Below are 461,373 nucleotides of genomic sequence, written 5' to 3'. Positions count from 1 at the left end.
CCAACTGTTTTTGTGGGCGACTACGAAGAGCGCTTCTTATCCGTTCCTGAAGAAGTTTTAGTCACTTCCATGAAGGAACATCAACGCTATTTTGATGTTCGTAATCAAAAAGGAATCTTGCTTCCTCACTTTATTTCTGTACGTAACGGGAATAATGTTAAGCTGGACAATGTCATTAAAGGAAATCAAAAAGTACTAACCGCTCGCTTGGAGGATGCGGACTTTTTCTACGAAGAGGACAAAAAGCTCTCTATTGATGCTTGTGTTGAAAAACTGAAAAACGTAACCTTCCATGAAAAAATCGGCAGCATCTATGAAAAAATGCAGCGGGTTGGCAAAATTAGTCAGCTGATTGGTAAGCAAGTAGGCTTAACAGAGGACGAATTAACTGATTTGCAGCGAGCTTCCGAGATTTATAAGTTTGACCTAGTCACTAACATGGTGGGTGAATTCCCTGAATTACAAGGGATCATGGGTGAGAAATATGCGTTGCTGCAAGGGGAAAAACCAGCAGTTGCTCAGGCTGTTCGAGAGCATTACCTGCCGATTTCAGCTGAAGGTGATTTGCCTGAATCGAGTATCGGAGCAGTTTTAGCAGTAGCTGACAAGCTGGACAGTATTTTAGCCTTCTTTGCGGTAGAAATGATTCCAAGTGGTTCAAACGACCCATATGCTTTGCGTCGTCAAACTTATGGAATTGTACGTATTATTGAAAACAAAGGCTGGAGTTTCCCATTCCGAAAAGTTCAGCAAGTAGTGGCTGAAGCAATTAATGCAGATGAAGCCAGCTTTGGCATTCATTTCAATCAAGATCAACAAGCATTAGTGGACTTCTTCAAAGGCCGTTTACGCCAACGTCTGCAGCTGCAAAATATCCGTCATGACTTGATTGATGCAGTATTGGCATCGAAGCAGGATGACTTAACCCAAATTTTTGAAACGGCTCGTATTTTTGGTCAACATGTTAAGGATGTTGATTTCAAGGAATCGATGGAAGCTTTAACTCGGGTAATCAACTTAGCTAAGAAAGTAAATACTGAAGCGGTTGGTCAAAAGGTTGATCCAAAACTCTTTGAAAATGAGAGTGAAAAAGAATTATTTGCTGCGGTAAAATCTGCTTGTGATCAGTTTGGCGATCAATCCATGGCAGATAATTATGAAATGCTAGCAAACCTGCGTCCGGTGATTGAGCGCTACTTTAACGAAACGATGGTTATGGCAGAAGACGAAAAAGTCCGCAATAACCGATTAACTCAATTAGCACAGATTGCTGATATGGCGGAAGCTCTAGCAAGTATCGATAAAATCATTACAAAATAAGCAGAAAGAAACCTTCAGACAAACGCGTCTGAAGGTTTTTTTGCATTATAAAATGAGTTTTAATAGCACTGGGATATACACAAGATACAATAGAACCGAATAGCCTAATGAAGAAGCAGCGTATTCCTGATCACCGCCGTAAGATCGAGCGAGGATCGGTACGGAGTTTTGTACCGGCATGGCTGATTGAATGATAAAGACAGACAGCATCAGCTCAGGGACATGAATCCATTGCCCCAATAACCAAACAATTAACGGGGACAGCAAATAACGGCCTACTAAAACGCCAAGAATGTCCTTATTCAGCTTAAGGTTTCGAATTCCTACATTGTACACGATGATTCCGATGACAAACATTGACAAGGGTGTAGTTAAATTACCTAAGTAAGCAAAAAAGGTCGCAGCTTCATTCGGCATAGGCAGGCTAAGCAGTACCCAGCCAACGCCCACTAAAAATCCTAACAGAGCAGGTGAGAATATTTTTTTTAGAACCTGCAACGGATGAAAATGAACCGTTGCTTGTTCAATTTGCGGATGGTCTTTGGCTATCAAATAGATCCCGATGGTCCAAAATAAGGTAGTATTCACAATGTAATAGAGCAGGACATAGGGCACTGATTTCTCACCAAAGATAGCTAAATTAATCGGTAAGCCAATAAAAATCGTATTGGAGCAAGTAAACATTGTGGCGAAGGCTCCTTGGCGACCTTCTGAAACCTTGAATAGTTTGACATATAGGTAGCTGAAGGCAAAGGTCAGCAGCATGGAAATAAGCGGAATAATCATTCCACTGAATAATTGCAAAAATTCTTCACGGGAAAAGTTCTTGGTAATATTCAAAAACATATTGCAGGGAAGGGCAATTTGCAGCACCAATTTGGAGAAAACATCCCCCACTTGGTTGGTAAACCACTGTTTATAGGTCAAAAAATAGCCGATAAACATTAAAGCAAAAATTAAAAATATATTGATATATGCAGATAGCATGAACAACACCTCGCTTCAACTATACCGAAAAACCCCTCTCCCAACAAGATGAATTGGAAGAGGAGTGAAAATTTTCTTAGTTTTTTTGATACAATAACAAACCCGTCAAATTTTCGATCTGCTCCTCAATGCTTAAACCAACTGTCGTGTCCTTAATCAGAATACGGGTCAGTTCATGATCAATTACTTTTTTCAAAGAGGTTTGATCAGATTGCTTCTCTAGCAGATTCTCAACCGAGGTAAAGGGTTCATGAGTAACCAATTGGAAGCCATAGGAATTGTTCAATAGCGAGTACCCAGCAATGCCAGTAGTCTTCTGATAAGCCTTAGAAAGACCGCCATCAATCACAAACAGCATTCCTTCACCTTTAATGGGTGATTCGCCGCCCTTCACCTTCACCGGTGTATGACCGTTGATGATACGAGAGGCGGGTGAATAAAGACCAAACTCTTCTAAAATCATTTCGCAGATTTCTTTTTTATCCCGGAAAGAGTAGTAGCTGTTTTTTACTTCCAAATGCGTCTTTTTATCATTGATGAAGTAGCGCTCAAAGGTTGTCATGGCACTCTTTCCAAATTGGGGTGAGATTTTACCAGTCCAGCAATACCAGATCCAATCAGCATGTGGATTATCTGTACTTTGATCATTGCAACCTAACCGGATTTGGTTTTCGAAAAACTCCAGCAGGCCTTTGCCTTCATAAAGATCCTTGCCAACTTTTAGGGGTAGGAAGTTCCCCTTTTCATCCAATGGAATACAACCATGGAACAGCAAGTGTTGATTGTAAACCAAGTACATGGAGCCTTTGTCCAGTAAGAAATTCATATGTTCTTGCATTTTGACCGACATTTGGAAAGAGGCCATCAGCATATCCACTACATAATATTCCTGCTGAGTAAGGGCATAAGGGTCCTTTTGCACTGTTTTGAAACAGCTGCCCTGCAAAGGGTAAGTATCTTTGCCCAGTTTGATTGTATTGGACTTGAAATTGATCTGATTAAACATTAAACGATCTTCCATCTCAAATTCGGGATGACGTTGAATCAGCTGTCCTTCCAGTTTAAATTGTAAAATAGATAAAGCTTGGTGAACCTTTTCCAGCGTATCTAAACTTTCGATGGAATAGTCTGCGCTGCAATTTTTTTCTTTGGGTGTGAAGACCGGATTTTTTTCATAGTGCTCTTCAGCGTACATAAACAAAGGACGCAGATTTAAGGCATAAGCCTGTTCAATTTCATAAAGATAATTGTAACGGGCAGCAATTCGCAGCAGGGTTATTAGGCAGGCGCGAGAGCCGCCGTAAGCACCCATCCATAAAATATCGTGGTTGCCCCACTGAACGTCGACGGAGGGCTGCTGGCATAAACGGTCCATAATCTTGTCGGCGGCCGGTCCACGGTCGTAAATATCGCCAACGACATGCAGATGGTCTAAGACTAAGCGCTGAATACTGTTGCATAAAGCTATAATGAAAGGTTCACCCTGATCCAGCTCCAAAAGATGAGACATGATTTGGTCAAAGTAATCAGCTTTATCCTGATAATTAGTGTCAGTATACATTAACTCTTCAATAATATAAGCATATTGTTTTGGCAAAGCCTTTCTTACCTTTGAACGAGTATATTTGGTTGAAGAATAGCTCAGCAATTCTAACAATTGGCGTATTTTTTTGCGATACCAGGAACAATCCTTATGATCGAAGAAGGTATTGCTTGCTAATGCTTCTCGTGGGTAAGCTACTAAAATAGTCAGTTTGTCTTTTTCATGGGAAGTCAAACGGTCCTGAAACAGGCCGCTGATTTTCTCCTTGATGTTACCAGCTCCGGTACGCAGAATATGGTTAAAGGCATCGTACTCACCGTGAATATCGCTGATATACAATTCGGTTCCTTTAGGCAAGTGCATGATTGCTTCCAGATTAATTAATTCAGTCAAGATTGCTTCCTTGGTAGTGAATTCTTTTTCCAGCATTTGGTAATATTTTTCACGGGTAGACAGCATAAAAACCTCCAATTAATTTGGCAAATGGCTATCCATGTGTTCAGCAATCAGGGTAGCTGCCTCTTCAATGGATTTGTTGGTTACATCAAGTGAGAATGCCCCTAAATCATCAAAGACACCTAAAGCATAATCAAGCTCGTCTTTGATTCGTTTAATGTCGGCATAACGAGAATTTTCCTGCAGACCTAATGAATGCAAACGGCTGGTACGGATTTTTTGTTGTGTTTCGGGTTCAATAATTAAGCCTACCAGTTTTTCCTTTGGAACATCCTTAATTTGTTCAGGTAAGGGAACCTCTGGGATTAAAGGTAGATTAGCCACTTTATAGCGGTTATTAGCCAAATACATACTTAACGGTGTTTTCGAAGTGCGAGAGATTCCCAGCAAAACGATATCGGCTTCCATAAAGCCTTTTGGATCTTTTCCGTCATCATATTTCACTGCAAATTCAATGGCTTCCACTCGGTTAAAATATTCTTGGTTCAGTTTGTGGACGGTACCTGCCTCTTGTAAAGGAGCAATACCGGTTTTTTGATGAATGATTTCCATAAAAGGACACATTAAATCCATATATTGTAAGCCAGTTCGATCGCAAAAATCAGCAACAATCTTCGTTAAATTGCTGCTAACCAAAGTTGTAACAACAATCGCCCCGTCCTTTAGAGCATCACTTAAAATTTCTTTCAGCTCTTCTTCGTCCTTCATGAACGGGAAACGATAAGAAGTATCAAACTCAACATCAGGAAATTGTGCAGTAACAGCATTCACCAATTTTAAAGAAGTTTCGCCAACGGCATCAGAGATCATATACAACGGTACACTTTTTTTCATTATTATTTTCTCCTATCGATTAGTTTCTGTTTGTTTCGCTTGCTGCATAATATAATTGAAGATGCGTGATTTTGTAATTTTTCCAATGATTTTTTTCGGATCGTCATCGCTGACCACCGGCAAAGAATCCACTTGGTAATCCAGCAAAACTGCGCCAGCTTCTAAGACGGTATATTCTTTTGTACAGGTCCGGATATGTGGTGCACGGGTCATAACCACCGCAACCGGTGTATTCTGCAGATTGCTGTTCAAGGCTGCCCGCAATAAATCTTTTCGCGACAATAGTCCAACGAGATGCTGTTCCTTATCTGTCACATAAATAGAACCGACATCATACATGAACATATTAGTAATTGCATCGTGGATTGAGGTGTCTTGCGGAGTCAGCAGTGGTGAGAGCATAATATCACCAACTTTCACTGAAAAGATCTTATCGAACAAGAATTGTTCGATGCCGACACCGGTATAGGTATACCCAACTTTGGGGCTGGCCTCCAGCATACCGGCCATAGTTAGAAAAGAAAGGTCTGTACGCAAAGTTGCGTGTGAGATACCTAGATTTTCAGCAATCTTTTCTCCGCTTAACGGCTGCTCTTTTTTTACTATTTCGATGATTTTCTCTTGCCGTTCTGATAGCTTCATAAGTTCCTCCTATAGTACAGTGATTCATTCGTACATCAAATATTATACACTTATTCGCTATATAAACAACATAAACAGATGAATAAACGCATATTTATTTTGTATCGATAAAACAAAATCTTTTACGAAAAAGGCGATAAGCGTTATACTATTTTTGGTTAAATAGCCTGTTGGTCAAGGGGTCAAGACGCTGCGTTCTCAGCGCGGAATCACGGGTTCAAATCCCGTACAGGTTATACAGTGCTGCGGCAGTCGTTTTTTATTAACGATTGCGGCAGCTTTTTTTGAAACAAAAACTAGTTGAGGTGTGCAGCTCACGAAAAAAGTCAATATTTTCCAAGCCGGCAGTGTATACTCTTTTGTATACTAGGTAAAAGACAGGAGGCCGGGCGATGGCACAAGCCAAAAAGGTGATTTGTTACGACAAGCAATTACAGCTGGAGGCGTATACTTTTACTGGCGTTTCGCAAAATTTCCCTAATCACTTTCATGACTATTATGTAATTGGTCTAATCGAAGCAGGGGATCGTCGTTTGGTGGTGAATCAACAGGAATATATGATTGGACCAGGCGATCTCTTGACCTTCAATCCTTACGATAGGCATAGCTGCGAAGAAATTTCTGCCGGATGCTTGACCTATCGCTGTTTTAACATTAAAAAGGGAAAGATGAGTCACATCATGCAGGAGATTGGAGCCGTGGAAGAATTGCCTCATTTTCTTCAGCCTGTTCAAAAGCAACCTAGCACGGTTGATGATTTTACCAGAGTACATCAACTGGTGATGGCTGAACAAGAGGAAGGTGAAAAGGAATTACTCTTTTATTTATTGATGGAGGAATTTCTGCAAAATTTTACTTCCATGGAACAAACCGAACCACTTTTTGCCAAGCAAGAGGTAGAGCGAGTGTGCGACTATTTAGAACAGCATTATGGTGAGAAAATTACTCTGGATCAATTAAGTGAAATTGCTCATCTGAATAAGCATTCTTTGGTTCGCAATTTTACTCGTTACAAGGGGATTACGCCTTATCGCTATTTAGAAACGTTGCGCATTGATAAAGCGAAGAAGCTGTTGGAGCAAGGAAAAAGCTTGTTAGAAGCGGCTCAGCAAACGGGTTTTTACGACCAAAGTCACTTTGCAAATTATTTTAATCGTTTAATTGGACTAACCCCGAGCCAGTACCAGTCTGTCTTTTTAAAAATGAAGGAAAAAGAGGATCTGTATGACGAATGAACGAAAATGTGTCATGGTAGTAGATGAGAAGATGCCTATCGGGATTATTGCGAACAGTACAGCAGTAATGGGCGTTACGATTGGCAAACTATTCCCAGAGGTGGTGGGTCGAAATGTCTATGATCAAACCGGTTACGAGCATCAAGGAGTGATTGAATTTCCGATTCCGATTTTAAAAGGTAATAAAGCGTTTCTGAGAGAATTGAAAGAGAAAATGCAAGACTCGAAGTTTGAACAGGTAACAGTGGTTGATTTCTTTGATGCTGCTCAGAGCTGTAAGACCTATGAGGAATATATTGAGAAGATGAAGAATATTCCTGAATCAGCGCTGCAGTATTTTGGTTTAACCTTTTTTGGTCCTAAAAAACAAGTGAATCAATTAACCGGCAGTTTGCCTTTACTGAGATAAGTTAGAAGCTTTGCTGATTCGTGATTATTCGAGTCGGCAAAGCTTTTTTTGCGACAAAAAAACCTAGCTGCAGTGAGCTAGGTTCAATGAATTATTTACGTTTTTGTTTACCAGAATTACGACCATTAGCAGATTTCTTCGGCTGATTGACCGCTTTAGGCTTAATCGGCTCAGCCTTTTTCATGGTTTGTGGTGTTACAACTTGCTTCGGTGGATTCTTCGCCAATTCTTCTTTAATTTTTGCCTTGATCTTTGGACGCATCAATACATTGGTGATGAAGGTTTGGATACAGCTAAAAATACCCCCGACTACCCAGTATAGTCCCACACCAGCTGGTGAACTGAAGGTCATGAAGACAATCATTAATGGTGAAGCAATCATCATGCTGCGCATCGTCTTTTTCTGTTCTTCAGGAACGCCAATCAAAGAAATGTAGCTTTGCAGCAAATAGGCAATCCCAACAACAACAACCAATACATAACTTGGTTTTGCTAAATCAATACCTAAAAACACAGAGCTCTGAATCCCGGTAGAAAAACGGGCAGTATAATACAAAGCTGAGAAAATAGGCATTTGGATCAGCAACGGTAGACAACCAATGCCGCCCATCATGCTAACATTGTTTTCTTTGTAGACAGCCTGCATTTCTCTTTGGGCCTGTGCTTGCTCTTCAGGTGTTGAAGCTTCTTTTAATTTTGCTTGAGCGGCGTCCACTTGAGGCTTAATCGATTGCATTTTTTCTGTTTGAATTAGTGATTTTTTCGATTGGTTGATTCCTAAAGGCATAATAATCAATCGCACGATAATGGTTAAAACAATGATTGCCAAGCCGTAAGACCAATTAAAGTTTTGAACCATCCACTCCAAAAAACTCTCTAAAGGAACAACTAGGAAACGATAAACAATACCTGATGTATCTGGTTTTCCGTCACTGCCCATACGAACACAGCCAGATAGAAATACCACAAGACTTAGGAGACCCGTTCCAAGAAGCCATTTTTTCATTTTATTCATTTAATTCTTCCTCTGCTAATAAAATTTCACACAGGGAATACTATACTAAAGATCGGACCCCTTTTCAATTGTATTTCAAAAAAAGCCGATGGATTCAACGTTTTCTTAATAGATTACAGAGAATTTATCCCGATCTTTAATGGAGGAGTCCTCATACTTTTCCATGTGGTCTACTCGAGCAAAGGAATGGGGCGGTTGCTTAATCTTTTCTAAGAAGGTATCCACTTGTTCACTTGAGCCGATAGCTTTGATCGTTACGCTGCCATTGTCTTCATTTTTTACAGTTCCGGAAATACCAATTTCCTGAGCCAGTAGTTGTGTAGTATAGCGAAAGCCGACACCTTGGACACGTCCAGTTACATTAATATGCATTTTCATGATCTGATTCCTCCTTTTTTACTATCATAACGAGTTTTGCTGGCTGAGACAAGAAATCGCGTGCTATAATGCCAAAGAGGTGACGCAAGTTGAAAGAAATTCAATCAAACAAAAATCCATTTATCAAAGAAATCAAAAAATTGCAGCAAAAAAAATATCGTCAGCAAACCAATTCCTATATTCTGGAAGGCTTTCACCTAGTGCAGGAAGCTTTTAATGCGGGGGCGGAAATTCAAGAGGTTTTTGTCAATCCGCGAGGGCAAAAGGAATGGGCCGATTGGCTGGCTGAACGTTTTCCTGAGTATTATTTAGTTAGCGATGAAATACTGAAAATGCTAGCGGATCAACCGACACCTCAGGGGATGGCAGCTGTTGTTTCCATGACTGAGGATACGATCGAACAGTTTACTGGGGCATGGCTGTTGTTGGATCAGGTACAAGACCCAGGGAATGTCGGAACAATGATTAGAACTGCAGATGCTGCCGGCTTTAGCGGAGTTGTCTTAGGTGAAGGCACGGTTGATTTATATAATCCCAAAACCTTGCGCAGCATGCAAGGCAGTCATTTTCATTTGGCAGTAGTTTCCAGAAAGCTGCCAGAACTGATTTCTGAGTTGCAATCGCAGAAATTCACCATCTTCGGAACCGCCTTAGACAAAAACGCCAAAAATTATCAGACAGTGGATGTACAGGTTGATTTTGCTTTAGTGATGGGCAATGAGGGGCAAGGAATGCGTCCGGATTTGTTAGCCATGACAGATGCTAATCTTTATATTCCTATCAAGGGTCAGGCAGAGTCTTTGAACGTTGCGGTGGCTGCGGGCATCTTAATGTTTAAGTTAATTAAGTGATTGTGAAGAAAAATTCAGGCTTATTAAGGTTCCTTTAAAGTTCGGTATAAGTAAAGTAACTCACCTTTTTTCTTATCTGAAAGCGTGTTATACTACTAAACAGATACGAAAGAAAAGGGGCTTTGCATCAGATGAATTGGCAAGATGATAAAGAGTATATGTCCTATGTTGAAGATCTGCTAGCTACCAAAGAAGTACAAAGATTGGCAAATTACACCCAACACATGAATTCAACACGCTTGGAGCACTCAATTAGTGTCTCTTATAATAGCTATAAATTAGCAAAACGTTTGAATGGCAACGCGAAGGCAACAGCTCGCGCGGGACTATTACACGATTTGTTTTATTACGATTGGCACACAACTAAGTTTGATGAAGGGTCTCACGCTTACATGCATCCACGTATTGCAGTAAAGAATGCAGAAAAGATTACTGAATTATCTGCACTAGAGCGTGACATTATTATCAAACATATGTGGGGTGCAACTATTACACCACCTAAATACAAAGAGGGCTACATTGTGACAATGGTCGACAAATATTGCGCGATCAAAGAAGCAGCAGCACCACTTACTGCACGTTTGAACAAAAGACGTGTGAAAAAAGAAGTTATCTAAGAGCCTAGCAACTAGGCTCTTTTTTTGTTGGTTCTGCTCTTCGCAGTATCCAAAAGAACGATAACTACATAAAAATAGTTTCTTACTTTTCAAGTGTAAAAGTTGACGGAGAGTAAAGCTTCCGGCTACAATAAAAGAGGTGAGTTATAAGTAAACGACACCTTATCCCCACAATAGATGTGAGCGAGGAAGATAAATTTGATTGGAAAAGACAATTTAGTAAAACAGTTTACGTTAGCTTTATTTGGTACCTTTATCGCGGCACTAGGTATTCGCTTGATTGTAGTCAGCGGATTAGGGGCAGATGCAATCAGCACTTTGGTGTTAGGACTCCTGCAGCATATCCCACTACGCTTTGGTACAATCAGCTTGCTATTTAACGCCATCGTGTTAGTCATCATCTTTTTCTATGATCGCAGCATGGTTGGTATTGGTAGCGTTATCAATGGTTTTGGAGTAGGCTTGTGTTTGAATTTAATAGATTCACTCGGTTTGCTGCACACAATCCCCGAAGTATTAAACTATCCCTCAGTGGTGGTAGGAACTGTCGTGTTTGGTGTGGGAACGGGGATTTATCTTTTGGCAAATGCAGGGTCAGCTGCTTATGAGAGCTTAATGATTGTTCTGCAGCGGATACTTAAGGTGTCAGTGAAAACCGCTAGGATCATTCTGGATGGCAGCTTCTTTCTAGCAGGTTTTCTGCTAGGCGGTACAATTGGTTTTGGGACAGTGATTGTTTTAGTTTTGATGGGACCATCGCTGGAGCTGACCTTGAATTATTTGCCTAAATGGCGAATTTTTCGTACGCGAAAAGTCAATTAAAAAGCTGGTGCAAAATTCTAATGAAAGAATTTTGCGCCAGCTTGTTTATTAGCCGCAGGATGGGGCAAGGTTTTTGATAGGAAAATATATCCGACAGCATTTAGAATCATCATGCCGATAAAGATAGCAAATGAACCGGCATTTAACAGCCCGATTTCTAAAATAGAATGGAAAAGCATCGCAGCTACATAAATCCCTCCAACAGTTGTTACGATCAAAAAGATACGTAAAGGATTCAGCGGCAGGCAAGCTTTGATCACTGCTAGACAGCTAATACCAATCAATAGATAATACATTAAAGTGGTTGTGTCCATGTGAGCCCAGTTGTTATTCCGAGCAAGTAATGAGACAACCAATACATTCACAACAACTAGTAAAGCATTGGGAACGGCCGCCCGTAATGCTGTTGGCAGGAATTTTCCTTTGATCCGTTCCTTGTTTCCTTCAAAGGATAAGAAGAAGGAAGGGTAGCCTTCAATTGCCAAGTCAATCAAGGTAATCTGAATTGGAATGAAGGGAAATGCAGTAGCTGTTAGCAAGCAAATGACTGACAATAAGAACGAATAAATTGTTTTGATAAAAAAGATGCCTGATACTTTGGTAACATTATTTACTACGCGACGACCTTCAAAGACAACTTCTGGCAATGAGGTAAAGTCAGAATCAAGTAAAACTAAGTTAGCAATTTGACGAGTGGCATCGTCGCCGTCCGCCATAGCAATACTGACATCTGCTTCACGAAGAGCCAAAATATCATTTACGCCATCACCAGTCATGGCAACTGTCCGACCCGCATTTTTCAACGATTGAACCAGCAATTTTTTCTGATGAGGTGCTACTCGACCAAAAACGGTATACTGCTGTGCAGCATCAATCACTTGTTGGTCAGTTTCACAGGTTGCTAAATCAATGTAACGTTCAAAGTTGGGCAGACCAGCCCGACGAGCAATGTTGGAAACGGTGATTGGATTATCCCCAGAGATTACCTTCAGTTCCACACCCTCGTTATACAAGTACGCCAACGTTTCTTCAGCATTCCGACGAATGACATCTTCAATTTCAATCACAGCTAAGGCTGTTAAGTTTTCTTTTTCTTCAGGTACCTTGCTGCCAGGTCCAACGGCCAGCAGCAACACGCGCAAGCCTTCTTCCTGAGCAAGAGCGACTTGGGCTGGTAAAGCCTCAGCAGCAATTAACTTTTCAGGAGCTCCAAGATAAACCACACCGAAGTCTTCTAAAGCCATTGCACCCCACTTACGATCGGAAGAGAAGGGCAAGACATCTAAACTAGCGTAACGGTCAGTCTCTGGGAAGTAATCCCGCAAAGCTTGCATGGTTACGTTGTTGTCGGTACTTTGTGCTAAGTAGCTGCCTAATAGCGACTGAACATCGATATCATTGGAAATTGGGTGAATATTTGTTACCCGCATGTTTCCTTCAGTGATTGTTCCGGTTTTGTCTAAACAAAGTGTATCGACATGAGCGAGCGTTTCAATTGAGTACATATCTTGAACTAAAATGCGTTTTTTCGCCAGCTTTGTTACACCCGTTGTTAAGGCGATGCTGATTAAAAGGACTAATCCCTTTGGCAGCATACCTAAAACAGCAGCTGCTGAAACGACTACAGATGTTTTGATACCGCTTGTGCGGAAAAAGAAAGCTTCCAGAAATAGTAAAATCCCAAACGGAATAATAATGAAACTGGTAAATTTAGACACCTTGCGTATTGCTCGAACCAATTCTGAGTTGAAGGGCTTGTGCACTTTCGCTTCGCTGGCTAGTTTCGTTGCGTAATTATCAGCACCAACGCGGACAACTTTTGCAACGACCTCTCCACTGGTTAAAAAGCTGCCAGATAGTAACTCATTGCCGGCCGTTTTGCTGATCAAATCAGATTCACCAGTTAGCATGGCTTCATTTACTTCAGCAAAGCCAGATAGAACATTCATATCAGCAGCGATTTGTTCGCCGGCATGCATAATCACAGTATCATCCATTACGAGCTCTGTAGGGTTGATCGCCTGCTCCTTGCCATCACGAAGGACCTTAACCTTTTGTTGGTTAACAATCGACAGCTTCTGCACCAAATTCCGAGCATGAATTTCTTGATAAATCCCGATACAAATATTGGTTAAAATAATGACTAAATAGAACATGTTGGTGTAGGCACCTACTAGAAACAGGCAGATACCAATAATCAAGTTTAAAAAGTTAAAAAGGGTGACGATATTATCGTAGAGGATCGCCTTAGTCGATTTTGTGGCGTTTTCCTCATAGTTGTTTTGCAGCCCCTGCGATTTACGCTGCTGTACTTCGTTTTCAGTTAGTCCCGTTTGCTTCACAACATTTCCCGCTTTCCGTAAAAATCTCATACAGCATTCAAGATAGCATAAAATAAAAAGGCAGATTGAGGAAATAAGGTGAAACAATCGTTTTTTATGAAAATTTTAAAGGACCAAATGTAAATGTATGGAAATTATTTCTTGCTCTTTCAGACTTAAAGGTTCTTTTAAAAAGAAAACGGATTTATGCCTAGTAAGTCAGGGACATATTTGCTACAATAAACGAGGTGTAATTATCGAAGAAGGAGTGTTTTTTAATGATCTCAGCAAGCGATTTACGTGCCGGTATGACCTTTGTTCAAGACGGCAAATTAATTAAAGTATTAGAAGCCAGCCATCATAAACCTGGTAAAGGAAATACTGTTATGCGCATGAAATTGCGCGATGTTCGTACAGGTGCTACGTATGATACTACATTGCGTCCCGATGAAAAGTTCGAAAAAGCAATGATGGAAACAAAACCAGTTCAGTATCTTTACAGTCAAGACGACATGGCAGTCTTTATGGATTTGGAAACTTACGAACAATACGAATTACCAGTTTCTTCAATTGAAGAGGAAATGAAATATTTGTTGGAAAACATGGAAGTGAAAATCCAATTCTTTGGTTCCGAAGTGATTGGTGTAACCTTGCCTACTTCAGTTATCCTGCGAGTGGTTGAAACCCAACCTTCAATCAAAGGAGCAACGGTTACCGGCTCTGGCAAACCAGCAACGATGGAAACTGGCTTAGTAGTCAACGTTCCTGACTTTGTTGAAGCAGGAGAATTATTAGAAATCAATACACAAGAAGGTACTTACGCAAAACGCGCAGGCAAATAATAAAAAAAGGGGGACTCGAATGCTGTGTGCAGTTGAGTCCTCCTTTTATAAGGTAAAAGGATCAGCCACCGGGATTGGATGGCTGATCCTTCATTTTAATGTGTATTAAATTGGGCAACCCAACGTTTGTAAGGCAAGACACTCCCTAAGAAGTAAGTCAGGATGCTTTGGATTGGAACCCAAATAATGGTTTTTATTAGGCGCGGCGCCCAAATGATCCAGCTGTTTAACGGAACATTGTACATAATCGCCAGCCATAGTGGGGTTAAAATTAGATTGATCACAATCGTGTTAACTACGACGGACTGGATAGAATTCTTCCAGGTAATCTCTTTTTTATAAAAGAAAAAGCCGTAGATGGCACCTGATACAAAGGCATTAATCGTAAAGCCGATGAAAAAAGGTGCTTTTGGCAGTAAAGCCATGCCGATAAAATCAGCAACAACCGATCCCACTCCTGTCCAGAGAGGACCAAAAAGCATTCCCATAATGATCTCTGGGACAAAGGTGAAGCTCACCTTCAAAAATTGTGTCTCAATACCTAATACGCGAGACAGTGTAACCATCAGGGCAATCAGTAATGCCATGGTGGTGATGCTTCTAGCATCCAGTTTTTTCTTCATTTCTAGCATCTCCTTTAAGAGCTGCTACATCTTCATGCAGCGAATGCGAAAATAAAACCGCAGACCGAAGTCTTTCGTCCAGCAGGCAACATCCCATCCTTCCGGCACTTAACGCTTTATTCTCTACTCTGATTATTATTCGGGGAAAACCCCGCTAAAGCGTATCATAAATACCTGCCAAGCGCAATCAAACCCGGTTTTCCTTTTTCAGAAAGACAAAAGAAAAACTTTCAATATGGTCTGTTTTCTTATAAAATAAGAGAAGTTATGATAAATAATTCACAAAGACCTGGATAGCCAGCTCTTTGACTATGCAAGTGTGAAAATTAATTCGACAAACGAAGGAGTAGACGCATGTATTCACCGACAGAAACAGCAGAGATTTGTGTAGCAAAAGGAGTAGAAAAAACCAGAAAATCATTGATCCCACAGCTCATTTTAGGTTTTATTGGCGGAGCAATGATTTCGTTAGGGTATTTAGGCTACATGAAGATAGTAGCAATCACCCCGGAGGAGCTGCTTTTTTTAGGAACGCTTCTAGGGGCTTCGGTTTTTCCTATTGGACTAGTAGTCATTTTGTTAGCGGGCGGCGAATTAGTAACTGGCAACATGGTGGCCGTTTCGATTGCATGGCTGAATAAACAAGTTAGCGGACGGGCAGTCATTAAGAATTGGGCGATTATTACTTTTGCTAACTTTTTAGGAGCAGTGTTTGTCGCCTATTTCTTTGGACATCTAGTAGGCTTAACCAGCAGTGGTGCCTATTTGCATGAAATTAAGGTGGTTGCCGAAGCTAAGTTAGCCGCAACACCATTGCAGGCTTTTGTATCAGGGATTGGCTGTAACTGGTTCGTTGGTTTAGGAGTCTGGCTAAGCTATGGCTGCAAGGATTCCGCCGGCAAAATTTTAGGAATTTGGTTCCCGATTATGGTTTTTGTCTTGTTGGGCTTTCAGCATAGTGTGGCGAACATGTTTGTTTTAACAGATGCAATGCTTGAAGGCTATGCAAGCTTGGGCGATTTTTTTGGCAATATTCTTCCAGTTTATCTCGGCAATATTGTCGGTGGTGTTGGTTTTGTATCGCTGCCGTATTTTATGAGCTATTTGAACGGGCATCATTAATCGATAACTGAGGGGCAAGGGATCTCTTGCTCCTTATTTCAATTTTAATATCTGCCAGCTTTGGCTTTTGCGGTTAAACGAAATATGCTACTCTAAGAAAAAAGAGGAGGGGAAATATGACCCGTTCAAATGAAATTGCCGCAGAATTACGAGGGAACGTTTTGTTCAAGTTGTTCCCCTACTTATATAGTAAAAACCTGTCAAAAATGGCGAATCGCTTTCTTTATTCGTCCATTGGCAGCCAAGTGAAAAGTCCCACGCTTCGCTATGAGGAGCGCTTTATTCCGCGAGCGGATGGCAGCCAGCTGCGTATCTGCATCTACCGATCTAAGCAAGTTTCCGAAAATATTCCGGGTATTGTTTGGCTGCATGGGGGTGGTTATTCCATGGGAATCCCAGAATTAGATGAACGAACCTATGAAGCTTTGATAGCTGCAAATCCTTGTGTTATTGTTGCACCAGATTATCGAAGAAGTGTAGATGCTCCGTATCCAGCTGCAATTGATGACTGCTATTTAGCTTTAAAATGGTTAAAGGAAAATGGCGAGAGTCTTGGCTGCCGTTTAGATCAGTTGATGGTAGGCGGCAACAGTGCAGGCGGTGGATTGACAGTTGCACTAACCATGCTGGCTCGCGACAAGCAGGAGGTAAGCATTGCTTATCAGATGCCGTTGTATCCCATGCTGGATGATCGTATGCAGACCGCTTCTGCTAAGGATAATCATGCGCCAGTCTGGAACAGTCGCGCCAACCGAATTGCTTGGGATTTATACTTAGGTAACCTGAAAAAATCCCCTGAAATTCCTAGTTATGCTGCACCTGCGCGAGCCAAGGACTACACAGGACTGCCACCAGCGGTTACCTATGTAGGGGATATCGAGCCTTTTTATGATGAAACGTTGCAGTATGTCAATCAGTTGAAGGCGGCCAGTATTCCAGTTGCTTTGAAGATTTTTTCAGGTGCTTATCATGGCTTTTCACAGGTGAAACCTGATACGGCGATCTCTGAAGAGGCCTTTGATTTCTTCATTGAGAATTATATTTATGCCTGCAAACATTATTTTGCCAAGCAGGTGAAGAGATGAACCAGAGGGAAGCGCAAAAGGAATGGGCGCGCTGGAAATACTATGTGATGGCGCGCTCGCAGGCGGAATATTTAAATTTACGGCAGCTTTTCTCAGGAAACCAATGGAATGAAGAGAAAGAAAAAGTCTTCCTCACCAGTCTGCAAAAAGTCCAGGAGTTTCCCACTAACCCGAAGGCGATGCGCAATGCCTATGAACATGTGTGGGGCTATTTTAAGAAGCAAGCTACCCCAGATGAACGAGTAGCTTTTTACCAGAAGCTGGTCGCAATCAATGAAACACAGGATGATGCATTGCCTTATTTAATCTATTTAAACGAAAAATATCCCAATCAATACCTTGCTGACTCTAAATTATTCAACTAAAGCAGATTGTTTTCTTCTTTCCTACAAACCTTCTATAATGAGAGCGACGGAGGGATAAATGTATGAAAACTAGAGCAATTGTGATAAATCAATACGGCGGGGCCGACCAATTAGTGGAGGAAACAGTGGAACTGCCAGAGTTAGAAGTAAATCAAGTAGTCGTGAAGGTTAAAGCCACTTCAGTGAATCCAATTGATTGGAAGCTGCGAGAAGGTTATTTAAGTCAAATGATGCCTTGGGATTTCCCGATTATTTTAGGTTGGGATGTTGCTGGAGAAATCGTGGAAGTCGGCGACCAAGTAACTAACTGGCAGGTCGGCGATCAAGTCTTCGCCCGACCAGAAACGACCCGTTTTGGAACCTATGCGGACTACACGATCGTTGACGATCATTTATTGGCTAAAAAACCTGAGAATATCTCCTTTGAAGCTGCAGCGGCAGTTCCTTTAGCAGGCTTGACTGCTTACCAAGCGTTATTCACTCATGGTCATTTAAAGGCTGGTGAAAAGGTCTTAATCCATGCTGGGGCTGGTGGAGTCGGCATGTTTGCTATTCAGTTGGCTAAAAATGCAGGAGCTGAGGTTATTACTACGGCTAGTGCGAAAAATCATGAATGGCTGAAGGAATTAGGTGCGGATCAGGTAATTGATTACCACACCACTGACTTTTCAGACGTGTTAACGGATATTGATTTAGTCTTTGATACAATGGGCGGTGAAATTCAAGCGAAGAGTTTTAAGGTTTTGAAACCAGAAAGCGGCCGTTTGATTTCCATTGTGGGCACGCCGGTTTTGGAATTAGCCAAAGAATACAATATCTTATTGGCCAAAAGCATTTGGTTAAATCCTGACGGCGGCCAATTACAGCAGCTGGCTGAATGGCTGCAATCTGGAGAAGTGAAAAGTGTCATGGGAGAAACCTTCCCATTAACAGCTGAAGGTGTAAAAGAAGCCCATCAATTAAGTGAAACACATCATGCACAAGGGAAAATTGTTCTGACAAATACTAGCAATGCCAATTAATTTGTATAATAAAAGTGGCTGTTGAGAAGATCATGTTAAAATGGTCTTCTTTTTTTATCGCTATTGACAGCTTCAGCTTTTGTTTGTATCGTTAAAATAAAATGTTGGAGGTTGTGCCATGAGTAAGATTACCGAAAGTATTGCCTTTTTGCAGCAGCAAAAATGGATTGACTTAACCCATACTGTTTCAGCTGAAATTCCTTATTTCCAAGCCTTTAAGCCACTAAGTGAAGAGACGTTATGTACGTTGGAAAATGATGGCTTTTACGCCAAAGAATACCATGTGGTCACACAATATGGGACGCATATTGACGCCCCGATTCACTTTGCAGCAGGCAAGGATCATTTAGAGCAATTGGATATGCAGGAATTTATTCTGCCGTTGGTTGTTTTGCACAAAGAAGCAGCCGTAGCAAAGAATCCAGATTATTGTCTAACAGTTGCTGATATCGAAGCGTTTGAGCAGGAGCATGGGGAGATTCCAGCAGGCAGCTTTGTAGCCTTTGCTAGTGGATGGTCAAAACGATGGAACGAGCATGCTTCTTATTACAATGTTGATGAGAACGGTCAAGCCCATACGCCGGGCTGGTCATTGGAAGCTTTGAAGTTTTTACACGAAGAGCGTAACGTAACGGCGATTGGACATGAAACATTGGATACCGATACTTCGATGGATTGCACCAAAAATGGTGGCTTGATCGGTGAATTCTATTGGTTATCGCAAAATAAATTCCAGGTGGAGGTCTTAACCAATTTAACTGATGTTCCGGCAATAGGTGGAGCGATTTTTCTAGGTGTTCCTAAAATTAAGGGAGCGCCTGGCTTCACAATTCGTGCCTTTGCAATTGTACCTGCGGAATAGGTGAAAGATGATTAAGGTACTGACGACTGATCATGAATTGAAGGAAGCTTTAGCAGTTGTATGGCAGGTATTTACTCAATTTGAGGCCCCAGAATATTCGATAGAAGGTGTTCAGGAGTTCAAAGAATACGTGGCTTTTGATGCAATGCAGCAGCGGATAAAAGCAAAAGAATTGAAATTGTGGGGCTATCACCAGGATGAGAAAATAGTGGGCGTCATTGGTGTGCGGCTGCCAGCTCATATTTCATTGTTATTTGTGGAATCGGCCTATCATCGACAAGGAATTGCCAGAAAGTTATCTCAGACGGCGCTTTCAACCATAGGCGAGCCAGCAGTTACTGTCAATTCCTCCCCCTATGCGCTTTCCGTATATCAGCGGTTAGGCTTTGAGGAAACTTCAGAAGAACAAGTAGTAAATGGGATTCGCTTTATTCCCATGAAATACAGCGTAAAAAAACAAGGCTTAGAATAAAAAGCCTTGTTTTTTTAGGAATTCTTTTGTTTGTGGACGGCGTGGTTCATAAAAGTGAGCCAACATTTTTCTTGACCAGTCAGCATCTGCTGAGTTAGATGACCGTTGCCCATAATAGTCTTGCATGAGGTGGTCGTAGGCTGAAATACGTTCCTCAGTCATCGGCTGATAACGATCAACGTGCTGAATATCCTGCAGCGGCAAACGCGGCTTCACTTCATTTTTTTCAGCCGGATAGCCTACTGACAGGCCAAACAATGGGAAAGTATATTCAGGCAGCTCAAGTAGCTCGGCCATTTTAAACAAATCGTTGCGAATCCCACCGATGTAGCAAATTCCTAAGCCTAGAGATTCAGCATAAACACTCAATGTTTGAGCAGCAATCGTTGTATCTACAACCGAAACGGTGAAGGCTTCCTCATTTTTTAAGGCTGCTAAAGAATGATCCTGCTGGGTTAAGATCTGAGCATGCTTATTTAAATCAGCTATAAAAACATAAAAGGCACCTGCATCCTTAACATAGCCAAAGCAGTTAGATAGGCCTTCAATGATTTCCAGTTTTTGCGGATCAGTTACTTCAATAATGGAATAAGACTGAATAAAATTGGAGCTGCTGCCGCTTTGAGCAGACAATACCAATTGCTTCTTAATTGCTGATGATAGTTTCTCTTTGGTGAACTTGCGAACCGATGTATGGTTCATTAATTGATCGAGTAAATCCATTGTAGGACCTCCATTCTTTTCTTCATGATAAAACAGCTGAATGAAAATGTAAAAGGCGAACATTCCTGTAAATTATATGAAAAAAGATTCACGATTCCCTCATCTCTTTCTAAAGATTGTGCTATAATGAGAAAAATCAATTTGGAGGGATTATTATGCGCGGCATCGTAACCGTTATTGGAAAAGACAAAGTAGGAATTATTGCAGGTGTCAGCCAAAAATTGGCTGAGCTTGAAGTGAATATTTTAGATGTGTCTCAAACGATCATGGATGACTATTTTACTATGATGATGTTGACTAATTTAACGAATGCCAACAAAGAATTTGATGATATTCGTGAAGAGCTTAATCAATTAGGCAAAGAGCTAGGGGTAAAAATCAGCGTGCAAAACCAAGAAATTTTCGACACCATGCACAAGTTATAGGAAATTTTTTAACCAAAACAGGAGGGCGACATGGAAACCAATCAAATACTAGAAACCATCCGAATGATTGAAGAAGAAAATCTAGACATTCGTACGATTACGATGGGTATTTCATTGTTGGATTGTATCGATAGCGACAGTGAAAAAGCCTGCGAAAAAATCTATCAAAAAATTACCACTAAAGCGAAAAATTTAGTACAGGTCGGTCAGGCAATTGAGTCTGAGTACGGGATTCCGATTATCAATAAACGAATTTCAGTTACACCAATCGCTATCATTGCAGCAGCTAGTGATGACACGGATTATGTGAAGTATGCGAAAACGTTAGACCGGGCAGCGAAGGAAGTCGGCGTTGATTTTATCGGCGGATTCTCAGCCTTAGTTGAAAAAGGCTATCAAAAAGGCGACAAAATTTTGATTGATTCCATTCCTCAAGCGCTGGCTGAAACAGACTTTGTCTGCTCATCCGTTAACATCGGTTCGACTAAAGCCGGAATCAACATGGATGCTGTCAGACACATGGGTGAAATCATTAAAGAAACCGCAGCCGCTTCTGAACTAGGCTGTGCCAAATTAGTCGTCTTTGCTAATGCGGTAGAAGACAATCCATTTATGGCAGGTGCTTTCCACGGTGTTGGAGAAGCAGACTGTGTAATTAACGTGGGTGTCAGTGGACCGGGTGTAGTAAAACGTGCATTGGAAAAAGTGAAGGGTGAACCCTTTGATGTGGTTGCTGAAGTAGTGAAACAAACGGCCTTTAAGATTACTCGTATGGGCCAATTAGTTGGTCGTGCGGCGTCAGAGCGCTTAGATGTTCCATTCGGAATTGTTGACTTATCCTTAGCACCAACACCAGCTGTAGGAGATTCTGTGGCGCACGTATTAGAAGAAATGGGCTTAGAAACGGTAGGAACTCATGGGACTACTGCTGCTTTGGCATTGTTAAATGATGCAGTGAAAAAAGGCGGCGTGATGGCCTGCAACCATGTTGGCGGACTATCCGGTGCGTTCATTCCGGTTTCTGAAGATGCCGGCATGATTGATGCGGTAAATAACGGCTCACTAAATATTGAAAAATTAGAAGCCATGACGGCTATTTGTTCCGTTGGTTTAGATATGATTGCTATTCCTGGCGATACACCAGCTGCCAGCATTTCTGCTATGATTGCGGATGAAGCAGCGATCGGTGTTATCAACCATAAAACAACTGCAGTTCGGATTATTCCAGCAGCCGGCAGTAAAATTGGTGACACGGTTGAATTTGGCGGCCTATTAGGTCGTGCACCAGTAATGAAAGTAAATCCAGCTGATTCGGCTGACTTCGTTGCTCGTGGTGGACGGATTCCAGCACCGATCCATTCTTTTAAAAATTAATTTTACGAAGAAGGCCCTCTGCGGCTTTCTTTTTTTGTTTTATTTGTAAGATGGAGAAAAATTGCTAATAAAAGCCCGCAAGTCCCTCCGCATAACTTAATTCACCGCCAAATATTAGCAAGTTGCGAATGCTTTGTACCTTTAAAACAACCAACTAATTTGAACGGTGACAAGCTTCAGCTTTTCTGAGAGAATAGAGGAGGAGGCGATAATGATGAAACGAACAATGGTTGTATTAATGGGAATAGTATTTTTCCTGACTGGCTGCAGTGCCAAGCCGGCTGAGTCAGAGGAGAATCCAACATTTGATAAATATATCCAGCAGGCAGAGAAGCTGGTAAAGGAAAAAGAGTATCCTGATGCAGTTAAGGAATATGATAAAGCGTTAGCAGTAGATACCAAGCAGGAGAAGCAGCCAGTGGAGGATGACAAGGCTGGTGTGAATTTACTGATCGCTGTTAATAAATTAATTGACGAAAAGGACTATCGCAAGGTAATTGAGCAATTAGGCTCTTCAGATTTGCGCAAAAGCAAAGATGTTATCGTGCATAAGCAGCTGGAAGAGGTCTATCAAGCTGCCCGCTCGAAGCAACGAGAGCAGTGGGGCAGTGAAGAAGAGTCAACCGAGGAATCTACAGCTGCCAAGCCCTCGACTAATCAAGCTGTCAGCAGCAGCCTTTGGAATGCTGAAAAAGGCAAAGCCTTGCAAGGCTTCATGGCACAATGGGGTTCTGCCATGGATCAGAAGTATGAGAATTATTCTGATGGCGTAGTCGGTGATTTTTATGGAATGAGTATTCCAAATGATGTTGTAGCCCATGCTGCAATCGGTGGAAAGAAAGCGAACCTAAACTTAAGCAAAGAGGTTACTAGTCAAAAGGGACGATATTTGGTAGCAATCTATTCTGATGCTGCTTATAGCGGCTATATGGATAAGCACCTCTATCTGTTTGTCATTGACAATGGGCAGCCTAAGGTCTATGTAACAATGCAAAACCAAGGGAACAGTGAAAATCTGCTGTACTTTGATGAAACAGAGAACCAGGATGTGAAAAATGGCTTTGCAGCGATTGTTGCCAATACCAAGGGTTATCAATCCGCAGGACAAGCTAAGAAGCAGCTGTCAACGAATGAAATCAATCAAACCTTTTTAGACTGGGCGATTCAGCGGGGAGAAATGGGCGGCATGGCGGTTTCTAGTCGGTACTTTACTCACGGAGCAGCTGGCAGGGGAGATTGGTATGCCCAGACACCGGATGGTGAGGTGCAAATGCAGGATAACGGGAATCCCGGTGCAGCAGCCTTTAAGATTCACATTATTGGCGGCTGTGTGTTCTATACTTCTTTAGATGGCACAATCGGGTTGGACCAAAAAGCTGAAGGAAGCAGTACTGCTGAGAACTATTATATTAATCTGGATCAAAGTCAGCCCGTTCATGTCTATTTGTTGGGTGATAACGGCAAAGTGTATGAGTATACTCACGTTCCGGTCGAAGAAAAAGCAATTGGCTTATTTGGCGAATTGGAAGATGACGGGACTAAAGGACAATACGGACCTACCAAAACCTTCGCTGTTTCTGAAGATGCTGATGCCCAGGCGAAATTAAAAGAATTGTTAAATTAAAAACGGCTTTCCACAATCAAAGTGGGAGCCGTTTTTTAGTAGATCTCAGTTTTGAAAACATTCAATAGCAGCTTGCTGATTGCGGCAGCACTCATACTTTCATAATCTCTTAACCAGCGAACAATTAAACCTACTGAGCCTTCGACAAAGTAAGACAAATAGAGCTCCTTTTCTACTGTTGAAGCCTCTGGAAAATACTGGGAAAAATGCTGAAAGGCTTCCGGCTTAATTCGCTCCAGCAAGGGCGATAAGAAATTACTTTGATGATTGCCCAGCACCAGAATACGTACCTCTGGCCGTTGCTGAATTTTTTGCAGCAAAGTGGTTAACCAATTTTCAATCGGCTGACTATTTAACTGAATATCCGCCAACAAATCCTCCGTGGTTTCTTCTTCAATCTTCTGCAGCAGATCAAAAGCATCCTTGTAATATTTATAAAAGGTTCCCCGATTAATATCGGCCAGCTGAGTAATTTCCTTTACAGTAATTTTTTCTAAATCTTTTTGAGTTAATAGTGTTAAAAAGGCTTCGCGAATGGAATTTTTCGTGTAAATGGTTCGACGATTATTAGCTATTCCTACCATCTTTTCTCCTGCTTTCTTTCAACATTTCAAGTAAAACTGTCGCTTTAATGACAGGCATTTCAGTTTTGTTTCTTGTTCTTTGGAATGTTGCCTAGTATACTAACAACAGACTAAAAAAGCAACAGCTGTTCAATTAATGGAGGTCATAAGGTGAATTATGTAGAAGTCCAGCATGTATCAAAACGTTATCAAATGGGAGAATCGGTCATCACAGCGAATGACGACCTATCCTTTAACATAGAAAAGGGAGAACTGGCAGTCATATTAGGTCCCAGTGGTGCCGGAAAATCAACTGTTCTGAATATTTTAGGTGGAATGGATGCACCAGATGAAGGAAAAATTTTAATCGACGGTACGGATATTGCTCAGTACAACGATAAACAATTGACCGCCTATCGTCGGGAAGACGTGGGTTTTGTTTTCCAGTTTTATAATTTGGTACCGAACTTAACAACGAAAGAAAATGTTGAATTGGCCACGGAGGTTTCACCGAAAGCGCTCGATCCAGAGGAAGTCTTAAAGCAGGTGGGATTGGATCATCGCCTAAACAACTTCCCCGCACAATTATCCGGCGGGGAACAGCAGCGGGTGTCGATCGCTCGAGCACTAGCCAAGAATCCGAAGCTGCTTTTGTGTGATGAGCCAACCGGGGCACTAGATTTTGAGACTGGAAAGCAGATTCTAAAGCTTTTGCAGAATGCCAGTCGAGTGCAAGGCAATACGGTCTTAATTATTACGCACAATTCAGCTTTGGCGCCGATGGCCGATCGGGTCATCCGGATTAATGACGCCAAGGTTCGTTCGGTTGAGGTGAACAAAAATCCTATTTCAATTGATGAGATTACGTGGTAGGTGCTGCCGATGAAAAATAAAACCTACTTAAAAGCCAGCCTGCGGGAAATTGCTTACTCCAAGGGCCGCTTTATCGCGATCATTTTAATTATTTTGCTGGGAACGATGCTGTTTGTGGGGATCAAGGCCGCGGGTCCCATTCTGAATTCTTCAGCCAGCCGCTATGTCGATAGTCACGACTTATCTGATTTGCAGGTAGTTTCCACCGGCGGATTAACCGAGGACGATTTAGCTGCAACTAAAAAAGTGAAAGATGCTAATGTAGAACCAGGGTACCAATTCTTTTATGCTGATCCAGATAAAAACGAAGTGGTTCAAGTCTTCTCCTACGATCCGCAGCAAAAGCAGAATCAATTAGTAGTAACCGAGGGCCGATTGCCCAAGACAGACAACGAAGTCATTCTAGATACTAAAGCTAAAGACAATGGCTATAAGATTGGTGACACGTATAAAATCAATGATGCGGATCAATTGAAGGAAGCCAGCTATAAAATTGTCGGCTTTGCGAACTCGCCAATCTTCATCAGCACAGGGGAGCGGGGACTTTCCAATGTTGGCAATGGTCAAGTTGATTATTTTGCATATATACCAAAAAAGCAGTTTAAATCAGAAGTATACGGTATTTTCTATCTCACCTTTGAGCAAACGAAGGATTTAGAAACCTATGGCAGCGACTACGAAGATAAGGTGAAAGAAAAGAGTGAACAGCTGGAGACACTGTTTGCTGATCGACCGCAAGAACGGCTGGCAGAAATCCGTTCCAACGCGCAGACTGAAATAGACCCAGAAAAAACCAAAGTAAGTGATGGATTAACGGAGCTGGACCAAGCTCAAGCACAGCTTGACCAGCAGCAGGCCTTTGCATCACAACTGCCAGCTGAACAACGGGCGCAATTATCAGCAGCTCAAACACAACTGACAGAAAACCGCCAGCAGTTGACGGAGGCTCAATCCAAAATTGAGGAACAGGAACAAACCTTGGCAGATATGAAGGAACCCAGCTACTCCTTCCACCAACGCTCAGATAATCCTGGCTTTCAGGAATATGGCGATCTGTCCGAACGAATTGCGGCGATTGCCAATGTTTTCCCCGTCTTCTTTTTCTTCATCGCGGCATTAATTACCTTCACCACCATGACCCGGATGGTCGAAGAAAACCGCCGGGAGATTGGCACTTTAAAAGCATTAGGCTACAGCAAGTTTGAAATATCAAAAAAGTATTTTATCTATGCATTATCTGCTGCGGCGATTGGGATTTTATTGGGAAGTGTTATTGGAACAGAGGCTTTACCACGAATTATTTTTGCTTTGTCCAGTGAACGATACAACTTCGATCAGGTCCATATTTACTATTTGCCTCGCCCGATTATTCAGGCGTCAATTGCTTTTGTGCTAGCCAGTCTGGGCTCAGCCTTACTAGTTTTAATGAAGGACTTGCGAGAAAAACCAGCGCAGCTGCTGCAGCCGAAAGCACCGAAACCAGGCAAGCGGATTTTCTTAGAGTATATCAAACCACTCTGGTCCCGACTGAGCTTCAATCAAAAGGTCAGCTATCGCAATCTGCTGCGCTATAAATCACGCATGGTCATGGCAATTATTGGTATTTCCGGTTGTGCCGGGTTGATGGTTGCTGGGGTAGGCTTGAAGGATTCATTAAGCTCAGTTACGGCTAAACAATTTGGCCCAATCATTGATTATCAAGGAATCGTTACGCTCTCCGATGATGCAGATAATCCAGCAGATCGGCAAACAGTTGAAACGGTATTTGATCAAGAAGGACAGGTAACTGCCTCTCTGCCAAGCTTCAATGAAGCAATTGAAATTCGACAAAGCGGACAAGGCACGCAGCAGCTAACCATGATGGTTCCTCAGAGCAGCAAGGATTTTGCTGACTATGTCCATTTGAAGGATAGGGAAGAGAAAACAGTCAGGTTGGATGATCATGGTGCGGCTATCACTGAGAAGCTGGCGGAGCTTTTTGATTTAAAAGAAGGAGACAGTCTGACTATCTATGACAGTGAACAGCAGCCGATCAAGCTGAAGATTAGCCACGTCGTAGAAAACTATCTTGGTAATTTCTTATATATGTCCAAGGATTACTATCAGACGATTACCGATGACAGTTATCAACCCAATGCTTTTTTCCTGCAAACAAAAAGCATGAGTGAGAAACAGGAAAACCAGCTGTCTGAGGAGTTATTGGCAAGTGAGAAAGTTGTAAATACCTCGTTTGTTTCGCAACAAATTCAGACGCAAGAAGATTCCATGGCGAATCTGGATGCCATTGTACTGATTTTCGTGGTGTTGTCTGGTTTGTTAGCCTTTGTTGTATTGTATAACCTAACCAATATCAATGTTTCAGAGCGGATTCGTGAACTGTCGACGATTAAGGTGCTGGGCTTCTTCGACAAAGAAGTAACTATGTATATCTTCCGAGAAAACGTCATTTTTACACTGCTGGGAATTGTGGTGGGCTATGGTGTTGGCATCGTGCTGACAGCCTTTATTCTGCGGCAGGCTTCCATGGAGAATGTCATTTTTCCTTTAGTGATTCACTGGACAGCCTATGTAATTTCTGGTGGATTAACGATTGTTTTCACGCTGATTGTCATGGCAGTTACGCATGTGAAGCTGAAGCATATCAACATGATTGACGCATTAAAATCGAATGAATAGTTTTTACCGCTGTCTTTTACAGGCAGCGGTTTTTTAGGTTACAAATCAGCTGTTAGGGCATTTTGTGTGGGGGATTTTTGTTCCCATGGTATCATATTCGTAGAAGTAGAAATGAGGAAATTTTTATGAGAATTGTGATTATAGGAGGGTCCTTTGCGGGGATTCAGGCCGCAATAACCAGCCGTGAATATTATCCCTTTGCCGACATTATTCTATTGGAAAAACAACCGGAGATAGGGTATATCCCTGGAAGCCTCTCTTTGCTGCTGCAAGATAAGATCGCTGACTTGAATCAGCTGCATTGGGTAACTCTTCAGAAATTAACCGTTGATTATCAAATAGATGTGCAGTGCAACCAAACCGTGGTCGGATTGACAGACGAAGGCAGATTGCAAGTAGCAGCAAATGAAATCGTTTCCTTTGATCGATTGATTATTGCCACCGGCTCGGGACAATTCTCTCGCTACGGTTCAACAGACGAAAGACCTGGCGCTAGAATTTTGCGCTTTAAAACAAAAGGCGAAGCGCAGCAGCTATTAAACCAGCTGCCGGAAGCTCAAAAAGTAGCAGTGATCGGGGCTGGGCAAGTTGGGTTAGAGATAGCAGAAGGATTACAGACTATAAACAAAGAAGTCCATCTATTTGAAAGCAATCCCCAATTGCTCTTTCGTTATTTAGATAGTGAGATGACCCAACCGCTAGTTGAGGCTGTGCAAGCTGCTGGAGTACAGCTTCATTTGAATGCTTATGTGGAAGACTTGTTGGAAAAAAACGAGCAGGTATTGCTGACAGCTGCTGGTGAACAGACTGCCTTCGATCTGGTGTTAGTAGCGACTAACACTCGTCCCGATAACAGTCTATGGGAAAAAGCGCTGATTTTGAACGATGATGGGACCATTCAGGTCGATAGCTGGATGCAGACGAGCCGGACCAATGTTTTTGCGGTGGGGGATGCCATTCAAGTGAGCTTCCAACCGACGGGTGAAGCGATGTATATTTCGTTAGTAAACAATGCGATTCGCACAGCCAAGCTGGCTGCAGCGAATTTGAATGGCCCGAAAAAAGCTGATCCAGGAACCTTGCGAACAATTGGCAATTATTTATTTGGTTATTATGTAGGGAGTACTGGTTTGACTGAAAGTGAAGGAATTTTTTATCCCGGTACCTTGGAGACTCAGACTTTAGAACTGCCGGTTCATCTGTTTACTACGGAGACACAGCGAATCAAAATGATTTTTGATCAAGAGACAAAGGAGCTGCTAGGTGCTCAGCTGTTAAGCAGAATGCCTGTATTGGAGGCCCTTAATCGGTTGGCAGCGGCCATTCGGCTAAAGGAGACAAAAGAACAGCTGCTGCAAAGCGAAGAATATTTTCATCCGGCTTTGAACACCCCACAAACGCTCTTTGCCAGAATTGAGGACCGCCATGAGGATTGAGCAGCTTCTAGACAAGAAGGAACAGCTGCAGTTGCTGATTTTACGCCAGTTAATTCTGCAGGGAGGGCAGTTTTCTGCAACCGAATTACGAAAAGAAGTGGGATTGTCACGGAATGCTTTTGAGCAATATGTCAGTGATTTGGAATATGTTTGCCAAATTTCTAAGATTCCTTTACGGCTCTTTTATGAGGGGACGGATTTAGTTCTCCATATTCCGCCAGAACATAATCTGAATGATATTGTGGAACTATTTGTAGCGGACAGCATCAACTATCAAATTTTGGATTTTTTACTGCGGCATAAAGAATTTACCATCGTTCAATTGGTGAATGAACTGATGATTAGCGAGTCCTCAGTTTTTCGTAAAATTAAAGAGTTAAATCGTTTATTGGCCGAGTTTGGTCTGCAAATAAAAAATGGTCAGTTCTTGGGAGAGGAAGCACAAATTCGCTATTTTTATAATCAGGTTTATTCTTTTTTACCCAAGCGAATGCCAGAATACATGCAAATTACACCAGAAAATCAAAACTTTATTCGCGCGCTGGAGCAGGTGCTGGAAACGCACTTTTCTTGGGAAGCAGCCTATAAAATTTGTCGATGGATGGGGATTACTCGTAAACGATTGACTGCTAAAAAAACAAAAACCAAGAAAACTCAAAAGCTGATGACCCCTTATTTAGAAAATGTGCTGTACCAAAAAATTGATCATGTCGTGACACTGTATTTTAGCCGAACCTCTTTGGAAGTCACCAAGAGTGAAAGTCTGATCTTTTATGAGTTCTTTGTTTCTAATTATATGCTGGATGAAGATGAAGCCTATCGGTTTGAATTATTTCGGAGTAAAAAGCTGCCGACTGCAGTAGTGGATGTTTATGTAAGAGAGACTTTGCTCTTGCATTATCGCCCGCGCCGACTGCCAATTGATATGGAAAAGAAGATTGGGTACCATTTAGCTCAGATACACAATGAAATCTATTTTTTTCAAGGGAAAATCGAGCACTACCAACGGGACCAAATGCTAAACAAAGAAAAGCATTTGTTAGGCTCGGCCTTGAGCCAGCTGTTAGATCAGCTGACAGACTTGGCGTTACAACAGCTGAACCAGACTTTCGATAGCGAAAACACCTTGCATTTGTACCTTGCACAAAATTATGCCAGTGTGCTGTCTATGATTGATTTCTATTTGCTGGACAATCTTCAAATTGGTCTTGATTTGACTGGTTCCTGGAAGGAGCCGCTGTACCAATTGCTAATCAGCGATTTGCGGCCGATTATTGGAATTCAAATTGAGGTGTATCAAGCCAACCGCAGCTACGATTTAATCCTCACAACGAAAACCCATCAGCTGGATTATTTGGAACAGCCGCTTGTTTATCGTCTCTCGGAGTTTGCTTCTGCTTATGATTTAAAGGAAATAAAAACCTGTATTTACCGTTTAAAAAAGACAAAAGTTTAAAAAAGACTGCTGGATCAAAATCCTTGATGCAGCAGCTATTTTTAAAGAAACTATCACAGAAAGTAAAAATTCGCTGGTTTTTGACAGTTTGTTTTTTTGAAAGCGTTGTATGATAAACACAGTTAAGGAAAACGTTTGCATCGAATAGAGAGGAGAAACATCATGACAGCAAAAACTTATATCATGGCAATAGACCAAGGAACAACCAGCTCACGGGCGGTAATTTACGACAAAAAGGGGCGCCAAATCGGCAGCTCGCAAAAAGAGTTTGCCCAGTATTTCCCAAACGACGGCTGGGTTGAGCACAATGCAAATGAAATTTGGAATTCTGTTCAATCGGTGATCGCCGGTGCCTTTATTGAATCAGGAATTAAGCCGGATCAAGTAGAGGGAATTGGGATTACTAATCAACGGGAAACCACCGTAATTTGGGAAAAAGACACCGGTCGTCCGATTTACAATGCGGTAGTTTGGCAATCCCGTCAGTCAGCACCTCTGGCCAACAAGCTGAAGGAAGAAGGGCACAGTGAATTTATTCATAAGAAAACGGGCTTAATCATTGATGCTTACTTCTCAGCCACTAAGATTCGCTGGATTTTAGATCATGTAGAAGGAGCGCAAGAACGGGCGGAAAAAGGTGAGCTGCTATTCGGAACCATTGACACTTGGTTAACCTGGAAGCTGACAGATGGCGGGGCCCACGTAACTGACTATTCGAATGCAAGCCGGACAATGCTGTTTAATATCAATGACCTGGACTGGGATCAAGAAATTTTGGACTTATTAACTATTCCTCGTTCGATGCTGCCAAAGGCTTGCTCTAATTCAGAAATCTATGGCCACACGCAAAGCTATCATTTCTTTGGAGCAGAGGTTCCTATCAGTGGTATGGCTGGTGACCAGCAGGCTGCCTTATTCGGACAAATGGCCTTTGAACCGGGAATGGTGAAGAATACCTATGGTACAGGTGCCTTTATTGTAATGAATACGGGAGAAGAACCTCAGCTGTCGAAAAACAACCTGTTGACAACGATTGGCTACGGCATTAATGACAAGGTCTACTATGCTTTGGAGGGAAGTATTTTTGTTGCCGGTTCATCTATTCAATGGCTGCGAGATGGCTTGAAGATGATGAAAAAAGCTAGTGATTCCGAGGATGCAGCGAAACGCTCGAAAAATAAAAATGAGGTCTATGTCGTGCCTGCTTTTGTTGGTTTGGGTGCTCCATACTGGGATCAAGAAGCTCGAGGTGCCATGTTTGGCTTAACGCGTGGGACCACTCGTGATGATTTAATTAAAGCAACGCTGCAATCAATTGCTTATCAAGTTCGCGACATTGTCGATACTATGCAAGAAGACACAGGAATCAAAATTCCAGTATTAAAGGTGGATGGCGGAGCAGCGAAGAACGAGTATCTGATGCAGTTCCAATCAGATATTTTGGATACGCCAATTCAACGGGCGAAAAACCTGGAAACAACTGCATTAGGCGCAGCTTTCTTAGCAGGCTTGGCAGTCGGCTATTGGAAGGATACCGATGAAATTCGTGAATTTTATGAAGCAGGAAAAATCTACGAAAGCAAAATGAAGGAAGAAGAACGAGAAAAATTATACAGCGGCTGGAAAAAAGCAGTAGCAGCAACACAGGCGTTCAAATAAGGAAGGAAGCGTTAGACGATGACATTTTCTATTCATACACGTAAAGAAACGATTCAAGCAATGCAGCAGGAAGAGCTGGACTTGCTGATTATCGGCGGAGGGATTACTGGTGCCGGAGTGGCTTTACAAGCTGCTGCCTCTGGAGTAAAAACGGGTTTAATCGAGATGCAGGATTTTGCAGAAGGAACCTCTTCACGCTCTACTAAGTTGGTTCATGGCGGCATCCGCTATTTGAAAAATTTCGATGTGGAGGTAGTTGCTGATACCGTTACTGAACGGGCGGTTATTCAAAGCATTGCCCCCCATATTCCAAAACCTGATCCGATGCTGCTGCCGATTTATAACGATGAAGGCCCAACAACGTATACGATGTTTTCAGTCAAAATAGCGATGGATCTTTATGACAAATTAGCCAACGTCACAGGCACCTCCTTTGAGAATTATGTAATTGATCCAGAGGAAGTTTTAAAAAGAGAACCCTACTTGAAAAAAGAAGGGCTCCAAGGAGCCGGTGTGTATCTGGACTTCCGTAATAATGATGCGCGTTTGGTGATTGAAAACATCAAACAAGCAGCGGATGACGGGGGCTACATGGTCAGCAAGATGAAAGCGGTTGGATTTTTATACGAAGATCAAAAAATTGTCGGCGTAAAAGCTCGCGATTTATTAACCGGCGAAACCATTGAAATTCGAGCAAAATTAGTTATCAATACCAGCGGTCCTTGGGTGGATAAGGTTCGCAATCTAAACTTTACCCGGGCAGTGGTTCCCAAAATGCGCCCGACAAAAGGTGTTCATTTAGTGGTGGATCGTAAGAAGCTGCCTGTTCCACAGCCAACTTATTTTGATACAGGCAAGCATGATGGACGGATGGTTTTTGCCATTCCAAGAGAAAACAAAACGTACTTTGGCACTACAGATACCGATTATAATGGCGACTTTGAAGATCCAAAGGTAACTCAAGAAGATGTTGATTATTTGCTGGATGTTATCAATCATCGCTATCCAGAAGCAAAGCTTACCTTGAATGACATCGAAGCCAGCTGGGCAGGTTTGCGCCCGCTGTTAATGGGCAATGCTGGTTCTGACTACAACGGCGGTGATAACGGATCGATTTCTGAAAAAAGCTTTGATGAAGTCATTGAGGTTGTGACACGCTATCGAGCGGAAGCGGCTTCTCGTGATGAAGTGGAGCATGTATTAAACCATTTGGAAAATAGTCGCAGTGAGAAAGAGCTGTCTCCTTCACAAGTATCTCGCGGAAGTTCGTTGGAGCGTGAGGAGGATGGACTTATTACCTTATCAGGTGGGAAAATCACTGATTATCGCAAGATGGCTGCTGGGGCGATGAAACTGATTCAACAGCTGCTGAAAGACGAATACAACCAAGAGATAGAAGTCATCGATTCAAAACATTATCCCGTTTCTGGCGGTCACTTTGATCCAGCTAAGGTGGATGAACACGTTGAAATGTTAACGAAGCAAGGGGTTTCTGCTGGTTTGCCAGAAGAGGAGGCTCGCTACATTGCTGATTTTTATGGAAGCAACGCGCAAGAAATCTTTAAGCGAGCACAAGAAGAACCCTTCCCAGGTTTGTCAGCTGCTGAGTCCGGCCGCTTACGCTATGCCTTGGAAGCAGAGTTGAGCTTGACGCCGGCGGATTATTTGATGCGCCGCACCAACCATATTCTTTTTGAACGAGATACATTGGATAACCTGAAGCAGCCAGTTGTTGACGCGATGGCGGAGTATCTAGCTTGGGATGAAGCTGAAAAACAAAGACAGCAGCATGAATTGGATGCCGTAATCGCTGAGTCGGATTTGTCAGAATTGAAAGCGGGGATGAACTAGATGACAGGAGATATGGCAGAAATTTTTGGTGAATTTATTGGAACGATGATTTTAATCGTTCTAGGCAGCGGTGTCTGTGCCGCAGTTAATTTGAATAAAAGCAAGGCACAGGGCTCCGGCTGGATTGTTATTGCATTTGGTTGGGCGATGGGGGTAGCGATGGCTGTTTACATTTCCGGCTTTATGGGACCTGCACACTTGAATCCGGCAGTTACTATAGCAATGGCGATGACCGGTAATCTAGAAGTAGGCTTGATTGTACCCTTTATTATCGCGCAAATGCTCGGAGCTATTGTAGGTGCAACGTTGATTTGGCTGGCGTACTTACCCCATTGGGCTGTTACAGAGGACAAAGATGCCATTTTAGGTACTTTTGCCACAGCTCCTGCAATTCGCAACTACCCAGCCAACTTAATGACTGAAATCTTAGGTACCTTTGTTCTGGTCTTAGGATTGTTAACCTTCACGCAAAACGAATTTGCAGGTGGTGTAAATGTCTTAGCTGTGGGTGGATTAATCTTAGCTATCGGACTTTCATTAGGTGGACCAACGGGATACGCGATTAATCCGGCCCGGGATTTAGGACCACGGATTGCCCATGCGATTTTACCGATTGCCAATAAAGGCGGCTCTGACTGGGCGTATTCTTGGGTACCAATTGTCGGACCAATGATTGGCAGCGTGATCGCTGTATTGGTTTATCAAGTAATGGTTTAAGTTAAAAAAAACCTTGAGAGGCTGACTGTTGTCAAACCTCTTAAGGTTTTTTTTCTAACCCTTTTGTCAGCCAGTGAGACTTAAAACGAAAGTCCTCCACCAGCTCGGCTTCCGACCACTGATTAGCCAGCATATCCGTGAGAGAATCAATGACCAGCTTCATGGAAAAATACATGAAACTAATACTTTCCTCGACAGAATCAACCTCAAAAGAATTCTTTTCCAAAATTTCCTGCCACAAAGCCAGCCCGTGGCTAGCCTCATTGCGATAAGAAAACAGGTAGCTGTTTTGCGTTAAAAGCACGATTTCCTGGTAACGAAAATCTTCTTCCTCCAGCTTCGCAGCCAATAGCAGAAACTCCTCAATGCCTCGGAAAAAATCTCCTTCGTGATGAGTGATATACTCAATGATTTCACCATGAATCTTTCCAGCGTAATAGTGAATCACATAATCATAGGCATCATTCAAATCCTCGAAATATTTATAGAAAATCCCGCGGGACATCTTCAAAGCAGCAACAATGTCACTTACTTTCACCTGACTAACCGGTTTTTCATAAAAGATGGTTAAGAGCAGCTCGCGAATCTGCTGTTGCCGCTCAAGTGGCAGGTTATTAAAGGTCGATTTAGGCAAAGCAATTCCTCCTGACTTAGTCTATTCAGCGACTGTATCATACCACGATTTTCCCCATTCGACTCTTACAATCGATTCCCTGGTTAAACAAATCCAGTAAAATCAATGATTGATCAAGCCCTCAGAATGCATACCCTTCCAAATTAGCGTTGCTGACGATAATGATCTTAGCAAGCCTGCTGGGAAAAAGTACCTGCATTCCAACCTAAAGCTGGGTGAGTTAACGTAGCCTTTCCTTGATATTATAGCACATGAGCAAATCAAGTGACATTATGTCACTTTGAGAGTAAGATAGCAAAAGTAAAGGAGAGGATGACACCTATGTATTTAGCATGGAAAGAGATTCGCTATTCAAAATTGCGTTATGGATTAATCATCGGCATCATGTTTTTGGTTGCTTATGTGGTCTTTATATTATCAGGGTTAGCCAATGGACTAGCTCAAGGAAACCGTCAAGCCATCGATGACTGGCAGGCCAAAACAGTAATCTTATCTGAAGACAGCAACAAGATCGCCAGTGCCTCTCAGTTGACTCGAAGCGACCTAGAACGGGTGGATGCTTCTGACAAAGCCGCAGTAGGAATTTTTTCTTCAGCAATGGAGCGCAGCAACAGCAATAATAAAACCAATGTTTCTATTTTTGGTGCAGACAGCGACAGCTTTATCGTACCGAAAATCAAGGACGGCCGTTCAGTAAAAGCCAAGGATGAAATTGTCATTTCCGAAAACTTGGAAAACGACGGCTTCAAACTGAATCAAACCGTCAAACTGGGAGCTGGCAAAGAATTCAAGATTGTCGGAGTTGTTCCGGCAACTACCTATATGATCGCACCAGTGGTTTATATGAATTTAGAAGGCTACACGAGCTTAAAATACGGTGCACAGCCTTTTGCCAGTGAGAATCAAAAGCCTATCAGTGCCATTGTCGTAAAGGATAAAACACCTAGTCAAGTTTCTATTACAACGGATGATGGTCAAAAAGAAATGCAAAAATTAACCAGCAACGAATTTGTCGAAAACCTGCCTGGTTACAAGCCTGAAAAATTAACCTTGGATGCGATGATTTACTTCTTATTTGTTGTCGTTGCAGCGATTATCGGTATTTTTATGTACGTAATGACCCTGCAAAAAACAGCCATTTTTGGTGTTATGAAGGCACAAGGGGTTTCAACTGGTTATTTGGTTCGTTCAATTTTAGCTCAATCCTTGATTGTTGGGATTGTCGGTGTAGCACTGGCAGTTCTGTTTAGTGAATTGACCAGCTTGGTATTACCTGATGCGATGCCGTTTGCTGTAGATTGGCTGGAATGGGGCATTTACAGTATTATCCTAGTGCTTGTGGCAATGGTCGGCGGCCTGTTCTCAATTCGTACCGTCACCAAGGTCGATCCTGTTACCGCGATTGGAGGAGAATAGCATGAACAACGAAATTTTAGTTATGAAGGATACCGTGAAGAAATTTGGACAAGGACATACTGAAGTTACCGCCTTAAAAGGTGTCAATTTCACGGTTCATGGGGGAGAATTTATCAGCGTGATTGGTCCTTCTGGTTCCGGGAAAAGTACCTTCCTGACAATCGCTGGCGGTCTGCAAACACCTACCAGCGGCACCATCGAGATTAATGGGCAGGACTTTACTCATATGGGAGAGAAGGAACGATCTCAAGCTCGTTTCAAGGAAATCGGCTTTATCCTGCAAAGCTCTAATTTAATTCCTTTTCTTAAGGTAAAGGAACAATTTGAATTAGTCGAACGGATTGAAAAGCAAAAGAATGCGGAGAAAATTGAGGATCTGTTGAAGTCATTGGATATTTGGGAGCTGCGGGAACAATTTCCTAAGGCTTTATCTGGCGGGGAACGTCAGCGGGTAGCAATTGCTCGGTCACTGTTTAATGAACCAAGCTTAATTCTAGCGGATGAACCAACAGCTAGCTTGGATTCGGATCATGCCTTTGATGTAGTTAAGCTTTTAGCCAAAGAAGCTCATAACCGAAATAAGGCGATTGTAATGGTAACCCACGATGAGCGAATGACAAAATGGAGCGATCAAATTTACCGCATGGAAGATGGCGTTCTAGTTGCTCAAAAATAAAACTTGCCAATTTTCCTATTTCTTGTGTATGATGACTAAGTCAGTAATTAGGAAGTAGGAAAATCATGGATATTTATTTAAAAAAAGCAGCACTGCATATTATTGACCGGGAAACCGGCAATCCGATTTATAGCCAGCAGGAGCTGGACTTAACCAAAGAATTCGTTCGCGAATACTTGATTAAAAAGATTCAAAAACTATCTTCAGCCCAAACCAAAACAGGTATTTTAGCTGAAGACTCCGAATTTGCTCAGCTTAGCCGCCAGGCTGAATACGACTTCTTGCCAGCCAGTGAGAAGATTGTAGAGCGCTGGTACAATGCTTATCAGGAGAGCGAAGAAGCACCCAGTGCCGATGTGTTTGTAGCATTGTATGAAGAAGATACTCAGCTGTACGTAGCCTTTTTAAAGATTAATTATCATCAAGGCTACACGCATATGGTGGATTCCAACGATGCTGGGATAAACAATGAATTAATCCTGCATCAGTCGATTCTTTCTGGAAAAACACAAAAAGCTGATGAAGGCTTGACTGTGAATCTAGACAATCTAAGCTTTGAATTGATCGAAAAAAAATATCCCTTCTCAGGAGAAAAACGACTGTATTTTTCAACGGAGGTCATCGAAAGTGAGCCAGCACCTTCTTTAGAAGAAAGTGTCAAGGTCATCAAAAAGGTTGCTGAACGGATTGGCTCCCAATTTGAAAATCCGAAGCACGATGTAGTTGCTGACGTGAAGGAAGCCGTTTATGAACTAGTGGAGGAACACGGACAAATCGATGCCAAAGAAGTTTCTCAACGAGTCTTCAAGGACAATATTTCGGCACAATTAGCCTTCCAAGAAGAAGTCGTAGAAAAAGGCTATGTTGATCAAGCCCCGTTGCCTCGCGAAGTTAGAGAAATTAGCGAAAAGAAATACGGCAAACAAAAACTAAAGCTTTCTAACGGAATCGAATTGATCGTACCTTTGGAAGTCTATCGTAACCCAGAGCTGATCGAATTCATCAATAATCCCGATGGCACCATCTCAGTAACGATAAAAAATGTTGACGAAGTCATTAACCGCTTATAGTGGTTGATGGCTTATTTTTAATGATAATATTTCTGTTTGCGTATCTTATTTATGAGACATAAAAAGCGACAATAGGAGGATATCATGAAAAAAATCTTTATTGGCAACTATAAAGGCGGCGTCGGCAAGACAACGAGTACCTTGTTTTTAGGGAAGTGCCTGAAGGATCTAGGCAAGAAGGTTTTACTGATGGACTTAGATCCCCAAAGTTCTCTCAGCGAGATTTGTATTAAGAAGGAGGACAAGGAGCGCTCGCTGGAATATCTTGAACCCAAGCAAACCCTGAACTATGTTTACGATCTTTCGATTGATAATGTGCGCAAGGGCTATAATTTAGACGTGCAATTTGACCTGGATTATTTGATTAGTCAATACGAAGAAGGGTTGGATTTTGTGGCATCGAGTTTGTATTATCGAGAAAATGTTGGCTTAGATGAACTAAATATGAGCATGGAAAAGGATATACGTTATTTCTCTATTTTAGCGAAGCTAATTCGCAATATTGAGGATAAACTGCCTGAATATGACTATTTGTTAATGGATTGTCCACCCAACAGCAGTGTCATTACTCAAAGTGCTTTTCTGATGTCTGATGCCTATCTGATTCCCACCATTGTCGATTCAATCAGTGCTAAGGGAATCATGCATTATACAGGAAATATTTCTAAAATCCATGCCAAATAATGTACTAATCATCAGGATGCGTATCTATTTAAGCATTATTTCGGAGAAAATCCTAAATTGATTGGCATATTCTATACACTTATTCGGGGGCAGGTTAGGTATGACGAAGTGATTGAAAAGTTAAGAAATGAATTGGGAAAACTAAATATTGATCAATGTATTTATGTATTTGAGAGTTTTACGAATAATTATGTAGCTGTTACTAGAGCAGTTGCAGAAAATAAATTGGGTAATTTACATGTATCGAAAAATACATACCCAAAAATCACAAAAGAGTTTCTAAAGAGGCTATCCGATTTGAATCTGTAAGAAAAATTATGTAAAATAAGTTTACAAGTATAAGGGGAGTGAAGGACGATGACTAAGACTAACCAAACTCTTTTTGAGGATTTCATGCAAGCTTTAGCTGATGCCAGTCGTACTGCTCCTGTCCGTCCAAAACTGAAGGAATTGGAGAATAAATTTGATTTAGAAGATATGGATCAAATTTTGACCCTGTTTTACAAGGTGAATAGAGCTAAATTGAAAAACGCGGATAAACCAGTCGCTCCTCATATTCCTAAAACGTCCAAAATGCTTTCTCGCCCAGCAGAGGTCAGTGAAAAACAGTACTCCGAAGAAGAAGTGCGAAAGATATTTAAGACAGAAAACAAAGAAGAAACGATTCGCAACTATACAAAAAGAGAATTGACCGATATGTATATTTCTCTGACAGGGACTAAACTACTAACTAGCAGTAATAAATCAAATATCTACAATAGTATCCAAGGACTCTTTGATGCGCAGCAACGTGGAGCAGCTATCTACCGAAACTATATAGAGAGACCTTGGGAAAAAGTAAAATAATCATTATGTGCCGATGACCGGTAAGTCATCGGCATCTTTTATACTAAATCAAAAACATATTGAACTGAATAGGAGGTACCATGCTATACTCTCAGTAAAAGGAGTGAAGCCCGATGTTCAAATCTAACCAAGCCTTTCTGGAAGACTTCATGCAAGCCTTAGCTGAAGCCAGTCGTACTGCTCCTGTTCGTCCAAAATTGAAGGAATTGGAGAATAAATTTGAGCTGGAAGACATGGATCAAATTTTAGCATTATTTTACAAAGTGAATAGAGCCAAATTGAAAAATGCGGATAAGCCGGCCACGCCTTTTGTCCATAAAACTACAAGCACTTCTAAAATGTTCAATAATCCTGGCGAAGTCAGTGGAAAGCTATACTCTGAAGAAGAAGTGAAAAAAATTTTTAAAACAGAAACCAAAGAAGAAACGATTCAAAACTATACAAAAAGAGAACTGACCGACATGTATATTTCTTTAACAGGGTCTAAACTATTAACCCGCAGTAATAAATCAGACGTTTACAATAGTATCCAGTCATATTTCGATGCAGGAAAGCGCGGAGAAGCCATGTACCGACACTTCTTTATGAATTCAAAAGAGAAAGTAAAATAGTTTTCATGTGCCGGCGACCTAAATATCGCCGGTATTTTTTACACCACAACAAAAAAAGATGCTAAGCCAATACTCAGCATCTTCTCAAAAATCATCTAAATTCACATTCTCCTGCAATGGCCAAAAGCTGATCGATATCGCCCTGGTTATTAAAAGCACCCAATGAAAAGCGAATAAACTGATCTGCACTAATACTCAAACAAACATTGTTGCTGCGGAAATAATCGAACATCTTCTGCAGCTGATCAGTTTTTAGCGACACGATGCCGCAATGAGCAGCTTCTTTTTCCGGTGTAACCACTTCAAAGCCTAGTTCGACTAATCCGGCACGCAGCTGATCATAAAGAACACGAATGTGCTGCCAAATCGTATCAGGTCCGATAGTCAAAATTTCCTGCAGTGCATCATGCAAAACATAAATTCCCAAATTGTCTAAAGAACTGTTCTCCATCTTACCGGCCTTCGTATCCTCTGAACAGCTTAAGGAATACTGCCCCTCGGCTTCTTCAATATGAATATAAGAATTAGCTGCCGTATAAACAGGCCAAATGTGTTTCAACAAATCTGGATGATAATACGTAAAGGCTGTACTGTTAATGCCGCAAAGTCCTTTATAAGAGGCTGCAGAAACAGCAGCAACATGCCATTTTTGAGCCAGAAAAGGCTGCAAGCCCAAACTCTGAATGGCATCAACGATCAAGAAAATCCCCCGTACATGACACCAGCGGCCCAGCTTCTCTAAATCGATCCGGTAACCAGTCGCTGATTGTACATGGCTGACCAAAATCATACGAGTTCGATCGTCAGCCGCAGCAGTCAGCTCTTCAATTAAGACCTGTCCATCTTCTCTAGCAGGAACTACTCGGGCTTCAACACCGCGGGTTCTGGCAGCATTCAAACAGGGCATCAAGACAGATGGGTGTTCCTGTCGGCTGGTAACGATGTTGTCGCCAGGCTGAAAATCGAAGCCCTGAAGAATGGCATTGATGCCTTCGTTCGTATTACGGGTAAAAGCGATTTGCTCTGGCCCCAAACCGCCGACTAGCTGATTTAACAATTCGCGAGTGGCATCCAGTGTTTTGAACAAAGTCGCTCGACCAGGGCCGCCACGTTCATTGTGGAGCGCACCATATTCCCAATCGTTGAAGTATTTCTCGGGGGCTTTTCTGGCGATGGTTGTGCCGCCGCAATCATAGGCATTATCTAAGTAAATACATTGCTGGGCAACGGGGAACTGCTGCCGATAGTTTTTTTGCCAATCCATTTTTTCACCTTATTCCTGTTGATTCTTCGCAAGCTGACACAAGTAATTGGCTACCGCAAGATCTTCAACGGCCATTCCCAGTGCTTCGAAAACAGTGATATCTTCCTTAGTTAATCTGCCAGGAACCGTTCCCTGCATTACTTGGCCGATGGTTCCTAAATAGTGCTCATTGGTAATCGCGCCATCATTAAGCGGGATAAGAAAATCACCAGCTTCATGTAGGACGGATTCCCCATTATCACCGAAAAAGCGGGCTTTCTGTACAATGTCCGTGGCTAATTCACGGGTGTCGGCAGTACAAGCACCTACCGCATTAATATGAACGCCAGGCTTCAGCCAAGCGGCTTCAATAATCGGTGTTTTGGCTGGAGTGATCGTACAAACAATATCAGCATCCTGCACTGCTTCTTGACTAGTAGGGCAGGCAGTAATGGCAATCTGCTGCTTCGTACTTTCCCTTTCAGCAAACCGCTGAGCCCGCTCAAAATCTTTATCCCAAATAGTAACCTCTGTTAACGTAAATTGAGTCAGTAAGGCCTGCAGATGAGATTCACCCTGTTCACCAGCACCCAATAAAGCCAATTTGCTAGAATCTGGATTCGCTAATACTGTGCTGGCAGCGGCACTGACTGCACCGGTGCGCAGCTTGGTTACAGAAGTTGCGTCCACGATGCCCTTTAACTGACCGTGTTCCTTTTCAAAAATTAAGATCTGTCCTTGATGGGAAGGATAGCCATCCTGACTGTTTTGTAAATAAACACTTAAAATTTTCGTTCCAAAATAACCGGAATTAGAATAGCCCGGCATTAAGCCTAAGATATTGTCGTTAGGCATTTTAATCGCGTTACGCAGGTATTGAACATCCTCACCAGTTTCTACATTTTTCAATGTTTCAGCCATTAAGTCAACACAGACCTGCATATCCAAATGTTCTTCCACAAAAGCTGCATCCAAAACTAGAAGTTCTTGTGACATGCTTTTCCTCTTTTCTTAAATCGATTCCGGCAAAATGCGTTTTAGGAAGCGACGTGTGCGTTCTTCTTTTGGATTCGAGAAGATTTCCTCTGGCGGTCCTTCCTCGACAATGACGCCTTCATCCATAAAAATCACCTTGTTGGCTACTTCAGAAGCAAAGGCCATCTCGTGAGTAACCACAATCATGGTGACGCCTTCGTCCGCAATCTTTTTCATGATCTTCAGGGTTTCGCCCACCAGCTCCGGATCAAGCGCAGAAGTCGGTTCGTCAAACATGATAATCTCAGGATTTAGCACAATCGACCGAGCAATACCTACACGTTGCTGTTGTCCGCCTGATAATTGGGAAGGGTAGGAGTCATATTTTTCAGCTAAGCCCACTTTGTCCAAGGCTTCTTTTGCCCGTTTTTCAGCTTCTGCTTTAGGCACCTTACGAGCGATAACCAGGCCTTCCATAACATTTTCCAGTGCAGTTTTATTGTTAAATAAATTATGATTTTGGAAAACAAACGCCGTTTTCTTACGAACAGTTAAAATTTCTTTTTTCGATGCATGCTTCAAATCCACTGTCTCTCCAGCAATAGTCAAGGTACCACTGTCCGCTTTATCCAAAAAATTGATGCAGCGCAGCAGGGTGGTTTTCCCTGAACCGCTGACACCAAGAATAACAATTACATCGCCAGTCTCTACCTTCAAGCTTACGCCCTTCAGCACTTCATGACGATCGAATTTCTTATAGACATCTTTAACCTCTATCATGCTTGGCTCCTTCTATAACGTCCCATACGTTCTTCAGCTAATTTTCCTAATTGGATACAAATCAGGCTGATGCCCCAATAGATCAAGGCCGCAGCCACATAAGCCTCCAGGTAGCAGTAGTAAATGCTCGCAATCTTTAGTCCAGCGTTCAACACATCCTGAACCCCAACTAAGATAACCAGGGCAGACAGCTTCACCAAGGAATTGATATTTCCGATCAAGGTCGGAACCAATACTAAAAAGGCTTGCGGCATAATAATACGGTAAAAGGTTTGGAACTTGCTTAAGCCCACCGTATAGCCGGCTTCATATTGGCCTTTGTCTACAGACATCAACGCCCCCCGAACAGACTCAGAAAGCAAGGCAATTGCTGCAATCGACAAAGCAAAAACTGCCACATAAATCTTATCCACTTCAGAAACGGTAATCTTCCAGCCCAATGACTGGGCAATAGCATTAAAATTACTATTAAACCACAGTCCAGCAATCAAAATAATCAAATTGACCGGGATAGCCTTAACAATGGCAATGACTACTGTGAAAAACTGATCCAGCACCCTCACATGAAAGATTCGAATCAAGGCGATCGGTGTACCAATCAGCAAACCGACAATCAAAGTAGTTGCCGCAATACCAAGACTAACCGGAATCTTCATAAAGCTGGCCTGCAAACATTCAAGAAAATAATTTAGTTGAAAGTTCATGCAACCACCTTCTTTCTTCTGCTGGATCTGTGATTAACCACAGCAAAAATACCTTCTAAAATTAGACTGATAGCGGCAAAAATAATTGCCACACCAATATAGCCTTCAATCGAATGCCGAGTAGTAGCTGCGATCATTCGCACTTTTCCCATCATGTCGGCCACACCGATCATATAAGCTAAAGCCGTATCCTGCAGCAGCATGACAAACAAAGTCTCCAGCCCAGGAATTGCGACCTTCAGTGCTTGAGGGAAAACGATTCGATAGAAGGTTTGCCAGCCGGTTAAGCCCACCGAATAGCCTGCTTCCGTCTGCCCAATCGGAACGGACAAGATGGACGCCCGGATCAACTCCGCCATATAACCAGCCTGATTCAGTCCAAAGGTAATAAATACAAAAAAGATCTTGTTTACACCGCTCAAATCCATGTTTAAGTAAGAGCGGAATAATAAGGGCATTCCATAATACACAATGAACATTTGAACCAGCGCCGGTGTTCCGCGGAAAAAGGAAATCATCAAATAGGCCAGCTGATTTAAAACGGGAATTCGTTTGATACGAATCACCGCAAGCAGCGTTCCCAGCAGCAAACCGATAATTGTCGCTATGACAACAATCTGGAAGGTTACTGGGAGTTTTTGCAGCACCTGCGGAAAGACGTGAACAAAGCGTTCCCAAGAAAAAAAGTTAGAACTCATAGTTTACATCCTTTTCCCTAAAGCTTCTTATTTTGTATAATCTTCACCCAAGTATTCAGTAGAGAGCTTGCCAGTTTTGCCTTCTTCATGCAATTCTTTCAACGCAGCACTGACATCTTTTTCTAATTGTTCATCGTCTTTGTTGTACAGGTAGTAGCAGCCAGAATCAGCTTTGTCGCCAAAGATGTTTGAGCCATATTGTTCTAACCCGTCAAATTGCTTCACCCATTGGTCTGCATCAATTTTTTCATTAATATAAGCATCGTAAACCCCGTTCGTCAGATTGCTGACGATTTGCTCGTTTTCTGAATCTTCATAAACAATTTCAACGGCTTTTTTAGGATTTTCCTTGTTGTAAGTCTCCAATAGGTTCGATACATTTCCACCAGTTTTTACTTGGACTTTTTTACCAGCTAAATCATCCAAGGTCTTAAAATTCTTGCCTTCTGCACCTAAGATCACATAGCCGCCAGTGGTTACACTAGGCGTTTCAGAGTAAAGATATTTTTTGGCACGGTCTTCATTCCAACCAAAGCCGTGTACACCCATATCATAGGTACCAGTATCCAGACCCACCAAGATGTTAGAGAATTCTGTTGGTTCATAGCTGAACTTATATTGTGGGAGTTTTTCATCGACCAACTTCAATACTTCATACTCGTAACCTGCCAGCTCTTCGTTTTCGTCTAAATAACAAAATGGATTGTAGGCATTCCCAATACCAATCTTGACTACTCGAACATCATCTGCTGAAGCCGCATCACTGTCACCAGTTGCCGAATCATCGTTATTGCCGCAAGCTGTCAGTACGATCCCAGATAACGTTAGTACACCAAGTACCGCCAACTTTTTCAAAAATTTATTCTTCCCCATAGATAAATACCCCTTTTCTCATTGTTTGTTCAAAAATTATTCATCTAATTTTAACTAAGTGTACATTCTTGAACAGGTGGTGTCAATCAGTCCTTTGAGTCTCTTTTTCAAAGAATTCGCTAAAAAAGTAACCCAATTTTACAAATTAGATTCCTATTATCGACCAAAAATACCTCGGAATATCAGATTTTTCTGGGATATCGCTAACTTGTGAATTGTCTCATCAAATCCTCATGACTGATTGCCTTTTGTCAGGCTTTTCGGTTATACTTTGGATGAAGATTTTCATTTAGTAAAAGGCAGGTGGGAAAGATGTTGCGTCAACGTTTTTGACTTTGAGTAGGTCATACGCTTAGAGGTTCTAAGTTAGTGAAGTCGATCGTCTTTCCTTCAAACTGTTTTTTTGTGTGCGCTTTTATGTGATTGGTGTCACAAAATTTAGGATATGAGGGAAAACATACGATAGGTGTATGTTTTTTTGTCGTGTCTGGATGTTTAAATGAAATCTTGTTGAAGTGACAAGGAGTAGACTTCCTAAAAATTATTTGGGAGAGTGTAAACATGCTAATTGCTTTGTCGTTTGTTATTATGATTGCTGCTATTTATGGACTTATTTATTTGAAAAAGAAAAAAGTTCCTTTTTCTAAACGGGTTGTTTTTGCGTTGGTATTAGGGATTGTTTTAGGGTTTGTGTTCAACCAGCTGTTCTCTTCAGCAGAGGGTGCAGTCTTTTCTGATTGGATTGGTATGTTCGGCAGTATCTATGTGAAGCTGTTGCAAATGATCGCAATGCCGCTGATTTTGGTCTGTGTCATCTTAGCCTTCACGAAAATCGAAATTAAAACCAACGTATTAAAAATTGGTGTTACGATTGTTGGCACATTAATTGTTACAGCCGGAATCGCGGGAATTGTCGGAATTGCGACAGGTTACTTTGCAAATATTGACGGAAGTACCTTCAACATCAGCCAATCGGCGTTAAGTGCTGCGAACGATATTGAAAAAAATTATGTAACTGGTGGGGAGCACACCTTGTCCTTGCCGCAAAAGATCGTAGCAATTTTCCCATCGAATCCGTTCTTTGATTTAACTGGCCAACGAGCAAGCGCAACCTTAGGCGTAGTCATTTTCGCCTTGTTCATTGGGGTCGCTTATCTGCGTATTAAGGATAAAAAACCAAAAGAAGCGGATTTGTTCCGCCGTGGAATGGACAGCATTTACGAAATTGTTATGTCAGTGGTTCGTTTGTTTCTATCCTTTGCACCGTATGCTGTTTTGACTATCATGACTACAACCGTTGTGAACAATGATTTATCAGCAGTTTGGAAGCTGGCGCAATTCTTTGTGGCCTGCTATGTGGCTATGCTGATTCAGTTCATCATTCAATTAGGAATTATGGCAGCCTGCGGTATGTCGCCAATTCGCTACTTGAAAAAAGCTTTGCCAGTTCTGTCTTTTGCCTTTATCACTTCATCAAGTGCGGGCTCCATGCCGATGAATTTGGAAATGCAAGAAGAGCTGGGGATTCCTAAAGGGATTTCAAGCTTAAGTGCTTCATTTGCGACTTCCATGGGAATGAACGGCTGTGCCGGTCTTTATCCTGGGATTATTATTGCAATCGTAGCGGTCACTCAAGGGATCAATCCTTTGTCGCCATCATTTCTATTTTACGCAGCCTTTGTGATTGCCATGACCTCATTTTGGATCGCGGGTACGGGCGGTGGTGGAACCGTGGCAACCATTATTTCACTATCTGCTTTAGGGCTTCCGGTTGGCTTGGCAGGCGTCTTTATTGCCATCGAACCATTAGTTGATATGGGACGTACCGCAGTGAATTTGAACGGCGGTGTTGTTGCCAGCATGGTTACCTGCAAGGTTAATGGCGTTGACTTGAAGCAAACGAAGGAAAACAAAGAAACAGTGTTAACAACGAAGTAAAAAAAGGAGGAAAAGAAGTATGGAACTACGAACAGAATTACCTGAAGTATTTGACGAATTCGGTGAAGCACGGCGGCAAGGATTTCTAACCGTTAAGAACTTGAAGGAACAGGGTCAAGCCGTTGTTGGTGTTTATTGTACCTTTATGCCCGAAGAGCTAGTCATGGCCAGCGGTGCCATTCAAATTAGTCTGTGTTCTACCTCAGACGAAACCATTCCAGATGCAGAGGAAGATTTGCCGCGAAATTTATGTCCTTTAATCAAGTCGAGCTATGGCTTCGGTAAGACCGATAAATGTCCATACTTCTATTTCTCTGATTTGGTGGTAGGTGAAACCACTTGCGATGGCAAAAAGAAAATGTATGAATACATGGAAGAATTCAAGGACACGTACTTGATGCATTTGCCTCATAACCGTGACAGCGAAGCCAGCAAAAAGCTCTGGTACAGCGAATTGGTAAATTTCAAAGAAAAATTGGAAGACTTCTTCGACGTAACGATTACAGAGGAACAAATTCAAGAAGCAATAAAAATGAAAAACCAGGAACGCCGTGCTAAACAAAACTTTTATCGCTTAGGACAGCTGAACCCGCCAGCTATCAGCGGTACCGAAATCTTCCAGGTGATGTACGGGTCACAATACAAATTTGATAAACAAGAAGTAATTCAAATGCTGGAAGAAACGACAGATAAAGTAAAAGAAGGCTACGAAGCCGGTAAAACATTGCCTAGAAAACCACGTATTCTCATCACGGGTTCTCCTATGGGCGGCGTGACCGAAAAAGTTATTAAGGCTATTGAAGACAACGGCGGAATCGTAGTCGCTTTCGAAAATTGTACGGTAAGTAAAGCGGTAGAACGACTGGTAGAGGAAGATACCGCAGACGTTTACCAAGCTTTAGTGGATAAATATATTAATATCGGCTGTGCCTGCATGTCCAACAACCAGCCAAGAAAAGACCTGTTAAGTCAAATGGTCGATGACTATCAAGTCGATGGAGTAATCGATATGGTGCTGCAAAACTGTATTCCATTCTCGGTTGAATCGCTGAAGATCAAACGATACCTGAATGAAGAAAAGGATACGCCGTACCTATATTTAGAAACCGACTATTCCACTTCCGATATTGAGCAGATCAATACGCGGGTAACGGCCTTTATCGAAATGTTAGAGGAAGAAAAAGCATGTTCTATATAGGCATGGATTCTGGCTCCACCACGACCAAAGGGGTTCTTTTCTCAGCGGATCAATTACTAGATAAATATCTGATCCCAACCGGCGGCAATCCCCGAGGGGCGATGGAAGAGATCCTGGCTCGTTTTACTGAAAAGTATCAGCTGACCGATGTGAACAGCAAGTTGATTACCACAGGTTATGGCCGTAAACTGATCGACAGCGATCTGGCCATTACCGAGATCAGCTGCCATGGAAAAGGGGCCGAGTATCTACAGCCAGGCATTAAGCAGGTTATCGATATCGGCGGACAAGATTGCAAAACCATTCAGCTAAACGGCAAGGGAACCGTGGTTGAGTTCAACATGAATGACCGCTGTGCAGCAGGAACAGGCCGTTTCGTTGAGGTGATGATGCGAACCTTAGGTGAAGATATCACTAAGCTAGATCAATTTGCTTCAAAAGGCGAACCAGTAACCATCAACAGCATGTGCACCGTTTTTGCAGAATCAGAGGTTATCGGTCTGATTTCCAAAGGTGAGAAAAGGGAAGACATTGCTTGCGGAGTTCTGCACTCGATCGCTAAACGTATCAGCAGTCAATATTCCAAGCTGCGGCCAAAACGTGGAGAGGAAGTTCTCTTCACCGGCGGACTTTCCCGCAGTACTCAATTTGCGGAAGTCTTGTCCACATATGTCCATGCGCCGGTTCATACCAATGAGCTGTCGCAATATGCCGGTGCTATCGGTGCTGCACAGATTGGACAAAGAAAATTATAGTCATTCATTTGAAAGGGAAGAGCTGTTCTGAAAAAGGATGGCTCTTTTTTTACTGCTTTTATTTATTATTTATATAGAAACAAAAATTTATTTGTTAAGCTGGAACACCCTACCTGCGAAGGGCGCCATCTTCGCAGGTAGTTGTGCTTATTCAATTTTCAAGGATCGTGACCGTCTAACCAGTGGTTAAACAAAGCAATAACCAGCCCCACGAAAATAGGGGCTAAAATGTATTGCATCAAGGATCGCAAACCATCACCCCCTTTCAGTGGAGGGCAGTGATCCGACTAATCTGGTCCGTACCTACGCTGGATCAAACTAGCTTCAAGAGGAAGAATCCGGTGAATGCTGTCGCTCTTCTTCCTTTTTCCTTCTTCGCAGCTTTCGCCGGAGCATTTCTTTGACTATGTCATACGGCTTGTTGGAAGGCTCATTTGTCAAATTAGGAATCTTTTGATCCGTTTCTTCTATAGTAAGTGCTTTGAAATTAGTTTCAGGTGCTTCGTTTAATTCATCTATAGAAACTTCCTCTTTAGCTGAGGAAGATAAGGAGACTTTCGGTACTTGCGGCAATTCACGCCAAGAGCTTTTGGCCTTTAGCTCTTCAAGGCTGGCAGTATCAACCTCTTCTGGTAAGGTCGCTTCTTCTGGGATATCTTCAATCGATGCTGGCTCACCGAACAATTCATCTCCCTCAAAAATTGGTCGTTCGATGGTTTCTACATACTTGGCCTTCACTACTTCTTGGAATAGGCCAACGCCATCTTTTTCAAATAGATTTAAGCTGCTTAACAAATTCAGTGATTCTTTGATTTCTTCCGGACTTTTTGTAGTATCCGGATTTTTAAAAGTAAAATTATGCGTTTTGCCTTCGCTGTTCAGGAAGGTGGATACTAGTTTGATCATTTACTTAACTCCTTTCGGTTTTTATTTGCGTAGGTGAGACAGACAGTAAGTATCATTTTCAGGTGGCTTCAGAGTCCGTATCGTTTTGGAAAATCTTAGCTACTGATTTTATAAGAGACTTGGTTTTTTCAATAAACTTGCGAACAGGATTCAGTTTTAAGCCCAGTATCCGTAATTCACTGGTTTCAAAATAATCCACGAAATACCAGAAAAACTGCTTCATGGTTTTCGTTGCTTTAGTATTCATAAATAAGTAACGAACTAAATCCTGCAATACCAGAGCGAACTCCTTCGCACCAAGCTGATAACGTACACGTAAAGCAAGCAATAGTTTGATGGTCATGGTGCCATTTTGGGTTTCCTGATAGTATTCCATGAGTCTTTGCTCGATGGTTTCGAGTTTAAGGTTAAATAGTTGTTGGTGGGTGAAGGGTTGCTCTGACATAATAAATTTCTCCTTTTTATTTGTAATAGTAGATAATTTGTAGATAAGCTGGATACCTAGGAAATCCAGCTAAATGCATTAAGTAAGAGAAGCACGGCACGTCTGCCGCAGCTTCTCAAAAATTCAATTACCGTGCAACAAGTTCTTCTTCAAAGATCGTTGTTTCAATCGTTTCGACATACTTCGCACTAACAACTGTTTCAAATAAACGAATCCCATCCTTCTGAAACAAATTCAATTGAGCCAGTTCTCCTAACAGTCCTTTGATCTGTGAGGGAGCCTTAGTAGTGTCTGGATTGCTCAAACTCCAGGTTTGTGATTTTCCTGCCCCATTTCTAAAAATGGAAACTAACTTAACAACTCGATTCATGCTTATTCAACCTCCTTCATAATTCTTGATTGGACAGTCATAATCACACTGTCTAGTGAACTGTCTTGCTGGGATAGCTCTGCCATAATTTCCCCTAATTTCACCACATCTTCTTCTGGTGGATTATCAATCACATTTGAAAAATTTACTTTCTTCTGTTTGTCTTCCCCTGCTTGTTCGATTTGTACCTGTAATTTTGTGCCTAACTTTTGAATCAATGTTCATTCCTCCGTTTTCTGTTTTTGGTTTATTTGGTGATGCTTGTTGTGTTTCCCGGCCGGTGATTAAACCATACTTGAATAACAAAAATTTGAAAACTGTACAAATAGGTACCTGACCCTACAAATACGACCATGAAAATTTCGAGAAATCTTGATTCAATAGGGTTTTGCTTGTTTCAGTCAAAGAAAAAGTGTCGTATTTATGGGGTCAAAGAAAAGTATTGTTTCCAAGGAAAATAGAGGGATGATTGTGAAAATAAGTGTCATTTAGGTTCGTATAAAAGGATTTTGTAATGTGAAATGACTAGAAAGGGCAGACAAAAAAAGTTGCCTTCGCTTCCCGAAAGGGGAATAAGATAACGAAGGCAACCTGTATAAAGCAATAAAATTAGTTGATCAGTTTAGTCAGTAAATCAGAAAAGGTCTCATAATTCCATTCTGCTGGATCGATTGAACGACCAAGCCGTAAGAATGTTTGCAGCGCATAGTCCCTTTCATAGGCTTCCTTCAAGGCGCCAACTGGAAGTGGAAATTTTTTTAGCAGCGCTCGTTGACTAAGGGAGCGCAGAAACGGAGTATCCGGCAGCTGCAGAACTGATAAAGGCGAAGCAGCAGACGACTGTAAGTAATCGCGTTGAAGCAATGAAAGAATAGACAACGCCTGCTCAGATCGGTTTCGAATTGTCCGAATGGTTAGCGTCGTTTGGATTGTTGAGCCATTCACTAGATGAATAAGCGTGAATAGGCCTTTTTCTTTCAGCTCCTTAATTTCCACCGGATTGATCCACGGACTATGCTGCGGCTGTCCCAATGGGAAAATGACCGAAGACAAACTAGCCATTGGACTGTTTCGTTTACTGAAACAGTCGAACCGTCTCAGGGTATGAGCGAGTGCAGAATAATCTAGAAAATTCATTTTTTTCGCATGTTTTTGTAAGGTGGTTCGGGTTTGGTTGGATTGATGATACTGCTTGTTTTGAAAGAAAAGAATACTTTCATTCCGATCGGGCATAGGAAATACCAAAGATGGTACGTGGTTTTCTGGAAAAGCGTCCAGTTTTACAGCTAAATCGTTTTCATTTAGCAGTTCAAATGTAGTTGTTAGTTTGTACATATGTTTGTCACCCCTGCATTTTTCATTTTTTGTGGGATGCCAGCGAAATGGGGAATAAATGAATCGATCATCGGTACTTTTTATCGCGCGTGAAAAGTACTCGTTCATAAACAATTGGCAATGAATAGGGCCCTATCACTACCTGCTACTGAGACGTGACGCAGTTTCATTCAGTTTCTTTCATTTGGCCATGGCATCTTCATACGATTGATTGTTAGAAGAGAAAGAGACGACTCTCTTCATAACATCTACGATTATAAACTAAAAACACTGCCAAAAGTTAAAAATACGTCGTGGGGGATGTAGATACAATAAACATTAATTTACTCCTTCATAGGGCATTTAATAAAATTTAATTTTATTAATGATTGTTCTTGTGTAATAATTATCTTTAGGGGAATTGGGATAAAAAACATTAAGGAAAAACAAGTTGATTAAATAAATACAGTTATTTTAAAAAAATAAAAAAATTCTTGGTATTAGAAATACTAAGAAGTTTTCAGAAGACTATTAATAGGTAGTTATGTTTTTTATTTATCAATGGCTAATTACTAGTCTAATTATAGAATACTCTGAAAAAATACGCAATATATTTTGAAAAAATAATTAAAGTGAATTTTTTCGGTCGTTTTTGTAATTATTGATAGACGTGTTTGCAAAAAAAACACGAAGAAATCGAGTGATCCTATTAGCCGTCAAAAAACCGTACTTTTTATAGAAGGGAAGTAACAAAATGCGCAGAGGAGAAAATATCTATCGGCGGAAAGACAAACGATGGGAAGGAAGGTATAAAAAAGGAAGAAAATCGAATGGCAAACTTTTGTACGGCTCTGTCTACGGAAAGACATTAACCCAGGTGCGGGAAAAGCTGTACCCGTTGAAGGTGAAATATCAGCTGATTCAAAACGTTCAGGGAGATGCTACTATCTCTCTTCGGGAGTGGGGCTATATCTGGCTGCATGATGTTCAACCAACCGTTAAACCGGCGACCTATGCCAACTACGAGCATAAACTGGTTCGCTATGTCTTATCTGCGATAGGCGAATATAGCTTGAATGAATTGGATGAAGCAGTGGGAGAAGAATTATTAGCCTCCTTGCTGCAGCGCAAGCTGAAGCCTTCCACCATTCAAGTAATCTTTCGGATTACGAATCAGTGTTTGGCCAATGCGCTACGGAAACAACGAATCAACGTAAATCCATTCCTATCTGTGAAGTTGCCCAAAGTGGAAAAAAGGAAAAATCAAGCCATCACTAGACAAGAACAAAAAAAGCTGGAGACGGCAGCTTTATCAGAAAAAAAGGACAGAGGTTTGCCAACCTTGTTGGCACTGCATGCCGGTCTTCGTATTGGCGAAACAGCGGCTTTGGCTTGGCAGGATATTGATTTTGACAACAACCTTATCCATGTACGATCCACCTTTCAACGAATTATAGGATTATATTCTGGAAAAAAGACAGGCTTGCTCTACTCGAGCTCTAAGACAGCTACTTCGACCCGTTCGATTCCTATGAGCAAGCTGTTGCGGCAGGTGTTGTTGGAACGAAAGAAGAAGGCAAAAGGAGAATTTATTCTCTCCAATAAGAGCGAACCGATCGAGCCGAGACTGATTACCTACCATTTCCATAAGCTACGTCGAAAAGCAGGACTGGCAACCATCCATTTCCATCAATTACGCCATACGTTTGCGACCCGTTGCTTGGAGAGCAAAGGCGACATTATGAGTGTGAGTGCTTTAATGGGGCACAGCTCTACCCAAATGACGTTAGATACCTATGCTGGCTCATTGATGGAGCAACAAATCCAAGTAGTCGTACAAATGGAACAGGCGATTAGTTAGGTTATTAAATTAAAACGTTTTTAAAAAAAGAATTTTTCTCTTCCGGAGGGAAACAGTTTGCCTAACTCAAGTAAGCGCTTTCTGAAGTGTGAAATCGCAAGATAACGCGATATTTTAATATAACATACGTTATTTAAATTGAAAACACTTGTTTAGTCTCCTTGTTATTTAATAAAAATTATTTACTGACCAGTACCCATACTTTTATACCGTCATGCTTCGTCAGAGGATGGTTTTTTTTGTTGCTGTAAAAGGGTTTCTGAGGGGGTTCTTAGTATTTCTAATACCAAGTAAAAAAAAGCAAAACGAGCGTAGTGCTTTTAAGAAAGTATAGAGGAATAAACAATATTTATCAAAGTATAGATGAATAGATAGAGAAATCGCATAGAGGAGGAAAGCCATATGTTCGGTTTAGGCAAGCAAAAGAAGAATGCTTATCAAGAATCAACGCAAGATGATTACTATTACGATGAATACGACAACGAAGGATATGAAGAAGATTACGGGTATGACTCGTATCAAGAGGAAGGCTATGAACGTCCTGTTGATAGCTCTAGTGGGTATGATCGCGGGGAGCATCGCTCCAGAAGACGGACAGCTGCACCTGTAGATGAACGATACGATGCCCGATATGAAGAAGATATGGAGTCCTTTCCAGCACAAAAAGCTGAAAAAGAATCTCGGAAAGAACCAGATACTCAGCTGCAACAGGAAGTGGAACGCTTGGAAGAAACTGTCGCTCAGTTAAAACATCAACTGGAAGTCAAACAAACGGAAATGACTGGGATGGCCACTACCCTGACCGAAAAGGAGCAAGAATTACACGAACAACAAGCGAAATCTGAACAACAATTAGAAGCTTTTCGTGAAGAAAAAGAAGACGAGCAGAATAATCTGCAAGCAGAAAAAGATTTTCAGATTCAAAAATTGACAGATCAAGTGGCCCAGTTGAACACGGAGCTGCAAGACGATCGAACCAATCAAACCGAGGCTTTGGTGCAAGCACAACGACAAATTGAGTCACTGAAACAAACACAAAAAGAAAACGAGGACATGAAGGCAGAACTGGCAACGATCCTGATTGAAACGAAAAAACAAGAACGGGCAATTTTGGAACGAGCAGAATACGAAGCCAAAGGGATTCGCAGCCAAGCTGAACAGGAAGCCCATCAGGTGATTCACGATGCGTCATTAGAGTTACGCGTAATGAAGCAAGAAATTAGAAATTACCGCAAGCGTCTGCGTTCGGTACAAGAAGAAACGACCCAATTTTTTGTACGTTTGTTAGCGACAAGCGACAACTTATTGGATGACGAATAGAAGAGGGGTGGTTTTTGGTGAAGCAAGCACAGAATCAACTCGCCTTATACCCCACTCCTGCGCCCATTATGCAAGAGGAGCTGCGTAAACAGTCGTTGTTAGAGGAAATTGAACGAGCGTGTGAGTATTTGTATGCACCGCATGGCACTTTGACGGAGGACCAGCGGAAAAAGATTTACCAGCATTTTGAACAATTATTTCGTTTGATGAACAGCAGTTATCATGTGGAGCTGTTAGTGCCAACTGGCTATTTCGATTGGACTAGCTTTTGGCAATCGCTTCATCAATTCTTTCCCCAATTTGCTTGGATAAAGGCACAAACAGAAGAGCCGAAATATGGCCGACAAGTCTATCGCTTTGATTTTATTCCATTGGCTTTTCGAGAAATCGGCTTTCCTTTCGGCATTCATCTAGAAGACAGTCTGACCCAACAATTCCCCTTATCTCCCGAAGAGGCCTTGGAACGGGCAGAACAGTTATTACTGGAATTAGCTGGACAACACTTGTCAGATGTATCGCCTAAAACAAAGGAAGCATCAGAAACGAGTGCAGTCGTTCCCATTAAGCAAGCAGAAGAACAGGCGAAGGATGTTGCGCGAGTTCAACAAGAAGAAGTAAAGAAGGAAAGTCAAAGTAAAGCCCGTTTGCGAGCTGTAAATCAAAAACTAGAAATGGTGATTGAAAAGCTGGAATTATCCATGCTTTACAGCGGGATTCAATATTTTGAACGAGAAAACAAAGAAGAGAACGATTGGGATAAACGGATCAAGATCAGTTTGCGAGAATATACGTATTTGCTTCAAAAGGCCAGGTTTTTGGAACAGATGTGGAACTTGAACGGTGAGCTGGTAAATAAATCTGAAAAGATGACGGTGACCGGTAATAAATTAGTTTACGAGCGGGATCAGGTGAAACAAATCAAAGCCAATCTTTCGACGAGAGACATTCACTTTGTTTTGTATGAATGCCAAGTAATTGAATCGCGGGCGAAAGTACATGCTCGTCCATGGTTCAGGAAGCCTTACGTAAAGCTAATGAAGATGGATTATGACAATTTATTGAGCAAAGCTGCTTACTTTGATCTTTTGCAAGGAGAAAGTGCGCTATTGGAACGAATGGTACGAGAACAACGAGATGCACCAGTCAAAGAAGCTCAGGAGGTTGGCTGAGGTCAAAGATTTTCGACTTTTTATCGCTGGTCTCTTCCAGCAAAAATGGGAATGGTCTTTATCTGTTGTTATTTACTTTTTTTCAGTTCGTTTCGTATGTACCACTGGATGTATCCAAAATATTCAGTCAGCGGCGAATCGATGAATCCAACATTTAAGGAGCAGGAGGTGGTTCAGATCATATCACATCGTAAACCCAAACGTTTCGATGTTGTGGTGCTGCATCCACCGGAGAATCCAGAGGGTCTTTATTTGAAACGAATCATTGGACTGCCAAATGAACGAATAACTTATCGGGATGGGCAATTATACGTGAATAAAAAACTTGTTTCAGATGAATTTGCCAAAGAAACGGAAGACTTTAACTGGAATGAGTTCTCCAGAGACAAGATTCCAGAAGGCTATTACTTTATTTTAGGCGACAATCGCACTATTTCCAAAGATAGCCGCCATTTTGGCTTGATTACCGAAGAACAAATTTTAGGCGTCGTCAAAGAAGGAGTACGAATTGAATGAAGACACTGCAGGAAAAAATTGAATGGTACACCTTCTGGTATTGGATTTATTGGCTCTTTTCGCTAGTCATTTTGCTGGGTGTGTTGGTACTAGGTATCTTTTTCTACTTTACAGATTTCCAAGATGTGGTGACGGTCAGCCAGCTTTTCCTTCTACTGTTATTGATGTTACTAGCTGTTTATTTGAGAATGACAGCACTACACTATCACTCAATTTTAATGAAGCTGAAGCAGGCAGCAACCCGACCAAGAAGACCAAGAGAACATCCACAACTACGACCGCAGGAAAGGCGGAAACAAGGTGAAGGGTAAAGTTTTGTTGGGGTGTTTCATCCTTGGACTCTGTCTAGTCACAAGCAATCAGATCCAAGTGAGACAAACGGTATCGGCTGAAACGCAGGAGTCCATTTCGGATCAATCAGAAATAGTGCCGAAGATTGAAAGCAGTTCGATAACTGTTAGTGAAGCACATGAAGAGTCAACTGGAGCTTATGAGACTGTTTCTTCTATAGAAGAAAGCAGTAGCGTGGTCAGAGAATCTACTGACTCACCGATGACAGCAAGGGAGATGACGAAAGGAACAGAAATCCAGACGACAAAATCCACTGTCTCCCCATCAAATATGCCAGAAACAGTTACTAAAGTTCAAACAACGTTACCAACCGTAAAAGTGGAGGAAAATTATCAGTTTTCAGTAGTGAAGAATCAAACGACTGAAGAATTTATCCACTCTATTGGAAAAGATGCACAAATCATTGCTTGGGATGAAGGGCTCTATGCTTCAGTGATGATTGCTCAGGCAATTTTAGAAACAGGTTCCGGCAACAGCCAATTAGCAAGACCGCCTCATCATAATTTGTTTGGGATCAAAGGGAGTTATCAAGGAAAAAACGTGTCATTTAATACCCAAGAAGATAAAGGAAACGGTCAGTTGTACACGATTCAATCGGTTTTTCGACAGTATCCCAGCTACAAAGAATCCTTAGAAGATTATGCAGCTTTACTGAAAAAAGGAATCTCAGGCAACGCTAGTTTCTACCAAGCAACTTGGAAAGAATACGTAGAAAATTACCAGGCAGCAACTAAAGAACTCACAGGAAAGTATGCGACCGATACTTCGTACGATAAAAAGTTGAATGCATTGATTGAAACCTATCAGTTAACTTCGTATGATGCAGAACCAAGTGTAGAAGAACTAAGTACACTGGTGGAAAGGCCTACCGAGAGTGCAGAACTACCTGCAACCCAAACCGAAAAAGAAAATGAACCAACTGAATCAAGTACAACGGAGGAACCAAAGATTTTGATAAGCGAAACTAAGCAATCAGTGGTATTCCTTCCACCAATTGCTCAACGACCAGCAAAAGAGGTGGCAGGCAATCGAACGGCACAATGAAAGAAGGGGAGACATGTCGAGACAACGAGGGTATCGAGAACGGGACTATGAGTATGAAGAACAATCACCTTACAGTGGTGAACGTCCCCCTTCTAATCGACGACCACCGCAAAGGATTGACTATGAAGAAGAGTATTCGGATCGTGAAAGATCTTATCCGAGACGATCAGAGGAACGTTATTATGGAGAATCGGATAGAAGAATAAATGGACAACGAGGAAATACTCGAGGTAGATATTCAGAAAACTATCCGTCCAATCGGTTGGCACCACGAAACTCGCGGCCAGTTTATGACACGTATGATCGTGAGCGGATGTCTCCACCTAGAGGGGCGAGACCACAACGGAAAATGACTCCTCCACAATCAGCGCAACCGTTGCAGGAGGCAAAGAAATCCACCAATCGCAAAATCTTCTTATTCGTGTACAACTTGTTTTTTTATACATTGACGATTGGGATTTTATTGAGCTCTTTGATGTTTGCCTTCAGTGAGAAGTCCGATGCCGCGATCTTTGGCTATCGTTTCTACCAAGTCTTGACCAATTCAATGGCTCCACAACCAGATTCGCCTTCACGGGGATTTTATGCGGGAGATATCGTATTAGTAAAGATGGCAGATGGCAGTCAAGTCAAAGAAGGCGACATAGTCACCTTCCAAGTGGGTGAAGGAGACCGTTACCTGACCCATAGGATGGTAGAGCGGTTAGACGAACTAAACGGAGAAAAGGGCGACTACATTGTCACCAAAGGAGATGCCAACAATAGTAAAGACCCACCGATTTCCGCGGATAGAATCTACGGAAAGGTATCCTTTGTCATTCCCAAAATGGGCAGTGTTCTGAACTTTGTTCAGGAAAATCTCTGGTTGTGTTTAGTGTGTGTGGTATCAACCTTCGGATTCTTTCTAGTTCTTAAAGCGTATTTTCTGCAGCCAGAACCAATGAGACGGCCGATGAAACAAACGAAATATCCAAGAGGGGTATAACTGCTTGTTCATACAAGTATTTATATAAAAAGTAAAAAAAGGATGTATAGGAGGAAAAAGGAATGAAGAAGAATAACAAAAAGAAAAAGCTGATGGCTGCCGCAGCAGCTTTAGCGTTAATCGCAGCCATCTCGGGGACATTTGCTTGGATCACTGCCCAGGATCAACGGATTAACCGGGCAGAATCCGCAGCAGTAAGTGACAACAGTGTAACGGTAAAAGAAACATGGGAACCAAAACCGTTAGTACCAGGAACCGAAGCAACCAAAGAGGTTGCGGTATCGAATACAGGTACTGCGAGTGTATTTGTTCGGGTGTCTTACGAAGAAGTATTGAAGCATTTGAATAAACTAGGTGCTGAAAAGCATGGGGCAACTACAGGGACTGGCGATAAAGCAGATCCTAAATATAAATATGTTGCGAATGATTCAGGATTAGGCAAACATATGCCAATCAACACTAATGGTGATCAAGCATACAAAGATGGTTTTGTTCAAGTACCTGCTGGCCAAATTACTGGTTTAACAACTCCTGATCATGACGATGTGAAATTATTGGTCAAAGGTGGAAAAACGATCGATGCAGTTACTGGTGCTGAGAAAATCAGTTATGAAGCGAAACTAATGCATGAATATTTCTCTCATCCGGATAATAGCGGATATGTTCCTGGAGATGGCACATACGATGCCAGCAAAAATAAATACCAATCGATGAAGTTCAATATCACGGTTACCACTGAAAACAGCAAATTGGATGCCAAAGACTGGAACTTTGCTTTGACTAATATAGAATACGGCTACTACGAAGATGGATATAAGAATTCAGTTGTTAACTGGGCGGCTTCTTCCCTTGCTGATGCAGATGGAACCAACGTAACAGGTCGTGCATTAATAGGAACAACTGGTGTTCGTTACAGTGTGGATTATGATTACACCCTTGCGGGACTAGGTTTGCCAGCTTCTCCTGGCTTGCCAGGAGTTACACCTGCAACAGTTGGAGATCAAGTCCCAACAGCAACTGGTAAAAAAGGTGTTCAAGCAGATACAAATGGTTTAGGTAAGAGTGAGATTCGGATCGGCTATAGTGCAGATGTAACAGATGTCGCTACTTTAGGCAATGACAAGTGGGTCTACAACAAAGACGATGGCTGGTTCTATTACACTGTTCCAGTAAAATCTGGCGAAACAACCAAGAACTTATTGGAAAAACTAGTCTTTGAAAGTACAATGGGCGCAGAATATACCAATGCTTCGTACGACTTAGTTGTAAAAATGGAAGCCGTTCAAGCTAATGCTGATGCGTTAATTGATTCAGCGGGCTGGCACTTGGGTGGCGGTTCAACACCAACAGGCGATACGTTGACAATTGTAACCAAACTTAAAGCAGGCATCTAAGCCATGCGCACGCCATGAAAAGAAGGGAGAAGTGACAGAGGTTGAGAAAGCTTATCGTGTTAGCAAGCAGCATCCTGTGTTTCTGTTTCTTCTTTTGCGGCATATCCACCGTGTACGCGGCAAAAGCACTTCCCCCTGGCATGGTGATCGGCGATTCGGATGGGATGTATGCCACCTCTGAGGGAGAATACTACATTGACTTAGTGGATATTCTCCCCGGAGATGTCTTTGAAAAAGAAATAACGATTCGCAGTTTGGATTTGGAAGAACCCTTTTCCTTAGGAATGTTGGCTGAAGAGATCGACTCTACTGGTTCAGTAGACTGGAAGAACCATATTACCATGACCTTGGTTCTAGATGGCAAAGAAATTTATCAGGGTTCATTGCTGGGGGATGACAGTAAAGACTGGAGTAAAACCCCTCTGGAATTGGGTGTTTGTACCTATGGGACAGATAAAGTCATGCATGCGACGTTTACCATCGATTCTAGTTTAACCAACGAGAATCTGATTGAAAAAAGTACGCTGAATTTTATTTGGAATTTTGTGGGTACCAAGGATCAATCACCTGCTCCTACACCACCAACCAAACCAACGAAGCCAACAGAGCCGACGGTACCAAGTACTCTCCCCAGCAGTTCAGGCAACCTACCAGCAACCGATCAAGGAGCACCGACCGCACGTAAGCTGTTGCCGCAAACGGGTGAAGAATTGGTCTATTTATTTCTGACCGGATTGTTGCTGATATTGATTGTCTTGTTCTTATGGAAAAAACGTCAAGAGGAGGAGCAGGAATGAATCAAAAGGAAAAGCGAAAACATTTGTTTCAGACCTTTGTCCACAGCAAAGGATTGTTCGCCTGCTTCTCTCTGGTGTTAAGCCTGTTATTAGTAGTAGGCAGTACCTATGCTTGGATTACTTCTGCCGATGAACGGGTGAATCGAACCGATGCCAATCAACGAAAGTTGTCGGCCGTGGTGGAGGAAGACTTTACGCAAGTCTTTCACTGGTCACCAGGGACATCAAAGAAGAAAGAAATACGCGTGACCAATAATGGCGAAGTACCAGCGATTGTTCGACTTTCCTTGCATGAGTTTTTTGTTAGTTTTGAAACGAATGTGGCAGATAATCATCGGGAAAATCCAGCTGTTGAAAAGGGAAATGGCAACTTAGTCGTTTATCCAGCTACCAGCGTTTTACCAAATAATACGATCAAGGTTAAGGAAACAACTACATGGAAAGTTAACAATTACTACAGTGTGTATGCCAATAAGTATTACAAAGTCAATCAAGCAATCTGTAATCCAGTGGATGATCATTCATTGGCTTATGTCTATAACGATACTGGTCGGACGATGCCGTTAAAAGCAATGGAGCTGAATTTCCAAACAACTAAGCTGTTTGACCAAGCTAAGAAACCGATTGCCGGAGATGCGGATTATTGGTATTACGAAAAGGGGTATTTCTACTATTCAGAGATTCTCCAGCCAAACGAAAGTACTGAGGACTTGTTGGAAAGCGTTACGCTGAATCCAGCTTATGCCAATCAATATAAAGGCGCTTTGTATAAGCTCGTTCCTTTGATGGATGCCCATGATATCACGAAAAGTCTAATCTCTGATTGGGGAATTACATCCACAGACTTTGCCTATGACATGTATCAAACTAAGCTGCACTAATCGAGGAGGGAAGAGATGAGAAATCGAAAGAAAAAGAGGCGACTCATTTATGTAGGATTCACATTAGCTCTTGTCCTTCTATTGATTGGTGGCAGCTATTTTGTTTACGCAGCAATGACTGCACAGGATCAAAAAGCCAATGATTTTCAAGTTGGGCAAGTAGAGACGAAGCTACTGGAAGATTTTACTGATATTACTGAAATAGAAACAGGTAAGGATGTTAAGAAAGAAGTACTGATTGAGAATACTGGGACGATCAAACAATTCATTCGCGTGATGGTCTTGCCAGAAGTTCGAGCACCGATTGCTGGTGATACCAACAAACAAGTATTACCGCTAGTAATTGGCAAAGATCTTCTTTTAGAGAACATGGCAATAACCGATTGGAAAGATGGCGGCGATGGTTATTACTACTATATCAAGGAAGCTGTGGAACCTAAAAAAACGACTAGCAAACTTTTCGAGTCCATCAAATTGTCGGATAGCTTAGCTAAACAATATGACAAAACTACTTTCTCTATTTATTTAAAGGTAGAGACAGTCAATTGTGCAGAATTTGCTTATCGGGATGCTTGGTGGCAAGGAAACATACCAACGGATCAGCCGTTAAAAGCAGTAGATGATGCATTGAGAACGAAAGTGGAAAACTCAATATAAGGGCATAGAAATCTATGTCCTTTCTAACTAAATCAGCACTCATGAGGTGAGTGTTTTATGACTAAAGCATTGATTTGATGAGTATTGTGGGGAGGGGTCACAACAGTGAACAAGAAGAGAACTGTGTATACATTGTTTGCCAATAAGAGAGTGAAAAAAGTTATTGGAACATTTTTGATTTTAGTAGTCATAGGTATTGGTTCAGTGTTCGGAATGAACAGTTTTAAAGAGAAAAAAGAAGAAGTATCTGCACATCCGACAAATACGATTAAACTGGATGAAGGTGGAGCAAATGAGTTTGAGTTGCCTTTCGATGCAAAAGAATTGAAAGAACAAGCCATAAAAGATTTGACTCCACCATTTAAGGAATACGTTCAGGGAGAAGCAGAAGTCCCAATTATGAATAAAAGTGTAATAACGGCTTATGGAAGTACACCTGCAATTAAAAATGGAAAGATACTACCCATTGGTTGCGATATTATCGACGTTGAAGAGACAAAAGGAGGTAATTATTTTGTTTTGTTTTCAATTAGCGGAAGCGATACGGGTGGCATCGCGCGAACAGCTGTTTATGATAAACGTGGAAATCAATTAGCTGTGGATAATGAAGGAACAAAGATTAATCTAAATCATAGAATACTTTCTAAATTATTCAATAAAGAAGGTAATGCTTTTCTAGTAAGTGCTGAGAATGGGGATTTCTTTAGATATACCGTCAATGAAGTTGGCGGTTCTGTGAACATAGAAAGAACGCTATTCGAAAAAAAAGATGTTGGTAATCCAGGAGCAGGAATAGGGGTGATTTCCATGGCAATAATTGATCAGTTTAGTGACTACTCTGATGATGCTCTAATTACAGGTCGTTCGACTTATACAGGTGGAATTTACAATAAAAGAATATCTGTAGGAACAGTCAATACTAGTGGATGGACAGGGGATAAATTCAATGCAAAATCAAGTCATCATTATACTTTACAAAGTCTATTAGTTGAGGAAAATCTGGGACTATTTGAGATATTTAATGGTGGTGTTATGGGAAGTCTAGGTGCAGGACTCTACAAAAGAAATAATTATACTTTTGGGAATATAAATTATGTAGTAACTGTAAATGGTAGCGAAAGCCCTCGATCATTACGTACTTTTCAAATATTCAGCAATGAAGATATAGGTGATACAGAAGTGAGTAGTAATGGTGGGGAAGTTTTTCCCATAGTAAAAAAAAGAGTATATCAGCACTTAGACATTGCAACTATTCGTAAAAATGTTCTAGCTAATAAAATGATAACATACTCAGTTGTTAAAAGTTTATGCAATGATGAGTTCGTGTATTTTTTTGCTGATGATGGAAAAAATTGTGAATTGATTCGGGTAAATTTAACAACCTTCCAAGATGAAGTTGTTAAAACCTATCCTGCGGGAACAATCATAAATTTCTATCCAGACGGACAAGGTGGATTTGCTTACTATGGCTCTACGCCGAAACTAAGTGGGGAGTTCTATTCTGAATACTATTCAAATAGGTTAAGTAGTAATTACTATTTTATTAGTGGAGCCATGACTGGTATTACGGGTTCTTCTGAAGACTTAAATGTCAGAAGTTTAAGAGCAATTGAAGTTGGTGGAGTAGTATCAGCAAGTTTTGCACTTGAAGGTGAAAATAACGAGATATTTATTGCGGGATATACAAAGGATTATGATAGTTTTCCCACTCATAAATATATGATTGATGAAAATATTGAACCAAGTTTTACTGCGGAATCTGGAGTGCCTTCTGCTGAAAGTGCACTTATCGGTACATTAAAAATTGAAGACGATTATGCTCCGATAATAAAACAAGAAAATTCAATTACTGTTGATCTTACAGACGGTCATATTTTAAATCCAACGGATGCAAATTATCTAGGATGGAGTACGTTGGACCGATGGTTAATTACTGGTAAAAAAAATGGAACTGTTTCTAATGGAACTGATCCTGATAGTACTGCAATCGAAGTTTATGACCATTTTGATAGTAATGATTCAGCAATTGCTGGAACAGCTGCAGGTCGGGCTGAATGGTTGCAAAAAAGAATTAATCGAAATCCTAAAAATTCTACTGCTGCTATCGAATGGGAGAAGTTGGGGTTTGATAAGACTACTACAGGTCCACAATTGGTTACTTATTTTGTCACGGATTCTCAAAGTCAACCTAGTGTTACTTCACGCTGGGTAAATAAAAAGGGTACTGAAACAATTGTTGACGAAGATGATAAGTATGCATTGGATGCGCAAAACTTCCATATACCATTAACGGGAATCGACTCAACAATTCCTGATGAAAACAAATTTAAAGAGTTGGCAAAAACAATGGCTTGGAGTTTAACTAAGCATGGAAGTACAGATGGAGATCAGGGCGGTGGGTTAGATGAAGACGGTTCTGATTCCAGCAAGCTTTCAACAAAGGTGACAGTGGATACTGTTCAGCTAAAAGCCTTAAGAGAAGCCACTGTAGCAAAACCTTATCCAGTAGATGTGGCCTACAAGCCAGAAAGCGGCATTGAAATCAAGAATCGTGTCTGGGTATTCGTCACTACGAAAAATACAGTGCCAAATAGTGAAACGAATCCAAAAGTAACGCCTATTGATACCAATGGTGTGGTTTATTATGCAGATGATTATTCTTTACCATATCGTTTAAGAGGTGAACACACTGCGGCTGATGTATTAAATCGAGGGAATGTCCGTGTGTATGACTATTATGACTCTACTCATGAAACAGATGCTGAATTGCCGGTATTGGCGGATAAGACGACTAATCCTGCAAAACTTCAAGTGGTCAATCTTAATGCAATCAAGACGGCTACTCAACCTAACTTAATTGATTCCAGTCCACCGGATGGACCAGCTATGATTCGTTACGAATGGGATGGACCAGTGGATGGTAATCATCAATCAGGAACGACAAAACCAACTCTTGGCGGGCTAGATGTTACCCTTACTGGTGATATTCTTCTACACGTACGTCAAGTTATTGTAGGAGATTCCAATCAGTTGGTCGTACCAGAAGAAGGCTATCTACGGATGGCAACCAACGATTACGATGGAGTGTCCGGAACAACGACAGAAAATGCTGATCAGTTACGACAGGTGAGGATTTCGTCAGGAAAGAATGCTGATAATCCAGCTTTTGAAACGATTGCTGTAAATGCAGAGCATATGGACGATCCGTTGGATGAATTGGAACTGAAGCTTATTATTCCTGAATATTATGAGTCGGTTGGAAATTATCTGACGTTGGGAAATGTGGATGCAAATGGCACAAGCCATTCAGGGAAAACAGAAGCAGATAGTAATAAGGCTTCGTTAATTTTCCAACGAGATGATCTTTATGATGACGAAGAATACTTCATCACTATTTATCTAAAACCAAAGTTGAATCAAGAAGGCCCACAACCTTATAGCTGGGATTACAAAAAGAACGATCTAGGAAAAATCAAAACCAAATAAACGAAAGAGGCGAGACAGAACATGGTCTATCTCTTATTACTAGTATTGGGTCTGATCGTGCTAGTTCAAAGCTATCTGCTGTTCTCGCTAATGCGAAGCCAACAGGATTTGCAGACACAGATTACCCGGTTGTTACGAAATAGGAAACAATCGGGCACTAACCGAAGAAAAACTCCAACAGAAAGAGGAAGGACACGATGAATCTTGGCTATGCACGCGGGTATCAACTGACCCAACAATTGGATATGCTGGAAGATTACCCAGTGGACGAACTCTTTTCTGATGGCGCTCAGGAGGTAGAAGCTTTACATTCACCAACAAGTGACTTTCAGGCTTTAATGAATTTTGCCCAACCTGGAGACCATTTGGTGATTGCTTCTTGGGAGGTTGTTTCTCGCGATTATCGTCAGTTGCTAGCTTGTCTGGATCAGTTGGAAACACAAGAATTAACCTTGGATGTATTGAACTTGCCTCAACTAACCATCGAAGAATGGCGCCAAGTTTTTCGCTGGTCATTGCGCAATGATCGCCTACTACATCCAGTACTGGTCAAAGCTGGCAAAGAAAGAGACCGTAGTAAAGATGCTTACTCTTTATTTAGCAAAGAACCGGAAGCTCGCAAACTCTATCGCGAAATGATCTGGCTATTGGTAGAGAAAAGCTCTGTTCGACAAGTGGCACAACAAAAGCGAGTGCCAATAGAGACAGCCTATCGTGTGCAACAAGAACTAAAACAAGTCCAACTAGCAATTATCTTAGTCATTTGTTTCCTACTGGCAATTTTTAGTATCAAGCTAGCCGAATCTTATTTTGATCAACTGTGGATTCAAGTGGCTATTTGTGTGGTTGTGACGTTAGTTATCCTGTGGAATGTATTGATCGATACGGAAGAAACCGAGACAAAGCCGCCTATAAAAGAGAAGAAAACATCAAAAATTTGAAGAGAAGGTGAATCCCCATGCAACACGTACTTATTTTAACGAAAAATTCCTTAGCAGAAGAACCGCTAGTCCAAAAATTACAGCGAATGAATTGTGAGATTCTTTGTTCGACAGATTTATTCAAACGTCTGAAAACAGGTACGGTTAGTCCTTTTCTTTCCTATTTTCAATGGATTATCTTAAGTGAAAGTCTTTGTAACTCAGAAGTAGAACAGATTCTGCAAATGTTGAAAAATCATCCACTATTAGTTCTACGAGTGGTGGAAAACATTCCTAATGAGGAAGAGCAAAGCTACTGGCAAGAACAAGGATTGGTAGACTGGGTTGCAAAAGAAACCAGTTATGAACTTCTACGAGAAAAAATGAACGAGCTTCAGCAACAAATGAAGCAAGATGTAGTAACAGGTAATCAAATTCTGACCTTCCCTACGACGCAAGGAGAAGATACCACCCCAAATAGTTTGAAACTGCTAATTAAGAGTTTGTCCAAAACAGAAAAACGGGTTTTTGAATGCTTGATCCAATCCTATTCCACTAGCGGAGTTCTATCTCGACAAGAACTGTGCGATTGTTTATGGCAAGATGGCAGTACGTCTTCGAATATGAGCCAGTTGTCTTGCTTGATAAACAAGTTGAAGCATAAATTTGAGACCCATGGCATCACTGGTGAAACCATCACGACACTATGGGGCAGAGGCTACAAGTTAAGCAGTGCATTTTATGAATACTGGTTGGAAGGTTCGCAACAATTAGAGGAATTGAAGTATTATTCTGCTATGAATTAATGAATTGAAGCACTCAATCGGTTAAGGTTGAGTGTTTTTCAATTTGAGAGAGAATTGCCAAAAATGACAGATATATAGTTATTGACGGGTTCATTTAGATAGTCAATTCTATCCTAAAAAGAAAGCAAAAATTAGGCTGCCGATCACCAGTAGAATATCGGTAATCAGCAGCCTAGGAAATGCTTTTCTGTTTCTGTCTCGTTAGTTTTTTAAGTCAGTTCCGAACTATAATTTCTGACCTAGCTCCTTTAATTAATCATCTCTACCCAATAGCTGATTAATTTCTTGGCTGAACAAGTCGGCTTTTCCACCAAAAACGGCTTGGATTCCGCCTTGTACTTCGAAAACAGCTGTCGCTCCCAGTTTCTTGAAAACAGGCTTCTGAACTTTTTCACCATTTTTAACAGCTACCCGCAAACGTGTAGCACAAGCGGTGACAGATTCAATGTTTTCGTCGCCACCTAGAGCTTCAATAATTTGCCAAGACTCTTCTTGTAGAGAAGTTGGGGCAGAGGAGTCATCTTCAACGGTTAGCTCGTTATCATCCTCCATACCAGGAATCGCTACCTTGAATTTCTTGATACAGAAGCTGAAAACAAAGTAATAAATGAAGGCCCAAGCAATACCGAAGGGGATAACTTTGATCCAGTTTGTTTTATCGTTGCCCTGCAGTACACCGAAAAGTAGAAAGTCAATCAAACCACCAGAGAAGGAGTTACCAATGCGGATATTTAAAATATCGGCAAAGAAGAAGGATAGTCCATCTAAGAATGCATGAATGACATAGAGCCATGGGGCAACAAACAGAAACATATACTCGATAGGTTCAGTAATCCCGGTTAAGAAGGAAGTCAAGGCACCACTAAAGTACAGTCCGCCACTTTTCTCACGGTTTTCTTTAGGAATTGCCCGGTACATAGCAAAGCAGGCTGCTGGTAACCCGAACATCATAGTAGCGAAACGTCCAGCAAAGAAACGAGTACCATAAGTGAATAGTCCAGTATGACTTGGATCAGCTAATTGAGCGAAGAAAATATTTTGAGCTCCAGAGACCGAAGCACCCGCAACCGTTTCCACGCCACCTAAGGATGTATACCAGAACAAGGGATAAATCGTGTGGTGCAATCCAACAGCGCCAGTCAATCGCAGCAGGAATCCATAGAAGAAGGTTCCGATGCTGCCCATTTCAGCGATTTGGTGTCCAGCGGCTACCAGTACATTTTGAATTGGCGGCCAGATCAAATAGAAGAAGCACCCAATAACGATTGCGGCAAAGGAAGATACGATTGGAATGAAGCGTGATCCGCCAAAGAACCCTAGAAATTGAGGCAGCTCGATTTTACGGTAACGATTGTGCAAGAAGGCTACGGTTCCACCAATTACAATCGATCCAACAACCCCTGTATCGATGCTGGCATCTTCTGCTGAGAATAATTGCAATAGCCCGCTAATCGTTGCGGTATAAACTAAAAATGCTACTCCGCCAGCTAAACCAGCTGTTCCTTTGTCACCCTTTGCTAAACCAACAGCAATACCGATAGCAAAAATCAGAGCCAAATTAGCAAATACAGCATTTCCGGCAAAGCTCATGATACTTAAGATAGTTTGCAGCCATCCTTGATTTAAAAAAGGATAGGCCGCTACAGCACTCTCATTGGTCAGTGCGCCACCTAGACCTAACAACAAACCAGCTGCCGGTAAAATAGCGATTGGCAGCATAAATGCGCGTCCTAACTGTGAAAATTTCTTAAACATTTGTTTTCCTCCTTGTCCTGTTGACTGCTTCGATCAATTTTCTTTGGTTAAAGCTTCAATAAAGCGAGCGGTAATTTCTTTGGGACGGGTGATTGCACCGCCTACCACAACACCTGCCACACCCAGATCTTTAATATTTCTTGCCTGCTCAGGTGTCCGAATCTGTCCTTCCGCAATGACCGTCATTCCATCAGCAACCATTGCTTCGATTAATTCAAAATTTGGTACTTCGCTGCCAGCACTTTCCTTTGTGTACCCGCATAAGGTGGTGCCAATAAAATCAATGCCTGCTTCAAAAGCATTTTTGGCTTCTTCGTAGGTGGAAATATCCGCCATAAATAATTGATTTGGATACTTAACTTTGATTTGCTGGATAAAGCTGTTAATGCTTTGACCATCGGGACGTTCTCGCAGGGTGCAGTCTAGCGCAATTACTTCTACATTTGTTTCAGCTAATTCATCTACTTCCTTCATTGTCGCAGTAATGAATACTTCGCTAGATGGATAATTTCGTTTGATGATTCCGATGACAGGTAAAGAAATTGTTTCTCTAATCTGACGAATGTCACGAACAGTATTCGCTCGGATGCCGACAGCTCCGGCTTGTGCTGCTGCAACAGCCATGAGAGGCATGATTCCTCCTTCTTCGGTGTATAGTGGTTCTCCAGGCAATGCTTGACAAGAAACGACTAAGCCATTCTTTATCAAGTCAAGAAATGTTGATTTTTCCACGCTCCAATTATCCTCCGTTTATATATTATTTTGGATTAATTCTCCAATCAGACTATAGCACGCGCTTTCAACTCTGTAAATAAGAAATGAAAAAAAATTTTTTTTGACGTATAATCGTTAAGTGAGAGAAGTAAAGAAGGTGAATCAGTGACAATTACGTATAAAATTCAGGAAAGCTATTCTAGCTTGACGAAATCAGAGAAAAAGGTAGCGGACTATATTTTGTCTAGTGGTGAAAAAATTGTTTACAGTACGATGAGTGATATCAAAGCAGCCACCAATGTTGGCGATGGGACCATTATTCGTTTCTGCCAAAAGCTGGATTTTTCTGGTTTTTCTGATTTAAAAATCGAGATTGCTAAAGAAGATTTCAGCAAGCAGCAAGAGGATTCTCAGACTGCCAATGTTTTCGATAAAACAGCTCAAAAGGTGAATGATTCGTTAAAAACTACCAATCATTTGCTGGATTCAGGGAAGCTGGATCAAGCGATTCAGGCGATTACTGAGGCGGAGCGCATCTATATGTTTGGTGTAGGTTCCAGTGGAAATACTGGAAAAGATTTAGAAGCAATGTTTTTAAGGGTCGGGGTACACTCTTGTACGGTTATTGATCCACATTTTCAGGCACAAATTGCTTCGTTGTTAACTGAAAAGGATCTGGTTATCGGGTTTTCTTTATCAGGAAAAACCAAGGATACGTACAATTCCTTGAAAATTGCTAAACAAAATCAAGCGAAGGTATTGGCGATTACCAACTATTTATCCTCACCCATTGCAGAGCTGGCAGATATTGTACTGCAGACAGCTGTTCAGGAATTTTTAGATGGTGCGTCTTTGGCTGGGAAGATCTCTCAGCTGTATCTTTGTGATTTATTGGTACAGGGCTATGAAGTGAAAAATAATATTGATTCTGTGGAGTTGCGGGCAAAGGTGCTGCGTTCCATTTTAGACAAGAGCATCGATTAGTTTAATTAGCATACAGAAAGCAGGGGGAGCATGGAAGGGATTCAACCATTTTTCAAAGTGGGCCATTGTACAGATACGGAAGCGATGACGGGGTGTACGGTGATTATAGCTGAGGATGGTGCGACCGGTGGTGTTTGTGTACGGGGCGGTTCGCCGAATACGCGCGACACAGATGCATTAAAATCGGAAAACAATCGTAAAGCAGTCCATGCCGTAACTTTATCTGGCGGCAGTGCCTTTGGATTGTCTGCCAGTGATGGTGTCGTGAACTACTTGGAGGAACATCAAATCGGTCGAGATGTCGGTCTGGGAGTAGTCCCAAATGTCAGTGGGGCCAGTTTGTTTGATTTAGGCATGGGTCGCCAGGATGTTCGCCCAGACAGCCGCTTTGGGTATCAAGCTTGTGAGGCTGCTTTCAAAAATGAGCCCTTTTCAGCTGGAAATGTTGGAGCTGGAACAGGGGCGAGTGTCGGCAATATGAACGGCCGTGAGAATGCTATGAAGGGCGGAATTGGCAGCTGTACGATCCAGCATAAAGAACTATTTGTTTCAGCGGTTGTGGCAGTCAATGCTGTCGGTGATATTTATGATGAACAGCAGCAAATTTTTCTGGCTGGAGCACGCGATGGACAAAAAATTGGTTGTTCGGAAGCCATTTTTTTGGAGCGGTATCAAGATATGCGGGATATGTATTCAGGGAATACAGTAATCGGTTGTGTGATGACCAATGCAACCTTGCCTAAAGCTAAGGTTAATAAATTAGCGGATATTAGCCACAACGGGATTGCCCGAGCTGTTCGTCCTGCTCATACAACCTTTGATGGGGATACAATGTTTGTGCTTTGTGCCAATCAAATTGAGGCAACCTTTGAAGCAGTGTCGATCTTGACCGTCGAGGCCGTTAGACAAGCAATTTTGGATGGGGTAAAGCAGGCTGAAACGTATGGTGACTACCTGTCCTGTAAAGAGTATTACGCAAAAAAAAGCTGATCCGATTTTCTCGGATCAGCTTTTTAAGCAGTGAGATTATTGAACGCGTGGTTCTGATTCCATTGCATTACGTGCTTTGTCTGTTTGACGAGAAGCAAATTTACCAGTTGATTCAGCTGCATTGCTTACTTTGTCTTGTACAGTTTCACTTTCGTCTTGGTATTCAGCACGAGTTTTAATGTCTACAACATTTACATTAACTTCAACCACGTCTAAGTGAGTCATTTTCTTCACTTCTTCAATGATTAAGCCTTTCATTTCGTCGTAAATTTTTTCAATATCTTTACCGTATTCTGCAACGATATCCATATCAACTGCGACTTGCTTTTTACCAACTTCAGTGTTGATTCCAGCAGTTACATCGTCGCTGTTTACTAATTTGTCTTTGATATTTGAGAAGAAGCCGCCATCAACAGTTAATAGACCGTCGATATTTTCTAAAGCGATTCCGATAATTTTTTGAATAACCTTATCTTCGTAAGTTAATTCTCCTCGTACATTTGTTGTACCTGCTGCTGCTTGTGTATTAGTCATTGTTGTTTTGTTTTCCATGGTAAATTCCCCCTATTTTTTTAAATAATTGTCTAGTATGCCGTTATCTTTTAGATATTTTCCGATAGCGACACCGATACCTGTGATAATGATTAATAAAATGGTTTTAAAGAAGCCCACTGTAAAAAACAGTACAGCCAGGATAAAACCGATCACCCCGAAAATAAGGGGCAACTTGTCTTTAGTGAAATACTCTTGCATCGTTTCCCCTCCTTATTCTACTCGCGGCTGATCTGATGATACTTTTTCACGTTGTTTTTGATCGTCTTCAAATCCGACATATTTAACATCAACGACTACTTTTTCTTTCGGGCCAAGCACACGCATCAGTTCATCTTGCATTTGTGCTGCCCAAAGATCCATTTTGCCGATCATTGATGAGGTACGTTTTAAGTTTCCTTTGACCCTAATTTTTATCTTATTATTCGTAGCTTTAACATTCACCTTAGGGGAGTTCATGAAGTCTCCTTGGTTGATGCTTGTACGAACATAGCCCTCAATAGCGCGTTTATCCAACGATAATTTTCCATGATTATCCTTTAGCGTAAATTTGCCAGTTGTTTTAGGGTAGAAGATAATGACCAAGATCGCCAAAATCATCAAGATCGCTAAAACAGCGCCAACCCAGAATAAATATTGTTGAGCGATGTAGTTTGTCAATGTGAAATACCTCGCTGGTCCCAATTGCATTGGAATATTCACAATGTGTGAATTAATAACAACAATTGATAGAAAAACAGATAGTAAGATTAGCGATATAATTATCAGCAAAGACTTTAGACCCTTGTTCATAACAACCCTCCTTAGCTTTCGTCAGATTAATTAATTTGTTTACATTACGATCATAAAATAAACCGTGAACAAAGTAAAATGATATGCTTTAGAATTTCTAAAAAACTATTGACTCCAGGCTCTTTTTGTGTATGAAAAAGAGATCAGGACGGCGTTTCCACCGTTTTGATCTCTTCAAAAAAATCTTTTTTTATAAGTTAATTGGTTCGCCGCCGGTTACACCGTAAATTTGAGCAGTTACATAGCTGGCGTCATTAGAAGCTAAGAAAACGTAAACTGGTGCAAGTTCAGCGGGCTGACCAGCACGCTCTAGTAATGAATCTTGACCGAATTCTGGCAGGGCATCTTTGGGCTGACCTTGGTCTAATTGCAGTGGAGTCCAGATTGGACCGGGCGCAACACCATTTACTCGAATACCTTTTTCAGCTAATTGTTGTGCTAAACCGACAGTAAAGTTGGCAATCGCTGCTTTTGTCGTCGCATAATCCAATAAATGTGGACTTGGATTAAAGGCTTGAACGGAAGTTGTTGTAATAATGGAGCTTCCAGCAGGCAAATGGGGTAGAGCTTCCTTCACTAAAGCAAACATTGAAATAATATTCACCAAATAGGTGTCCTTTACTTGTTCAATCGGTAATTCTTCAATGGAAGGCCATGAAATTTGTTGCGCAGAGTTCATCACCATCGTATCCAAGCCGCCTAATTCTTCGACGGCTCTTTTTACGATTTCTTTTGGTGCTGATTCATCTCGTAGATCATAAGCCAGTAATACTGCTTTACGACCAGCATCCTCAATATACTTAGCTACTTCTTTAGCGTCTTCATCTTCACCTGGCAGGTATTGGAAGGCTACATCTGCACCTTCCCGCGCATAAGCGATCGCTGCTGCTCGGCCAATCCCTGAGTCGGCACCTGTAATAAGAACACGACGATTTTCTAATTTGTGGTTGCCTTTATAGCTTTCTTCACCACAATCAGGTTTTTCACGCATGTATTCTTCTTGGGCAGGTGTCTCTTGGTCTTGTTTAGCGAAACCTTCTTGTCGATACATTTTTCTTGGATCTTTTAAAATAGGTTCTGTCATAAATAAACTCCTCCTTCAGGTAATTTCAGTCTATCGGGAAGAGGGGAAATAACACAATTATGTGCTTGTGCATTTTGTTGTAATAAAAAAAAGCACGAAGAGCAAGGCGCCCATTCGTGCAAATAAATTATTTTTCCCGCCATTTTTTATAACGGCGATATAAGCTTTCAGCTACTAGAAACAAGATGGAAATAGCAGCGGCGCCGTAGCCAAAGATTCCTAAATTAGAAATAAACGTTCCTCCGCTGGGAGATGTTTGCACCAGCAGTGAAGAACCAATTACTAATGCTGAAAGAATCAAACCAATAACTAACCGATTGACCATAGCTTCCGCTCGTTCCAGCAAAATATGTTGGTTCTTAAATTCCAAATTCAACTTGGCTTTACCTTTAGTGAAGGTTTCTAACACAGTAAGGGCATGACTTGGCAGCTTAGGAAGAGCCCTCATGGTGCCAAGATAGTCCAATCCCGTTTGACGTAATTCTTCCTTTAAGTCAAATTGTTCAAAGAAATATTTTTGGGCAAAGGGTGAAATCACTTCAAATAAGGAAAGCTCGGGATTCAGCTCCTCAATGACTCCCTCTAGTGTTCCAAAGGCTTTTATCAGCATTGTAATGGAGTCATCGATTTGCAGATTATTATTGTGACAGATGACTACTACCTGAGAGAAGACCTTTTGAATATCAATTTCTTTTACCGGCATATTTAAATAGCGCTTCAGAAAATCATCCAGCTCTTCGTTAAATTTCTGTTCTGAAAAGGGGCCAGTTTGCTTGCAGATGGCTAAGACGGCATTCGCAATTCGCTGCGTATCTTTACTGTAGATGGCAATGATCACATTGCTCATTTTCAACTGCATTTCCTTAGTAATTTCACCCATCATACCGAAATCGATGAAGTTTAAACGGAAGGGTCGCAACGGTTCCGTTGTAGAAAAATCAAAGTTGAAAGGGAAGGGGCCGATTTTTCCTTCGTAATGGCTATCCTTAGGCTTTTGATCCTTCTGATTTTCCTCTTCGGTTAAAAACTGTAGCAGCATGTTTCCTGTGTGTGGATCGGCATGGAAAAAGCCGTCCTCAAAAACCTGTTTCATAAAATGGTCAATCAACAATGAGCTGACTGTTTCTTTCAATTCTTGGTTGGTGATCTCTTCGTAGGCGATCTCATCTTCTGGAGAATTCACTAATTCTTTCAAATTATTCCCAGGCATGAATTCCATACATAAAACTTTTTTCGTTGAGTAGCTTTCGAACATTTTAGGGGAGCGAATTTCCTTCCAGCCGTTATTCAGCTGATAGAAACGCTCTGCATGCTCTAGCTCTTTGCGAAAATCTAATTCATTGGACAGCGATTCACGGATTTCCTTCAGAATACTTTTCAGGTCAACAACGTTACTTTCCGGAACCCAGCTAGCTAACGGCAAGGCTTTCTCAAATAATGAAAGATCAGTCTCAATCTCTTTATCGATGCCAGGGTGCTGCACTTTAACGACGACTTTTTCATCATTTTTCAATGTCGCATGATGGGCTTGGGCAATAGAGGCAGAAGCAAAAGGTATTTCCTCAAAGGAATTGAATAGCTCCTCGATAAGCAAACCCAATTCACTTTCAACCAGCTGTTTTACTTCTTTAAAATCATCGGTTTTTACATTATCCTGCAGCTTTCGCAGTTCTTTAGTGAAGTCAAGGGTAAAAATATCATTTCGTACAGACATCATTTGTCCAACCTTAATGAAGGTAGGGCCCAATTCTTCAAAGGCTTCCCGCACCTCTTCTGGGTGGGTTTGCTGAGTAATATTTTTGATTAGCTTGTATTTATTGGCGACTGAGATAATCCGTCTCAAGCGCGCGGTTCTTCCAGATCCGACCATTTGTTCACCCTCCTTTATGAGGTGTTTGGTTGATTAACTCTATCTTACAAGAAAATGCAAGAAGACACAAAGAAAGGTGGTGTTAGTAAAGTTGCTGCAAATTAATCGTAAAATATGGTACAATTTGTTTGAGGAGTTGAGTGTAATGTTAAATATTAAGCCTGTATCAGATTTACGAAATTATAATAAACTGCTTGAGGAGGTTACGAATGATCAACCGGTATTTTTAACAAAAAATGGTCGTGGAATGTATGCAATTATCAATATCGAAGAGTATGATCGTTTGAAAGCAAGCATAGAAATTGTTGAAAAATTAAAGCAAGCAGAAAAGAGTGGCGTGGTTGACCTTTCTGATGCTAGAAAGAAATTTGGACTATGAGCTATGCAGTTGTCCTGACAAACAATTTAATGTCAGACTTGGCTAAACTTAGTTTATATTTGGAAGATGAATTTTCTGAGAATAGCTCAAAAAAAGTGCTTAGCCAGCTTTTTGATACGTTTGATACAATCGGAACATTTCCAAAAATGGGAAAAGATGCTACAGCTTTACTGTTTACCTTTCAAGGATATATGTATTTACCCCTTGAGAAAAATATATTATTTTACTCGATTGATGAAAATTCAGAAACGGTAACACTTTTGAGATTGTTTTCAGTGAGCGAGGAATATATAGAGAAATTTGAAGGGTTTATTTATTAAAACAAAAAAAGTTGGTGAGAATTTGGTGCGCACCCCGTCAATAGGACAGTGAAATAGTATAAAATTTTTGTGGACTACTCATCAAAAATAGATGAGTAGTTTTTTTGAATATACCTTGGTGATTTATGCAGCTTTGTAGTAATTGTTGTGAAATTCCATCGGCGTCATTACTTGTAATTTTCGTTGGTAACGTCCAGTATTGTAGTACTTCATGTAGTCAGTAATCATTGTGACGAGTTCTTCGCGACTGGTAAACTTTCGTCCATAATAGTTTTCTCGCTTAAGCATTCCCCAGAAACCTTCCATAGGTCCATTATCAGTACATTTCCCTACACGAGACATACTCTGAATCATATCGGCTTTTACGATGCGGCGGAAGAAGTTCACATGGGTATATTGAAACCCTTGATCACTGTGGAAAATTGGATGAGCCTCTGGCTCCAATTCGACTGCTTGATCAAACGTATCAAAGACCAAGTCTAAATCATTGGTATCACTCAGTACATACGTGACAATGCGGTGATCGTAAAGATCTAGAATCGCACTCAAATAGAGTTTTTTGACTATTGGTCCAATAAAATACTTGAATTCTGAAACATCTGTCACCCATTTCTGATTCGGCGCCTCTGCATGAAACTGGCCACGCAAAACGTTCTTTGCTTTGTAGTACGGAGCATAAGCACACCTTGTAATGCAATTTGCTGGATGTTTTATCCTCGATTGGATTTGTTCATGACGACAGATGCGTAAGACTCGTTTATCGTTAACATTTATCTTATAGGCCCGCTTCAATTCATCTTTGATTCGACGATACCCCATATCTGGATGCTTTTCATGAATTGTTCGAATGTCTTTTGTGATTTGACGATTGATTTGTTCGCGTACACTCTCTGGATGTTTCAACCAGCGATAATAGGCAGAGCGTGTTATCCGCAAGAGTTCGCACAAGGGTTTTATCGGGTAGTCCATTTCTTCGTGCAAGAATTTGATTGCTTGGTAAGCAGCCACGTTTCGAAATTGCCCTAACGATTCCTCCTTTCCAATTCCCTCACTTTTTTTAACAGGTCATTTTCCATTCTCAATTGTCTAATCTCACTCTTCAATTTGGCTAGCTCAATTGCTTGTTCTTCTTCTGGTGTTCGGCCGACTTGTTTCGCTTTGCGTCGGCTTCGCCGATCTTGAAGCCCGTCATAGCCTCGCTGCTCATACTTCTTCACCCAGTTATAGACGTTCTGATAGGACACTCGATACTTGATTGCCATCGCTCCATAATCCTTATTATTGGCTAGACACTCTAATACAATCTTCAGACGTTCCTCTTGACTGGTTTCACGGGTTTGACTCATTCTACTTCCACCACTTTCTGATTTGAAGTCTTTATGAGTATTATAAACCTTGATCCAGTCCTGTAGTTGCCTCTTGCTTCTTAATCCATACTTTTTGGCGATATAAACTTGGCTGCCTCCACCAGTAAAGTAATCTTGAACGGCTGTCAGCTTCAAATCCTTCGAATAATTGTTATTCTTTCTTGAAGCAACCAAACCTGCGGCTCCTTCATTTTCATACAAATTACACCATCGTTGGATTGTTTCTGTGGAAACCTGTGCTTCCTTGGTGGCTCCCTTCAAACTGATCTCATGTCTAAGATAACTCTCGACAATCTTTAGACATTCTTCTGGACTCAGCTTCATCCTTCTTTTTCCCATAACAAATACCCCTATCTAGGATTTAATTATTTCCTTGTCCTAGATAGGGGTAGCATATCAATTTTTCCCAACTTTTTTATTTCGCTATCCGGGCAGGTAAACGTAAAAAAATTTGCATCGTAGATATGCTGCTTGAGGATCTAGAAAATGAAGATTAAATGAACGGCTGCTTTCAAACTATTGCTGCAAACCTTAAAAAAAGTCAGATGCAAGGAATAAGCTAAAAGTGGCAATTAAGTTGATTGTTACTGCTGATCCCAAAACACTAATCGGAATATACAAAAAACTGTGCTAGAAGGAAATGTGAGCGGATTTAAAGAACTATACATAGTGGGTATAAAGTACAGCATAAACTAATTCTGATGAGAGTGCTCTTTATGGATGGATTATGATACGATGTTAGAAGCTTTATCAGTAAAATAATATCTAGTTGACAGGAGACGAATTGAACATGAAGGCTTTATTTTTTAATGAATTTGGCAGTTCTGACGTTTTAGAATATGGAGAATTACCAGATCCAATAATTTGTGAAAATGAACTATTAGTAGAGATGAATTATATTGGGTTAAATTACGCAGACATTTATAGAAGAAAAGGTACCTATCATATCGAAGAACGCACTCCATATATCAATGGGTATGAAGGAGTTGGCACTGTTGTTGGTCTGGGATGCTCCGTCAGCAACTACAAACTTGGGGATAAGGTACTTTTTGTCGATGTTCCTTTTTCAAACGCAAATCTAGTAGCTGTTCCAGAAGAAAATGCCATAAGGGTTCCTGATGACATAAATACTAAGTTGGTAGCGAGCATTGGGCTGCAAGGCTTAACTGCAGATTTTTTGGCACACGATTTAGGTGATGGACAGCAGAACAGCAATGTTTTTGTACATGGAATAAGCGGTGGCGTAGGACAAATTTTGTCACAGATGTTAACTGCGGATGGTCTCAATGTTTATGGAATTACATCATCTCAGGAAAAACAGCGTTTAGCCTTGAATCAAGGAGCAAAAAAAGTTTTTTTAAGAAATTCAAATTGGGAGGAAGAGTACGTATCTTTCTTTGATACCGTCTATGATGGGGTGGGGATCACACTGCTAGATAGTATAAACCTACTTAAAAATAAAGGAAAAGTAGTTTTCTTTGGAATGGCTGGGGGCAATCCCCCTAGTATTGATTTTGTTAAACTGCTGTCTCAATCTAAAAGTATAGTAACTGGAGATTTGTGGGATTACCTGACTAGTTCTCAAGAGCGCATTAACAGAAGTAATCGACTTTTTGAGTATTTCAGAGAGGGGGAAATACATATTAGTGAGCCAACAATTTTCCCTTTGTCTAGGGGAAAAGAGGCACATAAATTTTTAGAATCAGGTAAAAGTGTTGGAAAGATTCTTTTACAGCCGTAAAGATGGTTTAGTTAATCCGGCTAGTTCTTACGATTATATACTTTGAATAGCCAATTATAAAAATTAGCAGGACAAAATCTGAGGGATTATTGTCCTGCTAATTTTCATTTCGTAGCAAATACTTGAATTGCCTGCATGATACAATAAGTGATCCCGGCCGCAATCACCGGTCCAGCGGCTACGCCCTTTAAGAAAACGACACCAACAATTGTTCCGAAAACTAGAGCAACAGTCACCTCAGGAGATGAAGCAATGAGACCCACACCTCGGGCTGAAAGGACTGCGACAAGAATTCCGCAAATGGTAGCCACCCAGCCTAAGGGTGATTTCAAGGTGTTCAATAAATCCTTTAATACAATGTCTCCCGTTGCAATCGGGACTAAGATAGTTGCTGAAATCAGGGTGACGCCCCAGTTAATGCCTTTTTGATTCAAGGTTGTTAGTATTTTGTCTGATTGCGGCAGTAATTTCAATGCCAACACTGCTAATGTGGCAATCAGTAAGCTTTGATTTTTTGCTAGAAAGGCCACTAATAGAATAATGCCAAGAAATAACCAGCTTTCCAAAGTTATCCACTCCTTATCTGAATCTACTATACAAGAAAAGCAGCAAAAGTGCGACCAGAATCCTGTATTTTTCAGAAAATACTAGTTAAGAATTAGTATCAATAATTAAGACTTATTCCTCCTCTTTTGAGCAAAAATGACGTAGTATTAGAGTGTACAGTTTGTACAAAAGAAATTTAGGAGGGATATACATGAAGGTTATCGTATTAGGATCTTCACACGGCGGCTATGAAGCGGTCGAAGAACTGTTGTTGACGCAGCCCGATGCGGAAATTCAGTGGTATGAAAAGGGCGACTTTATCTCATTTATGGGGTGAGGCACGCAAATGTATCTTGAAGGAGTCGTTAAAGATGTGAATTCAATTCGCTATGCGACTGCTGAAGAGATGGAACAACGCGGGGTCCGCGTTTTCACAAACACTGAAATTACAAAAGTAGAACCTGACAAACATCAAGTAGAAGTATTGAACCATGTCACAGGGGAAACACGGGCAGAAAGTTATGACAAATTGATTTTGAGTCCCGGAGCCAATCCGTTTATCTTGCCTGTGCCAGGCAAAGATTTAGGCAATATTAAAACAATGCGTGGTCGTCAAGACACAATTGATTTAAAAATGTTGTCTGTAGATCCAGATATTGAAAACGTTGTGGTTATCGGCGTTGGTTATATCGGAATTGAAGCAGCGGAATCATTTGCAGTATCTGGTAAAAAGGTTACTTTAGTGGATATTATTGACCGTCCATTAGGAGTCTACCTGGATAAACAATTTACCGATGTGCTGGAAACAGAAATGGTTGACCATGGTATCAAGTTGGCAATGGGAGAATCAGTTGTTGAATTTGTTGGCGATGACAACGGCAAAGTAACTAAAGTAGTGACCGATAAAGGGGAATATCCAGCTGACATGGTAGTAATGTCTGCAGGTGTTCGGCCTAATACTGCTTGGTTGAAGGATGCGGTTGAAATATTGCCAACCGGCATGATTAAGACAGACGAATACATGCGTACAAGTGAACCAGACGTATTTGCAGTTGGAGATGCAACGCTGATCCAATACAATCCTGGTAACACTACAGTCAATATTTCATTGGCAACGAACGCGCGCCGTCAAGGTCGTTATGCTGTTCGCAATTTAGAAGAAGCAAAATACCCGTTCCCTGGCGTTCAAGGATCTTCTGCTTTACGTGTTTTTGACTATAAATTTGCTTCAACTGGCTTAAATGACCAAATGGCCAGCAAGCTAGACATTAAAACGAAATCTGTTTTCTTGGATCAAGATACGTTAATGGATTTTGTTCCACAAAACTTAAAGACTCGCATGATATTCAAACTAGTATACAATCCAGAAAATCTGGAAATTCTAGGCGCCCAAATCATGTCGAAAGAAGATTTAACGGCGAACATCAATGCGATTTCCATTGCTATTCAAACGCACTTTACGGTGGAGCAGTTGGCGTATGCCGATTTCTTCTTCCAACCAGAGTTTGATACACCATGGAACTTGTTAGGAATGGCTGGTTTAAAAGCCTTGCAACAAGAAAACAAAGCATAAGAGGTTTACAGGCTGCACTGGATAGTGTAGCCTTTTTTATGAGGAGTGAAAAAGATGAAGATCGGATTACGAACGATAAAAACGGCAATTGCTGCACCGATTGCTTTGGTCATCGCAAACTTATTAGGACTAGAGAGTGCTACCGCGGCAGCGATTATTACTGTTCTAAGTGTCACTAACACGAAACGCTCGACGGCTAAAACCGCCTGGAATCGGGTTATTTCGCTGACTTTAGCTACAGCAATAGCGGCTTTATTTTTTTCACTATTTGGGTTTAATGCTTTTTCCTTTGGTTTGTATTTGCTCTTATTTATTCCTTTATCAGTCCGGCTAAAGGTAGCAGAAGGAATTTCGGTTAGTTCCGTCTTGATCACCCATTTTCTGGCCAGTGAAAGCTTGGCTCCCTCATTGATTTTAAATGAGTATTTACTGATGATCATCGGCGTTGGCTGCGCCTTAATTGCCAATATCTATATGCCCAATACGGAAAAGAAAATCAAAGAGGACCAACAGGTAGTAGAAGTAATGATGAAGAAGCTGCTGGCGAAAATGTCTGATTCTCTTAATCAAAATGCGGGTGAAGAAGTGTTGCTGCAAGAGTGTCTTTCACTGGCTGACTTTGTGAAGCAGGCGCAAAAGCGCGCCTTGAACTTTGAAGAAAATCGCTTATGGTCGCCTAACAGCTATTATTTTGAATATTTTGCCATGCGGCGTCTGCAGGTGAAGAATCTTTCAGATATGCTGCAGGTGCTTATTCATTTGAACGCAACAGAAAATGAAGCCCAAGAATTACGAGCTTTGTTCACTTTTACTTCGCAAACATTAGCCGAAGACAATGATGGCCAGGAAATTTTGAAAAAGATTGACGAGACGTATCAACGGTATCGAACCAAAGACCTACCAGAAAATCGGGAAGCCTTTGAGAATCGAGCGATGCTGTTCCATTTGTTTCAATTGTTCCAGGATTTTATTGCGATAAAGGCTGGTTTTTATCGTGAAATTCAAAGATAAGCGGGAGGTCCTAGGTAAAATCAGTCTTATGACCTAGGCAAGATTCTTGTGTTTCCTTTACTATAAAGGAGAAGGAAATAGGAGGAGTTCAAAATGAAAAAAATTGCAGTAGGGTTAATATTGGTTGGGCTAGCGGTCGTAAGTATGTCGAGTATGTTTTTCCATAATCGTCAAACGAATAAAACATATCATGCAGAAGAAGCGCTTCAGAGCATTATAATAGATGATAAAAATTCACCAGTAACTGTAGTAGGAACTAATGATAATAGAGCTACTATAGAATATAAAGAATCTAGAAACAACAATTATCGTCTGAAAGAACGTGATGGAGTATTAACGCTTGAACGTAAAGACAACTGGTTCTTTTTTACTTCTTGGTTCAGCTTTGGTAACGACCAAGGAGAAGTCGTTGTTGAAGTTCCGAAAGATCAGTTGGAAAACTTGGACCTAGAAACCAGCAACGCCAGCGTCTCGGTTAAAAACCTTTCAGTAAATTCTGCGGATATTGAAACGTCTAATAATGAAATTAAATTATCTAAGCTGAAGGTTAGTGATACGATTGATGCCGAAACCAGCAATGGTAAAATTACTTTGTCTGATTTGACCTTTAGTGATGGTGAGTTTATTACCAGCAACAGCAAGCTGGAGGCGGATCGTTTAGATGGAAAAAATATTATGCTGGAAACTAGTAACGGCAACCTTAAATTTGATAATGTAAAAGTTGGCAGCGAATTAACTGTTGACAGCAGCAATGCCAGCATACAAGGCTACATTATTGGCAAACAATCTGATTTTGAGATTAATTCTGATACCTCCAACGGACAAAATACTCCGGGAAATTCAGAAGGCTCTGGTGAAAAAGTATTGGATCTGAATACCTCTAATGGAGATATTACAGTTAAATTTAGTGAATAGATTGAAGAAAACGAGGCGTTGATGCGGCTCGTTTTTTTTTTTGCAGAATTTCAGATGGTGCTGAGCCGATTCTTTGTCATTCGTGAAACCGTATTCTATGATGGATAGAAGGAAGGTGACGAATTGATGGAGAAATTTGATAAACAATTTATTGCAGGAAAATGGCAAATTGGGAATGACAGTGAGCATGTGAACGAGGACAAGAACCCTTATTCACAGCAGACAATTGTGACACTTCAAGGTGCCAATACTGATGATGTTGATACAGCTTATCAAGCTGCCAAAAAGGCACAAAAGGAATGGATGAACAAGACGCCTCAGGAACGCAGCACAATTATTGAAAAAGCTGCTGATTTGATGGAGGAGCACCAAGACGAAATCATTGACTGGTTGATTAAGGAAGGTGGAGCAACTAAAATCAAAGCGGGGTTAGAGGCGAGTCTGGCTCAGGGAATCACTCGCGAAGCTGCGACATTTCCTATGCGATCAGAAGGCAAAATTTTGCCAACCAATAAACCAGGTGAGGAAAGCTTTGTGACACACCGTCCCTTGGGAGTAATTGGAATTATTAGTCCTTGGAATTTTCCATTCCATTTGACGATGCGTTCGCTGGCACCTGCTTTGGCAGCTGGAAATGGTGTAGTTATTAAGCCTGCCAGTGACAGCCCAGTGACTGGTGGCCTGCTGCCTGCGAAGTTCTTCGCGGATGCAGGAGTACCAGAAGGGTTAGTCAATGTAACAGTCGGCAGCGGCAGTGAAATTGGTGACTATTTTGTGGAGCATCCAATACCAAGCTTTATTTCTTTTACTGGTTCAACGGCAGTTGGTAAAAATATTGCTAGTCATGCCATGAGCGGCAAGAAAATTAAACAGGTCGCTTTAGAGCTGGGTGGAAATTCACCATTTATCGTTCTGGAGGATGCTGATTTGGAAGAAGCAGCTCAAGCATTAGTTGTAAGTAAATTCATGCATTCTGGTCAGATTTGTATGGCAGCCAATCGAGCGATTGTTGTCGCGTCTGTTTTCGATGAATTTGTTGAAAAAGTAGTCGCTCGTGTAAAAGCATTGGCTGTGGGCGATCCGGCTAAGGATGAAACAGTGGTAGGTCCGATTATTAATCAAAAACAAACGGATCAAATCCAAGAAATCGTGAAAAAAGCGAGAGAAGCAGGCGCTGAATTTTTAATTGAAGGCGGCGTGAAAGGCCAATTAGTCGAACCTTCAGTGCTAACCTCAGAAGATCCTGCACTCGAGATTTTTCATGAAGAAATTTTTGGTCCGGTATTACCAATTCTCAAAGTCAAAGATACTGAAGCAGCAATCACAGCTGCGAACGATACAGAGTATGGATTATCCAGCGCGTTGTTCACCAAGGATTTGAACAAAGGTCGTTTGTTAGCAAACCAAATCGAAGCAGGAATGTGCCACATTAATGGCTTAACTGTTGATGATCAGCCCAATGCACCTTTTGGCGGGGAGAAAAATTCCGGCATCGGCCGCTTTAACGGTGAGTGGGTACTGGAAGAGTTTACTCGGGTTCAATGGGTAACTACTCAGTCTGGTAAAGGACAGTATCCGTTTTAAGACATAAATAAGAGCTGTCAGCTGACAGCTCTTATTTTGTGGTGTAGACCTCTTTATGAAACCGCCAAATTTGATAGCTTTGCGTAACTGCCAGGTATAGGAATAACACCGATACCAGTAAAATTGTTTGTCTGCCTAGATAATCATAGCTAAACACGGAAACAACTACGCCAGCTAAAAAGGCCAATACGACCCATAAAAAGTGGAAAAACTGTTGTTTGGCTTTGTCATCCTTGGTTTTCAGATAGTCATAAAAATTTGTAGCGACACCCTTTAGGTTGCCTGTTGTAAACAAATTAGTGTAAGATAAGCCGTTAATTTTATCAAAGGCAATCCATTGAATCGCAGCAGTAAAGGCAATAATCACTGTGATTGCAGAAGGATGCGGCTCTAGCCACTGCAGACTGATCACGAAAAAGACCAAGGCTTCGAAATACAATAGGAACAATCGCCAAAAATGCAGTTCCTTTTCCCGGAAGTAATCAATTAAGTATTTAGCCAGTAAAATACCTAAAAAGAAAAACAGGGTAGAAAGCAGCTTCTTGCCGACTAAAGCCCATTGATGGTCAAAGGCCTGAATAATCGCTAAAATTAAATTTCCAGTCTGGGCCGAGGCAAAGGCTTCATAGCGGATGTAGGTATAGCTGTCCATCACGCCGCCGATAAATGTCAAAATTAAACCGACGGAGCGATGTTCATGAAAACTTGAATTCACAGGTGCTCATCTCTCTTCTGAAACTATGGTAGCACATTGCTTCAAAAAATGGGTGGAAAATTAATCGATCATGAAAAAAATAGCAAAATTAAACTTGAAATCAAGAAGACACAACGGAATTTTCATAACTTAGACTAAAAATCGCAGTGTATTAACAAGGCGAAGTTTGAGAATTTCCGAACCATAATTGGCTCAAAACTATTCGCTGGAAGTATTATCTGAAAAACGCTTTAAATATCAGCTGATGGAGGGGATAAAAGGGAAGAATTCCGAACAACCTCCTAGTTTTTTAGATAAATAAGCCTAGTAAAGCCAGCTATCTTTTTTTTGAAATTGTGTTAAAATGGGTATGCTTTTTACTCTCGAAATTGGAAGGAAAAGATTCTGATGTCTTTAAAAAATCGGGCAGACTGGCAAGAAGCCTTTCAAGCCGTCATGCCCCTTTGTTTCAGCTATATTCCCGTGGGTTTAGCCTGCGGCATGCTGCTGCAGCAAGTAGGGTTTAATCCTCTTTTGACAGCACTGCTGTCTTTGGTTGTATTCTCAGGTGGTGCACAGTTTTTGGTGGTATCTTTGTTAGCGGTTCACGCCTCGTTTACTTCCATCATATTGATGGTTTTGTTTTTGGAATTGCGTTACGCTTTGCTGGGCTCGAGCCTGTCTCACTTTTTTAAGCAGGAGCAGCGGGGATTTTTGGCCGTGTTTTCGCAATCAATGAATGATGAAAATTATGCGGTTAATTATTTAAAGTTTTCAACCGACAAAACTTGGAATCGTACGCGGGCGATTATGGTGAACTGGTTTTCTCAGGCTTCATGGGTAATCAGTACCGTACTCGGCAGTGTTTTCGGCTCATTGATTCATGTGGATACAGAGCTGGTGCATTTTGCTTTAACCTCGATGTTTATTTTTATGTTTATTATGCAGGTGAAAAATAAGCTGTTGTTAGTAACGGGGTTATTTTCCGGAGGATTGGCAGTCATTTTTATGCTGCTGCTGAAGAATACTTTTGGTTTGATTTTGGCAACGGTGGTTGCTTCACTGGTAGGCTTTTTGGTCGATAAAAAAATTCGCAGTTCGGCGACTGGTAAAGACAATGACGACTTTTTTACTGTAAAAGGCGAGGAGGCTCATCATGAGTAATTTTTATTTACTTTTGTTGATTTTAAGCTTATTTGTCGCTTCTTATATTCCCCGTGTAATCCCGATGCTTTATTTCTCACAGCGCAAAGTACCGGAATGGTTTAGTGAGTGGATGAAGTTTGTTCCGATATCGCTATTTGCTGCATTGGTATTTAAGGATGTTTTTATCAGCCATGCGCATTTTGAAATAGGGGGAAATATTCGGATTCTGGCAATGTTTTTAGTGGCAGGAGTTGCTTATAAAACCCGCTCCATGGCTTGGTCGGTAATCGCTGGTTTAGCAGCGGTATTTCTATTATCGTTAATGTAGGGCGCCGCTCAAGCAGCAGGCGTTTTTTTGTTGCAGCTGATAGCTCATCTATTATTTTCCTACTGAGAACGACGCAACCCGTGTAACGTGGTATGATGAGAAAAACGACTTAAATAAAGGACGACGACCAAATGAAACTGACGATTAAGGAAATTGCCAAGCTTTCAGGGGTTTCGGTGACCACCGTTTCCCAAATCATGAATAACAAGGGTGGACGGTTCAGCGAAAAAACCAGAAATAAGGTGCTGAAGGTCATTGAAGAAAATGATTATGCGCCGAATTATTTTGCTTCCAACATTATTCTAAAAAAGTCAAAGACCATTGGCGTAATTGCACCTTCTGGTTCTGAACAGTTTACCAGCGGTATCCTGCAGGTTTTGCGAGACAAGCTGCAGGAAAATGGGTACTATTTGATTATTTGCGAATCAGATCATCAGCAGGCAAGAGAAATGGATTTATTGAAGAAGCTGAATCAGTTAGGTGTTGAGGCAATCGTCTTTTTCACAGCGAATCAGTATTCACCAGAAGTCATTAAGCAGGGAAGATATTTAAAAACACCGATTTTATTTGTTGATCGGGGCTTGAACCAAGGCTACTATGGTTCAATTTTAGTAGAAGAAGAAATTGGTGCATGTAAAGCCGTTGAGTGGTTGATTCGTCGAGGAAACCAGAAGATTGCTATTTTGACTGAGGATGCTACGACCTATCATTTGAATGAACGATTTTTAGGCTATAAACGTGCGCTCAAGGAAGCTAACCTGCCTTTTTTAGTTGAGCTAGTCCAAAAGATTCCTTTGACAATCGAGGGTGGGTACCGTGGAACCACACAGCTGATTCACTCACAGCCAGATGTTTCCGCGATTTTCTGTGTTGATGATATGGTAGCTTTAGGTTGTTACCAAGCAATTTACGACATGAAAAAGCAATTGTATCGTGATATTGATATGGTGGGATTTGATGGCGGGGCGATGACTGAGCTGGTGCGACCCAAAATACGCTCAGTCAAACAACCCCTAGAGCAATTCGGAGCCATTCTTTCGGAAAAGATTAAGAAGGTTATTTTGTATCCGAATGAGCGGATTACGGATGTAATGCTGGATACAGTGTTTGAGGATTAGAGGAGGACAATAAGAAAACGAACAAGTTGCTCTCCAATTAACAGAGGCCAATTTGTTCGTTTTTTGATCGGCATTTATCCTTGATATTCAGCTAAAGGTCGGTAAGTTAAGACCTTCATTTTACGATAGAAGTCAGCGGGCAGCTTTTTCCAAGCCCGCATCAACTGCATAAAATAACTTTGATCTGCTCTAATTACGTATTCATTTAGTAATAGTCCGAAAGATTTACGATTGCTTTGTTTCAACATATTTTCATAAGCCTCTTTGGCATCTTCTTCATTATCAGCTACATATAAAGTTTGAACTTCGACATAGGCACCTTCAATACTTTGTGTTTCTTCGATAAAATAAATGGATCTTGTTTCTTCGCTCATTTAAATCATCCTCTCCATGTATATAGAATAACTGTTGTTCGTGAATTAACTGTGAACGATTTGGTCATTTTTTCTTGGGATTTACCTAGGATTTGGTAAATAAATGATAAAGTGGCTGCCTTGTCCTAGTTGAGAGGATACATTAATGCTGCCATGGTGCAAATGAATAATTTGTTTCACTAGCGTTAAGCCTAAGCCGTTGCCCTTTATTTTACGACTGGTATCTGCTTGATAAAATTTCTCAAAGATGTGCTGGCTCTCTTCAGGGCTCAAACCTAAACCTTCATCGCAAATCGCTATTTCCAACCCGCCTTCGACTTTTCTTAAAGTAACGGTTAATTTGCTTTCTGGCGGGCTGTACTTGATGGCATTGTCCAGCAGGTTTAACCATACATGATACAAAAATTCTTCATTGCCTTTATAGCAGGTTTCTTCAAGATCAATGTCTAGCTGAAGCTGCTGTATTTCCCATTTCGGCTGCAAGAATAAAATGACCTCTCGGATTTGTTCATCCAATTGAAAAGATTCTTTAGGAAATTGAATGCTTTGGCTTTCCAATTTGGTCAAATGCAAAACATTGTCTGTTAGCTGAGATAATTGCAGGGTGCCATCCAGCATACGCTCCAAATAAATTCTTCGTTGTTCCGGCTTCAGCTGTTCATTTTGCAGCAGCTGTACATATCCTCGGATAGTGGCCACCGGTGTTTTGAACTCATGAGAAACAGTTGAAACAAAGTCGTTGCGCAAAGTCTCGATGCTGCTTAATTCCTTTACCATCACATTAAAATCGTGGTAGAGCTGTTCCACATCCTCGACCTTTTGATCCTCGGTCAGCTGAACAGTCAGGTCGCCTTTGGCAACCTGAGTCATGGCTTGACGCAGACTGGCAATAGGATGAAGAATCCGTTTACTGACAATGGCAGATACGCCTAAACCAATCAGCAGACTCAACAGCGAGATGATTGCTAAAGGAAAGATGTGCTGCTCTTGTCGGGTACTTAAAATATCAAAGCGATTCAGCACAAACATGGATGTCACAAAGAAACCTAACAAAAGTACCATAATCAGGAAAATCATGCAGGTGAAATACACCCACAAGGAAGAATGCAGTTTTTTTAGCATCAATGAAGCACCGCCTTGTAGCCCAATCCTCGAATTGTTTCAATTGAGAAGTCAGGATTTTCCTGGAATTTTTGACGTAGTCGTTTAATGTGTACGTCGATGGTTCGTTCATCGCTGTCGGAATCCAAGCCCCAAATTTCATCCATCAGTTGTCGTCGGGTGAAAATTTTGTTGGGATAGGCTAGGAGCTTGTAGAGCAGCAAAAATTCTTTTTGCGGCAGTGTTTCGGCATTCTCTTGGATAATAACTTGATAGCTTGCTTGATCGAGAGTCGTTTGTCCAACGGTCAGCTGTTTATTGTGGACAATTTGAGCCCGCCTTAATAGAGCTTCTACCCGCAGGACCATCTCATTGAGATCAATAGGTTTCACCATATAATCATCGATTCCCATACCAAAACCTTTCTTTTTATCTTGAAAGGTATTTTTAGCAGTAATCATCAGGATTGGCAGCTGGAAGCCCGCCTCTCTTAGGTCTTGAGTTAGTTCATAGCCGTCCATGTCCGGCATCATAATATCGGTAATCATTAAATCAATGTGCTGCTTATCTAAGATATTCAGGGCCTCAACGCCGTTGGTTGCTAGAAATACGACAAAATCATTTTGCTCCAAAATCGATTGATAAAGAAACAATAAGTTTTCCTCGTCTTCCACAATCAGCAAGTGGTTCATTTGCCTTCGCCTCCTTTTTGCATAATAATAGTAGCTAAATGCTGTGAACTATGTGTGAAGTTTGTTCATCTTGAGTTAATAAAGCTCTGGTATCTTCACTTCAAATCAAAAAATAAAGGGATGAATTCATGTTAGAACTAAAAGATATAAAGAAATATTACCATGTTGGGGACACAACTACCAAGGCCCTTGATGGCGTAACCGTCGCTTTTCGCCGTCAGGAATTTGTCGCGATTTTAGGAGCTAGTGGTTCTGGGAAAACTACGCTGCTAAACGTAATCGGCGGTCTGGACAATTACGATACTGGTGATATGGTGATTAATGGAAAATCAACGAAAACCTTTAAGGAGTCCGATTGGGATGCTTATCGGAACAACTCCATCGGTTTTGTTTTTCAAAGCTATAATCTGATCAGCCATTTAGGTATTATTGATAACGTAGAGCTTGGTATGACCTTAAGTGGTGTGCCAAAAGAAGAAAAAACACAAAAGGCTGAGGATGCGTTGCGTCGTGTGGGTCTGGCTGATCATATGCATAAAAAGCCGAATCAGTTATCTGGTGGTCAAATGCAGCGGGTGGCGATTGCCCGGGCGTTGGCTAATGATCCAGACATTTTACTCTGTGATGAACCGACTGGGGCACTGGATACGGAGACCAGTGTGCAAATTATGAACCTGATTCAAGAGCTGTCTAAAGAAAAATTAGTGATTATGGTAACCCACAATCCAGCTTTAGCCGATGAATATGCTGATCGGATTATTCGTTTTTCTGATGGGAAGATTTTAAGTGATTCACATCCCCATCAAGAACGACCAAAACCAGATCAATTTAATTTGAAACGGACTAAAATGAAATTCATGACGGCGTTGAAGCTGTCCTTTAACAATCTGCGAACCAAAAAAGGGCGGACCTTCTTAACTGCTTTTGCTTCCAGTATCGGGATCATCAGCATAGGGATCGTGCTTTCACTTTCCAGCGGGTTTCAAACGCAAATTGATCAGACGCAATCGGAAACAATGGCCAAGTTCCCAATTACGATTTCTCAAGTAGCCGCAGATCGGAGTGGTCGGCAAGAAGATGCGTTAGGTACCGATGATGGGAACTTCCCTAAAACGGATACAGTAACGGCTAAAATCAGTGACCAGGATCGTTCGCAGCATACCAATAAAATTGACCAAGAGTATGTAGACTATATTGAAAATATCAACCCTGATTTGAGCAACAATATTGGATTTACTCGTTTAGTTGGAATGAACCTGCTAAGAGATGTGAACGGCAACGTGGAACCAGTGAAATTATCCAACGACGCTTCAGACAGTGCCAGCGCTGGAATGACCAATGCAATGGCGAATATGACGGGTGTCGGTGTTTCTTCTTTCCCTAAACAATTGAAAGAAGGCAGCGAAAGCTTTTTAGAAGAAAACTATGATCTGCTAAATGGCGCATATCCAAAAGACCCAACAGATGTAGTGTTAATTGTTGATGGCAACAATAATACCAATATCAATTCCTTAAAGAACCTTGGCTTTGACGTCAAGGATGGCGAGAAATTGAATTTCGACCAAATCGTAGGAACCACTTTTAAACTGGTTCACAACAACGACTATTATACTGAATTGCCAACTGGAAATTTTGTGCCAAACAGTGATTACAATGACATTTACAACAATGCCAACAATGAAGAAATGAAGGTTTCCGGTGTGCTGCGGGTGAAGAAGGATTCAACCATGAACCTGTTAGCCCCAGGAATTGCTTATAGTAATGAATTGACTCGAAAAATTGTTGACGAAAATAAAGACTCAGCGATCGTTGCAGCACAAAGAGACAGCAGTACCAATGTGATGACCAATGAACCTTTAGATGATAGTACGAAGGACAGCACGTTAGCTTACCTTGGCGGCGACAGCATCCCTTACAGTATTATGATTTATCCAAATAACTTCAAGGACAAAGAGGCGATTTTGGATTACTTGGATAAATACAATGAAGGAAAGTCTAAGGAAGATCGAATCATCTACCAAGATTTGGCTGGGACTATGACTGAATTGACCGGTGGTTTGATGGACGCTATTACCTATGTTCTGATTGCTTTTGCCGGAATTTCATTGGTAACTAGTATGATTATGATTGGGATTATTACCTATACCTCAGTCATTGAGCGGACGAAAGAGATTGGTGTTTTGAAGGCTTTAGGTGCGCGGAAAAAGGATATTACCCGAGTATTTGATGCGGAGACCTGTATTTTAGGTTTGGCTTCAGGAACATTGGGTGTTGTACTAGCCTGGTTAGCAACTTTCCCAATCAATATAGTGTTGTATAATATGACTGATTTGGAGAATGTGGCTCAGCTGAATCCTGTACATGGGCTTATCTTGATTATCGTTTCAACGGTATTAACCATGATTGGCGGACACATTCCAGCACGAATGGCTGCTAAAAAAGATGCAGCAATCGCTTTACGAGCAGAATAAAAAATTCAGTACCTTCTTATTAGAGGGTACTGATTTTTTGTTTCTAGCCATAAATAATGGTGCGGATAGTACTTTGGTCTAGCCCCTTCAACACTTGAATCAGCATTTCTCGAGCTGCATCGAAATCAGCAATACTGAACATCGTTTGGTGAGTATGAATATAGCGGCCGCAAACACCGATTACGCTGCTAGGAATTCCTTCATTGGCAGTGTGGGCAGCGCCAGCATCGGTTCCACCTTTCGAAACAAAGTATTGATAAGGAATATTGTGCGTTTCAGCAGTGTCCAATAAATATTCTCGCAAGCGAGGCAGTAAAATCATGCCTGGATCTTGAATCCTCAGCAGGGTCCCCTCGCCCAAGTGACCAAACGTTCCATTAGTAGTAGTTAAATCATCCGCTGCAGAGCAATCTACTGCAAAGAACAAGTCAGGTTTAAACTTAGTGACTGCGGGTTTAGCTCCTCGCAAGCCTACTTCTTCTTGCACATTTGCGCCAGCAATCAGTGTGTAATCCAAGGTTTCTTTTTGTAAAGCCTCTAGTGCTTCCAAGACAACAGTGCAGCCGTAGCGATTATCCCAAGCCTTACTGATAATATTTTTACCATTGGCTGTTTTGACGGTTTCCACCTGCGGCACAATCGTATCTCCAGGCAGAACGCCGTATTCTAAGGCTTCTTCCTTCGATTCAAAGCCAGCATCGAACAAAATGTCCTCAACTTTTACTTGGGCTTGACCACCAGTCCCGCGCAGCAAATGAGGAGGAACGGAGGATGAGATGCAGGGATAATTTCCTTTTTTTGTTTTCAAGGTAAAGCGTTGTGCTGAAACAACATAAGGATTCCAGCCGCCTAAGGGAACCACCTTGAATAAACCTCTGGAGGTAATTTCCGTCAGCATAAAACCAACTTCATCCATGTGAGCCGCTACCATCACTCGTGGTGCATCCTCGCCAGCATTCTTAAGACCAAAAATACCCCCTAGGCCGTCTTGTTGAATGTCATCTACTAAGGGAGTCATTTCCTTTTTCAAATAGGCCCGAACATCTTCTTCAAACCCGCTGGTTCCTTGTAATTCTGTCAACTCTTTAATACGGTTGAATGTAGTTTCCTTCATACATATGCTCCTTTATCTTCTATTATTAAATAGTATAATCCTTTTTGGATGATCTGTAAGGTCTGACTTCTATCTGAGCCGATTATTGGCAACAAAAAATAAAAACGGGTAGAGTAATTGTAAAATGAAGGACTCATTTTTTATTCATGGAAAGAAGGAAAAAGGTATGTATACTGACTTAAAAAACAAGGTAGCCGTAATTACCGGTGGATCAAAAGGAATTGGAACAGCAATCTCTAAACGTTTTGGTCAAGAACAAATGAACGTGGTAGTAAACTATCACTCGGACGAACAAGGAGCCAATGAAGCCGTAGAATTAATTGAACAAGCCGGTGGAAAGGGCATCGCTGTCCAAGCCGATGTCGGTACCGAAGAAGGCACTCAAAAGTTGATTGATGCAGCGGTCAAAGAGTTTGGTGATCTGGATATTTGGATCAATAATGCCGGGATGGAAAATCAACACGAAACCCATGAATTGCCATTAAAGGATTGGGAAAGAGTAATTGATGTGAATTTGACGGGTGTATTTTTAGGGACTAAAGCTGCCTTAAATTATTTCTTGGAGCAAGATAAAAAGGGCAACATTATCAATATGTCTTCAGTCCATGAGCAGATTCCTTGGCCAACATTTGCTCACTATGCAGCATCTAAGGGCGGAGTAAAACTATTCTCTGAAACGGTTGCGATGGAATATGCGGCCCGTAATATTCGGGTCAATAGTATTGGACCAGGTGCTATTAATACACCAATTAATGCGAAGAAATTTGCAGATCCAGAACAATTGGCGACAACTACCGGTATGGTACCGATGCAGCGTATTGGTGAGCCAAGTGAGGTAGCAGCGGCTGCTGCTTGGTTAGCTTCAGATGAATCGAGTTATGTGACAGGAATTACGTTGTTCGTTGATGGCGGTATGACGTTGTACCCATCTTTTCAAGGTGGAAAAGGATAGAATGGAGTGTTGATGGATGAATGTTTTAATTGCATTATTACCGGCAATTGGTTGGGGCGTCCAGCCGCTGATTCTAAAAAAAATCGGTGGCCGTCCGACCAATGAAATCTTAGGTACAGGTATTGGTACACTAATTGTTGGCTTAATTGTCTATTTTTTCTTTTCTAATCAAAGTGTTTCCTTGGGTACCTTTATGATCGCAATGGCTTCTGGTGCTTTTTGGGTAATCGGACAAACTGGCCAATATACTGCTTTTAATTTGCTAGGTGTTTCGCGAACGATGCCAATCTCGACAGGTTTGCAGCTGGTAGGGACCTCCTTAATCGGCGTTTTTGCCTTTGGAGAATGGGCTGGAACTACCTCTAAGATTATCGGTTTTGGATCAATTGTGCTATTGGTCATTGGTGCTGCATTGACCGCTATCACAGAAGGTTCAGATGATCAGGGCGGAACTAGTAAAGGGTTAATCATTTTAGCAAGTACCAGTGTGGGTTATTGGGTGTACAGTGCATTGCCTAAGCTGGTAGATGCGCCAGGAGATGCTATTTTCTTTCCTCAAATGTTGGGTGTATTTATTGCTGCATTAATTTATGTTATCCTTAAACAGCCAACTGCTTTCTCAAGCGATAAAAGCTGGAAAGCAGTCATCGTCGGGATTATTTTCAGCATTTCAGCCTTTGCCTATATTTTTTCGGCTCAAAGCAATGGCGTAGCAACTGCTTATGTAATCACACAGTTGAATGTAGTTATTTCGACGTTAGGTGGTATGTTTATTCTAAAAGAGAAAAAGACGCCCAAAGAGTTTCGCTTTACGTTAATTGGGTTAGCCCTAATTGTGATTGGGAGTGTTACAACGGCGTTTTTATAAAAAAAAGGAGGAGTTAAAGCATTGTATCTTACGATAAAAAATATTTTTCGTTTCGTATTGGTTATCGGTTGCGGGTGGGGACTTGCATTGCTGTTGGGGCTGTTTGAAGGTCGATTTGAACTAAATCAGTTGGTTTTTTATACGATTCAAAGTAATCTGCTGGTATTTTTTGCTTACTTGTATTTGCTTATTAAAAGTATTGCCAAAAGTCTTTCTCTAAAACAGGCGTGGTCGGCAGATTTTTCGCCGAATAGCATGGGAGCCTTGACACTAATTATTGTGATCACTGGCTTGATCTATAATTTTATCTTGGTGCCTACTATTTCTGACACTTCAGGCTATGCGGTAAATAGTTTCTCAGATATTCTAGTCCATACGTTTACCCCAATTATGGTATTTGTGGACTGGATTATCTTTGCGAATACAAGCAATATGAAAAAGATTAAGCCATGGACTTGGGCGATTTTACCGCTGCTTTATTGGGTATTTACTATTGTCCGCGCACAAATTGGCGGACCAATTGCGGGCTTTGGCAGCTACTATCCTTACTTTTTCATTGATGCTGACCAGCTAGGCTGGACCCGGGTAATCATTAATGTACTGGTTTTGCTACTGGCATTTGTTCTATTTGGCTATCTAATGAAGCTGATTGCCTGGATAACTAACCGGTTTAAGCCGTTTACTAAATAAAAAAAGTTTGTAACCATTGGTTGCAAGCTTTTTTGTTGTACGTTTTGAAAACCACTTGATTTATACATTGTTCTGATGTTTTTTAATCAATTTGATGAAAGATTGATCGAAAAAATCCATATCTTAAATTGAAAAAAGAACATAAGCTGGCTGCGGCTATATGCTTCATAGTTGCTGCAATTTACATATATACAAATCATTCAGGTATAAATATAGCTGGAGCGATAATAATTATTTTTGTAGGGTTTCGTTTGGTAAAGGGAAACTCTCACTAGTTTTTAACTAGTGGTGAGTCTGGTACTAAGTAATAGATCAATTGATAACAAACCGTTTGGAAGTTCAGCTGTGTTTCGGACAGACCAAAGATTTTTTCGACAATTTGATTTATTTTCTTCAAAGAGAGCTCCTTTTCAAAATAAGCTTCAAAAAAATCGCGTGTTACTTCTTCGCTGTAAGTAAACGTAAAGTCTTGAGAATTGTAAGAGATACCGCTCTCTTTTAGGATTTGCTTGTAGTTTTCCATTAGATTCGGCTTTGTATCTGTTTCTTCATAAGGTGAAAAGATATTATCAGTTTGTTGAACTAATCTAAAAATCAAGCACCAACGATGGCTTTGAGCAGTGAAGGCTAAAAGGTTTTCTTTGGTAAGCAACACAGGATTCATGGCGGTAAAGACCACATCAAAGGTTTCAGTAGCAGACTGGAAAAACCTTTCTTGATCTTGATGAACAAAAGCCGCATCAGAATCCTGCAGCTTCGTTTTCGCAATCCCCAGCATTTCATTAGAAATATCCACTAACGTATAGTGTTCAACAGTATCTTGAAACTCCGCTAAATAGCGTCCGCTTCCTCCAGCTAAATCAAGAAAAGAATGAGCAGGCAAAATCGCTTGTTGCAAGAGGAATTGCTTTAGTTTCTCAGCAATTGGAAACGGAGATTCCTGCTGAATTATTTCATATTCATCGGCAAATTCATCCCAAAATTGTTCAAGCTCATTTAAGTAATCATCGGTCATGAGACTTCCTTCTTTCTGTCGAATAGTATACCATTAGTGGTAATAGAGAAAAAGAAAAGGGGAATTGGATGAAAATCGAGCACGTAGCAATGTATGTCCATGATTTAGAAGGAATGCGAGAATTTTTTGAAACATATTTTGAAGCAAAAAGTAATGATCAGTATCATAATCCTAAAACGGGTCTCAAAACGTATTTCCTTAGCTTTGACGATGGTTCACGATTAGAATTAATGACCAGACCTGAGATTGAGGGGGCAGCGCCTGCTCTATACCAAGCAGGATTGATCCATTTAGCTTTTAGTGTTGGCAGCAAAGAAAAGGTTGATGAACTGACGAAACGTTTCTTAGCCGAGGGGTATCAAGTATTGTCTGGCCCGCGCACTACTGGGGATGGGTACTATGAATCGGCAATTGTAGCAATGGAAGGAATTCAGATTGAGATAACTGAATAAATAAAATGATTGAAGGCAGGCTGCGGCTTGTCTTTTTTCTTTATTTCCAGAGAAAATTGAATATAACTGCACAAACTACCTAGAAAGTTCTTTACTTGTTGAATAACATATGTAATAATTCGAATGAGATTGAGAATCATTATCAATTAAAGTTTTTGGAGGAATTCGTATGGAAAAGGCAAGCGTTGGGTATTTGTTTAAATTGGCTGGGAAATCCAGTATTTTGCTGCTGTTTTCTGCCATTTTTAGTATTATTTCGGGAATTATGGATTTTGTGCCGTTAGTGATGTTGTATCGTGTGCTGATGTTTCTGTTTGGGAATAATCCCAATATTGATTTGGCGATGCAATATGCCATATACGCAGGGATAGCTATTATTGTGAAGTTTGTAGCGCTGTTGATCAGTGGTTCATTGTCTCATATTGGGGCTTTTAATACGTTATATGAAATTCGTAAACGACTGAGTATTCATATTGCTACATTAAATTTAGGGTTTTTCACTAAAACAACTTCTGGAAAGCTGAAGAAAACCATCATTGAAGATACCGAACGGATTGAAACGATGTTGGCCCATCAGGTACCAGATTTGGCCAAGGCCTTAGTGGTTCCGATTTTGATGTTTGGTTATTTATGTACGCTGCATGTCGGGTTGGCCTTATGTCTGCTTATCCCAATTGTAATTGGAGCTGTTGTGTTGGCTGTTGGAATGCGTTCCAGCGGGAAATACATGAGCTGGTATCATAAGCTGATCGGTCAGTTGAATTCTTCTATTATGCAGTTTATCAATGGGATGAATGTCATGAAATCCTTTAATGTAACTGCGAAAGGCTTCAAACAGTATTCTGACACGGTGGAGGAATACCATGAAATGTGGACGGATTGTACCCGCGCACAAGCATGGCCCTATGGACTATTTATGGTTCTAATTGAATCTGGTTTATTGTTTAGCTTTCCAATAGGGGGCTGGTTGTATTTACAGGGCAGTGTTGATTTACCGACTTATTTATTTTTCTTGATCATGAGTATTGTTTTTCTTTCTTCCTTAAAAAGCTTAAGCGGATTTGCGGTGGCGATCAGTCAGATTTTGACTGGAACAGAAAAAATCAAGGATATTATGGATTTGCCGCAGCAGGGCTTTGGGTCTACTCATCAGGTACTGAATCAAGTGGAGGTTGCTTTTGAAAAGGTTCATTTTTCTTATGAGGAGGATGAAGTACTGCATGATGTTTCGTTAACGATCCCAGCCAATACGCTAACGGCCTTTGTAGGGGTATCTGGTTCAGGGAAATCAACAACAGCCCAATTGGTTCCGCGTTTTTGGGATATTCAAAAAGGTCAGATTCGTTTAAATGGTCAATCGATTGATACCTTCGACGAGTCGAGCTTAATGGAATCCATGAGCTTTGTTTTTCAGGATGCATTTATGCTGAGTGATACCATTCGCATGAATATTTTGGTTGGTAAAGATGAGGCAACGGAAGAAGAAGTTCAGGTGGCAGCCAAGGCGGCTCAAATTCATGAATTTATCATGAGTTTGCCAGATGGCTACGATACAGTAATGGGCGAAGCGGGCATAAAAATGTCTGGCGGGGAAAAACAACGGATTTGTATCGCTCGAGCTATCTTGAAGGATGCACCGCTGGTAATTTTCGATGAAGCGACCAGTTTTACCGATATTGAAAATGAACGGAAGATTCAGCTGGCATTAAATGAGCTGCTGCAAAATAAAACAACGATCATGATTGCTCATCGTCTGAATACCATTAAGCATGCCGATCAGATTTGTGTCTTTGACGAAGGAAGGATTATCGAGCGGGGAACGCATGAAGAGCTGCTGCATCGTAAAGGAAGCTACGCGAAGCTGTGGGCTATCTATGCAGAGGAGGGTCAAAATGATTAGTATCATTCGAAATGTGAAGGCTGTTACTGGAGATAATATTAAGCTGTTGTATAAACCGATTATGTTGTCGATTTTCGATGCCTTTTTGAATATGGTCTTTTATTCAGTCATGATTTTGGCAATTGTAAATTTGGTGTCTCAGCGATTTACTGAGACGTTTTTCTTCCAAGGTTTGGCAGTGTTGGCAATCGTTTTTGTTATTCGGGCAATTTTGGCACGGTATGTTTTTTACTCACTGCAGATGAACAGTTCGGCAATTGCTACTGACTTGCGTTTAAAATTGGCTGAACATGTTCGCGGATTGAACTCGGGATATTTCAATCAGAACAGTGTCGGACGGTTAACCAGCTACTTTTCTACCGATATTTCTGATTTTGAGCAGGTATTGTCCCACAATTTAACAGATTTTATTCGGGCAATGTTCAGTGTGGGTGTCTGCATGCTGGGTGCCTTAATCATTGATTTTCGCTTTGCTGGGGTGATGGTGGTAATGATTCTGGTTGCTTTACCTTTAATGATTAAAGGAGGGGCGGTTGGACATAAGATTGCACCTGAGCATCGGGAAAAAATGAACGATGTAATTTCTCGCGTGGTTGAATACATTAACGGAATTAAAACGTTCCGTTTGTACCAGCTGACAGGAACAAAATTCAAACGGTTGGACCATTCCTTTAATGAATTGAAAAAATCATCGATTCGAGTGGAATTATCCATGATGCCCTATGTCATGATTTTTTCGACTATTGTTTCTTTTATGATTCCGATTGCGCTGATTTGGGGAACGAATCTGCTGTTGCAGGGCAATACCTCACCAGAACAATACATTGCGGTATTGATGCTGAGTGTATCAACCTCTAGTCAATTGATGATAATTGGTATGCTGTATCCAGAATTAAAGTACATTGCTAAATCAGCGGATAATTTGCGGCAGATTTTTGAAACACAGCCGTTGCCCTATACGAAGGAAAGCTTTGAGGGGATGGATCACCAAATTGACTTTAAAGATGTCTCTTTTAGCTATGAAAATGATGTTCCAGTATTGAAGAATTTAACTTTTACAGTAGAGGATGGCAAGACGACTGCGTTAGTTGGACCTTCCGGCTCTGGTAAATCAACAGTGATCAGTTTAATTTCACGTTTCTGGGATGTCTCAACAGGAACCATCACAATTGGTGGTGAGAATGTCCGAGAAATTCGCCCCGATGCTTTAACAGAAGAGATTACCTGTGTACTGCAGGATGTTTACCTGTTCAATGATACGATTTTGAACAATATTCGGATTGCCAAACCAGGGGCCTCTATGGAGGAGGTAGTCAAGGCTAGTCGGTTGGCTAATTGTCATGAGTTTATTATGCAGCTGGAGAATGGCTATGATACGATGGTGGGTGAGGGCGGCTCAACCTTAAGCGGTGGAGAAAAACAACGGATATCAATCGCTCGTGCTTTATTGAAGGATGCCCCAGTTGTACTGCTGGATGAATCCACCTCCAGCTTGGATGCCGATAATGAAAAAGAAATTAATTTGGCTTTGGATCGGCTGATGGCTGAAAAAACCGTTGTGGTTATCGCTCATCGGTTGAACACAATTATTAACGCAGATCAAATCATCGTTCTATCAGAGGGCGAGATTTTGGAAAAAGGAACGCATCAGGAGCTTTGTCAAATGAAAGGCTGGTATGCTAAAATGATCCACGAGCAAAAGGTTGCTCGGACTTGGGTAGTTGGAGAGCCAATGGAATTAGAAGAAGCAAAATAAGCAGGAGGACTCTGGCTAAGGCTAGGGTCTTTTTGTAACTCTAAATTCTCGTAGAATTTGTAAATTCTCATAGATATTGATAAAATACAGATAGAATGAGAATTTGCCGTGGGGGAAAAACGATGAATATAAATAAACTTAACAAGATACTGACAGACATGGGGTTGTTTTTAGATTTTTCAGATATTCAGTTAGATATCCCTTTAGCCTTCAAAGCGAAGTACGAACTGTCAAAAGGCATGCTCATGGAACCACAGCTTTCATTTTTACTTATTAAGGAAAAACGATCAGGATCAATTGAGGCATTTATAAAACAAGCAGAAGTGATGGGAAAGATTGCAGAACTGCCCTATGTGCTAGTTTTTTCCAAAATTTCGAAGGAAACGAAAAAACTCTTATTAAAAGCTAGAATTCCCTTTATGGATTACATAGGAAATCTTTTTCTTCCGCAGCTGGGAGCTGTATTGACGACAGAATTACCAGTTTTTAAGGATCAAAAGTTATCGCCTAGTGAACAATCGGTGTTTATCTATTTACTACTTAAGGAGACCACTACAATTATTCCTGCTCAAATTTCGGAGAAGCTACATCTTTCAATAGCTACGGTATATCGAGTATTGAAAAGTTTTACTAACAGAGAATGGCTACGTTCAAAGCATGGTCTTTATCAATTCAATCAAGGATTGAAAGATATTTTTCAAGAATCTTTGGATTTGCTGAACAATCCGGTTAAAAAATGCGTATTTATAAATAGGAACTACTTTAATCAATTAATGGATAATCGGATGTTTAAGCAGGAGCTTAATTTGGCTGGACTAGCGGCCTTAAGTAAGCTATCTATGTTGGATGACTCACCCCCTGCTTTTGCTATTTCAAAGAGAACGTATCAACAAATAATGAAAGGAGACCCTAGCGGAAAACAATTTATTTTGGACAAGAAAGTAAAAAACGATATTGAACTGCAATTATGGGAGTACGCTCCGTTATCTATAGTTGATTCATTAGTAGATCCTATTTCTTTATTGCTGTCGTTAAAAGACAACGATGATCCAAGAGTTGAAATTGAACTAGAAAACTTGGAGTCTAAGATTATAAAAAAGCTGGAGGAAAAGGATGCCGATTAACGAAAGTCCAAAATTTTTAGCCGCGTTTAGTGGATTTGAAGATTACTATGTTCTTATTGGTGGAACAGCAACAGCTATCGTTTTAGCTGAATACAATATAAACAGCCGAACTACTCGTGATTACGACATTGTTATTATGGATGAGCAGAAAGATCAAACATTCTTTAAAGTAATAACAAACTTTTTAGAAGAGGGAGAGTATACTCCTGGTGTATCCGACAGAGAGGAAAGATTGTATCGGTTTACTAGTGTGAAGGAAGGGTATCCTAAAATGATTGAATTGTTCTGCATTAGACCTTGCTGGTTAGCTGGATACGGAAGGATAGCCCCAGTCCATTTTGAGGAAGATATGAGCCTCTCCGCTTTAGTATTAGACCCAGAATATTATGATTTACTGAAGAAAGGTCGAAGGATAAGAAAGGGGTATTCTGTGCTGAACAATGAGTACCTGATTGTTTTTAAGGCCAAAGCTTGGCTAGACTTAACCAAAAGACGACAGGAAGGTGCGGCTGTTGACAGTAAGAATATAAAAAAGCACTTAAATGATATTGCACGATTAACTGGTTCAATTAAGAGTAGGGAAAAGGTAGCTATATCTAGAACTATTCAACAGGATATGAATAGTTTTCTTGAATTCTTGGAAAGTGATCTTTCCATCATTCCTCAAAACGAGGATATCCTTTTGGATCGACAGGGAATTTTCGAGCTGCTTAATGCTATGTTAAAATAAATTCACAGAACATTATAATAGGAGGTTGCCAATGGAAATCAGAGAAGCGAATCAGTCAGAGCTGCGTCCATTTTTAGCAGAAATTTTTGCTGAACAATACCGTCAGTTCTTTTCACAAGAGATGAAAGAGGAAAAGGAAATAGCTCTGGGAGCTTGGCAGGAGGACCAGCTGCTTGGAGGAATTACTGCGAAGTATCAGTACCAAACCTTACATGTTTCTATGCTGGCGGTTGATAACAACTCTCGGCATTCCGGTGTGGGCAGTCAGCTGCTAAAGGCGATGGAGCAGAAAGCTTTTTCTTTAGGAATGAACACCATTACCTTAACTACTAAGGAATATCAGGCTGCTGATTTTTATTTGAAAAATGGTTACCAAAAATTTGCCCAGCTGGAAGATGTTCCGATGACTGGGATGACCAAATATTATTTTGTGAAAAGGAGAAAATAAATGGAACTAGTTGTAATGACAGAGGAGTTATCAGTTTTTCAGGTGTCTAATTTGAATCAGATTGATTTGAGTATTCGTCCTTTATTTATTGGGGCAACCGATGAAGAAAATTCGGTAGTAGCTCCCACGAAGATGGTACCTGAAGAGACAATTCAACGAGAAGATGATTGGCGGGGATTCAAAATTGAGGGCGTATTAGATTTCGCTTTGGTTGGGATTTTAGCTAAGATTACCGGTATTTTGGCTGAAGAAAAAATCAGTGTGTTTGCGTTGTCCACTTACAATACGGATTACGTGCTAATTAAGCGCAATGATTTTGATGCCGCTTTAAAGGTATTGGCAACAAACGGGTATAAAATAAAAACCAGCGAGGCATAAGGCCTCGTTGGTTTAGAAGTAATAATATTGAACAACTAAAAAAGTGATTAAGACTAAAATACTCGGTAAAAAGTTGGATACACGAATTTTAGTCAGCTTAATGATGTTTAAGCCGATCCCTAAAATCATCAATCCGCCGATGGCACTGATTTCATGCATCAAAATATCCAACAGCTCTTGGGGCAAATATTTAACAATAAAGCTGGCAAAAATAGTAATGGCTCCTTGGTATAAAACCACAGGGAAGGCTGAAAATAATACACCTACTCCTAACGAAGCCGTCAGCATAATCGACATAAATCCATCCATCACGGATTTTGTGAACAGGGTCTGATGATTTCCAGCGACACCGCTCTCAATTGCACCGATGATCCCCATTGAACCAATTAAGTAAATCAAGGTGGCTGTCACGAATCCTTCGGCGAAGTTACTGTTGCCGCGAGCAAATTTACGTTCCAAAAATAGTCCCAGACGAGTCATGCTGTCTTCAATTTTTAGAAATTCCCCAATCATGCCGCCAATACAAATACTGATAATAATTAAAATAAAGGAGCTTGCCTGAATGGCCATTTGTATAGCCAAGGCAATAACCCCCAAGCTAATCCCCTTAGTGACCGTATCCTTGGTCTGTTCAGTAATATTTTTCAAGACAATTCCCGAGAGACTGCCTCCAATAATTGCTAACCCGTTAACGATTGACCCCAGTAACAGCATTCTGTCACACCTTTCCAGCAATTCTAAATTTTCTATGATAGAAACATTAAAATCTCAGTTATTCAACATACTACCACGACTTGTCATATTTTAAAACAACTACATGAAAAAAGAGTGGAAGGACGCCACTCTTACACTTGTTGTTCACGTTTTGCCAAGGCTGGCATGACAAAGCCTAAGCCAATTAATACCACGATACCAACAATATTTAAAATTAATTCGTGCCAGAACAATGAGGAGCCATAGGCAGCATCCTGCGGCAGAATACCAAAAACGGTTGCTAAAATGGTAATGATCAAGCACCACCAGCCGACAAATATGGCTCTCCGGTCATTTTTAATAAATACGTAGTCTGACTGAAATTTATGGCTGTCCATTCGAATGCGGATAAAGGCATAGAAAATCCAGCAGGTTACACCTGGAGAGATAATGCCGTTCAGGTTCAATAACCAGTTAAAGATGTCATTCATTTCAGGCAGGAAAACCCCTAGCAGTAGAATGAAGGCACTCAAGCTGGTTGTTAAAATGTAGCCATTAATTGGCAAGCCTTCAGCATTCAGCTTAGTCAATTTTTTCGGTAAAAATTGCTTGCCGGTGTCTGAAATCAGCATTCGGGTCATAGCATCCAACAAAACTGCTAGCAGGGCACACATATAAATAATTTGTGTGACAGCAAAAACATACATTAAGGTGTTGCCTAAATGATAGAATTCCCCTAAGCGTTGAAAGGCATAATAGGAGCCATTCATTTTTAAATTGTTTGGCAAATGATGGGCATCAAAGAAGACACCTAAAGAAAACGATCCAAAGACGGTCAGGAAAATCGTCATAACCGTCAGCATTACCATCGCCCGTGGAAAATCTCGCGTAGGCTTCTTCATGCGAGTCACAAAGGGAGCGACCAGCTCAGCGCCGTTAATCGCATAAATCAACAGTCCAATTGTTGTCAGATAATGCAGATCGAATTTCGGCAGCAGCGTCCGCCAGGTCATGGGCTGCGTCTCTACATGACCATTGGGCATAAACAATGAAGTAAAGGTCATGAAGACAAACAGAATCGACAGGATAAACATCGCTCCGCCACCTAATGTGCTAAGGACCTCAAGTGACTTTTTAAAATGCCGTTGCAGGAAAATGAAGGCTAAGAAAATGACGAAGGTCAGTAGGGCAAACATGGAGTTGGACATAGTGTCCTCCATCGAATCATTGCCGTTGATCAGCCAGCCTAAGCCGACGACCACGGCATTAGCGGTATCCACAACATAGGGGATCGAAGCCGCCCAATAGGTCCAGGCAGTGAAATAGCCCAGACGGTCGCCGCTGGTTCCCCGTACCCAAGAGCTAAGTCCACCACCCTCATGATTGAAGACAGAGCCTAATTGCCCCACCATTAATGAATAAGGAATGACATATAAAAGCAGTAAAATGATCCAAGAGGTAATAACCCCCATTCCTTGATTGGCAAAATTATAAATAATATCATCAAAGCCAATAACTGTGACAAAGGACATCAAGGCCAATACCGGCCAGGAAATAAATTTTTTCTTTTCTTCCATCTAAGAAACCTCCTATATGATTAAATGCCAGAGTACATTTCACCACATGGGGGCTTATTTCGATAGTCTTTTGCCATCAAGGAAACTTCCTTTCATATTAAAATACGATTTATCTTGCCATAAAAGAATAGCACTCGTCAACCGATAGGAGAAAACTATTTACTCGTGGCCCATAGACAAGTATTCTCTAATTTGTTATCTTAAAAAAAAGATCAAGGGGTGATTAGAATGGGAGTAAAATTAAAAGATTTATTGTTGCTGCCTTCACTGCGGGAAGCAAAAGTGATTGCTGGGCATAACAGTTTAACCAGTACAGTGACTTCTTTATCTTTTTTAGAGGTTTCTGATATGGATTTTTTTGCGCAAGAAATTGCCTTTGAGAATGAATATTATGCAGGGGAGCTTGTGATTAGCTCATTTTTTAGCATTCGGAATGATGTAAAGAAACAGTGTGAGGCCGTTCGTTATCTTCACAGTATTGGAGAAATTGGTTTATTGCTCTATTATGTAGGGATTGTTCTTCCTGAACTATCACAGGAAGTTATTGAGGTTGCCGAAGAATTGGACTTTGTTATCATCCAAATGCCTAAAAACAATGTCTCTTTGCGTTACAACGAAGCAATTGTTGAAATAATGATGGAAATTCTACAGGAAAAATCACCGGACAATATCGTGAATGAGGTACTGGAAAAAGCCTCATTATTACCGGAGCATTTACGAAGTGTGGAAATGACGCTAAAAATATTATCAGATTTGTTGCGGGCTAATATTGTGTTGACCAATGCCGATGGAGAGGTGATTAACCAAATTAAATGGCCTAGAACGTCTACAATGGATGTTATCCACTTTATCCAGCAAAATCCGATTGAAGATGGCTTGCAGCTACAGAAGGATGAATATTCTTTCTATTATAAAGAGATCTATCATAAAGACAATGGCGTATTGAAGCTTCATATAATTCGCGAGCATACTTTATTAACGCAGGTAGAATGTGAGCAATCGGTAGAATTGGTTCGGGTTTCCTTAAACCTGTGGGGGAAAAAGCACGGAGAAGTTAGCGAATATGCGCTGGTGCAGGCGATTCTAAATGACGAAAGCGAGAAAATGTATCGCTTAGCCAAGAGCTTATCAGTAGATGTTAAGGCCATTGATATGATGTGGCTGCTGCAATTAAACAATCTTCAACAGGAGAAGGAAATCAAGGAGGAGCTGCTGGAGCATGTAGCGAAATATTATCGAACCTGTGTTGTTCAGGTGGTAGAAAATCGCCTAATCGTTCTATTAGGTAATTACCGCCATAACGATTCAGAGATTGAGTTTAGTAACGATTTTATGCGAATTACTCAGTACCAGCAGATGATTGATAGTATTGTTTTATGCCCAAGAATGCGCAATACCACAGATGTTCGGAATACTTATCAATTGATGAATGAGGTTTCGGATCAATTGCCATCAATCTACAAGGACCGTAAGAACTTCTCCATTAGTGAGATTCGCCAAGTCGCGTATGCCTTGAAGCTTGTGCAATCAGGTGAGTCTGAGGTGGAGGAATGCTTGTCGATTTTGGAACCGATTATTGACAACAAAGAGTACTTAACCACTCTTTGCTGCTACCTGTTGGATGCCAGCGCTGATTTCCAACGCTGCAGTGAGCTGCTGTTTATCCATAAAAACACGGTAAAGTATCGTATTAAAAAGATCAGCGAGCTGCTAGGCTATAATATTACTTATTTTTCTGAAAGCTATGAATGTTATTTAGCATGTATGATTTATTGTGTGATTAATGACTAAGAATGAGAGAACCAAACTGTCTGATAAGCATTTTGGTTCTCTTTTTTGTACACATTCATCAGTAGAAAGACTGTTTTTCGACCTGCATGACACCCAAAATCGGTTTAAAATGAGATTTTTTTCATTTTAAACAAAATAATGCCATAATTTTTTCATTATGCAAAAGACGTGTTGCGCTTTCATCTTATATAATCGTAAGAACATAAGGGGGGAATAGACATGAATGAAGATAAGAATAATCAATCATGGCAGAGTTTAGCATTTGTTTGGGCCGGTGCAATGATTTGTGTACCAAGCTTAATGATTGGTGGTACGTTGGTTTCAGGCATGTCATTATTACAAGCCTTACTAGTAGGGCTTGTAGGTTACGGTATTATTGTCATATTAATGATCTTGCAGGGAATGCAGGGAGCGGATTTACATAAGCCGACGGTCAGCATGGCTTCACAGGTATTCGGCAGGGTAGGTTCACAAAAGATTATTTCGATTATTTTGATGATTGCCTGCTTAGGTTGGTTTGGAATTCAGGCCAACGTTTGTGGTCAGGCCTTCACAACTTTTTTAGCAATTTATGGAATTCAATTACCAATACAGCTTTCTTCTTTAATTTGGGGTGTCATTATGCTGGTGTCAGCACTTTATGGAATTAAGTTCTTGAATATCCTGAATTATGTGGCGGTACCGGTTTTAGTTGTAACTTGTATTTATGGAGTAATCGTATCGATTAGCAATAGCTCAGTAAGTGAAGTTTTTAGCTACCAGGGAACTGGCGATGTATCGATGGCGTCAGGCTTAGCGATTACGATTGGCTCTTTTGCTTTAGGAGCAGTAATTGCTGGCGACTATTCACAATATTGTGCTTCACGAGGAGATGTTATTAAGGCAGCAATTTTAGGAATTTTACCTTCGGGTGTATTGATGATTGGTGTTGGAGCTATCCTAACATTGACTGCTGGTACTGCGGATATTGCTGAAGTATTTATGGGATTGGGATCACCAATTTTAGGGGTAATTGCTTTGATTCTTGCTACCTGGACCACCAATGCAGTAAATGCCTTTTCGGGTGGTTTGGCGATGATTAATGTATTCAATATTTCCAAGGAAAAAGAAAAAATGGCAGTTGCTGTGGCTGGTGGAATCGGAACCGTCTTGGCAGTTGTCGGGATTTTAAATTACTTTGTACCGATTATGTCAGTTTTGTCGGCAATGGTTCCTGCGGTGGCAGGTGTAATGATTGCTTCTTATTGGGTAGTCCAAAAGGGAAATCCAGGGAAATGGCATCCAGTAGCTGGAGTCAATTGGTTAGGGATTATCTCTTGGTTAATCGGTGCGGTGGTTGCTAGTACGCCGGTAATTTTTAGTTTCTTTCCAAGCTTGCCCCAATTACCGAATCAGCCGTTGATTGGAATTGTTTTATCGTTTATTTGCTATTTGATCGGCAATAAGGTTTTTGTGAAGCAGTCAACCAACATTCGTGAAGTGGAGGAATAGAAGTATGCGCTATTTAGATCAAGAAGCAATTGAAGACATCGCAGTCGGGGCAGCCTTTTTAGGGACCGGCGGCGGTGGAGATCCTTATATCGGAAAAATGATGGCCTTATCGGCGATTAAAGAATTTGGACCAGTCAAAATGGTCTCTCCAGAAGAGGTTGGTGACGAAGATTTCTTCTTACCATCTGCTATGATGGGGGCGCCCTCGGTTTTAATTGAGAAGTTTCCGAAGGGTGATGAATTTGTACGCGTTTTTGAAAAACTAGGCCACTATTTAGGGGTTGATACGGTTGCTGGTACTTTTCCAATGGAGGCTGGTGGTGTGAATTCGATGATTCCCATCGTAGTAGCCGCTTCCTTAAAAATTCCATTGGTGGATTGCGATGGGATGGGTCGAGCCTTTCCTGAATTACAAATGACGACCTTTAATCTAGGCGGCGTTTCAGCAGCTCCTATGGCAATTACTGACGAAAAGGGTAATATCGGTATCATGGAAACCATCAGCAACAAATGGACCGAACGCTTGGCACGAGTGCAAACGGTGGAAATGGGTGCTAGCACCTTGGTAAGTCTGTATCCATCTACCGGTCGTCAGTTAAAAGATCATGGCATCCACAATATTGTGACATTTTCTGAGAAAATTGGCCAAGTTATTCGCAGCAATGAAGCGGATGAGGCAACTAAGCTAGCAAACTTGTTGAAGCTGATTAATGGCACACAATTGTTTGAAGGAAAGATCATTGATGTGATTCGTCGGCTAGAGGGTGGATTCAATTTTGGTGAAGCGACGATCGAAGGCCTGAATCAAGATCTTGGTTCTGAAACAAAGATTTTCTTCCAAAATGAAAACTTGATTGCGGAAAAAGATGGCGTACCAATGGCGATGACACCGGATTTGATTTGTATGGTGGATTTAGAGACGCTCATGCCAGTGACCACAGAAGCCTTGAAATACGGGAAACGGGTGCGGGTAATCGCCTTGCCGTGTGATGAAAAATGGCGAACAGAAGTGGGGATTGCTACAGTTGGTCCGCGTTACTTCGGCTACGATTTGGATTATATTCCTTTAGAAGAAATGCTGGCACAAGGAGGAGAAGCGCATGTATAAGATTGGGATTGATGTCGGTGGAACGAATACCGATGCAGTAATTATTGATGAACAATTGGCGCTTGTGCATGGTGTCAAGGTGCCCACTAGCGAGGATATCCAAACAGGGATTGAACAAGCTTTGCATAAAGTAATGGCTGAATCGAAGATCGATCCAACAACGATTAGTCATGCGATGCTAGGAACCACCCAATGTACCAATGCTATCGTGGAACGCAAGAAATTATCCAAGGTTGGCGTTATTCGTTTGGGCTATCCAGCGACTGGTTCTGTCAAGCCTTACACGGCCTGGCCAGAAGACATGATTGCTACTTTAGGTGAAAATTACGAGCTGCTGCATGGCGGCTATGAGTACGATGGGCAAAACTTGAGCGAACTGGATGAAGCTGAGGTGAAGGCTGCTTTGCTTAAATGGCAGGGTAAGATTGAGTCCTTAGCAATAGTTGGTGTATTTTCTTCTTTGAAAAATGATCAAGAATTTCAGGTAGTAGAATGGTCTAAAGAGATTTTAGGGGAAGAAATTCCAGTTTCTTGTTCTGCTACTATTGGTTCAGTTGGATTAATTGAACGAGAGAATGCGACAATCCTAAATGCGGCTTTAGATAAGGTTATGAACATGACCAGCAATGGATTTGAACGTGCGCTGGAAAGCGAAAGCATCCGATCAGCAGAAGTTTATCTTTGTCAAAATGATGGAACATTGATGTCGATTGACTACGCGCGTCAATTCCCAATTTTAACGATTGCATGTGGTCCAACGAACAGTATTCGTGGGGCTTCCTACTTGGCACAGCTAAAAAATGCGATTGTGCTGGATGTTGGCGGCACAACCTCTGATTTAGGGGTATTAACTGACGGGTTCCCACGGGAGTCATCATTGGCTGTAGATGTTGGCGGAATTCGAACCAATTTCCGAATGCCTGATATCATTTCTATTGGACTTGGTGGAGGCAGTATCGTGCGAGAAGTGGATGGTAAGGTAACGGTGGGTCCGGATAGTGTCGGTTACAAAATTACCACCGAAGCCAAGGTGTTTGGTGGTGACCAAATTACTGCTACTGATATTGCTGTTCGTTTAGGGAAAGCCGAGGTGGGCGATGCAAACCTGGCAGCGGACATTCCATTAGAGTTTGCGGAAAGAGCTTACCAGACGATTAAGGAAATGACGGAAGAAGCCATCGACAAAATGAAAACCAGCTCGGGTGATGTGGAGTTGGTGCTAGTAGGTGGTGGTGCGATCATTATCCCTGAAAACTTAAAAGGTGTCGCAAAGGCGTATTACAACGAACATGGTGGTGTTGCCAATGCCATTGGCGCATCAATTGCTCAAATCAGCGGTCAGTATGAACAAATATACATTTATACTAAAATGCACCGCAAAGACAGTTTGGCAGATGCTCGAACAAAAGCAACACAGCAAGCCATATTAGCTGGCGCGATTGAGGAAACAATTGAACTGGTTGAAGTAGAAGAAACACCACTTGCTTATCATCCAGAAAATGCGACACGTTTAAGAGTCAAGGTTGTCGGAAAAATGGAATAATACATGAGAACGAATCAAAATGCTGCCAAGTGTTTTGATTCGTTTTTTTGTCAGTCTTAAAAAAGCTCTTGTTTACTAGAAGGCGTTTTTTCGTCAGAATATCAATTGAAAAGTGATTATTTTTGAAGAAAAATGAAAGAAAATTCGTGTTTTTTTCATTTCTTCTTTTTTTCCTGTTAGAATGAGAGAAGGGGGTGACGGTATGATCGAAACAGAGCGGTTAGCTTTAAGAGAATGGACAGCCGATAATCTTCCTGACTTAAAGCGCTTTTTGCAGGATTCAGAAGTGATGTGGGCCTATGAACATGCCTTTTCCAATGAGGAAGTATCTAATTGGCTGCAGTGGAATTTGGATTCTTATCAAGCAAATGGGTATGGACTTTGGGCGATGCTATGTAAATCAACCGGTGAAATTATTGGTGAATGCGGAATTACGCAACAGACGGTTGAAGGTACAGTTTATCCAGAAATTGGCTATCATTTAGTCAAGACTCACTGGCATCAAGGCTTTGCTGTTGAAGCTGCAAGAGCAGTGAAGGATTGGGGATTTAAAGAAAAGCAGTTTCCTGAGTTGGTTTCCACCATCAGAGATACCAATCTGGCCTCGATGAATGTGGCGATCCTCAATGGAATGATTGTTAAGAAACGATTTATTAAACAGTATCGAGGAATCGAGATGCCTCATTATTTGTTTGGCGTAAAAAAAGATGCCCGTTCTACTTTTTCCAGAGAAAAACTGGACGAGAAGAAGTAAAGGATTGGTAAGCAAAATTACGCAGGAAGCAGTTAGCAGAAAGGTATACGAGTCAAAAAACAAACTCAATTTTTAGAGAAAAATGAATACATTATTAATGAGACAGGAGGAATGGCGAATAAATGAAGAAAACCTTCAAGGAAGTGATAATGGCCATTGTGCCAATGACGGTGTTGATTATAATTCTGACCCTTATTTTTGCTCCACTAGAAGCAGAAGGAATGATTACCTTTCTGGTTGGTGCAGGAATAATGATGATCGGAATGACGTTGTTTTTGTTTGGGTCGGACTACTCCATGATGGAGGTAGGGGACCTTTTAGGAAAGTTTTTGATCAAAAAGCGGAGTTTTCCCTTATTGATAAGTTTAGCCTTTATTATTGGAATTGTGATTACGATTGCTGAGCCTTCTGTGCAGGTATTGGCTCAACAGGTTCGAGAAATTTCCGATGGGGCGATTCCCCGGACAATTTTGATTGGTGTAGTAAGTGTCGGGACGGGAATTTTTCTGGCCTTTGCAGTCATGCGGATGGTCTTCAAATTTTCGTACTTGAAAATGATGGCGATTGGCTATGCAGCTATTTTGATTACTTCATTTTTCACTGATCCGCAGTTTATGCCGATTGCCTTTGATGCCGGCGGAGTAACTACCGGACCGGTAACGGTACCCTTTATTTTATCCTTTGCTACCGGGTTAACCAGTATGGTTCGCCAAGGTAAACATGAAAATGACAGCTTTGGTATGGTGGGTGTGTCCTCACTAGGTCCAGTTTTAGCTGTGATGTTGTTGGGAGTGATCTTCCGATGAGTATTGATTTCGCAGATGTTTTAGACCGAGTGATTACCGGGATTGGTGGCGTTACTTGGGATGTCATTCTTTCAGTAGCCCCGATTGTCTTGATTTTTATTGTTTTGAATGCTACCAGCTTTAAGCTGCGGAAGCGGCGTTTTGCGACGATTATGAAAAGTTTTTTGATTACCACAGTGGGTCTGATTCTGTTTTTGCACGGTGTAAATATTGCCTACTTACCAATTGGACAACATTTAGGCGGCGCAATTGCAGCAATGGACAATAACTGGATTTTGATTCCTTTAGGTTTTGCGATGGGCTTTTTAGTTGGTTTTGCCGAGCCGGCCATTCACGTGATGGTGAAGCAGGTAGAGGAGCAAAGTGAAGGTCGAATTAATGGTAATGTGTTATTAGCCTCGATCTCAATCGGGATTGGTATAGCAGTGAGTTTGTCTATGTGGCGGCTGTTAGCTGGTTTTTCATTGTATTACTTTTTAATTCCAGGGTACCTGTTAGTCTTTATTTTAGGTCGGAAAGTCGATAAAATGTTTTTAGCGATGGCCTTTGATAATGGCGGTGTGGCGACTGGACCAATGTGTTCCACCTTTATATTAGCCATGTGTGTGGCAATTGCTTCACAAATCGAAGGTCGCGACCCGATGATTGACGGATTTGGTGTTGTGGCAATGATTGCCTTAACCCCTATTTTAACTACGTTAGTTTTAGGGTATATTTATAAGAAGAAGGATGACCTGGATCAAAAACGAAAACAAGCTTTACAGGATAGCGAGGGAGAAGAGAATGGGTAAATTAGTGGCATTGCACTTGAAGATGATTGTAACGATTGTTGACGGAGGAACAGGACAGGATGTCGTTGATTTCTCAAAAGACGCTGGAGCGGTAGGAGGAACTATCCTTCATGGCAGGGGATCCGGTGTACACGATGCCGGTAAATTTTTTGGCTTGGACATTCAACCGGAAAAGGACATTGTATTGACCTTAGTTCCTGCCGAAATGGAGCTGTCAGTCATGGAAATGATTGGTAAAGGCATTAAGATCGATAAGCCAGGTAACGGAGTCTGCTTCTCAATTGATATCGAAAAAGCCATGGGTATGACCTCTATTAAGAGCTTTGGTGAAACGAAGACGATGGATGAGTTAAATAGTTAAAGAAATAATACGAGCATCAGTAAAAGGCGGAAGAGCCGATTGCTGATGTTTTTTTGCATAGGAGTTCTTTTTCAGTTTATCTATATATATAATATGTATGTACGTTATAATGTACCTATGAAAAAGAGATGATCTAAATGGAAAAATCAAGCGTATCAAACATAATAGATAGGTATTGTTTCTGATTTTTTGATTTTATTCGTGCACAATCTTCGTAAGAGAAAAGCGAAGGGATGCTTCTGAGAATAGTGTCTGATCAAACTGTGCGAAGATTACCTTGCCAGATGAAGAAAGATGAGGGAGTCGCAAATGGAAAAAATGAAACGTATTGGGCAAAATAAGATTTTATTGGTATTACTTCTGTTAGTGATCGGAATTGCAGTTGGATGGTTGATGACCAAGAAGCAATCCGTTCTGAATTTGGGCATTCTTCTGTTATTTGTGGTGGCAAACAAGCAAATCGCCCGCAAAAAAAATTCGAAGTAAGTCATGAAGTTTTTTTGATCTTTTGAATCATTCAATCAAGTCAGTCTTGCCAGTGCTCTTTTATATGCGTAGGCCAGGCTTTTTTGTCTCGTGTCATTAAGACAGAATAGCAAAAAGGAAGGTGCGTAAACACCCTTCCAATGATTATTCAACACCTTTACTTTTCGTAAATCGCCACACATCGTGCCGTATATCCTGGAGCACCAGTCACATTCGGGAAGCTGCAGCAAATAATTACACCAGTTGCTGGAAGATTATCTAAGCTCCGCTAAATCAGAGTAGAAAACAGATTTTGAAGTTATTTTTTGCCAGAAATTGGACTGAGCATCGGGGTTACATGTTCAAGGTACCACGAAAGCGATATAATCAGAGAAATAAACGATGGATCCAGCAACTTTTTAGCTTTATCTATCAGAGCATCCAGCATTCATTTAATTTTTTATCGTTTCGGCAGGTTCTCAAAATAAACTCCTTCAAAAATTAGACGGGTCAATAACTCATAGTACCCCTCACAATTGGTTTCAATCGCAAACATTCTTTCGTTTTCACAATAGATAATCAAAGTAAGATTCATCCCGAATCTCACTTTAGTTATGTCCTCAAACAGAAAGGTCGTTTTTTTCAAAATACTTCTATAGCTGATCTCTCGATCACACACGGTGACTCGCCGTATGTGGTAATAAACAATCATATAAAAGATACCATTCAAAAGAATCAGAGCCCAAATGAGGGCCATTATAGAGGAAATTCCCTCCTGAATAAGCAAGCCCCAAAATAGAATGGAGCAGAAGAGAACAAAGATGAAGAGCAATAATTTTACAGATTTTGACTCTTGAACAATGAAATGACTGGATATTTTTTTAGCAGATCTTGCTTTTATTATCGATTTTTTCAGCTTCGTTTCCCGGTGATGCATCACTACTTTGATGATCTCAGGGAAACATATGAAAATAAAAAATAAGCAGACAAAAACAACCACGCCCATACAACTACTCCTTAATAATTTTGATAAAGAGTGACTTTCCATCCAATTGCTGCTGACTGTCTTTGAAGCAGTCTTTCTATGTAATAGTATACACAATAATGCAGAAGAATTCTTTTTGAGCTTTCGATCCGAAGGTTGGAAAATTTCTGGTGATTAATGATTGCTCTTGTACAATATAAGGCAGATGAAACGTTATTTTATCATAGCAGAACCTCTAAATAGGGTTGGATTTTTGACTCCAGATTAAACAGCCGAGCATAGTTTAGCAATTTAGGGATATCTTTCTGATCTGAGCACAGGTAGTGCTTTAAAGCAGCAAAAAATTGTTCCTTGTCTGCTGTGTATTTGGGTTTAAGTAAATCAAGCAAGGTTCGCTCAATCTCGTAAACATGAATGGTTGTTCCACCCGATCGCGAAACAGGACGGATGCCGACAGTCACATCTTTGCTGATAATTGGCTGAATCTCGGCATTTTTCGCCCGCAGCGAATTAAAGCCCACGGGAAAGGTCATGTGAAGCTGCTGAGGCTCTTGATCAAGATGATCCAGCAGGTGCAAAGCTGTTTCGTGAGAGAAAACGCCTTGCGGAAAGCGGTACTGAAGCAGAAAGTAACGATCAACGCACTCCGAATTCATCGCATAAATGCCTCGCTCAATTCGTGAGATCAGCTTCTGGTCCTCCAGCTGAGACAAAATTCTTCGGGACAAGCCATTTTCCGTCACCATTTTAGTCGTGACAAGCCCGTGTTCTTCTAGTATTCGTAAAATTTTTTTCTTTTGCGACATGAAAACTACCTTGCTAAAAAGAACGAAAATGCTAAGATGATATAACTGAGTTAGCATATTTGTTCCTTTAATTAAATGATTGGAGAGACGAAATCCCCTTAATCAGATTATACGTATTCTTAACAGAAAGCAACTAGTTATTGTCAATGAATTCTAAAAAAATCACAGAAAAAGCGTTGCTTTTAAGGTGATTATTTGATATTTTTCAAATATCCTGCCTTTAAAAAAATACACCTGCTATAAAATTTGTTTGAGAGACTAGAAATAATTGCTGAAAAACCCTTTAATCTCGCGGGTTTATAAAATAACGTTACTGGTAATTAAAAATACTGTTGACAATCTCGGTAAAGTGCTTTAGCCTAAAATCGTCGACAGCTCATAAAAATAAATTTGAAAAAAGGGGGAAAGACCTTTGCAAGAGAATACGTATACACTCACTTACCAAAAGCTATTTCAGCTTCAGCGTACTACGTTAGAAGACCGCATTAGCACATATTATGATCAGACCCGTAATGAAAAAAATACGATTAAGTACTTGGCAGCGCTTCAAATACGTGAAGAATTAAGTATTGAAGACTTCAGCTTTGTGTTGCGGGAATTGGTTCGCCATATCTTTCTTAAAACCAAAGCAACCCGTGCATTGCGCCGCTATTATTATTTATTCCAGCATTATTTTGGAACAAAAGAATGGAAGCTGCTAACCTCTCGGTTGTTTACGATTAAACATCTGATTGTTGAAAAAATAGCCCAATTAATGAACCTAGTGGAGCAGGTGCATTCGGAGACTTTTTCGGTACCTTGACTGCAGCATAACGAAACCAAAATGAAACCGTAAACAAATTGATATAGATACGCCAAAAAAGGAAGGAATGATACGAAATATGTTAAGTTTATCCGCAACATTTGAAAATAGTGCAGGCCGCCGCCACAGTTTTAACCTTAAGGAACCGAATCGCAATAAATCCGCCGAGGAAATTCGTGCCAGCTTAGAAAAATTAGTCAGCTTGAATCTTTTTGAAAAAGGCGAAGTTGGCCTATTCAAGAAATTAGTCAGTGCTAAATTTGTTGAAACCATCGAGACCCCAATCTTTGATCTACGTAAAGCGGGTATGTCTACACCCGAAATGGACACACAACCAGAAAACCTTCATGTTGGTAAAGTACAGGAAGTACGTCAATCCACATCGATTAGTGAAGTTCAGCCGGAGTCTGTCCAAATCCCTAAGGCACTGGCACCGGAAGTAACGTCCGCATCAATTCAACCTATTGCAGCGCCATCAGCATCGAATCAAAGTGGTCAGCTGTCAGCTGCACAAGGGGAATTGCAGCAACTCGAAATTATTATTCCAGAAGATGTAGATGTAAACAGTTTGACTGAGGAAGACTATATTGCCATGATTACTGCTCAATTACCAAAAGGGGCGACTTTAGAAAGTTATAGTGTGGAGGAGGTAGCGGTTGATACCGAAGAATCAGCTGAACACCTTGAGACTACCGCTGAAATGGCAGATACGGAATCAGTTAGAGCTGGGACCGCCAAAGAAACACCGAAGGAATTTGCCAAAGGGATATTGGAGGAACCCTTACCTAAGAAAGAATCGGGTTGGTTTCCTAAACGCAAAAAAGGGAGTAATCCCTTGGCTGGTTTTTCTGCAAACAAACGAAAGAACAAAAAGGCGATAAAGGACTTGAAGAGGAATAAAAAGAAATAGCTTACTGGTGCATTTATGAGTCTGAGGTAGCTGCCATAACGGTAAGGAAGGCCAGCAGTTTAAAATGAAAAGAGCTGGACAAAAAAGGCTCAAAGAAAGACGATCGCTTTCTTTGAGCAGAGGCTTACAGTTCGATGGATTCACCAACAGCTAAGACCTTGACCACGCCTGCTGGAAGAGCGTCAACTAGTTCTTGCGGATCTTGTTTAATCAAGGGAAAGGTATTGTAGTGAATCGGTACAACCTGCTTGGCCTTCAAACGTTTCGCAGCACTAGCCGCTTCATGAGGTCCCATGGTAAAGTTATCGCCAATTGGCAAAAAGGCAACGTCAATATCGAAGGCGTCACCGAAAAGGGCCATGTCGCCAAAGTTTGAAGTGTCACCAGCATGATAAATCGTTTTTCCTTCAGCTTGAAGAATGAAACCAGCTGGTTCACCGAGATAAATCATTTGTCCGTCTTTTTCATAGCCGGTACTGTGCTGCGCGTGGACCATTTTTATGCGGCCAAAGGGAAAGTCAAATTTGCCGCCGATATTCATGCCATGCGTTTTAGTCACGCCCTCGTTGCGGGCAAAAGCAGCCACTTCTACTATACCAATAACTGTCGCGTCATTGCGCTTAGCAATCGGTACCATATCACCAATATGGTCGTCGTGTCCATGAGTAATTAAAATCCAGTCTGCACTGACCTCATCAGCTTTTAAATCAGTGACTGGGTTGCCAGTGATAAAAGGATCAAATAGTAATTTTTGTCCATCCGCCATATCAACAGCTATGACAGAGTGTCCATGATACGTAAGTTTCATCGTGATTCCTCCTTTTGTTTATTATAGCGAAAAAAGCAATACTTGACTTGTAAGGCTTTTTATTTTCTAATAGAACGATTAGAATAAACTAAAAAGGGAGGAATTGTATGAACTTGGTAATTGAAGAACACTTGAAGGATTTAGGTGTTTCCTTGGCTTATACAGTAGTAGAATTTGAAAATGGTGCATACAGCGAGGTAATTTGGGACGAATTGTTAAAGCCATTAATCGCCAAGGTTGAAGAAAATGACTCGATTGAGATGATTAAGGACGAGGAACGGATGATTGCCACGAAAAAGGTTTATCGGGCATTGGGCAAAGACCCTGCGCGTTTTCGTCCTTCTTCAGATAGTCTGTGGCGTCGGGTAATTCAGAAAAAAGGGTTATACCAAATTAATAATTTAGTAGATGCAAACAACTATTTTTCATTGCTTTATAAATTACCTTTTGGGAGCTATGACTTAGCTAAAGTTGGGGAAACTATTACCTTATCAGTGGGAGAAACTGGAGAAAGCTATGCGGGAATTGGTAAAAAAGCAGTAAATATTGAGAATTTGCTGGTGCTAAAGGATGAAGAAGGTCCTTTTGGCAGTCCAACCTCTGACTCTACTCGTGGGATGATCGGAGAAGATACTACGCAAGCAGTGTTAATTGGTTATGTTTTTGGCGATATAGCCACAGCCGACATGCAGCAGGAAATTAAAGCAATTGTTGAGAAGTATTTGAAGGATTGCAGGGTAGTTCAGCAAGACGTGATTTAATAAATAGGCAGACAGGCGCTTTTGCAGGAAAAACGCCTGTCTGCTTTTTTAGTTCCAACCTTTGCAGACATCGACCCAGTTCGTTGTTTGAGCGCAGGTTTCCAATTGAGGAATCGTTAATTCAATTGCGCTTTGGGGACTGCCGCAAGCGGGAAAAACGGTCTCAAAACGCTGCAACGACTCATCCAAAAAGACCTCTACGCCTTCATTAATTGCAAAAGGGCAGACGCCGCCTACCGGATGGCCGATTTTTGCTTCTACCTCGTCAGGTTTTAGCATCAAGGCTCTTTCGTTAAAGGTTTGCTTGTACTTGGCATTATCCACCTTGGCGTTACCAGCTGCTACGATTAGCAAGATCCGATCGCTTTTTTTTAATTTGAAGGATAAGGTCTTTGCGATACGTTCCGGGGCACAATTTAGTGCTTTTGCTGCTAATTCGACGGTAGCACTGGATACGTCAAATTCAATAATTTGTTCAGCCATATTATAGGCTGAGAAATAAGCTTCGATTTTTTCAACTGCCATTCATGAACGCCTCCATTCCTTCAAATCATACCGAATTTTTACTAGTGGGTAAATGAATTTTTTGCTATAGTGATGAAAAGGAGCCGGATTATGAAGGAAGAAAAGAAAAAATTACTGGCAAAAGTTGCTTATTTATATTACCAGCAGGATTTGACCCAGGCGCAAATCGCCAAGGAATTGAATATCTATCGTACAACGGTTAGCCGAATGCTGGCCCAGGCTAAAGAACTAGGTATTGTTGAGATTACCATCAATCATTTTGATCCAGCACTTTTCTCGTTGGAGGATCAGCTAAAAAAGCGGTATCAGCTAGAGCACATCGAAATTGCACCAACCGATGCAACAATGAGTTTAGAAGAAAAGGAAGAAAGCTTAGCCAAAACGGCTGCCAGCTGGCTGCGTCGTCAATTGAAGGATGAATGTGTCATTGGTGTTTCTTGGGGTGAAAGTGTCGGCAATACGGTCAATCATTTAGAGGCTAAATCGGTAAATAATGCGACAATTGTGCCCATTGTTGGGGGACCGAGTCATATTAACTCCCGATATCATGTAAATACTCTGGTCTATGAGCTGGCTCGCAAGTTAAACGGGCACAGTGTCTTCGTGAATGCGACCGTTACTCAGGAAACAAAGCAGCTGGCTGAAGGAATTTTCCAATCGAAATACTTTCAGGAACTGCGAGAGTATTGGCAGCAATTAGATATGGCGATTGTTGGTGTAGGTGGGCCCTTGAGTTACAAGAAAAGTCAGTGGCGGGATCTATTAACGGAAGAAGATTATGAGGAGCTTCGTCTGCGGGAAGCCATTGGTGATTGCTGCTGCCGGTTTTATGACCGTTTTGGCAAATTGCTAAAAGGACAGCTGGATCAGCGAACGATTGGTTTGCCGCTAGAGGCATTGGCTGAAATTCCTCAGTCCGTCGGCATTGCTCGCGGTACAGCGAAAGCTCGTTCGATCGTCCCTTTGCTGGATAAGGGCTATCTAAACACTTTGATTACTGATCAGGAAACCGCGGAGGAAATTTTGCGAATAACTAAGGAAGGCATAAGTAGCTAATAAGTAGCTAATAAGTAGCTAATTAGAATGAAAATGCACATTCGTGCGATTTTTAAGTAGTTAACCAAGGGAATCCTTGTTAAATCAAGCTTCATAGACTTTTTCCTAAAAAGATACTGTTACTTTTTTCGGCAGGTGCTATGCTAGGTACGTAGAATAAATCATAAAGGGGCGTATCAGTAATGGAATTTATGTTAGATACAGCGAATATTGCTGACATTAAAAAGTATGTAGAAATTTTGCCAGTTGTTGGAGTGACTTCAAATCCCTCGATTGTAAAAAAAGAGGGCAAGGTAGCCTTTTTCGACCACATGAAGGAAATTCGCAGCATCATCGGTGAAAACCGTTCATTGCATGTACAAGTAGTTGCTAAAGACTACGAAGGCATGATCAAAGATGCCGAAACAATTTTGAACAAGATTGACCAAAAGGTTTTTATAAAAGTCCCTGTTAGCGAAGTCGGCTTAAAGGTGATTAAAGAGTTAAAACGTCGTGGAGCAAATGTTACTGCCACAGCGATCTATACCAAATTCCAGGCTTACTTAGCGATTGCGGCTGGTGCGGATTACATCGCACCATACTTCAACCGAATGGAAAACATGGGCATTGACCCTCGTGAAGCTATTTTTGAAATGGCACAGGAAATTGAACGAACCGACAGCGAGACCAAAATTGTTGCGGCTAGCTTCAAGAATGCCGGTCAGGTAAATGCAGCATTGGAAAGCGGCAGTCAAGCTGCTACCATGGGTGTAGACATTATTCAACAAGCTTTGGCAATGCCTTCAATTGGGCAGGCAGTAGATGATTTCACCGCTGACTGGGAGGCTGTTTACGGTGTTGACACAAATTTAGCTTCTATTTAATCCAACGATTTCATTAGCACTTCTCTTTTTAAAGGGAAGTGTTTTTATTGTTCAGATGATAACGATTATTAATTAATCATAATTATTGCATAGTCTGCTTCCTTAAGATATACTTAAAGAGTAAACAAAAAGAAACGAGGGATAAACAATGAAATATGGAAAAACAAAAGAAGTCTTGAACCAATTGGTAGCTGATTTAAGTCAAATGAGCACGGTGATTCACCAAACACACTGGTACATGCGCGGACCTGAATTTTTAACCTTGCACCCATTGATGGATGATTATATGGATGAAATCAACGATCAACTGGATGTGATTTCTGAACGCTTGATTACTTTAGATGGCTCACCTTATTCAACTTTACGTGAATGGGCAGACAATACTGGCATCAAGGATGAAGTTGGCAGCTGGGATCGTACGATTCCTGAACGCATGGAAGTTTTAGTGGCAGGTTATCGCTATTTAGCTGACCTTTACCAAAAAGGAATTGATGTGTCTGGTGAGGAAGGTGACGACAGCACACAAGATATCTTCATCGCTTTCAAAACGGACATCGAAAAGAAAATTTGGATGCTGCAAGCCAAATTAGGCAAAGCACCAGGTGTTGACGCATAATAATAGAAATAATGACTGCTTTTCCTTTAGGGGAGGAGCAGTTTTTTTTGTGGAGATTTATGATGGGAAATTTGCTGGAGAGCTAGCTTTTATCTAAATTCTTCATTTGATAAACAGGTTAAACTTAATTTAAATAAGAGGGGAGCCGACGAAAATAGGAAATTCTGTAGGTGCAAGTTTCCAAAAGGTATTGCTCCAGAGGGTATTGCTCCAGAAGTAGAGGAAATTGAACAAGGGAAGATGTTGACTTGGTTAGATACTTTGGAAGTTAGCACAAACGAACGCCTAACTAATTCCAGATTTAGAATTAGCTAGGCGTTATGTTTATGCTTAAGTGGTTTGGCTACTTTTTTATAGTTGTTCACAGAAACCTTGGTAACTCTTAGAAAACAAAGTGATAGGCTCTTCTACTTCTAACCGGCTAACTAAACGAGCGTATTTCGCAGCGCTTCTACTTCTTCACTCGATAATTTAGTGCTATCAGCGACTTGTTCTATCGAGAGGCCGATTTTTAGTAAATTCAATGCAATTTCAAGTTTTTCTGCTTTCTGAGCTTCTCTGACCGCTGTTGCTAACACAGCATCATTCACCATCTTTGCCTTGTTTATATCCATAATCATTTTTTGTTCCTCCTCGTCCAGTGAAGAGTAGTCGATTTTCTTCTGAGCTTCTTTTGTCTCAGCTAAAATATCTACTTCCGTTATCATTCATCCATTTGAGCGAAGAAACCTTGCCAGCCCCTGAAAACAAAGTGATAGGCTCTTCTACTTCTAACCGGCTAACTAAACGAGCGTATTTCGCAGCGCTTCTACTTCTTCACTCGCTAATTTAGTGCTATCAGCAACTTGTTCTATCGAGAGGCCGATTTTTAGTAAATTCAATGCAATTTCAAGTTTTTCTGTTTTCGCTTCTTCCTGGGCCTCTTCCCGTACTTTCCTGACAGCTGTTGCTAACACAGCATCATTCACCATCTTTGCCTTGTTTATATCCATAATCATTTTTTGTTCCTCCTCGTCCAGTGAATAGTAGTCAATTTTTTTCTGAGCTTCTTTCAAATAATTGGGGGCTTCATCAGGTACTTCACCAGTTTTGAAAAACTGATGCCAAAGATAGGCGGCACTCGTTAGATCAATGTTTTTATTCTTTAAGCTGAAGAAGCATAACATAATCAGTTCATCGCCTTGTCCTGCACACAATGGCTTGTGAGAAGCTGAATCCAGCAGGGCAAACTTGTGGATTGCAGCTTCGTCCTGCTCAAACAAGTGAAAATCAATGATATTTATTCCATAAGCCGGACGCAGAGAGGAAAAATTATTGCTCTTGATAAAGTCCTCAATCTCTTGGTTGCCTAATGAACTGCGAAAGGCTTCTAATAAGTAAAAGAGGGACCGTTCGATGAAATAATCGTGAGATTGGATTTGCATTTCGATGGTCACGTGACCACCAGCTTCTGTTTCCGCTAAAATGTCTACTTCCGTGCGCATCAATTCAGGGTTTTCGTCGAAGGCTTTCTTGTAGCTGTCAATATGATACGTTTCTCTGGGTTTTACAGTCTTGAACTCTTTTCCTAAAATATCGCGAATAAATGCTTTCAAAATGTGCGTCGAATCCTTGGAGCATAGGAGTTTTTTGAACAGTAAATCCATTGTGGGGAGTACTTTTGGTCTGTTTTTCATCTAAATCTCTATCCTTTCGGCGACAGAGATTTTTTCACCATTAGTATACCATGGCCGCCCATTCTCTATCAAAATTTGCTTCAACATAATATATGCAAAAAAGATTTATTTTTTTCGAGAATAGCAAACAAATTTGAGTAGATCGTAAAATGTGATACAGATCAATCAGCAGACTAAAAGGCTTATCCTTTCACCAAACCTGTCTTCTTCACTATAATAAGAACAGGAGGTGCTTATATGGACAACCAAGCACAATTTGAAATGAAGGTCAGCAATTTGGCCAATCGTTTTTTATACAATACAATTGATACACCCCAGCGTCTGCTGCCACTAGCAGAAAAAATTGCCAAGGATGGACAAAAGATTGCTCGTGAATACGACGAACAGGAGCGGATTCAGACGGTAGCAGAAGAATTACTGCTGGCGATGGATGGCTCTTTATATTTGGTGGATTTACTGGCGAATGCCATTTTGACGAAGGATTACAGTCATTTGGAGGAGGCAGAGCTGGTGGATCAGTTAGGCAAAATTGAAGGCCACTCGGATGAGCAAACTCGCTTGATCCAATTATTAAAGGAGTCGATTCAACACAATTTACAGCAAGGGGTTACCTTGGAAAAAATTTATTATGAAAACTATTTAGTAGAGTATGCCTCAAGTTTGATGGAAATCTATGTCATTCAGCACTTGAAGGATCAGGAAGACTTGTTAAATGAGCTGCAGCCGTTGATTAAGGAGAATCGATCCAGTGAAGTTCCTTATGGGGTTTTTCGCAGAATTACTGCTAATTTTAAAAAGGAATTGGCGCGCCAATATTATCAGTATGAAACAATGGTGAAACTAATGGAGACAAAATAGAAAAAAAGCAGTGAATTGGTTGAACCTGTATCGACCCGCAAAAGTTAGACTAAAAATCTAACATTTTGCGGGTCGATTTTTTATGCTTTGTTTTAATAGATGGTTTCCTTGGGGTCGGAATGGGCCAATACATATTCTTTAAAATTCGTTACCACCGGAGTCAAATAGGCTTCCTTATTGGTCACCAGATAGAAGTAACGCTCCCAGTTTAGATTCTTCAGGCGAATTTTCTTCAGAGGCAGCGAGTCTAAAATCCCCATATCAGGTACTACAGCCATGCCGAAGCCTTGACTAACCAAACCGGCAATCACCTGATCCACGGTTACTTCATAAACAATATTGTAGGTACAGTTGTTACGTTTAAAGGCACTGTCGATGATGCTGCGCAATCCGCTGTTTTTGCTGAAGCCGATTTGCGGGAAGGGTTGTGTCTGTTCTAAATAGACTTCATCAAATTGGGCTAAAGGATGATCTAAAGGTGTAATTACTACCAGCTCTTGATTCGCCACAGGGATAAATTCAATCAGCGGCTCATCCGGCAAATAGGAACAAATACCGATATCATACCTCATGCTTTTTACCCCTTCGATAATTTCTTTAGTGATGCCAGCGGAAGAATGAAAATCAAACTCGACTTCCTTTTCAGGATTCGCGTTGATAAAGCCGCTGGCAAAGCGGGGTGCATAGCGCGTTCCTAAAATAGGTAAAAAGGCGAAGCTTATATAGCCGCTGCCTTTACTGATTTTTGAGACAGTCTCAATGCCAGTATCTAACATATTTAAAGTCTTGCTGACGTAATCATGGAAAATTATACCAGGCTTCGTCAAAACGACATTGCGGCCTTTTTTTTCAAACAGGGGGACGCCTAATTCAGACTCCAACGAAGAAATAGCATTACTCAAACTAGGCTGTGTGACATTGAGCAATTTGCTGGAACGCGTATAATGCTGTTCCCGGGCCAGGACATCGAAATATTTGAGGTGTTGTAAATTCATGATATATACGCTCCCTGTGCACAGTTTTCTTCATTATAGCAAAACCTATTTCTTTTACCTATAGGTTTTGCTATAAAAATCAATTAGATATTTCAAGAAATCCAAGTTAGAATTAATTCGAAAAGTGATTGTGAAGTAAGGAACTTTAAACGGGAATAGAATACCCATGAAATTCCTCGGAATTGCAGATGTTTTCGCCATAAGTAACCGCTTTTTTGTAAAAAAGTCTAAACCATGAGTTTGTATTTACTTTCTCATGTGAAAAAAATAACTTTAAATAATTTTTAGGAGGAAATAGAAATGAGAAAAGTACCTTTAACAATTAGTTCATTTACATTAGGCACGGAGATTGATTTTGAAGAACGGGTGAAAGCAGCAAAGGCCGCTGGTTTTGACGGAATTGGTATTCGGGCTGAAACTTATATGCTAGCAGTAAAACAAGGCTACTCTGATGAAAGAATGCTAGAAATTCTTGAAGAGAATGACATGAAGGTTACGGAAGTTGAATACATTACTATGTGGACTGATCCAAATAAAACAGCAGAAGCGCCAAGTACTTTATTACAACAATTCAAAGAACAAACGATTTATCACATGGCTCGTTTGTTCGGCGTAGGCCACATTAACTGCGGTTTAATGGAAATGGACTCATTAGAAGTACAAATTCAAGCCTTCAAAGAATTGTGCGAACGCTCAAAGGAATTAGCAATCGGGTTAGAATTCATGCCTTACAGCGGTGTGCCTGATTTGAAGACTGCTTGGGAAATTGTTAAAGGTGCTGACTGCGACAATGCAATGCTGATCTTAGACACTTGGCACTGGGCGCGTGCTGAAATGACTGCCGAAGATTTGAAAGGTGTACCAGCTGAAAAAGTTGTTTCAATCCAAATCTGTGATGTTTTGGAACGTCCGTATCCAAAACCAATCTTACGTGAAGAATCCTTGCATGACCGTTTATGCCCAGGTACTGGCTGGGGCGATACAGTTGGTTTCTTGAAAGCCTTGAAAGAGCATGGAATTAACCCTCGTGTAGTTGGGACAGAAGTTATTTCAGATAACAACTTAGAGTTGGGTTACCAAAAAGCAGCCCAAATGAATTACGACACAAGTATCGATGTAATCAAGCAAGCTTGGCCTGAATTACTAGATTAATTTTACGAATTTTTAAAAAGGGATAAAATTACAAATCGAAATGTAGTATACTAGCTAATAAAAATGAATAGGGATGTGTATACATGTTAGAAGGAATTTCTGGAAAAACAAAGCTATACGGTTTAATTGGCAGCCCGGTTGGTCATTCTGGCTCACCAGCTATGTATAATTATGCTTTTGAACAATTAGATATGGACGCTGTTTACATGGCATTTGATGTTGAGGTTGACGGCGTTGAAAAAGCGATAGATGCAGTAAAAACATTCAGTATGCCTGGTGGAAACGTAACAATGCCATGTAAAGGTGAAGCAGCTAAATTCATGGATGAGCTTTCACCAGCTGCCCAAATGGTTGGAGCAATTAATACCTTTACAAATGTAGACGGCAAATTAACTGGTCACATTACTGATGGTATGGGTTTTGTTGATAACTTAATGGCTCACGATGTTGATCCAAAGGGTAAAAAGTTTGTTGTTCTTGGGACTGGCGGCGCAGCAACAGCTATTCAAGTCCAATTAGCAATTGAAGAAGCAGCATCGATTGCAATCTTCAACTTGAAGGATGCCTTCTTCGCAAATGGAGAGCGTACCGTTGAACGAGTGAAGAAGCACTATCCAGAATTAGATATCGCTATTTATGATTTAGCGGATGCAGATCTTTTGAAAGAAAAAGTTGCTGAAGCAGATATCTTAATTAATGGTACCGTAGTTGGTATGGGTGAAGGATCCACTCGTACACCAATCAGTGATACTGGTATTTTCCATGACAACTTGATTGTTGCCGATGCAATTTACAACCCGCCAAAAACTCAGCTGTTAAAGGATGCTGAAGAAAAAGGTTGTAAAACTGTTGGTGGAGCAGGTATGCTTCTGGCACAGGGCAAAGCGGCTTTCAAAATCTTTACCGGTAAAGATCTACCAGTAAGACCTAAATAAAAGAAGTACTTCTTCCTGCAGCTGATTTACAGTTGCAGGAAGAGTAAAAAAAATGTGGGATAACCAATCAAGGAGAGTAAAAATGAGAGCGAAAAAATATGTATTATCCTTAGTAACCGTATACTTGTGTTACTTTACACATGGTATGCAAGCACTTATTCTTAGTCAGAACATGCCTTATTTTTATGAAAAATGGGGATATACTGATGCAACAGCAGGAGCTGCTGCGGTTTCATTAGCAATTACTGCAACTGGTTTTGGTAAATTTATTTCAGTTTGGATCGGTGGAGAAATTTCTGATAAAATTGGTCGGAAAAAAATGGCCATCGGCGGAGCAATTCTTTACATCATCTGTTTTGCAGGATTATTGCTTAGTCCAAGTATGATGGTTGCATCTGTTTGTGCATTTATGGCGGGTGTCGCTACTTCTGGTTTCTGGGATGCTTCATTGTATCCTGCAGTGCAAGAAGCAGCACCTAAATATGCAGGCTCTGCATTAATTGGAATCAAGCTATTTGTATCATTAGGCGGAATCTTCTATCCATTGATGGTTGTTAACTTTACCGAAATGGGTTCTCCTCAAATGAACGTAATCATTCCGTTAGTACTATCTGTTGCCTGTCTAGTACTAGCCGTGCTTTCACCTTTTGTGTACGATGATTTGATGAAGGGGAGCGGGGATTCAAAAGATGGCAGCCATTCGGATGCGATCAAAAAAGAAATTGACGATGCGAAAGCAAAATTGCTGATAAAACCAAACACACTAGTAAACTTTATCACCATGTTCTACGCTTTCCTATGTATGTTTATCATGTATGGTGCGCAACAATATACAAAGGCGTTTGGATTAAGCAATGCGGGACTTTCTGAGATTCAAGCAGCAGGTTTAACTTCGATTTATACCTTTGGCGGAATTATCGCGGTTGTCTTTTGGGCAATCATGATGGGTAAGCTTCGTTGGAACCCATTAAAAGTATTGGTAATCGATTCTATCTTTACTGCTTTGGCTTTGGCAATTGTGTTGATCATTCGTCATCCAGCAGTCATTTACATCAGTATTGCAGCACTTGGATTCTTTGCTTCAGGTGGTGCACTGCAAACTGGTTTGGGTGTACGCCAAATGTTTTGTCCTGGACCTAAGGGAAGAAATACCGGGATTTACTATACATTCATGGGATTTGCAAGTACATTCCTACCGTTCATCGTTTCTGCAATGACTCGTTCAGTTGGAGAAACTCGGGCAGTATACTTGATGATGATTCTGCTTTTAGCAGCAGCAGTTATTGCAACTGTGATGATGTTCTACCTAGTGGGACAACACAAAAAAGTCTTTGGCTATGGCGCATTCGAACGTCTGCGTGATTAATAAATAATTTTTTTGGAGGAACAACTATTTTTTAATTGAAAATAGTTGCCTCCTTGTTTTGCTATATAAATGAATACAGGAAAAATGTATCTAGGACAGATACTAGGTTATTTTAGGGGGTCCCTATGGATATTATTATTGGAATATTGCTCATTTGTTCCTTCGCAGGAATGGTTACATATTGTATAAAGGGTCATAATTTGATGATCGGCTTTTTCATTATGGCAACAATTTGGACATTTCTGCCAATTATTGGCAATATGCTTTCACCAAATGCGGCTTTCGATGGATTAACCGTCAATGACATGCTGCGACAAGTTTATCAAACAGCTCCAGAAAAATATGGTGCTTCCGTAATGAACATTTTTTTGGGTGCTTTTTTTGGTCGAATTTTATTGGACACAGGAATAGCAGCTACGATTATTCGAAAGAGTGTGGAATTAGGTGGGGATAACCCAGCAATCATTTTAGCTATTGTGAATGTAATCAGCGGCTTTATCTTTACCTCTATGACTGGAGGGGGATCGGTTATCGCGATTGCAGTCATTGTATTGCCTATCTTGTTTTCGATTGGTATTCCGAAGGTTATTGCGTTCTTCTCTTTTACTGGTTCGGTAGCCGCAGGGATCTTTCTGAATCCAATTAATTTTGGTCAATATTCGGCGTTTTTCTTAAACTCCAATGGAGGAGCCGAGTACACCTATAATGACTATTTTCCATTTGGGATGCTAGCATTTGCTGTAATGATTGTCATTGTATCAGTCGCATCAATGTTCTACTTAAAAATGGAAAGCTTAACCTATTCATGGGCAGCAACTAAGAATGTTGAAGTAGTAGATGCACCAGGAATTTCTTTAATCACGCCTTTTTTACCAGTCGTTGGGGTCATTGTATTTAAACTGCCGGTCATTCTTTGCTTCATTATCGCAAGTATCTATGGTCTATGGGTATGTGGTGGACTAAAAGGAAGTTTTAGGGATATTTCTCGTACCATTTCTCGTATTTTTACGGAGGGTGTAAAAGACATGTCAGCCTTGATTGCTTTTTGGATTACATTGGCGATGTTTAATGATGCAGCTGTTTATGCGGCACCTTATTTTCAAACGATTATCGGGGGAATTATTCCTATTTCGCCGTTGGCTTTATGTATCATGTTTGGTATTCTAGCACCACTAACATGGTTTAAGGGTCCTCTTTCTTTAATCGGGTCAGGAGCTGCATTACTAGCAGTGGTTAGTCAAACAACCAATTATCCGACAACTTTCTTGTATCCATTGTTTGCTTCCGTATTAATTGGGATGGCACATTTTGATATTACAATTTCTTGGAATGCGTGGGGACTTGGATTTAATCGAATTAACAGTACAGATTATATGAAGGTGGCGCTGATACCGGGAACTTTAATCGCTTTGGTTTTGGAAATAGCCAACTTTTTCCTTAACAACCCTTTATAGACTAGAAGTAAGGAGAAAATCGACATGAAACGACGCGTTCGAATAGGTATAGATGTTGGTGGCACGCATACGAAAGCAGTAGCTATTGACAATGATACACAAGAAATTATTGGAAAATCCTCCGTGAAGACGACTCATGATAGTGAGAAGGGTGTGGCTGAAGGAGTAGTAAATTCCTTTTTAAAATGTTTGTCCGAATTTGACATAGCAGCTGAAGAAGTGGTTTTTGTTGCCCACAGTACAACCCAAGCAACCAATGCATTATTGGAAGGTGACGTAGCAAAAATTGGGATCATCAGCACTGCTCGCGGGAAGATGGAAGGCTGGCTGGCTAAACCTCAAACGAATCTAAAGGATATCGATTTAGGGACCGGCAGAAGTATTCATGTTCTCTCTCGTTTTATTTCTCATAAAGATTTTGATGAAGCAGCAATTTCTAAAAACATTGATGAATTGTTAGCAGAAGGAATTGATGTTTTAGTAGCTTCAGCAGCTTTTGGAGTAGATAATTTGAGCTTGGAAGAAAAAATTGCAGAGATTGGTAAGCGTAAAGGAGTCCAAGTAACGTTGGCCTCGGAAATGACCAAGCTGTATGGCTTGTCTCGTCGGACGCGTACTGCAACGATCAATGCATCGATTTTACCTAAGATGCTGGAAACAGCTAATTCAACTGAACAAAGTGTCCGTTCATCAGGTGTAGACGTTCCCTTAATGATTATGCGTGGTGACGGTGGACTGATGGATGTTGTTGAAATGAAAAAACGTCCAGTATTAACAATGCTTTCTGGTCCAGCGGCCAGCGTAATGGGTGCCTTGATGTATTTACGAACGTCAAACGGGATTTATTTCGAAGTTGGAGGAACCTCCACCAACTTGGGTGTAATTAAAAATGGTCGTCCGGTGATTGACTACTCAGAAATTTCAGGACATAAAACCTACGTAAACTCTTTAGATGTTCGCGTGCTGGGGGTAGCCGGAGGAAGTATGATTCGAGTAAGCAAAAGTGGTGTAAAAGATGTCGGTCCTCGAAGTGCCCACATTGCCGGTTTGGAATACTCAGTATATACTCCCGAAGATGAAATTGTTGATCCAAAGCTGGAGCTGTTTGCACCAAAACCAGGGGATCCAGAAGATTACGTAGCGATCCGTTTAGCAAGTGGAAAAGCAGTGACTATCACTAATTCCTGCGCAGCAAATGTTTTAGGCTATGTTACGGAAGAAGATTTTTCACATGGGTATGTCGAATCTGCGCGTAAAGCAATGCAGCCGTTGGCAGATTATTTAGGCCAAACTGTAGAAGAGGTCGCTCGCCAAATCTTAAGCAAAGCTGTTGAGAAGATCGAGCCGGTCATTCAATCCCTGGCCAAGAAATACCAGCTGGAGAAAAACCAAATGACGCTAGTAGGTGTTGGCGGCGGCGTGGCTTCATTGATCAAGTTTGCGGCAGAAAGAATGGATTTGGTTTATAAAATTCCTGAAAATGCTGAAGTAATTTCTTCTATTGGTGTAGCCCTGGCAGCTGTTCAGGATGTAGTGGAACGGATTGTTCCTAGTCCGACCAAATCAGATATTCAATCAATTAAACAAGAAGTTATCAATATGGCGATTGAAAGCGGCGCAACTGAAGATAGTGTGGAGGTTCATATCGAAATTGATCCACAAACCCAAAAAATCACAGCACGGGCTTCAGGATCTACCGCTGCTCAAGCGACGGAATTGCAAAGTGCAGCAACTGAGACCGAAGCAAGAGAAATTGCGGTACATGATCTACGGGTTCCAGACAATGAAGTTAAACTATTAGAAAAAACGGATCAATTCCATATTTTTGGTGCTTCTTCGGCTAAAACCGGCGAAGCCATTCGAGTAATCGATAAAAAGGGCTTCATTCGGGTACAGCGCCAGCATGCCAAAGTGGTCAAAACGACTATCCAAAGCTACCTGGAACAGGTAACGAAATTATGGGAAGATATGGCCAACTATCAAAGTGATTTGATTATTCGTCCCGATTTCTATTTCTGTGTGGGCCCCCGTTTACTCGATTTCTCCAGCACGGATTTTACCCAATTAACGATGCTGATTGATATCGAAATGAGCGAAATCGTTGGTACTGATGAAATTATCATTATTGCTGCCAACCGCTTCAAATAATGAACAGCCTTCTTCTTGAACGCTGTTTTAAGGAGAGAAGCTGTGAGTACAGAAGGATTTGTCAAACAGATTATTCAGCTTAGCCAGCAATCAGAGGAATTATTTGCTCACTATTTACTGGCTCAGGATAATCTTTATCGTAAAATTCCCGAAAATGAACAAGCTGCTTTGGTAGCAAAAGCAATCGCAAGCGGACAGGCTGCGGCTCGGCACTTACAGAGTCTGAGCCTGTCTGATTTTCTGGCTGAAGCGGGAATCAGTGTAACCTATGTTGAGGAAACCTCCAGTAAAACTAAGGTGGCTTATACTTTGGCAGAAATCTGTTTGCCAAACCGGATTACCTTGAACCGCACCTTGCTTGACTCTGGTCAGCAGCTAATTGATCAGCAAGAGGCGCTGCAATTCTTAGTAGAACGCGCGCCGATTGATGATGTTTTGATTGCTCACGAATTATATCATTATTTGGAAAATCGCGACCAGCTGTATACCACGGAAAAACATGTCCAGTACAAAATTGGTCCGTTTTCAAAAACAGTTAGAATACATTCCTTGAGTGAGATTGCAGCCACGGCATTTGCCAAAGAGGTCTTTGATTTAAGCTTTTCACCGCTTTTATTCAATCCAGTGCTGCTATACAAGTTTGATACAGCGTTCAGTGAATCCTTTAATGAGCAGCTGTTGAAACAAATAGAGTGATTCATCACTTGAAGCTATGGATTAATTAAAAAAAGCAATTAGTTTAATTGCTTAAAGTAACGTATAGTAGGTAATAGAGAATAACAACAAAAGGAGAAATCAAACAATGGAAAAAACTTGGTTAGATTTAGCTGGCGACGTAGTAATCATCACTGGTGCTTTAGGCGGAATGGGACGCAAAATCGCAAACGACTTTGCTGAACAAGGCGCTAAATTAGCTTTAGTGGATTTGAACGAAGAAGCAACACAAAGCTATGCGAAGGAATTAAACAGCACATATGGTGTAGAAGCAAAAGGCTATGCATGCAACTCAACAGTTGAGGAACAAGTGGATGCTTTAGCTAAAGCAGTTAAAGCTGACTTTGGCCGCATTGATGTATTGGTTCAAACGGCTGCCATCTTAACATTTAGTCCTTTAGAGGATCTAGCTTTAGACGAATGGAAACGGACAATTGATGTAAACTTAACAGGTTATTTCTTAGTGTCACAACGCGTTGGCCGTGTGATGATTGAACAACAATCAGGTCGCATGGTTCACATTTCAACCATTGCGTCACTTAGTCCAGAAACTTACTCAGGTGCTTACAGCCCAAGTAAAGCCGGCGTAAATATGCTGTCTAAAATGATTGCTGGTGAGTGGGGACAATATGGCGTACGCAGCAACTGTGTATTACCATGCTTCGTTAAAACACCACTATCAACTAAATTCTATGAAGATGAAGAAGTAGAAGAAGGACGCAGAAGAATGACTGCTAACCGTCGTATCGGTGAAGTACAAGACATCGCGAATGCTGTTCTTTACTTGGCAAGCAAACGTTCTGACTACACCAATGGTCATGAGCTGCGTGTTGAAGGCGGCTTTGGCAATATGATCGGCGACTTGGTTCCAAAACCAGGCGGACGTCGTCAATATGCAATTGATTCAAAGAAACCTAAAAACTAATTAAAATCAACCCAGCTAAAAGGAGCAATGTCTGCTCAGCTTAGCTGGTTTTTTTGTGTGAATAACTTTTGGTCCTTTATTCCAATTATTGGGTGGAGACCAACTTTAGATCCAAACATTTAATCATGGAATACTGCGAAAACAGCTCAGTATGAAAGTAACTGTGATTTAAAATGTCGCAGCCTCTTTAACTTAACAGGAATGACTGAAAATATGGAGACATAATCAGTTAATCCACATTAGCGTAGTCCTTTTTTACCAAATACTTACCCGTTTTTCAGGAGCTAAATACATCTCATCTTCTGCTGTGACATCAAAGGTTTGATAGAAATCCTCCATGTTTTTCACCTGAATATTTGCTCGCAGTTTATTTGGTGCATGAACATCAACAGCTAATAAAAGCTGAGAGTATTCAGGCCGCGCCTTCATACGCCAAATAGTAGCCCAGTTGATAAAGAAGGCTTCAAGATCTGTTTCTTCTTCTCGCTTGGCGGCTTCTAATGCACAGCTTAAACCACCCGCATCAGCAATATTCTCAGAAACTGTCAGCTTGCCATTCACTTTTCCACCAGCAATTTCTAAGCCATCAAATTCTGCAATCATTGCATCAGCTAAGGTTTGGAACTGCTGACGGTCTTCTTCAGTCCACCAGTTATTCAAATTGCCCAGCTCATCAAAGAGAGAACCGTTGTTGTCAAAGGCATGTGAAATTTCGTGAGCGATAACTGCTCCGATTCCGCCGTAATTAGCACTCTTTGACTGCTCCAAGCTGTAAAAAGGCGCCTGCAGAATGGCTGCTGGGAAGACAATGATATTGCGGAATGGATGATAGTACGCATTTACAGTATCCGCGCTCATTTCCCATTCGTCCCGATCAACTGGCTGGTTCCATTTGCTGAATTGATCTTCACGACTTAACCGACTAAAGGCCAGTGCATTTGTCAGCAAGGTTCCGCCTTTTTCTGCCGGCATTACTTTAAAGCGATGGTACAATTCTGGAATTTCGTCCGGGTAACCAACATGGATTCCCAGCGTACTTAACTTCAAAATAGCTTTTTCGCGGGTAGCCTCACCTAGCCAAGTATTATTTGCTAAGCGGTCTTTGTAGACTTGAATCATGGTTTCCACCATTTGTTTGACATCATTTTTGGCTTGTTCACCAAAATATTTCTTTCCGTAGTAGTCGCCTAAAACTTGGTCAAATCGACCTGAAGCTAAATAGAAGGCGGCTTTTTTCTGCGGTCTCGCTTCGGCTGTGCCTGATAAAGCACGACTGTAGATGCCGCCAATTTGGCGAGCATCTTCACTTAAATAGCCAGTTAAGGCATTCAGACTGAGAACCATCATCCAGCTTTTTACTAGAGAAAAATTATCTGGATTAAAGAAGCTGTCCAATTGCTCAAAGTAAAGAGGTTCGGTCACAATCACTTGTTCCGGAAGCTGACCAACTAAATTTTGCAGCAGCTGATCCAGCTTTAAGTAGCTGCTGTGGGCCACAAATTCTTCGACAGATTGAGGATTATACATTTTACTGTAATCGGCATTTTCTTCGGCACTTTTCACATGAGGAGCGATTAGGCGGTCAAAAGCTAACGCTTCATCCGTCATTCGTTCGGCTTCTTTCTTTTCATAGCCTGCTAAATCGAAAAGCTGCAAGGTCATATCTTTGAAAATAGCCAGCAGCTGTTCTGCTTGTGGATGATCCTCAGCATAATAGGTTTTGTCTGGTAGAATTAGACTAGTTGAACCAGCAAACAGTGCATTGGTTGTAGTATTCTTCATATCAGCATCAACATCTAAGCCAAAAGGCAACGGCAGTCCTGATAGGACCCAATCTTTTAACTGTTCATTTAAATCTGAAAAAGAAGTTAATTTTTCAATCCGTCCCAGAATTGGCAGCAAAGGTTGCATACCATCTGCATTTCGCTTTTCAAAGTCGCTAGTTAAGCGATAATAGGCGATATATTCCTTCATTAAGTCGTTCGGAATCGTATCAGGTTCCTCCACCAGCTGATTGGTATCGGCGATCAACAGATCGTCAATCTCATCTACCAAATCCTGAAAGCCCCCGGTTGCCGGTTTATCTGCTGGAATCTCAGCAGTTTTCAACCATTCACCATTAACGGCTTCATACAAATCTTGTTTTATCATCAATTTTTCCATTTAATACGTGCCCCTTTCCTTCCTTTCTATTATCATATAGACAAGAGAAATACTCAAAACAAATAAACTCAAGGAGCAAAAAAGATGACGTATCCTTTAAATACTTGGATTGAATTGCCAGAAGAGCGCTTCATAACCTACCGTACTTGGCGCACCCCCAGCGGTTTTTTATGCGGCACATATGCCAGCAGTGTTTTGCTGGCTTATTATCAAGATTATTTGGATGAAACCATTCTTCCGACCAGACTGCGAAAAAAGGGCTCAGCAGATAACCAAGCTCTAATTAAAGCAATGCAGCCAGTCTTGCAGCCGATTGATTTCCCCACGGTTCCAGTTCAAATCAGCTTCGGCTTGAATCGGTTTTTGAACCAGCAAAAAACGCACAAACGCACACGCTTCACTTCAACAGGTGCCTGGTATCGAGCAACAAAGCGAATTCTGGAAGGCAAGCCGGTAATGATTGGTGTTTTACGTTTGTTAGGCAGCACCTATGGAAACCACTGGGTAGTTGCTTATGGATTTTACGAAGACAGCCACGGCCAGCGCCTTTATAAGGTGCACGACAACTGGGGAAATTACAACAAAATAATCCCTGCGCGTTGGGCAAACGGCACAATCTCTTTTTCTTGAGAATAAAATCCACAAAAAAGAGTTAAAGTTGTGTTAAACTATTGGTAGAAAATGCTTGGAGGGACACCATGACAGAACAAAATAGCGAAAAGAAATTCAAGATCTTTAGTTTAAATGGCAATCAGCCGTTGGGCGAAAAGATTGCAGCTGTTTGTGGAACAACATTAGGTAAGTGTACAGTGAAACAATTTAGCGATGGAGAAATTGCCATCAACGTAGAGGAAACCGTACGAGGCTATGATATCTATTTGGTACAAGCCACTAATCAGCCGGTAAATGATTACTACATGGAATTGTTGATTATGATTGATGCGATGAAACGGGCCAGCGCCAAGACAGTCAATGTTGTATTACCTTATTATGGGTATGCAAGACAGGATCGGACAGCGAAGCCGCATGAACCAATTACAGCAAAATTGATTGCCAACCTTTTATCAGATGCAGGGGCAACCCGCGTACTGACATTAGATTTGCACACTGTTCAAGTCCAAGGATTTTTCGATATCCCAGTTGATAATTTATTTACCATGCCGCTTTTTGCTCACTATTATCGTGAGAAGAAGATGGTAGGGGATGACTATGTAGTCGTATCACCTAAGAACAGCGGTGTGCAGCGTGCCCGCAGCTTGTCGGAATATTTAGATACAACGATTGCGATTGTAGATGAAGCTGAAGAAGGCAGTCCAGAAAGCGGATATGTGATCGGCGATGTTGCTGGTAAAGTCTGTATTATGGTGGATGATATTTTGAATACGGGACAGGTTTTCAAAAAGGCAGCTGCTACCTTGAAAAAGGCAGGAGCTAAAGATGTTGTTGCCTGTGCATCTCATGGCTTGCTCTCAGTGCCAGCCAAGGAATGTTTAGATCAAACCGATATAAAAGAAATTTGCATCACTGATTCGGTCTTCACACCAGATGATCGTCATCCGAAGCAGTTGAAAATCATCAGCTGTGCTGATTTAATGGGTGAAGCCTTAAAACGCATTCACAACAACCAATCAGTCAGTCCATTGTTTACTGTTGAAAAAAAAGAGTTTGAATAGAAAGTTAAAAAGGTGCTCTAAAACTGATTTAATCAGTTTAGGGCACCTTTTTTTAGGTGAGTTATTCTTTGGTCAGGAGCTCATCAGTTTTAATCGCCAAAGAAAGCTGTTCGTATAAAGCAAAGTCGGACAATACTAGAGAATCATGACTTAGAAGCTCTTTTAGTTTGTGCAGCCGATAGCGAACAGAATTTTCGTGAATTTCTAAGGCATCCGCCATCATAGAAAGATTGCCTTCATAATGAACAAAGGCTCTGGCAGTTTCCAGCAGCTTTTGTTTTTTTGAAGGATCATTTTGTTTGATTTTATGCAGCAGCATCTGACTGTAACGGGAGAAGATATCGTCTTGATAATACGGAATTAGCAGCTGGTAAACACCCAATTCCTCATAACTGTTGACTCTATTTTGTGATTTTTCACCGAACTGGGCGCTTATCAAGGCTTCGGAGAACGCATTTTTCAATTCGGATGTTTGGCGATAATCCAAGCTTCTGCCTACCACGAAATCAGTCGCAGGTAAGCCGATTTGCTGGAAGAGATCAGCAATCGGCGGAAAGCTTTCCTCCTTGAGCGAGTGTTTTTTCATGCCTAAAAGTACAAAGAAGCCTTGCCGATAACCGATACCCCGGATGAAAAAGCTGCTGTGCTGATAATTGTTTATTAAGGATAGCCAATGAACAATGGGTAAATTCAAGCGATCAGGCAAAAGATAAAACAGAGCAAATTTTTTAAGCTGCTCCTGTTGAAACAATAGGGACTGAATCCTTGCTTCAGGAATCGCTTCACCAGCCAACAATTCCTCCACAAGCATTTCCAGAATCTTCTGTTGGCCATCAAAGGAAATGACCTGTTTCAGCTGAAATAAAATATCTTCGAAATGAGGAGTGGCTGACTGCTCATAAGTAAAAATCGGGAAATTAATTTCATTCGCATAGGCCAGGAGCTTAACAGGTAATTCTTGAAAGAAAATCTTTTTGACAATTAATCCGCTGACCCCATCCCGATAAAGCAGACGAATCGTATCCACCAGTAGATCGGGTTTATTTTTAGCAAAATACAAGCTCGTAATAACTAAGGTGTTTACATCAAATTTTCTTTTAGGGTGCAACCCCTCATCGTATTCATATTCTAAAATACCTACCGTAGTAATTTCGTTGTCCAGTCCGCTTTTGCCTGCTGCCAAGCTTAAAAAATGAAAGTAATCAAAGGCTAACACTTCGCGAATCGCAATACTCATGCCTTTCCTCCTCTGGGTATTTAATAATTATGCATTCCAATCAAAGTAATTATAGCATTGCAGCTGCTCTTTTTGTACGATTCACAAAAATTCGCAAACCAAATTGTATTATTTTCAAAAAAGTGAGCAGCATTAGCAGGTATAATAAGAATAACCAAAAAATGTAGGGATAAAGGTGAATGAATATTCACTGCTTGGAGGGGAAACAATGGAGAAAAGATGGTTAAGTAAATGGCCCATTTTGCTGCTGGGATTATTGATTGTTTTGACCGGTAGTATCAAAGGCTACGCGGAGGAGGATGATTCACTGCAAAGAGTGTTGGATCGGGGAACACTAATTGTTGGAACATCTGCGGATAATCCGCCAAAAGAGTTTATTCGCATGAACAATGGCAAGGAAGAAATCGTGGGTTTTGATATTGATGTCGCGAAGGAAATTGCGAAGGAATTAGGGGTTGAGCTGGAAATAACCAACATGAAGTTTGATGGTCTGATTCCTAGTATTCAAACCAATGAGTTTGATATGGCATTGGCTGGTTTCAATCCGACACCTGAAAGAAGAGAAATTGTTGGTTTTTCTAATCCTTATCATACTTTACCCTTTGTCATATTGACGACCAAGGATAAAGCCGAGGTCTTCACTTCTGTAGATTCCTTAACGGGCAAAGAAGTGGCTGCTCAAAAGGGTTCTACTCAGGAAACCATTCTCAACGACTATTTAGGAAATGCACAGCCTGTCGCGTTAGGCAAGCTGCCAGAGGTTATTGCGGAAATTAATGCTGGAACAGTGGATGCTGGTGTAGTCGGTTGGTTAACGGCCCAGAATTATTTAGACGTTTATCCCAACCTAACGATTGCGGATGTTGAGATTGAGGTTCCTGAAGAAAAGACAGCTCAGGTAATTGCTTTCCCTAAAGAAAGCACGGCATTAATTGAACGAGTGAACGAAATCATCGCTGATATGGAAGAAAAAGGAATGATGGAGGACCTCTTAGACAAAAATATTGAACTGGCGAAGGCTGGTGATAGTCAAGATAGCCAAAGTATGTTGAAGACGTATGGTCCGTTGTTCCTGAAAGGTGCCCTAACGACAATTGGTGTAGCTGTAGTTTGTGTGCTTTTCGGCACCTTGCTGGGAATTTTGATTGCTTTGTTGAGAATTTCTTCCAACAAGCTGTTGAAAGCACTAGCCACCTTTTATATCCAGGTGCTTCGGGGAACGCCAGCCTTGCTCCAAGTATTCATTTTCTATTTTGGCCTTTCCATGATTATTTCTATTCCCTCGGTTCATGTGTGGGGTGTGAATTTAGCCCGTTTAATTCCGGGATGTATTGCGCTGTCGATTAATTCCAGTGCTTATGTAGCTGAAATTATCCGCTCGGGGATTAACGCAGTCGATAAAGGACAAAGCGAAGCCGGTTATTCATTAGGATTAAACAAGCGGATAACCATGAGAGAAATTATTTTGCCTCAAGCCATTCGCAATATTCTGCCGGCGTTAGGCAACGAGTTCATTTCTATGATTAAAGAAACGTCCTTATTGTCAGTGATTGCGGTTTCTGAATTGATGTTTGTGGCGGATACAGTAAAGGCTGCGACCTATCGCACGATGGAATCGCTCTTTATTGCAGCGATTATCTATTTCTGCATGACCTGTGTGGTTTCATTGCTGGTGGCTCGTTTTGAGAAAAAGCTGGCTCGTTCATCTAAAAGCTAGGGGGAGAAAACATGTCTGAATTGATTCAAGTAAATGAGCTGCATAAAGCCTTTGGTGATAATCAGGTGCTGAACGGTATTACAACTAATGTAAAAAGAGGCGAGGTCGTAGTAGTTATTGGCCCGTCCGGTTCAGGGAAAAGTACATTTTTACGCTGCTTGAACCTGCTGGAAATGCCTACCAGCGGACAAATTATTTTTGAAGGGACCGATCTAACTGATCCCAAAACGGAAATTTTTCAGGTAAGAGAAAAAATGGGCATGGTTTTCCAATCCTTCAATCTCTTTCCTCACAAAACAGTCATGGAAAATCTGTGCCTGGCGCCTGTAAAATTGAATCGTAAGAGTGCTCAGCAGGCCAGAGAAAAGGCGGAAGCTTTACTGAAGCAGGTAGGACTTTCTGATAAAGCAGAGGCTTACCCAAGCTCCTTATCAGGTGGTCAGCAGCAGCGGATTGCGATTGCTCGAGCATTAGCCATGGAGCCGGATGTTATGTTGTTTGATGAACCAACCTCTGCTCTTGATCCTGAGATGGTAGGGGAAGTATTAACAGTGATGAAGGATTTAGCCCAAGAGGGAATGACCATGATTATTGTCACTCATGAGATGGGTTTTGCTAAAGAGGTAGGAGACCGGGTTCTATTTATGGACGAAGGAAAAATTGTTGAGGAAGCAGCACCCGTTGACTTGTTTGACCACCCACAGCATGCCCGGACCGTTGACTTTTTAAGTAAAGTATTGCACTAGAAGAATTAGGAGGAAACCAATTATGTATATTAAGCCTTTCGGTGTTGAACGTTGGCTTTCAAATTATGAATTCAATGTCGATTACAACTTAACCAGCACATCCATCATTCCATTTTCGCTGGATGAGCTGTTAGAAGTAACCGGTGAAAACCCAGAAGAAGTGAAAGAGGCGATTTTTTCTTTGCGCTTAAGCTATGGCGCAATTGAAGGAAATCCTGATTATTTAGCAGGCGTAGCCAGCCTATACGATTCACTTGGTCCAGACCAAGTTATTTCCACTCATGGAGGAGTGGGAGCATCTCACTTAACCATGATGACCTTGATTGAGCCCGGGGATCACGTTGTAGCGATCCTGCCAGCCTACCAGCAAATCTATTCTGTTCCCGAATCGATCGGAGCTAAGGTGGATTATTTGTTTATGGAGAAGGCTGATCGCTTTGTCATTGATTTAGACAAGCTGGATGCCTTAGTAACGCCAAAAACTAAAGCGATTTGTTTTAACAATCCCAACAATCCAACTGGACAAGTCGTCAGTGACGAAATCGTACGGGCTATGACAGAAATTGCGCGTAAAAACGATGCTTATCTAATTTGTGATGAAGCGTATCGCGGATTGGCTCACGAAGCTGGCTTTGGTTTATCAGTAGCTGACAGTTATGAAAAGGGAGTCAGTTTAGGAAGCATGTCAAAGGCGTTTGCCATGGCAGGTTTGCGTTTAGGCTGGATTGCGACACAGGATGAATGGCTGATTAAAGCAGTCGAAATACAGCGGGATTACACCATGATCAGCTGTGGCGGGATTGATGAATACATTGCCGGTTTGGCATTGAAAAATAAAGAGGTTGTTTGCGAAAGGAACTTAAGCATTGTTCGTCATCGAGTTGCCTTGTTTAATGACTGGGTAAAAAATGAACCGAAGCTTGATTGTATCCTGCCACAAGGAGGCACAGTTTGTCTCCCTTATTACCAAAGCAGCTTATCCTCTGAAGATTTTTGCCGTAAAGCGATCGAGACGGAGAGCGTGCTGCTGATGCCAGGCTCTGTTTTCGAATTGGAGAACTGTTTCCGCATGGGCTGTGCCCGCGAGCCAGAGGAGAAATTCCTAGCTGGACTAGAACGGGTTTCCAGCTTTTTGAAAAAGATTAATTAAGGAGAAAACCATGACACAAATACGAGTATTAAACCAAGCAATGGTAAAAGAAGTCTTGTCACTAAAAGAAACGATTCAAACCGTGGAAGAGGTTTATCGCGGAAAGGCTAGAGAAACAAGTACACTTTGGCCGATGATCTTTTATGAGTTTAAACCGGGAAAAGCGGATATGGATATCAAATCTGGTTATATGAAGGAATTAGGAATTTATGGACTAAAATTGGTTTCTTGGTATGGCAGTAATCCACAGCAGCAATTACCCGCATTGTTTGGAACGACACTGCTGTTTGATGATCAAACCGGCGCACCGTTGGGAATTGTGGATGCGGAATATATTACCGGTATGCGGACGGGTGCGGCAGCAGCTATTGGCAGCAAATATTTAGCTCGTCAAGATTCCGAAACCTTATTAATGGTAGGAACGGGTCATCAAGCGTTATTTCAGCTGTTGAGTCATTTACTCGTGATTCCTAATCTAAAGCAGCTGTTGATTTACGATCCTTTGGCAAAGGGAAATGCCGATTCCTTCGTGGCAGGCTGTAAGGAGCAGCTGCTCCATTTATTGGATCAACCGAAAATCAAAGAAGACCAAATCAAGCTGCGAGAGAAAATTGCACAGCTGCAGATTCATGCGGTAGAGGAAATAGCCAATGCTGTAGGAGCAGCTGATATTATCGTAACAGCAACCCCCTCTAAGCAGCCGATGATTCAAGCTGAGTGGGTGAAGCCGGGCACACACTTTAGCTGTGTTGGTGCCGATATGAGCGGCAAGCAGGAAATAGATGGCGCTATTTTCCAGCAAGCACGTCTCTTTGTGGATGATCGAAAGCAAGCGGTAGCCGTTGGAGAAACCGAGCAGCCGATTAAACAAGGATTAATTGATGAAACAGCGATTCAAGGAGAAATTGGTGAAGTTATTCTTGGATGGGTAGGTGGTCGTATCTCTGAAGCAGACATCACCATTTATGACACTACCGGAATTGCTCTACAGGATTTGGCAGTAACTAAACAGGTGCTTGATACAGCAGAGAAAAATGAAGTAGGTCAAGTAGTAGATCTATAGAGAGCAGCTCAGGGAAACCAATAGTCAGCATCGACGCTGATTCGTTGGTTTTCCTGAGTTTTTTAGCGGCCTGCCGATTCTTTCCTTGTCTAAAGCTGCTTGCCTATGCTAGAATAACCCTACTTTAACTATAGAAAGGTTCGTAGACTTGTGGAATCAATATATTTAGATCATGCAGCGACCAGTCCAATGCATCCTGAAGTCATTGCAGTGATGGCTGATGTTATGCAAAATTATTATGGCAATCCTTCGAGCATCCATCATCTGGGCCGCTCCGCTTCTTACAAATTAGAAGAAGCCCGAGAAGTGATCGCCAAAAGCCTAGATGTGAAGCCTCACGAGATTATCTTCAACAGTGGTGGAACTGAAGGGGATAATACCGCGATTTTAGAAACGGCATTTTCTCGTCAGACCCAGGGAAAGCATTTAATTACGACGCGGATCGAGCACCCTGCTGTTTTAAATACCATGCGTTATCTGGAAGATAAAGGCTTTGAGGTGACTTATTTAACAGTTGATCAAAAAGGCCGTATTTCACTGGATGAGCTGCAAGCTGCTCTGCGAACCGACACGATCTTAGTTTCTATTATGTACGGGAATAATGAAATCGGTAATCTGCTGCCGGTAAAAGAAATTGGAGAGCTGCTAAAAGAGCACCCCGCTTATTTTCATACAGATGCTGTTCAGGCTTATGGCAATCAAACGATTCGCCCCCATGAATGGGGCATTGATTTATTAAGCACCTCTGCTCATAAGGTCAACGGACCCCGAGGAGTAGGCTTCTTATACAAAAACGACGATATCCGCTTGCCCTCTTTATTGCATGGTGGTGAGCAGGAGGAGAAACGCCGGGCTGGAACAGAAAATCTGGCTGGCATTTGCGGCTTTGCCAAAGCAATCGAATTATTAACTTTAGAGGAACGAGACAACCGAGCACAAGCCTATCTCCAGTTTACTAAGACGATTTTACAGAGCCTAGATGAAGCGGGGATTGACTATGAGGTGAATGGCGAATTAGAGAACAAACTGCCCCATATTCTGAATTTACGATTTAACGGAATTGCCAGTGACTTACTGCTCATGAAATTGGATTTAAAAGGGATTGCTATCTCTACAGGTTCAGCATGTACTGCCGGCAACGTAGATCCTTCTCATGTGTTGGAAGAAATGTATGGAAAAAATGCGTCTGAGGTAAAAGAATCCGTACGGGTAAGCTTTGGCTACGGCAACACAGAGGCTGAGATACAGCGCTTCATCCAGGAACTGATTGCAGCAATTCAACAACTAAGAAAGTAGATTGAATTACGCGCCTGTTCCCTCTATAATAATAGGTAACGAAAAAAGAAGAGGTGAGCGCATGGCTTTTGCAAAAATAGCCACAGTAGAAGGTGCGAAAGTAAATTACAGCTTGGCACCAACTGCTAAAAAATACACATTACGAGACAATGGATTCACAGAAACAACTTCGGGCAATTTTCAATTAATTCGTCCGCTAGACGCAACTCCCCAAAGTAAAGAAGGCTTCAAATTAAAAATTACTGTCGCAAAGGATCTGCAACAGGTCAAAATGTCAATCACAACGGCTAATGGTCTAAAATCTGTGAATATTTTCAAAGATGACACCCATGTTCTATTACAGGAAAAGTTTTACTTTTTAATGGAGGGCATGATTGACCGAGGACTTTTTGTAAAAGTTAATAACTAATGAAGAAAACAATTTCCGTCTAAATTTTTGACGGAAATTGTTTTTATTTGTTCTTTAAAAGGTTCAATTGGAAAAGAATATGGTACACTAAAGACAGTTATCTTTAATTGAAAAGAAGGTGAAGCATTGAGGCGGAAAATACAGACAATGATGCATCACAAAATTATTTCTGAATTTCGACACCTAACAGGTCTAACCATCGCAGTAGATGATTGTGCCTACCTGGCAAGAAAGTTTCAGTCATTTGGAATAGAGGATTACATCATTGCCTATTATGAGGGGAACAGTTATTTTACTCGATACATACAGTACTACGTAGAGATGCTTCCTTGTTGGGAGTACAAAAAGGATTATTTAATACCATTGATTTTTCGTGAAATGCCGGATACCCATAAGATGTTTCAGGAGCCCTACCGCTGGGAAGCTTTTTTCAAGTTGTTGGATTGGTACCTAACCTACCAGCCTGAAAAAGTTCTGATCAACTGTCAAAACAAACAAGGCAAGAGACAAGTCGTGGATACTGCTTTTTTAGTTTTTCGTTTATGGGAAATTTGTGATGGGGCAGCCTTTCCGATTGGTAATTTAAATAACCTATCGGAATTCCAACATTGGGATCATATCTTCCATTTAATCGATACCGGAAAATCATTTCGCAGAACCAAAAATTTTAACCCTGAAAAAATTGAAGATTTAACCCAGCTTGAAGTAATTATTGGAATTATAAAAATGCGTTACCAAGCTATTTTGGAAAGACAAGGTTACCAGCTGAAATAGCTTGTGACCTTTTTTGCTTTTTTTAGCGTATACTAAATGTGAGGCGGAGAAAAAATGATTATTGAATTGGGACAAAAACGGGTACCAGCCATTGGTTTGGGGACTTGGCACATGGGTGATGAAATTGGAAAGCGCCAACAGGAAATCAAAGCACTGCGGTCAGGAATTGACGCTGGAGCACGAGTAATTGATACGGCAGAAATGTATGGTGATGGCCGATCCGAACGTTTAGTGGGGGAGGCAATTGCTCCATACGATCGGACCAGTTTGTATTTAATTTCTAAATTCTATCCTTGGCATGCTGATAAAGACAATCTACAGCATTCTTTGGAGCAAAGTCTTTCACGTTTAAAGACTGATTATTTGGATCTGTATTTGCTGCACTGGCCGGGCAATGTACCTTTGGAAGAAACAGTTACTGAATTGGAACGTTTGAAGAATGCCGGCTGGATTCGCCAATGGGGAGTATCCAACTTTGATACTAGTGATATGCGGGCTTTGTACAGTATTCCTAAAGGAAAAGGCTGTCTAACAAATCAAGTACTTTACAATTTAGCAAGTCGAGGAATAGAATATGATTTATTGCCTTGGATGAGAGAACACCAGTTACCATTGATTGCTTATTCACCGATTGCTCAAGGCGATACGCTGGGAGCACGTCTACAAGATAATCCAGTCCTGCAGGAAATTGCCGCGAATCATCAGGCGTCCATTTTTCAAATCTTACTGGCGTGGGTGATTCGGGATGGCAAAACACTGGCGATTCCTCAATCAGGGAAAGCACAGCACGTATTGGCTAATCTTCAAGCGCTAGACATTCGGTTAACTGCGTTGGACTATGAACGGTTAACCCGTGAATTTCCGAAGCCGGAAAAGAAACAACCATTAGACATATTGTAGGTGAGTGGAATGAAATTTTTTATCGGTGATACCCATTTTTTTCATGAGAATCTGTTAGGGGACAATGACTTCGCCCCTCGTTTATTTGATACGGTGGAAGAGATGAATCAACAGCTGGTTGCAAGCTGGAATGCTGTGGTAAAAGAAAAGGACACCGTTTATCACGTAGGAGATGTAGCGATGCATCCAAACTACGAAAAAGGCAATCAGGAAATTTTGGATCAGCTTTTACAGCTGAAGGGGAAGATTGTTTTTATTAAAGGTAATCATGATTCTCGGGCTTTTTTCAATTTTTTAGCTGCCAACGATCCCATGATGTTAGATGGGACACCTAAGTTTGCGTTTCATGATGTTGGAGCGATTGTAAAGTTTAATCACCATCAGTATTATTTGACCCATTATCCAATGCTTTTAGGCACCACCTTGAACATTCGCAATCTGCATGGGCACATTCATCATTATAGTATTCCAATTGCAGAAGACATTAACGTGGGTGTCGATGCACCGGAGCGGGATTTATTACCAGACAAGCTGCCTTTTGGTACACCACTTTCTGAGCATATGATCGATAATATCGCAGAAATCAAGGCTAGAGAAGTAGCTAAATTAACTTAAAAAAATTGGGCAGCCGAATCAGCTTGCCCAATTTTTTTACTTCAACTCTTGTTTAATTTCCTGATAAGCTTTTCTAGTTTTTGCGGGTGATTTATTCGTATAGTAGTAGTTTTTAGCTGCTGTCTGTATCAAAAGAATAGGATGGGAATGGTGGTCAATGAAAAGATTGGCCGCCTTTCCATCAAGTTTAAAACTCCCCATAGCATAGTGATCGGTCGCAAAGCCATTCGTTCTTAACCCCCGCTTAGGAAGCTCCTCAACCAAATCAACTTGCTGAATCTTAGTCAAGGGAATCGCGCGTTTACTCACAAAAGGTCCCTCCAGAGTAACATTCTTGTCATTGACCGTATAAGTAAAAGGATCAGGATGATTGTCCAATATATACAACGGAACCACAGAGATAAACAGGGCGATCAACAGGACTACACCACCAAGAGCCATCGTAATTTTTGCTCCCGTTTTCGCCAAATTAACTGAAAGATTCAAGCCGATCCGATCCGGAACCATAAACCGACTGTCTTCAGGATTATAATAGACAGCGTAACGCCAATAGTAGTCATCTCCTTGATAACGAAAATCACTGCTCTTATCCAGCAAAGCATCTTGTTTCCTTCTTAAAGTCAATAACCAAGCAACAGTAAAGATAACCAAAAACACTAACATGGCAAACTCGATTGCGGTCAAAAGAATAAACTGATTTTTCCAGCTATTCAAAGAAAGCAACGGAAAATAAATCAGTGGAGGAAAGAAAATTCCCATTCCGACCATTAAAAAGGACCAATAGTATTTAGTTAAGTTGTTGTATTGACGATTGATCTCTTGGTCGTTAGTTAAAGCCCTAACCGGCAAACGACTCACCAAATACCAGCCCCCTATCAGCGAAAATTCAATTAGAAGAACAGTTGCAATAAGCAGCAGGTTACCCATCGTCGCGTAAGCGAAATAAAACAAGAGCAAACTTAATCCTCCAGCCAGAACGAACCACATAACAGAAACCATTTTTTCATTCTTTTCTCGCACCAGCTTGGTATTAATTTGCACCGAGGCTATTGCCAGCTGCCAGTGATTCTCTTCAATAATACGACGCATTTTGCGAATGTAGCGAATCTGCAAATAGTAACCACAGCCAATAGAAAGCATCAGCAATAGAAAGAACAGCAGCATGAATAAGTAATCCTTCATTGGCAGTAATAGAATGGCTTCAATGACACTTAAAAAGAAAGCAATCTGAAACTGGCGTTTACGGTACTGTTTCGCTAACGTTACAACCTGTGGATCATCTAATTTGTCTACTGGCAAAGTATTCTCAATAATCACATGATTATGCGGCTTAGCAGCCAAAGATAAGGTAAGGGCCATAATAAAATTACAAAAAACTAGAATGCCCCACATGAATAGGTTCATTTTTCTCTTCCTTTCCGAAAGCTGGTTAGTATTTCATCAATTTTCTGTTTGATTTCGGTCTCACTGGAACCTGAAAGAGCCAGTTCAGCCAATAACAGAGTGAGGGCCGCTTCTTTTTCTTCTTTTTTATCGACGGGCATTGGCGCTACTAAAGTCCCCTTACGCCGATCGGTAATTAGATAGCCTTCTTCCTTTAGCTGCTGGTAGCCTTTGGAAACTGTCATGGCGTTCATCCCCAGCTCGTCAGCTATCTGTCGCACAGTCGGCAGCTGCTCGAGGGGCTTTAAGTCACCTTTGGCAATGCCGATAATGATTTGTTTGCGCAGCTGAAGGTAAATGGGCTCATCCGAATGCGCATCTATTTCTAAAATCATAGCACTCGCCTCCTTTGTATTATGTATATTAATACAACTAATACAAAAATGCAACTGCTCGTGAATTTGTTCAAAATGGGATAGTTTAACGAAAAATTAAAATTTTGACGTTTTTGCACCCTAAACGGTTTAATTTATCGTATAATACGTGTTACTGAAAAGTTGCGACCTTCAAATCGTAGAGTTTTCGGAATCTAGATTGAAATGATGGTGATACTGTGTCGAACAGCAACACAAGAGTCGTCGTGGGAATGAGCGGCGGCGTAGACTCGTCAGTTACAGCTCTTTTATTGAAAGAGCAGGGCTATGACGTTGTAGGAATTTTTATGAAGAATTGGGACGACACCGATGAGAATGGGGTGTGTACCGCAACCGAGGATTATAAGGATGTAGCGAAAGTTGCTGCCCAAATTGGAATCCCTTATTACTCAGTCAATTTTGAAAAGGAATATTGGGACCGTGTTTTTGAATATTTCTTAGCAGAATACCGGGCTGGTCGAACCCCTAATCCAGATGTGATGTGCAACAAGGAAATCAAATTCAAGGCTTTCTTGGATTATGCGATGGATCTTGGTGCAGAGTATGTAGCCACTGGTCATTATGCGCAAGTAAAAACTGACGAAAACGGCGTCGTGCATATGCTGCGTGGTATCGATAATAATAAGGATCAAACTTATTTCTTGAGTCAGCTTTCACAAGAACAATTGTCAAAGACCATGTTTCCACTAGGCGGCATGGAGAAGTCAGAAGTACGGGCAATTGCAGAACGTGCCAACTTGGCAACGGCGAAGAAGAAAGATTCTACCGGAGTTTGTTTCATTGGTGAAAAGAACTTCAAGCAATTTTTAAGCAATTATTTACCTGCCAAAAAAGGCAACATGGTTACTTTGGATGGGGAAATTAAAGGGCAACACGATGGGCTGATGTACTATACAATTGGTCAACGTCAGGGCCTAGGCATCGGTGGCGGTGGCAAAACACAAGAACCATGGTTTGTTATCGGGAAAGACTTAAGTACGAACACTTTGTATGTTGGCCAAGGATTCCATCACGAAGCCTTGTATGCAACCAGCTTGGATGCCAGTGAAATTCACTTTACCACTAATGAAGACAAGCCTAAGGAATTCCGCGCAACGGCTAAGTTCCGTTACCGACAAACAGATGTACCGGTCACGGTTTATTTGGAAGAGGGCAATCGTGCGAGAGTCGTTTTTGACGAACCTGTAAGGGCGATTACACCCGGACAAGCAGTCGTTTTCTATGACGGGATGGAATGCTTAGGCGGCGGTTTGATTGACCATGCATATAAAGAAACCAAAGTATTGCAATACGTATAAAAATTTCATTCTTTCATCGAAACGAAGCAGACAAACAGGAACTGCCAACTTTCAAAAGGATGTTTTGCCAGACGATCTTCAACGGATCGTCTGGCGATTTTTTTATCCTTTTACCTATAGCAAAAATTTATTGTTCATGGTTTCTCAATGTGATAAGTTTAGATGAGGAATAAATGAAAATATGCTATAATTAACATTAGAATAGGAGTGGTAAAAATGGCAGAATTTGATTTGTTTGTGGTTGCTGTGTGTGGGATATGTGCTGTGATTACGGAGTACAGTGGATTGCTGTTTTATCGCGAACGGGAATTTGCTTATCTGATGCTGGGATTGTGCAGCGGACTGGTATCCTATACCATTTATTCGTATCATTTTGCAGGAAATAAAGCCTTGGTTTATACATATCTCTATATCGCTTTTTGGTTGGTTAGCGGAATATTTTTAACAAGGAAGGCTCGACGGTCTAAGCTGAAGGATGCTTAGTTGACCGTGACTGTGCAAGGATTAATTATGTTTCTTTTGATTTTGTGATAAAATGATTAAAAGGAGTGAGACCAGTGAGTTTAGCGAATTTATACGTAGTACTTATGTGTGGAATCTGTGCCATTATCACCGGTTATAGTGTTTTAATGATGAAGCGCGATTTTAAGCTGAGATTTGTAGGGATTGCCTGCTTAAGCGGGATGTTGTCCATGGTATTGTATACCTATCATTTTGAAGCTCAGGAGCCCTTTTTTATTTTGTGCCTTTATTATGGCTGTTGGTTGTTTAGTGCCTTCTATTTTGCCAAAAAAATGAAAGCGTAAAACAAGAGTATTGTCCTATTTGTGGACAATGCTCTTATTTTTTTTGGAGTGATAGGTTTCTATTTCGGCAATTTCTTTAGTATTGCGATGAACAGAAAGATAATTGATTAATACTAGCAAAGAAGTGGATAAGAAAACTCCTCGGTAACCAAAAATAGAAGAAACACTCGAACCGATCATTGGGCCCACCACGTTACCAGCAGCCTGGAAAGATTGGTTGTAGCTGAAAATTCGTCCAGCTGCATTTTGTGGCGAATACTTGGTGATCAAGGTTTGAACAGCTGGCAGCAGACATGCATCAGAAATTCCAACTAAAAAGCGCAAAAACGCTAATTGCCAGACATTTTGAACAATGGCCATTGGAAGGTATACTACAATAGCAAACAACAAGCCGATTCCTAAAATTTTCTCACTGCCAATTCGATCGCCCAGCCGTCCCAAGCGAGGAGCAGCAATCAAGGTAGCAATTCCTGGAATCGAGGCGATAACGCCACTAACGAAGGTAACATTGCCGTGATTGTGCATCAATTGACGAATATACAAACTAATAATCGGGCTGATAGAATTATTGGAGGCTTGAATGATCATTGTAGTAAGAAACATACCTAGAATTAGATGAGGATATTTCAATTCGCGAATCATTTGCCTAGCAGGAATCATGTCCTTCTTTTCGACCGGTGTAAATTCTTCGTGGACCAAAAACATGCTCAACAGAAAGACTAAAAAGAGAATGCCGCTGGTGATAAAGAAGGTATAACGATAGCCAAAAATAGATGCAGTCGTTCCGCCGACCAACGGGCCCAAAAGAGTCCCCGTGACGGATCCCGTTGCTAAAGTTCCTAAAACCTGTCCGCTTTTCTCTCTTGGCGTTCCAGTTGCAACTAAGGCTGTAGCATTGCTGATGTAACCGGAGAAAATACCTTGCAGAAGCCGTAAGCCAATCAGCTGATAAACGTTGGTAACCAAGCCCATCAGGCCGATAACCACGGCCATACCCAAGGAAGCACGTAGCAGCATCAGCTTTCTTCCTTTTTGGTCAGCCAGTCGGCCCCACAAAGGTGAAACAATCGCAGTAACTAGGAAGGTAGAGGAAAAGGTGACACCGCTCCAAAGATTTAATTCTTGGCTGGTGTAATGGCCCAGAGTATCAATATACAGAGACATAAAAGGCATGACTAAACTAAAGCCGATTCCTGCCATAAAAGTCCCAAACCACAGCACGATTAAATTTTTCTGCCAGGTCGGACGAGTTGGGAAAAGCTTTTTTTTAAGTTGTTCTGACAAAACACTCCGCCTTCTTTCATTCATACTCAAACGGTTATATTATAATCCTGAAAAATAAAATATCAAATACCTCAGTACTGTGATAAAGTAGAATTAAGAAAAACGCAAAGTTAATCTGCTAAACTAAAGAAAAATAATACCAGTAAACAGAACACTTGAAAAATTTAAATTTCATGCTTATGATGACAGTGGAAGGAAGGGATGGGAATGTACCAAGTTATTATCATGTATGGCGACAATGAGCCATGGTGGTTTTTTGAAGATTGGAAAAAAGACATCACTGAAGAAAAACAATTTGACAGCTTTGAACAAGCAGAAGAATATTTTGAAGAGCGCTTTAGCGGTCTATCTCAAGATTTTACATATCATCAAGCGAAGAAAAATTATTTAAGTGCATTTTGGAACGATGAGGATGAGCGTTGGTGTGAAGAATGCGACGATTATCTTCAACAATACTGGGGTTTAGCACTTTTAATGGATGATCAACCGATCTCAGTTGAAAGCAGAAAGGAAACCTATGAAACAACTAATACTAGCGGAAAAGCCAAGTGTTGCAAAAGATTTAAGCAAGGTGCTTAACGCCAATCAAAAACACAAGAATTACTTTGAAGGACCCAATGTGATTGTAACATGGGCCCTTGGTCATTTATTAAGCTTAAAAATGCCAGAAGATTTAAACAAGGAATGGCAAAGCTGGCAGATGGAAAGCCTGCCGATTATTCCCAAAAATATCGGTATTAAGCCATTACCAAAAACTAGAGCTCAGCTAAAAACAATTCAACAGCTGGCCAAACGCAGCGATATCTCCGAGGCGGTCATTGCGACTGATGCTGGAAGAGAAGGAGAGCTGGTGGCTCGCTGGATTTTAGAGTACGTAAAATTCAATAAACCAGTGAAGCGGCTTTGGATTTCATCCCAAACACCAAAAGCAATTAAGGATGGCTTTAGTAAATTGAAGCCAGCCAAAGAGTACGACAACCTTTATTACTCCGCGCTAGCTAGAGCGAAGGCTGACTGGCTGGTAGGATTAAATGTTACGCGGGCCTTGACGGTTAAATATGAAGATAGTTTGTCTGCTGGCCGAGTTCAAACACCTACCTTGTCTCAAGTTCGTCAGCAAGAAAAGAAAATTGAAAAGTTCCGACCACAAAATTATTTTGTGATCTCGCTGCAGGTAGAAGGACAAAAAGCAAAGCTGAATCAAAAAAATCCTTACGGCATAACCGAGCGGGAAAAAGCTGAAGCCTTAGTGAAAGAACTAAGTCAGCAAAAAGGAACGGTTACCGAAATTTCAGACAAAGAAAAAGTCGAACCGGCACCGTTGCCGTATGATTTAACGGAAATTCAGCGAGAAGCCAATGCCCGTTATCAGTTCTCAGCGAAAAAAACATTGTCTTTAGTGCAAAGCTTATATGAAATTCACAAAATTGTAACGTATCCTAGAACAGATAGTAAATATTTGACGAGTGATATGAAGGCAACGATGAAGGAACGGCTACAGGCTGTTAGTGATTTTGCGCCTGAAGTGAAGACGTACCTAAAAAATGGCGGACAGGTCAAACAACAGCGGGTCTTCCAAGACAGTAAAGTAACCGACCACCATGCGTTAATTCCGACAGAACAACGCCCGCGTTATGAAAAGCTATCAAATGACGAGCAGCGTATCTACTCTATGATCGTTACCCGCTTTTTAGGCTTGTTTGCGGATGCTCATAAGGAAAGTCAGCAAAAAGTAACTATTACTTTCGGCAAGGAAACCTTTACCTTCCGTCAAAGCAAAGTCTTAATGGCTGGTTGGAAGAAATCTGAGGAAGACAAACCAGCGATTCAATGGAAGAAAGAACAGCGGATTGTTCCAGATTTTACTATTGAAAAGGCGTTAACTTCGCCGCCAAAACCACTGAACGAAGGAACACTGCTGGCATTAATGGAGAAGCACAGTCTAGGAACACCAGCAACCCGAGCAGAAATCATCGAAAAGCTGATCAAGTCAGAATTGATGGAGCGTACACCAAGCGGTCTGCAGGTCTCACCAAAGGGCAAACAATTGTTAGAGCTGGTAAACCCATCATTAGTAACACCTGAATTGACTGAAAAATGGGAAAGACAGCTGGAAGCAATTGCTAAAGGCAGCTATTCCAGCAAGCAGTTCTTAAAAGAAATCGAAGATGACACGAAGAAGCTGGTTCAAGAAGTCAAACAAAGTGAACAGAAATACCAAGATTTCTCAATTACCCAAAAGAAATGTCCTGAGTGCGGCTCTCTGTTGAGAGAGAAAAATACTCGCGATGGCAAGATTTATATTTGTACCAATGCAGAATGCAACTATCGCCGCCGCAAAGAACCAAAAGTTTCCAACCATCGTTGTCCGCAATGCCACCGTAAAATGGAGATCATTGATGGTAAGAAAGGTTCATACTTCCGTTGCAAGTATGACGGGACCACTGAGAAGATGCTGGATAAAAAAGAACGCAGCAAGAAGATGACAAAACATGAAGAACGCCGTCTTCTGAAGCAGGTGAATCAAGAAGCTGAGCCACAAGAAAGTGCTTTGGCACAGGCCTTGAAGGCAGCTATGGAACAAAAATAATCAAGAGCGGAGCAGACAGAGATGTTTGCTCTTTTTTATTTTAAAATAATTTTGTAATCGATTTCTATATTTTGGTCAACCTCTGGTTATTTCACTAAAAAAGCGGTATAATAGGCATTGGTTTATACCACTTCTTTCTAGGAGGTGCTCGAATGAAAGCAAGAAAAGACGAAGTGTTAGACCTTTTGAAAGAACAAAAGCGTGAGATGACTGCCCAAGAACTTGCTGACAAGATGTCAATGGACCGAACCAATATCAGTCGTTATTTAAATGAGCTGACTAAAGACGGTTTGGTGAGAAAAATTGATGGGCGTCCTGTTAAATTCCAATTCGTTGTCCAATCTACCGAAAACCATATTACTTTTGATAATTTAATCGGCCGAGAGGAATCCTTAAAAAGCCAGATTCAAAAATCAAAAGCTGCCATCTTATATCCGCCTCGCGGACTGCACACGATTATTTTTGGTGAAACGGGAACTGGGAAAACGATGTTTGCTGAGTGTATGTACCGTTTTGCTGTTTCCTCGGGTGTGTTGGATGCTAGTGCACCCTTTATTACCTTTAACTGTGCAGATTACGCCCAGAATCCCCAACTACTATTTGGCCACGTTTTTGGTGTGAAGCGTGGTGCCTTTACCGGTGCTGACGAAAGTCGCGAGGGCTTAATGGCGCAGGCTGATGGAGGGATTCTCTTCTTAGATGAAATCCATCGTTTACCCCCTGAAGGACAAGAAATGCTATTCACCTTTATCGACAAAGGTATTTTCCGTCCCTTGGGAGACAGCCAAGAAAAAACAGCTTCTGTTCAGATTTTAGGAGCAACAACCGAAACCAGCTCCACCTTTTTATCCACCTTCAATCGCCGAATTCCCATGCAAATCGAATTGCCTTCACTAGCAGATCGCTCGTTAGATGAACGGCTAGCCATCATTAAGGAATTTCTGCAACAGGAAGCCAACCGTTTAATGGAAGAAATTGCGATTGATAAGCGCAGCTTGCTGGGATTTCTATTATACACAGCTGAAGGAAATATCGGTCAGCTGAAGCGAGATCTAAAGCTAGTTTGTGCTAAAGCATTTCTACACTATCAAACCACCAGTGATTTAGAAAAGCTGATGATCACCGAAGAAGACCTGCCAATAAATGTTCATAAAGGTTTGTTAAAGATGAAGGAACAGCCTGACTTAGGTCCCTTCTTGGATAAAAAGAATCTTTACATGAGCTTTAAACCCGGCACGGAAGAAGTTGTCTGGGGACAGGATCCGGCTAAAAGCATGGAAGTCTATCATTCCATTACTGATAAATTAGATACTTTAAATCAAGAAAATCTAACTGAAATTGATTTGGAGGAGCTGATTTCTAACGATGTGGATCAGTATTTTGAAACCTATGTGGAAGAACTTTCCCATACAAATGCGTACCGAGAAATTATTCCTGATGATCTGTGGCGTTTGACGAATGAGCTGTACGAGACTGCTTCAGAAAAATTGCGGAGAGATTATGATGAGAAGGTCCGTTTTGCTTTTGCTTTGCACCTGAACTCTACTATAGAAAGAATCAAAACCGATCAAATCATTCCACATCCGAATTTAAATGAAATTCGAAAAAAATATTCGAAGGAATTCCAGTTGGCCATCGAACTATCAGGTCGCATTGAGGAAGAATACAATATTTTGATTCCGCTAGATGAGATTGGCTTCATCACCATGTTTCTCACAATGGAAATTAGTGAGGACAAACATCCTGATGAACGTCAGGTTTCGGTGATCGTGGTGATGCATGGCAAATCAACGGCCTCCAGTATGCTGGAAACAGCTCAAGACTTGCTGGGAACCAAGGACGGTATTGCCTTCAATATGCCTCTGACTGTAAAAACAGAGGAAATGTATGCGACCATTCGCAATTACATTGCAACTGAAAAAGAACGTTTTTCGGAAGGAATCATTTTACTGACAGATATGGGTTCGCCCAATAACTTTGGGAATCTGATCTATCACGAAATGGGTATTCGAACGAAGGTTATTTCCATGGCGAGTACCATGATAGTATTGGAAAGTCTGCGTCTGGCGACTCTAGGTCGTTCTTTGGAAGACATTTACCACAGTGTAATTACTGTATTTACGAATATGATTCAATTGGAAGAGCCCGCCCCTAAAGAGGGCAAACGTGTAATTATTGTGGCCTGCTTTACTGGTGAAGGGGTATCGAAGCGGTTGAATCAGGTCGTCTCTCAATTGGTGAATGTGAATGAGTTTGAAGTTATTCAGATGCAGTCATTGGAGCGGGAAAGCTTTAAGCATCGGATTGATCAGCTCATTACCCACAAAGAAATTGCTGCGATTATCGGCACGATGGAAATCCACTATCAAAAGATTCCTTTTATACCTGCTCTGAATTTGTTCAATCGCCAAAAGATTTTGGAATTTCAAGATATCTTGGGCACGAACATTTCATTACCGGAGATGGTGGAGTCCTTAACAGATGACTTTGCGCCAGAAATTGCTGTTAGTGAGTTATTTTTCGCAACAGAAGAAGCGATTCAACGCATTCGTAAAAGTCGTGGCTTAATCATTGATACAAATGTCCTGCAGGGGTTGATGATCCATATTGCCTTTTTAGTCGATAAGATAAAAAAAAAGCTGCCGCGTCCTTTGTTTAAAGAAGTCGAAAGCTATCGTCAGCAAAACATTTCAATGTTTGCGGAGGTTACATTGCAGTTAAAACCAATCGAAGAACAATTTGGCGTTCAATTAACAGATGACGACAAAGCGTATATAATAAAAACTCTTTTAGATAATAGTATTGAACTAGAATTGCACAGTGTGTAATTCTAGTTTTTTTGTGTGTAAGTTGAAAACCTTATCATAGCAAGCTCCATGCAAGAAAAAAGTTGGCACGGCAATTGCATTATATAAAAGTGAAAATAAAAAAATTTTAAGGAGTGTTTTATCATGAAAAGAATTATGTTAGTTTGTTCCGCAGGAATGAGCACCAGCTTATTGGTTACTAAGATGGAAAAAGCAGCTGAAGAACGCGGAATGGAAGCTGATATCTTTGCAGTATCTGCTTCAGAGGCTGATGGAAAATTAAATGATACAGAAAACCCAGTAAATGTTCTATTATTAGGACCGCAAGTTCGTTTTATGAAACCGCAATTTGAAGAAAAATTGGCTGGCAAAAATATCCCATTAGAAGTTATCGACATGAAAGACTACGGCATGATGAACGGTGAAAATGTCTTGAATACAGCGATCGCTTTGATGGATCAATAAGAAGGGGTTGTCAAGATGAGCGACGTAATGAACCAAGAACAATTAGAAGCTGTTATGGGCTTAATCATGAATTCCGGTGATGCCAAAAGCAGCGCGATGGAAGCCATTCAAGCTGCTAAAAAGAATGATTTCGATTTAGCAAGAGAAAAACTGGCTTCTGCAGATGAAGCATTGATTGAGGCCCACCATGCACAAACAGGTTTACTAACTAAAGAAGCCAGCGGCGATCCAATGACTGTAACATTATTAGCAGTCCATAGTCAGGACCACTTAATGACAAGTATTACATTCAATGATTTAGCAAAAGAAGTAGTCGATATCTATCAACGCCTTGCTGATGAGTAGGAGATGATCACGTGAAGCTGCCGCAAAATCAAGCAGCCTTGCAAGCGATAACGGAATTAATTGAATATGCTTTTAATAAAAAGCAGCCAATTATAGGAGAGCCATTATTCCTCTCCCGTTATCACCATGCAGATTGTTTTGGCACATTCCACCAGGAACAGTTAAGCAGCTTGGTAATGAGCAATCATTTTCAAGCCAAGGTTTTCGAAGGAACCGTGCCGATGTCGGGTATCGGGTATGTAGCCAGTTATCCTGAATTTCGCGGAAGCGGCGGTGTTTCTGAGCTAATGCAGGAAATACTGACCGATTTGTATGAAAATGACGTGGTCATTTCTCAGCTGGCGCCGTTTTCTCAAGGTTTTTATCGGCAGTTTGGCTATGAAAACACCAGTAAACAAAAGCATTATCATATTCCTGCAGCAGCATTTAACTATGTAGTCAGTGAAAAAGCTGGCGAGGTTCAACGAGGGACCTGGCAGGAAATGAAACCACAGATTCTAACAATCTATCAGCAAGCTCTGAAGGGACAGGTTGGTACGGTTGTGCGAGAAGAATGGTGGTGGGAACGACTGCAGGAGTATTATCCTCATCGATTTTACGCTGTATGTTTCGACCAAAATCACCAGCCGCAAGGATACCTGATCTATCGTTTGCAAGGTGATACGTTTTTGGTAGATGAATTTGCCTACCTAAGCAGTTTTGCCTTAAGAAAATTACTAACGTATATGAAAGCACATGTGTCATCCTTCGCTCGGTTTAGTTATGCCGGACCAGTCTATGAACGTTTGGAAGAGTTCTTTTCTGAACAGGAGACGTTAGAAATCTCGATTAAACCTTATATGATGAGTCGGATCATCAATTTTCCGCAATTATTTCGTCATTTACCAATTGATGCAAAGACAATCATTGTGGAGGTAACCGAAGATCGACAATGTCCTTGGAATGTAGGGCAATGGCAAGTAACTGGGAAACAATGTCAAAAAGTTGAAGGCAAACAGGCCGATGTGCGAGGAACGATTCATTCCTGGACAGAGCTGTTGTTAGGTGATTTATCTCTGCAGGAAGGTTGTTTCTTAGACAAGTTTGAAGTAACGAATCAAAAGATGATGACTGTTTTCCCACAAGGCAAGCAATCATTTTACGATTATTTTTAGAAATAACTGCATTACTAACGGAATAGGATGCCAGTCCAACTTTTGGCAGTCAGAAAAAAAGAGCAATCAAAGCATGAATTGGTCGCTAGTAAGAAACAGAAATGTCTAGTTGGATGGTATGCGTGGTGAGAATCAAATTCATTTTTCTAGAAGAAAAATGATTACATTATTAACGAACTAGGAGGAATTTGAAAATGGATGGATTTATTAATTTTATGGAAAGACGCTTTATCCCGATTGCGTCTAAAATCGGGGCGCAGCGACACTTAGTAGCAATTCGTGACTCTTTCATGGTAACAATGCCATTAATGATTTTAGGTGCATTAGCCGTAATGATCAACAACTTATCGTTGACCATTCCAGCGTTCGGAAACTTTATGGACGGCATCTTCGGTGGTGAATCTTGGAAAGGATTCGGCGGAGGCGTTTGGAACGGAACTTTCGGTGTTTTATCTGTCTTTATTGCTTTTCTAGTTGCTTATAACTTGGCGAACAGCTACGGCAAAGATGGTGTTTCAACTGGTGTTGTTTCAGTGGCTTGCTTCTTTACACTAGGTGCAGCTACTAGTGGTATGAACTCTACTGGATTATTCGTCGCTTTAATCGTAGCAATCGTTGTTACTGAGTTATTCCGTCGCCTATTGGGTAACCCTAAACTAGTGGTAAAAATGCCTGATGGTGTTCCACCTGCAGTAGCTAAATCATTTGCAGCGTTGTTCCCAGCAATGATTACAATTTCTTTATTCGGTTTAGTAGCAGCAGTTATCGCTGGTTTTGGTGTTGAAGATATGTTTGCTGCTTTCTATGCAATGGTACAAGAACCATTCATGGGCTTGGCAAACTCTTACGGCTCAGCTTTACTAATTGCTTTCATTACACCATTCTTATGGTTCTTCGGTTTACACGGTGCCAACATGATCGACCCATTCATGCAAGCAATCAATGCACCAGCAATCGAAGCAAACATGGCAGCACTTAGCGCAGGTAAAGCAGCTCCTTATATCGTAAACAAACCATTCATCGATTCATTCGTTAACATGGGTGGTACTGGGGTAACACTTGGTTTGATTATCGCAATTTATTTAGTAGGACGTAAACATAAAGCCTTCATGGTAGTAAACAACTTGGCAGCAGCTCCAGGTGTATTCAACATCAATGAGCCATTAATGTTCGGTTTGCCATTAGTATTGAACCCAATTATGTTCATTCCATTTATCCTAACGCCGATGGTCTGTGTAACGACTGCCTACTTTGCAACTAAATTTGGTTTAGTGCCGCCAGCAACTGTTATGCCGCCATGGGTAACACCACCAATCTTAGGTGGATTCTTGGCAACACAAAGTATCTCAGGTGCGGTATTAGCAGCAGTAAACTTAGCAATCTCAATCGTTATGTATGTACCTTTCGTAATGCTTTCTACCAAACAAGAACTAAAACGCGAAGCAGCACAATAAGTCAAAGAAAGGATTCAAGGATCAATGGATTCTTGAGTCCTTTTTCCTAATGCTGCTTTTCCCAGATTCCATAGGGAAAAGGCATTAAGCAATAGGCAAGCAAATAATTGAATCATTATAGTGAAAAAGGATGCGTACGAAAAATCAATACCTTGCAAATAAGATAGCATCACAACGCTTTTTGTAGTTATTAACAGACGAAAAGCAGCTAGACTTTTTTATCTAACAAAGTAAGTGAGTATTCAACAGTTCGCTATTTACACATATGCTTACAAGTTCAAAAAATTAATCAACTAAAAGTACTCTCACAAAGTCAATAAATGAAAAACCTTTGTGTATAATCTTTAGTAGCACAACAAAAACTTTTCATATAGTCAGGAGAAAACCATGAAACAATTTCCAACAAATTTTTGGTGGGGAGCAGCCACCTCAGGACCACAAAGCGAAGGCCGCTTTAACAAAAAACATGCCAATGTATTCGATTATCATTATGAGATTGAACCAGAAGTTTTCTATAATCAAGTAGGACCAGATACTGCATCGAACTTTTACAACAGCTACAAAGAAGATATCCAAATGATGCGCTCTATCGGCATGAACAGTATGCGTACCAGCATTCAGTGGAGTCGATTAATTGATGATTTGGAAACCAATACAGTTAATGAAGACGCTGTTCGTTATTACAATGATGTGATCAATACGATGCTGGATGAAGGCATGACACCGGTCATGAACTTACATCATTTCGATTTGCCAGTCGAACTGTTTGATAAATATGGCGGTTGGGAATCGAAAAAAGTAGTGGATTTATACGTAGGTTTTGCTAAGCGTTGTTTTGAATTGTTTGGCGACCGAGTGAAATACTGGGCAACTCACAATGAACCAATGGTAGTAGTTGAGGGGGAATATCTTTTCCAATTCCATTATCCTAATATAGTTGATGGTAAAAAAGCAGTCCAAGTGGCCTACAATTTAAATCTTGCTTCTGCGAAAGCCATCAAAGCCTTTCGTGAGCTGGCAATTGCAGATGCACAAATTGGAACAATTTTGAATTTGACTCCAACCTACGCCGCTTCAAACAGCGAAGAAGATCAAGAAGCTGCACGGATTGCGGAACTTTGGAATAATAAGATGTTTCTTGAACCAGCTGTTTACGGACATTTCCCAGCTGAATTGGAAGAACTATTAACTAAAGACAATGTATTATGGGAAAGTACTGACGAAGAAAAACTAATTTTGAAAGAAAATACTGTAGATTTCTTAGGTGTGAATTTCTATCATCCGAATCGAGTGAAGTCTCCCGATGTTGCACCGAATTCTGTGGGATCATGGATGCCAGACCGTTACTATGATGCTTATGACATGCCGGGGCGACGGGTTAACCTTGATCGCGGCTGGGAAATTTATCCCAAAGCCTTGTATGATATTGCCGTGAATATTCGCGATAATTACAAAAATATTCCATGGTATGTATCAGAGAATGGGATGGGGGTTTCCAACGAGAACCGCTTTAAGAATGCAGAAGGCATGATTGAGGATGATTATCGAATTGATTTTGTCCAAGAGCATTTAGAGTGGCTGCATAAGGGAATCGAAGAAGGTTCAAAATGCTTTGGGTACCATATGTGGACACCAATTGACTGCTGGTCTTGGTTGAATGCCTACAAAAATCGTTATGGATTTATTTCCAACGATATTCATACGCAAATCAAAACTGTAAAAAAATCTGGTCATTGGTTCAAACAAGTTGCTGAACAAAATGGCTTAAAAGATTAAACCCAAGGAGGCACCACATGAAAAGAGAACTAGGTGTATCAATTTATCCCGATCATAGCAATCCGCAGGAGGATCGTCAGTATTTAAAAAAAGCGGCAGATCTTGGCTATACCCGCATCTTTATGAGCATGCTGGAGGTAACCGACGGCAAAGATAAGGTTCGTGAAAAATTCCAAGGAATCATTGGCTATGCCAAAGAGCTGGAATTCGAGACCGTTTTGGATATCGCACCTTCCATTTTCGATGAGCTGGAAATCTCCTATGATGACCTAAGCTTTTTCGCAGAATTAGGAGCAGAAGGTATTCGTTTAGATGAAGGCTTTGATGGCAACAAAGAAGCGATGTTAACATTTAATCCAGAAGGACTGGCGATTGAACTGAATATGAGCAACAATGTCGCTTACTTGGAGAATATTTTATCTTATGAAGCCAACAAACCATTTTTGTATGGCTGTCATAATTTTTATCCGCAAAGCGGTTCGGCCTTGCCATACGATTTCTTTATTTCCTGCAGCGAGCGCTTTAAACGCCAGGGCATCAAGACAGCGGCTTTTGTAACAAGTTCAGCGGCACAGTATGGTCCTTGGGATGTGAATGACGGGTTGCCAACTTTAGAAATGCATCGTCATCTGCCAATTGATTTACAAGCTCGTCATATGTTTGCTACTGGATTAATCGATACAGTGATTATTGGCAATGCTTACGCCTCCGATGAAGAGTTAGCAAAGGTAGCCGCGATTGACCGCTACAAACTAAGTCTAAGTGTCGAATTGGTTCCAGAAATTAATGAGGTAGAAAAGAAGATTATCAACTACGACAAGCATTTCCGTCGCGGAGATATTACAGCTTCTATGGTTCGGTCGACACAAGTTCGAGTGAACTACAGTGACGTTGCGAATGCGCCTCATGATAATGAGCAGGAGTTCCAAGTTGGGGATGTGGTGATCGGCAACGATAAATTCGGTAAATACAAAAATGAGCTGCAAATCATCCTAGAACCGCATAGCGATGATCGAAAAAACCTAGTCGGCAGAGTTCCGCAAGACGAATTAATTATGCTGGAGTTCCTGCGTCCATGGGTAAAATTTCAGTTTGTTCCTAAATAAAGGCAGCGTAAATTAGAAATTGATGAAATTTTCTAGTTGACAAACCCTTGGCCCCGGTGTAAAGTAAAAACAACTTAATCAAACGACAATGAAAAGAAGAGTAGCAGGTAAGTTGCTTCTAGAGAGTCTCTGGCAGGTGGAAAGAGACAGCAGTTAGTTGTGAACCACATCTTTGAGTCGACTAGTTGAAGCAAGTAGGCTAGTCCGGGAGGGCCCGTTACAGCTGTGGTCAATTTGACCAGTGGAGATTGCTTGTCGTGAGACAGCAATGAAAAAAGGTGGAACCGCGTAACTTACGTCCTTTAGTCATTATGACTAAAGGACTTTTTTTATTTCACCAAGCTGGCATTGACCCGAAGAGGCTTTTTCTGTAAAAGGAAAGCAAACAAGAGGTGGAACCACGTTCAATGACGTCCTCTGGCAAACAGCCAGGGGACTTTTTTTATTTTAGGGAGGAACATGCAGGATGAATTATTTAATCGAAGTTATGCCGCAATTATTAACCGGAGCTAGTACAACATTGAAATTATTTTTATACACGATTGTTGGATCACTGCCGTTAGGGATTTTACTTTCCTTTGGGCTATCTAGTCGGATCACTCCGATAAAATGGATTTTACAGCTCTACGTTTGGATTATGCGGGGAACCCCGCTGCTGCTGCAATTGATTTTTGTTTTTTACGGTCTGCCGCTGGTAGGAATCGTATTTGACCGCTTTGAAGCAGCACTGTTCGCATTTGTTTTAAACTATGCCGCTTATTATGCTGAAATTTTCCGTGGCGGGATTCAATCGATTCCGTTAGGTCAATACGAAGCATCACGAGTTTTGGGACTGACTCCGTTTCAAACCATTACCCGTATCATTATTCCACAGGTAGTAAAAATTGTTTTACCCTCTGTCGGTAATGAAGTAATCAATCTGGTTAAAGATACTTCGCTAGTCTACATCTTAGGTTTATCTGATGTAATGCGGGCTGGAAAAATTGCGATGGAACGAGACACCACTTTATTGCCGTTGTTAGGAGTTGCGTTGATTTATCTAGTAATGACTGGAATTACAACGGTAGTTATGAAGCAATTGGAAAATCGTCTAAACTACTATCGCTAATATGTGAAAGAGGAGAATCTACATGATTGAATTAAAAAATGTCAATAAATCATTTGGCAATAAAAAAGTTATCAATAATCTAGACCTAGTGATTCCAGATGGGCAAATTCTTGCTATCGTTGGACCTTCTGGCGGTGGGAAAACGACGCTGCTTCGGACTTTAGCAGGTTTGGAAAAAGCAGATAGCGGAACTTTTCTGTTGGACGGCGAACCGTTTAATCCAGCAGCCGACAAACAAACAGAACAAGTTGTCGGTGTGGTATTCCAAGACTTTCAGCTGTTCCCACATTTAAATGTGATGGACAACATCACCATTGGACCAAGACTTGTTTTAAAACAAGACAAGGAAACTTACACTAGCAAAGCAGAAAATCTTGCCAACCTGCTGGGAATTGAAGAGCTGTTAAACAGCTACCCTTTCCAACTATCGGGTGGGCAAAAACAGCGGTTGGCTATCGCTCGAGCAATGGCTATGAATCCTAAAGTGTTGGCCTACGATGAACCGACCAGTGCATTAGATCCAGCCTTGCGCCAACAGGTAGAAAGTCTAATTTTGGAATTAAAGAGTGATGGCGTTACTCAAATTGTCGTTACTCACGATTTGGTTTTCGCGGAAAATATCGCAGATAAATTATTGAAGGTTGAACCAATTAGTTAATGTAAATTACAAATAAAACCAAGCTTAAATCAAGGAGGAAGTAAGGATGAAATTGAAAAAATTTGTAGTGGGAGCAGCAGCAGTATTAACCGTAGTGGCTTTGGGGGCTTGTGGCAATAAAGACGACGCTGCGTCAGATGGCAACTCGTGGAAACAGATCGAGGAATCAAAGAAAATTACCATTGGATTAGATGATACCTTTGTACCGATGGGCTTTAAGGATGAAGATGGGACAACAGTCGGTTTTGATATTGACTTAGCTAACGCGGTCTTTGAACAGTATGGAATTAAGCCAACCTTCCAATCGATTGACTGGTCTATGAAGGAAAACGAATTAGACAATGGAACCATTGATTTGATTTGGAATGGTTATACGATGACAAAAGCTCGCGAAAAGAAAGTAGCATTTTCAAAACCGTATGCTAAAAATGAACAAGTGATCGTTGCGAAAAAAGACAGTGGAATTACGAAGGATGAAGATCTAAAAGGCAAAATATTAGGTGCACAGGAAGGCTCATCTGGTTACGAAGCCTTCAACAATGAGCCAGAAAAATTGAAGGACTTGGTTGATACAAACGATGCTACCTTGTATGCCAGCTTCAATGAAGCCTTTATTGACCTTGAAAGCGGACGTATTGATGGTTTATTGATTGACAGAGTATATGCAGATTATTACTTGAAGCAGGCAGGCAAAACGGATAATTTCACCGTTTTTAATGCAGGCTTTAACAACGAAAACTTTGCTGTAGGTGCTCGTAAAGACGACACTGAATTGGTTAACAAAATCAATGAAGCCTTAGACAAGCTGCAAGAAGATGGAAAATATGGTGAAATTTCCGAAAAATGGTTTGGTGAAGAATGGAGTATTCCTAAAGAATAAGTGAATATAGGCGAGCGAATTTGTTCGCCTATTTTTTATACGGCGAATTGTCAAATCAAGTGCAACACTTTATTGAAGAAGACTTCATAAGGTGTCTTCCAACCTAAACATTTTTTTGGTCTGCTATTTAGTTTTTCAACCATTCGATAGATCGTTGTATCTTCCACGGTATCCATTTCTTTTGTTTTCGGTAGATATTCCCTAATCAATCCATTCGTATTTTCATTCGTTCCGCGTTGCCATGGCGCATGAGGATCAGGAAAATAAAACGGAACGCCTTCCAAAGACTGGGTGACATCGAAGTGTTTAGAAAATTCTTTTCCTCTATCTGGAGTGATGGTTTTGACAAGCTCTCTATCAACAGTATTAAATAGTTCTGTCATCTTTTCGCAAACGTAAAGAGAATTTTTCTTGAGTGCTTTCCCTGCTATAAGAAAACGAGATTTCCGGTCAGTTAGCGTCACTAAACAAGCACCTCCTGTTTTCCCAGCCACTGTATCAGCTTCCCAATGCCCAATTTCACTCCGTTTTTCAGCAGTTTCAGGACGGTCGTGAATAGAGTGAGTGATTCGGATTTTCCCACGAGTTTCTGTATGGTTCTTAGTATGACGCGTTTTTCCTCTATGACGTAAAGAACGAACTAAACCGCGATTTCCTTTAGACAATGGAGTGATGTCAAACGTTCCATTATAAATTGCCCGATAAATCGTCACAAAACTGATGTGAAAATCGGCTTGCTCATAAGCTAATCGATTAGAAATCTCTTCTGGCGACCATTGAAGATCGACAAATAACCGGCGGACGATTGACCAAATCCGTGAATCATCTAGGATTTTATGTCGTCCACAATTTTTTCTGCGTACTTTATATTTCTTATTCGCATGGGAAGGTGAGTATTCTTTTTCACTATTTCTACTCAGTTCACGAGAGATTGTCGATTGGCTTCGATGGATGTCAGAACCAATCTCTCTAAGAGAACAGCCATTTTCATGGAGCAGAAAAATCCTTTCTCGCTCGACTATGGTAAGATGGGTGTAGTGGCTCATAATTGAATTCCTCCTGATAGTGTTCTTCGACAGACCTATTCTAGTTGGAAATTCGTTATGAGTCATTTTTTATGTGTTGCACTTAAATTGTAAATTCAAGACTCTAAAATACAAGAAAATGGGGGAATTACAATGAAAAAATGGGTTGTAGGGATGATGGGATTGGTTTTAGCATTAGGATTAGCCGCTTGTGGGGAAAAAGAGGTCAGCGGTGACGACAGTTGGAAAAAAATCGAAGAGTCAAAAAAGATTACCATTGGATTAGATGATACCTTTGTTCCGCTAGGTTTCAAAGATGAGGATGGAAAAACAGTCGGCTTTGATATTGATTTGGCTAAAGCGATTTGTAAAGATTACGGAATTGAGCCAACCTTTCAGGCTATTGACTGGTCCATGAAGGAAAATGAATTAGATAACGGTACGATTGATTTGATTTGGAATGGTTACTCAGTAACCAAGGCCCGGGAGAAAAAAGTGATTTTTACGAAGCCTTATGCGACAAATGAACACATTATTTTAACTCGCAAGGATAGCGGTATTACGGATCGTGAACAAATGAAGGGGAAAATTTTGGGTACACAGGAAAGTTCTTCCAGCTATGAGTCCTTCTTGAAGAATCCAGAATACTTAAAGGACTTAGTTAAGGACAAAGATGCTATTCAGTATGCCAGCTTCAATGAAGCCTTTATGGATTTGGAAAATGGACGGCTGGATGGCATCTTAGTTTCAGTTATCTATGCCGAATACTATTTGAAGCAAAATGATAAAATGGCTGATTTTAATCTATTCAGTCCCGGTTTCCAAGGTGACAGCTTTGCAGTAGGTGCTCGCAAAGGTGACAAGGCGCTAGTCGAAAAACTGAACCAAGGCTTTGAAAAATTGGAAGAAGATGGCCGGTATGCTGAAATTTCGGAAAAATGGTTTGGGACGGCTTGGGAAATTCCAGACAAATAAGGGATAAAAGACACCTTGATTCGATTAGTCAAGACTACTTTTCTGACTAAATAGCGTGAAAAGATGAAGAAGTAAAAAAAAGAGGCAAACAAAACTTTTGTTCGCCTCTTTTTTTTTGTATAATGGAACAAGTGAAAAGAGGGATAAAATGGCGCAGAAAAAGCGTACAAAGAAAAAAAGAAAGACAACCAAAAAACAAAAACAACTGCAGGAGCAACGATTAGTCATTATTATTGGTCTCATTTTTATTCTGTTTGCAGTTTTCTCTTTATTTAGCTTAGGCTTTTTGGGTAATTTGATCGCCAATGTTCTTCGAATGATCGGCGGCAATACGTATCAATTTTTAGCCTTATTGTTGGGTCTTTATGGGCTGCTGCTCGTAGTCAAAAACACGAAGCTGAAGTTCTCCAAAGGCCGACGCTGGGCAGGACTCGGCGTATTTTACATAGGTATCTTGGTAATCCTTCATGCGCGATTGTTTGCGAATGTCCAAAGTCAGAATCCTAACGTCTTGAAGACGACTTGGGAATTGCTGATGACGGATTTTCTCGGTAATCAAGTTACTCAAAATGTTGGTGGCGGGATGCTGGGTGGCGGAATTTATAGTTTGACTCATTTTCTAGTCTCTCAGGTAGGCAGTTACATTATTGCCACTTTAATGTTGGTGTTAGGCGTTTATCTGTTCAGTATGCTGGACTTTGCCCAGGTGTCAGATTTCTTAAGTCACTCAATGGATACGATTCAACAAAAGCTGACAGAATCCGATGAGAAGAAAGCTGAACGAACAGCCAAACGAGAAGAACGACAAGCTTTGAAGGCCAAACAAAAAGCGGAAAAAGAAGCAGCTGCTAAAGAACGACAAGCAGAAAAAGAGCGCAATCAAGTTCGACCGTTAACACCAGGAGAAAAATTGGCGAAGGAAAACTTAGAGCCGGTGGAGAATGGACCGGAACAAATGACTTTGGTGCCAATCGAAGCTTACCAGGCCAATGCTGAACCGAAAAAAAAGATGCCAGATCCAGTTGAAGAAATTGAAGAAGCAGATGTGGGCGACTTGGAATTTGAAATCAGTGCGGAGCCTGAGGACCACGATTATCAATTGCCGCCATCGTCCTTGCTGGATTCTATACCTGCTGCTGATCAAAGTGATGAATACAAGAAGATTGAAAACAATATCAAAATTCTCGAAAAAACCTTTGAAAGCTTTGGCGTGGAAGCGAAAGTGGTCAAGGCCAGTCTGGGACCGTCAGTTACTAAATTTGAAATTCAACCAGCTGTTGGGGTCAAGGTAAGCAAAATCGTCAACTTAACAGATGATATTGCCTTAGCTTTAGCTGCTAAGGATGTACGGATGGAGGCACCAATTCCAGGTAAATCCTTAATTGGGATAGAAGTGCCTAACAGTACTATTAGCACTGTGTCCTTCCGCGATATCATTGAATCGCAACCAAACCATCCAGATAAGCTGCTGGAGGTTCCTTTAGGACGCGACATTTCAGGAATGGTTCGAACGGCTGATTTGACTAAGATGCCTCACTTATTGATTGCTGGATCAACGGGCAGCGGAAAGTCTGTGGCTATCAATGGCATTATTACTAGTGTATTAATGCGGGCAAAACCGAATGAAGTAAAAATGATGATGATTGATCCGAAAATGGTTGAACTGAATGTCTACAATGGCATTCCCCATTTGTTAACGCCGGTTGTTACGAATCCTCGAAAAGCGTCGCAGGCCTTGCATAAAGTTGTGCAGGAAATGGAAGAACGTTATGAGAAGTTTGCCGCAACGGGTGTACGGAACATTACGGGCTTTAATGAGCTGGTCATTCAAAAGAATTTAGAAGATGGACAAAATCGTCCAATCCTTCCATTTATTGTTGTTATTGTCGATGAATTGGCTGATTTAATGATGGTAGCAAGTAATGAGGTGGAGGATGCCATTACCCGTTTAGCCCAAATGGCGCGGGCCGCCGGCATTCATATGATTCTGGCGACGCAACGGCCAAGTGTCGATGTCATTACCGGAATCATCAAAGCCAATGTACCATCACGAATTGCCTTTGCTGTTTCCAGCGGAACGGACTCCCGAACGATTATTGACAGCAATGGTGCTGAAAAGCTCTTAGGTCGTGGGGATATGTTGTTCCTGCCAATGGGTGAGAACAAACCGATTCGTGTGCAAGGGGCATTCATCTCTGACCACGAAGTAGAGGAAATTGTGGCATTTGTTTCTGATCAGCAGGAAGCTCATTATGAAGAAAAAATGATGCCTACTGAAGAAACTACTTCCTCACCTTCAGAAGTTCCACAGGACGATTTATACGAAGAGGCGAAAGCTTTAGTGGTAGAAATGCAGACTGCAAGCATATCTCTGCTGCAGCGGCGTTTCCGAATCGGCTATAATCGGGCTGCCCGAATCGTTGATGAATTAGAGGACAATAAAGTTATTGGACCTTCTGTTGGAAGCAAGCCGCGAGAGGTGTATCTGCAGAAGACAGAAGAAGAACCAGAAGAGACAACTGAATACTAATAGAAAAAATATCTTTCCTAGCTTTGGAAAGATATTTTTTTGATTCTGATTGATTAAGGTCTAGCAATAAACGATTGAGCTATGCAGCTTTATCATAACAGCGAAATTATTAGATTGTTATCTGCGAAGTCGTCTATGAGTAAGGCTGGTGTGAATGGTACGATGTTTAACCGTTTGTCGATGTCAGTTAGAAAGAAAACGATCACCTTGCGGAAACAGAGCGGATTTTCGACACTAAAAAAGACTGTCTTAAATTAAGCTCTCAATCAATAAAACAAACACAAAAAAAGCCAAGCTCAAAGGTTAAGCTTTGGCTTGGTAAAATTAATGGTTTTCATCAGGTGCTTGTCCATCATGAGCGGGCCACTGACACTCCAGCATTTGTAACTGAGTAAAACTTGCTTTGAATGAAGAATTCTCTGGGCTGCAAGCATAGATACCAAACCGAATGTCATCCTTCGCTTCCCGTAAATGACAAATCCTAATTTGTTGAAAATGGATGCCGTCTTGAGAACATTCAATACAAAAATCGCTGTCTCGCCGACTTAAGCGATACCACATAGATTTGATTGAGGCATCAATTGAAGTAGTTGCCCAATCAGAATAGCCCTGATTCGTTACGACACTTCCTAAACGCTGAAACTCTTCATTTTCATACTCAATCGATCCCTTCAACCAATTCTCACTGTCCAAATAGACCACCACACCACATTGATCAAAACGGTGCTGGCTATCAAAAATTGTTTTGACAACAAAAGAGAAATAGTTCTCCTGCGTAGCCATTTGCAGAATCGGGGCGCTGTCATTTCTGAAATGATAATAGGTTCTTTGCCATAAATCGGTATGAGGATCAGTAATAATGTCAATTTTGTTTTCCTGAATTGAAAAATTTACAGGTTTTCGCGTCCAAATTAGTTTATCTAAAGAAAATTCCATCAAGTTTCCCCCTAATGCCTGCCACTTTTTCAGCAAGTTGCTTTATACTAAAGTATACCATGATTTAAAAGAATCCCTTGAGTTTGTTTAATGACTCCCTACGTTCAAGGAGTCATTCTTTTTTGCATGTGAAAAAATTTCAACATTAATGTGTAACTGAGTTGTGTTATACAACATAAAATACCTGTGCTATATTTTGATTAAGTTGATAAGCGCTTACAATTGGAGGAAATAAAATGGAGGGAATGAACACTCGACAAAAAAAGTTAATTAGTTTGCTGGTACAAAATGATGAGTATTTACCAGTGGCTCATTATGCCAAATTATTAGGCAAAACCAATCGCACCATTTATTCAGACTTAGAGAAAATTCAAGAGAATTTTTTAAATGAACAAACAAGAATTGATAAAAAGCCGCGAATAGGAATAAAGCTGGTAGGAGATGCGATAGATAAGATGCTGCTTTTAGAGGCATTTGATTATGCAGAAGAGGACGATTGCTCAGATTGCACACCAGGGGATCGTCAATTATTGATTGCTAAAATGCTGTTAGTGGATGAGATCGTCGTTACGCAGCAGAAGCTGTCGGAACATTTCCATATTAGTGCCAGCTCAATCGCAAGTGACTTGGAAAAAATTAACGAAACCTATGCTGTCTCGTTAGTTGCTTCTAAAAGAGGCACTTGGATTACTGGCAGTGAAGAGGATCGTCAAAGAAGTCTGTTTCGCTTTTGTGAGAATTGGCTAGTTTATAAAGGTGTAGATAATGAGCAGCTTTTTTTGGACAAAGGCCAGCATGAGCTTCAAATGATTTTTGGCAAAGCAATTGTAGCAGTCGTCTTTCAGCAACTCCAGGCACTAAAGCAAAATCCAACGGTTTTCTTGCCTGAGCAGTATGAAAAATCATTGACTATGGGCTTGATAATTTTCTTGTCTCGACTGCAAAAGGGTCAGCATGTGGAAGAAGACAAATTTTTATTTGATCAAATCAAAATGATTGATACGTATTTTTTAGCCAGTGAGTTGCTGGAGGAAACCACAAAGGCCCTAGCACTCAGCTATTTGGAAGAGGATGTAGCTTACGTCAATCGCCAATTTGTAGGCTATGGAGTAAAAATTTATTCCAATCAGCCGCAATCACTTGAGGAAATGACACCGATTATTGACAAGGTATTAAGCAATATGAGTGAAATTATGCAGGTGGATTTTTCACAGGATGAGGAGCTGCGCAGCCGCTTTATCAATCATTTCATTCCTATGATCTATCGTTTGAAGTTGGGAATTGAGATTACAAATCCATTAGTTGATGAAATAAAGAATCAATATTCAATTATTTTCAGTTCGACCTGGTACGCGTTGGCAAATGTTGAACATGAATTAGCAGTTCAGTTTAACGATGAAGAAGTTGCTTTCTTGGCTATGTATTTCCAAGTGTCCTTAGAAAAAAGCCACAACGGCAAGAAAATATTGATCGTTTGTCCAACAGGGATTGGAACCTCTGAGCTGATTTACAATAAAATTAAACGGATTTTGCCAGCTCAGGATATTGCTGAGGTAACGACTGTAGATAAGCTGTATAAAAAGAATTTAGACAACGTGGATTTAATCATTTCGTCAATCCATTTACCAACAATTGATAAGCCAACAATTAAGGTTTCAACATTGATTACCCAAGAGGATATCAAAAATATTACGTCTCTATATTCTGATTTCTTCTATCAAGAGGAGGATACTGCCAGCGAGCAGACGACCTTCGAGTCATTAAAGCAAGTCATTGATCCTGCCTTTATTGTGACGGGAAAAGCAATTGAGACAAAGAGTGATTGTTTAAACTACCTGATTGATCAACTGGAAAAAGCCAAGATTGTTAATCAGGATTTTCGTCAAGAAGTCTTTGAACGGGAGCAGTTGGGTGAGACAGCGCTAGAAACAGGAGTCGCGATTCCTCACGCATCACCGCAAAATGTTTTGCAGACTAAAGTATTTATTCTGACCTTAGAAAAGCCGATTGTCTGGGATCAGCGGAAAGTCAGCTATGTGTTATTGATGTGTGTTGCCAAACGTGACCGCAGTTTAGTAAGAGGCATTATTACCGACATCCATAAAATTGTCCGTTCAACGAACAACATCCGCCATTTTTTCTTAGGAAAGAATGCGCAGGAAATATATCAGGAAATCAGCAGGGGGTAGAAATAAGATGGAAGTTATTACGAATGAACTGGTTGATTTGTCAACCGTTGGAACAAATAGTCAGGAAATCATCGAAACATTAGCCAAAAAAATCGAGGCGGCTGATCGTATCACTAACTTTGACGGTTATTTGCAAAGTGTACTGGATCGTGAAGCATTAACCTCGACAGCCATTGGATTTGGAATTGCCATCCCTCATGGGAAGAGTCCTCACGTGAAGGAATGTACCGTAGCCTTTGGTCGTTTAGCACAACCGGTGGACTGGAACAGCCTAGATGGCAAAGACGTAGAAATGGCGTTCTTATTAGCTGTACCAGAGGAATGTGCTGGCGATGAGCATTTAAAAATTATTGCTGGACTATCTCGCAAATTAGTTCATGAGGATTTTCGTGAAATGCTGAAAACATCTGCCAGTGAAGAAGAAATTGTTCAAGTCATTAACGACAGTCTAACCGCTGTATTAAATTAACTAAAAAAGGGGAAAATAAAATGAAATTAGTTGCTGTAACCGCATGTCCATCAGGAGTAGCACACACTTATTTAGCAGCCGAAAGCTTAGAGGTTGCTGCAAAGAAGCATGGAGTCGATATTCATGTGGAGACACAAGGATCAATTGGGATTGAAAATGAACTGACCATGGATCAGATTACTGCGGCCGATGCGGTGATTTTAACCAATAATATTGGTATAAAAAATGAAGAACGTTTCAAAGGTAAACCAGTCGTTCGGGTAAGTGCCGGAGATTGCATCAACAAAGGTGAAGCAATCGTCAAGAAATTACAGCAAAAATTAGGCTAGGAGGAACCGAAATGGTCAACTTATTAAAGGATACAAGAAAGAACTTAATGACTGGTGTATCTTATATGATTCCCTTTGTAGTAGCTGGCGGTATTTTACTGGCATTAAGTGTTCTTTTTTCAGGAAGTGCTGCTGTTCCAGAGGAGGGTATGCTGGCTGATATTGCAAACATTGGAATTACTGGTCTAGGGATGATGGTACCAATCCTTTCAGGCTATATTGCTTTTTCAATGGTGGATCGTCCAGGGTTAGCACCAGGGATTATTGGTGGATTAATTGCCAGCAATATTGGTGCCGGCTTTTTAGGCGGAATTTTATCAGGGCTATTGGCAGGGATTGTTGTTTATTATTTGAAACAAATTAAATTGCCTTCCAGTTTGAGGTCGTTAGGACCGATTTTCATCATCCCGTTACTAGGAACTACCATTGTGGGTTGCTTAATGTACTGGGTGATTGGACAACCAATTGCTTCTTTAATGACTGGTTTAACGGCCTGGTTGGAGTCAATGGGAACGACCAACCTGATGCTTCTAGGATTAGTGCTAGGGGCAATGATCGCTTCAGACATGGGTGGACCGATTAATAAAGTAGCCTTCGGTTTTGGTTCGGCTATGGTTGGAACAATTGATCCTATAACTGGAATGCCAAGTGCTACTGCTTTATCCATTATGGCTGGAATTGGAGCGGCGATCTGTATTCCACCATTAGCAATGGGTGTGGCTACCTTGATTGCTCCTAAGAAATTCACAATGGAAGAACGCAACTCTGGGAAAGCAGCAATTGTTATGGGCTTAGTCGGTATTTCTGAAGGGGCTATTCCTTTTGCAGCAGCTGATCCATTACGCTGTATTCCAGCTAACATGATCGGTAGCGCAATTGGCGCTGCGGTTGCCATGGTATTAGGTGCCGGAAATCCTGCGCCATGGGGCGGTTGGATTGTCGCACCTGTTGCTCAAAATCCGATCATGTATATTATTGGTACGTTAGTCGGGGTAGCGGTAACTGCAGGGATTGTGATTGTGTTGAAAAAACCAGTGGCTGCTTCTGATGGAACTGAATCAGTACTAGCAGCAGATGAAGATATTGATTTAGATATCGAAATTATGTAATCATTTTAGGCAAGGGATCTTTCAAATAAGATCTCTTGCCTTATTTTGTCTTGAAAAATTGAGAACATGCTATACTAAATGAAAAGAAATCATTTAGGAGGAATTTGGAATGGCAAAAATTTATCGTGGTACTGGAATTTTCGGCAAGGATGCAATTGGTGTATTTGATGACGGAAAGGTATATAAAGGCACGGGGCTTTTAGGAAAAAATTTGGTGGGGTCTTATAAAGATGGGAAAATCTATAGCGGCAGTGGCTTAATCGGTAAAGATCATATCGGTAAATTTAAGGATCATAAAATTTACAAAGGGACCGGAATTTTTGGCAAAGACGCTGTTGGAACGATTAAGGACGGGAAAATTTACAGCGGTACTGGACTTTTCGGTAAAGATGCGATTGGTGCTTACGAAGGCGATGATGAAGAAGGTGCAGCAGCGGCAGCATTATTGCTGTTGGCTGAAGAATTAGAAGATTAATTGGCATTAATCAGTACTTTTTACTTGCTGTGGTACGCGTTCCATCCGCTATACTTTGGGTATAACCAAAGGAGGAGATAGCGATGAACGCTTATGTAGAAGTGCATGATCAAACAGGAACAGATTACTATTATGCATCCTTGGAAATTAAGGGGCAGCGGTTGTCTGTCCAACGTCACCAAGGCTTGTATAAGGTGCGGGAAAAAGAATTAACCTTAACAGGAATACATGATTTAGCAGTTAATGGCAGTGAAGATCGGCAAATTAAGTTTAGTTATGGCAAAGATACCTTCATTTTTTTCGACTCAGGAAGTGATATCGTCCGCTATCTTTATCATCAGCTTCTCACTGCTTAAAAATTTTTCAGGAGAATTTTATGGCCAATATCCGGGACATCGCGAAAAAGACAGGCTATTCAGTCTCGACTATTTCACGAGTACTTAATAATCATCCTTACGTTGAGGAACAGAAACGACAAGAAATTCTGACAGTTATGGCGGAGTTGAACTATGTTCCCAATCATACTGCTCGTAATCTCAGCTATGGTAAAACAAAAAATATTGGAGTGATCGTGCCTTTTGTTAATCATCCTTACTATGATCAACTAGTGAAGGGAATTGCAGAGAAGGCCTTTGTCCAGCAATATAAAGTTACGTTGCTGCCAACAAATTATGATCCATCAGTCGAAAAGAATTATTTGAATGAACTAGCTGCTAAAAGCTTTGATGGAATGATTATTGCCTCAAAGTCCAACAGCTTAGAGGTAATTGCCGATTATCTGAAGTTTGGCAAAATTGTTTTATGTGAAGATGTTCAAATAGAGGGATTGAGCAGTGTATTTATCGATCGGAAAGGTTCCTTTAGAGAGTCACTGAACTATCTGAAAAACCAAGGTGTCGAAAAAATTGGCTTAACTTTAGGACGAACCGGTAAACGAAGTAATAATTCAAAGTTGGCAATGCAGCTATGTGAAGAGTTGTTTCCCAAGTTTGATCCTGAATTGATGCGCTGGGGTTGTCAAGAAGCCGAAGACGGGTTAGCAGTCGCTGACTTTTTTAGGCAGCATTGTGTCGAAGGAATCTTCAGTAATGGCGATGAAGTGGCAGCTGGGATTATTGAGGGCTATGGAAAAGAACAAGCGCCACTAATCGTGGGACAAGAGAATCTTTTTATCAGCCGGGTAATGAAATTTCCCACAATTGATCATCATTTGCCCGAATGTGGTCGAAAGGCATTTGAAGCACTGATCGCTGAAGAAACACAGCAGATAAAAATACCGTATACGTTCGTAAAGCATAACGAAAGGACTTAGCTGGCTGCCAAGTCCTTTTTTCGCGTCTAGTTATCACACTAAAATCAACTGAGCAAAAGCACTGATCATCCGCTCATAATCGTGGGGGATTCCTTTATTAGCAATGACAATATCTACCTCAGACCAAGGGGCTACCTGAACCAAAGAGGTGGTCTCAAATTTGCTGTTATCCAACAAAACTACTTTTTTAAATGATTTTCGCAGCATCATTCGCTTTGATTCTGCATCCACCAAAGAGGAGGTGCAAAAGCCTTTGCGATTTTTAACCCCGCTAGAGCCAAAAAAGCAAAGATCAAATTGAACATCGGGATACATTTCTTTGCCCGTATCATTGCGAAAGGCCATATCGCTGGCTGAATATTGTCCACCAAAGGAATGGATCATATGATGCCCATTGGCCAGCTGTAAAATAGCAGCCAAAGATCCAGTAAATAGTTGGCGTTGGTCGAAGGAAAGCATCTGCTTAGCTAATAGAGCAATGGTACTTCCTTGGTCCAAGCCAATTACTCGATCTTTTTCAGTAATCAGCTCGAGTGCCTTTGCTGCAATCCGTTCCTTTTCCCTTAAATTAACGGTTCGTAAGGAAACGGGGGCTAGCTCTTTTTCCTTAACTAGTACAGCTTTCCCATGTTGCTTTTGTAAGATTCCCTCTCCCTCTAAATAAGCGAGATCTTTGCGAATCGTTTCATCTGAAACATGAAAATAGTTGACTAGCTGGGCAACCTTAATCGCTTCTTCTTGGTACAACCATTCGGTTATTGCTTTTCGTCGTTGGGCAATCTCAGCCGCTTTCATCTGAATTCCTCCCTGCTCTCACTGATAACGTATCATTCTATTCCAAAAAACTCAAGAAAAAATTTGGGAAAAACAGAAGAAATCCAAGCTTTTTGACAAAATTCAATGAAATGCGTGGCTTTATTGCTTGTGTATTTCTATACTAAAGGAGAAGAGGAGATGATAGGAAATGGCGACTGGAATTATCGACAAAGAAAAGAACATTGCCAATGTAGTCACAAACGGGAACGACCGAATTCAACGCATGAAGGATAATCTATTTAAAGAAAAACGTCAAATCTCTTTAGAGCGGGCCTTGCTCTATACGGAGAGCTATCAACAGACAGAGGGAGAAACAACCATTATTCGCCGTGCGAAAGCAGTGGCTCATATTTTAGCGAAGACGTCTATTACCATTCGTGAAGGTGAGCTGCTGGTGGGAAATCGTACTGTTCGTCCTCGTTCAGGAATCGTTTCACCAGAAATGGATCCTTACTGGATTCTAAAAGAAATCGATACAATTGCTACCCGGCCTCAGGATCAGTTTGAATTTACTGAAGCTGACAAAATGGTTTATCGTCAAAAGCTTTATCCCTATTGGGAAGGCCGTTCCATGAAGGATTTTATTAATGGGCAACTAACTGACGAAGTTAAAATAGCGTTGAAGGATGAAGTCTTCAAACTAAATCAAACAGACAAAGGTCAAGGTCATATCATTATGGATTTTCCGGCTGTTCTGAGTAATGGAATAGGCTATTATATTGAAAGCCTAAAAGAGAAAACAGCTGAAGAACCTGACAATGCATTTTTTCAAGCTGGCTTGATCATTTTCCAAGGAATGCAGGAGCATTTCCTGCGTTATGCTGACTTAGCAGAAGAAATGAGTCAACTAGAGAGTGACCGTACTCGTCAAGAGGAATTAACAAGAATTGCAGCGATGTGCCGAAAGCTAAGTGTTGAAAAGCCTGATTCCTTTTATGAAGCCCTGCAGTTATTATGGATGACCAGTATTGTCGGACAATATGAATCAAATGCGTCCTCCTTGTCATTAGGACGGATGGATCAATACATGTATCCTTACTATCAAGCTTCTCTAAATGACGGAATTTCTGAAGCGTTCTTGTATGAAGTTCTGGGAGATTTTTATATTAAAACAAATGATGTTGTGCTCCTGCGCAGCGAAAGCAGTGCTAAATGCTTTGCTGGGTTTCCAACCGGATATACAGTTGTTTTAGGTGGGTTAGATGAGTATGGGCACACTTCGGTAAATCCATTGTCTTATATTATGCTGGATTTATATCATGAGGTTCTTTTGCCACAGCCGAATCTTTCCGTTCGCATGAATGAATTAATTCCTCGACGGTTCTTATTGAAAACCTGCGAAACAATCCGATTAGGTACTGGAATCCCTCAGCTTTTCAATGATGAGGTTTGCGTGCCGGCCTTCTTGAGTAAAGGCGTTTCTTTGGATGATGCTCGTGATTATGCAACAGTAGGCTGTGTTGAAACCTCAATTCCTGGAAGAACCTATGGCTTGCATGATATTGCTTTGTTCAACTTATTACGCATCATGGAATTGAGTATGTACGAGCTGAAGGATAAAAGTGATGTAACCTACGATGAGCTTTTCGAAACTATCAAAGCTAAAATTGCTTACTATGTAGAGCTGGTAGCCAAGGGATCGGACATTGTTGATTTAGGTCACAGACAGTATGCACCCACGCCCTTTCTCTCAGTTTTAATTCAAGACTGTATAGAAAAAGGCAAGGATGTGACCGAAGGCGGAGCAAGGTACAACTTCTCTGGTGTCCAAGGAATTGGTGAAGCGAACCTGAGTGATTCCTTGTATGTCATTAAAAAGATGGTTTTTGAAAACCATGAAATGAGTTTCTCTGAATTGGTAGAGGCGATGGCAGCAAATTACACGGGTGAATACGAAGCGCTGCAAAAGCATGTTATCCAAGATTTCGAAAAGTATGGCAACGATGATGATGAAATTGATCTGATTGCTGCTCGCTTATTTAGATATTATGCCAAAGAACTGGAAAAATATACTAATGTTCGCGGTGGACAGTTTATTGCTGGAGCTTATACCGTTTCTGCCCATATTCCATTAGGAGAAGCAGTTGGTGCAACACCAGATGGACGGAAAGCTCAAGAACAATTGGCGGATGGCGGCTTGTCACCAATGGTAGGCCGAGACCACTTAGGACCAACAGCCGTTTTAAAATCAGTCAGCAAATTGGATAACTATTTAACGGTAAATGGCAGCTTGCTTAATTTGAAATTTCAACCAAATACGCTAAAAGGACAGCAAGGCTTAAATAAATTTGCCGATTTTCTAATGGCTTATACAAAACTAAAAATTCAACACGTTCAATTTAACGTTCAATCAAAAGCGACCTTGTTAGATGCTCAAAAGCATCCAGAAAAATACACGGGTTTGCTAGTTCGGGTGGCGGGTTACAGTGCCTTCTTTGTTGATTTGAATAAACAAATTCAAGACGACATCATTGCTCGTGTTGAACATGAATTGTAGAATAGAGGAATATCCATGTCCAAAGGATTAGTATTTAATATCCAACGCTATTCCGTACACGATGGTGGTGGAATTCGGACCATTATCTTTTTGAAAGGCTGTCCACTAAAATGTCCCTGGTGCTCCAATCCAGAATCAAGAAAAGCAGTCGCTCCAACGACTTGGACCAAAAACGGTAAGATAGAAACTGTTGGAAGTTGGCGCACAACCGATGAGTTAGTGGACGAAGTGATGAAGGATGAAATATTTTACCGAACCTCTGGTGGAGGAGTAACACTTTCTGGAGGTGAAGTATTAATGCAGGCTGACTTTGCCGCGGATTTGTTATCAGAATTTAATTATTTAGGTGTACACACTGCAATTGAAACAACGGGCTGTTTTCCTTTGAGGGAGATTAAAAAGTTAACACCTTATTTGCAGCAGGTCCTATTTGATTTGAAAATAATGGATGCAAAGTCAAGTAAACGAGTGATAGGTTCTGAGATTAAAATGGTCAAAGAAAATTTTGAGTTTCTCTTAAGTCAGGATCACTTAGAAGTGATTCCACGTATCCCCTTAATCCCCGGATACACAACAGAACCTGAAAATATTTCAGCCTTGATCAAGTATTTGCAAAATCTGGAGGTAAAAGAAGTTCATTTGCTTCCCTTTCATCAATATGGCAGCAGCAAGTATGATTATTTAGGTTGGGAATATACTATGAAGGACACAAATACGTTAACCCAGACTGAGATAAATGAAATAAAGAACGAATTTGAAGATGCAGGTATCTATACAAATGTTGATGGCTTAGAATAAGTAGGGACTGTCAGGAAACTGGCAGTCTTTTTATTGATTTTTTCCAAAGGCGATTGCTTTCATTTTTTTAATCGGTTATAGTATGAAGCGAGACTTTACCAGGCCGGCCCCTATTTGTGAAAAGAAGCACGGCTAAGACACAAGAAATAGGAGATAAGAGTTTGAAACCATCAATTTATGAATTAAGAAAAGAAGCCTTGATTGATTGGCTGATTGAGCATGGAGAAAAGAAATTTAGAGCAACGCAAATTTGGGAATGGTTGTATCAAAAACGGGTAACCAGCTTTGAACAAATGAGCAACCTTTCGAAGAAAACAATTGATCTATTGGATGAAAATTTCTGCATCAATCCGTTAAAGCAGATGGTAGTGCAAGAATCAAACGATGGAACTGTTAAATACTTATTTGAATTGCCAGATAAAAATATGATTGAAACGGTCTTGATGCGGCAAGAATATGGCTTGTCCGTTTGTGTGACTACCCAAGTAGGCTGCAATATTGGGTGTACATTCTGTGCGTCAGGTCTGTTAAAAAAACAAAGAGATCTAACCGCTGGTGAAATTGTGGCCCAAATCATGCTAGTACAACACTACTTTGATGAACGAGGTGAAGATGAACGAGTATCTCATGTTGTTGTAATGGGAATCGGGGAACCTTTTGACAACTACGAGAATGTAATGGACTTTATTTACGTGATCAATGATGCCAAAGGTTTAGCTATCGGTGCTCGTCATATTACGGTATCGACAAGTGGTTTAGTACCTAAAATCAAGAAGTTCGCCGAAAACGGACTGCAAGTTAATTTGGCCATTTCATTGCATGCTTCAAACAATGAAGTTCGTTCTTCGATCATGCGAATTAATCGCAGCTTCCCCATTGAAAAATTAATGGAAGCTGTTGATTACTATCTGGAATCAACCAATCGTCGAATTACTTTTGAGTATATTATGCTTGCGAACGTTAATGATCGTCCAGAGCATGCCAAACAATTGGCTGAACTTTTAAAAGACAAAAAAAAGCTGACATACGTTAATCTGATTCCTTATAATCCGGTGAGTGAACATGATCAATATTCTCGTAGTTCAAAAGCAGACGTTTTACGCTTCTATGATGTGTTGAAGAAAAATGGTGTCAATTGTGTCATCCGTAAAGAACACGGTACTGATATTGATGCAGCCTGCGGTCAATTACGCAGCAAACAAATGAAAAAAACGGTTACGAATTAATCAAAGAATCCTTTCACTTACAGGTGAGAGGATTTTTTACGTTTAAGGAAATAAGGGATCAGTGGATTTATCGTCATCGAAAAAAGTCCAATGATAGGCGCCGAAGACTGAAAAAAGTAGCGCAGCAATAATCAATAACCACGTGTAATCATCAGAAAAAAGTGCACCCCCAAAGGCCACCGATGACAGACTTTGGCTAATTCGAAACCAGGTTTTGTGCTTTCTTAACTGCGCCAACTCTTTAGCATCAGTAATCAGTTTTTCTTTCATGATAGAATCCTCCTTTACGAGTTCATCTAAAGTTACTTCATAAAATTCACTTAATGCAATTAACTTTTCGATATCTGGATAAGTCTTTCCTAATTCCCAATTCGAAATCGTTTGACGAGAGACATACATTTTTTGAGCAATTTTCTCCTGTGAAACACCCATTAATTCTCTCCGCCCTTTTAATACTTTACCAACTCCCATAATTCTCACCTCACAATAATTATCCAAAATACCCCACTTAATTACTAGCAAAGAATGTTTGCATCGCAAAAAAATAGTGAATTGAAGAGGGAAAATTGCTACAATTAACAGAAAAGGTCGGAGGGTTCAGATGAACTATCAGGAGGATATTGAAACAGTTTTAAGTCATCGTTATGATCAGAAATGGGATTATTGGACGACAGAGGATCGCAGATTAACTAATGGTGGTGCATTTTCTTGCATTGCCTCCGCAAATTATTTATTGGAATTAGGTGTCTCACCAGAAAATCCAATTTTACAAACAGTTGGTGAGCTGATTTGGGAATCTTGGAAAGAACCGGGAGATTTCAAGCTGTATCCGAAGGGCCCCGTTTTTCCCTGCCAAACTATTCCAGCAGCAACCCTGCTGATTCGTTTAGGCTATTTGGAAGATCCTCGAATCAAGAAAACATTGACTCATTTAATGGAAACTCGCTACTCGGATGGTGGCTGGCGATGCAAGAAGTTCTATTTTGGCAAAGGGCCTGAAACCGAACACTCCAATTCTTTACCTACGTTAAATGCACTAAATCTATTTCGTCATACCGAATACTTTTCTGATGATCGCTTGAACCAGGCGATTGAGTTTCTTTTAAGTCATTGGGAAACGAAAGCCCCGATCGGACCCTGTCATTACGGGATTGGGACTTTATTCATGCAGGTAGAATATCCTTTAAGTGATTACAATATTTTTCATTATGTTTACGTATTATCCTTTTACGAATATGCGCGCAAAGATCATCGTTTCAAGGATGCTTTTGAAGCATTAAAAAAGCGCACGGTAGAGGATCAAATTGTGGTTGAACGAGTAAATCGTAAGCTGGTCAAACTGGAATTCTGCAAAAAAGGACAGGTGAGTGAACTGGCTACTAAAAAATATTTGGAAATCTTAGACCGAATGAGTGATTAATTGCGTACCTTTGAATAGATAAGGAGCGTGATAACATGAAACTGCATGAAATAAGAAAAGAATACGGACTAAACCAAACCACTTTTTATGGATGGCTGAGGGAGTTGGGGGCAATTAGAAAGGCCGATACAGGCTATGTAGTAGGGGATAATCATTTTGACGGGATGGAAAATTTGGTCACTCGTCGAGTAAATGAGAATGGAGAATTTATAGAACGAACCCAAGTAAAAATCGACAATCAAAAAATTCCTTATTTACTGGAAAAGTATAAGCAGTCTGGCTTGCCTAAGCTGTATTCTCCTACAAAAATGGCTGAAACGAGTGTCGGTTTAGAAGAACTATCCGCCTTGGAAACGCGAGTGGCCGTTTTGGAAAACCAGCTGTTTGTATTAACGCAGCAAATGCAGCTGCTGCTAAAGAAATAAACTCAGCCAGGCAAAGTTTTTGACACCGTTTTCTTTAGCGCGCATAGTAACGCGAAAGAGAGGATGATCAAAATGACAATGGTATTTGTGAATTTTCCAGTAACCGATTTGCCGCGTTCAATTCAGTTCTACGAAGCATTAGGCTTTAAGAAAAACGAAGAATTTTCAACTGAAGAGGCTAGTGCAGTAGTCTGGGACGACCATTTTTGGGTGATGCTGTTGACTCCTGATTTTTATCAAAAGTTTATCAAGGATCGTGAAATAGCTAATCCCAAAACTACCAGTGGCGTACTCGTGTCATTTAGTTTAGATAGTGCTGAAGCAGTCAAACAATTTGCAGAAAAGGCTAAAGAAAATGGTGGTGATTACTACCATATAGACATGGGGATTCCTGAAGATCAAATGTTTGGTTTGGAAGTAGAGGATCCGGATGGCAATATTTTAGAACCAAATTGGATGAATATTTAGCAAATAGCTAACCCTCAGTCTTAGGATTGGGGGTTCTTTTTTGGTCAAACCCTCCACTAAACCACCAATCTTTCTATTTCCCGTATACTATAGATCTATTTACCAAGGGGGATGATTGGATGAACGTAAAAGAAGAACAATATCTCAAAAGAGTCATAAAAAAGGTCAATGAAAAGGCCGACTCACTGGGGGAAACGATCGATTCCAATGAAGACCAGTACAAAAAGCTGAAGAGACATACCGTTGATTATAAGGCGGAGCTGGACAAATACGAGGTGTACAATTATCAACAGACGATGAATTTCATTGATCGCAGAAGTACACTGGAAACAGGCATCCTGCAAAAATTGAATTATCAAAAGAGCAGTCCGTATTTTGCTAAAGTAGGTTTTCAATATCAGCAAGAGCAGGAGGTTGAACCATTTTATATCGGTCGTTACGGTTTCGCAGATGATAGAGGGGAGCAACTGATTTACGATTGGCGGGCACCAATTGCCTCTTTATATTATGAATTTAACTTAGGACGGGGCTCTTATGAATCCTTTGGCAAGATATTCCAAGGCAACATTTTAGAGAAAAAGCAATTCGAAATACATGATGGAGAAATCCAGTTATTGGTGGACACAGAAGATACAGTCAATGACGAATTTCTACTACAGGAGTTAAGTCAATCCTCCACTCATGAAATGAAGACCATTATTCAGACTATTCAAAAAGAACAAAATGAAGTGATCCGCAATACTAAAACTAAGAATCTGATTATACAAGGAGTGGCCGGTTCAGGGAAAACAGCCATTGCACTGCATCGAATGGCTTTTCTGCTCTATCAAAAAAGAGCAAGCTTAACGGCCGAAGATATTTTGATTATATCGCCGAACCTAATTTTTTCCAGCTACATCAGCAATATTTTACCAGAATTGGGTGAAAATGATTTACAGCAGTTGGACATTACGACATTAGGGAAAAGCTTTATGGAAGGGACAGTTTCCGTTTCCAGCCGACAGACAGAATTAACCGAGATGATAGAACGCCCAAATTCTCAGCAAAGCAAAAGTTATCGATACCGTGACTCCTCAGAATTTTTTGAAAAATTAACAGCCTATCTTCAACAGTTAACACAACAGGTCGTTGCCGAAGACTTAGTACTAACACAAGAAAAGATCCTCTCCAAAGAAAATCTAGGCCGTTTTTTTGAAAATCCAAGACAACAGCCATTAGTTGTTTTGATTGAACAAGTCAGCAGAAGAATTGCAGAAGAAGAAAGGTTAGAAGACAGCAAGTCAGTCGCAGCTAAATTAAAGAAACGCATCGGATTTTCCAACAGTTTATCTGCTTATTTAAACTTTTTATCTACTTTACCGCAAGGGTGTCAGGGAGACAGTGATAAAAATCTTTTAGCAAGCAGCGATTTGTACCCGTATTTGTATTTCAAATTACGATTCGAGGGGATTAAGTCCAAGCAACAGATTAAACATTTAGTCATTGATGAAATGCAAGATTATTCCATGCTGCATTTTCGAGTTTTGCAGGCGCTTTTTCCGGGTGAAAAAACAATTTGTGGGGATATAAATCAAGCATTGACCAAGGATCAGAAACCATTTTTAGAAGAGCTCAGCGACTTGTTACCAGCCAACCAATTGGTAACGTTTGATAAAAGCTATCGCTCCAGTTATGAGATTGTTGAATTTGCCAAACAATTCGCTAATAACCCCGAGATGACAGCAGTAAAACGACACGGTAACCCCGTCGAAATGATACCGGTGGTTGATTTTCCGGATAAACTGATTAAACTAAAACAAAAATTAGTCGAATTTCAACAGAGTCGTTTTACGACTTGCGGAATTATCTGTCAAAGTTTACAAGAAGTTAAGCAGCTGCTTACCGAACTATCTATGCCACTAACGATTATCAACGAGAACACCAGCAAAGTTGAAGAAAGCATCGTACTAACAACAATTCAATATGCTAAAGGATTGGAGTTTGATACAGTAATTTTGCCTGATATAGAGATTGGACAGTTGAAACAAACGGATAATCGATTGTATACCAGCTGTACTCGAGCGCTTCATCAGCTGGTCATACTTACAAATTAGTCGTAAAAAACCCTGCCAGAATCCCATATAATTCTGGCAGGGTTATAAGTGCGTTACTATTTTTTCTCGCCGATTTCTTCTTTTAATCGATAAATTTTTGAAGGTCGGCCGATTCCTACTGGACGTTCACCAATCTCATCAAAATATTGCAGCATTGCCTTTTTGAAATTTGAGTGGTCAACGGTTTTAAAATCAATACCTAAAAATTTAGCAAATACTTTGCGCGCTTCAGTAATGGTAAATTCTTCGCCGAGTACTTGAAGAATCAATGGTTCGTGATCCATTTTATTCACTACACGATTGAAAGCTTTACGAATGATTTCGTTATGGTCAAAAGCAAGGGTATCTTTGCCAATTGACTTACCGGTTTCCAAATCAATCTCAATAGAGATATCGTCACTGGTTAAGGTAAGAGTGTCTTCCTGACGCTCCATGTTGAACCAACGGGCATCCTGCGTGTCATCACCAGCCTTGGGCGGTACTTGACCTAAGAAAGCAATGTAGCTAACCGTAATAACCCAGCCGCGAGGATCACGATTTGGTGTGCTGAAGGTGTGTAGCTGTTCCACGTTGCGACGACCAATCGTTAAGCCAGTCTCTTCTTTTGTTTCTCTGCGAACACTATCATTGGTTGATTCGTTGCTTTGTACAAAGCCTCCGGGCAGTGCCCATGAATTGCGGTAAGGATTGCCACGACGTTGAATCAAAAGAATCTTTAATTGATCTTCTTCTTTATTGTAGCCCATGACAACAATATCTACTGTTACTGAAGGTTTTTCATATTGGGGATGATCTTGCTGTTTGTACCAAGACAAAAATTCTGACTCGGAAGCTTCATGTTCATAATAATCCTTTTCTGCTTCTTTTGAAGGAAATTCTTTCATGACTATCCACCTTATCTTTTAAAAGTAATTGATACTATATTGTAGCATGAATAACGAAAAAAAGGGAACTCCATTTGGAATTCCCTTTAAGTGTTTAGTTAGATGCTTCAGTGCTGCTTTGTGCTGATTCTTCGGTAGAAGACTGGCTTGAAGCTTGATCAGATTCTTCAGTAGAAGCTTCTGATTTTTTGTCTGAAGATTTCTTAGAACCAGAAGTTCCAGTAGAGTCAGTTGTTCCTAAGAAGTCAGCCAAAATGTTGTCGAAGGCTTCATCCTTGATCTTCACGTTCGCTTTTTTCAATTCTTCACCGATAACTTCAGAAGTGAAGGTTTGATCTGCCATTTTAGTATTTTCAGCGATTTCATTTACTTCTTTTTCATATTTGCTCATGTCATTGCCCTTAGGAGTATTTTTCTCCATTTTTACAATGTAGTAAGCTGTTTGATAAGTAGAAGCGTCCATTGCTGAAACAACTGCAGATACTTCGCCGTCTTTCAAAGCAAATGCTGCTTCTTTTACTTCAGAAGGAACAGTGTCAGATTGTGAATCAAATTTGATTTTGCCACCGTCTTCTTTTGTCGCAGTATCTTGTGATTTTTCTTTTGCAATTTTAGCAAAGTCGCCGCCATCATCAAGTTGTTTCTTAATTTCGTTTGCGTCATCTTCACTACTTGCCAGAATAACTCGAGCTTCTACTTCAGGATGGAAAGATTCCCATGCAGCCTTTTTATCAGCATCAGTTAGTTTGATGTGGCTCTTGATTCCTTCTTGGAAAGCTAGAGACTGTTTCAGATATTCCTTGTAAGAAGATTTTGTATAGCCGGCAGATTGTAATTGGCTTTCAAAGCTGTCGCCTAATTGTTTTGCTTGCTTGTTGTATTCTTTGTCAATTTGCTTATCGGTAACTTTGTCTCCGTAGGCATTTTCAAAGACATCGTAGATAATCATGTTACGAACCAGTTGTTGATTTGTTTGTTCTTTCTTTGCTTCATTGTAAAAATCTTCTACGGTCAATTTACCGCCTTTCATTGTTGCGATTTCTTGACTGTTGCTACTTGAACAAGCACCTAAAACTAAGACGCTTAATAGTCCAGCAGTAGCTAAAACGATTTTTTTCTTCATGCTCAGTTACACTCCTGTATTCATTTATTTGCGTATTATTGCTCCTCAATCACTATACCATACTTAAATTTGTAAAATAAAGGCTTTTAAAGATAGTTTCTATAAAAATTCACAATAAAGGCATAAAAGAAAGGACGGAGCCGTAAAAATGCTCCCATCCTGTTGATTATTTAAATTTTTCTGGACGTTCTAGAATAAAGCGACCTTGTTTATTACCATTTGTTTGTAATTCTTCTGGTAAGTGGCTCTGAATGAGAGCTACTTGTTCTTGAATTTGTTGAATTCGAGGCTCAGCTTCGAATTTAAAATCCTCCAAGTCACTTTCTAATTCCGCCTTGAATTCTGGAACCAGCGTGTGAACAGTTGCTTTCAATTCCACCAAGGATTCACGAAAATCAGTCAAGCTGTCATTCAATTCGTCAGTTAATTGAACCACATCACGGACATCATTAACCAGTTTTTCACGCGTTTCTTCTCCTCTTCTTGGTGCAAGAAGAAGACCGCCGATGGTTCCGACACCTGCGCCAACTAAGAGTCCTTTGAAAAAGCCCATTTATTTCACCTGCTTCTTAATTGCTTCAGCAATTGCTTGCATTTCTTCTTTTGACTGTTTTTCTGAATGATCACCAAAGTGAATGGAGAAATCATCCTTTTTACTATAACGAGGAATTAAGTGTACATGTGAGTGAAAAACCGACTGATAAGCTAATTCTTTATTATTATTTAATATATTCAAGCCCTCCATTTCGGGGAAAGCTTTTTCTAAAGCTTTTGCGACCTTGGGAACTCGGGCAAATACTTCGCTGGCCAATGATTCATCATAGTCAAAGATATCGGCAACATGCTGTTTAGGGACAAGTAAAGTGTGACCCTTAGTTACTTGAGAAAGATCTAAAAAGGCATATACTTTATCGTCTTCATACACTTTATAGCTGGGAATTTCTTGGTTAATAATTTTACAGAAGATACAATTTTCCATAACAGACACCCTTTCTTTTTTTGCTTACTTTCACTTTACCATAACTTTTCTTAACTGTGCGGAAAAATGAAATCACTTTGTCAAAAATCTTTGTAAAACTTCTGCTATAATATAGAACAAGTATTGGAGGGAATAAGATGAGTTTATCTATTCAGCAAGTAACAGGCGGTTACGGCCATGTGCCTGTATTAAAGGATATTAGCTTTGATGTAAATAGTGGAGAGATGGTTGGCTTAATTGGATTAAACGGGGCCGGAAAATCTACTACAATAAAAAATGTAATTGGTTTGCTTACTCCTCAAAAAGGGAAAATTACGATTGACGAGTTAACCTTGTCTCAAGCACCAGAGGAATATCGGAAAAAAATTGGCTTTATTCCAGAAACACCTTCATTATATGAAGAATTAACCTTGCGAGAGCACATTGAAGTGACAGCGATGGCATATGATATTCCCAAAGAGGTAGCGATGGAGCGAGCTGAGCAGCTGTTGAGAACGTTTCGTTTAGAGAATCGTTTAGAATGGTTTCCAGTTAATTTCTCTAAGGGAATGAAACAAAAAGTAATGGTTTTATGCGCATTTTTGATTCAACCCAGTTTGTACATTATTGATGAACCTTTCTTGGGCTTAGACCCATTGGCAATTAATGCCTTGTTGGAATTAATGATGGCAATGAAAAAAGAAGGGGCTGCAATTTTGATGTCCACTCATATTTTAGCAACAGCTGAAAAGTATTGTGATCGTTTTGTTGTTTTACACAACGGGGAAGTGCGAGCACAAGGAACCTTAAGTGAGCTTCAACAAGAATTTCATCTGCCAGGTTCTTCCTTAGATGAAATCTATGTCGCATTGACAAAGGAGTCTGAGGCGAATGTCTGATTTTTTTAGTCAGCGGCTAAGACTGCACCAAAAGAAAATGATGAAGTACATGCGTTACGTTTTAAATGATCATTTCGTCTTAGTTTGTTTGTTTTTAGTAGGTGGTTTGGGGTTTTACTACTCAAATTTGTTAAAAGAGCTGCCGCCAGATTTCATATGGGGGTTACCTATTGTAGGCTTCCTTTGGTTTCTAGTTTTACCAGCAGGAAAGCTGGTCACTTTGATTGAACCAGCCGATACTACCTTTATTCTGCCGAAGGAACGGCAAATGGACGGCTATCTGCAAAAGGGGCTAAGCTATTCGTTGGTCTTCCCATTTGTATTAATTATTCTAATCGTTGGCATCTCAATGCCGTTATATGTTGTCAGTACGGGCGATGGCTTTATTAATATCCTTTGGTTTGTACTGATGCTTTGGCTTTTAAAATACAGCCATTTAACTATTTTGCGCATGGTATGCTATCAAGGAATTGAAGAAAAGGCTCGTCAGTTAAAGCTGCTTTGGTATGTGGCTAGCCTAGCAGTAATTGCTGTTAGTTTATATACGACGCCATTAGCAGGTACGGCAATGGCGATGATAGTGACCTTTTTCTTTTACCAAGCAACCAAGGCTGAAAATCGGTTGCTGGATTGGGAGAAAATGGCTGATTATGAACGCAGTCGCTTATACCGAATTTATCAGTTCATCAATTTGTTCACCGATGTACCGGAAATTGAAGCCAAGGTGAAACGACGCAAATACTTGGATGGTCTGTTAGCAAGAATTACTTTTAAACAATCGAATATTTACCTTTATTTATTTATGCGCCGGGCATTGCGGGGGTCTGAATATAGTGGACTTTATCTTCGTTTAGTGGTAATTGGCGGTATTCTTATTTTTACACTGCAGGATTTTCTTTTTGCCACTGGAGTCGCGGCGTTATTAATCTACTTGATTGGGTTTCAAATGATTCCATTATACGGTCAATTCGATTATATTAGTTTTATCCAATTGTATCCGGTAAGCCAAAAGACGAAACAAGCTTCGCTACAAAAGATGATTGTGAGCTTGCTGGTAATTGCTGCCTTTATTTTTGCAGGTGTTGCTTTAACCCAATTATCTGTCCTAAATAGTCTTTTGATGTTAGCCATTTTAATGGGAGAAATAGCTTTGTTTGTTTGGTTGTATGTACCAGCTCGAATCAAAAAGATGGAGGATTAACCGATGAAAATATTATGGAACGATAAAATTGTTGATGAATCAGAAGTAAGAATTGATACTGAAGATCGCGGGTATCAATTTGGTGATGGAATTTATGAAGTGATTCGTATTTACGATGGACTGTTATATATGGAAGAAGAACATTTGGAGCGGTTTTGGCGCTGTGCAGACAAAATTCGTTTGACCCTGCCTTTCTCAAAGGAAGAATTCAGTCAACGGTTGCATCACTTTGCTGAAGAAGTGGGGATTGAAAACGGACGGCTGTATTTCCAAATAACTCATGGAACAGCTAAGCCTCGCCTGCACGACTTTCCAAATGCTAAAGAGGTTATGCCGGTCTTAACTGCTGACATTCAAACGGCTAATCGTCCTGTCGAAAAACTTGAAAAAGGAATTCGCGGCGGATTTGTCACTGATAAACGTTGGCTGCATTGCGATATTAAATCAATTAGCTTACTAGGCAATATCTTAGCTTTAAATGAAGCAAAAGAGAACGGATATGATGATGCCGTACTGGTTAGAGATGGGATTGTAACTGAAACTTCAGCATCTAATCTTTGGATGGTAAAAGAAGGTATTTTATATACTCATCCGGATGGTGAATTAATTTTACCAGGAATCACTAAAATTAAGGTGCGGGAACTAGCAACGGCACTAGGTATTCAGTTAATTGAAGAACCTTTTACTAAGGAACAATTAATTGAAGCAGATGAGTGTTTCAAAACTAGTTCGGTTGCTGAAGTAATGCCGATTGTTAGTATTGATGGTAAAAATATTGGTAAAGGAACACCTGGTACGGTCACAAAACAACTACAAAAAGCTTATATTGACGCTATAGAGGAATCTGTAAAGAAAATGTAATCCAAAAAGGCTAAAGAAGAACATACATGCGCTTGACGAAGCCACCTTCCCTAGCTAGAATAAGAGGTACTGCGAAAAAAGCATGAGGAGGCCCATGAGATGGATTTTCAGTTAGATAGCGAATGGCGTGTCAGTCCAATCAAGGGCGACACCGGCAAAACCTACATCGGGTATCGCGATGAAGACCGTGTCTTTATAAAACGAAATACCACTCCTATGCTGGCAGCTTTATCTAGAGAAGGAATTGCACCTAAGTTGGTGTGGATTAAACGGACAGGCAATGGTGATACGCTAACTGCGCAGGAGTGGTTGGACGGTCAAGTGCTTAGCCCTGAGGAAATCAAGCAGCGCAACGATGTAATAGATGTTTTGTACCATCTGCATCATTCGGACTCGCTAAAAATGATGTTGAAAAAAGTAGGTGGACGTCAAGTCTCTCCTCAGCAATTGTTGGCAGATTTTGAAGAAAGGTTATCGCCGGCTTTGCAACAGAACAGTTTCATTGAATTAGTCCATAGTTATTTGAAAAAAAATATTCCTTACTATCCGAAAAAAAGCTACACCGTAGTACATGGTGATGTCAATCACCGCAACTGGTTAGTGTGTCGGAATTATCTTTATTTGGTTGATTGGGATTCAGTTATGTTTGCTGATCCGGCTTTAGATATTGGAACAATCTTAGGAAGTTATGTACCGCTTTCTAGTTGGAGCAAATGGTTAGTGAGGTATGGTATAAGACCAACTGATGCGAACATGGAGCGTGTATATTGGTACGCTCTGATGAGTTTGTTATTAGAAATATCCCGGCTGTATCGTCGTCAGGAATTTCGTCATATGAATCAATTAATATTGCAATTAAAACGAATTTTTGCGGGAAGCTGAACGATTTAGGTTCAGCTTTTTTTAAGGAGGAAATAAATCATGCGTGTAAGAAAAAGGTCGGGAGCAGAGGAACTGCTGGCTGCTCACCCGCAACTTGTTGTAGAAGACCCTCAAGCCTGGAAAGGTCGTTGGCACGAGCGTTTTGGCAACGATCAGCCAATTCATATCGAGATTGGTATGGGAAAGGGCCAGTTCATTAATCAAATGGCACAGGCTCACCCCGGAATTAATTACATTGGGATTGATATGCAAATAAGTGTAGTATCCTTTGCTTTAGATAAATTAATTGAAGAGCCGGTGTCAAACCTGCAATTGCTGCATGTTGATGGGTCAGAGCTAACCAACTATTTTGCGGAAAGTGAAGTAGATCAGATTTACTTGAATTTTTCAGATCCGTGGCCTAAGAAAAGACATGAAAAACGTCGTCTAACCTATCGAAGTTTTTTAGCGGTAGATGAAACCATTCTACGACCCAATGGAGCGATTCATTTCAAAACAGACAATCAAGGATTATTCGAATATTCTTTAAGCAGCTTTTCAAAGTATGGCATGATTTTGGAGCAGGTTTGGCTTGATCTACATCATAGCAGTTATGAAGGAAACATCATGACCGAATATGAAGAAAAATTCTCTAAAAAGGGACAGCCGATCTATCGGGTAGAGGCTCGTTTTCCAGATAAAACAAAAAAATAAAACTTTTTTAGCGAGTCGAGATCAGACTCGCTTTTTTTGCGTACTTTATCAATGAGGTGAAGGAGATGACGATTGAAGAACTTTCAACAGGCTTAGTAGAGTATGGTGCCAAAAAGCAGATGCAGGATTTCTATTTGATGCCTAAAGATGAGCATTATGAATATTATTTTCGCCAGGGACCTTATTATCATGGGCAGGGGTGTGTCTCAGGTGAGATTGGAAGGCAGTTAATTAGCCGCTTTAAGTATTTGGGACAAATGGACGTTAGCGAAAGGCGTAAAGCACAATTAGGTGCAATTACTTATTCCTTACACCAACAGGAGCAGCGGTTACGTTTGTCTACTGTAGGCAATTATCTGCAACGAGAGAGTCTAGTTATTCGTTTTTTGCATTCTTTTGGACACAGTCGTGAAAAATACTTATTACCAGAACAGTTACCAACAATCCTTCAGGCTTGTCGCTCAAAAGGGTTGTATCTATTTTGTGGTCCAGTCGGTTCTGGGAAAACAACCTTAATGTACAAACTGGCTAAGGAAAGTCATGGGCAAGTATTAACTATCGAAGATCCCGTTGAGATTGAAGAACCAGACTTTTTGCAGCTGCAGGTCAATGAGAAGATTGATCAAACCTATGAGGAGCTGATCAAATTATCATTACGCCATCACCCAGATGTGTTAATAATTGGTGAAATCCGCGATCAAAAGACGATTCAAGGAGCAATTCGAGCAGCCTTAACAGGTCATTGCGTATTTGCGACGCTGCATGCTTCAAGCTTAGAAGCAGCGGAGAATCGGGCAATTGAGTTGGGAGGGGATCAACATTTGTTACAAGATTGCTTACGCGGAATTATTTACCAAGAATTGCTTCCCTGCCAAGAAAATGAAGTGGGGTTATTAATGAGCTACACCTTTTATGATGATCCCCCGCAGCTTTTTACTTGGCAGGAAGGCTTAAGACAGATTGGGGAAGATATGCAATGAAGAAAAGACTAACTCCACAACAAAAAATTAGCTTCTGCCAATTACTAGGTGATTTGTTAATTAATGGATTTAGCCTGCAGCAAGCCTTACATTTTTTGCGAACCGCTGATATTTTTTCAGCAGAACTAGTGGAAATAGTTCAAAAAAATCTGCACAGTGGTCAACCTTTATCAAAAAGCTTTTCTCAATTGAATTTTTCCGCTGATCAAGTACTGCAAGTTGCTTTGGGAGAGATGCATGGAGGGATTGCTCTTACGCTAAAAGGAATAGCCAATCAAATGTTGCTGATTCAAAAGCATCGTCAAAATTTCATTAAAGCTGTTTCTTATCCAGCCATGCTTCTACTTTTTTTACTGTTGATTCTGTTGGGAATGCGAACCCTTCTTTTACCTCAATTATTAGACAGTGGAATGATTGCTGCTGATAATCCTTCGATTCTCTTTATTCAAGCAGCTCCTTGGTTCGTTGTAGCAGCTTTGTCCGCTGGGCTATTCGTACTAAGTTTATGGAACTACTGGGGAAAGAAACAAAGCTATCTTATTAAGTACAGCTTCTTAGCTAAACTCCCCTTTATTGGCCGGCTGCACCGCGATTATTATTCAGCCTATTTTGCATTAGAATGGGGAAAATTATTTGATCAGGGTCTCGAGCTTCAACAGATTATTGCCTGTTTACTAGCAACAGAAAAAAAGTCGCTTATGAAAGAATTAGCTGCTTCACTTCAAGAGAAGCTCGTTCAAGGTCAATCTTTAGCACATCAATTAAGAGACTACCCTTTTTTAACCAAGGAATTTAGTCAAATTGTTCAGCAGGGGGAAGTTCGTGGGAATTTAGGAAAGGAACTGCTCACGTATAGTCAGCTTGTTTGGCAGCGTTTTTTTGCCCGTTTAGAGTTTTTGTGTTCTTGGTTGCAGCCGGTAGTATTTTTGTTCGTTGCTTTATTGATTGTTAGTATTTATGTCGCTATGCTTTTGCCGCTATCCAGCGGTTTGGAGGGAATATGGTGAAAAAGAAAAAACTTGAAGGTTTTACTCTATTAGAAATGATGGTCGTACTTTTTGTGATCAGTATCCTATTACTATTGTTTGTACCAAATATTATGAAGCAGAAAGACTCTGCCCAGGGGAAGAATGATGAATCAATTGCGAAGGTTGTAGAGACGCAGATGGAAGTTTATGAACTAGATACAGGCATTCGTCCAACATTAGAAGTATTAGTAGACGAGGGGTATATTACAGACAAACAAAAAAAAGTCTATGAAAAAGTTAATCCTTAGATGAGGTGTAAATCGGGATATACGCTGTTCGAGACCTTAATTGTTCTAATGATAGTTTGCAGTTTTGTTTTACTGCCAACGTTGATGTTCTCCAACTGGCAGCGAAAACTGGAGGAACGATCTTTTTATTATCAGCTGGAAAAGTCGATATTACATCTTCAGCAGTTGGCGATCTGTGATCAAAAAAATGCTCGGTTTGACTTGCACCCAGATAAACAGCTGATTACTTTTACGGCCGTCGATGAGGAGCTACCCTGGAAAAATTTGGAAGTGCCAAAGTACGTTGTTTTGCATAGCGGATATTCCATCATGTTTAAAAGCAGTACCGGAAATGTTTCTACGAATCAGCCAGAGACTGGTATTCCTAAAATTAGATTCACTGACAGGTCTGGAGAAGTTATTTATCAATTTCAATTAGGAAGTGGTCGTTTTGAAAAAAAGTAGAGGGTACATTTTGTTAGAAAGTCTAGTAAGTCTGTCTCTGCTATTTGGGATGACCTATGGATACTTGTCGATTACTATTCATCTACAAAAACAAACACTGCAACAGTTGGAAAAGATTGAAGAATATCGCAATCGATATATTGAGCTTCGTCATAAACGACTTTATCCCTAAAAAAACTAGAGGAGGAAGATAGTGGGAGAAAAAGAGCGCTGGCGAATTAAGGGATTTACTCTTTTGGAATGCTTAGTGGCATTGCTGGTATTAAGTGGAAGTCTTCTTTTGCTAGATGGTTTGATTAAGCACATGGCCAAGATGGAGCAGCAGCTAACAGCCTATCATAGCCGTGAATGGGAAGTAGGCTTGCTGCAATTAGAAAATGAACTTGCAGGATTTGATTATAGTAACACTGAAGCCCATCGAATTGTGCTGAAGGATAAAGAAGGAAGCACACTCAAAATAGAAAGAGCCAATTCAACAGTAAGAAAAAACTATAAAAATGGGCATCAACCGTTGTTTACTCAGGTATATGCTTTCAGCTGTCAGGAAGTAGATCACACTGTAGAATTTGATGTTACTTTCAACGACGGCACAAAGAAGAAAGGAACTTGGGTGATTGAATAAACGCGGTGGAATTCTAATTTCTGTCTTACTGTTTATTTTTCTTTTCAGCTTTTTAGTTTTACAACTGCTGTTTACCTATCGTCAAACAGCAGATTTCTCAAAACGGACCATTCAGCTGTATCAAGCAAAAATTGCCAAGGAAGAATTTTTAATCGTATACCAACCATTGAAAGAAGAGCAAGGAACTTGGCTTTTTGACCAGGGGGACCTGTCCTACGAAAAAAAGAAAGATACAGTAAAAATTTGTGTAACTATTCAGGGGAAAATGTATACTTTTTCTGAGAAAATAGCTAAGGAAACCAGCCAGTCTGCGGGTAATTCCACCAATAAAAAAGAAACAACTGAAGGACACTTGAGAAATCCGTGAAATTTGTGAAAGTGTTAGTAAAGCGCTCGTCTCTTTACTAACACTTTTTGTTCTGTAATCGATACAGACTAACACACATGTTTGTGAAAAAGTTTTACAGGTAGTTTTCTTCCAAAAACACTAAAAATCCGCAATTTTAAAAAGAAAGCGATTGATTATTTTTAAATTGTCCGCTAAAATAGAACAGGTATCATAGGTGTTATACTAGGAGGTATAAGATGAATCCAGAAAAAATTGAAACAGCTTTTTCTTTGATGAATCAAGCAGTGGAATTATTGCAGCAAAAACTAGAAACTTCCTTTTTTGACGCCTATATCGAAAATGCGGAGAATTTAGTGGATGGTGCAAAAGTACGTGTGGTTGACCAAACACCTGATCAGCAAACCGTCAGCCAAGTAGAAAAACTCTACCAAGATATTTTAGAACTGAACTTGAAAAAAGAAGAATGGCGTAAAGTCACTCAGCTGCTATTACTGAAAGGCTCTAAACAAGAAACATTACAGCCTAATCATCAGTTAACACCAGACAGCTTGGGTTTTTTGTTTGTCTTTTTGATTGAGCAGTTAACAGCAGATAAGCAAGCACCTATTCGTGTATTGGATATTGCAGTTGGTATGGGGAATTTACTTCTAACAACCATTTCTAATTTACAATTAGCAGGTTATAAAGTTGAGGCGGCTGGTATAGATATCGATGATACCTTATTAGCAATCGCTGCTTCAGACAGTGCTTTAATGGAAGAAGAAGTTCAATTGTTCCATCAGGACAGCCTGCAGGATTTATTAGTAGATCCAGTAGATTTCACCATTGGGGATTTGCCTATCGGTTACTATCCCAATGATGAAAAGGCGCGCCAGTTTATCACTAGTTCGGAAAAGGAGCACAGCTATGCACATCATTTATTGATGGAGCAAGCGATGGCTTACGTAAAGACAAGCGGTTTTGGATTATTCCTGCTGCCAAGTAATTTTCTGGAAGCTGAACAAGGCCCGCTATTGCAAAAATGGTTGGGTGCAGAAGTCTTCCTGCAAGGAATTATTCAATTGCCAGACGAATTGTTCAAATCCGAACATTCTCGCAAGAGTATATTAATTCTGCAAAAAGCTGGTGGAGATGCTCAGCAGGCTGAAAAAGTGCTGCTGGTTAAATTACCTACCCTTAAGGATCCAAGTAAGGTAACAGAGTTTTTCAAAAAATTCGAGGGCTGGAAGTCTTCTAATTTATAAGCTAAAACAAAAGGAGAGTAAAAATGTCAAAAACAATTGCAATTAATGCTGGTAGCTCAAGTCTAAAATGGCAGTTATACCAAATGCCTGATGAAACCGTCGTAGCTAAAGGAATTGTAGAAAGAATTGGAATTAAAGATTCAATTTTTACGATTAAATATGGTGATGGAGAAAAATTTGAAAAAGTATTAGACATTAAGGATCATGAAGTAGCTGTTCAAATGCTTTTAGACCAATTGATCGACCTAAAAATTATTTCATCCTTTGATGAGCTTACAGGTGTAGGACACCGTGTTGTAGCCGGCGGCGAATACTTCAAAGATTCAACGATTATCACTGATGATGTGTTGGAAAAAATTGAAGAGTTAAGTGAATTCGCTCCATTGCACAATCCAGCTAACGCTATGGGAATTAAGGCATTCCGCCGTATCTTGCCTAACGTGTTAAGCGTGGCTGTTTTTGATACATCTTTCCATGCAACTATGCCGAAAGTGAACTATCTTTACAGCATTCCTAAAGAATACTATGAAAAACATGGGGCTCGTAAATATGGCTTCCATGGAACCAGCCATCGTTATGTGTCTGAACGTGCTGCTGAGTTATTAGCTAAACCGATCGAAGAAACAAAGATTATTACTGCCCATATTGGTAACGGCGGATCTGTTACAGCAGTTGAAGGTGGAAAATCAGTTGATACTTCGATGGGCTTCACGCCTTTAGCAGGTGTCACTATGGGAACTCGCTCTGGAGATATTGATCCATCATTATTGCCATATTTGATGGAAAAAGAAGGGATTTCTTCTATTAATGAAATGATTGATATTTTAAATCAAAAATCTGGTGTTTTAGGATTGACTGGTCTTTCAAGTGATATGCGTGATATTGAAAATGGCGCAGCTGGCGGTAATGAAGACGCAATTCTAGCTTTAGAAATCTATGCTGACCGCATCCGTAAATACATTGCTCAATATATTGCAGTTATGAACGGTGTTGATGCGATTGTCTTCACTGCTGGTGTGGGTGAAAATGGCGATATCGTTAGAAAAATGGTCTTGGAGCAAATGACTTGGTTCGGAATTGACTTGGATGCAGCTGTAAACCAAAAAATTCACGGCAAAGAGGCTGAAATTTCAACACCTGATTCAAAAGTAAAAGTCTATGTTATCCCAACAGACGAAGAATTAATGATTGCTCGAGATGTTGAGCGTTTAAGTAAATAAAAACAATGAAGAAGGTGACCTGGAAATGCCGATTAGCATTTCCAGGTCACCTTCTTTTTTAAGCATTAATATAATTCTCGCAAAGCATCAGCTACAGAAAAGTGATACTGAATATCGGTATCGATGTGCATAGTTTGAATCATTTCTTTTACCCCTGATTGCATTGAGCTAAAGTAAAGTTCCTGACCGACTTCTTTACGTTGAGCATAACAATCTGAAAGCACAGTTAATGCAGTTGTATCAATACTTGAAACGCCCCGCATTGATAGAATGATTCCCTCTTTATCCTTTAAATCATCCAGAGCCTTTTTCAGTTTTGCTGAAGACATAAAAAATAACGGACCGCTAAGATACACAACCACCCAGTCTTTCGTATGCTCAACAGGAACCATCGCCATACGCTCCCAATCAATTTCTTCTACGCTAATAGAGATTTGCGCCGATTTCGCCAAAAAGATTAAGCAGCTTGCTGCTACTCCTAAAATGATGGCTAAGCTTAAATCAAAGACAACAGTGGCAATCATAGTAACAAAAAATTTTACTAAAGCAGGATAAAACCTTTTTTGGCAAAATTCCTGTATGATTGTCCATTCATTCATTCGCCAAGCAGTTACAATCAGGACACCTGCTAATGCAGACATAGGAATGCTTGACATTACAGGAGCAAAAACCATCATAGATAATAGTAAAAATAGTGCGTGGAAAATACCGGTTAAACGTGTCTGTGCGCCTGATTTAATGGCTACACTTGTTCGTGCAATTGCCGCAGTAGCAGGAACGCCACCAAAGAAAGGTAGAATCATGTTCCCGATCCCCTGTGCCACCAATTCTTGATTACTATCAAGCTCTTTTCCAGTCATACGTCCGGCGGAAGCTCCGCAAAGCAGGCTTTCAATCATCCCTAACATAGCAATACTGATTGCTGGAACGAATACATCCTTCAGACCACTAAGGTGAAGATCGGAAAAGAACAGACGATGGTCACTAACAATTGTAGTGGGGATTTTTCCTACCGTAGCCACAGGAAGCTTGAATAATACAGTAAGAACAGTTGCTACTATAATCATTACTAAGGACGCAGGAATTTTTTGATTCCATTTTTTGGGAAAATAAATCATACCAATAATGACAGAAAGTCCTAAGAGAGTAGTAATTATATTGGGCGAGAATCCAAACTGTTGATAGCTTTGCAGCTTTTCAATTAAATTATGGCCTTCAGAATGTACGCCAAAGAAATTATCTAGCTGCCCTAGGGCTATGATAATAGCAATGCCTGAAGTAAAGCCTGTTATGACAGGTGCTGGAATGAGGGAAGTAATACTGCCAATTTTCAAAATGCCGGCAAACAACAAGAAAATACCTGCTAAGAAGGTAGCAAGCAGAACTCCTTCAAGGCCTTTAGTTGCCACAATGGACATAAGAATTGCCCCCATTGCGCCAGTCGGACCAGAAATTTGATAGAAACTACCTGACAAACTACCGATTACACCACCAGCAATAATTGCAGTAATCATTCCCGCAGCAGCATCTGAACCATTGGAAACACCGAAGGCAAGAGCCAACGGTAAAGCCACGGCAGCGACGGTTATTCCAGCCAGCAAATCCATTTTCAGCGTTCGCAGAGTATACCCTTTAAACTCGGCCCTAATCATTTTTAAGTAATTCAATCTAACCTAACAACTCCATTCTTAAAGTCAACAAATAGATAATACCACAAGAATTAAGCCAAAAACTTCAGCAATTGAATTAAAAACGTTTTCTTAGGTGAGAGAGGAAAAAACTGCTCACGGTAGACAAGGACACCTGTGAGCAGTTTTAAGATTAATTATTCGGCAGGTTTCAAAGCTGTTGCAAAATCAATTTGATTAATTTTACGATTTAAAAAGGCTTGTACTAGTAGCATGCAACCAAATAATATAAAGCTAGCCAGCATTAGGCTTTTGCTTGATAGTTGAGGTAGGTATTGCTGATTTTCAGTTGAGACCATTGATACATACGCTTGGAGAAACAGCCACCCCAAAGGCAAACTGAACACCCAGCCAATACTTGTTAATAAAGTTGTTTCCAATAAGGAGAGACGCAATACCTCTGACTTAGTAAAGCCCAATACTTTCAACGTAGCGAATTCAATAAAACGTTCAGAAAAAATCAGCAAATGGCAATTCATCATAATGGTAATTCCTAATGCTAAGGCTGCTAAGATTAATAAAGAAATAATGAAACGAATGCCTTCGATTAACTGAAGAGAGTCGGTATATTGCTGTTTTTTAGAAACAGAGTTGGAGAAAAGGGCAGACTCTTTTATTTGATCTTGCTTTTCTAGTAAAAGAGATTGCGGTAAAAAGGATTGATCCAGACCTTCCCATACCTTTTGTGAAAAAAACAATCCTTGAGGAGCTGAGAGGTAGGCTAAATCTTTTACCTGAAGCGGAATAATTGTTTGGCCAATCCTCACATAGATGGAATCATTTTTTTTGATTTGATAGTTGTTTGCTAGAGCAGAAGAAAGAATTACTTCGTTGTCCTTTAAATTTTGCAGGGAAAGTGTTTCTGAATGAGTGCTCAAATTCAGAAAATTTCCAGGTGAAGCAATGGTAGCAGTAATAAGCTGCTCTTCTGAACCATTTAATAAAGTAACTGTTTGTTGTTCCAACCATTGACCTTCATGTGAGAACAGCTTTTCAACTTCGTCTTGTTGTTTTTCAGCTAAGGGCTGTATGAAGCTAGCCTTTTCATTGTAATGATAGGTTTCATAAAAAACTTGATGCAAGGAGTGATCAATTGAATCATTAATTCCAAAGGCTGCTATTAGTAATATCATACAGCCCATCGCTCCAAAAATACCAAGGATACCTCGGCGTAAATTTCTCTGAATATCACGCAGCGTCCATTGCAGAGAAAAGGGGAGGTACTTCCAAATAAATGAATGCTCTAACCAGACTCGACGAAAACGCTCGTTTGTCTGCTTTTGCAAAATGACTGCAGGCAGTTTATTCATAATTGGCGCCACGGGAATTAGAGTGGCGAGGACACTGCACAAGGTAACAAGGGCAACTACCCAGTAACCTAGTGAGCTGGTACTATTTTCCCAGGCAGGTACAGAGAATTGATTACCGATTACCGATAATAAAATAGGTGATAGAACTCTTGGGCCCAATAAACAACCAATGAACGAACCGGCAAAGGATATTAGTAAGCCAAATAAAGAGTAATGAAACAATAAAGACCGTTTGCTTAGCCCTTGAGCGAGCAGACTACCGATTTGTAATTGCTGCTGCTTAACAAAACGCCTCATGGTGGCTTCCATTGTAATTAAGGTAAGAATTAAGAATAATCCAGAGAACAAAATTGCCAATCGTTTAATTTGCTCCGATCGATCAGTGAACACACCAATACCTGAACTATCCTTTTGCGAGGTCAGCTGTTGAAAATCAGAACCCCAAATAGAAGACAACTGTTTTTCTAACCACGCTTGATTCGTTTGATTTTTCGTGTCCAGCAGTAACTGCTGGCTTGAATAAATTCCCAATTGGGCAAAGGTCTCTTCCGATACATATGCATAGCCGACTTCTTTATGATTTGGCAAAGGTTGATCGGCACTTTCGGTAAAGTAGATAAATTCCGGCTGTCGGATGGTTCCACGGATTTTACAAATTGTTTGATTGATCGTGATCTCATCATTTAATTGATACTTATTTTCTCGGAAAAAATCTTGGTCCAACCAAATCCCCGGCTGCTGTTGCAGACTGGCACCTTGGATTACTTGAGGCTGACTAATTTTTGATTGATCAAAAGAAAGTAAAGTTAATGAAAGGTCATTGTTTTCAAATTGACCCACATGACGAAAAGACATCTCCTCTACAGAAGGTAAAGAGGCAGTTTCCTTTTCCTTCTTCTCGTCCAGTCGTCGGGTTGTTAATAAATAGTCGGCTAACTGACTGTCTGCTATAAATTTTTTACCAGTTTGCTCCATTTGCTGACTAAGATTATAAATACCGGTAAAAACAAACAGACAAATAAAGCTCATTAAAAAAACGGCGAAGAAACCTAAACCATTTTGACGAAAATCACGAATTGTTTTGCGGATTAACATTACCAGCTCACCTCATCAATCTTCAATGGATGAAGCTGTCGATCATTTTTAAGGATTGCGCCGTCTTTTAGGTGAATAACCCGATCTGCGATTTGGGCAATAGCTGCATTGTGAGTAACTACAATAATAGTATGTCCATGCACTTCCGACATTTCTTTTAACAGGTATAACACTTGCTGTCCAGTAGTACTATCTAATGCTCCAGTGGGTTCATCACATAAAATCAATTGAGGATTTTTACAGACAGCACGAGCAATAGAGACACGTTGCTGTTCACCACCAGAAAGTTCTTGCGGAAAATTGTTAAGTCGATGGGACATTTGAACCCTTGTTAAGATCTCTGTAGCTTCGAACGGCTCTTTCGCAATTCGTTGAGCAATGGCTACATTTTCTAAAGCAGTTAAGGTTGGAATCAAATTATAAAATTGAAAAATAAAGCCGATACTGTGACGACGGTAATTAGTTAGTTCTCGATCCTTGAAGGAGTGGATGGTATTCTGATTTACAATCAGTTCACCACTTGTTGCTTTGTCCATTCCCCCTAAAAGATTAAGCAAAGTTGTCTTCCCAGAACCACTGGGGCCTAAAATTACAGTAAATTCTCCTTTTTCGATAGCAAAGGTTACATTTTTCAATGCCGGAATTTCAGTGGTTGCTGTTAAATAATTTTTCTGCAGGTTTGTTGCTTGAATATAAGTCATGATCTTCTCCTTTTTTGAACACTATGTTGATTTATTATGTGCTTTAGTTTAGGATGAAATCATTCAAGTAACAATAAACAACGAGCGGCGGAGTGTTCAAAAAGGCAACAGTAGAATTGACTTTGTTGAATAAATGAACAGATAATGGAAAATTGTGGAAGGAAAGTACGATGTCGAATAAAACAGATCGAACGAAGCAGCACATTGTCACAATATTTTTTGAAATGATGGATGAAATTGGTTTTGATAAAATCACCGTAGCAGGGTTATCTAAGCGTGCCAAAATAAATCGAGGAACCTTTTATCATTATTATGTGGACAAATATGCTTTACTGGAAGAAGTAGAAGAGGAAATGTATAGCAGTCTCGAACAAGTGATGAAAGATCACGTTGGTGTGACAGTAAAAAGCAAAATTGAGCAATATGGAAGAGCTAATATTTTCCAGTTCTTTAAAGAGGCCTGTGAAAACTTGATGATATTCCTCTACGAACGCAAGGAATTAGCGCAGGTTCTGATTGGCGAAAATGGCCGCCCACAATTCATTGAGCGTTTGGAGCGCTTGTATATCAAAACCGTTCAGCTCAAACTTCAGAACGTATCGCCTGAGATTACAGAAAGTGAGAAATTGCAGCAGGAATTTATTTATTATGGTGTGATTGCTATCGTTAAACGTTGGCTGCGTACGGGTGCGAGACAATCACCCGAAGAAATTGCTGAAATTCTCGCAAAAAGTATGACCACGTCACCGATAAGCATTTTTGAAGAAATCGAATCTCGTTAAACGAAGTCCTGCTGTTAAGAGGTGTTCTTGCAACAGGGCTCAATTTAGGTTGAGTCAGCTTGACATAACTAAACGTTAGTAGAGACGGTTATCTACCTTCATTTTATGATACAAGAAAAAAATGAACGACAGTTTTTATCTAATTTTTTTGACAAAGCGACTATCAATAGTTCGTCTAAAACGGATAGCACAGCAACAACTACAACGATTATTCCCCAAATAGGCAGCGATATAAAGTTATAAAGGTAGGGAGTCAAAAACAACAGTAAGCCGGTTAATTTATTGAGCCAAGTATGAAGACTTGTCCACTGACGAAAACGGATAAAGCCGATAGTATAGGTAAACAGTCGAAAGACAAGAATGACCAAAGCTGCACGTAGCAGCCAAAGTGGCAGTGAAATTTTTACAAGCAAAGTACCCGCTGCTAGAAATAAAAAAAGTGTGTCTGCCAAAGTATCTAAGAATGTTCCTAGATCGCTGGAACATTTTAATTTGCGAGCTAGATAGCCATCCACTATATCACTGACTCCACAAAGTGTATAGATAATTAGAAAATTTTGATCAAAAGGAGTTGTAAAAGGCAAAAAAAGGGTCAGTAAAATTCGGCAACTAGTCATAAGATCAGGAATGTTTTTCATAGCTTTAGTATAAAAGAAAAACCAGCTATTTTCTATTGAAAATTAGCTGGCTAAACTTAACGTTTGATTAACTCATAAGGTAAGCAGATTTTATCTTGCTTTTTTTGATAAAACAGCTGAAATGCTTGGCGACCACAATCAATTAGGTGATGGTCAATACTAGAGAAATTCATGACTTCACTAATTAACAAATTCTCTCGACCAACGACTATTGGAGTTGGGTAGTTTCGCAAAATAACAGCAGCAAGCTCATCACTGTTCACTAATAAACCATCTACCTGCTTGTTTGCGAAAAATTCTGCAGCTTGTGGGCCATCTTCTCCAGAGAAACAATCCCAAAAAATATTTGCTGGATCAAAATCAGGAAATACTTGGTAACTAAGTCTTTCAATTAAGACGGAATCCTGACTGATTTTTTTACTGCGGCCTAAAGTAACACCTAACTTTTTAACCCCACGCTCTTTTAAATAGAGCAGGGCTTCATGGATAGAAGATTCTAGATCGATATAAACAGAGCCAACGTTTTCCAATGCAATTTTTTGACAAAATATTAGTGGACCATAAGTAAGATAGGCGCGATAAAAATCGGGCTTATTGGCCATCGTTGTAATAATTAAACCATCAAATTCTTTGGCTGCAAATTGGTCCAAGTAATCTTTTTCAAGTTTTGGGTTATAGTTTGTCGGCAGCAAGGTAATTTTGTAGGAATAAAGAAAAGCTTCTTCCATTATTCCACTTAATAATTGGGTATAGTAAGGATGGTTTGTAAAGGGTAAAACCACACCAATATTTTTAGTTTCACCGTGACTCAAATTTTGGGCAGTTTTATTCGGAATGTAATTGAGCTCCTTCATGACAGCTAAAACCTTTTTGCGTTTTTCTTCTTTGATATAAGGATAGTCATTGATCACTCTTGAAACCGTTGAAACGGAATAGCCCGTTATTTTAGCTATATCTCGGATATTTGCCATAATTGATTACCTCTTTTTTTAGGGATAATTGATTATGCAGATCAGTAATGACAGCTGGACCAAACTCAAAAATAGCAAATTGCTCTTCTTCATAAGCGAAGATGATACGCTTTCCGCCATAATATTGATCTTCACCTAAATAGGAAATTTTTGATAAATCGATAACACGTTTGAAGGATTTCAATAAACCGACGGAACATGTAAGCACTAAACTATTGTCCTTTACCTGAATAAATGCATAATACAATTTTTCTTTACCATCTTTTTGAATTTTAACATAGGTTCTCATGTTTATTCCTCCTTTTTCTTATCTAAGTACAGTGTACTTTATGAAACGAGTTTCAATGCAAGCAGTTTATATCATAAAAATAAAAAACTTTTTTTGTATCAACGCAGATCAAAAAAATTGAGAGAAACGACCCCCATTAACAAAATTTGATTAAAGGATCTAGTCTATGAAAAAGCGTCATTTGTCCAATTTAAAAGCAAAGAATGAGCTAAACTGGATAAAAATCTTGCCACAACAATTCTTTATCGTTACACTGAATAAGGTAGAAATGCGAAAATTAAGGAGAAAAAGGTTGATGGAAAGTAAAAAAATAACGAAGCCAGTAAGAAGTGACTGGTTTTTACGGTTTATCAAAGGAATGTTTATCGGTTCTGGCTTTATTTTACCTGGTGTCAGCGGTGGAGCTTTAGCAGCAGTTTTTGGTATTTATGAACGGATCATTTCGTTTCTGGCACATATCACAAAGAACTTTAAAGAGAATGTCCTGTTTTTTATCCCCGTAGGATTGGGTGGTCTGGCAGGTGTATTTATTTTATCTTTTGCGGTTAGTTTCTTGCTTGGCGAATTTGAAACTATCATATTATGGTTCTTTGTCGGCTGTATCATTGGTACTGTTCCTGCGTTATGGAAAGAAGCAGGGAAACATGGCCGGTCGACGCGTGATATCGTCATTCTTGTGGTTAGTTTTGCAGCAGGATTCTTATTTTTGTGGCAGGGATCAGGCTTGTTTGGTGAAGTGGATCAAAACTTTTTCACATGGATGATTGCTGGGGGATTAATTGGTTTAGGATTGATTGTTCCTGGCTTAAGTCCCTCTAACTTCCTAGTATATATGGGTATGTATAAAGCAATGGCAGATGGATTTAAAACGTTGGATTTGAGCGTTCTTATTCCTATTGCTATTGGCGGCTTAGCGACTGTTTTAAGCTTGTCAAAAGTGATGGATTGGATTTTCAATCGTTATTTTTCGCCGATGTTTCATTTCATTTTAGGAATTGTTTTTGCTTCAACGATCATGATTATTCCCACCAACTACAGCGGAATCGGTTTCTTAGGATTTGTTGGCTGTGGGGTGTTATGTTTCTTGGGAGCGGCTTTAGGCTGGTGGATGAGTCGTTTAGAAGAGCGTTATAAACCGGAGGAAGAAAATTAAAAAAATTCAAATTAATACTTGCTTTTTTTTAAATAACCCTTTAACATATGAGTAAGCATTCGAGCTAGTAATAAATTTTCATGACAATTAGAGAGTTGATTCATCGGCTGAAAGATCAACACGTCTACTGAAATTTATGAACCTGTCGAAGAAGTATGTTGCGAAAGCAGCACGTATCTCCAGCGTTAAGGGAGCTGAAAGTTGGGTCATCTAAGAATGGCCAAGCAAGGTGGTACCGCGAAATTATCCGTTTCGTCCTTACAGTAATGTAGGGATGGAACGGTTTTTTTTATTAACTTTTAAGGGGATGTTTAGATGTCAAATTTACAAAAAGAAGATTTTTCAAAATGGTATTTACAAACAATTCAAAAAGCGGATTTAATGGATTATTCTCCTGTTCGCGGCTGTATTATTTTTAAACCAGACGGCTTCGAGTTGTGGCAGCATATTCAAGATGACTTCAACAAATTCTTGAAGGAAGAAGATATCCGCAACGTGTATTTCCCAATGTTGATCCCTAAACATTTCTTAGAAAAAGAAGAAGAACATGTGGAAGGTTTTGCACCAGAATTACCATGGTTGACAAAAGTCGGCGATGAAGAATTAGAAGAGCCGTACGCGCTTCGTCCAACTTCAGAAACCTTGATTGGAGATGCTTTCTCTAACTGGATCAATTCTTATCGTGACCTTCCTTTAGAGATTAACCAATGGGCGAATGTATTCCGTTGGGAAAAGAAAACGATGCCTTTCTTACGTACTTCAGAATTTTTATGGCAAGAAGGCCATACCGCTCATGAAACTGAAGAGGACGCACGCAACCGTACAATGAGTGCATTAGAGGCGTATGCAAATTTAATTGAGAATACCTTGGCAATCCCAGTTTATCGTGGTCAAAAAACACCATCTGAACGTTTTGCGGGTGCTGTTGATACCTATTCTGTCGAAGCAATGATGCGTGACGGTAAAGCCGTCCAAGCAGGAACGTCTCATTACCTTGGCAACAACTTTGCAAAAGCTTTCGACATTAAATTCTTAAATCGCAACAATGAACACGAACATGTATACACAACTTCTTGGGGAATTTCTACTCGCTTAATCGGTTCATTAATTATGGTTCATGGTGATGAAAAAGGATTGGTTCTACCTCCAAAAGTTGCACCTACACAAGTAGTCTTAATTCCAGTAGGCCCATGGCAAAAGAACCCAACTATTTTAGATCGCTTGAAAGAATTACAAGCAACTTTGAAAGCTCAAGACTTGCGTGTTCGAATTGATCAAACAGAAAATACACCTGGCTATAAATTTAACGAATGGGAACTAAAAGGCGCGCCATTGCGTATTGAATTTGGTCCTCGTGACTTGGAAAACAATCAGGTTGTTGTTAAAATGCGTGACCTTGAGGATAAAGCGACCGTTTCCTTAGATGATATCGAAGAGTACATCACGACAGAATTAGACACTATGCAAAAACGTCTATACGAAAGTGCTGCTGCTCGCTATAAAGAAAATGAGCACTATGACATTGATACGCTAGATGAGTTGAAAGAGCATATCGCCAAATCCAAAGAAACTGGCGAAGTCCCTGGATTTGTCTTAATCGGTTGGGATGGTACAGAAGAAACCGAGGCAAAAATCAAAGAAGAGACTGGCTTTACAACTCGCAATATCCCATTCAATCCTCCAGTTGAAAAAACTGTGGACATTGTTACTGGGGAACCTGCGAAACACACTGTGTGGATCGCACGCGCATATTAGGAAAGTTTCCGTGAAAGAGACTACTTTAAATATATAAAAATTCCTTCAATAACTGTTCGAAAAATCAGCCGCAAACAATAAGTAGACAGTGAGAAAATTTTTAACTCCCGCTGAAGTAAGTTTCTGAACGGACTTTTAATTGAGAGTTTGAGATAATGGTCTTAGTTGATCGTTGTCTTAAGCTCTTTTTTACTAGGAGGATGTTTATGAAAATTGTTGTATTAGATGGTCATGCGTTAAATCCAGGTGATTTATCTTGGAAAGGTTTTGAACTCTTTGGTGAAGTAAGCGTGTATGACCGTACCTCTTATACGAATATAGATGAAATTGTTGAACGTATTGGTGAGGCAGAAGTTATTCTGACTAATAAGACACCGATAGATGAAGAGGTATTATCGCAGACACCAAATGTTCGGTATATAGGTGTGATTGCGACAGGCTATAATGTTGTTGATACGGAAGCAGCCAAAAAACGAAAAATTGCCGTGACTAATATTCCGGCTTATGGAACCGATGCTGTTGCGCAGTTTACTTTTGCTTTATTATTGGAAATTACTAGTCAAGTTGGCTTACATAATCAGTCTGTTCATGCGGGTGATTGGGAAAAAAGCATTGATTTTACTTATACCAAGACATCTCTGATGGAATTAAGAGGGAAAACGCTAGGACTAATTGGTTATGGTGCCATTGCTCACGCAACTGCTAAAATAGCCCATGCAATGAATATGGAGGTGATTTATGCGAATCATCGACCTAAACCTTCTGAAGAGGAGTGGTTGAGTCAAGTTTCTTTGTCTGAGCTATATCAGAGATCCGATATTATCAGTTTGCACATTCCTCAGACAAAAGATACTGCTGGGATGATTAATGAAGAATCCATCATGAAAATGAAAGATCAGGTAATCCTGTTAAATACGGCTAGAGGTGGTCTGCTGGATGAACAGGCAGTTGCCGATGCTTTAAATGAAGGGAAAATCGCTGCAGCAGGAATTGATGTAGTCTCAACTGAACCAATTCAGGCTGATAACCCGTTATTAAAGGCCAAAAATTGCTTCATCACACCTCACATTGCTTGGGCACCCGTGGAGACAAGAGAACGTCTGATGGGCATTGCTGTAGACAATTTGGCTGGCTTTCTTAATGGAAAAGCTCAAAATATTGTGAATGAATAAATAGGGCAGCTAGACAAAAAAGTCTGGCTGCCTCTTTTTTATTGGAATAATTGATCGATCTTGTCGAAATCTTCTTGAGAAAGCGGAATGTCGCTGGCTTTAGAATTAGCTTCAACTTGTTTCGGGTTTTTGGCACCAGGAATGACAACACCCATCATAGGATGCTTCAGGTACCACGCTAATACTAATTGAGTAACACTCACATTGTATCGCTCAGCAATGGGTTTTAACTGATTCACTTTACCAATGATTTCTTTAAAACGTTCTCCTTTGAAGTCTGGATTTTTGCTGCGTAAATCACTATCATCAAACGTTGCTTCTTGTTCATATTTTCCGGTTAATAAACCAGAGTCCAAAGGATAATAAGGAACAAAGCTGATTTGCTCTTCTCTTAAATATGGAAACAGGGTATTTTCATGTTCTCGATGAATTAGGCTGTAACGCTCTTCAATTACATCAACATGCCCGTCTTGATTGGCTTCTTTCAATTGTTCCAGTGAAAAGTTTGAAACCCCAATAGCTTTTATTTTACCAGCTTGCTTTAACTCATACAAAGCAGCGACTGCTTCATTTTTAGGAGTAGATTCATCTGGAAAGTGAATGTAGAAAATATCTAAATAATCCGTTTGCAGACGTTCTAAAGATTCCTCAACTGCCTTTTTTAGAAATTCAGGAGAATTATTGAAGACTCCACCGTTGGACATGTCATGTGCTGCTTTAGAAGCTACAATGATTTTTGAACGATCAAATTCTTCTTCCTGTAGAACCTCCCCGATCAATTCTTCTGATCGTCCACGTCCATAAGAGAAGGCTGTATCCAGTAAAGTAATTCCGTTTCTAAGAGCAGTCCGGATCACTTCTTTTCCAACCTCTTCATCTAGATTAGGGTATAGATTGTGTCCACCAACTGCATTCGTTCCTAGCCCAAGCTTGCTTGCATATACTGAAGATTTTCCGATTTGTACTTCTGACATGACTAGTATCACTCCTTGATTTTTATTGTTAAATTATTTAAGACGCTAAATAGTCTGCTGATCAAAAATAAAAGCTTACTAGGTTTTATATAGAAGTCTTTTGTATTAGTTTAAAGCAAAAAAATAAAAAAAGCGAGACCTACTTTGACTTTATCCGCTTTGTATTCAACAAAAAAACTGAGACAAGTGCCTCAGTTTAAGTCAGTAAATAGTTCATCAATCATGGTATAGTCGGCTTCCGACAAGCGAATATCAACTGCTTTTGCATTTGCTTCGACTTGTTCAGGACGCTTAGCTCCGGGAATCACTACGCTAACATCAGGATTTTTCATGTACCAAGCCAATACCAGCTGGGCAACTGTGGCATTGTAGGTTTCAGCAATTGGACGAAGCAGATCAATTTTGGCTAAAATTTGTTTGAATCGTTCGCCTTTAAAATCAGGATTATCATTTCTCATGTCTGAGCTGTCAAAACCATTTTCTTCGGTATATTTCCCTGTCAGTAAACCAGATGCAAGAGGAAAGAATGGAACAAAACCAATTCGATGTTCTCTTAAGTAAGGGAATAAATTGATTTCAGCTTCGCGATGCAGCAAACTATATTGATCTTCGACCACATCGACATAGCCTTCTTGGTTAGCTTCCTTTAGCTGTTCCAACGAAAAATTCGAAACGCCAATTGCACGAATCTTTCCAGCTTCTTTTAATTCATGTAAAGCAGCCAAAGCTTCATTTTTAGGGGTGTGATCATCTGGAAAATGGATGTAGAAAATATCGATATAGTTAGTCTGTAATCGTTGCAACGCATCTTCAACGGCCTGTTTCAAGAATTCAGGTGAATTGTTAAGAGCACCGCCCTTAGTGACATCTTGAGCAGCTTTAGTAGCGATAATCACTCTGGAGCGATCATAGCTTGGCTCTTGCAATACTTCACCAATTAACTCTTCTGAACGTCCCATTCCATAAGCAAAGGCGGTATCCAGCAATGTGATGCCATTATCTAACGCTGCACGAACAACCGCTTTTCCTTTCTCTTCATCTAAATTAGGGAATAAATTGTGTCCACCAACTGCATTTGTTCCTAGACCCAAATCAGTTGAATAAACTCGTGATCTACCAATTCTTACGTCTGTCATTATTTCCTCACTCCTATTCTTTCAATTAAGTGTAAAGTGGAATGCAAAAAAAGTGAAATATCTTGCCTTTTCTTTTCACTTCGCCTTGACTTTCCGGTCTTTTTTTAGTAGCTTAAAAGATGATAATTAACATCAATGAAAGAAAGAGTAAGCAACGAAGAGGGTGCAGAGAGAATTTGCCTAGGCTGAGAGCAATTCCAAATCACGTTTCTGAAAGACATTCTGGAGATGAGCGGGTGCAAAGCCGCTCCGTATCGCAAGCGTTAATTGCTAGAGGGAAAAGGAAACTTTTTCAAAGATAGGTGGTACCGCGATTATTTCGTCCTTGTTCAGCTGAGCAAGGGCTTTTTTACGTCAATCAAGAAAAGAGGCAAAAAGATGAATTATCAGCGACCAAAAGGCACCAATGATATTTTACCTGGAGAAAGTGAAAAATGGCAGTTTGTGGAAGAAACTGCGCGTTTACTATTTGGGGATTATCAGTACCAAGAAATCCGCACCCCTATGTTCGAACACTATGAGGTAATTGCCCGCAGTGTGGGCGATACCACTGACATTGTATCAAAGGAAATGTATGACTTCCGAGATAAAGGTGATCGTCATGTCACACTGCGTCCAGAAGGGACTGCTCCTATTGTTCGGGCTTATGTGGAAAACAAACTATTTGGACCAGAACACAAGAAGCCTTACAAGGTTTATTACACAGGACCTATGTTTCGTTATGAGCGTCCGCAAAAGGGACGATTACGTCAATTCCATCAAATTGGTATTGAGGCTTTCGGCAGTGAAAACCCTAGCTTAGATGTTGAAGTTATGGCTATGGCAATGGACTATTTCAATCAATTAGGAATTCGACAAATCCGATTGGTAATCAATTCAATCGGGGACAAGGAAACACGTGCTGCTTATCGTCAGGCATTAATTGACTATTTAGAACCTTTTGAAGCCGAATTGAGTGAAGATTCTAGACGGCGGCTGCATGAAAATCCATTGCGGGTATTGGATAGTAAGGATAAGAAGGATAAACCAATCGTGGCAAATGCACCCAGCATTTTAGATTATCTTAGCGAACCTGCTCAAAAACATTTTGAGGCAGTAACTGAAACCTTAAAGCATTTAGGTATTGCGTATGAAATTGATCACCGGATGGTTCGGGGATTGGATTATTACACGCATACGATTTTTGAGATAATCAGTGATGCACCAGGTATGGGAGCACAGTCTACCATTTGTGGCGGTGGACGTTACGATGGACTGGTTGAAGAGCTTGGAGGACCAGTTACACCAGGTTTTGGTTTTGCTATGGGAATTGAGCGTATCTTGTTGACGTTAGAACAAGAAGATGTCCTTGTTCCAGCAATTAATAACTTGGATGCTTATGTAGTCGGAATTGGCGAAGGAACGAATATGGAAGTCCTTAAAATAGTTCAGGCAATCCGCGGATTTGGTTACTCAGCGGATCGAGACTTCATGCAGCGCAAAGCCAAAGCCCAGTTTAAATCAGCTGATAAGCAAGGAGCAAAACTGGTTTTAACTTTGGGAGAAGATGAATTAGAAAAAGGTCAAATCAATGTGAAGGCTTTAGCCTCTCACAGAGAGAAAACCTTCCCTCTAGAGGATATTTATCAGCAATTTAATGAAGTATATGACGAAATGATGACCTTCATTATAGAAGAATGATTCATAGCAAAAAATAATTACAAAGAATGAGGAGTAGAATAATGGCTAAAAGATCGGTTTATTGTGGTTTAATTTCTGACCAGTGGTTGGATAAAAAAGTAACACTGAAAGGCTGGGTTCAAAAGCGCCGCGATTTAGGTGGTTTAATTTTTATCGATTTACGCGACCGGGAAGGTGTTGTTCAAGTAGTTTTCAACCCTGAGGAATCCAAAGCGGCTTGGGAAGTGGCAGATCAATGCCGCAGCGAATATGTGGTGGAAATTACCGGGACAGTTATTCGTCGTGACGAAAACTCAGTGAATCCTAAAATGGCTACTGGTGATTTTGAAGTCAAAGGGGAAGAAATTGTCATTCTGAATGAAGCAAAAACACCCCCATTTTCAATTGAAGATGATCAAAATATCAGCGACGAAGTCCGTTTGAAATACCGATATATGGATTTACGTCGCCCGAAAATGACTCAGAATATCATGCTGCGCCATCGTTTGACTCAATCGGTCCGCAATTTTCTAGATAACAATGATTTCTTGGATATTGAAACACCATATCTGGCGAAATCAACACCAGAAGGAGCCCGGGACTATTTAGTACCCTCACGTGTTCACCCTGGTCATTTTTACGCGTTGCCGCAATCACCGCAAATTTTGAAACAATTGTTAATGACAGCTGGTTTTGACCGTTACTACCAAATTGTTCGTTGCTTCCGTGACGAAGATTTGCGTGGAGATCGCCAACCAGAATTTACTCAAATTGATATTGAAACAAGCTTTTTAACTGCAGAAGAGATTCAAGAATATACTGAAAACATGATTGCTCAAGTAATGAAAGATCTTTTGAATGTTGAAGTAACGTTGCCTTTCCCACGGATTACTTGGGATGATGCGATGGAACGCTATGGTTCGGATAAACCTGATACCCGATTTGATATGGAATTGATTGATGTAACAGAGATTGCTTCAGCAACTGACTTCAAAGTATTCCGTATGGCTACAGACAATGGCGGTGTGGTTAAGGCTTTAAATGCTAAAGGCGCAGCAGACAAATATTCTCGTAAAGAATTGGATAGATTAGGTCAGTTTGTCGGACAGTTTGGAGCTAAAGGCTTAGCCTGGATTAAAGTAGATGAAACGGGTGAACTAACTGGACCAATTGCTAAATTTATGGGCGGAGTTGCTGAGGAACTTAAAGCAGCAATGAAAGCTGAGGCTGGTGACGTGCTAATGTTTGCGGCAGATCAATTTTTAACTGCAGTAACAGCTTTAGGTGCTGTCCGTTCTAAAGTAGGGAAAGAATTAGGGTTGATTGACGAAAGTAAATTTAATTATCTATGGGTAGTTAACTGGCCTCAGTTTGAATATGATCAAGAGCTAGGGCGATATGTCTCCGCGCATCATCCATTCACTATGCCTAATGATGAAGATATTTCAAACTTAAAGGACCATCCAGAGAAGGTTTACGCACAAGCTTATGATATTGTCTTAAACGGCTATGAATTAGGTGGGGGATCCTTGCGTATCCATACACGTGAATTGCAGGAACAGGTTTTTGAAACATTAGGATTTACTCGTGAATCGGCGAATGAACAATTTGGTTTCTTATTAGAATCCTTAGACCTAGGATTCCCGCCAATTGGGGGAATTGCTCTTGGCTTAGACCGTTTTGCTATGCTATTGGCCGGAGAAGACAATATTCGTGAAGTCATTGCCTTTCCGAAGAATGGGAAAGCTGCAGACCCAATGTCGGATGCTCCAAGTACGGTTTCTCCATTGCAACTGTATGAGTTAAGCATTAACACTACAAATGTAGAAGACTAAGAATATTCTAAGATAAGCACGCTCTTTTGGGGCGTGCTTTCTTTTTAGTAAGAAACCCCGTATAATGTGTATGAATTTGTGGAAAAGAGGCCTTTAAATAAAATGAAAAAGAAGATAGAGGGTTGGCCGTATCATGATTTTGCCACCCGTTTGTCTGTTGCTGTTGTCTATGCATTTTTAGCTTCCATCGCGGTTAATTTCTTTTATCAACCAGGGAATATTTATTCCAGCGGTATAACTGGATTTGCTCAAATACTTACAACTCTGTCTCATCAATTGATTGGGTATACTGTACCAGTTTCTATTACTTTGTTCTTGCTGAATATTCCATTATTTGTTTTGGCTTGGTTTAAAATTGGTCACAAGTTCACAATTTTTACTTTTGTGACTGTCTTTTTAACATCCTTTTTTATGCATATCATTCCGGAGACTCAATTAACGGATGATCCTATCATTTGCGCCATTTTTGGTGGAGCCATTATGGGCGTAGGAATTGGTTTTGCTTTAAAAAACGGGTTGTCTTCTGGTGGATTGGATATTTTAAGTATTACGATTCGTAAAAAGACAGGGCGTTCGGTAGGTTCTATTTCGATTGTATTTAATGTAATGATTATGCTGATTGCCGGAATTCTATTTGGCTGGCAATACATGTTTTATTCAGCTTTGTCTATCTTTATGAGCGGAAAGCTTACCGATGCATTGTACACCAAACAGCGTAAAATGCAGGTAATGATTGTAACTAAGTGTCCAGATAAAGTTATTAACGGTATTCAAGAGAGTATGCGAAGAGGAATTACGATAATTAATGAGGCGGAGGGTGCTTACAAGCATGACAAACAGACGGTGCTCTTTACCGTTGTCACGCGTTTTGAGTTACCGCAACTAGAAACGATTATGCGGGAAACCGATCCAGGAGCTTTTGTCAGCATCTCTGAGAATGTTCGCATCATGGGACGATTTTATGAAGAATCTTTAGACTAAGCGAGGCTGCTGCCTCGCTTTTTTCGACTCAAGTTTTTCGTTTACGCGAACAGCTCGAATTATTTCCGTTTTTTCTTCTTTTTCCCCAGCTTTTTATCCAATCGTCGTTTCAGCTGCTTTTTTTCGTGTTGTTCCTTTCTCTGTCGAATCTTCTCTGGTCCTTCATAAGTGGATTGCTTTTTCTTCCTATTTTTGGATGGTTGTTTGCCCTTATCATTTTTAGAAAGCTTTTCTAACGGCGAGTTCCGGGCATTGCTATTGCTGGGTTCATTCTCAGGATCACCGTTGGGTATATCATCAAGCAAGAATTCGGGTTTGGCATCTTTCAGCTGAATCCCTCGTACAAAAGCTGTCAGTATCCTGTTAATCATTTCTGTGTCGTCAGTTTCAAGCGGTAGAGTAAAGCCATCCAGTAAGAAGTCAGTCGTTTCTTCTGGAGTTTTGCCAGCATAGGTATTATTTTTTAAATAGTCGCTGGAATCTACGAATAAAACAGGATCTTCTGAGCTGTCCTCTTCAACAACTTCCAGTTTTGTCAAGATACTTAGTGCTTCCGTGACTCGCGGCTGCAGGACTTTTACTAAGTCAACGGTTGGTTCTGATTCGCGCTCACTATCGTAAACCGGCTCAGTTGGCAAATAGGTGTATCGAACTAATTCAGTGAAGCGTCTTACGCCGTCTTTTTCAAATAGTGTTAGTGTGTTTAGAATGGATAAAAGATCAGTAGTCTCTTCAATAGAATAGCAGGGATCAACATCCTTTAGAGTAAAGCGATGCTTCTTACCGTTAGCGTCTCTATAGACAGTGGCGATGTTCATGAGTTCTTTTGCTTCACGGTTACCAGAATGCAGCATTTTGTGCAGATGATCAGTTTTGTCTCGAGTAAACTTGGTGACTGCTAAATACTCTTCGTGGTTTTCAAATAAGCGGTCAAGGACCTTTTTCCAATCCTCTGGGGTGAAAAATTCTTCAAAATAGACACAAAAATGACGGACAGGGGCTAACTCCTTTACATCACTTTCCAAAAAAATATGACAAATCAAATCTTGTGCCATGTAAGAAAAATCAAACGGTGAAAAAGCATTGCGTAAAAGCATAACAATTGAGCTTTCCACAATATGTTGAATAGAATGATACATTTCAAAATGATCCCAAAAGCGACGTTGAAGTCCAGGCCTTCCCATAGAGAACAGTTGTGTTTGTTGCAGTTTTTTTGTGGTCATCTTTTTATCTCCTTAATCTTTAGTAGATTTATTTTTGCCAGACAATAATAAATGAGTTGAATTTTATGTACTTTTCACGTTGTTTTAGTGTGCGCTCTCATTGTAATATATATTAGTGAAAAAGAAAACGTTTTTTTTGATGAAAATAGAAATACTCTCTCGAATCCTATTAAATAGACGTTTTTCGGATGCTTTAAAAATAAATAATTTCATTATAATTTTAACTTATTAAGTTTGACGTTATGTTTTGTAAGTGCTTTTAGTTATTTTAACCGAGGTTCTCAGTGTTTTATAAGCGAATGAGTATGCAATAAATTAACGGCTCTTTTAAAGAAATATAATTTGAGGATAATTAAATTTTTTAAGCTTATGTGTATATAAAAGTGAAGCAGACGTATAAAAAAGGAGATTACTCGTACTGATCTGGAAGAAATGCAACGTTTAGTTTTAAGCTGTTTTTAGATAATTAGTGGCTGAAAATTCTTAATTATTGTGGAAGTGATAGTCAATTAGTAAAAAAAGGTCGACCAATTCATTTGTCAGCCGTAATTCATTTTTATTTCTATTTATGCTATTGTTACTAGTGAAAGATTGCGTATTACTGGTCATCTGAAGGGGATATGAAAGCGTACTATTTTCTAATTAAGTAAAATTTAGGAAATGTTTATGTTCTGATATACCTCTTGCACTTTGAATAAATAGAACGTATAGTTTAATTTGATTCTAGAGTAAAGTTGGAAATAAAAAATGAAAAAAAGACTGAAAAATAGTCGTTATATAACTGGATTTGATGGACTTCGATCGTTGGCAGTGATTGGAGTCATTTTATATCATTTACTGCCTTCTCAAATGCGTGGTGGTTTCTTAGGTGTTCCGGTATTTTTTGTTGTTTCGGGGTATCTCATAACTGATTTACTTCTTCAAGAATGGAAACAAAATGGCAAAATTAAATTAGGTAAGTTTTATATACGAAGAATGAAGCGGCTTTATCCGGCTCTGGTAACAATGCTGATTGCTTCTTCGGCCTACATCACTTTATTTCAACGGAATTTGTTGAATAATTTGCGAGGTAATGTAGTCAGCAGTTTGCTCTACGTCAATAACTGGTGGCAGATTGAGCATGGACTTTCTTATTTCGATCGTTTTGCTGGAGAGTCTCCTTTTACCCATATCTGGTCATTGGCAGTTGAAGCCCAGAACTATCTTTTTTGGCCCATTATTTTCATTCTGTTAATGAAGCTAGTCAAAAATCGTGGAAAGATTTATATCACGATATCAATCGCTGCACTAATTTCTGCAATATGGATGGCGATCTTATTTATACCGGGTCAAGATCCCACACGCGTCTATTATGGAACAGACACTAGATTATTCTCCATTTTGATGGGCTCAGGTTTGGCATTTATTTGGCCTAGTACACGATTAAAGGCCCAAATACCAAAGCAAGCAAAAAAAGTGTTAAACAGTATCGGACTTGTTTCACTGCTGTTGTTAACCGCTGCTTTTCTATTTCTAAATGATGGAACTACTTTCCTTTATTATGGTGGGATGTTCTTAATTAGTTTAGTTTGCGTGGTATTGGTAGCTATTACAGCGCATCCGGGAGCTAGCTTAAATAAATGGCTGACTAATCCAGTATTTAATTGGTTAGGGAAACGAAGCTACGGAATTTACCTTTATCAATTTCCGATTATGATTTTTTATGAAGCGAAGGTTAATGTCGCAGATCACTTGGTGTTTCATACGATCATGGAGATTGTTTTAATTCTATTGGTGACAGAGCTCTCTTATCGTTTTGTTGAAAAGCCATTGCGTTTTTTCAATTATCGAGGACTTTTTGCTAAGTTAAAAACTTGGGTGCAAGCGCCACTGAAGAGTAAAGAAAAGATTGTATTGCTGTCTACTTCTTTAGTTACCTTAATAGCCTTAATTGGTATTGTGATGGCACCGACCAATCAAGTAGATGCAAACCAGCAAGAATTGCAAAAACAGATTGAAGCGAATCAAAAAGAAGCACAAAAAACACAGGCCTCCACAGAAACTACTGAAACAAGTAGTGAAGGTCCTGATATGGCTGAAAAATATGGATTAACCAATCGGCAAGTGACTAAAGCCGAAAACATGCAGGTCACTGCTTTTGGCGATTCTGTCTTATTAGCTGGTGCGGGTGGATTAAAAGAAATTTTCCCTAAAATGGTAATCGATGGTGAAGTTGGTCGTCAAGTAGACGATAGTCCGCCCTTGCTGCAAGCGTTGAAAGACAAAAAACAATTGGAAGATACAGTTTTATTAAGTCTTGGAACCAACGGGCCATTTACTGATGACGAATTCGATCAAATGATGAAAATCATTGGAAATAAACGTCGAGTATTTGTATTAAACGTTCACGTACCAACACAACGCTGGCAAAATGAAGTGAACCAAAAGCTTGGTGAAATGGCTGAAAAATATGAAAATATTACACTGATTGACTGGTATGGCTATAGCAGCAGCCAGCCTAGCTGGTTTTATGATGACCAAGTTCATCCGAATCCAGAAGGAATTGTTCCTTACTGTTCTCTAATTGCTAAGGCATTATTAACAGGACAATAGCAAAAGCGTTTTGTGAACTCTCACAAAACGCTTTTTTTTCGATATTCTTTTAAGTACTTTTCTTTTTGACCTCGGGGAAGTCGTTTAAAAGCAGCCTCTGCTTTCATAGCGGCACTTCTGGAACCAAAATGTTCTGCGTGAATCATAACAGCTGGCCGTCGTTTCGCTGGATGGGTGTATTTTGCACCTTTACCAGAGTTGTGCTCAGCTAAGCGTCTAGGAAGATCTACTGTGTATCCGCCATAGTACGTGTGATCATTACAGGCTAAAACATAAAAATAGTGATCAGTTGCGGCCATAGAGCATCTCCTCAACGGGTTTAGTGTAGTTTCCCTGAGCATCATAAGTGATTAATGGAGACAAGAAACGCAACCCTTCATTTTTTCCGTGTTTAATTCCTTCAATAAGCAAAATATTCGCTTCCTTGTCGCCTTTAGGGTAAACAAATTGAATCCTTTTAGGAGCAATTTGATAGTAACGCAAACAATCAATGATTTCTAAAAAGCGATCTGGCCGATGGACGATCGCAAAATGTCCATTCATTTTCAATAAGCGTGAAGAAGTAGCAATAACGTCTTCTAATGTTGCGTGAATTTCATGTCGAGCCGCTGCAAGATAAGGATTAGGATTTTTTCTGCTGGTTGGCAACTCTTTAAAATAGGGTGGATTACAAACCACCAGGTCAGTTGAATCGGGTTTGAACTGAGAAAACGTATCTTTCAAATCCAAGGTATGCATGGTCATCTGCTGGTCCAACTGGTTTAATTGAATACTACGACGCCCCATATCTGCTAACCGAGGTTGTAATTCAATTTGATCAATTGAAGCAGCTGTCTTTTTACTGATGAAAAGTCCAACAGCGCCATTTCCAGCACACAGATCCACGATTTTTCCACGCTTGGGAATTCTTGGGAAATTGGCCAGTAAAACGGCATCTAAAGAAAATGAAAAGACTTCAGAACTTTGAATAATCTGAATGTCCTCTGCATAGAGCTGGTCAATTCGTTCGCCATTGTTTAACATTTGCTTATACCCCCTTAAAAAAATCGTGCGCATGTATTATACTACGTTTATCTACGTTAGAAAACAGAAAGGAAGAAAAGATGTTTTTTAAATTTATTCGCGGCATTGTACGCATCTTGTTAGCAATCATTAATGGGAATGCTCATTATCAAAATCAAGCAGTTTTACCCAAAGAAGAAAATTATATATTGGTAGCTCCTCACCGTACTTGGTGGGATCCCATTTATATGGCTTTAGGAGCTTCACCTAAACAGTTTTGTTTTATGGCGAAGGAAGAGCTGTTTAAGAATCCAGTATTGCGCTTCTTTTTAGTTCATTTGAATGCTTTTCCTGTGAACCGTGACAAGCCAGGCCCCAGTGTGGTAAAAAAACCTGTTAAGCTTTTAAAAGATTCAGATAAAAGCTTGATTATGTTTCCTAGCGGCACACGACACTCTACTGAGTTAAAAGGCGGGATGGCCTTGATCTCCAGATTAGCCAAAGTAAAGATTGTTCCTTGTGTCTATCAAGGGCCACTAAAATTTTCTGATTTGTTCAAGCGCAAACCCGTTTATGTTCGTTATGGTGAACCGATCGAAATAAGTGATATTAAAAAGTTGGACAAAGAAGGTTTGGCGGAGATAGAAATCCGTGTACAACAGGCTTTTGATACACTGGATACTGAAATCAATCCAGACTACAAATATGTACCAACAAAAAAAGATAAAGACTAGTAAAGCATACCGATTGAGAACTCTTCAGTCGGTATTTTTTTGTTCTAAAGCAAGGGTAAGAAGATATTGCTCCAAATCCAGCTGATTGGCATAACTAAAACCATTGCAGGAATCATATCAGCTGTAGGAAACATCTTCACACGAATCATGCGAAAAGAGGTTGCCACGATTAACAGTCCTCCACATGAGCGAAAGTCTAAAATCATCTCAGGAGTGGTTAGTGGAAGAATTACGCCAGCAAATAGGAATAACGATAAAAAAATAATGAATTGTGGGAAAGCCACGACAGAAACTACGTAACCTAGATTACAGGCAAAAATAGCTGCTGTAAAAAAATCAAGAATAGATTTTGCAATTAAAATAGTATGTTCACCTGTCATGCCAGCATCCAGACTTCCGTAAATACCCGTACCACTAGCACAAAATAATACAATGATAGTCACCAATCCACTTACAAATTCCTCGTGAGAGACGGCTAAATGTTCTTGGGGGAACAATTTGTTTATAGGACGCTGCATTAAATCAGCTGCACCTGCAATCTTCTTTTCTAAGTGCAGAAACATCCCTAAAGAAGTACCTAAAATAACAGAGAGAATAACCGCTGGTAGATTAGCTGTTTGTGTGATAGCAGGAATTCCCATAGCGAAAGCGCAAAGACCAAAAATCAACTGAATTTCTTCCTTAAATCGTTCAGATAATAGATGCCCTAAAAATCCTCCGGCTAGTCCTCCTAATATGATTGACGCTGAATTGATAATTATCCCAGTTGGCATAAGCTTCTCCTCCAATTTCAAAAAATATGGCTAGATTTATCCTATCTCATTTGATATAAAAATGGTAGTCTCTGCGGGGAAATGAGAAAAATAACGTTTAGATCGACGGATAAAACAGCATAACTCTTTAGCATCAACAGCAGAAAAAAAGAATGACTCATGTTATACTTGTAGGAAGGACTTATTTAGAAAAGGTGATTTGGTGAGGTTTTTACATACAGCAGATTGGCATATTGGAAAGAAATTACATGGCTATGATTTGTTGGAAGATCAAGCCTATATTCTCAAACAAATTTTGACAATTGCTAAGACAGAAAAAGTTGATGCGATTGTGATAGCTGGGGACCTATACGATCGGTCAGTTCCTTCTGAAGAAGGAGTTCGCTTGCTAAATCAGACGATTGCTGCAATGAACCTAACAGCAGAAATTCCGTTATTAGCAATTTCGGGGAATCACGACAGTGCCACGCGATTAGCCACTGGAGCACCGTGGTTTGCACAATCGAATTTTCATTTACATACAAGACTGGACCAAGCCTTTAAACCAGTTGTTATGGAGAATACGGCATTCTTTTTATTGCCGTATTTTGAACCGGTCGATGCGAGAATTTATTTTGAAAATTCCTCGATTCGATCTATTCAAGAGGCGATGCCGCTGGTAATTAAGAAGATGAAGGAACAATTTGATCCCAAATACCAACACGTACTGGTGAGTCACTTTTTCGTTTTGGGCAGTAGTCGGACAGACTCTGAAACGAAAGTAGAGGTTGGCGGGTTAGATGGAATAAACGGAAGTCTTCTAGAGGACTTTGATTATGTTGCTTTAGGGCATTTGCACAATAGAAATTCTTTAAATTTACCGAATGCTCGCTATAGTGGCTCGCCGTTAAAATATTCACTTTCAGAGAAGAATCAGAAAAAGGGTGTATGGCTGGTAGAAACAACTGGACAACTGAATCTTCAATTTATTGAATTAGAACCACTTAGAGAAATGCAGGAGCTTCAAGGAACCTTTGCACATTTCTTAAATCCTGAAACGTATCAGCAATTAAATCGGGAACGCTATTTTTCTTTTCTTTTGGAAGATCGCAGTATTATTCCTAATATGATGAATCAATTGAGAAAAGTTTATCCAAGGGTCCTACAGGTGGAACGTCTGTATGGCCGAGAAAATAGCCAACAATTAGCAGTAAAAAAATTGAAGGAACAAACACCTATTGAATTAACTGAAGAGTTTTTTACAACAATTGTTCAATCAAAACCAACCAAAAGACAACAGAAATGGATCGAGCAATCGTTTCACCAGCTAATAAAAAAAGGAGGCGATGGCGATGCTTCCTAAAAAAATTGTGATGGAAAACTTCGGTCCTTTTATACATGAAGAAGTTAATTTTGATCACTTTCTCGAAACACCGCTTTTTCTAATTAGCGGAAAAACAGGTGCTGGGAAAACGACCATTTTTGATGCGATTACGTTTGCTCTTTTTGGAGATGCTTCCGGCGGGGTAAGAAATGCAAATGAAATTCGCTCAACGTTTGCTGATGCTACTGAAGAAACACGGGTTCGCTTCTTTTTCGAGCACCAAGGACGGCAATTTGTCATTGAGCGCTCCCCTAAACAAGTTGTTCAAAAGAAAAGTGGGAAAGGTGAAACCACTAAGAATCAAAAGGTTCAACTGATAGTTTTAGATAATGAAGGCAAAGAAGTAGAGGCCTATCAGAAGGTAGAACCGGTTAGTGATATGATTTACCGAATGCTTCACTTAAATAAGGATCAATTTCGCCAGATAGCGATGCTGCCGCAGGGGGAATTCCGAACATTTTTAGTGGCCAACAGCTCTGAAAAAGAAACAGTTCTGCGCAGCCTATTCGGTACAGCTATTTATCGTACCTTTACGGAAAATCTGAAGATTAAAAAGCAGGAACTAGAAAAAGAAGTTAGCGAAATTATAGTACGAATTGATCAACTCTTGCAGCAAGTAGTAACCAATGAGGGAGCTACTTATCAAGAATCAATGATCAATGCTAAAAACTACTTAACTAGAGAAAAACATGCTCTACAAGAAATGCAAAAAACGGTCTTAGTGAAAAAGACAGCTTATACAGAGCAACAAGAACTGCTTGTAGAGGCCGAACAACTGGTAATCAAATTTCAACAATTTGAGGAAGCCCAAAAGGAAGTTGGCTTGTATCAAGCTCAAGAGGCTGAGATGTCTGTAAAGCGGGGCCAAGCGGAAAAAGGGAAAAAAATTCAACAGCTATTACCATTGTATTCAAGAATAAAAGAGTTAGAGAAAAGTTCGCTACAATTAGAAATTCAAACAAGCCAAATACAAGAGGCCTTAGTATCTCTCGCTGAAAGACAACAAAAGTGGCAAGAACAGGCTGAAAAATTTGAAAGTGAACAGCCCGATTGGTCCTTGAAAGAATCAACATGTCAGGAATGGAAGAATGCTTTGCCTTTTGTTATTCAAAAAGAAGAGTTAGAGGCTCAAAAACAGGAGCAGCTCTTACTGCAAAAGGGACTTCAACAAGAGTGCGACCGTATCGTTGCACTCTCTGGTGAACTGCAAGATCAATTGACTATCCTAAAAAAAAGAAAATCTGCCGAAGAGTTTTTCCATGATCGACGTTTTCAAGAGGTACAATTTCAGCAGCAGGTTGATCAGCTGCTAAAAGAACAACGGCATCTAAACCAAGAAGAAGAACTCATTGAGGAGCAACAAATTCAATTAGCAGTTCTTACAGACAAAATTAGTCAGTTTAGCAACGAATTAACTGCTCGAATAGCTGAGAACAAGAAACAAAAGAGCCGTTGGGCAAGCTTTGAAATTGCTCGACTAAGTCAAGATTTATTACCAGGTGAACCGTGTCCTGTTTGTGGCTCTTTAGAGCATCCTAAACCCGCAAATAAGGAAAGTATCTCTAGTAGCGAATTGATGAAACTTCAAGTGGCGTTAGAAGAAGTCGAAGAGTGTGTCAAGCGGTTGCAAATTCAAAAAGAAACAGCCGAAAATGAGTTTCGAACAAATTCGAAGAAATATGAAACAGCTCAACAAAAACACAAGGAACAGACTGAAAGCTTTCAACAAGAAATTGCGAAGTTTGCTGAGAAGGTTCAATTGTATTATAACGAAGCAAATGGTCACCAGTTAGAAGAGATTCAAGACTATTTAAAAGAAAAACAAAAAGAAACGGCTCAAGAATTGGCTGCGATCGCGGCTGCTAAACAAGAAATCACGAAATTAGAAACCCAGCAGCAGCAATTAAAGATGGAGCACGATAAAGCAAGTGAGGAGCTAAGACAGGCTGACAGCCAGCTTCAATTATTATCAGGAAGACTTCAAACTGCTGCAGAACAGGCTCAAGAATGGAAAGCGGCAGAACTTGAACAACAAATTAAAACTTTAGAAGATGAGATCAGTGCAAGACAGCAATTAATTAGAGCTCATCAAGAGGAACAGCAGCTCATTAATACTGAAAATACTCGTTTAATGGAAAGCCAGAAACAAGTAATGAATCAAACTGACTCGCTGAAAAACGAGCAGGAGCAAAAGTCAGTCGATTATTTTGAAGTACTAAAAAAATCGGGTGTTGACCAGGCTTCTGTTGAAAGGCACTACCAGGAACCCCAAGATTTCTATGAACTAGAAGAAGAGATAAAGGTGTTTGAAAATGGCTATCTTTTGGCAAAAGATCGTTTTCAACAGTTAGAAAAAGCTATTGCGGATCAAACTTATCCAGATTTGAATCCTTTAAAAGAACGAGTAATTAAATCAGAAGAAATCTTTCAAGCTGCTCAGGAAGCTTTTTATCAAAAGGAAATACAATTGCAGCAAATGGAAGAAATTCTTCAGCAAATTCAGGAACTGCACCAGATGAGCAGCAGCCAATTAGATGAGCTTAATGAATTGACTGAGCTTTACCGAACGATGAATGGTGATAATCCTGCAAAAATTAGTTTGGAGCGATTCGTTTTACAATGGTATCTTAATGAGGTGCTGCAGGCAGGTAATCAGCAATTGGCTGTGTTGACAAATGGCCGCTATCAATTCGAGTTGAACCAACAAATTGGGCGTTCAAAGGGGAATACAGGTTTAGAGATTAACATTTATGACGACAATACAGGTGCCAGCAGAAGCGCGCATACTTTATCTGGTGGAGAGAGCTTTATAGCAGCTTTGGCCTTAGCTTTAGGTTTAGCTGAAGTTATTCAAAGCCAGTCTGGTGGAATTGCTATGGAGACACTATTCATTGATGAAGGATTTGGCTCACTGGATGAAGAAGCTTTAGAAATGGCAGTAAGCGCGCTAGAAGGAATAGAAAGCCAAGGGCGAATGATTGGCATAATCAGTCATGTACGAGAACTAAAGGAACGAATTCCTCAACAGGTTATCGTACAAACAAGCGGAACTGGTCAAAGTACAATTTGTTATCAACTAGAAGGATGGGAGAGACACTAATGAGATGGAGTATTCCAGAAAAGGTTATTGAACGTGGAAGAACATATTTAAAAGAAGGTCGCGTGCTTTCGGTCTCCGCGGATCCAGCTCGACGTGTATGGCATGGTGAGGTTTTAGGTAGTGCACTTTATTTGGTCGATTTGGACGGCAGTGGAAAAGAAAATGATTTATGTGAGTGTCCCTACTGGGAAGAGCACGGCTACTGTAAGCATACGGTAGCAGTTGAATTATATTTACGAGAACAAGGGATTTCTAGAGTCATTAAACCAGAGACGGTTTTACCTAAACCTAAAGAAAGCTCAATATCGTTTGCCGATTTATTAAATCAAGGGTTTACTCGGTTGGAAAAAGATGCGCTGCCCATACAACCCTTGTTTGTGGAGTTTGTGGTAGAACCAATTCCTACTAATCCATATCATCCGGAGTTGGACGTGCTTGCTGTCTCTCTTCGCTTAGGCAGTCGTTCAAATCAGCGCAGCTACATTGTAAAAAATCTTTATGATTTTTTACATGCGTATCAAACGGATTCCGTTTATACAATCAACAAGCAGTATCGTTTTCAAATCGAGGCTGGAGCATTTGATGCTAAATGTCGTGATATCATTGAAGATCTTGTTGGTGTTAGTGAGACGTATCAGCTATTAGGTAAAGCCGGACTTCAGGTAAAAGGAAAGCTTGATAAACGATATTTGCTGCTTCCAGTTCATCGGATTCAAGAATTAATGGCAAACATGGAACAAACAGGAAATTTAACAGTCAATTTGAATGGAAAAAGCTATCATCAATTGAATGAAGGAATAGAATTACCTCTGACATTTAGGTTAATGAAGCAATCAGACGACTTTATTTTTACAATAGAAGATGACTTTACTGCTTATTTCAGCAATTATTTTCTAGGCTTTGTCGGCAATGCTTATTATATTCTTACCCACGAACAACAAGAAACCTACATTACGTTAAAACAGCTTTTGAAGCGACTAAAGGAACCCGAAATTATCTTTCAGCAAAGTCAGCTGTCACCATTATTTAGCGAAGTATTTCCTTTTCTTAGGAAAATTGGTCGGGTAATTGTGGCAGAGGAAGTATCAACTATGATCAAAAATGAGCCGTTAAAATCAGTCGTAATTTTTCGGAAAATTAAGGGCATGATTCGTGTTGAGGTTGAGTTCCATTATGGTAATATACATTTTACTACCAATGAAACCCATCAGCCAGTTTTACCGGACCAAGTAGAGGTGTTGCGTGATCGTAAAAGTGAACAGCGGCTGCTAGATTTATTTGAGAAGTATAGGTATAAAGTAATTGACACTGGTTTTGAAAAAAATATACCTGCACAAGAAGGACTTTATCGATTCTTCCGAGTAGAAATTAATGATTTTCGTCAATTAGCTGAAGTTAAAATGGGAAAGAAATTACGCCAGCTATTTTTAGATGGGCAAGAGTTTCAGCCTACTTTAGAGGTAGATCAAAAAGGATCATGGTTAGACATTCGTTTTGATGTCACAGGTATCAACGATTCTGAAATTGACAACGTCTTGTCAAGTCTTTTAAGGAAGGATCAATTTTATACACTGGATAATGGTGAAATTCTATCATTTGATTCTGATGCGTTTAGAGAGACTAGTGAGGTTATTGGCCAGCTGCGAGAACGACTGAATTCTGAAAATGGTGTGATTCGTCTGCCAAAGAGCCAAGGAATTTTATTGGAAGAGCGACTAAAAAATAATCCTCAAACCCAGTTTAGTGAAGGCTTTCAAAAGATGGTGCAAGATTTAACTCATCCAGAAGATTATCCAGCACCCGTTCCTCAAAATTTGAATGCCACTTTACGGCCTTATCAAGAAATTGGTTATCGTTGGCTAAAAATGCTTAGTGACTATGGTTTTGGAGGAATTTTAGCTGATGAGATGGGTTTGGGTAAAACTCTCCAAGTTATTACCTTTTTACTGGCTGAAAAGCAACTAAAACCAATTAAGGTAGTGATAGTTACACCGGCCAGCCTAGTTTATAACTGGCAAGCAGAAATCAAGAAATTTGCACCTGACTTAAAAACGGTAGTTGTTTCTGGCAATCGGTTAGAACGTGAAGCGCAGCTAGATCAAAATTTAGAAATTGTGATTACGTCATATGCTAGCTTGCGACAAGATATTGATCTTCATTCTAAGCAGCAGTATCAATACATGGTCTTGGATGAAGCCCAGATGGTTAAAAATGCTGCGACTAAGACATCTCATGCTTTAAGGCAGTTAGATATCCCAAATCGTTTTGCGTTAAGTGGAACACCAATAGAAAACAACTTGGAAGAGCTTTGGGCATTATTCCAAACAGTTATGCCAGGCTTCTTTCCACCTATTAGTCGTTTTCGCCAGATGCAAGTATCAGAAATTGCCCGAATGATTCAGCCGTTTGTTTTACGGAGAGACAAAGATACTGTACTGCAGGACTTGCCTGAACGTATTGAATCAAATATTTTAAGTAGTTTGTTAGAAGAGCAGAAGACAGTCTATTTGGCCTACTTAAAACGGATGCGGCAAGAGGTTGACCAAATGGATTCGGCGACATTTAGGAAGCAGCGGGTGAGTATTCTGGCTGGGTTAACCCGTTTAAGACAAATTTGTGATGATCCGCGTTTATTTATGGAGGACTATCAAGGTGGCTCTGGAAAGCTTGAGCAGGTCAAAGATCTTATTCAAGCAGCTAAAGAAAACGGCCGTCGTGTACTGCTCTTTTCTCAGTTTACTGGTATGCTGTCTATTCTGGAAAAAGAATTAGGTGAAGTCGGAATTTCTAGCTTCTACTTAAGAGGGAGCACGAAGGTGAAGGACCGCTTAACAATGGTAGATGCTTTCAATCAAGGTGAAAAGGATATTTTCCTGATTTCATTAAAGGCTGGAGGAACTGGACTAAATCTCACAGGCGCTGACACCGTGATTTTGTATGACTTATGGTGGAATCCTGCTGTAGAAGAACAAGCAGCTGGACGTGCTCATCGAATTGGCCAGAAAAAGGTAGTAGAAGTATGGCGAATGATTGCTGAAGGAACGATTGAAGAACGTATGAATGAATTGCAGCAAGAAAAACGTGAATTGTTCCAAAAAGTAATCCAAGGCAATGAGGAACAGGTGAATAAGCTAACGGAAGAAGATATCCGAATGATTTTAAGTATTGGTGAATAAGAAAGGGGGCTGTGATGTAAATCGTCACAGCCCCTTTCCTACAATTAGTCAATAGGAAATAACCAGTCTGACTGTAGCGGCTCATTTTAGTGTGTGAATTATTCTTATTGAGAAATAAATTTAAAGCCAATACTCTAGTATAAATCAGCCTATAAACTTAAAACGATCAGTCTAAATTGTTCAATGAACAAGCGGCATTCACTTATTTCCTTAAAATAGACTAGTTTATCCTTTTGCTTAGATTACTATTTAAAGGATAAATTACTGACGATCGCCCAAACAAGTAAGTAAAATAAATGAGGAAGTATATCTTGATTGAAAAAGCAGAAATGTTTTTTAGTTTGATTTTGATTAAAGTAATAGTCTATAAAAACAAAGTGAATTGCCAAAGTATCTCACTTGGTTATAACCGTTTTATCAGTATTTCAGACTTTTTCTAATTCTACTCCTTCAAATCGTCTTCAGGGTGGGAAGAAAAAAGCGTTCGATAACCATTGTTATCTTATTTTTTTGTGTTTTTTGACAAAAAAAACACGAGCATTTATCAATCAAAAAAAATCGACTAGAAAAAAATAATGATTGAGGAAGGCATACTAAGAAATAATGACTCTTTTTTAAGAAGCTAATCGGACTAGAAAAATTAAAATTGCCCTTTTTTTTAGGTGATCTGTATCTATAAATAAAGGGATTTCGATGAAGAATACTTGATACAGAAACCGCTTTCTTAATTCAAAAAGAATTAGCGTTTTCTTATTAAATGTGTTTTTTATACAAATTTTAATTTATAAGATCATTTAAGAGTATTAAGATAATTAGCGGTTTGATAGGATTTGTTGCGAATGACTAGTGTTTGTAATAAGTATAATATGTAATTTAGAAAAACTTTTTTTTTTATTTTTAAACAGAGTTGTGGAAGAAATCCTAGACTTAATGATACAGTTTTTTATTTTGTATTATGCCAGAAGACATTGGAAATAAGTTTTCAAAGTAAGCGTGAGGAGGAAGCCCCCTAATTTAGATGGGTGCTTTACAAGACTGAAAATTAAATAACGGTATTATTAATAAACTTTGTTGTTTAAGGCACTTTTTTTTGTTACGTTTTTTCTGTATAATAGGACACAGATAGAAGAGAGACAAAACCTTCTGTTACAAAATCATTTTAGTCAAGAAAAGGAGTGATACATGTATGTTGACACTATATACTTCCCCTAGTTGCACATCATGTCGGAAAGCACGTGCTTGGCTGCAGGAACATGAGATCCCATTTGTGGAAAGAAACATTTTCTCTGAACCTTTGACCATTGAAGAATTAAAAGATATTTTGCAAATGACTGAGGATGGAACCGAAGAGATTATCTCCACTCGTTCGAAGGTTTTTCAAAAGTTAAACATGGATTTAGACGAACTATCTTTAAAAGATTTATTAAGTTTAGTAAAAGAAAATCCTGGCCTGCTTAGACGACCTATCATGATTGACGACAAAAGATTGCAAGTAGGATTCAACGAAGATGAAATTCGCCGCTTTTTACCACGTGATGTTCGTCAGTATGAATTACGACAAGCACAGCTTATGGCCGGACTATAAAAATTACCTCGCGGAAGCGGGGTTTTTTTGTTTCATTCACAGTTCTATTTGATTAAGTCAGTAACTCTTTAAAGTTTGTGCAGAGAAAGAATATTTCAGTTCCTGCTTAAGTGTTGAAGATTTTTCAGAAAAATTTAGAAGAAAGAGGCAGGCCAAAAATTTCTTTTTAAAGACTTGATAAATTCTGTTCGCTTTCTTTACTTTTGCCGCCAATCGGTTACAATGAACATATAACCTACCTATTTGAAATGAGGTGTGCTTAGATGGAAATGGAACACATCAATGAAAACACCATTCGAGTGATGATTGGCAGTGATGATTTGGCAGAACGAGGAATTACTTTTCTGGATCTTCTTGGAAATCATCGCGAAATTGAGACTTTCTTTTATAGTATTTTAGAAGAAGTTGACATTGAAGATGAATTCAAGAGTAGCGAAGCCGTTACTTTTCAGGTTTTGCCTAAAAATGATGGATTGGAATTATTCATTAGTAAAAATCTTACACAAGATGATTTGAATAAATTCTCTGATCCAGGTGATTTTGAAACGAATGATCTCGATCAATTAATTCGTCAGCAAATACTTGCTTCTCAAGATTCAACATCCGAAAGTGCTGAGATTGGTCGTTTACGTGTTTTTAAACTTAACGATTTTGAAGACATGATTGAATTAGCTAGTTATTCCTTTTTGGATGAAGCTTGGAGCGATCTTTTCCAATATGATAAAGAATACTATCTCCAGTTGTATTTTGATCCAGAAATATTTGGGGATTCGTCTATTTCAGACGTTGTTGCTGAGGTGTTAGAATATGCTGAAGATACGCAGGTAACTCCAGAATTTTTGGAAGAATACGGACATTTATTGATGCAAAAAGATGCAATAGAGATCACCCGAAGCTATTTTATTTAAGAAGCCTGAATAAGGCTTCTTTTTTTGCGTATATTACCTATGGGGTGAAAATATGCTATTTGCATATAACGAAAAGAAGCAATTGATTTCGGTGAAGCATTATTCATCAGAGGAGAACTATTATTGTCCTGATTGTGGAGACAAATTGATCTTCAAACAAGGGACAATTAAAATTCCTCACTTTGCTCATCGCAAAAGAACGAACTGTGAAGGGTTAAGCGAAGGAGAAACGCAAGAGCATTTGCGATTAAAACAGCTCTTTTGGATAAGTGGACGCTCACAGGGTGAGGAGTGGGTACTGGAGAAACCGATTCCTGAATTGCAGCAACGACCAGATCTTTTACAGAATCGTACAGCGGTGGAGATACAATGCTCTCCGTTGAAGATTTCTCGTTTAATTCAACGTTTTAAAGGTTACTCAGATGGGGGATATCAGGATTGGTGGCTTTTGGGACCACCTTTATGGCCCAAAAGAAAGTGGAGCATCCTGCAAAAACATTTTTGTTCGTATAGTCAGGAAAACGGATTTCATCTTTGGTTGATTGATTTTAAAGGGATTTATTTGCTTAGTCATATCAAAAAATTCAATCAACATTGCTACTATACAAAGAGAACTTTCCCTTTTCAATCAATGCCCTTACTAGAAATAAATCAAATAGTAAGTGAAGACAAAACAGCTAGTTGGTTTAACTATCAGCAAATCCAAGTAACAAAGCAATTTTTAGCTGTTAAACTTGCTTCCTTTGATGAAGGGATTAAACCATTACAGAAGTTTCTGTATCAGCAAAGTGGGCATGTACTTCATTTGCCGGAGTGGATGTATCAGCCTAGTCAGTTTGCCTTTATCTACAACGAGGCATACATCATTTTTCGCTATTTGTATTCCTTAAATCCTGAAAAACCAGCAGCTGTTATTAATGATTTTGAAAGGTTTTGTATTGAAAGTAAGCTTAGCTGGCATTTTCCTCGAATCGAAAAAGAAAGAATACTGAATGGACTTCTAACAGAAACACGTCAATTGATTCTGAGACAGTGAAGAATATCTTTAAATGCACCCAGTTATTTTTTTCAACAAAATGTGTTAAGATAAGTCAAAAAGATGGGAGCGATGATATGACTGAAGCAAAACAATTACCAAAACGGGAAGAGGTCCCAGTAGAATTGACATGGGATTTAACCAAAATTTTTGCTGATGAAGCAGAGTTTGAAGAAAAATTTCAATTTTTATCAGATGAGTTGCAGGCAGCTGATAAGGTTAAGGGAACTTTAAAGGAAAATGCACAGGCATTTTTAGCCGGAATTGAATATGTATTGGATATTTATCGCAAAGTAGAAGTTATCTATGTATATGCACATTTGAAAAATGATCAAGACACGGCCAACACCCAGTATCAAGCTTTGTATGCACGTGCTTCAAGCCTGATTGCTCAGACAAGTGAGGCAGTCAGCTGGTTTGAACCTGAAGTATTATCAATATCAGATCAAACAATCTGGGCTTTCTTTGATTCTGAACCGGCTTTAGCGCTGTATCGTCATTTTGTTGAGCAGATTCTGTCTCAAAGAGCCCACATTTTACCAGCAGAGCAAGAAGCACTGTTAGCCGGTGCCAGCGAAATATTTGGTAGTTCAGCGGATATTTTTTCTGTGATGAACAATGCAGATTTGAAATTTCCAATTGTTCAAAATGAAGCCGGAGAAGATGTTCAGTTGACACATGGTGTCTATGGCCAATTGATGGAGAGTATGGATCGCAATGTAAGACAGTCAGCCTTTAAGGCGTTATATACAGTATATCAACAGTTTAAAAACACTTTGGCAACTACATTGAGTACCCATGTAAAAAGCCATAATTATAAAGCAAAAATACGGGGGTATTCGTCAGCACGAGCAGCTTCTCTAGACAACAATCATATTCCAGAAGATGTGTATGATACTTTAGTGTTGGTAGTGAATCAGTATTTGCCATTGCTTCATCGATATGTAGAATTACGTAAAGATTTGTTGGGATTAGAAGAGCTGCATATGTATGATATGTATACACCTTTGCTGGCAGATGCGCCTATCAAATATACGTATGAAGAAGCTAAGGAAAAGGCGTTGTTAGCATTAAAACCACTAGGTGAAGAATATCGTGAGATTGTCGAGAAGGCTTTCGACGAACGCTGGATAGATGTCGTTGAAAATCAAGGGAAACGCAGTGGAGCTTACTCTTCAGGGGCCTATGATACACAACCTTATATTTTATTAAACTGGCATGACCGTTTAGATGAATTATATACATTGGTTCATGAGATGGGACATAGTGTACACAGTTACTTCACGCGAAATAGTCAGCCCTATGTATATGGAGACTACTCTATCTTTTTAGCAGAGATTGCTTCTACTACTAACGAAAATATTTTAACTAGTTATTTACTTGAAACTGAGAAAGACCCAAAAATTCGTGCTTATATTATAAATCATTATTTGGATGGGTTTAAAGGAACTATTTTCAGACAGACACAATTTGCAGAATTTGAGCATTACATCCACACACAAGATGCAATAGGTGTTCCATTGACCAGCGAACACTTGAGCAATTACTATAAAGAATTAAATCAGAAGTATTATGGACCAATTGTTGTTAGTGATGAAGAAATCCAATACGAATGGTCGCGTATTCCTCACTTTTACTATAATTACTACGTTTATCAATATGCTACGGGCTTCTCTGCAGCAAATGCTTTAGCAGCTAAAATTGTTAATCATGAGCCAGAAGCATTAGAAAACTATTTAACTTATTTAAAATCTGGCAGCAGTGATTATCCGATTGAAGTGATGAAAAAAGCTGGTGTGGACATGACAAAGGCTAACTATATTGAAGATGCAATGGGAGTTTTTGCTTTACGTCTAGATGAATTAGAAGAATTAGTTCGGCAATTGAAAGACAATTAAAAAATAGAGCGTTCTTAACAAAATCTAACCGTGTAAAATAATCGCAAAAGAAGAGAGAGACTGCAGAAATGGCGGGTCTCTCTTCTTTTGTATTATTAGAAAACAAGCTTAGGCTATGCCATGTTCATTCATAAAAGAAATGTTAGTTTCCTCACTTTATATCCAGAAAAATGATACCCACTAAAAAAGGATGCAGCAATCTGACAGAGGACTATACAACCAAAGCAAATTTCAGAATATTCTATCTAATGGTTTTGGTAATTGAATTTGCAGTTAAGCCCTCCTTACTCAGCACTTACAGAGTCTTTTGTAATTACTTGCTAAAAACATTCGAATACACTAAGGAAATGACAGGAGGGTTCGCGAGAACTTTGTTTCTATAGATCAGCTGGAAAAGCGATTATTCAGACTATTTACGATACAAGGGATAATTGATGAGCGGAGATGAGCTGTATTAAAAAAACTGACTGCATGGGTACATTGCTATCAGCAAACCAAGCAAAAAGTGGGAATTAAAAGCAAAAGTAATTACATCCGTGCTTATCCAGTAAAAAAGCATCGTAAATCAAGTCAAAAAAACAGTTAAGGATTTTTCCTCAGCTGTCTTTTTTTAGATTAATGAAAGGTGATCATCAGGAAACTCTTGACTAAAAATTTCACTGTTTTCCTGAGTCTTGAAGAAGCGGAGCATTGACTCACGTGATTTGCAGGCATTGATCACATACTTGATGGCACTGAAACCCTCAACTCTTACGCCAGTTCCTGCGTCGTTCGCACAGTTATAAATGACAGCTGATGGGTGCTTTGTAATGTTCATATCTCTAGCAATTTGTTGATCTGCTATAAACAGTTCTTTTACTAGATCAGAAGCACGATCCTCAATAAATGTTTCCATATCCCCTCCAACCTCTGAGAATAGGCGATACACCAACTCTTCAGAATAGGGAGTCTTTTTTTTAGTCAATTCTTCTTGCAATTTCATCAAGAAGATTCGACCACGCTTTTTACCCTGCAACTGGGCTGCTTTTACGTCTAGGGCAGCAGAGTAAATGTTATCAGAAAGCTTGTTCCGTTTGCGTATGTCTTTTTTTGACAGGCCCTCCCGGATTAAGAGGTCAGATACAGTATGTAAATTCATTAATGGAATGAGCCGTAACTGGATTTTTAGATCATTCTTTTTCATCAATTCAGTTATCTGTTTTTCAATGTTTAAGCAACGATCCCCGATAGGATTGATAAACAAATAGATCTCAATCAAGAGACTTCCTCCTCACATTCATTTCCTTACAGTAACAGCTCGAACAATTTTATTCTCGGCTGGTCGATAAGGGATGTTAAATTGTTTCAATAGGGCAAAAAAATCTTCTTCTTTTTTTCCGCTATCTTGTACTTCTAATTCTAATTCAAAATCATGTTGGTCTCTGTACCAGCTCTCATCTAAAGCTAATTTACCTTCAGGAATGATTTTTTCAGCACGTTTGGTCACTAATCGACCAATTAGACCTAATAAATCAGTAGTAACAGACTCATTATTTAAGGCACTAATTATCTGAAAAGCATTTTTTGGGAAACGATTATCCTTAAGTGCTTTTTTAACGTCTGATAATTCAAGACTATCTGTAACTTCCAGCAATCCAATTTGCTGAGGAATCTTTAGAGTAGCTTCAGCCTCAGAATCAAAATAGCGGATTCGCAATCCCATATTTTTCTCTTTCAATTGATAATCTGATGTGTCAAAATAAAGATTGGTTTGAGTAACCAAATTAGAGGAGTCCAACTGATAATGGGTCATCAGTTGAAGGTATTCTTGCTGAGTCAGCATGGTTTTATATTCTATTTCGATTGATTTGTTCATTCTCATTGTACACCCTATTCTAAAATTTGACTAATACAAAGGTATATTGACACATATTACACCATGCCGTCAAATATTTAAATGAAGTATATCCATTAATAAAGCAAAATATAGAATTTACGACTTTTGGAGATGAACCAGTCATTTTTGCTAACGGATGGTTTGTGATAAGATAGGAAAGAATGGAAAGAAAAGCGAGGGAATTTTAATGGAAAGAAACTGGGAAATTTTTCTTGCACCGTATGAATTAGCTGTGGCTGAACTAAAAATTAAGCTCAGAGGTTTAAGAACTCAATATCGTGAGCAAGGGGAACACGTACCAATTGAATTTGTAACCGGTAGAGTGAAGCCAGTTGACAGTATTTTGAATAAAGCAAAATTGCGAGGACTATCTTTAGATCGGTTAGAAGAAGACATGTCTGATATTGCTGGTATGCGTATTATGTGCCAGTTTGTTGAAGATATTCATCACATGGTTCAAGTCATCCGAAATAGAAAAGATATGAATGTCGTACAAGAGCGTGACTATATAACCAATCGTAAAGCGAGTGGCTATCGTTCGTATCATTTGGTAATCGAATATCCGGTTCAGATGTTAGACGGAGAGAAGAAGCTATTAGCTGAAATTCAAATCCGAACATTAGCCATGAATTTTTGGGCTACTATCGAACATTCTTTAAATTATAAATATGAAGGACAGATTCCTGAAGATATTAGTGAACGTCTTTTTCGTGCTGCTGAGGCTGCCTATCAACTAGATGAAGAAATGTCTAGTATTCGAGATGAAATACAAGAAGCCCAGCACCTATTTTCATATCGTAAAAAGAAGAAAGAAGGAGACGAATATGCCGCTAAAAATAGGGATCATCCACAATAATGAAGCAAAATCTTTAAAGGTTTATGAAGATTTGCTGCTATTGTTGGCCAAAAACAATGACTTGGCAATTGTTGAGCGTGATCCGGAATTAGTGATTACTATTGGCGGAGACGGAACATTATTGTCAGCATTTCATCGGTACAGTCATAAGTTGGATACGGTAAGATTTTTAGGGGTTCATACCGGGCATCTAGGTTTTTATACTGATTGGCGTGATTATGAATTAGAGGAAATGGTAAATAGTTTATGCAGTGATCGCGATAAGAGTGTCAGCTACCCTTTATTAGACGTGGTAGTCAATTTTGAAGATGGCCGTCATAAACATTTTTTGGCTATGAACGAATCGACTGTGCGCAAAGGCAATCGAACAATGGTTGCAGATGTTTATATAAAGGATGAACTTTTTGAACGCTTCAGAGGAGATGGGTTATCAATCTCAACGCCCACCGGATCAACTGCATACAACAAAAGTGTTGGCGGCGCTGTTGTGCATCCAAGCATTAGTGCAATGCAATTGGCAGAAATTGCTTCATTGAATAATCGTGTATTCCGGACATTAGGATCACCTAGTATCATAGGCCCTGCTGAATGGATTGAGATTTTTTTAAATTCCGATGGAAAACACATGGTAACCATTGACCAGTTAGACGTTAGTGGGGGAGGAATACGCTCTATTCAGTATAAAATTGCTGAAGAACGTATCCACTTCGCTTCTTACAAACATATGCATTTTTGGCATCGAGTAAAAGATGCCTTTATTCGAGAGGATTAATTTTGTGGAATTTGAATGGACTTATGATCAAGCGGATTCATTATTGCTTCGTACCTTTTTAAAAAAGCAGGGAATTTCTAAAAAGCTGTTAGCAAAAATAAAGTTTCAAGGTGGAAAAATTTATGTGAATAACCAGGAAAAAAACGTCTTGTTTTCTTTGAAATCCCATGATAAGGTAACTGTTGTGATTCCTGATGAAAAGGGCCATGATACTTTGTTGGAAGATAAGGTGCCTATTGAGATTGTCTTTGAAGATGATCATTTATTAATCATAAATAAACCAGCAGGTGTGGCATCAATTCCAGCGCAATATCATCCAAGTGGAACAATGGCTAATCGAGTAAAGGCTTATTACGTTCAAAAAGGGTACAAAAATCAGGTTGTCCACGTAGTTACAAGACTGGATAAAGATACTTCTGGCCTAATGTTGTTCGCAAAGCATGGATTTGCTCATGCAAAATTGGATCAAGAATTACAAAAGAAAACATTGGTAAAAAAATATCAAGCACTTATTTCTGGTGAAATAGCTGCTTTGAGTGAACATGGGCAGATTGATTTACCAATTGTAAGAGACATGACTTCTCTAATCAAAAGGAAAACGGATGAGTCTGGTCAAAGTGCCCTAACAGAATATTGGCTGAGTGAACGAAATGAACACATAGCGCTAGTGAATATTCAACTACATACTGGAAGAACGCACCAAATCAGGGTTCATTTCAGCGCTGTGGGTTGCCCACTGCTGGGAGATGACTTATATGGTGGTAGAATGGACCTTGGGATAACTCGTCAGGCCCTGCATTGCTGTGCCTTGACTTTCAGACACCCCTTTACTGGGGAATTGCTGGCATTTTCTTTGCCGCTTGCAAAAGATATGGAGATAATCGCAAGAGAGCTGTGAGGTGAGAGAGATGGATGAAAACCAAGAAGAATTAGAAGCCCATTTTTTACAGTTAAAAAGTGAACTGCAGAAAAACGATCTTCAAGATTTTCGTGAACATTTTTTGGAGATGCACATTTACGATCAGGGGCAATTCTATCAATCTCTCGATGGTGAAGAACGTCAATTAGTGTATTCTTACATGTCGCCTAAAGAACTAGCTGATATGTTTGATGTGATCGAAGAAGATGATGAACATGTTGAAGAATATTTATCTGAAATGCGTCCACGTTACGCAGCAGACATGCTTTCTGAAATGTATACGGATAATGCTGTAGACATTTTAAATGAATTAGACAAGAAACAAGTAGCGAAATATTTAAGCTTGATGGAACCAGAGCATGCAAATGAAATTCGTGAGCTCTTGCATTATGAGGATGATACAGCCGGTTCCATCATGACTACCGAATTTGTTTCGATTGTTGCCAATCAAACGGTTCGTTCAGCAATGTATGTCTTAAAAAAAGAAGCACAAATCGCCGAAACGATTTATTACACATATGTTGTTAATACAGACAATCAGCTTGTGGGAGTTATTTCTCTACGGGATTTAATTATCAATGACGATGATACCATGGTATCAGAAGTAATGAGTGAACGAGTTATTTCGGTCCACGTTGGTGATGACCAGGAAGATGTAGCCCAGATGTTCCGTGATTACGATTTTCTAGCATTACCAGTAACGGATTATGAAGATCATTTACTAGGGATTGTCACAGTCGATGATATTATCGATGTAATCGATGATGAAGCAGCTAGCGATTATTCTGGTCTAGCGGGGGTCAATGTCGAAGAGGTCGATGAAAATCCTATAAAATCTGCTTCAAGACGTCTGCCATGGTTAATCACCTTATTGTTTTTAGGAATGTCGACAGCAAGTTTAATTAATCATTATGAAGCCCTAGTTAGTGAAGCGAGTATTTTAGCTGTTTTTATTTCGTTAATCACAGGTACAGCTGGCAATGCGGGGACACAATCACTAGCCGTGGCTGTTCGTCGAATAGCAATGTCTGATGATAAAGACAGCGGTTTTGGTAAACTGATCATGGGTGAGATTTTGACTGGGTTAGTAACCGGGTTGGTAACGGGAGCGACTATTTTTGTTATTGTAGGGATATGGAAGCACAATTTTGTATTAGGATTTGTTATTGGAACTGCGATGGTAGCTGCGATAACAGTAGCTAATTTAGCAGGTAGTCTGATTCCAATGGTAATGGAAAGATTAGGATTTGATCCTGCCGTAGCTAGTGGACCATTTATCACAACCCTCAGTGATTTAACAAGTGTACTGATTTACTTCAACATCGCTGGTCTGTTTATGGAACATTTTATTGGAAGCTAAAATTTTTTTGGTCTTAGCAGAAGGAAGAAACATATGCTGAAAGTAGTGGAGAAAATGAAAAAAGCCTACGCTGTTATTATCCGCAATGGTTTGATTTTATTGGTCAGACGACCAGGACTACCTGTGTGGGAACTGCCTGGAGGAGAACTATTTCAGGATGAAAATGAACGGAATGGAATGAAACGCTTAATTTCAGAAGATTTAGGCTTAAGGGGAGATATTCAAGAATTAATAGGCATTTATACAAAAGAATATATGGATGAACTTACCTACGTTTATAAAGCGAAGGAAGTTGAGACGCAACAACCAATAAATTCACCTGTTTATTCAGCAGTAAATTTTTTTGATGTTCATAATCTGCCCTTAAATATCCACCCTGATCAAAAGCAGCAAATTAAGGATTATTTATCGGGGAACTATCCTGTAAGAACGCATCTAAAAACTTGGAAGTGGCTTTTTCTTATAAAAAACTATATTCAAACGAAAAGAAGCAGTAGGGATTAACCACTGCTTCTTTACTCTTTAGTCAATTCATTATCTAGTCGAAGGAAACAATTTTTGTTCCGTGTGCTTCTTGTATACCCAGAAATTGGGTAATTTCGTTGATATTTTTAAACGTAACACCCCCTCCAGGAAAGATAGTGATTCTGTCATTTGCGTAATCAATCAATTCCTTCAAGTGAGTCAAGTTTTCTTCAATTGGTTGGGATAATGGACCGCCATGACTTAAAATGCGATCTATACCCAGTTTGACAAACCAATCGATTGTTTCAAATTGCTTTTCTTTTGGAATCTCATCGAATGCCATATGAAAGGTAGTTTGCAGTCCGATGCTATTTCCTAATAGAATCTCTAAAGCTTCTTCATCAACCTCTTTGTCTTCTGTTAAACAGCCAAAAACTACGCCATCTGTTCCGGCATTCTTAGCATAAATCAAATCCGTTTCCATTATCTTCAATTCCAAGTCATTATAACAAAAGTCTCCGCCTCGAGGACGGATCATTGTCATAACTGGAATATGCTTTTCATTAGTATATGCCAAAGTTTCCTCAATAACGCCTAAACTAGGGGTAGTACCTCCTACAGCCAGGTTGTCACATAATTCAATTCTTCCAGCGCCCGCTTTAATAGCTGCGGGAATCAAAGTGAAGTTTTCAGCGCAAAATTCTTTAATCATTGTAATTCCTCCTATGTCCATAGTGTAGCATAAGTCGTAGAAGGTTGGGAGTAACTATGCTATCATATTGCTAAAGGAAGTGAATCAATGTTAAAGAAAATAGATCGTGGCTCTTTATTTTTAGAAAAGAATTACGCTATGTTTCGTTGTCCTAAATGTCATGAAACCTTTTCGATGGACAATCATTATCTAAGCTGTAAAAATAACCATCAGTACGACCTTTCTAAAAAAGGAACGATTTACTTTTTGGATCATCAAGTGAAAACAGACTATGACAAAGAAATGTTTCTCCCAAGAGGTAGAATGATTCGTTCAGGAATGTATCAACCAGTTATTGAGCAGCTTGCAAATTGGATAACTCCTGGTAAACTCTTGGATGTAGGTTGTGGTGAAGGGAGCTTTTTAGCGGAACTAAACCAGTTAAAAGCAAATGAGGTTTCTATAGGATTTGACTTAGCTAAAGAGGGGATTTACCTAGCAACAGATCAGGCCTTAGATTGTTTCTGGTGTGTGGCTGATTTGACCAATTTACCTTTTTCGAATCAATGTTTTGACACTATTTTAAATATTTTTTCGCCCTCACATTATCAAGAGTTTCGCAGAGTTTTGCAAAAGGACGGTAGTGTGCTAAAAGTGGTTCCTCAAGAAAACTACCTGCGGGAATTAAGAGAGGCTTTTTATCCAGAGGGGAAGCCCTATTCAAATGAGGCAGTCATTGATCGATTTAACATGGAGATGTCAGTTGAGAAACGAACCCGATTGACCTATCAGTTTGAAATTCCTGTTCAAAATCAACTTGATTTACTGGACATGTCTCCCTTGGAATGGCATGCGGATCCCTTGATAAAACAGAGGTTAATGGCTAAACCATTGGAAAAAATCACGATCGATGTGGAAATATTAAAAGGACATTAGAGAAATCGTTTTCATTGAAAAAAATGTGAATTAATCATTGCTTTTCTAACTTCATGGTGATATAGTACAAACAAGTTGTTTTTCATTGGTTTTTATCAGGTTCCTGTTCTGATAAAAGTTTGTGAAAAGTGCTTCACTAACGTAGCGACTCGCCGTGCTAGACACCGAGTTGGTACGTTTTTTTTGTGCAAAATCTCGTTCGAGTATGTAAAATGCATGAAATAGCAGAGAAATCACGCTATTCTTTTGAGAGTTATCCAAGAGTTTATCCATAAGTAATAATCTATTTTTGAAAAATTATGGAGTGAATATTTTTATAAAAATTAATCAGAGGAGCCGTATCATGACTAACCATATTGTATTATTCGAGCCACAGATTCCAGCTAATACTGGTAACATTGCTCGGACATGCGCAGCTACTAATTCGCCACTGCATCTAATTGAGCCTCTAGGCTTTTCTACTGATGACAAGCATCTAAAACGAGCAGGATTAGATTACTGGAATGACGTGGATATTACTTACCATAAGAATCTTGCAGTATTTATGGAGTTTCTGAATCAGCGCCCGTTATATTTAATTACTAAGTTTGCTAATCGTACGTATTCAGAGCCAGACTATACGCAAGCTATAGATCGTTTCTTTATGTTTGGCAAAGAGACCACTGGCTTGCCGGAGGAATTTATGCGTGAGAATGAAGACAAATGTTTAAGACTTCCAATGAACGATACGCACGTTCGTTCACTAAACTTATCTAATACGGTAGCTATCGTAGTTTATGAAGCGTTAAGACAGCAGAGTTTTCCAGAATTAGAACTTAGTCACCATTATGAAAATGACAAGTTGGATTAAGGAGAGAAGTTATGAAGTTATATTTTACACGGCATGGTAAAACGCAATGGAATCAAGAGAAAAAGTTCCAAGGCATGATGGGGGACTCCCCGTTGCTGGCAGAAAGTTTTCAAGCGATTGAAGCACTAGGGGAAACCGTAAAAGATATTCCCTTTGAAAAGATTTATTCAAGTAGCTCAAGACGTGCATACCTCACTGCTGAAGGGATCAAGAATCGTTTGGCTTATCCTGTTGAAATCATTCGAACAGATGATTTGAGAGAATTAGGGCTGGGGTCTCTTGAAGGTCAATCAATTACGAAAATGTACGAAAAATATGGTGAGAACATGGCTCATCTACGTCATCGACTGGATATGTATGATCCAACTTCCTTTGGCGGTGAAGAAATCGACAAAATGCTGAGTCGTACAACAGATTTAGTTCGTCAAGCTGTTGCTGAAGCAGAAAAGGGACCACTGCTTTTTGTGGGGCATGGTGCGTCACTAACAGCAGCTATTCAATCATTGGCAGGCGAATCAAAGGCTGAATTACGGTCCATGGGTGGACTATACAACAACAGTTTGACTATTTTAGAAACCGCAGAAGGTGATCAACCTTACCGTTTGTTAGAATGGAACAACATTGACTTTTTAAATCAATTAAAGCAACAACCTGATGCTATTTTATAAGTGAGGTGAGACAAAATGTCAGAGGAAGCTCTATATATTGTCGGTAGACTAAAAGCTGTCTTTTTCCAAAATCCAGGTAACTTTTATAAAGTTTTGCTGTTTGGTGTTCGCGAAACAAATACGGATTTTTTAGAATCTGAAATTGTTGCTACTGGCAGCTTTGGTGATGTACAAGAAGAGGAAGAGTATCGCTTGTTTGGGCATTTTGTTGAGCATCCTCGGTATGGAAAACAATTTCTGGTAGAGCGCTATGAGCAAGCACAACCGACTTCCGCTAATGGGATTATCAGTTATCTTTCTAGCGATAAATTCCCTGGGATCGGCAAGAAGACAGCAGAAAAAATTGTTGAAATTTTGGGAGAAGATGCTATCGATCAAATTATCGATCAACCAGATATTCTAAACCAAGTGCCAAATCTAAATCAAAAGAAAAAAAATCAATTGGTTGAAACCTTACGGCAAAATTATGGGATGGAAAAAATTATTGTTGGTTTGAGCTCTTATGGCTTTGGCAGCCAGTTGTCTTTTGCCATTTTTCAAACTTACCGCAATCAAGCGCTGGAAATCATACAGGAAAATCCGTATCAGTTAGTCGAAGATATTGAAGGCATCGGTTTTAAAAAGGCTGATAATTTGGCTGAACAGATGGGAATTGCAGCAAACAGTGATCAGCGCATAAGAGCAGCGATTTTACACCAAATTGTTGAGGATGCCAATCAGAGCGGAGACACCTATGTAGAAGCACAGCACTTATTGGAGCAGGCTTTATCTTTATTGGAGAGCTCTCGTGCGGTGGAAATTGCACCAGATCAAGTAGCTGCGATGATTATTCAACTAGTTGAAGAGGAGAAAATTCAACAGGAAGAAACCAAACTGTACGAGAACACTCTGTACTACAGCGAATGGGGAATAGGAAATGCTGTTGCTCGATTGTTAGAACGAAAAAAGGAAATCAAGTATCCAAAAAAGGTAGTCGAGAAAAAATTACGAATCATTGAGAAGCGATCGGACATCTTGTATGGCACCTCTCAAGACAAAGCAATTAAGGAAGCCATTCGCTCACCTCTCTTCATTTTGACTGGTGGTCCTGGAACAGGTAAAACCACTGTTATCAATGGAATTGTCCAGCTGTTTGCTGAATTAAATGATTTATCTTTAGATCCAAGTGATTATAAAGAAGCAATTTTTCCGATTATTCTTGCTGCACCTACAGGAAGAGCTGCTAAACGGATGAATGAAACGACTGGATTACCTGCTAGTACTATTCATCGTTTGTTGGGGTTAAACGGCCGTGAGAGTACACCGGAGACCGAAGCGCGAGACCTAGAAGGAGGACTGCTGATTGTTGATGAGATGTCCATGGTGGATACTTGGTTGGCAAATACTCTATTAAAGTCTATCCCAACAAATATGCAAATCATTTTGGTAGGAGATAAAGATCAGTTGCCTTCAGTCGGTCCCGGACAAGTTTTTCATGACCTTTTACAAGTAGAGACTATTCCTAAAATTGAATTAACAGAAATTTATCGTCAAGGAGATAAGTCCTCAATTATACCTTTAGCTCATGAAATTAAAGAAGGAAAACTGCCAGCTGATTTTACAGTAAATCAAAAGGATCGTTCCTTTATCTCTTGTCATGCCTTCCAAATGGAAGCTGTAATTAAGCAAATTGTTGAACGGGCCAGAAAGAAAGGCTATACGGCTCAGGACGTTCAAGTACTTGCACCGATGTATAGAGGTCCTGCTGGGATTGATGCGATAAATAAAATGATGCAAGAAATATTTAATCCAAATGACGGAACAAAAAAAGAAGTCCAGTGGAACGATATAGTCTATCGCATTGGTGACAAGGTTCTTCAGTTAGTCAATAATCCGGAATCTAATGTTTTTAATGGTGACATGGGAATTATTGTTGGAATTATTCCTGCCAAAGAATCTGAAGACAAGGTAGATGAACTTGTTATCCAGTTTGATAGTATAGAAGTACAATACAAACGTTCAGAATGGAACAATATCAAGTTATCCTATTGCTGCTCGATTCATAAAGCCCAAGGCAGTGAATTTCAAATGGTTTTATTGCCGATGGTTAAGCAGTACAATCGAATGTTACAGCGTAATTTACTCTACACGGCTGTTACTAGAAGTAAAGATCTGCTCATATTATTAGGAGAACAGGAAGCATTTACTGAATGTGTCCGTAAAGAATCAGCTGTTCGGAAAACAACACTGATCGAACGAATTTGTTCAGCAGCAGAATTAGACGTTCCTGTTCCAAAAGCAGTGGACGACCCTTTTAAAGCTTTTTTGAAAGAGGAGAAGCCGGTTATATTAGAAAATAAACCAGGGACTTCAGAAGAGAAAGGACCGAAACTTCTAACTGCTGCTTTAATTCGTCAGCAAGTAATTGATCCTATGATTGGAATGCAAGATATTACTCCCCAAATGTTTTTGAAATAAAATAGGCCAAAGTAAATTCTGCTGAATTTACTTTGGCTTATTTTTTATTACTCATCAGCATACCAAACATACTGAGAACTCGTGGAAAAGTATAGGTCATAGGAACGCTGCCCCATGTTTTCACCATCAGCTTGTCCGTGCTGAGGCACGACGGATACAATTCGAATACGAGAACTAGAAAAGTGACGATAATGCTTATTATTTGTATGTTTTTTTTGCAAAAGCTGCAGCAATAAGCGAATGATCGCAAAGGGGTTTGGTTTCTCAATAATGACTAAATCGATCATTTCTTTCTTTGGATCAGCCATAGGAGCAATAGGAACTCCTCCTCCAAAATAAGGTATATTGGTGGTTGTACATAAAAATGTTCGGTTAAATTCTTGCTTTTGCCCATTTACCTCAATTAAAACAGGAAATGTTTTCTGAGTTAAGAGTGCTTTTATTAAATAGAACCCATACGAAGCAGATCCCAGCTTATACTTGTTCAACAGCTCTTTAGAAGAAGAAGCATTTGTTGTAGCAACAATTAAAGCATCCAACCCAATACCAACATTGTTTAAGACTAAGCCATATTCTTCTCTGATTTTTTCTTCGTATAGTAAAACATTAATCTTCTGTGGTTTATCAGCTTCAGTAATTTGTTTGAAAGCCTTCTCCACTTGGCGTGATAGTCCAATACCGCGAGCAAAATCATTGCCTGAGCCAGCTGGAAGATAGCTTACTGGAAGATTAATTCCAGTCAAATAAAATTGATTGACCACCTGATGCAAAGTACCATCACCACCTACTACAATTAACAAGTGATAAGGTTCATCATCTGAACGACGGAGCAATTCTTCATCCCAAGGAGTGAGTAATCCTATTAGACGCTTAACGATTTCCTTTTCCTCACCAGCATACGTTGTATAATAAGGGGTGTATGTATAATCGTGTTGATCAAAAAGATCGATTAGTTGATCAGCTTTCTTGCTAGCAGTCCCACTGCCAGCAGCAGGGTTAATCAGTAAATGATAGTGAAAATTCATAAATAGTCCTTTCCTTTCAGGTGATAATTATAACAGACGTTCTGCAAATGAAACATCATTATGCGTCAATTTACATTTTTTCTTCACAGACAGTTGGATTACCTTGAGACAAAACCTATGATTGTTCAGGATTTATTCGCGATTCCTCAAGTATAGGTAGGTAATAAAACGAACGTCTCTATATCGGTTTTTTGATGGGAGACAAGATAATAGTAAAGAGGAGCAATCAAAGTAAAAGAGTGCTGTCTTGTCGTTTCTAAAGGACAACAGAGTGACAAGGAATGGATCTACCAAAAAGAATTAAAAAAACTGCATAAAAGAATATGCAGTAGAATGGTCTTATTTTTCATCTTCGTCCTCTTGGACACGGAACATTTTATTGTAACGTTCTTCATCCTCCTGATTATCACGAATAACTTTTGACAAGGTGAATGATGAGGAAATCAGTCCCACAGAACCCATCAGATAATATCCTTTAACCATTAAGGGCTCTTTTAAAGTATACAAGCCAATAAGGATAAGAACTGCGAAGAAAACAAACGATCCCCATGATAAAAGAACGAAAGCAGGGGTATTTCGATAGGCTTTCTTTTTAATATTATTGTTCAATATATCACTCCTTAATTTTAAGTAAGTTTCATTATACATGAAATTGCGATTAGAATCATTCTAATTTTGAAAAAAGTTTTAACAGGCGAAAGCATGGAATAAAAAAAGGTCTCTTAACTGAAATTAAACAGGTTAGAAGGTTCTAAGACAATCAACGATTGCGATACGCATTAATGGCCAAGAATAACGAATCGAAATCATCATACTTACTAGCAGCAAAACTGGTTAAAGTATTACTAGTTATTTATACAGTTAAGAAGCTCTATTCTTTTTTTGATACTTATAGATGTTCCAAAGTTCGTAAAGACTTCCTAGAACTAGATCAGCAATCAAATCACTGGTTAGTAGAGTTCCTCTATAGAGAGAAAAGAAGAATCCCAAGAGACAGATAGGTATGTAAAGAAAAGTACCGGTTATTAATCCCGGGGAGTATTTGCGGGTTTTTATTGTCCCAAGAATATGAGTAAAAAAGGCATTACTAGCTAGAAATGTAGATGCGATTAAAAAAGAATTGTATGATGTCTCAAAAAAGAACACGCTGATAGAAATTATCGAAACAATTATAAAGGCAATTATATTCACTTTAAGATAATACTGGGGCTTTTGTGCAGATAAAGACGGTCTAAATCCACGATACCATTCAATAAATCCTCCAGGAAAGTAGAACTCTTCCAAACAGTGTAATAGGTAGGATAGAGGGAGTAATAAGACAATTACTTTCATTGCAGTTTCCATTTATATAGTTCTCCTAACAAGTATATTTTGTCAAACTTTGTATTTTGAAAGTAATTTTACTCCAAATTTAGAAAAAGTAAACAAAAAAATAAATTTATATAAATAGAATATCTTTTTGTGAGACTGAATAGGTCTTCTGATGAAGAAAAATTAATATTATTTAAAAGATGGGACATGTAATTAACCGCAAAATAGTTCGAAGTGAGCAAAGTTGAGTATAATTAGAACAAAGTAGAAATCGAAGTTTATGTGAATAATCATCTATAAGTCAGTTACAATGATTTAGTATTTTTATTCCAATCAAGACCGAAAGTAAGGAATGGTCATAAGTGCATCACTTTCTAGATAATAGATTTAAAAGTTCAAGTAGTTGATTAACTATTATGCATATTATTTGTACAGCAATCCAATAGAAAAAAATAATCCGATAAAAGGAACAGACAAAAGAAAAAGAATATAGTTAGAGGTCCAAAGACCCAAGAGAATAAGTACGATTATCGCCAATAAGGAACAAATCTTTGAAAAAGCAAGCAGTTCTTTTTTATTCATTATCATCCCTCCTATGTAACTATCTTACATTAGTTTTAGGTCCAAAGAACTGTCAAAATAAAGAGTTAATACCGTCAATTTTTGAAAGATAAATGCAAGAAGCCAATAGTTTTAGTTAGTTAACCAAAGAACTAAAGTAGAATTATGGGAAAATGGCTTACGCAAATCATGAAATAGAAAGGGTGCCAGCGCGCGAGTGGATTAAAAAAGTAGAAGATGTATCTGTAGTTGAAAAGTCTGTCCAGCAATATTTTAAAATTACTGGCTTCAAAAAAGCGATGGAACTTTGAAGGATAGTATTTTTAAAGAAATTAATGTTTTGTTGAGACCTAAAAATAGACAAAGCGTTAGACCTTTAACTGGCTATCGATGAGATGGGCGAAACGATTGTTGAAAGAAAAAAAGCGTTCTGAACAAAAGCAAATTGTAATTCATCAACCACTGAAAGAAAAAATGACAGAAATATAAGAGGAAAAAACGAGCTCAAAGAACATTCTAGACAACGGCCAATTTTTAGTAGACAGAACAATCTACTTGCTTAACAGATATTCTTCGGTGGTAAGAGTGACAACCCCTTTTTTGCTTAAACGTTTGTTGTAGACTTCTCTTAATGATTTGATGACTGAGTCGTGGGCGTCTGAGATTAAGGTGACGGAGTAGCCTTTAGCTAGAGCACCTTTACAGGTGTGCTGGACACAAGCATTACTCATTAAGCCGATAACAACGACAGATTTACGATCCATTGTTTTAATAACTTTGTTAAATTCTGAGGAAGAAAAAGCATTCGGTCTGCTTTTTCTTGTGACGAAATCGTTCTCACGTTTATTTACTTTGGAGGAAACAGCACCGTAACCAATTTGTTGTACAAAAATAATAGGAGCATTTTTTTCGTGAAAACGTTCAATGATTGAGTTCATATTATTGATCAGGGTGCGTTTTCCAATAATTGGTGCTAACGTAGTTGTCTGTATGTCTATAGCTAATAATATTGAATCATTCAAATGCGCGGCCTTCTTTCAAGTATTGGTTCAATAAATTTTAGCACACACTATATTTTGCAGCAATAGAAGTCAGCAGTTAATGAATCAATACATAGAAAAAAGCAGCGGACCGCGCGCTGCAAAAGTGTTAGAGTCTCTTGTTTTCCGCCAAGAGGTGCCTTTATCATTTAGAATTCATTTTGCGGTCTAGCGGCACAAAGAAAGTGTAGCAATAGAATGTGAAAAAAATGTTAATAAGCGTAAAAGAATGACTGTAGATTTTTACTTTATAAGATTCACTAAATCAAAACAGGATTTTATTTATGAAGTAAAGGTTCAACGTAAGTTAGTTTGTCCATAACAGCAAGTGGAAAAAGACTATTCAAAGTGTTAGACCATTGTTCTAGAGTAAACCAACCATCATATTGACCTTGGAAATCCTTGACGAAACGTTCGATATGTTCAATCAGATCATCTATCGTGTTTTCATTAACAATGTCAGCTCTAGAAAAATGAACTTCCCAACAATTTCGTTGGTAATTGAAGGAATTTGAACCGGTAAAACCACGTGAATAAGCAACTTTTAAAAAGGACTTACAGCCATGCCTGGAATTAAAAGAAGCAAAGTGATCTAACAAATGTGGGTCCACTAAGGAATCACCGTTAGAAACCAGCTCTCTAATGATTTGGGTGTTTGATTTATTTAAGCTTTTAATGAACAAATTATATGAATCAATAGACACAGAATTCACTTCCTAATAATTGTATGGACCACCATAAAGAAAAATTTAACAGATTATATTTGATGAATAAAAAAACCAGTTAGTATTGGTGGAATTATTCAGTATGTTGCAAGTCTGTTTTGTTTTTGGTGTTTCAAAGAGTTATGCCACAAATTTTCCCACTAATATTGTGGAAATTACGCAATAAACGACGAATAATAGTATGGAGAAATAGTAAAGCTCGCTAATGCTCTTTTTTTAACATGGCCAAATCCTAATTAATTGAAGGAATGGGGAGTCATAAATGGTAGTAAACTGCTGGAAAAACTAGCGATAGTTACTATTAAAAACTTAACCTTTTTATTTATCCTTCATTCATTTCTTCAGAATCAATGTTACATTAATTTTAGTCAGAAGAATATACAAAACTCAGATTAGTTTGTTTTTAGCAAAGTCTGTTTCTTTTTAAATTAGAGTTTCCCAACTTAATAGAGAGAAGAATGATTGAACGTACATAGAAAACTTTGAGCATATAAATAAGCTACGCAAAGTGAGACTCTAGATAATTCGAGTTATTTAACGAGAGGTGAATTTTCACAGAAGGTCTATAATGGTGAAATAAGAACAAATACATTGGAAACTGTCGGAACGAACTGACTTAAGATTTAAGAAGAGACTAAATATATCAACAATAACGATAGTCTGCATTTGAAGGAATCATGTGATTAGCAATTCGAAGGAACTAGAAAAGAGAGGATACTTATAAAATTAGTAATTGAATAGTTGTGAAAGAAAACGGCGCAAGATTCGTCAATACCATTAAACAGCTGTGGTGATGGAATGACAACAAAAGAAAAACTTGTTGCTAATAAATACTGATGCCAACTTCATTCCGTCAGCTACATTTGTCAGAGAGCTTAGAGAACGGCTAGCTATTAGAAAACAACGGTCAGAAAGAATGAAATAAACTAGTGAATGTCCTAGCATCTTGAGAAGGGTAATTTTGCTAACTATTCTTGTTTTCACTTTTGTACAATTTTCTTCTACATAGGCCTAATGAATGATAACTATTTAATTATTGATCAGTGTAAAACCATAAGCATTCCTTACCTAAAGTAAATCTAATATTAACTTGAACATGTGGAAGGATGGGCTCGCATTCGTGTCATGGTCATTCTAGTTGGACTACTGCAAGCTTATTATTTTTAGCAGTGAAAAGCATCCTTTTGCCGCCTTCAAAACTATTTCGCACCTTTTTGGGTATTGATGGAAGGATCTTTTAGATAAATAGCTTTCTTTAAAAAAGTTAATTCACGATAACTCAAGTCATACAGAAGTAGCATAAAAGTCGATATTACAGCGTTTGTGATATATCAGAAATATGGTATAATACGGCTTGCGGTTCATCAACCATCCCGCGTAAACAAAACTTGGAGAAAGAAGGGGAAGTAGTGCATTTAGTAGAAAAAAGACGAATGAGTATAGTGATTACTAATGGTATCCTGATGGCATTATATTTGGCCTTAACTATTTTAGTTTCGCCAGTTGCATCTGGTCCCATTCAATTCCGCATTTCAGAAAGTTTGAACCACTTAGTTGTATTCAATCGGAAATATCTGTGGGGTGTATTTGGAGGAGTAGTTATCTATAACGCACTTTTTGGTATGGGAATTTTAGATGTTATTTTTGGTGGAGGGCAGACTCTATTAGCTTTAGGGATGACTGCACTTTTACAAAATAAGGTGAAAAATGTCAAGATTCGATTGGCCTTAAATGCTCTGTTCTTTAGCGTTAGTATGGCTTTAATTGCAGCGATGCTTTATTTAACCGCAGCTTTACCTTTTTGGGCAACTTATGCTTGGTTAGCTGTCAGTGAAGCAATTATTATGACTATTTCAGCACCGTTGATGTACTATTTGGATCAACGACTGCATTTTGAAAAGACAATTTAAAAGGAAAAGCCCAATCTTCGGGATCGGGCTTTTTTCTATGCTTTAATTAATGAATACATTTGCATGTCTTTGAACTGTCCATTTTTTACGGCGTTTTTCTTCAAAGTTCCTTCATGTTGAAACCCAGCTTTTTCTAACATGTGACAAGAAGCCGGGTTATCTGAAAAAGGTTCTGCAAAAATACGAACAATATCTGTTGTTTCGAAAACCTTTTGACACATTATTTTTAAGGCAGCAGTTCCTAATCCTTTACCCCAATGTGGTTCTGCAATATAATAACCAACTTCTGCTGTTCGAAAGTGAATATTTTCTTGACGAAACACGCCAATACTGCCGACTACTTTATCCTGTGAGGTTATCGCCAGTGAAAGCTCTCTGTTAGACAAGAGGGTTGTTAGGATAAATTCTTCCGCATCCCTTTTGCGATAGGGATAAGGGATGCCATCTCGCAAATTTGCTTGTATCTTTTGGTTATTCATAATAGAGCACAGTTCTTCCGCATCCTCGAGATGCCATTCGCGCAACGTACAGTTCATTGTTTTACCACCCTTCATAAGATGAAAAGGCACTGAATATAATTATACTCAGCACCTTTTGTAATTAATGCAAACTTAATCTTTCAACTTCTCGAACTTCAAAGTTTTTTCGTTCCAAGTGCTCAACAATTGCCGCTAATTTTTGTTCGTCAATACCATTCGGCAATGTAATGAGTGTTCGTCTGCCTTGCATGTCTTTGCCCACGTCTAAAGTAATGCAACTGGCGATGCTTGAGAATTTAGAAATAATTTTAGTCATTAGAGCAAGCTCGCCCTTTTTACCGGATGATACGATGGTTAAGACATAACTTCCTGCTTTGACACTCCAAGATTGTGACAGCATATTGAGTAATGTACTATGGGTTAAAATACCATAAAAATGGTTATTCTCATCTAGCACTGTGATATAAGGCAACTCTTTAATCGTAAAAAATATCTTAAAAAAAGAAGTATGGATTGAAATAAATTTTGTAGCATTTTTCAATAGATGAGTTACCGGTAACTGTAAATCTCCACCATTCGCTTTATGGCGATAAATGTGCATTTTATAGATATTTCCACGGAAAATTTGTTTGCTCTCATCTAAAATCGGAACGCAACGAAAACCTGTTTCTTCCAAAATATCTAAAGCTTCTTGTAACGTTGCAGATTCTGTAATCGTAGTTAGATCCTTTTTGGGATAAACTAGACTTTCTAATAACATTAAAGCGCCCTCCAATAATCGATTCGTTCTTTCATTATACTATCATATTCTTTCTCATAAAGGTAACTAATTTTTGACTAATTGACAGAAAAGGCATTAGATGATAATGTTACCATGTGAGTTTTTGTAAGGAGGTTCGCTATGGCAACGAAAAAGGCGGCTCTAGCCTGTACAGTTTGCGGTTCTAGAAACTACAGTAAGTCTGTCAGTGAAGGTAAACGCGGAGAGCGTTTGGAAATTAATAAGTTTTGCAAACATTGTAATAAATACACGTTACATAAAGAAACAAAATAGGGGGAAATTCGGTGAAGTTTTTACGTAGTGTTAGAGAAGAGATGAAATTGGTCACTTGGCCTTCAAGAAAACAATTGCGTCATGATTCATTAGTAGTAGTTGAAACAGCAATTTTATTCGCAGTAATGTTTTTCGTTATGGATACAGCGATTCAACTGTTGATCAATTTGGTAATTCGTTAGTAGCCAAGTTCAAGAAAGCATGCTATACTGTCTTTGAGAAAAAACCTTGGGATACTGAGGTTTTTTTATTTTAGGACGGGGAGCCGATGAACAAAATGGAATCTTTTGAGAAACAGTGGTATGTACTGCATACTTATTCCGGCTATGAAAACAAGGTAAAAGCAAATATTGAGTCTCGAGCACAAAGTATGGGAATGGAAGACTTTATTTTCCGTGTAGTAGTTCCTGAGGAAAAAGAAAAAGAGATTAAAAATGGCAAAGAAAAGGAAATTGTTCATAAAACATTTCCTGGATATGTATTAGTAGAAATGGTCATGACAGATGATTCTTGGTATGTCGTTAGAAATACACCAGGAGTAACTGGCTTTGTTGGATCGCATGGAGCTGGAAGCAAACCTGCACCATTAATGCCAGAAGAAATCAACCATATTTTACGCTCAATAGGTATGAGTACACGTCAACATGAGTTAGAAATCGGCCTTGGTGAAACAGTAAAAATTATTGAAGGAGCTTTTGCTGGACTTGAAGGGGTAATCACTGAGATTGATGAAGAACGTGAAAAAGTCAAAGCAAACATTGATATGTTTGGACGTGAGACAAGTACAGAATTAGATTTTGATCAAATTGATAAGATTTAAAAAGCTGAGGCATTAGTCTCAGCTTTTTTTATGGATGGGAGATTATATGAAGAAATATATTGTGAGTATAACTTTGCTGCTATGCCTGTTCTTTGTAAGCAGCTGTCATTCAATCACTGAAAAAAACACAACTAAAAGCAGCACGAATCAGTCATCAAGTCCTTTAGAAACAAATTCTAAAGATAGCACCCCCACTCTTTTTATTCATGGATATAGTGGAACGATTAACTCGTTTGGCGGAATGATTGATCGTTTTGAAAAGCAGCAGTTGGCACGAAAGGAACTGGTAATTACAGTTCAGTCAGACAGCACCCTTCAGATTGATGGCAAATTGAGTAATGCGAGAAATAATCCAATGATCCAGGTTTTATTCGCAGACAATAAGAACAATGAGTGGAACCAATCGGAATGGATTTACGCTGTTTTAAGGTATTTGAAGACACAGAACGTTGAGCAGGTGAATATTCTCGGTCATTCCATGGGAGGTGTTAGTTCTCTCCGCTTTTTGACAACTTATGGAGAACCAGAGGATAGTCCTAAAATCGTTAAGCTGGTTGCAATCGGATCACCATTTAATGATTTTATTGATACATCTGATCAACAAACCATAGATGAGCTCTTAGTAAACGGTCCAACTCAAAAATCCGATCGTTACATTGACTATGAGAACGGTATTGCTAATGTACCAGCAAGTTTGCCAATGCTGTTATTAGCTGGGGAATTAGGTGCAGGAACGTCTGATGATGGCACAGTTCCGCTAACCAGTGCCTTATCCGTCTATTCATTAGTAGAGAAAAATGGGAATCCTATTAGACAATCTGTTTTTGTTGGCCCTAATGCGCAGCACAGCCAATTGCACGAGAATACGGCAGTAGATCAGCAAGTAGCTCAATTTCTATGGGAGGAAAAACCGTGAATCTGTTTTTTGGTGGACAGCGGGTAGTATAAAAAAGACTATTAGAACAAAGGGTTAAGGGAAATTATATATATATTCATCAAGCAAAAGAAGACCATTGTCTGCTTAAACACAAAGAAGTAGGGAACTTGATCAATTAAAAGCTGAGTCTGTAAAAGAGATATCGAAAAAACTAAACAAGAATTGCGACTGAACAACCAATATCAACGTTTAAATACAAAGTCGGAAATTCTATATAAAAGTGTCTCCTTGAACTATCTTTAAAATTTGCTTTGAAGGACTTAATTTCTGAGGAAAAAACAGAGGTCATTTTGAAGTCATTCCGTTTCTTAGTTTCGAGCAAAGATGTTTGCTTACATTTTGTAAGAGAGGTATGATGTTGTCGTATTAAAAAGAAAGAAGGAGTTACGATGACCTATCAAACAAGTAACGAAGAACACCCAATTGAGATTGTAAATATTGCATCATTAGAGGCTCGTGTGAAAGAACGTATGGAAAAAGGTGCATTTGGATATATTCGGGGTGGCTCTGAAGATGAGTGGACAATGAAGGAGAATACAGCTTCTTTTAATAAAAAATCGATCATGCCTAGAGTTTTGCGTGGAATTGATCATGCGGACTTAAGTACAAAGCTTTGGGATATGGAGTTGAAAACACCGATTATTCAGGCACCTTCAGCTGCTCAAGGATTAGCTCATGAGAAGGGAGAATCCGACACAGCCAAAGGTGTAGCTGCCGCGGGATCAATTTTTTCAATAAGCACGTATGCAAATACTACGATTGAAAACGCAGCAGCAGCGGCTCCTGGAGCACCACAGTTTTTCCAACTATATATGAGTAAAGACGATGGTTTTAATGAGTTTATTTTGGAAAAAGCTGTAAAATCTGGAGCGAAAGCTGTGATTTTAACAGCTGATTCTACATTAGGTGGATATCGTGAGGAAGATATTATCAACCATTTTGAATTTCCATTGCCAATGCCAAACCTCGCTGCTTACAGTGAGAAAGATGCTGCGGGCAATGGGGAAGGGAAAGGGATTGCTGAGATTTACGCTGCTGCCAAACAAGGACTGATTCCAGAAGATATTAAGAAGATTAAAGATTTGACCAACTTACCGGTAATTGTAAAAGGAATCCAATCTCCTGAAGATACAGAAGTGGCAATCAGTGCAGGTGCGGATGGTATTTGGATTTCTAATCATGGTGGTCGTCAATTGGATGGGGGACCTGCATCTTTTGATGTATTGCCTCTAATTGCTGGAGTAGTCAATAAACGAGTACCAATAATTTTTGATAGTGGAGTTCGTCGAGGGGAACATATTTTTAAAGCTTTAGCCAGTGGAGCAGATTTAGTAGCCATTGGACGTCCTGTAATTTATGGTTTAAATCTAGGGGGCGCAGAGGGTGTGACTTCAGTATTTGACCATTTAAACAAAGAATTGTCTATTACGATGCAATTAGCTGGTACTAAAACAATTGAAGAAGTAAAAAATACAAGATTGATTTAATGGCAAAAGCCGCTTAAAACCTGCAGGTTTTAAGCGGCTTATTTTTAGTAATGTTACATTATGACAATTGTTTCTCCTGCTCATCAGCAGCAGTTTCTCCGTAAACTTCTCTACTTAATCGTAAACCAGTTGGAGTCGTTGCAACACCACCCTCAGCTGTTTCTTTAAAGATAGAGGGCATTGCCCGTCCGACTTTATACATTGCATCAATTACCTCGTCGGGTGGAATTACACTGCGAATTCCTGCTAAAGCCATGTCAGCAGAAATGAAAGCTTGAGAAGATCCCATTGCATTACGTTTAACACACGGTACCTCGACCAAACCGGCTACAGGATCACAGATTAACCCCATTACATTTTTCAAAGTGATGGCAACTGCTTCAGCTGCCATTTGGGGAGTGCCGCCATTTGCTGCTACTAAAGCTGCGGCCGCCATAGCGCTGGCAGAGCCAACTTCAGCTTGACAGCCACCTTCAGCACCAGAGATTGAAGCACTGTTAGCAATAACTAAGCCGAACGCTCCAGCTGTAAATAAGAAATCCAATTGTTCTTCGTGAGTCAAATTTAACTTTTCGCGAGCCGCCATCAGAACGCCGGCAACTACTCCTGCACTCCCGGCAGTAGGGGTGGCGCAGATTAGTCCCATTTTCGCATTCACTTCATTGACCGCTACAGCATTGCGAACCGCTTGTAAAATAGTATCACCACTAAGGAAATTACCAGAATTGATATATTCATCTAATCGTTTCGCGTCTCCACCAGTAATCCCGGTAACGGACTTAACCCCAGCAATTCCTTCATCAATTGAGTTGGACATCACTTCGAGATTTCGTTCCATTAACTTGATGATTTCTTCTCGGCTTCGCCCAGTTAGTTCTTGTTCGGTAGCAATCATTAATTCGCCTATAGTAGGATAATTTTGCGCTTGTTCTACTAATTCTTTTATCGACAAAAACATAATTTTGCCTCCTTATATTTACCTGTCTTGTATAAAACTAATCAAAATAAGTGACACTAAACACGTGACCCAAAGATCGTAATTTTTCTTTTGTTGAATCATCTGCGGGTTTATCGTCGACCTCTAAAACTAAGATTCCATTATCACCCTTTTTTTGTCGAGTCATCGTCACGGTACCGATATTAATTCCCGCATCCGATATGACCGCTGACACCTGAGCCAGTAATCCGCGTACATCTTCGTGTACAACAATAAAAGTAGGGGTGCCCATTGACAAAGAAATGCTGAATCCATCTAATTCTGATATTTGAATATTTCCACCACCGATTGAAATACCGGTGACTGACATTTTATAATTATCTTTTTTTAGATGCATAGTTACTAAGTTAGGGTGCTTCGCTTTTTCTTTTTTTGGAACAAAAAGCACTTCAATACCTTCTTCATGAGCTATTTTTAAAGAATCCGCTAAACGAGGGTCATCAGGATTCATACCTAAAAGTCCTCCGACTAATGCAATATCTGTTCCGTGACCGCGATAAGTTTTAGCAAAAGATTCATAAAGATCAATTTCAACAGAATCTGGTTTCTCACCAAAGATCATCCGACTCACTTTTCCAATCCGAGCAGCACCTGCTGTATGAGAACTGCTTGGTCCAACCATTACAGGACCAATAATATCAAAAACACTGCGATACTTTAAATTTTCCATTATTTTAAGCCTCCTTGAGTATCTGGTGGAAATACCTCATCAATTCGATCATAGTTTAACACAAAGTCGCTAATTATATAGGAAAATTAGCATTTTATTTTGTTATTCTAATCATATACGAAGTGTTTGTGAAGAAAATATTTATTATCAGAAAATTGAAAAGTTCTTGAAATTATGAAAGACTTTTGCTATCATACACTAGTGTGCGTTTTGCACGCTGTAACAGTGGGAGGAGAAATCTTTATCTCCAATTAACCACATCACGGACCCAAGGAGGTATGTCTCGTGGCAAAAAAAGTAGAAAAACTCGTTAAATTGCAAATTCCTGCAGGGAAAGCAACACCAGCTCCCCCAGTAGGACCAGCACTAGGTCAAGCCGGTATCAACATCATGGGCTTCACAAAAGAATTTAACGCTCGTACCGCTGATCAAGCAGGCTTGATCATTCCTGTAGTGATTTCTGTATACGAAGATCGTTCATTCACCTTCGTAACAAAAACACCACCAGCTGCAGTATTATTGAAAAAAGCAGCAAAAGTTGAAAAAGGTTCAGGCGAACCAAACAAAACCAAAGTTGCAAAAGTTACTAGCGATCAAGTAAAAGAAATCGCTGAGTTGAAGATGGAAGACCTAAACGCAGCTGACGTTGAAGCAGCAATGCGCATGGTTGAAGGAACTGCAAGAAGCATGGGAATTACTGTCGAATAATTCCTGAACCTACAGCTTCTCAGTCGTCTCTTGATTGAAAAATCAAAACACGTGGGAGGTTCTACCGTTATAACCACATAAGGAGGAAACAAAATGGCTAAAAAAAGCAAAAAAATGCAAGAAGCATTAAAAAAAGTTGACAGCTCAAAAGCTTATTCTGTTGAAGAAGCAGTAGCTTTGGCTAAAGAAACAAACATCGCAAAATTTGACGCAACTGTTGAAGTTGCTTACAAATTAAGCGTAGACCCTAAAAAAGCAGACCAACAAATCCGTGGAGCAGTTGTACTGCCAAACGGAACTGGTAAAACACAATCTGTATTAGTATTCGCAAAAGGTGAAAAAGCTAAAGAAGCAGAAGCAGCAGGCGCTGACTTTGTTGGAGACGACGACTTGGTACAAAAAATCCAAGGCGGATGGTTCGACTTTGACGTTGTTGTTGCAACACCTGATATGATGGCAACTGTTGGTAAATTAGGACGTGTATTAGGACCTAAAGGCTTAATGCCAAACCCTAAAACAGGTACTGTTACTATGGACGTTACTAAAGCGATCGAAGAAGTAAAAGCTGGTAAAGTAACTTACCGTGTGGACAAAGCTGGGAATATCCATACTCCAATTGGAAAAGTTTCATTTGATGATGCGAAGTTAATCGAAAACTTCAAAACAATTAATGAGACTTTACTGAAAGCTAAGCCTGCAACAGCCAAAGGTCAATACATCAAAAATATCACAGTGACTACAACATTTGGTCCTGGGATTCATGTTGATCAAGCATCTATCTAAAAATTTAAATTAATGATTGACTCGACTGCCTAACCTATGGTAAGGTAGTCGAGGTTAGTAATTAACTGTACCGAAGACAGTAGGTGGCGCAAGCCTCAATTTCCTACCGAGGACATTTATTGAGAACATTCAATAGTCCCTCTATGTCTACGGTGGCATAGGGTATTTTTTTGTGAAAAAAACCCTTCCATCAAAATCAGGAGGTGAAATATAAATGAGTGAAGTAGCAATCGCTAAAAAAGCCGCTATTGTGGATGAAGTCACAGAAAAATTCACTGCAGCAGCTTCAGCAGTTATCGTTGATTACCGTGGTTTAACAGTAGACCAAGTGACTCGTCTACGTAAACAATTACGCGACGCTAACGTTGAAATGAAAGTCATCAAAAACTCTATCCTATCTCGTGCCGCTGAAAAAGCTGGTCTTGAAGGTTTGGGTGAAGTATTTACTGGACCTACAGCTGTAGCCTTCAGTAATGAAGATGTTGTTGCACCAGCTAAAATTATTGACGAGTTCTCTAAAGAAGCTGAGGCATTAGAAATCAAAGGCGGGATCATTGAAGGCAAGGTAGCTTCTATCGAAGAAATTACTGCTCTTGCAAAACTTCCAAACCGCGACGGACTTCTATCTATGCTATTATCTGTCCTACAAGCGCCAGTCCGCAACGTGGCTTACGCTGTCAAGGCAGTAGCAGAAAAAGACGAAGAAGAAGTAGCTTAATTGCTGCATAAAAAAACTAAAAACATATATTATGGAGGAAATTTAAAATGGCATTGAACATTGAAAACATTGTCGAAGAGCTAAAAGGCGCGACAATCCTAGAATTAAACGACTTAGTTAAAGCTATCGAAGACGAATTTGGCGTAACTGCTGCTGCTCCTGTAGCTGCTGCTGGCGCTGCTGCAGGTCCTGCTGCTGAAGAACAAACAGAATTTACTGTTGAATTATCAGCTGTTGGCGATCAAAAAGTTAAAGTTATCAAAGCAGTTCGTGAAGCAACTGGCCTAGGCTTGAAAGAAGCTAAAGCTGTAGTTGACGGCGCTCCTGCACCAGTTAAAGAAGGCATTTCTAAAGAAGAAGCAGAAGAATTAAAAGCTTCTCTAGAAGAAGTTGGCGCTTCAGTAACAGTAAAATAATTTTTGTAATGAAGGAGCTAGTGCCTCTAAAAAGGTGCTAGTTCTTTTTTTGTTTACATATTTGTAGGACAATGTTTGATAAGTAGAAATACCTTTTTTGTGATAGTTGGTGGCTATTTTTTCAATTAATCATAGAAGTTTCGATCGGATTGCATATTTTTAAGCAAGTTCATTGTGTTATTTGGCCATTGGCTATAGACTAAGGTTAGAGAGGGAGATGCTTGATGAAAAAATTGTACGAAACATCTATGATTAATCATGGTGGACGGAACGGTGAAGTAGAAGCACCGGGTGGAAAGATGCATATGAAAATTGAACCCCCTTCAATTCATGCAGAAGGAACTAATCCAGAACAATTATTTGCTGCTGGCTATGCATCTTGTTTTAATGGTGCTGTACAGCATATTTTAGAGGAACATCAATTGCAATCTGATTCCGAAGTTAAAGCGCGAGTGTCACTTTATCAAACTGACGATGGTGGCGTACAAATTGGCGTAGTTTTAGAAGTATCGCTTCCAGGTATTGAGGAGACTCAAGCTGAGACAGTTGTGAAGGAAGCTCATGAATTTTGTCCATATTCTAAGGCCACTCGTGGAAATATAGAAGTAGCAGTTGAATTGGTTTAAATAGAAAAGATCCAGCAGTCAACTATTTGATTGCTGGATCTTCTTGTTATGTGTGATCCGTTAATGTGTGAAAATGCTTCTTCTGGTAGTTTAGAAGGATAATTAAGTAAATACCAGCAGTCATAACGGTAACACTTAACGGATTACTAAATAAAATCCCAATTAGAATTAGGAATAAAATTAAGATGGCAAGACCGCTAAAGAATATTTCCGCTTTAGTTCCCTTTTTCAAAGCAAGTGCAAAAGCTGCAAAGGTAATCATTAACCAAGTTAACAAAACCGAGTAGGATAATGAGCCAACTAAATAATTGAAAAGCTTATCACCTAAAAAATAGGATAGGATAACCCCAACGTATAAAGTCCCGGTACAAAATAATACAGCTCTTTGAGGAACTTGGTGCCGATTTAAAACGGCAAGATTTTTAGTAGCAGTCTTGGAGTTCTTTAATCGAAAATATAACGTGCGTGAGGAGGCATAAACTCCTGAGTTGATAGAAGAAAATAGAGCTAGAACAATTACAAAATTGACAATATCACTAGCAAAAGGAATATGAATTTTCTCGAACACTAAAACAAAAGGACTCACATTGCTGTGGGCTAACATATTCCATGGATAAATAATCAGCAATAGAAGCATTGGAATAATATAAAAAGAAATAATTCTTCCCATGACACCTTTAATCGCTTTAGGAATGGCTGTTTTTGGATCTTCGGTTTCGCTAACAGTTATAGCGATGAGTTCTGAACCGCCATAGGAATAAATTACAACCAACAAGGAACTAATCAGACCTTTTAAACCATGCGGAGTAAATCCGCCATGGGCATTCATATTCTGAACTGTTGGCAGAAAACCAGCATTGTGGATTTCTTTACCAATTAGAAAAATCCCGAAGATGATTAATAGAATAATAACTGTAATTTTTGCGAAGGCTAGCCAGTATTCTGTTTCTGCAAAAAGCCTTACAGAATACAAATTGATAAGCGTAGTTAATATTGCTAAAAAAAAGACAAATAGCCATGCAGGAACATGTGGAAACCATAATTGTAAGAAGCTTGCAGCAGCTACCGCCTCTGCAATGATGTTAATCATCCACAATGACCAATATAGCCAATCAATAAAGTCAGCAGAACGTTTACCCAGAAATGGTTCAATGATTCCTGAGAGACCGTGAACATTATCGTTAGCAATTACCAATCGTCCTAATCCACTCATTACAATAAACAGAACAAGACCTCCTAATAGAAAGGCTAGCAGAACTGACGGACCAGCGATACCTATTGCTTCACCGCTGCCCTTAAACAAACCAGCACCAATTGCTCCACCTAAAGCAAGCATTGTAATATGGCGCGAGGTCATTTGTTTTTGTAGCTTATTCTCCATAAAAATCCTCTTTTCGTTGAATATTCGATAGATTTGAAATATTCAGAAAGTTTAGTCAATAATAACAGACAATTCAGAATAATCCAGAAGTATGAAATTATTTTTATGTAAATTTCACGGAGCTGTTAACGAATGACCATTCTTTTCAAAAATAATTAAAATGGTGTTTTATTATGAGATTAGAGAGGATAAATTTAGAATACATAGCTAGAGTTAGGAAAATGATTTTCTTAGTTCTGTTTCCAAATCTAAGCATATTTTTGGCTTTATAATAAAAGTGAGAGTAACATATACTTGTAATAACTATTAAGTAAAGGGAGGTTGGAGAACTATGGGTTGGCTATGGACATTAATTGTAGGTGCTATTATTGGTGTGATTGCTGGTGCGATAACTAATCGAGGTGGTTCAATGGGCTGGATCGCAAATATTGTAGCTGGTTTAGTTGGTTCTGCTATCGGTCAAGGATTATTAGGTTCTTGGGGACCTTCATTAGCTGGAATGGCTATTGTTCCATCAATCATTGGGGCAGTAATTGTTGTAGCGGTTGTTTCCTTTTTTGTTGGTAAAAGTAATACTTAACAGGAAATACCACATGAATTGAAATAGCAAAATTAACCGGCACGCCTTAATCAGACGGGCCGGATTTTTTTATAAGTATTCAGATAGAAAATTTTATGAGAATGGAGAAGGATCATTATGATAGATGAAAATTGGTCTGAAGATTTTGAGCAACGGAAGAAAAAAGAGGCAGAGGTTGAAAAACGTACCTTAGCTTTTAGTGATAGCTACGAAAGTGGAAATATCACTGAAGAAGAATATCAAGCGAATTTACATGCTGAATATGACCATGCTGAGCCTAATGCCGATTGGGTACCAATTGAAGATCCTTTAGATCCGAATCATGAGGTTGCTCAGGAAATTGATCCAGAATTGTCTCAAGAGTTTCAAGAAGTTCTAGAGGTAGAGTTGAACAATCAAAGTGATTTAGAAGCTTAGGTGAATTTAGCAGATAGTTCGAATAGGAACTAATAAGCTGAAGGACAAGAATCTCTTTAGAATAAGGGGTTCTTTTTTTGCACAAAAAAGAAACATAATTTCTTTGTTTTTTATTTTTAGAGAAATTATGTTGCAAAAAATCCAGCTTAAAGTTATACTGTTCTCATGAAACGCTTTCAACTAAATTGGAGGGATGGTATGTTTGGTTTTTCTGTTTTTTTAACTGAAGAAATAACGGAACAAAGAAATAGTTATATTAAGAAAATGGCAGCTCTTGGTTTTTCTGGAATATTCACTTCTTTACACATTCCAGAAGAAAATACTGCTGTATATCAAAATAGACTGCAGCAGCTAGGAGCAAAGGCAAAGGAATTGCAGTTAAATTTGATGGTAGATATTTCAGGTAATGCTTTAGAAGAGGCAGGCTTATCCTTAGAAAGAATTGGCGAATTAAAACAAATTGGTGTAACCGGTTTACGCATGGATGATCAAATTTCAATGGAACAAATTGCAAATGCCTCTCATCAGTTAAAAGTTGCGTTAAACGCATCTACTTTGTCTGAACAGGATATTCAAAAATTACAAAAATATCAAGCTGATTTCTCTAACCTAGAGGCTTGGCATAATTATTATCCAAGGCCAGAAACTGGATTAGATCAAGACTGGTTTGATCAAAAAAATCAGTGGCTTAAAAAATTTGGATTTAATATCCAAGCATTTGTATCAGGAGACGGTGAAAAAAGAGGTCCGCTTCATGAAGGGTTGCCAACTCTGGAAAAACATCGCTATCAGCACCCATTAAGTTCTGCACTAAATTTAGACGTAGATTTGGTTTACATAGGGGATGGGGATCTAGCGTTAGAAACACAAAAGCAATTTAGTCTGCATATTAATGAACAAAAAATTTTGCTTCATGTTGTGCCGCATGATGAACAGATTCATCTGGTTCTAGGAGAGCATGTCAATCGAATGGATGAGGCTAGAGATGTGATCAGAAGCGCAGCAGCCAGATTTAATAAACCAAAGTTTGTGCCTCCACTACCACTAAGGGAACGAGAGATTGGCGCAGTAACGATAGATAATGTAAAATACCTGAGATACATGGGAGAGATACAGCTAGTTAAGCACGCTCTACCAGCTGACGATAAAGTAAATATAGTGGGCTATGTAATTGAAGAAGATCGTTCATTGTTAATGAGAATCAAAGCAGGAACGAAATTTATTTTGGAAAGTGTGAAAAATTATGAATAGTTTAAATTTAGATAGATTAACAACCGAGCGCAGAAATGAGAAAACCTTTGGATTGGACGAGATGACTATTTCTGCAGCTTTAGATTTAATGAATCAAGAGGATCGAAATGTTCCAACAGCAGTCGCAAAGTGTCTACCTGAAATAGAGAGAGTTATTGAACAAACAATCTACTCCTTTAAACAAGGCGGACGTTTGATATATATGGGGGCAGGAACAAGTGGACGATTAGGAGTTTTGGATGCAGCTGAATGTGTTCCAACTTTCGGTGTGAATCCTGAAATGGTAGTGGGAGTGATTGCAGGTGGTAAAGAAGCCATGACTATCGCTGTCGAAGGAGCAGAAGATTCACTATCACTAGGACAGAACGATTTGAAAAAATTAGGTCTGAATGAAAAAGATATGGTGATTGGAATTGCTGCTAGCGGGAGAACCCCTTATGTTATTGGTGCTTTAGAGTACGCTCGATCAGTGGGTGCATCTACTGGATCAATCTCTTGTAACCTTCAAGCAGAAATTAGCCAGCATGCACAATACCCTATTGAAGTAGATTGTGGGCCAGAGTTTTTGACTGGATCCACACGTTTAAAATCAGGTACTGCCCAAAAGTTAATTCTAAATATGATTTCCACCATTAGCATGATTGGTATTGGAAAAGTCTATAACAACTTGATGATTGATGTGAAAGCTACAAATGAAAAACTAGTTGAACGTTCAAAACGAATTATTATGGAAGCGACAGAAGTTGATTACGAAACAGCTGCTTTTTATTTTGCTGAAGCTGAACAAAATGTGAAATTGGCTATTGTTATGATTTTGACTCAAAGCGATAAAGAGATGGCGCACAAAAAGCTTGTACAAGCAGATGGCTTTGTACGAAAAACATTATAAGGAGTTGAATGAAAATGGCTGATTTATCATTAATTGAGCTAGCAAATGAAATATTTACCGGTGCTGGTGGAATTGATAATGTAGAGAATGTTGTCCATTGTATGACTAGAGTTCGTATGACTATTAAAGATGATACTAAAGTCAATAAAGAGTATTTGAAGAAAATTCCTGGAGTACTAGGAGTAGTTGACGATGAACAGTTGCAAGTTATTATAGGGCCTGGAAAAGTGAACAAAGTTGCACAAGCAATGGTAGATATAGTAGGAGTAGATCTAGGCGAAGATTTTCCTCAGATTTTATCCGGTGGTAAAGAGAAAGTGCAAGCCAAGGCAGAAGCTATGAAAGCCGCTCAAAAAGAAAAGCAAAAATCTTCACGAATGAAACGAATTCTAAAAGATATATCGAATATTTTTGTACCAATGATTCCAGCTTTTGTGGGGTCTGGTATCGTAGCAGGTATTGCTTCAGTATTGGCTAACTTAGTTACTGCTGGTACTTTGGATGCAGCAACTTGGCAACAATATCTTGATGTTATGAACATTCTTAAGAATGGCTTATTCAGTTACTTAGTTATTTATACGGGCGTAAATGCTGCTAGAGTTTTTGGTGCCAATCCTACTATGGGAGGAGTAATCGGTGCTGTAGTTACCTTAACTGGAATGAATCCAGAAGCCCCGCTACTGAACCTGTTTACTGGGGAACCTTTATCTGCTGGCCAAGGCGGAATTTTAGGAGTTATCTTTGCTGTGTGGTTGTTGTCTTTAGTAGAGAAAAAGCTACACCAGATTATTCCAGACTCAATAGATATTATTGTCACGCCTACTATTTCATTATTGGTTATTGGGCTTGCAGAAATCTTTTTCATTATGCCATTGGCGGGATTTATTTCCAATAGTATGGTTAGTGGTATTACGTGGGTGTTAAGTGTAGGTGGCGCTTTTTCAGGATTTGTATTGGGATTACTTTTTTTACCAATGGTGATGTTTGGACTACACCAGATTTTAACACCTATTCATATTCAAATGATTGATGAAACCGGAAGTACAATGCTGTTACCAATACTTGCAATGGCCGGTGCAGGACAAGTCGGTGCTGCTCTTGCTCTGTGGGTTCGGTTACGTAAAGACAAAGAGCTTTCCGAAATGATTAAGGGTGCCCTACCAGTAGGGATTTTAGGAATTGGCGAACCATTAATTTATGGAATCACCTTACCATTAGGTCGGCCATTTATTACAGCGTGTATTGGTGGAGGAATTGGTGGTGCCGTGATAGGAGCGATTGGCGGAATTGGTGCGATTGCAATCGGCCCTTCTGGAGCTGCGTTGATTCCCCTAATAGCCAATGGTCGTTGGTGGGGCTATGTATTAGGTCTGTTGGCAGCATATGCAGGTGGCTTCGTTGCTACTTTCTTCTTTGGGATTCCTAAAGAAAAGCTAGCTGAAGAAAAAGTAAAAGAATCATTGACAGACACTGCCAAGATTATTTTACCTGCTACAACTACAACTGAAGTTTTTAAGTCTGTTGCCAGAGGGTCTGTTCATCCGTTAGAAGAAGCTAGCGATCCAGTATTTGCTGGTAAAATGATGGGTGATGGGTATTTCATCGAACCAGAGGACGGAAAAATATATTCTCCGGTACAAGGAAAGGTGTCCACTATATTTCCTACGAAACATGCGATCGGCATCACAACAGATAGTGGCCTGGAAGTATTGGTGCATATGGGCATTAATACAGTAGAGCTAGAAGGAAAACCGTTTGATATTCATGTTCAAGAGGGACAAGCATTACAAAATAATACACTGCTTGCGGATGTTGATTTAGCTGCAATTAAACAAGCCGGGAAGGAAACTTCCATGCTGGTAATGATTACAAATATGGATCATGTTTCTTCACATGAATTAGAAAAAGAGGGAATTGTTTCCTCGGGTATTGAAGTGATGAAAGCAACTACGATTTAGAAAATAAAATGGTGACAGAAGCATTTCATTTAGAGAAATAAGCTTGATAATTCCAAAAGAGTTTCTTACAGTTTTTGATTATCCAGCTTACTTTCGAAAGGATCGCTTTATTCACAATAATTATTCTTCTTTTAAGGGACTGGGACATAAGTAAAAAATGACTTCAAATTCCGAACAGAGAATCTGAGGTCATCTTTTTTCTAATTACAAATTATCTGCTTTTCAACGTTTCATATTACTTCATAAGAATATCAAGCGAATGATTGGGCTTATTAGCATTCTTTCGTTCGCCTCTAGTGCGAAAAAAATGACTTTTGTCCCAGCCTCATTTCATATCTTGTCTAAAGTGAGCTGATCCAGTATTTTGCGAAGCTCCTTCAAATAAGAATCGTTAAAATACTCTTTTCCATACTCCAAATTAAACTGGTAGTCAAAATCAACCGGATTTTCTCCTTGGACATGCTGTAGAATTGTTTCCGCTTTATCTAAAGCCTTCACTAAACGGGCCTCTTTTGTTCTACCTGTTTGGTAATCTTTGAACAGCTTGTTATAATGTGTTGCATTTTTTTCAGGAAGAAGACCGGTTAAATAATCAAATGCAATTTGCTCATCGTGTTCTTTCTTTTCTGTATCAGTGTTTTCAATTGCTGGAATATCTCCAGTCTTTAGTTCTGCCAAATCATGAATTAATGCAATCTCTAAAGCATCAGTTTTATTTAAGTCTGGATAGAACGAACAGAACAAGGAGACAAATAATGTAAGACGCCAAGTGTGCTCGGCTGTGCTCTCGACTTCGCCATGCTTTTTAAAAGCAAAACGCTTGGTTTCTTTAAGTTTTCCAGCCTCCTCAAGAAACTGAAGAAAGTTATTAATATCTTTTAGTTGATTATCCATAAAATCCCTCCTAGGTACTTTCCATTTTAACATGTTGACCAAATAAGGTATTGATTCGAAACGACATTTCTAGTAAAATGTTTGAATATTGTTCGGAAGTTTCAGAAAATTCAATTTTTTGCTGAATTTATGTGAATCAAAATTTTGCTGTTTCTTTTGGATAATGCTTGTTCAAAATAAAAAAGACAACGGTCTTTTGAAATTAAGGTGTGTATATGAGAAAAGATATCCAGAAAGCAAACGTGATTGTAATAAAGATAGGTACAAGCGCATTAATTTCTGCTGAGGGGACTATCAATTATCAAGTACTACAACAGTTAGTTTTTGTTATTGCTGAATTAATGAAACAAGATAAAAAAATCATTCTTGTTTCTTCAGGAGCAGTGGCTTTAGGCAGGCAAAAACTCGGGTTTATAGAGTCAACATTAAGCACTGGACAGCAAAAAGCAAGTGCAGCTGTGGGACAATCTCTATTGATAAATGAATACCAAGAAGCATTTGGGGAATGTAATCAAGAAATTGGACAACTACTATTAACTAGAGACATTTTGGAGTTTGCTGAAAGTCGTCAGACATTTACTGAAACTATTAATCAATTATTAACTTTGGGGATTTTACCAATTATTAATGAAAATGACGCCGTTTCTGTTAATGAAATTCATCAGCAACGCCAATTTGAGGACAATGATGAAGTAGCACTAAACGTGGCATTACTTATGCAAGCTGATTTATTTATTATGCTTTCAGATGTTGAAGGCTTGTATTCTGATAATCCATTATATAACGAAGAAGCGAAACTGTTTCAACATCTTAAAGAAGTGGACACTAGCCTCATGAGTAATTCCAGTACACAAGCTGGTCTATATAGTCGCGGTGGTATTCGGAGTAAATTAAAGACTGCAAACGCGGCACTATCATCCGGATTAGACATGGTATTAGCAAATGGAAAAAAACCATCCATCATTTTTGATATTTTGAGAGGGGAAGAAGTAGGGACTTTATTTCAGAGATAGTAAATTATAAGGGAGGAATTTCATGTTAAAAGTACCAAACAATGCTAATTGGAAAGAATTAAGAATGTTGATTCAAACTGCTTTAGTTAAAGGTTTTTTTAGTGAGTCATCCCAGTTTCCGGTTGCATCTCTATCGGGAGATGAAAATATTCCTGATGATGAGAAGGATCTGTTGGCAACTTACTCTCAATTCTCGCAGTCAATGCCGGAAAACTATCAGGCCGCCTCTGATTATGCAAAAGCAATTCCTGATTTTGATTGGCGTCGCAAACGAGGACTAGAAAATCTTTTTCAAACAGGGACCTATTTAAAGGATGAAAACCTTGACCAGCTACCTGACAAGTTAGATTTTAAACTAGTTGTTCCATTGAAAGCTAGTTCCTCTATTCTGATTGCAGCATGTAATTTCGCTTTTCGTTTTGGTATGGAAACTACTGAGATAGACGGATGGCTTTTGTCAGAGGATTATCATGAAGGAAATGCTTTAATCTTTCGTGAGGGTGAAGAATGTTTATTAAGGGAAGAAGCTGGTAAAAATGGCAAGTTATTGATTGTCCAAGGACAGGGGAAAGATTTGGAGCTTTTTTCGGCGGTTGTTTGTGAGAATTTTCCTAAATTATCTTCTTTTGAAACATGGAACAGTTACTTGCAAGATTTGACTGATAGTTTCTTAATGAACAATTTAGATGGTCAGCTTAGTTATTTACAGGCACAGTCGACACAAAAGGTAAAAGCGTTTGTTTCTCCAGAAATACGTTCTCGTATGGAAGAGCTCCAGGCTTTTTTCCCAGAAACAAAATTTGTGAATTACAAAGATATGCAAAAAGTTTATGAGAAGGACTATCCATTAACATGGGAAGCGAATGAATTTCATCAGCATTTAAGGAATGATATTTATCCTGTTTTGAATAAATCGGATAAAGTGGAAATTTTTGGTGTACTTAGTGAAGAAGAAACGGTTCGAAACTCTTTAATTAAAGAGATAGAAAAAGAAATTGTTAATAGTGGGGCTGAATTAACGAATATGCAGCTAGTATGTGCTCATAAACAGGGTTACTCTTGGATCGATGAGTACATTATTCCCAAGTTGAAGAATAAGGCAGTAGAGAAGTTAACGATTGCTTTTAAACCCTTTTTACCTGAAGGAGTCACTGAGTGGACGACTGAATCGGGGGCAGTTCCAAGTTACAACAATATAGACAGTCAAGATTCGAACAAGTGGAATGATTTACCTATTCGTTACCTTCAAGAGTTGTATCCCATTCAAGACACATTAGTTCAAAAGTTAAGCCTCGATGAAAAGCAAATAGATTTTGTTACCTATGATGGGAATCAAGATATTACCTATTTGGTCACTGGAAAAGATAAATATGGCAATTCTATTTTTCAGGAAAACTATTCTGCTAGTTACACTGAGCGATCATACCTAGATGCTTATCCCGGTTTAGGAAAGGTTCATCCACCTACCGGAAGATTACACGTCAAGATAAATGGAGAAAACATCTTAGAAAAACGAATTATTACGGATGTAGAAAAAATATGGGATATTTACCAAAGTGAAATATTACCGGATTGCCGAAATTTTGTATTAGAAAAAACAGCTGACCACTTAACTAAGGAAAAACAGCCCTTCTTTTCTCGGTTAGTAGTAGAAGTGACAGCGAGTGAGCCCAATCATTTACTGCCTAGTCGTAATGACATGATTTCCAGTTTAGATGCATTACACGAAGATTTGTATTTTGCTGGTGCCGATTATTTTAAGAATTTTGGTTATCAGGTTTGTGGAGAAATGTTTGAAGAACCCGGCCTTATTTTGCCCGTAATTAAGCAAAAGGAAGGTCGCCCTACCATAAAAGTTACACTATTGGAGCAAGTAGTAGACGAACCTAAACTACTGATTGAAGATACAGAAATTTTTCATCCTAAAACGCGAGAAGAAATTTCAGTAATACTCCAAGAGGTTGGTTATCAAGAACAACAACTTACAGCTAAAGTTGTTGTAAATGGTGTTGAAGAAAATGTACTTCAAGCTTATTCAAACTTACTGATGGAAAAATTAGTAGCTCAACGTTTTGATTTTTCTTTATTTAAAGTAATTAGTTTTAGTAGTTCTGCAGAAATTTACCCTGCAAAAATTTCACAAACCCTACCTAAGAAAACTAAAAGGACGATTGAAACAATAGATTTTTATGAGGATCAGGTTATTGGTTACGAACAGTATCTGAACATTATAGACCAACTAAAGCAGGTTCCTGAAGTTATAGTTTATCCTATTGCTAATTCTTATTTAGGACGTGAAATTTATGCAATTGAACTCTTCCCTGAAGAAAAAGGATACCATTCGCGTACCAAGAGGTTGACTAATTATCCATCGGCAATCATCAATGCTCGTCATCACGCGAATGAAGTAGCAGGAACTAATGGGATCTTTTTATTGTTAAAAGAGTTGTTGACCAATAGGAAATACCGTAAAGTAATTGATCAATTAAATTTGGTACTTGTTCCTATGGAAAACGTTGATGGTGCTGCTATTCATTATGACTTGCAATTAGACAACCCTTATTGGAAATTGCATGTCGCCCGGTTTAATGCAGTGGGCAAAGAGTTTTATTATGAATACTTCAACCCAGATACGAAACATCCAGAGGCATTGGGAATGACAAGGTTGTATAGCCAATTTTTACCTGATGTGATGATCGATAATCATGGTGTACCAACACATGAGTGGGAGCAGCCTTTTTCTGGCTATACTTCGCCTTCATACAAAGGATTTTGGTTACCAAGATCCTTATTATATGGATATTTTTGGGTGGTATCAAACGATGAATATCGTTGGAACCTGAAAGTAAATAAGAAATTAGAAGATGTAATAGCAAATGCAATCGCTAACCAGCCAGAAATGCGGCAATGGAATTTAGAATGGGCGCAACAGTTTGAAACATATGCTCACCAATGGTTGCCTAATTTGTTTCCGGCTGATTATTACAAAGAAATGATCAACTATTGGATTGAGTTTTCCGCGGATTCAACACATCGTTATCCATCGATTCGCTTTCCTTGGATTACTTCTGTTGCTTATACTAGTGAAGTGGCAGATGAAACGGCGCAGGAAGGTTATTTGAAGCTGTGTGCTCAGTCGCATGTTGTGCATGATCTTGCAACAATTGATCTATTGCTTTCTGCAAAAAAAGTTTATCGACATCATATGGTTGCGACGATGGATTCTTTCAGCGTTGGTCATACTCGATTGCGACCAATAATTACTTAACTTAACGAATGGTTTAAAAAGGTTTCAATATAGGAAAAAAATTAATAGATTAATTTAGGGTATGGAGGAAAAAACGTGGAGTATTTAAAACTTTTAGGAATATTAATTGTCATTATAGGCTTTGCCTTGAAAAAGGATTCGATTCTAATTATTTTATTGGCAGCAATAGTCACCGCTTTAGTAGGTGGATTGGGAATCGAAGGCTTACTAAATACACTAGGAGAAAGCTTTGTTGCCAATCGTGCAATGGCTATTTTCATTATTATTATGCTGATTACTGGAACATTAGAACGTAATGGATTAAAAGAATCAGCTGCTGCATTGATTAGCAAATTCAAAAATGCCTCAGCGGGTGCTGTTATCGGTGCTTATGGTATCATGCGAGGGATTTTTGCTGCTTTTAATATTAGTTTCGGCGGGGTCGCTGGATTTGTCCGTCCAATTATCATACCCATGGCGCTTGGTACTATTGAATCCAAAGGTAAAGAGCTAAATGAAGACTATGTTGATGAATTAAAAGGTATGTCATCTGGTATGGAAAACATCGCTTGGTTTTTCTGTCAAGTTCTGTTCGTTGGAGGAGGAGGAGCCCTTCTCGTCCAAGCAACTCTAGAAGACTTAGGCTATAAAACAAGTTTAATTGATTTAGCAAAAGTTGAAATACCTGTAGCAATTTTTGCGATTGTAGTTGCCATTATCTATTATTTCTTGAAAGATAAACGCTTATTCAAAAAATACTACGGTAATGGAAAATAGGAGGAAATACAATGTCATTTTTTACTGATTCGGGTATCACGCTAGGTGACAAATTGCTAGAGATCATTTACATGATTATGGGACTGATTTCAATTTACACTGGCATTAGGAATGCAAGGGATAAAGAGAATCCGACGCCAATTGGAACTGCTGTTTTTTGGTGTTCATTAGGTTTAGTATTGACGTTTGGACGTTGGATTCCCTCAATAATAAATGGAGTTTTAGTAGTCATTATGACTTTACCAGCTATTTTTAAAAAGGTTAGCAAAGGAAAAGATTCTGCACCAAGTGCTGAATTTACCCGTAAAATGGCTGACAAGATTGGAATGAAAATTTTTATTCCGGCACTTTCAATGGGGATTTGTGCAATTTTGTTTGCTTTGTTTACAACGCTAGGTGCCTTAGTTGGTGTTGGTGTCGGAGTCGGTGTCTCTATCATTATTTTAATGATACTTTCCAAGGAGAATAAACCACATGTTTTCTTGGATGACGCAGAACGTATGTTATCAACAGTAGGTCCATTAAGTATGTTGCCGATGTTGTTGGCTAGTTTAGGTGCGATTTTTACGGCAGCTGGAGTTGGTGATGTTATTTCGAGCATGGTGGCGACAGTTATTCCAAAAGGGAACGTAAATGTAGGGATTATTGTTTTTGCCGTTGGAATGATGTTATTTACGATGATTATGGGAAATGCATTTGCCGCAATTACAGTAATGACGGTGGGGATTGGAGGTCCATTTGTATTAGCATATGGTGCTGATCCTGTATTAATCGGGATGGTGGCATTAACTTGTGGGTACTGTGGAACATTGTGTACGCCAATGGCAGCTAATTTTAATATTGTACCTGTTGCAATGTTAGAAATGAAGGACCGCTTTGGTGTAATTAAGAATCAAGTGCTGTTGGCATTCGTTTTCTTAATTTTTCAAATTTTCTATATGATCTTATTCAAATAAGGAGGAATAATACAAAATGAAAGTATTGATAACTGGTTTTGATCCTTTTGGAGGAGCTACTATTAACCCAGCTTTTGAAGCAGTAAAACTTTTACCTGATACAATTCAACAAGCGAAAATCATAAAAATTGAGATTCCTACCGTTTTTCAAAAAGACGGAGAAGTGCTAGAAAATTCAATCAAGCAACATAATCCAGATATTGTCTTATGTGTTGGACAAGCCGGTGGACGTTCAGGAGTCACAATCGAAAAAGTAGCCATTAATCTAATGGAAGCACGCATTCCTGATAATGAGGGGCAACAACCATTGAATCAGCAGATTTATAAAGATGGAAAAAATGCATATTTTGCTACTATACCAGTTAAGGCAATGGTCAATAATATTAAAGCTAAAAAAATTCCATCAAGTATCTCATATACTGCTGGAACCTTTGTCTGTAATGATATTATGTATCGTTTATTATATCTGGCGGAGAAAGAATACCCTGAAATGCGTGGCGGCTTTATTCATGTTCCTTATTTACCAGAACAAGTAACCGAACTGCCAGAAGGAACCCCTAGTATGTCTGCTGAACTTATCAGTCAAGCGCTCGAGACTGCGATTGAGGCTGCAATTAACACTGTACAAGATGATGATGTAGCAATGGGGACTATTATGTAAAGTACTAAGACTTTGATCTTAAAACAAGATCAGGGTCTTTTTTCAGTCTTTTGTAGGATAGCTTTTTTAGTGTTAATTCTTTATACTAGCAAAGTACTGTCGAAAGGAAGTGTACCGATGAATGTATTATTTATATTTGACGATGAAGAAAAATCTAGTTTTTTCCTTTATAACTTACAAAGAGGAACTAATCGATTGATCCGCTTTTCACCAGAATTGCCTACAGAAAAGAGTACTTTGGGTTCATTATATACTTTAGTGCCAATTGAACAATTTCTCGTTCTTTTTTCAAAAACGTTTGCATTAGATGTTCGGAAGTATTTAATTTTGACAAAAAGTAATAGTTTAAAAGCAGTTGCTGAAGCTGGCTTAGATGAGGATGGAAAAATTTTAATTACTGTTCATAAAGAATTTATTGCTTTAAAAAATCGACAGCAGTTTTTACCTGGGAAGCATTATTTATCACTAGAAGAGCTGGATGCGTATATATCGTATCAAATAGATGAAGATGGACGTTTGGATGTTTTTGAAAGACAAGAAGATATCATCCGTTTAATGAAACAAAAAACAGTTCGGCCAAAACTTACTTCAATTACGCAAAAATATGGGACGGTTAAGGAATTTTCAGGTAATAACTTAAGCTTGAAAGACATGATTAAAATGGGTACTGGTTACTTGGCCAAAGGAAGTGCTCACATGGATAAATTGAATGTTCCTGTGTTAGGGTCTTATTCGTTATCCGGTAGTTTTCCTTACATTATTAGTTCCGTTGATATAGAAAAGAACCGAACCCAATTAAGACAGATGGTTTTTTAAAATAAGTGATATTAAAATTACTTGTAGTCTGCAAATATACTAGAGTAAAATAGGGGGGTATCTTAGAATGCATTGGTTATGGACATTGATTGTTGGAGCAGTAATTGGATCCATAGGAGGAGCTTTAGCAGGGAAAGGTGAAAATCAAGGTTGTTTATTTAATATTATTGCAGGATTAATTGGTTCAACAGTTGGGCAAGCGCTGCTTGGAGAATGGGGGCCTCAGGTAGCAGGGATGGCACTTATTCCTTCAATTTTAGGTTCTGTTATTGTAGTAGCAGTGGTGTCTTTTTTTGTAAATCGTTAGTTAAACAGGGGCATCTGCTCCTGTTTCTTTTTGTATTTTGTTAGGATTTGTTATACTAGTAAGGGAAATGAGGCGATAGTTTATGTTAGAAAGAATCAACAAACTAAGAGCATTAATGAAAGAAGAAGTGTTGGATGGTTACTTAATTATGAGTCCAGCAAATTTACGTTATCTTACAAATTTTACTGGGACTGCAGGCATTGCTTTGATCACACCAGTAGATGCTTATTTTATAACAGATTTTCGTTATACTGAACAAGCAGCGGACCAAGTGGCAGGGATGACAATTCTTCAACACCAAGGTGCTATTGGCGAAATGGTAGCTGATTTGGTAGAAAATAATCAATTGTCCGCGATTGGATTTGAAGATGATTTTTTAACATTTGCTGATTATTCTGTTTATGAAGAGCTTATCCAGGCAGAGTTTGCTCCTGCTGGTGGATTTATTGAGAAATTAAGAGAACAAAAGGATGAATCAGAAATAGCAATCATCGAAAAAGCGTGCAGTATTGCTGATGCTGGCTTCGAGCACGTTTTAAGGATGATTAGACCCGGCATGACAGAAATTGAAATAGCAAATCAGTTGGATTTCTTTATGCGATCTATGGGTGCAACAGGAACCTCTTTTGATACTATTGTGGCTTCAGGCGTTCGTTCTGCTTTGCCACACGGTGTCGCTAGTGAAAAAACCATTGAAAAGGGAGAAATGATTACTTTAGATTTTGGATGCATTTATCAAGGTTATGTTTCTGACATCACTCGAACCTTTGCTATTGGTGATCCGGGTCAACAGTTGAAAGACGTTTACGCTATCGTTTTAGAATCCCAACAACAAGTGCTCTCAAAGGCTCAAGCAGGTGTTACGGGAGCACAACTTGATTCTGTTGCCCGCTCAATAATTGTAGATGCTGGTTATGGTGAGGTATTTGGTCATTCAACAGGACATGGTATTGGGTTAGCTATTCATGAAGGTCCTAACTTAAGTTGGACTAATGAAGAACCGCTGAAAGCAGGAAACGTGGTCACAGATGAACCTGGAATATATATTGGTGGATTAGGTGGAGTGCGAATTGAAGATGATCTAGTTATTTTAGAGAATGGTAATCGCGTATTGACTCATTCACCGAAGGATTTAATCATTCTTTAGTAGTGGTAGCATAAGCGCCAAAGAAATGATAAACTATAAACAAATCTCTAGTTGATAGGAATCAAGGAGGAATAATAATGATCTCAGTAAATGATTTTAAAACTGGGTTAACCATCGAAGTCGACGGTGATATTTGGCGCGTTGTTGATTTTCAGCACGTGAAACCTGGAAAAGGTGCTGCTTTTGTTCGCTCTAAACTAAAAAATTTGCGTACTGGCGGTGTTCAAGAAAAAACTTTTCGTGCGGGTGAAAAAGTAGCTAAAGCTCAAATAGACAATCGAAAAATGCAATATTTGTATGACGATGGTGGTAACTATGTGTTTATGGATATGGATAACTATGAACAAATTGAGATTCCTCAAACACAAATCGCAGATGAGATGCGCTATGTGTTAGAAAATACAGAGTTAAATGTTATTATGTATGGTAGTGAAATTTTAGGTGTTGATTTACCTAATACAGTCATCTTAGAAGTTGCGGAGACAGAACCGAATATCAAAGGGGATACCTCTTCAGGTGGTTCAAAACCAGCAATTATGGAAACGGGATTAACTGTTAACGTTCCATTTTTTGTTAATCAAGGAGATAAACTTGTCGTCAATACACAGGACGGCAGTTACGTTTCACGGGCATAAAGGAGAGAGTTAATATGGCAGATGAAAAAAAATTAGTTTTACGTGAAAATCAAGATCTTGGCGAGATTATTATTGCTCCAGAAGTTATTGAAGTCATTATTGGAATTGCTGCATCAAAAGTAACGGGAGTCTACGGCATGCGAGGATCGTTTGCTAGCAATGTCACGGAACTTTTAGGTAAAGCCGCTCACGGCAAAGGGGTCTATTTAACAAATGATGAGCAAGGGTTGAAAGTAGATATCTATACTTATCTTGAATATGGTATTTCAGTACCAAAGGTTGCCATGGATATGCAGGAAAGAGTGAAACAACAGGTTATGTTTATGACCGACGTTGCTCTTAGTGAAGTCAATATTCACGTAGTGGGAGTAGTAGCAGAGAAATTAGAACAACCAACACTTGAAGAATTATTCAATGATGAAGAGGGAAATAATGAGTAAAGAGCTATCACGACATGAAATCCGCGAGAAGGCTTTACAAGCTCTTTTCCCATTGGATTTCAATCAAGAGTTAACAAAAAGAGATGCAATCAATCATGCTCTAAGCCTGGATCAAGCAGAATGGGTTAGTGAAGAAGAAGATTCATTTGTACCAAAATATTTAGATGAATTAGTTGACGGTGTGCTAAATCATAAGTCTGAATTAGATCAAATTATCCAAAAGCATTTACGATCTAATTGGTCAATACAACGAATTGCAAAAATGGATTTGATTATTTTGCGATTGGGAATTTATGAGATGCTTTACAATACAAACGTGCCCGATCGTGTTGTACTGAATGAAGCAATTGAATTAGCGAAAACATTTAGCGACGATCAATCGAGAAAATTTGTAAATGGCATTTTATCGAATGTAATGAAAGAGATCAATGAAGCTGGAGAAAATGGCTAAGCATGCTATTTTTTCCAGCTTCATTTCAAATCATACATAAAGTACAGGAGTGGAAGTATGGGAACAATTATTAATGGGAAAGAATTAGCCGAAAAGCTTCAACATGCTACAGCAAAAGAAGTTAAGGCTTTAGAAGAGGCAGGGCTGTGTCCAGGTCTTGTTGTTTTACTGATTGGTGACAATTCAGCAAGTCAAATTTATGTGAAAAACAAACAACTTGCAGCACAACGTATCGGTATTCATTCAAAGGTTATGCGGTATCCAGAAACTATTTCAGAAGAAAAATTGTTGGAAGAGATTGCTTTCTTCAATCAAGCTGATGAATTTCACGGTATTTTGGTTCAACTACCATTACCAAAACATATAGATGAAGAAAAAATTTTGTTGGCGATAGAACCAGACAAGGATGTTGATGGATTTCATCCAATGAATTTAGGACGTCTATTTGCTGGAGTTCCTCATACGATTCCTTGCACACCTTATGGCATTATGAAGATGTTTGAAGCCTATGATATTTCTTTATTCGGTAAGAGAGTTTTGATCATTGGACGTAGTAATATTGTTGGTAAACCGATGGCACATCTGATGTTATCAGAAGATGCCACTGTTACGATCGCTCATTCAAAAACAGTGAATTTACCAGAATTGGCAAGAGAAGCAGATATTTTAATTGTGGCAATTGGTCGGGGTCATTTTGTCACAAGTGAATTTATTAAACCTGGGGCTGTAGTAATCGATGTTGGTATGAACCGTAATGAAGATGGAAAATTAATTGGAGACGTAAAATTTGATGAAGTTGAACCTCTAGCCAGTTTTATCACTCCTGTTCCTCGTGGAGTAGGGCCCATGACGATTACCATGTTAATGCAACAAACAGTAGATGCCTGTCGGCGCCAGAAACTAGGTGATTGAAATGACCCAAGAGTATTTAACAGTTAGTGCTCTAAATAAATATATTAAACGTAAATTTGATGTTGATCCCTATTTAGAGCGGATCTATTTGACAGGAGAAATTTCAAATTTTCGATTAAGACCTAATAATCATCAATATTTTAGCCTAAAAGATGAACAATCCAAAATAAGTGCAATAATGTTTAAGGGTGCTTTTCAAAAACTAAAATTTGTTCCTAAAGAGGGCATGAAAGTGCTGGTTGTCGGAAGAGTGGCGCTTTACGAAGCAAGTGGAATGTATCAGATTTATATTGAACATATGGAACCTGACGGCGTAGGTGCATTGTATCAAGCATTAGCAGAATTAAAAGAGAAGTTAAACAATGAAGGTCTCTTTTCATTGCCAAAAAAAAGGTTACCACGATTTCCAAAACGAATCGCTGTACTTACGAGTCCTAGTGGTGCAGTAATCCGCGATATTATTACTACGGTAAAGCGTCGTTACCCTATCGCGCAGTTAGTTCTGTTTCCAACAGTTGTACAAGGTGACAAGGCTGCTGAAAATATTGTTAAAAATATTAAGCAGGCAGAATCTGGCGAGTTCGACACTATGATTATAGGCCGTGGTGGTGGATCAATTGAGGATTTGTGGCCATTTAATGAAGAAGTTGTGGCTAGAGCAATTGCTTCCTCAACAATACCTACTATTTCATCCGTAGGGCATGAGACAGATATAACGATTGCTGATTTGGTTGCAGACGTACGTGCTGCAACACCTACTGCAGCGGCAGAATTGGCAGTCCCTGTATTAAGCGAAGAACTTTTACGTTTGAAAGAGAAGCAAGGTCGTTTAGAAAAAGCTTATTTAAATCAATTGGAGCGAAAGAAGGAGCGTTATCAAAGAATTATGCAGTCGTATATTTTTCGTCAGCCGATGCGCTTATATGAAGCTCAGAGTATTCAATTGGATCGCTTAACTCAAAGGCTCCAACAAGAGACGAGATTGTTAGTTAATCAGCGAGAAAAGAAGCTATTACAAGCGATTAGTCGTTTTGAAAAGTCAACACCGCTCAATCGAGTCAAAAATACACACCAACAACTTGATTATTTAATTACTCGTTTGAAACAGCAAATGAGCGTTTTTATGGAGCAAAAAGAACAAGCAATGGCCCACTCAATCACGTCACTGGATTTGTTAAGTCCGTTAAAGATCATGGGCCGCGGATACACTTATACCACTCAAAATGATCAAGTGATTCGTTCGGTAGATGAACTAAATGAAAAGAATTTGACCATCCATTTTGTTGACGGAACTGTCACAACTACAATTGATAAAATTATAAAAAAAGGAGAAGAATAATGGAAAATGCAACATTTGAAGAGTCGTTGACCGAACTAGAAGCTATCGTTGCTCAACTTGAGCAAGGAGATGTTCCGCTAGAAGAGGCATTAGAAGTATTCCAAAAAGGCATGCTGTTAAGCAAACAATGCCAAGATACTTTGAGTAAAGCTGAGAAAACACTAACTAAAATGATGACAGAAAATAACGAAGAGGTGCCATTTACTGATGAGGAGGAAGCTTAACCATGCTGCAATCTTTCAGAGCAAAAGAGTTGCCGAAAGTGGAAGAAGCTATGTTAACTTTTATCAAAGAGCATACAAGCAATGAGCAATTAGAGAAAAGTATGACGTATTCTGTAAAAGCAGGTGGGAAAAGAATCCGGCCCTTGATTGTTTTAGCGACTACAGTTTCTTTTAAGGGCGAAGTTGACACGGATACCTATCACGTTGCTGCTGCGTTAGAAATGATTCACACTTATTCTTTGATTCATGATGATCTACCAGCAATGGATGATGATGATTTGCGCAGAGGAAAACCAACTAATCATAAGGTTTTTGGCGAAGCTTTAGCCATTTTGGCTGGAGATGGATTACTAACAGGAGCGTTTCAATTGTTAAGTGAAACATCTTTAGAATCAACAAAGCAAGTTTTGCTGTTCCAGTTGCTAGCCAAAGCTTCGGGTACAGAAGGTATGGTAGCTGGACAAGCTGGAGATATGGCTGCTGAAAAGCAGCAAGTATCCTTAGAAAAATTAATGAGCATCCATCGAGGCAAAACAGGGGCTCTTCTGACTTTTGCTTTTATTGCTGGGGGGATATTGGCTAACCAAACTGATTATGTTATTGAACAATTAAGGAAATTGGGTCAGCATATTGGTTTAGCTTTTCAAATCAGAGATGATCTTTTGGATGTTATTGGAACGACAGAGATGTTGGGTAAAAATGTTGGTCAGGATGAAAAATCTGAAAAGAGCACATACCCTTCTCTTTTAGGTCTAGCAGGTGCAAAAGAGGCTCTGCAAGCTGAATTGACCCTAGCTAATCAAATAGTTGAAGGGCTGGAAGAAGTTGAGGATTTTGAATCTAGTTTGTTCAATGAACTAATTGCATTGTTTGAACTATAGAGGAGAGCAGCATGAAAAAAGAACGAGTTGACATTTTAGCCTTTAATCAAGGATTATTTGAAACAAGAGAAAAAGCAAAAAGAGCAATTATGGCGGGACAAGTTTATAATCAGAATAACGAACGTCTTGATAAACCAGGTGAAAAAATTTCAGAGAATACTCAATTGCAAATCAAAGGAAAAAAATTGGCTTATGTTTCTCGTGGAGGATTAAAATTAGAGAAAGCATTACAAGTATTTGAACTTTCTATTGCTGATAAAACTGTTTTGGATATAGGCGCTTCAACTGGTGGTTTTACCGACGTAGCTCTACAAAATGGAGCAAAAATGAGCTATGCTTTAGATGTTGGATACAATCAATTAGCTTGGAAAATTCGTCAGGATGAGCGAGTAGAGGTAATGGAACGTACTAATTTTAGATATTCCAAACCAGACGACTTTGTAAAAGGTCAGCCAGATTTTTCTACCATTGATGTTTCCTTTATTTCATTAAAACTGATCCTGCCCCCTCTTAAAAATATCTTAGCTCCTGCAGGTGATGTAGTAGCACTTATTAAACCACAATTTGAAGCGGGCAAATCATTTGTTGGAAAAAAGGGTATTGTGAAAGAATCTGTTACGCATTTCAATGTTTTAAATGATATTACTAAGTTTGCTTTACAAACAGGTTTTGATGTTGAGGCAATCACTTATTCCCCCATTACTGGTGGTGAAGGAAACATTGAATTTTTAGCTCACCTTAAATTAGGTGATGTATTAGGCAAGATAAACCCAACAATTGATTTGAAAGAAATAGTAGCGCAAGCTCACCAACAATTAAGTTAGGAGGCTCCCGATGCGAAAACAAGAGCGACACCGTTTGATTACACGATTGTTGAATGAACATGATATTAAACGGCAAGAAGATTTTGTAATGGTATTAGCTAAGGAAGATGTTAAGGTTACTCAAGCCACAATTTCTCGTGATATTAAGGAAATGAAATTAATTAAAGTTCCATCGGCAAATGGTGGTTATCGTTATAGTGTTCCCCATAAAAATGAAGAAAATTTGTCTGAGCGTTTAAATGAGCTTTTGCAGGAAGCCTTTTTATCCGCGGATCAAATGGAAAAAATGGTAGTGTTAAAGACCTTACCAGGGAATGCATCCGCAGCAGCCAACCTTATTGAGAAATATTTTAATAAGAAATTATTCGCTGTTTTAAATGATGATGATAGTGTGTTAATGATTGCTCGTTTAGAAGAAAATGCGAAAGAATTATATCAAGAAATCAGCAGTCGAAGTCAAAAGGAGTAGGAGAATAAATTATGTTGCAAGAATTGACAATCAAAAATTTTGCGATTATTTCTTCTTTGCATCTAACTTTTACTAACGGAATGACAGCGTTAACCGGTGAAACAGGAGCAGGAAAATCTATTATCATCGACGCAGTCAGCCTGTTAGCAGGTGCACGTTCCTCAACAGAATACATCCGGCAAGGAAGTGATCACTGCCTATTAGAAGGTATTTTTGATCTTCCAAATCAAGTTGAGTTTGAAGAGTTGGTAGAGGAATTAGGAATTGACACGGAAGAAAGTATACTAATTGTTCAACGAGATATGAACATATCTGGAAAAAATATTTGCCGAATTAATGGAAGAACAGTGACACTAGCAAATTTGAGAAAAATTGGTCAGTATATTGTGGATATTCAGGGTCAAAATGATCATCAAGAATTAATGAATCCGGATTCTCACTTAAGATTGTTAGATAGTTTTGGCTCAAAAGAATTTCAAAAAAACAAGCGCACGTATCAAGAATCGTATAGAAAATATATTGATTTAGTTAAGCGTGTAAATAAATATAAACAAAATGAGCAATCTTTTGCACAACGGATTGATATGTTAACATTCCAACAAGAAGAAATAGGAAATGCTCAATTTGAAAATGGTGAAGAAGAACGTTTAATTGAAGAACGAGACAAATTGATGAACTTCCAAAGAATTGTTGATACTCTTTCTTATAGTTATCAAGGGTTATCTGATGATGAGGCAGGAGCGTTGGATACAATTGGATCTGTCAGTCAGGAACTTCAATCTATTGCTTCGTTGGATGAAGAGTATCAAACGATTTCTGAAAATGTTAGTAGTGCCTACTATTTATTACAAGATGCTGCGAGCGAGATAGGACGTCAGTTAGATGCTCTAGAAATGGATGAGCAAAGGTTAGAATTGGTGAATGAACGATTAGACCTTATTCATCAGTTGAAGCGAAAATATGGTGATTCTGTTGAAATCATTTTAGATTACTATCAAACAATCAGTCAAGAATTACTGGAATCAGACTTTTCAGAAGGAAAATTAGAGCAATTGGAGAATGAACTTTTGGAAAAAGAAGAGAGGCTTCTTGAAGAAGCTAATGGATTACATGCTGAACGTGGTAAAATAGCCCAGAAACTGGAAAAAGCTATCCAAAAAGAGTTAAAACAGCTATACATGGAAAATGCTCGCTTTCAGGTAGTGTTCAAAACAACAGGCTTTCAAGAGGAAGGCTTAGATCAGATTGAATTTTACATTACTACTAATCCTGGTGAACCGTTGAAACCTCTAGTTAAGGTTGCCTCAGGTGGTGAAATTTCACGAATTATGTTGGCGTTGAAAACAATATTCTCTAAAACTCAAGAGTTAACAAGTATTGTATTTGATGAAGTAGATACTGGAGTCAGTGGTAGAGTAGCCCAAGCTATTGCAGATAAAATATATCAAATCGGCGAGAACTCACAAGTACTATGCATTACACACCTACCTCAGGTAGCGGCAAAAGCAGATCACCAACTCTATATCAAAAAGGAAATTATTAATGGGCGTACGATAACCAAGGTGGAAGAGTTACCTGAAGGCAAACGAACAAACGAGATAGCTAGAATGCTAGCGGGTGCTGAAATAACTGATTTAACAGTTCAGCACGCTAAAGAACTGCTAGCAATGGCAAAACAGTAAAAAAACCGCTGTTCCAATTGAAAGGAACAGCGGTTTTTTTACATAATACTAATAAGACTACTGATTACAAGCGATCCAACGATTAAAATTAGCATGGCCCAGATAACGATTTTTGTGATTTTTGAAAAATTGCTTGTTGCTTTTTTTTCTTTCAATTTTGCCACCGTCCTTGTACATATTCATAAATATGATACTCTAAAATAGTAGTCTCTGCAAATTTACTATAACCATTATAGAAATTATAAGCAATTCTTGAGAAGTATGAAGAGAGATTGGTCTTTGTTAAGAGTTGATAAATCTACTAGATTTTAAATAAACTGAAACAAAAATGTAATGATAATGAAGTATAGTGTCGTTAGTAGTTATAAGTAGGAAGGAATGGGTGTGTTGGGTTCATTTTCACCGATTTTATTATTATGGTATGTTTTCCCTGTAATCATACTATTAGGTTCAGATTATATTGTAAGTGCATTAAAACTAAAGCAACGTTTTAATATTAAAGTACCAGATATATCTGTCCCATTTTTATTTGTAGGAATGCATGAGATTTCGAAGCATATCAGCACGTTTTCTATTTTACCGTATTTTTTACTGACAATTTTATTATTAGGGATCGCGGTGGTTTTATTCCAAGCGTATCGTTATCGTGAAATTGTTTATGGACGATTTTTCAAGATGTTTTGGCGAATGACATTTCTATTGTCTGTAGTAATGTATTTTATCTTGATTATTGCTAGTTTTATTCGCCTGATTTTTAGATAAAAGACTTTAAAAAAACTGTCGAAAACACTGATTGTCATTGGTAATCTAGTATGGTTAGTGAAGGTCAGACAACTCTGTTTATTGTTTCCTGGAAAATGTGGTAGATTGTGGGTGATTGTGGTAGACTAAACTCATGTAGTGGGGAACAGGGGTGAATCTAGATGTTCATGGGAGAATTTCAGCATAATATTGATGCAAAAGGCCGTTTAATTGTGCCATCGAAATTGCGTGAACAACTAGGTGAGAAATTTGTAGTCACTCGTGGTATGGACGGTTGTCTATTTGGTTATCCTATGACTCAATGGAATGAGTTAGAAGAAAAATTAAATGAGATGCCATTATCAAAAAAAGATGCACGGGCATTTGTTCGTTTTTTTTACTCTGCTGCAACTGAATGCGAAATTGATAAACAAGGTCGAATTAACATTCCGGCTACTTTAAGAGGACATGCCGATTTGGAAAAAGAATGCGTGATTATTGGAGTAGCGAACAGAATTGAGATATGGAACGAAACGCGTTGGCGTGAGTTTACAGTAGAAACAGAAGCTAGTTTTGATGACATTGCGGAGACAATGGTAGATTTTGGATTTTAGGGAAGAGGATTTTTGATGACGGAAGACTTTCAACATACAACTGTTTTGCTACATGAGACAGTGGCTGGGTTAGATATTAAACCTGATGGTATTTATGTTGACTGTACACTTGGCGGAGCTGGACACAGTGAATATTTGCTTCAGCAATTAAATGGAAATGGTCATCTTTATGCATTTGACCAAGACCAAAAGGCAATTGATAATGCCGAAGTACGCCTGAAAGAGTATATAAAGCGTGGACAAGTTACGTTTATTAAAGCCAATTTTAGGGAGTTGAAAGATCAACTCGCCCTACTAGATATAACTGCCGTTGATGGCATCCTATATGATTTAGGTGTTTCATCCCCGCAATTAGATGAAGCCGACCGGGGTTTCAGCTATCATCAAAATGCACCCTTAGACATGCGAATGGATCAGCATGCTTCTTTAAGTGCCTATCATGTCGTAAACGATTTTTCCTATCAAGAATTAGTGAAGATTTTTTTCCGTTATGGTGAAGAAAAATTTTCAAAACAAATTGCACGCTTGATTGAGCGTAAGCGAGAAGAGTCACCTATAGAAACTACTGGTGAACTGGTTGACCTTATTAAAGAAGCGATTCCAGCCCCTGCTAGAAGAAAAGGTGGTCACCCGGCTAAGCGAGTCTTTCAAGCTATTCGAATTGCAGTTAATGATGAATTGGGTGCAATTGAATCTTCTCTAGAACAGGCAATTCACTTGGTAGTTCCAAAAGGAAGAATTAGTGTAATTACTTTTCATTCATTGGAAGATCGTATTGTAAAGACTATATTTAAAGAGTACAGTTCACCAAAAGATGTCCCACCAGGTTTACCCGTTATACCTGAGGAATTTCAACCTCTGTTAAAATTAGTTAACAGAAAGCCAATAGGGCCATCATCTAAAGAATTGGAAGAGAATAATCGTGCGAGAAGCGCGAAATTAAGGATCGCAGAAAAAACAAAGGAAGGATAAGAATTATGGCTGAACTAAAAAATAATCAACAAACGCAGTTTGATTATTCACAACCTGAACAACCAATCCAAACGCCAGATTCTTTCGAAGTCTTTGTTTCTCCGGCGGATCGCTTAAAGAAAATCTCTCGCATTGAAAAGATTGTTGCAGTTGGACTATTAGCTATGCTTATTGGCATGGCGATTGTTATGGTGAATACAAGGAATGATATTAGCAAGACACAAAATGATATAACAAACACACAAACTGAAATTGATAAAAAAGAAAAAACAGCGACACAACTACAACAAGAGAAGAACGAACTATCTCGTTCTGATCGGTTGAAAGAAATCGCTGAGAAAGATGGACTTTCAATTAACGATGAGAATTTAAGGAAAGTGAAGTAAATGATCTTTAAAAGGATTAAGCGTAAAATCCGTAAAAAAAATCTAACTCCGATGAACAATCGCAAAAAAGTAGGTATTCTTTTATTTGCTACGAGTATTGGGTTGTTCTTTTTGTTTGCTGGGCGAATGATCTTTGTTGTAGCAGGAGGACATGTAGCTGGTACCTCGCTTGAGGAGAAAACAGAGGAGCTTTATCGTGGCGAGCAAGTGGTCCCTGCAAAGCGGGGAACTATTTATGATCGTAATGGTGAGGCTATCGCTGAAGATGCCACTTCTTATTCTATTTATGCCGTTCTATCTGAAAGATATATGTCAGGCGATGAGAAGTTATATGCTCAAGAGAAAGATTTTGATAAATTAGCGGAGATCATGCATGAACAGTTAGGTGCTAAAAAGAACAGTGCTTTGAAAAAGCTGAAAGATGGTAAGAAAAATAATCTATATCAGGTAGAATTTAATCCCTGGGGAAAAAACATTTCAGAAGAAACTAAGCAAAAGATCGAAAAATCGATGAAGCAAGCTAAAATCAGAGGCCTTTATTTTGAGGATCACACCAAGCGTATGTATCCTAATGGAGCATTTGCTTCCTATTTTATTGGATATGCTTCTCCTGATAAAAATGAGAAACTTAGTGGAGTTACTGGACTGGAAGCTGCTTATGATGACGTGCTTAAGGGGAAAGACGGAAAGATTGTCTATCAAAAAGATAATAATCAAAATCCATTACCAGGAACAGTAGCTGAAAAAAAATCTTCTGAAGATGGCGAAGATATTTATACTACGTTAGATGCTGGATTGCAAAGCTATCTAGAAACCCTAATGGATGAAGTGAGTGAAGAAACTAAACCAGTTGACATGACTGCTACATTAATGCAGGCTAAGACTGGTGAGATTCTTGCTATGTCACAACGTCCGACATACAATCCTGAAACTAAAGAAGGATTAGGAGAGGACTCTGTTTGGCGAAATATTTTGGTTGAAGACAGTTACGAACCTGGATCAACAATGAAGGTTTTTACCACTGCAGCTGCTATCAATGAGGGTATCTTTAATGAAAATGAAAGTTTTAATTCTGGCAAAATTAGTGTCGGGGACGCAACAATCAATGACCATGATTTAGGGGCTAAAGGTGTTTTGACTATGCGGCAAGCTCTTTCTTGGTCTAGTAATGTTGGTATGGTCATGTTGGAGGAGCGTTTAGGTGATAAATGGCCGGACTATTTGAAACAATTTGGTTTTGGACAAAGTACTTATTCTGGACTCCCTGGTGAAAGTAAAGGAACTATGCCTACAAGTAATATTGTCGATCAAGCAATGAGTGCCTACGGACAAGCAATTGGCGTAACAAACTTTCAAATGATGAGAGGATACACGGCCATTGCAAACGATGGAAAAATGCTTCAGCCACATTATATAAAAAAAATGGTGAATCCTAATACTAGTAAGGAAATTGTGACAAAACCTGAAGTGGTTGGAGAGCCAATCACTGCAGAAACTGCAGAGAAAGTCCGTGAATACATGCGGGATGTAGTAGAAAGTCAAAATTATGGTTCAGCATACGATCAATACAATGTACCTGGTTCTCATATTTCGGCTAAGACTGGTACAGCTCAAATTTTTAAAGATGGGTCTTATTTAACGGGGGACACCAATTATATTTATTCTATCGCATTAATGTTACCTTCTGAAGATCCCGAATTCATTTTGTACTTAACTTTGAAACAGCCTGAGCACTATCCTGAAGGTGTATTAGGGAAAATTGCAAATCCATTGTTGAATCGAGCAATGGAATTTCAATCAGAGGAAGTTGATACAAATGATACAGAAGATCAACAGGTTACAGTAGAGGATTATCGTAATCTCAAAACGGAAACTGCAGCAGGAGATGCAAACAAGCGCGGTGTAAATGCTGTAGTTATAGGAAATGGAAATAAAGTAGTAAAACAATCATCAAAACCAGGTGAGAAAGTAATGTCTAATGAACGACTGATTCTTTTAACTGATGGAGTTAAGGAGTTACCGGATGTTCGTGGATGGTCTAAAGCTGATATCTTAAAACTTTCCAATCTGCTTGATATAGAAGTGGAGTTTACTGGAGAAGGGTATTGTACAAAACAAAGTATTGAACCCTACACAGAAATCTCCAATCAAAAATTAAAAATCATCTTAAGTTAGGACTGGAGAGAAAAAAATGGAACCGGCGCAACTATTTATTGCTTTTGTTAGTAGTTTTGCGATTACTGTCGCATGGATGCCTTTTTTAATTGGCTATTTTAGAATGAAAAAACAAGGTCAAGCTATTCGTGATGAAGGGCCTGAGTGGCATAACGTAAAAGCGGGAACACCTACAATGGGGGGGGCGGGTTTTTTAACAGCAGCTGCAATCACTATTGTATGGTTTAGTATATGGCAAAACAAGATGACAGCATCACTTTTGTTGTTGCTATTTGTATTAGTATTTTATGGCATAATCGGTTTTTTAGATGATTTTCTAAAACTGGCCCGTAAACAAAATGAAGGGTTGACCTCTAAACAGAAATTTATTGGGCAAGTAGTTGTTGCTGTTCTATTTTATGTTATTTATCAAATGGAAGGATATAGTAACACTTTAAACTTTTTTGGGCTAGAATTATCGTTAGGTATCCTATACGGTCTGTTTGTCATTATTTGGTTAGTTGGTTTTTCTAATGCTGTGAATTTGGCAGATGGAATTGACGGACTAGTTTCTGGTTTAGGGACGATCTCTTTTGCAGCTTATGGTATCATTGCTTGGAAACAGCAACAATACGAGGTATTGATTGTTTGCTTAAGTGTAATTGGTGGACTGGTCGGTTTTTTTCCTTACAATAAGAAACCAGCAAAAATCTTCATGGGGGATGTTGGATCGTTATCTCTTGGAGGGTTATTAGCAGCTATCTCTATTATGCTTCATCAAGAGTGGACATTGCTACTGATTGGGTTAGTATACGTTTGTGAAACTGCTAGTGTAATGATTCAAGTTACCTCGTTTAAGTTAACAGGTAAGCGTGTTTTCAAAATGTCTCCTTTGCATCACCATTTTGAGCTATCTGGATGGTCAGAATGGAAGATTGATACTGTTTTCTGGTTAGTTGGATTAGTCGCTTCAATACTAGTTTTAGTGATTGTACTGTAGGAGATGAAGAGAATGAAGCAAGTAAAACAATACGAAAATGAAAAAGTTCTAGTCTTGGGTCTAGCCAAGAGTGGGTTTAGTGCGGCCAAGTTGTTACATCGCTTGGGCGCGCTTGTTACTGTAAATGATGGAAAACCTTTCGAAGAAAATCCAGCAGCGCAAGATTTATTAGAAGATGGTATTCGAGTAATTACAGGAAGTCATCCAATTGAATTACTAGATGAAGATTTTTCTTTAATGGTAAAAAATCCTGGAATTCCTTATAGTAACCCGTTGGTCAAAAAAGCTGAATCATTACATATACCAGTTTTAACCGAAGTAGAATTGGCTTATCAGGTTGCTGAGTGTCCGATTATTGGTATTACTGGTACGAATGGGAAAACAACAACTACTACAATGATCAGTCTCTTATTAAATCAAGATAGAGAAAAGGGGAACGCTCATTTAGCAGGGAATATCGGTTTTCCGGCTAGTGAAGTTGCTGAAAAAGCAGAATCAGTTGATGATATTGTAATGGAAATGTCTAGTTTTCAATTAATGGGAATTGACGAATTTCATCCTCAAATTGCGGTGATTACTAATATTTATGAAGCACATTTAGATTATCATGGCTCTCGTGATAATTATGTGGCAGCAAAATGGGCGATTCAGAAAAATATGAATCTGTCTGATTATTTAGTCATTAATTGGGACTCCAAAGAGCTGCAGAACCTAAGTTCACAAAGTAATGCGACCATTATTCCCTTTTCAACTAAAACGGAATTAGAAAATGGTGCTTATTTAAAAAACGGTAGATTGTATTATCAAGGCGAAAGAATCATTGAGGCGAAAGAATTAGGCGTTCCGGGTCAACATAATATTGAAAATGCGTTGGCTGCTATCGCTGTTGCTAAGCTAAAAAATGTTTCTAATGAATCAATTTACAAAGCAATGACTAATTTTCAAGGCGTTCCTCATCGTACACAGTATGTAACAACTATAAGCGGACGCAAGTTTTATAATGATTCAAAGGCTACTAATAGTTTAGCAACCAAAATGGCTTTAAGTGGTTTCGATAACAAAACTGTTATCTTATTAGCTGGTGGATTGGATCGTGGTAACGGTTTTGATGAACTAATTCCAGCATTTCATGAGATAAAAGCAATCATTCTATTTGGCGAAACAAAAAATAAGCTAGCTGAAACTGCTGAAAAAGCAGGAATAAAGAAAATTCTGTTTACTGAAAATGTTGAAACTGCGGTGCCACTAGCTTATGAATACAGCGCAGCAGGAGACAATATTTTACTTTCCCCTGCAAATGCCAGCTGGGATCAGTATTCTAGTTTTGAAATTCGTGGTGATAAGTTCACGCAGGCAGTCGGAAAGTTAGAAAAGTAGGAGAAATAATGAAGATACTTGTTACAGGTGGAGGAACTGGTGGACATATTTATCCAGCTCTTGCCTTTATTCGTTACGTTGAGAAGATCGATCCTAGTGCAGAATTTTTGTATGTGGGAACTCACCGTGGTTTAGAAAATAAAATCGTTCCTGAAACAGGAATCCCATTTAAAACTATCAAAATCCAAGGATTTAAACGTAAAATCTCAATGGATAATATAAAAACTTTACAATTATTCATGGAGAGTTTGAAACGTTCGAAAGAAATTTTGAAAGAATTTAAACCTGATGTGGTTATTGGTACTGGAGGCTATGTTTCAGGGTCTGTTGTATACGCAGCAGCACGACTAAAAATACCAACCATTGTACATGAACAAAATAGTGTACCTGGAATTACAAATAAATTTCTCAGTCGTTTTGTCGATAAAGTCGGAATTTGTTTTCCAGATGCTAAGCAATATTTTCCAGAAAAAAAGACTGTGTTGGTAGGCAATCCGCGGGCACAGGAAGTTATTGCAAATGGTAAATCAGAAGTTCTTTCAGATTATGGGCTAACTCCAGAACGACCAACTGTCTTGGTTTTTGGTGGAAGCCAAGGAGCCTTAAAAATAAATCAAGCGGTAATTCAAGCATTGCCTCAATTATCACAAAAGGACTATCAAGTACTTTATGCTTCTGGAGAGAGATATTTTCAAGAACTTAATGAAAAGTTCGATGCCGGAAAAGCTTGGTCTAATATTTCCTTACAGCCGTATATTAAGAATATGACTGACGTAATGGCCAATGTTGATTTATTGATTGGTCGTGCTGGTGCTACCTCGATTGCAGAGTTTACCGCTTTAGGACTTCCTGCAATCTTAGTTCCTAGTCCCTATGTAACTAATGATCATCAAACAAAAAATGCTCAAAGCTTAGTAGATGCTGGAGCTGTTGAAATGATCAGCGATGCTGACTTAACTGGAGAAGTTTTAATAAAAGCAATTGACTCTATTATGGACAATCATACATTAAGAGAGCAGATGGCTGAGGCCTCAAAAAAAGAAGGGATTCCCGATGCAGCAGAACGTTTGTGGAATTTAGTAACCAGTATTGTGAAATAACGAAACAGGAGGTGAATAAGCTTGAGCCATCAAGAAACACCTGATAATAACAAAGATGAAAAAAGCAAATTAACACCTTGGCAACTTGCAAACCAAGAATATCTAAAAATGCATCCTAATGAGACGGGGGACTCTCCTGCAGAGGAAACTGATCAAGATTACTTAGAGAATGAAGAAATCCCTGAAACTCCCAATGAGAAACAAACGGATCAGCTAGAAAACACAGAAGCCCATGAAGAAAATGTCGAAAAAGAGAAAAAGGGCCCTGTTAATGGGTCATTTTTAGATCGATTGCCTAATATTAGACATGAACGTAATAAGCGCCTATACAGACGATCATCAACTTTAATTCTTTTATTTATGATTCCTGCGTTGGTATTGTTGTACTATGTTTCTCCTCTGAGTAGATTGTCAGGAATCTCTATTGAAGGTAATGAGCAAATTTCATCGGAAGAAATTACTAACAAGCTAAATTTTTCAATTGGCAGTAATCTTTGGTCGCAGTATTTTAACCGAGATGAACATGTTACACGACTTAAAAAACAAGAATTAAGAATTCAAGATGCGAAGGTTCATTTTAATGGGATTAATAAATTTGCTGTGGACATTAAAGAATACAAGGAAGTAGCTTATCTAGAACACGATAATAACTATTCTCCTATACTAGCAAATGGAAGAGTAATTCCAACAAATATTAAAAAAGATCAGGATTCTTTACCCATTTTAGAAGGGTTTACTGGGCCAAAACGGATCTTAGCAGTAATGAAACAATATGATGCATTATCAGAGGAAGTTCGTCAAGGTGTTTCACAAATAAAATATGCACCTACTAATGAGAACAAAAGTCTATTGCAAATTTTTATGAACGATGGAAATCAAGTTCTTGTATCTATTCAAGGTATGAGTGATAAAATGAAATATTATCCACAAGTTGTAGAGGAAATGAATGCCAAGGACATAAAAGGTATAGTTGATATGGAAGCCGGAATTTACAGTTATCCCTATCCTGAAGAATCGTCCTCAGATAACACAGAACAAAGCACAAGTGAAAGTACGGTAGAAACTACAGCAGAAGAAACCAGCCCTTCGGTTGAAAATGATTAAAATTATCCGAAGAAAATACGGATTCTCCTTTTTAATTCTGTGTAAAATGTGGTAAAATTGGTGGCAGTGAGTATATTTGAAAGAAATATATGACGTGCTTACTGAAAGCAGATATTTTCAATCTAGATAATGAAATTTTAAGTAGGAGGGAATCCCATTCATGGCAAAAGCAGGAATGTATGTGGGCCTTGATATCGGAACAACATCTGTCAAAGTTGTAGTTGCCGAATACATCGATAGCCAAATGAATATAATTGGTGTTGGAAATGCAAAATCAGAAGGAATCAATCGTGGGATTATTGTGGACATCGATAAAACGGTTCACGCAATTCAACGAGCAGTAAAACAGGCCGAGGAAAAAGCCGGGATTCAAATTAAGAGTGTCAGTGTGGGATTGCCAGCGAACCTTCTAGAAGTTGAATCATGCCAAGGTATGATCGCTGTAAATAGCGAATCCAAAGAGATCACTGATGATGACGTTCGTAACGTTGCTTCTGCCGCAATGGTTCGTTCAATTCCTCCTGAAAGACAAATTGTAGCTTTATTACCACAAGAGTTTACTGTTGATGGATTTGACGGAATTAAGGATCCCCGAGGTATGATTGGCGTACGACTGGAAATGTTTGGTCTTGTCTTTACAGGCCCTAAAACAATTATTCACAACATAAAAAAATGTGTTGAGACAGCTGGGCTAACAGTTGCTGAAACAATTATTACTCCGTTGGCTTTAACCGAGTCGATTCTCTCTGATGGAGAAAAAGATTTTGGTACAATAGTTATTGACATGGGCGGGGGTCAAACTACAACTGCAGTAATGCATGATAAACAATTGAAGTTTACGCATGTTGATCAAGAAGGCGGAGAATATGTGACAAAGGATATTTCGATCGTATTGAACACTTCTTTCAATAATGCTGAAGCATTAAAAATCAATTATGGAGACGCTTATCCAGCAAGAACATCAGCTGAAGAAGAATTTCCAGTTGATGTTATTGGAAAGACAGAGCCCGTTAAGATTGATGAACGTTATCTAGCTGAGATTATTGAGGCTCGTTTAGAGCAAATTTTCCGTAAGGCCAAAGGTGCTTTAGATGAAATCGAAGCATTGGATCTACCAGGAGGAATCGTTCTATCTGGTGGAGCAGCTAGCATTCCAGGAGTTGTTGAGCTTGCTGAAGATGTTTTTGGTACAAATGTTAAGTTACATGTACCAAATCAGATGGGCTTGCGAAATCCAGTATTCACCAATGTGATAAGTATTGTTAATTATTCGGCTGAATTGAACGACGTGTATCATTTGGCAAAATCAGCAGTGACTGGTGAAAAAGTTTCGTTGTCACCGCAAGTTTCAGCTGTATCCACTACACCAGTCTATGATGATTATGATGCTGTGGAAGAATACGAAGAAGAAACTAAACCAAAAAATGACGAAAAAGTAACTGGGAAGATTAAAGACTTCTTCTCTAATATTTTTGATTAACTCACATAGGAGGAATAAAATATGGAATTCTCAATAGATAACAATATTAACGAAGGCGCAGTTATTAAAGTTATCGGTGTCGGCGGCGGTGGCGGAAACGCAATTAATCGTATGATCGAAGAAAACGTTAAAGGCGTTGAATTTATTGCTGCTAATACTGACGTTCAGGCTTTAAAGAACTCAAAGGCGGAAACGGTTATTCAACTAGGACCTAAGTATACGCGTGGTTTAGGCGCAGGTTCTCAACCAGAAGTAGGACAAAAAGCTGCTGAAGAAAGCGAACAATCTATTCAAGAAGCACTGCAAGGTGCAGATATGGTATTTATTACTGCTGGCATGGGCGGTGGAACTGGAACAGGAGCTGCTCCGATTGTTGCAAAAATTGCAAAAGAATTAGGTGCATTAACTGTAGGTGTTGTAACACGTCCTTTCAGTTTCGAGGGTCCAAAACGTGGCCGTTTTGCCGCAGAGGGCATTTCTTTACTTAAGGAAAACGTAGATACTTTGTTGATCATCTCTAACAATCGTTTGTTAGAAGTTGTTGACAAGAAGACACCGATGCTTGAAGCATTCCGTGAAGCGGATAATGTTCTTCGTCAGGGAGTTCAAGGTATTTCTGATTTAATTACCGCTCCTGGATATGTTAATTTGGATTTTGCTGATGTTAAAACAGTGATGGCCGATCAAGGCACTGCCCTGATGGGGATAGGTGTTGCTAGCGGTGAAGATCGTGTTGTAGATGCAACGAAAAAAGCAATTTCTTCTCCATTATTGGAAACATCTATTGATGGTGCTGAACAAGTGCTATTAAATATCACAGGTGGGTTGGATATGACACTGTTTGAAGCGCAGGATGCTTCTGACATTGTTGCAAATGCTGCTACTGGCGATGTAAATATCATTCTAGGAACTTCAATTAATGAGGAATTAGGCGATGAAATTCGTGTAACAGTAATCGCAACGGGGATTGACCCGACAAAAAAGGAGCGAAAGGCTAGTCGCGGTAACCAACGCACTAGTCAAGTTCAATCGGTGCCACAAAAACCAAATTTAGACATTGAACCTACAAAAAATAATGAATCACAATCAGCGTTTGGCGAATGGGATATTCGTAAGGAAGACAACGTCCGACCGAAAGTAGACGATACTCAATTTGAAAATATTGAAAAGAAAGAATTCGAAACTTTTACTCGTGAAGAAGTAAAACCTGAAAAAGACGAAGAGCTAGATACACCACCATTCTTTCGCCGTAGAAAATAAAAGGGGGAGAGCACATGATCGCTGATAACTTGCACACCGTTAAGCAAGAGATTCAGGAGTCGTGTGCTCTTGTTTCACGTAATTCAGGGGAAGTGACACTGATTGCGGTAACAAAGAGTGTCGACTCATCAGCTACTGAGGAATTGGTAAAGCTCGGTGTGAATAATTTAGCCGAAAATAGAGTAGACAAACTTCTTGAGAAAAAAGAAAGTTTAAGCCAGTATACTCAAATTTCTTGGCATTTGATTGGTAATTTGCAGCGCCGCAAGGTAAAATCTATTATTAATCATATTGATTATTTTCATGCTTTAGACAGTGTGCGTTTAGCGCAAGAAATTCAAAAGCGTGCTACGCATAAGATTAATTGTTTCATTGAAGTTAATATCTCAGGCGAAGAATCAAAGCATGGTATACGCCCCGAGGAATTGACAGCATTTGTTCATGAGCTAGCCGATTTATCCAATGTAAGCATTGTTGGATTAATGACAATGGCTCCCTTTGATGCAGATGACGAAACAATCCGGAGCATTTTCGCCTCCTTGAAAAATTTACAAGAAGAGATTTGTTCCTTAAAATTGAAATATGCTCCTTGCACAGAACTTAGTATGGGGATGAGCCAGGATTTTCCTCTGGCAATTATAGAAGGTGCAACCTATATTCGTGTGGGTACAGCATTATTTAAGAAAGGATAGGACAGAATCAATGGCCATTAATCTTGCAAAAATCAGTGACTTTTTCGGTTTAGCCGAGGATGAGGAAATATATGAAGAGACACCTGTTTCTCGAAAACCTGTTGCTAAACAATCTAAGAGAGAGACACGGGCACAAACAAAGCCTATGGTTAATAAGAGCAAGCAACAACAAGTAAGAAAAGAACCAATTAAGCGATCTATAGAAAATAAACAAGGTACAACTAATCAACCGGCAAGAGTACGACAGTCTGAAAAGCCAACTGTAAATAAAGAAGTAGCCTCGCCTACGAGAAAACAAGAAAAAGTGATTAATATGCCTAATAATGAAGCGATGAAAAAAAGGGTAGCGGCTCAAACTACCTCTTCTACTACAAGAGAGCGTAGACGTATTTCTGTTGTGGAGCCTAGAGCGTACAACGAAGCAATGGTAATAGCTAAAAGGATTGCTCAAGGAGAAGCCGTATTAATCAATTTTCAATCGTTAGATGAAGGGCGAGCTAGACGAATTGTGGACTTTTTAACAGGTGCTGTATATATGATAGATGGTGATATAAAACGCGTAGGAAATGAGATGTTTTTATGTACACCCACAAATATGGAAGTTGACAACGCTACCTTGCAATCAATGGACGATCAGGATATTTTTGGACTTGAACTATAAAGGAGACAATTAGTTGATATTATTTAATTTGTTAAATTTGATCAATCGTTTGGTCAATCTTTACACTGTATTATTAGTCGTATATGCCTTGCTGTCTTGGTTTCCTGGAGCATATCAATCTGCTTTAGGTAAATTGCTAGGTCGCATTTGCGAGCCGTTCTTAGATTTATTCCGTCGCTTACCTTTGCAGTTTGGTGGGATTGACTTCTCTGTTATGGCTGCGATTATCGCATTAAATTTTATTATGAGAATTCTTAATTCATTAGTATACAGCATGATTTATTAGGGGGGGTGAAGGTATGAATGAGAATGTCTATCAACATTTTCGACCTGAAGAACGCCCATTTATAGATGCTGTGAGTGATTGGTTAGAGCAAGTTGAAAGCCAGTATGCCCCTTATTTGACAAACTTTCTTGATCCGCGTCAAGCGTATATTCTTGAAACATTGACTCGAGAAATCAGTGATCTGAAATTTTTGTTTTTCGGAGGCTATGAACAGGCTGAACGTTGCCGTTGTATGATTTATCCAGAATATTTCGAACCATCTAAGGATGACTTTGAAATAGTAACGATTGAAATAAAATATCCTCAAAAATTTACAGAATTATCTCATGGAAAAGTTTTAGGAACATTGATGAGTGCTGGAATGAAACGTGACTATTTTGGTGATATTATTTCTGATGGCGAGCGTTGGCAAGTCTTCCTAGCTCGGGAAACGTCAAATTATATTGATTCGCAGATAAGTAAAATTGGTCGTGTCACTGTTCATTTAGAGGAGAGACCGTATACCGATATTATCGTTCCAAAGGATAGTTGGTCTGAAGAAAATATGACTGCCTCTTCATTAAGACTTGATGTGGTAATCTCAACCGTATATAATATTTCCAGACAGCGCTCAAAGCAGTTGGTTGAATCTGGAAAGGTAAAAGTAAACTGGAGCATTAATGAACGTCCAGATTACTTGTTAGATTTGTTGGATGTTGTTTCTATTCGTGGCTTTGGACGAATTCAAATCCAGGCAATAGAAGGAAAAACGAAAAAAGAAAAAATCCGTTTGCGCTTAGGCGTTTTACGAAAATAAACTGATGAGGTGACTTGAATGGCTTTAACTCCACTAGATATTCAAAACAAAAGTTTCTCTACTAAAATGCGTGGTTACAATCAAGATGAAGTTGATGACTTTTTAGATATGATCGTAAGAGATTACGAAGATAGTATTTCTAAGAACCGTGAACTAGAAAAGGCTTTAAAGCATGCTGAAGAGAAATTGGAATACTTCAATGAATTGAAAGAAGCTTTGAATCAATCAATTGTTGTAGCTCAAGATACTGCTGATAAAGTAAAATCTTCTGCTAGCAAGGAATCAGAAGTAATTGTAACTTCCGCACAAAATCGTGCAGATGAATTAATTACTAACGCTGAGAAGAAAGCTCATCTTCTGACTTCAACTGCTGAAGATAGAGCAAGAGAAATTTTGAGTGATGCAACTAGTCAAGCTCGCCAGTTGGCTGCTGAAACAAACGATTTGAAGAAGAAAACGCGTACGTTCCATCAACAATTGTTATTGTTATTGGAAACTCAATTGGATCAAGCTAAAAGTGGTGATTGGGAAGAAATTTTAAAACCGATGACAGCTTATGTCGATGATAGCAACGACATCATTAAAGAAGTTTTAGCTGAAGAGCTTGACAATGATCAAGAATTTACAGTAAACTCAGATGAGCCAACTATCGATTCTACTCATGATGATATGGGGTTGACTATTGATATTCCTGAGTTGATTAAAACTGATCAATCAGACGAAAACTAGAATAGAAAAGCTGATTAGAATCTTTTAGCGAGTCACTGATGGTGGGAGAGTGACAGACCCTCTAATGAGACAAGATCCTCTAGTTTGTTTTACTGGTGAAGATAAGTAACCAGTAACGATTCATCTCGTTAACGATGAAGAGGAAATCAATTTGGTTTCAAATCTGGGTGGTACCACGACAAGTTCGTCCCTTTGCGGGATGCACTTGTCTTTTTTATTTAGGAAAGGAAGTCGAAATACATTGAAAATGAAAGATACACTGCTATTAGGAAAAACGGCTTTCCCTATGCGCGGTAATTTGCCAAATCGTGAAGGCCAATGGGAGAAAGATTGGGAAGAAGATAGAGTATATGAAAAACGTCAGGAACTGAATGAGGGTAAACCATCTTTTGTTTTGCATGATGGACCCCCTTACGCAAATGGAAATATTCACATTGGTCATGCATTAAACAAAATTAGTAAGGACATCATCATTCGTTCGAAATCGATGAGTGGATTCAGGGCACCTTACGTTCCAGGTTGGGATACTCATGGTTTGCCAATTGAACAAGTACTAACAAATAAAGGAATTAAGCGTAAAGAAATGACTATGGCTGAGTATCGCCAAAAATGTTATGATTACGCGCTAACTCAAGTTGATACTCAAAGAGAAGATTTCAAGCGATTAGGCGTAGCTGGAGACTGGGAAAATCCATATATTACTTTGACACCTGATTATGAAGCAGCAGAAATTCGTGTTTTCGGTAAAATGGCCGAAAAGGGATACATCTATAAAGGGCTGAAGCCAATCTATTGGTCACCTTCTAGTGAGTCTTCTTTGGCCGAGGCCGAAATTGAATACAAAGATGTTAAATCGGCATCAATTTATGTAGCCTTTCCGGTCAAGGATGGAAAAGGATTAATAGATACAGATGCATCGTTCGTAATCTGGACAACTACTCCTTGGACGTTACCAGCTAATCAGGGTATTGCAGTTAATCCAAGCTACATTTATGTATTAGTGGAGGCAGATAGCCAAAACTATATTATTGCTAAGGATCTAGTTGAAACTGTAAAAAAAGAAATCGGCTGGGAAGATGTACGTATTGTCAAAGAGCTGAAAGGTACGGAACTAGAATACATGACTGCGGCACATCCATTCTATGATCGAGAATCACTAGTTATTTTAGGTGAGCACGTTACTTTGGATGCAGGTACTGGGTTAGTTCATACTGCTCCTGGCCATGGTGAAGATGATTATTTTGCGGGTAAAAAATACGGTTTAGAAGTATTATCACCAGTAGATGATCGTGGTGTTTTCACAGCTGAAGCTCCTGGTTTTGAGGGAGTCTTTTATGATAAGGCGAATCCAATGATTACTGATCTATTGAAGGAAAAAGGACGCTTATTAAAATTAGATTTCTTTACCCATAGTTACCCTCATGATTGGCGTACGAAAAAACCCGTAATTTATCGTGCAACACCACAATGGTTTGCCTCAATTGATAAATTCCGACAAAATATTTTAGATGAAATTGAAAAAGTAGATTGGATTATTCCTTGGGGTAAAACACGCTTATACAATATGATTCGTGATCGTGGTGACTGGGTAATTTCTCGTCAACGTGCTTGGGGTGTCCCGTTGCCCATTTTTTATGCAGAAAATGGAGAAGCGATCATTACTCCTAAAACGATTGATCACATTGCCAATCTGTTCGCAAAATATGGATCAAATGTGTGGTTTGAAAGAGAGGCCAAGGAATTGTTACCTGAAGGCTTCACTCATCCTGGATCTCCTAATGGAGCGTTCACCAAGGAAACAGATATCATGGACGTCTGGTTCGATTCTGGTTCTTCACACGAAGCGGTATTACGTCAACGTCCTGAGTTAACTTTTCCAGCTGATATGTACCTAGAAGGCTCTGATCAGTACCGTGGTTGGTTTAACTCAAGTATCACAACAAGTGTTGCAATCAATGGAGTTGCTCCTTACAAAGCTGTATTATCACAAGGATTTGCTTTAGACGGTGAAGGACGAAAAATGTCTAAATCTTTAGGAAATACAATTGTTCCCGATAAAGTAATTAAACAAATGGGTGCTGATATTCTTCGGCTTTGGGTCAGCAGTGTAGATTACGAGTCAGATGTACGGGTTTCTATGGATATTTTGAATCAAATTGCTGAGGTTTATCGTAAGATCCGCAACACGATGCGCTTTTTATTAGCAAATACAACAGATTTTGATCCCCAAAAAAATACTGTTGAATATGAAGAATTACGCTCTGTGGATAAGTATATGTTAGTTCGATTGAATCAAGTAATTAAAAGTGTGCGAGACGAAGGATACGATAAATATAATTTCGTACACATCCACAAAACAATTGTTAACTTTTTAACGACTGATTTGTCAGCATTTTATTTGGATTTTGCCAAAGATGTTGTTTATATTCAAGCAGAAGATGCGTATGAACGTCGTTGCATGCAAACTGTGTTTTATCAGGTTGCTGTAGCTTTGACAAAATTATTGACACCAATCTTACCGCATACTACGGAGGAAATTTGGTCTTTCTTGAAAGAAGAAGAAGAATATGTTCAGCTAGCCGATTTACCAAGTTATCAAGAATTTTCAAATCAAGCAGAATTGTTGGATACTTGGAAGGCATTTATGGAATTTAGAGATAATGTACTAAAAGCATTAGAAGCAGCTCGAAATGAAAAAATTATCGGACGTTCTTTAGAGGCTAAACTGACTGTTTATCCCAATGAACAAGTACGGGTATTATTGACTGCGGTGGATGCTGATTTACCACAATTACTGATTGTTTCGCCAGATTCATTCAGTATTTCAACTAAACAGGCTCCTGACACTGCAATGAAATTTGATGATGTCGCTTTATTAGTTGAAAAGGCTGATGGAGAGGTTTGTGATCGTTGTCGTCAAGTACGAACTACTGTAGGACAAGATGAAAATCTACCAAAACTATGCGCAACTTGTGCAGAAATTGTTGAAGAGAATTATCCTGAAGCAGTCTCAGAAGGATTTGAATAGTAAAAAAAAGCAAGCGATCATTTTACTGATTGCTTGCCTTTTTTCTAGTTTAATTTACCACGTTCACGATACCAGTTATCGGGATGCCAATTCCATTCATGGCCATTTTTTTCAAGCAATTCAAAGGCAGCTTTTGGCCCCATTGTTCCTGCAGCATAATTTGGAAATTCTGGTGTAGACTGATCCCAGGTTTGACGAATACGATCAACGATCTCCCATGAATTGGCAACTTCATCCCAATGAGAGAAGTTTGTCCCATCACCACGTAAAGCATCCAATAATAACTTTTCATATGCTTCTGGACTGTTTTCAGTTACTTCAGCCGATTGACGGAAGTCCATTTTTACTGGCTCCGGATTAAAACCTTGACCAATTTGTTTGCCATTTAAGGTTAGTGAGAATCCTTCTGTAGGCTGAATATAAATTGTTAATACATTTTGAGCTAATTCTTGTTTATCTTCATTATCGAAATGAAAAACATTAACTGGGACTTGTTTAAAGATCACATTAATACGAGTGCCTTTTTCAGTCATACGTTTTCCAGTGCGTATATAAAACGGAACGCCTGACCAACGGAAGTTATCAATTAAAAACTTTCCTGCAACAAAAGTTTCAGTTGAAGAATATTCAGCTACATTGGGTTCTTTACGATAAGAGACAAACTTAGTATTATCTAACTCACCGGCGTCATATTGACCACGTACAAAATTTTCTTCTACTTCTTCTGGTGTGTAACGACGAATGGCTTCTAATGCTTTCACTTTTTCTAGACGGAGTGACTCATCAGAGAAGGAAACTGGAACTTCCATCGCCAATAGAGAAACTACCTGCAAGATATGATTTTGCACCATGTCTTTTAGCGCACCGCTATTCTCATAGTAGCCTCCGCGATCTTCGACCCCTAAACTTTCAGAAAAAGTAATTTGGATATTGTCGATGTAACGGTTATTCCACATAGATTCGAAGATATTATTGGCAAACCTAACTACCGCAATATTTTGAATCATCTCTTTACCAAGATAGTGATCAATTCGAAAAATGTCTTTTTCAGGAAAAACAGCTCGTATCTGTTGGTTTAATTCATTAGCGGATTCGTAATCAAAGCCGAATGGTTTCTCAATTACTAAACGATTGAAGCCATCTTTGGTTACGATTCTTTGTGATTGCAAATGTTGAACAATTGTACCGAAAAATTGAGGTGCCATGGCCAAGTAATAAATACGGTTACTAGATAAATCATATTGCTCATCCAGTTTTTCCGTTAAAACACGTAATTCATCATAGTGTTTAGTGTCATTCACATTATGCGAAAGATAATAAAAATGACTGGAAAATTCTTCTGCTTCTTCTGTTGTTGGGTTTAACTCTTGAAGAGTTTCTTTGACAACTTCGCGATAATGTTCATCACTCCAAGGTCTGCGGGCAGTTCCAATAACTGCAAAGTGGTCTTTCAAATTTCCTTTTTTATATAAGCGGAATAATGAAGGATAAAGCTTTCGTTTTGCTAAATCTCCAGTACCGCCAAAAATCGTAAATAGTGCCGCTTGTTCCATGTAATTCCACTCTCCTTATAATTGATCAACAAAAATTGTGCTAGCAGCTTTGTAACTAATGCTTACCTGTTTCTGGTTGTTGGTTAGAGTAATCGGACCTTCATAAGCCGCAACATCAGTGATGGTAAACTCTTCATGAATATTTACCTTGAGATTAACAAGATAGTCTAGTAGATCTTTTTCGTCTAGTACACGAGCGATGCGAATTTTTGTATTAACCGAATAGTCAACCAATGTTTGACGTTCCTTCTCGTGAATTACCCGTCCATCTTGTGGAATCATGCCACCATGGGGGCAATACTCAGGGTGTTCAAGATAAGTATCAAGTCTTTTTTCTAGCTGTGAAGAAGTAACGTGTTCTAACACCTCCGCGTCATCGTGGACTTCATTCCACGAATAGCCTAAGTGATTAACAAGAAAAACTTCCCAAAGTCGATGTTTTCGAACTAAGGTGCTTGCTTTTTCTAAACCTAAAGGAGTTAGTTGTACTCCCTGATAGGGGGAATGACTAACTAGTCCTTCTTTTACTAATTTTGATATCATTTCGCTGACAGAGGCACCAGAAATTGTTAGACCAGATACAATTTGTTTGTTGCTGACCTTTTTTTTGTCGCCGCCTAGTTCTAATATCAGTTTCAAATAATCTTCGCGATTTGGTGTCATAGTGAGTCATCCTTTCAAAACTTGGACATATCAGATTAAGTTTATCAAATAATCCTCTTTTTTACCATTTGATTCAACTTCTTTATTTTTTTCGATTATTAAGGTTGACTGGCAGAATGAAAAAAAATTTCTAAGAAGTATTGCGTAACGCAAGTAAACAAGGTAATATATTAAAAATAAATGAGAATTGTCAAACTATTTAAAGGATTGGTGCCCATATGTCGAATCAGACACTATCTAAAGTCCCAACCATGTACGATCCCTCTTTTGAGAAGGATGCATGTGGTATGGGCTTTATTGCTCAAATGCATGGAAATGCCTCAAGAGAATTAGTAGTACATGCGTTAACAATGTTGGAAAGAATGAATCATCGTGGTGGAACAGGAGCAGAACCGGATACGGGAGATGGTGCTGGAATCTTAATAACTGTACCTGACCGTTTTTTCCGTCGTGAAGCTGAGAAACAAGGAATAACTTTGCCGATTGAAGGGGAATACGCGGTAGGAATGTTCTTTTTACCCGCTGAAGAGAAACAAAAACTTGGCCTCATGCAGGCAATTATTAATGACATTGAAACAGCTGGTTACCCAGTAATCTGGCATCGTGATGTGCCTTTTCAGTTTGAAAACTGCGGGCCTGGTGCACAACGAGTTATGCCAAGTTTTATCCAATTATTTATCAAAAAACCGATGGATGTTAAAGCAGGACGTATGTTTGAAGATCATTTGTATCGTTTACGTAGAAAGTTGGAAAAGACCTATCATTCTAAAGAAATGTCTTTGTGCAGCTTATCGGCAAAAACACTTGTCTACAAAGGGATGCTTCATGCTTACCAAGTAGGGATCTTTTACGAAGATTTACAGGATGCAGAATTTGAAGCAAGTATTGCTGTGGTCCATTCTCGTTTTTCTACGAATACTTTCCCTAGCTGGGATCGAGCACAACCTTTCCGATTCTTGGCCCACAATGGTGAAATCAATACTTTGCGAGGTGCAGAAAATTGGATGAAGAGTCACGGTGTTGAAGTCTACAATGAAGAAGATTCGGATTCGGCCAAATTAGAAAATTGTATGGAATACTTGTATCGAAATGGTCGAGATATTCCTCAAGCTTTAATGATGATGGTTCCTGAAGCGTGGTCAAAAGAGGCGGGCTTAGGGGAGGAACTAACAGCATTTAGCGAATACAATGCTAGCTTTATGGCGCCTTGGGATGGACCAGCGGCTTTGTGCTTCACGGATGGGGATATGGTAGGTGCCGCATTGGATCGAAATGGTCTGCGCCCTTCACGCTACTCCATTACTAAAGATGGATTAGTTCAAGTCGCTTCTGAATCAGGAGTAGTTGATTTTGAGTCTTCTAACATAATTGAAAAAGGAGTACTTGGACCTGCCAACATGATTTTGGTAGATACAACAAATGGACGCTTCTACCGCAATGAAGAAATTAAGGAAAAGTATGCGAAATGTCAACCTTATCAAGAATGGCTAGATGAACATCGTTTAGAAATTAATCAGTTAACTACTGAAGCTGCTGTCGAAACTAAAATGACTGAAGCAGCGCTAAAAGAAATGTGGCAGTTAAACGGATATAGTGATGAAATTATTCGTGGTGCTATCTTACCAATGGCAGAAAAAGGAGAAGAACCTGTTATTTCAATGGGATTTGATGCACCTTTAGCTGTTTTAAGTGAAAAGCCACAATCACTGTTTACGTATTTTAAACAGCAATTCGCTCAGGTTACCAACCCGCCAATTGATGCGATTCGCGAACAATTAGTAATTGGAACTGAAATGTTTCTAGGTCGCGACGGGGATGTAAGTAAAGATGTTGCTGTCAATTGTCAAAAATTAAAAATTGAAAGTCCTGTATTAAATACAGAAGATTTTCAGAAAATTATTTCATTGGATAAGAAACATCAAAAAACGGTGACAATTTCGACATTGTATACATTAAGTGAAACAGCTAGTTGTTTGGAAGATGCATTAGAACAAATGTTTAAGCAGGCAGAAGAAGCAGTCGATCAAGGAGCAACTATTCTTGTTTTGAGCGATCGAAATCCATCAAAAGAAAAGATGACCATGCCCATTCTTCTAGCTGTGTCTGGTTTGCATAATTATTTAGTACGTAAAGGAAAAGCTTCTTTGACCAGTATTGTGGTAGACTCCGCTGAAGTATGTGAAGTTCATCATTTTGCAACGTTAATTGGTTACGGCGCCAGTGGTATACATCCTTATGGTGCTTATGTAACACTGCAAGATTTTTCTGTTGAAAACGGTCTTGAGAATTATCGGAAAGCTGCGGAAAAAGGAATTGTTAAGGTAATGTCCCGCATGGGGATTTCAACAATTGCCGGTTATCATGGTGCCCAACTATTTGAAGTTGTTGGAATTAGTCAAAAGGTTACAGATCAGTATTTCACAGGAACCGTTAGTCGAATCGGTGGTTTGTCGCTGGTTCAGATTGAGGAAGAATATTTGAATCGTCATAAACTAGCCTATGGATCTAGAGGGAATGATTTTTTAGCTTCTGGTGGAAGCTTCCAATTCAAGGCCGAAGGTGAACATCACCTGTACAATCCAAAGACGATCTATAATTTCCAACAAGCTGTACGTTCTGGTGACTACGAATTGTATAAGCGCTATGCTGCTGAAATGAATGAAGAAGCGGACAAGCAGCCTACAACTTTGCGTTCTATGTGGGAGTTCGCTAGTGATCGTCAATCAGTAAAAATTTCTGAGGTTGAACCTGCTTCAAGTATCGTGAAGCGATTTAAAGTAGGAGCCATGTCCTATGGTTCATTGAGTCAAGAGGCTCACCAATGTATTGCTGAAGCAATGAATGCAATCGGAGCTAAGTCAAATAGTGGTGAGGGTGGAGAAAATCGCAATCGATTCAAACCAAGATCTGATGGTAAAAACTTTAATAGTAAAATTAAACAGGTAGCATCAGGACGTTTTGGAGTCAATGCGGAATATTTAATGAGTGCAGAGGAACTGCAAATAAAAATGGCTCAAGGAGCAAAACCAGGCGAGGGTGGACAGCTTCCAGGTAATAAAGTATTTCCTTGGGTAGCTGAAATTCGTGGGTCTACACCAGGTGTACGGTTAATTTCACCACCGCCTCATCATGACATTTACTCGATTGAGGATTTAGCACAGTTGATTTTTGATTTAAAAACAATTAATCCTTACGCTAAAATTAATGTTAAGTTGGTATCAAGTACTGGTGTTGGAACTATCGCAACCGGGGTCGTAAAAGCCGGTGCAGATATTGTTGTAATTTCGGGATATGACGGAGGTACTGGTGCTTCTCCTAGAAACTCCGTACGGGATGCTGGTTTGCCTTGGGAAATGGGGTTAGCAGAGGCGCATCAAACACTAGCGATGAATAATTTGCGTCAACGGATGATTTTAGAAACAGATGGGAAACTAATGACTGGCCGCGATGTTGCCATGGCAACACTTTTAGGTGCCGAAGAGTATAGTTTTGCTTCATTAGCTTTAGTAGCTATCGGTTGTGTGATGATGCGGGTCTGCAGCTTAAACACTTGTCCTGTAGGAGTTGCCACTCAAAATCCAGCCCTGCGCAAATTCTTTGTAGGCAAGCCTGAACATATTATTAATACTATGATGTTTATTGCCGAAGATCTTAGAGAAATTATGGCTGAGTTGGGCTTTAGAAGTATTGATGAGATGGTTGGACATACTGAGGTACTGCAACCGCGCTTTGTGGCTAAAGGAAAAGCAAAATCTTTAGACTTTAGTCGAATCTTATCAACAAGTGTTGGAATTGAACGTAAAGTTGAAGACCCATTTATTGATAAACGTCAATGGAAAGAACTGGATCATTTTGCTGAAAATGCTATTGAGAATGGTGAAATTGTTCGAATAGAACAACCAATTAATAATGTTAATCGGTCAGTGGGGGCTCGTATGGGTGGCTGGATTGCTGAGCGTTTCGGAAATTACGAATTGACTCCAGGACAATTGAAGTATACTAACCATGGAATTGCTGGTCAAAGTTTTGGTGCATTTACTACTCAAGGGATGGAACTTAAACTGATTGGTGAAGCTAATGACTATGTTGCTAAAGGATTAAGTGGTGGACGATTAATAATTGTTCCACCTGAAGATGCAGCCTACGATGTTGAACATTCACCAATTGTTGGGAATGTGGCTTGTTTCGGAGCCAATCGAGGCGAAGCCTTTTTCCGTGGGCGGGCTGGCGAAAGATTCTGCGTTCGTAACAGTGGCGCAAATGTTGTTGTGGAAGGTGTTGGCGATCACGGTTGTGAATACATGACTGGTGGTACTGCCGTAATTCTTGGTTCAACAGGACGTAACTTTGCTGCTGGGATGTCTGGAGGAGTTGCTTATGTATATGATCCAGATAATAAATTGGCAGGTAACTGTAATATGGATATGGTTGAACTTTTTAAAGTTGATGAAACTAGCGACGATTCTGCTTTAAAAGAACTACTTGAAAAACATCTTGTTTTTACTGACTCACAAAAGGCAGAGAAGTTATTAGCAAACTGGGAAGAAGAAAAGCAGTATTTTGTTAAAGTCTATCCAAGCGAATACCACGAAATGATTCGTGTAACTGAAGAATTAGCCAAAAAAGGTTTATCTGGCGATGACTTGGTGGAAGAAGCCTTTAATAAAGTTATTGGCATTCAAACTGTACCTGTTGGAAAGGAGCGTGGCTAACGATGGCAGATCCATTTGGTTTCTTAAAATATACTCGTAAAGATAATCCATATCGTCCGGTAGAAGAACGAGTGCAAGATTGGAACGAATTACAAATACCATTAAATGCTGAAGAACGTCAAGAGCAAGCCGCACGTTGTATGAGTTGCGGAATCCCTTTCTGTCATACGGGAATTTTTTATGGCGGTAAACGAGCTGTCTCAGGTTGTCCTAATGACAATTTAATTCCGGAATGGAATGATCTAGTTTATCGAGGTGAATTTAAAAAGGCTTTTGATCGTTTAGTCAAGACGAATCCATTACCAGAGATGACGGGCCGTGTTTGCCCTGCACCTTGTGAAAAGGCCTGTACAGAGGGATTGAATGGTTCGGGCGTAACTATTCATGACAATGAGCGATTTATTATTGATAATGCTTTTGAAAATGACTGGGTGAAAGAAACGGGCTTACCCGTTGAACGTACAGAGTTTAAAGTTGCAGTTGTTGGTTCAGGTCCCGCAGGTTTATCTGCAGCTTGGCGTTTAAATCAGCTGGGTCACAACGTAACGGTGTATGAACGAAGTGATCGTGCTGGTGGGCTCTTAATGTATGGAATTCCTAACATGAAATTGGATAAAGATGTCGTTGATCGCCGTTTAAAGGTAATGGAAGAAGTTGGAATACAATTTGTTTTGAGTACGGAGATTGGTGTGGACATTACCGCAGAAGAATTACAAAATCAATATGATCGTGTGATCATTACCAGCGGTGCGAGCGTTCCTCGTGATTTAAAAGTGTCTGGTCGTGAATTGCATGGTGTCCATTATGCGGTAGATTATTTAACAGAATGTACGAAAGATGTCTTAAAATATGGAAAAGATGCAACCAGTAAAAAACTCTCAGGCAAACATGTTGTAGTAATCGGAGGCGGAGACACTGGAAATGATTGTATCGGTTCTGCTATTCGCCAAGGTGCCGCTTCGGTCAAGCAATTGGAAATCACTCCTCAATTGCCGAAATCGCGTGTGGCTGCCAATCCTTGGCCAGAATACCCAATGACTAACAGGATTGGGTATGGACAAGAAGAGGGGCTAGCTGCTAATGAAGAACAGCTGACTTATTACAGCACTTCAACTACTGCTTTCATTGGTGCAGAACGTGGCCAAGTTATTGCGATTGAAACCACACAAGTTGATGAACGCTTCCAACCTGTAGTAGGAACAGAACAAGTATTAAAAGCTGACTTAGTTTTATTAGCAATGGGCTTTACTGGAGCAGAACAACGCCTTTTAGTTGGATTTGATGTTCATGAAGTTTACGATGACTATACTACTGATAATGAACGAGTGTATGTAGCAGGAGATGCCAAACGCGGACCAAGTTTAGTAATTTGGGCGATTCGTGAAGGGCGAAAAGCTGCAGAAACAGTTGATCAAATGTTACGAGCTTTGGTCTATCAATGATAAAAAAAGTCTGTTGCACATTGGTGTAGTGACCCCAAAAAGTTAGACTTTTTCGGAGTGGAGAAATCCACTCCATTTTTCTGTCCTTTTATTGATGATTTTAGGCAACTTTTAATGCCGCTTCTCTAAATTGTACTGGACTCTGCCAGTTTAGTTTTCTCTTCATACGCTCATGATTGTAGTATTGAATATAGTCATCAATTGCTTGTTTCAATTCCTCAAAGCTATGATATTCTCTTCCGTGATAGATTTCCTGCTTCAACAGGCTGAAGAAATTCTCCATGATCGAATTATCCAAGCAGGTACCTTTACGAGACATACTTTGGAAGATCTTATGTTTTTTCAACGTATGATTATAAGCTTTCATTTGATAGGCCCAGCCTTGATCGGAGTGAAAGGTTCGTCGATAGAGGCAGTCATTTGTTGCTTGGATCGCTTCCTCTAAAGCTTCCATGATTGCCGATGCGTTCGGTTTCTCTGAAATGCGATAAGAAATAATCTCACTGTTGAACATATCTAAAAAAGGATCAAGATATAGCTTCTTTTCACGAATGATACCGGATTTGTCCGGTTCAAAATATTTTAGCTCTGTCGTATCTGTTGTAATCTTTTGATGGCAGATACTTGTGTAAAAGCGTCGATGAATTCGATGCTTCGCAATCGTACCGATTTTTCCACGATAAGAGTTATAGCGGCGGGATTTCCTCGTAAATGATCGGACTTCAATTTCCAGCTTTCGAATCAACCGTTGAACCTTCTTCTTATTTACAAGGAATCCCCGATTTCGCAATTCTTTTGTCATACGTAAGCAGCCATAATTCGTATGCTTTTCTCTTATTAGAAGCATTTCCTTTTCGATTTCCTGATCTGGATTTTTTCGATCAAACCGTTTTTGCCAATACATAAAGGTTGATTTAGGAAATTTCAAAGATTCAAGAAGCTCAACTAATTTGAATGATCCTCGGAGGCTGTCGATGATTCGTGCGATTGATTCTTTCGTCTTTGTTGGGCTTCCAGTTTTCGCAGCTTCCTCAATTCTTTTAAAAAGGCATTCTCGATCTGAAGGGAACGCACTTGTTTTTCCAATTCCTTGATGCGATCGCGTTCTTCCGGTGTTTCTTTCTTTGTTTTCTTCTCTTCTTTTTTCTTAGGCAAAATAGGTGGACGTCCTTTCGTTTTTGAGAGTCCACTCATTCCTTCTGCACGAAACATTCTCATCCAGTTGGCAATCAAAGCAGGATTATTCATCCCTAAATGATTCGCCACTTCGCGATAGGACAACTCAGTTGTTTGATATAACTCTATCGCATCCATCTTGAATTGAACAGAATAATTTTGATTTTGCCGTTTTCTAAAGAGTCCTTCTTCACCAAATTCTCGATAAGAATTTACCCAACGCCTCACTTGTATCTCATTCTTTACTGCGTATTTCTTTGCCAGATATCCATACCCTCCTTTCCCTTCTAAATACTCATGAATGATCTTTAACTTTAGTTCTAGACTATATTTAGCCATAAAAATACCGACCTCCAGAAGTTAGATTTTTGGTCTAACTTTTGGGGGTCGGTACATGGTGCAGCAGACTTTTTTTAATTGGCGGGTGTTATTGGCAATGAAGCATCGTCCGCTTCATCGTATAGAGTAGTGGGGATGCCGTTTTCAGTTTTTATGATTAGATGATAGCCGAATTGATCTTGAATTGTGAGTTTATTTTTAGTCAGCTCTATTAATTGGTAGACAATTTCTTTTCCATCAATCATAATGGACAAATCGGGATAAATAGTGAGCACGTGGTTTTTGGCTTCTTTTGGATGAAAGAACGACCAAGAGCCGACATAAAGTGGACCAGGATCTTCTGACAAAGCCTCCTCTTTACGCAAGAACAATCCAAGAGCCCCAGCAATTACGGAGGCGCCTACAAAAACATGCCATTTTCTTTTCATCAAAAAGCTCCTTCCCTACAATCTTTCATTTTACTATATAATAAAGAATGTCTGATGACTATCGGACTTAAGTACTATTTAATAATTTTAAAGGATTTTGATAAAGATGCAGTATACAAATGTTCAGCTCGCGTATTTTTTAGAACGACCAAATCGATTTATCGCTCATTGTCGGTTATTAAAGACTGGTGAAATAGTAGTAGCTCATGTAAAAAATACGGGAAGAGGAAAAGAGATTCTGTTACCTGAGGCGTTAGTGTCGCTTAATTACCAACCCTCTCCTAAACGAAAAACCGATTACGACCTGATCGCTGTAAAAAAAGGAGATATGTGGATTAATATAGATTCACAAATCCCTAATACTTTGGCAGCGAACGGACTGTTACAAGGAAACATTATCCTGCCTCATCTAAGAGGTCAATTATCTTTTCTAAAAAGAGAATATCAATATGGTCATTCAAAGTTCGATATCTATTTTGAGACTGATGTGGGGGAGAAGGGATTTGTGGAAGTAAAAGGGATGACTTTGGAAAACCATGGAATTGGTGCCTTTCCTGATGCACCTACTATCAGAGGAAAGAAGCATGTTTTGGAATTAACTGAAGCAGTATTTGAAGGTTATCACAGCTATTTATTATTTATTGTGCAGTTTTCTAAAATTAAAGCTGCTACTATTCATCGAACTATGCAGCAAGATTTTTTTCAAGCTGTTAAAAAAGCAGAGCAAGACGGCGTGACTATTTTAGCGTATAATTGTGAAGTAGATGAATCAACGATTGAGTTGCTAGGGGAGATTTCTTTTGATTTAACTCAAGCGTTTATCGATCCTAATCTGTGAAAGGTGGAAATGAACATGATCAATTTAGGAATTATCGGAACGAATTGGATTACACATCAATTTGTAGAGGCAGCTTTAGATACTGGTAAATATCAATTAGCAGCGGTTTATTCTCGAAGATTAGAAACAGCACAAGAATTTGGTGGGCGTTATGGAGATGTGGAGTATGCAGTGGATCTTCCAATATTCTTCAACATAGCGCATCTCGATACCATTTATATTGCCTCACCTAATAGCTTGCATTTCGAGCAAACTAAAATGGCTATTTTAGCTGGCAAAAATGTAATTGTTGAAAAACCGGCATTTTCGACGCCAAAAGAAATGGATGAAATTATTAAACTTGCTAATGAGAAACGGGTATTTTTCTTTGAGGCAGCTAGAAACATTCACGAGAAAGCATTTAAAACAGTTGCGGACTTCTTACCTTTAAAAGATCGTATTTTAGGAGCTGATTTCAGCTTTGCTAAATATTCTTCACGATATGACCTTGTATTAGATGGGGAAGAACCAAATATTTTTTCACCTCATTTTTCTGGAGGAGCGTTAGTTGATTTGGGGGTATATCCTATCTATGCAGCTTTGGCCTGGTTTGGGATGCCTAAAGAAAGCCATTATTTTGGCAATCTGATTTCAACTGGAGTTGATGGACTAGGTATTGGTGTCCTGCGTTATGACAATTTTGATGTGTCTATCCGTACTGGCAAAATTAACGACAGCTATCAGAAAGCTGAAATTTACTTGGATAATGGAACCCTTGAAATGAATGCGATTAATTCAATTGATGAAGCCGTTTTTCATGATCGGAATCACAAGAATCGAGAAAAGCTAACGGTGCAACAATTAGAAAATCCAATGGTTGAAGAAGCAGAGATATTTGCGCAAGTTTTATTGAATCCAGAAGATCGTGATTTAGGCTTGCTCTATGAAGAATGGGTAGAGTTGGCGCGTAACGTAAATCAAGTATTATATGACATGAGAAAAAGTGCAGGTATCGTTTTTGATGCCGATGAAAAGTAGAGGATTTTATGAGTAATCAACAACTAGTAACTTTTTTGCAAAAAAATTGGGAAGCTGCAGGTTTTTCTACACCGTCCTTAATTCAATCGGAAGTGTATGAGCCTATTACTGACGGGAAAAATTTAGTTGGTGTAGCTCCAACTGGAAGTGGAAAAACTTTGGCGTACCTGTTACCACTGCTAAATAAATTAAAACCTAAAGAAGCAAATCAGCTGTTAATTCTAACTTCTTCACAGGAATTGGCGATGCAGGTAGTAGAGGTAACTCGAGTATGGCTTAAGGGCTCAGATTTGCAAGTCCTGCCATTAATTGGTGGAGCCAATATCAAGAGACAACAGGATGGACTAAAGAAAAAGCCAGAAGTAATAATTGGTACACCAGGACGAGTTATGGAACTAATGACTAGTAAAAAGTTGAAAAGTCATCAGCTTAAAACAGTTGTATTCGATGAAGTGGATCAGCTAATTCAAGGACAAAACTTACAGCTTATTCAACGGATATTAAAGAGCATACCCCAAACTGTTCAGCGACTGTATTTCTCAGCAACGGCTGACAAGGTTCTTTCTGAAATTCAACAAATTGATAACGACTTAGTTGTTGTAGACGTCAGTAAAACTGATAAAAGCCAAGGAGAAGTTACTCACTTTTATCTAGAAATCAGCGAACGAAAAAAAGTAGACAGCTTGCGCCGTTTATTAAATCTTCCGGCATTTTGGGGATTACTATTCTTCAATCAATTAAATGATCTAGGCGCTGCGGAGCAAAAACTTTTATTTCACAAACTTCCAGTAGCCAGTTTGGCATCTGATCAAAACAAACAGTTGCGTAAACAGGCAATTGATAAGTTAAAAAAACATCAGCTAGTAGGCTTATTAACTACTGATATTGCCAGTCGCGGGTTGGATATTGAGGCCATGCCTTTTGTTGTAAATGTAGATTTTCCGAAAACAGAAGAGAGCTACCTTCATCGAGCAGGGCGTGTTGGTCGAATGGGGAATGAGGGAATTGTCATTTCTTTTGTTACCACCCAAGAGTTAGCGGGAGCTAAGAAGATAGCTAAGAAATTAGGAATCACTTTAGAGGAAGTTTATCTTTATGGTGGAATGCTGACTACAGAAAAACCTGAAAAAACCGAAATAAAAAATAAAAAGAAAAAAAGCAAAGTAAAAAGGCGCAAATAGTGCCTTTTTTCCTTGCGTAACGCTCATTAAATCGCTAAAATGTAATAGTATGTCCTTGTAGCTCAGCAGGATAGAGCAATCGCCTCCTAAGCGATAGGTCGCTGGTTCGAACCCAGTCAAGGACGTTAAATAATCTCTGTTAGAGTTGATCTAAAAGGGGTTATTTTCTTTTTGTATCAAATACTACTGCGCCCAATCGCCATCTCTAAATACTGGAACCCGGTTCCCGTCCTCACGAATACCATCAATTGACATCTTATTTGAGCCAACCATAAAGTCCACATGAGTTTGACTGTTGTTTAAGCCAACTTGTGTTAGTTCTTCTTCAGACATTTCGGTGCCGCCTTCAACGCTAAATGGATAAGCTGCTCCTAAAGCTAAATGGTTTGAAGCATTTTCATCAAATAATGTATTATAAAATGTAATCCCTGATTGAGAAATAGGTGATGGATCAGGAACCAAAGCTACTTCTCCTAAATGTTTGGCACCCTCATCAATATCAAGTAAAGAGGCTAATACTTCTTGGCCTTCTCTCGCAGAGAAATCAACGACCTGGCCATCTTTAAAAGTAAATTTCATATCTAATAAAGTGGTTCCAGCATAGCTCAATGGTTTTGTACTTGTAATGTAGCCATCTACACGATTTCGATCAGGAGCAGTGAACACTTCTTCTGTAGGCATATTTGCCATGAACTCGTTGCCATCAGCTGCAAAACTACCAGCGCCTTCCCAAATATGATTTTTGGGCAGACCAATTAATAAATCTGTTCCTGGAGCAGTATAATGAAGTGCAGAAAATTGCTCCTTATTTAATTTTTCCGCCTGTGCTCGCATGTTATTATCGTGTTTACGCCAAGCCTTAATGGGATCATCATTATAAATACGAGTAGTTTTGAAAATTTCATTCCATAAAGCGTCAAGCTGCTCTTCGGCCGTGTCAAGCTTTGGAAAAACTTTTTCTGCCCAAGCAGGACTCGCTGCTGCTACGACCGTCCATCGCAATTTATTCGCTTGAGTAGCCTGCATAACCGATTTCAATGCTTTTCCACGTGCCTGTTGATACGTCGCAACCCGGTTTGTGTCAACCCCCAGCAAAGCATCTGGATCAGAAGAAACAATACTAACCCGGCTAACACGCTTTTTAGAATAATCCTCCGCTTCCGCTTTTTTATACTCTGGAATGGTTGAAAGGTGATCCTCTGCGGCATTCATTAAAAACTCACGTTGAATAAAATCGTCATTCCATTGAACAATGACCTGATCTGCTCCCAACTGATAAGCATGGGTGGTTACGAGACGTGCCAATGGTGCTTGATCAACGCTAGCATATACAACTACTGTGTCACCCTGTTGTGTATTAATTCCAACCTCAGCGATTAATCGTGCATATTTTTTTAAATTGTCTAAGAAGTTCGGTAATACCATTTTTATTCCTCCATTCCTTTAAAGTTATCATAGCATTTCTTTTTCATACAAAAAAGGAATCTTCCTTATCGAAAGATCCCTTGGAAATTACGAAGCAGCTTCAACTAATTTTTTAGCGAATGCTTCTAAGTTTTCAATGTCCTCTTCTTCTGCGGCCATTTCAACTTTTACATTCTCAGCGCCTTTTGAAGCACCAACCTTGGCAAATGCGCTATCAAAATCATCTACAGATTTACAATATTGTTCATAAAACGTGTCTCCCGAGCCGCAAACGCCGTAAACTTTACCAGATAAATCTAACTCTTGCAATTCGTCATAAAAATCAACAATCTCATCAGGTAAATCGCCTTCGCCATATGTGTAGGTAGCGACAATACATATATCAGCAGCTTCAAAATCTTCTGCATCAACTTGGGTGCATTCGTCAATTTCTACTTCAACATTCAAGTTCTCAAAAGCTTCAGATACGATATCGGCAATTTCTTCTGTATTTCCAGTCATGCTTGCGTAAACAATTTTTGCTAGTGTCAAAAACAATTCCTCCTTGAAATTATATGTGGGCTGATTATACCAAAAGTCTATGAAAAAGGAAATGCTTCTTTTATGGATTTGTTAAGCATTTGTTCGCTTAATAGGGTTATGTTAAAATGGAAAGGATGAAAAAGGAGACGAGAACATGATTACATTAAAATCACCGAGAGAAATTGAAATGATGAACGAGTCAGGCGAATTGTTAGCGGATGTTCATCGACATTTACGTACATTTATTAAACCAGGTATTTCTAGCTGGGATATTGAAGTTTTTGTTCGGAAGTTTATTGAAAGTCATGGTGGCAAGGCCGCTCAAATTGGTTTTGAAGGATATAAATATGCGACTTGTTGCAGTATTAATGATGAAATTTGTCACGGTTTTCCTCGAAAGAAGCCTTTGAAAAATGGTGATCTGATCAAGGTAGACATGTGTGTAGAATACAAAGGTGCAATGTCCGACTCTTGCTGGTCTTACGCTGTTGGTGAGGCTTCTCCTGAAATTCAACGATTGATGGAAGTTACTAAAAAGTCTTTGTATATTGGTATCGAACAGGCTCAGGTGGGTAATCGCATAGGTGACATTGGGCACGCTATCCAAACATATGCAGAAGGTGAAGGGTTTTCGGTCGTACGCGATTTTGTTGGTCATGGTATTGGACCAACTATCCATGAAGAACCTGCAATTCCTCACTATGGTGAAGCTGGCAAAGGTCTTCGCTTAAGGGAAGGTATGGTTATTACAATCGAACCAATGATCAACACAGGTGATTGGCAAATGAAAATGGATCCGAATGGTTGGACCGCGTATACTCGTGATGGTGGTTGGAGCTGCCAATATGAACATACCTTAGCGATTACAAAAGAAGGACCTAAATTACTAACTTCTCAAGGGGAAGAAGGAACTTATTAGAAAAGGAAACACTATGCTAGAAAAAATAAAAAGCAATGAAAAATTGATGCGTCTGATTGAATCTATCCAAACCCACGTGAAAGAAACTGAAATAGGCGACCGCTCTGTTGTAGTCGCCTATTATTTATTGCTATCTTTTTTTCCACTACTTATTGTTATCGGAAATTTGCTTCCTTATTTGAGTGTTACTCCCGAAACGGTTTTACCTTATGTTCGAGAGATTATTCCTAAAGAAATTTATGAATTTTTAAAACCGGCGATCGAAAGTTTGCTTTCTAATAACTCTGGGAGCTTATTGTCTATTTCTGTGTTAGCGGCAATCTGGTCTTCCAGTAAAGGGGTTAACGCCTTGCAAACTGCCTTAAATCGTGCATATGGTGTAGAAGATCGAGGGAATTTTGTCATTAGTCGAATCGTTTCCGTAGGAATGGTAGGCGTCTTATTGATGGCAGTGATTGCTATTGCTTTATTCTTTAGTGTGGGGCAACTGATTATGGACAGCTTGCAACCCTTGCTAGGTTTTTCAACCACGTATATTGATATTTTTACTCGACTACGCTGGCCGGTTACTTTGTTAGGTTTGCTTATCATTTTAAGTGCAATTTATATGGTAATTCCCAATGCCCGCATTCGATGGAAATATACACTTCCTGGTACCTTTTTTGCTACTTTGGGCTGGATGGTTTTGGCACAGGGGTTTGGTTTGTATGCGAGTACTTTTGCTAGAAGTATTTCCGGTTATCAAATTATCGGGAGTTTCATTGTACTAATGTTGTGGCTTAATTTTGCAGCAACAATTGTCATCTTTGGCGGAATCATTAATGTTACTCTTGAAGAACTTCACACTGGTCGTGAGGTTCGTGAGGGAAGCAATAGGATTAACAAGCTTTTAAAATTTTTCCAAAAAAAGTCATCAAAAAGTGATAAATCTGACCAATAACTTGGGTAACCTTTGTTTAGATGGTTGTAAAGCAGAAGAAATTCGATATAATATTTTTTGAGAAAGGTGGGATGGCAAAATGATAGTTTCGTTTGGATTGATTATCAAGTATTTTCTGACGTTTTTAATGGCAGTTGTTTTAACACCTATTTTCAAAATTATTTCTGTTCAAACGGGGATGGTTGATAAACCAAACGCACGACGAATCAATCGGGTACCCATGCCAAGTGCAGGTGGTTTACCTATATTCATTACTTTTGCCTTCTCTACACTTTTTTTCTTTCGGCATGTTATTCCACATACATATTTATTACCTATTTTGATAGGTGGAACAGTGATTGTTATCACTGGTGTATTAGATGATAAATTTGAGTTGAATCCGAAACAAAAGAGTTTAGGGATTTTAATTGCGGCTTTGGTTATTTATTTTGGCTCGGATATTCATTTCAGCTTTTTGACTATTCCAGTAATTGGTCATGTGGATCTTGGATGGCTCAGCTTGCCAGCAACTATATTTTGGATTTTTGGTATTACAAATGCAGTGAATTTGATTGATGGTTTGGATGGTTTGGCTGCAGGAGTTTCCATTATCGGTTTAACAACAATCGGTGTAATCGGTTATTTCTTCCTTCATGCTTCCACCACCTATATTTCTCTGACTATTTTTTGTTTGGTTGCTAGTATTATGGGCTTTTTTCCTTACAATTTTCATCCAGCAAAAATATATTTGGGAGATACCGGGGCGCTCTTTCTAGGTTTTATGATAGCTGTATTATCTTTGCAAGGACTTAAAAATGTTACATTTATTACTTTGGTTACGCCTTTGATTATTTTAGGGGTACCGGTAACAGATACTTTTTTTGCTATGGTTCGACGTAAAGCAAAGAAGTTACCAATCTCTGCTGCTGATAAGCAGCATCTGCATCATCGGTTAATGAATTTAGGGTTTGGTCACCGCGGAGCTGTGTTAACAATATATGCCATAGCGACACTTTTTTCGTTTACTGCTTTGTTGATTAATTATACTAGTCGGATTGGAACGATTGTATTAATCATTGCTATGGGATTTGCTTTGACCTTTCTACTAGAACTTATCGGATTAATCAGTGAAAAGTACAGCTTTATTACTAAGACTTTTCGTTTTTTCGGAAACAAAGAATATCGTTCGCAAGTCCTCAAGAAATATTTTAAGAAATGAGCTATCTGATGAATAAAAATACAGAGATTGTCACTATTAGCATTGTTACATACAATAGTGACAAAATTTTTTTAAGTTTAGATACATTAATTGACAAATTAGGTAAAAGTCCAGCTGTTCGCATTATGATTTTTGATAATCATTCCGATCCAAAGTATCAGCAAAAATTAATGGACTATCAGCAATACCCATTTGTTCACGTGACTCTTCATAAAGAAAACAAAGGTTTTGGCTTTGGTCATAACTTTAATCTGTTTCCCAAGCCTTCTGAGTATGCAGTCATTTTTAATCCCGACATAATCTTAGAGCAGGATGTTTTAACTGGCTTGGTTTCTTTAATAAAAGAACACCCAGAAGTCGCGTTATTAGCCCCTAAAATTTTAAATGAAGATGGTTCTACGCAGTATTTAGTCCGTGAAAAACTAGATGTTTTTGATTATATGTTGCGCTTCATCCCTTTTTCTTTCGTGAAGAAATTGTTTAATGAACGCTTAGCTAAATTTGAATGTCGAGACCTTTCAGATGAGAAAGACAGTTATGTTCGGATGATTTCCGGTAGTTTTATGGTAGTGGATGTATTGAAGTTTATAGCAGTAGAGGGGTTTGATGAACGCTATTTCATGTATTTTGAGGATAACGATCTCTGCCAGAAGGTGGAGGCTGCGGGACATAAAATCTTGTATACGCCTAGATTTCAAGTAATACATTTATACGAACGTGGGGCAGTAAAAAGCCGGAAACTTTTTCTAGTCTTTCTGCAATCAATGAGAAAGTATTTTAGTAAATGGGGTTGGCAATTTTTCTAAGGAGGATTACATGCACGAAAAACATGGATTGTCTGTCTCTGTTTGTATGGCGACATACAATGGGAGAGCCTTTATCGAAGCACAGCTAGATAGTATCTTGCCACAGCTAAGTAAATATGATGAACTAGTTGTTTCTGATAATTCTTCTACAGATGGTACCTGGGAATTATTGCAAGCTTACCAAAAAAAAGATCAACGAATCCAACTCTTCAAAAATGAGCAACCTGGAGTTATCGGGAATTTTGAAAAGGCTATTAGGTTAGGACAAAAGGAACTAATTTTCTTGTGCGATCAGGATGATCTCTGGCAGACAAATAAAATAGAAGTGGTGAGAGCTTATTTTCAAGAACACCCAGAAGTAACCGTAGTTATTTCTGACTTAATCATTGTTGATAATGATTTTCAAATTTTAGTTCCCTCTTATCAGGCAATGCGGCATACAAAACCGGGATTCTGGCATAATTTGCTTCGTAGCAGCTACATAGGCGCTGGGATGGCTTTCAGAAAAGAACTGAAAGATTTAATCTTACCGATTCCTAAGGAGGTACCGATGCATGATATGTGGATTGGATTGCTTGCTGATCACACAAAAGGTGTAGCTTTTATACCAAATAAATTGGTGTACTATCGGAGACATGGGTTGAACACTACTGAAATCAAAACAACTGCTTCGAAAGTTCAGCAATTTATTTGGCGCTGGAAAGCTTGGCAGTTGGTTAGAAAAAGGCTAAGAGAAAATAAAAAAAAAGCGTAAAGTACTTCCTCCTTTAGGAAGACATCATGTATAATGAATAACGTATGTATAGATAAAGTTAGGAGCGTAAATATGAAAGGAATTATTTTAGCGGGCGGGAGCGGCACTCGTCTGTATCCATTAACTAAAGCAACATCTAAGCAACTAATGCCCGTTTATGACAAACCGATGATCTACTATCCAATGTCAACTTTAATGTTGGCAGGGATTAAAGAAATCTTAATCATTTCAACGCCTCAGGATACACCACGTTTTGAAAATTTATTTGGCACCGGTGAAGAATTAGGAATTCATATTGAGTATGCTGTCCAAGAAAGTCCTGATGGATTGGCTCAAGCATTTATTATTGGCGAAGAGTTTATTGGTGAAGATAGTGTTTGCTTAGTGTTAGGGGATAATATTTATTATGGGGATGGCTTATCTCGTATGTTGCAACGTACTGCGGCGAAAGAAGATGGAGCAACCGTATTTGGTTATCATGTAAATGATCCTGAACGTTTTGGAGTGGTGGAGTTTGATGAGAATATGCAGGCTGTTTCCATTGAAGAAAAACCAGAAAAACCAAAATCCAAATATGCTGTAACTGGACTTTACTTTTATGATAATGATGTAGTAGAAATCGCTAAAAACATTAAGCCGTCTGATCGTGGTGAGTTAGAAATCACTGATGTAAACAGAGAATATTTGAAACGTAACAAACTTTCTGTTGAGGTAATGAGTCGTGGCTTTGCTTGGCTAGATACGGGGACGCATGAATCCTTATTGGAAGCTTCAACGTTTATTTCAACTATTGAGAAACGTCAAAATCTGAAAGTTGCTTGTCTGGAAGAGATTGCTTTCCGTATGGGATATATAACGAAGGAACAACTAGTTGAACTTGCACAACCACTGAAGAAAAATCAATATGGACAATATTTATTACATTTAGCAAAAGAGGAAGCCTAATGGGAAAATTAGTCGTAACTGAAACTAAGTTAACAGATGTAAAAATCGTGGAACCAGCTGTTTTTGGTGACCATCGCGGTTTTTTTACTGAAAGTTACTCAGAAAAAAATTTTAAAGAAGCTGGAATTGAAGCTGATTTCATTCAAGATAATCATTCATTATCTACTCAACCAGGTGTGTTGAGAGGTCTGCATTTTCAAAAAGGTAAGTCCGCCCAGACGAAACTTATTCGCGTAGTAACAGGCGCTGTACTAGATGTTATTGTAGATATTCGTAAGGGGAGCCCTACTTATGGAGAATGGGAAGGATATATTTTATCCGAATACAATCATCGTCAATTGTTGGTTCCTAAGGGATATGCTCATGGATTTATGACATTAACACCAGATGTAAATTTTCTGTACAAATGCGACAATTACTACGACGCTGATGCTGATGGCGGAATTGCTTTCAATGATCCTGAATTGAACATTCAATGGCCCATGGCATTGGACAAAGCAATTACTTCAGAAAAAGATCAGAAGCATCCAACATTAAAAGAATTTGAAGCAGAAAATCCGTTTATTTACGGTGAAATCTAAGGAGACAACCACATGAAAAAGATAATTGTTACTGGCGGAGCTGGATTTATCGGTTCTAATTTTGTTCATTATGTTGTAAAACATCACCCCGAGGTCCAGGTGACTGTTTTAGATAAATTAACCTACGCAGGCAATAGAGCAAATTTAGCGGGTTTGCCTGAAGAACAGGTGAAACTAGTTGTAGGAGATATCGCAGATGCCAAATTAGTAAATGAACTAGTTCAAGAAACAGATGCGGTTGTTCACTATGCAGCTGAGTCACATAATGATAATTCTTTAAAGGATCCATTTCCTTTTGTACAGACGAATATTATAGGTACCTATACCTTGATTGAAGCTTGCCGTAAAAACGATGTTCGTTATCATCATGTATCGACTGATGAAGTTTATGGCGACTTGCCATTACGTGAAGATTTACCTGGACACGGTGAAGGTGAGGGCGAGAAGTTTACGGATAAAACTCCATATAATCCATCCAGCCCGTATTCTTCAACTAAGGCAGGCTCAGATTTGTTAGTGAAAGCATGGGTTCGGTCATTCAATTTACAAGCAACTATTTCTAATTGTTCTAATAACTATGGGCCTTATCAACACATTGAAAAATTTATTCCTCGTCAGATCACTAATGTTTTGAGTGGGATTCGTCCTAAACTCTATGGTGACGGTAAAAACGTAAGGGATTGGATTCATACAAATGATCATTCTTCTGCTGTTTGGGCTATTTTAACTAAAGGCAAAATTGGTGAAACCTATCTGATTGGTGCTGATGGTGAAGAGGATAATAAATCTGTGATGGAATTAATTTTAGAGTTGATGGACCAGCCTAATGATGCTTACGATCATGTAAATGATCGTCCCGGACATGACTTACGTTATGCGATTGATTCAACAAAATTACGTCAAGAATTGGACTGGAAACCGGAATTCACCAATTTCCGTGACGGATTGGCAGATACTATTCGTTGGTATAAAGATAATCGTGATTGGTGGGAAGCAGAAAAACAAGCTGTTGAAGCCAATTATGCAAAAAACGGTCAATAATTCTATAGGCAGGGAAACCTGCCTTTTTTTGAGAAAAGGAGAGATACACAATGATCTTATTAACAGGTGGTAACGGACAATTAGGAACTGAGTTAAGAAAACTGTTAGATGAAAAAGGTTGGGATTATATTTCAACAGATGCAGATGTTTTAGATATTACAGATGCTGAGAAAACTATGGAATATATAACTGACTTGAAGCCAGAATTAATTTATCATTGTGCAGCCTACACAGCAGTTGATAAAGCTGAAGATGAAGGTAAAGAACTAGATGAAAAAATCAATGTAGAGGGCACTCGTAATGTGGCTAAAGCAGCTAAAGCTGCAGGTTCCAAATTAGTGTATATTAGTACTGACTATGTATTCGATGGTACAAGAAAAGACGGTATGTACCAAGTGGATGATACAACTAATCCGCAAAGCGAGTACGGGCGTACAAAACTGCTAGGTGAGCAAGCCGTTCAGGAAGTTATGGAAGATTATTACATTATCCGTACCTCTTGGGTATTTGGTATTTACGGACATAATTTTGTTTACACAATGCAACGGTTAGCAGAAACTCATAAACAGCTGACAGTAGTAAATGACCAGTATGGTAGACCAACTTGGACTCGTACTTTGGCTGAGTTTATAACTTTTGTAATTGAAAACGGAGCTCCATTTGGTGTTTACCATTTATCTAACGAAAATAGTTGTTCATGGTTCGAGTTTGCCAAAGAGATTCTAAAAGATACGGATGTAGAAGTTTTGCCAGTTACTTCTGAAGAATATCCTCAGAAAGCAAAACGTCCACAATACTCAGTTATGGATCTAAGTAAAGCGAAAGAATTAGGTTTTGCTATTCCTACTTGGCAAGAAGCTCTAGAGCATTTTCTAAAGCTAGAAAAATAAAATAGAAAAGAGGAAAAGGATTTGTATGATATTGTCATTGTGTTGTATCAAATAAAAGCATCTGAGTCCCCAACAATACAAACTCTGCAGCAAATCCTTACCTCTAATGAATTGCCTGAATTACGACAAGTTATTGTGTTTGATAATAGTGTATCGGAAGATAATCCCGTTTTTACAGATGAACGGTTTGTTTATCATTTTGCTGAAGGAAATCAAGGGTTAGCAAAGGCTTATAATTATGTATGGCCGAAAAGTCTTTCAAAGGGGTGCCATTGGTTAATTACTTTAGACCAAGATACTAGTTTGACCAATGATTATTTTTCTGCCGTTGCAGATGAGATCGATCAAGCAGATAAAAATATTGCGATTATTGCGCCAGTTATCTATGATAAAGAGAAACAAATTTCACCCGTACAAAGTAATACACTGCGTCCCTTACATACCTTCCTGCCAAGGGGAGGAAAAATATATTATAATCAGGTCATGGTAATTAATTCAGCGGCTGTGATTTCACTAGATTTCTTACAAGCAATTGGTGGCTACAACGAAACTTTCTCGATGGACTATTTAGACCACTGGCTTTGTTGGAGAATATTCCAAGAGAAAAAGCAAATAAAGATTTTATCAGGCGCTTTGCATCATCAGTTATCAGTTCTTGATTACAGAAACAGTATGAATACAGCAAGATATCAACAAATATTAAATGCTGAAAGTCGATTTTATAAGGACTATGCGACTGAAATGTTTACGGAGTACAAAAAGCAGTTATTATTACGCAGTATGAAACAAATTTTCAGAGGGCTTTTCCCCTATGCTGGAAAAACCTTATCACAGTACAAAATGATTTCGGGGGAAAAAAATGGAGACAAGGTTACAACAAAGAAGTAGAGAAAGAGTGAGAGAGAAAAAAGAAGGCCCCCAGACAAAAGTGGTCAACTTTATTGTTCGATTTCGATATATAATTGGACTAATTTTTCTTATTCTAATCGTTGCTTTTAACTTGAATGGCAGCTCAATTGGTGAGTGGGACAACACTGTTTCTCAAAGAGATGATGGAAAAAAGTCAGATGTAATTTTTGGTCAAAGCCGAGCCATTCGTTCTGATGAATGGATGGTTCAGACACCTTTTTATTTATCTCAGGCTGAGGATAATTTTCCAGTACTAAATAAGAATTATGGGATATCTGGTCAGAATATGATTATTGCCTATAATTCTCCTGTAAAAGATATTACACAAATTGGTAAGCCTTTTAATTGGGGGTTCTTTTTTCTAGATAAAGATCAAGCACTTTCTTTTTATTGGGGCTTTAAAATAATTTGCATGATTCTTTTGGGCTTTGAACTCTCTATGATTTTGACTAAAAAGAATAAGTACGTTTCTTTACTAGGTTCACTTATGATTACTTTTTCTCCCGCTGTTCAATGGTGGTTTATGCAACATGTAGGCGACCTTATTTTCTTTACTTTAGGTTTAATGGTTGCTTTTTATCATTATTTTGCTAATCATGATAAAAAGATTTTGCGAAGTTTAATGATGTTGTTAGTGGTAATATTTGGGATTGGATTTGTTTTAGTTTTATATCCGGCCCATCAGGTAGTTTTAGCTTACTTCATTTTATTCTGGTTTATAGGTCTTTTGATCCATTATCGTAAAAGGATTGATTGGGATAAATTGGATATAATCTTAATTATAGGAGCATTACTGTTTATTGGTTATGTATTATTTCATTTTTATCAGGAGTCCAAAGATGCATTGGAAGCTACCATAAATACTCTCTATCCTGGTAGGCGCGTATCAACTGGTGGTGGCTTAGGACTGTGGCAAATGCTGTTATTTCTAACAAACTGGAAAACCCCTTTTTCTAATGGTATTGATATAGCTAATGAGGCTGAAGTAGCGGGGTTCTTCAACTTATATATTTTAGTAGTCCCGTTCATGCTTATTGCTTTTATGAAAAAGGAATTAAGAAGAGAAAATTATTTAGGCTTAAACATTCTGATCTCTTCAATACTTTTGTTAGTTTTTATGGTTTTCGGACTGCCTGAAAGTCTAGCAAAATTAACACTTTTGTCTTACGTTCCAACAACTAGAGCTATTTTTACATTTGACTTTATAGCATTATTACTAACAATTTGGTTTATAGGCTTTATTTTTGAACAAAAAAGACTGCCTCGTTGGTTGAGAGGAATTATTGTCCTTTTTTCTGGAGTATCCATTTATATTGTTGTGAATAACTCTGCAATCATGGACTATTTCAATCAACTTGACCTGATTCTAACATCATTAGTTATTGCGCTGATTATTTGGTTTATTTTATCTTTAAAAAAGAAAATAGCTATTACATTGATGTTATTATGTACGATTGCTAGTGGTTTCTTTGTTAATCCCGTTGTTCATGGAACAGGAGCAATTTATGAAAAAACTTTAGCTAAAGCCATAATGAAACAGAATCAAGAGGATCCTGGACAACTTTGGATAGCCGAAAATCGTTTATACAATTTCTTGCCTGCATTGGGCGTAAAGACCTATAATACTGTTCGTTTTTACCCCGATGCTAAAATGTGGAAAGACATTGATCCGGAGAAAGAAAATGAAAAAATATACAATCGATATTCCCACATTGATGCTTATGTTACAAATGGGGATACCAAGTTTACGCTAACTAATCCAGATGCCTTTGTGGTGAACATTAATTTCGATCCTATCAAAGAGCTTGGTGTCAAATATGTAGTTAGCAAACGGTCTTTAGAGGATTACAATGTATTTAATTTTGCCCATTTTACTCGGATTTACGGACCAGAAAAAGGCAAATGGCAGATTTTTGAAGTGAGTTTCCCTGAAGATTCAGAAGTTACAAATACAGGAGGCCCGTCAGCTACTTCTGAACCAGATCCAATCTTACCTAACCCGGCTGAAAATAATTCACCTGTAAATCCTTACAGTTACTACCAATAGCAGATTTAAGAGGAGAGAAAAATGCGAGATAACGATACAAATATTTTAAATACCATAAGCCTTTTCATTCTTTTTGTAATGATTTGTGCGTGCTACTTTCTCTGGACGCGAGGTATTGGTACTCAACCGATGCTAGACCTCTATACTGCAATGGTTCGTTATGTAACATATGGTGCAATTTTCGTATTACTTTTAAATATTTATCGTTTAAGTATTGCTGATTGGTTTTGGGTAATACTAGCAGTAGCGAGCGTTCCTTTTTATTCTCTGTTTTCTGATTTACGGGGTGCTGGTTTTTTTCAAAATGTGATACCTGCTTTAATCATAGTAGTAGTTATCGATTTTAAAATTGTATACTTCAATAAGTGGATTCGTACCTTACTTGCAAGCATTCTATTACTGATATTATTGATTACAATGTATCGTATTTTTACGGAGATGCCCCCCCCGGTCGATGGGGATTCTATCTGGTCACCAACGAATAAACTGAAAGAAATCTGGATTAACACGAACACAATAGGTGCATCGGTTATGACAGCCAGTTTATTGTCTGCCTGCCTGTTTAAGTCTTTAAGAACAGGATGGAGTGATTGGATTATTTATCCAATTTATTTGTCAGGATTGGTGGGTACCTGGGTAGTCCAATCGAAAGCTTCTTTTGTGGCAATGGTCTGCTTTGTCTTTTTGGATGTATTCCCAGAGAATATTAAAGAAAAATTAAAATATTTTTACGGTGGAGCATATACCATTTTTCTAACCGCAATTTTTCCAATATCCTATTTTGTTGCTTTTTCTGATGAAGTCAATATTTTTACTGGCAGGGAAGAGATTTGGCGGGAGTTTTACGAAAAATTATTTGAAACAGGTCAGCAGGTTTTGGTTGGTATGTATCCTTTTACTTATCATAGGGGAAGTGAAGTTTTAGGCTATCACAACAGCTATAACTCAATTCTGGGACAGTACGGTATTGTTGGCTTAATTTTGGTCTGTCTATTCATTTTGTATAATGTCTGGTCAATTATCTTAAAAAAAGATTTTGTGGTTGCTCGTTATAGTTTTCTGATTGCTTTTTTCGGAATTTTACTTCAATCTGTCATGGAGGATACGCTCAATGCTGGTTTCTGGATCCCCTTAACGTTCAGTTTATTAGGTTTTGCTGGTCAACAAACACTTGAAGATGAAGAATACGAGTATGATGATTACTATGATTATCAAGAATACTATGATGTGATTAATGAACAAACTAGAAGTCGTAGTTCACGTCATAAATAATCTTAAGAATAAGCTTAGATATTTCAAATATCTAAGCTTATTCCTTTAGGGAAACTTGCTTTTAAACTTTGAATTCTGTAGAATAATACCGTTAATCAACTTAATGATACTCGTTCAATTGTGTATCTAAATAAATAGAAAATCTAGTGTAATGAAGGGAAATACAATGATTAAAGATTTGATTAGTTTCTTTAAAGAGATTTATAGTAACCGAGTACTCCTGAAACAATTTTCAGTGAATGATTTTAAGGCAAGATATGCTGGTTCAGCGTTTGGAATTTTTTGGGCCTTCGCTAATCCAATTGTTATGGTGCTGACTTATTGGTTTGTTTTTGGAGTGGGTTTTAAAGCCGCGATGACCGATGGTAAGTATCCATTTATAGTTTTTCTTTTGACTGGTTTAGTTCCTTGGCTTTACTTTTCTGAAGTATTAGGTGCTGCAACGAATGTTTTTCGCGAGTACAGCTATCTAGTAAAAAAAGTTGTATTTAACATTCGAATATTGCCAAGCGTAAAATTATTCTCCAATCTTTACATGCATGCCTTTTTTATTGTAATTGCCTTTATTGTGGCGATCTTTAATCAGGCAATGCCTAGTTTATATACTTTGCAAATTTTTTATTATCTTTTCTGCATGATGATGTTTTTGACGGGTCTTACGTGGATTACTTCTTCCATTCAACCTTTTTTTCCAGATATCAATCAATTTATCGGAGTAATTATGCAGGCCTTGATGTGGGGAACTCCCGTATTATGGAGCATTAACCAATTTCAGGCACATCCAACAATTCAATTTATTTTGAAATTGAATCCAATGTTCTATGTTGTTCAAGGATATCGGGATGCCTTTTTTAGTGAACAATGGTTCTGGGAAAAACCTTTACTATCTGTTTACTTTTGGATAATTACTTTAATTTTATTAGTTATCGGCAGTGTGGTATTCAAACGCCTGAAACCACATTTTTCTGATGTATTATAAGGAGATAAAACCTATGACGGAAACAGTTATTCAAATAAAACATTTAACCAAAAAGTACGATATGTATCAGAAACCCTCTGATCGTTTGAAAGAGGCTTTGAGTCCTAGCAGAAAGACCTACCATGAAGTATTTTATGCGTTAAACGACGTAAATGTTGATGTAAAAAAAGGAGAAATGATTGGTTTTATCGGGGAGAACGGATCTGGAAAATCTACTATTTTAAAAATAATCACTGGAGTACTGTCACCCTCTGATGGTGAGATTAATATCAAAGGAAATATCTCTGCGTTACTAGAATTAGGTTCAGGGTTTAATCCTGAATACAGTGGATATGAAAATATTTTTCTTAACGGAATGGTTCTAGGTTTCTCACGTGAAGAAATGGAAAGTAAAGTAGATGATATTATTAGCTTTGCTGATATTGGAGATCATTTATATCAACCAGTAAAAACTTATTCAAGTGGGATGTTTGTTAGATTGGCTTTTGCTGTAGCGATAAATGTTGATCCAGATATATTGATTGTTGACGAAGCGTTAGCTGTAGGGGATTTAGAGTTTCAGTTAAAGTGTATGGAGAAATTTACTGAGTTTCGTAATGCTGGAAAAACAGTTTTATTTGTATCTCATGACGTAAATGCAGTACGTCGTTTTTGTGACCGCGTATACTGGTTAAAAGATGGTGTGATACGTGCTGAAGGCGATACAATGGAAATAACGGAAGAATACGAAAACTTTTTGAAGAAAAAGTCTTTGAAAAGTATTGATCGTGATGCTTCCTCTTCTGAAGAGTTTTCGGCGTATGATATTGTAGAGGTGAAATCTGCTGAATTGCTAAATGGAGATTTGAATCCATTAGAAATTGTAGAGCAGGATAGTAAGGTAGTTGTTAAAGTAAAATATTATGTAAAAGATGATTCTATTAAGCGCCCCGTTCTAGGTGTAGCTATTCGCACTGTAGACAACCAATATGTTTGTGGTTTAAATACGCTATTAGATGAAGAAAATATTCCCTGGAAAAAGGGTGAGAATGTTTATTATTTAGAATATGAAAAGATGGCTTTGTTAGGTGGAGAATATTATTTTGATGTTGCTGTTTTTGAGGAAAATGCAACAGTCCCCTTGGTTTATAAAACACGTTACTTGACGATGTTTATTACAGGTAAATATGTGGGTGAAGGCATTGTTGTTTTAGATCACACATGGAAGGAAAGAATATAACCATGAAATATGATTTTGATCTATCTCTCGATGAGCAGACCAGTGTAGGGAAAATAATCAGCCAGATAAATGAAAACAGTCGCGTTCTAGAATTTGGACCTGGTAATGGTCGAATGACAAATTATTTAATCCATGAAAAAAAATGCGAAGTATCAATTGTAGAATTTGATACAGTCTTATACGATCATGTAATGAGTGTTGCTCAAAATGGTTTTTTGGGTAACATTGAGGAATACAAATGGGTAGATTATTTTGCAGGGCAAAAATTCGACTACATTATTTTTGCGGATGTTCTAGAACACCTGACGAATTCTGAAGAAGCATTACGCCAAGCACGGCATTTTTTGGCTAAAGATGGCGAAATCTTGATTACTTTTCCTAATATTGCTCATAATTCTGTTCTTATTGATTTGTTTAATAACAAATTGGATTGGAAACAATATGGTCTGTTAGATAGGACACACAACAGCTTTTATACACAAAACGGTTTTTACGATTTATTTGACCGATTGGATTTGCATGTGAGAAGGGAAGACTATACCTATGCTCAAGTAGGACAAAATGAAATTGAGACATCCTATGATCAATTGCCAACACCGGTGCGCTATTCATTTAAGAACCGTCCTTTTGGCGAAGTATACCAGTATTTTTTTGCCTTGAGAAAAGAAGCAGTTACTGTCCCTGAACGCAAGATTCCTGCTAATTCAAATTACAATAAACAAATCCAATTAGCTTATTTAATTGCAGACTCTTTTGAAATGGAGCCTTTTATATTAAATAATAGCAATGGAGAAAACAAAATAACTACTCATAAGGCGCCTGAGGCTACAGAAAGTCTTAGAATTGTTATTGGAAGACTCCCAGCGAATGTAAAATTATCGGTCGTTTGCGAAAATCGATTGTTGACCATCAAGGAAACAAATGCCAATTGGTTCAAGGATGATATTTTTATGTTTAATCATATCTCGGAAGAACCATACGTCACTGTTTCAGGTGAAGACATTGCTGGTAAAGAATATACTCTATCAATAGAAGTTATTGATGAAGAGCAAGGCTCATCAGTAGATCAAGAATTATTCAATGATTTGTGCGAAACTAAAAAAATACAGCGATTACTTAATCTTAAGTTGACTTACTATAACGAGTTTGAAAATCAACTGTCACGAATCCCTTATAAAAGGCCGGAAGAATATCTACAAGATATTCGTATAAACATCGAAACCGTGGAAAACAATGAAATGGATAAACAGGTCATTATCAAGGGGTGGGGATTCTCGCTAAGCGATCAAAAGCAGTTAGAATTTTTGTTGGCTGAGAAGACTAATGATTATCAAGTAACTCGTTTATTAAGACCGGATGTAAATGAGACCTTTACCCTTCCGTTAGAGGAAAAGTATGGTTTTATCTTGACAATTGAAAACCTGCAAATTGAAGATGCAATTAACTTATTGTTAGTATCTGCCAATTATGAAGTATTTCCAGTAGTCGTGAGCATGCCTAAAGAAACTAGTACACCATTTATAAAAAAGGTACGTCGTATTTTAGGTTCAGTAAAACGTGAAGGTGTGTCACAAGCTTATAAGAATTATCAATATCGAAAATCAATCAGTGCAAATTATGAAGCATGGATTGAGAAAGATGAAGTTGACTTCAAGGAAAGACTATTGCAAGAAACACAGCAGTTAGATTTTGAACCCAAAATATCATTAGTTGTTCCTGTCTATAACGTAGATGAGAAATGGTTACGTGCCTGTGTAGGCTCATTGACTAATCAAATTTATAAGAACTGGGAGCTTTGTTTAGCAGACGATGCTTCTCCTAAAGCACATATCAAACCACTTCTACAAGAGTTAAGTGCTGCTGATGAAAGAATTAAGGTCGTTTTTCGTGAGCAGAATGGGCATATCTCTGAAGCAACGAACTCAGCAATAGAAGTAGCAACTGGAGAATACATCGGATTTTTAGATAATGATGATATTTTATCTGAAACGGCTCTTTTAGAGGTAGTTAAGGCAATTAATGAGGACGCCAACATTGACTTCATCTATACAGATGAAGATAAATTATCGATGAGTGGTAAACGTTTTGACCCATTCTTTAAATCTAATTGGAACGAAACCTTACTTCTTGGGCACAATTATATTACTCATTTTGTAGTAGTTAAACGATCAATTATTGAAAAGATTGGTGGTTTACGCACAGAATTTAATGGAAGCCAAGATTATGACTTTGTTCTTCGAGCTACAGAAGCAGCACAAAAAATTCATCATATTCCTAGAATTTTGTATCATTGGAGAACAATTGAAACCTCAGTAGCTATGGATCCTCAGAGTAAAGAATACGCTTATATTGCTGGTCAAAAAGCAATTGAAGCTGCTTTGGAGCGTCGTAGCTTGGCAGGCCAAGTGTCTATGACGAAAAATTATGGTGCTTATAAAGTTGACTTTACTTATCAAAAAAATGGAAAGGTAACAATTGTATACACGAAACCCCTGAAAGAAAAGCAAGTACTTATTAATTTACTGGAAATGACAAGTTGGCAAGATTACGAAGTATTGCTTTTTAAGGAAAATAAACTAGCGATAGAGGACAAGCATATCCGATATGTGGATGCTAAAAACGTAAACGAACTTGCTGAAGCTGCCTTAGGTGAATATATAGTGTTTATGGCACCGGATGAGTATCCATCCTCAAAAAATTGGTTAAATGAAGCTATGAATTTTATTCGTTTGCCTGAAATAGGACTTGTTTCAGGTAAAGTTATCAGTACTCAGGACGCGATATTGAATTGTGGGGTACTCATTAAGCCGAATGAGCAAACGATTTACTATGAACAGCAAGGGTTATCCAACAAAACAATTGGAACATATTTCCGTCCGACATTGCCTAGAGAAATTTATACTACTACTGAAGATTGTCTGATCATTGCTAAAAGTGACTTTCAGCAACTTAACGGTTTTGACCTAGCGTTAAGTGATCAAATTCTAGGAGTAGACTTAAGTATTAGGGTACACCAAGAGTTAAAACGAAAACATATTTTTGACCCATATTTTGAATTGATCTGTGAACAGACTGTACGGTTCTCTTTACCTAAGGGCGTCTTTACAGAGTTAGAGTCTAAGTATTCCATGAATGATTTAGAAGATCCTTATCTTAATAGTAACCAATTTAGTATAGGAGGATAGATATGTCAGAAGATAAAATTCTTGTCTGTATAGATAGCAGTGAATATCTTCCAAATCAAAAGAAAACAATTATTAAGGGGTGGGCACTTGAAGAAAAGAATAAAGCTGTTCCTGAAATCCATATTGATTCAGAGAACGTTATTGAGTACTCTTCAAGTTTTCATGTTCGATCTGATGTAGCAGCAGCTCATAAAACAAGTGCAACTTTGCAGATGGGTTTCTTATTAGAGATAATGGTTAAGGATCAAAATCAAAAGATTCCGGTTATATTTTCAGCAGACAAGACTAGTGTAACTGAAATGATTGATCCTAAGATAAACTTAGGTAGTAATGTCGGCCAAACCAACCAAATCCAGTCTTTTTATAGAAAAGCCCGAAAAGGATTAGGATATTTAAAACGTAATGGAATAAAAAGCACTTTGAGAAGAGTAAAACTTGAACAAAGTAAACAAAGTGATGAGAGCTATCAACAATGGATTAATGAACATGAGCAATGGGACCAATCATTAATTGAAAAAGAAATCTCAGCATTTAACTACAATCCGCTTATTTCTATTCTGATGCCTGTTTACAACGTAGAAGAAAAATGGTTAATTAAGTGTATTGAATCTGTTCAAAGTCAATTCTACTCAAATTGGGAACTATGTATTGCAGATGATTGTTCCACAGATGCCACTGTGCGACCATTGTTAGAAAAGTTTCGAGAGTCTGATAACAGAATTAAAGTAGTTTATCGCAAAGAAAATGGACATATTTCCCGGGCGACAAATTCAGCTTTAGAAATCGCTGCAGGAGACTTTATTGCATTACTTGATAACGATGACGAACTCTCTCCTATTGCGTTGTATGAGGTTGCTAAGTGCTTAAACGGCAATCCTGACATAGACTTGATCTATAGTGATGAAGATAAGATTGATATGAGCGGCAAACGATTTGATCCAGCTTTTAAACCAGATTGGTCACCAGATTTACTGCTAGGAACCAATTACATTTCTCATTTAGGTGTATATCGTCGTTCCATCATGAACGAGATTGGTGGGTTTCGAGTCGGTTATGAAGGATCGCAGGATTATGATTTAGTCCTGCGTTTTACTGAAAAAACTACGGCTGAAAGAATTGTTCACATTCCAGAAGTATTATATTATTGGCGGATACTGCCAAGTTCTACAGCAGCTGATCAATCAACGAAAAGTTATGCTTTTGATGCGGGGCTGAAGGCCGTACAAGATGCAATCAAACGTAGAAAAATCAAGGCGGAGGTAACTCATGCTGCTGGTAACGGATTGTACGATGTAAATTATGCTATTTTAAAAGAAGAGATGGTTAGTATAATTATACCGACTAGAAATGGTTATGATGATGTTAAGCGATGCGTAGACTCCATAATTGCTAAAACAACATATCCTAATTATGAGATAATCATTGCTGACAACGGAAGCGACCAGCCTGAAATGCAAGAACTGTATGATAACTACAAAATGCTACTAAATGATCGTTTCACAGTTGAGTCAATAGATATTCCATTCAATTACTCTCGCATTAATAACTTAGCAGCTAAGAAAGCGGATGGAAAATACTTACTTTTCTTGAATAATGATACAGAAGTGATTACACCAGAATGGATGACTAAAATGGTATCCTTCGCACAGTTTGAACGAATTGGCTGTGTGGGTGCAAAGCTTTATTATCCTAACAATACGATTCAACACGCAGGAGTAATTTTAGGTATGGGTGGTGCTGCTGGTCACGGACATCATACTTTTCCTAGAGGTGATTTTGGATATTTTGGGAAGCTTGAGATCAATGTGGATTACTTAGCTGTAACTGCTGCGTGTATGATGATTAAGGCTAAGGACTTTTCAGAGCTGGGTGGTTTTGATGAAGAATTGACTGTAGCTTTTAATGATGTTGACTTATGCCTACGTGAGTATGAAAAAGGACATAACAATATATGGTTGCACGGAGCAGAGTTGTACCATTTCGAGTCTCAATCTAGAGGATATGAAAATACTCCTGAAAAGCTAGAACGTTTTAAAAAGGAAACAGCTTATATGGAAGAAACTTGGTCCAAATATATTGAGAATGATCCTTACTATAATCCTAATTTAACTAGGAGCAGAGGAGACTTTTCGGTCAGAACAATTACTGAAAAAGCAGTCAACTAGACTGCTTTTTCAAATACTGTTTCTTTCATTTTTATTACTTTTTTTGAGTTTTCTATTTTTTTAGCTATGACTATGGTAAGATGTAAAATGGATTATTCTGAAGAGTAGGAGTGTAGTTTACATATGAATAAGAGTGGCGAATGGGGAATGGCGCGTCGGGTGTTCATAATCGTGTTGGACGTTTTAGTATATAATTTGTCTATTTATGCAAGTTTTTGGTTTAAGTTTGGTGGAGAGATACCGTTGAGAAATTTTCAGACATTTGAGAATTCTGCAGTATTTATCTCGATGTTTTTCATCCTGCTAAATATGCTGTTGGGAACATACATATTTTATAATCGTATTAGTAGTGATATTATTTTCGTTACGGTTATCGGACAGATTTTGATGTCTTTGGGTATAATGATTATCACCTTTGCAGGACGGTGGTTTGCCTTTCCTAGATCAGTCATTTTTTATTCCTTTTTAATAGGAATAATTTTATTAAGCATCTATCGAATAGCTGTCTATAAGCTTTACATGAGATTAGGCTCAGATAAAAAAGTTGTCATTGTAGGCCGGGAAAAAGATGTAGCTTCCGCTGTACAAAATTTCAGTACACATAAAAATAATAAGCATAAGGTGAGCGCTGTAATTATCGGTAATTGCTACGAAAATCTAGTTAAGTTAATTGATGAGATTGACATTGTTTATCTGGCTTCAAAATTGGATGAAGAAGAGAAGATCAAAATCTATCAGTTAGTCACTCGAAAGGATAAGAAGCTTTTCTTAAACACAACATTCGAAAATCTAATTACTATTAATGCGAACATCATGAACTTCGAGGATGAAAGCATTATTGAGTCGACAGGCTTTAATATTCAACCAGAAGATGCACTGTTCAAGAGAATTTTTGATATTGTAGTTTCTTTAGTTTTACTGGTAGTTGCTTCACCGTTCATATTATTAACTGCAATTTTAGTTAAGATGACTTCGCCTGGACCAATTATCTATAAACAGATTCGAATTACTAAAGATCAAAAAGAGTTTCCTATCTACAAGTTCCGTTCAATGTCTGTGACTGCTGAAGCAAAGTCTGGTCCAGTGTTAGCGAAAAGCAATGATGCTAGGGTTACTCCAGTAGGTAAGTTTATCCGAGCTGTTCGTTTTGATGAATTACCACAATTGGTCAATGTTTTAAAAGGGGATATGTCAATCATTGGACCACGTCCAGAACGACCTTACTTTGTAGATCAATTTAATGAAGATAACTCTTATTATTATCTGAGACATAATGTTCGCGCGGGTATTACTGGGTATGCTCAGGTTTATGGGAAGTATGTTTCTGATTATAATAGTAAGTTGAAGTTTGATTTGCTTTATATTAAAAAGTATTCTTTGATGCTTGACATGAAGATTTTACTTCAAACGATTAAGATATTATTTGATAAAGTATCATCCGAGGGTGTAATAGAAGAAAATAGAATAGACAATCTCGAATCTTTGTCTTTCGAAGGCTTAAGGATTTTTGAATAATAAAGGAGCTATTATGGAACAATTACTATTCAGTATAATAATTCCGATATATAATGCCGAAAATAATATTTCTAAAATGATCAAGCGCTTAAAAAAGATAGACGGGGAAGACTATGAAATAATTTTGGTTAATGACGGTTCATTTGATAGAACTAGACAGATACTTGAAAACCTTACAATTAAAGACAAAAGGTTTCACGTATTTACTACTAAAAATCAAGGTCCCGGGTTAGCAAGAAATTATGGCTTAAAGAGATCGAGTGGCAAGTATATTCTTTTTTTTGATTCTGATGATACACTTAATGAGAACATTTTGGAGGATTATCGTGAATTGCTAAAGAAAAATCCGGATACAGATTTAATAATTAGTTCTTTTACTTTTCGTTCTAGATCTGAGGAATGTATTGTTTCTGAGAAGAATTACGTAGTTGAGGGGAAAAAATATACTACTCAACAAGATTTTTTTGATGATATTTACTATCTTATGAATAAGCAAATGATGTATGTTGTATGGAATAAGTGTTATCGTAATGACTTGATTGCTAATAAAAATATACAATTTGAGAACTACCAAAGTTGTGAAGATCGTATATTCAATTTGGAATATTTTAAACACTGTGAAAGAGTAGTATTAAATAAAAAAATTGAATATTTTTATGAATTCGATGGTGGCAAAGGAATAACAAATAAGTACCATGATAAAAAGTTTGAGAGTTTCAAAAAATTCTATAAGCTTACGAATCAAATATTAGAAGAAAGAAACGAAGAGGGAGTAGCTTCACTATTTTTGAAAGGAGTAACTTCTGTACTGTTCTCTATTATTCAGAATGACGAGTTCTCTACTACGCAAAAAAAAGAAATACTTCAAAAAATTTTAGATGATGAAGATATATTAAAAGCCAAGAAGATAGCAATAGCAGATACGAAAATTAAACGACTTACTAAATTTTTATACAATTCACCTAGTATAGTTTTTGTTGCATTATTACATATTGGAAGTTTTGTAGAAACTAAAATGCCAGGTATAATGGCTTTCTTCAAACGTGTATACTAAAATGTCGGAGGTTATGTATGACCAAGCGTGTATTACATTTTCAGGGGAGAATGGGTTTAGGTGGTGCTGAATCTTTTATGATGAATCTCTATCGAAAAATTGATCGATCTAAATATCAATTTGATTTTTTGATTTACGATGATTACAAAGAGGTTACTGATTATCATGAAGAAGTAAAGAGTTTAGGAGGACGCTTCTTTATCGTGACAAATCCTAAAAAAAATATTTTCAAGTACTTAGTAGAAGTAAATAAGCTTCTAAAGAGTGAGACTTTTGATATTGTTCATAATGAAGTTTATTTTGGTGGTGGAATAAATCTTTGGTTAGCTAAAAGAAATGGTATAGTAAAAAGAATAGCTCATAGTCATTCAGTTGAAGATGGAAAAGGAAATTCAATTATTTTTAGGGTTTTAAGATTTTTTTTGACAAAATTACTGTTGAGTACGGCTACTGACTATTTAGCTGTTAGTGAAAAAGCAGGTAAGAGTTTATTTAAGGATACTCCATTTATAATAGTACACAACGGAATTGATTTATCTCTTTATACGAAAAATCAAGATAGAATCAACGAAATGAAAAATAATTTAAAAATAATAAACAGTTCAGTGATTATTGGGACTGTTGGGAGATTAGAAAAAGAAAAAAATCATTTTTTTTTGTTTAATGTTTTCAACGAAATAAATAGAATAGATCCAGACAGTAAATTGCTTATTATTGGTGACGGAAGTCTTCGAAAACAATTGCAGTCATACATTGATGAACGAGGTTTATCTGAGAAAATACTACTTTTGGGTAATAGGAGAGATATTCCTGATATGTTAGCTATATTAGATGTTTTTGTTATGACATCATATTATGAAGGATTACCTATGGCAGCACTGGAAGCACAAGCAAGTAAAAAAAAGCTTGTTTTATCAGAAGGGGTATCTAAAGAAACGAAGTTAACCCCAAATGTTACGTTCATATCTTTGGGACTTTCTAAAAGTGAATGGGCACAAAAGATTTTACAAAAACCATATGAGAACAAAATGACTAAGGAGTTAAATTCTTACAATGTAGATTATACTCTTCGTCAAATGTTGAAAGTATATGAATTAACGGAATAGTGAGTGATTTCTTTGAGTAAAGTTTGTTATTTAATTTTAGCGCATAATGATATCGCTAATTTGAAAAGACTAGTTGACAGTATCAATTATCAAGCTGACTTTATTATTCATATTGATAAGAAAAGTGATATTCTCCCTTTCAAGAAGCTTTTTCTTGGTTATGAAAATATCTCCTTTTTAGATGATAAGTTACGATCTAAAATTTATTGGGGTGGTTTTTCTATTGTTCAAGCTGAAATTAACTTAGTAAATGAAGCATTGAAGCGTAAAAAGAAATATATAAAATATGTATTGTTATCAGGTGCTGATTATCCTATTAAGCCAGCCCAGTATATTTACGACTATCTTTTAAAAAATGAGCAAATAGAATTTATTCGTGGAATAAATATGGATCAACATCCTCAAAAATATTTTTTTAGTAAACACATCGATGTTTATCAGATTCATGATTATCCTTTCATTAGAAATACCAATTCAAAATTTTTTTACTATCTTAGGGCAAGTGTCAATAAGTTATTGCGTAGAATAAAGCTAACTAATAAGGTTAGGTGTCATGCATTTGACTTATATCAAGGCTCACAGTGGTGGGCGTTAAGTTATGAATGTTTAGTTGAACTAATGGATATCTACGATAAGGACAAAGATAGTTTCGTAAACTTTAGATTTGGGATGTTTGCTCCTGATGAAAAATTTTTCCATACACTTTTCTTCCAATCTAAATATAGAGAAAAAAATATTGTCGGAGGTGAAGATACTCCAATGCAGTTGGATAACGAAAATGATATGACTATTCAAACTGCTAATCTAGCTAATATTCATTTGTTGGATACATCTATGACAAAGTGGTTTAATGAAGATGATTTCGAAGCTATTTCAAAAAGTGAAAAATTATTCGTCAGAAAGGTAAAAACAGGTTATTCTGACGAATTATTAGATTTGATTGACAAAAAAATTTTGAAAGTTGGATAATGCTATTGAATAAACTCAGTAGAATTCTCAATGTAACAATTTTAAACCGTGATCTTTTTCGACTAATTACCTTAATAGTTTGCATTGTTTACTTTATGCCCAGTACTCTAAATATTTCCAATATCCCTATGAAGATATGCTTTTTGTGGGGAGGGATGCTTGTTGTCTATCAATTACTGCTAAAAAAAGATATCTATCGTATTCCTTTTAAAATCTGTTTGTTTATGCTTACAATTAGTTTTTTATTTACTATATTACTTAATAGACAATACAATTTTTTACCAATGATGTATAATTTTGGTTACCTTTTAATATCCATTTTTGTGATTTTTCCAGTAGATTTCTCTCAAAGCATTGAGGTTAGAAAGAATAAGTTAATTCAGTTTAATAATGTATTTATTCTCATGATTTTTATTGCAGGATTAATATCTGTAATCCAGTTCTTTATGTTGCTTGGATATCGTGTACCTACCGAAGTTGCAGGAGTTACTGCTAGACAAGGCTTTTTAGAGCATAGACTGTTTGGAGTTTATACGAGTCCGAATGTGGGTGCTTTGTTCGGATATTGTTCGATAGTGCTGAGTTTCATCAACCTATTATTGCTTGAATTTAAAAAGAAAAAAATAGTGTTTTTATATTTAATAAATTTCATAACACAAGTGGTTTTTAATTCGTTGTCTTCTTCTAGAGGAACTCAGATCACATTTGTTTTTTTCTTAACAGCACTACTACTTTTATTTTTCAATAAAGAGTTTACCAGAGAAATGTCAAACAGTATTAATACAAAAAAAATAATCTTAGGTACCATATGTTTGCTATTGTTCATAGGAGTTGGAACAAGTTGTTTTAAAAAGATTTTAGGTACCATTCCACCAAGATATATTTCTGTAACTCAAAATAGAAATGATTTAGAAGGTTTAGAAGAAACAGATAATTCTGATGAATCGAATAAGGTACCTGTCAAGGTTGAACATTCGGAAGAAGGCAGTGAGATATCTTCGGGAAGATTTAATATCTGGAAAGGCGGTATAAGTGTACTCTCACAAAAACCTTTGTTCGGTTTTGGAGAACTTGATTTTTTCTCTAGTAGCAAATTAAATTTTAACAAAAGGAAATTAACAGACCAAAATCTAATTTCTCTAGAAAAATCTCATGGGAATATGCATAATGGGTATTTACAGGTACTATTAGCCTCGGGAATTGTAGGCTTTTTGATCGTATATGTGTATTACGCATTAAATATTTTAAGTTTATTCAAAGTATTTTTATTCAGTGGATCAAATAGAAAAAACATATCGGGATTCAATATGGCGTTCTTAGGAGTGTCTCTAATTCTATTGCTCTCATTCTTTGTAAATGAATTAGTAGAGGTACATTTGTTGTTTAATAAACGTGATGTAATATCACTAATTTTTTGGTATTACCTTGGCATACTATCCACGACATTTCTCCAAAAGAAGGTGAACTAGTATGAGACTTGCGTTTATTTGTTGGACTCCACTGCACATCATCAACATATTGAATGTCATAAATACTTATTACAGAAATGAGAAAAAAGATTTGTATGTTTACGCAGAATTCAGCGGTGCGGAGGTCTATTATCAGCGGCTTAAGGAAATGCATGTTTTTGAGGATGTTTTTTTTGTTAAACCTGAGAAAATGGGGAACTTTTTTCAGAGAAAATTTTCATTAGTAACTGGGAAAAGTAAAATGACAAATATTTTGAAAGTTAGTTATGACCAAATGTTTATACAAGGGGAGAATTACTTCTCGAAAATTTTATTTAGTAGTATGCGTAAAAAAAATCCAAATATATATTTTAATTACATTGAGGACGGTATAGGTGCTTATTTATCGGATCAAATATTTTCTACCTCTATTAATAAACAACGATTGCTTAACCTAGTAAATCCACACTCGATTTTTTTGCAAAAAGCGCATTTTTCTTATGTATATCGTCCTGATTTACTAATGCTTAAAAGAGATAATATAAGAAGAATTCCGACCATAAAAAAAGATAGCATTATTGATGAGCAAATTCGTTTTATATTCGGAGTAAACTCTCTTGATTATGTCAGAAAAAGTATTGTTTATTTTGATCAACCTTTGGAAAATGATGGATTTGGAATAAATGAAGCTGATATTGCGGAAAAAGTCAAGCAGTACAATAAATTAAAAAAACGCTTTTTTGTAAAGCTTCATCCACGTAACCATTCTACTAAAAAATACTACAAAAATGAGATGTTAGAGAGTCAGTTACCGTTTGAAGTACTAATTTTAGAAAATGATTTTTCAGATACTATTTTACTAAGTCCGTTATCAACTATCGCGTTTTCTCCATTGTTGATGTTTGACCAACCTATGAAGTCAATATTTTTGCCTAAATTATTATTAAATACGTACAATGAGGCTATTCCCTTAGAAAAAAAAGTGATATTAGGGAAACTAATCGATTTTTGCAATGCTTTTAATAAAGTTAGTGAAAGTAAAGTATTTCTCCCGGAAACTTGGGAAGAACTGGAAAGAGATTTAAGGTGAGTGTATGAAATTTTTGGAAATGTTGATGAAGTCAAAACTGGTAAAATCAAGTTTCTGGTACACAATAGGAAATTTTTTTATTAAGGGGATTTCTTTTATAACAATTCCTATTTTCGTTAATATAACTACTCAAGCTGAGTATGGATTGATAAATAATTTTGCCTCATTTGTATCTATTTTCTCAATACTAGTTGGACTTAGTCTGAATTCAGCTATTAACAATGCTAGTTTTGACTATAAAGATTCAATTAAGGAATTTATGTCATCAATTCTTTTTTTAGCTACATTGTCGTGGATTGTAATTGTATTTTTGGGAAACATCTATTTTATATTATTTAATGACTTTTTTGATTTAAATCAAACTATTTTCAATTTGATGCTACTTCAAAGTTTTTCAATGTTTATCATTTCCTATGTTCAGGCATACTTTACAATAAATTTTAACCATTTTAAGTATTTGTTTTTATCCTTTATGTCGACTATAATTAATGTTTTGTTTTCTGTTTTATTGATGCAGACAATATTTTCATATGATAAGTATATTGGAAGAGTTGTTGGAGGAACTCTGTCTTTTGCTCTTATTGGCATGTCAATATATTTCTATATCATGTTAAAGGGTAGACACTTCATTGATTACAAACAGTGGAAATACGCTTTGCGAATTTCTTTGCCCTTAATCCCACATTCCTTAGCGAATATTATGCTAGCTCAATTTGATCGAATAATGATTAATAATTATCTTGGCCCAGCGGAAAGTGGAGTTTATTCTTATATAAGTAATATTGGAATTATTTTAAGTGTAATATGGGTTTCGACTAATAATGCATGGGTCCCATGGTTTTATGGTGAGATGAATAAACAAGACTATGCAAAAATAAAGAAAGTTAGCAATTACTATTTAGCTGCTTTTACTATGATATCAGTTATTGTAATGATTGTGTCAGTAGATTTGGCTAAAATTATGGCTCCGACAAAATATTATTCAGGGTTGCCACTAATAATTCCAATCTCTTTAGGCTACTTTTTTCAATTTTTGTATAGTCTACCAGTAAACGCTGAGTTCTACGAAAAAAAGACCGATTATATTGCAATAGGCACAGTTGCTAGTGCTGCAGTAAATATTGGGCTAAACGTTTTATTTATACCACGATATGGAATTATTGCTGCGGGTTATACAACTGTCTTTACATACTTTCTGCTATTTCTGTTTCACTATTATATGGCAAAAAAAATTACTAAAAGACAGTTATTTAATACTAAAAATATTTGGTATATTATAGTATTAATATCCTTGTTTTCTATAACATTACACTTTTTAATAGATCACTTTTACCTACGTTACTTTTTACTATTAATGGTTATCTTTACAGCGATAGTCTACTTTTTGCGTAATAAAAAAGAGTTTACGGGCAAAGATTAAGGTGTATTTAAATCTAGGACATTGATACTGCAACGTACCATTCTTATTTAATAGTAAAGCAAATTGTGATATGATAAAAGCGACTTTGTAAATAATGAATTAATTCGGAGGGGATTTTTATGTTGAATGGAAAAAGTATTCTAATTACTGGAGGAACAGGATCTTTTGGAAAAAAATTTATTGAGATGATTTTTGGAGAGTATGATCCAGAAAGAGTCATTATTTTGTCAAGAGATGAATTCAAACAATCGCAAGTAAAAAATATGTTTTCTGAAAAATTAACTAATGAGCAAATGGAAAAATTAAGATTTTTTATTGGAGATGTTCGCGACAAAGAAAGACTTTATCGAGCATTTAAAGGTGTCGACTATGTTATTCATGCTGCGGCAATGAAACAAGTCCCTGCCTCTGAATATAACCCAACTGAAGCTATAAAAACAAATATTAATGGTGCTATGAACGTTATAGATGCGGCATTAGATTGTAATGTAAAAAGAGTTGTTGCCCTATCTACTGACAAAGCAGTAAATCCAATCAATTTGTATGGTGGCACTAAATTAGTATCAGATAAACTCTTTGTTTCAGCAAATGCGTATTCGGGCAAAGAAGGGACGATTTTTTCAGTAGTTAGATACGGAAATGTTGCTGGAAGTCGCGGATCAGTCATTCCTTTTTTTAAAGATTTACTCAATCAAGGGGAAACAAGACTTCCTATCACTAATTTAAATATGACTCGTTTTTGGATAACCTTAGAAGAGGGTGTTGAATTGGTGTTCAAGGCACTAAAAGAATCTCGTGGCGGAGAAACATATATTTCGAAAATCCCATCGTTCAGGATAACAGACCTTGCAAAAGCAATGAATCCTGAAGGTGAGTTTATTGAGGTTGGAATCCGTGAAGGTGAAAAGCTAGATGAGGTAATGGTAACTAAAGACGATTCAAGAACTACTTTTGAGTATGATAAACATTATATTGTGTATCCTAATTTTGAGTGGTGGAATGCTAATGATTATTTTGCGACGGGTGGTAAATCTATTGAACCAGGTTTTGAGTATAATTCAAGAACAAATACTGAATGGCTAAACGTAGAAGATTTGGAGAAGGCACTAAAGAAACTTGACAAGGTAGATTAAAAATGAAGATAGGTTGCATCATACAAGCTAGAATGGGTTCTTCCCGTTTACCAAATAAGGTTTTAATGAAATTTCCATATGATGGAGAAAAGTCAAACTTGCAATGGATAATCGAAAGAGCGAATAAAACTAAAAAAATAGATCAAATCATTCTAGCAACAACATTAGATTCAGTGGATGACCCAATTGAGAAATTAGCAACGAAGAATGGAATAGTTTGTTTTAGAGGGGACGTTAATAACGTTCTCTCCCGTTATTATTTAGCGGCTAAAGAAAACTCTTTAGATGTAATTGTTCGAATCACTGGTGACTGTCCGTGTATCGATCCTATGGTAATAGACGAAGTTATAAGGGGATTTTTAAAAGCTGATAATGACTATTGTTCAAACACTTTATGTCGTTCTTATCCACATGGGTTAGATGTAGAGGTTTTTTCTTTCGTGGCACTTAGACAAGCATTTCATTCAGCTACCGAAGAGTTTGAGAAAGAGCACGTAACACCTTATATTTACAAGACAAAAAAGGAATTTTTCAATATTAGCCAAGTAGTCGCTAAAGAAGACTATTCTAACATTCGAGTTACCTTAGATACTTATGAAGACTATATGGCTATTTGCGCTTTATATCAGCAGTTTCCAGAAGGAAATTTTGGGCTTTACGATTTAATTGATTTATATGAAACATGCCCATGGCTAAGCTTTATTAATAATGCAGTGACACAAAAAAAACAATTTGATTCTTTGAGACAGGAGTTGTTTGAAGTGTATCGTTTTGCAAAAAAACAGGATCTTATTCGCGCTGCCTCATTTATAGAAGGTGAAATTAGTGACTTGGAAAGTTAAAATTTTAACTGAAGGTTCAAAAATGATTGGTTTAGGGCACATATATAGGTGCCTAGCATTAAAAGAAGTTCTTGAAGCTAGAAAAATAAATTGTGAAATGATTATCGCCGAAACAGAGCCGATTGAAAACTTTGCTAAGATTAGTAATATTTCATACATTGATTGGAAGAGAAATGACGAATTGAGCAGTCTCATAGGAGGAAAGCCGCATTGCATTATTGTGGATTCATACCTTGCGTCTGAAAAACATTATTCAAAGTTAGCGAACGGAAAACATCAACTTTATATCATAGATGACAACAATGATTTTCGTTATAGTAGAGGAACGATTGTAAACCCCTCTTTCTTGGCTAATGAATTGATTTATCCGAGGGGAAATAGACAATTTAGATTTTTGTTAGGGAGCACATATACACTAATTAGACCAGTATTTTCTAAGAGTGTAAATCGAACCTATTGTGGAAATATAAAAAATATTTTAGTTATGATTGGTGGAACAGATGTATTAGGTGTTAGTCGTAAGATTGTCGATAATTGTATGAATTACTTTCCAAATAGTGAAATTCACCTAGTATATAAAGATGATGAATCTATTTGGCCGGAGAATATTCATAGATACCATAACTTGGATGAACACCAGATTAGACAATTAATGATCAAGGCGGATTTTGCTATAGTTGGAGCAGGCCAGACAATATTTGAACTGATAGCTACTCAAACTCCGTTTTTAGCTATTAAAGTTGCTGAAAATCAGTCTTTAAATCTTAAATTACTGGAAAGAGATCAGTTAGCTTTCACAGTAGCGAACATACATCATTTACCAGATGTTTTTTTAGAAGCCAAAAAAATAAATAATCGACTTAACATTGTAAATAATCAAAAGAAATACAAGCTTAATGGAGCAAATAATGTTATTGATGATCTTCTCTTACAGTCTGTTCAAATGGATAAGATGGAATTAAAAGACAGCAAAGATATCTATGATTTGTCTTCTTCCGCAGGTGTAAGAAAGTGGTCAAAAAGTAAAAAATTTTTTTCATTTGATTCACATGAGGTGTGGTTGCGCAAACAACATGAGGACAAGCATACTTTTTTCTTGGTGATACGAAGAAAAGTTGATCAAAAATTTTTAGGTCAAATAAGATTTTCGCAAACTCTAGATAAACAGTTTTTAGTTAGTCTAAGCTTCACTTTAGATCTTAGAGGAAAGAAATTAGGAAGCTACCTTTTGGACCTAGCAATAGAGTATTTAAAAAAGGAAACTTCAGTCAACATAATCTATGCTGAAGTGCTAAATGACAACATAAGTTCAATCAAGGTTTTTGAGAAAAGTGGTTTCGTAAAGTGGGAAGAAAACCAGAATCTTTTTATTTTTAGAAAACTACTTGTTAAGGAGGATTAGTCTTGAGAATATGTGGAAAAAGTACTACAGAAAAAATTCTGATTATAGCAGAACTTTCAGCTAATCACGGAAATGATATCAATATTGCAAAAAAAACAATCGATGCAATTAAGGAGAGCGGCGCAGACTTTGTTAAGATCCAAACTTATACACCTGATACAATAACTTTAGATGTCGACAATAAGTATTTTCGAATCAATCAAGGTACTCTTTGGGACAATCGTACGCTTTATGATTTGTATAGTGAAGCTTATATGCCTTGGGAATGGACAGAAAAACTTTTTGAATACTGCGCAAGTATCAATTTGCCAATTTTTTCTTCTCCATTTGATTTCACAGCAGTTGATTTATTGGAAGAATTACATACACCGGCATATAAAATCGCTTCATTCGAAATAACGGATATTCCGTTGATTGAATATGCGGCGTCTAAAATGAAACCAATGATTATATCAACAGGGATAGCAGATGAGGAAGATATTCGAAGGGCACTAAAAGCTTGTCACGATGTCGGTAACTATGATGTAGTTCTACTAAAGACAACTTCTGCATACCCTGCGAATATTGAAGATGCTAATTTGTTGACGATGGCCGATTATAAAAAAAAATTTGATGTTGAATTTGGATTGTCAGATCATACCATGGGTTTTATTGTGCCTGTTGTGTCAGTGGGAATGGGAGCTCGTATCATTGAGAAACATTTCATATTAGACAAATCTATTGGTGGGCCTGATGCAGAGTTTTCAATGTCTCCTAAAGATTTTAAACAGATGGTTGAACAGGTTAGGTTAGCTGAAAAAGCAGTTGGTATAGTTGACCACTCGTTAACAGAAAAAAAATTGAAAAACAGAAAATTTGCTCGTTCGTTATTTGTTGCTGAAGATATCAAAGTAGGAGAAATCTTTAATGATACTAATGTACGTTCTGTTCGCCCATCTGATGGTTTACCACCTCGCTTCTTAAAAAATGTAATAGGAAAAAAAGCAACAAGGGACCTATCAAAAGGGACACCTCTTAAAACAAATGATATTGAAGGGTGGAATATTTAATGAAACCAATTCCATATGGGACACAATTTATAGATCAAAATGATATTGATCAAGTTGTTGAGACTTTAAAATCACCTTATATGACTCAAGGGCCCAAAGTTCGAGAGTTTGAGGAAGTTGTTGCAAAATATTTAGGGTGTAAATACGCAGTTGCTTTTAGTAACGGAACTGCAGCATTACATGCATGTTATCACGTTTCTGGAATTAAGAAAGGTGAGACATTCATCACGTCTCCTAATACTTTTGTTGCTAGTGCTAATGCTGGTCTTTATGTCGGTGCAGTTCCAAAGTTTGTGGATATAGACAAAGATACCCATAACATCGATCCTGCTAAATTATCAAGTGCATTGACATCAGATACAAAAGTTGTCACACCCGTTTCCTATTCTGGATATCCAGTAGATTTGAAGACGATTAGAGAAATTGTTGGGGAAGAGCGCGTTATTATCCATGATGCAGCACATGCCATCGGCGCTAAGTTGGAAGGTAAAAACATAATTGACTATGCTGATATGACTATATTATCTTTTCATCCAGTGAAACATGTTGCTACCGGTGAAGGAGGAATGGTTGTTACCAATTCAAAGGAATACTATAAAAAATTAAAAAGATTCTGCACGCATGGAATAACTAAAGAACCTCAAGAATTAACTAAGGAAGAGGGACCATGGTATTATGAAATGGTTGAGTTGGGATATAATTATAGGCTGACTGATTTGCAATCCGCTTTAGGAATTAGTCAAATGCGCAAACTAAATAACTCATTGTATGTTAGAAATAAAATTGCTGATAGGTATAATAAATTATTGAGTAACGTAGAGTGGTTAGAATTACCTAAAGCTATTTCCGATTTATCTTGGGTAAATGAAATTTCTCCGGATTCAATTGGAACTATTGCAAACTTAAATGCATATCATTTGTATCCATTACAAGTAAAAGATCCCAATATAAGGAAACGATTATTCTGCTACTTAAGAGAGAACGGAATATTAGTTCAAGTACATTATATACCAGTTCATTTACAGCCTTATTATGTAAATAATTTTGGGTTCAAAAGTGGGGATTATCCGGTAGCTGAGGAATTTTATTCTAAAGAGATATCATTGCCTATGTTTCCGACCTTAACTAAAGAACAGCAAAGATATGTGGTGGAAAAATTAAAAGAATTCAATCCGTAATAATTAAATGAAATGCTACTTGAATCAAACTCAACAAGAAAAGGAGTTTTATAGTGATGCTTGAGAATAATACAGTATTAGTTACTGGAGGTGCTGGCTTTATCGGTTCAACACTTACAAATCACCTTTCCGGAAAGAAAAACAAGATTGTCGTGATTGATGATTTATCAATGGGTAAAGAAGAAAATATTTCCCTAAACTCCAATATAAACTTTTTTAAAGGATCTGTAACGGACAGCAAGCTGATGGAAGATATTTTGTCTAAAAATGATTTTGACTACATCTTTCATCTGGCAGCTATAGCAAGTGTGGCAGATTCTGTTGAAAGACCAGTAGAGACTCATGAAGTGAATTTTGAAAGTGTTTTAACTCTTCTTGAACTAACCCGTAAATACCAAAAAAAAATCAAGCGTTTAGTATTCAGCTCTTCTGCTGCAGTTTATGGAGATGAACCAACTCTACCTAAACAAGAAGAATCGGTTATTCGACCTTTAACACCATACGCAGTTGATAAATTCGCTGGAGAACAGTATGTACTGAATTACAATCATTTATATGGTGTTCCGACTAGTGTTGTTCGCTTCTTTAATGTATACGGACCAAATCAAAATCCAAGGTCTCCATATAGCGGAGTAATTTCTATTTTAGTAGATCAATATAAGAAGTGTCAATCAGGTCAAGAGGCTACATTTACATTACTTGGCGATGGTTCTCAGTCTAGAGACTTTGTCTTTATTGATGATGTCATTCAAGCATTGTTGCTAGTGGCTAGTAATACGAATGCTTTGGGAAAGCAATTTAATGTAGGTACAGGGAATGCGGTTACTCTAAACTCATTAATCAAAATAATCGACAACGAGTTGCAAGTCAGGCTGCCTATCAACTACAAAAAAGAGCGTATTGGAGACATTAAGAATTCGGTGGCAGACATCACTCGTTTAAAGACCATTAGCTATAGACCACGTAATAAAATACAAGATGGGATAAAAAAATATTTAATCTATGAGAATATGATCAATATTGTAGCTGGTAACTAAATTAATGACTGATTTATAAAGCATACTAATGATTCGTGTGCATGGAAGCGTAAGGAAGTATGATTAATTATTTCTATTTGCATGCTTATTTTAAAGTCATTTAATCTCGGAGGGTTTTATGAATCGTATATATCGCTTCTTTGTTTTTTTTATCATAATACTTTATGTGCTATGTCTTTCGTTTTTGAGTCAAGTAATGTTGATTAATTCATTGAAATATCTAGTTTTTCAATTTTTTATTATTTTTTTGCCGGGGATGACAGTTTGTTCGTTTTATCAAAAAAAAATTAATGACCCATTGTTTTTTAATGTGTTTAGTTATGGAGTAGGTGTTGCTATAAATATTGTTTTATACTTCTTACTAAGTATCATGAATTTACTCCAGTTTGCGAACCTTACTATGCTACTTCTTGCTGGTTTTTGTTGTGTTATACTGATAAAATCATCGCGTGGAAGTTTTACAGGCAAACAGATTGATATTAATACACTATTTTATGTAAACTTCATAGTTATGCTGAGTCTAGTTACGGTATTAGTAGCTTTTACATTACCAAACTTGCTAATTGGTCAAAAAGAGTCTTATTCCTATTACGTAGATAGTCTTTGGCATATTGGAAACATAGTAGAGATCAAGTTAGGATTACCAATTGAAGACCTTAGAGTTCTAAAGGTGCCGATGCATTATCATTTTGGAATGCATGTCCATATAGCTATGATGGACTTTTTTATAGGTGGGATTTCTGTTGCTAGTACCTTTTATAGTTTTTCACAATTGGGGATAGTTATATTATTATTTTGTACGATGTTTGCTCTAGCAAAAAAGTGCCTAAATTCAAATTTGTTAGCGGCAGCTACTACAATGCTTTTGTTTATCATTGAAAGAAGTTTTTTATTTGTACACATCTTCAAATATCCATCTGGAGTGGGGTTAGCCTTAGCGTTTGAATTACTGGCTATTTATTATTTTATTTTTGTACTTTTGGATAAAACAAGTGAAAAAATGTATAAATTTATTATTAACGCAATACCATTATTTCTATTATTATTCGGGTCATTATACTCCAAAGCTCCTATGGGCGTGTTGCTGTACTGTGGCTGTATTATTACCATAGCATATAAAGCTATAAAAACAAGAAAAGATTACAAAAATATAATTGCTTTTATCGTTATTATAACAGGCTTGTTTTATCTTCTATATAGCAACCTTTTCGTTTCAAGTGACGCTGGGAGCAGCTCTTTAGGATTGGGGCTTGATTTTGGAAGGAGCATAATAAAAGATTCAACTTTTTATCAATTTTTGCTAAATAGAAAAATTGAAAGCATTATTATTTTTAGGGCAGTAGCAGTATTATTTGGCTTAATACAATGGCTATTAAATTTGGAAATACTAAGATGGGTTATGCCGCTATATATCCTTGGGCTACTTTTGTATTTGAGACACCCTTTAAAAATCAAGAGTTTAAACTTTTTTTTGTCATCGGTTATTTTGGGAGGACTTGTCTTGAATTTTTGCATCAGACAAGATGGAGCTTCAGAATATTATTTTTATATGGCAATTGTACCATTAATTTTATTGCAAGCTGTTGACATTTTAACAAGTATTATAGGAAATATCAAGGCAAGTGCTTTGTTACTTGTCTTAATTTCCTTAGCACCAATTTTTACTTCAGCGAACACTTTTACTAAGCTTGCTATCGAGGGAGGTATAAATTTTGCACAAAATACAGGTTCGATTACTGTGCCACAAATTCAAAGTGAGGGGGATTCCATTTCAAGAAAAGAATATCAGGGTATGATTTGGTTAAAGAATCATTCCCAAAAAAATGACATCATATTAACCGATCGTAGTTTTTTTATTAAAGAAGACTATCCTGATTTAAGAAACACTATTCGAAATCGCAATTATCGCTATCATTATTACTCAGCTTTTTCAGAGAGAAGAAATTATCTCGAAGGATTTGCTTATCAGAGAGACGCGTATGGAGATTTAATAAGAAAAAGATTTGATATAGTATCTACAATCTTCAGTGAAGAGGTTAATGCGGAATTAGAACAAGTAAAAAAAGAAGGTGTAAAATATATAGTTGTGACTAAATCTCTGCATCCCAAAGTATCATTCAATGAGAAAGTTGTATTCGAAAATTCAGATATTAGAATCTATGAGTTGCACTGATCGGGTTTGATTATTACTGATGAATCAATCAAGAATGTATATCACAATTAGTTTTTCACTAATATGAGTGCTAGCTTATCGCTTTATGACAGACTGCTAACAAAAATTTTATTTGTTTGAATTATAGATGCTGCACTGCTTTGATTGATATCTTGTGCATTTAGGAAGATGTGTCCAGTTGATACTTAAAACTAGAATTGTTTATTAAATCTTATTTTTTCTGAGGGCACTTACTAAGGACTCTTAGCTATGAGAACGACCATCTTTTTGTTCTTTTGTAATTTAAATTTTATGGACAAGTCAAATTAAAGAATTTCTCAGTATATCAAAATTTGCAAATCAAAAAAGATTGAGGTATTAGAAGATGATTAATTTTAATGAGCCTGTTTGCACTGGTAAAGAGCTTGAATATCTGCAGAAAGCTATTGTTAATAAAAAAATTAGTGGGGATGGGAATTTTACTCGATTTTGTAGCGAGTGGTTTGAAAAGAAGACCGGCTGTGAGTCTGTTTTAATGACTACATCGTGCACGCATGCGTTAGAAATGTCTGCAATTTTGGCTAAAATAATGCCCGGAGATGAAGTGATTATGCCAGCTTATACGTTTGTATCTACTGCGAATGCATTTGCATTAAGAGGAGCTAAGATAGTCTTTGTTGATATACGTCCAGATACTATGAATATTGATGAAATGAAAATAGAAGAAGCGATAACTAAAAGGACTAAAGCGATTGTCCCTGTTCATTATGCTGGAGTTTCTTGTGAAATGGATGTGATAAATCGATTAGCGAAAGAATATGATCTATTAGTAATTGAAGATGCAGCTCAGGGCGTCATGTGTGAATACAAGGGGGCTTCGCTAGGGACGCTCGGGGATTTTGGCACTTATTCCTTCCATGAAACAAAAAATTACACAATGGGGGAAGGCGGAGCTATCTTGATAAAGGACAAGAGGTATGGTGAGATTGCCGAGGTCATTCGTGAAAAAGGAACCAATAGAAGTCGATTTTTCCGAGGTCAAGTGGATAAGTACACTTGGGTTGACATGGGATCTTCCTATTTGCCGAGTGAGTTGAATGCTGCCTATTTATGGGGGCAATTGGAAATAGCTGAAGAGATCAATGATAAGCGTTTATCATTGTGGAATCAATACTATAATTCACTAAAAGAATTGCGGACCTTTGGAGTCGATTTACCAGTGATTCCAGATGAGTGTAAACATAACGGGCACATGTTTTATTTAAAATGCAAAAACCTGAAAGAAAGAACAGAGCTAATAAAGTATTTGAAAGAAAGAGACATTCAAGCCGTTTTTCATTATATTCCACTGCATACCTCGCCAGCGGGTAGAAGATTTGGTGAATTTATAGGTAAAGATGAGTATACTACAAGTGAGAGCGAACGATTAGTACGATTACCTTTATATTATGGTCTAGAAGAAAAAAAAGCTGATGAGGTCATAGGACAGGTCATTAAATTTTATAAGAAAGGAGCTAAGACATGGTTATAGTAATAGGTGCTACAGGATTTATAGGTCTGTATACTATTGAACGACTGATCTCGGATGGGTACGATGTGATTGCTACTGGTAGAAATAAATCCTTGGCTCCCTTAGTTGAGTCGTTAGGTGGAAAATTTATACAATTAGACATTACAGAAAAAGAAGATTTTAATAAACTTCCTACTGATAATATTGATGGGGTAATACTGCTGGCAGGGCTATTACCAGCTAATACAAAAGTCAATCTGGATGAAAATGAGAATGCCTATGACTATATTGCCACCAATACATTAGGTACAATCAATGTTTTGGAATTCTGTAGAGTTAAAGGGATAAAAAGAATGATATCTACTAGTTCCTACGCTGATGTTAGTAGCGCGTGGAAAAAAGGCTACCCCATAAAAGAAGATGAGCCAAGAAGTTTTGAGAAAGAAGGTGACCATGCTGCTTATGTAATCTCGAAGAATGCAGCTTCTGACATAATGGAATATTATAATATACAACATGACATGAGAACGGCAGTGTTCCGTTTGCCACCGGTATACGGAGTGGGACCACATTCGGAGATATATGTAAATGGGATATATTATAAGACAGGTATACAAACCTTCATAGATAAGGCTATTGCTGGAGAGCCAATAGAGATTTGGGGTGATCCGCACATATCTCGTGATATTATTTATGTTAAAGATGTAGCTAAGGCTTTTTCTTTGATCTTAAAAAATCAAACTGCGAAAGGCTTATACAATATGACCTCATCAACGGAACTTAATTTGGAAGAACAAGTAAAAATAATTATTAAAGTATTTAGTGATAAGAAAGAATCTCCAATAGTCTACTGTCCTGATAAACCTAATAATACACCATCTTTCCTATTTAGCATGGAAAAAGCAAAAAGAGATTTTGGTTTTGTGCCAAAATACAAAAATTATTTTCAGATGATGAATGATTATAAGCGTGAGCTAGAAAGCAAGCGATGGAATTTATTAATAGAAACTAGAAGAAAAAATAGCGGTGATTAAATTGAAAAAAATAGCAATCATAGGAGCCGGAGAGTTCCAGCTACCTTTAATAAAGAAAGCTAAACTTTTGGGATTTGAGACTCATGTATTTTCTTGGGAGCAAGGAGCTGCAGGTAAAGGTAGTGCAGATTATTTTTATCCAGTAAGTATAACAGAAAAAGAAAAAATCCTAAATCAGTGTAAAAAAATTAAACCCGAGGGTATTGTTACAATTGCTTCAGATCTTGCAAATATTACTGTTCAGTATGTTGCGGAGAAATTAAATTTAGTCACTAATTCAAAACAATGTATTCGTGTTACTACTGATAAATATTTAATGAGGGTAGCCTTATCACGAAAAGGCATTCCCACTCCAAAGTTCGCTAAATTTAATACGATTCCAAACAATGAAGAATTGAAAGATTTTAGCCTGCCAATCATAGTTAAACCGACAGATCGTTCTGGAAGCCGTGGTATAACAAAATTGGATAGCTTTAGCGAAAAGAAACTAACTAAAGCCTTTTCAGTGGCACAAAAAGACTCATTTGATAATAGTGTTATAATCGAAGAATTTGTTGATGGGATTGAATATAGCTGTGAATCTGTTTCTTACGATGGAAAACATCATATTTTAGGAATTACCAGAAAGTTCACAACTGGATCTCCTAATTTTATTGAAAAAGGACATATAGCTCAGGCAAATTTACCTGAAAAAATAGTCAAGGAAATACATGCAGCAATTCCAACCGCATTGGACTGCCTGGGAGTAGAATACGGTCCTTCTCATTCGGAATTCAAAATTACCAATTCCGAAGAGATCCGAATTATTGAGGTGGGATCGCGTATGGGCGGCGATTATATTGGTTCTGATTTGGTTCCTCTCTCGACGGGGTATGATTTTTTAAGGATGACTATTGATATAGCTACCGGAAAAAAACTCGAAATAGAAAATACTATTGAGCAATATCCTTATTGCGCAATTCGATTCTCCGTTAGCGATCAAGATAGTTCCTTATTAAGACAGTTGGAGTTAAAACACAGTGAAAAGATGAAATCGGAACTTGTATTAAGTAAAAGTGACCATGTAATTGATAGTTCTTCAAGAAAAGGCTCCTTAATAGCTGTATTTGATAAATATGATGAAGCATTGAAGATGCTAGAATTGAGTGATTAAAAGTTGAAAAACAAAGTGTCAAAAAAAATAAAGAGCTTGGCGTGCTTACAAGGCATTGTTGTAATATACACTTTATCAGGTGTTATGGCAAAATTAGCTTCTGGATATGGTTTTTTAAGTACAGATTTTTTGTTGTTCTATGGCATTGAAATACTAATTCTGGCATTTTATGCTTTTTTTTGGCAACAGATTATAAAACATTTTGATTTATCAATCGCTTATGCAAATAGATCGATTGCTCTACTATGGTCAATGATTTGGGCGGTCATTTTCTTTCAAGAAATGGTAACGATCAAAAATATTATTGGAGTAATTGTTGTTATTATTGGTACAACAATAGTAAATAAAGAATATGAATAAATATTGGATATTGTTGTTCTTAGCTGTTATCATTTCTTCGATCTCGCAGATAATATTGAAACTAGGATCAAAGCAGTCACACGAAAGTCTAATCAGAGAATATCTAAATCCTCACGTTATTGTTGGATATACACTAATGGTAGTTTCAACGATTTGTATTATTTTGTCTTATCGAGGGGTGGATTACAAAAATGGACCTGTAATTGAATCTTTAGGGTACATATTAGTGATGATTTTAAGTAGTATCTTTTTGAATGAAAAGATTACTAAGGGCAAAGTTGTAGGTAATTTGGTTATCTTAATAGGTATTATAATTTTTTATTTCTAATCGTTAGTTTGTAGGAGGAATTTATGGAAATCACTGTTGTAATACCAGTTTATGGATGTAAAGCTTCTTTATTTGAGTTATACGAGCGACTCAAAACTGCACTATCGTCTATTACAGAGCATTTCGAAATTATTTTTGTTAATGACAATGATCCTCAAAATTCTTGGGAAGTTATTGAGCAAATTTGCCAAAATGATAAACGAGTTATAGGAATAGAGTTATCTAGAAACTTCGGACAAATATATGCGATAAATGCTGGATTAGAAGAGTCCTCAGGCAAGTGGGTAATTGTCATGGATTGTGACTTGCAAGACCGGCCTGAAGATATTCCAAACTTATATAAAAAAGCAAAAGAAGGATGGGATATTGTTTTAACCAGAAGAGCAAATCGACAGGATAACTATTTCAAGAAGTTAGTCTCTAAATTTTTTTACAAAGTCTATTCTTATGCTACAGATGGTAACTATGATCCTGCTTTAAGTAATTTTTCTATTTGTAAAAAGAAAGTAGTGGATAGTTACCTATCCATGAAGGATTATCATCGGGCATATGTAATTTACTTAAAATGGTTAGGTTTTAAACAGGCTGTAATTGATGTGAATCATGATGCTCGAAAAGAAGGAAAATCATCTTATAACTTTAAGCGTCGAATGAAAATGGCCAGCGATATACTCATCTCTCAATCGGATAAGATACTAAAACTAATGGTCAAGGTAGGCTTTTTAACTACAATCTTGTCTTTACTTGCTGGAATATATGTGTTGGTACTTTATTTTAATCGCTCTTTACTCACAGGATGGCCAAGTCTAATTGTTGCCCAATTCTTTTTAAGTGGAATAATTCTCTTAGCAATAGGAATAGTGGGATTATATGTAGGTAATATATTTATGCAAACTAAAGGTCGCCCTTTATATGTTGTCCGACAAATCCTAAATAAAGGTGATAAGTATAGTGGCTCAGTTTAATATTCTCCATATAAATTTTGCTTTTAAAAATGTGCTGATTATCTAAAATCATAGTATAAGTAAACAGTCTATTATTCATGCTGCGTAAATAGAGTCAGAAAACTATACCTCAATAAAGATTCAAAGGAGTGGGATGCCACATAGCGGAGAACTATTTTTCGAAAGTTTCTAAACGTTATTCTTCTAGATGAACTCGGTGAATCGTTGCAAAGGTCAGGTTTAACTTATCGTCAACTAGATCTGATTTCTTTTAGCTAGTTGGAAAAGTTTTGTTGTCTTGTTTAGAACACTCGCTATCGATCAAATAGATCAAAAGTGTCTCAATAAGAATGGATGTTTTATTAAGGTTTTCAAGGCTTGAGGTTTTGCAAGCTTATAGGGTTTTTTATTATGAGATTTTTGAACTGATTTGTTACTGATCTTTGATAAGAGTACCTGACTTACTTGCTTATTTAGAGTAGAAAGTCCTGTGAGAAAGTATATTTGTGTTGAGTTTTTCAAAGAATTGTCAGTTTCATGAAAGCAGAATTATTTGTATGATAACTGGGTAATTCCTTACAGATAAAAGTAAGTCAGAAGTTTACCTACGCTCGAAAATTTATTTTATTATCTTTATAAGCTAAGTTTTACGTTGATTGGACTTTTTCTATTAGCAAATCAATATTTATTGCAGAAATCTAATTATGAAAAAAGTATATTTAACCTACCTATATACTAAGGGCCCTTTTTGATGGTCTAGGATAAGTTATCCTTGATTAGTAAAAGGACTTTTTTATTTATGGAAAGCTAGAGACCAAGTTTTTTAGTTGTCAGAACAGTATTGCATCTCTAGTCGTGAAAAATAGTTCTTACCGAGTGCGATTCTGATCTAAAGATAAAAAAGAAAGTAGGAAAACTAATTTGCTAAAAGCTACATTAAAAACGTTAGTGTCATTAATAGTTTTATATGTTATATTGATGACTACTACATATAGTATTCCGAATAGCGCCTTAAACGAAAAAATAGATGAATCATTATCTACTTTGAAATATGAAGGAGACTACAAGATAATCAACACTGGGGATTTTGGAACAAGGTTGGATAACTTCACTGATAGGGTTATGATCCAAAAGGCTAGAAAGGGAGAAGCCTCACCTATAAAAGAGGGCATGTCAATATCTGATTATCCAAGGTATTGGCATGGCTATCAAGTATTTCTTCGCCCTATGCTTACCGTGATAAGCTATACTTCAATTAGACAAATTTATTTGTTGATTCTAATAATTTTTTTAGGTTTGAATTTCTATTTGCTTACTAAAAGGACTAACTTGCTAGTTTCAATTAGTCTAATGATTAGTTTGACGGCGGTTCGATTCAATGTATTCTCGTTAAGTATGCAGTTTTCTAATGTTTTTATTTTGTTGTTAACTGGGAATGTGTTTTTGCTTACTAGAAATGATACTTTTTTCAAAGGCTATAAACGTTATCTCTTTTTTCTAGTTATAGCTTCCTTAACTAATTTTTTTGATCTATTAACTGCTCCAATGATTACTTTGGGAATACCTTTGGTTATTGTTTGCTATCTGATGCTCACCACTGTTGGAAAAGAAAAATATTCTCTGCTAGATTTTGTAAAAAATATTATTAATTGTAGTTTTTTTTGGGGTATTGGATATGGTATAACTTGGATAAGCAAGTGGTCGGTTGCCACCGTTATCTTGAAAAGAAATGTTGTATCTGATGCTATCAATCAGATATTATTTCGAACGGAAGGGGATCAAAATTGGCCTGTTGACAGGGTTAAGATGCTTGGGCATAATATAGTGCTTGCTTTCAACAAAATTAACTTGCTTTTTATTGTAGGCTTTTTGTTATCTGTGATCATTATGATTTTATTGAAAAGAAAGAGAAGTATTAAAGTAATTTTTGAAAAGCGCATTCTTGTGTCAATTTGCTCATTTATATTTATAGCAATCATGCCTTATCTTTGGTATTTAGTTTTGGCAAATCATTCGCAAATTCACTACTGGTTTACTTATAGGTTACAAGTAATAACCATATTTTCTATAATGGTCACTTTCTCTTTTTTTTACGACTGTTTATGTAGGGAATAATCAAGTAATAACCGTTATTTTGTAAAAAATTAAAATACGATATTAGATCAAAATAATATTTGAGAAAAATTAAACGATTTTTGAGATGAACTATTTTAATACAGAGGAGAAATTTGATGGAAAAAATAGCAGTACTAATCCCTTGCTACAACGAGGCCTTGACCATAAAAAAAGTAATCAATGATTTTCAAAGAGAACTTCCAAATGCAGATATTTACGTCTATGACAATAACTCTACTGATAACACTCATGAGATTGCTTTAAACGAGGGAGTAATCGTTCGTAAAGAACCTCGTCAAGGTAAAGGGAATGTTATTCGGCAGATGTTTTTTGACATTGATGCTGATTATTATTTGATGGTGGATGGGGATGATACTTACCCTGCAGAAGCTTCTCATGAACTTTTAAAGGTGCTGAGAGAAAGTAGAGCGGATATGGTGATTGGTGACCGATTATCTAATGGTACCTACTTTGAGGAGAATAAGCGTGCTTTTCATGATGTGGGTAACAATCTAGTTAAAAATACTATCAATCAACTATATAAAGCAAATATCAAAGATGTCATGACTGGATATCGTGGATTCAATAAGTTGTTTGTAAAGAGCTTTCCTGTAATGAGTTCAGGTTTCCAAATTGAGACTGAATTTACTATCCATGCGTTAGATAAACGCTTCAAACTTATTGAAATTCCTATTGATTATCGTGATCGTCCTGAAGGCAGTGAATCAAAACTGAATACTGTTTCTGATGGGATTAAGGTATTGCTCACAATTGTTAAAATGTGTAAAGATTACAAACCTATGTTGTTCTTTTCGATTTTTACTGTTTTTTTCTTTTTATTAGGATTAATTACTGGTATTCCAGTTATTTCCGAGTTTATTAAAACTGGTTTCATTACCAAATTACCATCCTCAGTTCTAGCGACCGGTTTAATGACTCTTGCACTTTTGCTGCTGATTACTGGTTTGATACTCGATACTGTAGTTACAAACGCTAAAAAGGATTACGAACTAAATCTTTATCACGTGTACAATAAAATTTCCAATAAGAAAGATGCTACAAAAATGTAAAATTTGTTACGAAATAACGATAACCATTTCACTCCTCCGAACTTTCATGTATAATATACAAAGTTATGACATGAAGTAAGGGGGAGTTGTTTTGTCTGACGTGCAGAACACACACTCAGAAGAAGGTTCTTTTAAAGAACAAATTATGCGTGCGTTAGAAGAAAATCGGCAAAAACGTGAGACTGAACAGGGCGGAGAATCTATCAAAAAGATTGAACGACCTTATGCTCCTAAACAAGATCCGATTGTTAAAGAGAAAAAACAAACTTCTGCAAAAAAGAAAGCTACAGTTACTTCTAAAAAAGCGAGAGAAGAAACAGTAACTTCAGCTGCTATAGAAGAAGTTAGTGAAAATGATGAACCGACTATTTTTGAAAAACTTAGTGATAAAATAGAAGAGATTCGTCAGATCGATTACGATGAATATGAAGAAGAGTTAAGCGAGGAGAGCAATTTGAAGCGAGCAGAACGTAGAAAAGAGGATCGGGTCGTTCGAAAGATCGTCTATGTTTTGACTGTTGCGATATTGATTATTGCTGGAATTTTGGCTATTTCCGGATATAATTATGTCAGTGCAGGTTTAAAACCCTTAGATACTAATGATAAAAAATTAGTACAAGTTGAGGTACCTAGTGGTTCATCCAATCGACAGATTGGTGAAATTTTAGAAAAAGACGACATCATTCGTGACGGATTAGTCTTTAACTTCTATACTAAATTTAAAAACTTAACGAACTTTCAAGCTGGTTATTATCAGTTTTCACCCAACATGACATTGGATCAAATTGGTAAGGAGCTGCAGCAAGGTGGAAGTGATGTACCTTTAGATGATGCTTCTAAGCTAACCATCCCTGAAGGATACGATATCGATCAGATTGGTACTTTAGTTGCTAAGAAAACTGACTTCAGCAAAGAAGACTTTTTGAATTTGATGAATGACGAAGCGTTCTTTAATCAATTAAAGGAACAATATCCAGATTTGTTAACGGATGCTGGAAATGCTGAGGGTGTTAAATATCGTTTAGAAGGATATTTATTCCCTGCTACGTATAATGTTTTAAAAACCAATAATTTACAAGAATTGGTTACTCAAATGGTTGATGCAACTAGCCAAGTGATGGCGCCTTACTACAGCAAAATCAAAGAAAAAGGCATGACCGTACAAGAAGTAATGACTTTAGCTTCCTTAGTGGAAAAAGAGGGAATAACAACAGAGGATCGTAAGCAAATTGCACAAGTGTTCTTCAATCGTATTGATGAAGGCATGCCATTGCAATCTGATATCTCAATTCTTTATGCTTTAGGGGAGCATAAAGAATTAGTTACCTACAAAGATACGGAAATTGATTCTCCATACAATCTGTATGTTAATACTGGTTATGGACCTGGCCCTTTTGATAGTCCAAGTCAGGATGCAATCTTGGCTGTATTGGAACCAACTGCCAATGATTATTACTATTTTGTAGCAGACATTTCAACTGGAAAAGTATATTATGCTAAAACGTATGATGAGCATATGGAATTAGTTGAAAAATATGTTAATAAAGATTAGCTAGACTAATTTACAAATAAGCAATTACGTGGTAATCTTTTGTGGATCAACTCTACAAAGGATTACCTTTCGTAATTTATTTAGAATGAAGGAGCAATAGAATTATGGTAGAAAAAGTTTATCCTATGACACATGAAGGAAAAGAAAAGCTAGAGCAAGAATTGGAAGAATTGAAAACGGTAAAACGTGGCGAGATTATTGAGCGAATTAAAATCGCCCGCAGCTTTGGTGATTTATCTGAAAACTCGGAATATGAATCAGCTAAAGATGAGCAGGCGTTTGTTGAAGGACGGATTAGCACACTTGAAAATATGATTCGTTTTGCACAAATTATTGACAATGACAATGTAGATTCTGATGAAATATCCATTGGTAAAACTGTCACTTTTGTCGAACAGCCTGATGGTGACGAAGAAGAGTACACGATCGTTGGTAAAGCAGAAGCGGATCCATTTTCTGGCAAGATTTCGAATGATTCACCGATTGCTCAAGCGGTTATCGGTAAAAAAGTTGGAGATATTGTTTCTATTTCTACTCCTGGTGGAGATATGCAAGTGAAAATTACAAAAGTTGGTTAATCTTAATCAGAGGGTTTAATGATTTAATACTAAGCTTCACGAACTAATTTTCGTGGGGCTTTTCTTATGTCCTACTAAAGTCCGATAGTATTCGAAATGCAAAACAAGTAGAATGAGGTATAAACAATTCAGGGGGAGAATATTGTGAGAAGTCCTTGGCGTTTTTTTATCATTATTGAAGCTTTGCTGGCAGTCTTTCTACTGTGGCAAGTTTCATCGAATCCACCCGTATTGGTTATGGTGGTATTTGGTATTTTAAATATCTATTGGGGATTACGCAAAAATCGTCGCCGCAAATTTCAACTTATTTTGGGTTCGTTGATTTTAATAATTTGCTTGGTAAATAGTCCGGCGACTTGGTTAATGCTTATTTTTGCGATTTTATTTTTGGGCTTAAAGGGAGTGGAAATTGCGGGTGTCTCTTTTCCAAGTTATTCCTTTAAAAATAAAAAGCAAATGATTATCGTGGCAACCGAAAACCCAACTGAGCATCAAGGCGAGAAAAAGAAACAGTCTTGGTTTGGCAACGATCGCATAGGCAATCAGGTTTTTGAATGGGATGATATCAATGTGGATCTTTTTGCTGGCGATACGATAGTAGATTTAGGGAATACTTTGCTTCCTAAAGAAGATAGTGTTGTAATTATTCGTAAAGTTTTTGGTCGAACTCGTATACTGGTTCCTTATGGAGTAGGAATTTTGTTCGAACATGCTACATTCTACGGGAAAGTTCATTTTGAAGATGAAGAAATAAGCTTGAAAAATGAATCATTGAAAATGTATAGTGATGACTATGATGATAGTCCAAGAAGAATAAAGTTGATTACGAATTCCTTACTAGGTGATGTCGAGGTGATTCGAGTATGATGGATAAGTTTTCGCGCGGTCATTTGGCATTTTATTCGGGGCTAGCAACTTTTCTATTGTTAATTACAACTCTTTATATGTACATGTATGCGATTGGCAAGAAAAATTTGATTGGTCAGCTAATAACTGCTAGAATTTTCTATATTCCTATGATTATTCATTTATTGATGATTGCATTCACGGTTGGAATTGTTGTGTATTTTTTAATTACATTCTTGCAGAAACAGCAGTTTAATAAGATTGAGGAAAAGCTTCAATATTTATCATCAGGTAATTATGATCATCCGAACTTAGATGCTTCTATGTCTCAAACTAAGGATTTATTGTTGATTAATGATGATATTAAAAAGATCCAACAAAAGCTGGTTAACATGTCAAGAGAGCTGCAGCAATTAAGCAGTCAGCCGCAGCTAGTAGACGGTACGACTAAGGAAAAAATATTAGAAGAGGAAAGACACCGCTTAGCCAGAGAATTGCATGATTCGGTGTCTCAGCAGCTGTTTGCGGCCATGATGATGATGTCAGCGCTAAATGAACAGTCTCAGTATTCTGATGAACTAGAGCCTTATAAGAAACATCTAGCTATGGTGGCGGACATAATTAATGCTGCTCAATCTGAAATGAGAGCGTTGCTACTTCACTTAAGACCTGTTAGCTTAGAAGGTAAAAGTTTACGTCAAGGAATTGAGCAATTATTGAAGGAACTGCAAACGAAAATTCAAATTCGTTTGAAATGGGATGTTCAAGATATTCAAGTTTCTTCGTCAATTGAGGATCAGCTGTTCCGTGTGGTCCAGGAATTACTCTCAAATACACTGCGGCATGCAAAAGCAAGTGAGTTAGAAGTGTATTTAAAAATTATTGGTCAAAATATCAGTTTACGTGTAATTGATGACGGAGTAGGTTTTGAAACCAATGACGAACACGCTGGTAGTTATGGATTAAGAAATATCCGGGAACGTATCGCCGGTGTAGGTGGTACAACAAAAATAATTAGTTTTAAAGGACAAGGAACGAGTATTGAGATTAAAGTTCCTTTAGTGAAGGAGGCAAAACATGATACGAGTGTTGTTGGTGGATGATCATGAAATGGTTCGTTTAGGAGTTTCTTCTTATTTATCTATTCAAAGCGATATTGAAGTAGTTGGTGAAGCTGAGAATGGTGAAGAAGGTTATGACAAGGCTTTGAACTTGCGGCCAGACGTCATTTTGATGGATTTGGTGATGGAAGTAATGGATGGCATCGAATCTACTAAAAAAATCCTAAATGACTGGCCAGAGGCTAAAATATTGATTGTAACGAGTTTTATTGACGATGAGAAGGTTTATCCAGCAATCGAAGCTGGTGCTTCTGGATATTTACTTAAAACGTCAACTGCCCATGAAATTGCGGATGCTATCAGAGCAACCTATAAGGGGGAGCGAGTTTTAGAGCCAGAAGTGACTACTAAGATGATGGAACAGCTGTCTAATCGTAATCGACACGTTCTTCATGAAGAATTGACCAATCGGGAGCAGGAAATCTTATTACTAATTGCTCAAGGTATGAGTAATCAAGAAATTGCTGACGAGCTATTTATTACATTGAAAACAGTCAAAACGCACGTATCAAATATTTTGGCAAAATTAGAAGTAGAAGATCGTACGCAAGCAGCTATCTACGCTTTCAAACACGGGTTAATAAAATAGAGGAGTTCCTCTGTTTTGTTAACCCGCTCTTTGTTATACTGGGAAAAGCGAAGAGATAACTCTCGAATTATAAAATACAGAAATTTGAAATTTAAGGAGATTGAGGATGAAACAAAGTTTTGTAATTGTCGGTCTTGGTCGTTTTGGTGGAAGTATTTGCCGGACTTTAGTAGAATCAGGTCAAGAGGTATTGGCAATTGACAGCAATGAAGACCGTGTCAATGAGTATATGAATGTTGCCACCCATGCAGTAGTTGCCAATGCTCAAGATGAAATGACGTTGCGTTCGTTAGGCATTCGCAATTTTGACCATGTGATAGTAGCAATTGGTGAGGATATCCAGGCGAGTATACTAGTTACTTTAATGTGTAAAGAAATGGGTGTTCCTAATATATTGGCAAAAGCTCAGAATGAATACCATGCAAGAGTTTTAGAGAAAATCGGAGCAGATAGAGTAGTTCATCCGGAAAGAGATATGGGCTATAGGATTGCTCATAATTTAGTTTCAAAAAACATATTAGACTATTTGGAGCTTTCTGCAGAATATTCTTTAGCAGAAGTGGTAGTAACTAACAAAAAGTTTTATGGAAAAACTCTTCAAGAACTAGACTTTCGTCAAAAATTTGGTTTAAACGTAGTGGCTATTCGCCGGAATAATGATGAACCGATTGTATCTCCGCCTGCTGAAGAAATCGTACAGCAAAATGATCACCTGGTTGTAATTGGGTTGAATGAAGACGTGGATTATCTTGACGAGAAAATGAACGGATAGGAGTCTGACAGGATGAAATTAACAGTAACACCAGCTGCACAAAAATGGTTCAAGGAAGAAATTGTTGTAAATGAAGGACAAGGGATAAAGTTTTATGGGAAAGTATATGGTAAAACTCAAGTACATGATGGATTTTCTGTGGGGATGGCAGTTGATACACCAGAAAAACCATTGATTACTGAAAAGTTAGGTGGTAGGCTATTCTTTGTGGAAGAAGCAGATGAATGGTTTTTTAAAGGGTATAATTTAGTTGTTGATTATGATAATGATCTTGACGAACCTAAATATGAATTTGATGAAGCTTAGAGGTGAATAGAATGTTATCAATTATTGTTCCTTGCTTTAACGAAGAGGAAGCAATTCCTCTTTTTTTTGAGGAAATGGAAAAAATCCAGCCACTTACTGGAAAAAACTTTGAATATATCTTTATTGATGATGGTTCAAATGATGGTAGCTTGAAATCTATAAAAAGATTGTCATCGGTTAAGGGATCTAAAATAAGATATATTTCTTTTTCGCGTAATTTTGGAAAAGAAGCGGCATTATATGCAGGTCTGCAAGCATCCAAAGGTGTTTTGGTTACTGTAATGGATGTTGATTTGCAAGATCCACCAGAGCTGTTGCCTCAAATGATTCAAATGATTGAGTCTTATGACATAGATTGTGTTGGTACTAGGCGTGCTGATCGTAAAGGTGAACCGCCGATACGAAGTTTTTTTGCGAAGAGATTTTATCATTTGATAAATAAAATTAGTGATACTTATATGGTTGATGGTGCCCGAGACTATCGGTTAATGACTAGACAGATGGTAGATGCTGTTTTGGAAGTAACGGAGTATAATCGATTCTCTAAAGGGATATTTAGTTGGGTTGGATTTAAAACCGAATATATTTCTTTTGATAATCGTGAGCGTGCTGCCGGTGAAACATCGTGGTCTTTTTGGAAATTGTTTAATTATTCAATTGACGGTATTATTAATTTTTCGGATGCGCCTTTGAATATTGCTTCATTTGTAGGAGCCTTGTCTTGCGTAGGGTCTGGAGTTGCATTACTTTTCATTATTTTCCGAGCATTAATATTTGGGGATCCGACATCTGGTTGGCCCTCAATGGTATCGATTTTGCTTTTTATTGGTGGATTGCAGCTTTTATCATTGGGGATTATTGGGAAATATATTGGAAAGATTTTTCTGGAGACGAAGAAGAGGCCAATTTATATTGTAAAAGAAACTGAAGATAAGAAAAACAGTCTAAAAGATTAGCACAATCGGCTAACCTTTTAGACTGTTTTTAATACCCTCTTCTCAACTCAATCTGATTCTCTACAAGTTTCCCCTCAGCTACATAACTCTTCAAATTTTTCAAAAAGATAGTCATAAACTTCCGTTGAAAATCGACAGTCATTCCGGAGATATGTGGGGTGATTAATAAATTTTCTAATTCCCACAGTTCACTATCGACAGGCAAAGGCTCTTCCTCAAATACATCGAGTGCAGTAAAAGCAATTTGCTGTTCCTTGAGTGCGGTTGCTAATTCTTTGGTGTGCACACAGTCACCACGACCTACGTTTATGAAGACAGCATCAGGTTGCATATGACTGAAGACGTCACTATTAAAAATGTGATAAGTGGCTTCTGTTCCTGGAAGGATACCAACAACGATGTCCATGCCTTCAGCAATCTTTGCTAAATTTTTAATAGAATAGGTTTCGATAAATCCACTCACTGGATGTCCAGTGGTATTAATGCCGTACACGTTAACACCTAAACCTCGAAGTGAAACGGATAGTTGTTTACCAATATGACCAGTGCCAACGATTAACAAGTTTTTACCTGAAAGCTGATCATAGTGAATACCTGTTTGGTCCCATTTTTTGACTGCTTGATTTTTGATTGCTTGACCGATTCCACGGTAGTATGTGAGTAAGGTTCCAATAACATGTTCACTGATCGATAGAGAATGAATTCCGCTGCCATTAGATAGGAATATGCCCTTTTTTTCAAATTCGGATAAAGGCAAGTAATCAACACCAGCTGAAACAGCTTGCACCCATTTTAAGTTTGAGTGATTTAATAGCTGAAGTTCTTTTTCCCGTTTCCAACCGACGGAAATTTCAACGTTGTTTAGCTCGTCATCAGCTAATTCCGTACTAACTTGATAGTTTGGCGCAATTTCCTGTATTTTAGTCACGAATTCTTTACGAAAGGCTTTTTGTAAATAAATAATTGGTTTTTGCATTTTGTTCACCTCGACATTCATTCTATCAAATTATCGACAAAAAAACTGTTTACAGCTTTGTAAACAGTTAAGTATTGGGCAATTTCATTTTTGGATAATTGTTGCTGACTTGAAAATAGATAAAAACACTAATACAAGTGATTAGCAGGCTTGAATCAAAACTAGCATCAAAGAACATGATAATCATGGATACAATCGTAGGAATTGTCGCGCAGAAAATAATTGTTTTGAATGTTTCAAAAAAAGTGACCTGCCGAAGTCTAAACTTGGCGAATAGGTGACCAGCAATTGCGGTAAACAATAAGGTTACGATTAAATTTATGATTGTTGGGTAGAGTGCAGCTAACAGCATAACAATAGGTGCCCAAACTGGTAACTGAAGATTCTCCAACTCTGCTCGCAAACCTTTACCAGTAAGTTCGCTGAAGGGTTCTTTCTCATAAGAAAAGTGTAAAACATTATCACCAAATAGGGAAGTACTAACACCGCCCATATCAGGTAACGCTAAAACAGCTTCCTTTTTTAATAGACCGACACTAAAATAGTTTCCGACTAAATCATTTGCAACATCCTTCTCTGTACGTTTACCTTCAGGATCAAAGGTCAAAATGATAGAGTTTGTCTGATAGATAAAGCCATTATTTGAGCCTTCCGCTTGAATCTCGCCGTTTTCTATTTGGAAATCGGGCACTTTCTGAGCAATTTTTGTGCTGTCACTTTTAATTTCCTGCAGTACCTGCATTCCTTCGTAAACTATCGGTAGGGATAAAAAGATACTTAGAACAATAAGATAAATGATTGCTTTCCAGAAAGGAATATCTTTTGCATCTTTCAGTGTGGAAAAGCGAAAAGTCGCTCCTTTTATTAATTGACTAAATGTCATATGATCGCTCCAATCTATCAATCATTGTAGCGAAGTACTACTGGAATAACAAGGCAATGGGAAAAAAAGATAAAAGAATTTATACAGTGAATTGACTATGACAAAAGACTACTGTAAGGTACAAAGTGGAATTATGAGAAGGGTGAAAGTGAATGAACTATTATCGTAAATTTGAAAGCTATTTAAAAGAAAAAAAACTTTGGGAAATATTTATCTACTTATTCTTTGGTGGTTTGGCAACGGTGGTTAATATTGTAACCTTTACTATTGCATATCAAATGTTTCATTTAAGCTGGCCGATTTCTAACACGATTTCATGGATTTGCTCGGTGTTATTTGCTTTTGTGACCAATAAGCTATGGGTTTTTCAATCAAAAACGGAGACACTTGGGGCATTGACCTGGGAATTTAGCAAGTTCTTGTTTGCTAGGATTATTTCCTTTGGTATGGATATGGCATGCATGTATTTATTCATTGATATATTTAGTACAGGGAATTTAGTAGCTAAAATTATTACTCAAATTGTAGTAGTGGTGGCTAATTATGTATTTAGTAAAGTATTTATCTTCAAGAAAGTAGAAATTATTGAAGAATCCTCTTCAAAATCGGAAGAAAAGTAAGCATATACTTTGAAAAGCCTGTGATAATCTGATAAGATTTTAATGTACCTATTTCTAAGGAGGAAATAAAAAATGGCTTATACTTTACCTGAATTACCTTACGCATATGACGCATTGGAACCATACATTGATGAAGAAACAATGCATTTACATCACGAAAAGCATCACAACACGTATGTGACGAATTTAAATGCAGCAATCGAAAAGTATCCTGAGTTAGGTGAACTATCAATCGAAGAATTGATGATTAATTTAAATGAAGTTCCTGAAGATATTCAAACAGCAGTTCGCAACAATGGGGGCGGACATGCTAATCATAGCTTCTTCTGGAAAATTATGGCACCAAATGCTGGTGGCAAACCAACTGGAGCAATTAAAGATGCGATTGATGAAGCCTTTGGCGATTTCGAAAAAATGAAAGAAGAATTTAAAATTGCTGCAACTGGTCGTTTTGGTTCTGGTTGGGCTTGGGTAGTTGTCAATAATGGAAAACTAGAAATTACCTCTACACCAAATCAAGATACGCCACTTTCAGAAGGTAAAACACCTGTTTTAGGTTTAGACGTTTGGGAACATGCTTACTATTTAAAATATAAAAATGTTCGACCTGACTACATCGCAGCTTTCTGGGATGTTGTGAATTGGGACCAAGTGAACAAAAACTTTGAAGCAGCAAAATAATTTTGAAGTAACGAGACACTCATTTCTTGAGTGTCTTTTTTGGTTACTTGTGAAGTTTCAAGGGTTTAAACTTAAAATTTTTTATAGAAAATTTTGCTCTTTTATGAAAAACGTTGAAACCTTATCGGCTATGTGAGAAAATGAACTGTAAAAATCGTAAATAGAGGTGTGCCATGAGTCGTTGGAAGAAAGTCATCGTTGGAATATTAATTCTCGTAAATTGCCTAGTTGGAGGCGCAACAATTTATGCGGTACAGGTAACAAAAGACGCTAGTCAAATGGTGGACAATATTCGTCAAACTGTTAAACGAAACAGTTCAAGGGCAGATAAAGATACGCCAAATATCGATAATGCTGAGCCGTTCTCGATTCTTTTATTAGGCGTAGATACTGGGGATTTAGGTCGTGATGAACAAGGGCGATCAGATAGTATGATGGTGGTAACCGTTAATCCTCAACAGAAGAAATCAACTATTGTGAGTTTGGGTAGAGATACACTATCGAAAATTGTTGGGTATGGTACCAACGATAAATTGAATCATGCCTATGCTTTTGGCGGCGAGGGTATGGCGATGGACACCATCGAAAATTTATTAGATATTCCAATTGATCATTATGTAACGATTAATATGCGTGGTCTGAAGGACCTAATTGATGCAGTCGGTGGTATTGAGGTTGATAATCAATATGATTTTGAGCTTGATGGTATCGAAGTTGCAAAAGGTAAACAAACCTTAGACGGTGAGACAGGTTTGGCTTATGCACGTATGCGTTATGAAGATCCAGAAGGTGATGTTGGTCGTCAAAAACGCCAACGTGAAGTTGTTACAAAGATTTTGAACAAGGCAATGTCGATCAATGGTGTAAGCAATTATCGGAAGATTTTAAAAGCTGTTGAAAAGAACATGAAAACAGATCTTTCTTGGGATGATATGTTAGATATTGGGACAGATTACTTGCCAGCCTTTAAAAAGATTGACCAGAAACAACTGGATGGCGAAAGCCAGCTGATTGACGAAATTTATTACCAAATTCTCGGAACCAATGAATTGCTCAATATTCAAAATACTTTGAAGAAGCAATTGAATCTACCAACAGCTAAAACTTTACCCAATTTGGCAGACCCTGACTCATACAATTTGTTTTATGATGATACAGATGGTAGTTCTTCAGAAGCTGGTACTCAAGATACAACTGAGTATGATGCTACCAATACTTACGATCAACAAGGCACTTATGATCCAGGAACAGCCAACGACTACGGAAATACCTATAACACAGAAGATACTACTGGTTATGATCAAAACCAACAACAGTATGACAATGGCTATAATCAACAAGCACCTGCGGAGGACTATTTGCAGCCTGCGACAGGATATGGATACTAAACTAAATATTGCACAGGCTAGGCAGAAATTTCTGTTTAGTCTTTTTTTTACTGACAAAAAAATGGTTTGCTTTAAGTAAAAAACAAACCATTTCCAAGACTATTTTTTTGTCAGTTTTACAACGACTTCACAACGAGCAGTTTGGGGAAACATATCAACTGATTGCAGGTAATCAACATTGTAAATTTCTGACAAGGGCTTAAGATCTCTTGCTAATGTTGAAACATTGCAGGAAATATAAATCAATTGTTGGCTAGGTTGTTTTACTATAGCAGTCAATATCTTTTCGTCTAGCCCTGTTCTGGGTGGATCAACGATAATAGCATCAGGCTTAAAGCCTTCTCTTAACCATTTGGGCAGCAGTTCTTCAGCAGAGCCTACTTCATAATGGGTATTTGCTAACCCCATTTTCGAAGCATTCTTTTGCGCATCTTGAATAGCTTGAGGAATTATATCCATTCCTCTGACCTCTTTGGCCTGATCAGCTAAAGATAACCCAATCGTACCAACACCACAGTAGGCATCTACAATAGTCTTATCTTTTTTTAAATCTAAGGCTTTCAAAGCTTCTTCATACAAAACTTTGGTTTGTGACGGATTCAACTGGAAAAAAGCACGAGCAGAGAGTTCAAAAGAAACTTGATTGATTTGTTCATCAATTGTTTCTTTTCCCCATAAGTGGATCGTTTCATCTCCCATAATCAGAGAAGTTTTTTTATCCTGAATATTTTGCATCACAGAAACGACTTCCGTACAACGCTGATTCAGTTCACGAATAAACGCATTTACTTGAGGAATTTTTTTTGTTTTTGAAATAAGGACTAATTGAACTTCTCCAGTCTCAATACCTACACGAACCATCAATGTACGCAAAATTCCAGAATTTTTCTTTTCATTATAAATGGGGATTGAATATTTTGTCAGCAACTGTACAGCTGTGTTCATTACCTGTTGAGTTGCTGGTTGTTGAACGAGACAATCGGTAATCGGTACTAAGTGGTGTGAATTGTTTTGATAAAGACCGGCCTCCACTTGATTCGTTTTGTCAATCTTTCGTAGTTGGAACTGTGCTTTGTTACGGTAGCGCCAAGGATTTTCCATCCCTAGAGTACTGCGGAGTTCGTATTGCTGGAAGCCCTTCGGTTTGTATTTTTCCAGAGCTTGCTTTAATAAATCTTTTTTAAAGATCAGTTGCTGGTTATAAGCCAAATGCTGCAGTTGACAGCCGCCACATTCTTCATAAACAGGGCAAGGAGGTGTGATCCGAGCATTGCTTGCCTCCTTGACACGAACCAACTCTGCTTCAGCGTAACGAGGAGTAGCTTTAGTGATTTTGGCAATGATAGTTTCTTTAGGGAGAGCTCCCTTGACGAAAACGATGAGCCGCTTATAATAAGCAATGCCTTCGCCGTTAATACCTAGTCGTTTAATTTTTAGAGTTAGAGATTGATTGGTTTTCAATTGAACAGCCATAATCTGCTCCTTTCTGGCTACATTTTAGCATAATTTTACCAAAGAAGCTGTTTTCTATGATAGAATTAATGTTCGCAAAGGAGGTCTATCAATGATTATTACTATCAGTAAAGTAAACAAGGGCCGGAATGCTTTTTACGAAGTAGAACTGTCTAACGGAGAAGTTTTGCGTGTTTCAGAGGATACCTTAATTAATTATCGTTTATTAAAAGACCGAGAAATTACCGAAGCAGAAATTACTGAAATAAAAAAAGCCAGTAATGAAGACGCAGGGTTTCAATTAGCATTAAACTATTTAAGTTATCAGATGCGGACAGAAAAAGAAATTTATAGCTATTTAAAGGAAAAAGAGATCGACTTTTCTGATCGGAAGAAAATTGTCGCGCGTTTAAGAGAAATGAATCTGCTAGATGATACAACATTTGGTGAGAGCTTTGTGCGAACCCAAATGCGTTTAGGTGACAAAGGCCCCCGTGTTATCAGACAAAAGCTTAAGGAAAAAGGACTAAATGACCAAGACATTGAAATAAGTCTTGGACTATACGAAGAAGAGATACAATACGAGATCGCTTTACGTGCAGCTGAAAAAGCTATGCGGAAATTCCATGATAAAAGCGTAAGAGAAACACAGCAGAAGCTGCAACAAACGTTGATGACGAAGGGATTCTCTTCTGACATTATCAAACTAGCAATTGACGGACTGGATTTTGAAGAAGTGCAGGAACAAGAAGAAGATGCACTAGAAATACAAGGTGATAAGCTTTGGCGAAGGAATCAACGTTTTGATAGAGCTAAAAGAAAGCAAAAAGTGAAGCAAAGCTTATATCAAAAGGGCTTTACATTAGATGCCATTGATGTATTTATTGCGAAAAAAGAGGAAGAAGAAGATGAATAACAATTCTTGGGAATCTTGGACAACAGAGAGGATTCAGCAATTTCAAGTTGAATTTTTGGAGTGGTATCAAAAGGAAAAAAGAAATTTGCCATGGCGATACAATCAAGATCCTTACCGGGTTTGGATTTCGGAAATCATGCTGCAGCAAACACGAGTAGATACTGTGATTGACTACTACTATCGTTTTATGGAAGCTTTCCCTTCAATAGCAGATTTGGCTGAAACACCGGAAGATAAGTTGCTGAAAATCTGGGAAGGGTTGGGTTATTACTCACGAGCTAGAAACTTACAAACTGCAGCCAAACAAATTTTGAACGAATTTAGTGGTCAATTTCCTCATACCATTGATGATATCAGATCTTTAAAAGGAATTGGTCCTTATACAGCGGGAGCAATTGGTAGTATTTCTTTTAAACTGCCAGAACCGGCAATAGATGGAAATGTAATGCGGGTAGTCAGCCGGTTATTTTGTATTGAAGCTGATATTGCTAAAGCCAGCAGTCGGAAAATTTTTGATGAAGCGATGCGGAAAATCATCAGCCATGAAGAACCAGGAGATTTTAACCAAGCAATGATGGATTTAGGTTCATCTATTTGTACTCCGACTGCACCAAAGTGCGAAGTGTGTCCGATACGTGAGTTTTGTTTAGCTTTCAAAGAACAGCGCCCAACGGAATTCCCAGTAAAAAGTAAAAAAATGAAGCCTAAGGATGTTTACTATGTGGCAGGAATAATTGAAAACAACCAGCAGGAATTTTTATTGGAGCAGCGGCCTGATTCAGGATTACTAGCCAGCATGTGGCTGTTCCCATTAGAAGAAATTTCAGCTGCAAAATTCACGGAACTAAAAAGCAGTTATACAGAAGAGGTGAATCTCTTTTCTAGTGAACTAGTAGCAGAAGACAGTCCAATAATTTTTTCTGCTGATCCGGTAGTTTGGCAGAAAAAAATACTGGGAGAGGTCACCCATATCTTTAGTCATTTGCGTTGGCACATTTTAGTTTTTTATGGTCGAACGAATGATACACTTATAGATCGCGGTACATGGGTAAAAAGAGCAGATTTTGATGACTTCGTTTTTCCAAAACCTCAGCAAAAAATGCTTGGAGTATGGGAAAAGAATCAAACATCTGACAATCATTGGTAGGCAAGCGCCTGATTTATTGCTATAATAATTTTGATGTCGGTGTGATAACACCCAAACAAATGCGAAAACTAAATTTCGCTGAGGGAAGGGTAGCTATGGGAGTTCCAAAAGAAGGAGAGTTTATAACCATTAAGAGTTATAAACACGACGGCAGCTTGCATCGAACGTGGCGGGATACCATGGTATTAAAAACAAGTGAGTGCTCGATTATCGGATTGAATGATCATACATTGGTCACCGAATCAGATGGTCGCAGATGGGTTACTCGTGAACCAGCAATTGTTTATTTTCACACGAAATACTGGTTCAATGTAATAGCAATGATCAGAGAGAAAGGAGTTTCCTACTATTGTAATCTAGCATCACCTTATGTATTGGATGATGAAGCTTTAAAGTATATCGACTATGATTTAGATGTCAAAGTCTTTCCAGATGGAGAGAAACGACTGTTAGATGTTGATGAATATGAAGCCCACAGCAAACAGATGCATTACTCCAAGGAAATTGATTTTATTTTGAAAGAAAATGTCAAGATTCTCGTTGATTGGATTAACAATGGCAAAGGTCCTTTTTCTCCAGGCTATATTGATATTTGGTATGACCGCTACAAGCAATTGTCGCGGAAATAAAAAGAAACTGCTGATTTGAATCAGCAGTTTTTTATAGGTCTTTTTTCATGTGAATATGATCAATGCCGACTTCTTGGAAAACTTCACCATAGGTCTGATAATCATGTGCTTTATAAAATGTTTGAGCACTTAACTGAGCATCTAGCCGAATCTGTTGGAAGCCTTGCTGCTTAGCAAAGAGCTCAGCTTCCTGAAGAAGAGCATCTCCCAATTTTTGACCACGAAATTCTTTTAGGACAGCCATTCGCTGTAGTTTCAACTCTTGTGTATTCAACGGAAGCAAGCGAACAGTAGCCGCAGCGTTTTGTTCATCGGTATACAGGACGAAGTGAATGCTGTAGGCTTCATCCTTATCGATTTCTCGTTCTAAAGGAACTCCTTGTTCTTGAATAAACACCTTGTGACGGATTTTGACAGCGTCCAAATAGATCTCGCTCATTGTATCTTTAGTGATTAAGATTTTCATTTTTTTCACCTTCCTAGTTCAAAAAAACTGCTTCAATGGACTCACTGTTGTATACTATATAACAAATCATATAAAAGAGGTATCTAAATGTTTGAAAAACTCAAAAATTCAAAATTGATGTTCTGGTCTTTAGAGCTATTGATTTTAGCAACCTTGATTTGGGTTTCGTCGCGGATTGATTTTGTCTTTCAACCGATTGGCACATTTTTCACGACGTTATTTGCTCCGGTCTTGATTGCTGGCTTTTTGTATTATTTATTAAATCCCCTTGTACGATTACTGACTCGTTTAGGAATGAAACGGATTTTGGCAATAGCTCTCATTTTTCTTTTATTAATCGTGCTGATTGTTCTGATGGTCATGAGTATTATTCCTAATCTGATCCAGCAATTGGCTTCACTGGCTGCCAGTATACCAAGCTTTATCTTGGATATGCAATCCTGGCTGAAGGAAATCAGTGATCAGGCAACTCATTTTCCTTTGTTCCAACAATTGGATGTCGACAAATACATCAATAATCTTGATGTTTCTGCGGGGACAATTTTACAACAGTTCTTAGGAGGAGTGACTACTAGTTTAAGTTCATTAATTAGCAAAATAGCCACAGTCGCTGTCTTGCTTGTTACAGTGCCGTTTATTCTATTTTACATGTTGAAGGATGGCGAGAAATTAGTTCCTAATATCGAACGAGCTTTACCTGCGAAACAACGTGAAAATATTAAAGAGTTATTAGGACAAATGAATAAGACCTTGTCAGACTATATTAGTGGTCAGGCAATTGAATGCTTATTTGTTGGAACGTTTACTTTTTTAGGGTACTTATTAATTGGCGTCGATTACGCCTTCTTGTTTGGAGTTATTGCTGGATTGACTAACCTGATTCCTTATTTAGGGCCTTATCTAGGTTTAGCACCTGCACTAATCTACAGTTTTTTTGATAGTCCAGTTAAAGCACTTTTGTGTATCGTTATAGTTGTAATTGTTCAACAAATTGATGGAAATGTCATTTACCCCAACGTAATTGGTAAATCTTTAAATATCCATCCCTTAACTATCATCTTAATTCTATTGGTTGCTGGGAACTTAGCAGGTATTTTAGGAGTCTTTCTAGGGGTTCCCGTTTATGCAATTTTAAGAACACTGGTGATTTTTATTGTAAAAATTTTCAAGGAAAGTAAAAAAGAGGAACGGGAACAAGAGATTTTAAGTTAAATTGCAACAAAGATTGCATAAAAACTAGTGTTGTGATACGATTTTATTGTGGCCGAGTGCCACTTTTTTTTAACAGTTTATAAAATAAGGAGCGAATGCAATTATGAATGCTGACCCCGATAGTCAGTCGTTAGTCTTCCAACTTTTACTATTAGTTGTGTTGACTTTGATCAACGGATTTCTTGCTGCGGCAGAAATTGCGGTTGTATCAGTTAATAAAAACCGTGTAGAACAAAAAGCTGAAGAGGGAAATCTTAAATCCAAGAAGCTTTTGGAAATCATAAGACACCCAAACAACTTTTTATCAACAATACAAGTTGGGATCACTTTAGTTAATATCTTGTCAGGGGCTTCCTTGGCAGATAGTCTCTCTGCTCGTTTAGCACCTGTTCTAGGTGGGACTGCAGTAGCTAAAACTCTCGCGAATGTATTAATCATGCTTTTGTTAACTTATGTTTCAATTGTATTTGGTGAATTATATCCTAAGCGAATTGCTATGACCCATACAGAGAGTGTGGCCCAAGTAACATCAAGTGTGGTTAGAAAATTAGGCGTCATTGCTAAGCCCTTCGTTTGGCTGTTAACAGCTTCAACGAACCTGCTGGCTAAGATAACACCAATGAAGTTTGATGATGAAGATACAAAAATGACTCGTGATGAAATGCGGTACATGCTTGAAAACGAGGGCATCCTTGAGACAGAAGAACTTGAAATGCTGCAAGGTGTTTTCTCTTTAGATACAAAAGTAGCCCGTGAAGTCATGGTTCCCCGTACCGATTCATTTATGATTGATATTAATGACCCGGTAACTGAAATTGTCGATGAAATTTTAAGTGAGAGTTATTCACGTATTCCTGTGTACGATGAAGATAAAGACAAGATCATAGGAATCGTTCATACGAAAAACTTACTGAAAGCAGCAAGAGAATGCGGCTTTGAAAACATCGATCTGCATAAAATTATTCAGGAGCCGTTGTTTGTACCAGAAACTATCTTTATTGATGATTTATTGTACGAGTTGAAAAAGACGCAGAATCAAATGTCTATTTTACTAGATGAGTACGGAGGAATGGTAGGCCTGGTAACTTTAGAAGATCTATTGGAGGAAATCGTTGGCGAGATTGACGATGAATCCGATGAAATTGAAAAACTTTATGAGAAGGTTTCAGATACGGAGTACTTAATCAATGGAAAAATGTTGATTGATGAGTTTAATGAAGAATTTGACACTAGTCTTCATATGAGTGATGTAGATACAATGGCTGGTTATTTGATCACTGCACTAGGGACCATTCCTGATGAAGGTGAAAAACTTTCTTTTGACGTTGACAATTTAACCTTGATCTCTGAAGAAATGGAAGGCTCTAGGGTATTAACCGTCCGCGCAATTTTCCATCCTGATGAAGATAAAGGTGTAGAACCTGAAGAAGAACGTCGTTTGTTTACTAAGGATTTTGAAGATGACGAACCAAGAAGATAACCGTTAAGGACTAATCTCGTTTAGAGAATTAGTCCTTTTTTTATCAAATTTCTTCTCCGTAGTCGACAGGTTTATCATATTCACCTGGGGCATAATCGTAGGTGTGTCCATAGATGAAAACTGGCATACCGATATAACTGTACTTGTAAATTTTCTCCACTTTATTTAAGGGTGTGTTGATGCAGCCGTAGCTTCCAAATCCAGTTTTAAAAGCTTCAGGGTCGCCAAAGGCTTCTTTTTTGTGTTCAGTATCATGTATCCCAATTTCGGTGATGGTTTGACCATAGCTCAAAAAAGGCATCCAGTAGTTCACTGGCACACGGTAGCTACCATCACCTGTGATGAGCGCTCCGCTTAAGTAAGTATTTTTTTGTTTATCCATAATTGTGTGAAAACCAGGGATAGTGGCTGTTTCTTTGATAAATTGACCAGTAATCACATTGGTACTAACCACTTTTTTACCCTTGTGAAAGCAATACATTTTTTGATTTTCTAAATCAACCTCAATATAATTTTGTTTTACGTGCAGCGGTTGCTTTGATGGATTACCTTTTAAAGGAAGCTCGATTGACTCAATTTTGCTGTCTAACAATTGTTTATTTAATAATTTTACTGCTTTTTCTGTATCAATGTACCAACCGTAGTTACCGACATTTTTAAAACGCAAATGTTCGCCATGCACATTTACAAAATCAACGGGACGATCGATTGTGGAATACTTTTGATTTAGTTTTTGAACCAATTGAGTAGTCAATAAAGAATCCAGCGTTCCAGACTCATTTACAGAAGCAATAATCATATTTTTTGATAAAGGAATTTTCTTTTTAGCAATGATTAATGATCTATCCTCAGTTAGAAGCTGGTTCAAATCTCGAACGGTTGATTTTAGGTTTTCACTTGTGAGCTCAGGTTTAACATAAAAGTCCGTTAGCTGGTATACCTCCTTCAAACTTCCAACAGTCATATCTTGATAAAGAACCTTAATCAATTGTTGTCGATCGATCTGAGTGCCTTGCTTCTCGGGCTGAATTACAAATTTCTGATTTTTATGACTTACAAGTGCTGATTGATTTTCTATCTCAATACCAAAGTCAGCAGCATTGATTTGGGTAGTTACCTGTTCCATTGTTCTATTTGCTAGGGGCAGTAAAGTAGAGGCGTGGTGCAGATTAGCTTTTAGAAAATCCTCCGAGATCTTGTAAGGCTGGCCGATTGTTAAGAGAATCGGAGTATTATTTTGTGTTAAAGAGATAGAAACTGTTTGATATGTTTTTTCTAATTTCTTCTGAGATTGTTGGATAGTTAAGCCGCCAACTGAAGTAGTATTTACTTTTGCCCAGGGAAGGAAATGGCTCCTAAAATAGATAAAAAGAAAGAGCAAACTTAGAAGCAGCAAGAGTAAGAATTTTTTAATAAAATTTTTGGATAAATACATGAGGTCCTCCTTTAAAATGGGTTAGACTAAAGCAAGAGTGTAAATAGACGCTTTTCTGAAATTTTTGCAACCTTATTGTAACATAAGAAATGTTTTTGTAAATATAGTTAATTAAAAAGTATGTGCTTTTTTAACAGAAAATTTTCAAAAATCAGAAAGGGATGAAGATTTTCTGTAAAAACGTTTTCAACTTTCCTATTTCTGGGCATCCGTGCTATACTAATTGGGTTGAAATTTGTTAAAGGGAGTAAACTCATGAATAATCCTAAATTAAAAGAACAGGTTGACAGTCGTCGTACATTTGCGATTATTTCCCATCCAGATGCCGGGAAAACAACGATTACTGAACAACTTTTACTATTCGGAGGCGCAATTCGCCAAGCTGGAACGGTCAAAGGTAAAAAAACCGGAAACTTTGCAAAATCTGACTGGATGGATATTGAAAAACAACGTGGGATTTCGGTTACCAGTTCAGTAATGCAATTTGACTATGAAGGTAAACGTGTCAATATTTTAGATACACCAGGGCACGAAGATTTCTCGGAAGATACTTATCGTACATTAATGGCGGTTGATAGCGCTGTGATGGTAATTGATAGTGCAAAAGGGATTGAGGCACAGACAAAGAAACTATTCCAAGTTGTTAAACGACGAGGAATTCCTATTTTTACTTTTATAAATAAATTGGACCGGGATGGTCGAGAACCACTAGATTTATTAGAAGAGTTGGAAGAATTGTTAAACATTGAATCTTATCCGATGAATTGGCCGATTGGTATGGGTAAAGGACTTGAAGGTCTTTATGATATTCATAACAAACGAATTGAGTTGTATCGCCCAGAACAGTATGAAGGTGAACGGTTTGTTGAATTAACTGATGGTGAAATTGCTAGTGAACATCCATTAAAAGAACAATCAATTTATCAGGATGTTCTAGGTGAAGTAGAATTAGTCCAAGAAGCTGGTGATGCTTTTGACTTGGAAAAAATTGCTAAAGGGGAACAAACACCAGTATTTTTCGGATCAGCCTTAACTAATTTTGGCGTTCAGACATTTTTGGAAACCTTTGTTCATTTAGCGCCAAAACCCTACGCGCATAAAACTGAAGAGGGAACTGAAATTTCCCCTTATGAAAATGAATTTTCAGGTTTTGTGTTCAAGATTCAAGCCAACATGAATCCTAATCATCGTGATCGGATTGCTTTTGTACGAATTTGCTCAGGTACTTTTGAACGCGGAATGGATGTAAACTTAAATCGAACAGATAAAAAGATGAAATTGAGTAATGTAACCCAGTTTATGGCAGATGCTCGAGAAAATATCGAGGAAGCTGTTGCTGGTGATATTATTGGGATTTACGATACTGGTAACTATCAAATCGGAGATACACTGTATGAAGGAAAACTAAAAGTTGCTTATGAAGAGCTGCCTTCTTTTACACCGGAATTATTTATGAAAGTTACCGCAAAAAACGTTATGAAACAAAAATCGTTTCACAAAGGAATTAATCAGCTTGTACAAGAAGGTGCAATTCAACTGTATAAAACCTATCTTACTGACGATTACATCATAGGAGCGGTAGGACAGCTGCAGTTTGAAGTTTTCCAATATCGGATGCAAAATGAGTACAATGCAGAAGTAGTTATGACACCGATGGGACATAAAATTGCTCGTTGGATTAAACCAGAAGACTTGGATGAGCGAATGAGCTCTAGCCGAAATATTTTGGCTAAAGACCGTTTTGATCAACCGCTATTTTTATTTGAGAACCAATTTGCTATGCGTTGGTTTGCCGATAAATATCCGAACGTAGAATTGAAGAGCTTGATGTAGAATATTACGGACCACTTTTTAGAGGAGATGCTCAATGTTAAAGCAGCTTAGTAAGTACAACCATTTACTGATTCTATTCATCTTGAGCATTTTTTATATGATGCCGATGTTTTTGTATTCGGGTATCATCCATTTCAGCATGCAAGACACCTATTTTCATTTATCGCGTATAACTGGAATGAGTAATGTATGGACTAGTCCAGTAAATTACGCGTCTTTTCACCATAACGGATCAATGATCAACCAGTTTTATCCCTGGTTGACCATTTATCCTGCTTATTTATTTTATAAAATAACTGGGAGTATGGTTTGGGGTTATAAAATATATTGTTGGTTCATCACCTTGGCAACTTTACTTATTTCTTATTATTCAATTTTTAAAATGAAAAAAAGTACCAATATTGCTCTGATATTTTCAGCTGTCTATACATTTTCGGCATATCGGGCTACGGATCTTTTTTACCGAGGCTCTTTAGGTGAAGCTGTGGCAATGACCTTCTTTCCGATGGTTTTAGCAGGGACGTATGAAATTTTTATTGGAAATGAGAAAAACTGGCGCCTTTTAACCTTTGGTATGACTTTAATTGTCTATACCCATCTACTTTCCGTAGCAATGCTTGCAGTAATGATTGCTTTCTTTCTAATCATTTCTTTTCCTTTTTGGGCGAACAAAGTGAAACGTTTAAAAGCATTGTTTAAAGCGACAGGAGCGACTGTTCTGCTTTCTCTGGCATTTATTGTTCCTTTTTTAGAACAAATGACTCAACTGAATTTGTACACTCCTAAAGGTGTATCTCTGGAAGGGTTTGACTATCGCCGTCTATTAGGTAATTTGATTTTTAATCGCATCAACGGATTTTCAATCGGTTTGTTTTTATTGCTAGCTATCTTTATGACCATAGTAGGTTGGAAAAAATTGAAGAAACCAGATATCGTCATTTTCATTGTTGGCGTACTGATGTTTATCTCTACAACAAGATTATTGCCTTGGGATAAGCTTAGCACAACACCGTTGTTAACTATTCAATTTGTATGGCGTTTGAATGCCATTGTAACTTTGTTATTGGCCTACAGCTTTAGTGTTTCCTTTGACTCTAAAAAGGCAGTTGTAAGAATAAATAGGCAGATATTACTATTGCCAATTATTGTAATTCTTCATATTGTGTCTATTTTTAATCTTTATAATTCAGATAAAGTATACAATTTAGTAGCAAGAAATGATGACATGAGAACGGTAATTCAAGATAGTGATATAACAGGAATAGATAATTTACTGCACAACATTGATTATGCCAATCAACAAGTAGTAGAGAATATGGATGTGGTCGCTAATTATAAGTTTGTCCTGGATGGAAAAGAAATTAAACCTGAGTTCAATTTAACGGATAGCGAAGTTACGATTGTTTTAAAAGATATAAAGGACTCTAGCGATTTAGTAACACCTCTTTATCGATATATTGGACAAAAGGTTACTGTCAACGATAAAGAAACCAGAACGAAGCTATCTTCTTCGGGTACAACTGAATTGCACATTCCTAAAGGCAACTCTAAGATTAAAATTTCTTATCGCTATACTCGATGGGCTGTGATCGGTCGGACGATCAGTGTAATTGCCCTTATAGTTATATCAGTACCTAAGAATCTAGTCCAAAAACTAAAGAAAAAAGGCGAACCCGCGAAGCAGTGAGTAATCACTACTTCGTAAGTTCAGCCTCTTTTTTTGTTATGGATATCTCAACAAGTCCTGGCGCTTCGATCATAGTCAAATTTTCAAAATCATAACTATCATCCTTTAGTTTTCGTCTAAAGTATTTATGTATAAAATCGATCTCTTTTTGCTGTATGTTTCGTTTGTCATTTTTAATCACGATTTCTGCATGTTTGTACGCGTCAGTGAAGATGACTGTTGTATTGCCAATGGTATAAACTTTGATCATGTTCGCATCTGTGTTCTCAAGTTGATTAAATACTAAACGCGAATGGCTATTAGTAACATTCACTAGTTTCATGGACAAGCTCCTTCCCTGAAAATTACATTCCTATGATAATTATATAAAAAAATTCAAAAAAAATGAAGAGTAAAGCTCAAAAAAGCTGAGATAGATTTCTATCTCAGCTTTTTTCGCTTACTCTTTGCCATCTTCCTTGACTAAACGCTCTGGTTTAGAGGTAATAACAATGTTATCTTCTTTATCCAATTTTGCCTTAAGCTCATGGATAGTTGGATGGTCCAGATAAAATTCAGCAATTCCGTCTTCAATAGTTTCTTGTATTGTTCGACGAAGAGGGCGAGCTCCCATGGATGGGTCGTAGCCAAGATCTACTAATTTTTCCTTAACATTGATAGGAACATCTATATGCAGCTTTTGACCAGCTAGCATATTGTTTACATCATTAATCATCAAAGAAACTATTTCCATTAGACTTTCTTTGTTTAATGGACTGAATTCAATGATTCCGTCAAAACGATTCAAGAATTCTGGAGCAAAGAAATCTTTTAGTTGTCCAAGGACGGAACGAGTCGTTCCTTCTCGAGCTGCGCCAAAGCCAACATTAGCCTCAATTTTGCCAGTTCCAGCATTGCTTGTCATGATAATCAAGGTGTCCTTAAAGCTTACTGTTCTCCCTTGAGCGTCTGTTAACCGACCATCATCAAGTATTTGCAAGAACATGTGTAAAACATCTGGATGAGCTTTTTCAATTTCATCTAGCAGGATTAAGCTGTACGGGTTACGACGAACACGTTCAGTTAATTGCCCAGCTTCTTCATAACCGACATATCCTGGAGGAGAGCCAATCAATTTTGAAACGCTGTGTTTTTCCATATATTCAGACATGTCGAAGCGAATCATTGATTCTTGTGATCCAAACATTTCGTAAGCAAGTTGTTTAGCTAATTCTGTTTTACCAACACCAGTAGGTCCGACAAATAAGAAGGAACCGATTGGTCGATTCTTCTTGTTCAAGCCCACACGATTACGGCGAATGGCTTTAGAAACTTTTTCTACGGCTTCATCTTGACCGATTACATGTTTCTTCAAATCATCCGCTAAGTTTTTCAACTGTGTTTGTTCTTTTTCTTTAAGATCGCCGACAGGGATACCAGTTTGTTTTTCAACAATAGACTCCATATCCTTCTCAGTAATGACAGGTATTTCTTCATCACTTATTTGACGGTCCTTCATTCGTTGAAGTTTGTTGATTTGGTCCCGATAATAAGCTGCTTTTTCAAAGTCTTCCTCCTGAGAAGCTAACCCTTTTTGTTCTTCAGCTTCTGCCAGCTTTTTATCGATTACTTTTGGATCAACAATTTGAATCGTCAAATTCTTTTTCGAACCTGATTCATCCAACAGATCAATGGCCTTATCCGGCAAGAAACGATCTTGAATGTATCGGTTAGATAGTTCCGCGGCCGATTTGATTGCTTCATCAGTGTATTTCACATGGTGATAGTCTTCATAACGAGGTTGCAAACCTTTCAAAATCTCAATAGTCTCTTCGACGCTAGGTTCATCAACCCGTACAGGTTGCATACGACGTTCCAACGCAGCATCCTTTTCGATGATGCGGTATTCATTTAAAGTAGTAGCTCCCACCATTTGCATTTCGCCACGGGCAAGAGCTGGTTTTAAAAGATTTCCAGCATCCATATTTCCATCACCAGCAGAACCAGCACCAACTATTTCGTGTACTTCATCAATAAATAAGATAATATTTTCAGCTTGACGTATTTCCTCAATTAATTTTTGCATGCGCTCTTCAAATTGACCGCGAATGCCCGTACCTTGAACTAATGAAGCAACGTCTAAACGAATAACTTCTTTGTCCATTAGTTTTTGCGGAACATCACCATTGACAATCTTTTGAGCTAATCCTTCAACTACCGCTGTTTTACCAACACCGGGTTCACCAATTAAAACTGGATTATTTTTAGTACGGCGATTTAAAATCTCTATGACACGTTGAATTTCATCGTCTCGTCCTACGACAGGATCGATGTTTCCATCACGTGCGGATTGAGTAATATTAATTCCAAATTCATCAAGAAGTCCGCCGCCATTCCCACGAGGGGGCTGTTGTCCATTGAAACCATTTCCGCCGCCAAATTGGGTAGGGGGAGTTTGGTCCACGGCACCTTGCTGCTGCATTTGTTGAGACATGGATCGGAATAAGTCATCTAGACTTCCAAATCCGAATGGATCGTTTGCTGCCATTTGTGGAGCACCTCCTGTAGCTTGATTTTTTAGTTTTTGATAGCAACTCTGACAATAGTCCAACTGTTTTCGTTGTCCATTGACATTTGCATACAAATGAATCGTTGCTTCATTTTTATGGCAATTTTGGCAAAGCATTTTATTCACCCTTTCACCTTTTCTTCCATTGTACATCTAGGAAGGGATTCTCGTAAAAAGATACGCTGGTCAAAAGTTTGACTTTATCTGACCTTAAGTCATATTATACTGACTTCTACAATAAAATCAAGTGGAAGGCTCAAAAAAATTAGCACTCGCATACCGAGAGTGCCAATCACAGAATTTTCTCATGAAAATCTTTTTCTAGGAGAGCAAGTGTTATGAAAAAAAGAATGAAAACAGAAAATTTCAGCGATTATTTCATGAAAAAGAGGTATTTTAAGAAAGGGCATACATTTCATTGAAAGAAATCGTATAAAATTGTTGTATCGATAACCAAAAAATGGTAATCTTTAGGAATGAAGGGCTTGAAGAAACAAGTAATGTTGCGAAAGCCCTAACATAAAAACAAAATTTTCTTGTACAAAGGAGAACGGTCAATATGGAAAAAAAAGATTTTCACGTAGTAGCAGAAACAGGGATTCATGCACGTCCAGCAACATTATTAGTGCAAACTGCAAGCAAATTTAACTCTGATATCAATTTGGAGTATAAAGGAAAATCAGTTAACCTTAAATCAATCATGGGCGTTATGTCTCTAGGTGTTGGCCAAGGTTCTGACGTTACTATTTCTGCTGAAGGTGCTGACGAAAAAGAAGCAATGGAAGCAATTGTAGAAACTATGAAGAAAGAGGGACTATCTGAATAATGGTTGAAATGCTAAAAGGTATTGCCGCTAGCGACGGAGTTGCCGTTGCGAAAGCTTACTTGCTAGTTCAACCGGATTTGTCTTTCCAAAAGAAAAGTATTGAAGATACAGCTGCTGAAGAAAGCCGTCTTGATGACGCTTTAGCAGCTTCTTCTTCAGAACTTCAAAAAATTCGGGATAAAGCTGCAAAAAGCTTAGGTGAAGAAGAAGCACAAGTGTTTGATGCCCATTTAATGGTTCTATCAGATCCAGAAATGATCGGTCAAATCAAAACACATGTTCAAGATAATAAAGTAAATGCAGAATCAGCATTAAAAGAAGTTACTGATATGTATATTGGTATGTTTGAAGCAATGGACGATAATACGTACATGCAGGAACGTGCAGCAGATATTCGTGACGTAACAAAACGCGTAATGGCACATCTGTTAGGTGTAAAATTACCAAATCCATCAATGATTGATGAAGAGGTAGTAGTAGTAGCTCATGACTTGACACCAAGTGATACAGCACAACTAAACAAAAACTTTGTAAAAGCCTTTGTTACTGACATCGGCGGACGTACTTCTCATTCTGCTATTATGGCGCGCTCGTTGGAAATTCCGGCTATTGTTGGAACAATGGAAATTACTTCAAAAGTAAAAGAAGGCGACATTTTAGCTGTAAATGGTATTGCTGGTGAAACGATTATCAACCCTACTGATGAGCAGGCAGCTGAATTTCTTAAAGTTGGTGAAGACTACGCCGCTCAAAAAGCTGAGTGGGAAAAACTGAAAGATGCTGAAACAGTAACGGCTGATGGCAAACATTTTGAACTAGCTGCTAACATTGGAACACCAAAAGATTTAACTGGTGTACACAACAATGGCGCTGAAGCAATTGGTTTGTACCGTACAGAATTCTTGTATATGGATTCTCCTGATTTCCCAACTGAAGAAGATCAGTTCGAAGCATACAAAGCAGTTCTTGAAGGTATGGGCGAAAAACCTGTAGTGGTTCGTACCATGGATATCGGTGGGGATAAAGAACTCCCTTACTTGAAACTTCCTCACGAAATGAACCCATTCTTAGGCTATCGCGCATTACGTATCAGTTTATCAGAGCTAGGTGAAGATATGTTCCGTACACAGTTACGTGCATTATTGCGCGCTTCTGCTTACGGTAATCTACGTATTATGTTCCCAATGGTAGCGACTCTTAAAGAGTTCCGTGCTGCTAAGAAAATGTATGAAGAAGAGCATGGAAAGCTTGCAAAAGAAGGCGTTAAAGTATCTGATACCATTCAAGTTGGTATCATGATTGAAATTCCAGCAGCAGCAGTATTAGCTGATAAATTTGCAAAAGAAGTGGACTTCTTTAGTGTTGGAACAAACGATTTAATCCAATACACAATGGCAGCTGACCGCATGAACGAACGCGTTTCTTATTTATACCAACCATATAACCCTTCAATCTTACGTTTGATTAAAAACGTTATTGATGCAGCACATGCTGAGGGCAAATGGGCTGGTATGTGTGGAGAAATGGCTGGCGATCAAACAGCTGTACCGTTGTTAATGGGTATGGGTCTTGATGAATTTTCTATGAGTGCTACGTCTATTCTTAAGACTCGTAGTTTAATGAAACGTCTAACTACTTCAGATATGGCTGAATTAGCGGATAAAGCATTGAACGACTGTGATACAATGGAAGAAGTTGTAGAACTAGTTGAGTCTTACGTAAAATAGTTCATATTCAACGCCACTGTCTATTCAAGGCAGTGGCGTTTTTATTTGTCTAAATTAGGACTTCCGATTGATAGAATTAGATTCGCCCTATGGTATAATGGATTTGCTGTTGAAGAGGAGTGAATTGATTGAAAGTCTTATTATACTTCGAAGGACAATCAGTTATAGGCAAATCTGGGATCGGTCGAGCCCTAGTCCATCAAAAACGGGCATTATCATCTATAGGGATTCAGTACACATTGGATCCATCAAGTACCGATTACGATATATTGCATGTGAACACTTATGGCCCCAAAAGTGCTAAACTAGTAGCTAAAGCAAAAAGACTAGGTAAAAAAGTTATTTACCATGCTCATTCTACTGAGGAGGATTTTCGGAATTCTTTTATTGGATCAAATAAACTAGCACCATTTGTTAAAAAATGGTTGGTTCATTTATATAGTCAGGCTGATTTTTTGATTACTCCGACTCCTTATTCAAGAGAACTTTTAAGAAGTTACGGATTGACGCAACCAATTGCTGCAATTTCCAATGGAATTGATTTACAGCGTTATTACCCAAGTAAAGAAAAGGAAAAGGCTTTTCGAAGTTATTTTTCGTTATCCGAGGAACAAAAAGTAATCATTAGTGTAGGGCTCTTTTTTGAGCGTAAGGGACTGATTGATTTTGTTGAGATTGCTAAAAAAATGCCAGATTATACGTTTATTTGGTTTGGCGACGTTCCTATGTACTCAATTCCACACAATATTCGTAGAATTGTAAAAGTAGACCATCCAAAAAATGTACTGTTTCCTGGATACATCAAAGGAGAGGTCATTGAAGGTGCCTATTCGGCCGCTGATTTATTCTTTTTTCCTTCTTATGAAGAGACGGAAGGAATTGTCGTACTCGAGGCCTTAGCCAGTCGGCAGAAAGTCTTGCTTCGTAATATTCCAGTTTATCATGGTTGGATGAAAAATGGTGTCAATTGTTACATGGGAACCTCCAGACAAGAATTTATTACTTTAATTGAACAAATTACCAGTCAGCAACTATCGAATATAACTGAGGCAGGCTTTAAGACAGCCCAGAGTAAGAGTATTACAGAAATTGGTCGGGAGCTGCAGATTGTTTATCAGGCGGTACTTGATGAATCATACAATCAATCGATGTATCAACAAATCGTTGAATAGTTTGGAGGAGAAAACGTGCGTATTGGTTTCTTTACAGATACCTACTTTCCGCAAGTTAGTGGAGTGGCAACATCAATCAAAACCCTAAAGGAAGAGTTGGAGAAAAAAGGACATGAAGTCTACATATTTACCACGACCGACCCGGATGCTGAAGATTTCGAGAAAGATATTGTGCGAATGCCAAGTGTTCCATTCGTCTCATTTAAAGATCGGCGAATTGTAGTTCGAGGTATGTGGTTTGCCTATCAAATTGCCAAAGAACTAGAGCTGGAATTAATTCATACCCATACTGAATTTGGGGCAGGATTGTTGGGTAAGATGGTTGGCAGCCGTTTAAAAATTCCAGTAGTCCATACCTATCATACAATGTATGAAGATTACCTTCATTATATCGCTAACGGAAAAGTTGTGCGTCCAACGCATGTAAAACATTTTATTCGTATGTTTATCAATCGGTCAACAGGTGTAGTCTGTCCAAGCCAACGAGTAGTAAACACATTAAAACGATATGAAGTAGAAATTCCTATGCGAATCATCCCAACAGGGATCGAAATTGAAGAATTTATTCGTCCGGATATTACGGATCAGATGCTAAAAGATTTACGAAGTAAGTTAGGAATTACTGATGATCAGTTGATGATACTGTCCTTAAGTCGAATTTCTTATGAGAAGAATATACAGGTCATCGTTCAACAGTTTCCCAAGGTGCTAGAAAGGTTACCTAATGTACGATTAGTAATTGTCGGTAAAGGTCCCCATAGAGAAGCTCTAGAGGAGCTTGTGGAAGAATTGGGGCTTCAAGAGTTTATACAATTTACTGGAGAAATCCCTCACGATCAAGTTGCAGTCTATTATCGTTCTGCTGACTATTTTGTGAGTGCATCAACTTCAGAAACGCAAGGATTAACCTATGCGGAAGCAATCGCCTCAGGCACGCAATGTGTGGTCGAAGGAAATGATTATTTAGAAGCGCTCTTGGATGATGAACGTTTAGGAGTAACTTTTGAGAAGGATGAGGATTTTTCTGAGTCTTTAATCAATTATGTTAGTAAAGGGTTCATCTTGGATGATACATTGAAAGAGAGAAAATTAACCGAAATATCCGCCCAGAAGTTTGGTGATGAAATAATTGATTTTTATCAGCAAATGTTGGAGTATTATCAGAATAATCACCAAAAGTCGTCTCTTAGTCAAAGACGTCCTGTAGAAAAGGTTCGAGTAAAAATTGCTTCACTGAAAAATTCAGTAGATAAATAAGGTCTAAATCCATCTCTTCAGGTATACTAGAGATGGATTTAGTTTTTTTAGGAGGGATTAAATTTATGGAATTAGGTTTTATAGGCACAGGCGTTATGGGGAAGGCAATTGTTGCACATTTAATGAGCGCAGGGCACAAAGTTAATGTATATAACCGGACTAAAAGTAAAGCTGACGAATTAGTTGAAGGTGGTGCTGTTTGGCAAGATACACCGGCAATGGTAACCGAAAATTCAGAAATAGTTTTTACGATGGTTGGTTACCCTAGTGATGTAGAAGAAATCTATTTTAAGAAAAATGGCATATTTACCGTTTCAATTGAAAATAAAATTTTAGTGGATTTGACAACTTCTACTCCTACTCTAGCTAAAAAGATTCAACAAACAGCTATTGAAAAAGGAGCAGATGCATTGGATGCACCTGTTTCTGGTGGAGATCTTGGTGCAAAAAATGCTACATTAACGATCATGGTTGGTGGCCATTCATCTACTTATGAGAAAGTTGTTCCTTTATTTAAAATTATGGGAAAAGCTGTTTCACTTCATGGAGATGCCGGCAGCGGTCAGCATACTAAAATGGCCAATCAAATTATGATTGCTGGCACCATGACAGGTATGACTGAAATGCTGGTTTATGCTCAAAAAGCTGGCTTAGATTTACCTCAGGTTTTAAAAACACTAGGTGACGGTGCAGCTGAAAATTGGTCCATGATGAATTATGGTCCGAGAATCTTGAAAGAAGACTATTCTCCCGGCTTCTTCGTAAAGCATTTTATTAAGGATTTAAAAATTGCTCTTGATGAAGCGGCAGAATTATCTTTGGAACTTCCAGGAACCAAGCTAGCTGTCGAATTGTATGAACAATTAGCCAACGATGGATATGAGAATGATGGTACCCAAGCTTTAATTAAATTATGGTGGTCTGAAGGGAAAGTTGGCTTTTACAAAAATTAAGAATTATTTTGGCAAAATCAATGCAAGATAAGGTCTGATTTGATACAATAATACAGAATGATTGGAAGGGAGGCACCTAGATGAAACACTCGCAATTAGTTGCCATTATTAAACGCTTGGAAGCTATGACAGAATCTACAGATAATGAAGTTCAAGTTCGCCGTTTTGAAAAAGATGGAGTCGAAAAATGTACGGTAACTTACGATAGTACAACTGAAACATTTGAATTGACTGAAAGTGATAGTAAACAAACATACCAATTCGATAATATTGATATTGTCGCAATGGAAATTTATGACTTGATTCAATAAAGCGGGGGAACCCGTTTTTTTGATTGTTGATTGTATAAAAAACTTTGCTGAGGCTTTTAGTTCGGAACCTCAGCAAAGTTTTTTTGTTTCCTTTATGTTGCATATTATTTGAACTTATCTTTCTTTTGGAAGATTATAGAATATGTAAGTAGAAGTGGAGGAAATAAAATGTTAGACAAAGAAGTTTACAATCAATTATTTAAGCCATCTTTTTCCAAAAAGACAGAGGTAGTTTATTGGGATGGAAGTGTAAAGGAATATGGTGAAACTTCGGGTGAGGCAGCCTTTAAAATTACTTTTCATGAAAAAATTCCAGTAAAGGATTTGATGAACAATGCCTCGTTAGCTTTAGGTGAAGCCTACATGGAAAAACGAATAGAAGTGGAAGGGAATCTACAGGAGCTGATTTATGATGTCTATAATCAGGCAGAAGGTTTCTTTCATAATAAGAATTTTAAAAAATGGCTGCCGAAAGAAAAGCATACTAAGAAACAATCGCAAACGGACATTCACAGTCATTATGACTTAGGAAATGAATTCTATGAGCTTTGGCTAGACCCAACTCTAACCTATTCTTGTGCTTACTTTGTTACACCAGAAGATACATTGAAGCAAGCGCAAATTAATAAAGTCCATCATATATTAGATAAATTATTTATTAAGCCAGGAGAAACCTTGCTAGATATTGGTTGTGGCTGGGGAACGTTAATTTTGATCGCAGCCAAAGAATATGGAGTTAAATCAACAGGTATCACTTTGAGTGAGGAGCAATATCATCATATTCAAGGAATAATTCAAAAGGAACATCTTGAAGATAAGATATCAGTTCGTCTAATGGATTATCGAGATTTGAAAGACGAAACCTACGATCATATTACAAGTGTCGGGATGTTTGAACATGTCGGTGCAGAAAATTTGTCCGAATATTTTAATGTAGTGAAGAAAAATTTGTCAGCTAAGGGAACAGCACTCATTCATGGAATTAGTCGACAACAAGGCGGAGCAAAGAATGCTTGGATAAATAAATATATTTTCCCAGGGGGGTATATTCCAGGTGTTACAGAGCTTGTGGGTCACATGACGGAAAATGATTTACAGCTGATCGACTTAGAAAGCTTGCGCAGAGATTATCAACTTACGTTAGAGCAGTGGACTAAAAATTTTCATGAGGTTAAGGATCAAGTGGTGGAACAAAAAGATGAAGCATTCTACCGAATGTGGGACTTGTATTTGCAAGCATGTGCTGCTTCTTTCCAGGCCAGCAACATTGATGTCATTCAGTATTTGCTGACACATCCAAATAATAATGCTATCCCTATGCACCGCAGAGGATAAAAGCAGGAGTGATCTTTTTTGATCACTCTTTTTGTTGTTCTTGTTAAGAAAATTTTATAAAATGGATATTGAGTACATTGCAAGCTGAAAAGTAGTAAATATTTCAAGAAAAGCTTTGATGTCCAAAGTTTCTTAACGTTTGGATTATCGAAATTTTTGCTTTTTGAGTACACCAATTTTCTGTAAAATGACAAAAGCAGCTTGCATTGAAAATAAAAATAGGATATAGTTTGATCATCAAATGATTTGAATGTCAAACTAATTGGGTGAGGGAAAATGGAACACAATTGGGAAGAAATGAACAACTACTTAGTGACTATCTTTAATGACGTTCTGTCAATTGAAGAAAATGAGCTGAAAAAATCGAGGTTTAGAGATCTAACAATCACTGAAATGCATACGATAGATGCAATAGGTATGTATAAGAAGAAAACCACGACGGAAGTAGCACGAGAGCTTTTGGTCACTGTAGGAACCTTAACAACATCAATAAATCGTTTAGTGAAAAAGGAATATGTTGAACGTATCCGTAGTGAAGATGACCGAAGAGTAGTCAAACTATCTTTAACAAAAAAAGGAAAGTTGGTTTTTCGTGTTCATCAGCACTTCCATCGCGAAATGGTACGTCATGCGACAGAAGGTTTAAACACTGAAGAGCAGGAAGTTTTCTTACGAGCACTGAAAAATCTATATGAATATTTAGAGGAAATCAAATGAGCATCGATCAATATGGAAAGATTACGGCAACTGCCCGTTATCTTCCAAACAATATTGTTACAAACGATGAATTGGCTCAATGGATGGATACATCAGACGAGTGGATTCAATCAAGAACGGGAATCAAACAGCGCCATATTGCTGAAGAGGAGAATACATCTGATCTTTGTACCGAAGTGGCTCAGAAATTGTTGGCTAAAGCACAACTAGATGCGTCTTCATTAGACTTTATAATCGTTGCGACAATGTCTCCTGATTATTCGTCTCCTTCTGTTGCATGTCAGGTGCAAGGGAGAATTGGTGCTCGTCAAGCGATGGCTTTTGACCTAACAGCTGCTTGTGCTGGTTTTGTCTATGCTTTAGCAACGGGGGAAAACTTTATTCGCACCGGGCTGAAGAGGGGAATAGTAATTGGTGGTGAAAAGACTTCTAAGCTAATTAACTGGGAAGATCGTTCAACAGCTGTTCTTTTTGGAGATGGTGCAGCCGGCGTATTGCTGGAGGCTGAGAATAAACCTTCGATCATTCGTCAGATGCTGCGAGCAGATGGAGAACGTGCTAATTCATTGGTTGCCGGTTTTAGACCAACAAAAACCAAGTTTTATCAAGACGACGATCAGTCAGGTCTAACCATGGATGGTCGCGGTATTTGGAACTTTGCATTAAACGATGTTGTCGAAGATCTTCAAGCTTTTGTTGGGGAAGATCCCATTGACCTTTATCTTTTTCACCAGGCGAATCGCCGGATCATTGAAAAAATGGCTAAGAAATTAAAAGAGCCGATTGAAAAATTCCCAATGAATTTGACTAACTATGGCAACACTTCCGCAGCGAGTATTCCAATTTTATTAGACGAGCTGGTAGAAGCAGACATTATTCATTTGAATGGTTCACAAAAAGTGGTATTAACAGGTTATGGTGGTGGTCTTGCCTGGGGCAATCTATTACTGGAACTATAACTGTTTACAAATAATTTAAGAATATTAAATGGAGGAAACAACTCATGACTTTTGAAAAAATCCAAGGAATTATCGTAGAAGAACTAGGTGTAGAGAAAGAGAAAGTTGAATTAACAACAAATATTCAAGAAGATTTAGAAGCGGATAGTTTAGATCTATTCCAAATCATCAATGAAATTGAAGATGAATTTGACGTAAAAATCGAGACAGAAGATGGTATTGCTACTGTAAAAGATTTAGTTGAATACGTGGAAAAACAACAAAACGCATAAAGGACTAATGGCGAGGCGAGAGCCTGGCCTTTCCTTATATTAGGAGAAAATTTATGAAAACAGCATTTTTATTTAGCGGTCAAGGAGCTCAATATGTTGGTATGGGGAAAGAACTTTATCAACAGGAACCAATTGTTCGTCAAACCTTTGAAGAGGCTAGTGACTTATTAGGATACTCAATGAGCCAGCTTTGTTTTGAAGAAAATCAGAATATTCATGAAACAGAGTATACCCAACCTGCTATTTTAACTGTCAGTACGGCATTTTTACGTGTAGTAGAAAAAATGGGTGTTACTAAGAAGGCGGTTGCTGGTTTAAGTCTAGGGGAGTATACAGCGCTGGTTGCAGCAGGGGCTCTAGATTTTGGAGATGCTGTTCAATTAGTTCAAAAACGAGGTCAATACATGAGCGAGGCAGTTCCTAGCGGTAACGGGAAAATGGTTGCCGTATTGAATACTCCGGCAGAAGTAATTGAAGATTGTTGTCAGCAAGCTTCTTCAATAGGTGTTGTTTCTCCAGCCAATTACAATACTCCGCAGCAAATTGTTATAGGTGGAGAAACTACAGCGGTTGAGAGGGCAGAAGAATTACTTTCTGTGGCGGGGGTTAAGCGAATGATCCCATTAAATGTGAGTGGACCTTTTCATACAGCTTTATTAGAGCCAGCCAGTCGTCAGTTAAATAAAGCACTGCAAAAGATCATATTTCATGACTTCAACTGTCCAGTTATTTCAAATACAACAGCAAAAGAAATGCCAGTTTCAGAAATCGTTTCCTTATTAACGGCTCAAGTGATGTCTCCAGTACGATTTAGCGACAGTATTCTTGAATTGAGAGAAATGGGCATTGAACGGATGATCGAGATTGGTCCTGGTAAAACATTAACTGGTTTTATTAAAAAAATTGATCGCTCGATTCAAACGAGTCGAGTGGAAGATGCTGGAACATTGCTGGATACAATTCAATTATTGGGAGGAACCGATGGAATTAGCGAATAAAACTGTCTTTATTACTGGTAGCAGCCGTGGAATCGGCTGGGGAATTGCTCAAGCCTTTGCTAAACAAGGTGCCAACATTGTACTAAATGGTCGTAAAGAAATTTCACCCGATAAGGTAAGCGAGATTGAAGCGCTTGGTGTCAACTGTACTTTTATTTGTGGTGATATTAGCTCATTTGAAGATGCGGGACGAATGATTGCTGAAACGAATGAAGTTTATGGTTCGATTGACATCTTAATAAATAATGCTGGGATTACCCAAGACAAATTGTTGCTCCGGATGAAGCCGGAAGAATTTGATGCCTGCTTAAATATCAACCTTAAGGGTACGTTTAATATGACTCAGCAAGTCTTGAAACAGATGATGAAGCAACGTAGTGGAACTATCATTAACATGGCAAGCGTCATTGGCCAGATTGGTAATGTCGGTCAAAGTAATTATGCTGCTAGTAAAGCTGGCGTGATAGGCTTTACTAAATCAGTTGCCAGAGAAGTTGCCCCAAGAGGTATTACTTGTAACGCATTAGCCCCAGGTTTTATCGCCACAGAAATGACGGATCAATTAAGTGACAAAATAAAACTGCAAATTGAAGACCAAATTCCATTGAAACGCTATGGCAGTGTCGAGGATGTGGCCAAAGCAGCTGTATTTTTAGCAGAAAATAAATATTTAACAGGTCAAGTGATTAATGTCGATGGTGGCATGGTCATGTAAAGAAAGGATGTATAAAATGAATCGTGTTGTAATTACCGGATACGGTGTTGTATCACCTATTGGCAATGACAGAGAAACATTTTTAACTAACTTAAAACAAGGAAAACATGGTATTGGTCCTATTCAGCAATTTGATGCTTCTGAGACCGGCATCACTATGGCTGCAGAAGTTAAGGACTTTCCTTTAGAAAAATATTTCGTCAAAAAAGATACAAAACGTATGGAACGTTATTCTTTATATGCTATTTATGCAGCTTTAGAAGCGATGGAAATGAGCGGTATTAATACTGAAGACGAGGATATGGAACGAGTAGGTGTCATGATCGGTTCTGGTATTGGCGGACTTGGAACGATTCAAGACCAAGTTTTACGTATGGATGCCAAAGGTCCTGGCCGAGTTTCTCCAATGTTTGTTCCTCTGGCTATTGTTAATATGGCGGCTGGCAATGTTGCTTTACGTATTGGAGCAAAAGGTATTTGCACAAGTACGGTTACAGCATGTGCAAGCGGCACTCATTCGATCGGTGAAGCTTTCCGAAATATCAAGCATGGTTACTCTGATGTTATGATCGCAGGAGGAGCCGAGTCTTGCATTAACAAGATTGGTATTTCTGGTTTTGCAGCTCTTACGGCGTTAAGTGATTCTACAGATGCTGCTCATGCGTCAATTCCTTTTGACAAAGATCGTAACGGTTTTGTAATGGGTGAAGGTGCTGGTGTTTTAGTATTGGAATCATTGGAACATGCACAAAAGCGCGGAGCAACTATTTTAGGTGAGGTTGTTGGATATGGCGCGACTTGTGATGCTTACCATATGACTGCTCCAGATCCAGAGGGTGCTGGTGCCGCGCGTGCGATTACTCAAGCAGTTCAAGAAGCTCAAATTGATCCTGCAGATGTGAATTATGTGAATGCTCACGGGACAAGTACTCAAGCAAATGACAAAGCAGAAAGTAAAGCAATTGCTCATGCTTTAACTGATAAGGCGTATGTTAGCAGTACTAAATCCTTAACTGGACATTTGCTAGGTGGAGCTGGTGGTGTGGAAGCTGTAGCTACTTTGTTAGCAATTCAAGAACAATTTATTCCACCAACAGCCAACATTAATGAGGTTGATCCTGAAATTGAAGCAAATATTGTGGTAAATGAAGCCAAAGAAACTGTAGTGAATTATGCAGTAAGTAATTCACTAGGTTTTGGCGGACACAATGCAGTGATTTGCTTGAAGCGCTGGGAGGCTTAGTAAAAATGGACATCAAAGAAGTCAAAGAATTGATGGAGCAGTTTGACCGCTCCTCTTTAACTGAATTTGACCTTCATGAAGGCAGCTTTGAGTTATACATGAACAAAAATAAAGGTAGTCGGCAAGCAGCTCCGACTGTTGAAATTGAGAGAGTTGCTGTAGATCAGCCTAAAGAAGTAGTAACAGCTGAAGTTGAAGTCAACGCGACGTCAACTTCAGCTCAACCAGAAGTTGGAAACATTGTCTCTTCACCAATTGTTGGTGTCGTTTACCTGCAGCCCTCGCCAGATCAACCAGCTTTTAAAGAAGTGGGGGATTCAGTGGGAAAAGGTGAAACAGTATGTATCATTGAAGCAATGAAGCTGTTGAATGAAGTTGTTAGTGATTTTGACGGAACAATTGTTGATGTTTTAGTAGAGAATGAAGATGTTGTGGAGTATGGGCAACCTTTGTTCCGTATCAATTAAATTTCTAAAAAACTAGAGAATTCATAATATGATTAGGAGTGAAAATATATGATGACTATTGAAGAAATCAAAGAAATCATTCCTCACCGTTATCCTATGCTGTTGATTGACCGTGTAGAGAGTGTGGAACCAGGGAAATCAATTTTAGCTAAGAAGAATGTTTCAATCAACGAACCGTTCTTCCAAGGACATTTCCCCCATGAGCCTGTTATGCCGGGTGTACTAATCGTTGAAGCAATGGCTCAAGCTGGAGCGGTAGCTTTGCTGTCAATGGACGAGTTTAAAGGCAAAACCGCTTATTTTGGCGGAATTGACAAGGCGAAATTCCGTAAAAAGGTAGTTCCCGGTGACACGTTAGAAATAGAAATAGAATTAACAAAAGTTCGTTCTTCTGCAGGCTGTGGCAAAGGAATTGCACGAGTTGATGGCAAAAAGGTAGCCGAAGCAGAATTGACCTTTATGATTGGATAGATGTCTATGTTTTCAAAAATATTAATTGCTAACCGTGGTGAGATAGCAGTTCGAATTATTCGCGCTTGTCGAGAGTTGGGAATCCAAACGGTTGCCGTTTACTCTGAAGCTGATAAGGAAGCCTTGCATACTGAGATGGCTGATGAAGCGATTTGTATTGGACCGGCTCGGTCAAAGGATTCTTATTTAAATATGCAGGCAATTTTGAGTGCAGCACTTGTTACTAATGCTGAAGCGATTCATCCAGGTTTTGGCTTTTTATCTGAGAATAGTTTGTTTTCGACGATGTGTCGGGAATGCAGCATTAAGTTTATTGGACCTAGTGAAACAACAATTGATGAAATGGGAAACAAAATCCATGCGCGTCAATTAATGAAAGCTGCGGGCGTTCCAGTTATTCCTGGAAGTGATGGCGCTATTCATACTCTGAAAGAAGCTGAAAAAATTGCGGACACTGTAGGGTATCCAGTAATGTTAAAAGCTGCAGCCGGAGGTGGGGGTAAAGGAATCCGCAAAGTTTTGAAAAAAGCTGAGCTGGAAAAGAACTTTAATTCTGCCAAGGCTGAGGCTAAAGCAGCCTTTGGCGATGATTCAATGTATTTGGAGAAAATCATTTATCCCGCACGTCATATTGAAGTTCAAATCTTAGGAGACCAAGCCGGAAATGTTATTCATTTAGGCGAACGTGATTGTTCTTTGCAAAGAAACAATCAGAAGGTGCTGGAAGAAGCTCCATCGATTGTAATTGATCAAAAACAACGAGATATGTTAGGATCAATTGCTGTCAGAGCGGGGAAAGCGGTCAATTATGAAAGTGCTGGAACCATTGAATTTTTAAGAGATGAAGCAGGTAATTTCTATTTCATGGAAATGAATACCCGCATTCAAGTTGAGCATCCAATTACTGAAATGGTCACGGGGATTGACATTGTCAAAAAACAGATTAAAATTGCATCAGGGGAACCACTTGGTTTAAAACAAGAAGAAGTCACCTTTAAGGGACATTCAATTGAATGTCGAATCAATGCTGAAAATCCTGCATTCAATTTTGCTCCATCACCTGGTAAGATTCATACACTGCTTTTGCCAAGCGGAGGTTTGGGATTGCGTGTGGATAGTGCTATGTACAGTGGTGTGACGATTCCACCTTATTACGATTCAATGATTGCTAAAATTATTGTTCATGGTGAAGATCGCTTAGATGCGCTAATGAAAATGCAGCGTGCTTTAGGAGAATTCGTTTCTGAAGGTGTTATTACTAACGTAGAATTTCAAATGGATTTAATCAGCCATCCTAATGTACTTTTTGGTGATTATGATACAAGCTTTTTACAGACTACTTTCTTACCTGAGTGGCAAGAAAGTGAGTAGGAGGAAGATAGATGGGACTTTTCAATAAAAAAAAGAACTATATTCGTATTAATCCCAATCGTAATCAGACTCCCACGAGCAAACCTTCTGTTCCGGATAACATGTGGGCCAAGTGTCCTAGTTGTAAGCGAACATTATATAAGAAGGAAATGGGGGACGAAAAAGTTTGTCCTCACTGCGGATATAGTTTCCGTATCAGTGCTTGGGAAAGATTAGCGATTACCATTGATGAAAAGAGCTTGGAAGAATGGGACAATCAACTTCCAGCAAAGAATCCCATCAACTTTCCTGATTACGAAAATAAATTAGTGAAAACAAAAGAAAAAACCGGCTTGGATGAAGCAGTCCTCACTGGCAGGGCCCTAATTAAAGGTCGCCCACTTGCCATAGGTGTGATGGACACGAATTTTATTATGGGTAGTATGGGGACAATTGTGGGTGAGAAAATCACTCGCCTATTTGAACGGGCAACCAAAGAAAGACTACCAGTCATCCTGTTCACAGCTTCAGGTGGTGCTCGGATGCAAGAAGGAATATTTTCTCTTATGCAGATGGCCAAAATTTCTGCTGCTGTCAAACGTCATAGCAATGCAGGACTTGTGTACATTACTGTATTGACTGATCCTACGACTGGCGGTGTGACTGCCAGCTTTGCAATGGAGGGAGATATCATTTTGTCTGAGCCGCAAACCTTAGTTGGCTTTGCAGGGCGTCGAGTGATCGAACAAACCATTCGTCAAAAGCTGCCGGATGATTTTCAAAAGGCCGAATTTTTGTTAAGCCACGGATTTATTGATCAAATTGTTCCTCGCACAACACTACGGTCCAGGCTGGCAGAATTGCTGGATTTTCATCAAGTTAAAGGATGGTGTCATGAATGAGTCTGTCGGCAGGAGAAGTTGTAAAACTGGCGCGTTCTACAGAGCGATTAACTAGTTTAGACTTTTTTGAAGGGGTATTTGAAGGATTTCAGGAATTTCATGGTGATCGATTTTATGGTGATGATCCCGCTATCGTTGGCGGTGTGGCTTATCTAGATAATAAACCTGTTACAGTTATCGGTGTCCAAAAGGGTGCCAATCTAAAAGAAAACATGGAACGAAATTTTGGACAACCGAATCCAGAAGGCTATCGTAAAGCAATGCGTTTAATGAAGCAAGCTGAGAAATTTGGACGTCCAGTTATTTGTTTCGTCAATACACCAGGTGCTTTTTGCGGAGTTGAAGCAGAAGAGCGGGGTGAAGGAGAAGCCATTGCCAGAAATCTATTAGAGATGTCTGATTTGAAGGTACCGATTATTTCCATTATTACGGGAGAAGGCGGTAGCGGTGGAGCACTTGCTCTAGCTGTAGCAGATAAAGTTTGGATGATGGAGCACAGTATTTATGCAATATTATCTCCAGAGGGTTTTGCTTCCATTTTGTGGAAAGACGGCAAACGTTCAGAAGAAGCAGCTGAATTAATGAAAATTACGGCTTCAGAGCTGTTGGAATTAGCAGTCATTGATAAGATTATTCCTGAAACCTTCAGAGGTGAAAATTTATCGCAAGACAAAATGTTGCGTATGCTAAAAAAATCATTGATTGAAACTTTAGAAAAGCTAAGTAAATACTCCACAGAAGAATTGATTGAACAACGCTATCAACGCTTCCGGAAATTTTAACAGCAGAGACTCTGCTGTTTTTTTATGCTTAAATCCGGTCCGTTTTTAAATAATTATGCAATAAATACTCGACATTTTGTAATAATATGCTATACTAATTTCAATCAAGAATTGGAAATTAGGAGGAAACAAAATGAAAAAGGGTCTGTTATGGGGGATAATTTGTTTAAGTATGTTAACTCTATCTGGTTGCGGAAGCTCAAATGAGGCTGAAGATAAATATGATACCATCAAAAAAAGCGGTGTTCTTAAAGTAGCAACATCACCTGATTATGCGCCGTTTGGTTTTCATACCACCATTGATGGCAAAGATCAGATAGTCGGTGCTGATATTGATTTGGTTGAGTCCATAGGTGAAAAGATGGGTGTAGAAATTGAATGGTTAGATATGAGTTTTAATAATGTTCTGGCAGCTACTAAAGAGGGAAAGGCAGATATGGCTGTGTCAGCAATTTCAGTTACCGATGAACGCGAAGATAGTTTTGATTTTACGACGGATTATTATACATCTCCTCAAGTAATTGTCATCAACAAGAAAAATCAAGATTCGTTAAATTCGATTGAAAGTCTGGCTGATAAAAAAGTAGGAGCTCAAAAAGGAACGATCCAGGAAAATATTGTCAAGAACCAATTGGAAGGAACTCAGCTTGTTTCAATTGAAAAGCTGCCAAATATTTTTATTGAAGTGAATAATGGTTCATTAGATGCTTTAGTAGTTGAAAAAATGGTTGCCAATTCTTATGTAGAACAAAATCCTGAGTTAATGATTGCCAAAATTCCTTTAAAAAGTATGAAGGAGGATTCATTTTCAATTGCTGTCCCGAAAGGAAACCCCAAATTAATGGGGGAGCTAGATAAATTAATTAATGAAATGAAGGAAAATGGTGAGATTGAAGAAATGGTTAATAAAAATAGCGAGCTAATGAATACAGTCAACAAATAAATCTTTATACAATACAAAGGGAAAAAAGCCACTTAATGAATAAAAATGACTATTTTGTCTATATATATGCATCGTTTTTCTGTTTTTTTTGAAATTTCATGCTATAATGAGTTCATTCGTCAAATAGAAAATTTAGGGGGAATTAGGATGAAAAAAATGACCGGCTTAGCAGTAACACTTTTAGCCTTAGTAGCGTTAGCAGCTTGTGGTGGTGGAGGCAATACTAGCAGTTCCAGCGATTCTAATGGAGCAAAAGAGAATCAATTGGAAGCTATTAAGGAATCAGGAGTTTTAAAGGTGGCAACTTCGGCGGATTTTGCACCATTTGAATTTCATACAATGGTTGACGGCAAGGACCAAGTTGTAGGAGCAGATATCGATTTGGTAAATGAAATAGCTAAGGAGCTTGGTGTTAAGTTGGAAGTTTCAGATATGAATTATAATACGGTTTTGGCTTCTTTGAAAGAAGGAAAATCGGATATTGCAGTAGCGGGTCTTTCTGCAACTGAAGAGCGTAGAGAACAATTTGACTTTTCTGATGATTACTATAATCCACCACAAGTGATGGTTATCAATAAATCAAATGAAAGTACATTGAATAGTATTAAAGCTTTTGACGACAAACAAGTTGGCGGACAAAAGGGCTCAATCCAAGAAGATGTAATCAAAGAACAACTACCGTCTGCTCGTTTAGTTTCAATTGATAAAGTACCAAACATGATTGTTGAAGTGAACGGAGGTTCACTAGATGGTGTCGTTTTAGAGGAAACAACAGCAGAGTCTTATGTTCAGCAAAACCCAGATCTAATGATTGCTAATGTTGAACTAAAAACAAATGACGACGAAGCATATGCTATTGCTTTGAAAAAAGAAGGCAGTAACGAGTTGAAGGATGAAATCAATAAAGTAATTAAAAAATTGAATGATGAAGGCAAGATCGAAGAATTTGTTAAGAAAAACAATGACCTTGCTAATTCATCAGCAACTGAAGAATAGAGGGCATTGACGTGGATTTTTCGTTTTTAGATAAGTATTTTCCTTATTTTATTTCGGGAACTGGTGTAACAATAATCATTTCATTAGTCACCGTCTTATTAGGTACCTTAATCGGTCTAGTAATGGCTTTAATGAAATTATCTAAGAACAAACCATTGAATTGGTTAGCTAATATTTATATTGAAGTTTTGCGTGGAACTCCTATGCTGCTTCAAATTATGATTGGTTTTCTCGTGTTACAAGGTTTGTTTCCCTCAAGAGATTTGGAAGTAGGCGTTCTCACTGTTGATCTGGGTCGTCTTTTTCCTGGGATGGTAGTTTTGTCGCTGAATTCAGGAGCCTATGTCGCCGAGATTATTCGTGGAGGAATTACTGCAATCAACTATGGTCAAAGTGAAGCAGCATTTTCTTTGGGGCTTCGTCCGTCTCAAACGATGCGTTATGTTGTTTTACCACAAGCATTGCGAAATATATTGCCTCCTTTAGGTAACGAATTTATCACTTTGATTAAGGATTCGTCTTTACTAACAGCAATTGGAATCAATGAATTAATGGGCTCGGCGCAAATTGTTATTTCAAGCTCGTATATTCCATTGGAACCGTACTTTATTGCCGCAGCTCTTTACTTTGTGATGACGTTTGCCACTTCCCGTTTGTTAAACTTGTGGGAGAAAAAACTTGGTAAAGGTTATCAACGATAGGAGGAGATGGCAATGACGGAAGCTTTAATTCAAATCGAACATTTAAGTAAAAAATTTGGTGAGAATGAAGTATTGAGAGATATTTCTGCTAAGATTCAACCGGGAGAAGTTGTGGTTATCATTGGCCCATCAGGTTCAGGTAAAAGTACTCTTTTACGTTGTATTAATTTACTGGAAGTGCCTACTTCAGGTATGATTAAGTTTGAAGGTACAGATATTACAGACAAGAAAACAGATATCTTTAAAACAAGAGAAAAAATGGGAATGGTGTTTCAACAATTTAATTTGTTTCCTAATATGACTGTTGTTGAAAATATTACCCTTTCGCCAATCAAAGTAAAAAAGATGACCAAGGAAGCAGCAGAAGCCGTTGCTCATGAATTGTTAATAAAGGTTGGACTTTCTGATAAAGCAGATGCTTATCCACAATCATTATCCGGCGGACAACAGCAGCGGATTGCCATTGCTCGAGCTTTAGCAATGCAACCAGATGTAATGTTGTTTGATGAGCCGACTTCAGCTCTTGATCCAGAAATGGTCGGAGACGTACTGGCAGTCATGCAGCAGTTGGCTAAAGAAGGTATGACAATGGTCATCGTTACCCATGAAATGGGCTTCGCCAAAGAAGTTGGTGATCGGATTCTATTTATGGATGGCGGCGTAATTGTTGAAGAAGGAACCCCAATTGAGGTTTTTGAGGAAACAAAAAATACACGAACCATCGATTTTTTATCAAAAGTATTATAAACGATTGGGTGATTTCACCCAGTCGTTTTCTTTTGGTGACAAAAGTGGAGTTTTCAAGGGTTTTGCGTTATAATGTAGTTTTGTAGAAGTATATTTTAAGAAAACATAGGAGTGGCCATGTTAGATAAATACAAACCGACCTGGATGGTGGATGCCATCTATCAAATTACCCCTGAACAGTTGAAGAAACAAGGAATCAAAGCGGTGCTAACCGATTTGGATAATACTTTGATAGCTTGGGATAATCCAGACGGTACCAAAGAATTGTTAGATTGGCTAAAAGTTATGGATGAAGCTGGAATTCCGGTCGTTGTGGTTTCAAATAATAAGGCGAGCAGAGTAGCTCGAGCAGTGCAGCAATTTCGTTTGGATTTTGTTTCGCGAGCAATGAAGCCCTTTTCTGCTGGAATTAAGAGTGCACAGAGTAAATTAGGTTTGTCCAGTAATGAGATTATTATGATCGGTGATCAGATTATGACGGATGTGCGAGGTGCAAATGCTGCTGGAATAAGAAGTGTTTTAGTACGCCCAATTGTTGATACTGATAATTGGAATACTCAAATCAATCGTTTTTTTGAACGGAAAATTATGCGCTATTTGTTGAACAAGTACCCTGAAATGAAATGGAAGAGTGGATTATAATGGAAGAAGAAATATATTGTATCGGTTGTGGTACCAAAATCCAAACGGATAATCCCAAAGAATTAGGGTATACACCTCAATCAGCTTTAGAAAAAGGTCTGAAAAATGGAGAAGTCTATTGTCAACGTTGTTTCCGTTTGCGCCACTACAACGAAATTCAAGATGTTGCCTTAACTGATGATGACTTTTTAAGATTGCTAAATGAACTAGGTAAAACAGATGCCTTGATTGTTAACGTAGTAGATATTTTTGATTTTAATGGGTCAATTATTCCTGGATTGCATCGATTCATTGGGAACAATCCGGTATTGATGGTGGGAAACAAAGTTGACCTTTTACCAAAGTCCTTGAAAAAGGGGCGCTTAACTCAATGGATGAGAGAACGCGCCTATGAAGAAGGATTACGGCCGATTGATGTGCTGCTAACCAGTGCCCGCAAATCAAATCAGATGCAAGAACTATTAGCGAAAATTGAAGAATATCGTGAAGGCCGCGATGTATACGTCGTGGGTGTAACAAATGTTGGAAAATCAACTTTAATCAATCAAATTATTAAGCAAACTGCTGGTGTGCAAGACTTAATCACGACTTCACAGTTTCCAGGAACAACTTTAGATAAAATTGAGATTCCTTTAGATGATGGTCAGTATTTGATTGACACGCCTGGGATTATCCATCGTCACCAAATGGCTCATTATCTTGGAACAAAAGATTTGAAAATTATTGCACCTCATAAAGAAATTAAGCCGAAAGTCTATCAATTAAATGCAGGACAGACTTTGTTCCTGGGTGGTTTAGCTCGTTTTGATTTTATTCAGGGGGACCGAGGTTCTTTTATTACTTATGTAGCCAATGATTTGACGATCCACCGCACCAAGCTTGAGACAGCTGACGAATTTTATCAAAAACATGTGGGCGGCCTATTGCAGCCGCCGCGTCCTGGTGAAGTTGAAGAATTCCCGGAGCTGGTTCGCTTTGAATTTTCAATCAAAGAAAAAACTGATATTGTCTTTGCTGGATTAGGCTGGGTAACGATTTCTAAACCAGCTATAATTGCCGGTTGGGCACCAAAAGGCGTGGATGTATTAACACGAAAAGCGCTAATTTAAAGGAGAAAAATATGACATTACGAGGAAAACAAAAACGCTATTTACGTAGTGAAGCACATCATCTTCAACCGATATTTCAAATTGGAAAAAATGGTGTTAACCCAGCTATGTTGACTCAAATCAATGAAGCGTTGGAAAAGCGTGAATTAATAAAAGTAAACTTACTGCAAAATACGGACGAAGTAGCCGAAGAAGTAGCACATACACTTGAACAAGAAGTGCACTGTGAGATTGTTCAGATTATTGGTCGTGTATTAGTCTTATACAAACCATCAACTAAAGAAAAATTTCAAAAGATTTCGCGTGAAGTAACAACAATCTGATTGGAGGAGTAGACGTTGTATCAGCAAAGTGTAGTAACGATTCCCAAAGTAGAAACAATGGTGGATACACATGAAGCTAAAAAACAGGTTGGACTTTTAGGCGGGAATTTTAATCCCATTCATCTTGCACATTTGATGATAGGAGAACAGGTCGGTCAAAAGTTAGGTTTTGATCGTGTAGAGCTTTTGCCATCGTATTTGCCTCCTCATATTGATGAAAAGAAGACGATTGATAGTCAACACCGCTTGAACATGGTAGAATTAGCCGTTGAAGATAATCCTCATTTGATCGTTAATACAGTCGAATTGATGCGTAAAGGGAAAAGTTATACTTATGATACAATCAAACAATTAACAGCAGAACATCCTGACACCGATTACTATTTCATTATTGGGGGAGATCAGGTAGACTATTTATCAACTTGGCATAAGATTGATGAATTGGCGCACTTGGTTCAATTTGTTGGTGTGAAACGGCCAGGTTATGAGGTAGAAAGCTCATATCCTATTATCTGGGTGGATGTGCCACAAATTCAATTATCTTCCAGCTATATTCGTCAGCAAGTTAGACAAGGTTGTTCGATTCGCTACTTGGTACCAGAGAAGGTTCGTGAGTATATCGAAGAAGAGGGGCTGTATCTAAATGAATTATAGCAAGCATTATTCACAATTGGATCGGGAAACTTTAATACAAGCTGTCCAAATGCGCATGAGCGAAAGACGCTTCCAACATGTATTAGGTGTAGAAGAAACGGCGATTGTTTTAGCAGATCGATATGGCGCATCAACTGAAAAGGCCAGCATTGCTGCTTTGACACATGATTATGCTAAGGAAAGACCTGACGAAGAATTTCAACTTGCTATTGAGCAAGGGGATTATGAGAATAAAAAGGAATTATTGAAGTTCGGCAACGCCATTTGGCATGGTTTGGTAGGCGCGGACTTTGTAAAGCGTGAGCTTAATATTGACGATGAAGAAATTTTGCAAGCTATCCGGTTACACACGACTGGTGCTGCCGATATGACTATGTTGGATAAAATTATTTACGTAGCAGACTATATTGAACCGGGACGCAACTTTCCTGGTGTAAATGATGCGCGAACGATCGCTCTACGTGATTTAGATGAAGCTGTTGCCTTTGAAACAACACATACATTAAGATATTTAATAGAAGAAGAACGATTGGTTTACCCGAAGACGATCGAAACATATAATCGTTGGGTAGCTGGGATACGTTAAGGAGGAGAATTACCATAGATAGTAAACAAATATTGGAAATTGCTGTAAAAGCTGCTGATTCAAAACGAGCAGTAGATATCGTTGCTCTAGATGTTTCTGAGGTATCGTTGTTAGCCGATTATTTTCTGATCTGTTCAGCCAATTCTGATCGACAAATTAATGCGGTTGTTGAAGCAATTGTGGAAAAAGAAGAAGAAAATCAGGTAAAAGTAAAACGTGTTGAAGGAAAAGACGGCGGAAAATGGGTACTGATTGATTTGGGTGATTTGATTGTCCATGTTTTCAGCAACTCTGAACGTGAATTTTATAATTTAGAAAAGCTTTGGTCTGATGCGCCCATGGTGAACATTGACGCTTGGTTAGATTAATGGCTTATGAAACTTTTGCATTGGTTTATGATGAAGTAATGGATGACAGTCTATATCAAAAGTGGTTAGACTTTTCACTGCGTCATTTACCATCGGATAATCGTAAACTATTAGAGTTAGCTTGTGGAACAGGTGCCTTAGCGGTTGCTTTTGCTAAAGCAGGTTTCATGGTAACTGGTTTAGATCTGTCTGAAGAGATGCTGATGTTGGCTCAAGATCGAGCGCTATCGGAAGGTACAGAACTCCAATTGATTGTGGGTGATATGCTGGATTTAACCGACATTGGCACTTATCAGGCAGTTACTTGCTTTTCTGATTCACTTTGTTACATGGACAGTCAAGAACAAGTATCGAAGGTTTTTCAGGGAGCTTATGATTTATTGGAAGATAATGGGGTCTTCATTTTCGATGTCCATTCACTTTATCAAATGGATTCTGTTTTTCCAGGGTATAGTTTTCATGATCAAACGGAGGAGTTTGCTTTCCTCTGGGATAGTTACGCTGGGGAAGTTTCTCACAGCATTGAACATTTCCTGACTTTCTTTGTCAAAGAAGGCGATCGGTTCGAACGAATTGATGAACTACATCAAGAGCGAACTTATCCGCTGGAAACTTATCAGGAAATGCTGAAAACTGCTGGGTTTCAAAGTGATGTTTATGCTGATTTTGAAGACGAAGTGCCTAATGAATTGAGCAAACGCTGGTTTTTCGTTTGTCATAAGTAAGATGAGACAGTCATTGTCTCATCTTTTTTCGAAAGGAGACAGTTTATGCGTAGCTGCGGGATTATCGTAGAGTACAATCCATTTCATAATGGGCATCGTTACCATGCTGAAATGGCTAAAAAACTAAGCGGAGCTGACGTTGTAATTGCAGTAATGAGTGGAAACTTTCTGCAACGGGGTGAGCCTGCATTTATGGATAAATGGATGCGAGCAGAAGCTGCTTTAAATAATGGTGTTGACTTAATTGTGGAATTACCTTTTTCTTGGGCGGTTCAATCAGCGGACTATTTTGCTAAGGGTGGTATTAAACTGCTCCAAGCATTAAAGTGCGATGCTCTTTGTTTTGGAACAGATAGCCAGGAAACGATCGATTATATGCACTATGGGCAACTATTTGCTGACAATCAAACAGCTGTTGATTGTCTATTTCAACAATTACCTGTTGGGATGAGTTACCCGGAGAAAATGGCTGAGGTGGTTCGACAGTTATTTCCTACGATTCAAGAGTTTCCGCCTAATCATATTTTAGGCTTAAGTTATGCTAAGGAAAACGCTAAATATCCTAATCCGATGGCTATCTATCCCTTAATTCGTAAAGACCAGGGATATCATGATGTTGAGATAGTGAGTGAACATTTTGCTAGTGCTACTGGAATTCGCAAAGCGTTTAATAGGGGGGAAGATATTACATCCTTTGTTCCCAAAGAAACTAGTGAACAATTAGAACAGTCGATCTCTTGGGACAATTTCTGGCCGTTTCTCGCGTATCAATTGACAGTCAACACTGCTGATCAGATGATAGACATTTACCAAATGAATGAAGGTATTGAGAATCGTTTGAAAACCATTCAGGCGGATAACTTTACTGCTTTTTTGCAGCAAGTTAAAACAAAACGCTATACAGCAACCCGTTTACAGCGTTTATTTACATATTTCTTGTTGCAGGTTAGCCCAGAGGAGATCAGAAGAGAACAAGAGCAAAGTAGGCTGCATATATTGGGGTTTACTAAACGTGGTCAAGAATATTTGAGTCAGCATAAAAAAAGTTTTAGTTTACCAGTGGCTGCTAAAATTGGTCTGGAAGAAAAAGAAAGCCATTTTCTAACTTATCGTGCTGATCAGCTCTACCAGCTTATTCATCCGGTAGAACAAAATTTAGGTCGTACGCCGATTCGATTGTAAAAAAATCTTTTAAAACTTAGTAGTTATGGGTATAATGGGAAAGTATGAAATTAACGAAAGTGAAGTGAAATTATGGGTCGTAAATGGGCAAACATCGTTGCGAAAAAAACAGCAAAAGATGCAAACAACAGTCGAGTTTATGCAAAATTTGGTATTGAAATTTATGCTGCAGCTAAATCAGGTGATCCAGATCCACACGCGAACCAAAAGCTACGTTTTGTTATTGAACGGGCAAAAACTTACAATGTACCAAAGCATATTATTGATCGAGCGATTGAAAAGGCAAAAGGCTCCGGTGATGAGAATTATCAAGAGCTTCGTTATGAAGGCTTTGGACCAAATGGCTCAATGGTAATCGTTGACGCGTTAACTAATAATGTGAACCGTACAGCCGCTGATGTGCGGGCTGCTTTCGGCAAAAATGGCGGGAACATGGGTGTTTCTGGAGCGGTTTCTTACATGTTTGACAATACTGCTTTATTTGGTTTTTCCGGTGAAGACGCTGATGAAATTCTTGAATATTTAATGGAGCAGGATATTGATGTAAGAGATGTCGTTGATGAAGAAGGACAAGTGATCGTGTATGGCGAGCCTGAAGACTTTAACAGCATTCAAGAGGCATTAAGAGCTAAAGGAATTACAGAATTTTCTGTGGCAGAGATGCAAATGATTGCTCAAAATGAAGTAACCCTGAGCGGGGATGATTTAGAAAAATTCGAAAAAATGATCGATGTGCTGGAAGAATTAGAAGATGTTCAGCAAGTTTTTCATAATGTAGAATTCGAGGTTTAGAAAAGCGCGCTGTGTTTTTGCACAGCGCGTTTTTTTGTATTTAATTGCGTTACATTAAGCTAAGAAAGATTTCCATTAGTACTAGGGCTCCTGAAACTAAGGCCCGCCAGAACCGATTGCTGATCTCAAGTTCACGGTAATGAATAGCAGAGGTTCCGCAAATGTATAAACTTCCGATAATACCAAGCAGTACTATTCCCGCAATCATCCAACCATTCATACAAAACGCCTCCTTGTTACTATTATACTCCATTATATCGGTAAAAACCTTCAGACCAAAGTCTTATTTTATATTAACCAAGTAAAGACGAGGTCTCAAGCAGAGAATAGAAAAACACAGCCAAGAGGGACTGTGTTAAACATGTTCTATTTGATAAAGCTCTTCTGGCATATGTTCCAGCAATGGACTTTTTTGTTCAATTGTCAACAGTTTCAATTCATGCATCGCACGAGTACATAAAGTATACAAGATTAATTTGTCTTGTTCTGTATTATAGTTTTCCGGAGAGATATTCCAGCCGTAAACACGGTCAAACTCTAACCCTTTAGCTAAGTAAGTCGGAATGATAATCAATGACTTTCGCATAAAATCTTCTTCATTAATTAAAAGCTGTATTTCTTCTTGCTGATCAGTAGACAACTGATTGTATAGTTCTTTGCAATCCTCTACGGTTTTGCCAATGATTGCTGTTCGCCAATATTTCGCTTTTTCAGCTGTTTGATTAAGCTCATTTATTAAATGACTGAGCATGGCGGATTGATCCATTGAGTAATAGATGGACGGTCGATCTCCTTTGCGAGCGGTCAACTGCACACGGTTTTCCTGTGTTAGGAACTGATTGGCAAAATGGGTAATTTCTTCAGTTGAACGATAGCTAGTTGTTAATTGGTGATGTGTTATGGATTGCTCAGGAAAGATCGCTTCCAGCGCTTCAACCATGCTTTCATTACCAAACACTTTCTGGTTCAAATCTCCGGAAAAAGTATAAGTAGCTTTAGGATAAAGCTGTTTTAATAAGGCAACTTGAGCAGGTGAAAAATCTTGCATCTCATCAATAAAAATGAATCGTGCTTTTTGCTTAACATGTAATGGATACATAGATTTCATCAATACAAACATTAAAGTGCCATCTTCAAGACTAAGATCACGACGTTGAAAGTCTTTACGTAAGGTTAGTAACATATCTTGCCAATCGTTTTTTGTTAGCTGATAACGATTGAGCAGATCATCAGGAATAGTTTGCAGAAAATGCAAATACTGCTTGCCGTAGTTAATAAAGGTAAAACGCATGATTTTTCGTTTGATTGGGCGCATTTTTTTGCGGATAACCTTTTGTTGGAATTGTCGTTGCATACGTCGTTCAGCTTTTTCAGAATCTTCTAAGTTAGGGTTGTCGATATAAGCCTGCTGCAGTAATTCATCTGCTGCTTGCTTGACCCAATCCTTTTTCATTTCATCTTTTTCTAAGCCACCGAGTTTTTTCAATAGTTTAGTTTGCAGCAACTGCATCCGCTGATACATTGGTAAACCAGGGTTAGCCTCTTGGTACCAATTTCTAATCTGTTCTTTTTTGATAAGAGGCGATCCGTCTAAAGTTAAATCTTTAAACAATGGACCAAGCGGTGTTATTTTTTTGCAATAATAAGCCAATGCTTTGACAATCATCCAACTGCTTTTTGCTCGCAGTACGCGGTCATCTTGTCCAGATAAGAAAACTTCCTCATGACTTTCTTCTGTATGAATTTGATAAAGCGGCAACAGTTTCCCTAAAAAGCTTTTGAAGGTTTCAGTAGGAATTCCACTTTCTCCTAATGAAGGTAAAACTGTTGAGATATAGTCAGAGAAAATATGGTTAGGTGAAAATAATAGGACGTGTTCATTATCCAACCATTTCCGGTTGTGGTATAAAAGGTACGCAACTCGTTGCAAAAGAGCTGAAGTTTTCCCACTGCCTGCGATTCCTTCTACTACCAATAGTTTGCTATGAGTATCACGAATAATCTGATTTTGAGCTTTTTGAATAGTGGATACAATATTTTTCATATGATTAGATGAAGCTTCGTCTAAAATTTCTAACAAAAAATCGTCGTTTATTGCTTCAGATGTATCTACCATCGAAAGAATTTGACCATCACGAATTTTAAATTGGCGTTTGACCAACAATTCTACATCTACAGTGATATCATAGGTTTCATAATTAGTTGCTCCAAGTTCACCTTCATAATAAAGGTTGGCAATTGGGGCACGCCAGTCAATAATCACTGTTTCTTCAGTAGAATCCCGCAAAGAAGCAATCCCTAAGTACAAGGTTTCAGCTTCCGCATCTTCCTTAAAATCTATTCGGGCAAAATAAGGATTTCCTCTCATCAAACGCAGAACTTTCTGTCTTTTTTCTTGAGAAGCCAGCGTTTGATAGCGAACGAATAGTTCTTGTTCATGTTGGCGAGTGTCCGCCATTGTTTCAGCTAACGCCTCAAACGAACCGGATTGAATTCTTTGTCCAGCATTTTCTTGCATATTTTTTTGGAATTGCGTTTTATTTTTATTTTGTTGTTTATCTAGTAATTGTTGTTCTAGTTCTATTAACGTAATAGTTTGTTGCAGATGTTGCTGCTCTTCCTGTCTAGCATTCATGAATGGTTCCTCCTCGCTGATAACAGCATATTAGTATAGCACAAAAAGTAGTAAAAGTAATCTTTACTGGACAGTCTATTTTTAAGCGATGAAATGACTCTATATTTACTTTAGATGATGGCTGCCATTAAAAGCATTGCGGTAACTTGGAACAGTAGTATAATAAAATGGTAGTAATCATTTAAGAGGAGGAATAAGGGATGCCATTTGTTCATATTGAATTAGTTGAAGGAAGAAGTCAGGAGCAATTAACTAGAATGATGGAGGAAGTAACTGAAGTTATATCCAGAAATACAGGAGCTCCTAAAGAAAATATCCACGTTATTTTAAACGAGTTAAAAAAAGGTACTTACGCAGTAAATGGCAAGTGGAAATAAATAATTTTGTTTATGGGTTGCTTTTTTAGAATCTAAGTGTTTTAATGTGAATATAAATTGATTGTTGATGAAAGACACCTGAACTTGATAGCTGTTTAACAGAGAGGAAAAGCTTGGCTGAAACTTTTCTAAACATCGCACAAGTGATGACCACTTTCACAGACCTCTGTAAAATGCAGGGGCGGTAGGAGCGCCGTTATCGCATTGAGGAGCAACTTTGCTCAAAGATTAGGTGGAACCACGTTGATTCGTCCTAGTACCGTATTTGGTACTAGGACTTTTTTTATTTTCAATCAAATGAAGGAGGAATTTATCTATGGCAGTAAATATTTCATTTCCAGATGGTTCGGTCAAGGAATTTCACGAAGGTGTAACTGGACGAGAAATTGCAGAAAGTATTTCAAAATCATTGGCCAAAAAAGCGATGGCTGTAGTTGTAAATGGTGAACTAGAAGATTTGACTCGTCCTATTGATCAAGATGCCGAGTTAAAAATTATTACCGATAAAGATGAAGAGGCGTTGTTTTTGATGCGTCACTCAACAGCACATCTAATGGCACAAGCAATGCGTCGTTTGTTCCCAAATATTCATTTTGGAGTAGGACCAGCGATTGACTCAGGTTTTTACTATGATACTGATAACGAGGATGGCCAAGTTTCTGAAGAAGATTTTCCAGCAATTGAAAAAGAAATGAAAAAAATTGTGAAGGAAAATCTGCCAATTGAGCGCAAAGTAATGAGTCGAGAAGAGGCTTTAGATTTCTTCAGTTACGATCCATATAAAGTAGAATTAATTCAAGATTTACCAGAAGACGAAGTGATCACTGCTTATACACAAGGCGAATTTACTGATTTGTGTCGTGGACCACATGTTCCTTCAACAGGAAAAATTAAAATTTTCAAATTATTGTCAGTTGCGGGAGCTTACTGGCGTGGTAATTCAGATAATAAAATGATGCAACGGGTTTATGGAACTGCCTTCTTTAACCAAACTGATTTAGATGAGTTTTTGCGTTTGCGTGAGGAAGCAAAAGAACGAGACCATCGTAAATTAGGTCGTGAATTGGACTTATTTATGATTTCACCAGAAGTCGGTTCTGGCCTACCATTCTGGTTGCCAAAAGGTGCAACCATTCGACGCGAGATCGAACGTTACATTGTTGATAAAGAATTATCTATGGGTTATGAACATGTGTATACTCCTGTTTTGGCTAACACTAGTTTATATAAAACTTCCGGTCACTGGGATCATTATCAAGAAGACATGTTCCCAATTATGGATATGGGGGACGGGGATGATTTAGTCTTGCGTCCAATGAATTGCCCACATCACATGATGGTTTATAAAGATCGGATTCACTCTTACCGAGAATTACCAATTCGACTAGCTGAACTAGGCATGGATCATCGCTACGAAAAATCTGGTGCATTATCCGGGTTGCAGCGCGTTCGTGAAATGACTATGAATGATGCACATATTTTTGTTCGTCCTGACCAAATCAAAGAAGAGTTCCGTCGTACTCTAGATCTAATTTTGGAAGTGTACAAAGACTTCGGGTTTGAAGACTACCGTTTCCGTTTAAGCTACCGTGATCCCAATAATACTGAGAAGTACTTTGACGATGATGAAATGTGGGAAACTTCTCAAAGTTTGCTGAAAGAAGTAATGGATGAATCTGGTTTTGAGTACTTTGAAGCAGATGGTGAGGCAGCCTTTTATGGTCCAAAATTAGATGTTCAAGTACAAACAGCTTTAGGAACAGAAGAAACATTGTCCACTATTCAATTTGACTTCTTACTGCCTGAACGCTTCGACTTAACTTATATTGGTGAAGATGGTAAGGAACATCGCCCAGTCGTTGTTCACCGTAGTGTTGTTTCAACAATGGAACGTTTCACTGCTTATCTGATTGAACAATATAAAGGCGCCTTTCCTACCTGGTTGGCACCGGAGCAAGTTGTGGTCATACCTGTTTCAGTTGAACATCATGGTGATTATGCTTATGAAGTGAAGAACCGTCTAAAAGTAGAAGGTGTTCGAGTGGAAGTCGACGAACGCAACGAAAAAATGGGTTACAAGATTCGTCAGGCTCAAACTCAAAAAATTCCATACATTTTAGTTGTAGGGGATAAAGAAGTTGACAGCTCCTGCGTAAACGTTCGTCGTTATGGCAGTGAAGAGCAGGAAGTGCAAGAGTTAAACATCTTTGTTGAAGCGATCAAAGATGAAATCCAAAACTTTAGCCGTAATCGTTAATTACAATATAGACAGGAATAATTCTCTTAAGTAGGACAGATAAGGTTCTGCTTAAGAGAATTTTTTTGTCCGAAAAGTCAGAAAATTGAATTGATTGTGGATAACATTTTTATTTAGACCTTGAAGCTACCCCGATTTGGACGAATTGATTCAATTGAAGTTTTCCACATTTTTTAATGAAGGAAAATGTTTCACGCACCTTTGGGGGGAAGATGAATAATTTTGCTTATTTTAAAGGTTTTTCTCTTTATATCAAACTAAAGAAAATCTCCCTGTGAAACAGAACAGTCAACTAGTAAAAAAAGTTTAAACTAAGGAATAATTTAATCAAATCTTCTTTTTAAAAAAAATATTATCGGATACAATAGTAAAGGTAGACAAAACGAAAGGAATTTCTTATGAAACAAACCAACCCATTTAATAGATGGTTCGACAAACTAAAAGCTGCTGATGAAGCAGGACGTAAACACAATAAAAGCCATGTACCGTTTCGACTAAATTTCTTGTTTTTTGTTATTTTTACTCTATTTGTTTTACTAGTCGGGCGATTGGGCTATTTACAAATTGTTAATGGTGATGAGATGAAGGAGCAGTTAAAAGCCTCTACAACCATTAAAGTTACTGGAAGTACTCCCCGTGGTTCAATTTATGATGCAAATGGTGTTGCGTTAGTAGACAATCAATCTAATAAAGCCATTACCTTTACCCGAGGGAACACTATGGAAGGTAAAGATATTTACGAAATAGCTAATAAATTGAATGCTTTGATTGATGTTCCTGTAGATGAAAATCTAACTGAACGGGACAAGAAGGATTATTGGTTAGGCGATCCGGAGAACTTAAAAGCGACTGAGGATCGTTTGTCCTTTAAAGAAAAGAATTTGGATTCTTCTAATGAATACCAAAAACTGGTCGATAAGGTAGAAGACAATGAGATTCAATTTGATGAAAATCAGCTGAAGGCGGCAACTATTTTTAAGCGAATGAGTGGTGCTTCGGCTTTAAGTACAGTTTTTATCAAGAACGAAGATGTTACTGACCAAGAATTAGCCATAGTAGCAGAACGAACAGCAGAATTGCCAGGAGTCTCTACGGGGATTGACTGGCAACGCAAGTATAACGATGAGCTAGATGATTCCTTGCGCAGCATTTTAGGAACAGTTTCCTCTGTACCAGCGGAAGATTTAAAGGAATACCTGAAAAAAGGCTATGCTCGAAATGACCGTGTAGGAACAAGTTATCTTGAGAGACAGTATGAGGATGAACTGCAAGGTAAAAAGAGCGAATACGAAGTTTCTCTTAATCAGGAAGGAAATGTTACTGGTCAAAAAGAAATTAGTGAGGGTGAAAAAGGCTCTAACTTGATGTTAACAATTGATACCAATTTCCAAAAGAAAGTGGAGGATATTGTGAAAAGTCACTACCAGACATTAGTTGACAATGGTCAAGCGCAATATTCACCAGGTGTTTATGCGGTTGCTCTAGATCCAAATAATGGACAAGTAATGGCTATGACCGGTTTTTCTCATACTCCAGGAAGTAAACAGGTAGAGGAATTTACTTTAGGAACTATTCTAAATAACTTTGAACCTGGTTCCGTTGTGAAGGCTGGAACAGTGACAGCTGGCTATGAAACTGGAGCTATTACCGGAAACGATGTTCTAATTGATGAACCAATTAAATTGGCTGGAACGGCTTTAAAGGGTTCGATTTACAATAAATCGTTGGGGAATAGAATGCCATTAGATACTGTAAAAGCATTAGAAATTTCTTCCAATGCTTATATGATGCAGATTGTTCTAAGAATGTTGGGAGTAAATTACAGCTATAACATGAGCCTACCAGAAAGTGCCAGCTCGAAAGAAATGTATGATAAGTTGCGAAATGCTATGGCTGAATACGGTATGGGGGTTAAAACCGGCATCGATTTACCTGGCGAATCCTCAGGTTTAGTAAATACTAAATTTGGGCAACCGGATGGACCTGGTGGTGGGAATTTGCTGGATCTGTCTTTTGGTCAATACGATACCTATACAGCAATGCAACTTGCTCAGTATGCAGCTACTGTAGCTAATGGTGGCACAAGAATTGCTCCTCATGTTGTTAAGGGAATCTATGCTAATAATGATAGTGGTGGTTTAGGCGGTATGCAAAAAGAAATTACTGGTCAAGAATTAGGCAAGGTAAATATAACGCCAGAACAGATGGGAATTATAAAACAAGGTTTTTATCAGGCTGTTCATGGTAGCGATGGATATACTACTGCTAAAGATTTGCAAACTGCAGCTCTAGATACCTCAGCTAAAACAGGTACTGCAGAAACTTCTGTAACTGTGAATGGACAGGTCGTCCAAACAATTAATAGCAATTTGGTGGCCTATGCACCTTCAGATGCACCAAAAATTGCAATTAGCGTTATGCTGCCTAACCTTTCTGTGGATCATGATGATACAAATAAAGCAATTGCTAAAGATATTATCAATGCCTACGCAGAAATGTACGGTGGAAATTAGAGAAAAGATCAATCGATCTTTTCTCTTTTTTTTAAGCAAAGCTTAGTCTTAAAAAAATTTCCGTCATAAATTATTAAAAAGTTGAATAAGACTGGCATAACCCAAGACAGAATGATAGGTGAATCGCTAGCACTGCGAGTATACTTTTGTAAGATACAAAAAGCTGGGAGGAATTATTTATGTCAATTTACGATTTTACGATTGAACAAACTGATGGATCAAGTAAGAAAATGACTGGCTATCAGGACAAAGTTTTGCTTATTGTAAATACCGCTACTGGATGTGGGTTCACCCCGCAATATGAAGGGCTGCAAAAGCTGTATGAAGATTATCAAGCAAAAGGATTTGAGGTATTGGACTTTCCATGTAATCAGTTTGGAAACCAAGCACCTGGAAATAATGAAGAGGTAGCAACTTTTTGTCAGATAAATTATCAAACAACTTTTCAAACCTTTGGCAAAGTAAATGTTAACGGAGAAAATGAGTCTCCACTCTATACTTACTTAAAAGCTGCGCAAGGTGGTTTACTTAACAAAGACATCAAATGGAATTTCACCAAATTTTTAGTAGATCGTCAGGGTAAAGTAATAAAACGCTATGCACCACAGACCAAGCCAGAAGAAATAGCTGAAGACATCGAAGCGCTGCTCAATTGACGTCAAGTAGAATTACTTAACGAAATTGACGAAAATACTAGTCAAACCTTTTAAAACATGGTATGATGTTCAAGTCTGAGAGTTATCTTGGAAAGATTGCTATGTATGGGAGGGAAAGACATGCGCGTAAACATTACTTTAGAATGTACTTCTTGTAAAGAACGTAATTATCTAACGAATAAAAACAAACGTAACAATCCTGATCGTTTGGAAAAGAAAAAATACTGCCCACGCGAACGCAAAGTTACTTTGCACCGTGAAGTAAAATAATAGTAGTAAGGCCGAAATCTTTCTTTGTGAAGATTTCGGCCTTTTTTTGATAAAATAAAAACCGGAATCTCAAAGGATTCCGGTAAAGAGTTAGCTGATTTTTTTCCGTTCTCTTCTGGCCCACATTGGTAAGATCATGCCTAACAATATCAACACAAAAGGTGTCAAAATATTTGAAATTAGTTGGAAAATCCAAGAAGAAGGATCGGCTGCATAATCTGCTTTAGGAATCATTCCCAGGATACAGGCAAAGGCAGTAAAGACAAAACACCATAGGCCGACAATAAATCCTAATTTCGGATTTTTAATAAATTTGTATTCCGATTGGAACTTCTTGATTTGTCGATTCAACATCATATAGGCAAAGAATACCCAAATATAACGCATCGGCATTACCACCGAATTCAGATTGGTTAGCCATTTAACTAATTCACTCATGTTTTTGATACCAAAGATTGGCAAAATAATGATGATACTAACCAGCACACCTGTTAACAGATAACCATTAATCAAAGTTCCTTTGTTATTACGTTTACGCAACCAGCTAGGAACAAACTCAGGGTCAGCCTCAGATAATAAAATTTTCAACGGAGCATCAATTGAGAAGGCCAAGGCAGATGCTTGAACAGCGGTTTGAGCAAACCCGTAAACAATCATGAAAAAGTCGCCCACGCCAAAGTGATTACCCAAAATTTGAAAAGCACTGTAGGCACCATTGGCCATCAAATCTTCTGGGATACGATGACTGTTAAACAATAGACCCATAGCAACTGATCCTAAAACCGCACTCAAACCAATCATTACAGCCATAAAGATCATTGCTTTAGGGAAGTTCTTTGTCGGACGATCAATAGAGTTTACATAAGGAGATATTTTTTCTGCGCCCCTGACAGCAAACACCAGCATGGATATGGTGGCAAAATAACTTAAATTAAAATCGGGAATATAAGTGCTAAGTTGATTCATTTGTGGCGTAGCTGCTGTAAAGGAAGAATCCATAAAAGGAATCGCTACCGCCAGAATAATAAATAGAATTGACATAATCAGCATCGCTGATCCGGCAACACTTCCGATTACTTTCAAGGTCGTTAAGCCCTTTGTTGATAAGAAAAGGAAGAATAAAAAAATAAGCAAAGAAACAATGGCAACTGTTTGAACACTCATACTGGTCGCTACATCACCGTTTCGTTTAAATACCCACCCAAGTGCTATTAAAACGGATTGGGGTTTTTGCGCCAAATAAGTGATGTGAACCACCCAATAAGTCCAAGCCGCGTAGTAAGCCAAGCGGTGACTATTTGTCGTCTCCTTAATCCAAGAGCTGACACCCCCTGCATTACTTTTAAAGGTTGAACCAAGCTGCCCAACAATCAATGCATAGGGAATAAAATAAAGAGCCATAATTAAAATCCAGGAGGTGACTACCGAAATACCTTGTTGTGCATAGTTGTTAACAACGTTACCAAACCCCCATACCATACTAAAGGCTATCATCGACACCGTAAACCAACGAATCTTCTTCTCGTCCATCATTTTTCTCCAATCTTTTTTTTGAGAGAGCCCAACTAACCAATTTTCTTATTAACTGACAAGATCACTCCTTCACAATAAGTATAAAACGTTTTCTATCTCTTAAATGAAAAGGTAAAAAAAATTTCATTTATCCAGAAAATCTATTTTAAATTTCACGATAAAACAGCGGTTTTACAGCATCAAAAAATAATTTTTTTCTAATGTCTCTCACGGTAAACTAATCTTGAGGAATAGCTGATTTAATGTAACCGTATTCCTAGCTTTGCTCTTTACAAATGAAAGGAAAAGTTGAAAAATATTCATAGTTTCATAAGGAAAACCTAAACTTCAAGTGTTAAAACAGAAGATAACGTATTTTGTCTGTTTTTGTAGAACGATTTTTATTGACTACTTCTACAAGAATCAATCCAGCAAGCAGCAATTTTTTTCCAAAAAAGAGGAGTGATTTATTTGCGGAAAGTACCACCGATTTTAAAACCAATTGCTCTTTTGACAATCTCGATTTTAGTGGCTACGGCTACTGGTGTAGCAAATGGCGCAAGTTATCGTCAACCAAGTACCGGAAGTTCGAGTACAACAGAGCCCAGTACTAGTGAAGGACCGACATCTTCTACAACTTCAACTGAGAATCAAATGACGCCAGAATCTAATTCTGTCAATGAAAATATTCAGCCTAGCACACCCAGTTCTTCTCAGGGAAATCAGCGAAATATCCCTGAAAGCTCAGCAGCAGATTCTTCAAATGAAAGCCAGACAGTTCCGTCTTCTGGCCAAACCGAAGAAACTGTGCCTTCGCAAGAACAAGACAATGTTCCGGCACAACAGCAGAATCAACCGGCAAGTTCACCTGAAACGAGGGACGCACAATGACCTTTTTACTAGATATTATTAATGGGTTGAATAAATTTTTGGGGTATCTGGACATTAGTCCGAAGTATTTAAATCGCGGATATACGGTTCTGAGTATTTTTCCAACCGTGTATATTTTGCGGATTGTGTATGGACTATGGTTAAACCAAAATTACCTTCAGTTTTTCTTATATAGTATTGTTTTTATCGTACTCGTGTACTTTTTGATTTTGAATGTCTTCTATTACTTTTTAGATAAGAATAGTAAACTGGATGTTACCCAGCTATTTGTTAAGTACCTGCCTGATGATGCTTTTAACATTCAAGTCGAGGGAAAAAAGACCAAATCAATGCCAACTGAGGATGCCAAAGAAATTCAAGTTGATTTTGTAGAAGACTATCAATTGAAGTTGGCAGGAAATATTCAAGCTTTAATTGATGCCAAGGAATTGGCAGTAAGAGATATTGAAAAGGAAGAGGGATTTTTGATTAGTGAAAATACCTTGTATCCTTACTATTATTTGAAACAGGAAAATGCAACAACTTACTCCTTGCAAATTGGAACTAGTTATCACGACTTAGAAAAAGTAGGGGAAATTCATCAAACAACGGAATTGCATCCACTAGGTTTGTTTATTGTAGGTGGAGATTTCATCAAGAATGGCACCCGTTATCATGAACCTTATCGGCTGAAGCTGTTAGCTCGACCAGAAGCTCCCAAGAATGATGGGGCTAGAAGCCGCAGACATAAAAAATAGCAACAGCTCCTCGCAATTATTTTTGCGAGGAGCTGTTTTGATTATTTCAAGACTTCTTTGATGCTCTCTACCATTTTGGTATAAGCAATCGGTCCATTGTACAACCAGCTTGTTTCGGGACCAAACTCATGCAGCTGATTATTTTTTACAGCTGGAATATTTTGCCATAATGGATCTTCAAACATAGCTGCCCCTTGATCACTGTTAACTAAAAACAAATAGTCAGTATCTAATTGAGATAAACTTTCTAAAGATACAGCTGACCAATCGGAGGTGGCTTTTTCGCTAACTTCTTTGGTCAAGGTTGGAACTTCAAAGCCAAGGTCGTCGTAAAGCAGTCGGCCGCTAGAACGATTTTCAGCTACCATAAAGGCTGAATTATTAGTTACCCAAAGAACAGCAGCTGATTTTCCATCAATTTTATCACTTAACTCTTTTTTAGTTTGTGTGATTAAAGTTTGATAGTCTTCCTCTACTTGTTTAGCTTGGTTTTCTTTATTAAAGACTTTCCCAATCTCGTTTAGTTGCTCTTCCCAGGTAACACCATCCCCATTTTTTACTACATAGGTAGGTGCGATTTTAGCGTATTCTTTGTACTTTCCGCCTTCAACAGTCGCATTGGAACCGATTAATAAAAGATCTGGTTCATATTTCAATACTTCTTCGTATGGCAAATCGTAGTTAATAGTAGGTATATCTTCTAACTCATCCTGCAGATAACCTTGGATGCTGCCTTTGCCGACAGTCCATTGAGCGACTGGCTTTTCATCCAGTGCTACTAAATAATCTTCTAGATACGAAGCAATTACTCGTTTCGGCTTTTCTGGTATCTCAACTTTATGATCTTGTGCATCAGTAAGCTGACGCGTTGATGTATCGTTGGAGCTAGATTCAGTTGTACCTGATTGACCGCAGGCGGCCAATCCTACCAAAGCAAACAGTGCTGCTGCCGCTAAAACAATTTTTCTATTTTTAATCATAATGAACTCCTTTATGCTTTAATTGAGAATCCTTCTCAATAGCCATTATTACTGAAAGTCTCAGTAGTGTCAACAACGAATTTATCTTAAGAATGGTTGACGTACAGAAAGATTAAAGGGATAATTGAGAATGGTTATCAAAGGAATGGAGAATACATATGACCAGATTAACAACAACAGAGCTTTCTGTTGGTTATGATAAAAAAATAATTTTGAATGATGTAACCATTGAAATCCCGGATGGTAAAATTACTAGCTTAATCGGGCCGAACGGAAGCGGCAAATCGACATTGCTGAAGGCGATGTCTCGTATTTTGCTGCCCAAAAAGGGTGAGGTACTGATAGATGGGAAAGATATCCATCAGATGGATACCAAAACCGTCGCACAAAAAATTGCTTCGTTGTCCCAAACTAGTGATCAAATAAGTGGTTTGAGTGTGGAGGAGCTGGTAGCGTATGGAAGGTTTCCATATCAAAGCGGTTTTTCTGGCTTGAAAAAGAGCGATCACCAGTGGATCGAGTGGGCTTTAGAGGTGACAGATTTGATTAATCTTAAAACTCGACCATTAAATACACTCTCTGGCGGACAGCAGCAACGAGTTTGGATTGCTATGGCTTTGGCACAAAATACTGATATCTTAATTTTAGATGAGCCGATTACTTTTTTAGATCCGGCTCATCAATTAGAAATTTTGGAGCTGCTGCAGGAGATTAATCAAAAGGGAAAAACCATTTTGATGACGATCCATGATTTGAACCATGCTTCACGATTTTCTGATCATATTCTAGGAATGAAGGCCGGGAAATTAATTTTTCAAGGCACGCCTTATCAAGTCTTTACCACTGAAAATATGGCAGAATTATTTGAGATTGAAGCGATCTTCTATTCCTCTGTTAGTCAGCAGAAGCCGATGATTTTGTCTTATGAGTTATTAAAGCGGGGGAAGACAGATGAAACGTAGAGTTTTTTTTATTGTGACAAGCCTGCTTTTGCTGGTAGCCATGGTGGCTTCCTTGAAATATGGAGCAGTCTCGATTACCTGGCAGGAAATTGGAAATTCCTTTACTTCATTTGATGTATCTGAACAGGGACAGCAACTGGTCCGCACCTTACGATTGCCGCGTATGCTGGGATCAGTACTAGTAGGTGCTGGTTTTGCGACTGCGGGTGCTTTAATGCAAGGGATTACTAACAATCCGATTGCTGACTCTGGCTTACTTGGAATTAACGCTGGCGCGGGTTTGGGATTGGCGCTGGTATTTGCAGTCACAGCAAGTCCTGCTCCTTTAATGGCGATTATCGCTTCTTTTTTTGGCGCATTTGTGGCGTTAATAATTATCTATGTCGCTTCCTCAAAACTTTCGATAGGTTTTAATCCGATTCGGATTGTCTTATTAGGTGCGGCTTTAAGTGCTTTCTTTTCGGCAATCAGCCAAAGCATTAGTTTAGTTTTTCAATTGAATCAGGATTTAACCTTCTGGTATGTTGGAGGAACGGCTAATATTTCGTGGCAGCAGCTGCGTTGGGCTTTTCCGCTAGTACTTTTTGGTTTATTAGGAACCATCTTTTTGGCGCCGCAAGTAACGTTATTAAGTATGGGAGATGAAACAGCAATTACTCTCGGCAAAAAGCCTGCAACAATAAGAAAATGGAGCATGGTTCTTGTCTTGTTATTAGCTGGCACCTCCGTTTCCTTAGTTGGAGCAGTTAGTTTTGTTGGTTTAATCGTTCCTCATGTGGTTCGTTATTTTGTTGGACAGGATTATCGAATGGTTTTGCCGGCGTCGGCGTTAACCGGTTCATTGTTCTTTATAGTTGCTGATATTGCTTCGCGCTTGATTGCACCTCCTCTGGAAACTCCAGTTGGCGTGCTGGTTACCATTATTGGTGTACCCTTACTGCTCCTGCAGATCAGAAGGGGGAGTGTGACATGAGGAAGCGAATTAGCTGGCCGGTTTTAGCAGGGCTGCTGATCATCGGTTGTTTATTGAGTCTGACACTAGGAACCCTGCCTTTAAGTTTGGAGGATTTATTCCATGTTATAGCTGGTCAGGGGACTGCTGCACAAAAATTAATTGTTGTTGATTTTCGTTTACCGCGGTTGCTGATTTCTATTTTGGCCGGTATGGGACTGGCGTTATCTGGTTATCTTTTTCAAACAATCACCCATAATGATTTAGCTGATCCAGGGATTTTAGGAATTAACGCTGGAGCTGGATTTACAGTACTGGTTTACTTAGGATTTTTTGCAAATAATCAGGCGAGCTGGATGCTGCCTTTAATTGCTTGTTTGGGAAGTATTAGTGCTGCATTCCTTGTCTATTATTGCGGGAGACAGGCTGAAAAAATTGTTCCTAACCGTTTGCTTTTATCAGGTGTAGCGGTGAATGCTGGGATTTCGGCGTTGACCTTAATTGGCACCATCCGAGCGTCGGAGGACAGCTATACATTTGTTACCAGCTGGTTAGCAGGTACGATTTGGGGAACCACTTGGCAGCATTTTTTTCTATTATTGCCCTGGTTAATAATCCTTTTTCCTTTTCTCTTAATGCGGGGAAGAACCTTGCGCGTGATGAGTTTAGGGGATGAAACTGCGATCGGATTAGGTGTTCGTTTGAAGGTTTCTCAATTGTTTTTCCTATTGTGTGCTCTTTGCTTAGCTGCAGTTAGTGTTTCAGTAGCCGGCAGCATCAGCTTTATTGGATTGATTGCTCCGCATATTGCGAATAATCTTGTAGGGAAAAAGAATAATGTCAGTTTAGTGATGACAGGGATTATTGGCAGTTTGCTGTTGCTTTATAGTGACATTGTTGGGCGACTGATTTTAGACAGCGGCGAAATAGCAGCTGGAATCATTGTATCAGTAATTGGAGCTCCTTATTTTGTCTATCAACTGCTTAAAAACAAACATTAGGAGGAATTATTATGGCTTGGACAACCGTGTGGAGTCATGCGCAGCGCGGATTTGCATCTTTTGGAACACCCAAGGGAGAAGTTCGTCTGCGTTTCCGACGTTTCCCTCTATTAAAAAGGATTCGGTTAGTATTTTCTAATGAATACGGAACTGAGCCGCTAATAATTCGCGAATTAACCTGTCAAAATGAGCTAGTAGCATCAGTGTTCAACGTTCTACCCGGAAAGCTTTATCGGACGGGCAGCATATTATTAGATGAAAAACTCCCTAATTGGGAACTTGCTTTCTCGGCAGAGCAGGTTGTTAGCGGCTTCGGCTTTGTGGATAGTGATCTTATTGGACGACCAGAAAAATTAAGTACGATGAATTTTTGTCCGGGCTTGCTGGCAGTTGAGGCTGAGCTTAAGGATAGTCAATGCGTGATTGCTTTAGGTGATTCTTTAACTGAAGGAGCTACTTGGTTAGCACCGCTGCAGCATAAATTGAGAGCTGAAGGTATTTTTCTGGTGAATCAGGGAATTAATGGCAGTCAGCTATTACAGGATAGTAGTGACCGCAGAACCCAAGATCAGCGAGAATTCTTTTATGGATTTGATGGGCTGACTCGACTTCAGCATTGCTTTGCAAGTCATCAAGGAATCAGTACGGTGATTTTTTCATTGGGAATCAATGATTTGTTGAGTGAAATAGTTACTTTGGAAGAAATGCAGCAACGAATGGAGCAAGTAGCTGCTTTATGTGAGCAACAGCAAGTTCGACTTTTCGTTTGTGGAATCACGCCTTTTTCAGGAAATGAAAAAGCTACACAAGCAAATTTAGCATTGCGCAGGGAATTGAATCGTTGGCTTCGGCAACGATTTCAGGCAAATTTTTGGGATTTTTCACCGATGGTTGGGGACGGCGAACAGCTGCTTTCGACTTTTGACAGCGGGGATCATTTACATTTTAATGCTGCCGGTGGACTTGCTATTGCTAGAGGTATTGATTTAGAATTGTTAAAGGGGAACTAACCCCCTTTTTATTTATGCTTTTTTTTGGTAGTATCGTTGGATAGGAGATGGATCTATGGAAAAAAACAAGATGCGTCAATTGATGATCGAAAAGTTGAACAAATTAGCTGTTGATGAGAGTCGTCAGGAGCAGATAGAATCAATTTATCGCCGATTTTTTCAAAGTGATCTTTGGCTTTCAGCAACCAGTATTGCCGTAACTATCGCCACCGATTTTGAATTTCCTACGGCACCTTTGATCCAGCAAGCTTTGTTTGAAGGAAAAAAAGTTGCTGTCCCTAAATCATTGCCAAAACGTCAGCTAGTATTTTATTGGATCAATGAATCAACCACCTATAAACTCTCTAAGTTTGGGGTAGAGGAACCAGTCAGTCAGGATAAAGCTCAACCTGAGGAATTGGATTTAGTCATTGTTCCAGGACTAATCTTTAAAGAGAATGGCTATCGTATTGGTTTTGGCGGCGGTTTTTATGATCGCTTTTTGGGGGATTATTCTGGAAAAACAGCCAGCTTTGTCTTTATCGAACAACTAATGGAAAACTGGGAGGAAGCACTTTTCGATCTGCCAGTTCAACAATTATTCATTGGAGAAACGGAGGAACAATGAGAAAAAATCAACCTTATGTAACGTATACTTTTTTAGGGATCAATACAGTGTTTTTTTTACTGGAATACTTAATTCCTTCTTTACGAATCAATGAACGCTTGGGAATGTTTATTCCCTCAGTTATCTTAGGTCATGAATATTGGCGGTTTTTAACGCCGATGGTCATTCACTTTGGCTTGATGCATTTCGTTCTAAACTCAGTTGTCTTGTACTACATGGGACAGCAATGTGAAGCGATTTTTGGTCACTGGCGTTTTGGACTAGTGTATCTGGTGAGTGGTTTGATGGGGAATATGGGCAGCTTTGCCTTTAATGGATTGGGCGTCTTGTCTGGTGGTGCCAGTACAGCGATCTTTGGGTTATTCGGAGCTTTCTTAGTCGTAGGGTATCATTACCAGGACAATCCGGCAGTTCAGGGATTGACCCGGCAGTTTGGACTATTCATTTTGCTGAATTTAGTTTTTGGTCTATTTGATTCCTCCATCGATTTATGGGGGCATTTAGGCGGATTGTTGGGTGGAGCATTATCTGGCTTGATGTTAGGGGTTCCTCACGGAGAAGATCGGTTTTCAGTCCGCGGACGTATTACCGGGGGATTGTTTTTCATCTTTTTTGTTGTTATAGCAGTGTTGTTAGCATATCGCAAGATTGGACTGCCTATTATTTAAAATCGGGAAATTGTTTCCCGATTTTTTGTCGGCTATTCAAGAAAAAATATACATAGAAGCTTTGCCGGTTGAAACAGAATAAAAATTGCTGCTTCTTTGAGAACGTGTCAATTTTCTCTGTAAAAAAAGGGCATTTACCTGTATAATATTTGAGGATGTGTATTGAATGGAGAGTTTGTATGATGTGCAGCAATTGCTTAAGCAATTTGGCATTTATGTTTATGTAGGAAAGCGTATTTATGATATTGAACTGATGCAAATTGAGTTGAAGAATTTGTACGAGGGACGATTGATTGATCATGATACCTATTTAAACGGCTGGCGCATTTTAAAAAGAGAGCATCACATTGAAGAAAGTCGGGAAGGTGAACACTGATGGATAAAAAATTATTGGGAATTGATTTAGGCGGCACGACCGTAAAATTTGCGATTCTAACTCAAAATGGCGAAATCCAACAAAAGTGGAGCATTGATACTAATATTTTGGATGAGGGAACGCATATTGTACCGGATATTGTCGAATCAATTAATCATCATTTGGCATTATATGATATGAAGCCTGAGCAATTTATGGGCATTGGAATGGGAACCCCTGGAAGTGTCAATATTACAGAGGGAACTGTGATCGGAGCGTATAATTTAAACTGGAAAACCTTGCAGCCAGTTAAGGAAATGATTGAAAAAGGAACAGGTATCCCTTTCTTTCTTGACAATGATGCAAATGTTGCAGCATTAGGTGAGCGTTGGAAAGGCGCTGGTGAAAATGATCCTGACGTTGTTTTCGTAACACTTGGTACAGGTGTCGGCGGCGGAATTGTCATGAATGGGCAATTGCTTCATGGTGTAGCTGGCTGTGCCGGCGAAATTGGACATGTTACTGTAGACCCAGAAGGCTTTGAATGTACATGTGGCAAACGCGGCTGTTTAGAAACCGTAGCTAGTGCAACGGGTGTCGTTCGGGTTGCTCGTCAATTGGCGGAGGAATATGCTGGTGGTTCTGAGTTGAAAGCCCGTTTGGATAATGGGGAAGACATTACTAGTAAAGATGTATTTGAGTTAGCAGCTACAAATGACGATCTTGCATTACGAGTGGTTGATAAGGTTACCTTCTACTTAGGATTGGCTTGTGGAAATATCGGCAATACGTTGAATCCTTCAGCAATTATTATTGGTGGCGGCGTATCTGCTGCTGGAGAATTTTTGCGTAGTCGGATTGAGGTTTATTTTGAACAATTTACGTTCCCTCAAGTTAGAAATAGTACAAAAATTAAATTAGCTGAATTAGGTAATGAAGCTGGAGTGATTGGTGCTGCTTCACTAGCACGATAATCTTGAATTAAGAAGGGAAGTTTCGTATGTCATTTTGGTGGACATTAAATATTATTTTATTAGCGGTGATTCTCCTATTCGTCGGGTATGAGGTATTCGTTCGAATTATGGTGAAACGCTCAGCAAAAATGCTGACTCAAGAGGAGTTTCAAGCGGGAATGCGCAAGGCACAAGTGATTGATGTGAGAGAACGGGATGAGTTTAATGCCAAGCATATTCTTGGTGCCCGCAGCTTTCCGTATTCTATGTTAAAGGAAACAAAGAGCTCACTACGCAAGGATCAGCCAATTTATATTTACGATTTCAATAAATCGGTTAGTGCGCGAGCAGCTAACCTGTTGCGTAAAAATGGCTATACTGACTTGTACATTTTAAAGGGCGGCATCGAAGAGTGGCAAGGCAAGGTGAAAAAGAAAAAAATTGATTAATTGAAAAAAAAGATTGTGATAGAGTTTCTTCAGTCACGTCATTTATCCGTTTTTTAGGGCTTGTGGCATTTCGTATGTCAAAGCCCTTTTTTTGCGTTATTTACTTTACCAAGCTGTTGTTTTGAGTTGCACTTTCGTCTATTTTTCTTTACTCTTGAATTGAGGTGAGGGAAATGATAAAAATCAAACGAGCTTACGAAGCAGCTTCGGCTGACGATGGCTATCGTGTACTGGTAGATCGTATTTGGCCTAGAGGAATTTCTAAAGAAAAAGCTGCTATCAATGAATGGTTGAAGGAAGTAGCCCCTAGTAATGAGTTGCGAAAATGGTTTGATCATGATCCGGCAAAGTTTTCTGAGTTTTCTGAAGGATATCTAGAAGAACTGAAGGATGTTGATCATCAAGCGGCCTTTGAACGACTAAGTCAATTAACTAAAGAATATGATCCGCTTACTTTAGTTTATGGTGCTAAAGATCAGGAACATAATCAAGCAGTGGTGCTAAAGGAAAGGTTGGAGCAAATCAATGGGTAAGATTGCGGTTGTTGGTGCGGGGCCTTATGGGTTGATTATGTTGGATCGTTTAGTTCAAAACTACAATAAAAATGAAAAGTTGGAGATTTTGTCCTTTGACCCTGATGGACCAGGTGGTAAAGTTTGGAGCCCGCAACAAAATGATGCTGTTTTGATGAATAGTGTAATGGAGCATGTGACTCTGTTTACAGATCAAACATTGATCTCTGGAGGAGCTGTCGCACCTGGGCCGAACTTATATGAATGGAGCAAAAAAGAAGCACCCGATTTTATTAAACAAGAGGTAAAAGAAAATCAGGAGGATTTTTTAACTCAAGCGGCTTCGTTGGGAAGAAATGATTGCTGTCAACGCAGGTTTTATGGGTTGTATCAGCAATGGTTCTTCTTAAATTTGAAGGCTCATTTAACCGAACGAATTACTCTGACCTTTCGTCGAGAAGCGGTAAAAAATATAATTATTGAGGACAAAATTACGCTAATTGCTAATGAAGAACACTTGGTAGATCAGGTGATTTTGGCAACCGGACATGCTGAAAATGAATTATCTAAAGAAGAAGAACGACTTTCAATTTTTGCTGAAGAGCAGGGATTGACGTATCAACCACCCAAAAATCCAGCCACAGTTTCTTTAGAAAATATCAAGCCTAATGAAGATATAATCTTGAGAGGAATGGGTCTTAGCTTTTTTGATTATATTGGATTACTTCCTAAATATTGGGGAGGAACTTTTATAGAAAAAGACCAAGAAATACAGTACCAACCATCTGGCAGAGAAGGAAAAATAATAATTGGCTCTGGTAGAGGATTATCTTATCACGCTCGACCAGTTAATCAAAAGCGAGCTGGGGAAGATGCACAGCCGCAGTTGCTTACTGATGAGCGGCTTGATCAGTTTAAGCCGGGTGAAGGAGCTGAATTTTTCGACCTGTTGAGAAAAGAAGCTGAGTTAGTCTATTATGAGAAAAAATTGGCGGATACCTCGATTGATGTGGAAGCATTTCTGGCTGGGTACCGTGAGGAAGATCGAAAAAGTGTTTTGACACGCTTTAATGTTCCGAAAGATCTTCAATTGGATTGGGAAGATCTTTTGAATCCGGGAAAAGTAATTGATCCGCAGCAGTTTCCAGCTTTTGTTCGTGAATATATGAAAAAAGATATCTGCGAAGCTGAACAGGGCAACATGACTGGTGCAATTGCTTCAGCCTTGGATACCTTGAAAGAGCTGCAGTTGCCAATACACAAACTGATTGATCGGGAAGCATTTACACCAAAAGAATACTGGGAGGAACTGTGGGGGAAATACAATCCAGACTATGGATTTTTGACAGTGGGACCGCCAGTGATTCGGATGAAGCAGCTAGCTGCTTTGGAGAAAGCAGGAGTCGCTATTTTCTTAGCTCCGGATATGGCTGTTGAGTGTGAGGGAAATCAATTTGTGGCATACAGTAAGAAAAACGAAGCAGTGACGTATGCTGCTAATCATTTATTGGAGGCCCGGATACCGTCAACGAATTTTCGGCGAACCCTTAACCCACTGATTCAAACGCTGAAAGAACGAGGTTTTTTAGCCCCTCATACAGTAAACGTAGAGGGCGAGCTGCGGGAAAGTGGTGCGATACTGGTAAGCCGCAAGACCCACCAAGTAATCAATCAACAAAATCAAGTCTTAGAAAAGCTTTACTGCTATGGTGTGCCAGTTGAAGGTTTGGATTGGTTGAATGCTTCTTCACCAAGACCCAAAACCAGTGATCGTATTTTTGAAATGGCAGATCAGATCGTACAATCGATCTATCAAAAATAACGCAAAAAAAGAAAGCAAACTGCTTTCTTTTTTTAACGAGCAATCCGTTTTCTACGGGCTTTTTTACGGTTTTCATCAACTTTAGATTCTTTTTCTTCTAATGGTTCAATGACTTTTTTCTTCACACCTACTAAAAAGCCGGCAACGATTGCTGCAGTTGCTAAAGTTCCTGTGAAAAATCCAGATGTAAATTTACGCATAACATTTAGCCTCCCTCTTATTACTACTTTTATTATGAAACAAAATGACTAAAATGGAAAGCTAAAAGATTAGTTAGCGAAAATTATTTAACAAAGCTTGGCTTGTTGAGAAGGAATTGGGTATAATAAGAGTTATTAAAACATGATAAGGGAGAGAAAAAGATGGAGCGTTTAAATTCTGATCAAGCACCAAAAGCTTTAGGTCCTTATTCTCAAGGAATGGTAACTGGCAATACGGTCTTTTTATCAGGACAATTAGGAATTGATCCAGCTACAAATCAATTAAAAGAAGGCGTGGAAGAGCAAGCGAAACAATCTTTAGCCAATATCAAAAACGTATTGTCAACGGTTGATTTGTCATTGGAAAATGTAGTGAAGGTGACTGTGTTCTTGAAAGATTTAGATCATTTTGCAGCGGTAAACGAAATTTACGCGGATCATTTCGAAGAACCATACCCAGCTAGAAGCTGCGTTCAAGTTGCGAAGCTTCCAGCCGATGCGCTAGTTGAAATTGAAGTAATTGCTGAAAAAGCATAAAAATGTACAGGTAAATTCCTACTGCTAGGGATTTACCTGTTTTTACTTAGTAAATTCGAAGGATCATCGATACTTTTGAGATAGGTAGTAAGATTGGCAGATCATTCTTTGGTAAAACAACTTGTATTTTTTTAGTAAAAATATTATAATTTTTTTAGTAAATATTTTAAAGGAGTGAAGATATGTCAATTTTAGTTCTAGGTGGGGCAGGATATATCGGGTCGCATACGGTCGACCGACTAATTAATCAAGGATATTCAGTAGTAGTAGTGGATAATTTGCTGACAGGACATCGTGAAGCGGTTCATTCTAAGGCGGCATTTTATGAAGGGGACTGTCGAGATCAGACGTTTATGCGGGAAGTTTTTCAAAAAGAAACGATTGAAGGGGTCGTCCATTTTGCAGCTAGCTCACTAGTTGGCGAATCGGTAGAGAAGCCTTTGAAATATTTCAATAATAATGTAGTTGGTATGGAAATGCTGCTGGAGGTTATGGAAGAGTTCAAAGTGAAGAATATTGTCTTTTCTTCTACTGCGGCAACTTACGGCGAACCGGAAGTTTCACCAATTAGTGAGGATACTCCCACTAATCCTAAAAATCCTTACGGCGAAAGCAAGCTGATGATGGAAAAAATGATGCACTGGTGTGACAATGCTTATGGTATGCGTTATGTAGCCTTGCGCTATTTCAATGTTGCAGGTGCGAAGGCCGACGCTTCCATTGGAGAAGATCATGATCCAGAAACTCATTTAGTCCCAATTATTTTACAGGTTGCACTGGGACAAAGAGAACATTTGACAATTTTTGGCGATGATTACAATACGCCAGATGGCACATGTATTCGTGACTACGTCCAAGTAGAGGATTTGGCAATGGCTCACATTTTAGCGTTGGAATATTTGAAGGCCGGAAATGAGAGCAACGTTTTTAATTTAGGTTCTAACAATGGTTACTCAGTGAAGGAAATGCTGGATGCTGCTCGAGAAGTAACTCAAAAAGATATCCCTGCAAAAATTGGTCCTCGTCGAGCAGGTGATCCTAGTACGTTAGTCGCTTCAAGTGAAAAGGCTAAAACCGTTCTAGGCTGGCAGCCTGAGTATACAGACATTCAAGAGATCATTCAAACAGCCTGGAATTGGCATGTCAGTCATCCGAATGGATATGAAGACTAGGAGGAAAAGTAATGTTGATTAGTCAAATAGTTAGAGACTTTGTCAGCCTCGCGATTCATTCTGGTGGTTGGATGGATATGGACCGTATCTACTTGGAAAATCAGGTAATCAGACTGATTGGTGAAGATGGGCTGGAAGCAGCTGAAATTCGTCCGGTAGAAGCTTCTGCCGCGGAGTTGGTTCAACCATTAGTGGCACAGGGAGTAAAGAATCAGGTGATTGGTGAGCTTTCGGCTGAAAAGGATATTCTGGAATCGCAGCTGATGGATTTCATGACACCGCCGCCTTCAGTAGTAAATGCGTATTTTGCACAGTACTATGCTAAAAATCCTAAGGAAGCGACGGACTATTTCTTCCAATTAAGTCAAACAAACAATTATATCAAAACACAGGATATTGCTAAAAATATTGTGTTTCCTGCCGAGACCGAGTATGGAACTTTGGAGATTACGATCAATCTTTCGAAACCAGAAAAGGACCCTAAGCAAATAGCCGCAGAACGTGAAGTGGTTCAGGTGGATTATCCGAAATGTCTTCTGTGTATGGAAAACGAAGGATATAAAGGCAGATTGAATTATCCAGCACGTACAAATCATCGAATTATTCGAATGAATTTGGATGGCGAAAGCTGGGGATTGCAATACTCACCTTATGCTTATTATGATGAGCATTGTATTGTTCTTTCTGAGGAACACCGTCCAATGAAGATTACGCGGGAAACATTTGCCCGTTTACTGAAGATTACTGAGGTCTTACCTCATTATTTTGTCGGCTCAAATGCTGATTTGCCGATTGTGGGCGGTTCTATTCTGTCCCATGACCATTATCAGGGGGGACGTCATACCTTTCCAATGGCAGTAGCACAAGTAGAAAAAGAAATTGAGTTGGAACTATTTCCTTCTGTTGCGGCTGGAATTGTAAAATGGCCGATGTCAGTGATTCGTTTGCAAGGCAAGCAACCTAAGGATTTAGTAGCCGCTGCTGAATACATTTTTGAATCATGGAAACAATACACGGATGAAAGTGTTGATGTTGTTGCTTTTTCAACGGATGGAACGCCTCATCACACGATTACACCGATTGCTCGACGTAAAGGAGACCTTTTCGAACTGGATCTTGTCTTGCGAGATAATAATATTTCTGAAGAATTTCCTGATGGGATTTTCCATCCCCATCCTGATGTTCAGCATATCAAGAAAGAAAATATTGGTTTGATTGAAGTTATGGGACTGGCAGTATTGCCTCCACGTTTGAAAGAGGAAATGCAAGAGGTTGAAAAATACTTAGTGAATCGATCAAATGAGATACAGGCATATCAACAGGAGTGGGCAGATGCTATTAAGGCTGAACATGCAATTACTGCTGATAACGCAGAGGAAATTCTGCAGCAGGAAATTGGGAAAGTATTCGCGCGTGTTTTAGAAGATGCCGGTGTATTTAAACGAGATGAAGCGGGGCAGGCGGCCTTTGCACGCTTTACTGCGGGATTATAGTCAGGAGGAAATAAAATGGCGACCATTCGCGATATAGCGGAATTAGCTGGCGTTTCTCCGGCGACAGTCTCACGGGTGCTTAATTATGATCCGCAAATATCAGTGGGCTTGGAAACTAAACACAAAATCTTTCAAGCAGCTGAAGAGTTGAATTATACCAAGCATAAGAAAAATAGTAAGACAGAAACAACTGTTCTACGTTTAGTTCAATGGTACGATGCGGAGGAAGAGTTGGCTGATCTCTACTATTTAGCTATCCGTCTAGGAATTGAGAAACGGGCGGAGGAACTAAACATTCAAGTGAAGCGCGAAGCTTTGACAGAACTAACGACCTTAAAAACGGTAGGAACAATTGCTTTAGGAAAATTTGATACGGAACAGATCAAACAAATTCGCGAAGTGGATGAGAACCTGCTGTTTGTTGATTACGATGCAACTTCGGAAGGTTTTGATTCATTAGTTGTTGACTTCAATCAGAGCGTAGATTCGGTTATCGATCACTTTGTGGCCCGAGGTCATGAAAATATTGGAATTTTAGCCGGAATTGAACATACCAAACAAACCCATCAGCCGATTCTGGACCCACGTTTAACGGCTTTCGAGCAAAAAATGCGCCGGTTGAAGCTTTATAAAAAGGAGTATGTTTTGCAGGCTGAGTTTAGTGTTGAAGCTGGAAAAGCTGCAATGGCAACCTTTTTACAGCAGCATTCAAAGCTGCCTACTGCCTTGTTCGCTTCTAGTGATGCATTGGCTATAGGCGCTATGCAGGCAATTCAGGAAACAGGAATGAGTATTCCTGAAAACATCTCAATTATTGGCTTTAATGATGTGAGTGTTGCTAAGTATGTTTCACCAAAGCTTTCAACCATCAAAGTGGAAACCGAGTGGATGGGGGAATTAGCGGTATCCACCGTTTTGGAACTGGCCAAAGAGTGCGCCCCTGTTTCAAGAAAGATTATGCTGGGAACGAAGCTGGTTCTTCGCGAGTCAACCAAATAACAAAAGAAGCCTGGGAGGTTCGCTAAAAGCGATTCTCAGGTTTCTTTTTACTGTCGAGGCAAGCATGATAAGAAGATGCAGGATGTTGGTTCTCTAAAACTCATTCTATCAGAGAGAAAAGAATGAAATGTTGCTCACTTGCCTCGTTTCCTATAGTAAGGTTTATTTATTTTAGAAACAAGATAAATTGCTGAATTAAAAATTCAAAATATTTAAGAAAAATATTTAAAACAAATAATTGGGAATTTCTTCACTTTCAAGTAAGAACAAAGCTTAAAAACATGCGATTCCTTAAATAAATTAAGCACAACTATATTGAAAAAAGATTTTATGGTAAAATGTGGCTATCTGAAAGCGGGGAATCAATAAATATGAAAATCTTAGCATTCGATACGTCGAATCAAACGTTGGCTGTAGCAGTTTTAGAAGATCAGCAGACGGTCGCATCATTTCAGCTAAATCGTAAAACGAATCACAGCTTAACCTTGATGCCGGCGATCGAACACCTAATGAAGGTGAGTGGTCTGACACCTAAAGAGTTGGACCGTATCGTAGTAGCTCAAGGACCAGGATCTTATACAGGGATTCGAATTGCTGTGACAACGGCTAAAACATTAGCTAGTACACTGAATATAGATTTGGCTGGAATTTCCAGCTTAAAATCATTAGCTGCTAATATCCATGATTCTCGTTTGATTGTTCCGATTATGGATGCTCGCCGGAATAATGTATACGCGGGTGCTTATCAATGGAAGCAGGGCCAGCTGACTACAATTATTGCTGACCAGCACATCTCCTTAGACGACTTGCTAAATGAAATTAAGGAAGAGGCAGTTTTTGTAGGGGAAACCGAAAAATTTACCGAACAGATTCAAGCCGTACTTCCAACTGCTAAAATTGAAACAGATGACCGAATAAATCTTCCAAATGGAGTCACATTAGGACAATTAGGTAATGTGACTGAACCTGCAGCGGATATTCAGGATTTTGTACCGGCGTATTTAAAGCGAGTCGAAGCAGAGGAGAAATGGTTGGAAACACATCAGCCAGGGGATGAGAATTATGTTGAAAAAGTTTAGCGGTTTGCTCCGAACGGTTGTAAAGCGCAAGCAGCAGCCCTTTGAAGCTCGCAACGTCACGATAAAAGAGCAGGAATATTTTCTGCGTAGTATCAACGACTATGACATAAAAGAATTGATTGCTTTGGAAAAGGATGTTTATTTAGGTGAGGTACCTTGGACAAAGAGTGCTTTTATGGCGGAAATCCATTCACCAATCCCACATTTGTATATCTGCTTGACGCACCAGGAAGAACTGGTGGCATTTATCGGCGCCCGAGTGATTGGCAATGATGCACATATTACGAATGTTGCGGCTAAAAGGGTATTTCAAGGTCGTGGACTAGGCACCTTTTTGATTGACGAAGTGGAAAAATTCGCTATAATGAAGAGCTGTATTACTATGTCCTTAGAAGTGCGGATTAGTAATAAGGATGCTCAGCGTTTATACCGTCGCTTAGGTTTCGAAGGACAAAAAATTCGCAGAAATTACTATACTGAGAATAATGAAGATGCGCTGGAGATGGTTAAGCCATTAGAGGAAGAAAAATGAGCAGCGAAACTCAACTGGAGCAATTATCTCAGCAGCTATGGCAAATCAATACAGCTGCCTATGGTGGAACCTCGCCTTGGACGGTTACTGAATTTTACAGTGATTTGCAGCAGAAGCATAGCCATTATTTGTTAGAGGAAAAATCAGCATTGATCGCCTTTTTAGGATTCCATCAGGTGCTGGATGAAATTGAAATCACTAACATAGCAACCTTGCCTGCCTACAAGCGGCAAGGGGTGGCTGAAAAAATGTTTAAGCGTCTTTTTGAGTATGCTTTGCAGGAAAAGGTGGAACAAATATTTTTAGAAGTACGTGCGTCCAATTTGGCGGCACGTCGTCTTTATGAAAAGATGCATTTTGAAGTGATTGGTGAAAGGAAACATTACTATCACTCACCAGTGGAAGATGCAATAATTATGAAATGGAAAGCAGGGAGCACTTACGGAAACGAATGAATATATATTAGCTATCGAAAGCAGCTGTGATGAAACTAGTGTTGCGGTGATCCAAAATGGTGAAACTGTGCTATCAAATATTGTCGCTTCGCAAATTAACAGCCATCGCCGTTTTGGCGGAGTTGTTCCAGAGGTGGCAAGCCGCCACCACGTAGAACAAATTACTCTTTGTTTAGATGAAGCATTAGCTGAGGCCGGAGTAACACTGGATCAGCTGCAAGCAGTAGCAGTAACTTACGGACCAGGATTAGTAGGGGCTCTGTTAATCGGTTTAAGTGCCGCCAAAGCCTTTGCTTGGGCCCACGGTTTGCCTTTGATTCCAGTGAATCATATGGCTGGCCACATTTATGCAGCTCGTTTAGTTCAGCCGTTGGAATTTCCACTGATGGCTTTATTAGTCAGCGGTGGACATACGGAATTAGTATACATGGTTGAAGACGGCTCTTACGAGATTATTGGTGAAACACGGGATGATGCCGCAGGTGAAGCCTACGATAAAGTAGGCCGGATCTTAGGCCTTTCTTATCCTAGCGGTAAGGAACTGGATCAATTGGCTCACCAAGGGGAAGATACCTATGATTTTCCGCGGGCCATGCTGAAGGAAGACAATTTTGATTTCAGCTTCAGCGGATTAAAAAGTGCTTTTATCAATTTAGTGCATAACGCTGAGCAGCGTGGGGAAGTCTTAGATACAGCTAATTTAGCTGCCAGCTTCCAGGCAAGTGTAGTGGAGGTACTAGTGACGAAAACAATTCGCGCTTGCAAAACCTATCCAGTGAAGCAGCTAGTAATTGCTGGCGGAGTAGCGGCTAACCAAGGCTTGCGTGAAGGAATGAAGCTGGCTTTAGCTGAGGAACTGCCAGAGCTTGAGCTAGTGATCCCACCATTGAAATTATGTGGCGACAATGCAGCAATGATCGGAGCTGCAGCACATGTAGAGTTGCAGAAGCAGCATGTAGCAGCGATAGATTTAAATGCAAATCCAAGTTTAGCCTTTCAACACATTTAAAAAAAGCGGGTGCCTCTATCCTAATCCTAGGACGGAGGCACCCGCTTTTTAAATTTTAAGAGACAATTTGCCGATACCGGGGCAAAGCTTTTACCGCACTAATTACTAAGCTGACGGCTAGCAATTTGTCTAGATAATCCGTTCCAATTTGGACTAAAAAGACGCTTAAGGTTTGATTGACTCCTAGGCCATGAATTACCTGAACGATCAAACTTGAGCCAGAAGAGGTAATCCCACCAAAGAGCAGAACCGTAATCAAAGAAGCGCTTATCGTTCCAGGCAACGTAATTGCCAAAGCCTTCAAGGGTAATGACCAGCTGGCCTTTTTATTATGAAGTAAAACGCCGGCCATAAAGCCGACACACAGCTGAACTGGCGCAAAATAAAGCGAAAATAAATCAGTAGTCACGCCAGTAAATAAGGCACTGCATAAACCGGTAAGAATACCAGCCACAGGTCCTAGGACTGTGGCTGCGAAAATAGTACCGACTGTATCTAAATAAATGGGCAAGCGTAAGAAGAGCGCTAAATTTCCCAATACAATATTTAAAGCAACTGCTAAAGCAATCATCGTTAATCGTGGTGCTGTTTTTTCCATTCGTCTCATCCTAACTGTAATAGGTTTAGATCAGAAGCAATCATTGCCTCTGGTGCATCTAAAAGGACGGTTAAAAACTGGGTGAAAAAAGCTTTGGTATTAACGGTTTCCAAAATTTTAGTGTTGGGTTTCTTTTTCCAAAAATTGTAATGATCAACCAGAGTTTGGCCAATACTTAGGCTTTCGGTTTCTACGGTAGTATAGCTTTCAAAACCGGTACAGATTTCTGGAGAAATATAATAAGCAACGGCTAATGGGTCGTTGATGACACAACCTAACAAATGCTCATACTCCCAATGAAAATCAAAATAGAACTGGGTAATTCTTTGTAAATAGTCATGGGTATCCGGATTAATGCGTCGACAGTATTCGAGTATCGTTGGACTAAAAACAATTTCTCGCGTTACATCCAAACCGACCATTTCAATTAGTTGACCCAAGTTTTCATAGACTAGCTTGGCTGAATCGGGGTCACACCAATAATTATATTCTGCAACGGGGGAACAATTTCCGTGGCTTTTATAGGTGCCGCCCATAGTAACGAAGCGCTGCAGATTTCTCCCCAGCTCAGGATTGAACTGCAATGCGAAGGCAATGTTAGTCAAGGGTCCCAAGGCTAGAATACCGACTGTCCGCTTTTGGGCAAAAAAGTCTGCCAGAAATTTCTCAGCGCGTTCCTCTTGTGGTTGAACTTGGGATTGTCGATTAATGTCGCTTTCGCCTAATCCATCCATGCCATGGGTATCTTGTGCTGACACGTAAGGCCTTTTAAGAGGTGCCTTCGAGCCGCAATACACTGGGATGTCTAACCGGTCACAACGCTCCAGTACTTTGAAGGCATTGTTCACGCCGATATCTACCGGCGCATTTCCGGCGACGACAGTGATGGCTAAGACCTCTAACTCTGTTGATTTGATCGCATATTCTAAAGCCAGGGCGTCATCAATCCCTGGATCGCAATCAATAATCACTTGTTGCATTTTTTCCTACCTCCTTTGTTGAGATTCTTAGTTTTTTATTCTGGGAAGTTTCCGAACCAGTCCGGGCAAAAGCCTGATTTTAAATGCACCTCCTTATAATAGAGGAAAATCAGAAGATTTAAAAGAGGCATTGCTATTTTTTGAATTATCCGGTATTATGTATAAAAATAAGTAAATTTACTAAATAACGACTAAATATACAAAAGGAGGAACAGGATGAATTCAGTGTTTCAAGGGAAGAGCTTTCTAAAGGAAAAGGATTTTACAAAAGAGGAATTAATGTATCTGATTGATTTTGCTGCACATTTAAAGGCGATGAAAAAGCAGAATATTAGTCATCGCTATTTGGAAGGAAAGAACATCGCCTTACTGTTTGAGAAAACTTCTACTAGAACGCGTGCGGCTTTTACCACAGCAGCGATTGATTTAGGGGCACATCCTGAATATTTAGGCAAAAACGACATTCAGCTTGGTAAAAAAGAATCAGTCGAGGATACTGCTAAGGTGTTGGGAAGTATGTTCGACGGCATCGAATATCGCGGCTTCTCACAAGTAGCAGTGGAGGCATTGGCTGAGTTTTCTGGGGTTCCAGTTTGGAATGGACTAACCGATCAATGGCATCCGACACAAATGTTGGCTGATTTCTTGATGGTGAAGGAACAGTTCGGCAAAATTGAGGGACTTACCTTAGCTTACGTAGGGGATGGACGAAACAACGTGGCAAATTCCCTGTTGATTACCGGAGCGATCTTAGGTGTGAACACGCACATTGTGACGCCTGAAGAACTGTCCCCTGAAGCTAAATTAGTTGAATTGGCGCAAGAATACGCCAAGGAATCAGGAGCTGAAATTTTGATTACCGCGGACATTGATGCTGGGGTAAAAGGAGCAGATGTTCTTTATACCGATGTTTGGGTATCCATGGGTGAAGAAGCCGAGTTTAAAAAACGGATTGATCTGTTACTGCCTTATCAAATCAATCAAGCGATGGTAGATAAAACCGGCAAAGCAGAAACGATCTTTTTACATTGTTTACCAGCTTTCCACGATGTACAAACGGAAGTTGCCCAGGAAATTAAGGATACCTACGGTCTGGCAGAAATGGAAGTGACCGATGAAGTCTTCCGAGCATCCTACGCCCATCAGTTTGAACAGGCAGAAAATCGCATGCATACAATTAAAGCAGTAATGGCGGCAACCTTAGGAAATCTTTTTATCCCTGAAGTTTAGTCTTGACTTCTCGCTGGTATCTGGTACTATGAAAGCCAGATAAAATATTTCATCGAGGAAAAAGAGAAGTCTATTGGGTAGTTTTTTTAGCGAGTCTGGGAGGGTGTGAGCCAGATAAACCAAGATAGAGGGCGCACTTTGGAGATGAAACGGCAGCTACCGTTATAGTAAAGCAGGTCGTAAAGACAATAAGAGTGGTACCGCGGGAAAGTCTCGTCTCTGATGAAGGAATCTTCATCAGGGGCTTTTTTTATTGCTTAAGGAGGAAAAAGGATGAACAACAAAGAGATTGTAGCACAGGCAGTTTATGAAGTAGTTAAAGAAGATTTAACACTGGAGGATGTAGCACGCTTACTAGAAAACCCTAAGTCAGCAGACCATGGGGATGTAGCTTTTCCAGCATTTTCGTTGGCTAAAATCTACCGCAAAGCACCTCAGCAAATTGCAGCGGATTTAGCCGAAAAAATCAATCCCGAACATTTTGAAAAGGTTGAGGTAGTCGGACCTTATTTAAACTTCTTTTTGAATAAAGAAGCTGTTTCCGGCAACGTATTAAAAGAAATTATTGAAGCCGGCAGTCAATTTGGCGCCAGCACAATTGGTAACAATGGCAATGTAACGATTGATATGTCTTC

At 38.9% G+C, this 461,373-nt stretch carries 452 protein-coding genes, 2 tRNA genes, 1 pseudogene, 2 riboswitches and 3 other annotated features (2 of these 460 running past the window's edge); of the genes and pseudogenes, 346 read left to right on the top strand and 109 right to left on the bottom strand.

Annotation, left to right across the window (positions count from 1 at the left end; translation table 11 throughout):
- A protein-coding gene (glyS, locus tag IGI49_RS09090; protein ID WP_429964250.1) for a glycine--tRNA ligase subunit beta crosses the window boundary here: on the top strand, positions 1–1,320 show its 3' portion. 759 nt of this gene lie to the left of the window's left edge; 1,320 of the gene's 2,079 nt are visible here — the last part of the coding sequence; its start codon lies beyond the left edge, outside the window; its stop codon occupies positions 1,318–1,320.
- A 45-nt stretch (positions 1,321–1,365) separates the two neighbouring features.
- On the opposite strand, the gene IGI49_RS09085 is transcribed toward glyS, so the two are convergent.
- The 4 genes from IGI49_RS09085 to IGI49_RS09070 form a co-directional block, all read right to left on the bottom strand.
- Positions 1,366–2,307, bottom strand: a complete 942-nt coding sequence (locus tag IGI49_RS09085; RefSeq protein ID WP_429964249.1) for an AEC family transporter — start codon at positions 2,305–2,307, stop codon at positions 1,366–1,368.
- A gap of 76 nt (positions 2,308–2,383) precedes the next feature.
- Positions 2,384–4,309 carry a fructose-1,6-bisphosphatase gene (locus tag IGI49_RS09080; RefSeq protein ID WP_429964248.1) on the bottom strand — a complete coding sequence of 642 codons (1,926 nt, stop codon included), beginning with the start codon at positions 4,307–4,309 and terminating at the stop codon, positions 2,384–2,386.
- Positions 4,310–4,321: 12 nt separating this feature from the next.
- On the bottom strand, positions 4,322–5,140 hold the full coding sequence (locus tag IGI49_RS09075) for a pyruvate, water dikinase regulatory protein (RefSeq protein WP_207704797.1): 819 nt from the start codon (positions 5,138–5,140) through the stop codon (positions 4,322–4,324).
- 12 nt (positions 5,141–5,152) lie between these two features.
- The gene (locus IGI49_RS09070; RefSeq protein WP_429964247.1) at positions 5,153–5,782 is read right to left on the bottom strand and encodes a helix-turn-helix transcriptional regulator; all 630 of its coding nucleotides are present in this window, start codon (positions 5,780–5,782) and stop codon (positions 5,153–5,155) included.
- 164 nt (positions 5,783–5,946) lie between these two features.
- On the opposite strand from IGI49_RS09070, the gene IGI49_RS09065 reads away from it, so the two are divergent.
- The 3 genes from IGI49_RS09065 (at position 5,947) to IGI49_RS09055 (ending at position 7,426) form a co-directional block, all read left to right on the top strand.
- Positions 5,947–6,018, top strand: a tRNA-Glu gene (locus IGI49_RS09065).
- Positions 6,019–6,174: 156 nt separating this feature from the next.
- Positions 6,175–7,017: a helix-turn-helix domain-containing protein gene (locus IGI49_RS09060; protein WP_429964246.1), complete on the top strand. Its 843-nt coding sequence runs from the start codon at positions 6,175–6,177 to the stop codon at positions 7,015–7,017.
- Positions 7,007–7,426: a DUF2000 domain-containing protein gene (locus tag IGI49_RS09055; RefSeq protein WP_429964245.1), complete on the top strand. Its 420-nt coding sequence runs from the start codon at positions 7,007–7,009 to the stop codon at positions 7,424–7,426. The genes IGI49_RS09060 and IGI49_RS09055 overlap by 11 nt, the downstream gene beginning before the upstream one ends.
- A gap of 91 nt (positions 7,427–7,517) precedes the next feature.
- On the opposite strand, the gene yidC is transcribed toward IGI49_RS09055, so the two are convergent.
- Both yidC and IGI49_RS09045 read right to left on the bottom strand, forming a co-directional pair.
- Positions 7,518–8,441 carry a membrane protein insertase YidC gene (yidC, locus tag IGI49_RS09050; RefSeq protein WP_429964244.1) on the bottom strand — a complete coding sequence of 308 codons (924 nt, stop codon included), beginning with the start codon at positions 8,439–8,441 and terminating at the stop codon, positions 7,518–7,520.
- A gap of 105 nt (positions 8,442–8,546) precedes the next feature.
- Positions 8,547–8,819: an acylphosphatase gene (locus IGI49_RS09045; RefSeq protein WP_429964243.1), complete on the bottom strand. Its 273-nt coding sequence runs from the start codon at positions 8,817–8,819 to the stop codon at positions 8,547–8,549.
- Positions 8,820–8,908: 89 nt separating this feature from the next.
- Between IGI49_RS09045 and IGI49_RS09040 the strand changes: the two genes are divergently transcribed.
- The 3 genes from IGI49_RS09040 to IGI49_RS09030 all read left to right on the top strand — a co-directional run bounded on the left by IGI49_RS09040 (position 8,909) and on the right by IGI49_RS09030 (position 11,109).
- On the top strand, positions 8,909–9,670 hold the full coding sequence (locus IGI49_RS09040) for a TrmH family RNA methyltransferase (RefSeq protein WP_429964242.1): 762 nt from the start codon (positions 8,909–8,911) through the stop codon (positions 9,668–9,670).
- A gap of 131 nt (positions 9,671–9,801) precedes the next feature.
- Entirely contained in the window at positions 9,802–10,287 is a 486-nt protein-coding gene (locus IGI49_RS09035; RefSeq protein ID WP_207704804.1) for an HD domain-containing protein, read from the top strand.
- 198 nt (positions 10,288–10,485) lie between these two features.
- On the top strand, positions 10,486–11,109 hold the full coding sequence (locus IGI49_RS09030; protein WP_429964241.1) for a YczE/YyaS/YitT family protein: 624 nt from the start codon (positions 10,486–10,488) through the stop codon (positions 11,107–11,109).
- A gap of 17 nt (positions 11,110–11,126) precedes the next feature.
- Here IGI49_RS09030 and IGI49_RS09025 read toward each other — a convergent pair whose 3' ends face one another.
- Positions 11,127–13,481: a cation-translocating P-type ATPase gene (locus IGI49_RS09025; protein ID WP_429964240.1), complete on the bottom strand. Its 2,355-nt coding sequence runs from the start codon at positions 13,479–13,481 to the stop codon at positions 11,127–11,129.
- A gap of 227 nt (positions 13,482–13,708) precedes the next feature.
- Between IGI49_RS09025 and efp (IGI49_RS09020) the strand changes: the two genes are divergently transcribed.
- Complete coding sequence (gene efp / locus IGI49_RS09020) at positions 13,709–14,272, top strand: elongation factor P (protein WP_207704807.1); 564 nt, start codon at positions 13,709–13,711, stop codon at positions 14,270–14,272.
- A gap of 95 nt (positions 14,273–14,367) precedes the next feature.
- Here efp (IGI49_RS09020) and IGI49_RS09015 read toward each other — a convergent pair whose 3' ends face one another.
- On the bottom strand, positions 14,368–14,895 hold the full coding sequence (locus IGI49_RS09015) for a folate family ECF transporter S component (RefSeq protein WP_207704808.1): 528 nt from the start codon (positions 14,893–14,895) through the stop codon (positions 14,368–14,370).
- Positions 14,896–14,930: 35 nt separating this feature from the next.
- Positions 14,931–15,028, bottom strand: a riboswitch (THF riboswitch).
- A gap of 221 nt (positions 15,029–15,249) precedes the next feature.
- On the opposite strand from IGI49_RS09015, the gene IGI49_RS09010 reads away from it, so the two are divergent.
- From IGI49_RS09010 to IGI49_RS08985, 6 genes are all read left to right on the top strand, one after another.
- Positions 15,250–16,017, top strand: a complete 768-nt coding sequence (locus IGI49_RS09010) for a formate/nitrite transporter family protein (protein ID WP_429964239.1) — start codon at positions 15,250–15,252, stop codon at positions 16,015–16,017.
- A gap of 116 nt (positions 16,018–16,133) precedes the next feature.
- Complete coding sequence (locus IGI49_RS09005; protein WP_429964238.1) at positions 16,134–17,102, top strand: alpha/beta hydrolase; 969 nt, start codon at positions 16,134–16,136, stop codon at positions 17,100–17,102.
- Positions 17,099–17,467: a DUF1722 domain-containing protein gene (locus IGI49_RS09000; RefSeq protein ID WP_429964237.1), complete on the top strand. Its 369-nt coding sequence runs from the start codon at positions 17,099–17,101 to the stop codon at positions 17,465–17,467. Before IGI49_RS09005 ends, IGI49_RS09000 begins: the two co-directional genes overlap by 4 nt.
- A gap of 62 nt (positions 17,468–17,529) precedes the next feature.
- Positions 17,530–18,489 (top strand): NADP-dependent oxidoreductase, encoded by a 960-nt coding sequence (locus IGI49_RS08995; protein WP_429964236.1) that lies wholly within the window; start codon positions 17,530–17,532, stop codon positions 18,487–18,489.
- Between the two features lie 118 nt (positions 18,490–18,607).
- Entirely contained in the window at positions 18,608–19,351 is a 744-nt protein-coding gene (locus IGI49_RS08990) for a cyclase family protein (protein WP_429964235.1), read from the top strand.
- A 7-nt stretch (positions 19,352–19,358) separates the two neighbouring features.
- Complete coding sequence (locus IGI49_RS08985; RefSeq protein ID WP_429964234.1) at positions 19,359–19,823, top strand: GNAT family N-acetyltransferase; 465 nt, start codon at positions 19,359–19,361, stop codon at positions 19,821–19,823.
- Here IGI49_RS08985 and nfsA read toward each other — a convergent pair.
- On the bottom strand, positions 19,815–20,546 hold the full coding sequence (gene nfsA / locus IGI49_RS08980) for an oxygen-insensitive NADPH nitroreductase (protein ID WP_429964233.1): 732 nt from the start codon (positions 20,544–20,546) through the stop codon (positions 19,815–19,817). The two genes, IGI49_RS08985 and nfsA, sit on opposite strands and share 9 nt — an antisense overlap.
- 155 nt (positions 20,547–20,701) lie before the next feature.
- On the opposite strand from nfsA, the gene IGI49_RS08975 reads away from it, so the two are divergent.
- From IGI49_RS08975 to IGI49_RS08965, 3 genes are all read left to right on the top strand, one after another.
- Positions 20,702–20,971, top strand: a complete 270-nt coding sequence (locus IGI49_RS08975) for an ACT domain-containing protein (protein ID WP_429964232.1) — start codon at positions 20,702–20,704, stop codon at positions 20,969–20,971.
- A gap of 30 nt (positions 20,972–21,001) precedes the next feature.
- On the top strand, positions 21,002–22,345 hold the full coding sequence (locus IGI49_RS08970) for a PFL family protein (RefSeq protein ID WP_429964231.1): 1,344 nt from the start codon (positions 21,002–21,004) through the stop codon (positions 22,343–22,345).
- Positions 22,346–22,556: 211 nt separating this feature from the next.
- On the top strand, positions 22,557–23,969 hold the full coding sequence (locus IGI49_RS08965) for a DUF4767 domain-containing protein (protein ID WP_429964230.1): 1,413 nt from the start codon (positions 22,557–22,559) through the stop codon (positions 23,967–23,969).
- Positions 23,970–24,004: 35 nt separating this feature from the next.
- Here the strand turns inward: IGI49_RS08965 and IGI49_RS08960 are convergent, their stop codons facing one another.
- The gene (locus IGI49_RS08960) at positions 24,005–24,553 is read right to left on the bottom strand and encodes a TetR/AcrR family transcriptional regulator (protein ID WP_429964229.1); all 549 of its coding nucleotides are present in this window, start codon (positions 24,551–24,553) and stop codon (positions 24,005–24,007) included.
- Between the two features lie 150 nt (positions 24,554–24,703).
- On the opposite strand from IGI49_RS08960, the gene IGI49_RS08955 reads away from it, so the two are divergent.
- From IGI49_RS08955 to IGI49_RS08925, 7 genes are all read left to right on the top strand, one after another.
- The gene (locus IGI49_RS08955) at positions 24,704–25,405 is read left to right on the top strand and encodes an ATP-binding cassette domain-containing protein (RefSeq protein ID WP_207704820.1); all 702 of its coding nucleotides are present in this window, start codon (positions 24,704–24,706) and stop codon (positions 25,403–25,405) included.
- A gap of 9 nt (positions 25,406–25,414) precedes the next feature.
- On the top strand, positions 25,415–28,081 hold the full coding sequence (locus IGI49_RS08950; RefSeq protein WP_429964228.1) for an FtsX-like permease family protein: 2,667 nt from the start codon (positions 25,415–25,417) through the stop codon (positions 28,079–28,081).
- Positions 28,082–28,206: 125 nt separating this feature from the next.
- Complete coding sequence (locus IGI49_RS08945) at positions 28,207–29,517, top strand: FAD-dependent oxidoreductase (protein ID WP_429964227.1); 1,311 nt, start codon at positions 28,207–28,209, stop codon at positions 29,515–29,517.
- On the top strand, positions 29,507–30,973 hold the full coding sequence (locus tag IGI49_RS08940) for a helix-turn-helix domain-containing protein (protein ID WP_429964226.1): 1,467 nt from the start codon (positions 29,507–29,509) through the stop codon (positions 30,971–30,973). The genes IGI49_RS08945 and IGI49_RS08940 overlap by 11 nt, the downstream gene beginning before the upstream one ends.
- Positions 30,974–31,135: 162 nt before the next feature.
- Positions 31,136–32,632: a glycerol kinase GlpK gene (glpK, locus tag IGI49_RS08935; protein WP_429964225.1), complete on the top strand. Its 1,497-nt coding sequence runs from the start codon at positions 31,136–31,138 to the stop codon at positions 32,630–32,632.
- An 18-nt stretch (positions 32,633–32,650) separates the two neighbouring features.
- A complete protein-coding gene (gene glpO, locus IGI49_RS08930) occupies positions 32,651–34,483 on the top strand; it encodes a type 1 glycerol-3-phosphate oxidase (protein ID WP_429964224.1) in 1,833 nt (610 codons plus the stop codon).
- Entirely contained in the window at positions 34,484–35,200 is a 717-nt protein-coding gene (locus IGI49_RS08925) for an MIP/aquaporin family protein (RefSeq protein ID WP_207704826.1), read from the top strand.
- Between the two features lie 40 nt (positions 35,201–35,240).
- Here IGI49_RS08925 and IGI49_RS08920 read toward each other — a convergent pair whose 3' ends face one another.
- Complete coding sequence (locus IGI49_RS08920; RefSeq protein ID WP_207704827.1) at positions 35,241–35,834, bottom strand: TetR/AcrR family transcriptional regulator; 594 nt, start codon at positions 35,832–35,834, stop codon at positions 35,241–35,243.
- A gap of 321 nt (positions 35,835–36,155) precedes the next feature.
- Here IGI49_RS08920 and IGI49_RS08915 point away from each other — a divergent pair, with 321 nt between their 5' ends.
- The 6 genes from IGI49_RS08915 (at position 36,156) to IGI49_RS08890 (ending at position 41,137) form a co-directional block, all read left to right on the top strand.
- Positions 36,156–37,250 (top strand): ABC transporter permease, encoded by a 1,095-nt coding sequence (locus tag IGI49_RS08915; RefSeq protein ID WP_429964223.1) that lies wholly within the window; start codon positions 36,156–36,158, stop codon positions 37,248–37,250.
- A 1-nt stretch (position 37,251) separates the two neighbouring features.
- The gene (locus IGI49_RS08910) at positions 37,252–37,926 is read left to right on the top strand and encodes an ABC transporter ATP-binding protein (RefSeq protein ID WP_429964222.1); all 675 of its coding nucleotides are present in this window, start codon (positions 37,252–37,254) and stop codon (positions 37,924–37,926) included.
- A 65-nt stretch (positions 37,927–37,991) separates the two neighbouring features.
- On the top strand, positions 37,992–38,996 hold the full coding sequence (locus IGI49_RS08905; protein ID WP_429964221.1) for a nucleoid-associated protein: 1,005 nt from the start codon (positions 37,992–37,994) through the stop codon (positions 38,994–38,996).
- 84 nt (positions 38,997–39,080) lie between these two features.
- Positions 39,081–39,680 carry a ParA family protein gene (locus tag IGI49_RS08900; RefSeq protein ID WP_429964220.1) on the top strand — a complete coding sequence of 200 codons (600 nt, stop codon included), beginning with the start codon at positions 39,081–39,083 and terminating at the stop codon, positions 39,678–39,680.
- A 357-nt stretch (positions 39,681–40,037) separates the two neighbouring features.
- Positions 40,038–40,526, top strand: a complete 489-nt coding sequence (locus IGI49_RS08895; RefSeq protein WP_429964219.1) for a hypothetical protein — start codon at positions 40,038–40,040, stop codon at positions 40,524–40,526.
- 113 nt (positions 40,527–40,639) lie between these two features.
- Positions 40,640–41,137 (top strand): hypothetical protein, encoded by a 498-nt coding sequence (locus IGI49_RS08890; RefSeq protein ID WP_429964218.1) that lies wholly within the window; start codon positions 40,640–40,642, stop codon positions 41,135–41,137.
- 91 nt (positions 41,138–41,228) lie between these two features.
- On the opposite strand, the gene IGI49_RS08885 is transcribed toward IGI49_RS08890, so the two are convergent.
- From IGI49_RS08885 to IGI49_RS08860, 6 genes are read right to left on the bottom strand one after another with little or no spacing between them, the layout of a single operon-like run.
- Positions 41,229–42,401 carry an aminotransferase class V-fold PLP-dependent enzyme gene (locus IGI49_RS08885; RefSeq protein ID WP_429964217.1) on the bottom strand — a complete coding sequence of 391 codons (1,173 nt, stop codon included), beginning with the start codon at positions 42,399–42,401 and terminating at the stop codon, positions 41,229–41,231.
- A 9-nt stretch (positions 42,402–42,410) separates the two neighbouring features.
- Positions 42,411–43,376 (bottom strand): ornithine cyclodeaminase family protein, encoded by a 966-nt coding sequence (locus tag IGI49_RS08880; RefSeq protein ID WP_429964216.1) that lies wholly within the window; start codon positions 43,374–43,376, stop codon positions 42,411–42,413.
- Positions 43,377–43,391: 15 nt separating this feature from the next.
- Positions 43,392–44,135 carry an amino acid ABC transporter ATP-binding protein gene (locus tag IGI49_RS08875; protein ID WP_429964215.1) on the bottom strand — a complete coding sequence of 248 codons (744 nt, stop codon included), beginning with the start codon at positions 44,133–44,135 and terminating at the stop codon, positions 43,392–43,394.
- Positions 44,132–44,839 carry an amino acid ABC transporter permease gene (locus tag IGI49_RS08870; RefSeq protein WP_429964214.1) on the bottom strand — a complete coding sequence of 236 codons (708 nt, stop codon included), beginning with the start codon at positions 44,837–44,839 and terminating at the stop codon, positions 44,132–44,134. The genes IGI49_RS08875 and IGI49_RS08870 overlap by 4 nt, the downstream gene beginning before the upstream one ends.
- On the bottom strand, positions 44,836–45,537 hold the full coding sequence (locus tag IGI49_RS08865) for an amino acid ABC transporter permease (RefSeq protein WP_429964213.1): 702 nt from the start codon (positions 45,535–45,537) through the stop codon (positions 44,836–44,838). The genes IGI49_RS08870 and IGI49_RS08865 overlap by 4 nt, the downstream gene beginning before the upstream one ends.
- A gap of 27 nt (positions 45,538–45,564) precedes the next feature.
- Positions 45,565–46,410, bottom strand: a complete 846-nt coding sequence (locus tag IGI49_RS08860; RefSeq protein WP_429964212.1) for a transporter substrate-binding domain-containing protein — start codon at positions 46,408–46,410, stop codon at positions 45,565–45,567.
- A 561-nt stretch (positions 46,411–46,971) separates the two neighbouring features.
- Here IGI49_RS08860 and IGI49_RS08855 point away from each other — a divergent pair.
- From IGI49_RS08855 to IGI49_RS08845, 3 genes are read left to right on the top strand one after another with little or no spacing between them, the layout of a single operon-like run.
- Entirely contained in the window at positions 46,972–48,348 is a 1,377-nt protein-coding gene (locus tag IGI49_RS08855; RefSeq protein WP_429964211.1) for a cation:dicarboxylate symporter family transporter, read from the top strand.
- A 19-nt stretch (positions 48,349–48,367) separates the two neighbouring features.
- Complete coding sequence (locus tag IGI49_RS08850; protein WP_429964210.1) at positions 48,368–49,546, top strand: double-cubane-cluster-containing anaerobic reductase; 1,179 nt, start codon at positions 48,368–48,370, stop codon at positions 49,544–49,546.
- On the top strand, positions 49,534–50,301 hold the full coding sequence (locus IGI49_RS08845; RefSeq protein ID WP_429964209.1) for an acyl-CoA dehydratase activase: 768 nt from the start codon (positions 49,534–49,536) through the stop codon (positions 50,299–50,301). Before IGI49_RS08850 ends, IGI49_RS08845 begins: the two co-directional genes overlap by 13 nt.
- 158 nt (positions 50,302–50,459) lie before the next feature.
- Here IGI49_RS08845 and IGI49_RS08840 read toward each other — a convergent pair whose 3' ends face one another.
- From IGI49_RS08840 to IGI49_RS08815, 6 genes are all read right to left on the bottom strand, one after another.
- Positions 50,460–50,540: a type I toxin-antitoxin system Fst family toxin gene (locus IGI49_RS08840; protein ID WP_429964989.1), complete on the bottom strand. Its 81-nt coding sequence runs from the start codon at positions 50,538–50,540 to the stop codon at positions 50,460–50,462.
- Between the two features lie 85 nt (positions 50,541–50,625).
- Complete coding sequence (locus IGI49_RS08835; protein WP_429964208.1) at positions 50,626–51,207, bottom strand: DUF2922 family protein; 582 nt, start codon at positions 51,205–51,207, stop codon at positions 50,626–50,628.
- Positions 51,208–51,265: 58 nt separating this feature from the next.
- On the bottom strand, positions 51,266–51,652 hold the full coding sequence (locus IGI49_RS08830; RefSeq protein ID WP_429964207.1) for a hypothetical protein: 387 nt from the start codon (positions 51,650–51,652) through the stop codon (positions 51,266–51,268).
- 127 nt (positions 51,653–51,779) lie between these two features.
- Complete coding sequence (locus IGI49_RS08825; RefSeq protein WP_429964206.1) at positions 51,780–52,022, bottom strand: DUF2922 domain-containing protein; 243 nt, start codon at positions 52,020–52,022, stop codon at positions 51,780–51,782.
- Between the two features lie 2 nt (positions 52,023–52,024).
- A complete protein-coding gene (locus tag IGI49_RS08820; protein WP_429964205.1) occupies positions 52,025–52,240 on the bottom strand; it encodes a hypothetical protein in 216 nt (71 codons plus the stop codon).
- 391 nt (positions 52,241–52,631) lie between these two features.
- Positions 52,632–53,357 carry a hypothetical protein gene (locus IGI49_RS08815; protein ID WP_429964204.1) on the bottom strand — a complete coding sequence of 242 codons (726 nt, stop codon included), beginning with the start codon at positions 53,355–53,357 and terminating at the stop codon, positions 52,632–52,634.
- A gap of 733 nt (positions 53,358–54,090) precedes the next feature.
- On the opposite strand from IGI49_RS08815, the gene IGI49_RS08810 reads away from it, so the two are divergent.
- The 14 genes from IGI49_RS08810 to IGI49_RS08745 all read left to right on the top strand — a co-directional run bounded on the left by IGI49_RS08810 (position 54,091) and on the right by IGI49_RS08745 (position 69,523).
- Positions 54,091–55,197, top strand: a complete 1,107-nt coding sequence (locus tag IGI49_RS08810; protein WP_429964203.1) for a tyrosine-type recombinase/integrase — start codon at positions 54,091–54,093, stop codon at positions 55,195–55,197.
- 402 nt (positions 55,198–55,599) lie between these two features.
- Positions 55,600–56,517 (top strand): hypothetical protein, encoded by a 918-nt coding sequence (locus tag IGI49_RS08805; protein WP_429964202.1) that lies wholly within the window; start codon positions 55,600–55,602, stop codon positions 56,515–56,517.
- 14 nt (positions 56,518–56,531) lie between these two features.
- Entirely contained in the window at positions 56,532–57,686 is a 1,155-nt protein-coding gene (locus IGI49_RS08800) for a hypothetical protein (protein WP_429964201.1), read from the top strand.
- A gap of 51 nt (positions 57,687–57,737) precedes the next feature.
- Positions 57,738–58,202 carry a signal peptidase I gene (gene lepB, locus IGI49_RS08795; protein ID WP_429964200.1) on the top strand — a complete coding sequence of 155 codons (465 nt, stop codon included), beginning with the start codon at positions 57,738–57,740 and terminating at the stop codon, positions 58,200–58,202.
- Positions 58,199–58,513, top strand: coding sequence for a hypothetical protein (locus IGI49_RS08790; protein ID WP_429964199.1), 315 nt, complete (start codon positions 58,199–58,201; stop codon positions 58,511–58,513). The genes lepB and IGI49_RS08790 overlap by 4 nt, the downstream gene beginning before the upstream one ends.
- Complete coding sequence (locus IGI49_RS08785) at positions 58,503–59,597, top strand: glucosaminidase domain-containing protein (RefSeq protein ID WP_429964198.1); 1,095 nt, start codon at positions 58,503–58,505, stop codon at positions 59,595–59,597. The genes IGI49_RS08790 and IGI49_RS08785 overlap by 11 nt, the downstream gene beginning before the upstream one ends.
- 13 nt (positions 59,598–59,610) lie before the next feature.
- Entirely contained in the window at positions 59,611–60,582 is a 972-nt protein-coding gene (locus IGI49_RS08780) for a signal peptidase I (protein ID WP_429964197.1), read from the top strand.
- Between the two features lie 62 nt (positions 60,583–60,644).
- Positions 60,645–61,976, top strand: a complete 1,332-nt coding sequence (locus tag IGI49_RS08775) for a hypothetical protein (RefSeq protein WP_429964196.1) — start codon at positions 60,645–60,647, stop codon at positions 61,974–61,976.
- A 41-nt stretch (positions 61,977–62,017) separates the two neighbouring features.
- Positions 62,018–62,773: an LPXTG cell wall anchor domain-containing protein gene (locus tag IGI49_RS08770; RefSeq protein ID WP_429964195.1), complete on the top strand. Its 756-nt coding sequence runs from the start codon at positions 62,018–62,020 to the stop codon at positions 62,771–62,773.
- Positions 62,770–63,654, top strand: a complete 885-nt coding sequence (locus IGI49_RS08765; RefSeq protein ID WP_429964194.1) for a BsaA family SipW-dependent biofilm matrix protein — start codon at positions 62,770–62,772, stop codon at positions 63,652–63,654. Before IGI49_RS08770 ends, IGI49_RS08765 begins: the two co-directional genes overlap by 4 nt.
- Before the next feature lie 15 nt (positions 63,655–63,669).
- Positions 63,670–64,311 (top strand): hypothetical protein, encoded by a 642-nt coding sequence (locus tag IGI49_RS08760; protein ID WP_429964193.1) that lies wholly within the window; start codon positions 63,670–63,672, stop codon positions 64,309–64,311.
- A 105-nt stretch (positions 64,312–64,416) separates the two neighbouring features.
- Entirely contained in the window at positions 64,417–67,797 is a 3,381-nt protein-coding gene (locus IGI49_RS08755) for a hypothetical protein (RefSeq protein ID WP_429964192.1), read from the top strand.
- Between the two features lie 197 nt (positions 67,798–67,994).
- Entirely contained in the window at positions 67,995–68,738 is a 744-nt protein-coding gene (locus tag IGI49_RS08750) for a recombinase family protein (RefSeq protein ID WP_429964191.1), read from the top strand.
- Positions 68,739–68,755: 17 nt separating this feature from the next.
- A complete protein-coding gene (locus IGI49_RS08745) occupies positions 68,756–69,523 on the top strand; it encodes a helix-turn-helix domain-containing protein (RefSeq protein WP_429964190.1) in 768 nt (255 codons plus the stop codon).
- Positions 69,524–69,775: 252 nt separating this feature from the next.
- Here IGI49_RS08745 and IGI49_RS08740 read toward each other — a convergent pair whose 3' ends face one another.
- Both IGI49_RS08740 and IGI49_RS08735 read right to left on the bottom strand, forming a co-directional pair.
- The gene (locus tag IGI49_RS08740; RefSeq protein WP_429964189.1) at positions 69,776–71,278 is read right to left on the bottom strand and encodes a PTS transporter subunit EIIC; all 1,503 of its coding nucleotides are present in this window, start codon (positions 71,276–71,278) and stop codon (positions 69,776–69,778) included.
- Between the two features lie 33 nt (positions 71,279–71,311).
- Entirely contained in the window at positions 71,312–72,010 is a 699-nt protein-coding gene (locus IGI49_RS08735; RefSeq protein ID WP_429964188.1) for an N-acetylmannosamine-6-phosphate 2-epimerase, read from the bottom strand.
- A 147-nt stretch (positions 72,011–72,157) separates the two neighbouring features.
- Between IGI49_RS08735 and IGI49_RS08730 the strand changes: the two genes are divergently transcribed.
- On the top strand, positions 72,158–72,976 hold the full coding sequence (locus tag IGI49_RS08730) for a MurR/RpiR family transcriptional regulator (RefSeq protein WP_429964187.1): 819 nt from the start codon (positions 72,158–72,160) through the stop codon (positions 72,974–72,976).
- Between the two features lie 30 nt (positions 72,977–73,006).
- Positions 73,007–73,966 (top strand): P1 family peptidase, encoded by a 960-nt coding sequence (locus IGI49_RS08725; protein ID WP_429964186.1) that lies wholly within the window; start codon positions 73,007–73,009, stop codon positions 73,964–73,966.
- Between the two features lie 36 nt (positions 73,967–74,002).
- Here IGI49_RS08725 and IGI49_RS08720 read toward each other — a convergent pair whose 3' ends face one another.
- The 5 genes from IGI49_RS08720 to IGI49_RS08700 all read right to left on the bottom strand — a co-directional run bounded on the left by IGI49_RS08720 (position 74,003) and on the right by IGI49_RS08700 (position 78,264).
- Positions 74,003–74,518 carry an Asp23/Gls24 family envelope stress response protein gene (locus tag IGI49_RS08720; RefSeq protein WP_207701033.1) on the bottom strand — a complete coding sequence of 172 codons (516 nt, stop codon included), beginning with the start codon at positions 74,516–74,518 and terminating at the stop codon, positions 74,003–74,005.
- A 12-nt stretch (positions 74,519–74,530) separates the two neighbouring features.
- Positions 74,531–74,719, bottom strand: a complete 189-nt coding sequence (locus IGI49_RS08715) for a DUF2273 domain-containing protein (protein WP_429964185.1) — start codon at positions 74,717–74,719, stop codon at positions 74,531–74,533.
- Between the two features lie 12 nt (positions 74,720–74,731).
- On the bottom strand, positions 74,732–75,310 hold the full coding sequence (gene amaP / locus IGI49_RS08710; protein ID WP_429964184.1) for an alkaline shock response membrane anchor protein AmaP: 579 nt from the start codon (positions 75,308–75,310) through the stop codon (positions 74,732–74,734).
- A 190-nt stretch (positions 75,311–75,500) separates the two neighbouring features.
- On the bottom strand, positions 75,501–76,394 hold the full coding sequence (locus tag IGI49_RS08705) for an SDR family oxidoreductase (protein WP_429964183.1): 894 nt from the start codon (positions 76,392–76,394) through the stop codon (positions 75,501–75,503).
- A 127-nt stretch (positions 76,395–76,521) separates the two neighbouring features.
- On the bottom strand, positions 76,522–78,264 hold the full coding sequence (locus tag IGI49_RS08700; RefSeq protein ID WP_429964182.1) for an ABC1 kinase family protein: 1,743 nt from the start codon (positions 78,262–78,264) through the stop codon (positions 76,522–76,524).
- Positions 78,265–78,409: 145 nt separating this feature from the next.
- On the opposite strand from IGI49_RS08700, the gene IGI49_RS08695 reads away from it, so the two are divergent.
- Positions 78,410–78,643: a type II toxin-antitoxin system prevent-host-death family antitoxin gene (locus tag IGI49_RS08695; RefSeq protein ID WP_207701038.1), complete on the top strand. Its 234-nt coding sequence runs from the start codon at positions 78,410–78,412 to the stop codon at positions 78,641–78,643.
- Positions 78,640–78,963 carry a type II toxin-antitoxin system RelE/ParE family toxin gene (locus IGI49_RS08690; RefSeq protein WP_429964181.1) on the top strand — a complete coding sequence of 108 codons (324 nt, stop codon included), beginning with the start codon at positions 78,640–78,642 and terminating at the stop codon, positions 78,961–78,963. The genes IGI49_RS08695 and IGI49_RS08690 overlap by 4 nt, the downstream gene beginning before the upstream one ends.
- A 123-nt stretch (positions 78,964–79,086) precedes the next feature.
- Here the strand turns inward: IGI49_RS08690 and IGI49_RS08685 are convergent, their stop codons facing one another.
- On the bottom strand, positions 79,087–79,971 hold the full coding sequence (locus IGI49_RS08685) for an IS3 family transposase (RefSeq protein WP_429964180.1): 885 nt from the start codon (positions 79,969–79,971) through the stop codon (positions 79,087–79,089).
- 14 nt (positions 79,972–79,985) lie between these two features.
- Positions 79,986–80,669: a transposase gene (locus IGI49_RS08680; protein ID WP_429964179.1), complete on the bottom strand. Its 684-nt coding sequence runs from the start codon at positions 80,667–80,669 to the stop codon at positions 79,986–79,988.
- Positions 80,670–81,120: 451 nt separating this feature from the next.
- Between IGI49_RS08680 and IGI49_RS08675 the strand changes: the two genes are divergently transcribed.
- Positions 81,121–82,071: a zinc-binding dehydrogenase gene (locus IGI49_RS08675; RefSeq protein WP_429964178.1), complete on the top strand. Its 951-nt coding sequence runs from the start codon at positions 81,121–81,123 to the stop codon at positions 82,069–82,071.
- 104 nt (positions 82,072–82,175) lie between these two features.
- Here the strand turns inward: IGI49_RS08675 and IGI49_RS08670 are convergent, their stop codons facing one another.
- A complete protein-coding gene (locus IGI49_RS08670; RefSeq protein ID WP_207701041.1) occupies positions 82,176–82,637 on the bottom strand; it encodes a DUF441 domain-containing protein in 462 nt (153 codons plus the stop codon).
- A 191-nt stretch (positions 82,638–82,828) separates the two neighbouring features.
- Here IGI49_RS08670 and IGI49_RS08665 point away from each other — a divergent pair, with 191 nt between their 5' ends.
- From IGI49_RS08665 to IGI49_RS08650, 4 genes are all read left to right on the top strand, one after another.
- Positions 82,829–84,190: an FAD-dependent oxidoreductase gene (locus IGI49_RS08665; protein ID WP_429964177.1), complete on the top strand. Its 1,362-nt coding sequence runs from the start codon at positions 82,829–82,831 to the stop codon at positions 84,188–84,190.
- A gap of 54 nt (positions 84,191–84,244) precedes the next feature.
- Complete coding sequence (locus IGI49_RS08660; RefSeq protein ID WP_429964176.1) at positions 84,245–85,201, top strand: aromatic acid exporter family protein; 957 nt, start codon at positions 84,245–84,247, stop codon at positions 85,199–85,201.
- A 93-nt stretch (positions 85,202–85,294) separates the two neighbouring features.
- Positions 85,295–86,116, top strand: coding sequence for a DUF4097 family beta strand repeat-containing protein (locus tag IGI49_RS08655; RefSeq protein WP_429964175.1), 822 nt, complete (start codon positions 85,295–85,297; stop codon positions 86,114–86,116).
- Between the two features lie 126 nt (positions 86,117–86,242).
- Positions 86,243–87,700 (top strand): aldehyde dehydrogenase family protein, encoded by a 1,458-nt coding sequence (locus IGI49_RS08650; protein ID WP_429964174.1) that lies wholly within the window; start codon positions 86,243–86,245, stop codon positions 87,698–87,700.
- A gap of 31 nt (positions 87,701–87,731) precedes the next feature.
- Here IGI49_RS08650 and IGI49_RS08645 read toward each other — a convergent pair whose 3' ends face one another.
- Entirely contained in the window at positions 87,732–88,415 is a 684-nt protein-coding gene (locus tag IGI49_RS08645) for a YoaK family protein (protein WP_429964173.1), read from the bottom strand.
- A gap of 387 nt (positions 88,416–88,802) precedes the next feature.
- Here IGI49_RS08645 and IGI49_RS08640 point away from each other — a divergent pair, with 387 nt between their 5' ends.
- The 3 genes from IGI49_RS08640 to IGI49_RS08630 all read left to right on the top strand — a co-directional run bounded on the left by IGI49_RS08640 (position 88,803) and on the right by IGI49_RS08630 (position 90,986).
- On the top strand, positions 88,803–89,558 hold the full coding sequence (locus IGI49_RS08640) for an AzlC family ABC transporter permease (protein WP_429964172.1): 756 nt from the start codon (positions 88,803–88,805) through the stop codon (positions 89,556–89,558).
- Positions 89,551–89,868, top strand: coding sequence for an AzlD domain-containing protein (locus IGI49_RS08635; RefSeq protein WP_429964171.1), 318 nt, complete (start codon positions 89,551–89,553; stop codon positions 89,866–89,868). The genes IGI49_RS08640 and IGI49_RS08635 overlap by 8 nt, the downstream gene beginning before the upstream one ends.
- Positions 89,869–89,999: 131 nt before the next feature.
- Positions 90,000–90,986 (top strand): LacI family DNA-binding transcriptional regulator, encoded by a 987-nt coding sequence (locus IGI49_RS08630; RefSeq protein ID WP_429964170.1) that lies wholly within the window; start codon positions 90,000–90,002, stop codon positions 90,984–90,986.
- A 74-nt stretch (positions 90,987–91,060) separates the two neighbouring features.
- Here the strand turns inward: IGI49_RS08630 and IGI49_RS08625 are convergent, their stop codons facing one another.
- From IGI49_RS08625 to IGI49_RS08615, 3 genes are all read right to left on the bottom strand, one after another.
- Positions 91,061–91,360 (bottom strand): hypothetical protein, encoded by a 300-nt coding sequence (locus IGI49_RS08625; protein ID WP_207701050.1) that lies wholly within the window; start codon positions 91,358–91,360, stop codon positions 91,061–91,063.
- An 81-nt stretch (positions 91,361–91,441) separates the two neighbouring features.
- Positions 91,442–92,482, bottom strand: coding sequence for a HAMP domain-containing sensor histidine kinase (locus IGI49_RS08620; protein WP_429964169.1), 1,041 nt, complete (start codon positions 92,480–92,482; stop codon positions 91,442–91,444).
- The gene (locus IGI49_RS08615) at positions 92,482–93,153 is read right to left on the bottom strand and encodes a response regulator transcription factor (RefSeq protein ID WP_207701052.1); all 672 of its coding nucleotides are present in this window, start codon (positions 93,151–93,153) and stop codon (positions 92,482–92,484) included. The genes IGI49_RS08620 and IGI49_RS08615 overlap by 1 nt, the downstream gene beginning before the upstream one ends.
- A 128-nt stretch (positions 93,154–93,281) precedes the next feature.
- On the opposite strand from IGI49_RS08615, the gene IGI49_RS08610 reads away from it, so the two are divergent.
- Complete coding sequence (locus IGI49_RS08610; protein WP_429964168.1) at positions 93,282–95,624, top strand: ATP-binding cassette domain-containing protein; 2,343 nt, start codon at positions 93,282–93,284, stop codon at positions 95,622–95,624.
- Positions 95,625–95,667: 43 nt separating this feature from the next.
- Here the strand turns inward: IGI49_RS08610 and pepA are convergent, their stop codons facing one another.
- Positions 95,668–96,738, bottom strand: a complete 1,071-nt coding sequence (pepA, locus tag IGI49_RS08605) for a glutamyl aminopeptidase (RefSeq protein WP_429964167.1) — start codon at positions 96,736–96,738, stop codon at positions 95,668–95,670.
- Positions 96,739–96,904: 166 nt separating this feature from the next.
- Here pepA and IGI49_RS08600 point away from each other — a divergent pair, with 166 nt between their 5' ends.
- Genes IGI49_RS08600 through IGI49_RS08590 form a run of 3 tightly spaced genes read left to right on the top strand, consistent with a single transcriptional unit; the run spans position 96,905 to position 99,248 of the window.
- Positions 96,905–97,690: a glucose-1-dehydrogenase gene (locus tag IGI49_RS08600; protein WP_207701055.1), complete on the top strand. Its 786-nt coding sequence runs from the start codon at positions 96,905–96,907 to the stop codon at positions 97,688–97,690.
- Positions 97,691–97,706: 16 nt separating this feature from the next.
- The gene (locus IGI49_RS08595; RefSeq protein ID WP_429964166.1) at positions 97,707–98,558 is read left to right on the top strand and encodes a GRP family sugar transporter; all 852 of its coding nucleotides are present in this window, start codon (positions 97,707–97,709) and stop codon (positions 98,556–98,558) included.
- Between the two features lie 21 nt (positions 98,559–98,579).
- Positions 98,580–99,248: a Pr6Pr family membrane protein gene (locus tag IGI49_RS08590; RefSeq protein ID WP_207701057.1), complete on the top strand. Its 669-nt coding sequence runs from the start codon at positions 98,580–98,582 to the stop codon at positions 99,246–99,248.
- Between the two features lie 271 nt (positions 99,249–99,519).
- Here IGI49_RS08590 and IGI49_RS08585 read toward each other — a convergent pair whose 3' ends face one another.
- A complete protein-coding gene (locus IGI49_RS08585) occupies positions 99,520–100,263 on the bottom strand; it encodes a class I SAM-dependent methyltransferase (protein ID WP_429964165.1) in 744 nt (247 codons plus the stop codon).
- Positions 100,264–100,331: 68 nt separating this feature from the next.
- Here IGI49_RS08585 and IGI49_RS08580 point away from each other — a divergent pair, with 68 nt between their 5' ends.
- From IGI49_RS08580 to IGI49_RS08550, 7 genes are all read left to right on the top strand, one after another.
- On the top strand, positions 100,332–100,715 hold the full coding sequence (locus tag IGI49_RS08580; RefSeq protein ID WP_429964164.1) for a VOC family protein: 384 nt from the start codon (positions 100,332–100,334) through the stop codon (positions 100,713–100,715).
- A 169-nt stretch (positions 100,716–100,884) separates the two neighbouring features.
- On the top strand, positions 100,885–102,615 hold the full coding sequence (locus IGI49_RS08575) for an ABC transporter ATP-binding protein (protein ID WP_429964163.1): 1,731 nt from the start codon (positions 100,885–100,887) through the stop codon (positions 102,613–102,615).
- On the top strand, positions 102,608–104,371 hold the full coding sequence (locus tag IGI49_RS08570; RefSeq protein WP_429964162.1) for an ABC transporter ATP-binding protein: 1,764 nt from the start codon (positions 102,608–102,610) through the stop codon (positions 104,369–104,371). The genes IGI49_RS08575 and IGI49_RS08570 overlap by 8 nt, the downstream gene beginning before the upstream one ends.
- Positions 104,372–104,493: 122 nt before the next feature.
- Positions 104,494–105,495 carry a hypothetical protein gene (locus IGI49_RS08565; protein ID WP_429964161.1) on the top strand — a complete coding sequence of 334 codons (1,002 nt, stop codon included), beginning with the start codon at positions 104,494–104,496 and terminating at the stop codon, positions 105,493–105,495.
- The gene (locus tag IGI49_RS08560; protein ID WP_429964160.1) at positions 105,485–106,225 is read left to right on the top strand and encodes a hypothetical protein; all 741 of its coding nucleotides are present in this window, start codon (positions 105,485–105,487) and stop codon (positions 106,223–106,225) included. Before IGI49_RS08565 ends, IGI49_RS08560 begins: the two co-directional genes overlap by 11 nt.
- 31 nt (positions 106,226–106,256) lie before the next feature.
- A complete protein-coding gene (locus IGI49_RS08555; protein WP_429964159.1) occupies positions 106,257–106,673 on the top strand; it encodes a GNAT family N-acetyltransferase in 417 nt (138 codons plus the stop codon).
- The gene (locus IGI49_RS08550) at positions 106,674–107,051 is read left to right on the top strand and encodes an ACT domain-containing protein (RefSeq protein ID WP_429964158.1); all 378 of its coding nucleotides are present in this window, start codon (positions 106,674–106,676) and stop codon (positions 107,049–107,051) included.
- Between the two features lie 12 nt (positions 107,052–107,063).
- Here IGI49_RS08550 and IGI49_RS08545 read toward each other — a convergent pair whose 3' ends face one another.
- A complete protein-coding gene (locus tag IGI49_RS08545; RefSeq protein ID WP_207701068.1) occupies positions 107,064–107,765 on the bottom strand; it encodes a DUF554 domain-containing protein in 702 nt (233 codons plus the stop codon).
- Positions 107,766–107,896: 131 nt separating this feature from the next.
- A complete protein-coding gene (locus tag IGI49_RS08540; RefSeq protein ID WP_207701069.1) occupies positions 107,897–109,321 on the bottom strand; it encodes an amino acid permease in 1,425 nt (474 codons plus the stop codon).
- Between the two features lie 228 nt (positions 109,322–109,549).
- On the opposite strand from IGI49_RS08540, the gene IGI49_RS08535 reads away from it, so the two are divergent.
- From IGI49_RS08535 to IGI49_RS08495, 9 genes are all read left to right on the top strand, one after another.
- Complete coding sequence (locus IGI49_RS08535) at positions 109,550–111,112, top strand: PucR family transcriptional regulator (RefSeq protein ID WP_429964157.1); 1,563 nt, start codon at positions 109,550–109,552, stop codon at positions 111,110–111,112.
- A gap of 219 nt (positions 111,113–111,331) precedes the next feature.
- Positions 111,332–112,603, top strand: coding sequence for a cytosine permease (locus IGI49_RS08530; RefSeq protein WP_429964156.1), 1,272 nt, complete (start codon positions 111,332–111,334; stop codon positions 112,601–112,603).
- A 4-nt stretch (positions 112,604–112,607) separates the two neighbouring features.
- The gene (locus tag IGI49_RS08525) at positions 112,608–113,711 is read left to right on the top strand and encodes a DUF917 domain-containing protein (protein ID WP_429964155.1); all 1,104 of its coding nucleotides are present in this window, start codon (positions 112,608–112,610) and stop codon (positions 113,709–113,711) included.
- The gene (locus tag IGI49_RS08520; RefSeq protein ID WP_429964154.1) at positions 113,704–115,254 is read left to right on the top strand and encodes a hydantoinase/oxoprolinase family protein; all 1,551 of its coding nucleotides are present in this window, start codon (positions 113,704–113,706) and stop codon (positions 115,252–115,254) included. Before IGI49_RS08525 ends, IGI49_RS08520 begins: the two co-directional genes overlap by 8 nt.
- 202 nt (positions 115,255–115,456) lie before the next feature.
- Entirely contained in the window at positions 115,457–116,008 is a 552-nt protein-coding gene (locus tag IGI49_RS08515) for a GNAT family N-acetyltransferase (protein ID WP_429964153.1), read from the top strand.
- A gap of 122 nt (positions 116,009–116,130) precedes the next feature.
- Positions 116,131–116,814, top strand: coding sequence for a DUF1538 domain-containing protein (locus IGI49_RS08510; RefSeq protein WP_429964152.1), 684 nt, complete (start codon positions 116,131–116,133; stop codon positions 116,812–116,814).
- Positions 116,811–117,605 carry a DUF1538 domain-containing protein gene (locus IGI49_RS08505; RefSeq protein WP_429964151.1) on the top strand — a complete coding sequence of 265 codons (795 nt, stop codon included), beginning with the start codon at positions 116,811–116,813 and terminating at the stop codon, positions 117,603–117,605. Before IGI49_RS08510 ends, IGI49_RS08505 begins: the two co-directional genes overlap by 4 nt.
- Positions 117,598–117,966 (top strand): P-II family nitrogen regulator, encoded by a 369-nt coding sequence (locus IGI49_RS08500; protein WP_429964150.1) that lies wholly within the window; start codon positions 117,598–117,600, stop codon positions 117,964–117,966. The genes IGI49_RS08505 and IGI49_RS08500 overlap by 8 nt, the downstream gene beginning before the upstream one ends.
- Positions 117,967–118,275: 309 nt before the next feature.
- Positions 118,276–118,452 (top strand): hypothetical protein, encoded by a 177-nt coding sequence (locus tag IGI49_RS08495; RefSeq protein WP_429964149.1) that lies wholly within the window; start codon positions 118,276–118,278, stop codon positions 118,450–118,452.
- Positions 118,453–118,891: 439 nt separating this feature from the next.
- Here the strand turns inward: IGI49_RS08495 and IGI49_RS08490 are convergent, their stop codons facing one another.
- Positions 118,892–119,437: a DUF6560 family protein gene (locus tag IGI49_RS08490; RefSeq protein ID WP_429964148.1), complete on the bottom strand. Its 546-nt coding sequence runs from the start codon at positions 119,435–119,437 to the stop codon at positions 118,892–118,894.
- A gap of 200 nt (positions 119,438–119,637) precedes the next feature.
- Complete coding sequence (locus IGI49_RS08485) at positions 119,638–120,222, bottom strand: type IV toxin-antitoxin system AbiEi family antitoxin domain-containing protein (RefSeq protein ID WP_429964147.1); 585 nt, start codon at positions 120,220–120,222, stop codon at positions 119,638–119,640.
- Positions 120,223–120,634: 412 nt separating this feature from the next.
- Between IGI49_RS08485 and IGI49_RS08480 the strand changes: the two genes are divergently transcribed.
- Both IGI49_RS08480 and IGI49_RS08475 read left to right on the top strand, forming a co-directional pair.
- Positions 120,635–121,024: a hypothetical protein gene (locus IGI49_RS08480; RefSeq protein ID WP_429964146.1), complete on the top strand. Its 390-nt coding sequence runs from the start codon at positions 120,635–120,637 to the stop codon at positions 121,022–121,024.
- Positions 121,025–121,091: 67 nt separating this feature from the next.
- Positions 121,092–121,934 carry a DUF2922 domain-containing protein gene (locus IGI49_RS08475; protein WP_429964145.1) on the top strand — a complete coding sequence of 281 codons (843 nt, stop codon included), beginning with the start codon at positions 121,092–121,094 and terminating at the stop codon, positions 121,932–121,934.
- 124 nt (positions 121,935–122,058) lie between these two features.
- Here IGI49_RS08475 and IGI49_RS08470 read toward each other — a convergent pair whose 3' ends face one another.
- Positions 122,059–122,742, bottom strand: a complete 684-nt coding sequence (locus tag IGI49_RS08470; protein WP_429964144.1) for a metal-dependent hydrolase — start codon at positions 122,740–122,742, stop codon at positions 122,059–122,061.
- A 107-nt stretch (positions 122,743–122,849) separates the two neighbouring features.
- Between IGI49_RS08470 and IGI49_RS08465 the strand changes: the two genes are divergently transcribed.
- The gene (locus IGI49_RS08465) at positions 122,850–123,503 is read left to right on the top strand and encodes a B3/B4 domain-containing protein (protein WP_429964143.1); all 654 of its coding nucleotides are present in this window, start codon (positions 122,850–122,852) and stop codon (positions 123,501–123,503) included.
- Positions 123,504–123,551: 48 nt separating this feature from the next.
- On the opposite strand, the gene IGI49_RS08460 is transcribed toward IGI49_RS08465, so the two are convergent.
- Positions 123,552–124,028, bottom strand: a complete 477-nt coding sequence (locus tag IGI49_RS08460) for a YbaK/EbsC family protein (RefSeq protein WP_429964142.1) — start codon at positions 124,026–124,028, stop codon at positions 123,552–123,554.
- Positions 124,029–124,118: 90 nt separating this feature from the next.
- On the opposite strand from IGI49_RS08460, the gene IGI49_RS08455 reads away from it, so the two are divergent.
- The 3 genes from IGI49_RS08455 (at position 124,119) to IGI49_RS08445 (ending at position 126,563) form a co-directional block, all read left to right on the top strand.
- Positions 124,119–125,084, top strand: a complete 966-nt coding sequence (locus IGI49_RS08455) for a sugar-binding transcriptional regulator (protein WP_429964141.1) — start codon at positions 124,119–124,121, stop codon at positions 125,082–125,084.
- Between the two features lie 182 nt (positions 125,085–125,266).
- Positions 125,267–125,947, top strand: a complete 681-nt coding sequence (locus IGI49_RS08450; RefSeq protein WP_429964140.1) for a fructose-6-phosphate aldolase — start codon at positions 125,267–125,269, stop codon at positions 125,945–125,947.
- Positions 125,948–126,095: 148 nt separating this feature from the next.
- Positions 126,096–126,563 carry a Dps family protein gene (locus IGI49_RS08445; protein WP_207701088.1) on the top strand — a complete coding sequence of 156 codons (468 nt, stop codon included), beginning with the start codon at positions 126,096–126,098 and terminating at the stop codon, positions 126,561–126,563.
- Positions 126,564–126,988: 425 nt separating this feature from the next.
- On the opposite strand, the gene IGI49_RS08440 is transcribed toward IGI49_RS08445, so the two are convergent.
- Both IGI49_RS08440 and IGI49_RS08435 read right to left on the bottom strand, forming a co-directional pair.
- The gene (locus IGI49_RS08440; protein ID WP_429964139.1) at positions 126,989–127,183 is read right to left on the bottom strand and encodes a hypothetical protein; all 195 of its coding nucleotides are present in this window, start codon (positions 127,181–127,183) and stop codon (positions 126,989–126,991) included.
- A gap of 162 nt (positions 127,184–127,345) precedes the next feature.
- Positions 127,346–128,239, bottom strand: coding sequence for an Rpn family recombination-promoting nuclease/putative transposase (locus IGI49_RS08435; protein WP_429964138.1), 894 nt, complete (start codon positions 128,237–128,239; stop codon positions 127,346–127,348).
- Between the two features lie 237 nt (positions 128,240–128,476).
- On the opposite strand from IGI49_RS08435, the gene IGI49_RS08430 reads away from it, so the two are divergent.
- Positions 128,477–129,097, top strand: coding sequence for a hypothetical protein (locus IGI49_RS08430; RefSeq protein ID WP_429964137.1), 621 nt, complete (start codon positions 128,477–128,479; stop codon positions 129,095–129,097).
- A 92-nt stretch (positions 129,098–129,189) separates the two neighbouring features.
- Here the strand turns inward: IGI49_RS08430 and IGI49_RS08425 are convergent, their stop codons facing one another.
- Entirely contained in the window at positions 129,190–130,092 is a 903-nt protein-coding gene (locus IGI49_RS08425; RefSeq protein ID WP_429964136.1) for a LysR family transcriptional regulator, read from the bottom strand.
- A 300-nt stretch (positions 130,093–130,392) separates the two neighbouring features.
- Between IGI49_RS08425 and IGI49_RS08420 the strand changes: the two genes are divergently transcribed.
- From IGI49_RS08420 to IGI49_RS08390, 7 genes are all read left to right on the top strand, one after another.
- Positions 130,393–131,244: a sugar phosphate isomerase/epimerase family protein gene (locus tag IGI49_RS08420; RefSeq protein ID WP_207701093.1), complete on the top strand. Its 852-nt coding sequence runs from the start codon at positions 130,393–130,395 to the stop codon at positions 131,242–131,244.
- Positions 131,245–131,327: 83 nt separating this feature from the next.
- On the top strand, positions 131,328–132,179 hold the full coding sequence (locus IGI49_RS08415) for a shikimate dehydrogenase (RefSeq protein WP_207701094.1): 852 nt from the start codon (positions 131,328–131,330) through the stop codon (positions 132,177–132,179).
- Positions 132,180–132,261: 82 nt separating this feature from the next.
- Positions 132,262–133,545, top strand: a complete 1,284-nt coding sequence (locus tag IGI49_RS08410; RefSeq protein ID WP_429964135.1) for an MFS transporter — start codon at positions 132,262–132,264, stop codon at positions 133,543–133,545.
- A 125-nt stretch (positions 133,546–133,670) separates the two neighbouring features.
- On the top strand, positions 133,671–134,999 hold the full coding sequence (locus IGI49_RS08405; protein WP_207701096.1) for a citrate transporter: 1,329 nt from the start codon (positions 133,671–133,673) through the stop codon (positions 134,997–134,999).
- 24 nt (positions 135,000–135,023) lie between these two features.
- Positions 135,024–137,147, top strand: a complete 2,124-nt coding sequence (locus tag IGI49_RS08400) for a hydantoinase/oxoprolinase family protein (RefSeq protein ID WP_207701097.1) — start codon at positions 135,024–135,026, stop codon at positions 137,145–137,147.
- Positions 137,148–137,189: 42 nt separating this feature from the next.
- Positions 137,190–137,843 carry a hypothetical protein gene (locus tag IGI49_RS08395; protein WP_429964134.1) on the top strand — a complete coding sequence of 218 codons (654 nt, stop codon included), beginning with the start codon at positions 137,190–137,192 and terminating at the stop codon, positions 137,841–137,843.
- Positions 137,844–137,949: 106 nt separating this feature from the next.
- Positions 137,950–138,786 carry an SDR family NAD(P)-dependent oxidoreductase gene (locus tag IGI49_RS08390; protein ID WP_207701099.1) on the top strand — a complete coding sequence of 279 codons (837 nt, stop codon included), beginning with the start codon at positions 137,950–137,952 and terminating at the stop codon, positions 138,784–138,786.
- Positions 138,787–139,041: 255 nt separating this feature from the next.
- Here the strand turns inward: IGI49_RS08390 and IGI49_RS08385 are convergent, their stop codons facing one another.
- Positions 139,042–140,949 carry a M13 family metallopeptidase gene (locus tag IGI49_RS08385; protein WP_429964133.1) on the bottom strand — a complete coding sequence of 636 codons (1,908 nt, stop codon included), beginning with the start codon at positions 140,947–140,949 and terminating at the stop codon, positions 139,042–139,044.
- Positions 140,950–141,033: 84 nt separating this feature from the next.
- Between IGI49_RS08385 and IGI49_RS08380 the strand changes: the two genes are divergently transcribed.
- Positions 141,034–141,579: a hypothetical protein gene (locus IGI49_RS08380; protein WP_429964132.1), complete on the top strand. Its 546-nt coding sequence runs from the start codon at positions 141,034–141,036 to the stop codon at positions 141,577–141,579.
- Between the two features lie 68 nt (positions 141,580–141,647).
- Positions 141,648–142,622: a ribose-phosphate diphosphokinase gene (locus IGI49_RS08375; protein ID WP_429964131.1), complete on the top strand. Its 975-nt coding sequence runs from the start codon at positions 141,648–141,650 to the stop codon at positions 142,620–142,622.
- Between the two features lie 61 nt (positions 142,623–142,683).
- On the opposite strand, the gene IGI49_RS08370 is transcribed toward IGI49_RS08375, so the two are convergent.
- Complete coding sequence (locus IGI49_RS08370) at positions 142,684–143,859, bottom strand: PucR family transcriptional regulator (protein ID WP_429964130.1); 1,176 nt, start codon at positions 143,857–143,859, stop codon at positions 142,684–142,686.
- A gap of 208 nt (positions 143,860–144,067) precedes the next feature.
- Here IGI49_RS08370 and IGI49_RS08365 point away from each other — a divergent pair, with 208 nt between their 5' ends.
- The 9 genes from IGI49_RS08365 (at position 144,068) to IGI49_RS08325 (ending at position 152,529) form a co-directional block, all read left to right on the top strand.
- Positions 144,068–145,576 (top strand): ABC transporter substrate-binding protein/permease, encoded by a 1,509-nt coding sequence (locus IGI49_RS08365; RefSeq protein ID WP_429964129.1) that lies wholly within the window; start codon positions 144,068–144,070, stop codon positions 145,574–145,576.
- An 11-nt stretch (positions 145,577–145,587) separates the two neighbouring features.
- Positions 145,588–146,322 carry an amino acid ABC transporter ATP-binding protein gene (locus IGI49_RS08360; protein ID WP_429964128.1) on the top strand — a complete coding sequence of 245 codons (735 nt, stop codon included), beginning with the start codon at positions 145,588–145,590 and terminating at the stop codon, positions 146,320–146,322.
- 22 nt (positions 146,323–146,344) lie between these two features.
- Complete coding sequence (locus IGI49_RS08355) at positions 146,345–147,472, top strand: aminotransferase class I/II-fold pyridoxal phosphate-dependent enzyme (protein WP_429964127.1); 1,128 nt, start codon at positions 146,345–146,347, stop codon at positions 147,470–147,472.
- Between the two features lie 10 nt (positions 147,473–147,482).
- Positions 147,483–148,535, top strand: coding sequence for an ornithine cyclodeaminase family protein (locus IGI49_RS08350; RefSeq protein ID WP_429964126.1), 1,053 nt, complete (start codon positions 147,483–147,485; stop codon positions 148,533–148,535).
- A 150-nt stretch (positions 148,536–148,685) separates the two neighbouring features.
- On the top strand, positions 148,686–149,831 hold the full coding sequence (locus IGI49_RS08345) for a cysteine desulfurase family protein (RefSeq protein WP_429964125.1): 1,146 nt from the start codon (positions 148,686–148,688) through the stop codon (positions 149,829–149,831).
- A 61-nt stretch (positions 149,832–149,892) separates the two neighbouring features.
- Positions 149,893–150,240, top strand: a complete 348-nt coding sequence (locus tag IGI49_RS08340) for a DUF1831 domain-containing protein (protein ID WP_429964124.1) — start codon at positions 149,893–149,895, stop codon at positions 150,238–150,240.
- A 126-nt stretch (positions 150,241–150,366) separates the two neighbouring features.
- Positions 150,367–151,014 (top strand): hypothetical protein, encoded by a 648-nt coding sequence (locus tag IGI49_RS08335; RefSeq protein ID WP_207701109.1) that lies wholly within the window; start codon positions 150,367–150,369, stop codon positions 151,012–151,014.
- Positions 151,015–151,068: 54 nt separating this feature from the next.
- Complete coding sequence (locus IGI49_RS08330; RefSeq protein WP_429964123.1) at positions 151,069–151,914, top strand: aldo/keto reductase; 846 nt, start codon at positions 151,069–151,071, stop codon at positions 151,912–151,914.
- A 9-nt stretch (positions 151,915–151,923) separates the two neighbouring features.
- Entirely contained in the window at positions 151,924–152,529 is a 606-nt protein-coding gene (locus IGI49_RS08325; protein WP_429964122.1) for a metallophosphoesterase, read from the top strand.
- Between the two features lie 36 nt (positions 152,530–152,565).
- Here the strand turns inward: IGI49_RS08325 and IGI49_RS08320 are convergent, their stop codons facing one another.
- Complete coding sequence (locus IGI49_RS08320) at positions 152,566–153,933, bottom strand: PH domain-containing protein (protein WP_429964121.1); 1,368 nt, start codon at positions 153,931–153,933, stop codon at positions 152,566–152,568.
- Positions 153,930–154,307 carry a GntR family transcriptional regulator gene (locus tag IGI49_RS08315; protein WP_429964120.1) on the bottom strand — a complete coding sequence of 126 codons (378 nt, stop codon included), beginning with the start codon at positions 154,305–154,307 and terminating at the stop codon, positions 153,930–153,932. The genes IGI49_RS08320 and IGI49_RS08315 overlap by 4 nt, the downstream gene beginning before the upstream one ends.
- 218 nt (positions 154,308–154,525) lie before the next feature.
- Between IGI49_RS08315 and mnmA the strand changes: the two genes are divergently transcribed.
- From mnmA to IGI49_RS08300, 3 genes are all read left to right on the top strand, one after another.
- Positions 154,526–155,644 (top strand): tRNA 2-thiouridine(34) synthase MnmA, encoded by a 1,119-nt coding sequence (gene mnmA, locus IGI49_RS08310; RefSeq protein ID WP_207701114.1) that lies wholly within the window; start codon positions 154,526–154,528, stop codon positions 155,642–155,644.
- Between the two features lie 216 nt (positions 155,645–155,860).
- Complete coding sequence (locus tag IGI49_RS08305; RefSeq protein ID WP_429964119.1) at positions 155,861–156,127, top strand: hypothetical protein; 267 nt, start codon at positions 155,861–155,863, stop codon at positions 156,125–156,127.
- A 74-nt stretch (positions 156,128–156,201) separates the two neighbouring features.
- Positions 156,202–156,450, top strand: coding sequence for a hypothetical protein (locus IGI49_RS08300; RefSeq protein WP_429964118.1), 249 nt, complete (start codon positions 156,202–156,204; stop codon positions 156,448–156,450).
- A 15-nt stretch (positions 156,451–156,465) separates the two neighbouring features.
- Here IGI49_RS08300 and IGI49_RS08295 read toward each other — a convergent pair whose 3' ends face one another.
- Entirely contained in the window at positions 156,466–157,758 is a 1,293-nt protein-coding gene (locus IGI49_RS08295; protein ID WP_429964988.1) for a multidrug efflux MFS transporter, read from the bottom strand.
- A gap of 183 nt (positions 157,759–157,941) precedes the next feature.
- Here IGI49_RS08295 and IGI49_RS08290 point away from each other — a divergent pair, with 183 nt between their 5' ends.
- From IGI49_RS08290 to IGI49_RS08235, 12 genes are all read left to right on the top strand, one after another.
- A complete protein-coding gene (locus IGI49_RS08290) occupies positions 157,942–158,313 on the top strand; it encodes a DUF1033 family protein (protein WP_429964117.1) in 372 nt (123 codons plus the stop codon).
- Positions 158,252–160,324: a DNA topoisomerase III gene (locus IGI49_RS08285; RefSeq protein ID WP_429964116.1), complete on the top strand. Its 2,073-nt coding sequence runs from the start codon at positions 158,252–158,254 to the stop codon at positions 160,322–160,324. The genes IGI49_RS08290 and IGI49_RS08285 overlap by 62 nt, the downstream gene beginning before the upstream one ends.
- A gap of 152 nt (positions 160,325–160,476) precedes the next feature.
- On the top strand, positions 160,477–163,152 hold the full coding sequence (locus IGI49_RS08280) for a sigma 54-interacting transcriptional regulator (RefSeq protein WP_429964115.1): 2,676 nt from the start codon (positions 160,477–160,479) through the stop codon (positions 163,150–163,152).
- A 123-nt stretch (positions 163,153–163,275) separates the two neighbouring features.
- Positions 163,276–163,596, top strand: a complete 321-nt coding sequence (locus tag IGI49_RS08275; RefSeq protein ID WP_207701121.1) for a PTS sugar transporter subunit IIB — start codon at positions 163,276–163,278, stop codon at positions 163,594–163,596.
- Between the two features lie 15 nt (positions 163,597–163,611).
- Positions 163,612–163,941 carry a PTS lactose/cellobiose transporter subunit IIA gene (locus tag IGI49_RS08270; RefSeq protein ID WP_010759742.1) on the top strand — a complete coding sequence of 110 codons (330 nt, stop codon included), beginning with the start codon at positions 163,612–163,614 and terminating at the stop codon, positions 163,939–163,941.
- 11 nt (positions 163,942–163,952) lie between these two features.
- Complete coding sequence (locus IGI49_RS08265) at positions 163,953–165,095, top strand: GNAT family N-acetyltransferase (protein ID WP_429964114.1); 1,143 nt, start codon at positions 163,953–163,955, stop codon at positions 165,093–165,095.
- A 194-nt stretch (positions 165,096–165,289) separates the two neighbouring features.
- Entirely contained in the window at positions 165,290–166,549 is a 1,260-nt protein-coding gene (locus IGI49_RS08260; RefSeq protein WP_429964113.1) for a PTS sugar transporter subunit IIC, read from the top strand.
- A 387-nt stretch (positions 166,550–166,936) separates the two neighbouring features.
- Positions 166,937–168,325 carry a glycoside hydrolase family 1 protein gene (locus IGI49_RS08255; RefSeq protein WP_429964112.1) on the top strand — a complete coding sequence of 463 codons (1,389 nt, stop codon included), beginning with the start codon at positions 166,937–166,939 and terminating at the stop codon, positions 168,323–168,325.
- A 17-nt stretch (positions 168,326–168,342) separates the two neighbouring features.
- Positions 168,343–169,431 carry a DUF871 domain-containing protein gene (locus IGI49_RS08250; protein WP_429964111.1) on the top strand — a complete coding sequence of 363 codons (1,089 nt, stop codon included), beginning with the start codon at positions 168,343–168,345 and terminating at the stop codon, positions 169,429–169,431.
- A gap of 79 nt (positions 169,432–169,510) precedes the next feature.
- Positions 169,511–169,737 (top strand) — a binding site (T-box leader).
- A gap of 160 nt (positions 169,738–169,897) precedes the next feature.
- A complete protein-coding gene (locus IGI49_RS08245; RefSeq protein ID WP_207701126.1) occupies positions 169,898–170,539 on the top strand; it encodes an amino acid ABC transporter permease in 642 nt (213 codons plus the stop codon).
- Between the two features lie 22 nt (positions 170,540–170,561).
- Positions 170,562–171,197, top strand: coding sequence for an amino acid ABC transporter ATP-binding protein (locus IGI49_RS08240; RefSeq protein WP_207701127.1), 636 nt, complete (start codon positions 170,562–170,564; stop codon positions 171,195–171,197).
- Between the two features lie 46 nt (positions 171,198–171,243).
- Positions 171,244–172,077, top strand: coding sequence for an amino acid ABC transporter substrate-binding protein (locus IGI49_RS08235; RefSeq protein WP_429964110.1), 834 nt, complete (start codon positions 171,244–171,246; stop codon positions 172,075–172,077).
- Positions 172,078–172,127: 50 nt separating this feature from the next.
- On the opposite strand, the gene IGI49_RS08230 is transcribed toward IGI49_RS08235, so the two are convergent.
- A complete protein-coding gene (locus IGI49_RS08230; RefSeq protein ID WP_429962504.1) occupies positions 172,128–173,123 on the bottom strand; it encodes an IS30 family transposase in 996 nt (331 codons plus the stop codon).
- A gap of 126 nt (positions 173,124–173,249) precedes the next feature.
- Here IGI49_RS08230 and IGI49_RS08225 point away from each other — a divergent pair, with 126 nt between their 5' ends.
- Both IGI49_RS08225 and IGI49_RS08220 read left to right on the top strand, forming a co-directional pair.
- Positions 173,250–174,077, top strand: coding sequence for a transporter substrate-binding domain-containing protein (locus IGI49_RS08225; RefSeq protein WP_429964987.1), 828 nt, complete (start codon positions 173,250–173,252; stop codon positions 174,075–174,077).
- A gap of 148 nt (positions 174,078–174,225) precedes the next feature.
- On the top strand, positions 174,226–176,607 hold the full coding sequence (locus IGI49_RS08220; protein WP_429964109.1) for a DNA translocase FtsK: 2,382 nt from the start codon (positions 174,226–174,228) through the stop codon (positions 176,605–176,607).
- Between the two features lie 324 nt (positions 176,608–176,931).
- On the opposite strand, the gene IGI49_RS08215 is transcribed toward IGI49_RS08220, so the two are convergent.
- Positions 176,932–177,543: a DUF1349 domain-containing protein gene (locus IGI49_RS08215; protein WP_429964108.1), complete on the bottom strand. Its 612-nt coding sequence runs from the start codon at positions 177,541–177,543 to the stop codon at positions 176,932–176,934.
- A 236-nt stretch (positions 177,544–177,779) separates the two neighbouring features.
- On the opposite strand from IGI49_RS08215, the gene IGI49_RS08210 reads away from it, so the two are divergent.
- From IGI49_RS08210 to IGI49_RS08180, 7 genes are all read left to right on the top strand, one after another.
- On the top strand, positions 177,780–179,732 hold the full coding sequence (locus IGI49_RS08210) for a BglG family transcription antiterminator (protein WP_429964107.1): 1,953 nt from the start codon (positions 177,780–177,782) through the stop codon (positions 179,730–179,732).
- Positions 179,733–179,739: 7 nt separating this feature from the next.
- Positions 179,740–180,201 carry a PTS sugar transporter subunit IIA gene (locus IGI49_RS08205; RefSeq protein ID WP_207701133.1) on the top strand — a complete coding sequence of 154 codons (462 nt, stop codon included), beginning with the start codon at positions 179,740–179,742 and terminating at the stop codon, positions 180,199–180,201.
- Positions 180,202–180,221: 20 nt separating this feature from the next.
- Positions 180,222–180,530, top strand: a complete 309-nt coding sequence (locus IGI49_RS08200; protein WP_207701134.1) for a PTS fructose-like transporter subunit IIB — start codon at positions 180,222–180,224, stop codon at positions 180,528–180,530.
- 11 nt (positions 180,531–180,541) lie between these two features.
- Positions 180,542–181,639, top strand: coding sequence for a PTS fructose transporter subunit EIIC (locus IGI49_RS08195; RefSeq protein WP_429964106.1), 1,098 nt, complete (start codon positions 180,542–180,544; stop codon positions 181,637–181,639).
- A 109-nt stretch (positions 181,640–181,748) separates the two neighbouring features.
- A complete protein-coding gene (locus IGI49_RS08190; protein ID WP_429964105.1) occupies positions 181,749–182,114 on the top strand; it encodes a hypothetical protein in 366 nt (121 codons plus the stop codon).
- Between the two features lie 83 nt (positions 182,115–182,197).
- The gene (locus IGI49_RS08185) at positions 182,198–182,470 is read left to right on the top strand and encodes a hypothetical protein (protein WP_429964104.1); all 273 of its coding nucleotides are present in this window, start codon (positions 182,198–182,200) and stop codon (positions 182,468–182,470) included.
- Between the two features lie 20 nt (positions 182,471–182,490).
- Entirely contained in the window at positions 182,491–183,426 is a 936-nt protein-coding gene (locus IGI49_RS08180) for a LacI family DNA-binding transcriptional regulator (RefSeq protein ID WP_429964103.1), read from the top strand.
- 33 nt (positions 183,427–183,459) lie between these two features.
- Here the strand turns inward: IGI49_RS08180 and IGI49_RS08175 are convergent, their stop codons facing one another.
- Positions 183,460–184,221, bottom strand: coding sequence for a DeoR/GlpR family DNA-binding transcription regulator (locus IGI49_RS08175; RefSeq protein ID WP_207701139.1), 762 nt, complete (start codon positions 184,219–184,221; stop codon positions 183,460–183,462).
- Between the two features lie 169 nt (positions 184,222–184,390).
- Between IGI49_RS08175 and IGI49_RS08170 the strand changes: the two genes are divergently transcribed.
- From IGI49_RS08170 to rlmN, 3 genes are all read left to right on the top strand, one after another.
- Positions 184,391–186,739 (top strand): formate C-acetyltransferase, encoded by a 2,349-nt coding sequence (locus tag IGI49_RS08170; protein WP_429964102.1) that lies wholly within the window; start codon positions 184,391–184,393, stop codon positions 186,737–186,739.
- 15 nt (positions 186,740–186,754) lie between these two features.
- Complete coding sequence (locus IGI49_RS08165) at positions 186,755–187,537, top strand: glycyl-radical enzyme activating protein (protein WP_429964101.1); 783 nt, start codon at positions 186,755–186,757, stop codon at positions 187,535–187,537.
- Positions 187,538–187,698: 161 nt separating this feature from the next.
- The gene (gene rlmN, locus IGI49_RS08160; protein WP_207701142.1) at positions 187,699–188,763 is read left to right on the top strand and encodes a 23S rRNA (adenine(2503)-C(2))-methyltransferase RlmN; all 1,065 of its coding nucleotides are present in this window, start codon (positions 187,699–187,701) and stop codon (positions 188,761–188,763) included.
- 42 nt (positions 188,764–188,805) lie between these two features.
- Here the strand turns inward: rlmN and IGI49_RS08155 are convergent, their stop codons facing one another.
- Complete coding sequence (locus tag IGI49_RS08155; protein ID WP_429964100.1) at positions 188,806–189,234, bottom strand: helix-turn-helix domain-containing protein; 429 nt, start codon at positions 189,232–189,234, stop codon at positions 188,806–188,808.
- Between the two features lie 130 nt (positions 189,235–189,364).
- Between IGI49_RS08155 and IGI49_RS08150 the strand changes: the two genes are divergently transcribed.
- The 4 genes from IGI49_RS08150 to IGI49_RS08135 all read left to right on the top strand — a co-directional run bounded on the left by IGI49_RS08150 (position 189,365) and on the right by IGI49_RS08135 (position 193,169).
- Positions 189,365–190,183, top strand: coding sequence for a prenyltransferase (locus IGI49_RS08150; RefSeq protein WP_429964099.1), 819 nt, complete (start codon positions 189,365–189,367; stop codon positions 190,181–190,183).
- 35 nt (positions 190,184–190,218) lie between these two features.
- The gene (locus IGI49_RS08145; protein WP_207701145.1) at positions 190,219–190,608 is read left to right on the top strand and encodes a hypothetical protein; all 390 of its coding nucleotides are present in this window, start codon (positions 190,219–190,221) and stop codon (positions 190,606–190,608) included.
- A 72-nt stretch (positions 190,609–190,680) separates the two neighbouring features.
- Positions 190,681–191,076 (top strand): VOC family protein, encoded by a 396-nt coding sequence (locus IGI49_RS08140; RefSeq protein WP_429964098.1) that lies wholly within the window; start codon positions 190,681–190,683, stop codon positions 191,074–191,076.
- Between the two features lie 119 nt (positions 191,077–191,195).
- Positions 191,196–193,169, top strand: a complete 1,974-nt coding sequence (locus IGI49_RS08135) for a HelD family protein (RefSeq protein ID WP_429964097.1) — start codon at positions 191,196–191,198, stop codon at positions 193,167–193,169.
- 56 nt (positions 193,170–193,225) lie between these two features.
- On the opposite strand, the gene IGI49_RS08130 is transcribed toward IGI49_RS08135, so the two are convergent.
- The 4 genes from IGI49_RS08130 to IGI49_RS08115 all read right to left on the bottom strand — a co-directional run bounded on the left by IGI49_RS08130 (position 193,226) and on the right by IGI49_RS08115 (position 196,164).
- On the bottom strand, positions 193,226–194,053 hold the full coding sequence (locus tag IGI49_RS08130) for an NUDIX hydrolase (protein ID WP_207701148.1): 828 nt from the start codon (positions 194,051–194,053) through the stop codon (positions 193,226–193,228).
- Positions 194,054–194,147: 94 nt separating this feature from the next.
- Complete coding sequence (locus IGI49_RS08125) at positions 194,148–195,176, bottom strand: peptidylprolyl isomerase (RefSeq protein ID WP_429964096.1); 1,029 nt, start codon at positions 195,174–195,176, stop codon at positions 194,148–194,150.
- A gap of 166 nt (positions 195,177–195,342) precedes the next feature.
- On the bottom strand, positions 195,343–195,729 hold the full coding sequence (locus IGI49_RS08120; protein WP_207701150.1) for a YtxH domain-containing protein: 387 nt from the start codon (positions 195,727–195,729) through the stop codon (positions 195,343–195,345).
- Positions 195,730–196,164 (bottom strand): HIT family protein, encoded by a 435-nt coding sequence (locus IGI49_RS08115; RefSeq protein ID WP_429964095.1) that lies wholly within the window; start codon positions 196,162–196,164, stop codon positions 195,730–195,732.
- A 128-nt stretch (positions 196,165–196,292) separates the two neighbouring features.
- Here IGI49_RS08115 and IGI49_RS08110 point away from each other — a divergent pair, with 128 nt between their 5' ends.
- From IGI49_RS08110 to IGI49_RS08045, 14 genes are all read left to right on the top strand, one after another.
- A complete protein-coding gene (locus IGI49_RS08110) occupies positions 196,293–197,033 on the top strand; it encodes an ABC transporter ATP-binding protein (RefSeq protein ID WP_429964094.1) in 741 nt (246 codons plus the stop codon).
- On the top strand, positions 197,026–198,234 hold the full coding sequence (locus tag IGI49_RS08105) for an ABC transporter permease (protein ID WP_429964093.1): 1,209 nt from the start codon (positions 197,026–197,028) through the stop codon (positions 198,232–198,234). The genes IGI49_RS08110 and IGI49_RS08105 overlap by 8 nt, the downstream gene beginning before the upstream one ends.
- Positions 198,235–198,237: 3 nt before the next feature.
- Positions 198,238–199,095 (top strand): D-amino-acid transaminase, encoded by an 858-nt coding sequence (gene dat, locus IGI49_RS08100; RefSeq protein WP_429964092.1) that lies wholly within the window; start codon positions 198,238–198,240, stop codon positions 199,093–199,095.
- A 99-nt stretch (positions 199,096–199,194) separates the two neighbouring features.
- Positions 199,195–199,977, top strand: coding sequence for a phosphotransferase family protein (locus IGI49_RS08095; RefSeq protein WP_207701155.1), 783 nt, complete (start codon positions 199,195–199,197; stop codon positions 199,975–199,977).
- 39 nt (positions 199,978–200,016) lie between these two features.
- Positions 200,017–200,670, top strand: coding sequence for a tRNA (guanosine(46)-N7)-methyltransferase TrmB (gene trmB, locus IGI49_RS08090; protein WP_207701156.1), 654 nt, complete (start codon positions 200,017–200,019; stop codon positions 200,668–200,670).
- 65 nt (positions 200,671–200,735) lie between these two features.
- On the top strand, positions 200,736–201,650 hold the full coding sequence (gene comGA / locus IGI49_RS08085; protein WP_207701157.1) for a competence type IV pilus ATPase ComGA: 915 nt from the start codon (positions 200,736–200,738) through the stop codon (positions 201,648–201,650).
- On the top strand, positions 201,647–202,657 hold the full coding sequence (comGB, locus tag IGI49_RS08080) for a competence type IV pilus assembly protein ComGB (protein WP_429964091.1): 1,011 nt from the start codon (positions 201,647–201,649) through the stop codon (positions 202,655–202,657). Before comGA ends, comGB begins: the two co-directional genes overlap by 4 nt.
- A complete protein-coding gene (comGC, locus tag IGI49_RS08075; RefSeq protein WP_429964090.1) occupies positions 202,651–202,926 on the top strand; it encodes a competence type IV pilus major pilin ComGC in 276 nt (91 codons plus the stop codon). The genes comGB and comGC overlap by 7 nt, the downstream gene beginning before the upstream one ends.
- The gene (comGD, locus tag IGI49_RS08070) at positions 202,927–203,370 is read left to right on the top strand and encodes a competence type IV pilus minor pilin ComGD (RefSeq protein WP_429964089.1); all 444 of its coding nucleotides are present in this window, start codon (positions 202,927–202,929) and stop codon (positions 203,368–203,370) included.
- Positions 203,357–203,542, top strand: a complete 186-nt coding sequence (locus IGI49_RS08065) for a hypothetical protein (RefSeq protein WP_429964088.1) — start codon at positions 203,357–203,359, stop codon at positions 203,540–203,542. Before comGD ends, IGI49_RS08065 begins: the two co-directional genes overlap by 14 nt.
- 21 nt (positions 203,543–203,563) lie before the next feature.
- On the top strand, positions 203,564–203,992 hold the full coding sequence (gene comGF / locus IGI49_RS08060) for a competence type IV pilus minor pilin ComGF (protein WP_429964087.1): 429 nt from the start codon (positions 203,564–203,566) through the stop codon (positions 203,990–203,992).
- The gene (gene comGG, locus IGI49_RS08055; RefSeq protein WP_429964086.1) at positions 203,985–204,359 is read left to right on the top strand and encodes a competence type IV pilus minor pilin ComGG; all 375 of its coding nucleotides are present in this window, start codon (positions 203,985–203,987) and stop codon (positions 204,357–204,359) included. The genes comGF and comGG overlap by 8 nt, the downstream gene beginning before the upstream one ends.
- A gap of 218 nt (positions 204,360–204,577) precedes the next feature.
- On the top strand, positions 204,578–205,585 hold the full coding sequence (locus IGI49_RS08050; protein ID WP_429964085.1) for a class I SAM-dependent methyltransferase: 1,008 nt from the start codon (positions 204,578–204,580) through the stop codon (positions 205,583–205,585).
- A gap of 23 nt (positions 205,586–205,608) precedes the next feature.
- A complete protein-coding gene (locus IGI49_RS08045) occupies positions 205,609–206,805 on the top strand; it encodes an acetate/propionate family kinase (protein ID WP_429964084.1) in 1,197 nt (398 codons plus the stop codon).
- Positions 206,806–206,870: 65 nt separating this feature from the next.
- On the opposite strand, the gene IGI49_RS08040 is transcribed toward IGI49_RS08045, so the two are convergent.
- The 3 genes from IGI49_RS08040 to IGI49_RS08030 form a co-directional block, all read right to left on the bottom strand.
- Entirely contained in the window at positions 206,871–208,457 is a 1,587-nt protein-coding gene (locus tag IGI49_RS08040; RefSeq protein ID WP_429964986.1) for a SulP family inorganic anion transporter, read from the bottom strand.
- Between the two features lie 173 nt (positions 208,458–208,630).
- Positions 208,631–210,898 carry an FtsX-like permease family protein gene (locus IGI49_RS08035; RefSeq protein ID WP_429964083.1) on the bottom strand — a complete coding sequence of 756 codons (2,268 nt, stop codon included), beginning with the start codon at positions 210,896–210,898 and terminating at the stop codon, positions 208,631–208,633.
- Positions 210,898–211,599, bottom strand: a complete 702-nt coding sequence (locus tag IGI49_RS08030; RefSeq protein WP_429964082.1) for an ABC transporter ATP-binding protein — start codon at positions 211,597–211,599, stop codon at positions 210,898–210,900. The genes IGI49_RS08035 and IGI49_RS08030 overlap by 1 nt, the downstream gene beginning before the upstream one ends.
- A gap of 170 nt (positions 211,600–211,769) precedes the next feature.
- Here IGI49_RS08030 and IGI49_RS08025 point away from each other — a divergent pair, with 170 nt between their 5' ends.
- Positions 211,770–212,381: a TetR/AcrR family transcriptional regulator gene (locus IGI49_RS08025; protein WP_429964081.1), complete on the top strand. Its 612-nt coding sequence runs from the start codon at positions 211,770–211,772 to the stop codon at positions 212,379–212,381.
- A 98-nt stretch (positions 212,382–212,479) separates the two neighbouring features.
- Here IGI49_RS08025 and IGI49_RS08020 read toward each other — a convergent pair whose 3' ends face one another.
- Genes IGI49_RS08020 through IGI49_RS08010 form a run of 3 tightly spaced genes read right to left on the bottom strand, consistent with a single transcriptional unit; the run spans position 212,480 to position 214,279 of the window.
- Positions 212,480–213,019, bottom strand: a complete 540-nt coding sequence (locus IGI49_RS08020; protein WP_429964080.1) for a CDP-alcohol phosphatidyltransferase family protein — start codon at positions 213,017–213,019, stop codon at positions 212,480–212,482.
- Positions 213,020–213,075: 56 nt separating this feature from the next.
- On the bottom strand, positions 213,076–213,990 hold the full coding sequence (locus IGI49_RS08015; protein WP_429964079.1) for a LacI family DNA-binding transcriptional regulator: 915 nt from the start codon (positions 213,988–213,990) through the stop codon (positions 213,076–213,078).
- A complete protein-coding gene (locus tag IGI49_RS08010; RefSeq protein WP_207701171.1) occupies positions 213,965–214,279 on the bottom strand; it encodes a hypothetical protein in 315 nt (104 codons plus the stop codon). Before IGI49_RS08010 ends, IGI49_RS08015 begins: the two co-directional genes overlap by 26 nt.
- A gap of 295 nt (positions 214,280–214,574) precedes the next feature.
- Here IGI49_RS08010 and IGI49_RS08005 point away from each other — a divergent pair, with 295 nt between their 5' ends.
- From IGI49_RS08005 to IGI49_RS07995, 3 genes are all read left to right on the top strand, one after another.
- A complete protein-coding gene (locus tag IGI49_RS08005; protein WP_429964078.1) occupies positions 214,575–215,432 on the top strand; it encodes a DUF368 domain-containing protein in 858 nt (285 codons plus the stop codon).
- Between the two features lie 315 nt (positions 215,433–215,747).
- The gene (gene proS / locus IGI49_RS08000) at positions 215,748–217,187 is read left to right on the top strand and encodes a proline--tRNA ligase (protein WP_429964077.1); all 1,440 of its coding nucleotides are present in this window, start codon (positions 215,748–215,750) and stop codon (positions 217,185–217,187) included.
- A gap of 206 nt (positions 217,188–217,393) precedes the next feature.
- A complete protein-coding gene (locus tag IGI49_RS07995) occupies positions 217,394–218,359 on the top strand; it encodes a D-2-hydroxyacid dehydrogenase (RefSeq protein ID WP_429964076.1) in 966 nt (321 codons plus the stop codon).
- 38 nt (positions 218,360–218,397) lie between these two features.
- On the opposite strand, the gene IGI49_RS07990 is transcribed toward IGI49_RS07995, so the two are convergent.
- The gene (locus IGI49_RS07990; protein ID WP_429964075.1) at positions 218,398–219,333 is read right to left on the bottom strand and encodes an aldo/keto reductase; all 936 of its coding nucleotides are present in this window, start codon (positions 219,331–219,333) and stop codon (positions 218,398–218,400) included.
- A gap of 191 nt (positions 219,334–219,524) precedes the next feature.
- A complete protein-coding gene (locus tag IGI49_RS07985) occupies positions 219,525–220,469 on the bottom strand; it encodes an aldo/keto reductase (protein ID WP_429964074.1) in 945 nt (314 codons plus the stop codon).
- A 126-nt stretch (positions 220,470–220,595) separates the two neighbouring features.
- Positions 220,596–220,799 (top strand) — a binding site (T-box leader).
- Between the two features lie 48 nt (positions 220,800–220,847).
- Here IGI49_RS07985 and hisS point away from each other — a divergent pair.
- The 3 genes from hisS to IGI49_RS07970 all read left to right on the top strand — a co-directional run bounded on the left by hisS (position 220,848) and on the right by IGI49_RS07970 (position 224,944).
- Entirely contained in the window at positions 220,848–222,149 is a 1,302-nt protein-coding gene (gene hisS / locus IGI49_RS07980) for a histidine--tRNA ligase (protein WP_207701177.1), read from the top strand.
- Positions 222,150–222,190: 41 nt separating this feature from the next.
- Complete coding sequence (gene aspS, locus IGI49_RS07975) at positions 222,191–223,963, top strand: aspartate--tRNA ligase (protein ID WP_429964073.1); 1,773 nt, start codon at positions 222,191–222,193, stop codon at positions 223,961–223,963.
- 102 nt (positions 223,964–224,065) lie between these two features.
- On the top strand, positions 224,066–224,944 hold the full coding sequence (locus tag IGI49_RS07970) for a YitT family protein (protein ID WP_207701179.1): 879 nt from the start codon (positions 224,066–224,068) through the stop codon (positions 224,942–224,944).
- Between the two features lie 59 nt (positions 224,945–225,003).
- On the opposite strand, the gene IGI49_RS07965 is transcribed toward IGI49_RS07970, so the two are convergent.
- Positions 225,004–226,167, bottom strand: a complete 1,164-nt coding sequence (locus IGI49_RS07965) for a hypothetical protein (RefSeq protein WP_429964072.1) — start codon at positions 226,165–226,167, stop codon at positions 225,004–225,006.
- A gap of 747 nt (positions 226,168–226,914) precedes the next feature.
- Here IGI49_RS07965 and IGI49_RS07960 point away from each other — a divergent pair.
- Positions 226,915–228,759, top strand: coding sequence for an acyltransferase family protein (locus tag IGI49_RS07960; RefSeq protein ID WP_429964071.1), 1,845 nt, complete (start codon positions 226,915–226,917; stop codon positions 228,757–228,759).
- A gap of 20 nt (positions 228,760–228,779) precedes the next feature.
- Here IGI49_RS07960 and IGI49_RS07955 read toward each other — a convergent pair whose 3' ends face one another.
- Both IGI49_RS07955 and IGI49_RS07950 read right to left on the bottom strand, forming a co-directional pair.
- On the bottom strand, positions 228,780–229,058 hold the full coding sequence (locus tag IGI49_RS07955) for a GIY-YIG nuclease family protein (RefSeq protein ID WP_429964070.1): 279 nt from the start codon (positions 229,056–229,058) through the stop codon (positions 228,780–228,782).
- Positions 229,045–229,782, bottom strand: coding sequence for a tRNA1(Val) (adenine(37)-N6)-methyltransferase (locus IGI49_RS07950; protein ID WP_429964069.1), 738 nt, complete (start codon positions 229,780–229,782; stop codon positions 229,045–229,047). Before IGI49_RS07950 ends, IGI49_RS07955 begins: the two co-directional genes overlap by 14 nt.
- A gap of 80 nt (positions 229,783–229,862) precedes the next feature.
- Between IGI49_RS07950 and IGI49_RS07945 the strand changes: the two genes are divergently transcribed.
- On the top strand, positions 229,863–230,495 hold the full coding sequence (locus tag IGI49_RS07945) for a lysophospholipid acyltransferase family protein (protein ID WP_429964068.1): 633 nt from the start codon (positions 229,863–229,865) through the stop codon (positions 230,493–230,495).
- A gap of 44 nt (positions 230,496–230,539) precedes the next feature.
- Here the strand turns inward: IGI49_RS07945 and IGI49_RS07940 are convergent, their stop codons facing one another.
- Entirely contained in the window at positions 230,540–231,268 is a 729-nt protein-coding gene (locus IGI49_RS07940) for a DUF554 domain-containing protein (protein WP_207701185.1), read from the bottom strand.
- A 202-nt stretch (positions 231,269–231,470) separates the two neighbouring features.
- Between IGI49_RS07940 and IGI49_RS07935 the strand changes: the two genes are divergently transcribed.
- From IGI49_RS07935 to pepF, 7 genes are all read left to right on the top strand, one after another.
- On the top strand, positions 231,471–232,610 hold the full coding sequence (locus IGI49_RS07935) for an exonuclease SbcCD subunit D (RefSeq protein ID WP_429964067.1): 1,140 nt from the start codon (positions 231,471–231,473) through the stop codon (positions 232,608–232,610).
- Positions 232,600–235,731, top strand: a complete 3,132-nt coding sequence (locus tag IGI49_RS07930) for an AAA family ATPase (RefSeq protein ID WP_429964066.1) — start codon at positions 232,600–232,602, stop codon at positions 235,729–235,731. Before IGI49_RS07935 ends, IGI49_RS07930 begins: the two co-directional genes overlap by 11 nt.
- Entirely contained in the window at positions 235,731–238,907 is a 3,177-nt protein-coding gene (locus tag IGI49_RS07925) for an SNF2 helicase associated domain-containing protein (protein WP_429964065.1), read from the top strand. The genes IGI49_RS07930 and IGI49_RS07925 overlap by 1 nt, the downstream gene beginning before the upstream one ends.
- A gap of 1,186 nt (positions 238,908–240,093) precedes the next feature.
- Positions 240,094–240,492 (top strand): transcriptional regulator SpxA, encoded by a 399-nt coding sequence (gene spxA, locus IGI49_RS07920; protein ID WP_010759673.1) that lies wholly within the window; start codon positions 240,094–240,096, stop codon positions 240,490–240,492.
- 263 nt (positions 240,493–240,755) lie between these two features.
- Complete coding sequence (locus IGI49_RS07915) at positions 240,756–241,400, top strand: adaptor protein MecA (RefSeq protein WP_207701189.1); 645 nt, start codon at positions 240,756–240,758, stop codon at positions 241,398–241,400.
- A gap of 52 nt (positions 241,401–241,452) precedes the next feature.
- Positions 241,453–242,436 carry a competence protein CoiA gene (locus tag IGI49_RS07910; protein WP_429964064.1) on the top strand — a complete coding sequence of 328 codons (984 nt, stop codon included), beginning with the start codon at positions 241,453–241,455 and terminating at the stop codon, positions 242,434–242,436.
- Positions 242,437–242,513: 77 nt separating this feature from the next.
- On the top strand, positions 242,514–244,334 hold the full coding sequence (gene pepF, locus IGI49_RS07905; protein ID WP_429964063.1) for an oligoendopeptidase F: 1,821 nt from the start codon (positions 242,514–242,516) through the stop codon (positions 244,332–244,334).
- A 610-nt stretch (positions 244,335–244,944) separates the two neighbouring features.
- Here pepF and IGI49_RS07900 read toward each other — a convergent pair.
- Positions 244,945–245,592: a DsbA family protein gene (locus IGI49_RS07900; RefSeq protein WP_429964062.1), complete on the bottom strand. Its 648-nt coding sequence runs from the start codon at positions 245,590–245,592 to the stop codon at positions 244,945–244,947.
- Between the two features lie 18 nt (positions 245,593–245,610).
- Positions 245,611–246,189 (bottom strand): CYTH domain-containing protein, encoded by a 579-nt coding sequence (locus tag IGI49_RS07895; protein WP_429964061.1) that lies wholly within the window; start codon positions 246,187–246,189, stop codon positions 245,611–245,613.
- Positions 246,190–246,397: 208 nt separating this feature from the next.
- On the opposite strand from IGI49_RS07895, the gene IGI49_RS07890 reads away from it, so the two are divergent.
- From IGI49_RS07890 to IGI49_RS07870, 5 genes are read left to right on the top strand one after another with little or no spacing between them, the layout of a single operon-like run.
- Positions 246,398–247,066 (top strand): GTP pyrophosphokinase, encoded by a 669-nt coding sequence (locus IGI49_RS07890; protein ID WP_207701194.1) that lies wholly within the window; start codon positions 246,398–246,400, stop codon positions 247,064–247,066.
- Positions 247,035–247,838, top strand: a complete 804-nt coding sequence (locus IGI49_RS07885; RefSeq protein WP_429964060.1) for an NAD kinase — start codon at positions 247,035–247,037, stop codon at positions 247,836–247,838. The genes IGI49_RS07890 and IGI49_RS07885 overlap by 32 nt, the downstream gene beginning before the upstream one ends.
- A gap of 4 nt (positions 247,839–247,842) precedes the next feature.
- Positions 247,843–248,736, top strand: coding sequence for an RluA family pseudouridine synthase (locus IGI49_RS07880; RefSeq protein WP_429964059.1), 894 nt, complete (start codon positions 247,843–247,845; stop codon positions 248,734–248,736).
- A gap of 10 nt (positions 248,737–248,746) precedes the next feature.
- Entirely contained in the window at positions 248,747–250,117 is a 1,371-nt protein-coding gene (gene mgtE / locus IGI49_RS07875) for a magnesium transporter (protein WP_429964058.1), read from the top strand.
- A gap of 54 nt (positions 250,118–250,171) precedes the next feature.
- Positions 250,172–250,621 carry an NUDIX hydrolase gene (locus tag IGI49_RS07870; RefSeq protein WP_207701198.1) on the top strand — a complete coding sequence of 150 codons (450 nt, stop codon included), beginning with the start codon at positions 250,172–250,174 and terminating at the stop codon, positions 250,619–250,621.
- 34 nt (positions 250,622–250,655) lie between these two features.
- On the opposite strand, the gene IGI49_RS07865 is transcribed toward IGI49_RS07870, so the two are convergent.
- Complete coding sequence (locus tag IGI49_RS07865; RefSeq protein ID WP_429964057.1) at positions 250,656–251,294, bottom strand: copper homeostasis protein CutC; 639 nt, start codon at positions 251,292–251,294, stop codon at positions 250,656–250,658.
- An 87-nt stretch (positions 251,295–251,381) separates the two neighbouring features.
- Here IGI49_RS07865 and IGI49_RS07860 point away from each other — a divergent pair, with 87 nt between their 5' ends.
- The 4 genes from IGI49_RS07860 to recD2 all read left to right on the top strand — a co-directional run bounded on the left by IGI49_RS07860 (position 251,382) and on the right by recD2 (position 256,184).
- Positions 251,382–252,209: a methyltransferase domain-containing protein gene (locus tag IGI49_RS07860; RefSeq protein ID WP_207701200.1), complete on the top strand. Its 828-nt coding sequence runs from the start codon at positions 251,382–251,384 to the stop codon at positions 252,207–252,209.
- Between the two features lie 343 nt (positions 252,210–252,552).
- On the top strand, positions 252,553–253,059 hold the full coding sequence (gene trmL / locus IGI49_RS07855; RefSeq protein WP_429964056.1) for a tRNA (uridine(34)/cytosine(34)/5-carboxymethylaminomethyluridine(34)-2'-O)-methyltransferase TrmL: 507 nt from the start codon (positions 252,553–252,555) through the stop codon (positions 253,057–253,059).
- 11 nt (positions 253,060–253,070) lie between these two features.
- Positions 253,071–253,727, top strand: coding sequence for a histidine phosphatase family protein (locus IGI49_RS07850; RefSeq protein WP_429964055.1), 657 nt, complete (start codon positions 253,071–253,073; stop codon positions 253,725–253,727).
- A 15-nt stretch (positions 253,728–253,742) separates the two neighbouring features.
- Positions 253,743–256,184, top strand: coding sequence for an SF1B family DNA helicase RecD2 (gene recD2, locus IGI49_RS07845; protein WP_429964054.1), 2,442 nt, complete (start codon positions 253,743–253,745; stop codon positions 256,182–256,184).
- Positions 256,185–256,231: 47 nt separating this feature from the next.
- Here the strand turns inward: recD2 and IGI49_RS07840 are convergent, their stop codons facing one another.
- From IGI49_RS07840 to IGI49_RS07815, 6 genes are all read right to left on the bottom strand, one after another.
- Positions 256,232–257,209 (bottom strand): diacylglycerol/lipid kinase family protein, encoded by a 978-nt coding sequence (locus IGI49_RS07840; RefSeq protein ID WP_429964053.1) that lies wholly within the window; start codon positions 257,207–257,209, stop codon positions 256,232–256,234.
- Between the two features lie 339 nt (positions 257,210–257,548).
- On the bottom strand, positions 257,549–257,818 hold the full coding sequence (locus IGI49_RS07835; protein WP_278253069.1) for a YiaA/YiaB family inner membrane protein: 270 nt from the start codon (positions 257,816–257,818) through the stop codon (positions 257,549–257,551).
- Between the two features lie 252 nt (positions 257,819–258,070).
- A complete protein-coding gene (locus tag IGI49_RS07830; RefSeq protein ID WP_429964052.1) occupies positions 258,071–258,553 on the bottom strand; it encodes an HXXEE domain-containing protein in 483 nt (160 codons plus the stop codon).
- Between the two features lie 390 nt (positions 258,554–258,943).
- Positions 258,944–259,102, bottom strand: coding sequence for a hypothetical protein (locus IGI49_RS07825; protein WP_207701206.1), 159 nt, complete (start codon positions 259,100–259,102; stop codon positions 258,944–258,946).
- Between the two features lie 530 nt (positions 259,103–259,632).
- Positions 259,633–260,103 (bottom strand): cysteine hydrolase family protein, encoded by a 471-nt coding sequence (locus IGI49_RS07820; RefSeq protein ID WP_429964051.1) that lies wholly within the window; start codon positions 260,101–260,103, stop codon positions 259,633–259,635.
- Between the two features lie 296 nt (positions 260,104–260,399).
- Positions 260,400–260,825, bottom strand: a complete 426-nt coding sequence (locus IGI49_RS07815) for a ribonuclease E inhibitor RraB (RefSeq protein WP_429964050.1) — start codon at positions 260,823–260,825, stop codon at positions 260,400–260,402.
- A 1,454-nt stretch (positions 260,826–262,279) separates the two neighbouring features.
- Here IGI49_RS07815 and IGI49_RS07810 point away from each other — a divergent pair.
- Positions 262,280–262,756 carry a QueT transporter family protein gene (locus IGI49_RS07810; RefSeq protein ID WP_429964985.1) on the top strand — a complete coding sequence of 159 codons (477 nt, stop codon included), beginning with the start codon at positions 262,280–262,282 and terminating at the stop codon, positions 262,754–262,756.
- Positions 262,757–262,791: 35 nt separating this feature from the next.
- Here IGI49_RS07810 and IGI49_RS07805 read toward each other — a convergent pair whose 3' ends face one another.
- Positions 262,792–263,292, bottom strand: a complete 501-nt coding sequence (locus IGI49_RS07805) for a GNAT family N-acetyltransferase (protein ID WP_429964049.1) — start codon at positions 263,290–263,292, stop codon at positions 262,792–262,794.
- A gap of 64 nt (positions 263,293–263,356) precedes the next feature.
- Positions 263,357–263,995: a cyclic di-AMP binding protein CbpA gene (gene cbpA / locus IGI49_RS07800; RefSeq protein WP_207701210.1), complete on the bottom strand. Its 639-nt coding sequence runs from the start codon at positions 263,993–263,995 to the stop codon at positions 263,357–263,359.
- A 141-nt stretch (positions 263,996–264,136) separates the two neighbouring features.
- Between cbpA and rpmG (IGI49_RS07795) the strand changes: the two genes are divergently transcribed.
- From rpmG (IGI49_RS07795) to IGI49_RS07775, 5 genes are all read left to right on the top strand, one after another.
- Positions 264,137–264,289 carry a 50S ribosomal protein L33 gene (gene rpmG / locus IGI49_RS07795; RefSeq protein WP_010759653.1) on the top strand — a complete coding sequence of 51 codons (153 nt, stop codon included), beginning with the start codon at positions 264,137–264,139 and terminating at the stop codon, positions 264,287–264,289.
- A gap of 11 nt (positions 264,290–264,300) precedes the next feature.
- Complete coding sequence (gene secE, locus IGI49_RS07790; RefSeq protein WP_207701211.1) at positions 264,301–264,471, top strand: preprotein translocase subunit SecE; 171 nt, start codon at positions 264,301–264,303, stop codon at positions 264,469–264,471.
- A gap of 95 nt (positions 264,472–264,566) precedes the next feature.
- Positions 264,567–265,109: a transcription termination/antitermination protein NusG gene (nusG, locus tag IGI49_RS07785; RefSeq protein ID WP_207701272.1), complete on the top strand. Its 543-nt coding sequence runs from the start codon at positions 264,567–264,569 to the stop codon at positions 265,107–265,109.
- Positions 265,110–265,155: 46 nt separating this feature from the next.
- Positions 265,156–266,025 (top strand): alpha/beta hydrolase, encoded by an 870-nt coding sequence (locus IGI49_RS07780; protein WP_429964048.1) that lies wholly within the window; start codon positions 265,156–265,158, stop codon positions 266,023–266,025.
- A 410-nt stretch (positions 266,026–266,435) separates the two neighbouring features.
- The gene (locus IGI49_RS07775; protein ID WP_429964047.1) at positions 266,436–267,533 is read left to right on the top strand and encodes a lactate oxidase; all 1,098 of its coding nucleotides are present in this window, start codon (positions 266,436–266,438) and stop codon (positions 267,531–267,533) included.
- Between the two features lie 58 nt (positions 267,534–267,591).
- Here the strand turns inward: IGI49_RS07775 and sdaAA are convergent, their stop codons facing one another.
- Positions 267,592–268,491: an L-serine ammonia-lyase, iron-sulfur-dependent, subunit alpha gene (gene sdaAA / locus IGI49_RS07770; RefSeq protein ID WP_429964046.1), complete on the bottom strand. Its 900-nt coding sequence runs from the start codon at positions 268,489–268,491 to the stop codon at positions 267,592–267,594.
- Positions 268,492–268,528: 37 nt separating this feature from the next.
- Positions 268,529–269,200 carry an L-serine ammonia-lyase, iron-sulfur-dependent subunit beta gene (gene sdaAB / locus IGI49_RS07765; protein ID WP_429964045.1) on the bottom strand — a complete coding sequence of 224 codons (672 nt, stop codon included), beginning with the start codon at positions 269,198–269,200 and terminating at the stop codon, positions 268,529–268,531.
- Positions 269,201–269,485: 285 nt separating this feature from the next.
- Between sdaAB and rplK the strand changes: the two genes are divergently transcribed.
- The 5 genes from rplK (at position 269,486) to IGI49_RS07740 (ending at position 272,451) form a co-directional block, all read left to right on the top strand.
- A complete protein-coding gene (gene rplK / locus IGI49_RS07760) occupies positions 269,486–269,908 on the top strand; it encodes a 50S ribosomal protein L11 (RefSeq protein WP_429964044.1) in 423 nt (140 codons plus the stop codon).
- Between the two features lie 93 nt (positions 269,909–270,001).
- Positions 270,002–270,691 carry a 50S ribosomal protein L1 gene (gene rplA / locus IGI49_RS07755; protein ID WP_207701217.1) on the top strand — a complete coding sequence of 230 codons (690 nt, stop codon included), beginning with the start codon at positions 270,002–270,004 and terminating at the stop codon, positions 270,689–270,691.
- A 52-nt stretch (positions 270,692–270,743) separates the two neighbouring features.
- Positions 270,744–270,870: a sequence feature (ribosomal protein L10 leader region), on the top strand.
- A 35-nt stretch (positions 270,871–270,905) separates the two neighbouring features.
- Positions 270,906–271,409, top strand: a complete 504-nt coding sequence (gene rplJ, locus IGI49_RS07750; protein ID WP_429964043.1) for a 50S ribosomal protein L10 — start codon at positions 270,906–270,908, stop codon at positions 271,407–271,409.
- Positions 271,410–271,456: 47 nt separating this feature from the next.
- A complete protein-coding gene (rplL, locus tag IGI49_RS07745; protein ID WP_429964042.1) occupies positions 271,457–271,825 on the top strand; it encodes a 50S ribosomal protein L7/L12 in 369 nt (122 codons plus the stop codon).
- Between the two features lie 224 nt (positions 271,826–272,049).
- On the top strand, positions 272,050–272,451 hold the full coding sequence (locus IGI49_RS07740; protein ID WP_207701220.1) for an organic hydroperoxide resistance protein: 402 nt from the start codon (positions 272,050–272,052) through the stop codon (positions 272,449–272,451).
- Positions 272,452–272,497: 46 nt separating this feature from the next.
- Here the strand turns inward: IGI49_RS07740 and IGI49_RS07735 are convergent, their stop codons facing one another.
- Positions 272,498–273,832 (bottom strand): amino acid permease, encoded by a 1,335-nt coding sequence (locus tag IGI49_RS07735; RefSeq protein WP_429964041.1) that lies wholly within the window; start codon positions 273,830–273,832, stop codon positions 272,498–272,500.
- 331 nt (positions 273,833–274,163) lie between these two features.
- On the opposite strand from IGI49_RS07735, the gene IGI49_RS07730 reads away from it, so the two are divergent.
- The 5 genes from IGI49_RS07730 to IGI49_RS07710 all read left to right on the top strand — a co-directional run bounded on the left by IGI49_RS07730 (position 274,164) and on the right by IGI49_RS07710 (position 278,927).
- The gene (locus IGI49_RS07730) at positions 274,164–274,412 is read left to right on the top strand and encodes a GlsB/YeaQ/YmgE family stress response membrane protein (RefSeq protein WP_207701222.1); all 249 of its coding nucleotides are present in this window, start codon (positions 274,164–274,166) and stop codon (positions 274,410–274,412) included.
- A gap of 117 nt (positions 274,413–274,529) precedes the next feature.
- Positions 274,530–274,829, top strand: coding sequence for a hypothetical protein (locus tag IGI49_RS07725; RefSeq protein ID WP_429964040.1), 300 nt, complete (start codon positions 274,530–274,532; stop codon positions 274,827–274,829).
- A 198-nt stretch (positions 274,830–275,027) separates the two neighbouring features.
- Positions 275,028–276,080 (top strand): DUF871 domain-containing protein, encoded by a 1,053-nt coding sequence (locus tag IGI49_RS07720; RefSeq protein WP_429964039.1) that lies wholly within the window; start codon positions 275,028–275,030, stop codon positions 276,078–276,080.
- On the top strand, positions 276,073–276,969 hold the full coding sequence (gene murQ, locus IGI49_RS07715) for an N-acetylmuramic acid 6-phosphate etherase (RefSeq protein ID WP_429964038.1): 897 nt from the start codon (positions 276,073–276,075) through the stop codon (positions 276,967–276,969). The genes IGI49_RS07720 and murQ overlap by 8 nt, the downstream gene beginning before the upstream one ends.
- An 8-nt stretch (positions 276,970–276,977) precedes the next feature.
- Positions 276,978–278,927 (top strand): glucose PTS transporter subunit IIA, encoded by a 1,950-nt coding sequence (locus IGI49_RS07710; protein WP_429964037.1) that lies wholly within the window; start codon positions 276,978–276,980, stop codon positions 278,925–278,927.
- 330 nt (positions 278,928–279,257) lie between these two features.
- Here IGI49_RS07710 and IGI49_RS07705 read toward each other — a convergent pair whose 3' ends face one another.
- Complete coding sequence (locus tag IGI49_RS07705; RefSeq protein WP_429964036.1) at positions 279,258–279,821, bottom strand: HD domain-containing protein; 564 nt, start codon at positions 279,819–279,821, stop codon at positions 279,258–279,260.
- A gap of 215 nt (positions 279,822–280,036) precedes the next feature.
- On the opposite strand from IGI49_RS07705, the gene proB reads away from it, so the two are divergent.
- The 18 genes from proB to recN all read left to right on the top strand — a co-directional run bounded on the left by proB (position 280,037) and on the right by recN (position 296,602).
- Entirely contained in the window at positions 280,037–280,834 is a 798-nt protein-coding gene (gene proB / locus IGI49_RS07700; RefSeq protein ID WP_429964035.1) for a glutamate 5-kinase, read from the top strand.
- 22 nt (positions 280,835–280,856) lie between these two features.
- On the top strand, positions 280,857–284,102 hold the full coding sequence (locus IGI49_RS07695) for a M14 family metallopeptidase (protein ID WP_429964034.1): 3,246 nt from the start codon (positions 280,857–280,859) through the stop codon (positions 284,100–284,102).
- Between the two features lie 75 nt (positions 284,103–284,177).
- Positions 284,178–284,858, top strand: coding sequence for a DUF969 domain-containing protein (locus IGI49_RS07690; protein ID WP_429964033.1), 681 nt, complete (start codon positions 284,178–284,180; stop codon positions 284,856–284,858).
- Positions 284,859–284,869: 11 nt separating this feature from the next.
- Positions 284,870–285,814 (top strand): DUF979 domain-containing protein, encoded by a 945-nt coding sequence (locus IGI49_RS07685; protein ID WP_429964032.1) that lies wholly within the window; start codon positions 284,870–284,872, stop codon positions 285,812–285,814.
- Between the two features lie 16 nt (positions 285,815–285,830).
- Positions 285,831–286,475: a pyroglutamyl-peptidase I gene (pcp, locus tag IGI49_RS07680; RefSeq protein ID WP_429964031.1), complete on the top strand. Its 645-nt coding sequence runs from the start codon at positions 285,831–285,833 to the stop codon at positions 286,473–286,475.
- Positions 286,476–286,592: 117 nt separating this feature from the next.
- The gene (locus IGI49_RS07675) at positions 286,593–287,291 is read left to right on the top strand and encodes a hypothetical protein (RefSeq protein ID WP_429964030.1); all 699 of its coding nucleotides are present in this window, start codon (positions 286,593–286,595) and stop codon (positions 287,289–287,291) included.
- A gap of 67 nt (positions 287,292–287,358) precedes the next feature.
- Positions 287,359–287,598: a GlsB/YeaQ/YmgE family stress response membrane protein gene (locus IGI49_RS07670; RefSeq protein WP_429964029.1), complete on the top strand. Its 240-nt coding sequence runs from the start codon at positions 287,359–287,361 to the stop codon at positions 287,596–287,598.
- 82 nt (positions 287,599–287,680) lie between these two features.
- Entirely contained in the window at positions 287,681–288,745 is a 1,065-nt protein-coding gene (locus tag IGI49_RS07665; protein WP_429964028.1) for a M24 family metallopeptidase, read from the top strand.
- Positions 288,746–288,822: 77 nt separating this feature from the next.
- A complete protein-coding gene (gene efp, locus IGI49_RS07660; RefSeq protein WP_207701237.1) occupies positions 288,823–289,380 on the top strand; it encodes an elongation factor P in 558 nt (185 codons plus the stop codon).
- Between the two features lie 14 nt (positions 289,381–289,394).
- Entirely contained in the window at positions 289,395–289,820 is a 426-nt protein-coding gene (locus IGI49_RS07655; RefSeq protein ID WP_429964027.1) for an Asp23/Gls24 family envelope stress response protein, read from the top strand.
- Positions 289,813–290,271, top strand: coding sequence for a transcription antitermination factor NusB (nusB, locus tag IGI49_RS07650; protein WP_429964026.1), 459 nt, complete (start codon positions 289,813–289,815; stop codon positions 290,269–290,271). The genes IGI49_RS07655 and nusB overlap by 8 nt, the downstream gene beginning before the upstream one ends.
- Positions 290,272–290,328: 57 nt before the next feature.
- On the top strand, positions 290,329–291,183 hold the full coding sequence (locus tag IGI49_RS07645) for a bifunctional methylenetetrahydrofolate dehydrogenase/methenyltetrahydrofolate cyclohydrolase (protein ID WP_429964025.1): 855 nt from the start codon (positions 290,329–290,331) through the stop codon (positions 291,181–291,183).
- A 1-nt stretch (position 291,184) separates the two neighbouring features.
- Positions 291,185–292,522, top strand: a complete 1,338-nt coding sequence (xseA, locus tag IGI49_RS07640) for an exodeoxyribonuclease VII large subunit (RefSeq protein WP_207701241.1) — start codon at positions 291,185–291,187, stop codon at positions 292,520–292,522.
- Positions 292,522–292,746, top strand: coding sequence for an exodeoxyribonuclease VII small subunit (locus tag IGI49_RS07635; protein WP_207701242.1), 225 nt, complete (start codon positions 292,522–292,524; stop codon positions 292,744–292,746). The genes xseA and IGI49_RS07635 overlap by 1 nt, the downstream gene beginning before the upstream one ends.
- A gap of 2 nt (positions 292,747–292,748) precedes the next feature.
- Entirely contained in the window at positions 292,749–293,627 is an 879-nt protein-coding gene (locus IGI49_RS07630) for a polyprenyl synthetase family protein (RefSeq protein ID WP_429964024.1), read from the top strand.
- Between the two features lie 11 nt (positions 293,628–293,638).
- Entirely contained in the window at positions 293,639–294,451 is an 813-nt protein-coding gene (locus IGI49_RS07625) for a TlyA family RNA methyltransferase (RefSeq protein ID WP_429964023.1), read from the top strand.
- A 10-nt stretch (positions 294,452–294,461) separates the two neighbouring features.
- Entirely contained in the window at positions 294,462–294,920 is a 459-nt protein-coding gene (locus IGI49_RS07620) for an arginine repressor (protein ID WP_207701245.1), read from the top strand.
- 11 nt (positions 294,921–294,931) lie between these two features.
- Complete coding sequence (recN, locus tag IGI49_RS07615) at positions 294,932–296,602, top strand: DNA repair protein RecN (RefSeq protein WP_429964022.1); 1,671 nt, start codon at positions 294,932–294,934, stop codon at positions 296,600–296,602.
- A 38-nt stretch (positions 296,603–296,640) separates the two neighbouring features.
- On the opposite strand, the gene IGI49_RS07610 is transcribed toward recN, so the two are convergent.
- Complete coding sequence (locus IGI49_RS07610) at positions 296,641–296,766, bottom strand: DUF4044 domain-containing protein (protein WP_429964021.1); 126 nt, start codon at positions 296,764–296,766, stop codon at positions 296,641–296,643.
- 214 nt (positions 296,767–296,980) lie between these two features.
- Between IGI49_RS07610 and IGI49_RS07605 the strand changes: the two genes are divergently transcribed.
- From IGI49_RS07605 to ileS, 17 genes are all read left to right on the top strand, one after another.
- On the top strand, positions 296,981–297,364 hold the full coding sequence (locus tag IGI49_RS07605; RefSeq protein ID WP_429964020.1) for a DUF3397 domain-containing protein: 384 nt from the start codon (positions 296,981–296,983) through the stop codon (positions 297,362–297,364).
- 161 nt (positions 297,365–297,525) lie between these two features.
- Positions 297,526–297,957: a division/cell wall cluster transcriptional repressor MraZ gene (gene mraZ / locus IGI49_RS07600; RefSeq protein WP_207701249.1), complete on the top strand. Its 432-nt coding sequence runs from the start codon at positions 297,526–297,528 to the stop codon at positions 297,955–297,957.
- 15 nt (positions 297,958–297,972) lie between these two features.
- Entirely contained in the window at positions 297,973–298,929 is a 957-nt protein-coding gene (gene rsmH / locus IGI49_RS07595) for a 16S rRNA (cytosine(1402)-N(4))-methyltransferase RsmH (RefSeq protein ID WP_207701250.1), read from the top strand.
- Between the two features lie 5 nt (positions 298,930–298,934).
- Positions 298,935–299,315: a cell division protein FtsL gene (gene ftsL, locus IGI49_RS07590; protein WP_207701251.1), complete on the top strand. Its 381-nt coding sequence runs from the start codon at positions 298,935–298,937 to the stop codon at positions 299,313–299,315.
- Entirely contained in the window at positions 299,316–301,490 is a 2,175-nt protein-coding gene (locus IGI49_RS07585) for a penicillin-binding transpeptidase domain-containing protein (RefSeq protein ID WP_429964019.1), read from the top strand. It begins immediately after the preceding gene.
- A gap of 16 nt (positions 301,491–301,506) precedes the next feature.
- Positions 301,507–302,469: a phospho-N-acetylmuramoyl-pentapeptide-transferase gene (gene mraY, locus IGI49_RS07580; RefSeq protein WP_429964018.1), complete on the top strand. Its 963-nt coding sequence runs from the start codon at positions 301,507–301,509 to the stop codon at positions 302,467–302,469.
- A 12-nt stretch (positions 302,470–302,481) separates the two neighbouring features.
- Positions 302,482–303,846, top strand: coding sequence for a UDP-N-acetylmuramoyl-L-alanine--D-glutamate ligase (gene murD / locus IGI49_RS07575; RefSeq protein WP_429964017.1), 1,365 nt, complete (start codon positions 302,482–302,484; stop codon positions 303,844–303,846).
- A gap of 8 nt (positions 303,847–303,854) precedes the next feature.
- Positions 303,855–304,946 (top strand): undecaprenyldiphospho-muramoylpentapeptide beta-N-acetylglucosaminyltransferase, encoded by a 1,092-nt coding sequence (gene murG, locus IGI49_RS07570; RefSeq protein WP_429964016.1) that lies wholly within the window; start codon positions 303,855–303,857, stop codon positions 304,944–304,946.
- A gap of 21 nt (positions 304,947–304,967) precedes the next feature.
- Positions 304,968–306,050 (top strand): cell division protein FtsQ/DivIB, encoded by a 1,083-nt coding sequence (locus tag IGI49_RS07565; protein WP_429964015.1) that lies wholly within the window; start codon positions 304,968–304,970, stop codon positions 306,048–306,050.
- 160 nt (positions 306,051–306,210) lie between these two features.
- A complete protein-coding gene (gene ftsA / locus IGI49_RS07560; protein ID WP_207701256.1) occupies positions 306,211–307,530 on the top strand; it encodes a cell division protein FtsA in 1,320 nt (439 codons plus the stop codon).
- A 21-nt stretch (positions 307,531–307,551) separates the two neighbouring features.
- Complete coding sequence (gene ftsZ, locus IGI49_RS07555) at positions 307,552–308,790, top strand: cell division protein FtsZ (protein ID WP_207701257.1); 1,239 nt, start codon at positions 307,552–307,554, stop codon at positions 308,788–308,790.
- A gap of 14 nt (positions 308,791–308,804) precedes the next feature.
- The gene (locus IGI49_RS07550; RefSeq protein WP_429964014.1) at positions 308,805–309,482 is read left to right on the top strand and encodes a YggS family pyridoxal phosphate-dependent enzyme; all 678 of its coding nucleotides are present in this window, start codon (positions 308,805–308,807) and stop codon (positions 309,480–309,482) included.
- Positions 309,483–309,492: 10 nt separating this feature from the next.
- Complete coding sequence (locus tag IGI49_RS07545; protein WP_429964013.1) at positions 309,493–310,143, top strand: cell division protein SepF; 651 nt, start codon at positions 309,493–309,495, stop codon at positions 310,141–310,143.
- Between the two features lie 13 nt (positions 310,144–310,156).
- Positions 310,157–310,429: a YggT family protein gene (locus IGI49_RS07540; protein ID WP_207701260.1), complete on the top strand. Its 273-nt coding sequence runs from the start codon at positions 310,157–310,159 to the stop codon at positions 310,427–310,429.
- A gap of 13 nt (positions 310,430–310,442) precedes the next feature.
- Positions 310,443–311,225, top strand: a complete 783-nt coding sequence (locus IGI49_RS07535; protein WP_429964012.1) for an RNA-binding protein — start codon at positions 310,443–310,445, stop codon at positions 311,223–311,225.
- Between the two features lie 18 nt (positions 311,226–311,243).
- Positions 311,244–311,954, top strand: coding sequence for a DivIVA domain-containing protein (locus IGI49_RS07530; protein WP_207701262.1), 711 nt, complete (start codon positions 311,244–311,246; stop codon positions 311,952–311,954).
- A 241-nt stretch (positions 311,955–312,195) separates the two neighbouring features.
- On the top strand, positions 312,196–314,982 hold the full coding sequence (gene ileS / locus IGI49_RS07525) for an isoleucine--tRNA ligase (protein ID WP_429964011.1): 2,787 nt from the start codon (positions 312,196–312,198) through the stop codon (positions 314,980–314,982).
- Between the two features lie 44 nt (positions 314,983–315,026).
- Here the strand turns inward: ileS and zwf are convergent, their stop codons facing one another.
- Complete coding sequence (gene zwf / locus IGI49_RS07520; RefSeq protein WP_429964010.1) at positions 315,027–316,535, bottom strand: glucose-6-phosphate dehydrogenase; 1,509 nt, start codon at positions 316,533–316,535, stop codon at positions 315,027–315,029.
- Between the two features lie 15 nt (positions 316,536–316,550).
- Entirely contained in the window at positions 316,551–317,198 is a 648-nt protein-coding gene (locus IGI49_RS07515; protein WP_207701265.1) for a metal-dependent transcriptional regulator, read from the bottom strand.
- A gap of 218 nt (positions 317,199–317,416) precedes the next feature.
- Between IGI49_RS07515 and gltB the strand changes: the two genes are divergently transcribed.
- Positions 317,417–321,910: a glutamate synthase large subunit gene (gltB, locus tag IGI49_RS07510; protein ID WP_429964009.1), complete on the top strand. Its 4,494-nt coding sequence runs from the start codon at positions 317,417–317,419 to the stop codon at positions 321,908–321,910.
- Positions 321,911–321,912: 2 nt separating this feature from the next.
- A complete protein-coding gene (locus IGI49_RS07505) occupies positions 321,913–323,352 on the top strand; it encodes a glutamate synthase subunit beta (protein WP_429964008.1) in 1,440 nt (479 codons plus the stop codon).
- Between the two features lie 100 nt (positions 323,353–323,452).
- Here the strand turns inward: IGI49_RS07505 and IGI49_RS07500 are convergent.
- Positions 323,453–324,867 (bottom strand): annotated as a pseudogene (locus IGI49_RS07500) (IS3 family transposase).
- Positions 324,868–324,941: 74 nt separating this feature from the next.
- Positions 324,942–325,295: a DUF4828 domain-containing protein gene (locus IGI49_RS07495; protein WP_207705047.1), complete on the bottom strand. Its 354-nt coding sequence runs from the start codon at positions 325,293–325,295 to the stop codon at positions 324,942–324,944.
- A 106-nt stretch (positions 325,296–325,401) separates the two neighbouring features.
- Here IGI49_RS07495 and sfsA point away from each other — a divergent pair, with 106 nt between their 5' ends.
- The 4 genes from sfsA to IGI49_RS07475 all read left to right on the top strand — a co-directional run bounded on the left by sfsA (position 325,402) and on the right by IGI49_RS07475 (position 328,456).
- Entirely contained in the window at positions 325,402–326,133 is a 732-nt protein-coding gene (gene sfsA, locus IGI49_RS07490; RefSeq protein ID WP_429964007.1) for a DNA/RNA nuclease SfsA, read from the top strand.
- Positions 326,134–326,148: 15 nt separating this feature from the next.
- Positions 326,149–327,150, top strand: a complete 1,002-nt coding sequence (locus IGI49_RS07485; protein WP_429964006.1) for a Gfo/Idh/MocA family protein — start codon at positions 326,149–326,151, stop codon at positions 327,148–327,150.
- 8 nt (positions 327,151–327,158) lie between these two features.
- Positions 327,159–328,331, top strand: a complete 1,173-nt coding sequence (locus IGI49_RS07480; protein ID WP_429964005.1) for a DEAD/DEAH box helicase — start codon at positions 327,159–327,161, stop codon at positions 328,329–328,331.
- Between the two features lie 51 nt (positions 328,332–328,382).
- A tRNA-Arg gene (locus tag IGI49_RS07475) sits at positions 328,383–328,456 on the top strand.
- 58 nt (positions 328,457–328,514) lie between these two features.
- Here IGI49_RS07475 and IGI49_RS07470 read toward each other — a convergent pair.
- Both IGI49_RS07470 and IGI49_RS07465 read right to left on the bottom strand, forming a co-directional pair.
- Complete coding sequence (locus IGI49_RS07470; RefSeq protein WP_429964004.1) at positions 328,515–329,756, bottom strand: aminopeptidase; 1,242 nt, start codon at positions 329,754–329,756, stop codon at positions 328,515–328,517.
- 87 nt (positions 329,757–329,843) lie between these two features.
- The gene (locus IGI49_RS07465; protein ID WP_429964003.1) at positions 329,844–330,287 is read right to left on the bottom strand and encodes a flavodoxin; all 444 of its coding nucleotides are present in this window, start codon (positions 330,285–330,287) and stop codon (positions 329,844–329,846) included.
- A 145-nt stretch (positions 330,288–330,432) separates the two neighbouring features.
- On the opposite strand from IGI49_RS07465, the gene map reads away from it, so the two are divergent.
- From map to IGI49_RS07235, 46 genes are all read left to right on the top strand, one after another.
- A complete protein-coding gene (gene map, locus IGI49_RS07460; protein WP_429964002.1) occupies positions 330,433–331,197 on the top strand; it encodes a type I methionyl aminopeptidase in 765 nt (254 codons plus the stop codon).
- 13 nt (positions 331,198–331,210) lie between these two features.
- Positions 331,211–332,137: a YihY/virulence factor BrkB family protein gene (locus IGI49_RS07455; protein ID WP_207705054.1), complete on the top strand. Its 927-nt coding sequence runs from the start codon at positions 331,211–331,213 to the stop codon at positions 332,135–332,137.
- A 79-nt stretch (positions 332,138–332,216) separates the two neighbouring features.
- Complete coding sequence (locus IGI49_RS07450) at positions 332,217–333,335, top strand: MraY family glycosyltransferase (protein ID WP_429964001.1); 1,119 nt, start codon at positions 332,217–332,219, stop codon at positions 333,333–333,335.
- 8 nt (positions 333,336–333,343) lie between these two features.
- Positions 333,344–334,141, top strand: coding sequence for a glycosyltransferase (locus IGI49_RS07445; protein ID WP_429964000.1), 798 nt, complete (start codon positions 333,344–333,346; stop codon positions 334,139–334,141).
- Between the two features lie 10 nt (positions 334,142–334,151).
- Positions 334,152–334,895: a glycosyltransferase family 2 protein gene (locus tag IGI49_RS07440; RefSeq protein WP_429963999.1), complete on the top strand. Its 744-nt coding sequence runs from the start codon at positions 334,152–334,154 to the stop codon at positions 334,893–334,895.
- Positions 334,896–334,967: 72 nt separating this feature from the next.
- The gene (gene rfbA, locus IGI49_RS07435; RefSeq protein WP_429963998.1) at positions 334,968–335,840 is read left to right on the top strand and encodes a glucose-1-phosphate thymidylyltransferase RfbA; all 873 of its coding nucleotides are present in this window, start codon (positions 334,968–334,970) and stop codon (positions 335,838–335,840) included.
- Positions 335,840–336,421, top strand: coding sequence for a dTDP-4-dehydrorhamnose 3,5-epimerase (rfbC, locus tag IGI49_RS07430; protein WP_429963997.1), 582 nt, complete (start codon positions 335,840–335,842; stop codon positions 336,419–336,421). The genes rfbA and rfbC overlap by 1 nt, the downstream gene beginning before the upstream one ends.
- A gap of 12 nt (positions 336,422–336,433) precedes the next feature.
- The gene (rfbB, locus tag IGI49_RS07425) at positions 336,434–337,462 is read left to right on the top strand and encodes a dTDP-glucose 4,6-dehydratase (protein WP_429963996.1); all 1,029 of its coding nucleotides are present in this window, start codon (positions 336,434–336,436) and stop codon (positions 337,460–337,462) included.
- A 50-nt stretch (positions 337,463–337,512) separates the two neighbouring features.
- On the top strand, positions 337,513–338,352 hold the full coding sequence (gene rfbD / locus IGI49_RS07420) for a dTDP-4-dehydrorhamnose reductase (protein ID WP_429963995.1): 840 nt from the start codon (positions 337,513–337,515) through the stop codon (positions 338,350–338,352).
- A gap of 21 nt (positions 338,353–338,373) precedes the next feature.
- Positions 338,374–339,240 (top strand): glycosyltransferase, encoded by an 867-nt coding sequence (locus IGI49_RS07415; protein ID WP_429963994.1) that lies wholly within the window; start codon positions 338,374–338,376, stop codon positions 339,238–339,240.
- Positions 339,212–341,308, top strand: a complete 2,097-nt coding sequence (locus IGI49_RS07410; protein ID WP_429963993.1) for a DUF7657 domain-containing protein — start codon at positions 339,212–339,214, stop codon at positions 341,306–341,308. The genes IGI49_RS07415 and IGI49_RS07410 overlap by 29 nt, the downstream gene beginning before the upstream one ends.
- A 21-nt stretch (positions 341,309–341,329) precedes the next feature.
- The gene (locus IGI49_RS07405) at positions 341,330–342,580 is read left to right on the top strand and encodes an EpaQ family protein (protein ID WP_429963992.1); all 1,251 of its coding nucleotides are present in this window, start codon (positions 341,330–341,332) and stop codon (positions 342,578–342,580) included.
- A gap of 166 nt (positions 342,581–342,746) precedes the next feature.
- A complete protein-coding gene (locus tag IGI49_RS07400) occupies positions 342,747–343,559 on the top strand; it encodes an ABC transporter permease (protein WP_207705065.1) in 813 nt (270 codons plus the stop codon).
- A 13-nt stretch (positions 343,560–343,572) separates the two neighbouring features.
- Complete coding sequence (locus tag IGI49_RS07395; protein ID WP_429963991.1) at positions 343,573–344,778, top strand: ABC transporter ATP-binding protein; 1,206 nt, start codon at positions 343,573–343,575, stop codon at positions 344,776–344,778.
- 2 nt (positions 344,779–344,780) lie between these two features.
- The gene (locus tag IGI49_RS07390; protein ID WP_429963990.1) at positions 344,781–347,963 is read left to right on the top strand and encodes a glycosyltransferase; all 3,183 of its coding nucleotides are present in this window, start codon (positions 344,781–344,783) and stop codon (positions 347,961–347,963) included.
- 2 nt (positions 347,964–347,965) lie between these two features.
- Positions 347,966–350,128: a glycosyltransferase family 2 protein gene (locus tag IGI49_RS07385; RefSeq protein ID WP_429963989.1), complete on the top strand. Its 2,163-nt coding sequence runs from the start codon at positions 347,966–347,968 to the stop codon at positions 350,126–350,128.
- Positions 350,129–350,251: 123 nt separating this feature from the next.
- Positions 350,252–351,643, top strand: coding sequence for a sugar transferase (locus IGI49_RS07380; protein WP_429963988.1), 1,392 nt, complete (start codon positions 350,252–350,254; stop codon positions 351,641–351,643).
- Positions 351,644–351,656: 13 nt separating this feature from the next.
- Positions 351,657–352,697 carry a glycosyltransferase family 2 protein gene (locus IGI49_RS07375; RefSeq protein WP_429963987.1) on the top strand — a complete coding sequence of 347 codons (1,041 nt, stop codon included), beginning with the start codon at positions 351,657–351,659 and terminating at the stop codon, positions 352,695–352,697.
- Positions 352,698–352,714: 17 nt separating this feature from the next.
- Positions 352,715–353,803, top strand: coding sequence for a glycosyltransferase family 1 protein (locus tag IGI49_RS07370; RefSeq protein WP_429963986.1), 1,089 nt, complete (start codon positions 352,715–352,717; stop codon positions 353,801–353,803).
- A gap of 12 nt (positions 353,804–353,815) precedes the next feature.
- Entirely contained in the window at positions 353,816–354,772 is a 957-nt protein-coding gene (locus IGI49_RS07365; RefSeq protein WP_429963985.1) for a beta-1,6-N-acetylglucosaminyltransferase, read from the top strand.
- A gap of 155 nt (positions 354,773–354,927) precedes the next feature.
- Positions 354,928–356,241: an O-antigen ligase family protein gene (locus tag IGI49_RS07360; RefSeq protein WP_429963984.1), complete on the top strand. Its 1,314-nt coding sequence runs from the start codon at positions 354,928–354,930 to the stop codon at positions 356,239–356,241.
- Position 356,242: 1 nt separating this feature from the next.
- A complete protein-coding gene (locus IGI49_RS07355; protein ID WP_429963983.1) occupies positions 356,243–357,310 on the top strand; it encodes a polysialyltransferase family glycosyltransferase in 1,068 nt (355 codons plus the stop codon).
- Between the two features lie 4 nt (positions 357,311–357,314).
- On the top strand, positions 357,315–358,730 hold the full coding sequence (locus IGI49_RS07350) for a lipopolysaccharide biosynthesis protein (protein ID WP_429963982.1): 1,416 nt from the start codon (positions 357,315–357,317) through the stop codon (positions 358,728–358,730).
- Positions 358,731–358,849: 119 nt separating this feature from the next.
- Positions 358,850–359,863, top strand: a complete 1,014-nt coding sequence (pseB, locus tag IGI49_RS07345; RefSeq protein WP_429963981.1) for a UDP-N-acetylglucosamine 4,6-dehydratase (inverting) — start codon at positions 358,850–358,852, stop codon at positions 359,861–359,863.
- A gap of 2 nt (positions 359,864–359,865) precedes the next feature.
- Positions 359,866–360,705 (top strand): cytidylyltransferase domain-containing protein, encoded by an 840-nt coding sequence (locus tag IGI49_RS07340; RefSeq protein WP_429963980.1) that lies wholly within the window; start codon positions 359,866–359,868, stop codon positions 360,703–360,705.
- The gene (locus IGI49_RS07335) at positions 360,689–362,107 is read left to right on the top strand and encodes a GNAT family N-acetyltransferase (RefSeq protein WP_429963979.1); all 1,419 of its coding nucleotides are present in this window, start codon (positions 360,689–360,691) and stop codon (positions 362,105–362,107) included. Before IGI49_RS07340 ends, IGI49_RS07335 begins: the two co-directional genes overlap by 17 nt.
- Before the next feature lie 2 nt (positions 362,108–362,109).
- The gene (pseI, locus tag IGI49_RS07330) at positions 362,110–363,156 is read left to right on the top strand and encodes a pseudaminic acid synthase (protein WP_429963978.1); all 1,047 of its coding nucleotides are present in this window, start codon (positions 362,110–362,112) and stop codon (positions 363,154–363,156) included.
- Positions 363,156–364,334: a UDP-4-amino-4,6-dideoxy-N-acetyl-beta-L-altrosamine transaminase gene (gene pseC, locus IGI49_RS07325; RefSeq protein ID WP_429963977.1), complete on the top strand. Its 1,179-nt coding sequence runs from the start codon at positions 363,156–363,158 to the stop codon at positions 364,332–364,334. Before pseI ends, pseC begins: the two co-directional genes overlap by 1 nt.
- A 56-nt stretch (positions 364,335–364,390) precedes the next feature.
- Positions 364,391–365,371: an NAD-dependent epimerase/dehydratase family protein gene (locus IGI49_RS07320; protein ID WP_429963976.1), complete on the top strand. Its 981-nt coding sequence runs from the start codon at positions 364,391–364,393 to the stop codon at positions 365,369–365,371.
- A 196-nt stretch (positions 365,372–365,567) separates the two neighbouring features.
- Positions 365,568–367,544, top strand: a complete 1,977-nt coding sequence (locus IGI49_RS07315; RefSeq protein WP_429963975.1) for a hypothetical protein — start codon at positions 365,568–365,570, stop codon at positions 367,542–367,544.
- 364 nt (positions 367,545–367,908) lie between these two features.
- Positions 367,909–369,054, top strand: coding sequence for a dTDP-4-amino-4,6-dideoxygalactose transaminase (rffA, locus tag IGI49_RS07310; RefSeq protein ID WP_429963974.1), 1,146 nt, complete (start codon positions 367,909–367,911; stop codon positions 369,052–369,054).
- Positions 369,045–370,067, top strand: coding sequence for an NAD-dependent epimerase/dehydratase family protein (locus tag IGI49_RS07305; RefSeq protein WP_429963973.1), 1,023 nt, complete (start codon positions 369,045–369,047; stop codon positions 370,065–370,067). Before rffA ends, IGI49_RS07305 begins: the two co-directional genes overlap by 10 nt.
- Positions 370,060–371,220, top strand: coding sequence for an ATP-grasp domain-containing protein (locus IGI49_RS07300; RefSeq protein ID WP_429963972.1), 1,161 nt, complete (start codon positions 370,060–370,062; stop codon positions 371,218–371,220). The genes IGI49_RS07305 and IGI49_RS07300 overlap by 8 nt, the downstream gene beginning before the upstream one ends.
- Positions 371,221–371,223: 3 nt before the next feature.
- On the top strand, positions 371,224–371,580 hold the full coding sequence (locus IGI49_RS07295; protein ID WP_429963971.1) for a hypothetical protein: 357 nt from the start codon (positions 371,224–371,226) through the stop codon (positions 371,578–371,580).
- Positions 371,573–371,908, top strand: a complete 336-nt coding sequence (locus IGI49_RS07290; protein WP_429963970.1) for an EamA family transporter — start codon at positions 371,573–371,575, stop codon at positions 371,906–371,908. The genes IGI49_RS07295 and IGI49_RS07290 overlap by 8 nt, the downstream gene beginning before the upstream one ends.
- A gap of 23 nt (positions 371,909–371,931) precedes the next feature.
- Positions 371,932–372,873, top strand: coding sequence for a glycosyltransferase family 2 protein (locus IGI49_RS07285; RefSeq protein WP_429963969.1), 942 nt, complete (start codon positions 371,932–371,934; stop codon positions 372,871–372,873).
- Between the two features lie 900 nt (positions 372,874–373,773).
- Complete coding sequence (locus IGI49_RS07280) at positions 373,774–374,967, top strand: hypothetical protein (protein WP_429963968.1); 1,194 nt, start codon at positions 373,774–373,776, stop codon at positions 374,965–374,967.
- A gap of 116 nt (positions 374,968–375,083) precedes the next feature.
- Complete coding sequence (locus tag IGI49_RS07275) at positions 375,084–376,037, top strand: glycosyltransferase family 2 protein (RefSeq protein ID WP_429963967.1); 954 nt, start codon at positions 375,084–375,086, stop codon at positions 376,035–376,037.
- A gap of 91 nt (positions 376,038–376,128) precedes the next feature.
- Positions 376,129–377,589, top strand: coding sequence for an endolytic transglycosylase MltG (gene mltG / locus IGI49_RS07270; protein WP_429963966.1), 1,461 nt, complete (start codon positions 376,129–376,131; stop codon positions 377,587–377,589).
- Positions 377,590–377,693: 104 nt separating this feature from the next.
- A complete protein-coding gene (gene greA, locus IGI49_RS07265) occupies positions 377,694–378,167 on the top strand; it encodes a transcription elongation factor GreA (protein WP_207702268.1) in 474 nt (157 codons plus the stop codon).
- Positions 378,168–378,311: 144 nt separating this feature from the next.
- On the top strand, positions 378,312–379,034 hold the full coding sequence (liaF, locus tag IGI49_RS07260; RefSeq protein ID WP_207702269.1) for a cell wall-active antibiotics response protein LiaF: 723 nt from the start codon (positions 378,312–378,314) through the stop codon (positions 379,032–379,034).
- Positions 379,031–380,116, top strand: a complete 1,086-nt coding sequence (locus tag IGI49_RS07255) for a sensor histidine kinase (RefSeq protein WP_429963965.1) — start codon at positions 379,031–379,033, stop codon at positions 380,114–380,116. Before liaF ends, IGI49_RS07255 begins: the two co-directional genes overlap by 4 nt.
- A complete protein-coding gene (locus IGI49_RS07250; protein WP_207702271.1) occupies positions 380,091–380,723 on the top strand; it encodes a response regulator transcription factor in 633 nt (210 codons plus the stop codon). Before IGI49_RS07255 ends, IGI49_RS07250 begins: the two co-directional genes overlap by 26 nt.
- A gap of 106 nt (positions 380,724–380,829) precedes the next feature.
- Positions 380,830–381,495, top strand: coding sequence for a potassium channel family protein (locus IGI49_RS07245; protein ID WP_429963964.1), 666 nt, complete (start codon positions 380,830–380,832; stop codon positions 381,493–381,495).
- 12 nt (positions 381,496–381,507) lie between these two features.
- A complete protein-coding gene (locus IGI49_RS07240) occupies positions 381,508–381,801 on the top strand; it encodes a HesB/YadR/YfhF family protein (protein ID WP_429963963.1) in 294 nt (97 codons plus the stop codon).
- Between the two features lie 11 nt (positions 381,802–381,812).
- Positions 381,813–382,757, top strand: coding sequence for a glycosyltransferase family 2 protein (locus IGI49_RS07235; protein ID WP_429963962.1), 945 nt, complete (start codon positions 381,813–381,815; stop codon positions 382,755–382,757).
- A 28-nt stretch (positions 382,758–382,785) separates the two neighbouring features.
- Here IGI49_RS07235 and IGI49_RS07230 read toward each other — a convergent pair whose 3' ends face one another.
- Together IGI49_RS07230 and IGI49_RS07225 are read right to left on the bottom strand one after the other, a co-directional pair.
- Positions 382,786–383,733, bottom strand: a complete 948-nt coding sequence (locus tag IGI49_RS07230) for a phosphoglycerate dehydrogenase (protein ID WP_429963961.1) — start codon at positions 383,731–383,733, stop codon at positions 382,786–382,788.
- Between the two features lie 67 nt (positions 383,734–383,800).
- Positions 383,801–384,616, bottom strand: coding sequence for a DUF1189 domain-containing protein (locus tag IGI49_RS07225; RefSeq protein ID WP_429963960.1), 816 nt, complete (start codon positions 384,614–384,616; stop codon positions 383,801–383,803).
- Positions 384,617–384,768: 152 nt separating this feature from the next.
- Here IGI49_RS07225 and IGI49_RS07220 point away from each other — a divergent pair, with 152 nt between their 5' ends.
- From IGI49_RS07220 to IGI49_RS07210, 3 genes are all read left to right on the top strand, one after another.
- Complete coding sequence (locus IGI49_RS07220; protein ID WP_429963959.1) at positions 384,769–385,236, top strand: GtrA family protein; 468 nt, start codon at positions 384,769–384,771, stop codon at positions 385,234–385,236.
- A gap of 72 nt (positions 385,237–385,308) precedes the next feature.
- Positions 385,309–385,917 (top strand): superoxide dismutase, encoded by a 609-nt coding sequence (locus IGI49_RS07215; protein WP_429963958.1) that lies wholly within the window; start codon positions 385,309–385,311, stop codon positions 385,915–385,917.
- Between the two features lie 173 nt (positions 385,918–386,090).
- Positions 386,091–387,305 carry an LCP family protein gene (locus IGI49_RS07210; RefSeq protein ID WP_207702277.1) on the top strand — a complete coding sequence of 405 codons (1,215 nt, stop codon included), beginning with the start codon at positions 386,091–386,093 and terminating at the stop codon, positions 387,303–387,305.
- A 99-nt stretch (positions 387,306–387,404) separates the two neighbouring features.
- Here the strand turns inward: IGI49_RS07210 and rlmD are convergent, their stop codons facing one another.
- Positions 387,405–388,778, bottom strand: coding sequence for a 23S rRNA (uracil(1939)-C(5))-methyltransferase RlmD (rlmD, locus tag IGI49_RS07205; RefSeq protein ID WP_429963957.1), 1,374 nt, complete (start codon positions 388,776–388,778; stop codon positions 387,405–387,407).
- A gap of 94 nt (positions 388,779–388,872) precedes the next feature.
- On the opposite strand from rlmD, the gene recX reads away from it, so the two are divergent.
- The 3 genes from recX to ntdP all read left to right on the top strand — a co-directional run bounded on the left by recX (position 388,873) and on the right by ntdP (position 391,449).
- Positions 388,873–389,673 carry a recombination regulator RecX gene (gene recX / locus IGI49_RS07200; RefSeq protein ID WP_429964984.1) on the top strand — a complete coding sequence of 267 codons (801 nt, stop codon included), beginning with the start codon at positions 388,873–388,875 and terminating at the stop codon, positions 389,671–389,673.
- Complete coding sequence (gene mutY, locus IGI49_RS07195; RefSeq protein WP_429963956.1) at positions 389,666–390,820, top strand: A/G-specific adenine glycosylase; 1,155 nt, start codon at positions 389,666–389,668, stop codon at positions 390,818–390,820. The genes recX and mutY overlap by 8 nt, the downstream gene beginning before the upstream one ends.
- A gap of 95 nt (positions 390,821–390,915) precedes the next feature.
- On the top strand, positions 390,916–391,449 hold the full coding sequence (gene ntdP / locus IGI49_RS07190; protein WP_207702279.1) for a nucleoside tri-diphosphate phosphatase: 534 nt from the start codon (positions 390,916–390,918) through the stop codon (positions 391,447–391,449).
- A gap of 31 nt (positions 391,450–391,480) precedes the next feature.
- Here ntdP and IGI49_RS07185 read toward each other — a convergent pair whose 3' ends face one another.
- Positions 391,481–391,915 carry a GNAT family N-acetyltransferase gene (locus tag IGI49_RS07185; protein ID WP_429963955.1) on the bottom strand — a complete coding sequence of 145 codons (435 nt, stop codon included), beginning with the start codon at positions 391,913–391,915 and terminating at the stop codon, positions 391,481–391,483.
- A gap of 87 nt (positions 391,916–392,002) precedes the next feature.
- Here IGI49_RS07185 and IGI49_RS07180 point away from each other — a divergent pair, with 87 nt between their 5' ends.
- Both IGI49_RS07180 and IGI49_RS07175 read left to right on the top strand, forming a co-directional pair.
- A complete protein-coding gene (locus IGI49_RS07180) occupies positions 392,003–393,127 on the top strand; it encodes an AI-2E family transporter (RefSeq protein WP_429963954.1) in 1,125 nt (374 codons plus the stop codon).
- A gap of 103 nt (positions 393,128–393,230) precedes the next feature.
- Positions 393,231–394,607: a hemolysin family protein gene (locus IGI49_RS07175; protein ID WP_207702282.1), complete on the top strand. Its 1,377-nt coding sequence runs from the start codon at positions 393,231–393,233 to the stop codon at positions 394,605–394,607.
- A gap of 43 nt (positions 394,608–394,650) precedes the next feature.
- On the opposite strand, the gene IGI49_RS07170 is transcribed toward IGI49_RS07175, so the two are convergent.
- The gene (locus IGI49_RS07170; protein WP_429963953.1) at positions 394,651–396,042 is read right to left on the bottom strand and encodes a L,D-transpeptidase; all 1,392 of its coding nucleotides are present in this window, start codon (positions 396,040–396,042) and stop codon (positions 394,651–394,653) included.
- A gap of 255 nt (positions 396,043–396,297) precedes the next feature.
- Between IGI49_RS07170 and IGI49_RS07165 the strand changes: the two genes are divergently transcribed.
- Positions 396,298–397,875, top strand: coding sequence for a peptide chain release factor 3 (locus IGI49_RS07165; RefSeq protein WP_429963952.1), 1,578 nt, complete (start codon positions 396,298–396,300; stop codon positions 397,873–397,875).
- Between the two features lie 34 nt (positions 397,876–397,909).
- Positions 397,910–399,562, top strand: a complete 1,653-nt coding sequence (locus IGI49_RS07160) for a 6-pyruvoyl-tetrahydropterin synthase-related protein (protein WP_429963951.1) — start codon at positions 397,910–397,912, stop codon at positions 399,560–399,562.
- Positions 399,563–399,569: 7 nt separating this feature from the next.
- Here IGI49_RS07160 and IGI49_RS07155 read toward each other — a convergent pair whose 3' ends face one another.
- On the bottom strand, positions 399,570–399,884 hold the full coding sequence (locus tag IGI49_RS07155) for a DUF1827 family protein (RefSeq protein ID WP_207702286.1): 315 nt from the start codon (positions 399,882–399,884) through the stop codon (positions 399,570–399,572).
- A 117-nt stretch (positions 399,885–400,001) separates the two neighbouring features.
- Positions 400,002–402,227: an AAA family ATPase gene (locus IGI49_RS07150; protein ID WP_429964983.1), complete on the bottom strand. Its 2,226-nt coding sequence runs from the start codon at positions 402,225–402,227 to the stop codon at positions 400,002–400,004.
- Positions 402,228–402,669: 442 nt separating this feature from the next.
- Between IGI49_RS07150 and IGI49_RS07145 the strand changes: the two genes are divergently transcribed.
- The 31 genes from IGI49_RS07145 (at position 402,670) to IGI49_RS06995 (ending at position 428,335) form a co-directional block, all read left to right on the top strand.
- A complete protein-coding gene (locus IGI49_RS07145; RefSeq protein ID WP_010759545.1) occupies positions 402,670–402,936 on the top strand; it encodes a phosphocarrier protein HPr in 267 nt (88 codons plus the stop codon).
- Positions 402,936–404,663, top strand: coding sequence for a phosphoenolpyruvate--protein phosphotransferase (gene ptsP / locus IGI49_RS07140; RefSeq protein ID WP_429963950.1), 1,728 nt, complete (start codon positions 402,936–402,938; stop codon positions 404,661–404,663). The genes IGI49_RS07145 and ptsP overlap by 1 nt, the downstream gene beginning before the upstream one ends.
- Before the next feature lie 128 nt (positions 404,664–404,791).
- On the top strand, positions 404,792–405,835 hold the full coding sequence (locus tag IGI49_RS07135; protein ID WP_429963949.1) for a glycosyltransferase: 1,044 nt from the start codon (positions 404,792–404,794) through the stop codon (positions 405,833–405,835).
- A gap of 15 nt (positions 405,836–405,850) precedes the next feature.
- Complete coding sequence (locus IGI49_RS07130) at positions 405,851–407,092, top strand: glycosyltransferase family 4 protein (RefSeq protein WP_429963948.1); 1,242 nt, start codon at positions 405,851–405,853, stop codon at positions 407,090–407,092.
- Positions 407,093–407,157: 65 nt separating this feature from the next.
- Positions 407,158–408,045 (top strand): NAD(P)-dependent oxidoreductase, encoded by an 888-nt coding sequence (locus tag IGI49_RS07125; protein ID WP_429963947.1) that lies wholly within the window; start codon positions 407,158–407,160, stop codon positions 408,043–408,045.
- An 80-nt stretch (positions 408,046–408,125) separates the two neighbouring features.
- Complete coding sequence (locus tag IGI49_RS07120) at positions 408,126–408,356, top strand: YkuJ family protein (protein WP_010759540.1); 231 nt, start codon at positions 408,126–408,128, stop codon at positions 408,354–408,356.
- 168 nt (positions 408,357–408,524) lie between these two features.
- Positions 408,525–409,691, top strand: a complete 1,167-nt coding sequence (locus tag IGI49_RS07115) for a class I SAM-dependent methyltransferase (RefSeq protein ID WP_429963946.1) — start codon at positions 408,525–408,527, stop codon at positions 409,689–409,691.
- Positions 409,692–409,967: 276 nt separating this feature from the next.
- Positions 409,968–410,408, top strand: a complete 441-nt coding sequence (fabT, locus tag IGI49_RS07110; RefSeq protein ID WP_207702293.1) for a fatty acid biosynthesis transcriptional regulator FabT — start codon at positions 409,968–409,970, stop codon at positions 410,406–410,408.
- Entirely contained in the window at positions 410,405–411,367 is a 963-nt protein-coding gene (locus IGI49_RS07105; protein WP_429963945.1) for a beta-ketoacyl-ACP synthase III, read from the top strand. Before fabT ends, IGI49_RS07105 begins: the two co-directional genes overlap by 4 nt.
- Positions 411,368–411,411: 44 nt before the next feature.
- On the top strand, positions 411,412–411,639 hold the full coding sequence (locus IGI49_RS07100; RefSeq protein WP_207702295.1) for an acyl carrier protein: 228 nt from the start codon (positions 411,412–411,414) through the stop codon (positions 411,637–411,639).
- Between the two features lie 53 nt (positions 411,640–411,692).
- On the top strand, positions 411,693–412,637 hold the full coding sequence (fabD, locus tag IGI49_RS07095) for an ACP S-malonyltransferase (RefSeq protein ID WP_429963944.1): 945 nt from the start codon (positions 411,693–411,695) through the stop codon (positions 412,635–412,637).
- On the top strand, positions 412,621–413,352 hold the full coding sequence (gene fabG, locus IGI49_RS07090; protein WP_429963943.1) for a 3-oxoacyl-[acyl-carrier-protein] reductase: 732 nt from the start codon (positions 412,621–412,623) through the stop codon (positions 413,350–413,352). Before fabD ends, fabG begins: the two co-directional genes overlap by 17 nt.
- Before the next feature lie 16 nt (positions 413,353–413,368).
- Positions 413,369–414,595, top strand: a complete 1,227-nt coding sequence (fabF, locus tag IGI49_RS07085) for a beta-ketoacyl-ACP synthase II (RefSeq protein ID WP_207702298.1) — start codon at positions 413,369–413,371, stop codon at positions 414,593–414,595.
- 5 nt (positions 414,596–414,600) lie between these two features.
- A complete protein-coding gene (accB, locus tag IGI49_RS07080) occupies positions 414,601–415,062 on the top strand; it encodes an acetyl-CoA carboxylase biotin carboxyl carrier protein (protein ID WP_429963942.1) in 462 nt (153 codons plus the stop codon).
- A gap of 51 nt (positions 415,063–415,113) precedes the next feature.
- Positions 415,114–415,533, top strand: a complete 420-nt coding sequence (gene fabZ, locus IGI49_RS07075) for a 3-hydroxyacyl-ACP dehydratase FabZ (RefSeq protein WP_429964982.1) — start codon at positions 415,114–415,116, stop codon at positions 415,531–415,533.
- A gap of 6 nt (positions 415,534–415,539) precedes the next feature.
- The gene (locus IGI49_RS07070) at positions 415,540–416,904 is read left to right on the top strand and encodes an acetyl-CoA carboxylase biotin carboxylase subunit (RefSeq protein WP_429963941.1); all 1,365 of its coding nucleotides are present in this window, start codon (positions 415,540–415,542) and stop codon (positions 416,902–416,904) included.
- Between the two features lie 11 nt (positions 416,905–416,915).
- The gene (gene accD / locus IGI49_RS07065) at positions 416,916–417,785 is read left to right on the top strand and encodes an acetyl-CoA carboxylase, carboxyltransferase subunit beta (protein WP_429963940.1); all 870 of its coding nucleotides are present in this window, start codon (positions 416,916–416,918) and stop codon (positions 417,783–417,785) included.
- Positions 417,782–418,567: an acetyl-CoA carboxylase carboxyl transferase subunit alpha gene (locus tag IGI49_RS07060; RefSeq protein WP_207702302.1), complete on the top strand. Its 786-nt coding sequence runs from the start codon at positions 417,782–417,784 to the stop codon at positions 418,565–418,567. The genes accD and IGI49_RS07060 overlap by 4 nt, the downstream gene beginning before the upstream one ends.
- 133 nt (positions 418,568–418,700) lie before the next feature.
- On the top strand, positions 418,701–419,510 hold the full coding sequence (locus IGI49_RS07055) for a transporter substrate-binding domain-containing protein (RefSeq protein WP_429963939.1): 810 nt from the start codon (positions 418,701–418,703) through the stop codon (positions 419,508–419,510).
- A 147-nt stretch (positions 419,511–419,657) separates the two neighbouring features.
- A complete protein-coding gene (locus tag IGI49_RS07050) occupies positions 419,658–420,506 on the top strand; it encodes a transporter substrate-binding domain-containing protein (RefSeq protein WP_429963938.1) in 849 nt (282 codons plus the stop codon).
- A gap of 11 nt (positions 420,507–420,517) precedes the next feature.
- Positions 420,518–421,207 (top strand): ABC transporter permease subunit, encoded by a 690-nt coding sequence (locus IGI49_RS07045; protein WP_207702305.1) that lies wholly within the window; start codon positions 420,518–420,520, stop codon positions 421,205–421,207.
- Between the two features lie 12 nt (positions 421,208–421,219).
- Positions 421,220–421,954 (top strand): amino acid ABC transporter ATP-binding protein, encoded by a 735-nt coding sequence (locus IGI49_RS07040; protein WP_278253094.1) that lies wholly within the window; start codon positions 421,220–421,222, stop codon positions 421,952–421,954.
- A 117-nt stretch (positions 421,955–422,071) separates the two neighbouring features.
- The gene (locus IGI49_RS07035) at positions 422,072–422,596 is read left to right on the top strand and encodes a YqeG family HAD IIIA-type phosphatase (protein ID WP_207702307.1); all 525 of its coding nucleotides are present in this window, start codon (positions 422,072–422,074) and stop codon (positions 422,594–422,596) included.
- The gene (gene yqeH / locus IGI49_RS07030; protein WP_429963937.1) at positions 422,596–423,705 is read left to right on the top strand and encodes a ribosome biogenesis GTPase YqeH; all 1,110 of its coding nucleotides are present in this window, start codon (positions 422,596–422,598) and stop codon (positions 423,703–423,705) included. The genes IGI49_RS07035 and yqeH overlap by 1 nt, the downstream gene beginning before the upstream one ends.
- An 11-nt stretch (positions 423,706–423,716) precedes the next feature.
- Positions 423,717–424,028, top strand: a complete 312-nt coding sequence (gene yhbY / locus IGI49_RS07025) for a ribosome assembly RNA-binding protein YhbY (protein ID WP_207702309.1) — start codon at positions 423,717–423,719, stop codon at positions 424,026–424,028.
- Positions 424,029–424,085: 57 nt separating this feature from the next.
- Positions 424,086–424,682, top strand: coding sequence for a nicotinate-nucleotide adenylyltransferase (locus IGI49_RS07020; RefSeq protein ID WP_429964981.1), 597 nt, complete (start codon positions 424,086–424,088; stop codon positions 424,680–424,682).
- The gene (yqeK, locus tag IGI49_RS07015; RefSeq protein ID WP_429963936.1) at positions 424,672–425,268 is read left to right on the top strand and encodes a bis(5'-nucleosyl)-tetraphosphatase (symmetrical) YqeK; all 597 of its coding nucleotides are present in this window, start codon (positions 424,672–424,674) and stop codon (positions 425,266–425,268) included. Before IGI49_RS07020 ends, yqeK begins: the two co-directional genes overlap by 11 nt.
- Positions 425,269–425,297: 29 nt before the next feature.
- Positions 425,298–425,636 carry a ribosome silencing factor gene (gene rsfS / locus IGI49_RS07010; protein ID WP_207702311.1) on the top strand — a complete coding sequence of 113 codons (339 nt, stop codon included), beginning with the start codon at positions 425,298–425,300 and terminating at the stop codon, positions 425,634–425,636.
- The gene (locus IGI49_RS07005; protein ID WP_429964980.1) at positions 425,636–426,361 is read left to right on the top strand and encodes a class I SAM-dependent DNA methyltransferase; all 726 of its coding nucleotides are present in this window, start codon (positions 425,636–425,638) and stop codon (positions 426,359–426,361) included. The genes rsfS and IGI49_RS07005 overlap by 1 nt, the downstream gene beginning before the upstream one ends.
- A gap of 45 nt (positions 426,362–426,406) precedes the next feature.
- A complete protein-coding gene (locus tag IGI49_RS07000) occupies positions 426,407–427,543 on the top strand; it encodes a nucleotidyltransferase (RefSeq protein WP_429963935.1) in 1,137 nt (378 codons plus the stop codon).
- A gap of 72 nt (positions 427,544–427,615) precedes the next feature.
- Positions 427,616–428,335 (top strand): YebC/PmpR family DNA-binding transcriptional regulator, encoded by a 720-nt coding sequence (locus tag IGI49_RS06995; RefSeq protein WP_429963934.1) that lies wholly within the window; start codon positions 427,616–427,618, stop codon positions 428,333–428,335.
- A 49-nt stretch (positions 428,336–428,384) separates the two neighbouring features.
- On the opposite strand, the gene IGI49_RS06990 is transcribed toward IGI49_RS06995, so the two are convergent.
- Both IGI49_RS06990 and helD read right to left on the bottom strand, forming a co-directional pair.
- A complete protein-coding gene (locus tag IGI49_RS06990) occupies positions 428,385–428,555 on the bottom strand; it encodes a hypothetical protein (protein WP_207702314.1) in 171 nt (56 codons plus the stop codon).
- 135 nt (positions 428,556–428,690) lie between these two features.
- On the bottom strand, positions 428,691–430,970 hold the full coding sequence (helD, locus tag IGI49_RS06985; protein WP_429963933.1) for an RNA polymerase recycling motor HelD: 2,280 nt from the start codon (positions 430,968–430,970) through the stop codon (positions 428,691–428,693).
- A 200-nt stretch (positions 430,971–431,170) separates the two neighbouring features.
- Between helD and IGI49_RS06980 the strand changes: the two genes are divergently transcribed.
- The 5 genes from IGI49_RS06980 (at position 431,171) to rpmG (IGI49_RS06960) (ending at position 437,043) form a co-directional block, all read left to right on the top strand.
- Positions 431,171–431,347 carry a 2-hydroxymuconate tautomerase gene (locus tag IGI49_RS06980; RefSeq protein ID WP_429963932.1) on the top strand — a complete coding sequence of 59 codons (177 nt, stop codon included), beginning with the start codon at positions 431,171–431,173 and terminating at the stop codon, positions 431,345–431,347.
- 316 nt (positions 431,348–431,663) lie between these two features.
- The gene (thrS, locus tag IGI49_RS06975; protein ID WP_429963931.1) at positions 431,664–433,604 is read left to right on the top strand and encodes a threonine--tRNA ligase; all 1,941 of its coding nucleotides are present in this window, start codon (positions 431,664–431,666) and stop codon (positions 433,602–433,604) included.
- Positions 433,605–434,002: 398 nt separating this feature from the next.
- Positions 434,003–436,117: a penicillin-binding transpeptidase domain-containing protein gene (locus tag IGI49_RS06970; protein WP_429963930.1), complete on the top strand. Its 2,115-nt coding sequence runs from the start codon at positions 434,003–434,005 to the stop codon at positions 436,115–436,117.
- A 179-nt stretch (positions 436,118–436,296) separates the two neighbouring features.
- Positions 436,297–436,773: a glutathione peroxidase gene (locus IGI49_RS06965; protein ID WP_429963929.1), complete on the top strand. Its 477-nt coding sequence runs from the start codon at positions 436,297–436,299 to the stop codon at positions 436,771–436,773.
- A gap of 105 nt (positions 436,774–436,878) precedes the next feature.
- Positions 436,879–437,043, top strand: a complete 165-nt coding sequence (gene rpmG, locus IGI49_RS06960; RefSeq protein WP_278253095.1) for a 50S ribosomal protein L33 — start codon at positions 436,879–436,881, stop codon at positions 437,041–437,043.
- 90 nt (positions 437,044–437,133) lie between these two features.
- Here the strand turns inward: rpmG (IGI49_RS06960) and IGI49_RS06955 are convergent, their stop codons facing one another.
- Complete coding sequence (locus IGI49_RS06955) at positions 437,134–438,573, bottom strand: APC family permease (RefSeq protein WP_429963928.1); 1,440 nt, start codon at positions 438,571–438,573, stop codon at positions 437,134–437,136.
- A 453-nt stretch (positions 438,574–439,026) separates the two neighbouring features.
- Here IGI49_RS06955 and IGI49_RS06950 point away from each other — a divergent pair, with 453 nt between their 5' ends.
- Positions 439,027–439,446 carry a hypothetical protein gene (locus tag IGI49_RS06950; protein WP_429963927.1) on the top strand — a complete coding sequence of 140 codons (420 nt, stop codon included), beginning with the start codon at positions 439,027–439,029 and terminating at the stop codon, positions 439,444–439,446.
- The gene (locus tag IGI49_RS06945; protein ID WP_429963926.1) at positions 439,443–440,183 is read left to right on the top strand and encodes a DUF6681 family protein; all 741 of its coding nucleotides are present in this window, start codon (positions 439,443–439,445) and stop codon (positions 440,181–440,183) included. The genes IGI49_RS06950 and IGI49_RS06945 overlap by 4 nt, the downstream gene beginning before the upstream one ends.
- A gap of 41 nt (positions 440,184–440,224) precedes the next feature.
- Here the strand turns inward: IGI49_RS06945 and IGI49_RS06940 are convergent, their stop codons facing one another.
- On the bottom strand, positions 440,225–441,163 hold the full coding sequence (locus IGI49_RS06940) for an ABC transporter substrate-binding protein (RefSeq protein ID WP_429963925.1): 939 nt from the start codon (positions 441,161–441,163) through the stop codon (positions 440,225–440,227).
- Positions 441,164–441,321: 158 nt separating this feature from the next.
- Here IGI49_RS06940 and IGI49_RS06935 point away from each other — a divergent pair, with 158 nt between their 5' ends.
- From IGI49_RS06935 to IGI49_RS06885, 11 genes are all read left to right on the top strand, one after another.
- Positions 441,322–442,125: an ABC transporter ATP-binding protein gene (locus IGI49_RS06935; protein ID WP_429963924.1), complete on the top strand. Its 804-nt coding sequence runs from the start codon at positions 441,322–441,324 to the stop codon at positions 442,123–442,125.
- Complete coding sequence (locus tag IGI49_RS06930; protein WP_429963923.1) at positions 442,115–443,098, top strand: FecCD family ABC transporter permease; 984 nt, start codon at positions 442,115–442,117, stop codon at positions 443,096–443,098. Before IGI49_RS06935 ends, IGI49_RS06930 begins: the two co-directional genes overlap by 11 nt.
- Positions 443,095–444,078, top strand: coding sequence for a FecCD family ABC transporter permease (locus tag IGI49_RS06925; RefSeq protein ID WP_429963922.1), 984 nt, complete (start codon positions 443,095–443,097; stop codon positions 444,076–444,078). Before IGI49_RS06930 ends, IGI49_RS06925 begins: the two co-directional genes overlap by 4 nt.
- An 11-nt stretch (positions 444,079–444,089) precedes the next feature.
- Positions 444,090–445,088 carry a GDSL-type esterase/lipase family protein gene (locus tag IGI49_RS06920; protein ID WP_429963921.1) on the top strand — a complete coding sequence of 333 codons (999 nt, stop codon included), beginning with the start codon at positions 444,090–444,092 and terminating at the stop codon, positions 445,086–445,088.
- A 55-nt stretch (positions 445,089–445,143) separates the two neighbouring features.
- Positions 445,144–445,695 (top strand): 5-formyltetrahydrofolate cyclo-ligase, encoded by a 552-nt coding sequence (locus IGI49_RS06915; RefSeq protein ID WP_429963920.1) that lies wholly within the window; start codon positions 445,144–445,146, stop codon positions 445,693–445,695.
- Positions 445,692–446,363 (top strand): rhomboid family intramembrane serine protease, encoded by a 672-nt coding sequence (locus tag IGI49_RS06910; protein WP_429963919.1) that lies wholly within the window; start codon positions 445,692–445,694, stop codon positions 446,361–446,363. Before IGI49_RS06915 ends, IGI49_RS06910 begins: the two co-directional genes overlap by 4 nt.
- A gap of 166 nt (positions 446,364–446,529) precedes the next feature.
- Positions 446,530–446,739: a YqgQ family protein gene (locus tag IGI49_RS06905; RefSeq protein WP_429963918.1), complete on the top strand. Its 210-nt coding sequence runs from the start codon at positions 446,530–446,532 to the stop codon at positions 446,737–446,739.
- A complete protein-coding gene (locus IGI49_RS06900) occupies positions 446,739–447,692 on the top strand; it encodes an ROK family glucokinase (protein ID WP_429963917.1) in 954 nt (317 codons plus the stop codon). The genes IGI49_RS06905 and IGI49_RS06900 overlap by 1 nt, the downstream gene beginning before the upstream one ends.
- Before the next feature lie 26 nt (positions 447,693–447,718).
- Complete coding sequence (locus tag IGI49_RS06895) at positions 447,719–448,120, top strand: rhodanese-like domain-containing protein (protein ID WP_429963916.1); 402 nt, start codon at positions 447,719–447,721, stop codon at positions 448,118–448,120.
- Between the two features lie 173 nt (positions 448,121–448,293).
- Positions 448,294–448,653, top strand: coding sequence for a DUF488 domain-containing protein (locus IGI49_RS06890; RefSeq protein WP_429963915.1), 360 nt, complete (start codon positions 448,294–448,296; stop codon positions 448,651–448,653).
- Positions 448,646–450,454, top strand: coding sequence for an FAD/NAD(P)-binding protein (locus tag IGI49_RS06885; RefSeq protein ID WP_429963914.1), 1,809 nt, complete (start codon positions 448,646–448,648; stop codon positions 450,452–450,454). Before IGI49_RS06890 ends, IGI49_RS06885 begins: the two co-directional genes overlap by 8 nt.
- Before the next feature lie 32 nt (positions 450,455–450,486).
- On the opposite strand, the gene IGI49_RS06880 is transcribed toward IGI49_RS06885, so the two are convergent.
- Positions 450,487–450,654: a DUF3042 family protein gene (locus tag IGI49_RS06880; protein WP_207702335.1), complete on the bottom strand. Its 168-nt coding sequence runs from the start codon at positions 450,652–450,654 to the stop codon at positions 450,487–450,489.
- Between the two features lie 162 nt (positions 450,655–450,816).
- Between IGI49_RS06880 and IGI49_RS06875 the strand changes: the two genes are divergently transcribed.
- The 8 genes from IGI49_RS06875 to tsaD all read left to right on the top strand — a co-directional run bounded on the left by IGI49_RS06875 (position 450,817) and on the right by tsaD (position 457,930).
- Positions 450,817–451,191, top strand: a complete 375-nt coding sequence (locus tag IGI49_RS06875; protein WP_429963913.1) for a RidA family protein — start codon at positions 450,817–450,819, stop codon at positions 451,189–451,191.
- Positions 451,192–451,373: 182 nt separating this feature from the next.
- On the top strand, positions 451,374–452,363 hold the full coding sequence (gene galE / locus IGI49_RS06870; RefSeq protein ID WP_429963912.1) for a UDP-glucose 4-epimerase GalE: 990 nt from the start codon (positions 451,374–451,376) through the stop codon (positions 452,361–452,363).
- A gap of 11 nt (positions 452,364–452,374) precedes the next feature.
- The gene (galT, locus tag IGI49_RS06865) at positions 452,375–453,856 is read left to right on the top strand and encodes a UDP-glucose--hexose-1-phosphate uridylyltransferase (protein ID WP_429963911.1); all 1,482 of its coding nucleotides are present in this window, start codon (positions 452,375–452,377) and stop codon (positions 453,854–453,856) included.
- Positions 453,857–453,871: 15 nt separating this feature from the next.
- Positions 453,872–454,855: a substrate-binding domain-containing protein gene (locus IGI49_RS06860; protein ID WP_429963910.1), complete on the top strand. Its 984-nt coding sequence runs from the start codon at positions 453,872–453,874 to the stop codon at positions 454,853–454,855.
- A gap of 371 nt (positions 454,856–455,226) precedes the next feature.
- Positions 455,227–455,934, top strand: coding sequence for a tRNA (adenosine(37)-N6)-threonylcarbamoyltransferase complex dimerization subunit type 1 TsaB (tsaB, locus tag IGI49_RS06855; protein ID WP_429963909.1), 708 nt, complete (start codon positions 455,227–455,229; stop codon positions 455,932–455,934).
- The gene (gene rimI / locus IGI49_RS06850) at positions 455,918–456,466 is read left to right on the top strand and encodes a ribosomal protein S18-alanine N-acetyltransferase (RefSeq protein WP_429963908.1); all 549 of its coding nucleotides are present in this window, start codon (positions 455,918–455,920) and stop codon (positions 456,464–456,466) included. The genes tsaB and rimI (IGI49_RS06850) overlap by 17 nt, the downstream gene beginning before the upstream one ends.
- The gene (rimI, locus tag IGI49_RS06845; protein WP_429963907.1) at positions 456,463–456,921 is read left to right on the top strand and encodes a ribosomal protein S18-alanine N-acetyltransferase; all 459 of its coding nucleotides are present in this window, start codon (positions 456,463–456,465) and stop codon (positions 456,919–456,921) included. Before rimI (IGI49_RS06850) ends, rimI (IGI49_RS06845) begins: the two co-directional genes overlap by 4 nt.
- Positions 456,922–456,925: 4 nt before the next feature.
- Entirely contained in the window at positions 456,926–457,930 is a 1,005-nt protein-coding gene (gene tsaD, locus IGI49_RS06840) for a tRNA (adenosine(37)-N6)-threonylcarbamoyltransferase complex transferase subunit TsaD (protein ID WP_429964979.1), read from the top strand.
- Positions 457,931–457,985: 55 nt separating this feature from the next.
- Here the strand turns inward: tsaD and IGI49_RS06835 are convergent, their stop codons facing one another.
- The gene (locus IGI49_RS06835; RefSeq protein ID WP_429963906.1) at positions 457,986–458,528 is read right to left on the bottom strand and encodes an ECF transporter S component; all 543 of its coding nucleotides are present in this window, start codon (positions 458,526–458,528) and stop codon (positions 457,986–457,988) included.
- A gap of 5 nt (positions 458,529–458,533) precedes the next feature.
- Positions 458,534–459,508 (bottom strand): nucleoside hydrolase, encoded by a 975-nt coding sequence (locus IGI49_RS06830; protein WP_429963905.1) that lies wholly within the window; start codon positions 459,506–459,508, stop codon positions 458,534–458,536.
- A gap of 21 nt (positions 459,509–459,529) precedes the next feature.
- Positions 459,530–459,574, bottom strand: a riboswitch (PreQ1 riboswitch).
- A 150-nt stretch (positions 459,575–459,724) separates the two neighbouring features.
- Here IGI49_RS06830 and argF point away from each other — a divergent pair.
- Together argF and argS are read left to right on the top strand one after the other, a co-directional pair.
- Positions 459,725–460,738, top strand: coding sequence for an ornithine carbamoyltransferase (gene argF, locus IGI49_RS06825; RefSeq protein ID WP_429963904.1), 1,014 nt, complete (start codon positions 459,725–459,727; stop codon positions 460,736–460,738).
- Positions 460,739–461,011: 273 nt separating this feature from the next.
- On the top strand, positions 461,012–461,373 hold the 5' portion of the coding sequence (gene argS / locus IGI49_RS06820) for an arginine--tRNA ligase (RefSeq protein ID WP_429963903.1). 1,330 nt of this gene lie beyond the right edge of the window; only the first 362 of its 1,692 coding nucleotides appear in the window; its start codon is at positions 461,012–461,014; its stop codon lies off the right edge, out of view.

The sequence above is a fragment of the Enterococcus sp. AZ071 genome (assembly GCF_050499065.1).
Taxonomy (GTDB): Bacteria; Bacillota; Bacilli; order Lactobacillales; family Enterococcaceae; genus Enterococcus_A; species Enterococcus_A ferrettii.
Note: the sequence above shows the minus strand (reverse complement) of the source record. Positions and strands in the feature narration are given on the sequence as shown.

What these genes read in the sequence shown, in the direction of transcription:
- IGI49_RS07675 (WP_429964030.1), top strand. Translation starts at nt 286,593, where the DNA reads ATGAATGTATTATTTATATTTGACGATGAAGAAAAATCTAGTTTTTTC.
- IGI49_RS06925 (WP_429963922.1), top strand. Translation starts at nt 443,095, where the DNA reads ATGAGGAAGCGAATTAGCTGGCCGGTTTTAGCAGGGCTGCTGATCATC.
- IGI49_RS08525 (WP_429964155.1), top strand. Translation starts at nt 112,608, where the DNA reads ATGCGCTATTTAGATCAAGAAGCAATTGAAGACATCGCAGTCGGGGCA.
- IGI49_RS08235 (WP_429964110.1), top strand. Translation starts at nt 171,244, where the DNA reads ATGAAATTGAAAAAATTTGTAGTGGGAGCAGCAGCAGTATTAACCGTA.
- IGI49_RS08280 (WP_429964115.1), top strand. Translation starts at nt 160,477, where the DNA reads ATGAAAGCAAGAAAAGACGAAGTGTTAGACCTTTTGAAAGAACAAAAG.
- hisS (WP_207701177.1), top strand. Translation starts at nt 220,848, where the DNA reads ATGAATTATCAGCGACCAAAAGGCACCAATGATATTTTACCTGGAGAA.
- IGI49_RS08830 (WP_429964207.1), bottom strand. Translation starts at nt 51,652, where the DNA reads ATGTCAGAGCAACCCTTCACCCACCAACAACTATTTAACCTTAAACTC.
- rsmH (WP_207701250.1), top strand. Translation starts at nt 297,973, where the DNA reads ATGACGGAAGACTTTCAACATACAACTGTTTTGCTACATGAGACAGTG.
- IGI49_RS07350 (WP_429963982.1), top strand. Translation starts at nt 357,315, where the DNA reads ATGAAATTTTTGGAAATGTTGATGAAGTCAAAACTGGTAAAATCAAGT.
- IGI49_RS08045 (WP_429964084.1), top strand. Translation starts at nt 205,609, where the DNA reads ATGTCAAAAACAATTGCAATTAATGCTGGTAGCTCAAGTCTAAAATGG.
- IGI49_RS08845 (WP_429964209.1), top strand. Translation starts at nt 49,534, where the DNA reads ATGTTCTATATAGGCATGGATTCTGGCTCCACCACGACCAAAGGGGTT.
- IGI49_RS08625 (WP_207701050.1), bottom strand. Translation starts at nt 91,360, where the DNA reads ATGAGCGAAGAAACAAGATCCATTTATTTTATCGAAGAAACACAAAGT.
- IGI49_RS07825 (WP_207701206.1), bottom strand. Translation starts at nt 259,102, where the DNA reads ATGAATAAAAAAGAACTGCTTGCTTTTTCAAAGATTTGTTCCTTATTG.
- IGI49_RS08690 (WP_429964181.1), top strand. Translation starts at nt 78,640, where the DNA reads ATGAGCTATGCAGTTGTCCTGACAAACAATTTAATGTCAGACTTGGCT.
- IGI49_RS07890 (WP_207701194.1), top strand. Translation starts at nt 246,398, where the DNA reads ATGGAAAGAAACTGGGAAATTTTTCTTGCACCGTATGAATTAGCTGTG.
- IGI49_RS08170 (WP_429964102.1), top strand. Translation starts at nt 184,391, where the DNA reads ATGGCGACTGGAATTATCGACAAAGAAAAGAACATTGCCAATGTAGTC.
- ftsA (WP_207701256.1), top strand. Translation starts at nt 306,211, where the DNA reads ATGGCAAAAGCAGGAATGTATGTGGGCCTTGATATCGGAACAACATCT.
- IGI49_RS08385 (WP_429964133.1), bottom strand. Translation starts at nt 140,949, where the DNA reads ATGGAAAAATTGATGATAAAACAAGATTTGTATGAAGCCGTTAATGGT.
- efp (WP_207704807.1), top strand. Translation starts at nt 13,709, where the DNA reads ATGATCTCAGCAAGCGATTTACGTGCCGGTATGACCTTTGTTCAAGAC.
- IGI49_RS08780 (WP_429964197.1), top strand. Translation starts at nt 59,611, where the DNA reads ATGTCGAGACAACGAGGGTATCGAGAACGGGACTATGAGTATGAAGAA.
- IGI49_RS08230 (WP_429962504.1), bottom strand. Translation starts at nt 173,123, where the DNA reads ATGAGCCACTACACCCATCTTACCATAGTCGAGCGAGAAAGGATTTTT.
- IGI49_RS08610 (WP_429964168.1), top strand. Translation starts at nt 93,282, where the DNA reads ATGTTAGAACTAAAAGATATAAAGAAATATTACCATGTTGGGGACACA.
- IGI49_RS08340 (WP_429964124.1), top strand. Translation starts at nt 149,893, where the DNA reads ATGGCTTTTGCAAAAATAGCCACAGTAGAAGGTGCGAAAGTAAATTAC.
- IGI49_RS08825 (WP_429964206.1), bottom strand. Translation starts at nt 52,022, where the DNA reads ATGAATCGAGTTGTTAAGTTAGTTTCCATTTTTAGAAATGGGGCAGGA.
- dat (WP_429964092.1), top strand. Translation starts at nt 198,238, where the DNA reads ATGAAAATATTATGGAACGATAAAATTGTTGATGAATCAGAAGTAAGA.
- IGI49_RS07160 (WP_429963951.1), top strand. Translation starts at nt 397,910, where the DNA reads ATGTTAAAGCAGCTTAGTAAGTACAACCATTTACTGATTCTATTCATC.
- IGI49_RS08490 (WP_429964148.1), bottom strand. Translation starts at nt 119,437, where the DNA reads ATGGGCGTGGTTGTTTTTGTCTGCTTATTTTTTATTTTCATATGTTTC.
- nusB (WP_429964026.1), top strand. Translation starts at nt 289,813, where the DNA reads ATGAGTAAAGAGCTATCACGACATGAAATCCGCGAGAAGGCTTTACAA.
- IGI49_RS07685 (WP_429964032.1), top strand. Translation starts at nt 284,870, where the DNA reads ATGTCATTTTTTACTGATTCGGGTATCACGCTAGGTGACAAATTGCTA.
- IGI49_RS08155 (WP_429964100.1), bottom strand. Translation starts at nt 189,234, where the DNA reads ATGGGAGTTGGTAAAGTATTAAAAGGGCGGAGAGAATTAATGGGTGTT.
- rpmG (WP_010759653.1), top strand. Translation starts at nt 264,137, where the DNA reads ATGGCAACGAAAAAGGCGGCTCTAGCCTGTACAGTTTGCGGTTCTAGA.
- IGI49_RS08130 (WP_207701148.1), bottom strand. Translation starts at nt 194,053, where the DNA reads ATGAAAGAATTTCCTTCAAAAGAAGCAGAAAAGGATTATTATGAACAT.
- IGI49_RS08030 (WP_429964082.1), bottom strand. Translation starts at nt 211,599, where the DNA reads ATGACTTATATTCAAGCAACAAACCTGCAGAAAAATTATTTAACAGCA.
- IGI49_RS06880 (WP_207702335.1), bottom strand. Translation starts at nt 450,654, where the DNA reads ATGCGTAAATTTACATCTGGATTTTTCACAGGAACTTTAGCAACTGCA.
- IGI49_RS08095 (WP_207701155.1), top strand. Translation starts at nt 199,195, where the DNA reads ATGGATTTTCAGTTAGATAGCGAATGGCGTGTCAGTCCAATCAAGGGC.
- comGA (WP_207701157.1), top strand. Translation starts at nt 200,736, where the DNA reads ATGACGATTGAAGAACTTTCAACAGGCTTAGTAGAGTATGGTGCCAAA.
- IGI49_RS08010 (WP_207701171.1), bottom strand. Translation starts at nt 214,279, where the DNA reads ATGAGAACCTATGTTAAAATTCAAAAAGATGGTAAAGAAAAATTGTAT.
- IGI49_RS06940 (WP_429963925.1), bottom strand. Translation starts at nt 441,163, where the DNA reads ATGATTAAAAATAGAAAAATTGTTTTAGCGGCAGCAGCACTGTTTGCT.
- IGI49_RS08145 (WP_207701145.1), top strand. Translation starts at nt 190,219, where the DNA reads ATGAAACTGCATGAAATAAGAAAAGAATACGGACTAAACCAAACCACT.
- IGI49_RS08150 (WP_429964099.1), top strand. Translation starts at nt 189,365, where the DNA reads ATGAACTATCAGGAGGATATTGAAACAGTTTTAAGTCATCGTTATGAT.
- IGI49_RS07860 (WP_207701200.1), top strand. Translation starts at nt 251,382, where the DNA reads ATGTTAAAGAAAATAGATCGTGGCTCTTTATTTTTAGAAAAGAATTAC.
- IGI49_RS07720 (WP_429964039.1), top strand. Translation starts at nt 275,028, where the DNA reads ATGTTTGGTTTTTCTGTTTTTTTAACTGAAGAAATAACGGAACAAAGA.
- murG (WP_429964016.1), top strand. Translation starts at nt 303,855, where the DNA reads ATGAAGATACTTGTTACAGGTGGAGGAACTGGTGGACATATTTATCCA.
- IGI49_RS08215 (WP_429964108.1), bottom strand. Translation starts at nt 177,543, where the DNA reads ATGGAATTTTCTTTAGATAAACTAATTTGGACGCGAAAACCTGTAAAT.
- nusG (WP_207701272.1), top strand. Translation starts at nt 264,567, where the DNA reads ATGGAATCTTTTGAGAAACAGTGGTATGTACTGCATACTTATTCCGGC.
- IGI49_RS07115 (WP_429963946.1), top strand. Translation starts at nt 408,525, where the DNA reads ATGTTAGACAAAGAAGTTTACAATCAATTATTTAAGCCATCTTTTTCC.
- IGI49_RS08440 (WP_429964139.1), bottom strand. Translation starts at nt 127,183, where the DNA reads ATGATTATGGATATAAACAAGGCAAAGATGGTGAATGATGCTGTGTTA.
- IGI49_RS07965 (WP_429964072.1), bottom strand. Translation starts at nt 226,167, where the DNA reads ATGACCACAAAAAAACTGCAACAAACACAACTGTTCTCTATGGGAAGG.
- IGI49_RS09010 (WP_429964239.1), top strand. Translation starts at nt 15,250, where the DNA reads ATGTATTCACCGACAGAAACAGCAGAGATTTGTGTAGCAAAAGGAGTA.
- IGI49_RS07645 (WP_429964025.1), top strand. Translation starts at nt 290,329, where the DNA reads ATGGGAACAATTATTAATGGGAAAGAATTAGCCGAAAAGCTTCAACAT.
- rfbD (WP_429963995.1), top strand. Translation starts at nt 337,513, where the DNA reads ATGATCTTATTAACAGGTGGTAACGGACAATTAGGAACTGAGTTAAGA.
- IGI49_RS06910 (WP_429963919.1), top strand. Translation starts at nt 445,692, where the DNA reads ATGAGAAAAAATCAACCTTATGTAACGTATACTTTTTTAGGGATCAAT.
- recN (WP_429964022.1), top strand. Translation starts at nt 294,932, where the DNA reads ATGTTGCAAGAATTGACAATCAAAAATTTTGCGATTATTTCTTCTTTG.
- IGI49_RS07390 (WP_429963990.1), top strand. Translation starts at nt 344,781, where the DNA reads ATGAAATATGATTTTGATCTATCTCTCGATGAGCAGACCAGTGTAGGG.
- IGI49_RS06990 (WP_207702314.1), bottom strand. Translation starts at nt 428,555, where the DNA reads ATGAATGGTTGGATGATTGCGGGAATAGTACTGCTTGGTATTATCGGA.
- IGI49_RS08750 (WP_429964191.1), top strand. Translation starts at nt 67,995, where the DNA reads ATGAATCTTGGCTATGCACGCGGGTATCAACTGACCCAACAATTGGAT.
- IGI49_RS07285 (WP_429963969.1), top strand. Translation starts at nt 371,932, where the DNA reads ATGGAAATCACTGTTGTAATACCAGTTTATGGATGTAAAGCTTCTTTA.
- rplA (WP_207701217.1), top strand. Translation starts at nt 270,002, where the DNA reads ATGGCTAAAAAAAGCAAAAAAATGCAAGAAGCATTAAAAAAAGTTGAC.
- greA (WP_207702268.1), top strand. Translation starts at nt 377,694, where the DNA reads ATGGTAGAAAAAGTTTATCCTATGACACATGAAGGAAAAGAAAAGCTA.
- IGI49_RS07040 (WP_278253094.1), top strand. Translation starts at nt 421,220, where the DNA reads ATGACGGAAGCTTTAATTCAAATCGAACATTTAAGTAAAAAATTTGGT.
- IGI49_RS07550 (WP_429964014.1), top strand. Translation starts at nt 308,805, where the DNA reads ATGATCGCTGATAACTTGCACACCGTTAAGCAAGAGATTCAGGAGTCG.
- IGI49_RS07970 (WP_207701179.1), top strand. Translation starts at nt 224,066, where the DNA reads ATGAAAAAGAAGATAGAGGGTTGGCCGTATCATGATTTTGCCACCCGT.
- IGI49_RS08655 (WP_429964175.1), top strand. Translation starts at nt 85,295, where the DNA reads ATGAAAAAAATTGCAGTAGGGTTAATATTGGTTGGGCTAGCGGTCGTA.
- IGI49_RS08380 (WP_429964132.1), top strand. Translation starts at nt 141,034, where the DNA reads ATGACGTATCCTTTAAATACTTGGATTGAATTGCCAGAAGAGCGCTTC.
- IGI49_RS08595 (WP_429964166.1), top strand. Translation starts at nt 97,707, where the DNA reads ATGAATGTTTTAATTGCATTATTACCGGCAATTGGTTGGGGCGTCCAG.
- IGI49_RS07375 (WP_429963987.1), top strand. Translation starts at nt 351,657, where the DNA reads ATGGAACAATTACTATTCAGTATAATAATTCCGATATATAATGCCGAA.
- map (WP_429964002.1), top strand. Translation starts at nt 330,433, where the DNA reads ATGATTACATTAAAATCACCGAGAGAAATTGAAATGATGAACGAGTCA.
- IGI49_RS08035 (WP_429964083.1), bottom strand. Translation starts at nt 210,898, where the DNA reads ATGTTAATCCGCAAAACAATTCGTGATTTTCGTCAAAATGGTTTAGGT.
- IGI49_RS08120 (WP_207701150.1), bottom strand. Translation starts at nt 195,729, where the DNA reads ATGGGCTTTTTCAAAGGACTCTTAGTTGGCGCAGGTGTCGGAACCATC.
- IGI49_RS06830 (WP_429963905.1), bottom strand. Translation starts at nt 459,508, where the DNA reads ATGCAACAAGTGATTATTGATTGCGATCCAGGGATTGATGACGCCCTG.
- fabF (WP_207702298.1), top strand. Translation starts at nt 413,369, where the DNA reads ATGAATCGTGTTGTAATTACCGGATACGGTGTTGTATCACCTATTGGC.
- IGI49_RS08110 (WP_429964094.1), top strand. Translation starts at nt 196,293, where the DNA reads ATGAGTTTATCTATTCAGCAAGTAACAGGCGGTTACGGCCATGTGCCT.
- IGI49_RS07670 (WP_429964029.1), top strand. Translation starts at nt 287,359, where the DNA reads ATGCATTGGTTATGGACATTGATTGTTGGAGCAGTAATTGGATCCATA.
- IGI49_RS08960 (WP_429964229.1), bottom strand. Translation starts at nt 24,553, where the DNA reads ATGGTAGGAATAGCTAATAATCGTCGAACCATTTACACGAAAAATTCC.
- IGI49_RS08740 (WP_429964189.1), bottom strand. Translation starts at nt 71,278, where the DNA reads ATGTTTAAGAAATTTTCACAGTTAGGACGCGCATTTATGCTGCCAATC.
- IGI49_RS07035 (WP_207702307.1), top strand. Translation starts at nt 422,072, where the DNA reads ATGTTAGATAAATACAAACCGACCTGGATGGTGGATGCCATCTATCAA.
- IGI49_RS09045 (WP_429964243.1), bottom strand. Translation starts at nt 8,819, where the DNA reads ATGAAAATGCATATTAATGTAACTGGACGTGTCCAAGGTGTCGGCTTT.
- IGI49_RS08320 (WP_429964121.1), bottom strand. Translation starts at nt 153,933, where the DNA reads ATGAACCTATTCATGTGGGGCATTCTAGTTTTTTGTAATTTTATTATG.
- IGI49_RS08995 (WP_429964236.1), top strand. Translation starts at nt 17,530, where the DNA reads ATGAAAACTAGAGCAATTGTGATAAATCAATACGGCGGGGCCGACCAA.
- IGI49_RS08270 (WP_010759742.1), top strand. Translation starts at nt 163,612, where the DNA reads ATGAGCGACGTAATGAACCAAGAACAATTAGAAGCTGTTATGGGCTTA.
- IGI49_RS07780 (WP_429964048.1), top strand. Translation starts at nt 265,156, where the DNA reads ATGAAGAAATATATTGTGAGTATAACTTTGCTGCTATGCCTGTTCTTT.
- IGI49_RS07545 (WP_429964013.1), top strand. Translation starts at nt 309,493, where the DNA reads ATGGCCATTAATCTTGCAAAAATCAGTGACTTTTTCGGTTTAGCCGAG.
- IGI49_RS09060 (WP_429964246.1), top strand. Translation starts at nt 6,175, where the DNA reads ATGGCACAAGCCAAAAAGGTGATTTGTTACGACAAGCAATTACAGCTG.
- IGI49_RS08330 (WP_429964123.1), top strand. Translation starts at nt 151,069, where the DNA reads ATGATTATTGAATTGGGACAAAAACGGGTACCAGCCATTGGTTTGGGG.
- IGI49_RS08415 (WP_207701094.1), top strand. Translation starts at nt 131,328, where the DNA reads ATGTTAGAAGGAATTTCTGGAAAAACAAAGCTATACGGTTTAATTGGC.
- IGI49_RS08575 (WP_429964163.1), top strand. Translation starts at nt 100,885, where the DNA reads ATGGAAAAGGCAAGCGTTGGGTATTTGTTTAAATTGGCTGGGAAATCC.
- IGI49_RS09075 (WP_207704797.1), bottom strand. Translation starts at nt 5,140, where the DNA reads ATGAAAAAAAGTGTACCGTTGTATATGATCTCTGATGCCGTTGGCGAA.
- IGI49_RS07145 (WP_010759545.1), top strand. Translation starts at nt 402,670, where the DNA reads ATGGAAAAAAAAGATTTTCACGTAGTAGCAGAAACAGGGATTCATGCA.
- IGI49_RS07355 (WP_429963983.1), top strand. Translation starts at nt 356,243, where the DNA reads ATGAGACTTGCGTTTATTTGTTGGACTCCACTGCACATCATCAACATA.
- IGI49_RS06935 (WP_429963924.1), top strand. Translation starts at nt 441,322, where the DNA reads ATGACCAGATTAACAACAACAGAGCTTTCTGTTGGTTATGATAAAAAA.
- IGI49_RS08435 (WP_429964138.1), bottom strand. Translation starts at nt 128,239, where the DNA reads ATGAAAAACAGACCAAAAGTACTCCCCACAATGGATTTACTGTTCAAA.
- IGI49_RS08420 (WP_207701093.1), top strand. Translation starts at nt 130,393, where the DNA reads ATGAGAAAAGTACCTTTAACAATTAGTTCATTTACATTAGGCACGGAG.
- IGI49_RS08410 (WP_429964135.1), top strand. Translation starts at nt 132,262, where the DNA reads ATGAGAGCGAAAAAATATGTATTATCCTTAGTAACCGTATACTTGTGT.
- IGI49_RS08865 (WP_429964213.1), bottom strand. Translation starts at nt 45,537, where the DNA reads ATGAGTTCTAACTTTTTTTCTTGGGAACGCTTTGTTCACGTCTTTCCG.
- IGI49_RS07370 (WP_429963986.1), top strand. Translation starts at nt 352,715, where the DNA reads ATGACCAAGCGTGTATTACATTTTCAGGGGAGAATGGGTTTAGGTGGT.
- IGI49_RS08530 (WP_429964156.1), top strand. Translation starts at nt 111,332, where the DNA reads ATGAATGAAGATAAGAATAATCAATCATGGCAGAGTTTAGCATTTGTT.
- IGI49_RS07830 (WP_429964052.1), bottom strand. Translation starts at nt 258,553, where the DNA reads ATGGAAACTGCAATGAAAGTAATTGTCTTATTACTCCCTCTATCCTAC.
- IGI49_RS07850 (WP_429964055.1), top strand. Translation starts at nt 253,071, where the DNA reads ATGAAGTTATATTTTACACGGCATGGTAAAACGCAATGGAATCAAGAG.
- IGI49_RS06915 (WP_429963920.1), top strand. Translation starts at nt 445,144, where the DNA reads ATGGAAAAAAACAAGATGCGTCAATTGATGATCGAAAAGTTGAACAAA.
- IGI49_RS08375 (WP_429964131.1), top strand. Translation starts at nt 141,648, where the DNA reads ATGACAGAACAAAATAGCGAAAAGAAATTCAAGATCTTTAGTTTAAAT.
- IGI49_RS08195 (WP_429964106.1), top strand. Translation starts at nt 180,542, where the DNA reads ATGGTCAACTTATTAAAGGATACAAGAAAGAACTTAATGACTGGTGTA.
- IGI49_RS08305 (WP_429964119.1), top strand. Translation starts at nt 155,861, where the DNA reads ATGGCAGAATTTGATTTGTTTGTGGTTGCTGTGTGTGGGATATGTGCT.
- IGI49_RS07535 (WP_429964012.1), top strand. Translation starts at nt 310,443, where the DNA reads ATGAATGAGAATGTCTATCAACATTTTCGACCTGAAGAACGCCCATTT.
- IGI49_RS08985 (WP_429964234.1), top strand. Translation starts at nt 19,359, where the DNA reads ATGATTAAGGTACTGACGACTGATCATGAATTGAAGGAAGCTTTAGCA.
- yqeK (WP_429963936.1), top strand. Translation starts at nt 424,672, where the DNA reads ATGAATTATAGCAAGCATTATTCACAATTGGATCGGGAAACTTTAATA.
- IGI49_RS08660 (WP_429964176.1), top strand. Translation starts at nt 84,245, where the DNA reads ATGAAGATCGGATTACGAACGATAAAAACGGCAATTGCTGCACCGATT.
- IGI49_RS08550 (WP_429964158.1), top strand. Translation starts at nt 106,674, where the DNA reads ATGGAACTAGTTGTAATGACAGAGGAGTTATCAGTTTTTCAGGTGTCT.
- IGI49_RS08285 (WP_429964116.1), top strand. Translation starts at nt 158,252, where the DNA reads ATGAAACAACTAATACTAGCGGAAAAGCCAAGTGTTGCAAAAGATTTA.
- argF (WP_429963904.1), top strand. Translation starts at nt 459,725, where the DNA reads ATGAATTCAGTGTTTCAAGGGAAGAGCTTTCTAAAGGAAAAGGATTTT.
- mraY (WP_429964018.1), top strand. Translation starts at nt 301,507, where the DNA reads ATGGAACCGGCGCAACTATTTATTGCTTTTGTTAGTAGTTTTGCGATT.
- IGI49_RS07005 (WP_429964980.1), top strand. Translation starts at nt 425,636, where the DNA reads ATGGCTTATGAAACTTTTGCATTGGTTTATGATGAAGTAATGGATGAC.
- IGI49_RS07105 (WP_429963945.1), top strand. Translation starts at nt 410,405, where the DNA reads ATGAGCATCGATCAATATGGAAAGATTACGGCAACTGCCCGTTATCTT.
- IGI49_RS07810 (WP_429964985.1), top strand. Translation starts at nt 262,280, where the DNA reads ATGAGTATAGTGATTACTAATGGTATCCTGATGGCATTATATTTGGCC.
- spxA (WP_010759673.1), top strand. Translation starts at nt 240,094, where the DNA reads ATGTTGACACTATATACTTCCCCTAGTTGCACATCATGTCGGAAAGCA.
- IGI49_RS08860 (WP_429964212.1), bottom strand. Translation starts at nt 46,410, where the DNA reads ATGGGGAAGAATAAATTTTTGAAAAAGTTGGCGGTACTTGGTGTACTA.
- IGI49_RS07605 (WP_429964020.1), top strand. Translation starts at nt 296,981, where the DNA reads ATGGGTGTGTTGGGTTCATTTTCACCGATTTTATTATTATGGTATGTT.
- rfbA (WP_429963998.1), top strand. Translation starts at nt 334,968, where the DNA reads ATGAAAGGAATTATTTTAGCGGGCGGGAGCGGCACTCGTCTGTATCCA.
- rplL (WP_429964042.1), top strand. Translation starts at nt 271,457, where the DNA reads ATGGCATTGAACATTGAAAACATTGTCGAAGAGCTAAAAGGCGCGACA.
- IGI49_RS07235 (WP_429963962.1), top strand. Translation starts at nt 381,813, where the DNA reads ATGTTATCAATTATTGTTCCTTGCTTTAACGAAGAGGAAGCAATTCCT.
- amaP (WP_429964184.1), bottom strand. Translation starts at nt 75,310, where the DNA reads ATGAACAAGGGTCTAAAGTCTTTGCTGATAATTATATCGCTAATCTTA.
- IGI49_RS07910 (WP_429964064.1), top strand. Translation starts at nt 241,453, where the DNA reads ATGCTATTTGCATATAACGAAAAGAAGCAATTGATTTCGGTGAAGCAT.
- IGI49_RS06980 (WP_429963932.1), top strand. Translation starts at nt 431,171, where the DNA reads ATGCCATTTGTTCATATTGAATTAGTTGAAGGAAGAAGTCAGGAGCAA.
- IGI49_RS07150 (WP_429964983.1), bottom strand. Translation starts at nt 402,227, where the DNA reads ATGCTTTGCCAAAATTGCCATAAAAATGAAGCAACGATTCATTTGTAT.
- IGI49_RS06895 (WP_429963916.1), top strand. Translation starts at nt 447,719, where the DNA reads ATGTCATTTTGGTGGACATTAAATATTATTTTATTAGCGGTGATTCTC.
- ntdP (WP_207702279.1), top strand. Translation starts at nt 390,916, where the DNA reads ATGGGAGTTCCAAAAGAAGGAGAGTTTATAACCATTAAGAGTTATAAA.
- IGI49_RS08015 (WP_429964079.1), bottom strand. Translation starts at nt 213,990, where the DNA reads ATGGCAAATATCCGAGATATAGCTAAAATAACGGGCTATTCCGTTTCA.
- lepB (WP_429964200.1), top strand. Translation starts at nt 57,738, where the DNA reads ATGGTCTTTATCTGTTGTTATTTACTTTTTTTCAGTTCGTTTCGTATG.
- IGI49_RS08315 (WP_429964120.1), bottom strand. Translation starts at nt 154,307, where the DNA reads ATGATTTTAGAAATAGATGCGCATTCGGATGAGCCCATTTACCTTCAG.
- IGI49_RS06920 (WP_429963921.1), top strand. Translation starts at nt 444,090, where the DNA reads ATGGCTTGGACAACCGTGTGGAGTCATGCGCAGCGCGGATTTGCATCT.
- IGI49_RS08775 (WP_429964196.1), top strand. Translation starts at nt 60,645, where the DNA reads ATGAAGAAGAATAACAAAAAGAAAAAGCTGATGGCTGCCGCAGCAGCT.
- yqeH (WP_429963937.1), top strand. Translation starts at nt 422,596, where the DNA reads ATGGAAGAAGAAATATATTGTATCGGTTGTGGTACCAAAATCCAAACG.
- IGI49_RS07165 (WP_429963952.1), top strand. Translation starts at nt 396,298, where the DNA reads ATGAATAATCCTAAATTAAAAGAACAGGTTGACAGTCGTCGTACATTT.
- IGI49_RS07990 (WP_429964075.1), bottom strand. Translation starts at nt 219,333, where the DNA reads ATGTCAGAAGTACAAATCGGAAAATCTTCAGTATATGCAAGCAAGCTT.
- pepF (WP_429964063.1), top strand. Translation starts at nt 242,514, where the DNA reads ATGACTGAAGCAAAACAATTACCAAAACGGGAAGAGGTCCCAGTAGAA.
- fabD (WP_429963944.1), top strand. Translation starts at nt 411,693, where the DNA reads ATGAAAACAGCATTTTTATTTAGCGGTCAAGGAGCTCAATATGTTGGT.
- IGI49_RS07455 (WP_207705054.1), top strand. Translation starts at nt 331,211, where the DNA reads ATGCTAGAAAAAATAAAAAGCAATGAAAAATTGATGCGTCTGATTGAA.
- pcp (WP_429964031.1), top strand. Translation starts at nt 285,831, where the DNA reads ATGAAAGTATTGATAACTGGTTTTGATCCTTTTGGAGGAGCTACTATT.
- IGI49_RS07925 (WP_429964065.1), top strand. Translation starts at nt 235,731, where the DNA reads ATGAGATGGAGTATTCCAGAAAAGGTTATTGAACGTGGAAGAACATAT.
- IGI49_RS06875 (WP_429963913.1), top strand. Translation starts at nt 450,817, where the DNA reads ATGGAGCGTTTAAATTCTGATCAAGCACCAAAAGCTTTAGGTCCTTAT.
- IGI49_RS07410 (WP_429963993.1), top strand. Translation starts at nt 339,212, where the DNA reads ATGGAGACAAGGTTACAACAAAGAAGTAGAGAAAGAGTGAGAGAGAAA.
- IGI49_RS08050 (WP_429964085.1), top strand. Translation starts at nt 204,578, where the DNA reads ATGAATCCAGAAAAAATTGAAACAGCTTTTTCTTTGATGAATCAAGCA.
- IGI49_RS08365 (WP_429964129.1), top strand. Translation starts at nt 144,068, where the DNA reads ATGGAGAAAAGATGGTTAAGTAAATGGCCCATTTTGCTGCTGGGATTA.
- murQ (WP_429964038.1), top strand. Translation starts at nt 276,073, where the DNA reads ATGAATAGTTTAAATTTAGATAGATTAACAACCGAGCGCAGAAATGAG.
- IGI49_RS08040 (WP_429964986.1), bottom strand. Translation starts at nt 208,457, where the DNA reads ATGATTAGGGCCGAGTTTAAAGGGTATACTCTGCGAACGCTGAAAATG.
- IGI49_RS08200 (WP_207701134.1), top strand. Translation starts at nt 180,222, where the DNA reads ATGAAATTAGTTGCTGTAACCGCATGTCCATCAGGAGTAGCACACACT.
- rplJ (WP_429964043.1), top strand. Translation starts at nt 270,906, where the DNA reads ATGAGTGAAGTAGCAATCGCTAAAAAAGCCGCTATTGTGGATGAAGTC.
- IGI49_RS08520 (WP_429964154.1), top strand. Translation starts at nt 113,704, where the DNA reads ATGTATAAGATTGGGATTGATGTCGGTGGAACGAATACCGATGCAGTA.
- IGI49_RS06885 (WP_429963914.1), top strand. Translation starts at nt 448,646, where the DNA reads ATGGGTAAGATTGCGGTTGTTGGTGCGGGGCCTTATGGGTTGATTATG.
- IGI49_RS07400 (WP_207705065.1), top strand. Translation starts at nt 342,747, where the DNA reads ATGATTAAAGATTTGATTAGTTTCTTTAAAGAGATTTATAGTAACCGA.
- IGI49_RS07885 (WP_429964060.1), top strand. Translation starts at nt 247,035, where the DNA reads ATGCCGCTAAAAATAGGGATCATCCACAATAATGAAGCAAAATCTTTA.
- IGI49_RS08925 (WP_207704826.1), top strand. Translation starts at nt 34,484, where the DNA reads ATGACAGGAGATATGGCAGAAATTTTTGGTGAATTTATTGGAACGATG.
- IGI49_RS07380 (WP_429963988.1), top strand. Translation starts at nt 350,252, where the DNA reads ATGAATAAGAGTGGCGAATGGGGAATGGCGCGTCGGGTGTTCATAATC.
- IGI49_RS07485 (WP_429964006.1), top strand. Translation starts at nt 326,149, where the DNA reads ATGATCAATTTAGGAATTATCGGAACGAATTGGATTACACATCAATTT.
- IGI49_RS08720 (WP_207701033.1), bottom strand. Translation starts at nt 74,518, where the DNA reads ATGGAAAACAAAACAACAATGACTAATACACAAGCAGCAGCAGGTACA.
- galE (WP_429963912.1), top strand. Translation starts at nt 451,374, where the DNA reads ATGTCAATTTTAGTTCTAGGTGGGGCAGGATATATCGGGTCGCATACG.
- IGI49_RS08370 (WP_429964130.1), bottom strand. Translation starts at nt 143,859, where the DNA reads ATGAGTATTGCGATTCGCGAAGTGTTAGCCTTTGATTACTTTCATTTT.
- rffA (WP_429963974.1), top strand. Translation starts at nt 367,909, where the DNA reads ATGATTAATTTTAATGAGCCTGTTTGCACTGGTAAAGAGCTTGAATAT.
- rlmD (WP_429963957.1), bottom strand. Translation starts at nt 388,778, where the DNA reads ATGGCTGTTCAATTGAAAACCAATCAATCTCTAACTCTAAAAATTAAA.
- IGI49_RS07775 (WP_429964047.1), top strand. Translation starts at nt 266,436, where the DNA reads ATGACCTATCAAACAAGTAACGAAGAACACCCAATTGAGATTGTAAAT.
- gltB (WP_429964009.1), top strand. Translation starts at nt 317,417, where the DNA reads ATGTCGAATCAGACACTATCTAAAGTCCCAACCATGTACGATCCCTCT.
- proS (WP_429964077.1), top strand. Translation starts at nt 215,748, where the DNA reads ATGTCAAATTTACAAAAAGAAGATTTTTCAAAATGGTATTTACAAACA.
- IGI49_RS07320 (WP_429963976.1), top strand. Translation starts at nt 364,391, where the DNA reads ATGCTTGAGAATAATACAGTATTAGTTACTGGAGGTGCTGGCTTTATC.
- IGI49_RS08025 (WP_429964081.1), top strand. Translation starts at nt 211,770, where the DNA reads ATGTCGAATAAAACAGATCGAACGAAGCAGCACATTGTCACAATATTT.
- IGI49_RS08560 (WP_429964160.1), top strand. Translation starts at nt 105,485, where the DNA reads ATGCCGATTAACGAAAGTCCAAAATTTTTAGCCGCGTTTAGTGGATTT.
- IGI49_RS08485 (WP_429964147.1), bottom strand. Translation starts at nt 120,222, where the DNA reads ATGTCGCAAAAGAAAAAAATTTTACGAATACTAGAAGAACACGGGCTT.
- IGI49_RS08760 (WP_429964193.1), top strand. Translation starts at nt 63,670, where the DNA reads ATGAGAAATCGAAAGAAAAAGAGGCGACTCATTTATGTAGGATTCACA.
- IGI49_RS08140 (WP_429964098.1), top strand. Translation starts at nt 190,681, where the DNA reads ATGACAATGGTATTTGTGAATTTTCCAGTAACCGATTTGCCGCGTTCA.
- IGI49_RS07730 (WP_207701222.1), top strand. Translation starts at nt 274,164, where the DNA reads ATGGGTTGGCTATGGACATTAATTGTAGGTGCTATTATTGGTGTGATT.
- IGI49_RS07215 (WP_429963958.1), top strand. Translation starts at nt 385,309, where the DNA reads ATGGCTTATACTTTACCTGAATTACCTTACGCATATGACGCATTGGAA.
- galT (WP_429963911.1), top strand. Translation starts at nt 452,375, where the DNA reads ATGTTGATTAGTCAAATAGTTAGAGACTTTGTCAGCCTCGCGATTCAT.
- IGI49_RS08965 (WP_429964230.1), top strand. Translation starts at nt 22,557, where the DNA reads ATGATGAAACGAACAATGGTTGTATTAATGGGAATAGTATTTTTCCTG.
- IGI49_RS08565 (WP_429964161.1), top strand. Translation starts at nt 104,494, where the DNA reads ATGAATATAAATAAACTTAACAAGATACTGACAGACATGGGGTTGTTT.
- IGI49_RS07180 (WP_429963954.1), top strand. Translation starts at nt 392,003, where the DNA reads ATGTTTGAAAAACTCAAAAATTCAAAATTGATGTTCTGGTCTTTAGAG.
- IGI49_RS08835 (WP_429964208.1), bottom strand. Translation starts at nt 51,207, where the DNA reads ATGATCAAACTAGTATCCACCTTCCTGAACAGCGAAGGCAAAACGCAT.
- trmL (WP_429964056.1), top strand. Translation starts at nt 252,553, where the DNA reads ATGACTAACCATATTGTATTATTCGAGCCACAGATTCCAGCTAATACT.
- IGI49_RS06900 (WP_429963917.1), top strand. Translation starts at nt 446,739, where the DNA reads ATGGATAAAAAATTATTGGGAATTGATTTAGGCGGCACGACCGTAAAA.
- IGI49_RS08555 (WP_429964159.1), top strand. Translation starts at nt 106,257, where the DNA reads ATGGAAATCAGAGAAGCGAATCAGTCAGAGCTGCGTCCATTTTTAGCA.
- IGI49_RS07915 (WP_207701189.1), top strand. Translation starts at nt 240,756, where the DNA reads ATGGAAATGGAACACATCAATGAAAACACCATTCGAGTGATGATTGGC.
- IGI49_RS07240 (WP_429963963.1), top strand. Translation starts at nt 381,508, where the DNA reads ATGAAATTAACAGTAACACCAGCTGCACAAAAATGGTTCAAGGAAGAA.
- IGI49_RS07495 (WP_207705047.1), bottom strand. Translation starts at nt 325,295, where the DNA reads ATGAAAAGAAAATGGCATGTTTTTGTAGGCGCCTCCGTAATTGCTGGG.
- IGI49_RS08875 (WP_429964215.1), bottom strand. Translation starts at nt 44,135, where the DNA reads ATGATAGAGGTTAAAGATGTCTATAAGAAATTCGATCGTCATGAAGTG.
- IGI49_RS09055 (WP_429964245.1), top strand. Translation starts at nt 7,007, where the DNA reads ATGACGAATGAACGAAAATGTGTCATGGTAGTAGATGAGAAGATGCCT.
- IGI49_RS08220 (WP_429964109.1), top strand. Translation starts at nt 174,226, where the DNA reads ATGGCGCAGAAAAAGCGTACAAAGAAAAAAAGAAAGACAACCAAAAAA.
- IGI49_RS08570 (WP_429964162.1), top strand. Translation starts at nt 102,608, where the DNA reads ATGATTAGTATCATTCGAAATGTGAAGGCTGTTACTGGAGATAATATT.
- recD2 (WP_429964054.1), top strand. Translation starts at nt 253,743, where the DNA reads ATGTCAGAGGAAGCTCTATATATTGTCGGTAGACTAAAAGCTGTCTTT.
- IGI49_RS08940 (WP_429964226.1), top strand. Translation starts at nt 29,507, where the DNA reads ATGAGGATTGAGCAGCTTCTAGACAAGAAGGAACAGCTGCAGTTGCTG.
- IGI49_RS07230 (WP_429963961.1), bottom strand. Translation starts at nt 383,733, where the DNA reads ATGCAAAAACCAATTATTTATTTACAAAAAGCCTTTCGTAAAGAATTC.
- IGI49_RS07515 (WP_207701265.1), bottom strand. Translation starts at nt 317,198, where the DNA reads ATGACACCAAATCGCGAAGATTATTTGAAACTGATATTAGAACTAGGC.
- glpK (WP_429964225.1), top strand. Translation starts at nt 31,136, where the DNA reads ATGACAGCAAAAACTTATATCATGGCAATAGACCAAGGAACAACCAGC.
- IGI49_RS09005 (WP_429964238.1), top strand. Translation starts at nt 16,134, where the DNA reads ATGACCCGTTCAAATGAAATTGCCGCAGAATTACGAGGGAACGTTTTG.
- IGI49_RS07665 (WP_429964028.1), top strand. Translation starts at nt 287,681, where the DNA reads ATGTTAGAAAGAATCAACAAACTAAGAGCATTAATGAAAGAAGAAGTG.
- IGI49_RS07440 (WP_429963999.1), top strand. Translation starts at nt 334,152, where the DNA reads ATGCACGAAAAACATGGATTGTCTGTCTCTGTTTGTATGGCGACATAC.
- IGI49_RS08885 (WP_429964217.1), bottom strand. Translation starts at nt 42,401, where the DNA reads ATGGATTGGCAAAAAAACTATCGGCAGCAGTTCCCCGTTGCCCAGCAA.
- IGI49_RS08350 (WP_429964126.1), top strand. Translation starts at nt 147,483, where the DNA reads ATGACACAAATACGAGTATTAAACCAAGCAATGGTAAAAGAAGTCTTG.
- IGI49_RS07620 (WP_207701245.1), top strand. Translation starts at nt 294,462, where the DNA reads ATGCGAAAACAAGAGCGACACCGTTTGATTACACGATTGTTGAATGAA.
- IGI49_RS06835 (WP_429963906.1), bottom strand. Translation starts at nt 458,528, where the DNA reads ATGGAAAAAACAGCACCACGATTAACGATGATTGCTTTAGCAGTTGCT.
- IGI49_RS08975 (WP_429964232.1), top strand. Translation starts at nt 20,702, where the DNA reads ATGCGCGGCATCGTAACCGTTATTGGAAAAGACAAAGTAGGAATTATT.
- IGI49_RS08635 (WP_429964171.1), top strand. Translation starts at nt 89,551, where the DNA reads ATGAGTAATTTTTATTTACTTTTGTTGATTTTAAGCTTATTTGTCGCT.
- fabG (WP_429963943.1), top strand. Translation starts at nt 412,621, where the DNA reads ATGGAATTAGCGAATAAAACTGTCTTTATTACTGGTAGCAGCCGTGGA.
- rfbB (WP_429963996.1), top strand. Translation starts at nt 336,434, where the DNA reads ATGAAAAAGATAATTGTTACTGGCGGAGCTGGATTTATCGGTTCTAAT.
- IGI49_RS08855 (WP_429964211.1), top strand. Translation starts at nt 46,972, where the DNA reads ATGCTAATTGCTTTGTCGTTTGTTATTATGATTGCTGCTATTTATGGA.
- IGI49_RS09085 (WP_429964249.1), bottom strand. Translation starts at nt 2,307, where the DNA reads ATGCTATCTGCATATATCAATATATTTTTAATTTTTGCTTTAATGTTT.
- IGI49_RS07635 (WP_207701242.1), top strand. Translation starts at nt 292,522, where the DNA reads ATGGAAAATGCAACATTTGAAGAGTCGTTGACCGAACTAGAAGCTATC.
- IGI49_RS08715 (WP_429964185.1), bottom strand. Translation starts at nt 74,719, where the DNA reads ATGCAAGAGTATTTCACTAAAGACAAGTTGCCCCTTATTTTCGGGGTG.
- aspS (WP_429964073.1), top strand. Translation starts at nt 222,191, where the DNA reads ATGGCTAAAAGATCGGTTTATTGTGGTTTAATTTCTGACCAGTGGTTG.
- glpO (WP_429964224.1), top strand. Translation starts at nt 32,651, where the DNA reads ATGACATTTTCTATTCATACACGTAAAGAAACGATTCAAGCAATGCAG.
- IGI49_RS07710 (WP_429964037.1), top strand. Translation starts at nt 276,978, where the DNA reads ATGAAAATGGCTGATTTATCATTAATTGAGCTAGCAAATGAAATATTT.
- IGI49_RS07405 (WP_429963992.1), top strand. Translation starts at nt 341,330, where the DNA reads ATGCGAGATAACGATACAAATATTTTAAATACCATAAGCCTTTTCATT.
- IGI49_RS07120 (WP_010759540.1), top strand. Translation starts at nt 408,126, where the DNA reads ATGAAACACTCGCAATTAGTTGCCATTATTAAACGCTTGGAAGCTATG.
- IGI49_RS06890 (WP_429963915.1), top strand. Translation starts at nt 448,294, where the DNA reads ATGATAAAAATCAAACGAGCTTACGAAGCAGCTTCGGCTGACGATGGC.
- IGI49_RS08005 (WP_429964078.1), top strand. Translation starts at nt 214,575, where the DNA reads ATGGAAAGTAAAAAAATAACGAAGCCAGTAAGAAGTGACTGGTTTTTA.
- IGI49_RS08895 (WP_429964219.1), top strand. Translation starts at nt 40,038, where the DNA reads ATGACTAAGACTAACCAAACTCTTTTTGAGGATTTCATGCAAGCTTTA.
- IGI49_RS07945 (WP_429964068.1), top strand. Translation starts at nt 229,863, where the DNA reads ATGTTTTTTAAATTTATTCGCGGCATTGTACGCATCTTGTTAGCAATC.
- IGI49_RS07470 (WP_429964004.1), bottom strand. Translation starts at nt 329,756, where the DNA reads ATGGTATTACCGAACTTCTTAGACAATTTAAAAAAATATGCACGATTA.
- IGI49_RS08405 (WP_207701096.1), top strand. Translation starts at nt 133,671, where the DNA reads ATGGATATTATTATTGGAATATTGCTCATTTGTTCCTTCGCAGGAATG.
- IGI49_RS08105 (WP_429964093.1), top strand. Translation starts at nt 197,026, where the DNA reads ATGTCTGATTTTTTTAGTCAGCGGCTAAGACTGCACCAAAAGAAAATG.
- IGI49_RS07840 (WP_429964053.1), bottom strand. Translation starts at nt 257,209, where the DNA reads ATGAATTTTCACTATCATTTACTGATTAACCCTGCTGCTGGCAGTGGG.
- yhbY (WP_207702309.1), top strand. Translation starts at nt 423,717, where the DNA reads ATGACATTACGAGGAAAACAAAAACGCTATTTACGTAGTGAAGCACAT.
- IGI49_RS07450 (WP_429964001.1), top strand. Translation starts at nt 332,217, where the DNA reads ATGATAGTTTCGTTTGGATTGATTATCAAGTATTTTCTGACGTTTTTA.
- IGI49_RS07505 (WP_429964008.1), top strand. Translation starts at nt 321,913, where the DNA reads ATGGCAGATCCATTTGGTTTCTTAAAATATACTCGTAAAGATAATCCA.
- IGI49_RS07695 (WP_429964034.1), top strand. Translation starts at nt 280,857, where the DNA reads ATGTTAAAAGTACCAAACAATGCTAATTGGAAAGAATTAAGAATGTTG.
- IGI49_RS08495 (WP_429964149.1), top strand. Translation starts at nt 118,276, where the DNA reads ATGGAAAAAATGAAACGTATTGGGCAAAATAAGATTTTATTGGTATTA.
- sdaAB (WP_429964045.1), bottom strand. Translation starts at nt 269,200, where the DNA reads ATGGAAAATTTAAAGTATCGCAGTGTTTTTGATATTATTGGTCCTGTA.
- IGI49_RS07725 (WP_429964040.1), top strand. Translation starts at nt 274,530, where the DNA reads ATGATAGATGAAAATTGGTCTGAAGATTTTGAGCAACGGAAGAAAAAA.
- comGC (WP_429964090.1), top strand. Translation starts at nt 202,651, where the DNA reads ATGGTGAAAAAGAAAAAACTTGAAGGTTTTACTCTATTAGAAATGATG.
- efp (WP_207701237.1), top strand. Translation starts at nt 288,823, where the DNA reads ATGATCTCAGTAAATGATTTTAAAACTGGGTTAACCATCGAAGTCGAC.
- IGI49_RS08725 (WP_429964186.1), top strand. Translation starts at nt 73,007, where the DNA reads ATGGAAGGGATTCAACCATTTTTCAAAGTGGGCCATTGTACAGATACG.
- IGI49_RS06965 (WP_429963929.1), top strand. Translation starts at nt 436,297, where the DNA reads ATGTCAATTTACGATTTTACGATTGAACAAACTGATGGATCAAGTAAG.
- IGI49_RS08390 (WP_207701099.1), top strand. Translation starts at nt 137,950, where the DNA reads ATGGAAAAAACTTGGTTAGATTTAGCTGGCGACGTAGTAATCATCACT.
- IGI49_RS08275 (WP_207701121.1), top strand. Translation starts at nt 163,276, where the DNA reads ATGAAAAGAATTATGTTAGTTTGTTCCGCAGGAATGAGCACCAGCTTA.
- IGI49_RS08695 (WP_207701038.1), top strand. Translation starts at nt 78,410, where the DNA reads ATGTTAAATATTAAGCCTGTATCAGATTTACGAAATTATAATAAACTG.
- IGI49_RS08425 (WP_429964136.1), bottom strand. Translation starts at nt 130,092, where the DNA reads ATGAATTTACAACACCTCAAATATTTCGATGTCCTGGCCCGGGAACAG.
- nfsA (WP_429964233.1), bottom strand. Translation starts at nt 20,546, where the DNA reads ATGGATTTACTCGATCAATTAATGAACCATACATCGGTTCGCAAGTTC.
- IGI49_RS08840 (WP_429964989.1), bottom strand. Translation starts at nt 50,540, where the DNA reads ATGCAATACATTTTAGCCCCTATTTTCGTGGGGCTGGTTATTGCTTTG.
- IGI49_RS08765 (WP_429964194.1), top strand. Translation starts at nt 62,770, where the DNA reads ATGAATCAAAAGGAAAAGCGAAAACATTTGTTTCAGACCTTTGTCCAC.
- IGI49_RS08455 (WP_429964141.1), top strand. Translation starts at nt 124,119, where the DNA reads ATGAAGGAAGAAAAGAAAAAATTACTGGCAAAAGTTGCTTATTTATAT.
- IGI49_RS07930 (WP_429964066.1), top strand. Translation starts at nt 232,600, where the DNA reads ATGCTTCCTAAAAAAATTGTGATGGAAAACTTCGGTCCTTTTATACAT.
- IGI49_RS09070 (WP_429964247.1), bottom strand. Translation starts at nt 5,782, where the DNA reads ATGAAGCTATCAGAACGGCAAGAGAAAATCATCGAAATAGTAAAAAAA.
- IGI49_RS09015 (WP_207704808.1), bottom strand. Translation starts at nt 14,895, where the DNA reads ATGAAGAAAAAACTGGATGCTAGAAGCATCACCACCATGGCATTACTG.
- IGI49_RS08245 (WP_207701126.1), top strand. Translation starts at nt 169,898, where the DNA reads ATGAATTATTTAATCGAAGTTATGCCGCAATTATTAACCGGAGCTAGT.
- IGI49_RS07705 (WP_429964036.1), bottom strand. Translation starts at nt 279,821, where the DNA reads ATGGATAATCAACTAAAAGATATTAATAACTTTCTTCAGTTTCTTGAG.
- IGI49_RS08500 (WP_429964150.1), top strand. Translation starts at nt 117,598, where the DNA reads ATGGGTAAATTAGTGGCATTGCACTTGAAGATGATTGTAACGATTGTT.
- IGI49_RS08290 (WP_429964117.1), top strand. Translation starts at nt 157,942, where the DNA reads ATGTACCAAGTTATTATCATGTATGGCGACAATGAGCCATGGTGGTTT.
- IGI49_RS08585 (WP_429964165.1), bottom strand. Translation starts at nt 100,263, where the DNA reads ATGACCGATGATTACTTAAATGAGCTTGAACAATTTTGGGATGAATTT.
- xseA (WP_207701241.1), top strand. Translation starts at nt 291,185, where the DNA reads ATGACCCAAGAGTATTTAACAGTTAGTGCTCTAAATAAATATATTAAA.
- IGI49_RS08460 (WP_429964142.1), bottom strand. Translation starts at nt 124,028, where the DNA reads ATGGCAGTTGAAAAAATCGAAGCTTATTTCTCAGCCTATAATATGGCT.
- IGI49_RS08870 (WP_429964214.1), bottom strand. Translation starts at nt 44,839, where the DNA reads ATGAACTTTCAACTAAATTATTTTCTTGAATGTTTGCAGGCCAGCTTT.
- IGI49_RS08745 (WP_429964190.1), top strand. Translation starts at nt 68,756, where the DNA reads ATGCAACACGTACTTATTTTAACGAAAAATTCCTTAGCAGAAGAACCG.
- IGI49_RS09025 (WP_429964240.1), bottom strand. Translation starts at nt 13,481, where the DNA reads ATGAGATTTTTACGGAAAGCGGGAAATGTTGTGAAGCAAACGGGACTA.
- IGI49_RS07255 (WP_429963965.1), top strand. Translation starts at nt 379,031, where the DNA reads ATGATGGATAAGTTTTCGCGCGGTCATTTGGCATTTTATTCGGGGCTA.
- IGI49_RS07740 (WP_207701220.1), top strand. Translation starts at nt 272,050, where the DNA reads ATGAAAAAATTGTACGAAACATCTATGATTAATCATGGTGGACGGAAC.
- IGI49_RS08355 (WP_429964127.1), top strand. Translation starts at nt 146,345, where the DNA reads ATGTATATTAAGCCTTTCGGTGTTGAACGTTGGCTTTCAAATTATGAA.
- IGI49_RS07940 (WP_207701185.1), bottom strand. Translation starts at nt 231,268, where the DNA reads ATGCCAACTGGGATAATTATCAATTCAGCGTCAATCATATTAGGAGGA.
- rimI (WP_429963908.1), top strand. Translation starts at nt 455,918, where the DNA reads ATGTTGAAAAAGTTTAGCGGTTTGCTCCGAACGGTTGTAAAGCGCAAG.
- IGI49_RS07220 (WP_429963959.1), top strand. Translation starts at nt 384,769, where the DNA reads ATGAACTATTATCGTAAATTTGAAAGCTATTTAAAAGAAAAAAAACTT.
- tsaB (WP_429963909.1), top strand. Translation starts at nt 455,227, where the DNA reads ATGAAAATCTTAGCATTCGATACGTCGAATCAAACGTTGGCTGTAGCA.
- IGI49_RS07055 (WP_429963939.1), top strand. Translation starts at nt 418,701, where the DNA reads ATGAAAAAGGGTCTGTTATGGGGGATAATTTGTTTAAGTATGTTAACT.
- zwf (WP_429964010.1), bottom strand. Translation starts at nt 316,535, where the DNA reads ATGGAACAAGCGGCACTATTTACGATTTTTGGCGGTACTGGAGATTTA.
- IGI49_RS08505 (WP_429964151.1), top strand. Translation starts at nt 116,811, where the DNA reads ATGAGTATTGATTTCGCAGATGTTTTAGACCGAGTGATTACCGGGATT.
- rimI (WP_429963907.1), top strand. Translation starts at nt 456,463, where the DNA reads ATGAGCAGCGAAACTCAACTGGAGCAATTATCTCAGCAGCTATGGCAA.
- IGI49_RS07385 (WP_429963989.1), top strand. Translation starts at nt 347,966, where the DNA reads ATGTCAGAAGATAAAATTCTTGTCTGTATAGATAGCAGTGAATATCTT.
- IGI49_RS07070 (WP_429963941.1), top strand. Translation starts at nt 415,540, where the DNA reads ATGTTTTCAAAAATATTAATTGCTAACCGTGGTGAGATAGCAGTTCGA.
- IGI49_RS08600 (WP_207701055.1), top strand. Translation starts at nt 96,905, where the DNA reads ATGTATACTGACTTAAAAAACAAGGTAGCCGTAATTACCGGTGGATCA.
- IGI49_RS07655 (WP_429964027.1), top strand. Translation starts at nt 289,395, where the DNA reads ATGGCAGATGAAAAAAAATTAGTTTTACGTGAAAATCAAGATCTTGGC.
- IGI49_RS08470 (WP_429964144.1), bottom strand. Translation starts at nt 122,742, where the DNA reads ATGAAACTTACGTATCATGGACACTCTGTCATAGCTGTTGATATGGCG.
- IGI49_RS08675 (WP_429964178.1), top strand. Translation starts at nt 81,121, where the DNA reads ATGAAGGCTTTATTTTTTAATGAATTTGGCAGTTCTGACGTTTTAGAA.
- IGI49_RS06945 (WP_429963926.1), top strand. Translation starts at nt 439,443, where the DNA reads ATGACCTTTTTACTAGATATTATTAATGGGTTGAATAAATTTTTGGGG.
- mraZ (WP_207701249.1), top strand. Translation starts at nt 297,526, where the DNA reads ATGTTCATGGGAGAATTTCAGCATAATATTGATGCAAAAGGCCGTTTA.
- IGI49_RS09080 (WP_429964248.1), bottom strand. Translation starts at nt 4,309, where the DNA reads ATGCTGTCTACCCGTGAAAAATATTACCAAATGCTGGAAAAAGAATTC.
- IGI49_RS06860 (WP_429963910.1), top strand. Translation starts at nt 453,872, where the DNA reads ATGGCGACCATTCGCGATATAGCGGAATTAGCTGGCGTTTCTCCGGCG.
- IGI49_RS07225 (WP_429963960.1), bottom strand. Translation starts at nt 384,616, where the DNA reads ATGACATTTAGTCAATTAATAAAAGGAGCGACTTTTCGCTTTTCCACA.
- IGI49_RS07210 (WP_207702277.1), top strand. Translation starts at nt 386,091, where the DNA reads ATGAGTCGTTGGAAGAAAGTCATCGTTGGAATATTAATTCTCGTAAAT.
- rpmG (WP_278253095.1), top strand. Translation starts at nt 436,879, where the DNA reads ATGGGAGGGAAAGACATGCGCGTAAACATTACTTTAGAATGTACTTCT.
- IGI49_RS07360 (WP_429963984.1), top strand. Translation starts at nt 354,928, where the DNA reads ATGCTTGTTGTCTATCAATTACTGCTAAAAAAAGATATCTATCGTATT.
- IGI49_RS08255 (WP_429964112.1), top strand. Translation starts at nt 166,937, where the DNA reads ATGAAACAATTTCCAACAAATTTTTGGTGGGGAGCAGCCACCTCAGGA.
- IGI49_RS07870 (WP_207701198.1), top strand. Translation starts at nt 250,172, where the DNA reads ATGAAAAAAGCCTACGCTGTTATTATCCGCAATGGTTTGATTTTATTG.
- IGI49_RS07895 (WP_429964061.1), bottom strand. Translation starts at nt 246,189, where the DNA reads ATGAACAAATCAATCGAAATAGAATATAAAACCATGCTGACTCAGCAA.
- pseC (WP_429963977.1), top strand. Translation starts at nt 363,156, where the DNA reads ATGAAACCAATTCCATATGGGACACAATTTATAGATCAAAATGATATT.
- IGI49_RS08580 (WP_429964164.1), top strand. Translation starts at nt 100,332, where the DNA reads ATGAAAATCGAGCACGTAGCAATGTATGTCCATGATTTAGAAGGAATG.
- IGI49_RS07290 (WP_429963970.1), top strand. Translation starts at nt 371,573, where the DNA reads ATGAATAAATATTGGATATTGTTGTTCTTAGCTGTTATCATTTCTTCG.
- IGI49_RS08790 (WP_429964199.1), top strand. Translation starts at nt 58,199, where the DNA reads ATGAAGACACTGCAGGAAAAAATTGAATGGTACACCTTCTGGTATTGG.
- IGI49_RS08910 (WP_429964222.1), top strand. Translation starts at nt 37,252, where the DNA reads ATGAACAACGAAATTTTAGTTATGAAGGATACCGTGAAGAAATTTGGA.
- sfsA (WP_429964007.1), top strand. Translation starts at nt 325,402, where the DNA reads ATGCAGTATACAAATGTTCAGCTCGCGTATTTTTTAGAACGACCAAAT.
- IGI49_RS07050 (WP_429963938.1), top strand. Translation starts at nt 419,658, where the DNA reads ATGAAAAAAATGACCGGCTTAGCAGTAACACTTTTAGCCTTAGTAGCG.
- IGI49_RS08185 (WP_429964104.1), top strand. Translation starts at nt 182,198, where the DNA reads ATGAACGCTTATGTAGAAGTGCATGATCAAACAGGAACAGATTACTAT.
- IGI49_RS06995 (WP_429963934.1), top strand. Translation starts at nt 427,616, where the DNA reads ATGGGTCGTAAATGGGCAAACATCGTTGCGAAAAAAACAGCAAAAGAT.
- IGI49_RS08535 (WP_429964157.1), top strand. Translation starts at nt 109,550, where the DNA reads ATGGGAGTAAAATTAAAAGATTTATTGTTGCTGCCTTCACTGCGGGAA.
- IGI49_RS07735 (WP_429964041.1), bottom strand. Translation starts at nt 273,832, where the DNA reads ATGGAGAATAAGCTACAAAAACAAATGACCTCGCGCCATATTACAATG.
- ptsP (WP_429963950.1), top strand. Translation starts at nt 402,936, where the DNA reads ATGGTTGAAATGCTAAAAGGTATTGCCGCTAGCGACGGAGTTGCCGTT.
- yidC (WP_429964244.1), bottom strand. Translation starts at nt 8,441, where the DNA reads ATGAATAAAATGAAAAAATGGCTTCTTGGAACGGGTCTCCTAAGTCTT.
- thrS (WP_429963931.1), top strand. Translation starts at nt 431,664, where the DNA reads ATGGCAGTAAATATTTCATTTCCAGATGGTTCGGTCAAGGAATTTCAC.
- IGI49_RS08880 (WP_429964216.1), bottom strand. Translation starts at nt 43,376, where the DNA reads ATGTCACAAGAACTTCTAGTTTTGGATGCAGCTTTTGTGGAAGAACAT.
- IGI49_RS07060 (WP_207702302.1), top strand. Translation starts at nt 417,782, where the DNA reads ATGAGTCTGTCGGCAGGAGAAGTTGTAAAACTGGCGCGTTCTACAGAG.
- IGI49_RS07995 (WP_429964076.1), top strand. Translation starts at nt 217,394, where the DNA reads ATGAAAATTGTTGTATTAGATGGTCATGCGTTAAATCCAGGTGATTTA.
- cbpA (WP_207701210.1), bottom strand. Translation starts at nt 263,995, where the DNA reads ATGTTATTAGAAAGTCTAGTTTATCCCAAAAAGGATCTAACTACGATT.
- IGI49_RS08615 (WP_207701052.1), bottom strand. Translation starts at nt 93,153, where the DNA reads ATGAACCACTTGCTGATTGTGGAAGACGAGGAAAACTTATTGTTTCTT.
- IGI49_RS07445 (WP_429964000.1), top strand. Translation starts at nt 333,344, where the DNA reads ATGAATAAAAATACAGAGATTGTCACTATTAGCATTGTTACATACAAT.
- IGI49_RS08970 (WP_429964231.1), top strand. Translation starts at nt 21,002, where the DNA reads ATGGAAACCAATCAAATACTAGAAACCATCCGAATGATTGAAGAAGAA.
- IGI49_RS08620 (WP_429964169.1), bottom strand. Translation starts at nt 92,482, where the DNA reads ATGCTAAAAAAACTGCATTCTTCCTTGTGGGTGTATTTCACCTGCATG.
- IGI49_RS07315 (WP_429963975.1), top strand. Translation starts at nt 365,568, where the DNA reads ATGTTGATTAATTCATTGAAATATCTAGTTTTTCAATTTTTTATTATT.
- accB (WP_429963942.1), top strand. Translation starts at nt 414,601, where the DNA reads ATGGACATCAAAGAAGTCAAAGAATTGATGGAGCAGTTTGACCGCTCC.
- IGI49_RS08650 (WP_429964174.1), top strand. Translation starts at nt 86,243, where the DNA reads ATGGAGAAATTTGATAAACAATTTATTGCAGGAAAATGGCAAATTGGG.
- IGI49_RS08700 (WP_429964182.1), bottom strand. Translation starts at nt 78,264, where the DNA reads ATGGTCGGATCTGGAAGAACCGCGCGCTTGAGACGGATTATCTCAGTC.
- IGI49_RS06905 (WP_429963918.1), top strand. Translation starts at nt 446,530, where the DNA reads ATGGAGAGTTTGTATGATGTGCAGCAATTGCTTAAGCAATTTGGCATT.
- IGI49_RS07020 (WP_429964981.1), top strand. Translation starts at nt 424,086, where the DNA reads ATGGTGGATACACATGAAGCTAAAAAACAGGTTGGACTTTTAGGCGGG.
- IGI49_RS08325 (WP_429964122.1), top strand. Translation starts at nt 151,924, where the DNA reads ATGAAATTTTTTATCGGTGATACCCATTTTTTTCATGAGAATCTGTTA.
- pepA (WP_429964167.1), bottom strand. Translation starts at nt 96,738, where the DNA reads ATGAAGGAAACTACATTCAACCGTATTAAAGAGTTGACAGAATTACAA.
- IGI49_RS08135 (WP_429964097.1), top strand. Translation starts at nt 191,196, where the DNA reads ATGAACGTAAAAGAAGAACAATATCTCAAAAGAGTCATAAAAAAGGTC.
- IGI49_RS07530 (WP_207701262.1), top strand. Translation starts at nt 311,244, where the DNA reads ATGGCTTTAACTCCACTAGATATTCAAAACAAAAGTTTCTCTACTAAA.
- comGD (WP_429964089.1), top strand. Translation starts at nt 202,927, where the DNA reads ATGAGGTGTAAATCGGGATATACGCTGTTCGAGACCTTAATTGTTCTA.
- IGI49_RS08540 (WP_207701069.1), bottom strand. Translation starts at nt 109,321, where the DNA reads ATGGAAGAAAAGAAAAAATTTATTTCCTGGCCGGTATTGGCCTTGATG.
- IGI49_RS08180 (WP_429964103.1), top strand. Translation starts at nt 182,491, where the DNA reads ATGGCCAATATCCGGGACATCGCGAAAAAGACAGGCTATTCAGTCTCG.
- fabZ (WP_429964982.1), top strand. Translation starts at nt 415,114, where the DNA reads ATGACTATTGAAGAAATCAAAGAAATCATTCCTCACCGTTATCCTATG.
- IGI49_RS08890 (WP_429964218.1), top strand. Translation starts at nt 40,640, where the DNA reads ATGTTCAAATCTAACCAAGCCTTTCTGGAAGACTTCATGCAAGCCTTA.
- IGI49_RS07630 (WP_429964024.1), top strand. Translation starts at nt 292,749, where the DNA reads ATGCTGCAATCTTTCAGAGCAAAAGAGTTGCCGAAAGTGGAAGAAGCT.
- mutY (WP_429963956.1), top strand. Translation starts at nt 389,666, where the DNA reads ATGAATAACAATTCTTGGGAATCTTGGACAACAGAGAGGATTCAGCAA.
- murD (WP_429964017.1), top strand. Translation starts at nt 302,482, where the DNA reads ATGAAGCAAGTAAAACAATACGAAAATGAAAAAGTTCTAGTCTTGGGT.
- IGI49_RS08510 (WP_429964152.1), top strand. Translation starts at nt 116,131, where the DNA reads ATGAAGAAAACCTTCAAGGAAGTGATAATGGCCATTGTGCCAATGACG.
- IGI49_RS08430 (WP_429964137.1), top strand. Translation starts at nt 128,477, where the DNA reads ATGGACAACCAAGCACAATTTGAAATGAAGGTCAGCAATTTGGCCAAT.
- IGI49_RS09035 (WP_207704804.1), top strand. Translation starts at nt 9,802, where the DNA reads ATGAATTGGCAAGATGATAAAGAGTATATGTCCTATGTTGAAGATCTG.
- IGI49_RS08810 (WP_429964203.1), top strand. Translation starts at nt 54,091, where the DNA reads ATGCGCAGAGGAGAAAATATCTATCGGCGGAAAGACAAACGATGGGAA.
- IGI49_RS07480 (WP_429964005.1), top strand. Translation starts at nt 327,159, where the DNA reads ATGAGTAATCAACAACTAGTAACTTTTTTGCAAAAAAATTGGGAAGCT.
- IGI49_RS08680 (WP_429964179.1), bottom strand. Translation starts at nt 80,669, where the DNA reads ATGGGAAAAAGAAGGATGAAGCTGAGTCCAGAAGAATGTCTAAAGATT.
- IGI49_RS09000 (WP_429964237.1), top strand. Translation starts at nt 17,099, where the DNA reads ATGAACCAGAGGGAAGCGCAAAAGGAATGGGCGCGCTGGAAATACTAT.
- IGI49_RS08450 (WP_429964140.1), top strand. Translation starts at nt 125,267, where the DNA reads ATGGAATTTATGTTAGATACAGCGAATATTGCTGACATTAAAAAGTAT.
- IGI49_RS06930 (WP_429963923.1), top strand. Translation starts at nt 442,115, where the DNA reads ATGAAACGTAGAGTTTTTTTTATTGTGACAAGCCTGCTTTTGCTGGTA.
- comGB (WP_429964091.1), top strand. Translation starts at nt 201,647, where the DNA reads ATGAAGAAAAGACTAACTCCACAACAAAAAATTAGCTTCTGCCAATTA.
- IGI49_RS08400 (WP_207701097.1), top strand. Translation starts at nt 135,024, where the DNA reads ATGAAACGACGCGTTCGAATAGGTATAGATGTTGGTGGCACGCATACG.
- proB (WP_429964035.1), top strand. Translation starts at nt 280,037, where the DNA reads ATGAGAAAAGATATCCAGAAAGCAAACGTGATTGTAATAAAGATAGGT.
- mgtE (WP_429964058.1), top strand. Translation starts at nt 248,747, where the DNA reads ATGGATGAAAACCAAGAAGAATTAGAAGCCCATTTTTTACAGTTAAAA.
- IGI49_RS08945 (WP_429964227.1), top strand. Translation starts at nt 28,207, where the DNA reads ATGAGAATTGTGATTATAGGAGGGTCCTTTGCGGGGATTCAGGCCGCA.
- IGI49_RS08805 (WP_429964202.1), top strand. Translation starts at nt 55,600, where the DNA reads ATGTTCGGTTTAGGCAAGCAAAAGAAGAATGCTTATCAAGAATCAACG.
- IGI49_RS07245 (WP_429963964.1), top strand. Translation starts at nt 380,830, where the DNA reads ATGAAACAAAGTTTTGTAATTGTCGGTCTTGGTCGTTTTGGTGGAAGT.
- IGI49_RS08815 (WP_429964204.1), bottom strand. Translation starts at nt 53,357, where the DNA reads ATGTACAAACTAACAACTACATTTGAACTGCTAAATGAAAACGATTTA.
- IGI49_RS08915 (WP_429964223.1), top strand. Translation starts at nt 36,156, where the DNA reads ATGTATTTAGCATGGAAAGAGATTCGCTATTCAAAATTGCGTTATGGA.
- IGI49_RS07585 (WP_429964019.1), top strand. Translation starts at nt 299,316, where the DNA reads ATGATCTTTAAAAGGATTAAGCGTAAAATCCGTAAAAAAAATCTAACT.
- pseB (WP_429963981.1), top strand. Translation starts at nt 358,850, where the DNA reads ATGTTGAATGGAAAAAGTATTCTAATTACTGGAGGAACAGGATCTTTT.
- IGI49_RS07170 (WP_429963953.1), bottom strand. Translation starts at nt 396,042, where the DNA reads ATGTATTTATCCAAAAATTTTATTAAAAAATTCTTACTCTTGCTGCTT.
- IGI49_RS06970 (WP_429963930.1), top strand. Translation starts at nt 434,003, where the DNA reads ATGAAACAAACCAACCCATTTAATAGATGGTTCGACAAACTAAAAGCT.
- IGI49_RS08900 (WP_429964220.1), top strand. Translation starts at nt 39,081, where the DNA reads ATGAAAAAAATCTTTATTGGCAACTATAAAGGCGGCGTCGGCAAGACA.
- IGI49_RS08950 (WP_429964228.1), top strand. Translation starts at nt 25,415, where the DNA reads ATGAAAAATAAAACCTACTTAAAAGCCAGCCTGCGGGAAATTGCTTAC.
- sdaAA (WP_429964046.1), bottom strand. Translation starts at nt 268,491, where the DNA reads ATGTTTTTGTCGATAAAAGAATTAGTAGAACAAGCGCAAAATTATCCT.
- trmB (WP_207701156.1), top strand. Translation starts at nt 200,017, where the DNA reads ATGCGTGTAAGAAAAAGGTCGGGAGCAGAGGAACTGCTGGCTGCTCAC.
- helD (WP_429963933.1), bottom strand. Translation starts at nt 430,970, where the DNA reads ATGAATGCTAGACAGGAAGAGCAGCAACATCTGCAACAAACTATTACG.
- ftsZ (WP_207701257.1), top strand. Translation starts at nt 307,552, where the DNA reads ATGGAATTCTCAATAGATAACAATATTAACGAAGGCGCAGTTATTAAA.
- IGI49_RS07340 (WP_429963980.1), top strand. Translation starts at nt 359,866, where the DNA reads ATGAAGATAGGTTGCATCATACAAGCTAGAATGGGTTCTTCCCGTTTA.
- IGI49_RS07950 (WP_429964069.1), bottom strand. Translation starts at nt 229,782, where the DNA reads ATGTTAAACAATGGCGAACGAATTGACCAGCTCTATGCAGAGGACATT.
- IGI49_RS07805 (WP_429964049.1), bottom strand. Translation starts at nt 263,292, where the DNA reads ATGAACTGTACGTTGCGCGAATGGCATCTCGAGGATGCGGAAGAACTG.
- IGI49_RS07960 (WP_429964071.1), top strand. Translation starts at nt 226,915, where the DNA reads ATGAAAAAAAGACTGAAAAATAGTCGTTATATAACTGGATTTGATGGA.
- IGI49_RS08125 (WP_429964096.1), bottom strand. Translation starts at nt 195,176, where the DNA reads ATGAAGAAAAAAATCGTTTTAGCTACTGCTGGACTATTAAGCGTCTTA.
- IGI49_RS08020 (WP_429964080.1), bottom strand. Translation starts at nt 213,019, where the DNA reads ATGAAAAACATTCCTGATCTTATGACTAGTTGCCGAATTTTACTGACC.
- IGI49_RS07985 (WP_429964074.1), bottom strand. Translation starts at nt 220,469, where the DNA reads ATGACAGACGTAAGAATTGGTAGATCACGAGTTTATTCAACTGATTTG.
- IGI49_RS08260 (WP_429964113.1), top strand. Translation starts at nt 165,290, where the DNA reads ATGGATGGATTTATTAATTTTATGGAAAGACGCTTTATCCCGATTGCG.
- IGI49_RS07125 (WP_429963947.1), top strand. Translation starts at nt 407,158, where the DNA reads ATGGAATTAGGTTTTATAGGCACAGGCGTTATGGGGAAGGCAATTGTT.
- IGI49_RS08205 (WP_207701133.1), top strand. Translation starts at nt 179,740, where the DNA reads ATGGAAGTTATTACGAATGAACTGGTTGATTTGTCAACCGTTGGAACA.
- IGI49_RS08905 (WP_429964221.1), top strand. Translation starts at nt 37,992, where the DNA reads ATGGATATTTATTTAAAAAAAGCAGCACTGCATATTATTGACCGGGAA.
- IGI49_RS08545 (WP_207701068.1), bottom strand. Translation starts at nt 107,765, where the DNA reads ATGCTGTTACTGGGGTCAATCGTTAACGGGTTAGCAATTATTGGAGGC.
- IGI49_RS08850 (WP_429964210.1), top strand. Translation starts at nt 48,368, where the DNA reads ATGGAACTACGAACAGAATTACCTGAAGTATTTGACGAATTCGGTGAA.
- IGI49_RS07865 (WP_429964057.1), bottom strand. Translation starts at nt 251,294, where the DNA reads ATGATTAAAGAATTTTGCGCTGAAAACTTCACTTTGATTCCCGCAGCT.
- fabT (WP_207702293.1), top strand. Translation starts at nt 409,968, where the DNA reads ATGGAACACAATTGGGAAGAAATGAACAACTACTTAGTGACTATCTTT.
- IGI49_RS08445 (WP_207701088.1), top strand. Translation starts at nt 126,096, where the DNA reads ATGAAATATGGAAAAACAAAAGAAGTCTTGAACCAATTGGTAGCTGAT.
- IGI49_RS08465 (WP_429964143.1), top strand. Translation starts at nt 122,850, where the DNA reads ATGAACTTGGTAATTGAAGAACACTTGAAGGATTTAGGTGTTTCCTTG.
- IGI49_RS07000 (WP_429963935.1), top strand. Translation starts at nt 426,407, where the DNA reads ATGCGTAGCTGCGGGATTATCGTAGAGTACAATCCATTTCATAATGGG.
- ftsL (WP_207701251.1), top strand. Translation starts at nt 298,935, where the DNA reads ATGGCTGAACTAAAAAATAATCAACAAACGCAGTTTGATTATTCACAA.
- IGI49_RS07955 (WP_429964070.1), bottom strand. Translation starts at nt 229,058, where the DNA reads ATGGCCGCAACTGATCACTATTTTTATGTTTTAGCCTGTAATGATCAC.
- IGI49_RS08515 (WP_429964153.1), top strand. Translation starts at nt 115,457, where the DNA reads ATGATCGAAACAGAGCGGTTAGCTTTAAGAGAATGGACAGCCGATAAT.
- IGI49_RS07395 (WP_429963991.1), top strand. Translation starts at nt 343,573, where the DNA reads ATGACGGAAACAGTTATTCAAATAAAACATTTAACCAAAAAGTACGAT.
- IGI49_RS07305 (WP_429963973.1), top strand. Translation starts at nt 369,045, where the DNA reads ATGGTTATAGTAATAGGTGCTACAGGATTTATAGGTCTGTATACTATT.
- IGI49_RS08705 (WP_429964183.1), bottom strand. Translation starts at nt 76,394, where the DNA reads ATGACAGAACCTATTTTAAAAGATCCAAGAAAAATGTATCGACAAGAA.
- IGI49_RS07275 (WP_429963967.1), top strand. Translation starts at nt 375,084, where the DNA reads ATGGAAAAAATAGCAGTACTAATCCCTTGCTACAACGAGGCCTTGACC.
- IGI49_RS08210 (WP_429964107.1), top strand. Translation starts at nt 177,780, where the DNA reads ATGGAGGGAATGAACACTCGACAAAAAAAGTTAATTAGTTTGCTGGTA.
- IGI49_RS08190 (WP_429964105.1), top strand. Translation starts at nt 181,749, where the DNA reads ATGGCAAAAATTTATCGTGGTACTGGAATTTTCGGCAAGGATGCAATT.
- IGI49_RS07175 (WP_207702282.1), top strand. Translation starts at nt 393,231, where the DNA reads ATGAATGCTGACCCCGATAGTCAGTCGTTAGTCTTCCAACTTTTACTA.
- IGI49_RS08630 (WP_429964170.1), top strand. Translation starts at nt 90,000, where the DNA reads ATGAAACTGACGATTAAGGAAATTGCCAAGCTTTCAGGGGTTTCGGTG.
- accD (WP_429963940.1), top strand. Translation starts at nt 416,916, where the DNA reads ATGGGACTTTTCAATAAAAAAAAGAACTATATTCGTATTAATCCCAAT.
- IGI49_RS07185 (WP_429963955.1), bottom strand. Translation starts at nt 391,915, where the DNA reads ATGAAAATCTTAATCACTAAAGATACAATGAGCGAGATCTATTTGGAC.
- IGI49_RS08250 (WP_429964111.1), top strand. Translation starts at nt 168,343, where the DNA reads ATGAAAAGAGAACTAGGTGTATCAATTTATCCCGATCATAGCAATCCG.
- rfbC (WP_429963997.1), top strand. Translation starts at nt 335,840, where the DNA reads ATGGGAAAATTAGTCGTAACTGAAACTAAGTTAACAGATGTAAAAATC.
- IGI49_RS08475 (WP_429964145.1), top strand. Translation starts at nt 121,092, where the DNA reads ATGATACGAAATATGTTAAGTTTATCCGCAACATTTGAAAATAGTGCA.
- IGI49_RS08165 (WP_429964101.1), top strand. Translation starts at nt 186,755, where the DNA reads ATGTCCAAAGGATTAGTATTTAATATCCAACGCTATTCCGTACACGAT.
- IGI49_RS08295 (WP_429964988.1), bottom strand. Translation starts at nt 157,758, where the DNA reads ATGAATGAAAGAAGGCGGAGTGTTTTGTCAGAACAACTTAAAAAAAAG.
- IGI49_RS07155 (WP_207702286.1), bottom strand. Translation starts at nt 399,884, where the DNA reads ATGAAACTAGTGAATGTTACTAATAGCCATTCGCGTTTAGTATTTAAT.
- IGI49_RS08240 (WP_207701127.1), top strand. Translation starts at nt 170,562, where the DNA reads ATGATTGAATTAAAAAATGTCAATAAATCATTTGGCAATAAAAAAGTT.
- IGI49_RS07100 (WP_207702295.1), top strand. Translation starts at nt 411,412, where the DNA reads ATGACTTTTGAAAAAATCCAAGGAATTATCGTAGAAGAACTAGGTGTA.
- IGI49_RS08360 (WP_429964128.1), top strand. Translation starts at nt 145,588, where the DNA reads ATGTCTGAATTGATTCAAGTAAATGAGCTGCATAAAGCCTTTGGTGAT.
- IGI49_RS08990 (WP_429964235.1), top strand. Translation starts at nt 18,608, where the DNA reads ATGAGTAAGATTACCGAAAGTATTGCCTTTTTGCAGCAGCAAAAATGG.
- IGI49_RS07625 (WP_429964023.1), top strand. Translation starts at nt 293,639, where the DNA reads ATGAAAAAAGAACGAGTTGACATTTTAGCCTTTAATCAAGGATTATTT.
- IGI49_RS07250 (WP_207702271.1), top strand. Translation starts at nt 380,091, where the DNA reads ATGATACGAGTGTTGTTGGTGGATGATCATGAAATGGTTCGTTTAGGA.
- IGI49_RS08175 (WP_207701139.1), bottom strand. Translation starts at nt 184,221, where the DNA reads ATGAAAGCGGCTGAGATTGCCCAACGACGAAAAGCAATAACCGAATGG.
- IGI49_RS08640 (WP_429964172.1), top strand. Translation starts at nt 88,803, where the DNA reads ATGTCTTTAAAAAATCGGGCAGACTGGCAAGAAGCCTTTCAAGCCGTC.
- IGI49_RS06955 (WP_429963928.1), bottom strand. Translation starts at nt 438,573, where the DNA reads ATGGACGAGAAGAAGATTCGTTGGTTTACGGTGTCGATGATAGCCTTT.